A 461,373-nucleotide genomic window follows, 5' to 3' on the forward strand; every position below is an offset into this window, starting at 1 on the left:
GGCGCTCATCACGGCGCTTCATCAGCTCCTCGTCGATCTGACCGTCACGGGTGAAGGCCATCATCAGCTGCGGGATACCGTAGGGGAAGTCGTCGCGGTCGATCTGCCAGGTGTGGAAGGTCTTGCCGTAGGTGGTGACGAGGTCCTCGAAGTAGCTGCGCTCCGCCAGTTCCGGAATCCCCGGGGCCACCAGGATGCCGGACTTCACTTCAAAGTGATGGCTGTGCCAGAGCGGCTTCTCTTCCTCGGGCAGTTGCTCGTAGCGCTCGGCGCTGATGATGTATTCGATCCCGATCAAGCGGGCATCACTGCGATTGGAATCGAAGATCACGCATTGGTGCAGATCATGTTCCAGGTGGATGCAGAAGTGGCTGGCCTCCACCTGACGCCCCATGTCATCGGCGTAATGGTGGAAGCCGTTGAGATAGGTACTCATCGCTTCCATCGGATACTTGCGCTGCATGACCTGCGAGGCCGCATCGAGCACCTGATGCTTCAGCGGATGGCCGCTACTGACCTTGCGAGCACTGTTGAGGCGTCGGCCCAGAAAGAAGGCGGTCGCCGCGGCGGCGCCGGCCAGAAGGCCCGTGCCGAAGCCGGACGAGTGTGAGGGATGTGAACATGTGCGGGAATGGCGATGTCGCATACTTCCTCCTGCATGGGTGTCCTGATAAGGCAAGAATTCCTGTCATGACGTTGCCATTGCAGTGCATTACCCTTGAGCGCGTCAAGTCACCTACCGACAGCCTTGCCTCGGAAAATCCTCGCCCAGGTCTGCTGCAGAATGTCGGGATTGCTTTTCAGTTTTCTGCCCTCATCAATGAGGGATATCACTTCTTGTGGCCGCTCAATGCCTTGCGCGACAAGGTGTCTTGTTCATCACGTGTTTCGGCCATCTTTTCTCGAATTGGAGCTCGCATGAAGCAACTTATCTTTGATTGTGACGGTGTATTGGTGGATAGCGAGATCATCGCTGATGGCGTGCTCAAGGAAAAACTTCCCGTCTGGCTGCCAGACCTGGGGAGTGAAGAGCAGATCGAGCATGAGCTGGACCGCTGTCTGGGCATGATGACGCGCGATATCCTGCTGGACCTGGAAGCCCGCAGTCAGCACACGTTGCCCGTGGATGCGCTCGACCAGGTACGCCATCTCGTCGATGCCCGCCTGGCCGACTCGCTCAAGGCCATGCCCGGGGTGCGCGAGACGCTGGAGTGGATTCGCGATCAGCGTCTGCCGTTGGCGATCGTGTCCAACAGCTCTGAGCAGCGCATGAAGATCAATCTCGAGAGCTCGGGGCTGCGTGGCATTCTCGATGAGATTGCCGCGGCCAATGGCGACGAGCAGCTGCCGATCTTCACCTCCGATGAGGTCATGAACCCCAAGCCGGCGCCAGACCTCTATCTGCTCGCCCTCAAGACGCTGGGACGCTCCGCCGAGGAATGTCTGGTAGTGGAAGACAGCCGCACGGGAATGCAGGCAGCCGTGGCCGCGGGCCTCAAGGTCGTCGGCCATCTGGGCGCCAGCCACATCCCGCCGGGCCACGCCGAGGTGCTGCGGACCACAGGCGCCTGGCAGGTCATGCAACACTGGGATGAATTCAGCCGCCTGTGCGCTGATGCCGGTTTCGTGGCCAATGAAGAAGCCGTCAGTCACTGAGGTGCCTCCAATCCCTTCGCATTCTCGACAGAGCTTGAGCCAGGCACATTCTGCTGAGAGCTGGCCGGATGGATGATCTTGGATATGGCACAGCAACACATAAAAGCCGCCCTCGGCAGGGGCGGCTTTTATGTGTCTGGGCTGACATCCCCGTGGGGGACTATCTCTCGGGTATCACTTGAAACAGATACGCGTGCCCCAGGCGAGCAGTTCTTCCTGATTGAGGCTGCGCGATTCGACCCCGATCATTTCATCTCCCCACTGGTCCGCCCAGGTCAGCACGCCGTGGCTGATGCCGCGTGCGCCCATCAAGTCGCGTATCTCACCGGTGCCCTTGAACCAGAGCGCGCTGTGATCGTTGCGCGTCAGGTCCGAGATGCCGTAGCAATGATGGATTCTCACCTTGTAGATGCCATCCAGTGACATGACCTCGACCACAGGCACCATGCCGTGCTGCAGTGCGCGTGCCAGCGACTCGAGTGTCATGCTGGTCTCGTCCTGGTGGGCGAGCGGCTGATCGGCGAGCTGGCTTGGGGGTAGTGGGGTAGCAGGCGACGCGTGGGTGGGGGTCACAGCGGTGCGTGGCGGGTGTGCTGCAGTGGTATGTGCAGGCATCGGGAATACCCTCAGTGGGATGTCATGTCGGCGGTGAATCGCATTTTATAACTATCGTACAAGTAATGTAGAGGTTATCTGGCGATCTCGCCATCGTGACTGGCCAGCTTGCCCGGGACTTCCCGTCTCTCTGCTCCTTCGTCACTGTCCTTCCAAGGCCTGCGCTGTCTCTCCAAGGTCTGCACTGTCCTTTCAAAGCCAGCACTGACCTTTCAAAAGCGGCTTTCTCCTTCCACGCGGAGGCTGTGGCCCGGCTGGGGCAAACGCTTACCTGTACAGACAGTGACAAATTTTCCTGTGCTGCTGGCGTCGTCTGCCCTTGAAGTTCTGGGGAATCAGGTTCATGTCTAGAAGGCACTGCGAATATTCGTTGGCGATACGCTACTCGTTTCTCGCTGGTGCGCGATCCACCTCACCGCTGTCACAGCTCACAGGGAGTAGCGATTTATGACATCTGGAGGAAAGCGCGTATTCAGCGCGTCGGTCATCATCATTCTGGGGCTGGTCGCATTGGGGGCAGGATTCCCCACCCGTTTCGGTGAATTGGCAGATCAGGCGCTCGGCGCCGTGACCAGCATGTTCGGCTGGTTCTATCTGATATCCGTGTTTGGTTTCGTGATCTTTCTCATCAGTCTCGCGTTGAGCAAGTACGGCAAGATCCGGCTCGGCCCGCAGGATAGCCGGCCTTCCTATACCTTCTTTTCCTGGGTCAGCATGCTGTTGGCAGCAGGGTTTGGCGTCGGGCTGGTGTTCTATGGCATGGCGGAACCCATGCAGCACTATCTGAAGCCGCCGTTCGCCGATATGCCGGGCGAGACGCCCGAGTCTGCGCGCTATGCCATTCAATATGCCTTCTTCAACTGGGGCGTTCATCAGTGGGCTGCCTTCTCGGTGGTCGGCCTGATCATTGCCTATTTCCAGTTCCGCAAGGGACAGGCGGGGCTGGTGTCCTCGGTGCTGTCTTCCGTGACGGCCAAGCATCCCAAGGCGCGCCGCTACGGCCCGATTCTGGATGTCTTTGCGGTGGTGGCGACCGTGATGGGGGTCGCGACATCGCTGGGCCTGGGCGTGTTGCAGATGAATGGGGGGCTGCACTTCGTCTTCGGCGTGGAAGAAGGCTGGCAATGGCAGTTCATCATCATGGGCGTGATGTTCTGTGCCTACATGGCCTCGACCTGGTCCGGGCTCGACAAGGGCATCAAGCGCCTGTCCAACCTCAACATGAGCATCTGCATCGCGCTGATGCTGTATGTGCTGTTCACTGGCCCGACGCTGGACATTCTCAAGACGATCACCCTGGGCATCGGCGATTATCTGCAGAACTTCATCGGCATGAGCCTGCGCATGTCGCCCTATGACGGCAATGACTGGAACAGCTCCTGGACCGTCTTCTATTGGGCATGGGTTATTGCCTGGTCGCCGTTCGTCGGCACCTTCGTCGCGCGTGTCTCGCGTGGCCGCACCATCAAGGAGTATGTGGTGGGCGTGCTGATCGTGCCGCCGCTGCTGGCGTGCCTGTGGATCGGTGTCTTCGGTGGCGCGGCGATCAACATGGAGTTGGCCAGTGATGTCGGTCTGGCGGCCGCGACGGATGCCAACATCACTTCTGCCTTGTTCGAGATGTTCGATCTGATGCCCTTCAGCAGCGTGCTGTCGGTGGTCGCGATCATGCTGATCTTCATCTTCCTGGTGACTTCCGCCGATTCGGCGTCCTACATCGTGGCGCAGATGACCGACGGCGGCTCGATCAACCCGCCGCTCTACAAGCGTATCGCCTGGGGCGTGCTGATCGCGGCCATCTGCCTGACGCTGATCTCGACGGGCGGTCTCAAGGGCTTGCAGTCAGCCTCGGTACTCTCGGCCTTGCCTTTCACCTTCATCATCTACGGCATGATCGTGGTGTTGGTGAAAGAGCTGCGGGCTGATCGTCGCCAGATGCTCAGCCAGCTGTATCGCCGTCATGGTGAGACACCGGTCGGTGCGGATATCTTCGAGGCTGACAGTCTGGCCGAGGAAGATCGCATCCGCCGTGCGCCGGACGTCAAGAATCGTCGCGTGAACCCGCGCGATCATCATTGAGCCGAGTCGAGGCATGAACTTATCGTCATGAGCTCATTGCCTTGAGCTCATGACGTCAATTCGTGCCTTCACGGCAGGCTCATAACGACAGACGCCGCTCACAGGAGATGTGAGCGGCGTCTTGTCTTGGCAAGCCAGTCAGCGTGAAGGGGCTCACGTCATTGACTGGCGTCCGGCGTCCGGCGCCCGGCGACCTCGGCGAGTATCTCGTAGCTCTTCAGGCGGTCGGCATGCTCATAGAAATCCGAGTTGAACATCAATTCGTCGGCCTGGGTCACCTCCAGCAGATGCTCGAGCTCGCTGCGAATGCGCTCAGGCCCGCCGATGATGGCAGCGGCCAGATTCTGACCGACCATGGCTTCCTCGCGTGCTGACCAGTCCAGTGTCTCGCGTGGGGGCAGGGCACGCGTGCTCTTGCCGCGGATCAGGTTGAGGAATTTCTGTTGCTGGGTGCTGGCCAGGAAACGGGCGCGTTCATCGCTGTCGGCGGCGATCAGCGGCAGGCCGAGCATCACGTAGGGCGCATCCAGCACCTCGGAGGGCGTGAAGTTCTCGCGATAGAGCTTGATGGCCTCCAGCATGTAGCCGGGGGCGAACTGACCGGCGAAGGCGAAGGGCAGACCTTTTTTCGCTGCCAGGCGTGCGCTGTAGTCGCTGGAACCCAATAGCCACAGGGGGACATGAGTGCCTTGCCCCGGCATGGCCTTGACGCGCTGACCGGGTGAGGCCTCGCCCAGATACTGCTCGAGTTCGGCCAGCCGCTGGGGGAAGTCATTCACGCCGGCGGAAGGGTCGCGGCGCATCGCCTGCATGGTGATGCCATCGGACCCCGGCGCGCGGCCAAGTCCGAGATCGATCCTGTCCGGGTAGAGCGTGGCCAGGGTGCCGAACTGCTCCGCCACCACCAGCGGGGGATGATTGGGCAGCATGATGCCGCCCGAGCCGACCCGCAGGCGGGAGGTCTTGCCCGCCACATGGCCGATCAGCACCGAGGTGGCGGCACTGGCGATGCCATCGATGTTGTGATGCTCGGCCAGCCACAGGCGATGAAAGCCCAGCGCTTCGACATGCTGGGCGAGACTGACGCTATTGTGGAAGGTTTCAGCAACACTGCCGGTATCGCGGATGGGGGCAAGGTCCAGCACCGAGAGCGGGATCGTGCCCAGGCGTGAGGTAGGGGCTGTCGTCATGTGCGCTCCTGATAGCGGTTTGGCGTGCAGAGAGCAGCCGGGGAGTGGCCCCTCAAGGGCATGCGGCTGGTCTGCTGAATGGCGTCCAGCATAGTGGACAGCCGCGTCTCTGACAGCGCCTCGCCCTTCATTTCACTGTTTCTGATATGGCATATATGAGGCGGTCGATACGTCATGCCATTCACGGTGGTCAGTCACCCTGGTGCAGGTGAAGCCCAGGGCAGGCGAAGCCCGGGGCAGGTGAGGGCCTGCATCGCGCACAGGAGGCGAACATGAACGGTTTGCAGCACAAGCAGCGCCGCAAAGGCATGGGGCTCACGCTGATATGCCTGGTGGTCATCGGCCTGGGCGTTGCGGTCCAGCGCGACATCATCGTGCTGGAGCGCTGGATACCCGCTCACTATCTCCCATGGGCGCCACTGCAATTGGAGGACCCGCCCGGCATGGTGACCGGCTGGAAGCTCTCACGCTTGAACGAGAACCCGGCCGCCTGCCGCGCATTTCTCGAGCGGGAAGCCCCGCAACGGGTTTCCTTCCTGCCGGACCGCCCCAGCGACAACGGCTGTGACCTCATAAACAGCGTACGCATGCATTCGGCGTCAGGCGTGAGTGGTGAGCAGGGCGTTCGCTTCAACCAGTCCTTCATTGCCAGCTGCCCGCTGGCGGTGAGCTGGTTGCGCTTCGAGCGCCATGGGCTCAAGTCTGCGGCGCAGGAAGTCATGGGGAGCGAGGTGACGCAAGTGTCCCATGTGGGCAGCTACGCCTGCCGCAACATCTACGGACGAGAGAACGCACGTCGCAGTGAACATGCCACTGCGGATGCGCTGGATGTAACAGGCTTCACGCTGGCGGACGGCCGTCAGGTTCGCCTGCCGCGCGACTGGACGGCGCCCGAGGATGAAGATGCCCCGGGCCGCTTCCTGCGTGCCGTGCAGGACGCCGCCTGTGAGAGTTTCGGTACCGTGCTGGGGCCGGATTACAACGCCGCCCATCGTGATCACTTCCACCTCGGCACGCGGGGCTGGCGATTCTGTCGCTGAGCAATACTTAATGCTGCGTCGGGCAAGAGTGCGGCAATACGGACATCCGCGCACGCTGTCAGTGGGGCATTATTGGCTCGGCGTGATAAAGGGGACTCATGTTTGCCACGCCTGTCATCATTTGTCGGTGTCTCTGTAGGAGACTCGCGCTTGCATGGGGGAATTACGCCTGATCACGGGCAGATTCCTCGCATTTATTTGTTTTCACTAATACCCTGCGGACAAGCATGCCTTCCATGGCATATAGCGCGATAAAGCCTCTTGTTCAATGACAGGGAGTCAAGAATGACAGGGATGACGAAGGCGTTATTGGCAGCTTCCATCACCTTCGTGATGGCCGGCTGTACCTCGGTGCAGGTTCAGCCTCTGGAGCGCATGTCCTATCTGGATACCGTGTGCATCGAGCGCAATGAGGCCGTGATCGTGCCCGGCTTCCTGAATGTGATCCAGCAGGGCTTCAGTCGCAATGGCTTGAATACGCGAGTCTATGACGCTCCGGTCCCCGGCCATTGTGAAGTGATATTGACGTATACCGCTTTGCGCTCCTGGGACTTCACTACCTATCTGTCACACGCAGAACTTTGGCTCAATGATCCGTATGGCGATGAAATCGCCTATGCGCAGTATCATCTAATAGCAAAAGGGGGATTGGGGTTCTCTAAATACGCCAGTGTCGAAACCAAGATGAACCCGGTCATCGATGAGTTGCTGGTCAACTACTGACGCCTCAGCCATGATGGGCATTCAAGCCATCTCCTTGTACGCCTCACCGGTACGTCATTTCTCGCCATGATGGCGCACTTGATAGCGGGGCCGGCGCTTTTGTCATGCGCCGGCCCAGCGGAGACTCTCGAGCCATCTGGTGTGCTGGAATCTCAGGGTGCCATGCCCATGCCACGGCTGATCGTCGGAGCGCAGCGCTCGGGGTTGATGCTGACCACGCGTAGGCGATGCCCATCGGGGAGCACGCAATCGAGCACCTGCCAGGCACAGCCGGGGGCGCTGCTGCCGTGACTCTCGATCAGATGCGCTCCCTGGGCCTGCCATTGATCGCGGAAGCGGGCAAAGTCCGTTCGCTCGATTTCCAGCGTCAGCTGGCGGCTGTCGGGTTGCTCGGCACTGCGCTGCAACAGCAATACGCTGGTCTGCTTGTCTCGGCGATGGTTCAGCTCCAGGGTCGCGCTGGTGGCGTTGCGCAATAGGATGGGCAGGGCGAGTGTTTCGGTGAAGAAACGGCAAGCGGCATCGAGGTTGCGCACTTCAAGGATGGCTGGGTGCAGGGAAAGGCGCTGAATCATGGCGAAGCCTCATGGCGTGAGGGGAAGAAGGGGTTGGGGGACTGGCTCAATTGCAGGAGCATGGAGACAGTGTCGTGCCCGTCCGGGTGAGACGCACTTTGAATCTGATGATGGTGGTGATGGCTTTACGCTATCTAGGGCCTTGTCGCGCTTGCGAAGGCCCGGGGCAATCGCTGTGGCAACTTGTCGCATTAGTGGTTTCACGGGTGTGAATGGTTAGCATCCCTGTCATCGACCCTGCTGCCTTTACCTTCTCTGCACGCCACGCTGGAGTGTTCATGTCGCCGCGCAAGCTGATCCTGATGGGACTCAGTGCTTTTGCCCTCGTCATTATCGCGTTGATTACTGGGCTTTCTGCCTCGCATCAACCGCGTGATGCGTGGCCGACGACGCTCGAGCTGCCTTCCACGCGGGGACTGCTGCACGCGGACACCTTGTCTCGGGGGGAAGCGGGCCACCTGAGTGTGCTGATTCCCGGCTTTACGCATTGCCCGGATATCTGTCCGTTGTCGCTTGCCCGGCTGCAGATGGCCTGGCAACGCCTTGACGAGACTTCACGCGCGCATCTGCATCCGATGTTTCTGACGCTGGATCCGGCGCGCGACACCCTGCCCGTGCTGTCACGTTATCTGTCTCCCTTCAGCCTGCCGGTGACCGGCCTTCGCCTCCCGTCACAGGACGACACGCGTCTGGAGGAATTCACCCAGCGCCTCGGTATCCAGTTTCAGCGGCGAGAACCCGAGCAGAGTCATCCCCCTGAACACGCGCAAGCGCAGGCGTCGGCGGGCGAGGCCGATTACATGATCGACCACAGCGTGGCGATCTTCGTGATCGACGAGCAGGGCCGGCTGCGTGACACCCTGCCGCTCAGTCAGACGCCTGCGCAGCTTGCTGATCGCCTGACGTTCCTGCTCCAGTCCGTGGCCGCAGCGCCGTCCTCTGACAGTGTTGCGACCGTCAACACGAGCGCAAACGCGAACGTGCCGGTCACGGGGGGCGCATGACAGTGACTTGTCCCTCGACTCGCCACGCCAGGCGTGAATCCGTCTCCTATCATCGCGCCCTGTCGCGACTGACCGCGGCCAATGGGCATGTCGTCTTCGTGATGCTGATCGCGTTGGCCGCCATGCTGGTCATGCCGCTGGCGGCCCCGCGAGTGGTGATGGTTAACGACCATGCCGTCTTCGAGAGCGTCGGCACCGGGCGTTGGGTGAGTGCCGATAGCGACTGGATAACGCGTGCCGCTCGCGAAAGCGGTTCGCAGGCGCAGATCACCCATAGTTCTGCTGCCTCGGATTGTCCGTTGGCCAGCATGGCGGCCTTCACGCTGGCATTGGTCGCCGCTGCCCTGTTGCTGGCGTTGGGGCGGTTGTCTCGCGACGCTGCCCCGCGTCCCTGCCTTGTCGCGTTCCGCGACATCAATGTCTATCTGCGTCCGCCCGGGCGCGCGCCACCCCACGATTCCCTCGCGCCATGAATTGCTGGGCCACCTCGCGGTGGCTCTCCATAGTGTTTGGTGACCTCACGTTGACCGGCGGACAAAGCATCCGTCGCGCGTCGTGGCACCTGTCGATGGGTAATCGAGATGAGTTCAACAACCAATACCGACTCCGCGGGTCGCGCCGCTCGCGGTTTCAGCGATATCTACCGCGCCGTGTGGCGCTGGCATTTCTATGCCGGCCTGCTGGTGCTGCCTTTCCTGACCTTGCTGGCCGTCACCGGCGGTCTTTATCTGTTCCGTGAAGAGATCGACCACTTCGTACATGCCGACCTGATGAAGGTCAACACGCCGGTGGTGCAACAGGTCAATGGCCAGGCACAGGCGAGTGTCCCGCTGAGCGAGCAGGTGCGTGTCGCCGTGCAAAGTCTGCCCGGCAAGGCTGTGCGTGTCGTGCCGCCTGCGGCCAGTGACTTGACCACGGAAGTCGATATCGTGGCAGCCGATGGCAGTGGCAAGCAGGCGGTCTACGTCAACCCCTACAGCGGTGAAGTGCAGGGGCAGATGGCCTACCGTGACAGCATCATGTGGACGGTGCGCAATCTGCACAGCCTCGCCATCACCGGTCCCATCGGCAATGCCGCGATCGAGATCGCCGCCGGCTGGAGCATTCTGCTGGTACTCAGCGGCCTGTATCTGTGGTGGCCGCGGGGCCAGAAGGGTGGCGTCGTCACGCTGCGTACCACGCCTGCGCGCCGTCTGTGGTGGCGCGACCTGCATGCCGTGTGTGGCATCTTCGCCGCTGGTTTCATCCTGTTTCTCGCCGTGACCGGCATGCCGTGGTCAATGGTGTGGGGTGCCAAGGTCAACGAGTTGGCCAACGGGCATAACTTCGGGTATCCCGATGGCGTGCGCGTGAATACGCCGATGTCGGATACCCGTCTGGTGGACCAGGAGCGGACGACCTGGTCGCTCGAACAGGCCATTATCCCGTTATCTTCCTTGCCGGCTGTAGCGACAAGCCACGTCGTGGACGAGGGAGAGCATGCCGGGCATGGCGGTGGTAGCACCAAGTCTGGTGCCGAGCAGGCCTCCGCCGCCGCGGCCGTGCCGCTGAGTGCCGCCGCGATTGCCCATGCCGATATCGGCCTCGATCAGGCTGAGCGCATCTTCGCTCGCGAAGGCCTGGCGCCGGGCTATGCCATCAATCTGCCGGGCTCGCCGCAGGGCGTCTACACCGGCTCTATCTATCCGGATGCGCTGGAGCGCCAGCAGGTGGTGCATGTGGATCGCTATTCCGGCGATGTGCTGCTGGACATGCATTACGCCGATTATGGCCCGCTGGGTCGAGCGCTGGAGTGGGGCATCAATGTTCACCTGGGGCAGCAGTACGGGCTGATCAACCAGCTGGTGCTGGTACTGGCCTGTATCGCGATGGTGATGATGAGCGTCGGTGCGGGCGTGATGTGGTGGAAGCGTCGTCCGGTGGGCGGTATCGGTATCCCGCCGCTGCCCAAGGAGCGCAAGCGTATCGCCGGTGTCTGGGGCTTGATGATGATCATCGGTGTCATCTTCCCGCTGGTCGGCCTCTCGCTGATCGTGATGGGGCTGCTGGACTGGCTGTGGATTCGCGCCACGCACAAGCGAGGGGATGACCTGCAGGAGGCCAAGGTGTAAACGGGCACCCCTCTCCACTGACAGGCACGTTTACCGTCTTCGCCAGTGGATCTGCCATGCTCGCACCGGTCGTTCGACAAGGCCTACGCCTACCACGTCAATCGTTTCTACGACGATCCGTTGCAGGGCGATGTACAGGTCAATGAGCCGGGGCGTATCTTCTGGACGCACGCCAGCTGGAGCTTCTGAGACCTTTACCCTCTCAATAGTGAGCGCTGGTCGCCGCTATTCGTTAGAACGCAAGAAGCCCGCCATCGGTCATGTCTCCGGTGGCGGGCTTCCTGTTTCACGAGGGGGCTCGAATGCTTTCAGCGCTCGCAACTCATCTCTCGAACCTTCAGGCGCGGCCGACGTGCTCGCGCAGGTGCGTGCGGTAGGCCTGGGTGTAGGCTGCCAGGTCAGGATTCTTGATTACATCAGTGGCCAGGTAGGTCGGCAAGGCCGTCATGCCGAGGAATTCCATCGCCTTGTGCACCGGGAAGTAGACGCCATCGATGCCCTTGCCCTCGAAGAAGTTGCCTTCTTCATCAAAGGCCTCAAGTGGCGCATTCCAGGTCAGTGACAGCATGTACTGGCGGCCCTGCATCAAGCCGCCAGTGCCGTAGCCCTGGGTCGGGCTGGTGCGATGACGACCATCGCTGGCATACAGAGAGCCGTGGCCCTCAGTCAGGATGTCATCGAGATACTTCTTCACGGTCCACGGCAGACCCATCCACCAACCTGGGGTCTGATAGATGATCAGGTCCGCCCACAGCTGCTTCTCGATTTCCGCCTTGGCCTCGAAGCCTTCCTCGATGACGGTTTCACGCACCTCATGACCCAGCTCGGCCAGCTCACCGCGCGCCAGTTCATGCAGCGTCGCGTTCAGCTCGCCATTGGAATGGGCAAAGGCCTTGCCGCCGTTGATCAGTAGAATCTTCATGCCGGGTACTCCACAACTGTTGGCTTTTCAGCAATGGCGCACAGCATGAGCGTTCGCAAGTCATTGATAAAGCGGCACTGGTGTAAAACACCTTTGCTGTGGGTGCAACAATCTACGCAGGTGGTACGTGCCATTGAGGTATTGTTGGCAATCATTGTTAACAATATTGTTCATTAAGTGTATGGTTAACGGTTATTTTTTATTGCAATGGTTTAATGTAGGGCTATCCTTGGTTTGTGTGTGGTCGGCATACTTTTGTGTTGGATATGTTGTGATTGTGTTTACATGTTTAAGTAAAATAATGCTTTGTTGCTTATATAAAGTAAAGTGGGGTTCTTGTTTTTTATTTTCTGATTTTTGTTGTGGCTTTGGTTTTGCTAGGGAGATTATAATGAATAATGCGCAGATTGTTGTTTTGTTATGCATTGCGGCTTTTTTAGTAATTGTGATTGCTGAAGACAGAGAGGTTGTAGCGGCTTTGGAAGCTAATAATAAATCTAAGATTGAGGCTGGTTATAAGAAAGATAGTGTAGGTTATACTAAAGAGCAGATTTTGCGCAGGAATCCCCTACCAATTGCTCCTAATGCTTTATGCCTTAGCATGAATGAATATCGTAAAATAAATAATACGAACGGTTGGTCGTTCAAAGGAGGAGGGTGGGGGTGTGAATCTGATTATTACAATCTCTCTGAGAGTAGGTATAACTTGCCAGACAATATCGCTTATTATGTTATGGGGGAGAGTGAAAAGTCCTCGGCATATTATGCAACTATAATGATTAATGTGAATGAGTTTAATAATATAAGCAATAGGCTTGAAGATTGGTCTGAAGCTGTAGATTTCTGGAGTTACAGTAATTTAGAACAGCACTATATATTAGCTAAAGATTTTCTTCCTTCCCGCGCTGGTGATAATGAAACTGTTATTGGTTTCGTTAATGGTAGCCGAATACTTGCTAAGTCAAAGTATGAATTGTGGAAGAATAGAAACGGCGCTACGTTAGTGACGAGATTTTATAGGATCAATTGATTTCATGTTTACGTATATTGCTAGCACGATAATATACTATTAGTGTGTTAGCAATATACTTAAGTATCTGTAATGAAAGATTTTCTCTATTCTAACGCAACCGCTTCAATTCCTGCCAGTTGGTGGTGTAGCGGGCGCTGCGGTGGGCGCAGCGCAGCTGCCAGGCGGCGTCGGGGCGTGCGACGCCCAGACGCACGGTGCCGCGGCCCATCTTCTGATTCATGGCGTCCAGTGTCGCCATCAGCTGCTGACTGCGTTCACGCCTGGCGATATCCGCTTCGTCGTCGAGCAGCGAGAGTTGCTCGCGTGGCTGGTCGATGAGATCGAGCAGCATCACGCCAGCCTTCATGAAGCGATAACCGCGTAGGTAGATATGCTCCAGCGCCTGTTGCGCGGCGGCGAGTATCTCGCGGCTGTCATTGGTGGGGGCGGGCAGCTCGACGATGGTGCTGGGTGAGTATTGCGGCAGGTCGGGTCGGTGGCGATTGCTCTTGAGGAAGACCAGCACGGCGCGTGCCAGGCTGCCTTGATGGCGCAGCTTCTCGGCGCCGCGCTGGGCATGTTGGCGGATGGCGTCCCTGAGTTCATTCAAGTCACCGGTCATGCGCCCGAAGGAGCGCGAGGTCATGATGCGCTGGCGAGCGTCATCGGCATCATTCATCTCGAAGCAGGGCGTGCCTTGCAGTTCGCGTGCGGTGCGTTCCAGTACCACGGAGTACCGCTGGCCGATGGCGCGCGGGTCGGCGCAGCGCAGGTCCCAGGCAGTGTGCAGGCCTTGCAGTGCCAGGCGTTCGACCAATCGTCGGCCCACGCCCCAGACATCGCCCAGTGGCGTATCGGCCAGCAGGCGCTGGGTGCCGACTTCATCGGGTTCCAGCACGCAGACACCGCCGAATTCCGGACGCTTCTTGGCAGCGCGATTGGCCAGCTTGGCCAGCGTTCGAGTTGGCGCCACCCCGACACACACGGGAATGCCGGTGAACTTGCGGACATTGCGGTGCAGAGTGCGGCTCAACGTCAGCATCGAGTTGCGATCAAAGCCATCGAAACGCACGAACATCTCATCGATGGAGTAGGGCTCGACCCCGGCGGAATATTCCTCCAGCACCTCACGCACGCGCGCCGACATGTCGCCATACAACTCATAGTTGGAGGAGAGCAGGTGGATGCGCCTCTCACGGACGAGTGGCTGTAGCTGGAAGGCGGGGGTGCCCATCTCCACGCCCAGCGCCTTGAGTTCGTTGGAGCGCGCGATCACGCAGCCGTCATTGTTGGACATCACGCCGACAGGGCGGCCCTCCAGGCGCGGGTCGAACACTCGCTCGCAGCTGGCGTAGAAGTTGTTGCAGTCCACCAGTCCGATCATCGGCGTATTCATACCGCGTATTCGTGGATGACGGAACGCACCACCCCCCAGACCTGGCATTCGAGGTCGAAGATCGCGACCGGCGGATACAGGGCATTGCCGGAGCTCAGATAGGGGCGCTGACCGATCAGCTCATAACGCTTGACCACCACCTCACCCTCGACCAGTGCCACCACGATATGCCCGGGACGGGCATCGATGGAGCGGTCTACCACCAGGGTGTCGCCCTCATAGATGCCGAAGCCTTCCATGCTGTCACCCGCCACCGTCATGAAGAAGGTCGCTGCCGGGCGCTTGATCAGCCGCTCGTTGAGGTCCAGCGTGCGCCCCGCGTAATCCTCGGCCGGCGAGGGGAAGCCGGAAATGCCAGCGCGCCCCGTGATGTGAGGGTGCGGCAGTGCACAGGGCTCCGGTGCTGGATGAGGGCGAGCCAGCGAGGCGTGGGACGGTTGAGCGGCAGATACGGTCATGGGTGGGGTCTCCTTTCGACACTGTATTCATATACAGTATCAGCGCTGAGAAGCCCTCAGGCAACCGATAATCCCTGCGAGTGCTGCACATTCACGAGACGCAGATCAGACGAGGTGTACCTGTGTTCAATGGTGGACGGCAGGTAAAGCTGCTAGCGGATATTGCTCAGCGGTATCTCACGAAAAAGCCCGGCCTCCTGGAGGCCGGGCTTTTTTGGGTCTTCCCCGATGCTGTTCTGTCTATCAGCCCGCCGGGCTCAGAATGCGGATATCGCCATCGGCGATCCAGTCACCGGCGTTGTCGCGGAAGCGCTGCATGTGTTCGGTCTCACGGTGGGCCTGCAGCGCATCGTGGGATTCCCAGGCTTCCACCACGGTGATGGTGTCAGGGCGTGGGTCGTTGTCCTTGTCGGCGGCGCGTTCGGAGTCCAGGCACGGGTGGTAGGCGTGGCAGCCATCTTCCTCGCGCACGGTGGGCGCGACGGCGCAGAGTTCATTGAAGACATCCTGAACGTGGCCTTCCTTGGCGGTAACGGTGGCGATTACCCAGATCATCTTGGCTCCTTGTGACGGTGCTGACCGCCGATGTTGTCGGGATTCTCGTGATGAGATGTCCTGACTATGTGGAGCCGTTTCTGGCCACTGCAAGGGGCAGGAGCTGACTGCCGGCATGACCCTGCATGATGAGCACACGAAAGCGCCGGACAGCAGGGCTGTCCGGCGCAGTTGTTATCAGGCGATGATCCGCGTTCGTGATGGGTCAGAAAGCGAAGGCGATGGATCAGGACGGGAAGGCGAACTGGGCGCCTTCACGCAGACCGGCGGAAGGCCAGCGCTGGGTGATGGTCTTGCGGCGGGTGTAGAAGCGCACCGCATCCGGGCCGTAGGCGGACAGATCGCCGAACAGCGAGCGCTTCCAGCCGCCGAAGCTGTGATAGGCGACCGGTACCGGCAGCGGCACGTTGATGCCGACCATGCCGACCTGGATGTGATCACTGAAGTAGCGGGCGGCTTCGCCATCGCGGGTATAAATGCAGGTGCCATTGCCGTATTCGTGATCATTGATCAGCTGCATGGCGGCTTCCATCGAATCGGCGCGCACGACCAGCAGCACCGGGCCGAAGATCTCTTCCTGGTAGCAGGTCATCTCCGGGGTGACGCCATCGATCAGGGTGCCGCCGACGAAGAAGCCGTTCTCGCCGCCTTCGACCTGCGGATTGCGGCCATCGACCACCACCGTCGCGCCTTGCTGCTCGGCGCTGTCGATGTAGCCGACCACCTTGTCGCGATGGGCTGCGGTGATCAGCGGGCCGAAATCATTGCCCTTGTCGCTGTAGATGCCGACCTTGAGGCCTTCCATCTGCTGCTTCATCTGCGCGATCAGCTTGTCGGCGGCTTCATCTCCCACGGCCACCGCGACGGACAGTGCCATGCAGCGCTCACCGGAGGAGCCGAAGGCGGCGCCATTCAGTGAGTTGGCCACGTATTCCATGTCGGCGTCCGGCATCACGATGGCGTGGTTCTTGGCGCCACCGAGGGCCTGACAGCGCTTGCCGTTGGCCGCGGCGCGGCTGTAGATGTATTCAGCGATCGGGGTGGAACCGACGAAGCTGACCGCCTGGATGCGCGGGTCGTCCAGCAGCGTATCGACGGCTTCCTTGTCGCCATTGACGACATTCATGACGCCGGCCGGCAGTCCGGCCTCCATCAGCAGCTCGGCGATGAACAGCGTGGACGTCGGGTCGCGCTCGGAGGGCTTGAGGACGAAGGTGTTGCCGCAGGCGATCGCCATCGGGTACATCCACAGCGGCACCATGGCCGGGAAGTTGAACGGCGTGATGCCGGCAACCACGCCCAGCGGCTGGAATTCGCTCCAGGAATCGATGCCCGGGCCGGTATTGCGGCTGTGCTCGCCCTTGAGCAGTTCAGGGGCGCTGCAGGCATATTCGACATTCTCGATGCCGCGCTGCAATTCGCCCAGCGCATCGTGACAGATCTTGCCGTGCTCCTGACCGATCAGGCGGGCGATCTCGTCGGCGTGTTCTTCCAGCAGCTGCTTGAAGCGGAACATCACGCGGGCGCGCTTGATCGGCGGCGTGTTGCGCCACTCCGGGAAGGCGGCCTCGGCGGCCGCGATGGCTTCCTCGACCGTCGCCTTGCTGGCCAGACGCACCTGACCGCCGACTTCGCCGGTGGAGGGATTGAAGATGTCCTGGGTACGGCCTTCGCTGTGATCGATGTTGCCGTTGATGAGGTGTCCGAGCGTCTTCATTGGGTGGGCTCCCTGAGATGACTTGTGAAATGAATGGCGATGAATGAAGTAGTGTTGATCGTCAGTTCTGAATGTTGATGGTCAGTCTTGAGCGGTGACCGTCAGTCCTGGGCGGCGAAGGCATCGCCGAGGGCATTGATCAGGCGGTCCAGCTCGTCGTGTTCGGTGATGAACGGCAAGCCCAGCTGGATGGTGTCGCCGCCGTAACGGACATAGAAACCGGCCTTCCAGCAGTGCATGGCAATCTCATACGGGCGCCGCGCCGGCTCGCCGGGATAGGCCTCGACCTGCAGGGCACCGGCCAGGCCGTAGTTGCGGATGTCGCTGATGTAACGCGTGCCCTTGAGCTCGTGCAGCTTCTTCTCGAATACCGGACTCAGCTCGCGGACGCGGGAGATGAGCTGGTCGTTCTCGAGCACGTCGAGGGACGCCAGCGCCGCGGCACACGCCACCGGGTGACCGGAGTAGGTGTAGCCGTGGGGAATCTCCATCATGTAGTCGGGGCCGCCGTTGTCCATGAAGGACTGGTAGATGTCGCCCTTGACGACCACGGCGCCCATCGGCACCGCGCCATTGGTGATCTGCTTGGCGACGTTGAGGATGTCCGGCGTGACCCCGAATTCCTCGGCGCCGCTCATGGCGCCCATGCGTCCGAAGCCGGTGATGACCTCATCGAAGATCAACAGGATGTCGTGCTGGTCGCATATCTCGCGCAGGCGCTTGAGATAGCCCACTGGCGGCGGCAGCACGCCGGCGGAGCCTGCCATCGGCTCGACGATGACGGCGGCGATGTTGGAGGCATCATGCAGCGCGATCAGCTCCAGCAGCTCATCGGCGCGCTCGGCACCGGTCCTGGGCATGCCGGGCGTGAAGACATTTTCCTTGAGCAGGGTATGCGGCAGGTGATCGGCATCGACCCCCTGGCCGTAGAGCGAGCGGTTGGCCCCGATGCCACCGACGCTGAAGCCCCCGAAGTTGACGCCGTGATAGCCCTTGCTGCGTCCGATCAGCTTGGTCTTGGTCGGCTTGCCTTTCTTGCGCCAGTAGGCACGCGCAATCTTCAGTGAGGTGTCGGCACTCTCGGAGCCGGAGCCGGTGAAGAAGACGTGATCCAGCCCCTCGGGCATCAGCGTCTTGATGCGGTGCGCCAGTTCGAAGGCCTTGGGGTGGCCGTACTGGAAGGCGGGCGCGTAATCCAGCTCGCGCAGCTGCGCGCTGACCGCCTCGGCGATTTCCGGGCGGCAATGGCCGGCACCGCAGGTCCAGAGACCCGACAGGCCATCGAAGATCTGGCGGCCCTGGGAGTCCGTGAAGTAGGCTCCCTGCGCCTTGGTGATGATGCGCGGATCCTGCTTGAACTGGCGGTTGGCCGTGTAGGGCATCCAGTAGGCATCGAGCTGCTCCTGGCTCAAGCCTGCCTGGGCGGAAGGGGATGTATCGAAGGCGGTCATGATGTCTCCCACAGAGTGTGTTGTTGTTGGTTCTCGGCTCCTGTCCAACTAGATTAGGAAGTCCTTTTGGTAAGATAAATGCCATTGTCTTTATCTTCAGGAAAGCATTTACTTAACTTTCCGCTGGCGTTCGCTACGCCATCTCGGCGCCGTCTGGCGCGGAACCGTTCAACAACAGGAGGCGCGGCTTATGCGAGGCGAGGTCATGCGGGGGCAGCTCGGCGATACCGACCTGCGTCTGCTGCGTATCTTTCGCAAGGTAGTGGAGTGCGGTGGCTTCTCGGCGGCCGAGATCGAGCTCAACATCAGTCGCTCCGCCATCAGCATGGCGATGAGTGACCTGGAGACGCGGCTGGGCCTCAAGCTCTGTCAGCGCGGGCGCAGCGGGTTTGCTCTCACCAATGAGGGGCGGGAAGTCCACGAGGCCGCGATGCAGATGCTGGCCGCGGCAGAGGGCTTTCGCACACGCATCAATGGTCTGCATGCCTGGCTCAAGGGCGAGCTGAACATCGGCATCACCGACAATCTGGTCACCATGCCCGAGATGCACATCACGGATGCGCTGAGTGCGCTGAAGGGCCACGGCCCGGAGGTGATGATCAACATCCGCATGATTCCTCCCAACGAGATCGAGCGCGCCGTGCTGGATGGCCGCCTGCATACCGGGGTGATCCCGACGCTCAAGACGCTGCCGGGGCTCGAGTATCGCTCGCTCTACGAGGAAACTTCCTGCCTTTACTGCGCGCGGGGCCATGTGCTGTTCCGTGAGCCACGGGCGGGCGATACCCTCGCGCGGGGGCGTCCGGTGGGCGAGGAAGAGATTCGCCAGCATGATGCGGTGCTGCCGGCCTACGCCCAGACGCCTGCGATCAAGGCGCTGCATGAGCCGCTCAAAGCCGCCGCTTCCGCGACTGACCGCGAGGGCATCGCCTTCCTGGTGCTTTCCGGGCGCTATCTCGGCTATCTGCCCACCCACTATGCCGAGCGCTGGGTGCGCGATGGCCAGATGCAGGCGCTCAGCCCGGTGGCCAACTCCTATGTCACCTATTACAGCGCCATCACGCGCAAGAGCCGCCCGCCCAATCTGGTGCTGGAGCGTTATCTGACGGAGCTGGATGCCCTGCGCCAGGCGAAACCGGCCCGAAGAGCGCAGGCGGCGAGGGAGAGCAAGCCATGAACAAGCCCAGGCGTGCCGGGGTCAGGGAAGTCGCCCAGCTGGCGGGGGTGTCGGTCGCGACGGTCTCGCGGGTGCTCAACAATCCCGAAAAGGTGGTGAAGAAGACGGCCGACAAGGTGCTGGCGGCGGCCGACGCGCTCGATTTCCTGCCCAACAATGCCGCGCGTGTGCTGTCTCAGCATCAGTCGCGCACCCTGGGGATCGTGATCCCGACCTTCGAGAACCCGATCTACGCCAAGTTCATCGATGCATTGGAAGGCGCGCTGGCGCGGGCGCACTACAGCCTGCTGGTGACGACCACCCAGAAGGGGCGGGTGACGGAATTCGACAAGGTGCGCGAGCTGGTCAACATGGGGGTGGACGCCGTGATTCTGCCCGGTGGCAGTCATGCCGCGGAGACACTGGACTACCTGTCACGCTTCTCGGTGCCGGTGGTCTTCAACAGCATCTACCTGCCGGACTCGCCGTTGATCACGGTGGGCTATGACAACTACGGCCTGGCCAAGGCACTGGCGGAGTATCTGATGTCCTTGGGTCATCAGCGTATCGTCATCCTCTCCGAATCGTTGGCGCACAACGACCGTGCACGCCTGCGCTACGACGGCGCCGTTGCCGCGCTGCAGGCGCTGGAGAGTGCCCGCGCCGATCGCGAGCATGATCAGTTCGTCGATGTCACCACCGCCGGGGCGAGCGCCGCGATAGGCGAGCTTTCTTGTGAGCCTGGGGGCGCGCTCGATGGCGAAGGGCAAGGCGGCCTGCGGGATGGCATTACCGCCGTGATGTGCCTCAATGATGTGCTGGCCAGTGGTGCCATGCTGGCGCTGCAGCGGCGGGGAATCCGCGTGCCGCAACAGGTCTCGGTGGTGGGATTCGATGACCTGGAAATGGCGGAGTTCCTCAATCCACCGCTGACGACGGTAGACCTGCCGGTGGAGGAGATGGGCGAGGTGATCGCCCAGGCGTTGATCCGCCATCTCGAGGACGACGCGCCCTTGATGTCACGCCTGCTGGACGCGTCGCTGGCGATTCGTGGCAGTGCAGGCCCGGCGCCCAGCCAGGGCTGAGCACCTGTTCACGGGGTCTGATTCACGGGGTCTGATTCACGGGGCCTGATTCTCGGGGCCTGACTCACACGGCCTGACTCACAGCGCCTTGTAGTCGACCCAGCCCGGACCATAGATCGGCTGCAACCAGGCGCGGTGCAGGGAGTTGTCCAGTGACTCGGCCTGAAAGCGCACGTACTTCCAGTCGCCGCCCAGCTCCAGCTCCCACTCTGCAGCAGCGGTGGGGGCCGTGATCTCGATCAGCTGCGGTGCGCCTGGCTCGCCCGCGCCTGTGAAGTCCACGCCTCGCTGCACCATCGCCTTCCACTTCACCTTGTCCTGTGCGCTGACGCGCAAGGTGTAGCGTCCCTGCTGTTCAGACATTGCCAGTGGCGTATCGGCCAGCATCACCCCGGTGCTGGCATAGAAGCGGTTGCGCTTCACGTTGCGCAGGATATCGGCCTCGTTGAGCGCCGCGGCCACCATGATGAAACCCAGTGGCGCGTAGTTCTCGTAGACATATTGTTCGCGATAGAACTCGTCGTTGCCGGCAAAGCCGGCACAGCGCACTCCCTCACACAGAAGATCATCCCAGCAGGGCTCTGCCATGTGCGGCGCGTAGGGCCTGGCCCCCATGTGTTCTTCCAGGATGGAAAGGCCGTTGTAGACCTCCATGCCCATGATGTTCATCTCCGCGAGGCGCGCACACGGGTTGAGGAGCGTCTTCTTGATCTGTGTCCACTCGCCCCCCTCGCGCGGGCGGGTGGTCTCGAAGAAGTTGGGATGGGCGCAGATCGACAGGCCGCCGACCTTGCCCATGCTCAGCACATGCAGATATTTCGAATGCTCGCCGGCGAAATAGCCGTCGAGATAGCCGCCATCGTCGATGGTGTCGTTCTGGATCTCGCGTCCCGGAATCACCACGAAGTCATCACGCTGCTCGCCGCGTGAGAACAGCTCGATATTGTTGAGGTAGGGGTGAACCGAGGTGCACACGAAATCGAAGTGGAAGGGAGCGGCCTGTGAGCGCCGGATCACTTCGTCATGATCCTCGCCATGAATCCGGTCCATCGAAATGCTCTCATCGAGCGCTTCGCGGGTATGCACATGGATATTGCCCTTGAGCCAGCGCGTGCCGGGCTGAGGCCCTGACTCGCTCAGCGGGGCGTAGGGATTATGGACACGATGGGCGGCTGGCCTGGCGGCGCTGTGGGAAGTCGGTACTGCTCGGGTCATGTGAGTCATCCTTGTCATGACGGCGTGCCAGAGAATCCTGCTGATCAGTCAGCGGGTGAAGAGATCACAAGCAAGCGGCAAGCCAGGCACCAGAGGGCGGTGAAATGGCTCGTGGCGATGACAAGCCCCGAGCCACTTCCTGTCTTTACGGTCCTGGTGATCCGGTGTCGCTCAGACAGCCTTCGAGGCCAGTGCGATATCCGGCTTGGCGGCGTCCGGGAGGGGGCTTGCGGCGTGTGACTCGGCACCATCCCAGTAATAGGCCGCGACATCCTCGCTGGGGCTATGGCGGGTCAGCTTGCTGACGACCACCAGCACGACCAGCGAGGTCAGGAAGCCCGGGTAGGCGGGGTCGATGCCAGTCGACAGCAGTGGCCAGAGGGCGGTGACACTCAGGGCGCTCGCCATGCTGCTGATGCAGCCGCGGGACGTCGCATGCTTCCAGAACATCACCGCGAAGAACGGGAAGATCAGCGTGGTAGCCGAGATGCGCAGCGCCCATTGATAGGCCGAGATGATGTCGGTCATCAGGAAGGTGACGCCCAGTCCCAGCACGCTGATGATGACGACACTCAGGCGCGCCGAGGCCATTTTCTGCTTCTCGTTGGCGTGACGATTTATGAAGTTGCCGTAGAGATCATGCGCCAGGTTGGAGCTGCCCTGCAGGATGTAGGAATCCGCCGAGGTCATCAGGGCGGCCAGCAGGCCGACGATGACCAGCCCGCCGATGGCCGGGTGCAGCAACTGCATGGTGACGTAGGAGAAGACGAGATCGGCCGAGGTATCCAGCGGCACGAATTGACGCGCCAGCACGCCGATGCAGTAGGGCAAGAAGGAGATCAGCATCACGATGGAGAAGCCTGACACGCCGGCCTTGATGGCCACATCTTCACTTTCGGAGGCGAAGATGCGTTGCCAGGTGCACTGCCAGACGAGGTAGAACGGCGCCACCGTCAGCGCGAAGGTCACTACCTCCATTGTCTTGCCTTCGGGCAGCGGGGCGAGGAACTCGATCGGCGTATTGAGCAGAGCATGTTCCAGTCCTCCGGCATAACTCAGGGCAGTGAAGCCCAGCACCATGATGCCGGCGATCAGCAGGATGCTCTGCAGGGCATCGGTGACGATGGCCGCTTCAAGGCCGCCCAGAATGGTGAAGCCGAGAATCAGCGCAAAGGACACGAAGATGGCGGTATTGAACTCCAGCCCCAGCACCACGGTGAGAATGGTGCTCATGCCGATGATCTGGATCGCGGTGGCAGGCACCGAGTAGACGAAGGCTGAGAAGAAGGAGGGAAACAGACTGGCCTTGCGGCCGAAGCGGCGCCCGAACAGATCCGCCAGGGTATAGAGCTTCTTGCGCCGCAGCGGGCGACTGAAGAAGATGACCAGCATCAGGCTCGCGATGATACCGGGCAGGGCGAACATGAAGTAGCCGGAAAGCCCCTTGGAAAAGCCCATCCCCATCCAGCCGATGAAGGCTGCCGCACCACACCAGGTGCTGATGGTGGTGCCGGTGATCTTCCAGTAGCCCATGTTCCAGCCGGCAATCAGATAGCTGTCAGAGGTCTTCACCTTGCGGAAGTAGTAGTAGCCGATCGCGAACATGATCACGAAATAGCCAATGATATAGGAGTAGTACCAAGCCATTGTCGAGTCTCCGTTTATTGTTGATTGTTCTATGAAGGTCATGCATGGAGCAGGGCGTACGTGGCGTAGCAGGGACTGAAGCGACCCTCTGATTGTTGGGGATGATGCAGTGGGGCAGGTAGCGGACATGGCCGGGGCAACCATGTCTTGTCTTCGAATGTAACCCGTTACATCGACTCAATCTAGCCGAGAAAAAGGCACTGTCAAAAACATATTTCACCGGCGGACGAAAGTCTCATGCCGACGTGATGGCAAGATTCTCGTGGGGAGGGGAGTCATGCAAGAGGCGGCATCCTCATGCCTCGGCGCGCAGAAAACAGGTGGCGTAGCTGGAGGAAACGACGACAACTCTGCCGCCATCCAGGCGATACGACTGCCAGAGGAATGAAGGGCTATACAGGTCGCGTCTCGCAACGCTGTCATGGCAGGCGATTCTTTCTTCGGCCTGCGGGGCATGGCAGGGCATGAAATCGGGGCGTGCTCAGTCAGGAAGGCGGGCGAGCTCAGTCAGGAAGGCGGGGTGAGCTCGATCAGGAAGGCGGGCAGAATCACGGGGTCATCTGAAAGACGCACTGTGTCTTGGCCAGCGTAAAGCCGCAGGCGGCATAGAATTTCCTGGCGACATCGCGCGCCTCATGGGTGCGAACTCGCAGGGTCAGCGCCTCGTCGGTTGCCCAGGCAATGGCCTGCCTGGCCAATGCCCGCCCTGCGCCTTGTCGTTGCGCCTATTGTGCGACGGACAGGCCCAGTATCTCGATGAAATCGGCTGAAGCGACACGAAAGACATGCTGGGCATGCAGCCAGCCAATCACTTCGCCCGCCTGTTCCGCCACCCAGATGCGGTCATGGCGTGACGCCAACAGGTGCTCCAGTCGCTGCAGGATCAACGCATCATCGTCGTGGGGCAGATAGCCCAGTGCGGACGCAACGCGTGAAATTCCCTGAGCATCCTTGGGTGTGGCAAGGCGAATCTTCATTGATGTTGTCCAGTCCCCATGACGATGATGATGGATGTTCGAGGGTCTCATACGTCAGAGAGGCTCATTCATCGTCGTAGTGAATGATCGACAGCAGCTGAATCGGCACCTCGTTCAATTTTTCGGGACCATGCGGCACACCGGCATCGAAGGCCAGGCTGTCACCGGGCCCCATGTCATAGAACTTGTCACCATGACGGTAGGTGAGGTTGCCGGAAAGCAGGTAGATGAATTCATGCCCGGCATGACAGAAGTTGGGGAAGACTTCGCTGGCGTCATCCATGGTGATCAGGAAGGGTTCGTAGCGCTTCTTGGGACCCTGCTTGTAGCTCAACAGTTGATAGGCATGGCCGACTTCCGTGCCGGTGCGAACCACCTGCATGCCTTGACCGGCCTTGATGTGCTGAGCACCACGCCCGTTGACATCGTAATCGCTGAACAGCTTCGAGATCGGCAGGCTCAAGGCATTGCACAGCTTGTTGAGGGTATCGAGGCTGGTGGATACCTGGGCGTTCTCCACCTTGCTGATCATGCCCTGGCTGACACCGGCGATACGCGAGACGTCGGAAATCTTGTAGCCCTGCGAGACTCGCTGCTGCTTGAGCGCGCGCGCGATGTGCTGCTCGAGTCCCAGGCGTGTCTCGTCGGCTGCCGCGGTGATGGTCTCCTTCACCTCGGACTGCGCGGCAGGTTCTGCAGCCAGCGAAGGCGCTCTTGTGTCAGTCACTTTCGTGTCAAGCGCTGTCGGTTGAGGTGTATCGGAGGAATGGGAGGATTCTCGCGGCATGGATAACTCCTGTGGCGGAGGTGAATGCGATAGGAATAATGATCAGGCGGGGTGAGAAGCGCATCCTTGTGGGAGTCGTTGCGCGTCACCCGCGTGCGGATATCGGGTGACATTATCAAGTTTACCGCCAACCCTCATCCACGTTTGTGGCCAGTCCTCGTCCTGACTCCATGGCATGTGATGCAAGAGGCCTCCTCGACGCCATGCCGAGGAGGCCTCTCAGGTTTCACGCTATCCAGCATCACGCGATTCGCACTGTTGCCGCGGGGCTTGAGCTGTTGCCTCGCGGCTTGAGCTTGTTGCCTCGTGGCTGTGGCGCGCGATCAGCCGCGAGCCAGTCGCTTGGCCTTTTCCGGGTCATCGAAGGGCAGGGAGTGGCTGATGGCCGAGAGGCTGGTCTCGCCGTCAGTGCCGGTCTTGAGGGTCAGCGGAGTGCCATGCTCGGCATAGCCGGGTTCGAGACGTGCCAGCGCCATGGAACGATCGCTCAGGCGCGAGTACATGCCCTGGGTGATGACACCGACACACTTGCCGTCGGCGTAGACCTTGTCACCGATCTGGGCGACGTCTTTCGAATCCAGCAGCACGCCATAGACCTTGACGCGTTCCTTGCCCTGCAGCGCGAAGTGTTCGCTGGCGCCACGGAATTCGGTCTTGCCCGGCGAGACGGTGAAGTCCAGGCCCAGTTCCCACAGGGTGTCGCCCACCGGCTGGTCGGGGTACGGGTAGGTTTCGGAATTGTCCGCCGGGTAGAACAGCAGGTGGCTCTCGACCCGCAGCCAGTCAAGGGTGCCGAAGCTGCACGGCTTGATGCCCATGTCGGCACCCTCCTCGAGGATCTGCTCCCACAGAGAGGGGGCGTCCTTGGCCTTGCAGAAGATCTCGTAGCCACGCTCGCCGGTGTAGCCGGTGCGCGAGATCATCACGTGGCAGCCGAACAGCTGGGTCTGCAGATGGTGGAAGTAACGCAGCTCACGGATACCCGGCACGTGACGCTCCAGGAAATCCACCGCGACCGGCCCCTGCAGTGACATGTCGTGCATGTCGTCATCGAAGGTCAGGCTGACGGCGCGCCCCAGGGCACTCTTGGCCAGCATTTCATTCGCGGTGCCCGTGCCGTGCACCACGAGGTAGGAGTTCGGCGCCAGGCAATAGACGATGCAGTCGTCGACGAACTTGCCGGCCTCATTCAAGACGCTGGCATACACCGACTTGCCCGGATACAGCTTGGACATGTCCCGCGTGGTGACGTAATCCAGCACGGCCTGAGCATGCGGGCCATTGCAGTGGATCTTCTTGAGCCCCGAGACATCCATCAGACCGGCGCGGGTGCGAATGGTCTCGTGGTCATCGGCCGTTTCCGAGACGGCGTAATTCCAGGCGGTGCCCATGCCATTCCAGTCTTCGAGCTCCGCGCCCAGCTTGCGGTGTTGTTCGGCCAGTGCCGAGATGCGCCATGAATTCGCCATGCGTCCCTTTCTCCTGTGAGTCGTGCTGCCTAGCGTAAATGGGGGGTGCCGTAGTCCTGCTGATGCTGGCGAAGATGGCACGCAAGACGCGCATCCGCCGCAGGAGGTGTTGTTGTTCTTTCGCCTTTTCAGGCGCCTTTTCAGGCGCTTCACAAGGGCTTGTGCCTGCTGCTTGCCTTGCCTGATCGCACGAGGGTCGATTCTTGAAAGGAAAGAAACATTCCTCTTGGTTAAGCAAGGGGCTTGCCAATTCCGTCAAAGGCCATGGCCACGACAGCCCTTGAGCGAGTCAGGCGCCGATTGGCAGCACGAATTCGGGCGTGAATATTAGCGTTTTGCGTCATGCTGGTGCGAAGAGAGAGCTTTGGGCACCGAAATGATGCCTATTTCGAGAAACGGGTAGGAATTCACTCATGATCACCTGGCGTTTCCTGTGGGGTGAAATGAGCTTGGAAAATAAATTTCCATGCAAAACAGGAGGTTGGTGAAAAGTTCTGGGCGGCAACTGGCGAAATGGCATGCTGCATGCTTTTCTTTGAGGGAAATAAAGTTGACCAGCAGGAATCACAAAAACTCGTTTCATCCGCTATCTTGACGTGGCGAGTCACCACAAGGGGTCAGGTTTCCCGGGGTGGCAGACAGTGTCGAGGGAGATGGAACCCGGTCCGCTCTCAGAGGAAACCCAGATGTCACCCGAAAACGCGCAACAGTTCATCAAGGATCACGACATTCGCTATCTGCTGGCGCAGTTCGTGGATATTCATGGCGCTGCCAAGACCAAGTCCGTGCCGGCCAATTGCCTGATGGATGTGGTCGAGAAGGGCGCCGGCTTTGCCGGCTTCGCCGTCAGTGGTCTCGGCATGTCGCCGGAGGGGCCGGACTTCATGGCGCGGGGTGATCTGAGCTCGTTGTCGCTGGTGCCGTGGCAGCCGGGTTATGCACGCATGGCCTGTGATGGCTACGTCAATGGGCAACCGTTCGCCAACGATAGCCGCGTGGTGCTGCTCAAGCAGCTGGAGCGCCTGAAGGAGAAGGGCTGGACGCTCAATAGCGGGCTGGAGCCGGAATTCTCGCTGTTCCGCCGGGGGGAAGCGGGTGAGCTGTTGCCGGTGGACGAGAGCGATACCCTCGCCAAGCCCTGCTACGACTACAAGGGCCTGTCGCGTTCGCGTGAATTCCTCGAGCGCCTGGTCGAATCGCTGCAGGCGGTGGACTTCGACGTCTATCAGATCGATCACGAGGACGCCAACGGCCAGTTCGAGATCAACTACACCTACAGCGATGCGCTGACCTCGGCAGACCGCTTCACCTTCGTGCGCATGGCCGCCGGCGAGATCGCCAATGACCTGGGCATGGTGTGCTCCTTCATGCCCAAGCCGCTGGCGGACCGCCCGGGCAACGGCATGCACTTCCACCTGTCCGTGTGTGATGACACCGGCCGCAACCTGTTCGGCGATGACTCCGACGCCCAGGGCATGGGTCTGTCGCCGCTGGCGTACCACTTCCTCGGCGGACTGCTGGCACATGCCCCGGCGCTGTGTGCCTTTGCCGCGCCGACCGTCAATTCCTACAAGCGTCTGGTCGGTGGTGGCAGCACCAGCGGCGCGACCTGGGCGCCGGTCTTCATCGCCTACGGTGACAACAACCGCTCGGCCATGGTGCGTGTGCCCTATGGTCGCCTCGAGTTCCGCCTGCCGGACGCCGGCTGCAACCCCTATCTCGTGCACGCCGCCATCATCGCGGCGGGGCTGGATGGCGTGGCGCGCAAGCTGGACCCGGGCACGCCCCACAACATCAATCTCTACTCGCTGACCGCGAGCGAATGCGCCGAGAAGGGCATCGAGAAGCTGCCGCAGAATCTTTCGCTGGCCATCGATGCGCTCGAGGCGGACAGCATTCTGCGCGAGAGCCTGGGCGAGGGAATCTGCGCCGAGTTCATGCGCCTCAAGCGCGAGGAATGGCTGGATTACAACGCACAGGTCAGTGCCTGGGAAGTCCAGCGCTACGCCGAATTCTTCTGATCTCATCCGGCGGCGCTCGCGGATCTCGCGGGGCATGCCAGACGAGGGTCGCCACTGTCACCACCACGCTCAAGACATCAGGCAGGAGACGCCTCCTGCCCGTGAGAGGACATCACCATGTGTGGAATCGTAGGGCTTTATCTCAAGAACCCGGCGCTGGAATCGCGCCTGGGGGAGCTGTTCGAGCCGATGTTGATCGCGATGACCGATCGCGGCCCGGACAGCGCCGGCTTCGCCATCTATGGCGATGAATTTGACGCTGGCATCAAGCTGACGCTGCAAAGCGATGGTGCCGATGAGGATTGGGAGGCGATCGCCAAGGGCCTGGGCGAGCAGGTCGGCACGGTGGCGGACTGGTTCAGCAATGCCAGTGTCGCGGTATTCAAGATCGCCGGGGAAGAAAGTGCCGTGCGCGGCTGGCTTGCCGACAGCGCCCCGCAGATTCGCGTGCTGAGCGTGGGGCAGAGCATCGAGATCCTCAAGGCGGTGGGCCTGCCGGCCCATATCGCCAGCCTATATGGCCTCAAGGGCATGCAGGGCAGCCACATCATCGGCCATACCCGCATGGCGACCGAAAGCGCCGTGACCCTGCAGGGCAGCCACCCGTTCTCCACCGGGCGTGATCTGTGCCTGGTCCACAACGGCTCGCTGTCCAACCACAACTGGCTGCGCACCAAGCTCAAGCGTGAAGGCATCAGCTTCGAGACCGACAACGATTCCGAAGTCGCCGCCGGCTACCTGACCTGGCGTCTGGAGCAGGGCGACAGCCTGGAAGCCGCGATCACCGGCGCCCTGAAGGACCTTGATGGCTTCTTCACCTTCACCATCGGCACACGTGATGGCTTCGCCGTGGTGCGTGACCCGATCGCCTGCAAGCCTGCCGTGATCGCCGAGACCGATGACTACGTGGCCATGGCCTCGGAATACCGTGCCCTGGCCAGTCTGCCGGGCATCAAGGATGCCCGCGTGTGGGAGCCGGAACCCGGCCGCCTGTATCTGTGGGAAAAAGACACCGCCCGTTCGGAGGCCGCGTAATGATGAAGACACACGATCTGGCCGTTGAAGGGCTGCGCGAATTGAACCAGGCCCTGCACGATGCCGACACCCTGAAGGACGCGCGTGAGTGGCGAGTGGTCAATTCCGACGGCGCCCACAACATCGCCTGCGGCATCAATGACGACATCAGTGTCGATATCGATGGCCATGCGGGCTACTACTGCGCGGGCATGAACCAGAAGGCCAGCGTCACCATCCACGGCAACACCGGGGTCGGGGTGGCGGAAAACATGATGTCCGGCTGCGTGCGGGTCAAGGGCGATGCCTCCCAGTCCGCGGGCGCGACTGCCCACGGCGGCCTGCTGATCATCGAAGGCAACGCCTCGGCGCGCTGCGGCATCTCGATGAAGGGCGTGGATATCGTCGTCAAGGGCAACATCGGGGCCATGAGTGCCTTCATGGGCCAGGCGGGACGCATGGTGGTCTGCGGCGACGCCGGTGAAGGGCTCGGCGATTCGCTCTATGAAGCGCGAATCTACGTGAAGGGCACGGTCGCATCGCTGGGCGCGGACTGCATCGCCAAGGACATGCGTGCCGAGCACCTGGAAGAACTGGCGGAGTTGCTGGCGAGTGCCGGAATCGATGAAGACCCGGCCAGCTTCACGCGTTATGGATCCGCGCGTCAGCTCTATCACTTCAAGGTCGACAACGCCTCAGCCTACTGATCAGGATGCTCAACATGACCGACGAGACTCAAACACAGCCCTACAACCCGGCACTGCGGGAATCCGCGACCTTCGGCCGCGATGTCATCCATGAGATCCAGCGGGCGGCGGAGACGGGAATCTACGATATCCGTGGCTGGGGCGCCAAGCGCAAGGTGCCGCATTTCGATGACCTGCTGTTCCTCGGCGCCAGCATGTCGCGCTATCCGTTGGAAGGCTATCGCGAGAAGTGCGAGACCGAAGTCGTGCTCGGCACGCGCCATGCCAGGAAGCCGGTCGTGATCAGCACGCCGGTGACCATCGCCGGCATGAGCTTCGGTGCCCTGTCCGCCCAGGCCAAGGAAGCGCTGGGCCGTGGCGCCTCGGAAATCGGCACCTCCACCACCACCGGCGATGGCGGCATGACCCCGGAAGAGCGCGGCCAGTCCTCGCGCCTCGTCTATCAGTATCTGCCGTCACGTTATGGCATGAACCCGGACGACCTGCGCAAGGCCGACGCCATTGAAGTCGTGCTCGGCCAGGGCGCCAAGCCCGGCGGTGGCGGCATGCTGCTGGGCCAGAAGATTTCCGAGCGGGTCGCGGGCATGCGCACGCTGCCGCAGGGCATCGACCAGCGCAGCGCCTGTCGCCACCCGGACTGGACCGGCCCGGATGACCTGGCGATCAAGATTGCCGAACTGCGCGAGATCACCGACTGGCAGGTGCCGATCTACGTCAAGATCGGCGCGACCCGCACCTACTACGACGTCAAGCTGGCGGTGAAGGCCGGTGCGGACGTCATCGTGCTGGATGGCATGCAGGGCGGCACGGCCGCCACCCAGGATGTCTTCATCGAACACGTCGGCATCCCGACCATGGCCGCCATCCCCCAGGCCACGCAGGCACTGCAGGAGATGGGCCTGCACCGTGAGGTGCAGCTGATCGTCTCCGGCGGGATTCGCAACGGCGCCGATGTGGCCAAGGCGATCGCGCTGGGTGCCGACGCCGTGGCCATCGGGACCGCCGCCTTGATCGCGCTAGGTGACAACCATCCGCGCTATGCCGATGAGTATCAGAAGCTGGGGTCCGCCGCCGGTTTCTATGACGACTTCCAGGATGGCAAGTGCCCGGCCGGTATCTCCACCCAGGACCCGGAGCTGAGCCAGCGACTGGACCCGGTCGCAGCCGGCAAGCGTCTGGCCAACTACCTGCGTGTGCTGACGCTGGAAGCCCAGACCCTGGCACGTGCCTGTGGCAAGTCGCACCTGCATCATCTGGAACCGGAAGATCTGGTCGCTCTGAACGTGGAAGCCGCGGCCATGGCCCGGGTGCCGCTGGCGGGCACCAACTGGGTGCCGGGCCAGGGCGGTTACTGATGGCACGATCTTTGTTGTGCGTGTGCCATTGTGCATGGCTGCCATTGCGCATGATTGTCATGGCAAAGATGCAGAGAATTTTGTCAGCAAGTTCGCCGCAATGTTGTCCAGGAAAGCTGTCGCAATGACAAGAACTCTGCTCCGGTTGATGTAGAAAGATTTGACCTGATTACATCGAGTCATTAGAGCGCCTCACCTCTTCGGTGAGGCGCTTTGTTTTGTGCTGAGTCCAGTCAAGGAATCCGGCCAATATCATGCAAGAGAAAGCGCGTCAGAATGCTGATGATGGAGAAGCCCGTAGTGTCGTTATGATTGAAAGGTCGTGATTTTCACAAGGCAGAATTTTTCCATTCTTTCAGGATCTTGTGGTTATTTCATGAGAAAGATGTCAGGCGTAGAGGTTGGCTTGTGGGGTGAGATTGAATCAGGTCAATAATGGTGAATACAAGCCGTTTCTCCTGAGCTAAGTGTTCTGTTTTGGTGCGCGAATGTCTCGATTGATTGTTCATATATGAAGCGGGGTTTTCAGGCGATTTTGTCGGGTATGTGGGGTAATGATTTTGCCGTCAATGGCACGAAATATGCTCAAGAAATGGAGTGGTAGTCGGATGCACGTCATCGTCAAGACGGCGGCATTACAACAAGGACAATTTCTCAGAGCAGGGTCGTGTCATGAAAAGCCCGCAATCATCCTCTGTCACTGCCGGGATTCGAAGTCGGCAACACTATCCACGCATCGAGGCGCTGCCCGATGCCCAACGCTATCTGGTGGCGTGCCAGTCTCCCGAGAGCCTGCCAGGCACTGGTGAGGCGGCGGGCAACGCCCGTCAGCAGCTGCAGATGCATTGTCAGCTGATCAGTACGCTGCTCGATCAGCTCGGCAGCCGCGAGGTGGGAGGCGCCGTGCAATCCGCCCCGGCAACAGAGGCGTTGCCCACGGGCCCCGCCGACAACGCCCGTCTGCATCGCTGGTACGACGTCGATGACCGCCCGAAGGCCTGCGACGCACTGGTCGGCGCCATCAGCGAGATCGGTGTCGCGGGGTGTCTGGTCATCATCGGCAGTGAGCATTTCGTGTGGCAGGTCGCCAATCTGGCTCAGCAGCAGGGGCTGCTGCTGGATGACATGCTGATGTTGCCGGTCGCTGCCCTGGGGCGGCATGTGTTCTGCGTGCACTGTCAGCAGGTCAGTGAGCATGTCATCCACTCGCCGGCAGCCTGTGATGGCTGCGGTTTGATGCTGGAAGTGCGTGATCATTTTTCCAAGCGTCTCGGCGCCTACATGGGCGTGCGAATCGATGCGGAAGCCCCGGGAGAGATTCCCCCACAGGAGGAGGTGGCACCATGTCTCGCTTCATGAAGGCGCGGGTCGCCGCGGTCGATCAGCTCAGCAGCAGCGTGCGCCGTCTCACTCTGGTGCCTGCCGATGAGGCTTCCCCCTTCACGCCGTTCTCGCCGGGCAGTCATGTGGTGCTGGGCATCCCGGGAGAGGGGCGGGTGTGTCGCAACGCCTACTCATTGATCAGTCCGCCGGATGATCCCTCGCATTACTGCATCGCTGTGCGTCGTCAGCCGGTCTCGCGTGGTGGCTCCGAAGCCATCCATTCCCGCGTGCAGGTCGGTGACGAGCTGGAACTCAGCCCGCCGGCCAACCTGTTTCTGCCGCACTGGCAGGCGCGCCACCACCTGATGCTGGCAGGCGGCATCGGCATCACGCCGTTTCTCTCCTACCTGCCGGAGCTTGAGCGGCGTGGCGCCAGCTGGGAGCTGCACCTGCGCAGCCAGGACCTCGACGTCGCCCGCTTCCCGGAGGCCGCGCCCTATCTGGCGAGTGGCAACATCACTCAGCATCGCCTCGAACGCCCGAATCTGAAGGCCTTGCTGGCGCGTCAGCCCGCCGGCACGCACGTCTATCTCTGCGGCCCGCAGGCCATGATCGATGCCGTGAAGGACGCGGCGCGCGAGCTGCACTGGAGTCTCGCGCGCATCCACCATGAGGTCTTTGCCGCCCCGGAACCGGGAACTCCCTTCACAGCCGTGGCACGTACAAGCGGCGTGGAAGTGGCGGTCGGCGCCCAGGAGTCGATGCTGGAAGCGCTGGAGCGCAGCGGTGTCGAGGTGACGAGCCTGTGTCGTGGCGGCGTCTGCGGGCAGTGTCGGGTCGAGATGCTTGAGGGGGAGGCGGAGCACCGTGATGCCTTCCTCGATGAACAGGAGCGGGCCAGTCAGCGCTGCGTGATGCCCTGCGTTTCCCGGGCACGCAGCCAGCGGCTGGTGCTGGATCTCTGAATACGTCTTTCGCGAGATGGACCCCCAAGGAGCAGGAACATGCAATTTTCCCCGCGAGATGACCAGGCGTTCCATGGTCTGTTCACCTTCAAGAATTCCGATCACGCCATCCAGCGTTTTCCCTTCCCGTTCCCGGAAGATGAGTACCGTTACTCGGTCAATATCGAGCCGCATACCTTGCCCGGCAAGCCGGGTTCCATCACCGAGCACATGCTGGATATCGATGAGCACTATCTGAGCGAGATCGCCGAGCGTGAGCGGGTGCTGGCCAAGGACCCCAGACGCTGTCTGGTGATGCCGCACATGCAGCCGGCCGCCTGGGACTTCCTGGAATTCGTGATGACGCATTACGCCCGGGACTATCCCGAGGCCTTCGGTTTCGAGCGCGACGGCGATGACTGCGTGTGGCGCAACCATCTGCTGGGACTGGAGCAGGCCTTTTGCATGGGCGATGACGCCAGCCTGCCATTGCCGCCGCTGGACTATATCGGCCGTCAGATGCAGGGCGATATCGCGCTGCTCGACCAGCGCGACGGTGACCTGTTCATGGACGCCGGCATGATCACCTGTCCGGCGGACTGGTCACTGGCCTTCGATGCCGGCATGAGCTTCAAGCAGTGGCATGGCCCGGTGCCGCTGGCGCATGAGATGGGCGTATTCGATCGCGCGCTCAAATACCTGTGCGCCATCCAGGTCGGCGGGCCGGTGCGGCGCCTGAACTGGACCATGACCATCCATCCGCGCATGGACAGCTCCCCGGAGACCTACGCCGAGTGGGGCAGTGATCGCACCACCATCACGCCAGAGAATGCTGGCCGTGATGTGCATCTGCGGGTCGAGCTGCAGACGCTGGTGCGCATGCCGCGCAGTCATGCGCTGTTCTTCGGTATCCGCACCTATCTGATCAGTCTGGAAGACCTGTGTACCAACCCGGTCTGGCAGACGCGGCTGTTGAAGGTGCTGAAGACCCTGCCGGCGGAGCTGATCGACTACAAGGGACTGACGCGCTATCTGCCCAGCGTGCTCGAGTGGCTGGAAGCCCGCGAGGCAAGCGTCGCGACCAACGCCGAAGCGACGGCGCAGGCAGCAGTCTAGGCCACGCTCTCGGCAAACCGCTTCTGGCAAACAACTCTCGGCGCCGAGGGCGTGACAGGGAATGGATCGCAAGCCACTGACCAAAGCGCTTGCGGATAACAACAAAGGGGAAACGCTGGTGAATATCGATGTGCTGCAACTCAGCTACGCGCTGGATACGTTCTACTTCCTGATGTGTACCGCATTGGTCATGTTCATGGCCTGCGGCTTCGCGATGCTGGAATCCGGGCTGGTGCGCTCCAAGAATACCGTCGAGATCCTGACCAAGAATGCGCTGCTCTACGGTATCGCCTGTCTGGTGTTCCTGGTGGTGGGCTACAACGTGATGTATCCCGGTGACAACGCCATCAGCAGCGTGATTCCGGGGCTGTCGTTCATGCTCGGCGCTGACAATACCCTCAGCGACATCAGTGCTGGCGAAGGCGCCGCCTATTACTCCAGCATGGCGGACTTCATCTTCCAGGCGGTGTTTGCCGCCGCGACCATGTCCATCGTCTCGGGGGCCGTGGCGGAACGCATGCGCCTGTGGCCGTTCCTGATCTTCGCGGTGGTGATGGTCGCGGTCATCTATCCGGTGGAAGGTTACTGGAAGTGGGGCGGCGGTTTCCTGGACGCGATGGGCTATCAGGACTTCGCGGGCTCGGTGGTCGTGCACATGGCGGGCGCGGCGGCGGCATTGGCGGCGGTATTGCTGGTCGGTCCGCGCAAGGGTCGCTATGGCGTTGACGGCAAGGTGCGTGCCATCCCGGGTGCCAACCTGCCGATCGCCATGCTCGGCATGTTCATCCTGTGGATGGGCTGGTTCGGCTTCAATGGCGGTTCGATGCTCAAGATCGCCAGTCTCGATGATGCCAACAGCGTGGCGCGTATCTTCGTCAACACCAATGCCGCGGCCTCTGCGGGCATGGTGGCCGCGGCGCTGCTGTCACGCGCCATGTTCGGCAAGACCGACATGACCATGGTGATGAACGGTGCCCTGGCCGGTCTGGTCTCGATCACCGCGGAACCGCTGCTGCCGTCTGCCGGCCTTGCGGTACTGGTCGGCGCGGTGGGCGGCATCATCGTGGTGCTGTCGGTGGTGGGGCTTGATCGCCTCAAGATCGATGACCCGGTCGGTGCGATTTCCGTGCATGGTTCCGCAGGCCTGTGGGGCATCATGGCGGTGCTGTTCTCCAATCCGGAGGCGGCCTTCGGTACCCAGATCCTGGGCACGCTGATCATCTTCGCCTGGATGTTCGGCGCAAGCTTCGTGGCGCTGCTGGTCATCAAGAAGATCTGTGGTGGCCTGCGTGTCAGCGAGGAAGAGGAACTGGAAGGCATGGACATGCACGAATGCGGCATGGGCGCCTACCCGGAATTCGTCAACATGTCCTCGCCGTCACAGGGGGAAGGCAATGTGTCCGGGCACGCCGGCAAGGCGAGCACAGCGGCCTCGGCTGCGGTACTCAAGGGGGCGACGCGTTGAGCCCGCACCCCAGGTGCTGGAGTCTCAGAGTCTGATGATTCAGAGGCGCAGAATTTGATGACTCAGAGCGTGATGAGCCCTGCCAGCATCTGATACGAGAAGGCCCGCCAATTGGCGGGCCTTCTCGTGTTCCAGGGCGAACGGCGGTGGAAAGGTGGGCAAAGGATAGGAAAAGGAGGCGGAAACAAGAGGGGTGATGAAGGGCCAGGGATGAACAAGCCGCGCACAGACGGACACGGCGTCAGCGGCGGTGCAGGCCACCCAGCTCATGATTGATATGGCGGGCGCAGTCCATCAGCGCGCCGCGCAACAGCAGGCGCCGGCGCTCATCGGCCATCATCGCATCAGGGCCCGAGATATTGATGGCACCCACCAGATGGCCGGTGTGGTCATACAGTCCCGTGGCGATGGCGGTGGCGTAGTCGGAGCGGCTCTCCACCCACCCCTGGCGGCGGGCCTCCTCGATGGCATCCTTCAGGGCAGGCAGATTCTGGGGGGCCGGCGGCGGGTAGTCATCCAGCCGAATCTGGCGGTAGAGCTGCTGCAGTTCATCCTCGCCCAGTACCGTGAGCAGAATGCGCCCCATGGCGCTGACATGACACGGCAGACGGGAACCGATGGGGATGTTGACCGACATGCGCTGTGCGGCGAAGGCGCGGTAGAGATAGATGGCATCCGTGCCCTCGCGAACGCTCAAGTGACACGACATGGTGGTCTGGTCGCGCAGGGTGTCCAGGTGGGGTGCGACCACCTCGACCAGGTCACGACTGGCCAGATAGCTGAAGCCCAGCGAGATGACCTGTGGCCCCAGTTCATAGGTATTGCGGGCGATCTTCTTGAGATAGCCCATGTCGGTGAGAGTGATGACGATGCGGTAGATGGCCGAGTTGCTGGTACCCAGCTCCTCGGCGAAGTCGTTGGTGGTCAGCACCTTGCGACTGCTGCTGAACATCTCGAGGATTCTCAGCCCGCGAAACAGCGCCGGCACGGTGTAATCGTTCTCGCGCGATGCCGCGAGCGAGGAAAGTGCTGTCGGGGCGCTCGCGACATCTTGCCCGCTGGAAAGCGACACTTGGGAATCGGACATACCTGGTTCCTTTGGCAACGTACGACAGGCGGTTGGCGAAACGCAGCGTCCCCGTCGCGGCCTGTGGGTCAGGCAGCGACGGGGAGCGGGTGATAAAGCGAGAGGCATCCGCGGGCGGATACCGATGTCGCGCCGCAATCGCTAGCCGTGATGATGGGCCAGCAGGGCAGCGGCTGTCACTTTCTCGCCGGAGTATTCGCGCATGGCATCGAGCATGACGCCCCATAGATAGTGGCTGGAGGCGATGTCGAACAGCAGGTGGAAGCAGGGACACGCAAGGCTCCCCGCATTGACGATGATGGCATTGGTGCGTGCCACCGAGGTCTGGGCGACGCTTCCCGGCGGGAAGGCCTCGCTGCGCAGATCCACCCCGCACAGCTTGGCCATCAGGGCGGGCAGGGTGCTGCCGCTAAGGCTGAACCAGGCGTGGGAATCACGCCGTGGCAGGGAATGCACGCGCATGCCCTGGGCCAGCGCTTCATCCGCCTGTGCGATGAGCGGCAGCTCGGCCACTCCCGCCTGTGGGGGGATGGCCGGCGCCAGGTGCAGAAACTCGCCCACTGACAGTCTGACCAGCCAGCTGCCATCTGACTGAAGCGTTGCCGCATTGGGCGTGCCCGGCACCGTGAAGCCCAGCGCGGCCAGCCAATCGGCGGCGTCGCGGCCACGAACGCCTGCGCGTCCCAGGGCGCTCATGTCGGCGAGCGCACAGTGGCTGAGGGCCGCCGTCGAGACATCTGCCGTCGCGGTCGTCATCGGGCTGACCAGGCTCTCGGGCAGTGGACAGCGTGCAAGCGGGAGGGCGCCGCCCAGCGTGTTCGTCATGGTTGTCGTCATCTCACAGCTCCTGGCGGGCAGACTCGGGATCGAAGAAGGGCAATGCGACGACGTCGGCCTGGACCAGTACGTCGCCCTGCGTGCGGATGGTGATCTTGCTGCCGGGCGTACTGCTGTCGAGTCCGGCGTAGGCCAGGCCGATGATGGCACCCAGCGTCGCGCTGTACTCGCACGAGGTCACGTTGCCGGTGATGTCGCCGCCGGGCTTGGCGGCGTCTGCGCTCTGCTCACCTCCGCTGAGCACCAGCTGACCTTCCAGCGGTTGCGGGCTGTCCTTGGGCAGCATGAAGCCGACCAGCTTGCGGGTCTGGGGCTGGGCGGCAAGAATATCGATCGCCCGCCGTCCGACGCAGAAGGGCTTCTTGTGGCTGACCGCCCACTCAAGGCCGATCTCACCGGGATGACTCATGCCATCGGTGTCCTGACCGATGATGATATGGCCTTTCTCCAGACGCAGCAGACGCTGGGCCTCGACACCGAAGGGGCGGATGTCGGCCTGCTCGCCTGCCAGCATCAGCAGGTCCCACAGCGCTTCGCCGAAACGGCTCGGCACATGGATCTCGTAGCCCAGCTCACCGACGAAGCCGACCCGCAGCAGGCGTGCCGGTATGCTGCCGGTGGTGGCCAGCAGCTCGGTCTCGATGTGGCCGGTGCGCAGCTCAAGATAGGGGAAGGCCTGGGGGCTCAGGTCGATATCGCGGCACACCTTGCTCAGCACCTCGCGGGCTCGGGGGCCGGCCAGATTGACGGCGCACCAGGCCGTGGTGACGTTGGTGATATCGACATCCAGCCGCCACTGGGCATTCCACTTCAGCATCTGCTGGTAGACCCGGTCCACGCCGCTGGTGGTGGCGGTGACATAGAAATGTTCCTCGCCGAGGCGACACGACACGCCGTCATCGATGATCACGCCTTGCTCGTTGGCCATGGTGGCGTAACGCGTGCGGCCTACCGGCTGCTTGAGGAAGGCGAAGGTATAGAGACGGTTGAGCAGTTCGGCGGCGTCCGGCCCGCGCAGCTCGATGCCCCCCAGGGTCGAGACATCGATCAGGCCCACGCCATTGCGCACGGCCAGTGCCTCGTTCTGCATGGCGTCATTGCGCTCCTCCGGGCGGCCATAGAAGGCCGGGCGCGCCCAGTGGCCGGCCGGCATCATGGTGGCGCCCAGATCCAGGTGGCGCTGATGCATCGGCGTCTGGCGGTAGGGGTCGAAGCTGCGACCGGCCAGCAACGGCAGCGGTTCGGCCACGAAGGGCGGACGCGCGGTGGTCACGCCGGTTTCGCTGACGGTGCGCTGGGTGGCTTCGGCGACCAGACGCGCGGCCGGCAGTGCCGAATGACGGCCCTGGGACGGGCCCATGCCCAGCGTCGAGAAGCGCTTGACCAGCTGGATGTCGCGATAGCCGTGGCGGGTGGCATTGAGGATGTCGCGAATCTGCAGGTCTTCATCCAGATCGACGAATTCCTTGCCCTTGGGGTGCGCGAACAGCGGCCAGCCATGCTGACGGAAGGGTCGTGACGGCGTGATGGCCGCCGGCTCATTCGCCTCAGGCGTGACATCCACGACCTTGCCTGCGGCGGCAAGCCCGGCCAGTGCAGACTTGGCGGCACGCTGGCCATCGGCCATCACGTCCTTGAGGTGATAGAGGCCATTGGCGGAGCCCGCCATGTGCAGGTGTGCCGGCAGGCCGCTGAGGCTGAAGCGTGCATCGTCATCCAGATAGGAGAGCTTGGCACCCGCCTGGCAGGCCAGCTGATAGACCGGCATGTAGCCCGCCGTCATGCAGACCAGATCACAGGGGATCACATCCCCCTCGGCGGCCAGTTCGCCGCGCGCGACGATCCTGCGTACCTCGACGCCCGTGACGTGATGCAGCGACTTCTCCGCTTGCGCTTCAAAGATGGCATGCTCGAGCTTCAGGGCGATGCCACAGTGACGGACGGCATCGGCCAGACTTTCATCATCGGGCTGGGCGCGCATGTCGAGCAGGGCGACGATGTTGACGCCGTGCTCCATCAGGTCCAGCGCCGCCAGATAGCCATCATCGCTGCCGGTGATCACCACCCCTTGCTTGCCCGGCAACACGCCATAGTGCTGCATCAGGCGCTGGGCGGCACTGGCGAGCATGATGCCCGGCAGGTCGTTGTTGCGAAATACCACCGGCTGGTCGAAGGCGCCGCTGGCGAGAATGCACTCCTTGGCCCGCACCTTGTAGAGGCGCTTGCCGCGGATCACCGGCAGGTAGTTGTCGGTGAACCAGGCATTGCAGGTCGCCTCGGTCATCGCGTCGATGCGCGGATGCGCCGTGACGGCCGCGCCGAGACGCTCAAGCGTCTGGCTGGCCTCATGTCCTTCGGCATCGAAGCGTGCGTAGGTCAAGGCACCGCCGAGCAGGCGGCCCTGTTCGACCAGCAGTACGCTCGCGCCTCCCTCGGCTGCCTCAAGCGCGGCCGTCATGCCGGCCGGGCCGGCGCCTACCACCACCACGTCATGGAACAGATAGGCCTTGTCGTGATAGTCGCCGCGTACGTCCAGATTCAGCGTCCCGAGCCCGGCCTTGCGGCGAATCAGCGGCTCCCAGTACTTCCAGACGCCCTTGGGCTTGTAGAAGGCGCGGTAATAGAAGCCCACCGGCATGAATTTCGAGAACTTGCCCAGGCGCATGTCGCGGTCGTTGTCCAGGCTGCCAGAGACGTTCTGGGCGGTGACTTCAAGCCCCGGGCTGATCTGGCGCTCATCGCCCAGCACGTTGGGCTCATCCGGCAACTGCACCAGGGTGTTGGCGTCCTGGCCGGCGAAGGTCAGGGCGCCACGCGGGCGGTGATACTTGAAGGAGCGCGACAGCAGCCAGCGGCCATTGGCGGCCAGGGCACTGGCGATGGTGTCGCCGGCAAAGCCCTGATAGCTCTTGCCGTCGAAGCTGAAGGTCACGGGCGTGTCACGGTCGATCAGTCGGCCCATCGGGGCCGGCAGACGTGCGCCTCGGGTCATGGGGACTCTGGCGTTCATGCGCGTTCTCCCGAGCTATCCGTGGTGTGCAGTGGGAACTCCACGCGCTGGGTGAAGCGCTCGGAGGGGTCGAAGGTGCGCAGGATCTCGTCGGTCACGGTGTGACGCTCGGCGAGGAACCAGTAGCTGGAGGCCGCGTGCATCCACCATTCGGTGACGACACCGGCGGTGTTGTCGCTGAAGAAGACGTAGTCGGCCCACTCGCGATCACTGCAGGTATCGGGGTCTGGCATGTCGGCAAGCTCGCCGCCATACACGAATTCGCTGATATTTCGGGGCCCATTGAGTGGGCAGGGCATGATCTTCATCGCGGAAATCCTTGACCGTTGTTCTTGTACATCCAGCGTGGGGTGCGCATTCCCGGACAGTCATCGAGCCTTGTCGGTCGAGCCGTCGCGAGCCAGCGCGAGCCAGCGCGAGGCATCAGTGGCTGGCGGCAGTCGCGCCCATCTCGTTGACCTGACGGAAGCGCGCGAAGCGTTCCAGCGCGAAGGGGGCAATCAGGTCCGGAGTCTTGCCGCCGGAGGCGACCAGCTCGGCCATGGTCTTGCCGCAGATCGGCGTCGCCTTGAAGCCCCAGGTGCCCCAGCCGGCATCCAGGTAGTAATTCTCGACGGGGCTCTCGCCCATGATCGGGCTGTAGTCCGGCGTCATGTCGGTCGTGCCCGCCCATTGGCGCATCAGGCGGGCCTGGGACAGGAAGGGGAACATCTCCAGCGCCGCGGCGATCAGGCTTTCCTTGAGGTCCAGCGTCGAGCGGGTGTTGTAGAGCGGGTAGGGGTCGGAGCCACCGCCGAACACCACCTCGCCACGGCTGGTCTGCTGCACGTAGCAGTGCAGGGCCGAGGAGCTGACGAGTGGATCGAGGAACGGCTTGAACGGCTGGGTGACCATCGCCTGCAGCGGGTAGCTGATGATGGGCATGGTGAAGCCGGCTTTCCTGGCGAGTACCGAGCTGTGCCCGGCCACCGCCTGCACCACGCAGCCGCACTGCACGGTGCCGCGATTGGTCTTCACGGCGCGGATCTTGCCACCTTCGACCACGAGGTCCTGCACCTCGGTGAGCTGATGGATCTCGACGCCGCGCTTGGCGGCTTCCTTGGCGTATCCCCAGGCGACCGCATCATGCCGCGCGGTGGCGCCATCGATGTGCCACAGGCCCGCCATGACCGGCAGGTGGCCGGGGTCCAGATTCAGGGTCGGTACCAGCTCGCGGATCTGCTGGCGATCCAGCATCTCGGTGCGACCGCCGAAGTGGGTGTTGACCTCGGCGCGCTGGCGGAAGGCACGCACGGTGGAATCGGTGTGCGCGAGGGTCAGCTGGCCGCGTTCCGAGTACATGATGTTGTAGTCGAACTCGTTGGACAGTCCCTGGAACATGCGCACCGATTCGCTGTAGAAGCGCACGCCTTCCGGCGTCAGGTAGTTGGAGCGAATCACCGCGGTGTTGCGTGCGGTGTTGCCACTGCCCAGGTAGGCCTTTTCCAGCACGGCGATATTGGTGATGCCGTGATACTTGGCCAGATAGTAGGCGGTGGCCAGGCCGTGCCCGCCGCCGCCGATGATGACCACGTCGTAGCGGGACTTCAGCTCCGTGGGCGGAGGGAGGTCGACTTCGGCCGGATACTCGGAGGACAGGCCGTACTTGAGCAGGGAAAAGGGCATCGGTGACTCCCGGTACGCGCAAACGTACCTCTAGTGGTTCAGGCCGACTGGCGACGCGCGGCAGTCAGGGTGTTGGCGAGCAGGCAGGCGATGGTCATCGGGCCGACGCCCCCCGGGACTGGCGTGATGGCGCCGGCGATCTTGCTGACCGCAGCGAAGTCCACGTCCCCGACCAGGCGGGTGCGCGCCTTGCCGGTGGGGCTTTGCTCGGCGGACTGCGCGATGCGATTGATGCCCACATCGATGACCACGGCGCCGGGCTTGATCCAGTCGGCGCTGATCATGTTCGGGCGCCCGACCGCGGCGACCACGATATCGGCCTGGCGACAGAGTTCGGCGGGATTCTGGCTGCGCGAGTGCAGCTGGGTGACGCTGCAGTTGGCGGCCAGCAGCAGACTGGCCATCGGCTTGCCGACGATGTTGGAGCGGCCGATGATCACCGCATGCAGCCCGGAAAGGTCGCCGCCGCGCTCGGCAAAGGTGTCGCGCAACAGGCGCATGCAGCCGGTGGGCGTGCAGGGCGCCAGGGCATCGGCGCCCTGCACCAGCGCCCCGACGTTCATGCGATGGAAGCCGTCGACGTCCTTGGCGGGGTCGATGGCCTCCAGCACCGCGTCTTCCTGGATATGCGCCGGCAGCGGCAGCTGGACGAGGATGCCATGCACCTCGGGGTCTGCATTGAGTCTGGCGACCAGCGCCAGCAGCTCGGCTTCGCGGGTCTCGCTGGGCAGCACGTGCTCGAAGGACTGCATGCCACACTCGACAGTGCGCTTGAGCTTGTTGCGCACATACACCTGGCTTGCCGGGTCTTCGCCGACCAGCACGACGGCAAGCCCCGGTATCACGCCCTGTTGCGCGAGGCTTGCGACCTCTGCCGTGACTTCCTTGAGCAGTCGCGCCGAGGCGGCCTTGCCATCGATCACGGCGGCGGTGGGCTGTGCGAGTGTCTCGTCCGCGCTCGCGGTGGGTGTCGCTTGGGTATTCATGACTGCGCTTCCTCCCTTGGGTGACGGCCGATGATTCACGCGTGGTCTGTCTTGAAGGCTTGTGTGACGCCTTGCTTGAAGACTTATTTGACGCCTTACTTGAAAATCACGGTGCGATCATTGGCGAGGAAGACGCGGTGTTCGATGTGATAGCGCACGGCATTGGTCAGTGCCTGGGTCTCGGTATTGCGGCCCGCTGCGACCAGATCTTCCGGGGCGAAGTTGTGTTCGACCCGCTGTACGGCCTGATCGATGATCGGCCCTTCGTCGAGATCCGCGGTGACGTAGTGAGCGGTGGCTCCGATCAGCTTGACCCCGCGGGCATGGGCCTGGTGATAGGGCTTGGCGCCCTTGAAGCCCGGCAGGAAGGAGTGGTGGATGTTGATGGCGCGCCCGGCCAGCTTCTGGCACAGCTCATCGGAGAGAATCTGCATGTAGCGCGCCAGCACCACCAGCTGAGTGCCGGTTTCGTCGACGATGTCCATCAAGGCCGCTTCCTGGCGCGCCTTGGTGTCCTTGGTGATCGGCAGGTAGACGAAGCGGATGCCTTCGCGCTCGACCATCGGGCGCAGGTCCAGGTGATTGGAGACCACCGCGGTGATCCGCATGTCCAGCTCACCCTTGCGGTAGTGATAGAGCAGGTCGTCCAGGCAGTGGTCGAACTTGGAGACCATGATCAGCACCGGCATCTTGTCCTGGCCACCGTGGATCTGCCATTGCATCTCGAAGGGAGCCGCCACGTCCTCGAAGGCCTGACGCATCTGGGCGATATCGCCTTCGACGCCTTCATTGAAGCGGAAGCGGGCGCGGAAGAAGAACTGCCCCTTGTCCTCATCATCGTATTGCGCCAGCTCACTGATGTAGCACTCATGGGTGGTCAGGAAGGTGGTGATGGCCGCCACGATGCCGGACGTCGCCGGGCAGCTGATGGTGAGAATGAAGTGATCGTCTGAGGTGCAGGTCGCGTGAGGCATTCTGGGCTCCGATGTCGGCAGAGAGGCATTGTTGTTGTGATGTGAAGAATGTCATTCACTGACGTGGCTGAGGCTCGATTATTTCCTGTCAGTGACTTAATTTTCTTCTCAAGTAAATAACAATGTTTTTCTGGCGCTGGGTCAAGCCTGATCGACGCGCCAGCCGGCGTTAGTGCCCATGAAATGAAGACAATCATTCACTGATGAATTTTTACCGCTTTGGGGGAGTGCGGCGCAGGGCAAGGTCATGTGGCGGGCGAGGGTGGGACAGGTGCCAGATGAGACACGCTCGTCTCGGGATGGCTACAACTTTCGGATAAGGTGAAAGAAATCGTCATGTCAGGGATCGACAATTGCGAGCTTGAATATCAACACGTTAGTGTCTGCTCATGACAAACCTCGAGGGGCGCCCTCCAGGACTCGGTATTCATGCAAGATGACGAGGTAGACACGATGCGCAAGTTGACGATCGCAGCACTGATGGTGGCCAGCATGGCCGGTTCCTCCGTGGCACTGGCCGGCAATCCGACGCTTGAGGCTCACAAGGACAGCGCCAAGTCTCAGTACTCCCAGACCAAGAACAGCGCCAAGTCCCAGTACAGTCAGTCCAAGAACAGCGCCAAGTCATCTGCCAAGTCTGCCGCCCAGTCCCACAAGGCCACGGCAAGCAGCAAGGCGTCGGCCAGGACATCACACGCCAGCCAGGCGGCCAAGTCAGCCAAGTCCAGTGCCAGCAACAAGTCGAGCGATACCCAGTCTCGTTACCAGAAGAAGAACTACGCCGACGTGCTCAAGAACGAGCGCCACTGAGGCATGACATCGCTGCCTGATGGCAGCTGAGTGCCCCGGATGATGAAAGCCCCCCGCAGCCTTTGGTTGCCGGGGGCTTTTGCGTTTCGGCCTCTTTTGTTCAGATCCTGTCTCCAGACGCTGTGGCCAAGCCCTTTGCGTCAGGCCCTTTGCGGTAAAGCACTTTGCGTAAGGCCTTCGTTCCCAAGCCCTTTGCATCAAGCCCTCGGGTCCAAGCTCTCGGATCAGCGCCTTGCCCTCTGGCTCACGATGGCAGGGTGTAGAGAGCGAGTGGATCTCAGCGTTCTCGAAAGCGCGACCTTCACGCCGTGCTGGGTGACTTTCGGGCATGACGGCTTCATCGCATGGCGAAGTGCTCAGCTCGCCATCTTCAAATGAACGTCAATCCGCGGGGGAGCAGGCCACGATAGCGGGGCATCATGGGGCATCACGGGGCCTGGCGGCCTCGGCGCGGGCCGTTATCGGAAAATATATATGGAGATTCATATTTTCAGATAACCATGGAAGTCGCCTCGTCACGCTTGCTCCAGGGCGCTGTCTTTGGACTGTCATGCGAGCGCATCACGTTCGCAATGCAAGCGTCATCCAATCTTCATACGAAGCGCCTACTTTACATCCGCAGCTGGATCTCGGTTCGAACGAAAAAAACTCAAGGGGCAGGGAATATGAAGACGCTTGGCTTGGTGGTAGGCGCGATGATGCTGGTTCCTTCGATGGCACAGGCGGCGTTCAGTCTGGATAGCCGTTACAACGACGCCGATGGGGATCTGGTGGCGGATATTCCGACGGATGCCTCACAGCTCAAGGACCCGAGCACACTGGTATTTGCCTATACGCCGGTGGAAGACCCGGCAGTCTATGCCGATGCCTGGTCTGACTTCCTGGATTACCTGGCCGAGAAGACCGGCAAGAAGGTGCAGTTCTTCCCGGTGCAGTCCAACGCCGCCCAGATCGAAGCCATGCGTGCGGGTCGTCTGCATATTGCCGGCTTCAATACCGGTTCCAACCCGCTGGCCGTGGCCTGTGCCGGCTATCGCCCGTTCACCATGATGGCGGCGGCGGATGGCAGCTACGGCTACGAGATGGAAATCATCACCTACCCGGGGTCCGGCATCGACAAGGTCGAGGACATCAAGGGCAAGGAAATGGCCTTCACCTCCGAGACCTCCAACTCCGGCTTCAAGGCACCGTCTGCCATCCTCAAGGCCGATTACGACATGGTCGCCGGTACCGATTTCACGCCGGTGTTCTCCGGCAAGCATGACAATTCCATCCTCGGCGTCGCCAACCACGATTACGTCGCTGCTGCCGTCGCCAATTCGGTGATGGGGCGCATGGAAGATCGCGGCGTGATCGAGGCGGACCAGATCAAGACGCTCTATACCTCGCAGACCTTCCCGACCACCAGCTACGGCGTCGCCTACAACCTGACGCCGGAGCTGCAGGCCAGGATCAAGGACGCCTTCATGAGCTTCCCCTGGGAAGGCTCCTCACTGGCAGCGGAGTTCTCCGAGTCCGGTGAAGCGCAATTCGTGCCGATCTCCTTCCAGAAGGAGTGGGAAGTCATCCGCAAGATCGATGACGCCAACAACGTTCAATACAACTGCCGCTGAACCCCGCAAGAGGGATCAGGCAGTGACATGACGGGCGTAACGCGACCTCCCGAATTGATGCCATATGTGGCTGGCCGGGAGGTCGTGAAGGGCCAGGACCCTGAACGCCAGTGCCGCCAGTCTGAAATATTGGCTTATATGGATCAGTGAATATTGTCGGGTGGCGTCGCCAGCTGATGATATCTGTCCCTCGCCCGAGGCGGGGGCAGATCAAAGAACACACGGGAGAAGGGAATGAAGCGTCTTGGATGGTGGTTGGGGTCATTGCTGTTGGTGCCGACGCTGGCGCAAGCGCAGTTCAGTCTGGGCGAGCGCTACAGCGATGCCGATGGCGACATGGTGGCGGATATCCCCACGGCCCCCGCCGAACTGAAGGACCCCGCCACCCTGGTATTTGCCTATACCCCAGTGGAAGACCCGGCGGTCTATGCCGATGCCTGGTCTGACTTCCTGGATTACTTGGCCGAGAAGACCGGCAAGAAGGTGCAGTTCTTCCCGGTGCAGTCCAACGCCGCCCAGATCGAGGCCATGCGTGCCGGCCGTCTGCAGATTGCCGGCTTCAATACCGGTTCCACCCCGCTGGCGGTGGCCTGTGCCGGTTTCCGTCCCTTCACCATGATGGCCGCGGACGATGGCTCCTTCGGTTACGAGATGGAAATCATCACCTATCCGGGCTCCGGGATCGACAAGGTCGAGGACATCAAGGGCCGCGAGATGGCCTTCACCTCCGAAACCTCCAATTCCGGCTACAAGGCACCGTCGGCGATTCTGAAGTCCGACTACGGCATGGTCGCCGGGACCGACTTCACCCCCGTGTTTTCCGGCAAGCATGACAACTCGGTACTCGGTGTGGCGAACAAGGATTATCCGGCCGCCGCGATCGCCAACAAGGTCGCCCGTCGCATGGAGCAGCGCGGTGTGATCAAGCCCGAGCAGCTCAAGACGCTGTATACCTCCCAGACTTTCCCGACCACCAGCTACGGCATGGCGCACAACCTGACGCCGGAGCTGCAGGAGAAGATCAAGGACGCCTTCAGGACCTTCCCGTGGGAAGGCTCGTCACTGGCAGAAGAATTCACGCCGGTGGGGGAAACCCAGTTCATCCCGATTTCCTTCAAGAAGGAGTGGGAAGTCATCCGCAAGATCGACGCGGCGAACAACGTTCAATACCACTGCCGTTGATCGGCAGGGTCGGGAGTCAAACGTGCTGAAACTAGAGAAAGTCACCAAGACCTACAAGACAGGCGACCTGGCGCTCAATGCCGTCAGTCTTGAGGTACCGGCAGGGCAGGTGGTCGGGTTGATCGGCCCGTCAGGGGCGGGCAAGTCGACCTTGATCCGCTGCATCAACCGGCTGGTCGAGCCGACCTCTGGCGAGATCAGTCTGGCCGGCGAGTCCCTGACGGGCCTCAAGGGGAGCGACCTGCGCCGCGTCCGGCGGCGTATCGGGATGATCTTCCAGGAATATGCACTGGTCGAGCGTCTGACGGTAATGGAGAACGTGCTGTCAGGCCGACTGGGCTATGTCTCGTACTGGCGCTCGCTGTTGCGTCGTTATCCGGCGGCAGACGTGCAGCAGGCGTTTGCATTGCTGGAGCGGGTGGGGCTTGCGGGGCGTCACGACAAGCGTGCCGATGAGCTGTCGGGCGGGCAGCGTCAGCGAGTCGGCATCGCGCGGGCACTGGAGCAGAATCCGGAGCTGTTGCTGGTCGATGAGCCGACCGCCTCACTGGACCCCAAGACCTCGCGCCAGATCATGCGTCTGATCCAGGGCATGTGCCGCGAGCGTGGCCTGCCGGCGATCATCAACATCCACGATGTGATGCTGGCCCGCAACTTCACGGACCGCCTGATCGGGCTGCGTGCCGGGGAAGTGGTCTTCGATGGCCCGCCGGACGCACTGACCGACGAGGTGCTGACCACCATCTATGGTGCCGAGGACTGGACGCAGCTCAATCCGGAAGAGGGCGCCGAGGAGGCGGCAGACGAACCGGCGGTGCGCCCGCAGGCACCGCGCGAGCAGATGGTGGCGGCGACATGACAACGCCAGCTTCCTCTTCCTCCACCATGCCGACCCGCTGGCAGCGTCCGCCGGTGATGTTCAAGCGTCGCTGGCATGCCTGGCTGTTCATGCTGTGTGCCATTGCCTATCTGGTGGTGGCAACCTCGACCATCGAGGTCGACTGGGCACGGGTCCAGGAAGGCATGATCCGCGGCTGGCGCTTCCTGCAGGGCTTTCTGGTCCCGGATTTCACGTCGCGCTGGAGTGATATCCAGCAAGGGCTGATCGAGAGCCTGACCATGACCTGGACCTCGACGCTGGCGGGCATTCTGATCTCGATTCCCATCGGGATCGGCGCAGCACGCAATCTGGCCCCGGCGCCGATCTATTTCCTGTGCCGCTCCATCATCACGCTGTCGCGCTCCTTCCAGGAAATCATCATCGCCATCCTGCTGGTGGCCATGTTCGGCTTCGGCCCCTTCGCGGGCTTTCTGACGCTGACGTTCGCCAGCATCGGCTTCGTCGCCAAGCTGCTGGCCGAGGAGATCGAAGCCTGTGAGGCCGTCCAGATCGAGGCGATTCGTGCCACCGGCGCCGGATGGTGGCAGGTGGTCAACTATGCCGTGCAGCCTCAGGTCATGCCGCGCCTGATCGGCTTGTCGCTCTACCGTCTCGATATCAATTTCCGTGAGTCATCGGTGATCGGCATCGTCGGTGCGGGCGGGATCGGCGCGACACTCAATACGGCGATCGATCGTTACGAATACGATTCCGCCGGCGCCATCCTGATCATGATCATCGCCATCGTGCTGGTGGTGGAATATTCCTCTTCCTATATCCGTCGGTGGGTGCAATGACAGTCATGACAGACAGTTCCTCGTCTCACGCCCCTGTCTGGCAGCGTTCTTCGTCGCGTCAGCGCCTGGTGAAGTGGGTTGGCCTGTTCTGGCTGGTGGCGTTCAGCGTCTACTGCTGGCAGGTGATGAATGAAGACACCATCTGGGCCTTCGTGGAGGATGCGCCCGCCCAGGCGGCCGATATCGGCGGACGCATGTTCCCGCCTGAGTGGAGCTACCTGGGGCGCTTGTGGCAGCCGCTGTGGGACACCCTCAACATGGCGACGCTGGGTACCGTGCTCGGCGTGATCATGGCCGTGCCGGTCGCCTTCCTCGCCGCCAGCAACACCACGCCGAGCGTGCGCTTCATCCGTCCGCTGGCGCTTTTGATCATCGTGGCCTCGCGTTCGATCAACTCGCTGATCTGGGCGCTGCTGCTGGTCGCCATCATCGGCCCGGGGCTGCTGGCGGGGGTGATCGCCATCGGTCTGCGCTCCATCGGCTTCGTCGCCAAGCTGCTCTACGAAGCCATCGAGGAGATCGATGAGCGTCAGGTCGATGCCGTGCGTGCCACCGGTGCCTCGGGGCTGCAGGTGATGAACTACGCCGTGGTGCCGCAGATTCTGCCGGCCTTCTGGGGCATCAGCGTGTTCCGCTGGGACATCAATATCCGCGAGTCGACGATTCTGGGGCTGGTCGGGGCCGGTGGGCTGGGGCTCAATCTGCAGTCCTCGCTCAACGTGCTGGCGTGGAACCAGGTCAGCATGATCTTCGTGGTGATCCTGTTTACCGTGATCGCCTCCGAGTGGGTCTCGGCCAGGGTGCGCCAGGCCGTGTTGTAACCTGGCCCATCCCCGGATCCAGATCCAGGCCCAGACCCTGAGGCATGTCCGCAACACGCGCAAAGCAAGACGCCAACACCTCTGTCGCGCGCAATGCGCACAGAGGTGTTGGCGTTCTGGTTGCGGCAAATGTCTCGCCAGATCGACAGACTACGAGCCGGCAAATGACGAGGCAGCTGTGCGCCTGTGTCCTGATCAGGCCGGTTCGCTGAAGGTCTCGACCAGATGCTGGGCAAACGCCTGCACGCGACGCGGTTGGGCGCGCGCCGGCGGAAACAGCAGCTGCAACGGCGAGGGCGGTGCGGCATGTTCCGGCAGCAGTTCGATCAGGCGACCCGCGTGGAGATCCTCCTTCACATCGACTTCCGATTTTAGGGCGATGCCCAACCCTTCCAGGCACCACTGACGCACCAGTTCGCCGTCATTGGCGATCCGGTTGCCACTGACGGTGACGATCTGCGGCACCTTGTGACTGCCGAAGCGCCATTCGTTGTCGAGGCTCTTTCCGAAGCGCATCACCAGGCAGTTGTGGTGCTTGAGGTCCACCGGCGTCAGCGGCGCAGGATGCTGCGCCAGGTAGGCGGGGGAGGCGCATATCAGGCGGCGTTTCTGGCCCAGATGCCGCACGCGCAGCGTGCTGTCCATGATGGTGCCGAAGCGCAGGGCAAGATCGATTCCCTGGCCGACGATATCCACGTAGCTGTCCGACAGCAGCAGTTCTATCTCGATGGTGGGGTGCAGATGCTGGAATTCGGTGATGGCGCGTGACAGGGCATTGCGGCCCAGGTCGCTCGGCGCACTGACGCGAATGCGGCCGGTGAGAGTCTGGGCGCCCAGGCGGATGCGGGTCTCCAGTTCCGAGACGCTGTCGAGCAGGCCGCGAGCTTCTTCCATCAGCGTCCGGCCTTCTTCAGTCAGGCTGATGGCGCGCGTGGTGCGGTTGAGCAGCACGACCCCGTAATGGGCTTCCAGCGCGGCGAGGCGCTCGGACACGGTGGTGGGCGACAGCCCCGTCTCGCGTCCTGCGGCGGTCAGGCTGCCTTTCTCGATGATGGTCAGGAACAGGGCGATATTATCCAGCAGCATTGTACGGTTTTTCCGAATTATCTTTGCGCAAGTTGGATGTTTATACGGATGAGGCTTGTGGCTAGGATGACCACATCGCTTGCGCAACTCAAGCTTCCCGATCACGCCACGGAGTGTCTTTCATGACCCAGCTGACCATCATCGCCAATATCCATGCCAAGCCGGACCAGATCGAGCAGGTCAAGGCAGCGCTTCTGGCACTGGTGCCGATCACCCGTGCCGAGGAAGGCTGCCTTGGCTACACCCTGCACCAGAACAACGACAATCCGGCGCATTTCACCTTTCATGAGAATTGGGCCTCGCGGGAACTCTGGCAGCAGCACATGCAGGCCCCGCACCTGGAAGAGTATGTGGCAGCGACCGAAGGCGCGGTCAGCGAATTCACCCTGCATGAAATGACCGCCTTCGATTGAGAGGCGGGCCTGGTCCCTGGATATGGGTCCTGACTTACCACCGCGGCCATGCAGGCCTGCTCGCTTTATTTCCCCTTCAACAATCCAATTGAGGCAGTCATGACAGACCCCATCCGTATCGGCCATATCGCGTTGTCCTTCCATGAGGCCAGTGCTCGGGAAGTGGCGCGTGTTCTGGAGAGCCACGGTCATGAGGTGACCTTCGCCTCTGCTCCCCACGAAGAGGCCTTCGCGATGCTGGGGCGAGGGGAGGTCGACATTCTGGCCTCCGCCTGGTTGCCGTCGAGTCATGAGACTTACCTGGCCCCCATGCTGGATGACGTCGACAAGATCGCCGTCATCTATGAGCCGTATTGCATCTGGGGAGTGCCGGATTACGTGCCACAAAGCGCGGTGGCAAGCGTCACGGACCTGCTGCGGGAACCGGCGCTCAGCAAGATGGAGCTGATCATCCAGGGCATCAATCCGGGGGCCGGCATCAGTCGCTTCTCGGCCGAGATGATCAAGCAATATGGTCTGGACGCCGCCGGGTATGTCTTCCGCACCGGCAGCGAAGCGGACTGCTTCGATCGTTACGAAGCGGCGGTGGCGCAGGGGCGTTGGGTCGTGGTGCCGCTGTGGCATCCGCAGTTCCTGCATCACCGCTACCGGATTCGCGCCCTCAAGGAGCCCAAGGGGCTGCTGGGTACCCAGGATGACGCCACGCTGGTGGTGCGCAAGGAGGCTCGCCTGCGCATCGGCGCCGCGGCCCTCAAGGACCTCTCTCAGCTCTACATCGGCAATCCTCGCTTGAGCGAACTGGAAGACGACCTGCGTCGCCGCGCCTGATGCGTCGCACCTGATTTATCGCACCTGAGTCTTCTCGCCTGAGTTTTCTAACCTGAATCTCGACAAACCCCGGGCGATGGCCACGTCACCGCCCAGTCTCTTCATCTCATCATCATCGACCCTGCCGGGCTGGCGCACAGCGCCAACCGGCGGGCAAGGAGCCCCCATGCCGTTTTCTCGCCTCAAGACTGCCATTCTCATCGCCTCGCTGGGCGTTGCCACTGTCGCCAGCGCCACTCAGGCGGCCGCTGACAGCACGGCCGTGAACCCCCAGAATGCGCAAGCCGCCTCCCTGCGCGACGGCACGCTGACCACCGTCGCCGAATATTCGGACACCCGCCCCGGCAACATCACCTTCACGCCGGATGGCCGCTTGATCATGTCCCAGCAGCCTCTCGATGCACCGGCACTGCGCGTGGTCGAGATCACCCAGGACGGCAAGCGTGTGCCGTTCCCGAACCTGGACTGGGCCGATGGCCCGAAAAAGGGCGAGGTCGGCATCGCCTCGATCATCGGCGTGCACTCCGACAGTCAGGGCGTGGTGTGGATGCTCGACATGGGCAGCCAGGACAGTGCGCCCAAGCTGGTGGGCTGGGATACCCGCAGTGATTCGCTCAAGAAGGTGATTTCGCTTGCCGGTGACAGCGTGCTGCCGATCTCCTTCCTGCAGGATTTCGTCATCGATGAGCAGCGCGGCAAGATCTATATCGCTGACATGACCTTTACCGCGCCGGCCTCCAGCATGAAACCGGCCTTCGTGGTGGTGGATATCGCCAGCGGCAAGACGCGTCGCGTGCTGCAGAGCGATGAAAGGCTGATGCCGGTGGAACACGATATGGTCATCAATGGCCATCTGATGGCGGCCAAGGGCGACAAGAATGGTGAGCCGAAGCCCTGGTACCTGGGCTTGAACGCCATCGCCTTCGATCCGGCGGATGACGTCGTCTATTTCGGTGGCGTGAACGGCAGTGAGATCTATCGTCTGCCGGCGGCTGAGCTGGCCGATGACACTGCCACGGCGGCGGAACTGGCTCGCGCCATCACGCCTTACGCCCCCAAGCGCCCCAATGATGGCTTCATCTTCGATGCCAAGCGCGGCGGCATCATCGCCGGTGACGCGGAGCACAACGCACTGACCTTCTCATCGCCGGAGGGCATGTCGGTGATCGCCCAGGATGACGAGCGTCTGCGCTGGCCGGATGGCTTCGCCTTCGCGCCGGATGGCAGCCTCTACCTCACCACCAACCAGCTGAACGCCCATCCGGCACTCAATCAGGGCGTGGATGGCAGTGACAAGCATTACTACCTGCTCAAGCTGACACCTGCCAACTGACCCTTGCTCCCTTACTCCCTCGGGCCTAGGTCCTTGGGCAACACATTGCCTTGGCGCCATGGCTTTCTCGTTAGCCTGTGATCTGCGCAGGACGTGTCTCACGACCGTCCTGCGTTGTCGTTTTTGTGTCTGGCCGGCGCATCCCGCATCGCAAGCCGATCACCCGTCGGCGTCCCCTTGCACGCAACACGCAAACTCGCCATACATTATCCGCTTTATCCGGATTAACCTTGCGGTCATGGGCTGTTTTTACGCCAAGGCCAGAGAGTTAACATGCTGTCATCGCATCACGGCAAGGCCATTCAGTGCTGCCGTGACTGACATGATCTTTAGGAGAGACTTTGATGAAAGCCATTGGTTACTACGCTGCCGGTTCCGTTGATCGTGACGATGCCCTGGTCGATATCGAACTCGAGACGCCGGTTGCCACCGGTCACGACCTGCTGGTCAAGGTCGCCGCGGTCTCGGTGAATCCGGTGGATTACAAGATTCGTGAGAGCCGCGAGCCGGCCGCCGGCGAAGCTGCCGTCATCGGATGGGACGCCGTGGGCGAAGTCGTCGCCATCGGTGACCAGGTCACGGCCTTCGCCCCGGGCGACAAGGTCTGGTATGCCGGTGATCTCACCCGCGCCGGCACCAACAGCGAATTCCACCTGGTGGATGAGCGCATCGTCGGCCATGCGCCCAAATCCGTGGCGGCCCATGAGGCGGCTGCGCTGCCGCTGACCACGCTGACCGGCTTCGAGATGCTGTTCGATCGTCTGCGTGTCACCGAGCCGGTGCCGGGTGCTGCACGTGCCATCCTGATCATCGGCGGGGCCGGCGGCGTGGGCTCCATCACCATCCAGCTGCTGCGTGAGCTGACTGACCTGACCATCATCGCCACGGCGTCACGTCCCCAGACCCGCGAGTGGGTGAAGTCACTGGGCGCGCATCACGTCATCGACCACAGCCAGCCGCTGCCGGCCCAGATCGAGGCGCTGGGCATCGGTGCACCGGCCTTCGTGTTCTCGACCAACTTCTCCGAGCACTACGCGCCGCAGGTTGCCGAATTGATCGCGCCTCAGGGCCGTTTCGGCATGATCGATGACCCACAGACCCTCGATGTGGTGCCGTTCAAGCCCAAGGCCGTTTCCATCCATTGGGAGCTGATGTTCACTCGTTCACTGTTCACCACCGCCGATATCACGCGTCAGGGCGAGATCCTCACCAAGGTGGCGGGTCTGCTGGACACTGGCAGAATCACCTCCACCGCGACGGAAACCTTCGGCACCATCAATGCCGAGAACCTCAAGCGCGCGCATGCCTTGCTGGAAAGCGGCAAGGCCAAGGGCAAGATTGTCCTCGAAGGCTTCTGATCGAAGCCACTGTCGAGGCGGTGATGTGAAAGGAGTGCGGCCGGGCAACCGGTCGCACTCCTTTTCGTGAAAGACACTCTCATTGCCACCCAGCACTCACAAGCCACCTTGACTGCTGGCGAGTGCCGGGTGGCTGATACAATGATGGAACCCTGTCATGGGCATACAGCGCCTTGATCATGTGAACCTGCGAACCGGACAGCTGAGTGCCATGCTCCAGTGGTATGGCGATGTACTGGGGCTGCACAGCGGGCCGCGACCCGATTTCCCCTTCGCCGGTGCCTGGCTTTACGCCGGAGAGGTGGCGGTCATCCATCTCATCGACATCGGTTGCCTGCCAGCGATCAGCAGTGATGCCAGTCTCCGGCTTGAGCATTTCTCGCTTGCCGCCACGGATATCGAGGCATTCGAGGCGCGCCTGGCGGCGTCCCGTACGCACTATCAGCGGATCGCGCTCGCGGGGGGCGGGCTTGTGCAACTGCACATGCGAGATCCGGACGGCAATCATCTGCATCTCGATTTTGCCACCGCACCCTGCCGCGCCGTGGCCTGATCTGGCTCTTGGAGGTCATATCTTGCTCTAGGAGGTCATATCTGGCGCCAAGTGGCTGCCAGACTTGAGGAAAGCGTGTAGATCGTGCGTTATCCAACCGCAAATTGCGCCGCTGACGCGATAAGCTGATGGTAGGGAATGGCGATCTGGAACGCAGGGTGTCCAGCCGCCAGCAAGATGGCCTGAGCTGGACTCAGCACAGCGCACGCATACGCAATCAGCCGAGGAGGCCAACATGGCGAAGCGGTCATTTGCGGTACTGACCCTGATGTTGTCGTTGCTGGGTGCTGGCCTCGTGCAGGCTGACTCGGCGGGTGATGGCAATGATGACAAGGACGATGAGCGTCTGCGCCAGAAGCATCATGATCTGGAAGGTCAGGTAAAGGCGCAGCGCGTTCAGGCGCAACAGATGCGGGAATTGAAGAAGATTCAGCACCAGGAAAAGCTGGCTGAGAAGAAAGCGGTGGCAGAGGCTTCGCCGGCTCATGTCTGGAAGCGGGGCGGCAAGGTACCGGACACTATCGCCCGGGATGATGACCTTCGGGTCGAGAACTGGCAGCAGCACAAGCTCTCGGAACCCGGCGCCAACCAGCGCTGGCTTCAGCTCAAGAATGCCTTCGTGCTGATGAATACCGAAAGCCAGGTCATCGATGAGATCGTGCTCGAGCAGTGATGCCGCGGGCAGCGATGACATTACCTATCACCGATGCAAGCTGTCCTCATCTGGCGACGCTCTGATGGGGCACCCACCCCCTTGCGACCATGGAGTGCGCAGGTATCAATGCTTGCCACGCGCCATGGTGCGCCATATCAGCCATTACGAATATCTGCTTCTCGATGTCGTCATTGCGCAACAAGGATGCGTCAACTGGCGACAAGTCGTTGCGAATTGTGCGCAAAAGTGGAGGTTGGCGCGCTGGCTTGCCGTGGCGAACACGAGGCGATAGTGTTCTCTCATACCGTTTGTTAACACTGTTTCTTAACTCTGTCTCATGACCCCGTTTCATGACCCTGTTTCATGGCTCCGTTTCATGACCCTGATTCACAGCCTCGGCATTCCTTGATGCCGAGTACGACGAGGAGGCCAGACATGCGCAATCGCACCCTGACCGTAATGATGATGATCTTCACCCTGATGACCGCGTCGCTGGCGCAGGCATCGCCCAACGACCGCGATAATCGTGGCGGTCAACACAACAGCCAAGGCAACCAACACAACAGCCACGGCAATGGCCATCAGAAGAAAAAGCAGCAGACGCGTCACGACCAGTCTCAGCGTCATAATCAGCAAAAGCATCAGGCGCAGGCCAGGCATCAAGGTCAGAAGTCACACAACTGGCGTCGCGGCGACCATGTGCCGCGCAGCTACTACTCCAACAAGCGTTACTGGGTGAGTGACTGGCGTGCTCACAAGCTGTCTGCGCCGCCGCAGGGGCATCGCTGGTTGAACATCGATGGTCGCTATGTGCTGGCGGCCGTGGCGGGCGGTGCCATTACCGCGATCATTCTCAATCATTGAGGACAGTCAGACTGTCCGCGTCATGAAAAAGGGGCCTCCATCTGGAGGCCCCTTTTGCGTTTTTGCGCTCGCCGCTGCTGAGCTAAGCCATTGCTGTGGCAGCCATTGCTGCGGTCAGCCGTTGCTGCGCTCAGCCGGCACAGCACTATTGCGCGAGCAGTTTCTCCAGCGCCTGGGCGACGCGCAGCAGCGCCACATCCTGACCCTGAGGGCGTGACAGCATCAGGCCCAGCGGCTCTTCGTTCACCGCTGCTGGCGCCGGAATCGAGATCGAGCTGGCATCCAGGTAGTTGAAGACGCTGGTGTTGCGCAGCGCGCGCTTGTTGAGCTGGGCGAAGAGCGCGCCATCCTGCTCCAGCAGGTCACGACGCGGGGCACGCATGGCAACGGTCGGCATCAGCACCGCATCGACATCCTGCACCTGCTGGGCGAAGCGTTGCTGGATGGCGGTGCGCGGCCACAGGCGTGCCAGATACTCGCTGGAGGTGATGTCGCGCCCGCCGTTCAGGCGTTCGGCGATTAGCGGATCATACTGGGCTTCGTGGGCGGCCAGCAGTTCGTGATGCACGGCGGCCGCTTCCGGAATGACCAGCCCGCCGCGCTGATTGATGGCGTAAGCGGCCTCAATAGCCTCGACCGGCGCACGCTGGAGGCGAACCCCCAGACCCTCGAGCCGTTCCAGCAGGGCGGCGAAGTCGGCGGCCACATCGGCATCCACTTCACTGACCAGCTCGCTCTCCGGCACCAGCAGCGTCAGCGGGCGGGTGAGTGGCGTCGCGTCAGCGACCTCACCGCTCAGGACTTCCCACAGGCGGCGACAGCAGGCGACGCTGGGCGCGATGGGGCCGACGCAGTCCAGGCTGGGTGACAGCGGGAAGGCGCCATCCCCCGGCACGCTGGCCTGTGACGGCTTGAAGCCGGTCAGGCCACAGAAGGCCGCCGGAATTCGCAGCGAGCCGCCGGTATCGCTGCCCAGGGTCGCGGCTGCCAGTCCGAAGGCGACGGAGGCGGCACCGCCGGAGGTCGAACCGCCGGTGATGCGCTCGCCGTCGAAGGGGTTGGGCGGCGTGCCGACATGCGGGTTCAGGCCCAGGCCAGAGAACGCGAACTCGCTCATGCTGGTGCGGCCGGCATGCAGCATGCCGGCGGCTTTCAGGCGGCTCAGTGCCACAGCGTCCTGATCGGCTAGTTGGCTTCCTGCGAGTGCCCGCGAGCCTGCCAGCGTCGTCATGCCGGTCTCGTCGAAGAGGTCCTTGATCGAGACCGGGACACCCCCCAGCGGCAACGACGTCGCCGCCGCCTTGAGTTGCTGCTGAGCGGCGGCCTGCACGCTCATGCCAGCATCATCGCGGCTGATGATGCTGTGGCTGGCGCTCTCGCCCAGGGCCTGATGGCGCTCGGCAAGCACCGTGGCGCTCTGCTCGGGGCCGAAACTGCCTGTCTGATAGGCGGCCAGCAACTGCGTCAATGTGCGCTGGCGGGGCGGGCGCGCCCAGAATTCACGCGCCTGCTCAAGGCGCTTGCTCTCATCACTCATGCCACCACCTCAAGTTCTTCCACCTCGTAACGGTGCTCGATGCGACGACCGGTCTGCGGGTCGATCAGGCGCATGGTAAAGCTCGGGCTGGGGCGGATGCCACCGATCGCCGGCACGGTGCCGCATAGCAGTACGCTGTTGGGGGCCAGGCTGCCGTCCTTGGCGATGCCGGCCGGCAGGCGCTCCATCAAGGTGGCGACCGGCAGCAGCTCGGCGAGAGTGCCCTGCTGATAGCGCACGGTCTTGCCGGCGTCTTCGATCTCGCTTTCGATCTTGAGGCTGTCCCAGTGGTCGATGACCTCACTGAGCTTCCAGGCATGGCGGGCAATCGGCTTGGCGCACAGCTGCTTGGATTCGGCGACGCCGACGGCTTCGAGCTTGCGGTCGGTGTGGTCCGAGGCGATCGTCACCCACAGGGTGCCCTCGGCGTCGCTGACCAGACAGGTCTCGACCTCACCGGAGCCTTCGCCACCGAGCATCGCGACCTGAGAGGCCTGGGTCAGGGTCTCGCGGGTCACGCGGTAGAACAGCGGGGTCTGGGAGGGCGGCGCCACGCCCAGCAGCTTGAGCTCGTCGATATGGTGCTGCACGCCCGCCTGGTCGCGTCCGGCCCAGCCGGCAATCGCGACGCGCTGGACATCAAGGGTGAATTCGCCGTTGTCATGGGTAAAGGTCAGCATGGGAATCGCTCCGTTATCGGGGGTTGTCGTTGTTCTGTGCAGGAAGTCTTGAGTGAATGGTGTTGCGTCAATGACACCTGCCGGCTTGCCAGCAGGTGTCAGTCAAAAGCGGCTTTACAGTGCCGAAGGCAGCCACAGCGCGATCTGCGGGAAGGCCACCAGCAGCGCGGCCATCACCAGCATCGCGCCCAGATACGGCAGGGTGCCGATGATGACGTCGGCGAAGGCTTCGCCACGCCGTGAGGCCTGCACGATGTAGAGGTTCAGGCCGACTGGCGGGGTGATCAGTGCCAGCTCGACGAACAGGATCATCACGATGCCGAACCACACCTTGTCGTAACCGGCCGCCGCGATCAGCGGGGTGACGATGGGAATGGTGATGACCATCAGCGACAGGGTCTCGATGAAGAAACCGAGCACGATGAACAGCGCGATCACCGCCATCAGCAGCGCGAAGGGTCCCAGGTCATAGGCTTCGAGCAGGCCGGTGACCTGCTGGACCATGCCGGAGGAGGCCAGTGCGAAGTTGAGGAAGGAGGCCGCCATGATGATGAACAGGATCATCGAGGTGGTCTTGACGGTGCCGTCCAGCGCGCGGCTGATCATCGACAGATTCAGCGAGCGGTTGATGGCGGCGAGGCCCAGCGAGGCCAGCACGCCGATGGCGGCGGCTTCGGTCGGCGTCGCCCAGCCCAGATAGATGGAGCCGACGATGACGATGAACAGCACCAGCAGCGGCAGCAGGAATGACAGGCTCTTGATGCGGGTGCTCCAGCTGGCGCTCTGGCGCGGGCCGCCCAGTGACGGCTTCCAGACACACAGCAGCAGCGAGGCCAGCATGAACAGCGCCGCCAGGCCGAGGCCCGGTACCAGGCCGGCCATGAACAGCTTCGGGATGGAGGTCTCGGTCAGGAAGCCATAGACGATCAGGTTGATCGACGGCGGAATCAGGATGCCCAGGGTGCCGCCCGCGGCGATGCTGCCGCAGAACAGCTTGGCGTCATAGCCGAGCTTCTTGCCCTGGGGCAAGGCCACGGTCGAGACCGTCGCCGCCGTCGCCACCGAGGAGCCGGAGGTCGCCGAGAACAGTGCCGAGGTGGTGATGTTGGCGTGCAGCAGGCCGCCCGGCAGCCACGAGAGCCAGTGGTCCATGGCGCGGTAGGCCTTCTCGGCTATGCCGGCGCGCACGATGATCTCGCCCATCAGCACGAACAGCGGAATCGCGATCAGCAGAAAGGAGTCCGCGGCAGACCACAGGTTCTGGCCCAGTGCCTTGGTCAGCGGGAAGAAGGAATAGAACTGGTCGATCCCGAAGGCGAGCAGAAAGAGAGTGACCGCAACCGGAATGCCGGCCAGCAGCAGGGTGAGGATACCCACCGAAAGAAAGCCCAACATCAGCGTGTCTCCTTGGTCGTGGAGGCCGCCTGGGCCAGAGCCCCTTCGCTTTCTCCGTGATCGGGGCCGGCCAGTGTCTCTAGCGTGGTGGTATCACGCAGACAGGCGGCAACGAGAACGCGCAGTCCCAGCACGCTGGTGGTGATCGCGAACCAGGCATAACCGGACAACCACAAGAGCTGCGGAATCCACAGCGGCGTCGCCAGCGGGGTATTGGCGGTAGAGCCGTTGCTCAATGACTTGCCGAGCACCGGCCAGGCATTGATCAGAATCACCCAGGCCACCAGGTTCAGCGCCAGCATCGCGAGGATATCCAGGGTGTGGCGCGAGAAGGCCGGCAGCTTGCCGTGCACGACATCGATACGGATGTGGGCGCGCTCCATCAGGGTGTGGGAAAGGCCCCACGCCGAGAGCATCGCCAGCACATACCCGGCATATTCGTGCACGCCGGGCAGCGGATGATTGAACAGTTGGCGCATCAGGATTTCGGCCCCGATGAAGACCACGACGGCCAGCAACAACAGGCCCATCAGGCGTGCGGCGTGGCGTGATATCGCGCGTGTCAGTGACACGAGGACATCGAGTGCGTGAAGGAAGGAGTTCATGAGTCGGGTCCTGCTGGGGCGCTGAACGAAGGCCGCTTTCTCGAGAAAGCCTGCTTTTGAAAGCTTGCGCTTGAATACACAGGCGCGAGTCGTTCAGCGCTACGTCTCTGGGGAACATGTCTGCCACGTCGGGACAGGGCGAGGCTATCGGCACCTGCTCGCGAACAGGCTTCGGTGAGCAGGTGCCGTTGGATCACTCCGCGCTAGCGGTCAGGCCGACGACCTTGCCGACGCTTTCGTTCCAGGTCTTGCGCGTCTCGGCATCGACACGCGCGGCCCAGGCAGGCAGGACGGTGTCTTCGAGCGCCGCACGTGCGCGCTTGGCGTCGTCATCGCTGAAGTCGACCAGCGTCATGTCGGCGCTCTTGCCCAGCGGGCAATCGCCTTCGCCGGTCAGGCAGGCCACGCCACGCGCGGTCTCGCCACGCGCGTTTTCCCACACCGGCGCGGTGAACTCGCTATCCACCTGCTGCTGGATCAGGGTCTGGGTCTCGGCGCCCAGGCCCTGCCACTTGTCCTGATTGATGGCGGTGATCACGTAATCCCAGCCACCCAGCGGCAGCGGCATCAGGTGGCTGGACACTTCATGCCAACCGGCGCTGTAGCCGGAGAGCGAACCGGTGACGGCGCAGTCGATGACGCCACGCTCCAGGGAGCCGGGCACCTCGTTGAAGGCGATGTTGAGGCTCTGTGCCCCCAGCGCCTCGATGAACTCACCGGTGGAGCGGCCGCTGGCACGCACCTTCTTGTCCTGCAGGTCATCGAGCCCTTCGATCGGGGTGTTGCAGAACAGCACCTGGGCCGGATACGGCACGATGGCCAGCACGTGGCTGTTGAAGCGCTTGTTCATGGTGGACTCCGCCAGGGGGCGGAAGGCCTCGGCGACCTGCTGCGCTTCCTCGGCAGTGGGGGCCATCATCGGCAGATCCAGCCCTTCGAGTTCCGGCGCATCGGACACGGTGTAGTCGGCCACGGTCATGCCGACATCGAAGACACCATCGCCCAGATAGCGATAGACGTCGGAGCCGGGGATACCCATCTGATCGAAGGTGGTCACCTGGGTGCTGAGTTCACCGCTGCTGGCGGCCGGGAGGGTCTCGCTCCAGAACGGCTTCTCGAACTGACGGTTGAGCTCCAGGCTGCTCCAGCTGCCTACCACGTTGAGGGTATCGGCAGCATTGGCGCTACCGGCGGCGGCGAGTGCGAGACCAAGGGCGGAGAGGGCAAAACGTGTCTTCATGGGAATCACCATTGTTGTTGTGCATCTGGTGTTATCGGAAAAGCTTGTTGGCTACATCTTTGCGGGGTGTGTCTTTCCCGCTGCTGTTCTGTGCGTTGCTGTGCTGTGTTTCGATTCGCGGTGCGTCCCTGCACTGCGCCGGGCGTGATGAGTGCGGATTTCTCTCATGCTCGGCAGTACGCTCGGCAGCACGCCTGGCAGCAGGTCATCCGTACTTGAGACGATGATTGGGAATGTCGGTAATCAGCATGTGGCCCGGGCTATGCGCGATCGCCAATGGCAGTCGGGCATTCTCCAGCGCCAGTTGTGGTGTGACGCCACAGGCCCAGAACACCGGCAGGTCGCCTGTCTCAAGCGTAGGCGCATCGCCGAAGTCTGGGCTTTCGATATCGGAAATACCGATCAAGGCGGGGTCGCCCAGATGGACGGGGGCACCGTGCACACGAGGCATGTCGGTGGTGATCTGGATCGCGCGAATGGCGTGCGCCGCCGACATCGGGCGCAGGGATACCACCAGGTTGCCGTGGAAGCGCCCGGCACTGATCAAAGGGATATTGGTGCGATACATCGGCACGTTGCGCTTCAGGCGCGCATGGCGAACCTCGACACCCTCGTTGAGCAGCGCCTCTTCGAACGAGAACGAGCAGCCGATGGAAAACGCCACGAAATCGTCCTGCCACAGGGCGGCGATATCCTCGCGCGTTTCCTCACGCTTGCCGTGACGGTAGATGTGATAGGCCGGCAGGTCGTGGCGCAGGTCGATATTCTCACCGAGCCCTGTCGGGGCGGGAGAACCGACGGCCGTGACATCCAGCAACGGGCAGGCCTTGGGATTGGCCTGGCAGAATTGCAGAAATTCACCGGCAGCCTCGGCTGGCAGGATGATCAGGTTGGTCTGGGCGTAGCCGGCAGCGATACCGCTGGTGTGGCTGGCCCAATGACCGCTGCGGATCTGCTCGCGCGCCTCGCGGGGGGACGACGCGGCACTGAGAAGTGTCTGGGGCATCGTGGGAGCTTCTTGTGAAGTTGTTGTTGTCTGTCTTCACCATAAGAAGCGCACCCGGATAAATCCAATCGATTTTTATCGAGTCAAGCCATCGGAAATTCCTTTCATGTGGCGCGAGTCAGTAGAGACATCATGGTCGAAAGGGAGGCTATGCAGGGTATGAAAGCCCGAGAAGATCAGGCGATTCGTGAATGCGCCTCCTGATCCTGGCGGGCGATCTCGATGGCGAGTTCACACACGCCTTCGGCGAGGGCGCTTTCCATATGAGTCGGCCAGGAGGCGGTGAAGGTCAGCTCAGGCAGGTCGCAGGGCAGGCTGAGCAGGGTGCCCTGGCGGATTTCCTCAGCGACGATACGTGGCGGGATGGCGCCGACGCCCAAGCCATCCAGGGTCATGCGCACGATGGTCCATAGCGAGCTGGAGCAATGCAGCTTCACGTCATCCAGCCCCATCTGATGGAGCATGGAGCCAAGTTCATGGTGCGGTCGGCTGTTGCGGGCAAACGAGATCAGCGGCAGAGAATTCAGGCGCCGCAACGAGAAATTGTCTTCGGTGAAGCCCAGCGCGGGGCTGATCACGAAGCCCATCGTGTAGTTGCAGAGAAAACGATTGAGCACGCTCTCTGCCGTCACCGGCCCCATCAAGAAGGCGAGGTCGATATCGCCGGCGGTGAGCATGGCGGCAAGTCCCGGGGAGCTGTCGACCTCGAGCTCCAGCGTGAGGTCCGGGTAGCGGCGCGCCAGTTCGGCCAGAAAGCCGGGCAGCCAGCTATGCGCGACGGTCTCGACGACGCCCAGTCGCAGCACGCCCTGGAAGGGCGTATTCAATTCCATCATGGACAGCGCTTTCTGGCGCGCTTCCAGCAACGCCTCAGCGTGGCGATAGAATTCGCGCCCCTTGAGCGTCGGCTGTACCGGTCGGCGAGTGCGCTCCAGCAGGCGGGTTTCCAACGTGGTTTCCAGCTTGTTGATGCGTTCGGAAATCGAGGGCTGGGTCAGATGCAGATGCTGAGCGGCCAGCCGGAACGACCCCAGGCGCGTGATCCACACGAAGGCTTCCACTTCCTTGAAATCGAACATGTCGCGCCTGCCTGGGAGAGTGGTGTGAGAGTTATCGTCGGGGGCATCGTATGATGGATAACAACAAATAGCAGGTAACGTGACCCATGCTCAATCCCAAGGCGCTGACGGCGCTGAATGAAATCATCCGCCGGGGCTCACTGCGGCGCGCGGCGCGGCATCTGAATCTCGACCCTTCAGCGGTGAGCCGCCAGATCAAGCAGCTGGAAGAAGAGGTGGGTGTCGCGTTGTGCGAGCGCAGCGAGACGGGCATGCGCGCTACCCAGGCCGGGGTGTTGTTGCTTGATCACTTTCATCGCCAGCAGGCGGCGGAGGCGGCAGCGCTCTCGCAGCTGAGCGCCTTGCAGGGCCTGCGCAGTGGTGAGGTGAGAATCGCGGTGGGCGAAGGCTTCATTGCCGATCTGATCTCGCTGCCGTTGCAGAGCTTCATGGCACGTCATCCCGGCATCGAGGTCGTGGTGCGCATGGCGGGGGTGAATGAGGCGACTGAGCTGTTGCGCGACTTCGAGGTGGATATCGCGCTGCTCTACGCCCCGCCCGTCGATCCGATTCTTTGTTGTCATGTGGAGACCTGCCAGCCGCTGGATCTGATCGTGCCGGCGGAGCATCCGCTACTCGAGATCGCAGAGCCGTTGACGCTTTCGCAGGTGGCGCAGTGGCCGCTGGCGTTGATCGATGAATGCACCGGCATGCGTCAGATGGTCAATCAGGCGGCGCAGCAGGAGCGGGTCTCGCTGCGCGCACAGTTGCGCACCAATTCCGTATCGGTGCTCAAGAATTTCGTGCGTTCGGGAATCGGCGTGACCTTCATGCCGGAGTTGAGCGTAGTGGAGGAGCTGCGGCGCGGCGATATCTGCCTGCTGCCGATGCAGCACCCCGCGCTGGCGACGACCCGTGCGCAGATGTGTACGCGGCGTGGGCGCGAGATGACCGTCGCCGTCGAGGCCTGCGTCACCCATCTTCAGCAGGGCCTGCGATTCTTTACTGCGGATGCGCCACGATTGCTGGGCAAGTGACGTTCGACAAGTGCCATTCGCCACGTGACATTCAAGCAGCATCGCTCGACGCACAGGCCAGGGTATCGGTGCTGACGGGCGCTTGTTCAGCTCTATCTCCTCACACGACTGTCCCATTGCACAGGCCATTCTCTCGCTTAGTGCAGCATGTCACAGAACGTCCCGACTGCCCCGTACAGGCCATGCTGGCGGGGCAGTCGTCGTCAGGAAGGGCACTATTCAGGCGCTTTTTCAGGTGTGGACGAAAAAACAACACACAGGCGATTGATTAGTCTACAGCGGCAACGCTACTTTCGAGGTGTGAAGGCGAAAGTCCCTCACCTTGACTGGCCGCAGGGCCACACTGACAGAGGCGGCGTCACTCCCGCCGAATACAACGAATATTTACAACAACAAAAGGGAATCCACATGTCCTTGTCCAAGACATCTCTGCTGCGCAAGACGCTCACCGGTTCCACTCTGGCGCTCAGCCTGCTGGCGGCCAGCGTTCAGGCCCAGACCATCAACCTCAGCTACAACGGTGCACCGGATGCCGACAAGAACGCGGTGCATGTCTTCGCCAGCAATCTGAAGACCCTGGTGGAAGAGAAGACCGATGGCGAGCTGGAACTCAAGCTCTATCCCAACAGCATGCTGGGCGAGGAGCAGGAGCGCATGGAGCAGGTGATCAGCGCCCCGAACCTGAACATCGCCTCCTTCGCGGGCATGGCCCCCATCGTGCCGGAAGTCTATGTCAGCGCGACGCCGTTCATGTTCGACGGCTTTGATGAGGCGCGCCATTTCTTCGATGAGGGTCAGTACTGGCAGCAGGTGCAGCAGCTGTTCAGCGAGCGCACCAATGGCGCCGAGATTCTGGCCGTCGTGGAGGAAGGGGGCTTTCTGGCCTTCACCAACGACAAGCGCCCGATCACCAGCCCTGATGATTTCGAAGGCCTGCGCTTTCGCGCGATGGACCCAAGCCAGGTAGCGCTCTACGAGGCCTTCGGTGCCTCGGGCACGCCGATTCCATGGACGGAGGTCTACATGGCGCTGCGCACGGGGGTGGCGGATGGTCAGATGAACCCGCCGATGTACATCCTGCTGGGCAGTCTGCAGGAAGTGCAGAAGTACCTGACATTGGCCAACATCCAGTATTCCGATCAGTTCCTGGTGGCCAATGGTCAGCTGCTCGAGAGCCTGTCGGACGAGGAGCGCACGGCACTTCTCGAGGCGGTCCAGGAAGCCAATGCGCAGGCTCGTCAGGACAACCAGAGCCAGGTCGAGTCACGTATCGCCTCGCTGGAAGAGCAGGGCATGCAAGTGATTCGTCCCAGTGAGGCTGATCTCGAGGCATTTCGCAGCAAGGGCCAGCCGGCCTACCTCGAGTGGCTCAAGAGCCAGGACATCACGCCAGAGCTGATCGACACCGCCATGAAGGATGCCGGCCTGTCCTCGTGATGGCCTTTCTAGATGGTCTGTTGCGATGACCTGACACGCTGACTCGGTGAAAGGCGAGTGACGCTCAGGCATCAGCGAGCATCCCGCTGCGGTACCCGGTGCCCGGGCAGTGACAGTCCGGGCATCGAGGCTCTGAATTTCCCTCCTTGCTGGTGGATTGCGGTAAATGACTTCCATGACTCCTTCACGACAGCCTTCCCTGCGGGAAGGCCTGCTGCTTGCCTGTGGCCGTGTGACACTGGCGATAGCGGCGGTACTGCTGGCTTCCACGGTGCTGATCATGCTTTACGGCGTGGTGATGCGCTATGTACTGGGCGGCGCGCCCATCTGGGTCGATGAGCTGACCCGCTATCTCATCATCGCCAGTGTCATGCTGGCGATCGGCGTCGTCTGGGCTGAAGGGGCGCACATGCGCGTGGCGCTGCTGGAACGGCGTCTGCCTCCGCGCATGGCCACGGCGCTGATCCATTACCAGTGGTGGCTGACGCTCGTGCTGATGGCGGGCGCGACCTGGATGACCTGGCACTACGCCATGTCGGCGAGCATGTTCCGCACCATGGGGCTGGGCGTCAGCCGCAGCGTGCCGATGCTGTCAATGCCGATCGGCTTCGCGCTGATCACGCTGCAGGTCCTGCTGCATGGCCCACGGCCGCTGACATCCCCGGCGCTTGAGATCGCGCCGGACGAGGAGGTCGATGAGTCTGCGACACACGATGATATGACAGGAGGGCCACGCACATGATCTGGGCAATGTTGGCCATCTTCGTCGTGCACGTGCTGCTGGGCCTGCCGCTGTTTCTCTCCCTGCTCGTCACCGCCGTGACCGGCTTTCTGTTCGTCGATATTTCGATGCTGGAGCGCCTCGGGCCGCAGCAGTTCTTCGGTGGCATCAATGCCTTCTCGCTGATGGCGATTCCGCTGTTCATTCTCGCCGGCAACCTGATGAACATCAGTGGCCTGACCGAACGCCTCATGCGTCTGGCACGCCTGATGGTCGGACATCTGCGCGGTGGCATGGGCCATGTCAATGTCGTCTCCAGCGTGTTCTTCGCCGGTGTGAATGGTTCGGCGGTCGCCGATACTTCCGCGCTGGGCTCGCTGCTGGTGCCGGCCATGCGCAAGGAGGGCTATTCGACTTCCTTTGCCGCAGGTCTGACGGCGGGCAGCTCGTTGATCGGGCCGATCATCCCGCCCAGCATCTTCATGATCCTCTACGCCTCGCTGACCAACACCTCCGTGGGCAGCCTGTTCCTGGCCGGTGTCGTACCCGGTCTGGTGCTGGCGGTGGCATTCATGGCGATGAATGCCTGGTATACCCGGCGTCATGGTCTGCAGGCACGTGGCCAGGCACCGGAGCGTCGCGAAGTGATCGCGGCGATCATCGGGGCACTGCCTGCGCTGGTGGCACCGGTAATCATCGTCTCCGGTATCGTGCTGGGCATCGTGACCCCGACCGAATCCGGCGCCTTGATCGTGGCCTATGTGCTGCTCTGCGGCTTGTGCCAGGGGCCGCTCAAGCTTGTCGATGTCTGGGGTGCCATCAAGGACACGGCGCGTCTGACCAGCGCCATCTTCGTGATCATGGCGGTGTCGTCCATCGTCAGCTGGCTGCTGTCCTATGCTCAGGTGCCCAATCAGTTCGTGGCATTGCTGACGCCCTATATCGACAGCCCGATCCTGATCCTGTTGCTGCTCAGCGCCATCACCTTCGTCACCGGCATGTTCATGGAGGAAGTCTCGGCCTTGATGCTGTTGACGCCGATCTTCGTGCCCGTGGCCATGGCCGCCGGCATCGACCCCGTGCACCTGGGGGTCATCATCACGCTCAATATCACCATCGCGCTGATCACGCCGCCGATGGGCGCCTGCGTGTTCGTGGCCGCCGCAGTCAGCAAGCTCGAGATCACCTCGCTGTTTCGCACCATCTGGCCGTTCGTGCTGGTGGCGGTCGCGGTGCTGCTGATGCTGATCATCTTCCCGCCTCTTACCCTGTGGTTGCCGACCCTGTCTGGATAACAACTCATGACGTCAACATTGAATCGCCCAATTCCCCCCATCCCGAGTCATGACGAGCCGGACTGGACGCAGGTTACCCGAATCCCCGTCAAGGGCTGTGACAGTACTCTGGTGCCGACCAGCCTCGGGCCGTCATGTCTGAAGGTCTATCCCGCCTACGCGCGCCTCGGTATCCCCGGGGCGGTCAATGAATGTCTGGTGCGGCTTGCGGTGTATCAGCGCCTGTTGCAGGCCGCGCGCGCCTTGCCGCAAGGGCTGTCGTTGGTGGTGATGGATGGCTGGCGTCCCTGGCGGGTGCAGCAGTATCTGTTCGAGACGCTGTATCAGTCGCTCAAGACGCATGACCCCGAGCTTGATGAGGAGCAGCTGCTGGCGCGTACGCGCGAATTCGTCTCGCTGCCCAGCCGTGACCCGGACGCGCCGAGTCCGCATCTCACCGGCGGCGCCGTTGATGTCACCCTGTGTGACGCCGATGGCTTGCTGCTCGAGATGGGGACGCTGTTTGACGAGGCGACCCCCGAGTCTCATGCGGATCATTTCGAGCGTCATCCGCCTGCCAGCGATACGCCCCAGGCCGAGGCACGCGACAACCGGCGTCTGCTCTATCACGTCATGACCCAAGCCGGATTCACCAATCTGCCCAGCGAATGGTGGCACTTCGATTTCGGTGATCAGCTCTGGGCCTGGTACCGCGGCGAACCCGAGGCGCTGTTCGGTCCGGCGGAGATGGACAGCATCGAGAGTCTCTGGAAGCGCTCACTGGCGTGAAGGTGTCAGAGCATGCCTGACAGCCGCTGGCCTGCAAGACACGAAAGCCCCGCTCGATGGCGACTCGAGCGGGGCTTTCGTTTCAGCAGCTTATGCGATCAGCGTTCAGCGGGCCGTGCCTGATGGTTCAGCTGACGATCTCGGCCTGATCGAGCATCGCATGGAAGAGCACGTTGCAGCCGGCGTGCAGGTCCTTGGGCGCGGCGTTCTCGATCTCGTTGTGGCTGATGCCGCCTTCGCAGGGCACGAAGATCATGCCGGCGGGGGCGATACGGCCCATGAAGATGGCGTCGTGGCCGGCGCCGCTGACGATGTCGAGATGCGAGTAGCCGAGCTGGCTGGCGGCATTGCGCACCGCGTTCACGCAGTTGTCGGCGAAGTGTTCCGGCACGAAGTCGGCGGTGGGGGTGAGCTCGTAGGTCAGACGATGCCGCTGACTGACGGCTTCGACGACTTCTTTCAGCTCCGCGACCATCGCGGTGAGGGAATCGGGTTCCAGCGAGCGCAGGTCGATGGTCATGTTGACCTGCCCGGGGATGACGTTGCGCGAGCCCGGGTGGACCTGCATCACGCCCACGGTACCGCGACCGTGCGGCGCGTGATCGATGGCGATGCGATTGACGGCGACGATGATCTCGGCCGCGCCAAGCATGGCGTCCTGGCGCAGTGACATGGGCGTGGGGCCCGCGTGCGCCTCCTGACCGGTGAGGGTCAGATCGAACCAGCGCTGGCCCAGCGCGCCCATCACCACGCCGATGGTGGTCTCTTCATCTTCCAGAATCGGGCCCTGCTCGATGTGGCTCTCGAAGAAGGCGCGCACGTTCTCGCGGGGGATCTCATCGCTGCCGCGATAGCCGATGGCGTCCAGTGCCTCACCGGCGGTCACGCCGTCGCTGTCCTGCTGGGCGAGCATCTCATGCAGTGACAACTGGCCGGTATGCACGCCGGACCCCATCATGCAGGGCGCGAAGCGACAGCCTTCTTCATTGGTCCAGACCACCACTTCCACCGGGCAGCGGGTCTTGATGTCGTGCTGGTTGAGGCTGCGCAGGACCTCAAGCCCGGCCATCACCCCGAAGCAGCCATCGAACTTGCCGCCGGTCGGCTGGGTGTCGATGTGGCTGCCGGTCATCACCGCCGGTGCGTCCGGATCGGTGCCGGCGCGGCGCGCGAAGATGTTGCCGATGGCATCGATACGGATCGTGCAACCCTCGGCCTTGCACCACTGAATGAAGAGGTCGCGCGCCTGGCGGTCCAGCTCGGTCAGCGCCTGGCGGTTGACGCCGCCCTTGGGCGTGGCGCCCAGCTCGGCCAGGGTCATCAGTGATTGCCACAGGCGATCGCTGTCGGTGCGCAGCTCGCTCAGGGTATTCGCGGGCGATGTGTCCATCTGGGCAGTGGTCATCGGCTTCATCCTCTCGTGGATATTGTTGTTGTACTTCCGGTTCCGCTTTTGTTTCGGTCTGGATTCGATTTCGGCTGCGGGTCAGGTTCTGCTGTCGGCCATCAGCTGCGCGGGGGTGACGAGCAACTGGTCGGCCATTTCCCCCTCGAGTGCCGTCATGTGGTGCTCGGCATCCTGCATGTGTTCTGTCATGAGCTGTCTGACCTGCTCATGGTCCTCGTGGCGAAACGCCGTGATCAGGCCCGAGTGGTAATGCTGATTGGCCTGGTCGAACTGCTTGCGCTCCGGCAGGTAGGCTTTCTTGATGACGACCAGCTCATGCAGCATGTCGTTGAGGAACTGGCACATGAAGCTGAGCAGCGGGTTGGGGCAGGCACGGGCCAGCACCTGATGGAATTCGATTTCCAGAAAGCGCTGGCGCCGCTGGTCCTCTTCCTGTGGCTGGTGGCAACTGCAGTCATGGACATTGTTCTCGAGCGCCACCAGGTCTTCTTCGCTGAGCAGGCCCACCACCGAGACCGCCATCTCGACTTCCAGCAGTCGGCGTAGCTGATAGACCTGGGCGCCATTGAGCGTCTTGAAATGCAGGAAGCTTCTCAGCATGCGGCTGGCCGGCTCCATGCTCGGCGCATTGAGCACGGCGCCGCCATTGGGCCCCGTCTTCAAGGTGATCAAGCCCTCGACCTCGAGAATCTTGAGGGCTTCGCGCAGCGTGCCCTTGGCGCAGCCGTACTGGGCCATCAGCGCCTTCTCGTTGGGCAGCCGGTCGCCTTCGCTCAATCCATCGCGCACGATGCTGCGCCTCAGGTCATCACTGATCAGCTCGGCCAGCTTCTGCCGCTTGGGCAGGTGGGCGCCGGGGGCGTTGGCACTGGTGCTGGCACGTGAAGTGTCCAGGGGGGGAGGCGATGTCGGCATGCGATGTCCTGAGCGGCAGCGAGTCAGTTATATTTATTCGTATAAATAAGCTTTAGTCGCGGACTCGAGCGCTGTCAAACCCCAAGGTGGCCTCAAGCGTTGCGCAGGCGATCACGCCGATGATGCGTCGCATCAAAGGCAGCGCATTGGCGAAGTCATGCGTGTCAGTCTTGAAAAGCGCCTGGTCTGACATAAGGTTTCCATATTCGACCCCGCTAAAGGAGGCCTCTATGGAAACGCATGATCCTCAGCCAACGCGCGACGCCGATATCGTCATCGTCGGTGGCGGTGCCGGCGGACTGGAGCTGGCGGTTCGTCTTGCCAAGGCAGGCCACAAGGACGTCTTGCTGATAGACCGCGACACCAGTCACGTATGGAAGCCACGACTGCATGAGATTGCGGCGGGCCTCGGGCGGCGTCAGGTCGATGAGCTGGGGTATGCCGGTCTGGCCGAGCAGTGGGGGTTCCGCTATGAGTGCGGCACACTCGAAAGCGTGGACCCTGAACAGCGCCAGATCACCCTGGCCGCGATCCCGGGCAGGGAAGACCACGCGAGCGCCGAGGTGCCGGCGCGCGTCAGGGGCTATCGTCAGCTGGTGCTGGCCCTGGGCGGTGTGACGCCGGACATGGGGGTCGAGGGTGTGCTGGAGCATGCCTGCCTGCTGGATTCCCCTGACGATGCCGAGCGCATCGCCCAGCAGTTCTCGCGTGGCCTGCTGGCCAACCATGTGGCGATGGAAACAGCACCGACAGGCGAGGCTGGCGTGTCAGCCAACCTGGACGGCGCCAAGGATTCCCCGGGGCGGCCGTATCAGGTGGTGATCGTCGGTTCCGGCGCCACCGGTGTCGAACTGGCCGCCTACCTGCATGAGGCGCGTGGCATGCATGACGCCCCTGCGCCCACGGGCGCGAAGGTCGAGATCACGATTCTCGAGGCCACCGAGACCTTCATGCCCGGTGTCTCACAGGAACTGCGCGAGTCGATCCATCAGCGACTCGAGGAGCAGGGCATCAAGATCGAACTGTCTCGTCAGGTCGCCAAGGTGTCCCCCGGCAGTGTCGAGATCAGTGAAGGCGACGAGTCGGTGACGCGGGACGCGGATCTGGTGGTCTGGGCGGCAGGGCGTGTCGGGCCTGCCATCGTCGAGGAAATCGATGCCCTGGAAAGCAACAAGAAGCGTCAATTCACGGTGACGTCCGGGCTGCAATGCCTCGGCCACGACAGCATCTTCGCGCTGGGCGATTGTGCCAACATCGATGAGGCGCCGCTGCCGCCCACCGCTCAGGTGGCCAGCGAGCAGGCCGAGTTTCTCGCCGATGAACTGCCGCGTCGCCAGCAGGGTGAGCCGGCTCAGGCCTTCGAGTTCAAGGACCGCGGTACCTTGCTGTCACTTTCCAGCGCTGGCAGCGTCGGTGAGCTCAGCGGCAAGTTGAGTGACAAGCTGGGCAATGCCCAGGGCAGCAAGGGCAATGATGATCTGCAGGTGAGAGGACGCTTCGCGCGTGCCGCCTATCAAGGCCTGCAGCGCCAGCACCAGTTCCTGCTGCTGGGGCCGCTGAAGGGCTCCGCCGAGGTGGTCAGTGACGTGCTGCGCCGAAGCATGGGGCCGCGCCTCAAGGTGCACTGAGTCTTGAGCGGATCTTGAGTGTGCCCTGAGAGGGTCTTGAGTGATTCTAGAGAGGCGCTTGAGTGAGCTTTGAGAGAGCCGCCACCCAGTAATGACAGGCCGACATGCGCCGTGGTGGATTCCACTGGTGCATGTCGGCTTTGTGCTTTTCAGGGTGTTATCGCTGCGCCGTCGTATTCAGGAGGTCGTGTTCAGGAGGTCGCGCCCAGCGCGTCATGGGGTTCCTGGCGGCGTGATGCTCGCGCTGCTTCGGCTTCGCTCTGCGAGCTGGCCAGTGGATAGGTGCCGGGCCTGAGAATCCGCGTGTCCACGTCATGGATATCACGCAGTCCGCACAGGGCCAGCGTGGTGTCGAGTTCCTTGTGGATGATCTCCAGGGACTTGGTCACGCCTTGTTCGCCCATGGCGCCGAGCCCATAGAGGAAGGCGCGCCCCAGATAGACGCCCTTGGCACCCATCGCCACCGCCTTGAGCACATCCTGTCCTGAGCGGATGCCGCCGTCCATGTGGACCTCTGTCCTGTCGCCGACTGCCGCGAGAATGTCCGGCAGGGCGGAGATGGAGGAGGCGGCACCATCCAGCTGACGTCCGCCGTGGTTGGAGACGATCACCGCGTCGGCGCCTGCCTGCACGGCCAGCTCGGCATCTTCCGGCTCCATGATGCCCTTGATGATCAACTTGCCGCCCCAGCGGTCCTTGATCCACTTGATGTCGTCCCAGCTCAAGCTCGGATCGAACTGGCTGGCGGTCCACTTCGAGAGGGAGCTCAGGTTCTCGGCATCCTTCACGTGGCCGGCGATATTGCCGAAGGTGTGGCGCCTGGTCTTGAGCATGCCGGCGCACCAGCGCCACTTGGTGGCCAGGTCGAGCACGGTCGCCACGGTAGGGCGAGGGGGCACGCTCAGGCCGTTGATCAGGTCCTTGTGGCGCTGGCCGATGATCTGCAGGTCAGCGGTGAGTACCAGCGCGGAACACTCCGCGGCCTTGGCGCGATCGATCAGCCGTCCGATGTAATCCTTGTCGCGCATCACGTAAAGCTGGAACCAGAAGGGTCGTGAGCTGACGGATGCGACGTCTTCGATGGAACAGATGCTCATGGTCGAGAGCGTGAAGGGGATACCGAAGTCACTCGCTGCGCGCGCGGCCAGCATCTCGCCATCGGCATGCTGCATGCCGGTCAGGCCAGTCGGCGCGATCGCCACCGGCATGGCCACCTCCTCGCCCAGCATCTTCGTGCGCAGAGTGCGATTGTCCATGTCGACCATCACCCGTTGGCGCAGCCCGATCGCGGCGAAGTCGGCCTCGTTGGCCCGATAGGTGGACTCCGTCCACGAGCCGGAATCGGCATAGTCGTAGAACATCTTCGGCACGCGGCGTTTCGCCAGGCGTTGCAGGTCATTGATGCAGGTGATGGTCATGCGGGTCTCCATCCGTGGTGGGTCGCGCGGGGGCTGGCAGGGTAGCTTGCGCTACTGTCACCGAATCCGGTCTTGTCCAGCTATAGGCGATACGTCTAGGGGGAAGCGTTCGGGTGGTGGAATTCAATGAAAAAACCGCTTTTCAGCCCGGCCGACCACCCACAAGACAGTCGATTCCTCCAGCGCGTGTCGCGGATTGTCATCTTTGCGTGGAATAATAAGGCATTGGGATGATTTCCGAGTGGATGGAGAGATGGCATGGATCAGGCCTGGCCTGAAAGCACGCGCGACAACCTTCGATTTCTGTGTTCGGAAGTGGATAGCCAGTATGGCTGGCTGCAGGCCTTCGTGTCCGCGCCGACGGCGGCCATGGCGCGCAAGCTGCTGGAGCGCCAGGGGTACGCCGAGAACCTCTGCCAGCGTATCGAACAGGCATGCCCTGAAGCCCGAAACCACAAGCGCTCGCACGCGCGGGCCCGCTTCCAGCAGAGCCTGGTCGAGGTCGCCAGTGGTCTGGCACGGCTCAGTGAGCTGGCGCGCAGTTGTCTGGAGCAGCTGATTCGCGTCGATGATGTCCAGCTGGTCGATGATGTCGTGCTGGTCAAGTCGCTGCGCCGTGTGCGTCGCGGCATTCTGCGCAGCGAGATGTCGCTGGAGAACGGCTCCCTGTCCCTGGCCCTGAAGCTCGCGCGCAGTCGCGAGAAGCTGAAGCGGGACAGTGAAGGCCGCATCCGGGCACTCACCGGCCAGCTCAAGAAGAAGCGCGCTCCCGCCGAAGACCTGACACATCTGCTGTTCGTGGCCCGGGAAATCAGCCAGATGGGCGAGGTGCTGGGGCAGTTGGGGGAGGCGGTCATCTCGGCAACTCTCGGTCAGTCACTCAACTTCGAGCGCTATGCCTCGCTGACGCACCTGGTCAATGAACTCGGCGATGGCAGTCAGACGGCGGGCGAGATGCGCGTCGACACCCTGGCCGAGACACGTTCCGGCAGCCGGATCTCTGGGATTGCCAGCGAGAAGCCCAGTGAGAGGGCTGTTGAGAAGGTCAGTGAGAAGGGCAATGACAAGGGCAAGCCGGCCAACGACAAGCAAAAGGGCAGCAAGGCTGGCGAGTCAGGGGGCGGCAAGCAAAAGGGCAGCAAGCAAAAGGGCAGCAAGCAAAAGGGCAGCAAGTCAAAGGACCGCAAGACTGACGCGAGCGAGTCAAAGGGCAGCAAATCCAAGGACCGCAAATCCAGGGACCGCAAGCCAACCGGTGATCTGCCGCTGACCTCGCCGGAGTATCTGGCCATCTTCAAGGATGGCCTGGGGCGCAAGGTCGAGGAGGAGCGTCAGGGCGTCGAGCGCTGGCACGACATCTATCCCGGCATCGCCCCCCGCATCCTCTCGCATCATCAGCAGGGCGACAGCGCGGCACTCTTGATCGAACACCTGCCGGGCATGACCCTCGAGCATCTGTTGATCAACGAATCGTCACGCCTCAATCGTACCGCCCAGCAGGCGCTGGTCGAGACGCTTCACTCGGTGTGGACCACCACCCGCCGCGACAAGCCGGTCACTGCAGGGCACATGCGCCAGCTGCTCAAGCGGCTGAGTGATGTCTATCAGATCCATCCGGAATTTCGCCACTGCGGTGCCTCGCTGTGTGGGCGCGAGATGCCCTCGCTGGAAGCGTTGATCGAGCAGGCCGCTGGTCTAGAACGTTCGCTCGAGGCCCCCTTCGCCGTCTATATCCACGGCGACTTCAATGTCGACAACATCCTCTTCGATCCGGCGAAGCAGAGCATCCGCTTCATCGATCTTCACCGCTCGGCCTATCAGGACTATGTGCAGGACGTGTCCGTGCACATGGTGTCCCATTACCGTCTTCAATTGACGGATGCGGCGCTGCGGGCCCGTATTCTGGCGCTGGCCCTGAGTTTCGGTCAGCAGATGCGTCGCTTTGCCCATGAGCAGGGCGATACCACCTTTGAATGGCGTCTGGCACTTGGCCTGGCGCGCTCCTTTGCCACCTCGACACGTTTCATCCTCGATGCCGGGCTGGCAGGGCGCATGTTCAACCGCGCACGCTTTATACTCGAGCATGTGCTTGGCGCCGACCCTGAACGGCCGGCCGATTACCGTATTCCCCTGGAGGAGTTGTTCGTTGACTGATTTCAAGATTGGCGTCGTGGGTATTCCCGGCAAGTGGTCGACCGAAGTGCTGGCGGATGCCATCGAAGCACGGACGGGCTTTCGTCTCGTGATCGACATGGCGGCCGTCTCGCTGGACCTGACCCGCAACTGCCTCGAATTCCGTGACTCTGCCGGAGTGCGTCATGACCTGACCGAGCTGGATGCCCTGATCGTCAAGAAGATCAGCGCGGAATATTCCCCGGGCAGCCTGGACCGCCTGGAGCTGTTGCGCGTCGCCGAAGCCAGGGGCGTGCGTGTCTTCAGCAGCGCGGAAAGCATGATTCGCCTGATCGACCGCCTGAGCTGCACCGTCACGCTGGCCAATGCCGATATCCCGATGCCGGCCACACTGGTCACCGAAGACGTGGCGACGGCCTGCGAGACCGTCAAGCGCTTCAAGGCCGCCGTCTTCAAGCCGCTTTTCTCCACCAAGGCACGGGGAATGTGCATCATCGAGGACACCGGCGATGATGCCGCGCTAGAAGCTGCCGTGCGTGAGTTCGCCGCCGAGCACCCGATGATGTATCTGCAGCAGCGCCTCGACCTGCCGGGGCAGGATTACGGCATGGTCTTCGTCGGTGGCCGTTATCTGTGCAGCTACGCCCGTGTCAGTGGGGGCGATGCCTGGAATACCACCATCCATGCCGGTGGCAAGTACGCACCCTTCGAGCCCTCCGAGGAGCTGATCGCGCTGGCGCAGCGTGCCCAGGCGCCGTTCAAGCTCGACTTCACCACCGTCGATGTCGCGCTGACCGACGATGGCCCGATCATCTTCGAAGTCTCGGCCTTCGGTGGCTTCCGCGGGGCGCTGGAAGGTGCCGGTGTCGATGCGGCCACCGCCTATCTCGATCACGTGATGGAGTGTCTGGCATGAGCGCGACGACCTGTGACAGCCCGGCCAGCCTTGCCACGCTGCCCTTTGCAGAGTGGACGGCCGCCGCCTGCTTCACGGCGCTGACGCCGTCGCGCCAGTGCCTGAGCGAGGTGCTGCTGTTCGAGGTGGATGACTTTCGCCTGTGCGTGATGACGGACATGCCACGGCTGCTGCAACGTCTGGCGACATATTTTCGCCATTGCGCGCGCATCGTGGCGCTCGACACTGTGCCGGGGGGAGCCAGGCTCGTGCATGTGCTCGAGGCGCCGGCCCTCAAGGACACGCCAGCGGCAGCGAGACTCGGCATCGTGCCCGAGGCCTTCGTCGATTGGATGCCGGAGCCCGGCAAGACACGCCGCAAGGACGCCATCATCGACCTGGCCGACGGGCGCCTGATCCACAAGGTGCGCACGGGCATGGCCTTTCTGCGCAGCAACGACCACAACCTGGCGTTCGGGCCCTGTGAAGACAATGAAAGCCAGGTGATCAACTTCCTGCTCAATCTGCACATGTCGTATCTGCAGCAGAATGACGGCTTGATCTGTCACGCCTCGGCGCTGTCGAAGGGCGATCGCGCGGTGGCCATCGCCGCTTTCTCGGGCGGCGGCAAGTCCACCACCATGGTGAAGGCGCTCGACAATCCCGAGTTCGACTTCATCAGCAATGACCGGCTGTTCCTGGACCGCCCCGGGCGGGAGGGAACGCTGCGTGCACGCGGCGTCGCCAAGTTGCCACGCATCAATCCCGGCACCATGCTCAACAATCCGCGTCTGCGCCCGCTGCTGGACCCCGCGCGTATCGCAGGCTATGAAGCGATGCCGCAGGAAGCGCTGTGGGACCTGGAAGAGAAGCACGATCTGATCATCGAGGACGTCTACGGGCCCGGGCGTATCCGCGCCAGCGGCGAGCTTGCGGCCATGGTGATACTCAACTGGACGCGTGGCAGCGAGGCGCCGCTCGAGGTGCGCGAGGTCGAGGTCAGCCGCAGCGAAGCGCTGATACGCGCGGTGATGAAGACACCGGGGCCCTTCCATCAGCAGCGGGATGGCCGTTTCGTGCCCAATGGCGCAAGCCTTGATCCCGCGCCGTATCTGGAGCGCCTGGCGGCAACCCGCGTGCTTGAGGTGACCGGGCGCGTGGACTTCGCCGCGCTGGTCGAGAACCACCTGACCCCCTTGCTGGAGGCTTGAACATGCGTCGTGAACTGCTGTTGATGCGCCACGGAAAGTCGGACTGGTCAGTGGCAGCTGACGACTTCCATCGCCCCCTCAAGGAGCGCGGCAAGCGCGGCGCCCAGCGCATGGGAGCCTGGCTTGCCCAGGAGGCGCTGGTACCGGATGCCATCCTGAGCTCGCCGGCCCTTCGCGCGCGTGCCACGGCGGAAAAGTGCGTGAAGTCGATGGGCCTTGGCGTCGACATGATCGAGCTCAAGCCTGCGCTTTACTGCGAGGACGAGGCGCCGCTGCTCAAGACGGTGCGCGCCTGCCCGGACAGCGTGCAGCGACTGATGATCATCGGCCATAACCCGGCATTGGAAGATGCGCTGGTCTGGCTGACCGGCAAGCGTCCGCGTCCGCCCAAGGAGACCAAGCTGCTGCCGACGGCGGCGGTGGTCAAGCTGACCTTCGAGGGGCGCTGGGAAGACCTGCGCTCCGGCCAGATGAGCCTGGAGCTGATCCAGCGCGTGCGTGCCTTGCCGGATGGCTTTCCCTGGCCATTCCCGGCCGGTGAGGAGCGCCGCGAACGCCCCGCCTATTACTACCGCCAATCGGCCGTCCTGCCCTGTCGTCTGCAGGGGGAAGGCGATGATGCCCAGTGGGAGGTGCTGTTGATCGGCTCTTCCTCCAACCGTCACTGGAGCCTGCCCAAGGGAATCGTCGAGCCGGGCATGAGTCCGCTTGAATCCGCGCTCAAGGAAGCCCGCGAGGAAGCGGGCATCGAGGCGGAGGCGCTGGACCACGCAGCGCTGGAATTCAGTTACGAGAAGTGGGGCGCTCCTGTCGCGGCCAGTCTGCACGCCGTGAGAGTCGTACATGAGCAGGAAGAGAGCGAACGGGAGGAGCCGCATCGCAGTCGGCGCTGGGTGGCGGCGGAGGTCGTGCCGAGCCTGTTGAAGAACCACGAGATGGGGCACGCCGCCATGGCATTGCTGGCACGGCTTGAGCAGTCGCGCCAGGCGACGTGAGCGCGGGAGACTGGTGCCACCAGCTCCATTGGCGCCACTTGCACCGTACGTGTCGACGCATGGCGAGGACCGCCAGCATGAATCAATACCGAGTGAAGACGGGAAGAGCGACGGCCGATGACTGATGAACCGACAATCCGACGTGTGGCATTGATTCGTCATGCCGACTATCACCAGCAGATTGATACCCCGAGCGCGCTGCAGCCGTTTCCCTTGACCCGTCGCGGTGAGCGTCAGGCGCGTGAGGGAGCCGAGGAAGTGCTGGCGCTGTGTCAGGCACATGGCTGGCAACCGGCCAGCACGGTACATGCCTCCAGCCTGTTGCGTGCCTGGCAGACGGCGCAGGTGATGAACGAGGTCATGGGAGACAGGACAGAGCGTGAGTTCTCGCTCATGGCACACGATGCCCTGTGGGAGCGCAGTCTGGGCAGCGCCGCCAATCTGACCACGGCACAGATCGCCGAAGCGGTGCGTCATGACCCGCGCGTGGATTTCCTGCCGGCCGACTGGAAATCCAACAGCCACTTTCGCCTGCCGCTGCCGGGGGCTGAATCCCTGATGCAGGCCGGTCAGCGGGTGGCCGGCTTCATTGCTTCGCTACCGGCTCCCACATCACCCCCCCCATCGGGCGCCTCGCTGACACTGGTCGTCGGCCATGGCGCGGCGCTGCGGCATGCGGCGCATCTGCTGGGCGTGCTGGACTTCGACCAGATTGCCGGGCTGAGCATGCACCATGCGCGGCCGGTGGTCATCGAGGAAACCCCGTCAGGGGCATGGCGGCATGTGGCTGGCGAGTGGAAGGTGCGCCAGCGTCACGAGCCCGCGCAGGACTGAGTTGGCGGCCAGCCGGCGGGATACTGAAGTGCCGTGAGCGGGCGGGGTGCTGGAGAGCAGGGGATGGGCGCAGTCATTGACAGCAGAGAGACAGGCCAGCGCACCAGCGTGATGCGAGCCTGTCATCTTTCTGTGATCAAACGGTCATAAGCTTGTCGCCCTGTGCTCGTGACCTCATTCCACATTCCCTCGGATGGTCCCCAAGGAGCGGCAAGGCGCTTGCTTGCCACAAGCCGGTGAGTTCAACGAGGCAAGCAGATGCCACAAGGAGATAGCCCAATGACCCTCAGTCCCCCCATGAGCGACGCCGTACCGCGTTACCGAGGCCCGACGCGTTATCTGAAGGCGCTGCCCAGTCACGCGGCTCAGTGGCCCGAGACACATCAGCACCTGCGCGCCGGTGACAAGGTGTCCCGCGCCGCTCGCAAGCTGGGCAGCAAGGACTGGCCACGCCGCGATGTCATCTTCATCTCCGATGCGCATGCCGACGCTGAAGCCTTCATCGCGTCTCTGGTGGCCAGTGGCGGTGTGCGCCTGACCTCACGGGACAACCTGGTGTTGACGGCGCGGGGCAAGCGCAGTGTCTTCGTCATCGGCGGTGACTGCCTCGACAAGGGCCCCAGCAATCTGGAGCTGCTGGAAGCCCTGCGCACCTTGATGCGCAGCGGGGCACGTCTCAAGTTGCTGGCGGGCAATCACGACATGCGGCTGATGCTGGCGTTGATGCGGCTGAGTCATGATGATTCGGCGCGGACCGATCATCTGTTCGTGCGCATGGGCGCCAAGGGGCTGGCGCTGCTCAAGGAAGTCTTCGATCACTATCTCGCGGACAGACCGCGGGCGATGAAGAGCATTCCCTCGCGAAGTGAATGCCGTCGGCGCCTGTACCCGGGGCCGGACTGGGCGGAGCAGTTTCGCAAATCGGCAGGCCATGTGCTCAAGGGGGAGGCGCTGGAGAAGGAGATCACTCGCCTGAGCGCCAAGGCCGATGGCTTCGAGCATGCCTGTGAGAAACATGGCCTCTCGTTGCGCCAGACCTATGCCGCCGCGCTCAAGGCCCATGAGCTGTTTCTCAAGCCCGGCGGGCGCTTTGCCTGGTTCTTCGACGAGATGCGCCTTGCCTATCGCAGTGGCGCCTTCCTGCATGTCCACGCAGGCGTGGACGATGCCTTCGCCAGACGACTCGGCCGCCAGAAGGTCTCGCAGGTCAATCAGGAATTCCGGCGCATCCTGCGCGAAGACCCGTTCACCTTCTATTACGGTGAGCTGGCCAATGTACTGCGCACCAAATATCGCAAGAGCGACATGGTGCTGAGCGCCGCGGGCGTCAAACGCCTGCACAAGGTCGGCATTCGTGCCGTGATGCATGGTCACGTCAATCATCAGGCGGGCCAGCAACTGGGCTGGCGCCACGGGCTTCTGCATATCGAGGGCGACGTCACCCTGGATCGCAATTCACGCCGCAAGGAAGGGCTGGATGGCGTGGGCATGGGGGCGACGCTGATAGAAGCCTGTGGACGCATCGTCGGCATCAGCAATGACCATCCCGAGGTCAAGGTCTACGCGCCCTGAAACACGCACAGGAGAGGCAGGTGAAAGACGACAAGCAGGACAAGTCGCTGTTCCGACATGAGTCATTGCAGTCCATCGATGGCGTTCAGGACATTTTCAAGGCCATCATCAAGGGGCTGGGCAAGGGGCTGCTGTCATTTCGCGATGAGGACGGCGAGATACGGCTGGCACCGCGCGGCCTGATGACTCTCAAGGTCACGGCGCGGCGAGAGGATGATCATCATCGCCTCGATATTCGCCTGTCATGGCATGCCAAGCCCGGCGCCAAGCGCAACAAGACGCTCAAGGTTCTCGATGAGTGAGGGCAGCGTGCGCTGGCATTGACCTAGATCAAGTCTCTGCCAGACCGCGGCCCGCGGTGAGATGGCCGACATGTCCGCGCTTACGCGACTATGGTACATGTAGCATGCTGCATATTGGGTCGTGTCTTGCGACACGGCCGCTCCCCATGATCAGGACATGTCATTGATGCCTTCAACTCCTCAGCGCCGGTGCGGTGCTGATCACCCCTCGTTCCGCTTGCACTCCGCCAGCCTCGCGGCAAAGCCTGCCGCCAGGCCCACAAGGCGCTGGCAGCAGTGGCTGGCGGCCGCCGCGCTTGCCTGTCTGCCGCTGGGCGCTCAGGCCGCAGACGATGCGTTGGCCGCTGACAAGTCGCTCTCGGCCTCGGCCATTCAGGCCATCGAATCAGAGGTCGGCGCGCGAATCGGTGTCAGTGTTCTGGATACCGCCGATGGCACCCGTTTCAGCTGGCGGGGGGATGAGCGCTTCCCCATGAGCAGCACCTTCAAGGTGCTGGCCTGTGGTCATCTGCTCTCACGGGTGGACGAAGGCCAGGAATCGTTGTCACGCAAGGTGGAGATTCGCCCGGCGGACCTCGTGACCTATTCCCCCATCACCGAGCACCACACCCGGGATGGAGGCCTGACGCTCGAGGTGTTGTGCCATGCCACCATCACGACCAGCGACAATACCGCGGGCAACCTGATTCTCGACGCCCTGGGCGGCCCTGCCGCACTGACGGCCTATCTGCGGCGCCTGGACGATGACAGCACGCGGCTGGACAGACGTGAAACGTCGCTCAATGAGGCCACTCCCGGTGACCCGCGCGATACCACCACGCCGCACGCGATGGCGGCCACCCTGCAGCGACTGCTGGTGGGGGATGCGCTGAGCGAGCCATCGCGCCTGGCTCTGCAGGGCTGGATGCTGGCCAACACCACCGGCGATGACAAGCTGCGGGCGGCCTTGCCCGATGACTGGCAGATCGCGGACAAGACCGGCGGCGGGGGATATGGCACCAACAATGACGTTGCCATCCTGTGGCCGCCGTTGCGTGCCCCGTTGATCGTGGCGGTCTATCTGACCGAAAGCGAGGCGGACCTGGCAGCACGCAATGCCGCGATTGCCGATGTCGGGCGTCTGCTGGTCAAGGAAGTGCTGGAGGGTGAGGTGAGTCGCTGATGCTGAGGCGAGTCGCTGATGGTGGGGCGCTGGCAGGGCGTGAGTGAAGCATGGGCAACTCAGCGTTGCCGTCATCACGGCCAACCTGCGCTTGTGGCGCCTGCCCGGTGCCCGCATTGTGCTTGCACTGCATCGGCTTTGGCAGCACGGACCATCTCGCCATGTTCGCGCCTGCGTCTTGCCGAACCCGCCCTGTCTGCCTCCAGAGGAACTCCATGTCCACACTGTTTTCACCGCTCACCCTCGGCCCGCTCACGCTGGACAATCGCATCATCATCGCGCCCATGTGTCAGTACTCCGCCGAGGAGGGCCAGATGCAGGCCTGGCATGATCAGCATCTTGGCAATCTCGCCCAGTCCGGGGCTGGGCTTCTGATCTTCGAGGCCAGCGCCGTCGCCCCGGAAGGGCGCATCACCCATGGCGATGTCGGGCTCTACGATGAGGCATGCCAGCAAGCCATGCAGGGAGTCGTCGAGCGTATCCGCCGCTATTCGCCGATGCCGCTGGCGGTGCAGATCGGTCATGCGGGACGCAAGGCATCCTGCCAGAAGCCCTGGGATGGCGGTGCCGCCATCGCGCCAGGCAACGACAATGGCTGGCAGGTACTTGCCCCCAGCGCGATTCCCTTCAGCGAAGGCGGGCCGCTCCCCGAGGCGATGAGTGGCGAGCAGATCCGCCGCACCATCGCGGACTTCGTGGCGGCGGCGCAGCGCGCCGTCGACATCGGCCTGGACGGCATCGAGCTGCATGCGGCGCATGGTTATCTGCTGCACGAGTTCCTGTCGCCGTTGAGCAATCAGCGCGATGATGACTACGGTGGCTCGCTCGAGAATCGCATGCGTCTGACGCTTGAGGTCTTTGACGCCGTGCGGGCCGCGATCCCGCAGCATGTGATGCTGGGCATCCGGATCAGCGCGACGGACTGGGTCGAGGGCGGCTGGGACCTCGAGCAGAGCATCGAACTTGCCAAGGCGCTGGACCGTCGTGGCTGCCACTATCTGCATGTCTCCAGTGGCGGGCTCAGCGCGCAGCAGCAGATTCCGGTAGCGCCCAACTATCAGGTGCCGCACGCCGAGGCCCTGAAGGCGCAGGTGAAGATGCCGGTGATTGCCGTTGGCCTGATCACCGAGCCGCAGCAGGCCGAAGATCTGCTGGCGAACGAGCGTGCCGATGCCATCGCGCTGGCGCGTGGCATTCTCTACGACCCGCGCTGGCCGTGGCACGCGGCCGCTGCGCTGGGTGACACTGTCAAGGCCGCGCCCCAGTACCTGCGATGCCAGCCGCATGGCCTGAAGTCGCTGCTGGAGAATCAGCAGGACTGAGCCGTGTGAAGAGACTTTGAGGACTGACGCCCGCGTTCACGAGCTCCTGCTTGCTGATCGCGGGCGTCTTGCTGTGCGAGGCTTGCCGTGAAGTTCTGGCTTTCCTTGACGTTCAGATTCGAGCGCGCCGGGCGCCTGACGCCATATCTTTCGTCTAACAAGAGCGCTGCCAGCGCATCACTCGAGTGCCGGATAGCGTGGCCTTGCGCCATCATGGGGGTTTCTGAAACGCCTCTTTGCGGCAATCGCGCCTGTTTCACCTCAAGCGCAGGGTGCAAGACTTGATGGCGTGGTGGCAGGACGATGCTACCGATGATCAAGCGGACCCGCTGCCTGCCGTGGGGTGATGTTGCAGCGCGATACGCGCTTGATCCTGGCCGCCAGACCGTCTGGTGAATGTGACTTGAAAGACCAAGGGGGCTTGAGTGGACAATATGCGTGGTAGTGTTTTCATGGTCATCGCGATGGCAGCATTCGCGGTGGAGGATCTGTTGTTCAAGTTGGCGGCGGGGCATACCTCGACCGGTATCACCCTGATGCTGTTCGGTCTCGGCGGCATGCTGGTCTTCATGCTGTTGACCTGCCTGCGCGGTGAGTCCCTCATGCCTGCGGCGATCTTCTCGCGTCCGATTCTGGTGCGTGTCATCTGTGAAATCATCGCCCGCAGCAGCTTCGCCCTCGCCATCACCCTGATGCCGCTTTCCACTGCCTCCACCATCCTGCAGGCGACGCCGCTGGTCGTGGTGGCCGGGGCGGCACTGTTCTTCGGGGAGCGCGTCAGCCGCAAGCGCTGGCTGGCAATCGGTGTCGGCTTCATTGGTGTATTGCTGATCGTGCGCCCCGGCCTCGACAGCTTCAACATGACCTCACTGTTTGCGGTGATCAGCACGATCGGCTTCGCCGGACGGGACCTGGCGACGCGCGGCGCGCCGGCGTCGCTGTCCAACGTCCAGCTCGGCATCTACGGCTTTCTCGCCCTGATCCCGGCGGGGGGGCTGATCGCTCTCTACCAGCAGACCCCGCTTGCGTATGCGCCCGAGGCGACCTGGCTGATCGTGGGTGCCGTGATACTCGGGGTCATCGCCTACAACGCCTTGACGATTGCCATGCGCAAGGGCGAGGTCTCGGTGGTCACGCCATTTCGCTATACCCGCGTCCTGTTTGCCTTGGCGCTCGGGGTCATGGTGCTGGGGGAAAGCCTCGATGCCATGACCTTGCTGGGCGCCGCCATCGTGGTCGCAAGCGGTATCTACATCGTCACCCAGGGCAAGCAGCGCCCGCCAGTGGCGAAGGTGGCCTCGCTGTGAACCCCCTCGCTGCCATCAGGCTGGCAGCGGCAGGCTATCATCACCGCTGACGCCAGCAGCACCATCGACCAGATGACACATGAAAAAGGAGAGGCGCTTGCGCCTCTCCTTTTGTCGTTGTGGCGCGCATGTTTCATCCAGATCAGTGCGGTGACGGCAACACCCCATCGATCAAGGCATTGGCAAGGCGATGAGGGAGCAGGGGAGCACGTGACGGTTGGCAGTAGTTATACGATTGTGCAATAGTGAGGGGAAATCCATGGCAACCCACTCGCTGCCAGTCGTGTCAAAGGAGAGCCAATGCCAAGCCAAGCCCCGATTCTGGGTGTCTATCTGAGTGAATCCCTGGACCTGGACAGCGTCTACGGTGAAGCACTGCGCCAGCTGGGCGACGATGTCGTGCTGCGTCATCCGCATGAGATCGAGGTCCCGAGCGAGGTGCGGTTCGCCATCTGCTGGCAGCCGGGGGAGGACGCCTTCACGCCGTACCCGAATCTTCGGCTTGCCATGTCGATCGCGGCGGGGGTGGATGCCCTGCTGGGGCATCCGGGGCTCTCGGCCGAGGTTCATGTCGCACGGGTGCGCGACCCGCATCAGGCGTATCTGATGGCCGGTTTCGCCGCTCACGAGGTACTGCATCGCGAGCGCGAGTTCGCCGTCATGGCCGACAATGCCATGCGTGGCGAATGGCAGCCGTTGGCAATGCGTGCGCCAGAGAAGGCACAGGTGGCCGTGCTGGGCCACGGCAGCATGGGGCGCGCCGTGGTCACTTCGCTGTCGACCCTGGGATTCTCGGTGACGGTCGCCTGTCGCAGCGAACCGGCTGCGCCGGTGCCGGGTGTGCGTTACCTGACCGGTGACGCTGCCGTCATGGCGGCGGCCGACGGTGCCGATTACCTGATCAATATCCTGCCGCTGACCCCGGTGACCGAGAACGTGCTGAATGCTGCCTTGTTCGCCCGGCTGCGCCGTGGCGCCTGGCTGGTGCAGATCGGCCGCGGCGAGCACCTGGTGGAAGCGGACCTTGAAGCCGCGCTCGATTCCGGGCAACTGGCAGGCGCGACGCTGGATGTCTTCCGCGAGGAGCCGCTGGCGCCCACTCACCGCTGGTGGCAGGACGCGCGCCTGCGCATCACGCCGCACGTGGCCAGTGACTCGCTCCCCGAGGTGGTGGCCGAGCAGGTGGTGGCCACGGCGCGTGAGTTGCGCGATGGGCTGCCGCTCACGCTGGGCGTGGATCGCCAGCGCGGCTATTGAGGGCCGCAGCGATTGAGACCCGCGGCGATTGAGGCACGCGGCGCTTGAGCCCCGAAGGTGAACGCTTCAATGCCTCTCAAGGCTCAGCCGAGCCTTTCTCGACCCCAGACAGCGACATTGTGACCACAGGAGACAGCAACATGCCGGCATCGACCATGAGTGACGCGGAGTGGCAAGCACGCCTGGACCTGGCGGCCTGCTACCGGTTGGCAGCGCACTACCGCATGACCGACCTGATCTACACCCACATCACGGCGCGGGTGCCGGATGAGGAAGGGCATTTTCTGATCAATCCCTACGGCTGGCGCTGGGAGGAGATCACGGCGTCCTCGCTGGTCAAGATCGACGTCAACGGCCAGAAGGTCGATGACAGCGCCGCGCGGGTCAATCCGGCCGGTTTCACCATTCACTCGGCGATTCATGCGGCAAGTCACTCAGCCAGCTGGATCATGCATACCCATACCCGCGCCGGTGTGGCGGTGTCGAGCCTGGAAGAAGGGCTCTTGCCCCTGAATCAGATCGCCCTGCAGTTCCATGGCCGCGTCTCCTACCACGATTACGAGGGTATCGCGCTGGATCTGGATGAGCGCGAGCGCATCGTGGCGAGCCTTGGCGACAATCCAGCGCTGATCCTGCGCAATCATGGCCTGCTGACCACCGGCGCCTCTGCCGCCGAGATGTTCAACAACATGTTCTATCTCGAGCGCAGCTGCGAGATCCAGGTCGCGACCCTGTCCATGGGCCAGCCGGTGCGCCGCCTCTCGCCCGAGATCTGTGAGCATGTGGTCGGTCAGTACGACATGGCCATCCACGAGGAGGGAGATCTGGCGCTGGAGTGGGAGTCTCATCTGCGACTGCTGGAGAGCCTTGGCTGTGATTATCGTTGTTGATAGCAGGCGCGCTGTTGAAGGCATCGTCGCTCGAGAGGCCATCGAGTGCCTGATGCGCGGGCCCGCGACCGGACGGGAGACATCACGATGAGTCGCAAGGCATTCCAGCGGCTTTCCCAGGACCAGCGTCGTCGCGACCTGCTGGAAGCCACCCTGAGCTGTGTCGCGCAGCATGGTCTGGCCGGCGCCAGCGTGCGCCGCGTGGCGGAGGCTGCCGGGGTCTCGCCCGGACTGATTCGCCACCATTTCGGCACCAAGGACGACATGGTGCGGGCCGCCTACGCCTACATGATGGGCCAGTTGACCTCCGATATCGCCGATGCCAGCCCGGCCAGTGATGAATCCCCGGCGTGTCGTCTGGCGCGCTTCATCGCGGCGAGTCTCACGCAGCCCAACCTGGCCGCCCACAAGATCTCCCTGTGGGCGACCTTCATCGGCCGGGTACGCCACGATGCCAGCTATTCGGCGGTGCACCAGGAAACCTATCGCGAGTTTCTCGACCTGCTCGCACAGCTGGTCCAGCCGGTGTTGAGTGCCCATGCGCTGCCCGCCACCGAGAGCGAATGTCAGGAGCAGGCGATCGCCCTCAATGGCTTGATCGATGGCCTGTGGCTGGAAGGCGGGCTGGAACATGGCCTCTATCCGGTCGAGCGGCTGCCCGCGATCGCCATGCGGGCGGCAGAGGGCATTCTGCGGCTGCCACAGGGCGCCTTGCTTGAGCACGTCGCTATCACGACATCACCCCCACCTCACAGGAGTTGAGCATGCGCTACGCCACCATTACCGAACGACTGAGTGATCTGGGCGGTGACAAATGGGCCGTTCACAGCGCTGCCCGCCAGCGTATCCAGGCCGGCGAGCCGATCATCGAGCTGACCATCGGCGAGCCGGATATCGCCACGCATCCGGCCCTGGTCGAGCACTGTGTCGAGGCGCTGCGCGCCGGTCGTACCCGCTACTCCGATGGCCGTGGCGAGCCGGGGCTGGTCGCGGCGCTGGCCGAGCGCTACGCGGCGCGCATGCCCGAGATCAGCGCAGACAACGTGCTGTGTTTCCCCGGCACGCAGACGGCGCTGTTCGCGGTGATGCTGGCGCTGGTGGAGGAGGGGGCCGGCGTACTGACCGGCGACCCCTACTACGCGACCTATGAGGGCGTGATCCGCGGCGCCGGCGGTGACCTGCAGCCGGTACCGCTGCGCATGGAGCATGGCTTCGTGTTGCAGCCGGAAGATCTGGCCGCGGCCATCACGCCGCAGAGCCGTGTGTTGCTGCTCAATACGCCGCACAATCCGACCGGGGCGGTGATGGATCGGGCGACCCTCGAGCACATCGGCGCGCTATGTCGCGAGCATGATCTGTGGATCGTCTGCGATGAGGTCTATGAAGCGCTGATCTTCACGGGCGAATTCGTCTCGCCGCTGGAAATCGAGGCACTGCGTGAGCGCACCGTGGTGGTGTCCTCGATCTCCAAGAGCCATGCCGCCACCGGCTTTCGCAGTGGCTGGGCCATCGGCTCGGCGGAATTCTGTCGTCGGCTGTTGCCTGTCTCGGAAACCATGCTGTTCGGCAACCAGCCCTTCATCGCCGACATGACCGAGGCCGCGCTGCGCGGAGATTTCGATACCACCGAGCGTCTGCGCGACTCTCTCGGGCGCCGCGCGCGTCTGGTGCATGAGGCGCTGGCGGCCATCCCGCAGCTGTCCTCCAGCCTGCCCCAGGGCGGCATGTTCCTGATGGTCGATGTCTCACGCACCGGCCTGAACGGCGAGCAATTCGCCTGGCGGCTGCTGGAACAGCAGCAGGTGGCGGTAATGCCCGGCAGCGTCTTCGGTGATTGCGGTACGCCGCTGGTACGTGTCGCTCTGACCGTGCCGGACGACAGCCTGCTGGAAGCGGTGCAGCGCATGGCGCTGCTGTGTGACCAGCTGGAAGCCGAGGTAGTGGCCTGAGATCTCTTCTCAGCGCCTTGCGGTCAGTCTCAAGGCCAGCCAAGGCCAGGCAAGGTCAGGCATCACCCCGTTTCATCCTCTGTTGCGTAGACGCAGAAACGCCGCCCTCGGGCGGCGTTTCTGCGTTCAGCGATGCTCACGGCTGGTCATCATTCCCAGCCCGTCATTTCCAGCCCATCTGCCAGACATCATCTGCCTTGAGCTCGCGCCAGGCGAGGGTGTAATCCCTGCGTGTCAGGACCGCCTGCAACACGACCTCGACCACATGTTCGTCCTGCTCATCGCGGATCAGGCGCGTGACGATGAAATGGCGCTCACGCTCCCGGGGCGACACGGCGGTCCATTTGCTCTGCAACAGCTTGTCGGGGTTGATGCGATTCATGCTGGTTCCTCAAGAAACGGTTGGCAGGTGCGTGCCACTCCTGTCAGTGCTAGTGAAGTCAGTGCTGGTCAAGTCAGTGCTCGGCAGACAGGTGAGCGCCAGGTGGGCTTACACCGAGGGTGGGCTCTCGTTGAGCAGTTGCCACAGCGACTCGGTCGCCGCGCAGCTGCCACTATTTATCACGATGCTAAGCCTTTACAGTCCGCCGGTGTGCCGTTGTGTCATGACGCGGCTGTCGTTACCCATGCCACTGCCCGAGCGGCGTTGCTCGCGTTCCTGCAGGTAGCGGGCGGGCGTGGTACCGAGCAGCTTCTTGAACATGCTGATGAAGGCGTTGACGGACTGATAGCCGACGTCTTCCGAGACGCGCTGCACGCTCATGCCTTCTGCCAGCAGGCGAATCGCCACCACCAGGTGCAGTTGCTGACGCCAGCGGCTGAAGCTCAGGCCGGTGTCACGCTGGATAAGCCGGGCGAGGGTGCGTTCGCTCATCGCCAGTTCGCTCGCCCACTCGGCCAGGGTGCGTCGGTCATCCGGGGTCTTGATCAGAGCATCGCTGATGCGGGTCAGCCGCGGGTCTTCGGGCAAGGGCAGATGCAGACGTTCGCTGGGCATGCAGGCCAGCTCTTCCAGCAGCACACCGACCAGCCGCGCTGTCGGCCCCTGTTCAGGATATGGCTGGGGGAGCTCCGCCAGACGCAGCACCAGCTCACGCAGCAGGGGCGAGATCGACAGCGTGCAGCTGTGGCTAGGCATCTCGAGCGCACCGGGCTCGATGAACAGATGACAGACGCGGCCGCCACGGGTCAGATGATTGCTGTGGGGCAGGTTACCGGGAATCCAGACCCCGCTGTGCGGCGGCACCATCCACAGACCTTCCGGCACACGACTGGTCACCACGCCATGCAGGGCGATGACCAGCTGTCCCTTGCGATGCTGGTGGATCGGCACCTCCATCACCTGTTGGCCGGTCTCGACATGCAGGGCGCTGGCCGGAATCTCGTAGATGTCCGGGTCATGCTCGCAGACGCTGCTGGAGAAGGGCACCTGATCGGGGCCACGGGTGCTGACCCCGGGCGATGACGGTAGGACGGGTGTGGTCACTGACATGGCGGCTCGCAGATTGTCTGATTTCAGTGATCTGATGTCATGATGGCTCAATTCTGCAGTGGGCGAGGGGATTAAGCTAGCCTCACTCTGTGCGCGGACTCATCTCTTGGGTGTCGTCCCGCCATTACCCCGTTTCACGATCGCTGCGAGCGCCTCATGACTGAACTCTGCCACTCGTCTCCTGTCCGGCGACTGAGCCATCCGGCCGTATTGATCGCCGGTATCCTGTTGATCGCCATGAACCTGCGTGCGCCCTTCACCAGTATCGCGCCACTGCTGGAGCGCCTGCAGGCGGCGCTGGGCTTCAATGCCACGGCGGCTGGCTTGTTGATGATCCTGCCGCTGCTGGCCTTCGTCGTCGTCTCGCCCTGGGTGCCGCGCCTCGCCAGAGGTCTCGGGCTTGAACGCAGTCTCTTCCTCGCCTTGCTGACGATCGCCGCGGGCATCGTGCTGCGGGTGCAGGGCAGCATGCTGGCCCTCTATCTGGGGATCGGCCTGATCGGGGCGGGCATCGCCGTGGGCAATGTGCTGCTGCCCAGTCTGGTCAAACGCAGCTTTGCGCAGCATGTCGCGCTGCTCACCTCCTGCTATGTGCTGACCATGGGCATCATGGCCGCCATCGCCTCGGCGCTGATGGTGCCGTTGGCACAGGGTAGCAGCGCTGGCTGGCAGTACGCGATGCTCATAGTGGTCATCTTGCCATTGGTGACGATGGGGGTGTGGTGTCCGCAGTTGTTACGTCGTTCCCTGCCGGCGGCGGCGAAGGAAGCCGAGAAGGGTGCCGAGAAGGAAGCCGAGAAGGAAGCCGAGAAGGGTGCCGCGCGTCCGGTGCGTCAGGCAGCCGTGTGGCACTCGCCACTGGCCTGGCAGGTGACGCTGTTCATGGGCATCAATTCGCTGCTGTTCTATACCGTCAACAGCTGGCTGCCGAGCATGCTGGCGGACAATGGCTTCTCGGCCGAGAAGGCGGGTTCGTTGCATGGTCTACTCCAGCTGGCTTCGGCCTTGCCGGGATTGATTCTGGTGCCCCTGATGCCGCGCCTGAAGGATCAACGCCTGATCGCCTTCGCGACGCCCTGCATGTCGCTGGCGGGATTCATCGGGCTATGGCTGATGCCGGAGTGGGCACTGGTGTGGGTGCTGTTGCTGGGCGCGGGTTCCGGGGCCAGCTTCATTCTCGCCTTGTCGTTCATGGGGCTGCGGGCGCGCGATGCCATGCAGTCGGCGTCACTGTCGAGCATGGCGCAGACGCTGGGCTATCTGCTCGCGGCCATGGGGCCGCCGCTGATCGGCGCGCTCTACGACATGCAGGGCAATTGGCAGCTGGCACTGATGGTCTGCGCCGTCCTCAGTGTGTTGATGGCAGGTGTCGGCTGGCTGGCGGGCAGAGACCGCCAGTTGCCTGAGGCGTCGGCATCTGAATAATGGAGCGCTGCCCCCAAGGGGCACTGGCACATCCCCCCATGACAAGGAAGTGAGAGATGGCGAATGCTTCATCGGCTAGCGAAGATCAACGGGCGTCTGACTCGCCAGCTGTTGCGCAGCACCCCGGACGTCGGCGCAAGCCGCCTTTGCGGGCAGCCATCCTTGGCCTGGCCAGTCTCGGAGGTATCTTCATGATCGCTCAGCCAGCCAATGCCGCGACGCTGTCACTGCGCGTGATCGAGACCACCGACATCCACGCCAATGTGATGGATTACGACTATTACAAGGACCGTCCCAGCGTGCGCATCGGCCTGGTCCGCGCGGCGAGTCTGATCAAGCAGGCGCGTGCCGAGGTGGCCAACAGCGTGCTGCTGGATAATGGCGACCTCATCCAGGGCAGCCCGATGGGCGATTACATGGCGGCGGAGGGGCTCAATGAGGGCGATGTCTTCCCGGCCTACAAGGTCATGAATCAGCTGGATTACGATGTCGGCAACATCGGCAATCATGAATTCAATTACGGGCTCGAGTATCTCGAACGGGCGCTGTCCGGCGCGCAGTTCCCCTATGTGAACGCCAACCTGCTGGACGCCACGACAGGCGAGCCGTACTTCACGCCCTACCAGATCACCCCTCATGCCTTCACCGACAGTGAGGGCAACGCTCAGACCTTGAAGATCGGCTATATCGGCTTCGCGCCGCCGCAGGTGATGACCTGGGACCGCAAACACCTCCAGGGCCGCCTGACGGCCGAGGACATCACCGAGAGCGCCAGGCGCTGGGTGCCCGAGATGCGCCGGGCGGGCGCGGATGTGGTGATCGCCATCCCGCACTCCGGCATCTCGACCGACCCCTACCGGGTGATGGCCGAGAATTCGGTGTATTACCTCTCGCAGGTCGAGGGCATCGATGGCATCGCCTTCGGGCATGCCCATGCCGTCTTCCCCAGCGAGGAATTCGCCGAGGTACCGGGGGCCGATATCGCCAGGGGCACCCTGAATGGCGTGCCGGCGATGATGCCGGGGCATTGGGGCAGCCATGTGGGCGTGATGGATCTCGAACTGAGCAATGCCTCGGGCCAGTGGCGGGTAGTGAGCGGCCAGACAGAAGCCCGCCCGATTCAGGTGGGCGGCGAGGCACAGGTGGCGGAAGATGCCGAACTGGCGGCGCTGGTTGATCATGAGCACGACGCCACGCGCGAGTACGTCAATCGCAGCATCGGCCGCGCCAGTGCGGCGATGAAGAGCTATCTGGCGCTGGTGCAGGACGACCCGACGATCCAGATCGTCAATCGCGCCCAGGCCGATTACGTCAAACGCTTCGTCGAAGGCGACCCGGACCTGGAAGGCTTGCCGATTCTTTCGGCAGCTGCGCCGTTCAAGGTCGGCGGCCGTCACAATGACCCGACCCAGTTCACCGAGATGGAGGCGGGCGAGCTGAGCTTCCGCAATGCCGCCGATCTCTATCTCTATCCGAATACGCTGGTGGCGCTCAAGGTCACCGGCAGGGAAGTGCGGGAATGGCTCGAGTGCAGCGCCGGCCAGTTCCATCGCATTGATCCGGATCTCGCCACGCCCCAGCCCTTGATCAACTGGGAAGGTTTCCGCAGCTACAACTTCGACGTGATCGATGGCGTCGACTATCAGGTGGATGTCACGCAGCCGGCGCGTTACGACGGCAATTGCACGCTGATCGACGCCGATGCCCACCGTATCCAGGGCCTCACCTATGAGGGCGAGCCGGTCAAGGACGAAGATGTCTTCCTGCTTGCGACCAACAACTATCGCGCCTACGGCGAGGACTTCCCCGGCACCGGAGAGTCACATGTCGCCTTCGCGTCACCGGATGAAAATCGCAGCATTCTGGCCCAGTACATCTCGCGCCAGACGCAGCAGCAGGGCGCGGTGGACCCCGCGGCGGATCACAACTGGCGGCTGGCCGCGATCGACACCGATACCCCGCTGGACATTCGCTTCACCACCGCCCCCGGCGAGGATGCGCAGCAGTTCATTGATGCCCAGGCGGTCTACCCGATGACGTTGGTGGATCATGACGAGATGGGCTTTGCCCGTTATCGCGTCGGGCTGGACCGGATGAAATAGCCAAGGCAGCACATTGTCGAGCACGTCGTTATTGGCCTGGATTCAGGTGGGAAAAAACGCCAGTCAGCAATTACTGACTGGCGTTTTTTTGTCACTTGGCGCTACCCGCTATCTGTTTCATTATCCGCTTTTGCGTCAGGTTCTTTTGCGCAGTCCCATTGCGGTTCAGCGCCAGGGCGCGTGCAAGGTGATGCTCAGCAGTACGCGTTTGCCGCGCTCGATGCGGCTGACGCTGTGTTCGTGAAGGTCGGGGCGAAACAGCACCACGCGGTCCGCGAGGCGAAAGAGGCTGCCATCGGTCTCGAAGACACCGCCCCGGCGGGGCTTCTTGAGCACGATATTGAGCTTGTAGTAGCTGCCGCTGCCCATCGGGTCGTTGTGGCGCATCACGCTGTGGCCTTCGGGGTAGGTCACCAGGTTGATGGTCAGGCGACGAAGATCGAGCAGACTGCGGTTGATGACACGGGCCATGGGCGTTTCCCTTGAATTTGATGGAGCCATTAAAGCGTATTTTGAGCAATCAATCAAAATCGTGCTTGAGTGATCGCTCAGGAATCCGTAAGGTGGTCCCACGTTCACGGCATCACCGCGATATAGCACTGTTTCGCCAGGCCGTGATTGAGTATTCATCAAGCGAAGAGGTCAGCAATGAGCCACGACAACGTGACAATGGAAGCCCTGGAAACCCGTTATGCGATGATCGAAGGGCACCGCATTGCCTACAAGGAAATGGGTGAAGGTCAGCCGCTGTTGTTGATTCACGGCATTCCGACCAACAAGCTGATGTGGCGTGATGTGATGCCGGAATTGGCCAGGCATTATCGTGTCATCGCCCCGGACATGCTCAACTATGGCGAGTCGGACATGCCGGTGGATGCTGACGTTTCCATCAATGCCCAGACACGCATCTTCATCAAGCTGATGGATTCACTGGGTGTGGCGAGTGCGGATGTCGTCTCGCATGATATCGGCGGGGGCATCGGTCAGCTGATGGCCGTCAATCATCCCGAGCGTGTTCGCCGTCAGGTACTGATCGACAGCGTGTGCTTCGATTCCTGGCCGATTCCGGAGTTCAAGCAGCTGCTGGAGCCGGGCGTCGAGGAAGCGACCAGCGTCGAGGAATTCATCAGCACCATGCGCGGCTTCATGCCCAGTGGTGTGCATGATCCGGCCGTCGCGACCGAAGAGATGGTCGAGCGCTATGTGTCCCAGTGGAACAGCGAGCAAGGCAAGGCGGCTTTCTTCCGCAACATGCGTCGTCTCAACAAGGAATACACCCAGTCCATCGCCGGTGAGCTCAAGAATATCGAGATCAAGACTCTGGTGCTGTGGGGCGACAAGGACAACTTCCAGAAGCCGGATTACGCCCCGATGCTGGCAGATGCCATTCCGGGTGCCGAGCTGATCTGGGTGAAGGATGCCGGTCACTGGGTGACGGATGAAAAGCCGCAGGATACCGTGCGCTATATCCTGGACTTCCTCGCCCGCTGAGGAGGAGCCCATCAGCCATCAGCGCAGGAAAATCTCACCCCATGATGGTGAATGAGCCCTGAACGACAATGCCCGGTCCTATGACCGGGCATTGTCGTATCTGGCGGAAATCGCGCACGGGAAATCGCCTAATGATGCGCGATGTTCCGCGCGGCCGGAGGGGACTGTCGCTTGCGCTTGGCGGTGATCGTCAAGGCGTCTTCCTCGGTAAGGTCGTCGATGATCGTGTCGAGAGAGGCATTGCCCGACAGGGGCAGGGGCGCGTGATCACCCCGCGGGGCAAGCGTCGGCGCTGTCTGGAAGGCGAGGGGTCTTTCCAGTGCCATGATGCTGCCACTGCGCGTCGGGGTGCACTGCTCATTGACCAGTGTGAAACCGTGGCGCTGGTAGAGCGCCAATGCCGGGCTGTCGGAGAAGACTCTCAGACGCAGCGCGCGCGGGCAGGGTTGAGCGCCCGGGGAAAGCTCGGAGGCTCGGTCTTTCATCAGCGACTGGCCGTACTCCTGTTGCGTTGCCAGCTGGATCAACCAGTTCAGGCAGGCGGAGCCGACACCACGGCCTTGCCAATGTGGCACCAGTTGCAGGTCGCGCAGATACAGGATATCCGGCAGGGCCTTGAGGCTTATGAAGCCGACCCATTCGCCATTGATGCGTATCGCGTAGTTCTCGTTGTCCCGCCAGCGCTCGCTGAACAGTTCCTCGTCCCAGCTCATGCCATGCCGTTTGTAGGTCGCGAGCATGTTGCCGCAGCACAGTCGCCGAGCCGCGGCGCTCAGATAGCTGCTGCAAGCTGAATCGCTGATAGGGGTAATGCTGAGATCATCCATGATCCTGTCGCTTATTGTTGAGGGTAGGGGTACAGATGCGCGGACTGATGACTATGCGTCCCTGATAGCGGACCAGTCGGTTAGCGCATACTAATGTAGTTTGCCATCTATCATCGGATGTTGGGTTGCCGCTGACAAGTGAATGCCTGTCCAGTACTTGTCCTGCACCTCTCAAGTCTCTCTCAAGCACCTCACAAGTGCCTCTCAAGTGCCTGTCCAGCCTTGCCCAGTCGTAGAAGGTGAGTCGAGAGTTGCCAAAACGTAATAGTTACACTATAACATTGCGTTTTTGTTCGTCGGCGCCGATTGCGCGTCGGCATCCATGCTCTTGCTCGGGACGCGCGATATCGATGGTCAAATTGCTCTCAAGGCTTCGGTGGCAATACCGAACCTTCCTTCACGATCTCAGGCGGCTGGCCGTTGCCAGCGTCGCGCTGAGCCTGGCCATGGTGCAGCCCAGCCATGCGCAAGATGCCTCAGCGGCGCAAGCGTCGGCGGCTGACACACGACGTCTGGAGATCGTGGCACCCTTCGACATCAAGGGGGCGGATCCGCTGCTCAGCGGCATTCTTTTCCAGCGCATGCAGATCGTCGAGACACTGGTCGAGGTGGATGCCACGGGAGAGCTGCAGCCGGGATTGGCGACCGATTGGGAGGTCTCGGATGACGGCCTGGAGTGGCGCTTCACGCTCCGCTCCGGCGTGCAGTTCCATGATGGCAGCCAGCTGGATGCCGAGGTGGCGCGTCAGGTGCTCGAGATCGCACGTGCCAAGCCGGGTCTGTTGAAGTCGGTACCGGTCGAGCGGATCGTCGCCGAAGATGCCCAGACGCTGGCGATTGCCCTCAGCGAGCCCTTCGCCGCATTGCCCGCCTATCTGGCCGATTATCGCCAGCAGATACTCGCGCCGGCAGCCTTCGATGAGACGGGCACCGCCCAGCAGGTCATCGGCACTGGCCCCTATCGCATGCTGCGCATGACGCCGCCCTTGAGCCTGGAAGTCACCGCCTTCGAGGACTACTGGGGCCCGCAGCCCGAGGTGCGCCAGGCGCGCTATCAGGCGGTGAGCCGCGCCGAGGGCAGGGCATTGATCGCCGAGAGCGGAGATGCCGACTTCACCTACGGGCTGGACCCCGCCAGTCGCCAGCGTCTCTCCCAGTCACCGCGTGTGACTCTGGCGGCGGCCGCGACGCCGCGCACGATGCTGTTGAAGGTCAACGCCAATCATCCGGCCTTTCAGGACCCCGCTGTGCGGCGTGCATTGAGTCTGGCGATCGATCGCACCGCCATCGCGCAGGTCGTGCTGCGCTATCCGCGTGGCGCCAGCCAGCTGTTCCCGCCGATGGTGGAAGGCTGGCATGACCCCGCACTGCCCGAGCTGCATCAGGATGTCGCCAAGGCGCGTGCATTGCTGGAAGCCGCAGGTTGGAAGGTCGCGGAGGATGGCATCCGCCACAAGGATGGCCAGCGTCTCGCGATCAGCCTGATCACCTTCTCGGACCGCCCGGAGCTGCCGCTGGTCGCCACGGTGCTGGAGCGCCAGTTCCACGCCATCGGCATCCAGACGCGTCTGGATATCACCAACTTCTCGGCGATTCCGGCCGGCCACCACGACGGCAGCCTCGACATGGCGCTGTTCGCGCGCAATCTGGCCATGGTGCCGGACCCCATCGGCAACGTGCTGAGCGATTACGCGGGAACCCCCGAGGCCCCCGGTGGTGACTGGGGCGCGATGGGCTGGTTCGATGCGGACTTCACCGCCGAGCTTGAGCGCATGGCACGCGAGGGCTATGGGCCCACGCCCGCAGGGCAGGACCCGCGCGCCCAGGCCAGCGGCGTGATCCAGCGGGCGCTGCCCGTGATCCCCATCGCCTGGTACTACCAGAACCTGGCGATCTCCAATCGACTGCAAAGCGCTCAGGTAGACCCCTGGGAGCGTAGTTTCGGCCTTTCAGAATTGCGGTGGGCACAATGAATCTCCCTTCACGTCTGTTGCAGCTATTGATGGTGGTGCTGATGGTCGGCGGCGCCAGCTATCTGATGATGCAGAGTCTGCCCGGCGATGCCGCCTGGCGTATCGCGGCCGGCCGCTATGGCTATGATGCGCTGGATGCGGCCGCTGCGGCCTCGGTACGCGCCGAACTGGGCCTCGAGGCACAGGGCGGCTTGCACTTCCTTTACTGGCTGGGCGATATCCTGCGCCTGGAGCTTGGCACCTCGCTGATTTCCGGTGAATCGGTGTGGGTGGAGATTCGTCATCAGCTGGGCAACTCCTTGTCGCTCGCCGGCGCTGCGCTGGGCATCTCGCTGCTGATCGGCCCGCCGCTGGGGCTGCTGGCCGGTCTGCGTGCCGGTGGCTGGTTGGACCGTAGCCTGCTGGCCGTCTGCAGTCTGCTGCGTGCCACGCCGCAGTTCCTGCTGGCGCTGGTGCTGATCCTGCTGATCTCGGTGGAGATGGGCCTGCTACCGGCCGCCGGTCATGGTGAGCCGCAGCACTTCATTCTGCCGGCGATGACGCTGGCGCTCGGGCTGGCAGCGGTATCGGCACGCCTGGCACGCGATGCCATGGCCGCCGTCACCCAGACGGCCTTCCATGATTTCGCGCGCTGGAAGGGCCTCAGCAACGCCCAGACCTTCTGGCGTCACGGCCTGCGCCATGTGGCCTTGCCGCTGGTGACCTACCTGGGACTGCAGTTCGTGACCCTGGTGGAAGGGGTGGTGGTGATCGAGAGCATCTTCGGCTGGCCGGGCATCGGCCATGCGCTGGTGCACGCCATCTTCTCGCGCGATGTGCCGATGGTGCAGGGCACCGCCCTGGTGCTGGGCGTCGGCTTTGTCGTGATCAATCTGCTGGTCGATCTGCTGGGTCGCCAACTGGACCCACGGGGTGTGAAATGAATCAGGTGGTGGAAGGGCTTGCGCCGCAGCGCGTGGAAGCCGCGCGTCGTCCACGTCTTGACTGGCCGTTGCGCCGGGTGATCGGGGCCGCGATGGTCGCCAGTCTGGTGCTGCTGGCCTTGCTGGGCAATCTGGTGATACCGGGAGACCCGCTGGAGCAGCATCTCTATCGTGCGCTGCAGGGCGCGGATGCCGTCGGTGTCTCTGGCGCCGGCGAGGTGATCACCAGTGCCCCGCTGGGCTATGACCACCTTGGGCGCTCCCTGTATCACCGCCTGGTGGCGGCGCTCGGGCTGTCGCTTTCCATCGCCGCGGGGGCGGTGATTCTGGCCGCGTTTTCGGGCATCTCGCTGGGGCTGCTGGCCGCAGGACGCGGTGGCTGGGCCGAGCGCCTGTTGAGCCTGGTGGCAGACAGCCTGCTGGCATTGCCGGGGCTGCTGCTGGTGCTGATGGTCAGCGTCATCCTGCCGTCGACGCCTCTGGCATTGTGGTTGGGTCTGTCGCTGGTGCTGTGGGTGGAATTCTTCCGCCTGGCCCGCGCCACCGGTCGCAGCGTGCTGGCGAGTCCCGGGGTCGAGGCCAGCCGTCTGCTGGGCTTCGGGGCCTGGTACCGGTTTCGTCATCACCTGTGGCCCGAAATGGCGCCCGTGATGATGACGGCGATGGCCTTCGGCATGGCCAACGCCCTGATGGCGATTGCCGCGCTGGGCTTCGTGCACGTCGGCATTCCGGAGCCCACGCCGGAGCTGGGCACCATGATGGTCGAGCTGTTGCCGTACTGGCGTGAAGCGCCATTCGCGCTGCTGACGCCGGTGCTGGTCACCTTCCTGCTGTTGCTGGGGCTGTTGCTGATGTCCGGCAGCAAGGCCAGAACGTCAACCGCCGCGGACACCCTCGAAGGAGCGCGCCCATGAATGTCGCGACAATGACTACGCCTGCCTCTCACACGCGGCATGGGGCAACGGCGGATGATGTGGTGCTGAGTGCCGAGGATGTGAGCGTGCGGGTCCAGGGCGCGCAGACGGCGCTGCTGGAGCCTGTCTCACTTGCGCTCAAGGCGGGCGAGCCGCTGGTGGTGATCGGTGAGACGGGGTCCGGCAAGAGTCTGCTGGCTCAGGCACTGCTGGGCACGCTGCCCCCGGAGCTTGTGGCCTCCGGCAGCCTGTGGCTCGACGGCGAGCAATATCCTCTGCATACGCCAGAGAATCGGCGCCCGCTCTGGGGGCGCCGGCTTGCGGTATTGCCCCAGGAGCCCTGGCTGGCGCTGGACCCGCTGATGAAGGTGATTCGTCAGGTCGGAGAGGCATATCGACTGGTCGCGGGGCGTTCGGCGCAGGCCTCCCACGCGGCCGCGCGCAGTGATCTGGAGCAGCTGGGTGTCGCCGCGGCCAGCGAGCAGTTGCCGGGCAAGCTGTCCGGTGGCATGGCGCAACGTGTAGCCTTTGCGGCCGCCCGCGCCGGCGGCGCGCCGCTGTTGATCGCCGACGAGCCGACCAAGGGGCTGGACGCCGCCCGCGTCAGCGAGATCGGCGAGCTGCTGCTCAAGTCACTGGCCGAGACACCGCGTGCCGGCTTGATGGTCATCACCCATGACATGGCGCTTGCACACCAGATCGGTGGCCGGCTGATGGTGGTACGCAAGGGGCAGGTGATCGAGCAGGGCGCGACGCGTGACGTGCTGGCCGCGCCGACACATGCCTATACCCGACGCCTGGTGAATGCCGCGCCGCAGGCCTGGCCGGAGGCCACCTTCAAGCCGGCAGCCGACGGTGCAAGCGGTGATGGCAAGGCGGCAGGCGAGACCATCATTCGCGCCGAGAACCTGACCATCGCGCGCGGGGACACCACATTGCTGCGTGACGTGGAACTCAGCGTGAAGGGCGGTGAGATCATCGGTGTCCAGGGCGCTTCAGGCTGTGGCAAGTCATCGCTGGGCGATGCGCTGCTCGGCCTGTTGGCACCGCATTCAGGACGCGTGGTCCAGCATGCCGAACGCCTGGAGTATCAGAAGCTCTATCAGGACCCCGTGGCGACCTTCCCGCCACGCCGGACACTGGGGCGCCTGTTGAAGGATCTCAGCGCACGCCATCGTCTCGACGACAGCCAGCTGCCGCAGCTGATGGAGCAACTGAGCCTGGCGCCGGAATTGCTTTCGCGTCTGCCGGGGCAGGTCTCGGGTGGCGAGCTGCAGCGTTTCGCGCTGTTGCGTCTGATGCTGATCAAGCCGCGCTTCGTGTTCGCCGATGAGCCGACCTCACGCCTCGATCCGCTGGTTCAGCAGGAGGTGATCGCCTGCATGGTGAAGATGGTGCGCGAGCAGGGCACGGCGCTGGTGCTGGTCAGTCATGATGCGGCGCTGCTGCGCAAGGTCGCGGATCGCGTCCTGGTAGTAGAGAATAAGCAAGTTAAAGCACTAGTATAATTTAGTTTATTAAGCAGAATTGAGGCCTGAGACAAGGTCTCAATTCTGCTTAACTTCTATTTTCTTATTTGTCTCTTTTTCTTGGGAGTTTTATTGTGAAGATGTTGTTTTGGTATTTTAACCCTCTATCTATCTCGATTGTACCCTCTTTACAATTTAGCAAGATGTGTGATTTATTTAATTTCAATGCTTCTTGAGTTGTGCTCATACCTAAACCCGATCCTGCTTTAGCCGTACTCCTCGCTACTGTACCAGAATATCCTTCTGTAAATATCTTTTGTTGCTCGTCGCTATCAATAATAGAGCTTATCATGTCCATCTCAATGTTTATTATGTCGTCGTCTCGTGTTATTCTAACATCGAGATTTGTGCTGGGCTTAATGTACTTGGCAGCGTTATCAATTATATGATATAGAGCTACGTGGATCGTTTCATAATCAAAGTAAGCATGCTCTGTGCTAGGAGCTATGTTAACTATAACACCCTTGTCAGAAAATTCAGAGAAGAATAAATAGAAAACGTTCATCAGCACTTTATGAACAATATGGCTAGTAGGCCTTAGTGTAGGAACTTGTGATGAATGCAATTTATTAAAAACTGAAAATTCAGTTTTCATGGCAATATTGTTTTTAGCAATTTTTAGGAATGCCTGTGCGGTCTCATTAGGCTTTTTAGTGATTTCGGATGCTATATAACTAATTTGCCCTCCCATTTTTGCAGACACTTTTTCTTGTGGGACTATAGTGTGAAATTCTTGTATGTTATGCGCGTTCAGCGAGATAAGGTTATGTAGCAGCCTCAGGGTCACCTTTTCGCTATCTTTTATTATTCTTTCGTTATTCTTGCTTATTACGTCAAGCGCAATTATATAGCCATTAAATACCTGTTGAAATTTTCTTTTGCTATTAATATGATCCTTATTGCTACTAAATAAATAAACTGTTCCTTTTGCATTGCTAATTTTGCCAGCTCTTATTTCCCTGTCTTTGTAATGATGGGTTGCAGTTAGTTTGTTTCTGATTATATCTATGTCTTCCTCTGTCAATGTGCATGAGAGGGTTTTATTATTATTGTCTTTAAGTCTGTAGCGTATATTTGACATTATTATTCCTCCCCTAAAACGAGTTTTTCCACTATTGACTGAAATTCGTAAGGGTCCGCATTTTTATCGATACTATCATCAGCTTTTTTCAATGCTTCATGGAATCTTTCACCTTTATTCTCTGCTGAGTAAATGACCAGTTTTTTGTCTTTGTATTTGTTTTTTAAAGCTATAGCTAGCCCCAGCCCTTGCTCTTTGAAACCAAGTGCAATACCTACCCCCTGTATATCTATGAAAAATATATCTGTTTGTGAAATCTCTGGTGAATCAAGGTTTGTACAATCTTTTATTAGTCTAGTGTTTATCCATCCGGCATCAATTAAAATATTGGCAACCTTGAAAGATGTTTCGTCATCAATAAATAGTATTTTAGTTTTTGCTTTTGCCACTTCAAGCTTTTCTTCTCTAGAGAGCTCCGGCAAAGCGGGTTTTGCAATATATTTCTCATTTATGCCAATTGTGCTGACTGTTGTTACTGTATTTTGTGTGGATTCTTTTGATTTGAAATACTTATATATAAAGGGCACTATTGCTATGCCTATACCACTAAAAGCCCATTCGATCCATGAAAAGTCCATAATCCTTCCTATCCTTTAGTATGATTTGTGCTTTGGTCGCTCTAGTGTCGCCTTCTAAATATAAAACAAAGTGTTAGGAAATAGCTATATAAACCTCGAAAGAATACATTCCTAGGATGCTGGGGTCAGGGGAGGTGCTAATACTACTTAGTCAGGACTAGGCCACGAATGCGAAATGCGATCTGTTTAGGGGGGGGCGAGAGGGGCACTAGCAGCGAGATGCAACGTTTTTAGCATCAGTCTGCATGTGATTCGACCTATGCGATAGGTAAAACACTCAAGCATTATTTTTGCCTCGAGATATACCATATGCCGGAGAAGGCGCTGCACCACCAGTTTCTGATCGCAGCCACCAAGTGACGGAAGGCTAAATGACCAAGTCTAGTCGTATAGTGGGGGTTAATCCTATGAGACCCAGCCGCACGAAGCTACACATTACCCTTAGCCCAGCAGGGCCGGATTGGCTTGCCAGACGGACCAGGTCAGCGCACTGGCCAGCGTCACCCACGCCAGATAGGGCAGCATCAACAGCCCGGCCAGGCGACTGATACGCCAGAAGGCGATTAGGGTGACGGCGATCAGCGCCCACAGCACCAGCACGTCGATGAGCGCGGCCTGACCGAGATGCCAGGCGAAGAACAACCAGCTCCACAGGCCGTTGACGACCAGCTGCACCACGAACAGCCCGAGCGCCAGACGATGGCGCGGACGGAAGCCATTGCTGGCATGCAAGCCATCGCGCGCGATACGCCAGGCGGCGAGCGCCATCATCACGAACAGCGCCGTCCACACCGGCCCGAAGGCACCCGCCGGCGGGGCCCAGGCCGGTTGGGTGAGGCTTGCATAGAAGGTCTTCGCGTCAACCGAGGCCAGTGCGCCGATGGCGGCAGTGAGGAAGCTCAGCCCGAACCACACCACCATCTGGGCGGTGGAGCGCGCAGCGGAGGGTGAGGAAGACACGGAACGTGGCGATGTCATCTGGCGGTCTCCTGTCTCGAAAAGTGTGATAGAGGAAGACACGATATCCCACGCTGTGTCCTGATTCACCGTCCCGTTCTTCCTGAAAGGGGCACCTGAACGGCTCAGCTGAGAGGTACGTCTGCACGGTTCAGCTGAACGGAACATCTGAACGGTTCAGCTGCGGACGGCAGCGCCATCCTCAATCCGGCACCGGTCCATCGAAGACTTCCTTGCTGCGACCGGTCAGCGTCGTGCCCACCGAGGCGGCGATGACCAGACCGATGGCGAGCCACTGGAAGATGCCCAGCGTCTGACCGAGGAACAGCAGGCCAGAGAGCGCCCCGATGGCGGGTTCCAGACTCATCAGGGTGCCGAAGGTGTGGGTCGGCAGGCGCGGCAAGGCCACCATCTCGAGGGTGTAGGGCAGCGCGGTCGAGAGCACCGCGACGGCCAGTGCCAGCGGCAGGATATCCACCGAAAACATGGCGCTGCCGGCCTCCATCAGGCCGACGGGCGCGACGACCACCGCCGCGATCGTGATGCCCAGCGCCGCGCTCTGGGTGCCATTGCCTGCGCCGGCCTTCTGGCCGAACAGGATATACAGCGCCCAGCAGAGGCCAGCGCCGAGGGCGAAGGCGGCGCCGACGGGGTCGATCGGTGCGGCGGTGTCCTCACCCAGCAACAGCAGCAGTACCAGCCCGGTGATCGCCAGCGCCACCCAGCCAAGGTCGATCCAGCGGCGCGAACTCAGCAGCGCCACGGCCAGCGGGCCGGTGAATTCCAGTGCCACGGCGATGCCCAGCGGTACCGTCTTGAGGGCCTGGTAGAACAGCAGGTTCATCACGCCCAGCGCCACGCCGTAGATGGTGATGGACTTCCAGGCCTTGCGCGTCACCGGCTTGCGCCACGGGCGCAGTATGGCCAGCAGCAGAATCGAGGCGATGATCAGACGTATCGCCGTCGCGCCCGCCGCGCCGATCATCGGGAACAGGGAAGTGGCCAGCGAAGCACCGCTCTGGATCGAGCACATGGCGACCAGCAGCATGGCGACGGGCCACAGACGAGAAGAGGAGGCGGCGACGGCAACGGACATTGAAGTCTCCTTGAGTGATCCAGTGGAGGACGGGCATGGTCAGTCAAGAACACATGCGGCATGATTCAGGGACATTGAGGTAGCAAGGGAAGGGAGCTTGAGGCCAGTGGGATGCCGGCTTCCCTCATCGTCAGCGGGATTGTACGGATGCGCACTATATTGCACAACAGTAAAGATCGACCCGATGTTCTGGTCCATGTCGCGGCCAATGTTCGCCGTCTGCGTCTGGCCGCCGAGCTGAGCCAGCAGGCACTCGCGGATCAGGCCGAGATCAGCCGCCGCATGCTGGTGAACATCGAGAAGGGCGACGTCAATGTCAGCCTCGGCACGCTCGACAAGCTTGCCGAGGCGCTTGGGGTGCTCTTCTACGCGCTGGTGCAGCCCCCGGAAAGCGAAGACTCGGCACGCATCAATGAGGTGGCATGGGTCGGGCAGGCGCCCGAAAGCCGCGCGGTGCTGCTGGCCAGCAAACCGGCGACCCAGGAAGTCGAGTTATGGGACTGGACCCTCGCCCCCGGCGAGCACTATGACTCCGCGCCCGATGATGCCGGCTGGCACGAGATGCTGGTGGTCACGCAAGGCGAGCTGACCCTCACGCTGGAGCACGAGGAAATCGTCATTCACGCCGGGGATTTTCATGTCTATCCCAGTGATCAGGCCTACCGCTACCACAATACGGGCACCGGGATGCTGCGCTTCATTCGCAATGTACTGCACTGATGGTGATTGTGGTTCAAGGTCTTCAAGTGGCTAGTACGAACTCAATCCCGCATGGCCTGTCCCACTGTCATGACGTTTCATTTCAAGGAGCCATGCATGGCGAAGGTACGTATCACGCAACAGGGCACGATCCATTGTTTTCCGGCTGGCTTGAAGGATGAGGAGGGCAAGCTGGTGAACGCCGAGATTTCCGCCGTGGCCTATGACGGCGAGCGTCTGTTGATGGCGAGTGACAAGCCGATTCCGGGCGAGGGACGCTCGGCGGTCTTCTCCTTGCCACTGGATTCGCAAGGGCCCGATGACAGTCAGCTTGAGTATCTGACCACGCCGTTGATCCGTCAGGCGGTCAAGTATGAAGACTTCGCGCTGACCACCGATGGCCGTCACATGTTGGCAACCACCGGGTTTGATCGTATCGACAGCGAGAGCCATGCCCTGAATGCCTACAACCACCTGTTGATCTGGCCGCTGGGTGAGCCGGGCAAGGTGCAGGTGGTCGACCCGGACCCGCGTGACGGGGTCGAGGGCTCACTGGAATTTCGTCAGAAGTTGGAGGCGGCCATTGGCCAGCCGTACTACAAGATCGAAGGTCTGGCGGTCGTTCCGAGTGACAAGGGTGATGGGCTGATCCTGTTCGGGGTGCGCGAACAAGGCAACTCGCATGATGACTTCGCGTACGTGCGACGCGTCATCGGGGCGCGCTATGCCATGACCGACAGCGACAATATCGAGTTCATCGAGGACCTTCACGACGTCTATGCGTTTGATCCCGCCGAGTATGAGGGCGTGAATCACGAGTGTGGTCTTTCGAGCCTGGAATATGACCCCTATCACGCACGCCTCTATCTGGTAACCAGCTTCGAGACCGAGCAGGGCAGTGAAGAGGTGATCGGGGGCTATCTGTGGGTGCTGTCGCTGGCCGACTTCCATGCAGGCAAATCCCCGACGCTGGTGACGCATGAGGATGGTCGCGTGCTGGAGTTCGAGCACAAGGCGGAAGGGCTTGCGGTACTGGATCGCGAACGGCTGTTCGTGGTCTATGACAATGATCGCAATCATGAGCTGGGCAGCGTGGATGAACGCGATGAGCGTCACTCCTGTGAAGCGCCCTATACGATGCTGGCGCTGGTCTGACGGCAGCTTATCGGATTGGAGATCGGTTCACAGGCCGGGGAAACAAACTCACGGCTTTTGCACCGAAATGGGGGGGGCTGACTGTCTTCGTGATGGCCTCCCTGATCTTCTCTGTTAGCACTTCTGTTATCGCCTGCGCGTTGCTGATTGAGCTCCACGCTGAATCATCATTTCCCCGCAGGGATTGATGACGACAAAGCCCCGACATGCCTGTGCATGTAGGGGCTTTTCATGATCTCACCTTCCCTGTGTCAATGCGCTTTGTTACACGACATCGAGTGATGAATCCATTCTATTCAAGGCTTGAGATTACATGGCCTTGTAGAACAGATAATCGGCCTGGTACATCACGATTTCGACCTTGTCCTTGTGGGCTTCATCGCAGGCCATGTCAGGTGCGGCACCGCCCTGGGTATTGAGGCGCTGAACATAGGTGACGCCCTGCATGTGCCCTTCACCTTCGGCCGGGTTGGCCTCGACCAGCTGCAGCGGAATATTGCCCTTGCCGTTGGGCTCTACCGCCAGCTGTGTGCCGGTGATCTTGGAGCCATCCATGGATTCCCAGGTGGCGGGCGGACCATAGTATTTGCCGACCTGCTTGCCATCGGCATCATTCAGCGCGGCATCCGGGCCCTTGAAGACCCAGCCCATGGTGCCATCGTCCTTGGCTTCGCAGGCCCATTTGATCTTGCCGACACCGACGGTTTCCATGGCGACTTCATTGCCTTTTGGCACCGTGACGCTCTCGGGAACCTCCATGGCTTGAGCCAGCGGGCTCAATGCGAGGGCAGCGAAAATACCAGAGATACAGGCGATTGTTTTCATCTTGACGACTCCGTAGACAGATAAGGTTCAGCTAGCGGTTGCAGGTGTGTCGTTGTCTCCCTTGCACTGTTCATAACGCTGGCCTTTCTCGTCTGGATGTCACGGGATCAGATTTTTTTCGTGGTTTTTTCGTGGCCTGTTTTCAGCGCCTATCAGCGGCGTCATGAAAAGAGACCAAAAGCGCAAAGCGGGCGAGGTGAAGGCCAGGTGGCAAGCAACAGGCCCAGATACACAGACGCCCCGCAGCACGAGGCTGCGGGGCGTCTGTGTGACGGAGTGAACCCTGAAGGATTCAGTCGTAATCGCGGGTGCCGCGAATCGGGTAGTCGTTATCCGGCTTGCGGATGAACTCGATGCCACCCATGAGGGTATCCAGATCAGGGCGCACGAAGGGCGCGTTGGCGATCTCCTGAATCTGGATCTTGCCTTCGCCATTGACGATGAAGAAGGCAGGCTCCGGGAAGTCGTGATCGGTTTCCTTTTCGCTGCGCGGCGTCGAGATGAACAGTCCCAGCGATTGCATCTGTTCGAGGGTCAGCCCATACGCGAGCGGGAAGTTGACCTCCAGCGACTCGCGATGCTGCGTGAGCTGCTGCTCATCATCGGCAGATACGGCGACCAAATCGACGCCCTGGGCGCTGAAGCGCTCGCGATAGCTCTCCAGCTTGTTGAGAAACTTGGTGCAGATCGGGCAATGCTTGCCGCGATAGACCACGACCAGCTGCCAGTCATGCTCGCCCTGGGGCTTGCCGAGGGTCAGTGCCTCACCGTCGCTGCGTTTGACCTGGATGGCCGGGAATTCACTGCCTGGATGAAGCTTGCGTGTATACATGCAATCTGGCTCCCTTTGGAAGATCACGGCGTTGGCTTTCATGTCATCGCTGATCAGGCGGCGGATATCACGTGTCTTTGATACCACGCGTCTGGGATATCACGTGCCTGGATATCAAGCGCCTTGAATGACCAGCGACAGAATACGCCATGTGTCCCCCTTGAATGACGCCATTGTCAGGGTTTTCAAGGGGGCCCTTGGCGCAACGCGAGGGTGCGTTCATCGCCAGGGGCCGCCACGGGGCCGTTCAGGGTGCTTTTCAGCAGAGGATCAACCCAGGTAGCCGGTGTGATCCAGCAGGATGGTCGTGCCGATGCCGATCAGCACCAGGCCACCGATGATTTCCGCGCGCTTGCCGACCATCTTGCCCAGCACACCGCCCAGCATCACGCCGGTGGTGGCCATCACGAAGGTGGCGGTGCCGATCGCCAGCGCAGTGGTGACGATGTTCACGCCCGCAAAGGCAAGCCCGGCACCCACGGCCATGGCATCGATACTGGTGGAAAGGCCGGTCAACATCAGGCGGGGCAACGACTGCGGCGTGGTGCAGTCCTCGTCTTCCTCGTCCTTGGAAAGCCCCTCATGAATCATGTGCAGACCGAGCAGCAGCAGCAGGGCGAAGGCGATCCAGTGGTCCCACTGTTCGACGTAGACGGCCAGTGAGCGACCGATCAGCCAGCCGATCATGGGCGTGATGGCTTCGATGACCCCGAAGATGAGGCCGATACGCAGGGCGTCTTTCAGAGAGGGACGACGTATGGCGGCTCCCTTGCACAAGGCGGCAGCAAAGGCGTCGCAGGACATGGAGAAGGCGAGCAGAAATGTCGGTAGCAGAGGCATGAGTCAGGATGTTCCAGGCCGGTTGCGAGTCAATAACAGAAAGACACCACCGGCCGGAAGCGTCTGACTGTCATTGGTCTCGCCGAACCTCGTCCTGACTGATCACGGGCATGATCGGATAGGTGGGTCCTCGGTGCCACGGCAATGCCTGCCGACTATGTTGACATCCGAGACTCTCGTTGGGTGACGAGAGCGGGCTACTCCCCAAAAACTGGTGGCATACTAGCAACAAAATCTTGTCATTTCATCCCCTTGTGTCACGAGCGCCTTACCGTCATAACTTGTCTACCGAGTCAGAGCGGCGCCACGCCGACGTGTCTGACGCCACCGAAGTCTTGAAGCGTCAGTCTTGAAGCTTCAACAGGATGCCAAGGAGTCAAGGGTATGAGCGACAGTTATCAGCCACCCAAGGTCTGGACATGGGAAAGCGAGAGTGGCGGCAAGTTCGCCAGTACCAATCGGCCGATCGCGGGCCCGACGCATGACAAGGAGCTGCCGGTCGGCGAGCATCCCTTCCAGCTCTACTCCATGGCGACACCCAACGGCGTGAAGGCCACCATCATGTTCGAGGAGCTGCTGGCGCTCGGGCATAGCGGCGCCGAATACGATGCCTGGCCGATCCGTATCGGCGAGGGCGATCAGTTCGGCAGTGATTTCGTCGCGATCAATCCCAATTCCAAGATTCCCGCGCTGATGGACAGAAGCGGCGAGACGCCGATTCGCGTGTTCGAATCCGGCTCCATCCTGCTGCATCTGGCCGAGAAATTCGGCGCCTTGATCCCCAAGGACCCCGCCAAGCGTGTCGAAGTCATGAACTGGCTGTTCTGGCAGATGGGCTCTGCGCCTTACCTGGGCGGTGGTTTTGGCCACTTCTATGCCTACGCCCCGGAGAAGCTCGAGTACCCGATCAATCGCTTCGCGATGGAGACCAAGCGTCAACTGGACGTGCTGGATCGTCAGCTGGCCGACAACGCCTACATCGCCGGTGACGAATACAGCATCGCGGATATCGCCATCTATGCCTGGTATGGCGCGCTTGTCGAAGGCAAGCTCTATGACGCCGCCGAGTTCCTTTCCGTGCAGGACTACACGCACGTGCAGCGCTGGGCCAGGTCGATTGCCGAGCGCCCGGCGGTCAAGCGGGGTCGCATGGTCAATCGTTTCTGGGGAGAGCCGCAGGAGCAGTTGATCGAGCGCCACTCGGCGAGTGACTTCGAGACCAACACCGAAGACAAGCGTAGCGACTGATTATCGCGACACGTTCGTCAGACAGAGATCGTCTGGCAGTGACCGTCGAGCAATGATCATCGCGCAATGACTGCCGAGCAATGACTGCCGAGCAATGAGCGTTCAGTCACAACAAGGGCTACCCATCGGGTAGCCCTTTTGCGTTCTGGCCGGTCGCGCGGGCAGGGGGCTTTCAGTCCTGACGGATCTTGAGCACGACCTTGCCCACGTGACCTTTCTGCTGGAAGACCTCCTGGGCGGTGGCTATCTCGGTCAGCGCGAAGGTGTCAGCGACCAGCGGCTTGATGTTGCCTTGCTCGATATGGCGCACGAGATTGGGGAAGACCTCCGGTTCCAGCACCGTGCAGCCGAAGAAGCTCAAGTCCTTCAGGTACAGCGTGCGCAGGTCGAGTTCCACCATCTCGCCACCGATGGCGCCCGCGACGGCGTAGCGCCCCTTGTAGCCCAGGATATCCAGCAGTTGCGGCCATTGTGGGCCGCCCACCAGATCGATGACCACCTCGACACTCTGGCCGTTGAGCGCCTCGTCGAGAGGCTGATCGCGCAGCACGATGTCATCGGCTCCGAGATCGCGCAGGGCATCGGCCTTGGCCGCGCTGGTGACGGCAATCACATGGGCACCACGGGCCTTGGCGAGCTGGACGGCCGCGGAGCCGACCCCACCGGAGGCGCCGGTGATCAACACGCGCTCGCCCTTGGCAAGCTGTGCGCGAGTCAGCATGTTCTCGGCGGTGGAGTAGGAGCAGGGGAAGGAGGCGAGTTCCACATCGCTGAGTGAGCTCTCGACGCGCAGGGCATGGCGCGCCGCTACCCGGGTGTATTCGGCGAAGCCGCCATCGCATTCGGCGCCGATATACCAGGCGGACTCCAGCGTCTGGCCGTCGTGCTCCCTCAGGCAGGGCTCGATCAGCACACGCTCGCCGAGGCGCGCCTGGCTGACGTCTGAGCCGACCGCGACGATCTCGCCGCAGATATCGGCCCCCTGGATGCGCGGGAAATGGATCGGCTGCCCGGACCAGCTGGCATCCTCGGCCTCGCCATCGCCCTTGGAGTACCAGGCCAGCCGCGTGTTGAGGTCGGTATTGTTGACGCCAGCCGCGCCGACCCGCACCAGCACGTCACGCGGGCCGGGTGTCGGGCGAGGAATGTCGTCACGCACTTCCAGCATTTCCGGGCCGCCATGGCCGGTCAGGTAGACGCCGTGCATGCTGTCTTTGCTTGTGGCAAGTGAGCTCATCGGTGGGGTGCTCCCAACAGGGTCAGTGTGGTGGAAAGTGCGGCCTCGATGGCCTTCTCGCCCAGCACCAGCCAGGCGGAGGAGGCGCCTTCATGGATCAGGAACAGCTCGGTGGCGAGGTCTGGGCGGCGGCTGTGTTGGCCGAGCCACTCGAGAGTCTCGTGCTTGTGGCGATCGACCGCTTCGCGCACCTGCGGGTTGTCGGGAAAGGCCGCCAGGGCATTGACCGACATGCAGCCATTGGGCGCCTCGAACGCCATCCAGTGCCCCAGCCGCTGGTAGAGGTGGCTGAGCGCCGCAGCGCCATCCTCGGGCACTCCCTCTTCGAGGAAGGCCATATAGCGCTCGTGGCGATGCTGAAGCGCACCGATCACCATGCTCTCCTTGGAGGGGAAGTGGCGATAGAGGGTGCGCAGACTCACGTCTGACGCTGCCTTGAGCTCGGCAACACTCGGTTCTGCGAAGCCGCGCTGGCTGAAGAGCGTCTCCAGGCGGGCGGCGATATCGTGCTGAATCATGTCGGTGCCATGGTCGAATCAACGAGGGAGAGTGTTCGTTCTACCTGTGCAGGGTAGAGCGCTCATTCTCCCTGTGTCAATGCGGCGTTTCCGAAGCCTTGTGTCATTGCGCCCATGGTCTGACGTCGCGCATTACGCGTGTGACGCTTCGATGTCAGTACAATTACGTAAATAGAGGTTTGCTGAGCGTTAAATAAGGCAAAGCTCAGGTCATTCCGCGGAAAAATCACGCATTTTTCGTTGCGGTAGCATTTGATAAAGATTAGCATTCGCGACTCATTTACTGGCGCGGGGGGCGTCAGTCATGGCCACTTTCTGCTCATCGAGCGGATGAAAGGTGTGGTTCAGCAGGACGCTGTCGCATCGCGTACAAAGGGTTCTCAGGTGCCAAATCATTCTCGGGATAGCGCTGCAAGCACGAACAAGGGACATTTCTCCTGCCTGATCTTCAGCCTGATGGCATTGCCGGCCACTTCGCTGGCAGCAGAGGGCGCCAACTCAAGCGAGTCGCCAGTCGCGAATTCGGTGATCGTGGTGACCGGAGAGCGTGAAGGCGAAGTGGCGCCGGGCAGCTACCGCGCCGAGGCCTCGAGCCTGGCCAACAAGCAATCGGTGGACTTCCTCGAGCAGGCGCGCACCATCAATGTCGTGACCCAGCAGGTCATGCATGATTTCAATCTGGATGATCTGGAAGAGGCGCTGCAGCCGGTCGCGGGTATCCAGCTGGGCAACACCCTGGGGGGTACCGAAGACGGCTTTGTCAAGCGAGGCTTCGGCAGCAACAGTGATGGCTCGATGCTGATCGACGGCATCCGTCAGCCGCGCCGTACCTACACCACGGCGACCGTGGACCGCGTCGAGGTGCTCAAGGGGCCGTCATCGCTCTTCCAGGGCCAGCAGAACCCCGGCGGCGTGATCAACATGGTCACCAAGCGTCCGCAGTACGAGGCGCACACCGAGATCAGTGGAGAGGTCAGCTCCTTCGGCGGTGGCAATACCACCCTGGACACCACCGGCCCCATCGAGGATACCGGCCTGGCCTATCGCTTCATCCTCTCGCATGAAGATGAAGACTCCTGGCGCGAGTACGGCAATGACCGTCGCACCACCATCGCCCCGTCACTGCGTTGGGAAGGCGAGCATAGCAGTGCCCAGATCAGCTACGAGTATCAGGACTACGAGCTGGATATCGATCGTGGCACCGTCTTCTATAACGGCAGCGCCGCCAACGTCACGCGTGGCACGCGTTTCGATGAATCCTGGAACCGCGTCTATGGCCATGACGAGTCCGTCAATGCCTGGTGGAAGCAGGAAGTCACCGAGAACTGGGACATGAAGCTGACCTACGGCTGGACGCGTCGCCAGTACAGTGACGCGCGCGCCAATGTCACCGACGTCAGCGACAGCGGCGATGTGACCGTGCGCGCCGAAGAGAACCAGGGCTATGATCGCAGCGAGCACTACACGGCGCTGGACGCCATGGGCGATGTCGAGATTGCCGGCCAGCGTCACCAGCTGGTCATCGGGGCGGACTACGAGACCACTCGCGACTATCTGGATGAGCGCTATTTCGGCGATTCCGTCACGGTCTCCACCGTCACTGACGTGAACCACGGCCAGCTGGCCCAGGTGGCCTCCGACGACATCAACACCTCGCGCAGCAATCGTCTTGATGAGACCCAGGCCATCGGGGTCTATGTCAGCGACCGCTGGTATCTGACCGACAAGTGGATTCTGGGCCTTGGCGGGCGCTACACCTGGTTCGATCAGCAGAGCGGGCAGGGCGAGGACTTCGTGTCTGACCCCGATTACAGCGACGACCTGTTCCTGCCCTCCGCGAATCTGCTGTATCGCATCGACGATGCGAGCTCCGCCTACATCAGCTACAGCGAATCCTTCGTGCCGAACGGCAGCGACAGTGACAGCGGCGAGAGCCTCGACCCCGAGCTCGGCAAGGGCTACGAGATCGGCTACAAGCGTCAGTGGAATCCGCGTCTGGCGACCTCCGTGGCGCTCTACCAGATCCGCAAGGAAAACGTCGCAGTCACTGACAATGGTGTGACTCGCACCATCGGTGAAGCCGGCTCGCAAGGCCTGGAATTCAGCCTCGAAGGGGCCCTGACGGATCGCACTTCCTTGCTGTTCAGCTACGCCTACACCGATACCGAAGTGCTGGAGGATACCGAAGGCACCGAGGGCAATCGTCTGCCGAATGCGGCGCTCAACGCGGCCAGCCTCTATCTGGCACATGATCTGGCGATCGATCCGTCCTACGGCGAGTGGCGTGTCGGCGGTGGCGTGCGCTATGTCGGCGAGCGTGAAGGCGATGACGACAACAGCTTCTCGATGGATGCCTATACCGTGGCAGATGCCTTCGTCGGCTGGCGTCATGACTTCTTCGGCCCGGACACCGAATTCAAGCTGAATGCGAAGAACCTGTTCGATACGGGTTACTACTACGGCAGCGGTGGCGATACCCGCGTGCTGGTAGGTGACCCGATGGAAATCACCCTGTCAGCCAGCGTCGGCTGGTAATGCGGCCCCCTCTGGCAGGCTGACTCGCCAGGGGCGGCTAGATGCCAGGATAGTCACGACATATAGACAGTCACGGCATATAGACAGGCAAGACAGACGATATAAGCCAGTTTCGGAAGTCGGGTGATCTGGTGACCTGATCATAGACTGGTGATCTGGTCATAAGCTGGTGATCTGGTAATAGACTGGTGCTACTGGTGATCTAGAAATAAAAAGGGGCGCTCATCAGCGCCCCTTTTTTGTATGCGTTATCTAACGCCAAGGATCTTCACGCGCCATTTGTCGTCTTGAAGACCTTGTGACAGCAGACGTCAATGCGGCTGGTAGACTGCTGGCATGATGCTCTGTGACTGACTGTCTTTGATCGCGTGTCTTCAATAGCGTGTCTGCGGTCGAGTATCTTCGATTGAGTGTCTTGGCGTGCTGCCTCTGTGTTCCCTCTCGACATCCAACCTGCCTGGAGAGCCCCATGCTCGAATCGCTTCCTCTGGCCGATATTCGTGCCTTCGTCATGACGGCGGATCATGGCAGCTTCACCCGCGCCGCCGAGCAGTTGGGCGTGTCGCGGTCGCAGGTCTCCAAACAGGTCACTGCGCTTGAACAGGCACTGGGCGTGTCGCTGATGCAGCGTTCGACACGCTCGTTGCGACTCACCGAGAGCGGTCATCTGCTGCATGCCCAATGTCGTAGTGCGTTGGGCGACATCACCCAGATCGTGACGCTGGTACGTGAGGAGCGCAACGCCATGCGCGGGAGGCTGCGCATCAACAGCGTCGGCGGGCCGATCGGCGAGCGGCTGCTGGCACCCGCCGTGCACGCCTTCATGCAGACATGGCCGCAAGTGCAGGTGGAGCTGGATTTCAGCAGTCATCGTGTGAACCTGATTCGTGATGATTTCGATATCGCGCTGCGCATGGGCGCCCTCGAGGATGCCGACTTCATCGCGCGTCCGTTGATGACATTGCCCTACGTGGTGGTGGCCAGCCCCGACTATCTCGCCCGCCATGGCGCGCCAGACACGCCCGGCGAGCTGGTGGATCACCGCTGCCTGGTCGGCTCGGTCTCGCGCTGGTCCTTCACCGCACGCGGCGCAGAGCCTCGCGAGTTGCAGGTGGACGTGGGTGGCCAGCTTGAGTGCCGCAACGGGCATGTGCTGGTTAGTGGTGCCATCGCCGGCAATGGCATCATTCGCGTGCCCAGGCTCTACTGTGAATCAGCCATCGCGCGAGGAGAGCTGCAGGAGTTGCTGAGTGACTGGCAGCCGGCGGATGTGCCGTTGTCATTGATCTATCATCGTGAGCGCCATCGCCCGCTGCGCACGGTGCGCTTGATCGAGCATCTGCTGGAATGGTTCGCGAGATGATATGCGCGCGTCCCTGAGCGCGGTATGCGTCATGCTGCAATACGAATAAGGTAAAGATTCGATGAAGGAAACATTGAGGCACGTCATTATTATCGCCTAATATTCACCAGGTACATTTATCACGTGCTTTCTATCGAGTGCTGTCTATCAAGAGCTTTCCATCAAGTCCTTTTTAGCAGGTGCAGGGTCTTGGAAGAGCTGGGCTTCAAAACGGATATGAAGGCCCGATCTTGCGAGACGGATGTGAAACACAAATCTAAAAAAACGAACGAGAAATAGGCGTTCGTCATTCCGGGCTGATGCGACCCTATCTGGCGCATCGATCATGAGCCCCCTGATGACTGACGACCCTTGATAGGCAGATTGAACAGGGAGCCCCCATGAAACATGCCCTGTGCGCGACGCGATTCGCGCCCGCCGGTGATGCCCCCTTGCCGGATTACCTCTTCAAGCCGCCCCCCGGGGCGAAGACGCTCGAGCCCGGGCTCCTGGCCCTGGCGTGCCTCCTTCATCGTCATCATGGCGATACCCTGGCGCATTCCTGGCGGGTGGCGGGGCTGACGGTATTTCTCTACGCAAGGCTGTTGCCGTCCGGTCAGCGCAAGGTGCCACTGCATGACCTGCATAGCGCGGCCCTGCTGCATGATATCGGCAAGGTCGGCATCTCGACGGAGCTTCTGGATGCCCCGCGTGCGCTCAGTGATGAGGAGCGCATCACGATGCGCGATCATGCCGGTCACGGCGGACGCCTGTTGTTTACGCTGCGCGGCCCCCTGAGAGCGCTGGCCAGTCTGGTGGCGATTACCCACCACGAGGGCTGGAATGGCCAAGGGTATCCTGCCGGGTCCACCGGGGGTGCCTTGCCACTGCATTGTCAGGTTGTCGCCATGATGGATGTCTTCGATGCCCTGGCCTCGCCGCGCGCCTACAAGCCGGGTTGGTCGTTGAAGCGTCTGGTCGGGTTGTTCAGCGAGGAATCCGGCAAGCAGTTTGATCCTCGTCTGATTGCCCGCATGGCGCCGCTGTGGACATCGCTGCACGCCGAACATCGCCGTTTGTATGAGCAGACAAGCCGAGGGTGAGGCGGCGATGCCCGTACATGAAAGGCAAAGCCCCCTGTCGAGAGTCTCGGCAGGGGGCTTTGTTACATCAGTATCCGATAAAGGCGATCAGCGTACCAAAAGCCGCATCAGCAGCAGCGCTCACGCTTGATGGCGGCCCAGTCGGTGGTGGGGTGCTGGCGGCCGTGATTGCCGGCGTAAGCCGCGACCTTGGGCGACTCCCAGTCTGCGAGAACATCGCCTTCCAGTCGATAGATCTCGACACCGAGCGGGTTGCAGGTCTCGAGCGGGTCACGCGCATCAGGGCCCCACAGGTCCACTGACAGATCGCCGCCCGGGCAGCAGGACATCGCGCACAGCAGGTCCGTCTCGGCGAAGAACTCCAGGTAATCACCCTTGCGTGCCGGGCAGGCCTTCATGAAGTACTTGTCTTCATTGTTGAGGCCAGTGCACTGGAAGATGTTGAGCACATCGTGGATATCGAATTCGGTCAGGCCCCAGGGCTCCACCGCGCGCACCAGGTTGGAGTGGCAGTGGTGATCGAAGTCCTCGCCGGTCAGCAGGCGATTGACGTAGGGGTCGCAGCGCGTGCCCAGCAGGTCATGCACGCGGCCGCCTTCTGCATCGACGCCATAGTCGGCGAGGGTGTCATCGATGATGGTCGCCATCGGGCGCAGGTAGGGCAGTGTGGACCACAGGCGATCATAGGTGCTGACATGCGCGCGCTGCAGCTGGCGGGTGCGAGACGCCCACATGCGCTCACGCGGGTTGTGCAGGTTCCACATGTTGAAATCGCCGACCTGTGAACCCTCGGTGATCTTGATGCGCAGCACGTGGCCCGCCGGCACTTCCCACGCCAGGCCATCGCGCAGCGGCACGGTATGGGTCGCGACCAGGGTGCGCTCGGCCTTGCCTTCGGTGAGGCTGTCGTAGAAGTCGCGATCGACGTCCAGAATCGAACCCTTGCTGGCTTGATAGGCGGCAGGTACATCACTCATGACAGGACTCCTCGTAAATCGAAATTGGATCTGATGACCAGGCCGGACAACCTGAAATTCGCTGCCCGGCTGGGGGCTTTCGTGCACTGCCGGCAAGTGTCATGGCCGGCAGTGGCGGTATCTGCAGGGCGCAGGGGGAGGTTCTTGGTCCCCCTGCGCGGGGTCATGCCTGTTCGCGGCGCCAGTGCTTCATCAGGCGGTCGAAGCAGGCGCTGGCGGCAGGTTCTGCGTTCATGCGGCTGACGATGACGACGGCGATCAGGGCGAACAGGAAGCCGGGCACGACCTCGAACATGTCGAATATCTCCAGCGGGCCGCCGCTCAGCGGCTTCCAGATCGCGACGGTGAGGGCACCGACCAGCAGGCCGGCGATGGCGCCATTGCGGGTCATGCCACGCCAGAACAGTGACAGCAGGATGACGGGACCGAAGGCGGCGCCGAAGCCACCCCAGGCGTAGGACACCAGGCCGAGGATGCTGCTGTCACGCTCGCTGCCCATCACGGTGGCGAGCAGTGCGATGCCGATCACGCTGGCACGGCTCAGCCAGACCAGCTCCTTCTGCGTTGCCTTGGGGCGAATCAGGCCACGGTAGATGTCTTCGGCGATGGCGCTGGAGCAGACCAGCAGCTGGGAATCGACGGTACTCATGATCGCGGCCAGGACACCGGCCAGAATGAAGCCTGCCACCCAGGGGTTGAGCATGATCTGGCTCAGGGAGATGAAGACACGCTCGCTGTCCGTGAGACCGCCACCCAGCTCACCGCCGAACCAGTAGTAACCCAGCACGCCCACTGATACTGCAGCCGCCATGGTGATGGCGGACCACAGCAGGGCGATACGCCGCGACACCTTGATATCTTCACGCTTGCGCACGGCCATGAAACGCACCACGACGTGTGGCTGGCCACAGTAGCCGATCGCCCAGCCGGCCAGCGACAGCATGCCCAGGAAGGTCACGCCTTCCATCAGACCACCGATGGGGGCGACATCCTGCGCCGTTGCCGGGGCGGCTGCGCCATCGCCGAACAGCGCCACTGCCGTCATGGCAGCCACGGCACACAGCGAGGCGGCCATCATCAGGCCCTGGATGAGGTCGGTCCACGAAGCGGCGAGGAAGCCACCGAGGAAGGTATAGCCGACGATGACCAGCGCGCCCAACCACAGTGCGACGCGGTAATCGATGTCGAAGAGCCCTTCGAACAGCACGGCACCACCGACCAGACCCGCCGAGACATAGAAGGTGAAGAACACCAGCATGACCACGGAAGACAGGGTACGCAGCACGCGTGAGCGGTCCTCGAAACGCGCTTCCAGATAGTCCGGCACCGTCAGCGCATTGCCGGCCGCTTCGGTGAACACGCGCAGTCGCTCGGCGACCAGGGTCCAGTTCAGGTAGACGCCGACCAGGGTCCAGACCGCGATCCAGGCTTGCGAGAGGCCACCACTGAAGATGGCGCCGGGCAGGCCCATCAGGGCCCAGCCGCTGAGATCGGAGGCGCCGGCACTCAAGGCCGCGACGCTTGGTGGCAAGCCGCGTCCCCCGAGTATGTAATCCGACAGATTGTGGGTGATGCGATAGAAGTAGATGCCGATGCCCAGCATCAGCAGCAGATAGAGCCCGAACGACAGCAGGACAGGTAAGTTCATCCTAGGAGACCTCATGGTGACGCCGAGGCGTCTTGTTATTGTTCACCAGTGGTGTCGTGTTGCAGCAGGCTTGCGCGGAACAAGCAGCGGGGAGCTGGCAATATCACTGACACCTTCACCTTAGCCATGAGGTGGATTGCAGAAAACTGACCATTTTTCGTTTAACCTATGACTTCATATCATGGGTTGCCGTCACATGCTGGTTGACGCCTTTCTTCTATCAGGGCGCTGCTCGCAAGCACTCGGCACAGCGCTTGGCACAGGAACTCGGCACCCAGTTTCTGGCACCCGGTTTCTGGCGCCCGGCCAGGCCAGTCATCAAGGACATCCCATGCGACCCAGTCTGTCATCGCTCAATGCCTTCGAGGTCGTGTCACGCCTGGGGAGCATCACCGCGGCTGCGGATGAGCTCAACATCACCCAGTCGGCGGTGAGTCACCAGATACGCCGCCTGGAGGCCACGCTGGAGGTCAGTCTGCTGGAGCGGGCCGGACGCGGCGTGGTGCTGTCACACGCCGGGCGCCGACTGGCCGATGGCCTGCAGGCCGGCTTTGCCAGAATCGAGCAGTCGGTGGCCGAATTCGAGGTCGACCCACAAGGCGTGCATCAGCGGCGCCAGCTGCGCGTCAGCTGTCTTCCCTCGGTGGCGGTGCGCTGGCTGATCCCGCGGCTCAACAGCTTTCGCGAGCAATGCCCCGATATCGCGGTCAGCCTGCAATATGCCGGCATCAGTGCGCGGGGGCTGCTGCCGGAGGTCGATGTGATGATCACCTGGCAGGACGAACTCCCGGACAAGGCATCACAGGCGTTCCGCTTGTTCTCGGGGGCCACCCAGCCGGTGGCCAGTCCGCTGTATCTGGAGCATCACCGCCGTCCGTCCCAGCCGGCAGACCTGTTGAAGCTGGAGCTGATCCACGATCAGTCGCGCCAGCCCTGGCATGACTGGTTCAACAACTGCGGGCTGTATCCCTCCCAGCTCGACAAGGGCGATCTCTATCAGGACTTCAGTCTGCTGAGTGCTGCGGTGGTCGCGGGGCAGGGGGTCGCGCTGTGTCCGCCACGCCTGATCCGCAAGGAGCTTGAGGACGGCACCCTGGAATGCCTGTTCGAGATGGCCGCCAATCCCCAGCGTGCCTATTGGCTGTTCCATCACCCGCAGCCCGCCAGACATGTGCAGCAATTCTGCGACTGGATGCGCGCGGAGATCGCCGCCGAGGGAGAAGCGGCCGACAGCGGGGTCATCGTCAGCCGCCGCCAGCCCTGACGGCGGGCATCTCACTGCCAGTCAATGGAGCACGCAACGCAAAAGCCCCGCCGGGATTCGGCGGGGCTTTCTTGTGCAAGTGCTCATGTCATGACGGCCTGAGCCATGGCCCTTGGCCAGGAGATGGCGGCCTCTCAGCCGTTGAGCACGCCCAGCCAGGCCCACAGGCCGAGCAGGGTGGCGATCAGCACCGGCGGCGTCAGCACCAGGCCGACCTTCATGTACTGTCCCCAGCTGATGTGATGGCCTTTCTGATCGAGCACATGCAGCCACAGCAGTGTGGCGAGACTGCCGATCGGGGTGAACTTGGGCCCCAGGTCATTGCCGATCACGTTGGCATAGACCATCAGCTCACGCGTCGCGTCACTGACCTGCTGCGCGGTGAGGTGGTCGATGGCCAGCGCGCCGATCAGCGTGGCCGGCATGTTGTTCATCACCGAGGCGGTGACGGCGGCCAGCACGCCGGTGCCGAGGGTGGCGACCAGCTCGCCTTGGCTCGCAAGCCAGGCGAGGATGTCGCTGGCGTGATCGGTCAGACCGGCATTGCCCAGCCCGTAGACCACCAGATACATGCCCACCGAGAACAGCACGATCTGCCACGGCGCCCCGCGCAGCACCGGGCCGAGTTCGATCACGGCATCACCGCTGCCCAGCCAGCGCCCGGCGATGGCCAGCAGAATCAGCGCGGCGCTGCCGGTGACGACGGCGAGCGGAATGCCCAGCGGCGCGGTCACGAAGTAGGACACCAGCAGCACCCCCAGCAGCGGGAAGGCTGCGCGGAATACCTGGCGGTCCTTGATGGCGCTCGACGGTGCCTCGAGCTTCTCCAGCGCGTAGTGCGAGGGCAGCTCCTTGCGGAACATCAGCCACAGCACGATCAACGTGGCGGCCAGCGCGATCAGATCGACCGGCACCATCACGGCGGCGTAATGCGTGAAGGAGATGTCGAAGTAGTTGGCGCTGACGATGTTGACCAGATTCGAGATCACCAGCGGCAGGCTGGTGGAGTCGGCCACGAAGCCGGTGGCGATGATGAAGGCCAGCGAGGCCGCCGCCGAGAATTCCAGACGCACCAGAATCGCGATCACGATCGGCGTCAGCAGCAGGGCCGCGCCATCATTGGCGAAGAAGGCCGCGATCACCGCGCCTAGCAGCACGATGAGCGGGAACAGCTTGCGTCCATTGCCGCCGCCCCAGCGCGCGACATGCAGCGCGGCCCAGCTGAAGAAGCCCGCCTCATCGAGGATCAGCGAGATGATGATCAGTGCCACGAAGGTGAAGGTGGCGTCCCAGACGATATCCCAGACCACCAGCACATCCGGCAGATTGACCACGCCGCAGGCCAGCGCGACCACGGCGCCGCCGAGGGCGCTGGTGCCGATGCCCAGCCCGCGTGGCTGCCAGATCACCAGTGCCAGCGTGATGGCGAAGATTGCCAAGGCAAGCATGACGTCTCCTTGTCGAGGGTGAAGAGTAAGTGAGAAGCCGCGTGTGCGACCGCGGATTGCGTCAGATCGTGCTCTGATTGACGCGTCGGGAGACCTCTTCGGCGCTCTCGACACGCTCCGAGTAGCGCTCGGTCAGATAGGCGCTGCGGTCGCGGTTCATCCAGGTGAACTTCATCAGCTCTTCACAGACATCGACGATGCGCAGATACAGCGGCGACAGGCGCATGCGGCCATGCTCGTCGAATTCATTGAAGGCCTTGGGCACGGATGATTGGTTGGGGATGGTCAGCATGCGCATCCAGCGGCCCAGAATGCGCAGCTGGTTGACGCTGTTGAAGCTCTGGCTGCCGCCACTGACCTGCAGGATGGCCAGCGTCTTGCCCTGGGTGGGGCGCACGCCGCCCAGTGACAGGGGAATCCAGTCGATCTGTGCCTTCATGATCGAGGTCATCGCGCCGTGGCGCTCCGGGCTCGCCCACAGCATGCCCTCGGACCACTGGGCCAGCTCGCGCAGCTCCTGCACCTTGGGATGATCGGCCTCGCAGTCATCCGGCAATGGCAGGCCGGCCGGCGAGTATAGGCGCACCTCGGCACCGAAGGCACGCAGCAGGCGCGCCGCTTCCTCGGCGGCAAAGCGCGAGAAGGAACGCTCACGCAGCGATCCGTACAGCACCAGAATGCGCGGCGCATGACGCGGGGCATCCGGCCCGACCAGACGATCGATCTCCAGCGGTCGCCAATGCTCGGCATCGATATTGGGCAGGTCGGCCAGTGCCGCTTTCATCTCATCGGTCATGAGTTCATTGGTCATGGTGTCGCCTGTCGGCAGGTGAGACGTGTCGGGAGTGTGTGCGTTCATGATTCAGGTCCTGGGGGCGTGGACGACGTCGCCGTCTTCCTTGGTGTATTGCGCGACCGGGTTGTCCAGCAGCTCCAGTACCGCCTCCGACGGGCGGCATAGGCGCGTGGCCTGCGGCGTGACCACGATGGGGCGATTGATCAGGATCGGGTGGGCCATCATGGCGTCGATCAACGCCGCATCGCTCAAGGCCGGGTCATCCAGATTGAGCTCGTCATAGGGCGTGCCCTTGCGGCGCAGCAGCGGGCGCGGGCCGCCCCCCATGGCGGCAATCAGGGATTCCAGCGTCTCGCGCGTCGGCGGGGTGACCAGATACTCGATCACCTCCGGTGTCTCGCCGGAGGCCTTGAGCATGGCCAGCACATTGCGTGACGTACCGCAGGCCGGGTTGTGATACATCGTGATCTTGCCGGAAGAACGGACGGAATCAGTCATCGTTGCGAGGCTCCTGAGAAGCACAGGGGGTGGAAGAGGTGCTGCAGTCGGGTACGGTGAGCGAGGCCAGCAGTGGGTCGCAGACCACCGAGGAACCCGCGCAGCAGTCGCGTACCAGAAACTGCACGGTGGCGAGCATGTGCTCGAGGTTGGCGCGGTAGATCAGCGAGCGGCCTTCGCGCTGGGAGTGGATCAGCCCCGCGCGGCTCAATACGCCCAGATGGGTCGAGAGCGTGTTGTGCGGCACCTCGAGACGGCGTGCGATCTCGCCGGCAGGCAGGCCTTGTGGCTCATGGCGGACCAGCAGGCGAAACGTGTCCAGACGCGTGGCCTGGGACAGCGCCGCGAAGGTGTCCAGCGTGGCCTGCGGGTCGGGCAGGCTGTCGGAGTCATTCATTTGATCTGTCCATATGTCGAGACTTGTCGAAATGACGATGGTGCGATGATAGATCAGCGTGCCGCAGATGGGAAGTCTGCTCTCTGCTCTCGGCCATCAGCGCTCGATCTTCAGCCCTCCGTCTTGGGCTGACAGCCATCAGTATTCGTGCTGGCCATCTCAGACCTGCTCATGCAGCCAGCTGGCCAACGCTGCCTGGCGCGGGTTCTGGCTCTCGAGACGCGCCGCGAGCCAGTAATCACAACCGGAGGAATACTCCAGTGTCCCCAGCCGCACAAGCTGTCCCCGTGCCACCAATGCACTGACTTGCTGATGACTGCCCAGCGCGACGCCTTGCCCGGCCAATGCGGCATCCAGCACCAGGTGGTAGCTGGTGAATTGACGTTGCACATTGAGCGCCAGCCCCGGCTTGCCCATGCCACTGAACCAGCGTGGCCAGTTGATCCAGTTGGGTTCGAGGCGCTCGTAGTCGAGCAGTGGCAGAGCCGCCAGCAGAGGTAGCTCCCGGCAGTCGCGGGCACCTTGTGGCAGCTCGGCGATGAAGTCGGGTGACGCCACCGGATAGAGCGTCTCGGTGAACAGAGGGGTCAATTGCCAATCCGGATGCGGCGCCATGTCATAGCAGATGGCGAGATCCACATCCTCGGTGAGGATGTCGCGATGATGATCTGCAGTGATCAGGCGCAGGCCGCTGGCAAGCGCCGGCTGGGTGGCGCGAAGTCGATTCAACATCGGCCCCAGCCATAGGTGTGAGATGGCGCTGTTGGCGGCCAGTGTCAGGCGGGCATTGGGAGAAGGGCGGCTGACGCTTTCCAGTGCGTCGATCATGAAGTCGAAACTGGTCGCCAGGCGCTGGCTCAACTGCTGTCCTGCTGCGGTCAGAGAGACGCGTCTGCCATGGCGATGAAACAGCTTGGTATCGATGTGATGCTCAAGGATGGCGATCTGACGGCTGACGGCAGCCTGGGTGATATGCAATTCGCTGGCGGCACGCGTGAAGTTGGCGTGACGCGCGGCTGCCTCGAAGGTCAGCAGGCTGTTGAGAGGCGGAAGGCGATGACGAAAGCTCTTCATGCAGGGCTCCGAGACGAGGAGGGTAACGTTGGCTGATAGGTCAATGCTTGATGACTTCAGGTTATCAAGGTTGATCAGGATTGAGGCTATACACAGCTAGAATCATCAGGTTCACACTGATGTCATCGTGATGCATAGGGTATTCCGTAGATGACCACGGGCTATCAGCATGACACTCCGTGACCTGACTGGGTAGCAAACATGAATGAACTTGATTGGCATGCCGACCGTAGTGACCTTCACCCGCTGGAGCTTCAGGACAATGCCCCTGAAAGTGAAGGCATCGACCTGGTGGCCGTGCGTCGTTATCGACAGAATCGCCTGCGCGAAGAGATGAGCACCCAGGGCGTTGATGCCTTGATCATTTCGGACCCGGTCAACATCCGCTACGCCAGCGGCGCACGCAACATGCAGGTCTTCAGCGCTCGCAATACTCCGGCGCGTTACCTGCTGCTGACCCAGCATCGCAGTGTGCTGTTCGAATTCACGGGCTGTGAGCATCTCGCCGATGGCCTGGAAACCATCGACGAAGTGCGCCCGGCCATGACTGCCAGTTTCGTTGCGGCAGGTCACGATATCGCTGAGCGTGAACAGCAATGGGCGCGCGAGATGCTGGCGACCATTACCGAGCTGTGCGGTCTGAAAGCGGTGATCGGCATGGAGCGCATGAATGCCGGGACCGCCATCGCCTTTGATCGTCTGGGCGCGCGCGTCGTCGATGCCCAGGCACCGCTTGAACGTGCACGTGCCATCAAGTCTGACGAAGAGCTCAAGTGTGTCGTAGCCTCGCTGCGTGCTACCGAGCGCGGCGTAGGACGTCTGCGTGAAGCGATTCGCCCCGGCATCACCGAGAACGAGCTGTGGTCGGTGCTACATCAGTCCATCATCGCTGACAATGGCGACTACTGTGAGACTCGCCTGCTCAACTCAGGCCCGCGCACCTATCCCTGGTTCCAGGAAACCGCGACCAAGCGACTGGCCGCCAACGAGCTGGTGGCACTGGATACGGACGTCGTCGGCTGCCACGGCTATTACTCCGACTTCTCGCGCACCTTCCACGTCGGCCCTGACAAGCCGACCGAGACCCAGAAGCTCCTGTATCGCACCGCCCATGAGCAGGTACAGCACAATCTCGACATCCTGCGTCCCGGCATGAGCTTCCGTGAATATTCCGAGAAGGCCTGGAACATCCCCGAGCGTTTCCATGCCAATCGCTATTACCTCTCTGCCCATGGCTGTGGCATGACTGGCGAATATCCCTACCTGTATCACCATGCCGACTTTGCCGTCTCAGGCTATGACGGCGTGATCGAGCCGGGCATGGTGCTCTGCGTCGAGAGCTATATCGGCGACCCCGAAGCCGGGGAAGGCGTCAAGCTCGAGGAGCAGTGCGTGATGCGCGAAGACGGCCTCGAGATCCTGAGCAAGTTCCCGTTCGAGGAAGCCTTGTTGAACTGATGATTTCAGGATGGCGCTGCTGATCAAGCAGCGCCATGACACTCCTTGGCCTGCAGTCTGCCGTCCGCAATGACGTTGTTTTCATACTCCGGGGTGTTCGGTCGGGCAGCTGCCTGATCGCAATCTCCTGACGCGTTTCGTAGTGATACAGATATAGAGACACAGATCACCATAATTCCAATAAATGATCGTGCCGCCATTGTCTGCTTCCTTCATGTACCAGTGCCTATGGCGCGTGAGGGACGGCTGGCTGCGCGCCTACTGACGTGAGGTAAAGACATGTCGTCCGATGTGAATGACAGCAGTATCACTATCACTTGCCAGAAAACGGGGTTGTACCGAGGACTCAACATTCCGGTGACACTGATCAGCAAACTGATCATCACTCTTCTCGTGGTATTTGCCGTGGCCCTCCCTGATCGGGCCGTAGCGCTGTTGACCACGATCAATCAGACCATGCTTGAGCACTTCAATCTCTATTACGTATATGCCGTCGCCTTCTATCTGGTGTTCTGCACGGTGCTGTGTGTGTCGCCGTTGGGGCGCAAGCGACTGGGACGTGATGATGAAGTGCCTGAATTTTCGCGTTTTGCCTGGTTTTCGATGATGTTCGGCGCCGGGATGGGCATCGGGCTGCTGTTCTACTCCATCGGGGAACCTGTCTCGCACTTCAATTTCAATCCGGATATCGCGGCAGGCAAGGTGCAGGCGGGGTCCGAGCAGGCCATTGAAAGTGCCGTCAGCTATACCTTCCTGCACTGGGGGCTGCATGCCTGGGCAATCTATGCCTCTGTGGCGCTGGCGCTGGGATATTTCGCCTACCGTCGTGGCTTGCCGTTGACCATTCGCAGTACCTTGATGCCCATCTTCGGCAAGCGGTTGCTGGATGGCCCCCTGGGTCACGCCGTGGATATTATTGCCGTGGTCGCAACCACTTTGGGCGTGGCCACCACCATGGGCGCCGGTGTCAGTCAGCTGGTGGCAGGGCTGGATTTCGTGATGCCGGGCACTGAATTGCTGGACTCCGCCGGTATTCCACGCCCCTGGCCGTTGATCCTGACACTCGTCGTGATAATGGGGCTATCGACACTGTCCGCCGTGACCGGAGTGAAGCGCGGCGTCAACTGGCTCAGCCAGTTCAACATGCTGCTGTCCTTTGCCCTGCTGGCCGTCTTTATCTGGTTCGGCAGTCGTCTGTTTGCCAGTGAACTGCTGGTTTCCGCGACCTGGGATTATTTGAGAACCCTGCCGGAACGCAGCTTCCAAACCTGGCCGGTGACGAGTGCGTTAGGCCAGTGGCAGGTCGACTGGACCATTCTGCAGCGTGCCTGGTTCATTGCCTTTGCGCCATTCGTCGGGCTCTTCCTTGCGCGTATTTCACGTGGTCGCACGATTCGTGAATTCGTGTTGGGGGCGGTCGTGGCTCCCAGTCTCATGTGCTTCGTATGGATCTGCTACATGGGTGGCAGCAGTCTGCACATGGAAACCAGCGGATTGGCGCAAGGCACGATTCTGGCAACCGTGCGCGATCATATCGCCACCGTGTTGTTCGTGACGCTGGATTACCTGGATACCGGCGCCTTGATCCATGTCATTGTCGGCGGCACCTTGATCCTGATCATCACGTATCTGGTGACCAGTGCGGACTCGGGCGTGCTGGTGCTCAACGCCATCATGGCCGGGGGAGAGGAAACCAACGAGCGCCGTCACCGCATCATCTGGGGTGTGTTGCTTACACTGGTGGTGGGCTCATTGCTTCTGGCGGGTGGCTTGGCGGCGATTCAGAAGGCAATGCTCATCGCTTCTCTGCCGTTTTCGCTGCTGATGATTCTGATGTGCATTGCTACATTCATGTCGTTGTGGCGTGAGCCCAGCGACCTGCCAGCCGTGAACGAGGCTGAGCCAACCTGATGCCGGCGGCTTAAGTCAGGCATTTGCCCGGCAGTATTGGTAGCATGTGCGCCACTGATTACCGGACAAGGGAAGATGGCACGATGATGATGGTATTGCAGATTCTGGGCGGCTTCGTGCTGACAGCAGGGGTACTGCTGGCGGCAGTGCCGGAGCTGGTCAACCGCTTCAAGGGCCCGAACGACACCCCGCAGACCGTACCGAAGGAGACCGGCGCGGCGATCTCGCGGCGCATTCGTTGGGGCTGGGTCATCGCGGTGGGGTATCTGCTGATGTATCCGCCGATCGGCCTGGGTGTGTTGCCGGTGCTGGTGACGCTGGCGGTGGCAGGTATCGCCGGTATCATGACGGCCCGTCTGATGGGGCTGATGCTGGATGGCATCGAGATACGCCATCTGTTCCGCTTCGCCGCCGAGTCGCTGATTCTGGGCGGCCTGTGGACCTGGTTCGTCAAGCTGTCTGCCTGACGCCATTGCCGCGCACACTGTGCCGTCAGATCGCCAATTACTGCATTCCGGGAGTCTGTCCATGCCGCTCAATGCGTCTACGCAAGCCTTGTTGGCAGGGCTGGAGCGATCGCGCCCGGTACTGGTGACCGGCGCGACCGGCTATGTGGCGGGGGAGCTACGTGTCTTTGCCAGCGATCTGCTCAAACCGGGTTCCTACGCTCAGGCGATGGCAGGCTGTGGGGTGGTCTTTCATACCGCGTCACCCTTCGTGGTCAGTGTCCTGGACCCTGAGCGCGACTTGGTGCGTCCGGCAGTGGAGGGCACGCGCAACGTGCTGGAAGAGGCCAATCGTCAGGCCAGTGTCGAACGTGTGGTGCTGACCAGCAGCTGTGCCGCCATCTACAGCGACAATGCCGATGCGCAAGACACCCCGCGCGGCTGTTTCGACGAGAGTGTCTGGAACACCACGGCGTCGCTTGAGCATCAGGCCTATTCCCATTCCAAGACGCTGGCGGAACAGGCCGCCTGGCAGATTGCCGAGCGGCAGTCGCGCTGGCGGCTGGTGGTGATCAACCCCTCGTTGGTGCTCGGCCCCGCGATCAGCGATGACACGCGCGGCGAATCCTTCAGCCTGATGACCCAGCTATGCGATGGCACGCTCAGGATAGGCGCGCCGGATTACGGCATGGGCGTGGTGGATGTGCGGGATGTGGCCGAGGCGCATCTGGCGGCGGGATTTCTGCCCACGGCCAATGGGCGTCATCTGGTCGCCGGGCATTCCTCAAGCTTCATTGAACTGGGGCGGGCCTTGCGCCGTCACGCCGGCCCGCAGTACGCGATTCCCACTCGCCAGCTGCCCAAATGGCTGGTGTGGCTGGCGGGGCCGCTGGTCAACAAGGCCGTGACCCGCAAGGTTGTCGCGCGCAACGTGGGCCACCCCTTCGTCTTCGACAATACCCGCAGTCGCGAGCAGCTGGGCCTGATCTACCGGCCCCTCGAGGCGACGCTGCACGACATGTTCGATCAACTGGAGGCCAGCGGCCGCCTGTCGTGATTCCCACTCGCTGACTTGTCCGCGACGCTGCGGCTTGCGTAGCTCTTATGTATTTCACTCCCTCAGCGTCTCAGTCCCTCAGCGCCGCCGCAGCGGCTCCAGCAGCGCATTCAACCCGTTGTGATCAATTTCGTGCATCAGCGCGAGCAGGCGACCGATCTCACCCTGCGGAAACCCCTTGCGCGCAAACCAGCCCAGATAATCCCCGGGCAGGTCGGCAATCAGGCGTCCGGCATACTTGCCATAGGGCATCTGGCGGGTCGTCAGTTTCTGCAGGTCTTCAGGGCTCATCCTTTGACTCTCATTCGGTTTCGGTAGGGGGATGCTCTCAGTTGGCGGTGCCATTCTGGCATAGCTGAGTTGCGGTGGTTGGGTTTTGCCACACTATCGCCATGTCTCCTGTAACCCCATAGCACGGAGAGACTCATGCCTCGCGATTACCAGAACCTGGATCAGCTCCCTCTCGCCGGTGAATGGCGTGCCGGACGAGCCGGCAAGACGCTCGAGGTGGTGGACCCCTTCGATCAGAGCTCGCTGCTCTCGATTTCCATGGCCAACGCCGAGGATCTCGATGCCAGCTACCACAAGGCGCGCGATGCCCAGCCTGACTGGGCCCAGACGCCGGCAAGCGAGCGCGCGGGTGTGATGCACAAGGTGGTGGAGCTGATGGACGAGCGACGCGAGGAGCTGCTCGGCTGGTTGAACCGTGAGTCCGGCAGTACCCGCATCAAGGCTCAGGCGGAGCTGGCCGCGGCCCGCGCGATCACGCTGGAATCTGCCGCGATGGCCAACCGCGTGGCCGGGATGGCGATGGAGGCTCAGGTGCCGGGCAAGGAGAGCCGTGTCTTCCGCAAGCCGCTGGGTGTCATCGGCATCATCAGCCCATGGAATTTCCCGCTGCATCTGACCCAGCGTTCCCTGGCACCGGCATTGGCACTCGGCAATAGCGTCGTCATCAAGCCGGCGAGTGACACGCCGCTGACGGGTGGCCTGCTGCTGGCCCGATTGTTCGAGGAGGCGGGCCTGCCTGCCGGCGTCTTGAGCGTGGTGGTCGGTTCCGGCAGCGAGATCGGTGATGCCTTCGTGGATCACGAAGTGCCGAGGCTGATCTCCTTCACCGGTTCCACCCAGGTAGGCAAGGGCATCGGCAAGCGCGCCGTCGGTGGTGATCACCTCAAGCACGTTGCCCTGGAACTGGGGGGTAACAGTCCCTTCGTGGTGCTTGATGATGCGGATATCGAGCAGGCGGTGGACGCCGCTCTGGTCGGCAAGTTCCTCCATCAGGGGCAGATCTGCATGGCCATCAACCGCATCATCGTCGATGAGTCGGTCCATGATGCCTTCGTCGATCGCTTCGTGGCGCGTGCCCGCTCACTCAAGGTCGGCGACCCCGCACAGGACGATACCGTCATCGGGCCGATCATCAATGCCAAGCAGCGTGATGGTCTGCTCGAGATGATCGAGACGGCCAAGGGCGAGGGCGCCAGGGTGATGCTTGAGGGCGAGACGCAGGGTCAGCTGGTGCCGCCGCATGTGTTCACCGAGGTCACCAATGACATGAGCCTGGCGCGCAACGAGATCTTCGGGCCGATGGTCGGCATCCAGAAAGCCCGTGACGAAGCGCATGCGCTGGAACTTGCCAACGGCACCGAATATGGCCTTTCGGCATCCGTCTTCACCGCGGATATTGCACGCGGCGAGCGCTTCGCGCGCCAGGTCGAGGCTGGCATGGTGCACGTCAATGACATGCCGGTGAACGATGACCCGCGCGCACCCTTCGGTGGCGAGAAGAACTCCGGCCTTGGGCGCTTCAATGGCGACTGGGTGCTTGAGGAATTCACCACCGACCAGTGGGTCAGCCTGCAGGTCGAGCCCCGCCAATATCCGTTCTGATGTCTCTGACCTGTAGTTGACGCATGACAAGCAGCGCCCCGCTCAGCCTGATGCCTGAGCGGGGCGCTTTTGATGATAGGTAATGCTGACGCCGTCATGATGGACGGAGCAGGCAACAAGGCCAGCTGAGCGCCCACTGATAGCCGGATGTCGAATTTTAGATTATGTTGATGGAGAAGTTTCGGCAGCTGACGACCAGAAGTAGCCATGCCGAAGTACTGTCGGGGTTTATTAGTGCTACATTTGATTGATTTAAATTAAATCAAGAGTGAGTTTTTTTAATTGTAGTGCGTTGCTGATAATATTGTAATATGATAACGACGGTGGTTGTAAAGTAAAGGGAGCTGTTTTCATATGAATGTGTTGGGAATTAGAGTCGAGCCGAAGCAGACTAGCTTTGTTGTTGTCCACCTGGATGGGGGTGGCTTTAAGATTGTAAATAGTGAGGTTATTAAGGTGCCAGCTGCGTTAGATTTCCCAGAAAAACTAAAGTATATTAGAAACTGCGTGCTTGATATTTTAAGAGAGTATTCGGTCTCAAGTGCAGGCATTCGAGTTGCAGAGGCAAACTCCCAGAACCTTGATATGACTAGGCTGCACATTGAAGGTGTAATTCAAGAAGCGTTTTCGAGCAGTAGTGTCAACAACTATTTTATTGGGCGAAAGATATCAATAGCTGCAAGGTTAAAGATAAAGCCTAAAGAGATTGAAGCAATAATTAAAGGTGAGTGTGAGTTTGAAAGTATAATTAACTGGGAAGTCCTTTCGAAAAAGAGCTCAAGAGAAGCCGCATTAGTAGCAATGGGAGCGGTCGCGTAATGCTTCCATATCAAAAAGCACAGGTCTCATTCAGAAAAATCGAAGAGATTGGGTTTGAAGGGCAAAATTCAAAGGTTTATCGGGTCCATGACGAGTATCTGGATACGGAATTAGTGATCAAAGAGGTGGAGAAGAAAAATGGCTTCAATGCCAATGAATACTTCTCAGAAGCACGCACCTTATACTTGAGCTCTCATCCCAATGTGGTTCAGGTGAGCTATGCATGTGAAGATGATGAAAAAGTCTATGTAGCGTCACCATTTTACCAAAAAGGATCTCTCAAGAGAGTGATGGAAAAGGGGTTTTTAACAGTAAAAGAAATAATACGTTACTCGACGCATGCATTGAATGGTTTGCATAATGTCCACTCGAAAGGACTAATCCATTTTGATATTAAGCCTGATAATATTCTCATTTCAGATCGAGATGAAGCATTGTTAGCCGATTTTGGACTGACGCAAATTATGAATACAGAAGGAGTAGCAAAACAAACTAAGTTATACGTAAAGCAAATGCCTCCAGAAGTTTTTGGCAACAAGGATAAGGAGTTCGATAACAGATTTGATATATACCAAATTGGCCTTACGATGTATCGGATGTGTGTCGGGGATAAAAGTTTTGACGAACAGTTTTCTGTTTATGAAACTGGAGATATATTCGCTCGAGACGTAATTACAGGGAAATTTCCCGACAGGAAAGCATACCCGCTACATATCCCTAAAAAGCTCCAGCGCGTAATTAATAAATGCTTAAAGCCGAATCCGGGAGATAGGTATGGAGCAGCTGTTGAGATAGTTAATGCTATGTCAGATATTGATGGTTCAATTCTACATTGGCAGTATATTCCTACCGCTCAAGAGAAAAAGTGGGAGAAAGAGCTTGACGGATTGACAAAATCCATCTATGTAGATAGCATGGGGGCTTCAAAAGCCTATAGCCAAAAGGTTGGTTCAGTTCCAAGAAAAATTACAGCTTTTTGCAAGCCCAATATTACAGACGATGAAATTATAGAGTTTCTAAGTAATGAAAAGTGAACGGCGCAAAGAGAATAGTAGCATGTTAACGAGAGCAGAGCTTGTTAACCGCCGTCGTTCGCCTTCTGTTCGAGATAGACTTCCGGCTTTGGAAAAGGAAATGTTTGACGAGCTTAAAAGCTTTAGGCCAAAAGCACGTCAGTTCATCGACTTTTCTAATTACTGAAGCTCTAGTAAATTAATTAAGCCGCCGACTCCTCGACAAAGGAGGCCGGCGGCTTAATACATATTCATCTTAGGTGTAAGTCTGCTTTTGGCCGCAAGCGGCCCTATCTACCATCCCTCCCTCCTGCAATCAGCAGTAGAATGATTCAGTCCTCGGTATTCATAAGCCAACCTTCCATAGTCTCGGGCTCATACTCTTCTTTCCACGCTTTCAGAGTCTTTTGGTTGCCATCGCGTGTCTAAATGACCTCTCCGGTATTTGGGTCTTTGTAAATTTTCAACTTTCGCTTGGCGTGGCTGGCGTTTGTCGCACCAACAGTCTTAGCGGCAGCGAGGGCGGGAAATACTGGGCGGGTCATCGAGCAGGCCGGCGAGGAGAGACATCTCGTCGGGTCTGACGGGCATCAAGAGCATCCTGTGCAGATTGCCAATGGTGGGAATGGGGCTCAGTCAGCCGACATGACGCATGTGCCGCCTGGCAGGCACGCAAGGCGACCGTGACAGAGAGGCTCTGCCCATAGAGATATGAGGATCGAGGGCTGAAGTGGGTGGGTGCGCTGGCCATGCGCATTCACACTCACTCTCTCTGACCATCGGCATGCACTTGCATAAGGGGCACGTTACCTCAGCCAGCACTGACGTGTCCCCCGCAATAATGTCGCGCCCCCAGATCCTGTCTGACGACGGATCAATGACTGATCAGAGAAGCGCTACCCAGCCAGGCAAGCCTTAGCGCCAGCAATGACAGCGCCCATTTGGACAGGCCATCGAAGTGCCGGTTGGAGACGCGATCCAGAAAGCGCAGTCCGAGGCGGGTGCCGATCAGGCCCGCGCCGATCATCAGCACGATCAGGGGCAACCACTCCTGGAAGAGAAACCCTGCCATGCCGAAGATGAACGCCTTGGTCAGGTGTTGCGCGACCATGCAGGCCGCGAAGGTCGCCACCTTGGTATGACGCTCGCCGCCGCCTTGCTTGATGAAGCTCGCCACCAGTGGGCCGCTGGCACCGATCAGACTTGAAAGAAAGGTGGTGATGGCACCGGCGATCAAGGTGCCCGTGCGGCTCAAAGCTCGCTTGGGTAGTGCCGGCCCCCAGCAGGTGAACAGCACGAACAGCGCGATGGAAAGCTCCAGCACCCCTTCAGGCAAGCGGATCAATACCCAGGCCGCGACCAGCGCACCCAGCGCCACGCCGGGCAGAAAGGCCAATAGACGGCGCATGTCGATATGGCGCCACGTCATCGCCATGCGCCCGCCGTTGGAGCCCAGCTGCACCATGCCATGCACCGGAATCAAGGCAGCGGCAGGCATCAACTGCGCCATGAACATGATCAGCAGGGTGCCACCGCCGACCCCGACGGCAGCGGACATGGCTGACGTCAGCAGGGCAAGCAGCAACAACGCGCAGACGATAGGCAGCGAGAGCGGGAAATACTGCGCGAGGCCCTCAAGCAGGCTTGCGAGGTAGGGAATATCGGCGGGACTGGCGGGCATTGCGGGCATCCTGTGCAGGTAGCCAATAAAGATGGATAGGGGCTCAGGCAGCCGACATGACGCATGACCTGCCTGACAGGCGTGCAAGGCTACCGTGATAGAGAGGTTCTATCCAGAGAGGTATGTGCCCAGAGCGGAATGAGTTCAGGGGGCTGAAAAGGGATGGCAATCTGAAGATATAGGAGAAGGCTGGGGGCGAATCCTGGCAAGTCGGGTGTCTGCAATGCCAGAGCCGGCCTCTGTTACGATGACGACCCTTTCATGGCCACGCTTGCAGGTGACACCTTGGCAGTCTCACGCGATGAGGATCTCTATTCAGGCAGCGTCGACTGGAATGCCATCTATCGTGAGGGCTATCCACTAGAGCGCATTGCCCGGCGCCTGGCGCGCCTGTTGCCCGATGAGCAGGGGCAGCCAGCGCTGATGGCAGGCTTTGCCGAGGTCGCCGCGATTCTGTCACGCCAACATGACGTGCGGTTCGTGGAGTACTCGCAGTACATGGTGGAGGAAGCGCGGCGGCACTGGCCTCAGCTTGACGAGGTGGTGCACGGCGACATTCTCGATGTGCTGGCAGAGACGCCGGCATCCTGCGTGGCGATCAGCTGTCGTATCAGTGCCAACTGGCAGCAGGGCGAGCAACTCGCGAGACTCGTCGAGGCGATTCTTCGTCATCCACGCCTGCGAATCGTGATCGATGCCTTTGATGTCGAGCGTCTGCCGTTGTCCACCCGCATCGTGTCGGGCAGCGGTCGTCATCAACTGGCCTGGCAGACCCTGTCACGTCACATGCTGGAGCCGGAATGGGGCATGCATGCCGTCCACTGGCGGGGCGAGAAGCCTGATTTGCCGGCATGGGTCAGCGCCTTTGAACCTGCGACGCTGACCCGATGTCTTGCCCGCCAGTTGCCCGGTCATGAGGTGCGTTGTCTGCCGCCCCTGATTCCGCAGGACCCCGGCTTTGCGCTCGTCATTACGCCACGCACGCCCTGACTTCCCCGCACGTTCTCATTCTCATGCCGGCCATCGGCGTGAGCTGATGTGTGAGCCAATTCGCGAGCAGAGGCATGCCGTGCCGAATCACACCGTCTGGGTGGCTTCCTCGACCCGCTCGGCGCGTTCGGCACGCTTGAGCATGCGATAGCGCGAGCGCACCTCGTCACGTTCCAGGTAGCAGCCTTGCAACCAGCGGCTGCCGCTGTCGCCCTCGAAGGCATCGCGGGCGTGCAGCAGGCGGCGATTGTCGAAGATGACCATGTCGCCGGGGGCGTAGGTGAAGCGCATGGCGAAGCGCGGCTCACGCAACATGCGCTGCAGCGTCATCAGTGCTTCATAGGCGGTCTCGGTCTGCTCGAACGGTGCCATCATCGGCCCGCGCAGGAAGTCGGCGATTCGCACCTCCAGCAGTTCTCCTGCCTGACCCAGCACGATCATCGGCGAGTACCAGACATGATCGGTATTGCGCGAGGTATTGGCGTAGCGCCAGTGCACCGTGGTGAGTGTCGCGTAGGCCTCGGGGTGTTCTTCCTTCAGCGCCGCCGCGATGGCGAAGCCGTCCATCATCACCGCCATGCCGCCTTCCACGGTGTTCTCGAGACAGTAGAGGCACTGCAGGCCCGGCTGATATTCCCGGGTCGGCAGGTCCACATGCGGCGGCAAGGCGATGGAGGTATAGGCGTTGGAATCCGGGTTCTGGATCGCGCGGACATTGAAGAGGTGGCCGAAGTTGGTGGTGCGGATCGAGCCGATGCGTTCGGCGACCTTTTCGATGGCGCCTTCTTCCGTCGGCAGGTTGCGCAGGCGCACCAGTCCCTTGCCGAGCAGTTCGTGCAGGGTCGGATACAGAATCTCCGCCTCCTGCGCGCTGCCATGGTCGGCCTCGGCCAGGCGGGCGCCATCGATGGTCGGCGGCTGATCCAACTGCTCACCGTGCCAGAGTGTCAGCGGCGGCAGTTCCGGCGGCAGCGCGTCCTGGTTGTCATAGTCATTGGCACGCAGGAAGCCCGGGTGGAAGCGCAGGCGGCGGTCTTCGGGCGTGAACAGCACGCTGAGTGCGCCGTCCTCATCGATGCTGGCCTCGGCGATTTCCGGCCAGGCGGGAATCTGGGAGAGGTCCAGAATGCGTTCGCGCGTCGCCGGATTGACGGTGGTATCGTCCGCGGCGTTCTCGCGCAACCAGACACTATGAAAACGGCTGACGCGGCCATCGCTCCAGGTCACGCTCAGATAGCGTGCTTCGTGAACGACCTTCACGAGAGTCTCGTCAATTGGCCAGCTGTCGTAATCGGGTGTGATCGGGAGCGCCATGGAGAGTCCTTCCTTCTGTCAGGTGAGCGATTCCCCGACAGAATGGCAGCCCACGGCGCTCGCTACTGTGCCCAATTCGACACCGACTGTGCCCAATTCGACATCGCGATGCGGGTATCGGGCATGGATCACATCAGAGGGCGTGGTGGCTGGCGGCGCGCCTGGGTCGGGGTGATGCCGAAGCGACGACGAAAGGCGCGAGTGAAACTCGAATGCGAGGTGAAACCGCAGGCCAGGGCGATATCGGTGACGCCATGGCGGGTATCGTGAAGCAGGCTGCGTGCGTGCAGCAGGCGACGCTCCCCATGATAGGCGCGAGGCGTGCAGCCGAGCCCTTGCTGAAAGCGGCGCTCCAGCTGGCGCCATGAGAGGCCGAGCTCCTCGGCGAGTGCCTCGATGCTGAGCGGGGCCTCCAGGGTGTTCTCCATGCGCGTGATCGCACGCCTGAGCAGCGGGTCGGCCAGATCGGCCGTCTGCTGACTGATGCCGCGCTGGCGGCTGGCCGGCAGGCGGCCCTGATCGAGAATCAGCTGTTCGCGTACCGCCTGATAGAGTGTCTGGCCATGCTGGCGCCGAATCAGCTCCAGGCTCATGTCCAGCGGGGCGCTGCCGCCGGCGCAGAAGAAGCCATCGTCACTGATTTCATACAGTGACTCCACGGCGTCCACCTCATCGAAGCGCTGGCTGAATTCCGGCAGGCTCTCCCAGTGCAGCGTGACCGTCTTGCCGGTGAGCAGGCCGGCACGCGCCAGCACGAAGCAGCCGGTGTCCACACCCCCGAGCTGGCAGCCGCTATGGGAGCGCTCCTGCAGCCAGTGCAAGGTGCGGTCTTCCAGATAGGCTTCCGGGGCAAAGCTGGTGCACACCACCAGCGTGTCCACTGCGGCGAGGTCATCACGTGCGGTATCCACCGGCAGCACCATGCCGTTGGAGGCCTTGACCGACGCGCCATCCTGGCTTGCGAGTGTCCACTGATACAGGCGTGTTCCGCGCAGTCGATTGGCGATGCGCAGCGGCTCGATCATCGAGAACAGCGCGACCATCGCGAAGCCGGGCAGTAGGAAGATGCCGAGTTGGTGACGGTCAGCGGGGGCAGGCGAGGCAAGGGTGGCGGTCAAGGGCGCAATGCTGGTGGGCTGGTCAGACAATACGCCGTCTTCCGGAAGGCCGAAGGCATAGGACGCAACGGGCGGCGTAGCGCTGGAATCGTGTGAAGGCATGAGGATAGGCAACGACGACGTCGGGTGGCTCGGCAGACGGGGATGGCCTGACCTTAGCGTGTTCGCTACCTGAGTGCGAGAGGGGGGATGGCGTGACGCGAGGGCTTCGGCGAGAGGGCTTTGGTGAGAGGGCTTTGTTGAGAAGGCTCCGTCCTGCTTGGCGCTCCTGATCAGGACAGGCAGGACGGAGCAATTCACGCATCATTGCGTTACAGCATCCTGAGGCAGTTGCGTCCTTCTTCCTTGGCCGCGTACATGGCTTCATCGGCGCGTGCGATCAACTGCTCGCGCGTGGCGCGGTCATCGGGTTCCAGGCAGGTCATCCCGATGCTCAATGACAGGGGCAGACGTTGGCCAGCGTATTCCACGACACTGTCCTTCATGCGTTGTCGCAGCAGGTTGATGCGCGTGGCCGAGTCACTGAGCAGCGAGTCAGGCAGAATCGCCAGGAATTCCTCGCCACCCCATCTGGCGAGGGTGTCGCCGGGCAGCAGAATCTCCTCGGCGAGCACGCTCAAGTGTTGCAAGGCAAGATCACCGGCGTCATGGCCATGATTGTCGTTGATCTTCTTGAAATGGTCGAAATCCAGCAGTGCCACGCACAGGGGATGGTCAACCTCGGCGGTGGCCAGTGCCGCGATGCTGTCATCCAGTACCTGCTGGGCATGACGGCGATTGTAGAGGCCGGTCAGCGGATCGGTGATCGCGATCTTCTCGAGCGCCTGATGCGCTTCCTTCAAGGCATTGATGTCATTGGCACGCGCGACCTCGTGGCCGGCCCACAAGGCGATGAGACGCACCAGCTCGATGTCTTCGGGGGTGAAGGGCGGCACCGGGTCAGGGCTTGAGAAGTTGAAGGTGCCGTAGCGCTCACCATCCACGATCACCGGCGCCCCGATGTAGGCTTCCAGATTGAAGTTGGCATAGCAGGGATGGTTGCGGATCTCACTGCTGGCCACATGATGGAAGGCCTGAACGCAGTCGGCCCTGTAGACGTGATCGCAATAGGTATCGCTGAGCGAGAAGCTCAGTCCCGGTTCCAGCAGGTCTTCCGGGTGACAGGCGCGCTGGACGACGTATTCGCCGTCCTGGATGCGGCTGAAGATACCGATCGGCAGGCCGAAATGGGCGCAGCCCAGTTTCAGCAGCTCATCGATGCGCTCATTGAAGTTGAGTTCACGTGATGAAGTGATGGCATGCAGGCTGTGCAGGGTATGTTCCGCCGTCACGCGGCGTGAGACATCGCGGATCAGCCCGAACATGAAGATGTTGTCGCTGGTGGGGTCCTTGATGGGGCCGCCGAGCGTCTCACCATAGAAGTAGGTGCCATCCTGGCGTCGGTAGCGGATGACCCGGCCTTCCTTGGCGGGCTGGGCATCGACTCGAAAGCGCCTCTGCCCCTGGCGCTCGAACTCATCGCTGGAGGCATACAGCATACGTGTCTGCTTGCCGATCAACGCTTCACGCGGGTAGCCGAATGCCTTCACCGCGCTGTCATTCAGGTAGGTGATGTGGCGCTGATCATCTGCAAGCAGGATGATGTCGTCGATCTGGCCCAGCATCTGGCCCAGCAGGGTTTGAATCATCTCAAAGCGTTGCATGACGCAGGCTCCTTGTGGGGTGCCGCTATCTCGGGAGAGGCATTCCTTGCCGCAGACATCCACCCTGTCGCCGGGAAGGCACGGTATTTCCGTCGTCAAGCTCAGGCTTCACGCCGGATGTTGTACGATACAGAATTCATATTATCGTATGAGGATGCAGACGCGTCTTGCTCTCATCCTGCCCGGCATTCGTATATTCAACGTAAAGGTAATGCAGTGCCAGAGGCCGCATCCGAAGAGTCCCGCCACGCTCCTGTTGAACTTCATGGCTTCGTGCTGACACGTCATTGGCGGGACACGCCCGAGGGGGTGGTGATCAGCTTCTGGATTCGCACCGACGAAGGCGCCGTACGTGTCGAATGTGCACCCCAGGAAGTCGTCGCTTTCCTGCCCGCCGAACAGCAGGTACTGGCTCAGACACTGGTGAGCTTTGAGGCCGGCGCCGAGCTGCGACCGCTGGCACTGGAAGACTTCCACCATCGCCCGGTGGTGGGGCTCTACTGTCGTGAATATCGCATCCTGGGCCAGCTGGCGCGCCGTTTGAAGGCGATTGGCGTCGACGTCTACGAAGCGGATGTGCGTCCGACGGACCGCTACCTGATGGAGCGTTTCATCACGGCAGGCGTCACGGCACGCGGCGAGCGCCAGCCTGATGGCAGCGTGAAGAATGCGCGCCTGACACCGCTTGCGGGCTATCGGCCACCGCTGCGCTGGGCATCGCTGGATATCGAGACCGATGCGCGGGGCAATCTGTATTCCATTGCGCTCGAGGGCTGCGGACAGCGTCAGGTCTACATGCTGGGGCCCCCCAATGGCGAGGAGAACGCCAGCCGCGATTTCTCGCTGGAATACCTCGATAGCCGGCGTGAGTTGCTGCAATGCCTGCTGGACTGGGTCGCAAGGCATGACCCGGATGTCATCATCGGCTGGAACGTTATCCAGTTCGATCTGCGCATGCTGGTGCGGCTGTCAGAGGCCGAAGGCCTGCCATTGCGACTGGGGCGTGACGCCAGCGTGATGCAGTGGCGCTCTCATTCCCGTCAGGCCGAGCACTTCTTTGCCGAGATCGCCGGGCGTTGGGTGGTGGATGGCATCGAGGCGCTCAAGTCGGCCTTCTGGCATTTCGAGTCGTTCAGTCTCGAGAATGTCTCGCGTAAGCTGTTGCAGGAAGGCAAGGCCATTGATGACCCCTACGGCCGGCTGGACGAGATTCTGCGCATGTTCGCCGAGGACAAGCCTTCCCTGGCGCGCTACAACCTCAAGGATTGCGAGCTGGTCACGCGCATCTTCGCGAAGACGCGACTGATGGAGTTTCTGCTCGCGCGGGCGGCAGCCACGGGGCTTGAGGCGGATCGTAGCGGTGGTTCGGTGGCGGCCTTCACGCATCTGTATCTGCCGAGGTTGCATCGGCTGGGCAAGGTCGCGCCCAATCTGGGAGACGTGGTGGGGGAGGACAGCCCCGGCGGCTTCGTGATGGATTCCCAGCCCGGGCTTTATGACTCGGTGCTGGTGCTGGATTTCAAGAGTCTGTATCCCTCCATCATCCGCACTTTCCTGATCGACCCGCTGGGGCTGGTCGAAGGGCTGCGTGGGTCGGAGAACGGCACGGATGATGCCTCAGAGGCCGGTGTGCCCGGCTTTCTCGGCGCGCGCTTCTCGCGTGACCGACACTGCCTGCCGGGCATCGTCGCCGAGATCTGGCAAGCACGTGACGCCGCCCGCGCGGCGGGTGACGCCCCGCTGACCCAGGCGCTCAAGATCATCATGAATGCCTTCTATGGTGTGCTGGGGTCACGCGGTTGTCGTTTCTTCGATCCACGGCTGGCGTCCTCGATCACGCGGCGTGGCCATCAGATCATCCAGCAGACGGTGGAGTTGATCGAGGCGCAGGGCTATCGCGTCATCTATGGCGATACCGACTCCACCTTCGTGTGGCTGGGCGCCGCGCATGAGGAAGCCGAGGCCAGCCGGATCGGCCGTGAGCTGGCGGCCCATGTCACCGACTGGTGGCGACGGCATCTCAAGGACAGTCTCGATCTCGACAGCGCGTTGGAGCTGCAGTTCGAGACCCACTATCAGCGCTTCGTGATGCCGACCATTCGCGGGGCCGAAGAGGGTAGCAAGAAACGCTACGCCGGACTGCAACAGACAGGCTGCAGCGGCCAGACGGAACTGGTGTTCAAGGGACTGGAGTCGGTGCGCTCCGACTGGACGCCGCTGGCCAAGACCTTCCAGCAGGGACTCTATCGCCGCATCTTCGAAGGCAGCCCCTATCAGGAGTACCTGAAAGGCTACGTGCAGGATTACCTGCAACGCCATGCCCATGGCGCGGCGGACACCACGGATGTCGAGGCCTTGATCTACCGCAAGCGACTGCGGCGCAAGCTCGACGATTATCAGCGCAACGTGCCACCCCATGTCCGTGCGGCGCGTCTGGCGGATGACGAGAACCGCCGGCGGGGCCTGCCGTTACGCTATCAGCGCGGCGGCTGGATTCGCTATGTGATGACCACCTCCGGCCCGGAACCCGTCGAGTATCTGCGCTCGCCCATTGATGTCGAGCACTACCTGAGTCGTCAGCTCAAGCCCGTCGCCGATGGCATCCTGCCGTTCGTCGACGATGATTTCGATCGCCTGCTGGATCGTCAGATGACGCTGTGGTGATTTGCACGGTTCGGCGCTCCAGCTCCCGTCACCACAACGTCTGCGCTCGGTTATCAAAGCGCCAGATGCCTGGCTACATCAGCGCCAGATGATTGTCCCAGTGGGTATTCGCCAGCCGCACCGGGCCAAGCGCCGGCAGCCCCTCCTCATCGATCAGCAGCCACTCGCCGCGACCATTGCTGACCACGAAGCCTGCCGGCGTCTGCTGCGTGGCCGGCACCGCCAGCACACCAGCGCAGTCGGCGAAGTCCAGAGTCGTGTCCAGCTCTCCTGTCGCGAGATTCCAGAGCGTGATCAGATTGCCGCGTGGGGCGGTCGCCACGGCCAGTCGCCCATCGGGGGAGACGGCGATACTGGCGATGTACTGCTTGAGCTGTGGGACGTATTCCCGCGGCAACGGCAGTTCCTGCAAGCTCTCACTGCCGGGATGCTTCATCACCACCAGCGGGCGGTGGTCCGCCGCGGGTCCCTGGTACTGATAGCCCGCGACGATGACGCCCTCGCGGCTGACGTCCAGGTGGCGCAGTGACAGCTGGTGATGGGAGGGTTCGCCTTGCCAGCGGACCTCGCCCGAGACACGGTTCAGCAAGGTCAGATTCGACTGCATGCTGTCCAGGTTGAGCTTGACCCGACCGGTGTCGGGCCGCGTCAGAATCCCGCCATTGGCGATGATCAGCTGCTGACCATCCGGATGCAGGCGAATTTCATGCGGGCCGATTCCGCCACTGGCGAACTCGCCGATCCGCGCGAAGTCGCGATTCACGTCGTAGATGCCGATGCGGCCTTCTCCGGGCGCGATGGCATTCTCGGTGGTGTAGAGCAGACCGCCATCCGGGCTGAATACGCCATGCCCATAGAAGTGACGGTCCGGTGCGGCTTCGATGCGTGCGATCCGCTCGCCACTGTCGAGGTCGAAGACATTGATTTCCGTCCCCGGACGCCGTGAGAAGATCAGCGCCCACGGCTTGTGAGGATGTCGGGTAGCGCCGTGGGCGCGCTGGCGTATCGGCTGGCGCCAGCGCTCCACTCCCTGATAGCTGGTGCAGCTGGCAAAGTGCTGCCCCGTGTCGTCATCACATGCCGAGATGGCCACCCCGAGTGGCTCGCGCCCCTGGGCGCTGGCGGCGTTGTTGCCGCCCGCCACGGCCATGCCGCCGGGCAGTCCCATCAGGGGCGTGCAGGCCAACGCCTTGAGCAGCCGACGTCGCTGGCGGGCGTCGGCTGCGTGTGTGTCTGTCATGCCGTGAGGCATCTCGCCTGGCCCCTTGTCAGTTGTCATTCGCCGCTCTCAATTCGCCATTCGCCATTCGCCACTTGCCACTCACAATTCCCCCCGCCCTGATCAGTCGCCATCGGTGCTGTTGAAGCCCAGTGACAGGCCCAGCGCAGGGTTGAGCGTGTCGGCAAAACCGGCCTGCAGGGTCTCGACATGGATCATGGCCTGCTGCAGCTCACCATTGCGCGGGTCATCGCGCAGTATGCCGGCGAGGTCATCCGGCAGGGCGGCGAAGGCCTGGCGCGCATCGACGAAATCGCTTGTGGTGGAGGCCACCATGCGCGGGTCGACCTGGCCATTGAGATAGCCTTGAATGCCTGCGACATCGTCATTGCCAAGCCAGAGGCGTTCCATCATCGCCAGGGTCGCCGCGATGTTGGCAAGCCCCATGCCGCCACGCCAGGACTCAGCCGCATAGGGGTTGGCCGTGCCGCCGTTGTCGAGGCCGATCGGCCGGCGCAGTTTGCGGTCCTTGATGGCTTCCAGCTGCACGGTCAGCGCGCGAACCAGAGACAGCACGGCGTCACGTGAATCGCTGAAGGCGCCAGTGCCTTCGGCCAGTTGCGGCGCGAACTGCTGCCACTCATCACGCAGCGTCTTGCCGGTATTGGCGGCGTAGGCGGTGTTGGCCGTCATCAACTCGCAGCGACGTGAGTCGGCCGTCAGGGGCGAGTCGGCATAGCGGGCATCGAACAGCTGATACTCCACGCTGCCCAGTCCCTGCATGACGATGGATTGCTCCGCCAGACTCTCGACCGTGATCGGGGCATCACCGGCGAGCAGGGCGCGGGTCTTGCGCGCGACCAGATCCTTCTTGTCCGGCCAGAAATACAGCTGCCATTGACGCGAGTTCTGCAGGATCGGGCCCATTTCCACCCAGTTGACCTGATTCAGCCCCAGCATGGCGCTGCGCCAGTCCTGCTTGAGGGTGTCGAGGGTCACGTCACCCTCGGCGGAGCAGAACGCCTGAGTATGCTGCGCGAACTGTTGCAGGCGGCTGGCAAGTTGCTGGTGCGCCTCGCTCAGCGTGTCAGCGGCAAACTGGCTGACGGCCGCTGCGCTGTTGGTGTCAGTGGTGGCAGCGTCTGTGTTGGCGGCAGAAGAGTCCGTCGCCGCCAGTGTGCTCGTAGGCAATAGCGCGGCGCCCAGCAGTGTCATGCCACAGGCCATCAGGGCCAGGGGCGAGGTCTTGCGCAGGGCAGGTTTCATCGGGGTTGCAGATGGGGTGAAGGTGGCGCGGGGCATGAACGGGTATTCCTTGTCAGAGAGTCTCGAGGAAGCGCAACAGGGCTTCACGCTGGTCAGTCGGCAGGGCCACGACGGCATCGCGGCTTGGCTGGGCTTCGCCGCCATGCCAGAGCACGGCCTCGAGCAAGGTGCGTGCACGGCCATCATGCAAGAAGCCCGTGGCAGGGTTGACCGTCTGGGCCAGGCCGATGCCCCACAGGGGCGGCGTGCGCCACTCCTGACCGCTGGCCTCGAATTCGCGGCGATCATCTGCCAGTCCTTCGCCCATGTCATGCAGCAGCATGTCGCTGTAGGGCCAGATCGTCTGCTCGGCCAGTTGTTCCGCCACGCCGCCGGACTGGGTGGTCAGGCGAGGGCGGTGGCAGCTGGCGCATTCAAGCTCGCGGAACAGTTGCTCGCCTTGACGCACCGTCGGGTCATCGATGTCACGCCGGGTGGGCACGGCCAGATTGCGCGAGTAGAAGGCCACGTTGTCCATCACGTTGTCGTCGACCTCGATCTCCCCCCCATCGGGCAATGTCTCGCACTTCTGAAGCGGGGTGCAGTCGGTGGAGCTGACCAGATTGGAGGTCAGCCCCATGTCACCGGCGAAGGCCTTGGCGCTCTGCTGTCGCACATCGGGCTGACCGGCCTTCCAGCCGAAACGGCCCATGACCTCGCGTTGCTCGGCGAGTGACCAGACAGTATTGGCGCGCCCGCTGATGCCGTCGCCATCCGCATCCTGCGGGTCGGCCCACTCGAGCAAGGTCTCGTCGCTGACCGCCTCGAGCAGCCCCAGCCCCACCATGCCGGGGGCGAGACGTGGCGAGAGCGCGATGGCGCCCGGGTCACCGAAGCCGGGTTCGACGATGGAATAGCGCGGCTTGCGCAATGCGATCACTTCCCCGTCCGCCAGGGTCACCGTCACGTCCTCGTAATCCACCTGCATGCGGCCTTCGCGCTCGATGCCGGGCACGGCGGCATTCTGCAGCTGGGTGCCATAGACAGGATGTGGCATCACCCCGGCGATACGCCGGAATTCACGCTCCTCATCGCTCCAGCTGTCCTCGTGGCTGTCCGGCAGACCCAGGCGCAGGAAAAGGCCCACCGAGGGATCGCCCTCGACCGGCAGGCTGCCGCGACCATCCTTGACGTGGCAGTTCTGGCAGGCGTTGGTGTTGAACAACGGGCCGAGGCCATCGCGCGCGGTGGTGCTGGCGGGCGCGATCACCCAGGGGCTCTTGAAGAAGCTGTTGCCGACACTGAAGGACAGGCGCTGATCGAAGCTCAGGTTCTTGGCCGGCAGCGAATAGGCATTGGTATCGTGCTTGGGCACGCTGCCGTCGCCACCGCTTCTGTCGGTGTCCTGCAATGGCAGGGAAGACAGATAGCTCATCACTGTCATCGCGGAATCTGCCGTGGGCTTGGGATGATCGGCCGATGCCGACTGAGCAGGCAGACACGCCAGGGCGATGGCAAGTGGCAGGGAGCGGGTCAGGGAGGGACGCAGCATCATGTCGTGGTGCAATATTGGCATACAGGGTTTTCCCGGCTTGCGCGGTCAGGCTGCTCGAAGAGTCGCCTCTCAGGACTCTATCGGCAGACGCGCATGAAAAGCTGGCGCAAGAACCATCAACGCCCGAACCTGTCGTGAGAGAGGTTCGGGCGAGGATATCAGCGCGACGCGAGGCAGCTTGGGGTCTTCAGCCAACTCACGCTTGGCAATGTGGAGCAGTTGATCAGAATTCGTGATCTGCCGTATCGGCTTCCAGGCCATCGATACCGACGGTGCCGGCAATTTCTTCGATCAGACGGGTCTGGGCGACCAGATCCTGAATGCTGGCATTGATGATCTCGGCGCCTTCGGCATTGCCCGGGGCGATCATCTGGTCAAACTTCATGCCGCCGTCGGCTTCTGCCGTGTCGACCATCACCTGCAGCTGGCCCATGGTGGTGTCCAGCGCCTCATGCATCTTCTCGGCCAGTTCCGGGTCATTCTGGGCGACGAGTGCATGCAGTGACGGGCCTTCGAAGGTGCGGCCGTCCAGGGTCACGTACTTGCCTTCGTAGACGTTCTGGATGCCCTTGGCATTGTAGAAGTGCGAGTAGTGAGTGTTGTCGGAGAAGCAGTCGTGCTCGTCTTCATAGGAGTTGGCTTCCAGCGCGACCTTCATGCGCTCACCGGCCAGCTCACCCAGTGACAGGGAGCCCATGCCGAACAGCATCTTCTCGAGGCCTTCACCGGCCGGCAGCGAGGTCAGTTCCGCGCGGTAGTTGTCCTTCTCGCCCTGCGCCCACTGGCCGACCATGTATTCCAGGTCGCTGATCAGCAGGTCGTTGGCGGCCAGCAGGTAGGCGCCACGACGGTCACAGTTGTCGGCGGTACAGGCATCGCCCTTGGCGAAGTCGGTCGCCGGGCGCTCGCCGGCACCGGCCTCAAAGCCGTGCATGTCCTGACCCCAGAGCAGGAATTCGATGGCATGGTAGCCGCTGGCCACGTTGGCCTCGAAACCGCCCAGCTCGTTGAGGGACGCCAGCAGCTCCGGGGTGATCTCGGTGGTGTCGATCTTGTCGGCACCGATCTGCACGCTGTCGCTGGCGATGATGTTGGCGCTGGCACCCGGGTTGCCCAGCTCTGCCTGATAGCCGTCGCCTTCGACGTAATCGATCAGCCCTTCATCCAGCGGCCAGGCGTTGAGCTGACCTTCCCAGTCATCGACGATGGCATTGCCGAAGCGGAACACTTCACTCTGCTGATACGCCACGCGCGCCTGCTTCCAGGCGGCACGTGCCGCGGCCAGCGTCTCTTCGGACGGAGACTCGATCAGTGCGGCATTGGCGGCGCGCAGGGCATTGGCACTGGCCAGGGCATCGCTGTAGGTGGCATGCGCGACGTTGGCGTACTGGGCGACGACAGCGTCGGCCGTCAGCGCCTTGTCATGCGCGTCGCCATGATGCTCTGCCAGAGCGGCACCGGTGAACATGGAGGCTGACAATGCGATGGCAGCTGCCAGCGGCTTGCGTGAGGCAAAACGGAAAGAGGCAGTCATGTGGATCCCTTGATCGGTCTGTTGTTATGCAGTGCGCGCAGAACGGCAGTGCGTGGGGCCGCTCGAGAGAGGGCGGGAAGTCATTACACGATCTCTCGATGGTCGGCCCGCATCTCACTGGATCATATTGAGAACCTTTATTATTTGCAATCGACAAAACGTGCGTCCTGCAACGCAGGGGTGCACTGACTGCAATGCGGCAGTGCCCTGCTCATCATCTGTGGCTGCCCGAGCAGGGCGATCGGCATGCTATGGCAGAGCGTGTCAGGCCAGACCCGCGGCCTGTATCAGAGCGCGCGTATAGTCCTCACGGGGGTTGCCGAGCACTTCTGCCGTCGTGCCCGTCTCCACCAGGCGTCCTTCACGCAACACCATCACCCGATGGGACAGCGCGCGTACCACCGCCAGGTCATGACTGATGAACAGATAGCTCAGGCCTCGGCGTGTCTGGAGTTCACGCAGCAGGGCAATCAGCTGTTTCTGCACGCTGCGGTCCAGTGCCGAGGTCGGCTCATCCAGCACTAGCAGTCTGGGCTCGAGGATCAGGGCGCGCGCCAGGGCAATCCGCTGACGTTGGCCGCCGGAGAACTCGTGGGGATAGCGATCGGCACACGCTGAGGGCAGTTCGACTTCCTCCAGCACCTGCGTCACACGCAGGCGAACCTCGTCTTCACTGAGCGTTGGATGATGAAAGCGCAGACCTTCACTGATGATGTCCGCCACCGGCATGCGTGGCGACAGTGAGCCATAGGGGTCCTGGAAGACGATCTGCATCTGGCGGCGACGCAGACGCAGCGTATTGCGATCCAGCGTATCGATGCGTTCGTTCTCGAGGTGGATCTCGCCCTTGGCGGCCTGCAGCTTCAAGAGCGCCAGGGCGAGTGTCGTCTTGCCGGACCCCGATTCCCCGACCACGCCGAGCGTCTCGCCGCGCGCCAGCGTCAGATCCAGCGGATGAACGGCGACGAAGTCCGCGGGGCGCTTCTGGAACAGCTTCTTGCTGCGCGCGAAGCGCACCTCCAGCTTGCGCGCGGCGAGAACCGGTGTTGCGGCGTCCTCGGCACTCAAGTCGCTGGCGAGGCCTCCGGGTTCGGCGGCCAGCAGCTCGCGGGTGTAATCGGCCTGTGGCGCATCGAATACCTCGTCGACGCGCCCTTGCTCGATGCATTCCCCGTCGCGCATCACGATCACGCGGTCGGCGTGACGGCGCACCAGATTGAGGTCATGGCTGATCAGGACCATCGCCATGCCCTGGTCGCGACGCAGGCGATCCAGCAGCTGCAGTATCTCCTGCTGCACGGTGACATCCAGCGCCGTGGTCGGCTCATCGGCGATCAACAGCGGTGGTTGATTGGCCATCGCCATGGCGATCATCACGCGCTGGCGTTGCCCGCCGGAGAGCTGGTGCGGCCAGGCATCGATCAATTCCTCGGGACGCGGCAGCTGCACCTGGCAGAGCAGTTCCAGCACGCGCTGGCGGGCGGCATTGCCGCGCAGCCCCTGCTGGAGGCGCAGGCTTTCACTGATCTGTTCGCCGACACGCGTCAGCGGGTTGAGCGAGGTCATCGGCTCCTGGAACACGAAACCGATCTGGCCGCCGCGCACCCGCTGCCACTGGCGTGGCGTCAGGGCGGCGAGATCCAGCGTCTTGCCGTCAGGCCGCGTGAATTCGCGCTGCCCGGTGACATGGGCATGCCCCGGCAGCAGGCCAAGACTCGCCAACAGGCTGACGGACTTGCCCGACCCGGACTCGCCGACGATGGCCAGACATTCCCCCCGTCGGACCTCAAGGGAAAGATGCCTGACGACGGGTGTCTGGCCGAAGCGGATGCAGAGATCGTCGAGTCTCAGCACGCTGGCAGCGGTGCCGGTGTTGTCCGCAGGTGAAGAGGGATGACTCATGCGTTCTGCTCCCGGTCACTGATATGACGTGGGTCGAAGGCATCGCGCAGCCCTTCGCCGATGAAGACCAACAGCGTCAGCATGATGCCGAGGCTAAGGAAGGCGGTCATGCCCAGCCACGGTGCCTGCAGGTTGTTCTTGCCCTGGGCGACCAGCTCGCCCAGCGAGGGTGAGCCTGCCGGCAGGCCGAAGCCGAGGAAATCCAGCGCGGTCAGGGTGGTGATGGCGCCGGTGAACAGGAAGGGGATGAAGGTCAGGGTGGCGACCATCGCGTTGGGCAGCACATGACGCCACATGATCAGCCGCGAGGGCAGACCCATGGCCCGGGCGGCACGCACGTATTCCAGATTGCGAGCGCGCAGGAATTCGGCGCGCACGATATCGACGATGCCCAGCCACGAGAACAGCAACATGATGCCGGTCAGCCACCACAGGTTCGGCTCGACGATGCTGGCGAGAATGATCAGCAGGAACAGCACCGGCAGGCCGGACCACACCTCGATCAGACGCTGGCCGATCAGGTCGACCTTGCCGCCGAAGTAGCCCTGCACGCCACCGATCACCACCCCCAGCACCAGCGAGCCGGCCGTCAGTACCAGCGCGAAGATCACCGACAGCCGGAAGCCATAGATGACGCGTGCCAGCACGTCACGGCCCTGGTCATCGGTGCCCAGCCAATGCCGGCCATTGGGGGCCGACGGCGCCGGAGAGCCCAGATTCAGATCCAGGGTGTCGTAGGAGTAGGGAATCAAGGTGTTGAGCATGAAGCCCTGCGCCTCGATGGCCTCGATCACATAGGGGTCGCGATAGTCGGTGGCGGTGGGCAGGAAGCCGCCGAAGGTGGTCTCCGGATACTCGTGCAGCATCGGCAGATAGGTCTCGCCCTGATACTCGACCAGCAGCGGACGGTCATTGGCGATCAGCTCGGCCCCCAGCGAGAGCACGAACAGCACGCCGAAGATCAGCAGCGACCACCAGGCGCGACGGTTGTCACGAAAGGCCGCCATGCGCCGTCGGGTGATGGGCGACAGGCGTGAGGCGCGCGGGCGTTGCAGCGTCTGCTGATTGGCGTCGCTTACGTCGTGAGTGGGTGTTTCGTGGAGCGTTGTCTCTTGGCGCATGTCAGGCCTCCCGTGTCGCGAAGTCGATGCGCGGGTCGATCCACACATACATCAGATCAGAGACCAGCTTCAGGATCAGACCGATCAGGGTATAGAGATACAGGGTGCCGAAGATCAGCGGGTAGTCGCGCTGCAGAACAGCCTCGAAGCCGAGCAGCCCCAGCCCGTCAAGGGAGAAGATCACCTCGATCAGCAGCGAGCCGGTGAAGAAGATGCCGACCAGCGCCGCGGGCAGCCCGGCGATGATGATCAGCATGGCGTTGCGGAAGACATGCCCGTAGAGGATGCGGTTCTCGCTGGCCCCCTTGGCGCGTGCCGTCAGGACGTATTGCTTGTGGATCTCGTCCAGGAAACTGTTCTTGGTCAGCATCGTCAGGGTCGCGAAGCTGCCGATGGCGGAGGCCAGCACGGGCAGGGCGATGTGATGGAAGTAATCCAGAATCTTGCCGGCGGTGGACAGCTCCTCGAAGTCCGGCGAGGTCAGCCCCCTGAGCGGGAACCAGTCCAGATAGCTGCCGCCGGCGAATACCACGATCAACAGGATCGCGAACAGGAAGCCCGGAATGGCGTAGCCGACGATGACGACGCCGGAGGTCCAGATGTCGAAGCGCGAGCCATGCACCAGCGCCTTGCGGATACCCAGCGGGATCGAGACCAGATAGACCAGCAGCGTGGTCCATAGCCCCAACGAGATGGAGACCGGCAGCCGCTCCAGCATCAGGTCGATCACCGGCCGATCACGGAAGAAGCTGTCGCCGAAATCGAACTGGGCGTAGTCGATGACCATGTCGGTGAAGCGCTCCCAGACCGGCTTGTCGAAGCCGAACTGCTGCTCCAGCTCCTCGATCAAGGCCGGGTCGACGCCTGACGCGCCGCGATAGGTCGAGGAGCCACCGCCACCGCTGGTGACACCATCACCGCCGCCACTGTTGAGACGGGTGCTGGCACCGGCACTCATGCCGTCCAGACGTGACATCAGTTGTTCGATCGGGCCACCGGGGGCGGCCTGAACGATCAGAAAATTCAGCAACAGGATTCCGAGCAGCGTCGGAATCATCAACAGAATCCGGCGCAGAATATAGGCACCCAATGGCAATCTCCCTGCGTGCCCCTCATCGCCGGCATCTGATGTGCGGTGCAAGGGGCATCGGTTATTGGTGTCGTGAACGCATCAGCAAGGCGTCAGTCGCGCCAGGCGTCTATGCCTGGCATATGCGCCGAGCGTGTTCTTCAGGCTTGTTGACCAGGCTTGCTGAGCAGGCATGTTCACCCGGCTCATTCACCTGGTTCAATCTCCCGGCTTATTCACCTGGCTCCAGCGAGGCATCCTTGTCGGGCTCGATCCACCAGCTGTCCAGGCTCAGCTGATATTCCGGGAAGGGCTGCGGATAGCCGAACTTGTTCCAGAGCGCGATGCGCGTCGCCGCCAGGTGCCACTGGGGCACGACATGGAACCCCCAGCGCAGTACACGGTCGAGAGCCCGTGTCGCGCTGAGCAGGTCTTCGCGGGTCTGCGCCTGAATCAGGGCATCGGTGAGCGCGTCCACCACCGGGCTCTTCAGCCCGATCAGATTGCGTGAGCCGGCCACGTCGGCATAGTCGCTGGTCCAGTATTCACGCTGCTCGCTGCCAGGGCTGTTGGACTGCGGATAACTGCCGACCACCACGTCGAAGTCGAAGCTGCGACGGCGGTTGATGTACTGATTGACGTCGACGGTGCGAATTCGCGCCTTGATGCCGATGCGCGCCAGATTGCGAATCCACGGCTGGATGATGCGCTCGAACTGGGTGTCGTAGTTGAGCACCTCAAGCGTCAGCGGCTTGCCGCTGCTGCGGCTGACCAGCTGGCCCTTGACCACTTCATAGCCCGCTTCGCGCAGCAGCCCCAACGCCTTGCGCAGGCGAGGGCGCAATTCCTGTGGCTCATCGATCGGCAGAGGCTTGTCGAAGACCGCGCTGGGCAGCTCATCCTTGAAGGGCTCAAGTAGCGCGAGTTCCTTGCCGGTGGGCATGCCATCCGCGGCCATGTCCGAATTCTCGAAATAGCTGTGGGTCTGCTGGTAGGCGCCGTAGAAGAGGTTGCGGTTGATCCAGTCGAAGTCGAAGACCAGCGCCAGTGCCTCACGGACTCTGGGGTCCTGGAAGCGCTCGCGGCGCTCGTTGAGCACGAAGCCCTGCATGCCCGCCGGGTTGCTGTCCGGAACTTCCAGCTTCTTCAGTCGGCCCTCGTGCAGCGCGGGAGTGTCGTAGGCGGTCGCCCAGTTCTTGGCGCTGCTTTCGACGTGCAGATCGATGCTGCCGGCCTTGAAGGCTTCCAGCGACACGGTCTGGTCCCGGTAGTAGTCGTAGACCAGTGTCTGGATGTTGTGGCGGCCCTTGTTGACCGGCAGGTCCTTGCCCCAGTAATCGTCGACACGCTCATAGCGAACCTGGCGGCCGGCATCCAGAGATGCCATGCGATAGGGTCCGGAACCCAGCGGGAGTTCCAGGGTGGCGCGCGTGAAGTCGCGGCTCTTCCAGTAGTGCTCCGGCAACACCGGCAGCTGGCCGATGATCAGCGGCAATTCGCGCGCCGCGCCTGCCGCCATCTCGAAGCGCACGGTGTCGGCATCGATCACGCTGACGCCGGTGACATCGTGGTAGTAGCTCTTGAAGAACGGCAGGCCTTCATCCTTGAGCAGGCGATAGGTGAAGACGACATCTTCGGCAGTCACCGCCACGCCATCGTGAAAGCGCGCCCGAGGGTCGATATCGAATTCGATGGCGCTGCGGTCCTCGGCCAGGCGGACGCCGCTGGCCAGCAATCCGTATTCGGTGAAGGGCTCATCGGCGGAGGGGATCATCAGGGTGTCGTAGATCAGTCCGCCGAAGTAGTTGAGTCCCGCCACCGAATTGCCCTTGAGGATGAAGGGATTGGTGGAGTCGAAGCTGCCGATGGCGGCGCGCGTCATGCGACCGCCGACCGGCGCCTCTGGATTGACGTAAGGGAAGTGCGTGAAGCCGGGCTTGTGGGCGGGCTCGCCGTAGATGGCCAGGCCATGCACTGTCGGGACGTCCAGCGGCGTCTGCACGTTCGAGGTGGGGATACTGGTCGCCTGCGCGCTGGTTGCCTGCGTGCTGGTTGCCTGCGTGGCCGACGCCATGTCGGCGCTGGGGCGTGAATCGGCAGATTGCTCGCTATTCGCATTGGGGCCGGCTGCATTGGGCTCAGCCGTGTTGGCCGTGGCAGTGAACGAGCCGCTCACCATCAGCGCCCCCAGGCATAGCGCACGTAGCGCGGCCCAGCGACGGTGGGTGAGTGAAGAAACACGCTGCATCGAAGACTTCCTTGACTGAATGACCCGGGCCTCGCGGCCGTGATGAAATGACCGGCATCTGGGCAGCGGCTGGTTTGCGCCTGGCTCGCTATCAACTCTGCTGGCTTGGGTGGCCTCAGCGGCTGTCTGCACAGCTGTCGACCGTGAGCTGCGATGAGCTGATGGAGAACTGCGGAAGCGCTGCAGCAGGTGCGCGCCACGCGCCGGGTTGCGGCCGGTCTCCTTGCATCGACCCCGCCAAGAGTAACGAAGTTCCCTGTCAGCGGCCATGCTGCGGCGTTTGAATCGCAAACGCCCCCACCATCACGGATGGCAGGGGCGTTGAGGAATCGCCTATCAAGCGTCGTGCAACGACGCGTGAATCGACTGACTCAGTTGGCGCTGTAAAGGGTCAGCATCTGACCGGGGCGCAGGTAGTCCGCAGATGACAGCTTGTTCCAGCGCGCGAGCTGGCGAGTGCTGACATTGTGACGTGCGGCGATCAATGACAGGGAATCGCCACTCTTCACGCGCACCTTCTTCTCGCCGTTGGCCGAGGCCAGCTGGGTGGCCACCGAGGCGCCGCGGTCGGGCACCATCAGTGCCTGGCCGATGCGGATGGTGTTGCCCGAGAGGCGGTTCTTCTGCTTCAGCTCGGAGAGCGTCAGGCCATTGCGGCGCGCGATGACGGACAGGGTGTCGCCGCGCTTGACGCGATAGCTGGCCCAGCTCTGGCGCGCTTTTTCAGGCAGCGTGGCCAGCTGGCTGAGGAAGGTGTCGCGGGCGGTGGCGGGAATCACCAGTGAGCTGTCACCCGGCGTGGTGGCCCAGCGCTTGTAGGCCGGGTTCAGGGCGCGCAGCTCATCTTCACTGATGCCGGCCAGCTTGGCGGCGGTGGACAGGTCCAGTTGTCCGCCCGTCTCGACGGCCGCGATTTCCGGCCTGTCGTCAATCTTCGGCAACGACAGCCCATATTCCTCAGGGTCGCGAATCACCGCGGCCAGTGCCAGAAGCTTCGGCACGTATTCCATGGTCTCGTTGGGCAGCTTGATGTTCCAGTAATCCTCATCGCCACCGGCGCGGCGGCGTGCACGATTCACGGTGCCGGCACCGGCATTGTAGGCGGCCAGCGCCAGCTCCCAGTCGCCGTCATACCAGCGCTCGCCCTGGGTCTCCAGGTAATCCAGCGCGGCATCCGTGGACAGCAACACGTCCTTGCGACCGTCATACCAGCGGTTGCGTGTCAGCCCCATGGCGTCACCGGTGCGCGGCATGAACTGCCACATGCCGGTCGCACCGCCCGGATGCGCGGCATCCGGATCGTAGGCGCTCTCGATGAAGGGCAGCAGTGCCAGCTCTGCCGGCAGGCCGCGTGCTTCGGTGCGCAGTGTCACGTAGCGAATCCAGGGGCGGGCCTGTTCCGCGATACGCTCCACGTGGTGGGGGTGCTCCTGATACCAGCTGATCCATTTGCGCACGCGTGGGCGACCGGTGTCCTGCTGCAGCTGATAGCCGGCGCGCAGGCGCTCCCAGACGTCGTCGTAGTGCGCGGGAATGGCGTCGACGGCCTCCATGAAGTTCAGCGGGGCGCGCTGATATTCACTGGTGGGCGAGACCCCGGACACCATCGCTGAATTGGCGCTGGCGGTCAGCGGCATCAGGCACAGGGTGGCACCCAGAGAGGCGAGGCGAATCAGGTGACGCAGTCGAGCCGGACGGAAGGGGGCCTGGGTCGGAGTGACACGACACGGCGTGTCGGCGGCCATCTGGCCGTCGGTACGGAGGTCTTGCTGATGCATTGACGAAATACTCTCTGGCGAGCCGCGGCTGGATGGGTCAGCAGCGGCTCGGCTGGCCGGTCATGCCGGCACGAATCAGTGACTGCGGGGGCTGATCGAGATCAGGAATGTTCTCGACCCGCTGTCACGCGAAATGCCATTCACGCCGCGCTCCAACCGCTCACCTGGGTGGCGTCAGAACGGGGGCAATGGCACGCGGGCAGCAGGGCTAGAAGTTGTCCTTCCACTGACGCAGTGCCGTGAAGGCCGCCAGTGGAGAATCTTCCTGACCCGAGGGTGCCGAGAGGCGTCCTTCCTGTTCGAGGTGGCGTTGCAGCGCCACCTCATCACTGCGCAGGAACGGATTGATCTGCTTTTCTCGACCGATGAGGGTAGGCAGCGTGGGGCGGCCCAGTGAACGCAGCTGTTCACATTCTGCGTTGAGGGTGTCTCGCGCGGGGTTGTTCGGCTCGGCGGCACTGGCGAAGGCCAGGTTGGCCAGCGTGTACTCGTGTGCCGGGAAGACGAGCGTCTCTTCCGGCAGAGCGGCGAGGCGCGACAAGGAGTGATGCATCTGTTCTGGCGTGCCCTCAAACAGGCGACCGCAACCGCCACTGAACAGGGTGTCGCCGCAGAACAGCAGTCCCGGCATGCCGGAGCTGACAAAGGCGATGTGATCCAGCGTATGGCCCGGCACTTCCATCACCTCGAAGAGGCGGCCCTGCAGGCGGAAGCTGTCGCCATCGCCGACACGCTCGTCGATACCGTGGACGGCCGGATTGTGCGGGCCAACCACGCGAGGCTGATAGCGTTCGATCAGCTCCGGCAGGCCGCCGGTGTGATCCTGGTGGTGATGGGTGATGAGGATGGTGTCGAGGGTCAGGCCTCTGGACTCCAGGGCCTCCATCACCGGGCGTGCATCACCGGGGTCGACGACCGCCACGCGGGGGTTGTCGTCGCTCTGTATCAACCAGATGTAGTTGTCCTGAAAGGCCGCTATGGGCGTTACGCTCATCATGGTGGTCAGGTGCTCTTGATGTCTTGCAGTCGTCGATCGAAGCAATGACAGGCCAGTGACGCGAAAAGGGGCTTCATACGTCCTCGCCGAGGAATCGGCCAGGCTGAAGCAGATGAACATGGCATGTCATCGTCGCCTGCAATGCTGATAGGCAGGCGGTTCCATCGACTCCTTACTGAGAGTTAGTTGTCGAAAGCAGCATAAAGTCATGCTCAGAGACGGCTCAGGACGGTCGTGCGCCTGGCCGCTCCCCTGGCCGCGTATGTGGGCGGGAGGGGCAATCCGTATGCTCTATCATCGACAACGCATATTTATGGGTCATTCGCAGGATGTTGGGCAACACCCTGCTTCACTCTATCCTGAGTGTCGGGCCGGGCGTGTCGAGACGCTCGATGCCCGCAGTCCTGTTCAAGACTCGCTTGTCGGCATTTCGTTCCCGGTCAGACTCGCCGTGTGCGATCAGGCGCCGGGTGGCTGATGCCCAGTCCTGCAAGAAGTGTCCTTCAGGAAGGGTCCATCAGGAAAAGCCCAGCAAGAAGAGCCCAGCTGGAAAAGTCACGACTGGCCGCCGGTGCCAAAGTCCATGAGCGCCATCAATCGCAAGGCCAATAGCCAGCACGATGATGCCCAGTGGATTGATTCGTGGCGGGAATCTGAATTTTCCGGATAACAAGCCTGACGAGCCAGCAGGTAAGTGTCAAACCTCTTATGGTGTGAGAATGTAGACAAGTGTCAAAGCCTGTCTATGCCGTGGGGAGTGTCTCCCCGCCTGAAGCCCGGGAGATGCAAGATGTGGAAAGGCCCCTTTGGTGTGAATGACTCCGGTGCGGACAAGGCCAGCGCGTCCCTGACCGCCGAGGAGCGCCAGCGCCAGCATGCGCGCCAATTGAGTGCCCATGTGCGCGCCATGCGTGCCTTTTTCGAGGGCCCGGATGGGCAGGACATCCTGACGGCGGAGCGCGAGATGCTGGCGCCGCTGTTCGAGCGTTGCTTCGGTTTTCACAGCCTGAACCTGGGCCCGGGCGGCAATGACCTCCTGTCACTCTCCGCCATCCGCCATGCCATCCAATGGAGTCCCGAGGCGGCGCTTGCCGAGTCGCCTTCCACCTTGATCTGCCCGCTGACGCAGCTGGCTTTGCCGGACGAGAGCATGGATCTGGTGATGCTCCACCATCTACTGGAGGTCGCGCCGGAGCCGCACCGACTGCTGCGTGAGGCGGCCCGCGTGCTGCGCTCCAGTGGCTGTCTGGTCATCGTCGCCTGGCAGCCGTTGTCTGGCGAGGGGCTGCTGCGTCTGGACCCGCGGCGTCGCCACATCACTCCCTGGGAGGGAAGCTGGCGGACGCCGGCGGCCCTGCGCGATTGGCTGGCCTTCGTGGATTTCGAGATCGAGCGCATCGACTATGCCGGCTTCCACCTGCCGGGGTTACGCCTGCGACACGGTTGGCTTGAACGCATGGGGCGCCGCTACAACCTGCCGCTGGGCAGCCTGATGTTGATACGGGCGCGGCGCAATGTCGGGTACGTGCAACCCTTGAATGCCAAGCGACCGCGAGTCGCCATCCCCGGTGTCTCTATCGGCCAGGCCACGCGGGTGCATTCCCGAGAGGGGCATGTGAAGCGTGAGTCGCGCAGAGATCTGTCTGAGCGCGGCTAGCTCGGCGACTCGCTGCAGGGCTCCCTTTTCTTCAAGGCTTCAGCCTGGCGGAAGCTGTAAAAAAACACAGGGACTTTGGCCATGCTGCATGCGAGTGGGTAGAATGACGCTCATTGTGGCGAGGCCTGCTGTTGCCGCGGGAGGGCTACCGGAGAGTGATTGTCAGGGGGCGGTTTCCAAGCCCCGCCTCTGCGGGCCAGGCTTGCCCCTGTCGTGACAGCCAGCGCCGTCGCACTTGCCCGTCTTCGTTTCCTTTGTCGAGAGTGCCGTTTGTGAGCCAGAGTGCATCCACGCCCGAATCCCAGAATCCCGCCGCTGCTGCGACGTCCGAATCCAAGGCTGCGCCGACTCGCGTGGTCATCCACACCGATGGTGCCTGTCGTGGCAACCCGGGCCCGGGTGGCTGGGGCGCGATTCTGGTCAGTGGCAAGCATCGCAAGGAACTCAATGGCAGCGAGGCCCAGACGACCAACAATCGGATGGAGATGATGGCGGCGGTCGAGGCGCTCACGGCGCTCACCAAGCGCTGTCAGGTGGTGCTGTGGACCGACTCCGAATACGTCAAGAACGGCATCACCAAGTGGGTGCACGGCTGGGTCAAGCGCGGCTGGAAGACGGCAGCCAAGCAGCCGGTCAAGAATGAAGATCTGTGGAAGGCACTGCTGGCCCAGAGTGAGCGCCATGATATCGAGTGGCGCTGGGTCAAGGGTCATAGCGGCGATGAGGGCAACGAGCGCGCCGATGCGCTGGCCAACGAGGCCATCGACGAGATGCAGCGCCGCCGCTGAGCGCCTCGGCTGGCAGGCACGCCGAGCGCGGTGGCCAGCCGTGTTTGAGCACGGACATGCAGGATCCGATATTGAGGCACCCTGATGCGCGGCCCGAAGCTTGAGGCGGACCGATCAGGGAGCTGTCACTGTTTACCAAGAGGTCTGAGATGCGTCAGATTATTCTCGATACCGAAACGACAGGTATCGATCCGAAGGAAGGCCATCGCCTGATCGAGATCGGCGCGGTGGAGATGATCAACCGCCGCCTGACCGGACGCACCTACCATCAGTACGTCAATCCTGAGCGCTTGATCGATGCAGAGGCGATCGGGGTCCACGGCATCACCGATGAGCGAGTCGCCAACGAGCCGGTCTTCGCCGAGATTGCCGATGCCTTCTGGGACTTCATCAAGGGTGCCCAGCTGGTCATCCACAATGCGCCCTTCGATGTGGGCTTCATCGATCACGAATTCGGGCTGATCAATCCCGGGCGTGCCAACCCGTTGGGCCCGGTCGCCGATCACTGCGCCATTCTCGATACCCTGAAGCTGGCCCGAGAGAAGCACCCCGGACAGCGCAACAACCTGGATGCGCTGTGCAAGCGCTACGATATCGACAACGGGCATCGCGTGCTGCACGGCGCCTTGCTGGATGCCGAGATTCTCGGCGACGTCTATCTGGCGATGACCGGTGGCCAGACGGCGCTGGGCCTGGACGTGATAGAGGAAGGCGATGGCGAGGAGGGCGGTATCGTCGGGGTTCGTCGCCTGCGTGCCGATCGCCCACGCCTGGTCACGCCCGGCCTGTCCGCGCTGGAACTTGAGCGTCACTCGGCCTGGTGTGAAGAGATTCGCGGCAAGGCGGATGAGTGCCTGTTCGATCGCCTCTCGATCGATGCCTTGGGCAGTCTTGATGGCGCCACTCTTGAGGGTGCCAGCCTGGACAGCCGAGGCAACCGCGGAGACGACGCCTGATGTTGATTCGTGATCTCTCGCGTGTGACCCAGCGCCATGGTTATCTGATTCGCGTGGGGCGTGATGGCGTAGCACCTGCGCCGGATGGCGGCATCATCCAGCCCATCGCGGACTGGCCCAGCGGCGCCGTGGCTCTCGGGGAATGGCAGGGCGCGCCGATTGCGGTGTTCGGTGAGAATGGCAGTGCCGATTGGCCCGCCGCGCGTCAGTGGCTGCATACGCTGCCACGTGATCAGTTTCCGCTGCTTTCCAGTGCGTTGCAGGTGCTCAAATGGCTGCGCGACCATCGATTCTGTGGCCGTTGTGGCAAGCGCATGAAGCGTCTGGAGCATGAATTCGCCATGCACTGCACCGGTTGTCAGCATCGCAGCTACCCGCGTATCTCGCCGTGCATCATCACGCTGATCACCCGGGGGCGCGAGATGTTGCTGGCACGCAGTCCGCGCTTCGGGCCGGGCATGTATTCGACCCTGGCGGGCTTCATCGAAGCCGGTGAAAGTGCCGAGGAAGCCGTGCGGCGTGAGGTGCACGAGGAAGTCGGTGTCGAGGTCGGGCGAGTCAGCTATTTCCAGAGTCAGTCGTGGCCGTTCCCGCACTCGTTCATGCTGGGCTACTACGCGGAATATGCTGGTGGCGACATCACCATCGATGGTGTCGAGATCGAGGATGCCCAGTGGTTCACGCCGGAAGACTTGCCGGGGCTGCCCCCGAAGTTCTCGATCTCGCATGCCTTGATCGACAACTTCCTGCGCTCGGTCGCGACGGGCCGCTGATATTGCAGGCTCTCCCCAAAGAAAACGCCCCGACCATTGGCCGGGGCGTTTTCTTTGGCTGGTGCCTCAAGCGACCCTTTCCATCGGGCTTGTTCGCAACGATGCACCTTCTCAAGCAGACGCTTACTTGTTCGGGAACAGAGACGTCAGCTTGGTGGCCAGCATGATGTTGCCGGTGGCTTTCAGGCGGCCTGTCATGAAGGCCTGCATGCCGTCGACTTCGCCCTTCATCACGCCCTTGAGGGTGTCGCTGTCGGTGCTCAGGGTCACGGACGGGTCATCGTGCTCACCTTCGCCGACGTCCAGAGTGCCGTCCTTGACGACCATGTAGTAGTCATCGCTGTCGGTGATGTTGAATTGAAAGACCTCATCCATGCCCTTGGCGGCTTCGGGGTTGAAACGGCTCTTGAGCATGTCGATGACGGCGTTGGCGTCGGCCATGGTGATATTCCTTGTCAGTGCTAGCGGTGGAGAAAGGCCAATGATCACGGGGAAAGATGACGTGCATGGCGAGGGGGAGGTGTCGTTCACCACCTTGCTCACCATGAAGTGATCACGCTGCTGACCTTCAAGACTGACATCAGACTATTTCAAACGAGCGTTCCAATCAAGTCGTGTGATCGATCTGGCGTGTTCCGCGCTTCAGCGCTCAGCTCTGAACGTGCTGAGATAATGTGCAGAAGTAACGTACAGAGATAATGTACAGGGATAACGTACAGATCGCGTCCAGGCCACCTGGAGAACCCGTACAGACGGCTCGCCAGTCCCATGACAATACGAGCAGTGTGAAATCTGCCCAGGTGCCTGCCAGCCTTGCAGGCGGGCAAGCTTGCCCCCATATCGAGTACCATCCCGCACCGGCCCTTTAGCCGGTGATTTCGTTATGGGGTCCTGGTCGTGTGGCAGATGCCTTGACCTTCTGCCTGACAGCCATGCACTCGAGAGCGAGCGTTCGCCGCTCACGTGCTGGCGAGAGATCAGACACCTTCTTCAATGTTTCAGGAGCAAGTGCATGCAATGGATTTCACAGTACGGCCTCTTTCTGGCCCAGGCGATCACCGTGGTGGTCGCGATCGCGGCCATCGTGCTCATCATTGCACGTGCACGACAGGGGGAAGCGGGGGAGCGCCAGGCCAAGCTGAAGATTCGCCCCTGGCATGAGCGCATCAAGGGCTATCAACGCGAATTGAGCCACGCCGGCCTTGAAGAGGCCGAGTACGCCGCCAAGGAAAAGGCGCGGGCCAAGAAGCACAAGCAGGAAGCCAAGGCGCTCAAGAAATCGCTCAAGGCCAAGGCGAAAGCCAACAAGGGCGGCAATGCGGACAAGGACGATGCGCCGGCCAGTACGCGTGGGCGTCGGGTCTTCGTGCTCGACTTCGTCGGCGACATCAAGGCCAGCGGTGTGGAAAGCCTGGCGGAGCAGATCACGGCGCTGGAAGGCGTGCTGGGTGAGCAGGATGAGGTCGTGCTGCGACTGGAGTCCGGTGGTGGCCTGGTGCATGCCTATGGCCTGGCCGCGGCACAGCTGGACCGTCTGCGTGCCAGTGGCGCGCGCCTGACGATCACGGTCGACAAGGTCGCGGCCAGTGGCGGCTACATGATGGCCTGTGCAGCGGACCACGTGGTGGCAGCACCCTTTGCGGTCATCGGCTCGATCGGTGTCGTGGCTCAGGTGCCCAATGTGCACCGTCTGCTCAAGAAGCATGATGTGGATGTCGAGATTCTGACGGCGGGGCGTTACAAGCGCACCTTGACCATGCTCGGCGAGAACAGTGAAGAAGGGCGTGAGAAGTTCCTGTCGGACCTGGCGCGCACCCATGAGCTGTTCAAGCAGCATGTCGGCAGCCGTCGCCCGCAATTGGACGTCGAGGCAGTGTCCCAGGGCGATATCTGGTATGGCAGTGAAGCCATCGATATCGGTCTGATCGACGAGGTCGGTACCAGTCAGGCGTTGCTGGCGCGCTATCTGAAGGAAGAGGTCAAGATCTTCGAGGTGAGTCTCGAGAAGCCGCGCCGCGTGATGGACCGTTTCGGCAAGGGCGTGACATCGAGTCTGGATCGTGTGCTGGACCGCGTGCTGGAGCGCAATGCGGAGTCGCGCTGGCATCAGCAATAAGCGACAGATTGCCGTCGCGGGCGAAGAGAAGAGGCTTGGAAGGCCATTCCGTGGCCTGCCCGATCTTGTTGGAGTCGGCGAGTGATACAGATGTCTAGCGGGTCACGATCAGCGTGACTCAGCGACATTCCCCTCAAAGGGCGTCAGTCACCGGCTGGCGCCCTTTTTCAGTTATAGAGGTCCTGCAGGGCACGAATGACACCTGCGGCGTTGGGGCCTTGCAGCGAATAGTAGATAGTCTGCGAAGCGCGGCGCGTCCGCACCATGCCTTCACGACGCAGAATCGCCAGATGCTGCGACAGCGCGGACTGCGACAGTTCCAGGCGCGAGTTGAGCTCGCTCACCGACATTTCGCTGTCGCTGAGCAGGCACAGGATGCGCAGACGATTCTCGTTGCCCATCGCCTTGAGAAGGGCAGTGGCTTCTTCGATGACGCGGTCACCGGCCTGGTGCAGGGTGATGGCATCGCTGGACACTGGCATGGGGTTATTCCTTGCAGCTGTAGAAAGTGTTGCGTTCATGCGGTCTCTCCCGGTCGGTCTATCTTGGTGCATCCCGAGGGACGCAATGGGCCATTGGCATGTTGTTATGACCTAACCTTGTTTTAGTGAATGATCAATAACTCCGCGTGCTACGTCCAAGACAATCTTAAACGATAAATCATCGACTTTGTCGTTCTCAGGCTTTGACTTTTTGTCGCATCTGCTGTGAGACCGCGTTCAAGCGTATGTTTTATTGCGTGAATGACGCCTTTCACGCTGTCAGCTCGTCTGCGACCAAGGATTGAGTATAAGACCATCAGACGCTGAAAACGGTGAGCCGAGCACGTTTGAAGGGCGATTTTTGGCCTAAGGTTTCAACGTAACTATCGGTTCAGGTGTCTCTGTACTGCCTCCATCGTCGTCTGTCGCATCGCCGTTGGCGAGCGACATCAATGACGACATGAAAAGAGGTCCGGTCAACGGGCCCCGGAGACAAGGCCTTGCGTCAGGACAGGCAAGAGATGCCCATAACGACATTCGTGGATCACGAGGTACGCCATGCCCGACGCCAATCACTCCTGTGCACGCGAGCGTTATCTAGCTCTGACGGCGAGAGCCAACGAGACGCCAGAAGACTTCTGGGCTGAGCAGGCGCAACGCATCGCCTGGTTTCGCCCGCCGCAGACCATTCTGGCCTGGGATGAGCAACAGCATGCGCGCTGGTTCATCGATGGCGAGATGAACATCTGCCATGCCGCGCTGGACCATCACGTCGCCAATGGGCGCGCGGATCAGGTCGCGTTGTATTGGGATTCGCCGGTCACGCAGAGCAAGCGGCATTACACGTTTCGTGAGCTGCGTGATGAGGTGGCCCTGCTGGCGGGGGCGCTGCGCAATCTCGGGGTGGAGAAGGGCGACCGTGTCGTGCTCTACATGCCGATGGTCGCCGAGGCCATGATGGCGATGCTGGCCTGTGCACGTCTCGGGGCGGTGCACTCAGTGGTCTTCGGCGGCTTTTCCCCCAAGGAGCTGGCGGTACGTATCGATGACGCCGCGCCCAAGGTGATCATGGCGGCGTCCTGCGGGGTGGAAGTCGATCGCATCATTCCCTACAAGCCCTGGCTGGATGAAGCCATCGAACTTGCCGAGCATACACCGCAAGCCTGTCTGATCCTGCAGCGTGAACAGCAGCGGGCGACACTCGGGCCGCGTGATCATGACTGGCATGAATGTCTGGCCAGCGCCCAGGCCACCGAAGCGGTCAGCATGCTGGGCAGCGAACCTCTCTATGTCCTCTATACCTCCGGCACCACCGGCAAGCCCAAGGGAGTGGTGCGTGATCACGCCGGTTACGCCGTGGCGCTGCATTATTCAATGGAGCTTCTCTATGCGACCCGCCCCGGGGATACCTTCATGGCGGCCTCGGACATCGGCTGGGTCGTCGGCCACTCCTATATCGTATATGGCCCGCTGCTGATGGGGGCCAGTACCGTCATGTATGAAGGCAAGCCGGTCAAGACCCCGGATGCCGGAGCCTTCTGGCGCTTGATCGAGGAATACCGCATCAACTGCTTCTTCACTGCGCCGACGGCGTTTCGCGCCATGAAGAAGGAAGACCCGGAAGCCAGTCATATGGCCGATTACGACCTTTCCAGCCTGCGCAGTCTGTTCCTGGCCGGAGAGCGACTGGACCCGCCGACCTATCACTGGCTCGCCGATCTCCTGCCGGTGCCGGTCGTCGATCACTGGTGGCAGACCGAAACCGGCTGGCCCATCGCCGGCAACCTGCTGGGCCTCGACATGTTCACCGAAGGCAGCCGCGAGGTGAAGGCGCCGGTCGAGGCGCGTGCCGGTAGCGCCACCTGGCCGTTGCCGGGCTTCAATGTACAGATTCTCGATGGCATGGGGGATGAGGTACCCACGGGAGAGCAGGGCAATGTCGTGTTGCGCCAACCGCTGCCGCCGGGCTGCCTGACCGGACTCTATCAGGACCCCGGACGCTTCCATTCTGCCTATCTTGCTGCCTACCCCGGCTATTACCTGTCCGGTGATGGCGGCTACTTCGATGAGCAGGGCTATCTGTTCGTGATGGGACGCATTGATGATGTCATCAACGTGGCGGGGCACCGTCTGTCGACGGGTGAGATGGAGCAGGTGCTCGGTGCACACGCCGCGATCGCGGAATGCGCGGTGATCGGCATCGAGGATTCGCTCAAGGGCGAGATGCCGTTGGGACTGGTGATTCTCAAGGATGGCTGGCAGGGGGATGAAGCCAGCCTGTGCGCCGAGCTTGCCCAGCGGATACGCCAGGAAATCGGGGCCTTTGCCTCGCTCAAGGAGGTGCTGATCGTCGAGCGCCTGCCCAAGACGCGCTCCGGCAAGATACTGCGCAAGATGATCCGTCAGATCGCCGCGGGCGAGCAATACCAGGTGCCCTCGACGATAGATGACCCCTCAAGCCTGGAGGATGTGCGTGAGGCGCTGAGCGAGGCCGGCGTCGGTCAGGCGAGTGAGGCACGCAGCGCATGAACCGATGCAGTGATATCGCGGACGCATGACGCGGCTCGCGCTGCTCCAATAATGAAAAAGCCCCCGCCATGAGACATGGCGGGGGCTTTTTTTCAGCAAGGCAGCATTTATTGCATCAGGTGCGTGCCACGACCGGATTGGCCATCTCGCGGCGTGCAAGCCAGGCAATGCTGATGACCAGCAGGCCCGCCAGGCTCAACCAGCCGAACAGGGTGCTGTCGGTCAGGCCCATCACCAGGTAGGCGATCAGCGAGATCGCGGCACCCAGCAGGGCGTAGGGCAGCTGGGTCATCACGTGATCGATGTGATGGCAGCTGGCACCCGTCGAGGACAGGATGGTGGTGTCGGAAATCGGCGAGCAGTGATCCCCGAACACGGAACCGGCCAGCACCGCGCCCATCATCGGCAACATCATGGCGAGCTCGGTGGCGGCCGCCATGTCACCGGCGATGGGCAGCATGATGCCGAAGGTGCCCCAGCTGGTGCCGGTGGCAAAGGCCATCAGGCCGGAGAGCACGAACAGCAGCATCGGCAGCCAGGTCGGAGACACGACGCCCTCGACCAGCGTGGCCAGGTACTGGCCGGTCCCCAGAGAGCCGATGATGCCGGTCAGCAACCAGGCGAAGACGAGGATATAGACGGCCGGCAGCATGGAACTGGCGCCCTGGGCGATGGCGCTCAGGCTGCGACCAGCGCCCATGCGATGACGCAGCAGCATCACTACCGCGGCCAGCAGGCCGATGGCGCCGCCGATGATCAGCGACTTGGCGACATCCGTCAGCTCGAAGGCGCGAATCAGGCCGAAGGCCTCACCCTCGGCGGTCAGTGCGCTGGCGCCGGTCTGCACGATCATGAAGAAGGTCGCGATGACCAGCACGATGATCGGGATCAGCAGGTCCATGGGGCGGCCACGCTCGGACTCTTCCACGTGGGTGTTGCCCGGCGGATTGCCGCGCTTGGCATCGAAAAGCTCACCGTCGCGCGCCGCGATGGCATGACGGCGCATGGCACCGAAGTTGATGTCGAACCACGCCGAGGCGATCACCAGCACCAGCGCCGCAATCGCGTAGTAGTTGAGGGCGGACAGCTCGAGGAAGGCACCGAACGGGCTGACATCCGTGATGTGGTGCGTCGCCAGGATACCGGCAATCAGGCTGATGATGTAGGCACCCCAGCTCGAGATCGGCGTCAGCACGCAGACGGGCGCGGCAGTGGAATCGATCAGATAGGCCAGGCGCGCGCGCGACAGCCCCTGACGATCGGTCAGCGGACGACAGATATTGCCCACGGCCAGGCTATTGAAATAATCATCGATGAAGATGAATACCCCCAGCAGCACGGTCATCAGCTGCGAGCCACGGCGGGTCGTGACTCGCGCCCGCGCCCAGTTGCCGAAGGCACGGGTGCCGCCTGCCAGCGTGATCACGCCGACCATGGCACCCAGTGCCAGCAGGAACAGCAGGATATAGACATTCCAGCTGTTGAGGCTGGCCTCGGCAAGCTGACCGCTGTCCGGCATCTCGATGAAGACGGCAACCAGCTGCTGCCAGAGATAGTGCAGCGTGACGAGCGGCGAGAAATCATTCAGCAGCAGGGCGCCTGACACGATACCCAGCCCGAGGGAGAGCATGACACGACGTGTCAGTATTGCGAGACCGATGGCTATGATCGGGGCGAGCAGCGAAAGCGGGGACGCCGCGTAGCTGGTCAGTTCCATGTATCACCTGTAATCAAAGGCAGGCGCCGGGACAAAGCGCGCTACCGGGTGCCGTTATGGCGGTTATGGTGCGTGGGTGTCAGGGAGTTGCACCGCCTGATCGCAGCGCACACTCGCGGGATCGCCGTTGCGCAACGGCAATCGATGAGTCGCGAGCCTGCGCCCGACAAGTCCTGGGCCGCCACTGGCAGGCGGCGACTTCCGGAAGGGGGCGCATTATGCCCGAGCCAAACAAGACGTGAAACATTACCGTGTTCACCTAAAGTCTAGGTCGCAGTGAAAAACACCGCCATTGCGCTATTTTTCCCCTAGAATTCGGGCGTAGAAGTCAGCTTTACAGTGGGCTCTTCTTGCTTATCCCCGTGGGATATGAAGAATGGCGCTCACCAAAGCATGTCGAGCAGCCCGATCGTAGTGGTTGCTCGCTGTCAGTCGCAGGAAAGTCATGGGCTTTCCGTTGCCCTGGCAGCGTCGACAAGACCAAAAACCCGCCAAAGCGAGACCGACATGTCGGAAACAACGTCCATCATTCCAGCGCCGATTCTGGCGTTGATCGATGCAGGCAATGGCCTGCTGTGGGGCAGTGTATTGATTTACCTGCTCATCGGAGCGGGTCTCTTCTTCACGGTCATGACCAAGGGTATCCAGTTCCGCTATTTCGGACACATGTGGAAGCTGCTGGCCACGTCTCGTCAGGGCAGCGAAGGCGGCATCTCTTCCTTCCAGGCACTGGCCACCTCTCTGGCGGCGCGCGTCGGTACCGGTAACCTCGCCGGTGTCGCCGTGGCGATTTCCCTGGGTGGCCCGGGCGCCATCTTCTGGATGTGGATGACGGCGCTGGTCGGCATGTCCACCAGCTTTATCGAGTCCACCCTGGCGCAGGCCTACAAGGTTTCCCACGATGACAACACCTTCCGTGGTGGCCCGGCCTATTACATCGAGAAGGGCCTCGGTCAGCGCTGGATGGCGATCCTGTTCTCCGTGTGCCTGATCATCGCCTTCGGTCTGGCCTTCAACTCCGTGCAGTCCAACTCCATCGCACTGGCCATGGAGCAGGCCTTCAGCGTGCCGCCGTGGATCATGGGTGTGGTGCTGGTCGTGGTCATGGTGCCGATCATCTTCGGTGGCATGAAGCGTATCACGCGTACTGCCGAGCTGATCGTGCCGCTCATGGCGCTGCTCTATCTGCTGCTGGCCATCTTCGTCGTGGCCATCAACATCACTGAGCTGCCGGCGGCGCTGGGCACCATCTTCCGCAGTGCCTTCGGTCTTGAGCAGGCCGCAGGTGGCGCGCTGGGTTACACCATTGCCCAGGCGATGATGAACGGCATCAAGCGGGGGCTGTTCTCCAACGAAGCGGGTATGGGTTCTGCCCCGAACGCCGCCGCGATGGCGACCACCAAGCACCCGGCGTCCCAGGGCTTCGTCCAGATGCTGGGCGTGTTCATCGACACCCTGGTCATCTGCACCGCGACCGCGGCCATCATCATCATGAGCGGCACCCTGGGCAACGATGGCGGCAATGACGGCATCCAGATCACCCAGGCAGCGCTGTCCTCACAGGTCGGCAGCTGGGGTGGCGGCTTCGTGGCCATCGCCATTCTGCTGTTCGCCTTCACCTCGCTGGTGGCGAACTACTCCTACGGCGAGTCCAACATCGAGTACATCGCCGGCAAGAAGAACGCCAAGAGCGTCATCATGGTCTACCGCTTCGCCGTGCTCGGCATGGTCATGCTCGGTGCTGTCGCCAGCCTGAAGAACATCTGGAACTTCGCGGATCTGTCGATGGGCGCGATGGCCTTGATCAACCTGATCGCCATCCTGCTGCTGTCGCCGTTGGCCTTCCGTATCTTCAAGGATTACGACCGTCAGCATAAGGCCGGCAAGGAGCCGACCTTTGATCCGGAGCAGTTCCCGGAGCTCAAGGGCAAGGTCGATGCCAGCATCTGGAAGAAGTGACTCTGACACTCGCTTTCTTTGCAACATAAGGGGCACCGGGGGGAGACTGACGGCCTGACCATCTGGCCAGATTTTCCCCGCAGGTACCTGTCAATGGCCGCGCATCGTGCTACGATGCGCGGCCATTTTGCGTTCTGGCGACGTGCAAGCCTCGCGGCGGTTGTCAGTGAAGCATGTCGGATGACGCATGGCTGCAGCGCTCAATCGCTGCGACAAGGCGTCAAGGCCGATGTCAGGCCATGGCAGCTGATGTCAGCATCGACGACGCAAACCTCAACACGCTCGTGACAGGGTTCCCTCACCCCTGGACGACGGCTTTGATCCAAAAAGGACCTGCAATGCTACTCCTCTCGTCTGCCCAGACGCAGCGCGCACTTGTCGCCCTGGCCCTGTTTCACATCCTCATCATCACCGCCAGCAATTACCTGGTGCAGTTGCCGATGACCCTGTTCGGCTTCCATACCACCTGGGGCGCCTTCAGTTTCCCGTTCATCTTCCTGGCAACGGATCTGACCGTGCGTCTGTTCGGCAAGCATCAGGCGCGGCGCATCATTGCGCTGGTCATGCTGCCGGCGCTGTTGGTCAGCTACATGGTGTCGGTGATGTTTCAGGCGGGCAGCTTTGCCGGGGTAGAGGCACTGGCTGACTTCAATCTGTTCGTGGCCCGTATCGCGCTGGCAAGCTTCATTGCCTACGTGATCGGTCAGTTGCTCGACATTCAGGTGTTCGATCGTCTGCGTCGCAATGCCCACTGGTGGATCGCGCCGTTGGCGTCGACATTGTTCGGCAATCTCGCTGACACCTTTGCCTTCTTCTCGGTGGCGTTCCGCAATGGGCCCGATGCTTTCATGGCGGCTCACTGGGTCGAGATCGCCTGGGTGGATTACGCGATCAAGCTGGCCATCTCGATATTGCTGTTCCTGCCGATGTACGGATTGTTGCTCAATCGCCTCACGAATCAGTTGCTCAAGCGCGGCCTGGTCGATGAGCGAGAGCCTGTCTGACATAAAACTGTCATATTATTTTCTCCCGTTTCGCCGTTGTCAGTCAGGGATATGGCGCCGGATTGTGCTAACGTTGCACAAACTGGAATGACTGGAGGGAGCCATGAAAATCGCTGCGGTGTACAGCATCAAAGGGGGCGTGGGCAAGACCGCTTCTGCCATCAATCTGGCGCATTGTGCCGCCAACAGTGGCCTGCGTGTATTGCTTTGGGATCTTGATCCGCAGGCCGCTGCGACCTTCTATGTGCGTACCAAGCCCAAGCTGAAGGGCGGGGTCGAGAAACTGATCAGCGGCAAGCAGGACATGTCCCGCGTGATCCGTTCCACGGATTATCAGAACCTTGATGTCCTGCCGGCGGAATTCTCCTACCGCAATCTCGACCACATACTCGAGGAAGAGAAGCGTACCCGACTGCGCAAGGTCCTCAAGCCGGTACGCGATGACTACGACCTCGTCATCCTCGATTGTCCGCCGAGCATTTCCAGTCTTTCCGAGCAGGTCTTCGCCTCTGCCGATACCCTGCTGGTGCCGATCATTCCCACGGTTCTGTCGCTGCGTACCCTGGAGCAATTGAACGCCTATCTGGCCGAGATCGATCTCGATGTGCCCGTCTGGCCGTTCTTCACTCTGGTGGATCGCCGCAAGACATTGCACAAGGATGTGATGGAATCGCTCAAGCAGGATTATCCGCTGCAGCTCAGTGGCTTTATCCCGTATTCCAGCGTGGTCGAGCGCATGGGAATCGAGCGCAAGCCCATCGGGACTTTCTCGCGCAACAGCTCTCCGGCGGTCAGCTATCGCAGCCTGTGGCAGGAAATCGGCCAACGGCTGAACCTGCTCAAGGAGCCGACGGTGGCACCAGCGCCAGCCGCTGCCAAGACTGCTGAGGCTGGATCAACCGCCACCGCGCCTCAAGGTGCTGCCACCGGCAAGGCCAGCGCCAAAGGGGAGGCGGCCAGCAAGCCCGCAAGCAAGGAAGCTTCGAGCAAGCCAGCGGCCAAGCCTGCCAGCAAGGCAGCTTCAAGCAAGAAAGCGCCCAGCGCTGACAAGAAGCCGGCGAGCAGGGACTCTGCCAGCAAAGATGCCAGCAAAGATGCCAGCAAAGACAGCAGCAAGGCGACCAGCAAGTCGGCTGCCAAGGGCAAGAAGAAGGGCGGTAACCTGGGCGATTGATGCCGAGTGCCAGCCAGAAACACAGAGCCCCGCCAATTGGCGGGGCTCTTGCGTATTGCAGCGGCAGTCTGTCATGAAAGTCATGTCATGAAAGTCAGGTCATGAAAGTCGTGCCATCACAGCCGCGTCACTACAGTCCTGTATTTGAGTTCTTCACTACAGCCCTGGCAGCCCTGAACTGGCGTCGGCCTCTTCCAGCAGGCGCTTGAGCGGGGCATGCAAGACCGGTGAGGCCACCACGATATTCTCGCCATAAAGCTCATCGGGAATGCCGTCCGGACAGCGATACAGGTGCCCCGTGCGTGCGCCGGCTTCACGCGCGATCAGAAGGCCCGCGGCAAAGTCCCAGGGGGAAACGCTTTCGTAGTAGGCATCCAGACGTCCGCACGCCACATCACAGAGATCCAGCGCGGCACTGCCGTTGCGGCGCACATCCTGACAGACCAGCAGCATGGCCGAGAGGCGCTTGAGCAGCGGCGGACGGTTGTCACGGTTGTAGGGGAAGCCGGTCGCGACCAGTGCGCGGCTCATCTCATCGGTCTCGCTGACCGAGATGCTCTCGCCGTTGAGCCAGGCCCCCTTGCCGCGGATGGCGGTGAAGGTCTCGCCGAGGAAGGGCGCATGCACGACCCCCATCTGGATCTTGCCGCGCTCGCACCAGGCGATGGACACGGCGACATGGCGCAGGCCATGGGCAAAATTGACGGTACCGTCGATGGGGTCGATCACCCACAGGCCACCCTTGGTACCGATCACGTCACGCTCAGGTGACAGCTCTTCGGTAAGGCGCGCATCCTCGGGAAATTCGGCTTCGAGCGCTTCCGCCAGGAAGGTATCGATCGCCACGTCGATGTCGGTGACCAGCTCATCGCCTTTCTTGTAATGGTGCGCGAAACCCTGTTCCTCGCGCGCTTGCACTATGCGTTCACCAGCCTGTCTGGCCAGTTCCGTTGCTCGTTCCAGGCGTTGTTCCAGCGTCATGTGGCTCTCCGGCAGCGATGATCAGGTCGGATGAGGCAACCCTCACTCATCCGATGCCTCCTTGTATAACAGACTCATGTGGCGAGTTCAGCCTCGGGCAGTGAGCGCCGGCGCATGAAACAGGTAATGAAAGCGTCGATTCAGCTCATTCATGCCCCGTCATGGTGCCTGGCAGGCAAGGCATGCACTGTCAGAGCAACACCGGTCAGTGTGGTTACTAGGGTTATAGCGTTATCTTGCAGGCATGCCGTCTTTTACTGGACTGTCTTTCTGTCACTCGGTTATCAGAGAGCCTATTGCCACTCGATGCGCACGCCATGACAGGGCGGTGGCGCCCGTCGAACACATCAGAAATTCAACATTTGTTTCATTTCTGAAATTCTGGCGCATTTGTTGCAGTAGTCTGGTCATGAGGCTCGGCGAGTTGGCGAGTCTTCCCGCATTCCATGCCCTGCTGCACGAGGAGCGACCGTGAGCCCGACCTTTGACCAGATTCATCCTCCCCAGCGCCTGCTGATGGGCCCCGGTCCGATCAATGCGGACCCGCGTGTATTGCGAGCGCTTTCCGCTCCCTTGATCGGCCAGTACGACCCGGCAATGACGCACTACATGAACGAGACGATGCAGCTCTATCGCGGCGTCTTCGAGACCACCAATGATGCGACCCTGTTGATAGATGGCACCTCGCGTGCCGGTATCGAGGCAGTGCTGATCTCGCTGATCCAGCCGGGGGAGCGTGTGCTGGTGCCGATCTTCGGCCGCTTCGGTCATCTGCTGCGCGAGATCGCCGAGCGCTGCGGTGCCGAGGTGCATACGCTGGAATGCGAGTGGGGCCAGGTGTTCCGCCCGGAGCAGATCGAAGCCGCCATTCGCGACGTCAAGCCCAGTGTGCTGGCGCTGGTGCAGGGCGATACCTCGACCACCATGTGCCAGCCGCTGGAAGACATCGGCGCCATCTGTCGCCGCGAAGGCGTGCTGTTCTACAGCGATGCCACGGCCTCGCTGGCGGGCAATCCGCTCAAGACCGATGAGTGGGGGCTGGACGCCGTCACCGCAGGCTTGCAGAAGTGTCTGGCCGGGCCGTCAGGCAGTTCGCCGCTGACGTTGTCGCCGCGTGCGGTGGAGGTGGTGCATGCCCGGCGGCATGTCGAGGCGGGCATCAGCAGCGGCAGTGATCGTCTGGCGGAGCCGGGCGCGCGCATCCGCTCCAACTATTTCGATCTCTCCATGGTGCTCGATTACTGGGGAGAGCTTCGCCTCAATCACCACACCGAAGCTACCAGCATGCTGTATGGCGCCCGCGAGTGTGCGCGCCTGCTGGTCAATGAGGGCATGGACAACGCCATCGCGCGCCATGCGCTGCATGGCCAGGCGATGGTCGAAGGCTTGAAGGGGCTGGGACTTGCACTGTTCGGCGATCAGGCCCAGCGCATGAACAACGTCAGCGCGGTGATGATTCCCGACGGTCTGGATGGCGATGGCCTGCGCCGCAGCATGCTGGAGGACTTCGGCATCGAGATCGGCACCAGCTTCGGCCCGCTGCACGGCAAGGTCTGGCGTCTCGGCGTGATGGGCTACAACGCGCGTCGCGATACCGTGCTGACCACGCTGGCGGCGCTGGAGCAGACCCTGCGCCGGGGTGGCATCAAGACTGTGGCCGGCGGTGGCGTCGGCGCCGCGCTGGACTTCTATCAGGAGCATCAGGGTCAGGCGGCCAATGGCCGTGCCAATCCCAGCACGGGAGGCCAGTCATGAGCGATGCCGGATCCATACCCCCGGACGCCATCGCGCCGCTGGAAACGGCCGCCGATGTGCTGGCCGCCTGCGACACCCTGGCGGCCATCACACGCAGCGACAGCGGGATCGACCGCCGCTATCTGACGCCGGAACACGCCGCCGCCAACGCCACCACGGCTGGCTGGCTCAAGGCTGCCGGTCTGCGCAGCTGGCAGGATGGCGCCGGCAATCTCTGGGGCCGCTGGTGTCCACCCGCTCTCACCGCTGCCGCTGACAGCGAAGCCGGCGTGCCGCGACTGGTGATCGGCTCGCATCTGGACAGCGTGCCGGACGCCGGCCGTTATGACGGCATTCTTGGTGTCCTGCTCGGAGTGGCCGCCTTGACACATTTCAGGCAGCGCGCCGATGCGGGCGAGCAGAGCTTGCCCTTCGCGCTGGAAGTGGTCGGTTTCGGTGATGAAGAGGGCACCCGCTTCGGTGCGACCTTGCTCGGCAGCCATGCCATCGCCGGACGCTGGCAGTCGGACTGGGAGCGGGTAGAGGATGAGGACGGCATCCCGCTTGGCAACGCGCTCGAACGTTTCGGGCTTTCCGGGCAGACGGCCGCCGGGGCCAGCCTGCAGGCGAATCCGCCGCTGGGCTATCTGGAAGTACACATCGAGCAGGGCCCGGTGCTGGAAGCCGAGAATCTGGCGCTGGGTACCGTGACCGGTATCGCCGGCGCGCGACGCTTCGCGGTCAACTTCGTCGGCCAGGCGGGACATGCCGGCACCACGCCGATGGCACTGCGTCAGGATGCGCTGTGTGCGGCGGCGGAGTGGACACTGGCAGTGGAATCGCTGGCGCGTGATGTCCAGGCGGGCAAGCGCGCTGACATGGTGGACCACTCGCTGGTCGCGACCGTGGGGTGTTGCGAGCTGCGTCCCGGGGCGGTGAATGTCATCCCCGGGGGAGCGGCACTGAGTCTGGATATCCGCGCGCTGGACGATGCGCAGCGGGACCGGGCGCTGGATGAACTCTTGAACGAGGCGCACCGAATCGCGGCGCGACGGGGCCTCACCTTCCACTGCGAGCAGACGCATGCGGCCGATGCCGTGGCCTGTGACGAGGGATTGATGCAGGCCGTCGATGCCGGTATCGCGGCTACCGGTCAGGCGCCATTCCGGCTACCGAGTGGTGCCGGGCATGACGCCATGGCGGTCAGTCATCTGTGCCCGGTGGGCATGCTGTTCCTGCGCTGTGAGCGCGGCATCAGCCACCACCCGCTGGAGGCGGTGACCGAAGACGATGTCGCCAAGGCCCTGGCGGCCCTGACCGCCAGTATCGAGGCCGTGGCCGTCAGGTACGTGTAGGACAGCACGCGTAAGTCAGCACGCCTCGGCGGCCGCAGGGACGCTCGTCACTAACTGGCTTCGAGCAGCCCCGGCAGGCGCACTGCGGCGATCGCATGGATCTGGGCCAGAGCCTCCTGGTACTCCGCCTCGGTGGATTGCGGCAGGCGGCGCTCCAGTTCCTCGAGAATGCTGGTGGCGCTGTGGCCCTTGACGCAGATGATGAACGGAATGCCGTGGCGGGCCTGGTAGTCGGCATTGGCCGTCAGGAAGCGCTCACGGGTGGCGTCATCGAGCTGATCGAGCCCTGCGCCACGCTGCTCGCCCTGCGAGGCGGGCGTCAGGGTCTCCAGCTTGCCGGCAGCCAGCTCAGGATGGGCCAGAATCAATTGGTGGCGCTCGGCATCACTGGCCTGGCGTACCGCATTGGCACACGCCGTCAGCAGGACTTCCATGCTCGCGAACGGGCGCTCTGCCGCGGCGCGTTCCACCACCCAGTCCGAGTGCTCATAGAGACCACTCAAGCGTCGTGCCAGCGCCTCGGGTGGCAGGGCGTTGAGCGTGTCCAGCATCACCAGATAGTGCATCGGGGTCTCGATTGGCATGCGCCTTGCTCCAGAGAGGGGGATAGGTTTGAAAAGCTCAAGGAATCATCAGCTTGCAAGGCGCATGCCGTCGCTGGCAACGCGTCTGACCAACGCTGTGTTACACGCTGCATCGCCATGCCAGCGGTTGACGACAAGGCTGTATCGCCACCGGCTTGCCTGACGGCGCCGAGCGGCGTCTGTCATGGGGCGATACGGCCTGCACCTTGACCGATCGGTCAGAATGCAGCAATGCACTCATCGGGTGCAATACCACCAACCGCTGACGGCAGGCCAGAACAGGACCGGCCAGAAAACCGAAACACAGTCTTCATTCGTACAGCTTCCATCTGTCCAGATTCGAGTCGTACCCGCCACATCCACACAAGAACAGGAAATCGCCATGCCCAGACTGACGACGCATGTGCTCAATCAGGCCGAAGGCATCGCTGCCAGCGGTGTGCATATCACCCTGGAGCGCCAGGATGCGCAGGGTCACTTTCACGAGATCGCGCAGGTCACGACCAATGCCGATGGGCGTCTCGATGCGCCGCTGCTGGAGGAAACCGAGGCTTCCGCTGATCTCTCCGGCGTCTATCGTCTGACGTTTCAGGTCGGGGATTACTTTGCCAGCCGCACGGTGGGCCAGGGCATGCTCGGCCGGGTGCCGGTCGAGTTCACCCTCGAGGCCAGTGGCCATTATCACATTCCGCTGCTGGTCACTCCGTGGGCCTACAGTGTCTACCGCGGCAGCTAAGGAGCCGGCATGAGCGCATATCTTCTCGATTGGGCGATGCTGCTGACCCGCTGGCTGCATGTCATGGCGGGGATCGCCTGGATCGGCGCATCGTTCTTCTTCATCTGGCTCGACAACCGGCGAAAGCCGGCCACTCATGCGGTAGATGGCCGCCCCGGCGGCGAGCTGTGGGCGGTGCATGGTGGCGGTCTCTATCATCTGTTTCGCCACGATGGGGTCAGTGAAACGCTGCCCGGCGAGATCCACTGGTTCAAGTGGGAGGCCTATGTCACCTGGCTGTCCGGGATGGGACTTTTCACGCTGATCTACCTGCTGCAGCCGCACGCCTACCTGATCGACCCGCGCGTGTTCGAGATGAGCGGCACCCTGGCCGTGTGCAGCGCTCTGGGCGTGCTCATCGGCGGCTGGCTGGGCTATGAGGCGCTGTGTCGCAGCCCCTTAAAGCGCCATGCCGGGGCGCTGTTCGTCGCGGTCGGTATGTGGCTGACGCTGGCTGCGTGGGTGGCGACCGAACTGTTCTCGGGGCGTGCCGCCTTCCTGCTGATGGGCGCGCTGATGGGCAGCATCATGGCGGGCAACGTCTTCAATGTGATCATCCCGGGTCAGAAGGCCCTGCTGGCCGCTGCCAAGCGGGGGGAAACGCCGGACCCGATCCACGGCCAGCGCGCAAAGCAGCGTTCGGTGCACAACACCTTCATCACGCTGCCTGCGGTGCTGATGATGATCAGCAACCACTATCCGCTGCTATATGCCAATGACTATCGCCTGGGCGTCATTCTGCTGTTGCTGGTGACGGGCGGTCTGATCCGTATCGCCACGGTGGATCACCACAAGGGCGTCAAGCGCCTGTGGGTGCCCGTAGGGGCAGTGTTGGCACTGATCGGCGTGATCGTGCTCTGCGCGCCGCGCTCACAGACGGCGCCCGCGACAGCCGAGACAAGCGCGCCTTCAGCCACCGTTGCGGCCAGCAGCACCGCTGGCAATGAGGCCCCGGGGGAGAATCAGCCCTTGCGAGACAAGGTCAGTCATATCGTCGAGCAACGCTGCGCCGGCTGTCACAGTGACACGCCGAACTTGATCGGCTTGACGGCTCCGGCAGCCGGCGTGGCCTTCAATGGCTGGGATGACATCCAGCGTCAGGCCATGCGCATCCACCAGCGCACGGTGGTCGACAAGAGCATGCCGCTGGCCAACATGACCCAGATGACCGATGCCGAACGCCAGCTGCTGGATGACTGGTGGCAGGCGACACGCTGAAGGGCAATGGATTAGGGAGCGCTGGCTGAGAGAGTCATGAATGCGGGCGTACTGACCAGCGGCGCTCCAAGGGCGCCGCTGGTCAGGACCCACTCATCAGGGCCACTTTTAGAATCCACTCGTCAGCAGCAACGCTACAGTTCTGAGTCCGGTGGCCGATAGACGTGATACTTCTCTCATGGATTGATCGGGGTATCGCGTAGTGATGACAATAAAAAAGCGTCTGGCCCGCGCCAGTGTCGGCAGCAAGCTCGCCTTGCTGGTATTGCTGTTGATGATGGCGGCCTTCACGGCGCTGGGCCTGGTGTTCTCGACGGCCAGCAAGATGCAGGTAGAAGAGGGCACCGAACGCGCTCTCGCTCAGCAGCAGCAACAGATCACCAACACCATCGAGCTGTTCGATACCACCATGCAGTCCAGCGTGACGCGCATGCTCAATGCCTTCCTGGCGACCATTCCTGACAACTTCACGCTGATCGAGGACCGACGTCTGCCGATCGGCGAGCGCGATGCGCCGGCGCTGCTCAATGCCGGCTTCATGCTCAACAATCAATCCGGTTATCTGGCCGACTTCGCCAATCGCACCGGTGCGCCGGTCAGCTTCTTCGTGCGCGATGGTGAGGATTTCGTGCGCATAGCCACCACCCTCAAGACCGAAGATGGCTCAAGCCTGCTCGGGCTGACGCTGAGTGGTGGGGTCAAGGACGCGCTGAATGCCGGCCAGCCCTATACCGGCATGCTCTATCTGGCGGGCCGTCACTACATGACGCGCTATCGTCCGATCACCGACTTCAATGACAACCTCATCGGTGCCTCGTTCATCGGGGTGGATGTCGGCGAGCAGATCGATGAGCTGTATGCCACCATCACCAATATCCAGTTGCATGAGAAGGACTTCAGTCTGGTGGCGAGCACGGCGCCGGACCAGCAGGGCAAGGTGCTGACGACGGGTCAGTGGCAGGGCCGCTCGCTGATGGACTTCAAGAATGCGCAGGGCGAGCCGGCCTTCGCGCCGCTCTTCGCCGCCGACAGCGGTCAGATCGATTACCGCCTGGCGGGCGAAGACAGTGATCGTATCACCAGCTTCCAGCACTATCCGGCCTGGGACTGGGTGGTGGCGACCACGATCGACAAGCAGGAAGTGACGGCGGGCATCACGCAGGTCCGCAATCAGGTCTTCGGGCTGGCACTGCTGTTGGCGCTGGCCGTGGCCGGTATTCTCTACTTCCTCGAGCGTCGTCTGATCAGTCGTCCGCTGGATGCGCTGGTATCACTGGCTCAGGCGCTGGCGCGGGGCGATCTGTCCCAGCGCATCACCAGTCAGCGTCAGGATGAGATCGGCAAGCTGACCGCGGCCATGAACAGCGTCGGCGAGGACCTGAGCCGAGTGGTGGGGCAGGTGCGGGGCACCACGGGCGCCGTCAATCAGGCCGCCGGCGAGATTGCCCAGGGCAACGAGGAGCTTTCGGCGCGCACCGAGCAGTCCGCCTCCAGCCTGCAGGAAACCTCGGCCTCGATGGAGGAGATCACCACCACCGTGCAGCACAGTGCCGATTCCGCCCAGCAGGCCAGTCAGCTGGTCAATTCGACCTCCGAGCAGGCGCGCCGCGGCAATGACGACATGCGCAAGGCGCAGGCGAGCATGGGAGATATCAACCGCTCTGCCGAGCGCATCAGCGAGATCATCAGCCTGATCGATGGCATTGCCTTTCAGACCAACATTCTGGCGCTGAATGCCTCGGTGGAAGCGGCGCGGGCCGGTGAGCATGGGCGTGGCTTTGCGGTGGTCGCGCAGGAAGTGCGCACCCTGGCGACGCGCTCGAGTGATGCATCCCGCGAGATTCGCGGCCTGATCGACGAGTCGATCTCGCACACTCAGCAGGGCGTGGCGCAGGTGAAGGATGCCAGTCAGGCGATGGCCGAGATTCTTTCCAGTGTCGAGCGCGTCAACGACATGATCGCCGAGATCAGTGCCGGGGCGCGTGAACAGAGTGCCGGCGTCGGCCAGGTGAATACCGCGGTCAGCGAGCTGGATGCGATGACGCAGCAGAACACCACGCTGGTCAATCAGGTCAGTGGCGCGGCGCGCAGCATGAGCGCACAGGCCCAGGCACTGGAGCAGCTGATGGCAGGCTTCAAGGTGGCGGGTGGACAGACCATGACAACACACGCCATGTCGCATCAGTCCGTGTCGCATCAGTCCATGTCGCACATGAACACTCAGCCGATGGCGGATGGCGAGCAGTCTGTCTTCTCGCCGCCGGCACCGGCCACGCGTGGATCTCAGCGCAGCGAAGAGGAGGAGTGGGAAGCCTTCTGAGCCGCGCGATCCTGAGCCAAGAGCTTGATCGAGCGCCATTGAATGTGACAGCTAGCCGTTGATGTTTCTGCCAAGCCCTTGCCGACTGCCGTCGGTGAGGGCTTTTTCGTGGCCAGGGCTCATGTGACCCACGCTCATGTGGCCAATGCCTACCACTGATATCAGAACCATATGAAAGTGTCATCTTGATGACAGTTGATGGTGTTTTTTGCTGTCTTCTGAAAAAAGATGAATTCTTTTCTCTAGCCCTTCAGTTAAGCCAGCGTTGGTCGATAGTCGGTGAACTTCCACCACACCGGGTACCCGCGGTATGACTTCACTCAGACAGCGTCTGGCGCATGCCAGCGTCGGCAGCAAGTTGGCGCTATTGATCCTGATCCTCATGATGGCAGCGTTTCTGACGCTGGGACTGGTGTTCTCGAGCGCCAGCGCACGCCAGGTTGAAGGAGACATGGAGATTGCCCTCAAGCAGCAACAGCGTCAGGTCACCCAGATGCTCACCTTGTTCGATACCTCGATGCAGGCGAGTGTCACACGCATGCTGAGCGCATTCCTGGCCACGATTCCCGACAGTTTCAGTCTCGATGACAGTCGCAGACTGAAAGCTGGTGAGCGTCTGGTACCGGTGCTGCGCAATGCCGGCATCATGCAGAACAGCCAGCCGTTGTATCTGGACAACTTCACCCGAAGGACCGGCGCCCCTGTCAGTCTGTTCGTGCGCGATGGCGATGACTTCGTCGGCATTTCCACCTCGTTGCAGAATACCGATGGTTCACGGATGCTCGGCTTCGCTCTGGAGGGCGAGGTGTTGGCTGCGCTGCGCAATGGTCAGTCCTACAGCGGCTTGCTGAATCTGGCAGACAAGCATTACATGACGCGTTATCAGCCCATCGAGGACGAGGCGGGAAACATCGTGGGTGCCTCCTTCATCGGGGTGGATATCGGCGCTCAGATCCAGGAGCTCTACACCACGATCACCAACGTGAAATGGCATGAGGGAGATTTCAGTCTGCTGGCAAGCACTGCCGCCGCGAGCCCTGGCCGGGTACTGGCTGGCGACCAGTGGCAGGGGACTTCATTGCTTGATGTCCGTGATGACCAGGGGCGTCAGATCTTCGCGAAGTTGCTCGATCAGCCCCAGGGCCAGATGGAATATCGCCTGCCCGGAGAGACGGGCACCAAGGTCACGCGCTTCGAACAATACCCGGCGTGGGACTGGGTAGTGGCGACCACGGTCGACAAGCAGGCCATCACCGCCGATATCATCCATCTGCGCAACCTGGTGCTCGGCCTGTCGTTGCTGTTGGCAATGGCGGTGGCGGGCCTGCTGTACTGGTTGGAACGTCGCTTGATCAGTCGTCCGCTGGATGCGCTGGTATCACTGGCTCAGGCATTGGCGCGGGGCGATCTGTCCCAGCGCATCACCAGTCAGCGTCAGGATGAGATCGGCAAGCTGACCGCGGCCATGAACAGCGTCGGCGAGGACCTGAGTCGAGTGGTCGGTCAGGTGCGGGGCACCACGGGCGCCGTCAATCAGGCCGCCGGCGAGATTGCCCAGGGCAACGAGGAGCTTTCGGCGCGCACCGAGCAGTCCGCCTCCAGTCTGCAGGAAACCTCGGCCTCGATGGAGGAGATCACCACCACCGTGCAGCACAGTGCCGATTCCGCCCAGCAGGCCAGCCAGCTGGTAAACTCGACCTCCGAGCAGGCGCGCCGCGGCAATGACGACATGCGCAAGGCGCAGGCAAGCATGGAAGACATCAATCGTTCCGCCGAGCGTATCAGCGAGATCATCAGTCTGATCGACGGCATCGCCTTCCAGACCAACATCCTGGCGCTGAATGCCTCGGTGGAAGCGGCGCGGGCCGGTGAACATGGGCGTGGCTTTGCGGTGGTTGCGCAGGAAGTGCGCACCTTGGCGACGCGCTCCAGTGATGCCTCCCGCGAGATTCGCGGCCTGATCGACGAGTCGATCTCGCACACTCAGCAAGGCGTGGCGCAGGTGAAGGACGCCAGTCAGGCGATGGCCGAAATTCTCTCTAGCGTCGAGCGCGTCAACGACATGATCGCCGAGATCAGCGCCGGCGCGCGTGAGCAGAGTGCCGGCGTCGGCCAGGTGAATACGGCGGTGAGCGAGCTGGACGCGATGACGCAGCAGAACACCACCCTGGTCAATCAGGTCAGTGGCGCGGCGCGCAGCATGAGCGCACAGGCTCAGGCACTGGAGCAGCTGATGGCAGGCTTCAAGGTGGCGGGTGGACAGACCATGACAACACACGCCATGCCACGCCAATCCGTGTCGCATCAGTCCATGTCGCACATGAGCACTCAGCCGATGGCGGATGGCGAGCAGTTTGCCTTCCCGCCGCCGGCAACCGCCGCGCGCGGCTCCCAGCGTCGTGAAGAGGAGGAGTGGGAAGCCTTCTGAGCGCGCGGCCCTGAGCCAAGAGCTTGATCGAGCGCCAGTGAACGTGACAGCTAGCCGTTGATGTTTCTGCCAAGCCCTTGCCGACTGCCGTCGGTGAGGGCTTTGTCCTTTCAGGCCGGGTGTCGGGCCGCGAAGCGTGCCAGCTCCTGAGGCTCGCAGCGCTCGCCGACGAAGACTTCGACATGCTCGGCGACGCGGCTGATGCGCTCGCTGACGCTTTCCTGAGTGCGCATCGACAGATAGCCGATCTGGGTCAGGTAGGTGGTGCGCGCTCGTACGTTGGCGAGTTGCTCGGGCTGGCCGTAGCGCATCAGCATGCTGGTCAGCGCCTGAATGCGTGCCTGATCGGCGCGGGCGACGGCAGCGGCGACCTCCGCGTTCTGAGAGGCCCAGTTGCGGATCGCCAGCTCGAAGCGTGAATCGAACAGTGACGCATCCAGCCAGCAGTCGAAGACATTGAGCATGGCTTCCACCACCGTGGCGGCGTATTGCTCGCAGCGACCGATCAGGCCGGCGGTATTGTGAGCATCCCAGCGCGCAAGCAGCGCGGTGAGCAGGGCGTCGCGGTCCCTGAAGCTCCAGTAGAAGCTGGTGCGTGACAGGCCCAGCGTCTTGGCCAGTGTCAGGACGCGCACCGAATCCACGCCGCCCAGCAACAGCTGCTGATAGGCGGCTTCCAGCCAGTCCTCGGCCTTGCCGCGCCCGGCAGCCTGGGCGCCGTCACTTGCCGGGGGGACGCTTGGGGACTCTGGCATGGGCGGTCTCCTGAATGGCGGGGGATGGTGGGGCTGATGTGAGGTCGATCTCGCGATGACAGCATGAGCATGCTGTTTGCGACAGCGACGAGTCTGGCTGCGTCAGGCGGGCCAGAACGGCGTGTCCGGCGACGCATGGCCTGAAGCCTAGGACTATAGTCAGCGTATGTACACAGGTGTACGCAATAAAGACACCCCTGTTCTCGCTGTCTGCTCATCAGGAGGCCACATGGCTCAGGACCCGCTGCTCACGCCGTTCACGCTCAAGCATCTGACCCTCAAGAATCGCTTGATGATGACCTCCCACGAGCCTGCCTATCCGGAAGATGGCATGCCCAAGGCGCGTTACCGCGCCTATCACGAGGAGCGTGCGCGGGCGGGCATTGCCCTGACCATGACGGCGGGCTCCGCCTCGGTGGCGAAGGACAGCCCGCCGGTGTTCAACAATATCCTGGCGTATCGCGATGAGGTGGTGCCGTGGCTCAGCGAGCTGACGGATGCCTGTCATGAGCACGGCACCGCTGTGATGATCCAGCTCACCCACCTGGGACGCCGCACGCGTTGGGACAAGGCCGACTGGCTGCCGGCGGTCTCGGCGTCCCATCGTCGTGAGGCGGCGCACCGCGCCTTTCCCAAGCGGGTCGAGGACTGGGATATCGCACGGCTGATCCAGGACTACGCCGACGCCGCCGAGCGCATGCAGGCAGCCGGCCTCGACGGTATAGAGCTGCAGGCCTATGGCCATCTGATGGACCAGTTCTGGTCACCGCTCACCAATACGCTGGATAGCCCCTATGGCGGCAGTCTCGAGAATCGACTGCGCTTCACCATGGAAGTGTTGAGCGCCATTCGCGCACGGGTGGGCAGCGAGTTCATCGTCGGCGTTCGCTACACGGGAGATGAGTGTCTGAGTGGCGGGCTGGATGCCAGCGATGGCCTGGAAGTCTCGCGTCTGCTGCGCGATAGCGGTCAGGTCGATTTTCTCAATGTGGTGCGCGGCCATATCGATACCGATGCGGGCCTCACCGATGTCATCCCGATCCAGGGCATGGCCAGTGCGCCGCATCTCGACTTCGCCGGACAGATTCGCGAAGCGATGGATTTTCCGACCTTCCACGGTGCCAAGATTCAGGACATCGCCACCGCGCGTCACGCCATCGCCACTGGCAAGGTCGACATGGTCGGCATGACGCGCGCCCACATGGCGGACCCGCACATCGTGCGCAAGCTGATGGCAGGGCAGGAGGAGACCATCCGCCCCTGTGTCGGGGCCAACTATTGTCTGGATCGCATCTATCAGGGCGGCTCCGCCTACTGCATTCATAACGCTGCGACCGGGCGGGAGCTGGAGCAACCGCATGACATCACGCCTGCCGAGGTCACCCGGAAGGTCGTGATCATCGGCGCGGGCCCGGCAGGGCTCGAGGCCGCACGCGTCGCAGGTGAGCGCGGGCATCAGGTGGTGGTGCTGGAAGCGGCCGACCAGCCGGGTGGCCAGATTCGCCTCACCGCCCAGAGCGAGCGGCGGCGCGAGATGATCGGCATCATCGATTGGCGCATCAGTCGCTGTGAGGCCCTCGGCGTCGAGATGCGCTACAACGTCTTCGCCGAGGCCGAGGATGTGCTGGCGGAGCAACCCGATGTCGTCATCGTGGCCACCGGTGGCTATCCCGAGGAAGACATGCCGCAGGTCGGCAGTGAGCTGGTCGTCTCCAGCTGGGACATTCTCTCGGGCCATGTCACGCCTGGCCGCAACGTGCTGCTGTTCGATGACGCGGGTGACCACGCTGCGCTACAGGCCGCCGAGATGATCGCCAACTCCGGTGCCAGGCTCGAGATGATGACGCCAGATCGCACCTTCGCGCCGGAAATCATGGCCATGAACCTGGTGCCCTACATGCGCAGCCTGCAACGTCTCGCCGTCACCTTCACGCCGACCTATCGCCTCGGCAGCGTCACGCGCAGTGAGGATGGCCAGCTGATCGCCCATATCGGCAGTGATTATCTGGATGACGCCGTGGCGCAGGGCAAGGGCACCGGTGCCTACGCGGATCAGCGCCTTGTCGATCAGGTAGTGGTCAACTACGGCGCCCGCCCGATGGAAGATCTCTACTTCGAACTCAAGCCTCACTCACGCAATGGCGGGGCAGTGGACTACGACGCCCTGATAGCAGGCCTCGCCCAACCGGTGGACGGCCCGAGTCCGGAACACACCCAGCGCGCAGCAGAGGGCAGCTTCCAGCTCTATCGCATAGGCGACGCCGTCGCGACCCGCAATACCCATGCGGCGATCCATGACGCGCTGAGGCTGATGAAGGTGGTGTGAGGTAAAGACATAGAAACTAGATTTTGCTTGTAGGCAACCCAATGTATACTAAGCCCTCTGGGCTAGCCTTAGCCTTTGCATTTTTGGGTTTTGTATGTGTCTGTGTATGATAAAAATTTTGTTTGTGTAGTGTTAGTGTAATTTTTTGTATTTTGTGGGATTGTTCGTTACTTGTTATTGCGGCGCATATGACGTTTAACGCTAAAAGTTGTATAGACCAACACAGGAAGTGAAGTCTATGAAGATTACAGATTTTTCTCGGCGTGAGTATTTAAGGCGCGCTTCTCTACGAGAAATGCGTAAAAGAGAAAAATCAAATTCTAAAGCTATTGCTAAGCGAGAACAGCGGTCTGGCTTTTTTGAGATTAAGTGCCCAAGAACACTTAGACTTACTGCGGTAGATGCTAGGAAAAAAGTTATTTCATTTGTTGATAGTATTCATCGTCATGTCGATAAAGGAAGAAAAAGGCTTTGGATTGATTTTAGCGGCCTAGAAAAGGTGTATGCAGAAGGCATGATATTTGTATATGCTGAAATATCAAGACTGAATAATGTCAAGAAGTTAGATGTTAGAAGCACGCCACCTAAAGATAAGGTTGTAAGGCAGGTTTTTAATAAGATCGGCTTCTCAAAGTTGATAAAATGCAGCATTAAAAGAACGCCTGAAAGTAATAGGGATGATGTTGCAACTTGGTTCTGTGCATCTGGCGAAGAGGTTGAAGGGGAGAAGTGCAAAAATATCCTTGAAAAATATCAAGGGCATATCGCTACTTCTTTGTCTCGAGACCTTTTTACAGGTATGACAGAAGCAATGACAAATGCACGTCAGCATGCTTATATCAAGGAGCGTGGTGATAATTTGATACATACTGATTACTATAAGCCTTGGTGGATGTTTTCCCAAGAAATAAATGGTAAGCTAAAAGTAGTCTTCTGTGACTTGGGGTTGGGTATTCCTAATACTCTTCCTATAAGTCACCCAGGATTCTTTAAATCCTTGTTAAGACAGTTAGGAAAAGATTTGACAGACTCTAGAGCTATTGAAGAAGCTGTTACGATGACTAGGTCGAGAACCGAGCAATCTCATCGTGGTAAGGGATTGAGTCAAATCGTTGCTACTATAGATAACTCTGAAGAAAGTGATATAATCATATTAAGTAATAAAGGAAGTTATAGACTCGCAAAAGGTGGAGATGTGCGTCTTTTTGATTTTTCTACTAGTATTAAAGGTACAATAGTCTGCTGGCAAGTCTCTTTGCCTGATAGCTTTACTAGCGCAAAAGCTGCTTGAGCATAAATCAAGACTTGTCTAATTTTACTGGATTGGGAAATGGTATGTTAAATATGATTATTAATATTGCTAAGGAGTTTTCACCGTTTCCTGCTGGCCGTTTTCTTACAGATGGCCCGTACAGTGGTGAAAAGTTTAGAGAGGAATTTCTAATACCTAATATAGAGCGCCATGAAGAGTTGTTGATCAATCTTGATGGGGTTATGGGCTTTGGTTCCTCATTTCTTGAGGAAGCTTTTGGAGGCTTGGTTAGGAGGTTAGATAACAGCAGCGTTGTGTTTAAAAAGATAAAGTTTATTTCGAATGAAGATCCGTTTCTTATTGATGAAATAAACAGCTATATGGAAGGCGCAAAAGGTTGATGCCTGATATATGGGTTTTAATTAACGATCCCGAAAATGCTGGGTTCTTGAGGCTGTTTGCTTCAGCTACCACATGGATTTTAATCTTAGGTGGTTGGTTTGTCGTTAATTCGCATAACAACGATAGAGAAAAAAGGAAGGAATTAAGAGCTTCCTTGGATTTGCTTAAGGTCGACATCCTCGCTATTACACAAAAAGCCGTTTCTTTCCATGTAAATAGCTATTACTCCAGCTATGAAGCTATGCAGATAGTCTCAAATATTAAGAGTATTAATAGGTCGATAAATAGATTGCACGTCTCAGATGCCTATAAGCTGGATATTCAGCCGCAATCAAATAAGTTCAAGCAGCGTATAAGCTTAGTTAATTTTGATTCAAGTAGTTTTTGTCCGCAAGTATATGATTCACCCGTTGTAATGGGTATTATAAAGTCTTCAGAAGATTATATTGATTCGCTGGAGACTATGTTTTCTGATCACTTGAATAGTTTTTGGAGGCGATACTTCAAGTACTTGCTTTCTTTGCTTGGCTTTTACTGGTGCTATTTTTAAGATTCTGTCTGCGATACATCTAATTTTAATTTCTTCGATATACGCGAACAATTCGCCCCTGGATCCACTCGCGCCTCATCAAGCCCATCTTGTCAGTCGAGGTACTGTCAGGATGGGTGCCTTCCAGCCAGAGCATGCCGTCTGGCTGTATTGCACGGATACGCTTGATGATGCGGCCGAAGTGGGGGTGCTGTGCCACCACGATATCGCCTATGCGATAGCGCGATTTCCAGCGTTTCAGTGTCACGACATAATCTCCCGGCGCAAGGCCGGGAGACATGCTGAGTCCATTGACGCGATAGAGTCCGATGGGCATCCGTTCACTCTTGATCAATTCACTCTTCATCAGTTCTTTGGCGCGTCATGTCGTTGCCTCAATCCAGCTTCGGATAGACGACAGTTTCAGACGGCGGATACGGGCAGGTCGCAGTAAAGGTCGTGACACCCTTGGTATCCCAGAACGCCGCGGCGAATTCATTGATGAGGGTCAGCAGCTTTTCCCCTTTATCCCGCTCGATACCCTGTTTGCAGGCAGAGCCGGCCAGCATGATGCTGTGCACCAGCGCATCGATGTCGGGATAGGCATCCCGCTGTGGTTGCTTGATGTAATCGCCCCAGATGATGCGGATCTCATGCTTGGCTTTCTCGGCGTGGCTTTCTTTCTGCTCCACCAGACGTGCCAACAAGGCCTGGTCTGCCAGCGTCAGGCTGTCCTTCTGACCCAGCTCATTGATGAGGTCCATGAAGCGAATCACGCTGAGTGCGGCGATCTGCGCAGCAGACGGGTCGTAGATCTTGCAGGGAATATCACAGTGCGCGGATGCCGCAGGGACTGATACCAGGCGGTCAATGCCGCGAAGCAGGGCGTGAATCATGCTCAATCCTCCTTTTGCTGAGTGTTCTGGCGCTTGTGACGCGACTGACGAATGACGAAGAACGCGGTACCGATGACGGCTGCGATGGCGCCATAGAACAGGGTGTGAACGAGCGGGCTGCTCCAGTCACTGTGGTCATGTCCCGGGTGGGCCAGGGCCGTGTTGGCGGCGGTCAGCAACAGCAGCCCGCTCGCGGTAAGGGTTTTCTTCATGCCGTATCTCCTGTGAGGGTGAGAGTCAGTGATGGACCCGCGTCGTGGAGTGTCCCGCGGGGTTCGCCTGGTGAGTCCGTCGCGTGGAAACGCCGAGCCATTGCACGGTGTTCATGATCTCCATGCGTACCTGGCCGCTGCCGCGCAGCAAGGCCTGTTGATGGGCATGGCACAGACCCGGGGCGGAGAGCGCATGGGAGAGGCGCGCATGAGCAGCCTGGAGGGAGCGCATCGCTTGCGGGTGTTGGCCCTGGGCGCGGTAGAGCTCCGCCAGATTCTGGTAGCTCACGACCAGTGCCGCGACGCCGCCATCCGGGTCTGCACAGGGCATCAGAAAGATGTCGGCAAAATGGCAGGCGCTGAGATAGTGCTGCTCTGCCATGGCGTAGTCGCCCTGTTCGAACAATGCATTGCCTGCCTGTGTTTCACGCTTCCATTCGTCCATGAGGCCCTCCCGTGACCGGATATCGGTTCCTTAAGCAAATCGCCATGATTATGATAATCATTATCATTCAATAGTGGTGCAAAGCCTCAGCGACTGCAAGAGGGGATGGCAAATCAGGGGGAAGGCGGCTTGGCCCCGGGTATTGCGCGCAAGATCAGACGCTAGCTGTCAGCGCGCAGACTGGCAGACGACGCGGTGCTGGTGAGCGCTCTACGTTCAGAGCGGTTGGCTTGCGAGGCCCGGGCCCGGCGAGAGCGAGGTAGCGTCTGGTGAGAGTTCCGCTGGCTGTGGCGCTTGCTCGGGCGAGGAATAGCGCTGTTTCGCCGTGTGCATGATGGTCTCCATGCTGGCATACACCATGTAGAGATCTCCCAGGTTCTTGTCTGTCCTGAGCGTGGCATCGTGCAGTGGCGCCAGGCCGAAACGCTTGAAGATCTTCATGTTGGCGCGTTTGCACAAGGCCAGAATGCCATCGCCTTTTCGGGATCTGACATGACGTGCCGCAGCAGCCATCAGCAGATTGCCATGGGCAAACCGCTTGGCCTCCGGGGCCATCACCAGCCGGCTGAACTCATAGATGGCGCCCTCCGGGATGGACACTGCATCGCTGTCATCGAAGAGCGTGCGCGACTCGAGACTCCCGGGGGTGACGCGAATGCTGCCCAGTAGGGTGTCGTGCTGGGTGTCCATCAGGCAGATATGCTGGCTGTTGCTGTCGATCACATCATCGTGATCACGGTGCTTCTGTAGATAGGCCTTCGAGGCGCTGTGGTGGTCTTCACGTAGCGTGCGCACCTGGCGGAAGAGCGGGTGATTGCGACCAAAGAAAGACACTGTCTCTCGATGGGTCTGATGCGTGAAAGAAGCGGTGAACTGCTGGATGACGGCAATGTCCTGAGTGTCTTGCATTCCCTTTCTGTCTCCTCGTGTCATGAGGTTGGTTAGTTTTCTCATGCTTTTGGGATGGTAAAGCTAACACTTAATTAGTTTTAATGCATGTTTGTTGCAGCATCATGACGCGGATTTGGCTATGGCGAAGATGGCACAGACAGCATGATTGTCAGAGCACCGACGAAATGAAACCGGCGTGGCGAATTATGTCCGCATGTCACGATAGACTCGATATGGGCGGCTAACATGAGGCGAAAAGAGATGAAGTTGCGCTTTGCCGCATTGTCTGAGACGGGCTTGTGGATGGCCTTGAGGCCTTGGCCCCACGAGATGCGAGATCGGTATTGTCATGAGAAATGGAGGGTCTTCTGACGCAACACCAAAGACTCCGCCACGCTACCTTCGCAGAGGGGTATCAGTCGCCAATTGCAGATGCTGAGGGTGATATGGTTCATGCCAGTAGGTCATGACCCTGCGGGGATTTGAAGGGTGCTGGCGCAGCAATCAAGGAAAGAATGGGGAAGGCGGTAAAGCCGCCAGGCAAGAAATTCATGGCAGGAAATGCATGGCAGAAAATTCATGTAAGGGCATGCATGGCTGGATATGCACATTCATGATCTGTGTTAGGTGCAAACTGAAGATTGATGCAGTGTCTTGCGACGCAGCGCACCGGTGTTCAGAGTCCGGGATATGATGCAATGCTAGAGCGAATATCGAGCACAGGAATCCATTTCATGTGGCTCGCAACAAGGAGAGAACAATGGCACTGAAGATTCTGGTCTTTCTGGGGTCGGTGCGGACCAGCACACCCCCCGCACCTGCACGTCTTGGGGAAAGGGTCGCCAGGTGCTGCGTCGCACAGCTCGAGGAAAGTGGCCATGAGGCGGTGCTGATCGATCCACTCGATTACGATCTGGCAGACCCCTTCAAGCCGCTGTTTTCCTATGCGCAGCGCAATGCCCCCCAGGACTTGCGCAATCTCGCCCAGCAGATCGAAGCGGCGGATGGTTACGTGATGGTCAGCCCCGAGTACAACCATTCCATGAGTCCGGCGTTGGCCAATCTCCTGAATCACTTCGGCAGCTCTCTTTACTCCTACAAGCCCTCGGTGATCGCGACTTACTCCGCAGGACAGTGGGGCGGGGTACGCGCAGCAGTCAACATGCGCACCTTCCTCTCGGAGCTGGGCTGCTTGCCGGTCTCGGCGATGATTCACGTGCCTCGAGCGCAGGAAGTGCTCAATGAAGATGGCGGCTACGCCGAGAATCAGGATGCCCGGGAATGGGGCGGCTATCTCGAGCGCGCCTTCGAACAACTTGCCTGGTGGGCGAATGCCGCCAGGCGTTATCACGAGAGCGAAGACGGTGAGAAGCACCCCGGCGCCTTCACGCGCAGCCCCTCGCAGCGCAACGCGCCTTGAAGGGGCGATAGCGTTCCACGCCTCGACAAATGAGTGACGCAGCAAAAAGGGACTGCCTGAGCAGTCCCTTTTTGCATTGATAGTCAGTCACGTTTCGTCATGTGACTGCCGGCTCACTCGAAGTAGCCACGCACCTTGTCCATGTCATCGGTCTCCGTCAGCGCCAGCGAGAGCAGAATGCGCGCCTTCTGAGGATTGAGGGCGCCACTGCCGATGCCTTCTTCCTTGGCACTGACGATACCATTGCCGGTACGAGTGCTGCGCACGACCGGGATGCCATCCGCCATGGCCTGCTTGACCAGCGGCTTGACGGTCTCCGGAATCGAGCCATTGCCGCTGCCGGCGATCACGATACCCTTGGCACCGTTGTCGAGGGCGGCGGTGAAGAGCGCCGGGTCCATGTCCTGGTGGGCGTAGATGATATCGACCTTCGGCAGGCCATCGAGGGATGTCACGTCAAAGTGAGGCTTGTCGGTCGGTGTCGCCGGTGTGTAATAGAAGTGCGGCTTGCCGCTGATGAAGGCACCGAGGTAACCCTGCTCGGTCGCCTTGAAGGTGTCCATCATGATGGCATTGGTCTTGGTGGTGTAATACGCCGAGCCGATGCGGTCGTTGAGCACGATCATCGCCCCACGTCCCTCCGCGCCTTCATCGGCTGCGAGGGTGACCGCCTCCAGCAGGTTGAACGGGCCATCGGCGCTGATGGCAGTCGCCGGACGCATGGCGCCGACCATTACCACCGGCTTGTCACTGTCGACGGTGAGATCCAGGAAGAAGCCGGTCTCCTCCAGCGTGTCGGTGCCGTGGGTTATGACCACGCCGTGGGTGGCGTCCGTCGCGAGCTCTTCATTGATCGCCTTCGACAGCTTGAGCAGGATTTCCTGATCGATATTGCTGCTGCCGGTGTTGGCGATCTGTTCACCGGTCACCTCGGCGACATCGGCCAGTTCTGGTACGGCGTCCAGCAGCGCTTGCACCCCCAGGCTGCCGGATTTGTAGTTGGTGGTGTCCGTGGAGGAGGCAGAGCTACCCGCAATCGTGCCGCCGGTGGCATAGATCTTCACCCCCGGGTGTTCCGCGGCGTTGGCCTGAATGCCATAGGCCAGAGAACAGGCGGCGATCGAGATGGCAGCTACAAGGCGGCGGGGAGTCATGAAGTCAGCTGTTGTCATTGTGGTGAGTCGCTCTGTCGTTGTTATGAGGGCAAATGAAGGTCGTGTCTCAATCTTTCATTATTCATGAATAAGGAATATCTAAATTTAAGAGGTCAGTTCTCCTTGTCATCTTGTGTGGCGATTGATGCTCAGCATGGGGTGGAGGCGGGAGTCAGGCGAAAGGCTTCATCTCCCATCGAGTCAAGCAAGAAGCCGGCCAGTTCATGACATGACACTGGCCGGTTTTCATCACGTCAGTGTCGCGCCACCATCACTGCGCGGGTCGTGGGCCGCCTCGACCTGACCGTCCGGGTGGCGCATCACGGCGCCGGCGTGCCCCAGGGTGTCGCTGAAGGCCTCATCGAGGACTTCCACTTCATGGCCCATGGCCGCGAGTGTCTGAGCCATCTCGCCCGCGAGGCGCGATTCGAGCTTGAGGCTGGTGCTGACATCCCCCCAGGTGCGACCGAGCAGCCAGCGCGGTGCGCTGATCGCGGCCTGCAATGACATGCCGTGGCGGGCGATGCGCGTGAAGACAGCCGCCTGAGTCTGCGGTTGGCCTTCACCGCCCATGGTGCCGAAGGCCATCACACGGCCATCATCGAAGCAGGCCAGTGACGGATTGAGGGTATGGAAGGGCTTGCGGCCCGGTGCCAGGCTGCGCAGTCTGTCCGGCGCCAGATCGAACGCCAGCCCGCGGTTCTGCCACATCACGCCACTGCTGGGCAGCACCACGCCACTGCCGAACTCCCAATAGACGCTCTGGATGAAGCTGACGGTGGTGCCGTCACTGTCCGTCGCGCCCATCCAGATGGTGTCGCCTTCGGCGGGCTCGTGCGGCCAGCCCAGCGCGGACTGCATGTCGATCATCTCGGCCTGGCGGGCGAGGGCCTCCGGGGAGAGCTGTGCCTGTTGCGTGGCGATGCTGCCTTCGAGGCTGTCCTCGAGCGCCCCCTCGATGCATTCCGGCGAGGTGATCAGGCTGTCGCGTACCAGGAAGGCGCGCTTGGTGGCTTCGATCAGCGCATGCAGGTGACGCGGGGTGTTGCCGTCCGCTTCGCTGATGCCATGCGTCGCGCTCAATGCATCGTAGAGCCCCAGAATCATCAGCGTCGCGAGGCCCTGGGTCGGGGCGGGCAGGTTGTATACCTCACTGTCGCGCAGGCGGACCTTGAGCGGCGTGACGCGCTGGGCGCGATAGCCGTTGAGGTCAGCCAGGCGCAGCGGGCTGCCGGCGGCTTCCAACTCCTGTGCCATGCGCGTGGCAAGCTCGCCACGATAGAAGTCATCGAGTCCGGCATCTGCCAGACGCGCGAGCGTTGCGGCCAGCGCCGGCTGATGCAGTCGCGCGCCTTCTTCCAGCGCGATCGGCTCACCTGACTCACTCTGACCCAGATAGCGCTCAGCGAAGCCGGGCTGCTGCGAGAGCACGGCCAGGTGTTTTTCGCTGAGTGCCTTCTGGCTGGCGCTGACGGCCACGCCATCATTGGCATGCCGGATGGCATAGCTCAACAATGTCGAGAGCGGCAGGGGCGAGCGCGCATCCGCCGAGGTCTCGGCAGAGAAGGCCAACGCCTCCTGCCAGCCGCCGATGGTGCCGGCCACGGTCAAGGCCGACAGCGGGCCGCGGGTCGGGATGCTGCTGCCGTTGGCCAGGGGAGCGGCCCCCTCACTGTCAGCCGCATAGCCATGGCCGTGCTCGGCATAGAACTCGCGGCTGGCAAGCCCTGCCGCCGGGCCACAGGCATCGATCGCCAGCGGCGCCAGTCCCGGGCGCTTGATCAGCCAGAAGCCATCACCGCCGATGCCGTTCATGTGGGGGTAGACCACCGCGATGGTCGCTGCCATCGCGACCATTGCCTCGATGGCGTTGCCACCATCGCGCAGGATATCGCGGCCCGCTTGCGCCGCCAGATGATGGGGCGCGGCGCAGGCGCCGCCAAAACCACGTCGGGTATGAATCATGGCGTCTTGCTCCTGAGGATTCCGTTGTTGTTATTGAGCGTCCAGTGCGTCTCAGCTACCGGTGAACAGGTCGTAGAACATGCGCAGTGCCGTGAACATCAGGAAGATGGCGAAGACCTTCTTGAGCTTGGCGGCGTCCATCGCGTGGGCCAGCTTCGCACCGATCGGAGCACACAGCATGGTCGCCGGCACGATGGCGGCGAAGCCGAGCAGATTGACGTAGCCGATGGAGCCCGGCAGCAGGTTCGGTTCGCCGATGCCATTGAGCAGGAAGCTGGCGGTGCCCGGCAGGCTGATGACAAGACCCAGCGCCGCGCCTGTGCCGACGGCCAGATGCATCGGGGTGCCCAGGGTGCTCAGGGTCGGCACGCTCAGGGTGCCGCCGCCGATGCCCATCAGCGTCGAGACGCCACCGATGAAGGTGCCCAGTGCGCCGCTGCCCAGCGGGCCCGGCAGGCCAGTGCCCAGCACGGTGGACTGACGGCGGAACATGTTGAGCGCGACCAGGAAGGCCACGGTGGCAAACAGCCCCATCAGTACCGCACCGCTGAACAGGTTGGAGAGCAGGCCGCCGATGATGACGCCGATGATCACGCCCGGCAGCAGGCGCTTGAGAATCGCCGGGTCCAGGTTGCCCTTGGCGTAATGCGCCCTGGCCGACATGATCGAGGTGGGAATGATGGTCGCAAGTGAAGTGCCGACGGCCTGGTGCATGCGCACCGCTTCATCGACGCCCAGCAGGCTGAAGAGGTGAAAGAGCACGGGCACGATGACGATGCCGCCGCCGACCCCCAGCAGGCCGGCCATCACGCCGGCAATCATGCCGGTGACGATCAGTGCGGCGATCAGGCCGAGAATCCAGTGCAGTGGATAGGCTGAGAACAGTTCCATGGTGTTTCCTTGTCGTCCCCGTATGGCGCGGGGTGGTTCATAGCTGATGAAGGTTGCCGATGAACGCCATCGGCAGTCGATGCATGTCCCTGGAGCGCTGGCGGGTGTGCTGTCTCCAGGGGAGGCGAGCCGGTGGGCAGGCCACAAGACATTACGCGTTGCTGAATTACCTTTCCAATGGCCTTTGCGCTGAATCCCTCGTCAAGTGTCCCGAAACGCGCCGGTACATGGCTGGCCGGCTTACCAACCGATCGCTTCCGGCAGCCAGGTAGCGAGCCCCGGGAAGCAGAACAGCAGCACGACTGCCGCAGCCTGCAGGCCGACGAAGGGCAGCACACCGAGATACAGATGGCGGGTGGTGACTTCGGGGGGAGCGACGCCCTTGAGGAAGAACAACGCCCAGCCAAAGGGCGGCGTCAGGAAGGACATCTGCAGATTCATCGCCACCAGCACGCCCAGCCACACCATGTCGGTGTCATAGCCGATGAAGACCGGCAGGAACATCGGCAGCGCGATATAGCTGATCTCGATCCACTCGAGGAAAAAGCCGAGCACGAACAGTATCACCATCAGGAAGATCAGCGCGCCCAGCTCGCCGCCCGGTAGCAGGTTGAACAGATCATGCACCATGTTCTCGCCGCCAAGGCCGCGGAAGGCCAGCGAGAAGGGCTGCGCGCACAGCAGGATGAAATAGACCATGGCGGTGATGGTCAGGGTCGAATGCAGACAGGCCTTGAGCATGGTGAAGTTGAGACGCCGGGCCAGCAGCGCGATCAGCATGCTGCCCAACGCGCCCATCGAGGCCGCTTCGGTGGGAGCGGCCACGCCGCCCAGGATCGAACCGAGCACCGCGAACACCAGCATCAGCGGCGGGATCACGCTACGCGCCAGATCACGTAGCAATTCCTTGAGGCCACCGGCAGCGGCGCGCTCCTCTTCCGGGATGGCCGGGACGAGGTCCGCTTTCCACCAGCCCAGCACCAGCAGATAGACGATATAGATGACGGCGATGGCCAGCCCCGGCACGAAGGCGGCGGCAAACAGGGTGCCGACGGATTCGCCGAGAATTTCCGAGAGCAGGATCAGCACCAGACTCGGCGGAATGATCTGCCCCAGGGTGCCGGAGGCGCAGATGGTGGCCGAGGCCACGCCCGGGTGGTAGCCGCGCCGCAACAGGGTCGGCAGCGTCAGCATGCCGACGGTGACCACCGTCGCGCCGACGATGCCGGTAGAGGCCCCCATCAGCACGCCGACCAGGATGATCGCGATGCCCATGCCGCCATTGACGCCGCCCATGGCGCGCCCGATGGTCTCGAGCATGTCCTCGGCGACCCGCGATTTCTCGAGCATGACCCCCATGAAGACGAACAAGGGGATCGCCAGCAGGGTGTAGTTGGTGACCACGCCATACAGACGGGCCGGCATCAGGCTGAACAGCAGCGGGCCAAAGCCCGCAAGCCCCGCCACGAAACCGGCCACGGCCAGGGAAATCGCGACCGGAATGCCGATCAGCATCAGGACCAGGAAGCCGCCGATCATGGCCAGCGCGATCCACTCGTTCGGGCTCATGGCGTCACCTCGCGTTCCAGGTCACCGTCGACGGGCTTGCCGGACAGCACCAGCAGCGCGCGCAGGCAGTCTGCCACGCCCTGCAGCGCAAGCGCGGCGAACCCGAGAGGAATGAAGGCCTTGAGCAGATAGCGATAGGGAAGACCGCCGGGGTCGGGCGAGCCTTCCATCAGCTGCTAGGACTGCTCGGTGTAGCTCAGGCCCAGCCAGGCGATGGCGGCGCCGATGGCGATGGTCATCAGCGCACCGATCAGGTCCACCAGCGCGCGGCCCTTGAGAGAGAAACGGTCGTAGAAGACATCGACGCGAACGTCGGCGCGATGCTTGAGGGCGTAGGAGATGCCCAGCAGCGCGATGGGAGAAATCAGGTGCCACTCGAATTCCTGGAGTGGCACGGGGCTGATGCTGAAGAAGTAACGCAGCAGCACGTTACCGGCGACCAGCAATACGAGCGCCAACAGCGAGTAACGGGCGATGACGCCCAGTCGCTCGATGATGCCCTCGAGAAAATGGATGACGTACAGCATGGCATGGCCTCATGAACGCCACGACGGGACAGGTCGTGGCGTTGGACAGGGAAGCAGGGATGACACCAGTGATGACCCGTTCAGGCACTGGGGCGTGAGCCGCAGGAGCCGCGACGGGAGGGTCGATGTCAGCCGTCAGAGCGCCAGGAAGGTCTTCTCGCTGACGGCGGCCCATTCCTTGTGCTGGTCGCGGAAGGCCATGAAGGACTCGTGGACGCGCGCGGTGTCCGGATCGGCCGCCGCCATGTCGGTCAGCGTCTTCTCGGTGACTTCCTTGAGGCGCGCTACTACCGTGTCCGGCAGCGGTTGAGCGGTGACGCCTTCGTTGTCGACCAGGTCATTGAGCGCCTCGGCATTCACCGATTCGCACCAGGCCTGGCTCTCGACGTTGCACGCCTGGGCGGCGGCCTTGACGATGGCCTGCAGGTCTTCGGGCAGGCCCTCCCAGGCTGCCTTGTTGATCATCAGCTCGGTGACGTTGGTCGGCTCGTGCCAGCCGGTGGTGTAGTAGTACTTGGCGGCCTTCTGCAGCCCCAGGCGGCGATCCTGATAGGGGCCGACGAACTCGGCGGCATCGATGACGCCACGTTCCAGCGTCGGGAAGATCTCCCCGCCGGGCAACAGACGCACGGCCACGCCCAGTTCGGCGTAGACCTTGCCGGCCAGCCCCGGGATACGCATCTTCAGGCCCTTCAAGTCCTCGACCGTATTGATCGGCTTGCGGAACCAGCCGGTCATCTGCACGCCGGTGTTGCCCATCGGGAAGGCGATCAGCCCCTTGGGAGCGTAGAGCTCATGCCACAGCTCCAGGCCGCCACCGTGATACAGCCAGGCATTCATGCCCTGGGTATTCATGCCGAAGGGCACGGTAGTGAAGTACTGGGCGGCGGGAATCTTGCCGGCCCAGAAATAGGCATTGCCGGCGTTCATCTCCACCACGCCACTGGCGACGGCATTGAAGCCCTCCAGAGCCGGAATCAGCTCACCGGCCGCGAAGTGCTGGATCTTCATGCGCCCACCCGACATGGCCTCCACCTTGCGGCAGAAGTCGGTCGGACTGCCCGGACCCTCGACATAGAAGGGCGAGCCCGGACCATAGGCATTGGTCATCTTCCATTGATAGGTCTTGTTGGATTCCGCGCGCACGATGGCGGGCGCACCCATCACGAGTCCAGCGGTTGAGGTTGCCAGTGCGGCACCCAGGAACTTGCGACGATCGAATGTCATGGGAGGATCTCCTGCGGACGGATGACCAGTAATGCCCTTGCGACAGACTGCTTTGAATGCTCTGTGTGAAAGAGTCTTCTGTCTCAAGGGGCGCCTGTACGGCATGCCGACATCGAGGCCGGCGATCTTGTTGTGTAGGTGTTTCTGCATGTTCTTGAGTAGCGTTGCCTGTCATTTGTCAGCCAGGAGGCTGCCATTTGTCAGTGGGCTACGTGGAAGACATTGCAAGGCATGTGCCATTTGTCGCGCAGGGAGATTTATTATTAATTTTCAATTGATTGCATGGTGATTTTCGACGCTGTGTTCCGCTGATGGAGCGTGATCGCGCCCCTGGCGTTGCCCAAGTGAGGCCGTGGCAGCGCTGATTGGCAGAGTTCAGGGCCTGACAAATGTCAGGAGATGACGCCTGTCGCGGCATTTGTTCACCGATAGCGACGGGAAGGGTGACATCTGGCTCACGAATGTGGGGTGGGGATGATCAATTGTCATGCTCGCGACCTGATGGTGCGTGCGATCGATCATGGTGCACTTGGATAGAGGCGCTCAGAGTCGGTCAATCAGAGCCGGCCAATCAGAGCAGGTCAATAAGAGTCGGTTCGCCCACATCGAGTCTTCATGCGAGGCGCCATAGACGACAGTCTGACGGGGCGGTGGCATCATGCGGCTTTGTCCTGATGGAGCGTTAGATGTCACCTCATGAGCCTGAAGAGCCTACCGCCCGCTCGGAGTCTTCGCCTGCCGCCGCATCCACTTCCGTGACGAAGACTGCCGGGCCTCGCCTGCCCGCCACGCCCGGGGCACCAGGAGAGGCACAGGTGCCGCGCATCCTGCTGGTCGCCATCCTGGTGGTGATGGCGGTGCTTGCCTGGTGGGAAATGCCGCAGCAGTGGGCGCTGGATTTCCTCGACGCCACTCTGGGTCAGGCGTTCAGTGCCTTCGCCATCGCCAAGGGCCTGAACGCGACCATCTCGGTGCTGCAGTCCTCGACCATTGACCTGCAGGTGTTTCAGGTCTCGCCCGGGGAAGCGCTGGACCCTGCCAATGACATGATCGAGCGCTTCTCATGGGTGATGTTCGCGGCGACCGGCTCGCTGGCGCTGCAGAAACTGCTGCTGGGCATTTCCGGCTCGCTGATCATCAAGGCATTCGCCAGTGGTGCCTGCCTGCTGGCAGCGCTGGGGCTACTCACGGGCAGTCGCCAATCGATCGCGCATTCCCGCCAGCGCTGGTGGCAGGTGGCTATCCTGCGCGTGGCCCTGTGGGGCATCGCACTGCGCTTCGCGGTGCTGAGTGTCGCGCTGGCCAGCGGCGCCGCGGGTCAGGCCTTTCTCGATGACAGTCGCGATACCCAGATGGCGCAGCTGAGCGTGACGCAGCAGCAGCTGGCGGAAGTCGCCGACAAGCAGGTAGGTGGCGCGCACGAGGAGCGCAGCTGGTGGCAGCAGTTCAAGGGCAGCATGGAAGGCTGGGTCGGCGGGCCGATCACCAGTGTCACCCAGGGCTTTGATGCGATGACCGACAAGGTGATCGATCTCACCATGCTGTTCATCACCCAGACGGTGCTGTTCCCGCTGGGCTTTCTGTGGATAGCGCTACGGCTGCTGCGCGGGCTGGCAAGATTGCATTGACGCTTGCAGTGATATGTGAGGTGTCGAGTGAAATGACGGCTCCGACGCCGTCCGGGGCTGCGGTGTCAGTGGTAGAGACAGAGACAGAGACAGAGGCAGAGACAGAGACGTCATAGCCGCGCACCGCCACGCCGGTGCTTCACGCGGGTCATCAGCGACTTGCAGTCGACGGAGAGAATCTCGTCGCGATTGAAGATATGCGCGCGCACGAAGGTATCGAAGGCCTCGTAGCTGTCGGTGAGGGTGTGGATGTGCAGGCTTTTCAGGTCGCTCATGATATAGAGGCTGACCACCTCGACGCAGGCGGAAAGCTCCTCGGCGATGCGTTCGATGGCACTGGGGGCGACGGTCAGATCCACGAAGGTGGAGATGCCCTTGCCGAGCTTGTCGGGGTTGATGACGGCGGTGAACTGTTCGATCACGCCGCTCTCGACCAGCGCCTGGACGCGGCTGCGCGCATGGGCACGCGAAATGCCGAGCTTGCGGGCGATATCGGCGTAGGACATGCGACCGTCCTTGATCAGCAGGTTGAGCAGCTCACTGTCGGTGCGGTTGAGATTCATGGGCCAGGGTCTCGACGGTCTTTGTTGTAGTGGTGCGCATGCCTTATCAAACCTGTGCGATCCGCACTTGTATAGTCCGACTGCAGCCTTGGCGAGGATATTCCGGCTCTGGAAACGACAACGGGACGCCAAGGCGTCCCGTTGTCATGTGCATGTTTAGAGCAGAAGCCTCAAGCGTCACTGATAGACGATCTCGCCCTGGGGCGCGTATGCCGCGACGTCGATCGGGCTCTGCTCGGCAAGATAGGCCTTGAGCACATCGGCATCGACGAAGCCGGTATCCAGGTAACCCGGCAGATCAGTGACCTTCGGATAGCCATCCCCGCCGGCGGCATTGAAGCTCGGGACGGTGAAGCGATACTGGGCGTCCATGGCCAATGGCTGGCCCTGAATCATCACGTCGGAGACGCTGCCTTCCTCGCGATTGACTCTCAGGCTGACGCCGGCGAACTGGGCATAGGCGCCGGAGTCCACCGGTTGGGTGGCCACCTCCTCGAGATACTCGAGCACCTCGCTGCCCGACATGGTCACGACCCCCACGGTATTGCCGAAGGGCAGCACGGTCAGCACATCCTTGTAGGTGATCTCGCCCGCGGGCAGCGAGGCGCGCACGCCACCTGCGTTCATCACGCCGAAGTCGGCCTTGCCGGCCTGCATGGCGGCGGTGGCGATCAGGCGTCCCAGGTTGGTCTGGGCAAAGCGCACCACGTCGCGCTCACCCTCCAGCCTGCCGTTGCTCTGTGCGACCGTGACGTTGAGCTGCGCCTGGCCCTTTTCCTGATAGGGGCGCAGGAATTCGCGCAGTTCGCTGTCCTCGGCAATTTCCTCCGCGACCAGCACCTTCCTGCGCTTGCCATTCTCCTCGACAGTCTTCTTGAGATTCACCGGAATCAGCTGATAGTTGACCATGGTCAGCTCGCCATTGCGGAACTCGTAATCGGCGCGCCCCACGTACTTGCCCCATTCATGCGCCTGCACGATGTAGGTGCCGTTCTGGCGGTCCGGCTGGCAATCATCGCCGGGCGCAAAGTCCGCCATCCGGTTGGCGCCCTCCATGCAGACCGGCTCCTGGGAGTGGCCACCGACGATCATGTCCAGTTCGCCGTAGGGCAGATAGCGCGCCAGCGAGACATCGCCCGGCGCATTGATGCCATGCTCGGCATTCTGATAGTGGCCCATGTGGGTGACGGCGAAGATCAGGTCCGGCTGCTCATGCTCGTTGAGCTCCTCGATGGCCTTGCGCGCCTCTTCCTTGGGGTCACGGAAGTCGAGATTGCTGAAGTATTCGGGGTTGCCGATACGCACGGTGTCTTCGGTGGTCAGGCCGATCACCGCGATCTGGATGCCATGCTCATCGAAGATCTTCCAGGGCGCGAACAGGCGCTCGCCGGTGGTCTTGTCATAGATATTGGCGGCCAGCATCGGGAAGTCGGCCCAGTCGCGCTGCTTGAGCAGCACCTCCAGCGGGTTGTCGAATTCATGGTTGCCCACCGCCATGGCGTCGTAGCCGATGCGATTCATGCCCTTGAAGTCGGGTTCGGCCTGCTGGAGATCGGATTCCGGCACGCCGGTATTGATGTCGCCACCCGACAGCAGCAGCACGCTGCCACCTGCGGATTCCACCTCGGCGCGGATGCGGTCGACCAGCGTCTTGCGCGCCGACATGCCGTATTCGCCATCACTGCTCTGCCAGAAGCGACCGTGGTGGTCGTTGGTGTGCAGCACCGTCAGGTGATAGGTGGTGTCGGCCTGCCATTCATGGCCCGCCTGGTTGGCACAGGCACTCAGGGTGCTGAGCAGTGCAGCCCCCAGCAGGGCCTTCAGCGCCATTCGCGAGCGGGTGGATGTGCGCAAGCGCGGCGCGTGTGATGAGGTGAGTCGAGTATTCAGCATGAGCGATACGTTCCTTGTGTCTGGCTCCGGTGCGCAATGGCGCGTTCCAACCTGTGAGTGCTGATTGTAAGAGTACTGATTGCAAGAGTGCTGATTGTAAGTGTGTTGATGGTAAAACTGCTTGAAGAGTGGAGACGGCATGAACAACCCCATGCAGTCTGCCTCATTGCTGTGGAGATTGGATGACCGACACACGAAGTGAGAACTTTCTAGACCGACATGAAAAAACCGGCCAATGATGCGCCGGTTCTTTCATGTCTCATTGTTGTGCCTGTGGGTCAGGCGTGTTCCTGGTCCGCGCTGATGCTGTCGGTGGATTCACGCTCACTCGCCTTGGGATTGAACACCTCGGCGTCTTCCATCTTCGGCAGCAGCAGCTCGGCGATGATGGCGGTCAGGCCGCCCATGGTGATCGGCGAGCGCAGCGCATCGGCGAAGGCGCCCGGAATGGCGTTCAGCACATCCGGCACCATGCCGACGCCAAGCCCCAGCCCCAGGGCCAGCGCGATGATCATCATCTCGCGACGCCCGATGGGCTGCGCCATCAGGATGCGGATGCCGGACACCGCGATCAGCGCGAACATCAGCGTGGTGGTGGCACCGAGCACCGGACGCGGCATCTGGGTCAGCAGGGTGGCGATGAAGGGCGACAGGCCCAGCAGCAGCAGGAAGCCGGCCACGTAGCGGCCCACATGGCGGCTGGCGATGCCGGTCAGCTGGATCACGCCGGTGTTCTGGCTGAAGGTGGTGTTGGGGAAGGTGCCGGCCAGCGCGCCGAGCGCGGAATTCAGGCCATCGCCCAGCACGCCGCCACGCAGACGCTTCTGGTGCAGCTCATCATCCACGGCGAGACCCGAGGCGCGTGCGCTGCCGGTGAGGTCACCGACCGTCTCGATGGCGGTGATCATGAAGATGAAGGCCACCGGCAGGAAGGCGGCCAGCGAGAAATCGAAGCCGGTATTCAGGGTCGCCGGATGCGGCAGGGCCAGCAGGGCGGCATCGGCCAGCTGCGGTGCATCATAGAGGCCACCGATGGCGGCGATGATGCAGCCGACGGCCATGCCGATGAAGATGGAGGCGATTCTCAGCCACGGATGACGCGAGACCTGGCAGGCCAGCACCGTGATCAGCACACAACCGGCCAGTGCCAGATTGGCGGGCGCACCGAAGTCCTCGGCGCCGAAGCCGCCGCCGATGTCCGTCATGCCCACCTGGATCAGGCTCAGGCCGATCAGCATCACCACCACGCCGGTGACCACGGGCGTGATGACCCGCTTGAGCCACGGCAGCACCGTGCCCAGCGCCATCTCGATCAGGCTGCCCGCCAGGCAGGTGCCGAACAGCACCGCCAGTACCTGTTCGTCACTGGCATTCTGCGAACGAGCGATCAATCCGGCGGTGATCAGCGCGGAAACGAAGCTGAAACTGGTGCCCTGGATGCTCAACAGCCCTGAGCCGAACGGGCCGATGCGCTGGGACTGGATCCAGGTGGCGACCCCGGAGACCACCAGTGCCATCGACAGCAGGCTGGCGGTGTAGGCATCGAGGCCCAGCGCGCTGGTGATGATCAATGTCGGTGCAATGATACCGGCCAGACTGGCCAGCAGATGCTGGGCGCCGGCGAGGGCCGAGATGGGGACCGACGGGCAGCTTTCGAGGCCGAGCAATGGTTCGTCGATCCCCTTGGAATCGGAAGAGGATTGGCTCATGTGACGCTCCTTGTTCTGCTCGCGATGCAATGGCGGAAATGGTGTCGGGCACTGGAGTGTTCAGCGCGGGCAGCCAATTATAAGCAAGATGTGAACCAAGTTCAGTGCTCGTATCGATTTTTCCATCACTTGTTGCGTGTCCCGCGGCCAGGCCAGCGGATGAGCAGGCCAAGCCCGTGTGCCACAAACGCAAGATCCCCGCCGGGCGTCATGCCCGGCGGGGATCGGTCTTTGCTCTCGCGGCGCCCTGTCTGAGCGAAAGTACGCCCAGCGGCTCAGCGGTTCAGGGCGTCAGCAGGCGCTGGATATTGAGGCCGATCTCGCCTTCGCCGAAGGTGCTCAAAAAGCCCTGGAAGTGCTCGGTGGCCACGTGGGCTTCGATGGCGTCTTCATCCCACCATTCTTCCAGTACCACGAAGTCGCCTTCCGGTACCGGCTCACCTTCCGCGACGTTCTTGTCGATCGCGAAGAATTCGTACTGCAGGCAGCCCTTGTCGGACTGGCTCTTCTCGACCAGTTCGGCGAGAGCATCGCGTGCCTTGTCCTGCTGGTCGGCGGGGAAGGTCAGTGTCGCGATAAGCTTGATGGACATGGCATGAATCCTGTCGTGGGCGTAAGAAGTGGACGTAACGGATGGGCGAAACGAATCAGGCACGCAAGCCGGACATCGCCGCCGGGAATGCACTGCGCTGGCCTGCCTCGAAAAGGTGGCATGTCCGCCATCGGGATGCAATGCGGCGGGCACGGGCGGCGACTTGCCCCCGTGCCCGCCGTTGGCCCGCAAGGCGGACACGTCGATGTCTTGCGGACAGCTGCTGTGAACAGATCTTCAGAATCCGCTTGAGAGCCCGGCCTTGAGAGCGAGCCTTACAGGCGAGTGAAGATCTCGTCTGCCGGCAGACGGGACTTGGGCAGCTCGGCATTGAAGTCGTCAGCGGCGCGGTAACCCAGGCTCACGGCGACCAGGGCGTTGAAGCCTTTCTCGCGCAGACCGAATTCCGCATCCAGCGCCACCGGGTCGATGCCTTCCAGCGGCACCGCATCGATGTTCAGGCTGGAGGCCGCATACAGCAGGCTGCCGTAGTTGAGGTAAACCTGCTTGTCCATCCAGTGCTGCAGGTCCTTGAGGTCATGACGGTGCAGGTCGATGAACAGACGACGCGCGCCGTCCATCATCGCGCTGAACTCGTCATCCTTCTTGAAGCGGCCATCAGACGCTTCGGTGTCCAGCAGGTGGTTCAGGTAGTCGTCGTCCAGGGTGGAGCGAGTGCAGAACAGCACGACGTGAGACGCATTGGTGATCTTCGGCGAGTTGAAGGCGTACTTGTCATCGGTACCGGCGCGCGCGAAGCGCTGCTTGGCATCGTCGGATTCCAGCACCAGGAAGTGCCACGGCTGGGAATTGACGCTGGAGGCGCTCAGGCGCATCACGTTTTCCAGTTCCTGCCAGTCGGCGGCGCTGATCTTGCGTGCCGGATCGAAGGCCTTGGTGGAATAACGACGTTGCATGATGGCGGTGGGAGTCATGATGATGGTCCTCGTAGTGGCAGGCCAGTCGCTGAGCGTCCATGACCTTTTGGAAGAAGATGTCGCCATCATAGCGAGTGGATTCAGCGTTGAGTATCCGCGTTGCGCGCATCTTTAAGATGAAAAAATGGCACCAATCCCGAGGGTTGGTGCCATATGTCAATTACTTGTCATCGCTGTGATGCTTTCATGGCATTAATGCTGCGGCAGGCTCTCTGGATGGCGTATCAGAACTAGCACTCAGCATCAGGCCGTGCAGCTTGCGGCACTGGCCCGCCACATGGACTTCGCGTATCACGCGGTCGTCGCCCAGCATCATCAGCGCGAACAGCACCTCCTGCAGCGATACCTGGCTGGACTGACCCCAGCGAGTGCGCCGTGCCAGCAAGGGCGTGGCGGCGGGGTCGAGCACGATGACATCGGCTTCCATGCCCGGACGCAGGTTGCCGACCTTGTCTTGCAGGCGCATGGCGCGCGCATTGCCCAGCGTCAGTTGAAAGAAGCCCTGCCAGGGTGTCAGCGGTTGATTGGCGCGTGACTCAAGCCCCGCCACATCATGGGCGACCGCGCCGTGAAGCTGGCCGACCTGATAGGCGGCCTTGAGGCTCTCCAGCTGACACAGGCTGGAGCCACCGCCGACATCGGTGGCGATGCTGATGTTCATGCCCATGGCGCGGGCACTGGCGCGATCGAACAGTCCGCTGCCGAGAAACAGGTTGGAGGTCGGGCAGAAGGCGATGCTGGCGCCACGATCCGCGATGCGCTGGCGCATGCCATCGTCCAGGTGGATGCCGTGGGCGAAGGTGGTGCGCTCATGGCTCAGGCCGACATCCTCATAGACCGCCAGATAATCCCGAGCGTCGGGGAACAGCTCGGCGACCCACTTCACCTCATCGAGATTCTCGGCCAGATGGGTCTGCAGGTGCAGGTCCGGCTGGCTCTTGAGCAGTTGGCCGGCAGCCTTAAGCTGCTCGGGCGTGGAGGTCGGCGCGAAGCGCGGCGTCAGCACATAGCCGAGGCGGTCACGCCCGTGCCAGTCGGCGATCAGGCGCTCGTCGTCCTTGAGCGCGGCGACCCCGGAGTCCAGCAGTTCGGGCGGGGCATTGCGGTCCATCATCACGCGCCCGGCGTGTACGCGCATGTCGCGCGCCCGGGCAGCCCGGAACAGGGCATCGGCACTGCTGGCATGTGAGGTGGCGAACACCTGGGCGCTGGTCGAGCCATGACACAGCAGCGCATCGAGGAAGGCATCGGCGACCTCGGCGGCATGGGCGGGGTCGGCGAAGCGCTGCTCGGCGGGGAAGGTGTAGGTATTCAGCCAGTCGATCAGGCAGTGGCCGTAGCTTGCGATGATATCCAGCTGCGGGAAGTGCACATGGGTATCAATGAAGCCCGGCATCATCAGGCCTTCGACGTTGCGCGGCGGAGACAGGCGCATCAGCTCGCCCACGGCCTCATGCCGGGCAAGCGAGCGATGATCGCCCACGGCGACCACATGGCCTGCATGCATCACCAGCAGCGCATCGGCGTAGTGTTCGACGGCGCGCGCCAGGGTCGCCGCCATGTCAGAGGCTCGGTTGTCTCTATCATCGTTGCCATCGCTCGAGGCCGCCTCACTCAGCATGGCGTCTTCAGGGTCGGCGACGAAATGCAGCAGTGCTCCGCGCAGCAGGCTGACGCAGGAAGCGTCCTTGGCGGCCGCGCGCAGGGCTGCCGTCAGGCGTTGCTCATCCAGGTGGCAGGCCGCAGTGTGCGACGTGTCTTGGTCAGTCATCATTCGGCCTTCTGTGTCGTTTCTGTCTGGTGCATCGCGTCAGGGGCAAAACGGGCGCGCAGCTGGCGGGCACCTTGACGCGTCAGTCCATGGCTGTCCAGTGACGTGCCTTGAATTGACGTGCCATGGCCGGTGGCCTTGTCGGGCGAGTTCACGGCCGCTTCGTCACTGCGCCGCGCCTCGATCTGCAGCAGTTCCGCGACGACGCCAATCGCGATCTCCTCAGGGCGTTTGCCGGGAATGCCGGGCACGCCGATCGGGCAGCGAACGCGGGCGATCTGATGCTCCGCGAGATCGCCGCGCAGGCGCTGGCGAAAGCGCGCCCACTTGCTGCTGGAACCGATCAGCCCCAGCGAGGCCAGGTCATCTCGTGGTGCGAGCGCGGCGATCAACGCCTGGTCCTCGACATGGTCATGGGTCAATACCAGCACATGACTGCCCGCCATCACGGGCAGTGACTCACTGGCGGGCGCGGCTTTCGCGGTTGGCAGCTCGGTCAGGATATTGAACGCCTGACGCGCTACACGGCCCTCACAACCCGCGGGGGTGGTGGTGGCCGTGAGCTGCTCGGGGCGTGAGTCCCGCCAGTCGATCTGCCAGCCCAGCGGTGCCAGCAGCGTGACGATCGCCTGCCCGACATGACCGGCGCCGAACAGGGCCAGCCGTGGCGCAAGCGCCGGGTAAAGCTCGATCAGCACCTGCACATGGCCGCCGCAGCATTGCTGGGCATGCTGGCCGAGCGCGATCTCCTCGAGCAGGCAGCCTGACTGTCCCCGGGCCAGCCTCTCGCGGGCGCGCTCCACCACCAGCTGCTCCAGCCGACCGCCGCCGAGGCTGTCGTGCAGCGTATCGGGGGTGATCAGCATCTTGCTGCCGGCACCACGCGGGGCAGAGCCCGCCACCGTCACCACGGTGGCCAGTGCATGTGCCGTCAGCGCTGCCTGAGCCTCGGCGAGCGCCTGATACCAGCGGCCGGTCGTGGCACTCTTTGCATTCATGACGGCACTCTTGTCGACATTCATGACGGCACCTGCGTTGGCTCTGCGCCAGCAGTGTCGTGCTGCTCCTGCCAGTCACGCTGTTCGCGCGCCGCCAGCATCACCCGCTCCGGCGTGGCCGGGGTATCCAGGCGTACCGCGCGGCGATAGTCGGTCAGCGAGGCCAGCGCATCGCGCAACGCCGCCCACACGCTGATGGCGAGCATGAAGGGCGGCTCGCCGACCGCCTTGGAGCGGTAGATGCTGGCGGCCGAGTTGGGGTGGCCCTCCAGCAGGCGCACCTTGAGCGCGCCGGCCGGCACGTCACTGATCGCCGGAATCTTGTAGGTCGCCGGGCCATCGGTGAGCAGCCGGCCATCCTCGTTCCACTTGAGCTCCTCCGTCGTCAGCCAGCCCATGCCCTGCACGAAGCCACCCTCGATCTGACCGATGTCGATGGCCGGATTGAGCGAATCTCCGACATCATGCAGGATCTCGGCGCTTTCCAGGCGGTATTCACCACTCAGCGTATCGACGACCACTTCGCACAGCGCCGCGCCGAAGGCGTAGTAGTAGAAGGGGTGACCGGTGCCGCTGGCGCGATCGTAATGGATATCCGGGGTGGCATAGAAGCCCTTCTCGGACAGTGAGATGCGTTCCAGGTATGCCGCCTGGATCAGCTCGCCCCACGTCATCAGCACACCGCTCGGGCCGTGCAGCTCACCATCCGTGAGACTCAGGCTGACGCGTGGCTGGGCGAGATGCTCGGCGGCGAAGTCGAGCAGGCGCATCTTGAGGCGCAGGCAGGCATCACGCGTCGCCATGCCGTTGAGGTCCGCGCCGGAGCTTGCCGCCGTCGGCGAGGTGTTGGGGACCTTGTCGGTGCGGGTGGCGGTGATGCGTACCTTGTCCCCGCTCAGTCCCAGTTCACGCGCCGCGACCTGGGTGATCTTGGTGTGCAGGCCCTGGCCCATCTCGGTGCCGCCGTGATTCACCTGCACGCTGCCATCGGTGTAGACATGCACCAGCGCCCCTGCCTGATTGAGGTGCTTGGCGGTGAAGGAGATACCGAACTTGACCGGTGTCAGCGCCAGCCCCTTCCTGACCACCGGATTGGCGGCATTGAAGGCGCGTATCTCGGCGCGGCGCGCCCAGTAGCGGCCACTTTCCTCGAGTTGATCGATCAGGGTCGCCAGCAGCGGGTGCTGATTGACGTGTTGGCCATAATGCGTGGTCTCACGGCCCTCGCAGTAGAGATTGCGCTTGCGGATCTCCAGCGGGTCACGCCCCAGACGCCGGGCGATATCCTCCATCGCGGATTCGACCGCCAACATGCCCTGAGGGCCGCCAAAACCGCGGAAGGCGGTATTGGACGCCACGTTGGTGCGTGCGCGAATGCCGCGCACGTGGGCATTGCCCAGGTAGTAGGCGTTGTCGGCATGGAACATGGCGCGATCGACGATGGCATCCGACAGATCCGGCGAGTGGCCGCAGTCGCCGGTCAGCTCGATGATGGCGGACTCGATGCGCCCACTGTCATCGACGCCGAATTCATAGCGGTGGTGGAAGGGGTGGCGCTTGCCGGTCAGGCGCATGTCATCTGCGCGTGCCAGTCGCAGGCGTGCCGCGCGGCCGGTGCGCCGGGCGACCATCGCGGCCAGACAGGCCACCGGTGCGGCCTGGGTTTCCTTGCCACCGAAGCCGCCTCCCATGCGGCGGGTCTCCACCGTGATGGCGTGGAAGGGCACGCCGAGCACTTCGGCGATCAGCTTCTGGACTTCGCTGGGGTGCTGGGAGGAGCTGTGCACCAGCATCTCGTCATCTTCGCCGGGCAAGGCCAGTGCGGCCTGGCTCTCGAGATAGAAGTGTTCCTGGCCGCCGCTTTCCAGCTCACCGCTCAATTGCCAGGCGGATTTGGCGAGTTTGGTGCTGATGCTGTCGAGATCGCCGGCGCGACCATTGGCAAGCCGTGCCTGGGTGTGGGTCGGGCGCACCAGATCACCGCGGCTGGCCGCCTCGCGCGGGTCCAGGCACACCGGCAGAGGTGTCGTTGCGACCTTGGCCAGTCGCGCCGCCTGACGTGCCGCGCGCTCGCTGTCGGCGGCGACCACGAACAGCGCCTGACCATGATGGCTGATGATGTCACTGACCAGCAGCGGGTCGCCGGGGAAGACCGGCCCCACATCGCTGTGACCGGGGATGTCGGCGGCGTTGAGCACGCAGACCACGCCGGGGGCACGGCGCACCGCTTCGAGATCCAGCGCATCCAGAGTGGCGTGCGCGACCTCGCTCATGCCGATGGCCAGATGCAGCGTGCCGGTGGGCAGTGGCAGGTCATCCACATAGCGCGCCGAACCGCTGACATGGCGCTGGGCGCTTTCATGCTGACGCGACTGGAGAACGGGGGCGGCCGGCGCGGCGCTGGCGTCGGACTCAAGACTGTGCAAGGTACGCATCGAGGCTCTCCAGTGGCGTGAGGGAAGTCGTGGGCTGGCGCTCATTCAGGATGCGCTGGGCCACGCGGGGAATCAGATGGCTGGCGGCCAGCAGGCGATACTCGCGGGAGCCGCGCACGTCACTGAGCGGTGAGAAATCGGCCTGCACGGCCTGTTCGATCTGCTGGCGAGTCTGCGCCGTCAGCCTGGCGGGAGTGAGAGATTCCAGCGCTTGCAGCGTCAGCAGTGCTTCAAGGTGCGGGGCGCGGGCTGGAACGCCGGCCATGCCGCCGAAGGCCACCCGCCAGTTCTGGGCGCGCCCGCTGGCATCACGCCGCCAGGCGAAGACGCCGAGCAGGGTGGAGATGTCATCGTCACGCCGCTTGGACAGCTTGTGCACTGCCAGTCGCTGGTTGGGCAGCGGGCGCGGCAGGAAGACGGAGTGGATGATCTCGTCCGGCATCAGCTGGGTACGCTTGTAGTCGAGGAAGTAGTCCTCGAGCTTCAGGATGCGCTCATTGTCCTGGCTCATCAGCTGGAGATAGGCGTCCAGCGCGATCAGCAGCGGTGGCATGTCACCGATGGGCGAGGCATTGCCGATATTGCCGCCCAGGGTGCCACGATGGCGGATCTGTTCACTGCCCAGTCGCGTGAGCAGCTCCGCGCCATCCGGGTAATGCTCCCGCAGCAGTGGCATCAGCTGGTGATAGCTGACCGCGGCCCCGATCCACCAGCCTGCCTGACCGGCGTGCTCGCCTTCCTCTATCTTGCCAAGCGCCGCGACCTGGGTGGTGTCGATCAAGGCCGGGAAGTCGCGCAGGCGCTGGGTGTGCTCCAGCATCAGGTCCGTGCCGCCGGCGATCAGCGCGGCATCCGGGCGCTCGGCGCGCAGCGCCAGCAGGGCCTGCAAGGTGACCGGCCGATAGAAGCGCCCGGTGTCTCGATCATCATCAGGGGCGGTGTCGTGCGCTTCCGTTGTGCTCACGCCAGCGGCCTGCAGGCTGGCTGGCCCGAATTCGCCTTGCAGCAGACGGTGAGCGGCCTCGCGGATCGGGCGATAGCCGGTGCAGCGGCACAGGTTGCCGCCCAGTGCATGGTCGATCATGGTGTCGCGCTGTCTGGCATCGATCACTTCGCCCTGATCGATCTGGCGCTGATGACGGGCATGCAGCACCGCTAGGCTCATGGCGATGCCCGGGGTGCAGAAGCCACACTGGCTGGCATGGGTGCTGACCAATGCCTGCTGCACCGCCGAGAGCGATGACGCCTGGCTGGCATCCGCCAGACCCTCGACGGTGATCAAGTCACAGCCGGCCAGCTGGTGGGCGGGCATCAGGCAGGCGTTGGCGGTGCTCACATTGTGGCCCGGCCCCTGCAAGGCAATGGTGCAGGCGCCGCAGTCGCCGGAGGCACAGCCTTCCTTGGTGCCGTCTTGCCCAAGTGAGGTGCGCAGCACTTCGAGTACGCTCGTTCCCGGTGCAGGTGTGGGCAGTCGGCACGCGCGCCCGTTCAAGGTGAAGTCGATCATGCGGGCATCCTGTCAGGTCGTATTGTCATTGTGGTGCCTTGTTGCGTACAGCGTGCTTCCAACGCTCAAGTCCTCTGTTCTACGCTGCCGGCGGGCTGGGTCTGTCTTGCCAGCGGGCCTGTTCTATCTAGTCGGCGAGCGTCGGTCTGCAGGCTGTTGTCTCTATCAATGTAACAGGTCGTATTGTGAATCCTGCAAGAATCTGACCAAATGGTCAGTGCATGTTGTGGTATTTTGTTCGCCGGTGTCTCAACGGGCTGTTTTCACTGCTGTTCCAACGCCACGTGATAGTCGCTTGACCAGAGCCTCCTGCTTGCGCACATCGCCGCTGATAGGCGAGTGAGACAGACAGGGGGCTGTCGCCAAGAGATTCGAATGCTTTTTTCTGACCTGATGAGTGATGCCGATGCCCGCGGATTCTCCTTCTTCCCTTTACGCTGAAGTCCGTCGTACCCGTAGTGCGGAGTTGAGCGTGCCGCCTGCCAGCTCTCCGCGTGAGCAAGCCGAGAGCCGCATTCTCGAGGCCGCCGAATGCGTATTCGCCTGTCACGGTTATCGCGGCAGCACCTTGAAGCAGATTGCGGAAGTGGCCGAGTTGCCCAAGGCCAATCTGCTCTATTATTTCGGCTCCAAGGAGAAGCTCTACGTTCACCTGCTTGAGCAGACCCTGACGCGCTGGAATGCCTCGCTCGAGGATATCTCGCCTGATGACGAGCCGCGTGAGGTGCTGGAGGCGCTGGTGCGCGTCAAGCTCAAGCTGGCACGCCAGGCACCGCAGGCCTCGCGTCTGTTCGCGGCGGAGGTGATCAGCGGGGCGCCTTTCCTGCGCGATTATCTCAGTGGTGACCTGCGTGACTGGGTGCAGGCGCGCTGCGATGTCATGAAGGCCTGGATGGCCGCGGGCAAGCTGCGTGAGGCGGAGCCGATGTGGGTGATCTACCTCATCTGGTCCACCACTCAGCATTACGCGGATTTTGCCGCCCAGATCGATCAGCTGGGGGGAGCGCCGCAGAGCGATGAAGACTGGGAGCAGCTGGCGGATTTCGTGGCCAGCACGCTATGTGATGGTCTGTGCCCGCGACAGTCATGAGCGTCATGAGCGGCTGAGCGCTTGAGCCGGCGGGTTCGGCGCTCTGTCAGTCGCCTGCTGTGAGTTGTCTGTTCTTACTGCCTCGCCGCACAGCAAAAAGCCCGCCCCGGATTCCGGGGCGGGCTTTTTGGTTCTTGGTTCTTGAGTCGTTCTAGAAAGAGCGAAGGAAAAGGCCTTCAGGTGGTCAGCTTGCCATCTCCAAGGGCATGCCAGGATCGCGATCCAGCACGGCTTCTTCCTCTTGCTTGGCCCCCGACAACTCGGCTTTCTCCAATTGAGAGATGTCACAGTGTTGATGCATCTGCCAGCCATCGCGGGCATCGTCGGCCAGATAGATCAGCGCGGCATCGGCGCTTGCCCACAGGCGCGCGAGGTCACGTTGGTGGCGGGTGCGGTTGGCCAGCGGCAGCGCATCGGCGGTGACCACCACCACCGGCGCCTTGCGCAGCCAGCGCGGCGCATGACTCGGCCAGCTATGATGAACCGCGTCCAGCCAGGGTGCCTGGGGATGACCGGGCGATGACTGCCAGCGCCAGCCACGCCCGACTTCGGTGATCCCGCGCGCCGTCCAGATCAGGCTGCGGCGCGGCAGCTGCGCCTCCAGGCTTTTCAGCAACGCATCGTCGCTATCCGTCAGCGGCTGGATGCCTCCTGACATCATGCTCAGGTACTCGCCAGCATGCTGGCCGGCGGTCAGTTCCAGCTTGATGCGAGGCGCCGGGGCGAGGACGATGCTGTTCTCCAGCGGTATGTGCATGCCGCATTCCATGCCGATGGTATAGACGCTCATGCCAGCATTCCTCGACGCGTCATGCTCTGACGCAGCAGGGTGTGGTGGCGGTGCATCGCCTCTCAGTCAGCGTGAGCCTTGTGGTTGATGTCAGGGTTGAAGACGGCTTTCTGCTGCGCGATGGGCGATGCTGTCGAGGTCGAAGCCGGAGTGGATGTCTCGGCTGAGGTCTGGGCCGCCACGGCCGAGGCGGCAATGTCAGCCTGGCTGCGCGTGTCATGGGCCGGTGAAGGCGTCGTGGGGGCCGCCGTTGCCTTCAGGCTCAGCGGCGGTGCCTCGTAGCCCATCGCCATCACGCCCAGCAATTGAGCGGACTGGGCATTGGCGACATCCTGGGTGGCGCTGCCAGTGCGCGGCAAGAGGGTGAATGTCTGTGTCGTGACCTTGGCTGTCATGGCTCGGCAGGTATCGAGGAGGGCAGTCATCGTTGAGGTGGCCATGAGAATGCTCCTTGCGCATCGCGAGCGCTTTATCGGGAATATTGCAGTCCGGCAAGGGTCGTTGGCGTTACTGCGCGGCGTATGACCTGTCGGCTGGCTAGTCTTGATCAAGCGGCTTGCGTGCCGATTTGATGTGATGAACAGTAAAAACAGTCGCTTGTGTCTGTGGTGCTGTGCGGATCATTGTCGTCGTGCAGCGCTTGAGGGCGTCAGAGGCGTTCAGGATGAGGAAAAAGCGCTCATCGCGAGGGTTACGCCTTTCGTCTATGCACTGTCAGTCAGCACCTGGCCCAGGCTTTGCACTGTCTTGATGCAGTCGTTGCTCTGCGCTCACGCAGAATCTTTTCAGGAGTGTGTCTTCATGCCACGAGCGCCCATAGATCACAGCGCGCCCCCCGAGGATGACGTGTCCGGTGAATCCCGGGCAGTGCACCCGGATGGGGAAGCGCCTGCCCCCGTTGCCGATGCCGATGCCACCGTCAATCTTGCTACCCGTCTTGCTCGCCATGCCGCAAGGCAGGGCACCAGGAGCCTGAGCCTGCATCAGCGTCTGACCCGTTCGCTTGAGGAGCTCACCCCGAATGAGCAGCGCATCGCGCGCTTTCTGCTCGCGCATCAGGATGAACTGGCGCTATACAACGCCGCGGAACTGTCACGTCTGACCGACGTCTCCAAGGCGACGGTCAGCCGCCTGTTCCGCCGTCTTGGATATCAGGACTTCCGTGAAGCGCGGGATCAGGCACGCAGTCTGCGTCAATCCGGCGTTCCGGTGGCGGCAGCGCCGACGGCAGACCATCACCAGCGTCACTATGAGCAGGAGTGTCGCAACCTGCGTCAGGCACTGGCGGCGCTGGACATGCTCGACATGGCGGCCTTGAGCAGCGCTCTGGCCAAGGCCGAGCGGCTGCAGATCATCGGCTTTCGCAATGCCTATCCGCTGGCGCTGCACCTGCGCCAGCAGTTTCTGCAGTTGCGCGCGCAGGTGGCGGTGTTGCCGCAACCCGGCCAATCACTCGGCGAGGAGGTCGCACGCCTGGGCGTCGATGACGCCGTGGTGGTTTTCGCCATGCGCCGGCGACCGCAGGGGCTGGCCCGATTGCTTGAATGGCTGGGGCAGGCGCCCTGTACGGTGCTGCTGGTCTGCGATGACAGCCTTAGCAGCATCCCCGCCGGTATCGAGCATGTCCTGCGCTGCCCGTTGGACAGCGTCAGCGCCTTCGACAGCTACGCCGCTGCCATGAGCCAGATCAACCTGCTGGCCACGCGCCTGTTGCATGACGACCTCGTCGGCGGGCGCAGCCAGATTCGCCGCGTGACCGATACCTTCGATGCGCTGGAGGAACTGGGCGACGGCTGATCGTCCAGCTTGAAGTGCTCCTGCCTTTCCTTTCTCCCTCTCTACCTCCCTGTGGGCCGCTAGCCTCGCTTCTGATCTGTGCGGCGGCCCGATTCGACTCGCCGCGCTCTGCGCACCCCCAGGGCGCATGCACCTCCCTGACTGCACCATCTGCTGCCATGTCGCTGGTGTCGGCGCCCTGATCGCGCCGCCAGGCGAAGGCGTTATCCGCGATTTCGTCTCCCGCAGGCGTGTGTCGTTTCTTCTCGTTGCTGCTCGCTGTTTTGCATTCGGGCGCGTGCTGAGGCGCTTTATCAAGCCCCTGCTCAGGCCCGTGAGCCGAAGGTGACTCTGCGCTGCCTGCAACTCGATCACCTTATTGAGCTTGTAGCGAAAGCTTTGGCACACCTGTTGCAAAGATTGATAAGGGAATCACTTGTTTCATTGGTCAGGTTCTGAAGACGGATGGGGCAGGGAGTCACTGGATCTGACTCGGCGAGACACTCGGCAAGACACTCAACAACAACCAACAACAATCCACTGCCGCAAGGCACCAGGTGCAGACGAGTCGTCCTCGTATCAGCGCCTGGCATTGACGGATACCGGAGTCGACCGATGAGCAAGCGTCACGAGAGCAAGGCCCAGCAGCGCGCCACACGGACAGGCAACAAGCAGCGTCTTGGCAACTGGGTTCGCAAGGGGATATTGCTGGCCCTGTGGGGCACGTTGGCGTCCACCGCCCTGAGTGCACACGCGGATGCACTGAGCGACATCAAAGATAGCGGGGTGCTGAAAGTGGCGGTGCCCCAGGACTTCCCGCCCTTCGGCTCGGTCGGCCCGGACCTCAAGCCGCGTGGCTACGATATCGACATGGCGCGCTATCTGGCAGACGAGATGGAGGTGAAGCTTGAGCTGGTGCCGGTCACCTCGGCCAATCGCATCCCTTACCTGCAGACCCGCAAGGTCGATCTGGTGATCTCGAGCCTGGGCAAGAATCCCGAGCGTGAGAAGGCGATCGATTTCTCCGATGCCTATGCGCCGTTCTTCCTGGGCGTGTTCGGCGAGAAGGGCAGTGAGGTGGACTCCGCGCAGGGGCTGAGCGAGAAGACCATCGGCGTGACACGTGGCTCGGTGGAAGACATGGAGCTCAGCAAGGTGGCACCGGAATCGACCACCGTGAAGCGCTTCGAAGACAACAACACGACCTTGTCGGCCTTCCTGTCAGGGCAGGTCGAGATGATCGCCACCGGCAATCTCGTCACCGCCGCCATCGCCGAACGCAATCCTGCCCGCGTGCCGGTCAGCGTGCTGCCGCTCAAGAATTCTCCCTGCTATGTGGGCATGCGTCATGACACGCCGGCGCTCAAGGCGCGCGTGAATGAGCTGATCGCCCAGGGAATCGAGGATGGCACGCTCAATACGCTCTCCGAGACCTGGTTCAAGGCGCCGCTGCCGTCACTGGATGCCTGACTCGAGACGTCACACGTCTGATCCCTTTGCCCGTGAGGCTTGATCGATGAATTATCTCCCGGATTTCCCGCGCCTGTTGCCGTATTTGCCCGACCTGATGGCCGGGCTGATGACGACTGTCTGGCTGACGGCGCTGACCACCACGCTGGGGATACTCGGCGCGGTGATGTGTGTCTGGCAGCGCCATCGTGCGCCGACCAGCCTCTTCAGCCGGCTGCTGGGCATGCTGGTGGAGCTGCTGCGCAACACGCCCTTCATCGTCCAGCTGTTCTTCATCTTCTTCGGTCTGCCGGCGCTGGGGCTGTCACTCAGCGCCGAGATGGCCGCGGTGATCGCGATGACGCTCAACCTGGCGGCCTACAGCAGTGAAATCCTGCGTGCCGGGGTCGATGCCACCGGTCGCGGCCAGTGGGAAGCAGGGCGGGCACTGGGGCTTACCCGCTGGCAGAGCTATCGCCATGTGGTGTTGATGCCGGCGCTGGAACGCATGTATCCGGCGCTGACCAGCCAGTGCGTGATCGTGATGCTGGGCTCCGCCGTGGTCTCCCAGATCAGCGTGGCGGACCTGACCTTCGCGGCCAACTTCATCCAGTCACGTACCTTCCTGAGCTTCGAGAGCTACGTGGTGACGGCAGGCATGTACCTGCTGTTGGCCATCGCGATGCGCGCCTTGCTCAACCGCATCGGGCGTCGCCTGTTCGGCTTTCGCCACCTGACGCCCGCCCCGCGTAGCCGTCTGTCTTCTCATGTCCTGAAAGAGGCCCACTCATGATCGACTTCACGCTGTGGGACATTCTGCGCAACCTGTTGCTGGCGGCGCGCTGGACACTGGCGCTGTCCCTGATCGCCTTCATCGGCGGCAGTCTGGTGGGGCTGGCGCTGACCTTTCTGCGCCTGACCCGCTGGCCGGGGGCGGCGCTCTTCTGTCGTCTCTATACCGAGCTGTTCCAGGGCACGCCGCTGTTGATGCAGCTGTTCCTTGCCTTCTTCGGCGTGGCGGTCTTCGGGCTGGATGTCTCGGCCTGGACGGCGGCGGCCGTGGCGCTGACGCTGTTCAGCAGTGCCTTCCTGCACGACATCTGGCGCGGCTGTGTCGAGGCGGTGCCCAAGGGGCAGTGGGAAGGGGCGCGGGTGCTGGGACTCGGCTACCTGAAGACCATGCGCCACATCATCCTGCCGCAGGCGCTGCGCATGGCCATCGCGCCGACCGTCGGCTTCTCGGTGCAGATCATCAAGGGCACCGCGCTTGCCTCGGTGATCGGCTTCGTCGAGCTGACCAAGGCCGGCACCATGCTCAACAACGCCACCCTGGAACCCTTCACCGTCTTCGCGCTGGTCGCGTTGCTGTATTTCGCCATGTGCTATCCGCTGTCGCGGCTGGCTCGCCATCTGGAGGCACGTCTCAATGTCACTGCTCGCTGAAGTTTCTGCGCTGGATAGCGCCTCATCCGACGCTGCTGTCTCCGAGAAGGCCGCCGTCACCGAGAGCGCTCCCGTTTCCGACAGCGCCCTTGATACCGAGAGCGCCAAGGCGCCGCTGGTCAGCCTGTCGGCGCTGACCAAGTCCTTCGGTGACGTGGCGGTCCTCAAGGGGATCGATCTCGAGGTGCGCCCGGGTGAGGTGGTGTCGATCATCGGTCGCAGCGGTTCCGGCAAGAGCACCTTGCTGCGCTGTATCAATCAGCTCGAACAGCATGACGGCGGCGCCATTCATGTCGCCGGCAAGCTGCTGGACGGTAGCGAGATGGACGCCGCCGCCCTGGCACAGGATGTCGGTATGGTGTTCCAGAGCTTCAATCTGTTTCCCCACAAGCGCGTCGGCGAGAACGTGATGCTGGCACCGATGCTGGTCAAGGGCGTCGCCCGCGATGTCGCCGAGCGCGAGGCCCGCGAGATGCTGGCCAAGGTCGGGCTGGGGGAGAAATTCGATGCCTGGCCGAGTCAGCTCTCCGGTGGACAGCAGCAGCGGGTGGCGATCGCACGCGCCCTGGCGATGCACCCCAAGGTGCTGCTCTGCGATGAGATCACCTCGGCGCTGGACCCGGAACTGGTCGGCGATGTGCTCAAGGTGCTGGAACAGCTCAAGCGTGAGGGCATGACGCTGATTCTGGTCACCCACGAGATGAATTTCGCCCGCGATGTGGGGGATCGCGTGATCTTCATGCATCAGGGGCGCGTGCATGAATCAGGCGACCCCGCGACGCTGTTTGCCAATCCGGCCACGGAAGAGCTGCGCCAGTTCCTCGGCGCGGTGCTATGAGCGCAGCGTCTTGAGAGAACAGCGGTGGACCACATCATGAGTCGAAAGGAGTCGCTCCCAGTGGACAAGCGTATCTATGTAGCGCCAGCACGTTTCCCGGGGCCGCGGGGACAGGGGCCGCTTGATGGTCAGAGACTGGTGGTGAAGGATCTGTTCGCGATCAAGGGCGAGCGCATCGGCCAGGGCAATCCTGACCTGCTGGCCAGCGCCCCCATCGAGCGGCACACGGCACCTGCTGTCCTCGCGCTTCAGCAGGCGGGGGCCGATTATCGGGCCCGCACCACCACCGATGAGCTGGCCTATAGCCTCAACGGCACCAATGCGCATTTCGGCACGCCGCAGAACCCACGTGCGCCGCTGAGATTGCCGGGTGGCTCGAGTGTGGGCTCTGCGGTGGCGGTGGCACGTGGCGAGGCGGAGATCGGGCTGGGCACCGATACCGGCGGTTCCATCCGCGTGCCGTCCAGTTACTGCGGGCTTTATGGGCTGCGACCGACCCATGGTCGTATCAGCATGACGGGGCTCAAGCCGCTGGCGCCGCGCTTTGACACCGTCGGCTGGATGACGCGGGATCTGGCGACGCTGACGCAGGTCAGTGAGGTGCTGATGCCGCCGGCGACAGCCACTCGACTGCCGGCTCGTATCATCCTGCTGGTGCCGGAAGGACTGGCCGCGGGGCCTTATCAGCGCCTGCTCGGGCCGCTGTCCCGACGCCTTGAATCACTCGGCTTTCAGTGCGAGCGGCGCATGCTGAGCCAGGCCTTCATGGCGCGCGCCAGTGAAGCCTTCCGGATTCTGCAGGGCTGCGAGATTCGTCGCACTCACCAGGCGTGGTTGAATACGCCGGAGCAGGGACCCGAATCGCGCTGGCCGCGCCTCAACCCGGATATCGCGGCGCGTCTCAAATGGTGCATGACGCTAAGCGATAGCGATGAGCAGGCAGCAGAAGCCAAGGCAGGTACCGTTCGCCGCTGGTATCGCCAGCAGCTGGCAGCCAGCCAGGCAGCCAGTCATCAGGAAGGCAGCGAGGCGCCAGCGGAGGCTGGCAGTCGCGCGCTTCATGCTCAGGCCGAAGCCACCAGCGAGGCGGTCTTCGTGTTGCCCACCACGCCGGGCGCCTCACCGCTGCTGGGTGCAAGCCTTGAGGTGATGGAGGCCTATCGTCATCGCCTGATGGGGCTCACCGCGCTGGCGGGCTTGAATGGCGCGCCGCAGCTGAGTCTGCCGTGGCTTGCCGACTCGGCGGCACGTCTGCCACAGGAAGCCGCGCCCCCGCCCTGGGGCGTGTCATTGCTGGGCCTGCCGGGACGTGATGAGAGCCTGCTGGCCTTGGCCTGCATGTTGGAAGACTGACCAGCATCTTGGAAAACTGACCAGCGCTGCCTTGCACGTGCGATCGCTGACATTGTCTGGAGTTGACCAGAAACGCCGCCTCCCGAAAGGGCTGCGGCGTTTCTGATGCTGGCGCTTGGGATTGAAGTGATGGTTCGTCAGCTGGCGGGGGTATAGGGATGCTCGCGCTGCCAGTGCTCGGCGATATCGATGCGCCGTGTGATCCATACCTTGTCATGCGACTGAACGTAGTCGAGGAAGCGTTTCAGCGCCGCGAAGCGTCCCGGGCGGCCGGCGATCCGGCAGTGCAGCCCGACGGAGAGCATCTTGGGCGCGGTGTCGCCCTCGGCATAGAGCACATCGAAGGCATCGCGCAGGTACTGGAAGAAGTCCTCGCCGCTATTGAAGCCCTGGGCGCTGGCGAAGCGCATGTCATTGGTGTCCAGAGTGTAGGGCACGACGAGATGCGGCACCTGCTCACCATTGGCGGTAGTCACCTCCATCCACAGTGGCAGGTCATCGCCGTAGTAATCGCTGTCGTAGGTGAAGCCGCCGTGTTCCACCACCAGACGGCGGGTATTGGGGCTGTCACGTCCGGTATACCAGCCCTGAGGCGCATGACCGACCAGCTCGCGATAGCTTTCCACCGCGCGTTCCAGGTGGGCGCGCTCATGGGCCTCATCCATGTGCTGATAATGAATCCAGCGCCAGCCATGACTGGCGATCTCGTGGCCATCCTCCAGGAAACGCGCCACCAGATCCGGATGGCGCGCCAGCGCCATGCCGACGCCGAAGACCGTCAACGGCAATTCCCGGCGCTTGAATTCATCCAGAATCCGCCACACGCCACTGCGCGAGCCATATTCGTAGATCGACTCCATGCTCATGTGCCGCGCGGGGTAGGCCGCGGCACCGATGATCTCGGAGAGAAACTTCTCGCTATCGCTATCGCCGTGCAGCAGGCAGTTCTCGCCGCCTTCCTCGTAGTTGAGCACGAACTGCACCGCGATCTTCGCGCCACCCGGCCAGTTGGCATGCGGTGGCGTGTCGGCATAACCGATCAGGTCACGCGGATACTCATCGCCCCACAGGGCATTGTCGGTGTCTGGCATCGTGCGGCTTCCTTGCGGGTGGATAACGAAGACAAGAGCGTAATGAAGAGCGAAGACAAGTGCGAAATGAAGTGCGAAATGAAGACCCAATCGCTCTCCATTGATGTGCAGGCTTTGTGCCATCACGGCGCATGGTGGCGGCGTCACGCTTGCATCCCGCATCAATTCGTCGGTGACCACCAGCGTGGCAGCAACCGTGCGACTCCCGGGCGCATGAAGCGGTCATCGATCAAGTGGATCACGCCCTGATCCTGCTCGCTGCGAATCACTCGGCCGGCAGCCTGCACCACTCTGGTGAGCCCCGGGTACAGATAGGTGCAGTCATCGGCATTCAATGGCTGGATGACCGGGCGCGGTGTGCGCGTATCGTCGCGTGAGTCGCCTTCAGCCTGTTGCGGCTGGCTACGCCGCTGAGCGTCGTTGTCCAGCCACGTGGCAAGACGCTGCTTGAGCGCTTCATTCTCGGGGCTGAAACCGGCCAGTCCCAGGGTGGCGATGAAGGCCCCGATCAGCCGCGAGCCGGGCAGATCGATCCCTTCGCCGAAGGCGCCACCCAGTACCGCGAAGCCGATGCCTTGTCCCTCGGGCGTGAAGCGCTGAATGAAGCCGGTGCGCTCCGCTTCCGTCATGGCGCGGGTCTGGCGCCATTGGGGAATCTCCGGCGCCAGCTGTTGCAGGGTGCTGGCGACCTGTTCCAGATAGGCGAAGCTCGAGAAGAACGCCAGATAGTTGCCCGGGCGGTGCCGGTATTGGCGCGCCATCAGCTCGGCGATCGGCCGACAGGAGGCGTCGCGATCCCGCAGGCGTGTCGAGAGCCGGTGACGACTGACCTGCACCTGGGTCGCGCTGAACGGGGAATCGACACTCAGCCAGACGGCGTCGTCCGCCAGGCCCAGCAGGCGATGGTGATAGGCCGGTGGATTGAGTGTGGCCGAGAACAACAGGGTGGCGTGACTGGCGCGCAAGCGGGGTGCTAGCCACGGCGCCGGGCTGACGCAGCGCAGTCGCGGCTGGATCTGACGCACGCTGCGCCCGCGGGCCTTGCGTGGCCGGGCTGCTGCTCCTGCTTCTGCTCCTACAGCCGATGCTGTGCCGGAACTCGAGCTTGAATCGCTGGTGAGTGATGCCTGCCGCGCGGGGGGAGTGGCGGCGAGTTCGACCTCGAACAGCGAGTGATCGCCGAAGCCTTCGGCGAGTCGCGCCAGGGTCAATGCCGCGAAGTAGGCCTCCATCATCTCGACATCGGGCTCCACACGGCGCCTGGCCGTGGAGGAGGCCGAGCCGGAGACTGTCGTTGCAGAGCCTGTATCGGTAGCACTCGGAGCAGCAGAGGAGGCATCGCATCCGATCAGGCCCAGCTGTTCGGGGGCTTGTGTGGCTGTGGCTTTCGCTGGCTGTTGCCTGGCCGCAGCAGGGTTTGCAGCCTTATCAGGCTCCGCCAACCAGTCGCCCATCGCGCCGGTCCATTGGCTCAAGGCCTTGAGGAAGTCGCCGGGCAGAGCCTCCAGCGCAAGGCGCTGCGCCTTGTGGCCTGCGTCCTTGCTATCGACCTTGCTCGCCTGTGTCTCGTCGTCAGTACCCAGCTTGAGCTGCTCCAGCGCTCGCCATTGCCGAGCCAGCGCGCGTGAGGCCGAGCGCAGCGGAGCCGGATGGCCCGTGCGGCTCAACTGCTTGAGCAGAAAGTGGAACTGGCGGGCGTCGAGTTCGGTGCTGTACATGCCGCGGGCGCGCTCGATGAGGTTGTGGCTCTCATCGACCAGCACCACCGTGCGCCAGTCATTGGCCTGGGTCAGGGCGAACAGCAGCGCATGACTGTCGAAGTAGTGGTTGTGGTCGCCGATGATGACATCCGCCCAGCGCGAGAGCTCCTGGGCGAGAAAATAGGGGCAGATGTCGTGGGCCAGGGCGTGGCGGCGTGTCGTCGCCAGATTCAGGGGGCGTTGGTCGGCGAGCGCGGCGTCGCGCGCCGCGGGCAGGCGATCATAGAAGCCGCGCGCCAGCGGGCAGGACTCGCCATGACAGGCGAGGGTCGGGTGCTCGCAGGTCTTGCTGCGCGCGCCCAGTTCCAGAATGCGCAGCGGTGTCGCCGGTGTCTTTTCCTGCCCCTCGCTGTCATCAGCGGCTGGTGCCAAGGTGGCCAGCGCGTCGAGTGCCAGCGCGCGCCCCGGGGTGCGGGCGGTGAGGTAGAAGAGTCTGTCCGTGCCGCTTGCGGGCATCGCGCGCAGTGCCGGATACAGCGTCGCCAGGGTCTTGCCGGTGCCGGTCGGCGCCTCGGCGAGCAGCTCGCGTCCGGTCATCACCGCCTTGTAGGCGTGCTCGGCCAGTTGGCGTTGCCCGGGGCGCCAGCTCGGCCACGGAAAGGCCAGGCGGCTCAGCGCGCTGTCGCGGGCACTGCGATGGGCCAGCTCATTGGCGGCGAACTCGCTGAAGCGTGCCGCCAGACGTGCCAGCTCCGCCTCCAGCGCCTCGCGGCTCCACCAGGCTTCCAGACGCTGCTCATCGTGCTGCGCCTGGCCTTTTTTTGGGTCAGTCTGCTCGTTCTGCTCATCCTTGCTGCCCTTGACGCCTCTGGGCGCATCCGCCGCGATGTCCAGATAGACCAGCGCCAGCGTGATGCCTTCGAGGTCTCGGCTGCGACACATCAGGGCACCGTAGACGCGCGCCTGGGCCCAGTGCAGGGCGCGATGGTGTGCGGGCTGGCGGGAGAGGTCGCCGCGATGGGTCTTGATCTCCTCGAGGCAGTTGCGCTTCGGATCATAGCCATCGGCTCGCCCACGGATGGTCAGGTTGCCGATGTCACCGCTGAGCGAGATCTCGCTTTCATAGTCCTTGCCGCGTCGGCGCACGATACGCTGATGACCACGGATGCCCTGCTGGGCGGTAGGCGATGGTGTGAAGCGCAGGTCCAGATCGCCCTCGCGCGCGGCAAAGGCGCACAGTTCACGCACCGCGATCCGGTAGCGTGCGGGCTCAGCGTGGGTCTCGTCCGCCTTGATCATGATGCTGGAGGTGCCTTGTGCCGGGAGCATTCGTCCGCTGAGGCCTCGGTCGCGCTCAGCCATTCGACGCGACACTCCAGCGCCGGGATCGCATGGCGTGCGAACAGGGCCAGCCATTGACGCTGGTTGTCCTGCAGACGGTCGGTGGGCGCCTTGACCTCGATCAGCCGATAACGGTCGCTGCTGTGCTCGGGGAAGAACTGGATCAGGTCCGGCAGGCCGGCGCGATGTTCGCGAGGGTTGGCCAGCAGGTGGCGGAAACAGGCTTCCAGATGCGCGGGTGGGATGCAGTCCAGTGCGTGGTTCAGCAGTTGTTCGCTCAATAGCTCCCAGTGCACGAAGGGCGCCTGAATGCCGTGTTTCTGCTGGTGGCGTTCACGGATCACCTTCCGGTAGCTTCCCTCCTTCAGACACGCGAAGCAGGCCTCGAAAGCGGCCTGGCGACGGCTGACGAAATCAGGGCGGTAGAGGTCTGCCGGGCCGGTATGGAAGGCGTGGAAGAAGGCCCCCGGCAAGGGGGCGAACAGCGCCTCCCAGCACAGCAGGGTGAAGAGCGCGGGAATCAGGCCATTCTCGACATAGAAGACCGGTGCCTCGGGCGTGGCCAAGGCATGGGCGGCCGCGCGCTCGACGCCGTGGATACCATCAGCCGCCGAGGTGGCAAGGTCGGGAACCGTAATGGTGATCTGTGGCGTGGTCGGCGCCTTGGCGCGCCTGGGCGCGGGTAATCCGAGGCCACGGCACAGACGCGGCAGGGCGCGTTCGAGTGCCAGCTGCTCATCCAGCGTGATCTCGGCGCGCGCCAACCGCTCGCTGGCCAGCGCGTGGGCTGCGCTGATATCGCCAGACAGCTCCAGTGCTCTCACCCGGCGCGGCATGGCCCGCGGGGCATACGCGGAGTCCTCGAGACAGGCGTACTGGCGGGCGGCCGCCTGATGCCAGCCCTGACGCTCGGCGTCGCGGGCCAGCGAGAAGCGCAGGCGGTCACGCCGCTGCGCCAGCCAGGCATTGGCGCGATCATCAATAGCACGCCCGTCAGTGGCACGAGCGTCAGTGAGCTGATGAGTCGCGGACGGCTCACTGTGGATCTCGTTTGCCGCTGCAGACGGCGTCGCATCCAGCGCCGCGACGATGCGCTGCCAGTGCCGCTCAAGTTCAGCGTTCGCAGTGCGGTCCAGCCGCTCGCTGGCTTGCTGCCAGTCCTCACGCAGTTGCTCCAGCGCCAGATAGCGATCCACCTCCCAGCGATGGGTGAAGGCGCGCGAGGCCGGCGACAGGGCGACCGTCTCGCAACGCAGCAGGCCCAGCTCGCTGAGTACGAAGTCCGACAGATTCTGGCGCAGGTTGCCGAAGAACATCAGGCTCAGGCGTCGCGACAGCTCACCCAGCCCGACACTCAAGGTGTCGGCGGCGGGGTCGTTCAACCACGCTGGCAGTGGCCGTGGCGTGACATCGCCCAGCAGCTCGCTGATGGCATCATGCATGCGACGCTTGGGCGTGCTTCTGGGCAGCTCGGCAAAGGCAGCCCGGAGGCGTGGCAAGGTCACCAGCGCCAGCATCTCGTCCAGACTCAGGTCGGCATTGTGGCGGCACAGGCCGTCAGGCGTGGCACTGTCGGCGAGCGGTGTGATCAATGGCTGGCTTGCGGCCTCGATCGCACCGATCTCGGCATAGTGCAGCTGCGAGCGTTCGAAATGATCGCCCTTGCGCATCAGCAGTCGCACCAGCAAGGCCCGCGACGCATCCGGCAGGCGAGTGATGGCGTCCACCGTGGCACGCTCCGCCTCTGTCAGCAGATCGGCGTGACACTGGCAGACCCAGTCGATCAGGGTGTCGAAGTTGGCCAGGTAGTAGCGCGGATTGTCGAGGGGAGCGGCTTGCATGGCGACCTGTCGAAGTGGCGGGCAGTGCGGCGGTTTGCCCGAAAGCATGGGGTTATATACAGTATATGGCCATCTGGCGCGCTGCAATCTCTTGCAAAGCCTGTCACGAGTCACCACCTGACTGTCATCCAGTGATAAAATCGTTTCATCTGCATGTCTTGAAAGCTTCATGACACGACAGGTGGGCAGACGTGGCAGCGCGTCGACCGCGATTCCTCCCCTCGGAGGCATTTCCGCGATGGTTCAGGATGGGCCATCGATCATCATTCAAGCAGGGCAGGAAGGCAGTCCATGTTTCTTGATCAGTTTCACCGGGTCGAAGATGGCCGCGTGCGGATCACCGCCGAGCAGGCAAGTCGTTTCGCCAAGCAGATGGCGGGGGATTACAACCCCATTCATGACCCGGACGCGCGACGCTTCTGTGTGCCCGGCGACCTGCTGTTCTCCCTGTTGCTGGCGAAATTCGGTCTGTCGCAGTGCATGACCATCCGTTTCTGCGGCATGGTCGGCAACGATGTGCCCTTGATCTTCGAAGCGCTGGACGCCCCCGACGAGAATGGCGTGTCCCTGCTGGTGCGCGATGAAGCCGGCAAGGTCTACCTGACGGTCGAGCGCAGCGGCGATACCACCCACGACGAGGAAGTGGTCGCCAATTTCACCCGCCAGTACATCGCCTTCTCCGGGCGTAACTTCCCTCACTTCCTGCAGCCGTTGATGCTGGAGAAGGGCGTGATGTTCAACCCGGCACGCCCGCTGGTGATCTATGACAGCATGGGCTTCTGTTTCGAGCGCCTGGATATCGCCGACCTGCACCTCGACTTCGTGGGGTCCTCGCTCGAGGTCAACGGCAAGCGTGGCGATACCCTGCTCGAGTTCAGCATCCATGATGGCGAGCAGTGCATCGGCAGTGGCTCCAAGAAGCTGGTCGTCAGTGGTCTGCGGGATTACTGTGCCGAGACCATGGATGCGTTCGTGGAGTCCTTCGAGGCACTCAAGCGCGAAGCCGAAGCCTGAGATAGCCGGTCAGTCTGACGCTTGTCGCCAGACGCCCCGCGCATGAGTCGGCAGTCATGAAGACGCCCGCCAGAGAATTCTCTGGCGGGCGTCTTGGCATCTGAATGTCACAACGCTTAATGTCACAACGCTTGTGAAGCATCGCTGGGAGTCGCCGGTTGTCATTGATCGCCAACTGGCTGGCTCACCGTGTGACCCTCTAACCGTGCTCAGCGCTTGATGCTGATCGGCGCCAGTGCATCGCCCTGGGGCGTGATGCGCCCGATGATGGCGCTGGCGTGATAGCCGGCGGCCTTGAGCGCGGCCAGACAGGACTCGGCTTCCCCGGGCGGCACACTGGCCAGCAGGCCACCGGCCGTCTGCGGATCGAACAGCAGCGGATAACGCGGATGATCGATGACGCCGGCCTGGTCCTTCAGGGCACGCTTGAGGCGCAGATTGGCCGGTTGCAGCGAGCTGACCACACCGCGGGCGACACAGTCCTCGGCGCCGTCGAGCACCGGCAGGGCATCGATCTCGAGCTCGGCATCCACGCCGCTGGCGCGGGTCATCTCGACCAGATGGCCGAGCAGACCGAAGCCGGTGACATCGGTGGAGGCGCTCGCCTGATGCGCGCGCAGAATATCCGCCGCGCGCTGACTGGATTGCTGCATGCTGTCCAGCGCGGCGTCGATCCAGCGGCCGCGGGCCTCCAGGCGTGCGTGCGCCGCCAACAGCGTACCGGTGCCGATGGCCTTGGTGAGCAGTAGCACATCGCCCGGCTGCATGCCGCCCTTGCAGGTGACGCCGGCCAGGCTTTCCTCCACCAGACCATTGAGCGCGAAGCCCAGCGCCAGCTCCTGACCTTCGCCGGTGTGGCCGCCGACCAGACTGCATCCCGCCTCGTTGAGTACCTCGGTCGCGCCTTGCATCAGCTCGCGCACCAGCGGTTCGACCTTGCGCTCGACCCCCTGTGGCACCGTGGCTACCGCCGTCGCTGTATGCGGCGCCGCGCCCATGGCGTAGAGATCGCCCAGCGCGTGATTGGCGGCGATGCGCCCGAACAGATAGGGGTCATCGATGAAGGCGCGGAAGAAGTCGACGCTGTGCACCAGCGCCTGTCCTTCGGGCACGCGTACGATGGCGGCATCATCCGGGGCATGCAGCCCGACCAGCACGTCCGGGTTCTCGCGCGGGGCCAGGCTCTGCAGCGCTCGCGACAGCACGCTGGCGCCGACCTTGGCCCCGCAGCCGCCGCAGCGCATCGCCAGTGCGGACAGGGCCTGGTGTGCCTCCTGCTCATCCAGCTCGGCGGTCAGGCGCGGATGCAGCTTGCCATCGCTGCCCTTTAACGCCTGCCAGGCAGCGCTGATACGCTGATGCACCCCGGCAAGGCCGCCGGTATTCGCGGCGTCCTGCATGCTGGGCAGTTCATTGAAGCGAGCCATGAACTGGCGGTCGATATGGTCCTTCCAGCGCCACAGCCACGGGCGCAGACGCGGCGCGACCAGCCCCAGGTTGCCGCGTGAGGCGATGGCGTCGCGATCCCCAGTGCTGATCAGCGCCAGCCAGCGCGACTGCGGGATATGCGCCTTGAGTGGCTCGCCGCGCACGGCCCGTCGCAGATTGTCGGCCAGCGGCCGCGCCTGACGCACGGCAAACACGCCGGCCTTCTCGCGGGGATGGTTGAGCTGATGCGCGATATCGCCCGCGGCGAAGATGGCGTCATCCTCAAGCGTCTGCAGGCTATCGCGAACCTTGAGGAAGCCATCCTCGTCCAGGCTCAGTCCGGTCTTCTCCAGCCAGCGCGCACCACCGGCCCGTGTCACCCAGATGGCCTCATCGGCCTGATGGCAGGCACCGCTGGCACTGATCAGCTGGCGCTGGGCGGTCGAGGATGCGCGTTCGACGGCCATGATCTCCTCACCGAAATGCACCTGGATACCGCGCTCGTGCAGGGTAGTGGCAAGCGCCTCACTGACCGTGTGCGCATGGGTGGGCAACAGACGCTGACCGCGGGTGATTAGCGTCAGGTTCGGCGCGAGCGCATCGGGCAACTCGGTGGCGAGGCGCTGCTGGATGGCCAGCAGCAGTTCGACCCCGCCGGCACCGCCGCCGACCAGCACGATATCGAGCGGACGCTCGGCGCTTCTGGCGCGCTCGAGCAGACTCAGCCAGCGCTGCTGGAAGGTGCTGATCGGCTTGACCGCCACCACGGGGGCGTCTGCGGCTTCAGGGTCACCGATACCATCGATGTGGGACAGGCGAGGCGTGGAACCGATGTTGATCGACAGCAGGTCGTAGTCCACCGCCGGGCGCTCGGCGCAGATCACGCGGCGCTCGCGGCGGTCGATGTCGATCACCTGATCGCGATAGAAGCGGGCACCGGCGAACTGACACAGCCGGCGCAGGTCGATATGCACATCGTCGAACGTATAATGACCGGCGACGTAACCCGGCAACATGCCGGAATAGGGCGTGTCGGTGTCACGACAGATGACGGTCAGGCGGACACCGGGCTCTGGCTGCATGGCAAAGCGCATCAGCACGCCGACGTGGCTGTGCCCACCGCCGATCAGGACGATATCACGCACGATAGGCGCTTTGACTGGCATGGAGGCGGACGGCATCGTGAATCTCGATAGTCAGTAGAGTAGGGAAACAGGAGCAGGGTATGCAGAGCCAGGGCGCGCCAGATGAGACCGGCGACAGGATTCGCAAAAGCAGGAGTCTAGCAACTTGAACTTTCTCGGTCATGCACGCCTGAGTCTGGCGGGCAGCGATAACTTCCTGTTTGGCAACCTGATTGCCGATGGCGTGCGCGGCAGTGACCTGAGCGACTGGTCGCCGGAGGTTGAGGCGGGCATCCGCTTTCACCGCCGCTGCGACGCGGTGATCGACGCTCATCCCGAGACACGCTGGTTGTTGACCCAGGTGCCGCCTTCGTCGCGACGTGTCGCCGGCATCGCCTTCGACATGATGTGGGATCACCTGCTGGCCGCCGAGATGCATGATGACGATATCGGGCGCCTCTATCGCCTGCTGGCGCGTGAGGAGGTGCCGTCACGCCTGTCGAGCCTGATCGAATGGATTCAGGTGCGCGATGCGCTTAGGCGTTATCAGGAGCTGGAGTTCACGCTCGCGACCATTGCCAGCATCGGCGAGCGCATGACGGCCAGACGCCGCTTACGCCAGACAAGTGATACCCGCCAGACAAGTGATACTCGCAATGGAAGGCATACGCACAGGGTGGGGAATCTGGATGCAGACGCCAATCCGCTGGCGGACTTGACGCCGTGGCTGGCGGATAACCGCGCGATGCTCGAGGACAGCTTCGCGCGGTTGTGGCCGGACATGCTGGCATTGCGCCAGCCGCCCGCTATCTGACGATCAGCCTTGCGCTCAGCGCAGCTCCAGGCGCGTGAAGGGCCTCAGCAGGTAGGAGAGCACGCTGCGCTCGCCGGTCTCGATGTCGACCGTGGCGACCATGCCCGGCTTGATCGGCAGCGTCTCGCCGTTGTGCTCAAGCGCTGCGGTGTCGCTGCTGACCAGCACGCGATAGTAGCTCTCCTCGCCGCGTGGCGTTTCTTCCTCCAGAGTGTCCGAGCTGATGCGCTCGACCTTGCCCTCCAGCGTGCCGTAGACCGCATAGTCGTAGGCGCTGATGCGGATCGTTGCCGGCATGCCCGGGGCGATGAAGGCGACATCCTGCGGGCGAATGCGCGTCTCGAACACCAGGGTGTCCTCCAGCGGCGTGATCTGCATGATCTCCTCGCCGGGCGGAATCACCCCACCGCGCGTGGTGATGGCGATGTTGTTGACCACCCCGCGCACCGGCGAGAGCAGGCGGGTACGGTCCAGCTGGTCGCGGCGCTGCACGCTGGTTTCTTCAAGAGCGGCCAGCTCGGATTTCTTGTCGGCAAGCTCGGCGTAGGCATCCTGCAGATAGGTGTTGCGGATCTCGGCCTGACGACCGTTGAGCTCGGCGATCTCGCGATCCAGCTTGAGCATTTCCATCTCGCCCACGGCACGGCGTTTGACCAGCGGACGGATCACCGCGAGCTGACGCTGCGCTGCAGTGATCTCCTTGCTGACCGCATTCAATGCACTGTCACGCTTTTTGCGCCGGGCCGTGAACAGCTCGCGCTCGGTGGCGGTCAGCGCCTCGTTGTCACGCACCTCCTCTGGGAACTCGATGCTCGACTTGTCCAGCACCTCAGCCTCCAGTCGCCCGATGGTCGCGCGCAGTGCCTGCGCCTGACTCAATGACTCCATGTAGGCCGAGCGGAAGCGGGTCTCGTCGATGGCGGCCAGCAGCTGACCGGCCTCGACGATCTCGCCCTCTCTGACCATCATCTCGTCGAGGATACCGCCCTCGAGGCTCTGGATGGTCTGCTGGCGCGAGGAGGGGATAACCTTGGCTTCGCCACGCGCCACCTCATTGACCTCGGCCCAGCTGGCCCAGGCGATGAACAGTGCGATGACCAGGAAGCTGGCCCACAGCAGCGGACGCGACCAGTGGCTTTCCAGCTTCTGGTCCGGCGCGCCCAGCTCGCGTTTGATGAGTTCGGGATCGAAACGCTGGCTCATGAGGCCTCCTGGCGCTGACGGGATGCGGAGGTGGCCGGTGTCTTGCCGGCCGATTGTCTGGCCATGATCTGATCCAGCGGGCCGTCCATGACGCGCTTGCCGTGGCGCAGCACCAGGGCGCGTTCGACCCAGCCGAGCAGTGACTTGCGGTGTGTGGCCAGCACCAGGGTTCGGCCGGCAAGCCAGGGGCCGAGGGTCTTGATGACGTGTTGCTCGGTGGCCTGATCCAGCGAGGCGGTGGGCTCATCCAGCAGCACCACGGCCGGGTCCTGCAGGACCAGGCGGGCAAGGCCGAGGCTCTGACGCTGGCCACCGGACAGGCTGTGGCGGTCATGCAGCATCATGTCCAGCCCCAGCGGGTGGCGGCGCACGAAGTCGCCCAGTCCGGTCATCTCGATGACCTCCAGCAGGCGCATGTCGCTGACATCTCGCCCATCGATGCACAGGTTGTCACGCAGCGTACCGCTGAACAGGCTGATGTCCTGCGGCAGATAGCCGATGGCGCGCTGGCGGTCGGCAGGATCGATCTGACTCAGGGCGAGGTTGTCGAGGGTCAGCTCGCCACTGGTGGGCGTGAAGTAGCCGGCCAGCAGACGCAGCAGAGTACTCTTGCCGGCGCCGTTGCCTCCGAGCAGGGCGAGGTGCTCACCGGGTGCGATGCTCAGGCGGTCCAGTGACAGGGCTTCCGGGGCTTCCTCGTCGTAGCGCCAGTGCAGGTTCTCGGCCTGGTAGTGCCCGCGTGCCTGGGCGAGGCGCGCGAAGCGACGATCGCTGGGACGCTCGATGTCGGTCTCCATCAACGCATCCAGCCCTTCCTTGGCGACCTTGACGTGCTGCCAGCGACTCAGCAGCGCACTGATCTGCAGGGTTGGGCCTATGGCGCGCGACGAGAGAATCGAACAGGCGATCAGGGCACCGACACTCAACTCGCCAGCCATGATCAGGTAGACCCCGGCGATGATGACGCCGACATAGGCCAGCTGCTGCATGCCGGTGCCCCAACTGGTCAGCCAGGCGACGGCGTGGCGGAAGGTGACGCCGCGGTGCGTCTGCTCAGAGGTCAGGCGCTGCCACTGACGGCTGGCATGGCCCTCGGCGCGACAGGCCTTGAGATTCTCGAGGTTGTCGAGGGTCTCGAGCAGCACGCCATTCTTGACCGCCGATTCGCGCATGCCTTCACGCGAGAGACGCGACAGCCACGGTTGCGCCAGCAGCACGGGAATCAGCATCAACATGATCGCCGCCACCGGCACCCAGACCACCGGGCCGCCCAGCAGGGCGATCAGGCCCAGGAACAGCAGCGCGAAGGGCAGGTCACCACAGGCACCCAATGTCGAGGCGGTGAAGAACTCGCGGATGGCATCGAAGTCACGGATCTGACTGGCCATCGCCCCGGTCGAGCGCGGCTTGGCGGCCAGGCGCATCTGCACGGCGTGGCGGAAGATGTGATCGTTGAGTTCGAGGTCGATCTTCTTGCCCGAGTTCTCGATCAGCTGGGCCCGCAAGGCGCGCAGCAGCGCTTCCAGGCCGATGGCGAGCATCACGCCGATGCCGAGCGCCCACAGCGTATCGACGGCGCCGGTCGGCACCACCCGGTCATAGACCTGCATCGCGAACAGGGCCGTGGCCACGGCCAGCAGAGCGGCAAGCGAGGAGGACAGCGCGACCTCGGCGAAGACGCGCCAATGCGACTTGAGCCGTGAGGTCAGCCAATGCCCCTTCTGGGTCTGGCTGTAGCCTTCCGCGCGCTCCAGCGAGATCTCGCCATGCGCAAACAGCGTAATGCCGGCGTAGGCGGCAGCCAGTTCGGCCTGTGGCAGCCAGTAGACGCCGCCGGACAGGGGATCAAGCAGCTTGTAGCCGGGGCCGCTGGGGGTGGTGTCCAAGTCATCGTCTGCTTGGGTGTCGCTCGTGTCGCTGCTCGACTCGGCAGGCCACTGATGCGCGGCCTCATGGGACAGCAACACGCGACTGCTGCCGTCTTCCAGCAGCATGACACAGGGCATCAGACTTTCGGGGATCTCGCTGAGCGGCGCCTGACTCAGACGCGCGGCGATGCCCTGGCGCGACAGGGCCTGCTCCAGATCCTGCGGCGCCAGTTCACCCTTGGTGAGTGGCATGCCGTGTCGCAGGCGCTCGAGATCGATGCCGTGGCCCTGCAGGCGCAGCAACTGGCGAACGCTCTCCAGCAAAGGGTCGGGTTGCGTTGTCGCCGTGGCCGAGGAGGTGGTGGTCTGTGGGGCGCTCATGGGCTGACTCCCTGGCTGGCATGGTGATGAGAGTGGGGCAGCGAGGTGCGCGCCGTCTCTGGCGGGGTGGCTCCGGCTTCGGCCCGATAGGGCGAGGAGACCAGCGGCAGGGCACCCAGCTGGGTCGCCAGGTCATATTGATCGGTGAGCAGCTGGGTATTGAGCTCGATCATCTGGCGCCGTGCGGCGAAGATCTCGCTCTCGATGGTCAGCAGGTCCTCGATATTGCGCGAGCCGGTGATGAACTGGTCGCGATAGCTGCTGCGCAGGCGTTCGCCACTGCGCGCCTGCTGATCCAGCGCCTTGATACGTGCCTCGACCGCGGGCTGACTGGCTGACAGGCGCTGTATCTGGCGGCGCAGCTCGCGCGCGGTGGAGGCGGTCTCGAACTGGGCGGCGGTCAAGCGTGCGCGGTCCGCTTCGGGCTGGCGCAACGGCGTCAGACCCTGGAAGACCGGGGCCTCGATGCGCAGGCCGATGCTGGAGTCGCTGACCATGTCGTCGTTCGACTCATAGCGGGAGCTGGTCGCCTCCAGGCGCAACTCCGGCCAGCGCTCGGCCTCGCTCAGGCTCAGGGCGTGGCGCGCGGCATTCTGCTGACTGACATGACTGCGATAGGCCGGCGCGTTGGTGATGGCGGCATCGGTGGTGGCGGGGTCACGGGCCAGATCCGCCACGATCGGCAGGGGCGGCGGGGCGCTCAGGGCGACATCCCTGAAGGAGCGGCCGCTGAGTATCTCGAGCTCCTGACGGGCGGTGTCGGCATCGCCCTGCAGGCGTGCCAGCCACTCGCGGGCACTGGCAAGATCAACGGCGGCCCGGTCCAGCTCGACCCGATCCCCATAGCCCGAGAAGGTGCGGTCATTGGCCAGACGCTCGAGGCTATCGAGTTTCTCGATGTAATCGCGCACGCGGCGCATCATGGCGCGATTGGCGCCCAGATCGATATAAGCGGTGATCGCCTCCTGGGCGATTTCCATGCGGGTCTGATCCAGGGTGTCACGCTCGACGTTCCGCTCTGCCTTGCGCTGCTCGACCTCGGCCTCCACCTGGCCCCAGTCGTACAGCATCTGGCTCAGGGTGAGACGGTAGCCGCCTTCGGTGAAGTTGTCCTCGGTGCCGACACTGCTCTCCAGGCGCGGCCAATAGCCATCCTCGGCGATCTCGATTTCCGTGCCCGCGGCACGCACATTGGCCCGAGCGGCCTCGATGCGAGGGTCATGGGCAAGCACATCGCTCAGCACGGCGGCAAGATCACGATTCGTCTGGGCAGTGGCCGGGAGTGATGCTGAAAGCCCGGCGGAGATGGCACAGATGGCGACGCAACGCTTCGTCGCTGACATGCGCGGAAGTGTTGCCTGTCTGTGGGCAGACGGGCAACGAAATAGGGTGGGCATCATGTGACTCCTTGTCTTCAGAGTGTCCTCTGAAGTGCTGCGTCATCCTGACGCTCTAGTGTTTCTGAATCATGCTGATCATCAAGGGAGGTGCCCCTTGCGGGGCACCTCGATCAGGCTTATCCGTTGCTGGTATTCACAGTCACGTCTTGATCGATATACAGCGTTGCCTCACCAAGCTGATAAGTATCATACGTCGTGCCGTTGAACTCGGTCGTTGTCGCGGAGGATGTTGCCCCATCCGCTTCCACGCTATCGCCTTCATCGCCATCGATATAGAGCTCGTTATCACCATCGGTAAGGTTCAATACCGTATCGACATCGATTTTCAGACTGGTGCCGGTCTCGCTGCTGGCCGAGATATCGAGCACTTCGATGTTGGTCATGACACTGGGCTCAGCCTGGGCGGACAAGGCGACGAGATCGATGCCTTTTCCTGTGCCATCGAAGCTGACGGTATCGATGTCAGCGCCACCCTCGATGGTGAAGTCCAGGCTGGAAGTGACGATCAGGTCATCACCCGCGCCACCATCGAAGGTGTTGCTGCCCGAATCGCCAATCAGCAGATCATTTCCCGCATTGCCGACCAGGGAGTCATCCCCTTCACCACCTCGAATGACATCGTCAAAGCTACTGCCGATGAGAGAGTCATTGCCGGAAAGCCCGAAGATCGCGCTGCCTTCGACGTTGGCTGAAATATCGATTTCATCATCGGTCAGCAGGCTACCAATAAAGGTGTTGCTCTCGTTGACACCGGAGAATAAGGGGTCATTGCTATCGAGCACCTCCACACCCGCCAAAGAGGAGATGGCATCTGTGGTGCTGGCATCGTAGGCATCGGTTGCCGTGATGCTGTAGGCATCAAGTAGGTCGATGTTCGCCAAGTTGTATTGGGCAGCACCGCCATCATCGAACCCGATAGTCGCCAGGAATTGAGTGAGCGCTAGGTTGTCGATGTCTCCACCGTCAGCCGCGGTAATGGTCAGCTCCGCGGAAGTGGCGAGTGTCCCGATGATCCCGCCATTGCTACTTGTAACTGATAGGCCAAGCGAAGTCGCCAGGTCGTTGTCCCAAGTGAATTGAGGATCAGTGAGCAAACCGCTCAGTGCACTGACATCCACGACTGCAGCGTAATTGATCACGACTTCGCGCAGGTTGTTGTCAGGGTCTGCGACGAAGACCTGGTTGTTGGAAAGGTCAATCAGGTCGATTGCCTCGAGACCGACCAGGCCCAACAGCTCAGAATCCTGCAGGGTGACGATAGGGGCGGTATTGGTGACCGCGTCCAGGCTTTCCTCACCGACGAAGGTGATTTCACCCGTCGCCGTATCGCCATCACCATCCGCGACCGTGACACTGACATCAGACTCATTGACCTCCGTGCCCACCAACAACTGCTCGCCGCTGATTAAGGAGTCGATGACCTCACTGCTCGTCAAGGTGCCACCTTCGGTCAGATCGAGTCCATCGATATTGATGACCTGGTTGGCGGACGCGGCAGGATCAGCGCTCAATCCACCCTCTGTGTTGATATAGAGGACGGTCGTACCAGTTGCCGAGATATATTCGGCACTGATATAGCTCGCAAGATTGTTGGTGGCGCTATCGACATAATAGGCCCCGTTGAGCATATCGCGCAGATCAAGAATGTCTCCCGATCCGGCGCCACCATTATTGAAGTTGAGCACGGTGTCTGTTGCCGCAGCAGCGACAGTGCCCTCATCACCGGACTCCCAACGAAGGATGTCGACCCCATCGCCACCGTCCAATGTGTCGTCGTCTGCACCGCCGATCAGGAGGTCAGTCGCACCACCTCCGTTCAGTTCGTCATTGCCACTGCCACCGCGCAGGATATTACTTCCACTTCCACCATTCAGTGTGTCGTTTCCAGCATATCCATAAAGGTTGGAGCCAGGTACAGAAGCATCTATAGACGAATCATCTCCATTGGTCCCCTCAACAACAGGTGAAGTATATCCTTCTGCAAGGATATCAGCGGTCAAGACCGTTGCATCAGCAGCGGTATTGGATTCCGCAGATAGAGAATCCGATGCAGTTATTACACTGGTCTCAAGTATTGAATTCAAAATGTCATTTACGTTCAATACACCCAGGGTATTGAGAGTATCGATGACACCACCCACCACTCCAGTCAGTTCAATCGTAAACTCAACGTTTGCAAGGATCTCGCTGGCTTCGATATTGGAAATGGTGCCACCATCTGCATCCGTAATGGTGAGGGTCAGAATGTTACCTACTTCAGTAGGAGTGACATTAAGGCCTAGCTCACTTTCCAATGCGCTACTGAATGACCACTGGCTCTCTGCAATGATGCCATTGATGAGATCCTCTAGAGATATAAGAGTCACACCAGCTGGATTAATGACCGTATCAAGCACTGCTGATATTGTGCCAAGCAGTTCCTCTATCGTGGTGTAGAGATTTGCCGTGCTTAGAGTAATGGATTCTAAGTTACCTTCAGCATCATAGGCGCTGTAAAGCTGGTCGTTACTTAAGTCAACAATATCCAGCAAGTTGGCGCCGACGAGCCCAAGAACATCATCGGTATCTGATACATTGACGATAGGCCGTGTATTGGCTTCCTCAGTTGCGCTGAACTGGCCCTGGTGGCTGTAGCTATAGTCCCCTGAGTCGATATTCAGGCTGAAGGATTCACCGGACAGTGTTTCGACCGCCAGAATGCCATCGACGATGCTGACAGTATCGCCAGCCTCCAGACCAATCTCGGTAGAGGTGCCGGTCACGTCCGCGTAGGTGCCATCATCAGAGACAGTGAATGTCAGACCCTTGAACGCGAAGGACTGCACCTGCCCATTTGCCGCATCAGCCCCAAACCCGAAGTCATCCTCACCATCGAAGATGGAGCCGGTGTAATCCGTATTCGATCTCAGAGTTTCCACGACGGTACTTGCCGCAATCGTCGGTACATCATTAGTGATATCGATGTTCAAGGTGCTGCTGGTGCTCGACGCGCCATCGGTCAAAGTGACAAGCACATCCACCGTGGATGAATCGGCATCCACCTGATCAATATTGCCGAGCAGTTCTGCGCTGTAGACAACTTCCGAGCCATCCTCGGTGACGGAAACGACCATGACGGCCGTCGCTGCAGCGTTATCGGCATCACTTGCCAGTGTTAGCGTGCGTCCTTCATCCGTGACGACCCAACCAAGTGCCTGGCCGTTGCTGGTGAGCGACTCGGTAGAGCTGAGTGAGAGTGTTGCCTCACCGCTGGTATCAGCGAATGTCTGAGTGCTGGCGACGGCGCCTGCCGCAGAGGCGATCAGCGCTTCCGAGATCGTGAGACGGTTGGCATTGCCCAGATCGAGGAAATCGTCGCTCAGCTTGGTCGCCGTATCGGTCACGGCGGCCACATTCTGATTTCCCGCATCGTCCGTCACGGTCATGGTCACGGTCAGCAGTCCCTCTGCCAGACCGGTAAGGTCGACGCCTGACACAGTCACTTCGCCCGCCGCCGAAACAGTGATGTTCTCGGTTGGGACGGTGACGGAGCCATTATCGGTATCAGTGATCACGATCGTGAGGTTGCTGCTGGTCAAGCCGGCTTCAACAGTGCCTTCGAATGTCACATCTGTCGCTTCTGCAGCGTTGATGTCCCCATCAGCATCCGTGAAGTTGATGAGACTGCCTGTCGGAGCGGTCGTATCAATGACGACGTCTTGACTCTCGATGTCGCCATCGTTGCCGGCGGCGTCCTGCACCTTGAGCTGCACGGTGGCAGAGGCGGTGAGGTCGGCATCGGCGTAGCTGACGGCAGTACCGGACACGCTGTCGGTGATGTCGACCCAGGTGGTGCCATCGGTGCTGTAGAGCAGAGCTTCCCCAGTGGCGAGCTCGGCACTCAGCGTGGCGGTGACCGTCAGGCCATCATCGTCATTGGTGATGAAGTCGCCGGCGGTACCGCTATCGTCGCTGATCGCGTCAATGGTGGCAGTGGTGGTCGGCGCGACAGCGTCGATCACGACATCCTGCGAGGCCACTGCGCCATCGTTGCCGGCGGCGTCCTGCACCTTGAGCTGCACGGTGGCAGAGGCGGTAAGGTCGGCATCGGCGTAGCTGACGGCAGTGCCGGACACGCTGTCGGTGATGTCGATCCAGGTGGTGCCATCGGTGCTGTAGAGCAGAGCTTCCCCAGTGGCGAGCTCGGCACTCAGCGTGGCGGTGACCGTCAGGCCATCATCGTCATTGGTGATGAAGTCGCCGGCGGTACCGCTATCGTCGCTGATCGCGTCAATGGTGGCAGTGGTGGTCGGAGCGGTCGTATCAATGACGACGTCTTGACTCTCGATGTCGCCATCGTTGCCGGCGGCGTCCTGCACCTTGAGCTGCACGGTGGCAGAGGCGGTGAGGTCGGCATCGGCGTAGCTGACGGCAGTGCCGGTCACGCTGTCGGTGATGTCGACCCAGGTGGTGCCATCGGTGCTGTAGAGCAGAGCTTCCCCAGTGGCGAGCTCGGCACTCAGCGTGGCGGTGACCGTCAGGCCATCATCGTCATTGGTGATGAAGTCGCCGGCGGTACCGCTATCGTCGCTGATCGCGTCAATGGTGGCAGTGGTGGTCGGCGCGACAGCGTCGATCACGACGGCCTGCGAGGCCACTGCGCCATCGTTGCCGGCGGCGTCCTGCACCTTGAGCTGCACGGTGGCAGAGGCGGTGAGGCTGGCATCGGCGTAGCTGACGGCAGTACCGGACACGCTGTCGGTGATGTCGATCCAGGTGGTGCCATCGGTGCTGTAGAGCAGAGCTTCCCCAGTGGCGAGCTCGGCACTCAGCGTGGCGGTGACCGTCAGGCCATCATCGTCATTGGTGATGAAGTCGCCGGCGGTACCGCTATCGTCGCTGATCGCGTCAATGGTGGCAGTGGTGGTCGGCGCGACAGCGTCGATCACGACGGCCTGCGAGGCCACTGCGCCATCGTTGCCGGCGGCGTCCTGCACCTTGAGCTGCACGGTGGCAGAGGCGGTGAGGCTGGCATCGGCGTAGCTGACGGCAGTACCGGACACGCTGTCGGTGATGTCGATCCAGGTGGTGCCATCGGTGCTGTAGAGCAGAGCTTCCCCAGTGGCGAGCTCGGCACTCAGCGTGGCGGTGACCGTCAGGCCATCATCGTCATTGGTGATGAAGTCGCCGGCGGTACCGCTATCGTCGCTGATCGCGTCAATGGTGGCAGTGGTGGTCGGCGCGACAGCGTCGATCACGACGGCCTGCGAGGCCACTGCGCCATCGTTGCCGGCGGCGTCCTGCACCTTGAGCTGCACGGTGGCAGAGTCGGTAAGGTCAGCATCGGCGTAGCTGACGGCAGTACCGGACACGCTGTCGGTGATGTCGATCCAGGTGGTGCCATCGGTGCTGTAGAGCAGAGCTTCCCCAGTGGCGAGCTCGGCACTCAGCGTGGCGGTGACCGTCAGGCCATCATCGTCATTGGTGATGAAGTCGCCGGCGGTACCGCTATCGTCGCTGATCGCGTCAATGGTGGCAGTGGTGGTCGGAGCGGTCGTATCAATGACGACGTCTTGACTCTCGATGTCGCCATCGTTGCCGGCGGCGTCCTGCACCTTGAGCTGCACGGTGGCAGAGGCGGTGAGGTCGGCATCGGCGTAGCTGACGGCAGTGCCGGTCACGCTGTCGGTGATGTCGATCCAAGTGGTGCCATCGGTGCTGTACTGCAGCGTTTCACCTTCGGCAAGCGGAGCATCCAGCGTGGCCGAAATTGTCAGGCCATCATCGTCATTGGTGATGAAGTCGCCGGCGGTACCGCTATCGTCGCTGATCGCGTCAATGGTGGCAGTGGTGGTCGGCGCGACAGCGTCAATGGTCACAGCGCCCAGGTTCACGGCGTCGCTGACGTTGCCGGCCACATCGGTCTGACGGATCTGCACAACGCCATCGGCGTAGACACCTTCGTCCAGCGTGAAGGTGGTGCCGGTGCCATCGATCCAGTTGCTGCCGCCGTCGAGGGAGTACTCCCAAGTGGCGTCGGCTTCCAGACCGCTGACGGTGACTTCACCATTGCTGGTGATGCCGTCGTCGGTGATGTTGGTGTCGGTGGTGAGCGCGAGGCTCGGTGCGGCGATGGTGGTATCGACCGTCACGTCGCCCAGGTTCACGGCGTCGCTGACATTGCCGGCCACATCGGTCTGACGGATCTGCACGTCACCATCGGCGTAGACACCTTCGCCCAGCGTGAAGGTGGTGCCGGTGCCATCGATCCAGTTGCTGCCGCCGTCGAGGGAATACTCCCAGCTGGCGTCGGCTTCCAGACCACTGACGGTGACTTCGCCATTGCTGGTTATGCCGTCGTCATCCGTTCCGGAATCGCTAGATAATGCCAAGGCCGGACTGGTGGGCACAGTAGTATCGACGGTGAGCGTGAAGTCGTCAGACGACGCACTTTCGTTGCCGGCGGCATCGGTCGCGGTGACGCTGAAGACATGCTCGCCCTCGATGAGATCAGTGCTTGGGGTGTAGCTCCAGGCGCCATTGGCATCTGCCACGACCGTATCAACGACTTCGCCGTTGTGGGTGATGGTGACGGTGCTGCCGGCTTCGGCGCTGCCGTTCAGCGTCGGCGTCGCGTCATTGGTGTTGTCGCCGGAGGCGAGGGCACCGGTATCGGCTGCCACATCGTCCGTGGCGGAGGCGATGGTCGGCGTGTTCGGCGCGGTAACGTCAGCATCTACCGGCACATCGAGTGCCGCGGACGCTGCGCTTTCATTGCCGGCCGCATCGGTTGCCGTGGCTGTCAGTGTGCTGCCAGCTTCCTGCTCCGGTGAGAGCTCCACCGAGAAGTTGCCTTCGGCATCGACGACCGCTGTTCCCAGCACATCATCGTTGGCATTGGTGATCTCGACCGTGGTGCCCGCTTCACCGGTTCCGGCGACGGTGGCGCCATCGGTCTCGCTCAGGACTGGTGCGTCCGGTGCGGTAGTGTCGACGGTAAGCGTGAACTCGCCAGACGGCGCGCTTTCGTTGCCGGCGGCATCGGTCGCGGTGACGCTGTAGACATGATCGCCATCGGTGAGATCTGTGCTCGGGGTATAGCTCCAAGCGCCATTGGCATCGGCGGTGGCTGTTGCGATTTCCTCACCGTTATGGGTGATGGTGACGGTGCTGCCGGCTTCGGCGCTGCCGGTGAGGGTCGGCGTCGGGTCATTGGTGCTGTCGCCGGAGGCGAGAGCACCAGTATCGGCTGCCACATCGTCGGTCGCGGAGGTGATGGTCGGCGTATTCGGCGCGGTAACGTCAGCATCTTCCGGCACATCGAGTGCCGCGGACGCTGCGCTTTCATTGCCGGCCCCATCGGTTGCCGTGGCTGTCAGTGTGCTGCCAGCTTCCTGCTCCGGTGAGAGCTCAACCAAGAAGTTGCCTTCTGCATCGACGACCGCGGTACCCACAACATCATCGCTGGCATTGGTGATCTCGATCGTGGTTCCCGCTTCACCGGTCCCGGCGACGGTGGTGCCATCGGTCTCGCTCAGAACCGGCGCATCCGGCGCGGTGGTGTCGACCGTGAGCGTGAAGTCGCCAGACGACGCACTTTCGTTGCCGGCGGCATCGGTCGCGGTGACGCTGAAGACATGCTCGCCCTCGATGAGATCAGTGCTTGGGGTGTTGCTCCAGGCGCCATTGGCATCTGCCACGACCGTATCAACGACTTCGCCGTTGTGGGTGATGGTGACGGTGCTGCCGGCTTCGGCGCTGCCGGTCAGCGTCGGCGTCGCGTCATTGGTGCTGTCGCCGGAGGCGAGGGCACCGGTATCGTCTGCCACATCGTCTGTGGCGGAGGCGATGGTCGGCGTGTTCGGCGCGGTAACGTCAGCGTCTTCCGGCACATCGAGTGCCGCGGACGCTGCGCTTTCATTGCCGGCCGCATCGGTTGCCGTGGCTGTCAGTGTGCTGCCAGCTTCCTGCTCCGGCGAGAGCTCAACGGAGAAGTTGCCTTCTGCATCGACGACCGCCGTTCCCAGCACATCATCGTTGGCATTGGTGATCTCGACCGTGGTGCCCGCTTCACCGGTCCCGGCGACGGTGGTGCCATCGGTCTCGCTCAGGACTGGTGCGTCCGGTGCGGTAGTGTCGACGGTAAGCGTGAACTCGCCAGACGGCGCGCTTTCGTTGCCGGCGGCATCGGTCGCGGTGACGCTGTAGACATGATCGCCATCGGTGAGATCTGTGCTCGGGGTATAGCTCCAAGCGCCATTGGCATCGGCGGTGGCTGTTGCGATTTCCTCACCGTTATGGGTGATGGTGACGGTGCTGCCGGCTTCGGCGCTGCCGGTGAGGGTCGGCGTCGCGTCATTGGTGCTGTCGCCCGAGGCGAGGACACCGGTATCGGCTGCCACATCGTCTGTGGCGGATGCGATGGTCGGGGCATTCGGCGCGGTAACGTCAGCGTCTTCGGGCACATCAAGTGCCGTGGACGCTTCGCTTTCGTTTCCGGCCGCATCGGTTGCCGTGGCTGTCAGAGTGCTGCCAGCTTCCTGCTCCGGTGAGAGCTCAACCGAGAAGTTGCCTTCTGCATCGACGACCGCGGTGCCCACAACTTCATCGTTGGCATTGGTGATCTCGACCGTGGTGCCCGCTTCACCGGTCCCGGCGACGGTGGTGCCATCCGTCTCGGACAGAACCGGCGCATCCGGCGCGGTGGTGTCGACCGTGAGCGTGAACTCGCCAGACGCTGGGCTTTCGTTGCCGGCGCCATCGGTCGCGGTGACGCTGAAGACATGCTCGCCATCGGTGAGCTCAGTGCTCGGGGTATAGCGCCAGGCACCATTGGCATCTGCCACGACCGTATCAACGACTTCGCCGTTGTGGGTGATGGTGACGTTGCTATTGGCTTCGGCGCTGCCGGTCAGGGTTGGGGTGGCATCGTTGGTGCTATCGCCAGAGACGAGGGTGCCGGTTACAGCTTCCACATCGTCCGTGGCAGAGGCGATGGTCGGGGTGTTCGGGGCGGTAACGTCAGCGTCTTCCGGCACATCAAGTGCCGCGGACGCTGCGCTTTCATTGCCGGCCGCATCGGTTGCCGTGGCTGTCAGTGTGCTGCCAGCTTCCTGCTCCGGTGAGAGCTCAACCGAGAAGTTGCCTTCTGCATCGACGACCGCTGTTCCCAGCACATCACCGTTGGCATTGGTGATCTCGACCGTGGTGCCCGCTTCACCGGTTCCGGCGACGGTGGTGCCATCGGTCTCGCTCAGAACCGGCGCATCCGGCGCGGTGGTGTCGACGGTGAGCGTGAACTCGCCAGAGGATGCACTTTCGTTACCGGCGGCATCAGTCGCGGTGACGCTGAAGACGTGATCACCCTCGGTGAGCTCAGCGCTCGGGGTGTAGCGCCAGGCGCCATTGGCATCGGCGGTGACTGTCGCGATTTCCTCACCGTTATGGGTGATGGTGACGGTGCTTTCGGCTTCGGCGCTGCCGATGAGGGTCGGCGTCGCGTCATTGGTGCTGTCGCCGGAGGCGAGGGCACCGGTATCGGCTGCTACGTCGTCTGTGGCGGAGGTGATGGTCGGCGTGTTCGGCGCTGTGACGTCAGCGTCTTCCGGCACATCGAGTGCCGCGGACGCTGCGCTTTCATTGCCGGCCGCATCGGTTGCCGTGGCTGTCAGAGTGCTGCCAGCTTCCTGCTCCGGTGAGAGCTCAACCGAGAAGTTGCCTTCTGCATCGACGACCACTGTTCCCAGTACATCGTCGTTGGCATTGGTGATCTCGACCGTGGTGCCCGCTTCACCGGTTCCTGCGACGGTGGTGCCATCGGTCTCACTCAGGACTGGCGCATCCGGCGCGGTGGTGTCGACGGTGAGCGCGAACTCGCCAGACGGCGCGCTTTCGTTGCCGGCGGCATCAGTCGCGGTGACGCTGAAGACATGCTCGCCATCGGTGAGGTCCGTGCTCGGGGTATAGCGCCAGGCGCCATTGGCATCTGCCACGACCGTATCAACGACTTCGCCGTTGTGGGTGATGGTGACGGTGCTGCCGGCTTCGGCGCTGCCGGTGAGGGTCGGCGTCGGGTCATTGGTGCTGTCGCCGGTGGCGAGGGCACCGGTATCGGCTGCCACATCGTCGGTCGCGGAAATGATGGTTGGCGTGTTCGGCGGAGTCACGTCAGCGTCTTCCGGCACTACCAGGGTGTCGGAGACAGCACTTTCGTTACCCGCGGCGTCGGTGACGGTGGCGGTCAGCTCAGCGCCGGCGTCCTGCTTCGGAGACAGCGTGATGCTGAAGGTGCCGTCATCGGCAACAGTGCCGCTGCCAAGCAGATCGCCATCACCATTGGTGATTTCGACGGTGCCACCGGCCTCGGCGCTACCATTGACGGTGCTGCCATTGGCCGTCTCGCCATCGGTCTCACTCAGGACTGGGGCATCCGGCGCGACGGTGTCGACGGTGAGGGTGAACTCGCCAGAGGCTGCACTCTCGTTGCCGGCGGCATCAGTCGCGGTGACGCTGAAGACATGGTCGCCCTCGATGAGCTCAGCGCTCGGGGTGTAGCTCCAGGCACCATTGGTATCGGCGGTGACTGTCGCGATTTCCTCACCGTTATGGGTGATGGTGACGGTGCTATTGGCTTCGGCGCTGCCGATCAGCGTCGGCGTCGCATCGTTGGTGCTGTCGCCGGAGGCGAGAGCACCGGTATCGGCTGGCACGTCGTCGGTCGCGGAAGCGATGGTCGGCGTGTTCGGTGCGGTTACGTCAGCGTCTTCCGGCACCACCAGGGTGTCAGAGACAGCACTTTCATTGCCCGCGGCGTCAGTGACGGTGGCGGTCAGTTCAGCGCCGACTTGCTGCTTCGGAGACAGCGTGATGCTGAATGTGCCGTCATCGGCGACAGTGCCGCTGCCCAGCAGGTCGCCATCACCATTGGTGATTTCGACGGTGCCACCGGCCTCGGCGCTACCATTGACGGTGCTGCCATTGGCGGTCTCGCCATCCGTCTCGCTCAGAACCGGCGCATCCGGTGCTGAAGTATCAACTGTCAGCGTGAACTCGCCAGACGGCGAGCTTTCATTGCCGGCGGCATCGGTCGCGGTGACGCTGAAAACGTGATCACCCTCGGTGAGGTCAGTGCTCGGGGTATAGCGCCAGACGCCATTGGCATCGGCGGTGACTGTCGCGATTTCCTCACCGTTGTGGGTGATCGTGACCGTGCTGCCGGCTTCGGCGCTGCCGATCAGGGTCGGTGACGCGTCATTGGTGCTGTCGCCGGAGGCGAGGGCACCGGTATCGGCTGCCACATCGTCGGTCGCGGAAGTGATGGTCGGCGTGTTTGGCGCAGTCACGTCAGCGTCTTCCGGCACCACCAGGGTGTCGGAGACTGGGCTTTCGTTACCCGCAGCGTCAGTGACTGTGGCGGTCAGCACAGCGCCGGCTTCCTGCTTCGGAGACAGCGTGATGCTGAAGGTGCCGTCATCGGCAACAGTGCCGGTGCCCAGCAGATCACCATCACCATTGGTGATTTCGACGGTGCCGCCGGCCTCGGCGCTACCATTGACGGTGCTGCCATTGGCCGTCTCGCCATCGGTCTCGGCCAGGATCGGGGCATCCGGCGCGGTGGTGTCGACGGTGAGGGTGAACTCGCCAGATGCCGCACTCTCGTTGCCGGCGGCATCGGTCGCGGTGACGCTGAAGACATGCTCGCCATCCGTGAGATCAGTGCTCGGGGTGTAGCGCCAGGCGCCATTGGTATCCGCCGTCACGCTATCAACGACTTCGCCGTTGTGCGTGATGGTGACGGTACTGCCGGCTTCGGCGATGCCGGTCAGCGTCGGCGTCGCGTCGTTGGTGCTGTCGCCCGAGGCAAGGGCACCGGTATCGGCTGCCACATCGTCGGTCGCGGAGGCTATGGTCGGCGTGTTCGGCGCGGTAACGTCAGCGTCTTCCGGCACCACCAGGGTGTCGGAGACTGGGCTTTCGTTACCCGCGGCGTCGGTGACGGTGGCGGTCAGCTCAGCGCCGGCTTCCTGCTTCGGTGACAGCGTGATGCTGAAGGTGCCGTCATCGGCAACAGTGCCGGTGCCCAGCAGATCGCCATCACCATTGGTGATTTCGACAGTCCCGCCGGCCTCGGCGCTACCATTGACGGTGCTGCCATTGGCCGTCTCGCCATCCGTCTCGGACAGGATCGGTGCATTCGGCGCGGTGGTGTCGACGGTGAGCGTGAACTCGCCAGAAGGTTCGCTTTCATTGCCGGCGGCATCGGTCGCTGTGACGCTGAAGACGTGATCGCCATCGGTGAGCTCAGCGCTCGGGGTATAGCTCCAGGCACCATTGGTATCCGCCGTCACGCTATCAACGACTTCGCCGTTGTGAGTGATGGTGACCGTGCTGCCGGCTTCTGCGCTGCCGGTCAGGGTCGGCGTCGCGTCATTGGTGCTGTCGCCGGAGGCGAGGGCACCGGTATCGGCTGCCACATCGTCGGTCGCGGAAGTGATGGTAGGGGTGTTAGGCGCGGTGGAGTCGGTGCTTGTATCCACAGTCGCTGGCGTAGAGCTGCTGCTGATGTTCCCGGCAGAATCCGTAGCGGTGGCCGTCAGCGCCTCGCCATCCTGCTGGGACGGATCAAGTTCGATGGAGAAGGTGCCATCGTCTTCCGCAATCCCAGAGCCGACCCTATCGCCATTGCTGTTGGTGATCTCGATGTCGCTACCGGCTTCGGCTGTACCGGAAGCCGTGGTGCCATCAGAGTCGTTCAAGACCGGCGCAACGGGTGCCTCGGTATCAATGCTCAAGGTGAACTCGCCAGACGGCGCGCTTTCGTTACCGGCGGCATCGGTCGCGGTGACGCTGAAGACATGCTCGCCGTCGCCAAGCTCGGTATTTGGAGTGAAGCTCCAGGCACCGTTGCTGTCGGCGGTGGTGGTGCCGATCACATCACCATCGAGCGAAACAGTGACGGTACTGCCGACTTCAGCAGTACCGCCCAGGGTCGGCGTGGTGTCATTGGTGCTGTCGCCATCCTCGAGCGCTCCAGTGATGGCTTCCACATCATCGGTCGCGGAGGCGATGGTCGGGGTGTTGGGTGCCGTGGTGTCAGCATCCTGCGGCACGGTGACAGCGGTGGAGGCTTCGCTAACGTTGCCGGCGGCATCGGTGGCGGTGGCGGTCAGTTCGGTACCGGCTGCCTGCGCGGGAGACAGCTCGACCGAGAAGTTGCCATCCGCATCGGCAACGGAACTTCCCACGCTGTCGCCGGCGGCATTGGTGACCTCGATAGTGGCGCCGGGCTCACTGCTGCCGGTGAGGATCTTGCCATTGGTCTCGTCGAGGACAGGCGCCTCAGGCGCTGTCGTGTCCTCATCCGAGGAGGAGCTGTCATCGCCGGTGGCAGCGGCCACGCCGACACCGGCGGCCACGGCAACGCCGCCTGCCACGAGGCCAGCGGTGCTGATGCCAGCCACTGTACCCGCTCCCGTTGCGGCACCTGCACCCGCAGTGCCCGCACCCGCTGCTGCGGTAGTGAGTGCCGTCTCCGCCGTCGTCAAGGTCGCGGTACTGGTGAAGGGTACAGCGCCCCCTGCACCAGCTTCGCCCAGGCCCACCTGAAAGATGTCGCCAGCGAACTCATCGCCTTGTAGATACAGATGACTGAGCTCGGTGGGGTCTGCGTAGAAGTTTTCGACCGTGATCAGTTCCCCGTTTTCGAGGGTGACAAGCAGGTTGTCTCCCTGGCGGGTCATCACCTCGATATCGCGAGGATGGAGGTCCAGACTGACATCCGATGATCTATTGAGGGCAATGGTGTCGACTTCACGCAGGACCGTTTCCTGTTCCGCGAGCTGACCGTGGGGAGCGACCTTGGCAGTTACCGGCATATCGTTATCCTCAATGGCACTTCTTGTGCATTCGCGACTTTTTATTAATTATCAATAATCAACACGTTATTATGACCTGGATCATTTTTCTAGTACTCAGGCGTCAATTCTAATCGTTAAATCATGGTTTATTTGTGTTTCGGCTTTCTTTGGATCCCTCGGTTTCACTGCTCACTATGTCGACACCTCCTTTAGCCCTCGTTCTACTGGAGATCGGGGAGTCGAGTGTCAAATTCAATAACGCCTGGGAGAGGTGTTCGGATCATGCTCTGAGTATGATTTTTCTAATCGGACATGAGACTAAAGATCAAGTAGTGCTAACTGGTTAATTTAGCGGCAAAAAATGATTTTAATTTAAGATATGCTTATAAACTGTTGGCTGTTGAGGCGTGGCATACGTTGTTTAAACGCATGAAATATGTTTTCGAGAATAAAAAAGGCGCCACCCGCGAGGGTGGCGCCTTTGTCGGCCGGGGCGCGCCTTGTATCAATCAGCGCTGAAGTGGGCGGGCATTCTCTCCGCCTTGCCATTCATGGTAAGCGTCGATCTGTGCCTGGGAGGCTTCGATCGGCGTCTGCATGACAAACCAGGTGACGGGCTCAGAACATGGCGGGGTGGTAAGCGAGCCTGAGTACTGCCAGCCAGCATGTTCGCGTGGCAGCAGCAGGTTGGCAGACAGGCCGCTTGTCAGGGTCTCGGAGAGACCGCGCTGGGGCAGGCGGCTCAACAGGCGGCTGAGAGCCAGGTTGTCATGCCCTTCCTCGACCAGTACGGCCAGCACGGCCAGCTTGCCTTCCGGCGTGCTGTGCACCAGATGGATTTCCATGGCGGCACGCTTGCCGTCGATGGCGTGCTCTGACGGCACATGCAGGTGCACCTGCGACAGGGTGTACTGGGTGCCATCCAGCGTCATGGTATTGCCGCTGGCCCCTTCGATCTGCAGGGTGTGGCCCGTATCGCGCGTGACGAGCAGCGGCGAGTGGTAGTCGAGTTTCGGGCCCGCTTCATTCAGCGTGCGTGACTGGCTGTCGATATCGATCGGCGACTGCTGGCTGCCGGCCGAGCACTCGGCATAGCCCGGGGTGAGCTCTCCCCAATGCTCGGGGCCATTGGCTCCGGCGTTGGTGTCATCCGCGGATTCACTCGCATAGCTCCATTCGGTGACTGACGTGCCCGGGGCAGGCGACGTGGCAATGTCATCGGCGAGCGCCGGCAAGGATGACGACGTGGTGGCAAGCAGCACAGCCATGGCAAGTGGGCGTAACAGCGCGCGGGGCGACGAGGAAGAGGCTGGCATTGAGTTGTCCTTGCTCAAGAGTCCGTAACCGATCAGTGTCCTGAGCCGCCGTAGGCAGTCAGAACTCAGATGAATGAAGGCAGTCAGTGTGCCGGACTCAGGGGCGAGGTCAAGATGACGCTGGAGTGTCACTAGGGTGTCGCATTCCAGCGTCAGTTGTCGTGACAGTTATCGCGTCAGTAGTTACGACAGTTGTAAAGACAGTTGTCAAAACAGGGAGGGGGGAGCGGTGTCAGCGCTCGAGCCACAGGCATTCCACACTGTCACCGTGGTTGAGCTGTGTGTGGGGCGGAATCACGGCCAGTGCCTGAGCACCGGCGCAGGAAGAGAGTACCGCCGAGTTCTGGTCCGGGAAGGCATGCGCCTCAAGCTTCCCATCACTGCCGGGCGCCAAGGTGACGCGCAGATGGTCCTGACGGATGGCGGTGCGGGCTGAGAAGGCCGCGCGTACCGTGAGACGTTTCAGCTCGCGCAATGCAGCGCAGTCGGTCATCTCGCCCAGTAACGGACGAAGGAACAACCAGCCACCGACCCAGCTGGAGACCGGATTGCCCGGCAGGCCCACGACACGCACCGCGTCACCCCGGGGGCTGTTGATGCGCCCCAACGCCAGTGGTTTGCCCGGTTTGATGGCCAGGCGCCACAGATCCAGGCTGCCCAGCGCCTCGATGGCAGGGCGGACGTGGTCTTCCTCGCCGACGCTGACCCCACCGCAGGTGACGATCAGGTCAGCCTGTTGCGCCGCCGAAGCGAGAGCGTCACGGGTGGCCTCGAAGGTATCGGCCACATTGAGTGGCGCCAGCACCACCTCAGCCCCGAAGTCGCTGAGCATCTGGCTGAGCATCACGCGATTGGAATTGTAGATCTGGCCGGGCTTGAGCGGCTGGCCGGGTTCGATCAGTTCATCACCGGTCGCGAACAAGGCCACCCGTACCTTGCGGCGCACCAGCACGTGACTTGCCCCCTGGCCACACAGCAGGCCCAGCGCGGCAGCGTCCAGTCGCGTGCCCGCCGCGAGCAATCGACTGCCCTTGCTGACATCCCGGCCTTGAACGCGAATGTTGTCGCCGCGGGTGCGAGGCCCGGGCAGCCAGGCCAGGGTGGTGCCATCTTCGTTTTCACGCAGTGTCACCTCTTCCTGCATGACCACCACGTCGGCGCCGTCGGGGATTTCCGCTCCGGTGAACAGGCGGGCACAACTCGCCACGGCCAGCGGCGTGGCAGGCTGACCTGCCGCGATACGCTGACTGATCGGCAGCCAGGCACCGTCACCGATGTCCGCCACGCGGGCGCAGTAGCCATCCATCTGGGAGTTGTCGGCAGGCGGCACGTCAAGCTCGGCATGCACGTCCTCGGCGAGCACACGTCCTGCGGCGTCACTGACTGCCACGCGCTCGGCTGGCATCAGCGGGCAGCTGTCACGGAGCGCTACGAGTGCACTGGCCAGGGGCGCCAGCCTCTTGGCGCCGTCAGGCACGGCGTCACAGCCACACTCTGCCGCCGCGGAAGGCGGCGGCTGGGAATGTGGGTCTTTACTGGCGTCAGTGGGCATGGGTTCCGCGCTCCGGAATCACCAGATTGGCGAAGTTGCAGGGGCGGTGACGGCTGTCGAGCTGCTCCTTGAGGATGCCGTTCCAGGCCGTCTTGCAGGCGCCGGTGGAGCCGGGCAGGCAGAACACCACGGTACGGTTGGCCAGCCCGCCCAAACAGCGGCTCTGGATCGTCGAACTGCCGACTTCCTGGTGTGAAAGCTGACGGAAGAGTTCGCCGAAGCCCTGGATTTCCTTGTCGAGCAGCACGCGAATGGCTTCCGGCGTGGAATCACGCCCGGTGAAGCCTGTGCCGCCCGTCGTCAGGATGACCTGCACAGCCGGGTCCGCGATCCACTCGCTGACCACGGCGCGCAGTTGGTAGACATCATCGGGTACGATGCGCTTTTCATGCAGGGTATGGCCAGCCGCCGTCAGGTTGTCGACCAGGGCATCGCCGGAGCGGTCATTCTCTGCGGTGCGTGTATCCGAGACGGTCAATACCGCGATGGTGAGGCCGATCTGTTCGTCATTGCCGCTCATGATCAGTCCTTCTTGCCTTGTTGACGTGCCTCGAGCGCTGCCAGCTGCTCAGGGGTCGCCTTGGCCTGGTGATGTGTCTTCCACTCGGAATACGGCATGCCGTAGACATGCTCGCGCGCCGCATCGTAATCGAAGCTCACGCCGCGCTCCTCGCCAGCGGCCATCAGCCACTTGGACAGGCAGTTGCGGCAGAAGTCGGCGAGGATCATCAGATCGATGTTCTGGACATCCTTGTTGTCATCCAGATGCTTGAGCAGACGACGGAACGCGGCCGCTTCCAGCTCGGTGCGAGTCTGTTCATCCAGTTGGCTCAGGTCTTGTACGGCTTGAGGGGTCGGGTCGCTCATCGAATTCTCCTGAGAAGGCGCAGCCTGGCGCCTGCCTTCATGCTGTCGGGGTGCCTGGTGGGCCCAGGCGGGATATCTGAAACTTTACGCAACTAATGCAGAGCTGTGAACCAGCGCTGCACGCCTGTGGTTTGGTCTGTGGTTTGGCAGACGGATTGGCAGGCGGGTTGGCCGGTGGAGTGCCAGTGGGTGGCAGAGTCGCGAAAAAGTGTGCTCGGGCAAGCGAAAACGCCCGGCAGGCGAACCTGACCGGGCGTATTTTCACTCATCCAGAGGATGTCTGACGCCGCGCTAATTCGGACGCTGCTGACGTGCCAGGCTGTCGTCAGGCGCCGTGGCGGGGTCTGCTGCCGGGTCTGCCGCTTCGGCCTGCTTGACCTCGTCGTACCACAGATTGTGGTGCTGCTTGGCCCAGGTCTCATCGACATAGCCGGTCTTCATGCCCTCGAAGGCGCCTTCGGTACCGGCGGTGCCGATATAGATGTGGCCGAAGGACACCGCGATCAGCATCAGCGAGGCGATGCCGTGGAAGACATTGGCCCACTGCATGTTGTCACGCGTCTGGCCGAAGATCGGGAAGTCCAGCACCAGCCCGCTGGCAATCACTACCAGGCCGACCGTCGCCAGAATCCAGTACCAGGCCTTTTCCCCGCCATTGGCGAAGCCGGCATCCGGATGCTTGCCCTTCATCATGCCGCCGCCCTGACGGAACCAGTCAAGGTCATGCTTCCTGGGAAGATTGAGCTTCAGCCACTTGGCCAGTACCAGGATCAGCATGATCGAGAACAGGGGCCCCACATAGTTGTGGATCACCTTGGTCGCCATGATCATGTTGGCCCAGAACACGTCCCCGAACACATTGCGGAACACGAACTTGCCCCACAGCAGATTGATGCCGGTGATGGCCAGCGTCAGGAACAGCGTCGCCAGCGTCCAGTGCATGGCACGCTCCAGCGCCGTCCAGCGCAGCATCAGCTTGCCGCTGCGCGGGTGGTCCAGATTGTTGCGTCCCACCAGCAGGTAGAAGATCACCAGCACGGCCAGCATGCCACCCAGTGCGATCAGGCCACCCGGTGAGATCCAGCGATTGCGGATCTGACGCCAGGTCTCGCCGCTCTGGTTGATCAGGCTGTAGTTGGAGTCATGTCGGCTGTCGATGGAGTTGCCCCCATCCTTGACCTGCCGCCAGGTATCGGCGTCCACCGTGCCGACCGCCTGACCGATCTCGCCGTCAGGGTTCGCGGCCAGTGCCTGAGGAGCCAGCCAGAGACTGGCCAGCATCAGGCACAGGAACATGGCGACCACGGTCAACCGTGAAGCTGTAAAGTGCGCGCGCATGTCGCCTCCTTACCCCTTGCGGGCTGCGTCGTAGGCCAGGTGGTCCGCCTGCTGAACGCTGCTGGTGGTCAGGTTGGCAGACGTCTCCGGATGGCTGGCCTTGTCGACCGGCGACCAGGCGCCGTCTTCATGGCCACGGTAGACCACACGCTGACGGAAGATGTCGGAGACGGTCTCGGCATCGCCGGCCAGCAGGGCCTTGGTGGAGCACATCTCGGCGCACAGCGGCAGCTTGCCTTCGCTGATGCGGTTGGCGCCGTACTTCTCGAACTCTTCTTCCGGGCTCTCGGCCGGGCCACCGGCACAGAAGGTGCACTTGTCCATCTTGCCGCGCTCGCCGAAGGCGCCTTGCTGCGGGAACTGCGGGGCGCCGAACGGGCAGGCGTACAGGCAGTAGCCGCAGCCGATGCAGATGTCCTTGTCGTGCAGGACGATGCCGTCATCGGTCTTGTAGAAGCAGTCGGTGGGGCAGACCGCCATGCACGGCGCGTCATCGCAATGCATGCACGCCACCGAGATGGAGACTTCACTCGGCTTGCCGTCGTCCAGGGTCACCACGCGGCGGCGCTGAACGCCCCACTCGGTCTCGTTGGCGTTCTTGCAGGCTGTCACGCAGCCATTGCACTCGATGCAGCGCTCTGCATCACACAAAAATTTCATCTGGGCCATGGTGCTTCTCCTTCACGGCCTGTCGCCGGGTTCCTCGGTCAACAGGCCGGATGATTCTGGTAACGGATACGTCCGATCGTGTCTTGCGCTGCGTCCGGGCCGCGTCATCGAGACGCGGCTGTCACTCGAATCAGGCGAGGCTGACGCGGCACAAGGTGACCTTGGTTTCCTGCATCAGGGTCACGGGGTCGTAGCCGTAGGTGGTCGCGGTATTGGCCGATTCACCGAGCACATAGGGCACGGTGCCTTCCGGATAGCGGGACTCGAGGGATTCGCCTTCGTAATGCCCACCGAAGTGGAAGGGCATGAAGACGACATCCGGGCCGACACGCTCGGTGACCATCGCCATCACCTTGACGCGGCCGCCCTCAGCGCCCTCGACCCACACCATGTCGCCGTCCTTGATGCCCTGGTCATTGGCCAGTGCCGGATTGATCTCGACGAACATCTCCTGCTGCAGCTCGGCCAGCCACGGAATGGAGCGTGTCTCTTCGCCACCCCCTTCGTATTCCACCAGGCGGCCCGAGGTCAGGGTGATCGGGTACTTGGCGCTGACGTCCTTCTCCTGGATGGAGGCATAGAGCGTCGGCAGGCGATAGATGGACTCGGAATCCGGCCAGGTCGGGTAGTCCTTCACCAGGTCGCGACGCGCGGTATAAAGCGGCTCGCGGTGCTTGGGGATCGGGTCCGGGAAGGTCCACACCAGGGCGCGCGCCTTGGCATTGCCATACGGCATGCAGCCATGCTTGATGCACACGCGCTGGATGCCGCCGGAGAGATCGGTCTTCCAGTTCTTGCCTTCCGCCGCCTGCTTTTCCTCGGCCGTCAGGTCATCCCACCAGCCCAGCTGCTTGAGCAGCTTGTCGGTGAACTCCGGATAGCCATCCTCGATCTCGGCGCCCTTGGACCAGGAGCCTTCCGCGAGGATGTTGGTGCCGTTGTGCTCAACGCCATAACGCGCGCGGAAGTTGCCGCCACCCTCGGCCACCGTCTTGGAGGTGTCATACAGGATGGGCGAGCCCGGGTGCCCCATCTCCGGCGTGCCCCAGCACGGCCAGGGCAGGCCGTAGAAGTCGCCGTTGGCCGGGCCGCCGCGGGCCTTGAGCGTCTCGAAGTCGAAGGTGTGCCAGTTCTGCTGGTGTGCCTTCAGGCGCTCAGGGCTCTGGGCGGTGTAACCCACCGTCCACATGCCGGCATTGAACTCGCGCGTGATGTCCTCGACGACGGGCACGCTGCCCTCGACCTTGATATTGCGGAACAGCTCGTCGGCGAAGCCCAGCTTGCGAGACAGCAGGTACATGATCTCGTGGTCAGGCTTGGACTCGAACATCGGCTCGATGACCTGATCACGCCACTGCAGGGAGCGACTGGAGTTGGTCACGCTGCCGGTGGTCTCGAACTGGGTCGCGGCCGGCAGCAGGTAGACGCCGTCGGTACGGTCGTGCATGACGGCGGCGATGGTCGGGTAGGGGTCGACCACCACCATCATGTCCAGCTTGGCCATCGCCTTCTTCATCTCCGGCCCGCGGGTCTGGGAGTTGACGGCATGGCCCCAGTAGAACATCGCCTTGAGCGCGGTCCGCTGGGAGATGCGGTCCGGGTTCTCGAGCACGCCATCGACCCAGCGCGAGACGGTGATGCCGTTGGTGTGCATCGGCTTGCCGTCGTGATATTCGGTCTGGTCGTAGCGGTTCTGGATCCACTCGAAGTCGACGTTCCAGACCTTGGACCAGTGCTTCCACGCGCCTTCGGAGAGGCCGTAGTAGCCCGGCAGGGAGTGGGACATCAGGCCCAGATCCGTGGCGCCCTGGACGTTGTCGTGGCCACGGAAGATGTTGGCGCCGCCACCGGACTTGCCGATGTTGCCCAGTGCCAGTTCCAGGATGCAGTAGGCGCGGGTGTTGTTGTTGCCGGTGGTGTGCTGAGTGCCGCCCATGCACCACACGACGCTGCCCGGACGGTTCTGGGACAGGCGGCGTGCGACGTCGAGCATGTCGGCCTCGGCTACGCCGGTGATGCGCTCGACTTCCGCCGGCGGGAACTTGGCGACTTCGGCACGCACTTCATCCATGCCGTAGACACGCTGCTGGATGTAGGCCTCATCTTCCCAGCCGTTCTCGAAGATGTGCCACAGCAGGCCCCAGATGTAGGCGACATCGGTGCCCGGACGCAGGCGCACGTACTTGTTGGCCTTGGCGGCGGTCCGCGTGAAGCGCGGATCGACGACGATGATCTCGGCGTTGGAGCGCTCCTTGGCCAGCAGGATGTGCTGCATGGCCACCGGATGCGCTTCGGACGGGTTGGAACCGATGAACAGGATCGAACGACAGTTGTGCATGTCGTTGAAGGAGTTGGTCATCGCCCCGTAGCCCCAGGTGTTCGCGACCCCGGCCACCGTAGTGGAGTGACAGATACGCGCCTGGTGATCGACGTTGTTGGTGCCGAACAGGGCCGCGAACTTGCGCATCAGGTAGGCCTGTTCATTGCTGAACTTGGCCGAGCCCAGCCAGTAGATGCTATCGGGGCCGTGCTCCTTGGTGAGCTCGAGCACCTTGTCGCCGACTTCCTCGATGGCCTGCTCCCAGGAGAGCTTCTTCCACTTGCCACCTTCGAGCTTCATCGGGTACTTGAGGCGACGGTCAGAGTGACCATGCTCACGCAGCGATGCGCCCTTGGCGCAGTGCGCGCCACGGTTGAAGGGGTGATCGAAGGCGGGTTCCTGCTTGGTCCAGACACCTTCCTGGACCTCGGCATAGACGCCGCAGCCCACGGAGCAGTGTGAGCAGATGGTGCGCTTCGTCTCGACCGGCGCATCAGACACTTCGGTCTTGGCTTCGGCGCGTTTCATCATCGGGGCGGCCATGAAGCTCGCGGCGGCAAGGCCGCCGGTGGCGACACCGCTGCGTTTCAGGAACTGGCGGCGGTTGATACCGAGTCCTGAGGTCTCTTTGGCAGAGGGGGTGGGGGTCAGTCGCATGACATCATCTCTCCTCGTCACCCGAATCATTGCCCGGGCCGCGCGAGCGGGTCAGGGGGCAATGTCGGGAGCGGCGGTCTTTCAGATCAGGGGCAGTCCTGATCCGTGCCGACTTGTCACTGTCGATGGCGGGCGGAAACCTCTCCGCGCTGCCCGTTGTTCAGGCCGCTGGCCGCGCGCATGGCGCAGGCTCAGGGCACTGTCTGTCTAGCATTCAGTCACGCAGCGTGGCGTAGAAGGCCTTGACGTGATCACTCTCGCGATAATTGTCAGTGCCCTTGTCCTTGACGGGGGCCTCTGGCGCGGCCTGGTCCGGAATCACGGCACCGGCCAATGACCCTGCTGCGGCAACCCCTACGGTGCTGGCGCCCAGTACGCGCAGGAATTTGCGGCGCCCCTGGCGCGCCTGGTTATGGCTGTCTTTTGCGTCATCAGTCTTCATGCTGATCTCCTGTCGGCAATGCTGCTGGGTGATGCGAGAAGGTTAGCGTTGCAGTCTCTAATGTTGCTTCACGTCATGCGTGACATCAGTGTCTTGCGTCGGGCGCCACACTGGCTGGCGTGACGAGCTGGACGGCCTCGGCCGTCACCTGCTCGCCAGAGTTGTTTTCGGTCGCCGCATGCAGCGGGATCGAGTCACCGAGGTTCAGGCGCTCTGCCCGCAGGAAGGCCTGCCCCAGGTAGCCGACGGCGGCATAGAAGGGGCTCTCGCGTCCCGCGAGGTCGGCGCAGCAGCGCTCGCCCCAGCTGGCCACATGGCGGCGGAAGAAATTGACCTGCTCGCCGGGCACCTCATCGATCAGCATGGCCATCACTTCGCACAGTGCGCCGAGATGATCCTCGGGCTCATGCACATCGCTCTGGCGTTCGAAGCCGAGACGTTTCAGGTCCTGGCGCAGGGCGACCAGCGGCATCTCCATCAGCGAGCCGGTGAGGTACCAGCTGGCGTAGGGCACTACCTCGCCCTGCACCACGCCTACCAGGCTCTGGAAGAAGTCGTCTTCCAGACGGCGCGAGTCGCTGACGCGGGCGGCCAATGACAGCGACGCCAGCGCGCGCGGCAGTTGCTGCTCGGCGGCCCCGGGCAGGCTGATGGCGTCATGGTCGAGTTCGGCCAGAAAGTCGATCAGTTCCGCATCCGGCGCCGCGCGCAACAGCCGCGCCAGCAGCCGGTAGAGGTCGGCGCGCAATGCCTGCTGTTCTTCACTATGGCTTATCAGAGAGTCGGCCGCAGGGGTGTCAGGTGCACGATCGTCAGTCCCACCTGCTGCAAAGTCGTCGGGAGTCGACGTGGGTGATGTCATTGGCTCAAACCTTGAGTTGGGCATCGGGATTACGTGCCATTTCGTGCCAGATGTCCTTGACGCGGCAGTCGCTGCACATCTTCAGGCGCAGTGCGCCATCGCCCTGGAAGTAGGCATGCGAGGCCAGTTTGGTCTGCATCGCCGTGATGGTGGCGGTGGAGCCGAACGGCGTGCCACAGCTGATGCAGGGGAAGGGCACATCCTGCTTGATCAGCTGCGGTTCGCGGCGCACGTCGGGCTGCGGAGCAAAGCCAGTCGTCAGGGTGATGACCTGCTCCGGGCATGCCTGCTCGCACAGGCCACACTGCACGCAGTCACCTTGAGTGAAGGATAGTGCAGGCGACGTGCGATTGGCCGAAAGGGCGCTAGTCGGGCAGACGGCGACGCATCCCTGACACAGCGTGCAGTTGTCGCTGTCGACGTTCACCACGCCGAAGGGCGCGCCAGTCGGCACGGCGACGCTGTCCTGTGCCAGGTCCGCGACCGACAGGGTCGCCAGGTGATCGAGCACCCGATTGAGGCGTTCGCGCTTGCCGGGGCGTGCCTGCGGCTGACCCAGCAGCCAGTCACGGGCGATCGGCTGGCTGGGCTGCTGCTCTTCTTCGCTGTCAGCGCCCGGTGCCAGAGCGACACACAGCGGCGTGATCAGAGGCAGGGGGTCAGCCTCGTTGCTATCCATTTGTGGCAGGGCGGACGGCAAAGAGACGAAGCGGATGCGCGGCTCGCCACTGGCCGCATTGGCAAGCCCCATGCTGTCGAGCAGGGTCACTGCCAGGCGCCGTTCGCTATCGAGCTGCTGGTGCTGGCCTGCAGGCAGGTCATGGGGCAGTTCGACGATGACCTGCGTCGCGCCGAGCGCGAGAGCGGCCAGCCACTCGTCGTGCCCGGTGGCGGAGATTTCCTCGAGGGTGATGTCGAGGCAGCGCTCCTGGTCGACACTCGCCAGGGCAGTCTGCGAGGCAGGGGATTGTTCCAGGCGATAGCGCAGCAGCGGGTAGAGGCCACCGCCATCCTGATAGCGCTCCAGCAGGCGCTGGATCTGCTCCATGCGCTGCTCGGCCGGGGGCTGGGTGAAACTCAGCGCGCCGGTCGGGCAGGCGCTGACGCAGCTGGCCGCGCCGTGGCACAGGTAGGGGTCAATCTCGATATGCGCATTGCGGCGACCGGCCACCGAGAAGATGGCATCGGCGCTGCACGACGACAGGCAACGCGTACAGCCGATATTGCCGGCACTGGAATGCGCGCAGGTATCGAGATTGACGGTCACGTAATTCGGTTTGTCGAAGTTGCCGATCAGGCCCGCGAACTGCATCGCCCAGGCGGTCAGCTGTGACAGTAATTGCTGGTAGGCTTCGGCATCGGCGACCAGCTGATCCAGCTCGGCGATGATGTCCGCGCCGGCTTGCAGATAGCCGGGCGGTGGCAGTTCCGCCTGGTTGAGCGGCTGGCTGGACAGGTCGGCGATCAGGTCGAAATGGGTCGCGCTGCCGGTACCTTGCGGCACCAGTGCGGCGGCCAGATTGACGCCATCACTGGCAAGGCTGAACTGGCCGAGGTGACCGCTCAGCGCGAGCATGTCACGCGGGGCACTGTGCACAGGCAGCGACTCACTGGCGGCGAGATGCTGTTCATCCATCGTCACCAGCGCACTGTTGTCCTGCTCACTGATCAAGAGTGCCACCGGCAGCTGAGCGGTGGCCGGCAGGCGGGTCAGCAGACTCGCCAGTGCTCGCACTCGCGCTTCGCTGCCGATGATCACGGTGCGTCCCTGACTGTGATAGCGGATGGGGGCGCTACCGGCATCCGTCGCCAACAGCGGCAGACTTGAGGTAGGCGAGCCACCCATGGCGGATGACAGGGCGCGTTGGCGTGCTTGTTGATTGAGGGCGCGCTGAGCGCTCTCGAGGCTTGAGCTGAGCATCCTCATCCTTATTCGGTCGTGGCGGACCTTGCATGCAAGCTGCCGTCAGGTGGCAGGCGGATGATGCAGGTCCCGGTCGTCGCTGATTCTCGCGGTCTCTCGCGGTCTTTCGCGGTCAGGGCCGGGTCGGCGATCGACAGTCGTTCAGTGGGGGATTCATGACAGGCCAACCATCTTTGCATGCTGTTGATGACATTGACGTTTTCACGCCCAGTGAGAAGAGGGGCGCGGTCAGGTCGCGCAGGCACTCATCAGCGCAGACGGTTGACGTCCGTCATCATCTTCAAGGGTTGGCATGTCATGCTGAATCTTGCATGTGCGTTGCAGTGAGTGCGCCTTGATGAGGCGCGTCAGGGTGACTCATGAGGCATCAGGATGACCTCGGTCAGACGTGTCCGGCTTGCTCGTGGGTCATAATGACTCATGCTGGTTGTGCGGCGCGTCATCCTGACGCCCTGGCGTCCTGAGCCCTGACACGCTCATCTCTGGCGATGGAGGCGTTTATGGGGCCAGCCCCGGGTCACGGCTTATGGCGGACGCCGCTGTCATCATCTGACGCGGGAGCTGGCTCGCGCGAGTCTTCTGCTGGTATCGCTTGCGGGTCAGGCGACTCGAGTATCTCGTCGCTGGGCGTCGCGTGTGACTCGTCCACTGGCGCCTCACCGTCAGGCGCCTGCTCGGCGATCTGGTCGTCTGTCTCCAGCGTCGTATCCACCTGGGGTGTCTCGCTTGCCTCATCGAGCTTTTCCAGGCCTTCTTCGACCTTGCGGGTCCAGCTGCGCAGCGTGTCGGCGACACCTTCGGCGAGCGGGCGCATCTGGGAAAAGTCCTGGTCGTAGTCATCCAGCCCATCGCGCACCGAGTGCTCGCCCCCCATGAAGATACGTCGCAGCGCACGCTGGCGTAGCGCCGGGTCCACGCCGCTCTGCATGAAGGCGCTGATGTCGGCGTCTGGAGTCAGGGTGTCGGGGTCTGGCAGCTCGATGACTGGCGCTTCAGCGTTGTCAGCGTCCGATGCCTGCTGATCGCTCTCGGCTGATGCCGGTTGTGCTGCGTGTTCTGTTGCCGAGGAGGGACTATCGCAGCCCAGGGCTTCGTGCTGCGAGTCGCGCGCTGCAGGGGTGTCAACGCTGTTGTCAGAGACGACTCCCGCCTGTGACGGCGGGAGGCTGTCGCCTTTGGTCACCTCGGTGCTGTCCGGCTGTGCCAGTTGGTCTTCACGGCGGCTGTCGCCTTGCTTGCGGCGTGACCAGCGCGAGAACAGGCCTTCATTGGCCCGACTTGCGTTATCGTCATGCTGGCTCATGACGTGCTTTCCGTACCATCACCGGGCTGATGCGGCTTGCTGGGCGTCGCGGCGTGCTGCTCTGCCTGACTGGCGCGCCCGGCGCCCTTGCGTTTCTTCTTCTTGCCTTCGTCGAGTCGTTCGCCGTGACGCGCGAGGTAGGCTTCCAGCCACACCATCAAGGCCGGTGGCATCGGCACGTCCAGCACCAGCTGGTCGCCATCCATCCAATGCGATGCCACTTCCTGACAGGCCGTCACCACGCGGGGCTGCATGCCGTCGGCTTCGCGCTCATCGCATTGGACGAACAGACGCGGCTGCTCGCAGCGCAGGTTGTAGCGGTAATCGGTGCGCTCAGTCAGGTGAAGTTGCAGCGGCAGGATGCGGCGATGCGCTACTTCATCAGCGGCGGCAGGCTCTGCTACGTGCGAGTCCGTCTCTGGCGTTGCAGAGGGCGAGAGGTCGGCAATCCGCCAGGTGTCGATGCTGAAGCGCCCCAGCTTCTGCGTGGTGGGTGCCAGGGTGACGCTCAACCAGCGGGTGTCGTCACTGCGGGGAGGGATGGATTCAGACATGGCTTCCTTGTTCACTGCTGTACCCGCAAGCGGGTCTGAAAAGAATGCTGCGATGGTGCTAGTGTGCAAGATACATGCCGGCGCATGCGATATCAGGGTCACCATCAGTCAGTGCGGGGACAGCTCAGCCATCGGACTGGTACTCTACGGCGATTCAGCGCAAGAATTGCCATTCCAACCGGCTCGATCAGGGAGACCCGAGTTCATGATGCCCTCTGCACGGCCAGCGATCAGTCGCGCCACACTACCCACCACGCTGGACATCGAAGTCATGGATGAGCGCGGTGAGCGCCATCAGCAGTCCATTGCCGCCGAGCGCTCGCTGACCATCTATCTCAATCGACGCGAGATCGTCACCTTGATGACTCTGGGTGCCGAACCTGAGGCGCTGGTGGCCGGTTATCTGCGCAATCAGGGCCTGCTGGGTGAGCTTGAGGACCTCGAGGCGCTGCAGGTTGACTGGGAAGTCGAGAGCGCCTCGGTGGTGACGCGTCATCTGCCCGAGGATATCGAGCAGCGCCTCGGCAAGCGCACCGTGACCACCGGCTGTGGGCAGGGCACGGTGTTCGGCAATCTGCTGGAGCGCCAATCACTGGCCGCGCTGGACGCAGGCCCCTTCAGTCAGGCCTTGTTGTATCGCCTGCTGGAGGCGCTGGCAGCGCACAACGCGACCTATCGCAAGGCCGGTGCGGTTCACGGTTGCGCCCTGTGTCGGGATGATGAAGTGCTGGCGTTCATCGAGGATGTCGGCCGCCACAACGCCGTCGATACGCTGGCGGGGCTGAGCTGGTTGGCGCCCCTGAGTGATGATGCCAGTGATTATCAGGGGGCCAACATCTTCTACACCACCGGTCGTCTGACTTCCGAGATGGTACTGAAGGTGGCTCAAGCGGGGATCTCGGTGCTGGTCTCGCGTTCGGGCGTCACGCAGAAGGGAGTGGAGCTGGCGGAACGCTTTGGCGTGCTGTTGATCGCGCGCGCCAAGGGGCGCCACTTCCAGGCGGTGGACCCTGCCGAGCGGCTGGTGCTGGACGCCATCCCGCCGCTGCGTGCCGGCGACGCTCTCAAGTCATCGCGCCATGACGCGTCAGGCAAGCCATCTTCAGCAGACGGCGCAGCCGGACATGACAAGGGGGCGCAGTGATGAGTCGTCTTTCTTCGCCGCTGGGCGTCGTACCCTCACAGAGCTTTTCCTCTGAACTCGGCGCACCTTCAGGTGGCTCTGTCGCTGAGTCTTCAGGCGAGGCCCTGAATGCGGCCACCGGCCGGCAGGCTCCGGTCCCCCACGACAACCCCTTTCTGACGGTGCAGGAAGTTGCGCGCCTGCTGCACCTCAACGAGAAGAAGATCTATCAGCTGGCCAGTGACGGCACCATGCCGGCGACCAAGGTGACCGGCAAGTGGTTGTTTCCGCGGCGCCTGGTGGAGCAATGGATTCTCGAGTCCAGCCATCATGGTGTGCTGGCGGATCGCCTGATGATCACCGGCAGTGATGACCCGCTGCTGGCTGCGCTCTCCATGCGTCTCAATCAGCAGCACGCCGGTAGCGCCTTCTATGGCATGAGCGTCACCGGCACGCGTCTGGGGCTTGATCTGCTCAGCCAGGGGCGGGCTGATGTCTGCGCCATTCACTGGGGGCGTGCGGAGGAGGCGGCGCTGCGTCATCCGGCGCTGATTCGCGGGCATGATGGCTATCGTCAGTGGGTGATGGTGCGGCTTGCGCGCCGTACCCAGGGGCTGATCATCCGCAACGACGATCGACATCTGTCCATCGACCCCAGCGGCCTGTTCGGTTCGCAGCGGCGTTGGGCGGTGCGACAGGAGGGGGCCGGTTCGCAGCGCTTCCTGCAGGAGTGGCTGTCTGGCCATCAGATGCGTGCCGAGCAGCTCAACACCCTGGCGATCGCCTATTCCGAGCGTGAAGTGGCCTCGATGGTGGCGCGGGGCGAGGTGGACGTCGGCCCCGGTACGCTGTCGGCCGCCAATGAGTTCGGCCTCGGCTTCGTGCCGGTCTGTGAAGAGGCCTTCGACCTGGTGGTACCGCGCAATGTCTACTTCCGCGATCTCTTCCAGGGGTTGCTGGACTATCTGGCCACGCCGAATGGTATCCAGCTGGCGCAATCCCTCGGTGGCTATGATCTGCGCGAATGCGGTCAGTTGATCTGGCGCGGCGATGCCGCACAGCACGATTGAAGTGCTCGGTACGCTGAACACCCAGCGGGTGCTGGCGGTCAGGACTCGGCGCAAGCCATGAGTGTCTTTACGACATCCAGAAAAATCGCCCATTAGCGCATGGCTAGTGGGCGATTTTTTTTATTTCGGGCTGACGGCGAGCATGGTCAAGCAAGTCATTGTTTTGAATGGATCGGCCAGGTGACGCTCGCGTGAAGGCTATCTTTACGGTTTAGCTTCTCGCCAGCGCGTCATGTGGCTTATTTCAGCTCAGCTTTGCTCACGTCAACACAGCCCAGCTCACTTCAAATCAGCTCAGCTCGGATCCGAATCATTGCGAGTGCACACCGACAGCACGATGGCATCTTCTTCGCTGGTAGAAACCAGAGCGTGACCCATGTCGGAGTCGAAATAGATGCTGTCGCCATCGCCCAGCGGCAGGGGTTCATAGAATTCCGAATAGAGCAGAATACTGCCCGCCAATACCATCAGGAACTCCTCGCCGTCGTGACGCACCCAGTCGGGGAAGTCATCGAAGCTGCGCGCACGCACGCGAGTCTTGAAGGGAATCATGCGTTTCTGCGCCAGCTGCCAGGACAGTAGCTCGTGCTCATAGGTCGGCGTCGGGTGTGACTTGCCATCACCGACGCGCGTCAGATCGCGACGCCCGAGAGTGCCACTCTGGCGCTTGGGCGGGCTCAGCAGCTGCGGCAGGTCGATGTTGAGACCATGAATCAGCTTCTGTACCGCCGTGAAGGTCGGCGAGATCTGCTCATTCTCGATCTTGGACAATGTCGAGCGTGCTAGTCCCGTGCGCTGGCTGACATCTTCCAGCGTCCAATGATGGGAGAGGCGGATCTGCTTCACGCGTTCGCCAAGCTTCAGGGGCTCAACGAAGGGTTTGCGGCCGGAGGCGATCCGGACGGCGGCGTCCTTGTCTGTCGGTGTGCTCATGAGAGTGGCTTCGCTATGGGCGTGATATTGGCGGCGCACGACATTGAGTGTCGCAGCGCTGTCAGCTGGCGATAAAGTTTACTATCGGAAACTTTATCGCCAGCTTATCACAGCATGGCAAGCGCGCATCATCCCGACACGTAGCCAACATGGCTGTCCGCGACACCGAAGGCTCGCTGGTACTCCCTTGATGCAGCGACAGGTTTCCTGGCTGCGGGAAACCTGTCGTGAGGTGTGGAGTGCGCCAGGGGAAAAGTTACCGGTGCGGGGGATGCCCAGCGCTAGAACAGCCGGGCACTAGAGCAGCCAGACGCTAGAACAGCGGGTGGTCACGCTCATCCTCGGCGGGCTTGGCAAGCGGCGGCTGGACGCCGTCTGGTGTGCCAGAGGCGGAGCGGGGTGGAAGGGCATCGACGGTGGGAGGCGCGAGATCGAGCTGGTCTGATGGGTGCTGGTCGGGGCACTGGCTGCCGGCACGTGCATCGAGGCCATCCTGCATCGGCAAGCCCGCCAGCGCCTTGAGATGCGCCTCGGTGCTGCGCCCCAGCGCCTCCAGGCAATACCCGCCCTCCAGCACGGAGACGATACGCCCGTGGCAGTGACGCCGCGCGACATCCATCGCCAGCAGGGTGACCCAGTAATAGTCGTCATCTTCCAGGCACAGTTCCGCCATCGGGTCTTCGCGGTGTGCATCAAAGCCCGCCGAGATCAGGATCAACTCCGGCTTGAAGTCATCAAGCTTCTTCAGCCATTGGGCTTCAATGGCGCGCCGGAAGGCCAGTGAGCCGCTGCCTTCGCTCAGGGGCGTGTTGTGGATGTGCTCCCAGCGGCTCTCCAGGTAGCGCCACGGGTACATGGCGTCCTGAAAGGAGGAGCACACCAGCGTATCGGGATCATGCTTGAAGATATCGACGGTGCCGTTGCCCTGGTGCACATCGAAATCGAGGATCGCGATGCGCTTCACGCCGTAATGCTGGCGGGCGTGCAAGGCGCCCACCGCCACGTTGTTGTAGAAGCAGAAACCCATCGCATCGGCGCGTTCGGCATGGTGGCCCGGTGGGCGCACGGCGCAGAAGACGTTGTCGGCCTGATCGCGCATCACCTGGTCGACCCCGCGTACTACCGCGCCGGCGGCCAGTCGCGCCGCGACCAGGCTATCGGCACACATCACGGTGTCTTCGTTGATGGTCAGCAGCTGCCCGGCCTGGGGCGGACATTTCTCCAGCGCCTGCAGGTGGCGCATGGGGTGCACGCGCGCCAGCTGCTCAAGCGTTGCCGCTCGCGCACTGTATTGCTGGACATGCTGAATCACGCCGCTCAGCGCCAGCTGACGCTCGATGGCCTGCAGACGCAGTGGGCTTTCGGGATGGGTGGGGCCCATGAAATGCTGACCGCAGTCGCGATGGGATATGTAGGAGGTGATCATCGGCATGCCTGCGTGAGTGTGCGGGTCATAATGGTCTGCACCATGACGTAACAGTAAGAGTCGTCAATGGCATGAGCCAGTCGCCGATGGTCTACCTTGTTTCACGCATGAAGGGCGCGAGGATGGCTGTTCAGACCTGCGCTTTCGCGGCATGCTGCTCATATCGCGCTGACGAGGCGCAACCGCTGACAGGACAAGCCTATGGGAACGCGATTTCTGCGCAATTTCTTCGAGCCCGCCAGTATCGTGGTGATCGGTGCCTCGGAAAAGCCGCATTCACTGGGCGGGCAGGTACTGCGCAATCTGCTTGAAGGGAGCTTCAAGGGCGCCCTGACGGTGGTCAACCCCAAGGGATATGAGACGGTGCATGGCGTGGCGTGCGTCAAGCGGGTCAGTGAGCTGGAGCAGGTGCCGGACCTGGCCATTCTGTGCTCACCGCCGGATACCTTGCCGCGTGTGGTCGAGAAGCTGGGCCGGCGCGGCGTCAAGGCGGCGCTGCTGATTTCGGGAGGTGTCGCGCCGACACCGGTCAGCTCGCTGGCCCGCGTCACCGGCAAGGGGCTTGAGATGCTGTCACGCCGCGACGGGCTGAACTTCTCTGCCCCGCGCCTGCCGGGCATTCACAGGTCCACTACGGGCAAGCCAGGCCCCGATCCCTCCGTCACCGAGGCGTCGTCTTTGAATGAGGCCGGCGAGCCTGGCGCGTCGAGCGCCGAGCGCTACCCGCGGATCGCCGACAGCACGGACGACGTGCTGGATGCCTCGCAGGCACGAGAGCCGGGGGCCGAGGTTCCGCGTATCCACCGTGATCAGGAAAGCCTCAACAGTCGGTTGCTCAAGGCCGCACGAGGCAGTGGGATCCGCCTGCTCGGGCCGGAATGCATGGGCATCTGCGTGCCCAACCGTCACCTGAACGCCTCCTTCAGCGGGCAGCCTGTCGCCAAGGGCAAGGTCGCCTATCTCGGTCAGTCGGGGATGCTGGGCAATGCGATGATCGACTGGGCGGCGGGGCGCGGCATCGGCTTCTCGCATCTGGTGACCCTGGGCGACAGCGTCGATGTGATGCTGCCCGATCTGATCGACTACCTGAACCAGTACGGGCCGTCGCAGGCCTTGTTGTTGCACCTGGAGCGCATTCACGACCCGATGCATTTCATGACCGCGCTGCGCGAGGCGTCCCGCAATCGGCTGGTGCTGGCGATCAAGAGCGGTCGTACCCCAGAAGCCGACCTGTTCGGCACACATGTCACGCGTGGGGTGCCCAATCGCGACCGGATCGTCGATGTTGCCCTCGCGCGTGCCGGGGTGGTGCGCGTCAATGACAGCGAAGACATGTTCGATGCGCTGGAGACACTGAATCGCATGAAGCCGTTGCGCGGTGATCGGCTGGCGATCGTCTCCAATGGGTTGGGCCCGGCCTTGCTGGCCATCGACAAGCTGATGGCGGGTGGCGGCAAGCTGGCCGAGCTGAGCGAGGAGAGCCGCCAGGCGCTGCTCAAGGCCGAGCTGGATGTCAGCCTGCCGGGGCGCAATCCGGTGGATCTGGGCGGCAATGCCACGCCGGAAGACTTCCTGGCCGCGGTCAACATCGTGGCCAATGACCGTGGCGTGGACGCCGTGCTGGTCGTGCATGCGCCGACACGCCTTGCTCCCTCACGGGCAACGGCCGAGGCGCTGGTGGCGCATCGCAAGCAATTCCGACGCAACCTGCTGACCAGCTGGATGGGGCTCGAGCAGGCACTTTCGGCCCGCCATGAATGCCATCTGGCCGGCATCCCGACCTATCTGTCGCCGGAGAAGGGCGTCAAGGCCTTCCTGCAGATGGTCGATTACCACCGTGTGCAGACACTGTTGCAGCAGACGCCGCCGAGTCTGGCCTTCTCGACCAGTGCCGAGATCCGCGCCCGCGCCCATGACCTGGTGCACAGTGCGCGGCGTGCCGGCCGTGAATGGTTGACTCACTCGGAGACGGCGCAGGTGCTCGATACCTACGGTATCGCGACCGCGCCTAGCCGCTATGTGCTCGACGCCGCCGAAGGCGCGCGCGCCATCGTCGAGTTGCAGCGTTCTGCCACGGATGACGACAAGCTTTCTCGCCAGGGCCCCTATGCGCTGCGCGTGGTGCATGAACACAACAGCCAGCCGTTCCGCTATCGCCGCTACCCACAGCGGCTGTCTTCCGGCGTGGTGCAGGACCTTTCCGGTCCGGAGGATATCGCGCTGGCGATTCGCCGCATCACCCAGAAGGTGGCGGAGGGCGATGCCGAGCGTGGCCGCAGTGACCACGAGCGCACGCGCATTCATGAGTTCTGCCTGCAGCCGATGCAGCGTGGCAAACACTCGCTGCAGTTGAGCGCAGGCATCACGCGCGATGACGAATTCGGCCCGGTGATCGTGTTCGGTATCGGCGGTTACAAGGTCAATGTGCTGGCGGACCGCCAGGTGGCCTTGCCGCCCCTCAACATGACACTGGCGCGTGAGCTGATCTCGCGCAGCCATGCCTCCCGCCTGATCGCCGAGCACTCGCCGGACCCGGAGCGCGATTTCGAGCGCGTCAGCACGCTGTTGATCAAGCTCTCACAGTTGGCATCGGATTTGCCTGACATAAGAGGGTTGGAAATCAATCCGTTGTTGCTCAACCGCGAGGAGGCCGTGGCAGTGGATTTCGCACTGGATCTCGGCAAACCGGCCCGTTTCGCGATCATGCCGTATCCGGAGGAGCTGCGTGAATGGGTGTCGCTGGACAATGGCATGCACGTCGAGGTGCGCCCGATACGCGGCGAGGATGCGCCCTTGATCACGGCCTTCCATGCGCGGCTCTCCGAGGAAAGCATTCGTTTCCGCTACTTCCATCACAAGGCGGCGCTGACGCAGCGAGACCTCGCGTTGCTCGCCCAGATCAATTACGACCGCCAGATGGCCTTCATCGCCGAGCGTGAAGTGGAAGCCCAGTCAGGTGAGTCGCCGCAGCGCGAGATGCTGGGGGTGGTGCGGGTATGGAATGACCCGGACAACATTCGTACCGAGTTCTCCGTCATCATCCGGGATGACATGCAGGGCGAGGGGATAGGCAGTCTGCTGATGGAGAAGATGCTGCGCTATTGCCGCTCGCTGGGCACGCTGGAGATGGTCGGCAAGATCATGATCGACAACCACCCGATGCGTGCCCTGATGAAGCACCTCGGCTTCACCTGTCGCTACAACATGGAGGAGCAGGTCATCGATGCCAGCATCCGTCTCAACGAGCCAGTCAGTGATTGGCAGCGCCTGAGGCTGGAAGCCAAGGCCTGATGCGCCTTGATGGTGCAAGGGCCTGTTGATAGGCGTGTGCCTGGGCTTGTTGATAGGCGTGTGCGGGGGTTGTTCAAGGGCGCGTGCGCGGGCTTGCCAGGCGGTTCTCGGCAACACGCAATGCGTCAGGGGAGGGAGAGTAATAGACCAATAACACCATGCAATGTCGTGATTCAGGGAGGTATCAGCAAGAAGCGTCAAGGGCATACCACCTTGGTCGTATAAACGTCTGTTCGTGTTTGAGCGCTTATCAATAAAACTGTATTGTAATTACAAATATAAGAATCCTTTATGGATAATGGCGCAGGGGATGACACAGTATTCTGTCAGTAGGTCGGCAAGCGAAGCTTGCGGCCAGATTGCGCGATGTCAGCGGCAGGGCGAGCCATTCTCCCTGCTGGATTGAGTGCGTAATGGACAGAATCCGTGGATATTTCCTGCCCGCTGACGACAGGAAAGCCAATGACTGACACTCGCGACGTGAAGATTCGAGTGCGCAATCTGAGCAAGGTATTCGGCAATCAGCCCGACAAGGCGCTCAAATTGCGTGATGAGGGCATGAAACGCCCCGAGATTCTCGAGAAGACTGGCCAGACGTTGGGGCTTTCCAACGTGGACTTTGATGTGATGGAAGGCGAGTTGCTGGTCATCATGGGGCTGTCCGGCTCCGGGAAATCGACCCTGATCCGCTGCCTGAACCGGTTGATCGAGCCGACGGAGGGCGAGATCCTCATCGACGGCGATGATGTCGCCAAGCTGGATGACAAGTCGCTACTGCGCTGTCGCCGCAAGCATTTCTCGATGGTGTTCCAGAATTTCGCGCTCTTCCCGCATCGCACCGTGCAGCAGAATGCCGAGTTCGGGCTTGAAGTGCGTGGCGAGGAGAAGGAAGTCTGTTATCAGCGCGGTCGTGATGCGCTCAAGCAGGTCGGCCTTGATGGCTGGGAAGATGCCTACCCCAGCCAGCTCTCCGGCGGCATGCAACAGCGCGTCGGCCTGGCGCGAGCGCTGGCCAACGACTCCACGGTGCTGTTGATGGATGAAGCCTTCTCGGCGCTTGATCCCCTGATCCGCAAGGACATGCAGCAGGAATTGCTGGCACTGCAGCACAAGATGAAGAAGACCACCATCTTCATCACCCACGATCTTGATGAAGCCCTCTCCATCGGCGACCGCATCATCCTGCTCAAGGATGGCGAGATCGTGCAGATCGGCTCCCCCGAAAGCATCCTCACTTCCCCGGCCAATGATTATGTGGCGCGCTTCGTCGAAGGCGTCGACATGTCACGCATCCTCACTGCCCGCTCGGCGATGACCGATGTGCGTGCCACCGCACGCGATGATGATGGCCCGCGCACGGCGCTGCGCAAGATGGGCGACAACGGCCTCGACAGCCTGTTCGTGGTGCGTCGTGATCGCACCGTGCTCGGGATCATCACCGCCGAGGATACCGAGCGTGCCGTGCGCGAGAATCTCACCGATCTTACGAGCATCATCCACTCCGATTGCTGTCAGGTCTCGCCGGAAGAACCGCTGCACAACCTGTTCGCGATGTTTGCCGGTCATCACCATCCGCTGGCGGTGGTCGATGAGCAATCCCGCCTGTTGGGCGTGGTGATCAAAGGGTCCGTACTCGCGGAACTGGCGGAAGCAGGGGAGGCACACGCATGAGCGACGCAACCGGTTTTACCATCCCGAAGATAGAGCTGGGTGACTGGATCGAGACGGGTCTGGATTACCTGACGACCAACTACTCCAGCATCACGCGCGGCATTTCCAAGTTCACCGAGACCGGCATCGACGTCCTGAACGATGCGCTGATGTGGCTGCCCGAGTGGGCGCTGATCGCTCTGGTGACGCTGCTGTGCTGGCGGCTGGCCGGCACGCGCCTGGCCATCGGTTCCGTACTGGGGCTGGGACTGATCTGGAACCTGGATCTGTGGGACCCGATGATCGAATCGCTGACCCTGGTGGTGATCGCCACCCTGGTCGCCGTGGTCATCGCGGTACCGCTGGGGATACTGGCGGCACTCTCGGACCGCTTCTACAAGGTCATCATGCCGGTGCTGGATTTCATGCAGACGATGCCGGCCTTCGTCTACCTGATTCCGGCGATTCCCTTCTTCGGCATCGGCTCGGTCTCCGCCATCTTCGCCACCGTGATCTTCTCGATGCCACCGGCGATTCGCTTCACCACGCTGGGCATTCGTCAGGTGCCCAATGACCTGATCGAGGCGGCCGATGCCTTCGGGGCCACCCGCAGCCAGAAGCTCTTCAAGCTGCAGCTGCCGCTTTCCCTGCCCACCGTGATGGCCGGCATCAACCAGACCATCATGCTGGCACTGTCGATGGTGGTGATCGCGGCCATGATCGGCGCCGATGGCCTGGGGAATGAGGTCTGGAAAGCCATCCAGCGCCTGCGTCCGGGAGATGGTTTCGAAGCGGGCATCGCGGTGGTCATCCTGGCCATGCTGCTCGACCGCCTGACCCAGACCTTCAGCAAGGAAAAGAAGCCCCGTTCATGAGGGGATTCACCAGTGGCCTCCGTGCGCTTTGTGGCGATGCGGAGGCCGCTTCGAGCACTTCCATACCCGACTCAACGTTTGGCCGTCGACACGCGTTTTTCGACAGACGTGCTTCGATAAACAATGAGTAAATTCGAATAAAGGGGAAATGATGAACAAGCAAGATGCCTCCCGCACTACCTTGAACGTCACCGCGAAGATGAATGCCGCCACCAAGGCATTGCTGCTCGGCGCTGTCATGTCCTCCTCACTGGCCGGGGCAAGCGCCGTGTATGCCGCCGGTGACAAGGGCGATGTGACGTTGGCCTACGTCGAATGGTCCTCTGAAGTCGCCTCCACCAATGTGGTCAAGGCGGTGCTCGAATCGCAGGGCTACAACGTCGAACTCAAGGCGCTGTCTGCGGCGGCGATGTTCCAGGCAGTCGCCTTCGGCGATGCCGATGGCATGGTCGGTGCGTGGCTCCCCACCACCCACGAAGACTACATGGCCAAGATCGCCGACAAGGTCGACGACCTGGGCGTCAATCTCGAAGGCACCAAGCTGGGGCTGGTCGTGCCGTCCTACAGCAAGCTCGAGACCATCGACGACATCAAGACCCACGCCGATGACATCGATGAGCGCATCGTCGGCATCGAGCCGGGCGCAGGCCTGACGCGTCTGACCGAGCAGGTGCTGGAGGACTATGATCTTGAGGACATCGATCTGACCACCGGCAGCGGCGCGACCATGACCGCCGCGCTGAGCAATGCGATCAAGGGTGAGCGTGAGATCGTCGTCACCGGCTGGACGCCGCATTGGATGTTCGCCCGCTGGGACCTCAAGTACCTGGATGACCCGAAGGGCGTCTACGGCGGTGCCGAGGAGATTCACACCCTGGCGCGCAAGGGACTCGAGGAAGACATGCCGGAGGTCTACGCGATTCTCGACAACTTCGCCTGGACGCCGGCTGACATGGGCGAAGTGATGCTCAACAACCAGGAAGATGACGCCGACCCCTACGAGACCGCCAAGGCGTGGGTGGAAAGCCATCAGGATATCGTCAAGGAATGGCTGCCGGCCGCGGCTGAGTGATGCCTGACGCATGACTCGCTGAGTCATGAATGACGAAACGCCCCCACAGGGTCTCCTGTGGGGGCGTTTCGTTGTGTGCCTGCAAATGACGCGTCGCTCACACTCGGCGGGCTCAGACTTGATCAGAACGGGCGGGCTCAGAGCGGACTGGCTCAGAAAGGACAGGGACTGCGCACTTCCATGCGCTCACCGCTCACCGGGTGATCGAAGCTGATCATCTCGGCATGTAGCATCAGGCGCTCGGCCATGAAGTAGGCCTCATCCGTCGCATAGAGGTCGCAGCCCAGGATCGGGTGGCCGATCTGCTGGCTATGGATGCGCAACTGATGCGTGCGGCCTGACACCGGCGTGAATTCGACTCGCGTGCGCGCCGGATTCTCCAGGCGCTCGATGACGCGGAAATCACTGATGGCGGTCTTGCCGGTCTCGTGGCAGATCTTCTGCAGCGGGAACTGGTCGACGTCCTTGGCGATGGGCAGCGAGATTCGCCCGCTGTCCTCCGCAAGATGGCCATGCAGGATCGCGGTGTAGGATTTGCCGATGTTGCGGTCCTGAAACTGGCGCGTCAGGTTGCCGTTGGCCGGCTTGTTGAGCGCGACCAGCATGATGCCTGAGGTGCCGAAATCCAGCCGATGCAGCAGCTTGGCGCTGGGGTATTCCTTGACCAGGCGATGATGCAGCGAATCCAGATTGAGCGGATGCTTGCCGGAAAGGCTGAGCAGGCCACTGGGCTTGTGGATCAGCAGGATGTCATCGTCGGCGTACAGCACCGCGTAGGTTTCGTGGCAGACGGGAACGATGAACGGGTCGGCTTGTGGCTGCATAAGGGCTCGTCAGTGACATCAAGGAGGGCGGGGCGAAGCGGCAAGTGGGGCAAGCGCTGGCGTGGTCTAAAGCACGATATCCTGCCAGTGATACTCATACTCATCGTCCTCACCATCCTCTGGCGCACGACCGATGAAGAGGCTGGCGGTGAAGGCGCGCACGAAGATCACCTGGCTGCCATCCAGTGCGGTCAGCAATTCACCTTTCTTTAGCTTCTTGATCTTGCGCTTGCGCGTCGCGGCAGCATCACGCGCCGCGCGGGTGTCGGCGCGCCATCGGGCGGCAATCTCACCGGGCGCTGTCGACTGTTCGAGCAGCTCTTCCGGGCATTGCAGCGGAATGTCTGGCGTGCCCTCGTCACGGATATGGTATTCCCAGCGGCTGGGGTCCCCGTTCCTGGGTGCCTGCATCAGGTGCTGGCGAATGAAGGTATGGCCGTGAGGATGTTCCAGCACGGTATACAGCACATTGCCGACCACGGCGTGATCGACCAGCGAGATGCCATGACTGTCTGACGGCGTATAGCCGGCCAGCAGACGGTCTACCAGTGTCTGACGTGCCACCTTGGGGGTGCCGCTGTCATCCCAGGCCATGAAGCCTCCAATCTGAGCGTGTCTGGCATCGCAGGCCATGCCGTATGTGTCGTGAAAGACGCAGGCACATGGCATGCAAGAGGCCGAAAGGGCGGCCATTGTCCGGTTTGTGTCCCGTGAGGGCAAGCCGCTGACCGCGCGAATCTGCACCTGCGGGGTCTCAAGGCTAGCGCAAGCGTTAACACAAGCGGCAACCCGGACGGTAACCCGAACGGCAACGCAAGAGGCCCCGCATGAGCGGAGCCTCGAGAAGAGCGCTGTGTTGGCGCAGACTGGCTATCGGCACAGACTGGCTAGCGGGTCAGGGTGCCAGCAGTTGCTTGTGCCATTCGCCGTCTTCCGTGTCCAGGCGCTGGTAGCGCACGCGATCGTGCAGGCGCGAGGGCTGCCCCTGCCAGAATTCGATCATCTCCGGCACTACGCGATAGCCGCCCCAATGCTCCGGACGCGGCACCTCGGTGGTGGCATAGACCTGCTCGAAGCGTCCCTGGCGCTCGCTGAGCCATTCGCGATCGGGAATCTCGACACTCTGCTGGGAGACCCAGGCGCCCAGCTGGCTTTCCTTGGGGCGTGAGGCGAAGTACTGATCGGAGGTTGAGTCCGCGACTTTCTCGACGCTGCCTTCGATACGCACCTGGCGCTCCAGCGCGGGCCACCAGAAGGTCAGCGCGGCGAAGGGCACATTGGCCAGTTCGCTGCCCTTGTGGCTCTGATAGTTGGTATAGAAGATGAAGCCTTCACTGTCGCAGCCCTTGAGCAGCACGATGCGCGCATGCGGCTTGCCCTGGCTGTCGACGGTGGAGAGCGTCATGACATTGGCGTCGTTGTCATCGGCGGACAGGGCGCTGGTCAACCACTCCTGAAACAGCTCTAAGGGCTCCAGCGGTGTGTTCGCAAGGCTCAGGCCATCACCGGAATAGGTTCTGCGCACATCGGCGATATCGCGGTTCATGGTGGGCTCCCTTGATGAATTGCTCATGTAATGACATGACTGTGACCGCTCACGTGCTGGATCGCAAGCCTCAGACACCGCCCAGCTGCAGCCACGCCATGTAAAGCCCGGTACCGACGGCAATCGAGAGCAGCGCATTGCGTCGCCACAGATGCAGTCCCGCCACGCAGAGGGCCGCGACCAGCATGCCGGCGCCCTCGGCACTCTCAAGCCAGCTTTGCCAGGCCGAGATACGGTGCGCGGACTCTGACATGTCAGGCAGTTGCATGGCCGACAGCGAGACGATGATCAGCACGACCATCACGATGGCCGGCAGATAGCGGCCCATGTGCAGAATCAGCGGATGGGCCGAATGGCGGGACAGGAACACGAAGGGCAGCGCGCGCGTGGCGAAGGTCGCACCGGCTGACACGGCGATCAAAAGCAAGGCCTGCAAGGTCGTCATGGGGTAGTGTGCTCCGAGGCTTGATTGTGCTCAGTCTGGCACGCGCCAGACTTGCCTTGATGGCGATGATCGTCACGCGAGGCGTGCTTGCTGTGTGGCTGGTGTTTGCCACGCTGGTAATGATACTGCCCGAGCAGGAGCGCGCAGGCTGCCGCGATGCTGCCCAGCAACAGCTGATCTTCCGGCAGCAGCCACAGGCCCGCGAGCGTGACCACCAGGCCGAGCATGAAGGGCCAGCGCTCGCGCAGGGCGAACCATTGTTCGATGCCCAGCACCACGAACAGCGCCGTCAACGCGAACTCGATGCCGCTGCTGTCAAAGCTGAGCTGTCCAGCTGCCAGCCCCAGCAGCGTCCCCAGTACCCACCAGGATTGGTTGAGGCAGGTGATGCGCAACATCAGGCGCTGGTCATCACGGCGCGCCACGGGATCATCGCGTTCGCCGCTGCGTGGCAGGCTGGCAAGCAGTGAGTAGGTTTCATCGGTCAGCCCGAAGATGAGGTAGAGCTTGCCAAGGCCCGCCGCGCGGAAGCGCTCCAGCAGCGACAGGCCGTAGAAGAGGTGACGCGAATTGAGCAGCAGCGTGGCCACGAAGACCTCGGTGATGCCGGCTCCCGCACCGAGCAATGCCACCGCCAGAAACTGGCCGGCCCCGGCCAGGATGACCAGTGACATGAGAAGGCCCAGCCAGGGGCTCAAGGGCAGCTGGGTGAACAGCACGCCGAAGGCAGCGCCCAGCGGGATATAGCCGAACATCACCGGCAGGGTCTGGTTGAGTGCCTGTTGCCATAGGTGACGACCGCTGACTGGCTGCCGGGGAGGCGAGCCCGCACCGGCGGTGTCGTCCCGGGAGGCGTGCGAGGTACTGGCCGTGGAAGGCGATGACATGGCGAGAGTTCCGTTCTGCGCAGGCGCGGTGAAGACGGGCGGCACATGCAGGGGGCCTTCAAGAGGCCGAGTCCCCACAAGCTGCAGACAATCTACGCAGCATATAATGTCATCAAGCGTCAGGCGATGCTGCCAAGGTGGCAGCTGGCAGTGGAAAGTGCTGAATCAGCGCTTCATTGCTGATATTTCACATGTCTCATGGCGCCACGGCCGATTGATTTACCGTGGGTCGCCAGGTCACGGCCACCTATACTGGCCTGTAGTCGCTCGTTGGCTGCCTATCGCTGCCTGATCACGTGTCGTGCCATCAAAGGTTCATTCGCTGAGGGAGTCATCAGGATGAGTTCGAACCGATCCCGCAAGTCCTCGTCTGAGACGTCACTTGTCGATCAGCGTGAGCCTTCGCCGCTGCGCAGAGTCGTGATCTGGGGGCTGGCCATCCGGCTGTTTCACCTGCTGCTGATCCTGGCGATCATCGGCATGTGGTACACCGCCGAGGTGGGCGCAGGGCTCGATTTTCCGATGGTCTGGCATGCACGGCTGGGATATTGCGTGATCGGGCTGGTGGTGTTTCGCGTCATATGGGGGCTGGTGGGCAGCGGGCATGCTCGCTTCAGCCGCTTCGTGGCGTCACCGCGCACGACCTGGCGCTACGCCGCTGATTTCCTGACGGGGCGCGCGCCACGCCATGCAGGCCACAATCCCCTGGGGGGCTGGATGACCCTGGTCATGTTGCTGGTGCTGGCGATTCAGGCCTCGAGCGGACTGTTTCTCACCGATGATCTGCTGTTCGAAGGGCCCCTGCATGATCGGGTTTCAGCGAGTGTCGCCGAGGGGCTGGCCTGGGTGCATCACACCAATATCACGCTGCTGTGGGGGCTGATCGCCCTGCATCTGATGGCCATCGTCTGGCATGGCCTGCGCGGTGAGTGGTTGATCTGGGCGATGGTGCATGGCCGCAAGCATTTCAGGCGCGATGAATCGATAGTGGATGAGGGCGAGCCAGTGCCACCTTCACGGACACCTAAGTGGCTCGCGCTGGGGCTGGCGATCGGTATTGCCGTTCTGGTCATCTGGCAGGGTTCGCAGTTGCCGTAAGCTCTGCTCGCTTACACTCATGCTTTCGCTCTGACTTTCGCCCTCAAGTATGCCAAGACGCAAAAGCGCCGCCACGAGCAAGCTCATGGCGGCGCTTTTGCGTCTTGGCGAAGCTTTGGCTATATCAGTCAGCGCGATACTGCTGATGACAGCCCTTGCAGGTCTTGGCTGTCTCGACGAACTGGCTGCGCAGGGCGTCAAGGTCCTGACTGGCGGCGGCGTCGGCCAATGCCCGGCTCTGCGTCATCAGCGCCTCTGCACGCTCATCGAAGCCTGCACGGTCACTCTCTATCTTGCTCAGCGCGTCGGTATCACCGTCGTAGGAGCCGGCGATGAAGCCCTCCCATGGCATCTGCGCCAACAGCGCCAGTCGCTCGGCGCGGGTGCGAAACTCCTCGGCATCATAATCCTGCTTGCCCTTGACCATCGCGCCCATCGGACTGAACTGCCATGCCAGCGTCTGGAAGACGGCCTGGCGATACTGGATGGCATCTTCCGTCTTGTCAGCCAGTGCCGCAGGCGACGCCAACAGGCTGGCAAGCACCACGCCAGCCGCCAGCACGCCAGTGGTCAGGCAGTTGCGCGATATCCCCGCAGGGCGGTAGCGCGATACGCCCGCAGGGCGTGGAAAAGACAAGTGTGTTGTCAGGCCGATCATGGCAAAGCCTCGCTGTGGTCAACTCGCAAAGCCGATACAGCATGGGCGGCTCGCGATGGTTGAGGGGACACGCAGGAAGAAGCGGTGGGTAGCGGTGGGGAAAGCGGCAAGCCGCCGTGGGAAGGCGCAAACCGATACCCGCCATTCTAGTCGCCTATTTTAGTCGAACAAAACGCGACGAGAAGGGCGGGCAATGGAGAGGCCAGGGCTTGATCAGGCCTGCGGCTGACGCTTGAGGTTGCGCGAGCGGAAACGGGCGTAAGCCATGCTGGAAATGAACAGCCCCAGCGCCGCCAGTGCTTCCAGTACGCCGATGACGGCGTGGCCAGGCACACCGGCCAGCATCACGCCCTGCATGATGTAGAGCAGGCTGACGAAGGCCAGCCAGACATGACCACGTGCCCGGCGGGTGAAGATGGCGGGCAGAAACAGTGCGATGGGCAGCAGGCGGATCAACAGCGGCAGCAGGCCGCTGTTCTCGCTCTGCGCCATCAGCTGAATGCCGCCGATCAGCAGCAGCAGGGCGACGGCCGCAAAACTTGCGATCACACCGCGACGGCTCTTGGCTTCGAGCGTATCGAGGCCCTGCTCACGTTCCAGTCGTTCAAGCCAGGCGCGCATCTATTTCGTCTCCCTGAGAGGTTGCATGGCAAGGGCCAGGCGAGCGATACGCTTGCCTTGCGCCAGTGCCAGGCGCTGTTCGTTGTCATCGACATCGTTGTCGCCACGCTTGCCGCTGACGTGGGTCGTGCCGTAGGGCGTGCCGCCCTGGGTGGTCTCGAGCAACTCGGTGGCGCTGTAGGGCACACCGGCATACACCATGCCATGATGCAGCAGCGGGATCAGCATGGTGATCAGCGTGGTTTCCTGACCGCCATGCAGAGAGCTTGAGGCGCTGAAGGCGGTGGCAGGCTTGTCGATCAAGGCGCCGTTCATCCACAGCTCGCTGGTGGAGTCCAGGAAGTACTTGAGCGGCGCCGCCATGTTGCCGAAGCGGGTCGGGCTGCCCAGCGCGAGGCCCGAACAGTGACGCAGGTCGTCCAGCTCGACATACATGGCCCCGCTGTCGGGGATTTCCGGCTCGGTCTGCTCGCAGGTGGCCGAGATCTCGGGCACCCGGCGCAGGCGTGCCTCGACACCGCTGATGGACTCGATGCCGGCGGCGATCTGCTCGGCCAGCGTGCGGGTCGCACCATGGCGCGAGTAATAGAGGACGAGGACGTACGGCGTCGCGTCGGGGGTCGTTGCGGACATGAGCTTCCTCAGGTGGATGACAATCTATCGAAAGGGGCAAGCGGGGCTTGCGTGAGCACACTCTGTCATCAGGGGATCAGGCGTCGCTCAACAGCACCAGCACATCTTCGGGCGGGCGACCGATGACGGCACGGGTGCCATCATCGAGAATCGGCCGCTGCATCAATTTCGGCGTTGCGGCAATCGCGTCAAGGCGTTGCGCATCGCTGGGGTCTACAAGGCCCAGTGCCTTCCACTCGGCTTCGTTCTCACGGGTCAGAGCCCGCGCCCCGCCTTCCACTCGGGCAGCCAGGGCCTCGAGCTGCTCACGATCGAGGGGATCTTCCAGGTAGCGGACGGTCTCGAAGGCATCGCCCTCGAGGCGCGCGGTCAAAAGCGCCAGTGTTTCCCGTGACTTGGAGCAGCGTGGGTTATGGTAGAGTTTCAATATTGACATGACTGTCTCCGTTTCCGGACAGGTGATGGGTTTCACGCAAGCGCTACTGGCCATGGCCGGCGGTGGCGAATGAATCAGGCACGCATTGTAGAGGGGCGCACAAGAATGCCACAACTGCCAGGGATCTCGCGGGTCATGCCCGCCATCGGCGTCATCCTCAAGCTGGTATCACGTTTCAACTATCACGACGGCAAGAAGACCGCGTCGGCACTGACCTATACGACGCTGTTCGCCATCGTGCCCTTGATGACGGTCATCTATGCGATGTTCGCCGTCATTCCGAGTTTCGACGGCGTGGGCGATCAACTGCAGACCACGGTGTTCTCCCAGTTTCTGCCCTCGACCGGCGCCACGGTGCTCGAGTATCTCAACGAGTTCTCCGGTCAGGCGCGCAATCTGACCTCGGTGGGTCTGATCTTCCTGTTCGTGACATCGGTGATGATGATGATCACCATCGAAGGCGCCTTCAATGCCATCTGGCAGGTGCCGGAAGGGCGCAAGGGACTGTCGAGCTTCCTGATGTACTGGGCCGTCCTGACGCTGGGGCCGCTGATGCTGGGCTCGGGCTTTCTGCTGTCGTCCTTTCTGACCTCGCTGTCCTTCTTCGACTCGGCCGCCGAGATGCTGGGCGGCAAGGCCCTGTTGCTGCGTCTGTTGCCACCGCTGTTGAGCGCTGCGGCTTTCACCTTCATCTATGCCGCGGTGCCCAACTGCAAGGTTCGCCTGCGTGACGCCGCGGTCGGCGCGCTGACCACGGCGCTGGCGCTGGAGCTGGCCAAGGCGGGCTTCTCGCTGTACGTGACGCATTTCCCGTCCTATCAGGCCATCTACGGCGCCTTCGCGGCCGTGCCGCTCTTCCTGCTGTGGGTGTTCCTGTCCTGGTGCATCGTGCTGCTGGGGGCGGAAGTCGCGGCCTGGATGGGTGAGCGCTCCAATGCTGACTGGCATCGCTGGCCGCCGTTCTGGCAGACCCTCGGCGCCGTGATGCTGCTCAAGGATGCCCATGAGCGCGGTGAGCCGCTGTCCGATGATCGACTCACGGAAGTGCTGGGCAGTCGTTACCGTCGTGTGCTCAAGCCGCTGATCACCGAGAACATCGCCAGCCAGACCCAGGATGGCCAATGGGTGCTCGGGCGTGATCTCAGTCATTACTCGCTGTGGGAGATGGCGCACGCCTTGCCGTGGGAATTGCCGGCCGGCGAGGCGGGCGAAGCGCCGCATCCGCGCCTGGAACCCCTGCGTGAGGCGCTGGCGCGTGCGCGTGCCGCCGAGAAGGAGCGCATGACCTGCGGTCTGGTCGAGGTGTTGCCCAGTGTCGGTGAGGTGGGTGATGAGGCCATGACTCAAGAAGAAAAAGACCCGCAAGATCCGCAACTTGCGACTTCCTGAGCGGCACTGGAACGCGATTGCAAGGTGACAGTCTGATGCCGAATGGGCAGAATGCGCACCCTGTGCCGTCTGCTCATGCCGACGGGGGTTGAGGCGGATGCCGATGCCCCGATATCGAAAGCGATGACGGCAATGAAAAGGCCCGACACCTGTTCGGGCCTTTTCCTTTGTCTCTCGCACATTTCCCGGAACCGCTCGCCTGTCTTGCCGCAATTCGGCCTGCCCGCTGAAGAGCCTGACTGAGGGATGAGCGAGGTAAGGGCGAGGTAAGGGCGAGGTAAGGGCGAGGCATGGGCGAGGCATGAGTGAGGCAGGTCAGCTGGCGGCTGCTCGCCGGGCAGACACGCAAGTGAAAGGTTGGCATGCCAGACTGGCGACGGCGCCTTGCCCGCAGCCTGATGTGTCCTTTGCGCGACCTGTGCGCCAGCGCCAAAGCGAGCGGCGAGAGCTGGCAGTCTGCCGGTGGCCAGGCACGATGGAATTGACGATGTGGCGTGCCAGTCCCTGGCGCGCCTGCCATGCATGAGGGTGCCGTTCGCGACGCCCGCTGGAGGTGACAACCCGCCGATGAAAAGCTCTGCTCCTGAGAAGGCCCCGCTGGTCAAGCTGCGTGGCATTTCCAAGACCTTTGGTGATCGCAAGGTGTTGGACAGCCTTGACCTGGATTTGAACGATGGTGAGTTCGTCACGCTGCTGGGCCCGTCCGGTTGCGGCAAGACCACCGTGCTGAGAATGATCGCCGGCTTCGAATCGCCGGATAGCGGCACCATCACGCTCGAGTCGACGGCCTTGCATGAGCGTCCCGCTCACCAGCGCCCGGTCAATACCGTCTTCCAGAGCTATGCGCTGTTTCCGCATATGAACCTCTACGACAACGTGGCCTTCGGGCTGCGCATGGAAAAGGTCGCCAAGGCCGAGATTCATGAGCGGGTGCGCGAAGCGCTGGAGATGGTGCAACTGGCCCATCTGTCGGACCGCCGCCCGGACCAGCTCTCCGGCGGGCAGCAGCAGCGCGTCGCGATTGCCCGCGCCGTGGTCAAGCGTCCCCGCGTCCTGCTGCTCGATGAGCCTCTGTCGGCGCTGGATTACAAGCTGCGCAAGCAGATGCAGAACGAGCTCAAGCGCCTGCAGCGTCGCCTGGGCATCACCTTCGTGTTCGTCACCCACGATCAGGAAGAGGCGCTGTCGATGTCCGATCGCGTGGTGGTGATGCGCGAAGGCGGCATCGAGCAGATCGGTACGCCGCGTGAGGTCTATGAATCGCCGAGCACGCTGTTCGTGGCGCGCTTCGTCGGTGAGATCAACCAGCTGGCGGCGCAGGTCGTGCGCCCCGCGGCGACGGCCGGGCGCATCGAGATCACGCTGCTCGGTCAGACGCTGGAACTCAGCAGCCATGGCCGCACCTATCAGGGCGGAGAGGCGGTGCAGGTGCTGCTGCGCCCGGAAGACATGCGACTCAAGGGCGCCGAGGACAGCGAAGGCTTCCCGGCGCGTGTCATCGAGCGCAACTACAAGGGCATGACCCTGGACACGGTGCTGGAGCTGGACAGCGGTCAGCAGTTGCTGGCCAGCGAGTTCTTCGACGAGGATGACCCTGACTTCGATTACCGCCTCGGCGAGCGCGTGCGCGTCAGCTGGGTGCCGGACTGGGAGATCATCCTGCCCGATGATGAGCCGGCCGTGACGGGGGCGGGTGCATGAGTCTGGTGCGCAATCCCTTCAAGACCGCCACCCTGACCATCATCTGGGGCTGGCTGATCGTGCTGGTGCTGGCCCCGACGCTGCTGGTGGTACTGGTCAGTCTGATGCCGGAAAACACCGGCCAGCTGCTGGGCGGTGAGCTGTCGCTGAGCACGCTGTGGCAGGGCTTTCTGACCAACTATGGCCAGATGATCAGCCCGGTGTACCTGAGCGTCTTCGGTCATTCGCTGTGGATCGGCCTGATCACGACGCTGATCTGCCTGCTGCTCGGCTATCCCTTCGCGTGGATGATCTCGCGGGCCAGCCCGCGCCTGCAGCCCTTGCTGCTGCTGTTGGTGATCATTCCGTTCTGGACCAACTCGCTGATCCGCATCTATGCCCTGCGCACGCTGATCGCGACGCGCGGGCTGCTCAACGATGTGCTGATGAATCTCGGCCTGATCGATGCGCCGCTGCGTCTGCTGTATACCGAGGAGGCGGTGATCGTGGGGCTGGTCTACATGCTGCTGCCGTTCATGATCCTGCCGCTGTATGCCGTCTTCGAGCAGCTGAGCCGCCCGACGCTGGAGGCGGCCCGGGACCTTGGTGCCAATGGCTTGGCCACCTTCCGCCATATCGTGCTGCCGCTGACCATGCCGGGCATCATCGCGGGCGTGCTACTGGTGTTCCTGCCGGCGATGGGCATGTTCTATGTCTCGGACCTGCTGGGCGGTTCGCGCCATCCGCTGATCGGCAACATCATCAAGGGTCAGTTCCTGGAGGCCAACAACTGGACCTTCGGCGCGGCGATCAGCGTGATGCTGACACTGGTGATGGCGTTCCTGCTGCTGGCCTATTACCGCAGCGTCAAGCTCTTCAAGCGTGAGGTGACCCTATGAAGGCGAGCGCCGCGCTGCGTTGGTTCAGCCGCTGTTATCTGACGCTGATCTTCACGCTGTTGTATGTGCCGATCCTGGTGTTGATCGGCATCTCGTTCAATGACTCACGCAATCCCTTCGTGTGGGGCGGCTTCAGCCTGCGTTGGTACGACAAGCTGCTGGGCAATGGCAATCTGATGGAGGCTGCGCTCAATACGCTGTGGCTCGGGGTCACGGCGGCGACGCTGGCGACCCTGATCGGCACGCTGACGGCCACTGCGCTTTATCGCTATCGCTTCCGCGGCAAGCCGCTGCTCAATGGCATGCTGTTCACGGTGATGATGATGCCGGACATCGTGATGGCGATAGCCTTCCTGGCGCTGTTCATTGCGTTGGGTATCCAGCTGGGCTATTTCTCGCTGCTGGTCTCGCACGCCACCTTCTGTCTGCCGTTCGTGGTGATCACCGTCTATTCCCGCCTGACGGGCATCAACCCGCAGTTGCTGGAAGCGGCGCGTGATCTCGGTGCCAGTGAAGCCCGCGCCGTCTGGCACGTGCTGGTACCGGCGCTGATGCCGGCGATCGCCTCCGGCTGGCTGCTGAGCTTCACCCTGTCGCTGGATGATGTGGTGATCTCGACCTTCGTCACCGGGCCGACCTTCGAGGTGCTGCCATTGCGCATCTACTCGATGGTGCGACTGGGGCTCAAACCTGAAGTGAATGCATTGGCAACCCTGCTGTTGGGGCTGTCGCTCTGTCTGCTGTTGATTTCACAGTTGTTGCTCAAGGAGAAAAAATAACATGCAAGGTACCCGTTTCCCGCTGCGCGCCGCTGGCCTGATGGCTGCCGTCAGCCTGGCTTCCGTGGCCACATCCGCCCCCGTTCTGGCCGCGGATGACAGCGACAAGGTCCTCTACGTCTACAACTGGACCGAGTACATGCCCGATGAGGTCATCGAGCGCTTCGAAGAGCAGACCGGCATCGATGTCGTCTACTCCACCTTCGATTCCAACGAAGCGATGTACGCCAAGCTCAAGCTGCTGGACAGCGACAACAGCTACGACCTCGTCTTCCCGTCGACCTATTACATCGACAAGATGGCGCGTGAAGGCCTGCTGCAGAAGCTGGATGTCAGCAAGCTCGACCATTTCGAGGACCTCGACCCCAACCTGGTCGATCGTGACTTCGACAAGGGCAACCAGTACAGCGTGCCTTACATGTGGGGCAGCGCCGGTATCGGTTACAACCCGGACTATGTCGAAGAGGGCGCACTGACCAGCTGGAACGATCTGTGGAACGACAAGTATCGTGACAAGCTGCTGCTCTCCAACGACATGCGCGAAGTCTTCCATGTCGCACTGGCAAGCCTCGGCTTCAGTGGCAACACCACGGACCCGGACGAGATCAAGGCGGCCTACGAGAAGCTGACCCAGCTGATGCCCAACGTGCGTGCCTTCAACTCCGATGCGGCGCGCGTGCCCTTCATGCAGGGCGAGGTCGATGCCGGCCTGATCTGGAACGGTGAGGTCTATCAGGCCAACCAGGAAGGCGTGCCGGTCGAGTATGTCTATCCCAAGGAAGGCATCATCCTGTGGATGGACACCATGGCGATTCCGTCCAACGCGCGTCACGTCGATGCGGCCTATCAGTTCATCGATTACCTGATCAGCCCGGAAGTCAGCAAGGAAATCAGCGAATACGTGGGTTACACCACGCCGAGCCTGGCGGCCAAGAACATGATGGACCCGGAAGTGCGAGACAACCCGGTGGTCTTCCCGACTCAGCAGGATCTCGCCCGCGGCGAATTCCAGACCGATGTCGGCGATGCGCTGTCGATCTATCAGAAGTACTGGGAGCAGCTCAAGACCGGGCATTGATCCGCCCTTTAGGCGTGATGACGCAAGAAATCACGTCAGCGACTTGAGCTGAACCGACGCCCCGAGGCATGCTCTGTCTCGGGGCGTCGTCGTTTGTCGACCTTGGCTGCGCGCTCCACGTAATTGACACGTCCTGGTGAAGACTGGAGGGTGCCATGTCACGTTTTTCCCCTGCAATGATGTCGGCGGCGCATGCCCGTGAGTTGAGCAGTGCCGAGGCGGATGATCTGTTCAGTCGTGAGATGCAAGGCGTTGCTCCCCTGACGCGCGGCAAGGACCGCGCCGATGTCACCACGGCCCGCAAGGGCCCCAGCGAGGCTCAGCTGGCACGGCGTGAAGACGCGCAGAAGACCCTGGGCAATGAGCTGGACGGGCTGTCCGACAGCTACGTGGAGCATCTCTCGCCGCATGACCCGGTCGAGTTTCGCCGCGATGGCATCCAGACCGGTGTGCTGGAACGCTTGCGCCAGGGGGGCTACCCACCCGAGGCGCAGCTCAATCTGATGCGTCGTCCGCTCATCGAGTGTCGGCGTGAGGTGCATCGCTTCATTCAGGATGCCTGGCGCAGCGAGTTGCGCTGCCTGCTGGTGATTCATGGCAAGGGGCGTGACAGCGAATCGCATGCCGCCTTGATTCGTGCCTACCTGGTGCACTGGCTGGAGCAGATGCCCGAGGTGCAGGCCTGGAGCAGTGCCACACCGCGCCATGGTGGACTGGGTGCGACGCTGGTGATGTTGCGCAAATCCCGCACGGCGCGTGACAACAACCGCGAACGGCACCAGAAGCGGCGCGGCTGATCGCCACGAGCAGCAAATCCCGCAAGCAGTCAAATCTCGCAAGCAGTCAAATCAGACGACAGAAAGCCGACAATAGACACAAGAAAGCCCCGCCAGGCCGCGATCATCGCGAACTGGCGGGGCTTTTTCATGCTCATGGTTCAAGCTGACTATTGCACGCTGTAACCGCGACCGGTGAAGCAGGCACTCAGCGCGCGGCGATAGGTGTCTGCATTGCTGGCAGTCACGGGCGGTGCCGCGGAATTGGCTTCGGCGCCACTCTGCTGATTGGCCCAGCGATGGCACTCATAGCGATCACGCGCTTGCTGGTCTTCGCTCTGGCCCTTGGTGGGGTAGGCGATGACATCGACTGCCGCGGCCGTGAGTGTCGCCTGAGCGGGGGCCTGGACCGGCAGATACTGCTGCTGACTCTCTTCCCACAGGTAATAGGTGCCTGCCGCCAGGAAATACAGCGTAGCGCCCACCCAGACACCGCGCGCCCCTGCGGGCAGGCCATGACCGTGCCCCGGGCCGCCCGGTGCCCAGCGAATCAGCCGACCGGGCTCACCATGGCCGATCACGATGTCGGGGCCTATGTAGCCCGGACCATCGAAGCGCCCATGCCCCGGGCCCGCCATGGCGGACGTGGTCGGCAGGGCACTCAACAGGGCGAGAGACAGCGCGAGCGCGCGCAGGGGGCCCTTGCCGGAATGACGATTGCGACTCATGCGTTTACTCCTGTGTGACCAGCATGGCATTTGAGTGTGCCGATGACGTTGGGTGCCAGCGTGCAAGCATCAAGAAAACAAATGGCATCCTGCGCCATGTGTGTGCCGAGAAGTTGGACGGTAGTTGGACAAGACATTGGTCATGTAGTCATCAGGTGATATTATCCGCGCGCAAACTGATCATGTTTTTTCATTATAGTGTTGTTTGCCAGCAGGGCGCCGAGACAGCTCACGGCGTCTCTCCCGGACACTCACAAGGAAATCACCATGCGCAATACCCCTGCAGCGGGCGGTGGCGAAGATGCCAGTGCCGAGCCGCGCACCGGCTTGTTTGCCAAGGTCAACCCGCCGGTCTTCTTCGGCGCGAATGCCATCATCCTGTTATTGGTGATCTTCACCGCGGTGTTCTCGGATACGGCCATGTCCGTGTTCGAGTCGGTCCAGCATTGGATCACCAACACCGTGAGCTGGTTCTACATCCTGTGCGTGGCCATCGTGCTGATCTCGGTGGTGTATGTCGGCTTCTCACGCCATGGCGAGATTCGCCTGGGGCCGGACCACTCACTGCCGGACTACAGCAACGTCACCTGGTTCGCGATGCTGTTCTCGGCGGGCATGGGCATCGGCCTGATGTTCTTCGGCGTGGCCGAGCCGGTGATGCACTTCCTCAATCCGCCGACGGGCACCCCGGAGCAGGTCGAGACCGCGCGTGAAGCGATGAAGCTGACCTTCTTCCACTGGGGGCTGCATGCCTGGTCGATCTACGCCATCGTCGCGCTGATTCTGGCCTATTTCAGCTATCGCCATGACCTGCCGCTGACGCTGCGCAGTGCCTTGTATCCTCTGATCGGCACGCGCATCTACGGCCCGATCGGCCATGCGGTGGACATCTTCGCCATCGTCGGCACCGTCTGTGGTGTCGCCACCACGCTGGGCTACGGTGTGGCACAGGTCAATGCCGGGCTCTCGCACCTGACCGGCATGCCGAACAACGACTGGACCCAGGTCGCGATCATCGTCGTGATCACCGGCCTGGCCACCATCTCGGTCGTGACCGGCCTGGACAAGGGCATCCGCATCCTGTCCGAGATCAACCTCGGCCTCGCCGTGGTGCTGTTGCTGTTCGTGCTGCTGCTCGGTCCGACCGCCTTCCTGCTCAAGGCGTTCGTCCAGAATTCCGGCTTCTACATGGCCGATATCGTCGGCAAGACCTTCGAGCTCTACGCCTACGAACCCAATGACTGGATCGGTGGCTGGACGCTGCTCTACTGGGGTTGGTGGATGTCCTGGTCTCCGTTCGTCGGCATGTTCATCGCGCGTGTCTCGCGTGGCCGTACCATCCGGGAATTCGTGATCGGCGTGCTGTTCGTGCCGGCCGGTTTCACCCTGCTGTGGATGACCATCTTCGGCAACACCGCCATCTCGATGATTCTGGAGCAGAACGTCACGGCGCTGGTCGATACCGTCAACGACAACTATTCGCTGGCCCTGTTCACCTTCCTCGAGCAGCTGCCGCTGTCGTCCATCACCTCGGTGATTGCGCTGGTGATGGTCATCGTGTTCTTCGTCACCTCGGCGGATTCCGGCTCGATGGTGGTCGACATGCTGGCCTCCGGTGGTCGTGAAGACACCCCGATCTGGCAGCGTATCTACTGGGCCTTCGCGGTGGGGCTTTTGGCCATCGTGCTGATGCTGGCCGGTGGGCTGGGGGCGCTGCAGACCGCCACCATCGCCACCGCCTTGCCGTTCGGCATGATCCTGCTGGCCGCGATCTTCGGCTTGCTGCGTCAGCTCAATCTCGAGTCCGTCAAGCGCCGCTCGCTGTCGGTGAACACCGCAGCCGCGACGCCGATGGGCGAGAAGGGCAACTGGCGCAAGCGTGCCCAGCACCTGATGAGCTTCCCGACGCGCGCCATGGTACGTGGCTTCCTGCGCGGCACAGTCGCGGAAGGCATGCAGGAGCTGGCCGAAGAGCTGCGTAGCCAGGGACTGGAAGTCGACGTCACCATCAGCCGTGATCGCGTCTACTTCAATGCACGCCATGGTGAGGAAGATGACTTCATCTACGGCGTGCGCATTCGCTCTCACCTGCGTCCGGACCTCAATCTGGATCAGGAAGACGAGGGGGATGAAGAGGACTACTGTCGTGCCGAGGTCTTCCTCAAGGAAGGCGGTCAGTCCTATGACCTGATGGGCTACAGCAAGGACCAGGTCATCAATGATCTGCTCGAGCAGTACGAGCGTCATATGCACTACCTGCACCAGCTGCGTCTGAGCCAGTCCGTCGGTCAATGATCCGAGCGGGCAGTCAGTGACGCTTCACGCGTCGCCATGACGCAAGAGCCCCTTGTGGAGAGATCCGCCGGGGGCTTTTGTCTGTCTGGATGAGGTTCCCTGAAGGAAGCGGCCTGGATAGGACCTCTGTCGAAAGACGCCGCAATGTGAGGCCTCTTTTTCTCGGCTCAGGCATTAGCTCTGCTTATCCAGACGGCGTCGAGATCTTATTGGTCTCGCAAGCGGGGGGCCTATAGCATGGACTCTCCCCACAAAGTCGCATATCGGCTGGGGTCAGATGACATGCCGTGGCGTTGTCGTCTGCCAAGGTTCCCGCCCATGTCTGGCCGAAGGTGAACGCGATCTGCCCGCAATGTCCCCATGACGACTGAGGTTCCTTGAGCCCCGGCATCCGCAGTCATGAACAACGATACCGCTGTCATGAACGACGTTACCGCTGTCATGAACGACGGTACTAATGTCACGAACGACGATAGCGGCATCATGAAAAATGATAATAAAAACCCGTCACGAGGTAGAAACATGTTGAAAGGAAAGGAACTGGATGCACTCATCGAGCAGCGAGGTGTCCTGAAGGGACTCAACTCGACGCTCGGTATCACCGCGATCACCATGACCGTGTTCTTCATTCTCTATGCGATTCTGTTGGGCAAGACGGCCAGCGATCAGTTTCTGGGCATCAAGGCCTGGATAGAGAGCACCCTGGGCTGGTACTACGTGCTGGTGATGTTCTCGACCTTCGTGGTCTGTCTTTACGTGATGTGTTCGCGTGTCGGCAAGATTCGGCTGGGGCGTGACGATGAGCGTCCCGAGTTCAGCAACTTTGCCTGGTTCTCGATGCTGTTCGGCTGCGGGACCGGCGCGGGCATGCTGTTCTTCTCGATGTCCGAGCCCATGATCCATTTCGCGAGTGACTGGAGCGGCGGCAATCCGTTTCTGAGTGCTGACGTCAAGGCGGCCGTTGCCGCCTTCTTCGAGGCCAAGCAGGCCGCCCTGGCGAGTGGTCTCATGCCGGGGGACGAAGGCTTCCCGGTGCCTGACAGCCGCGTCGCGGAAGCGGCCGCCGGGGGCATCAAGCTCACCGTCTTCCACTGGGGCACGATCGCCTGGGCCATGTATGCCATCGTCGGGCTGTCACTGGCTTATTTCGCCTTCCGCAAGGGCCTGCCGCTCTCGATGCGCTCGGCCCTCTATCCGCTGATCGGCAACCGGATCTACGGGCCCATCGGGCACACCGTCGATATCCTGACCGTATTCGGTACCATTTTCGGCATCGCCACCACGCTCGGTCTGGGCGTCGAGCAGATCGGCTCCGGCCTGATGTCACTGGGCCTCATCGAAGAGAAGTCGCGCATGGTGACCGTGGTCTCCATCGTGTTGATCAGCGTCATCGCTACCCTGTCAGCGACCAGCGGCGTGGCACGCGGCATCAAGCTGCTTTCCACCTTCAATACCTGGGTCTGCCTCGGCATCCTGGCCTACTTCCTGCTGGTGAGCGACGCCAACTATCTGATTGCGAGCTCCATCACCGCGCTCGGGGATTACCTCACCGATGGCGTCTCGATGACACTGTGGACGGCGCGCACGCCGGACGAGCAAGTGTGGCAGGGCGGTTGGACCATCTTCTACTGGGGCTGGTGGATCGCCTGGGCCGGTTTCGTCGGCATGTTCATTGCCCGCATCTCGCGCGGCCGGACCATCCGTGAATTCATTCTCGGGGTGATGGTCATCCCTTCCATCGTGGCGCTGGTCTGGTTCGGCGTCATCGGCTCGGCGGGGATCTATCAGTCCCTGTACGGGGCCGACATGGGCATCTACACGGCTGCGGTCACCAACTGGGACTACGCCGGCACCCTCTACCACTCGTTCGAGGTGCTCACTCCCGGCATCGCCGCGACCGTGGCCAAGGTGGCCGCGCTGGTCGTGGTGATCATCTTCTTCGTCACGTCTGCGGATTCCGGCACCCTGGTGCTGGGACGCCTGCTGGCCTTCGGTCGTCGTCCTCCGGTTCAGCAACGCATCATCTGGGGCATGATGCTGGGCGCCGTGACCTTGATCCTGCTGTTGCTGGGGGGCGATCAGGCGCTCAAGTCCCTGCAGGCTGCCTCGATCGCCGGGGCCTTGCCGTTCACCTTCGTGCTGATCGCCATGATGATCGGACTGTTGAAGTCGCTGCGCGAGGACGGCGAAACGATGATCGAGAACGAGGAGCATATCCGCAAGATGATCGAGAACGAGGTCCGCGACCTCTCCTGAGTTGCCGTTTGCCAGACGTATGCGCCTGACGCATGTGTTCGGTGTGCAAGACATGAGGCCTCTGCCCCCCCGGCAGGGGCCTCGTTGTTTCTCGCTGTCGGGTGAGAGGCGAGGCCTCGCTCATCCATGTCAGCGATTTTCCTGTTTGGACTCAGGGCTGTTTCCCTGCTCCAGAGCAGGCCTGCGCATGTCACCAAGGTCGCAAGGCAATATCAAACGTACGTATGTTCCAATGCTGACAGGTCCATCGATTCCGCCAACGGCGCGTAGCATCGGTTTGCGGCTATGCTGTCGACAGTGAAGGGCCCACAGGCTGACACCCACCCGACGGAGTCCCGACAGCGCCTCACCACGCATCTCACCACGATGTCTTTCGACCTGGTCTCACAACGACGTCTTGCAACGACGTCTACAACAACAAGGTAGCGGGGGCAGTGACGCCGAGCGCCCCACGTACTGATCAAGGAGCAACGCCATGCATGATCCCCTAGCGGCTCGACCCGATGAGTCAGGCAAGTCCACTACCGATACCACTGCCGATTCCACTACAGCGCCTTCCCACATGGCAGGTGCCTCGCCCGACGCTTCGAGAGCACAGCCAGCGGCAGGCGACATGAGCGGCATGTCGTGCCTGCGGTCTTCTCAGGAGGTGGATTTCAGCGGCTACGACTCCCTGATGGACATGCTGGAGAAGGCCTGCACGGCGCATGGCGAGCGTCCTGCCTTTACCTGCATGGACCGCACCATGAGCTTTGCGGAGCTGGATGCCACCAGTCGTCAGCTGGCGGACTGGTTCCAGCACGAGACCGACCTCAAGCCGGGCGATCGGGTCGCCATCCAACTGCCCAATACGCTGATGTTTCCGGTGGTGGCCTTCGCCGTGCTGCGTGCAGGCCTGGTGCTGGTGAATACCAATCCGCTGTATACCGAACGTGAGATGGAGCATCAGTTCAATGATTCCGGCGCACGGGCGTTGGTGGTGCTGGCCAACATGGCGGACAAGGTCGAACGCGTGCGGGAGCGCACTGGCCTCGAGTACGTGCTGGTCTGTGAATTGGGTGACATGCACCCGGCCTTCAAGCGGCTGTTGATCAACACCGTGGTCAAGCACGTCAAGAAACTGGTGCCGAGCTATCACCTGCCCGACGCCATCCCGCTGCGCACGGCCATCTCGCAGGGCAAGGCCGAGCGCTGGGAGCGGCCGACACTGGCACTCGATGATGTCGCTGTGCTGCAGTACACCGGCGGCACCACCGGGGTCGCCAAGGGCGCGATGCTGACTCACCGCAACCTGCTCGCCAACATGCTGCAAGGCAAGATGGCCCTCACGCAGGGCTTGAATCCCGGCCACGAGACGCTGGTGGCGCCGTTGCCGCTCTATCACATCTACGCCTTCACCATTCATCTGGCCTGCATGCTCAGTGAAGGCAATCACACCCTGTTGATTCCCAATCCGCGCGATATCCCGGGCTTCGTCAAGACGCTGCAAAAGCACGACTTCACGATGTTCGTCGGTCTCAATACGCTGTTCGTGGCGCTGTGCAACAACCCCGGCTTTCAGGCACTGGACTTCTCGAAGCTCAAGATCACCACCTCAGGGGGCGTGGCGCTGACGCGCAAGGCGGCAGAAGAGTGGAAGCGGGTCACCGGCAGCGATATCTCCGAGGGCTACGGCATGACCGAGACCTCGCCGATCGTGTCGTTCAACCCGCTGGATGCCATTCAGCTCGGCACCATCGGTCGGCCGATGCCCTCCACCGAGGTGCGTCTGTATGACGATGAGGGCGCGCTGGTCGCGATGGGGGAGCCGGGCGAGCTGTGCGTGAAGGGGCCGCAGGTGATGAAGGGGTATTGGCAGCGTGAGCAGGCAACCAAGGACAGCTTCACTGCCGATGGCTTCCTGCGCACCGGGGATATCGCGGTCTTCCAGGACGATGGCTATATGCGCATCGTCGATCGCAAGAAGGACATGATCATCGTCTCTGGCTTCAATGTGTATCCCAATGAGGTCGAGGACGTCATCGTGCGTCACCCGGACGTGCTCGAGGCGGCCGCCGTCTCGGTGGTGGATGAGCGCAGTGGTGAGGCGATCAAACTGTACGTCGTGCTCAAGGATGGCGCAGAGCTCGAAGCGGATGCGCTGCGAGACTGGTCGCGCAAGGAACTGGCCAGCTACAAGGTGCCGCGTCAGGTGGTCTTCATCGACGAGCTGCCCAAGACCAACGTCGGCAAGGTGCTCAGACGTGAACTGCGTGACTCGCCGCCGGAATCTGCCTGACCTTGCCCTTGTTTTCTCCCTGTGTGACAGCCTGAAGCACGAATCGTAATCACAGACGGTATACACAGCCCTGAATCATAGCCCTTGAAACACGAACGCCCCGCTCAATGAGCGGGGCGTTCGTGTTTCAAGGCAAGGCGCTGGCGAGAAGGCCTGCGCCTGGCGTCAGGCGTCCTTCTTGGGCTGGGTCGCGTTGTAGACCTCGAGGTCCAGCTCGTTCTCGGACTTGCCGACCAGGGTGGTGACCATCAGGTCGCCCGCGACATTCACGGTGGTGCGCGCCATGTCGAGGATACGGTCGATACCGGCGATCACCGCGATGGCTTCCAGCGGCAGGCCTACCTGGCTCAGCACGATGGAGAGCATGATCAGGCCGGCGCCCGGTACACCGGCGGTGCCGATGGAGGCCAGGGTACCGGTCAGCACGATCATGCCGTAGTCCATCATCGACAGCTCGATGCCGGTCATCTGGGCGATGAACAGTGCCACCACACCCTGATAGATGGCGGTGCCATCCATGTTGATGGTCGCGCCGACCGGCAGCACGAAGCCGGAGACACCTTCCGAGACGCCGAGGTTCTTCTGGGCGCAGCGGATGGAGATCGGCAGGGTGCCGGAGCTGGAGGCCGAGGAGAAGGCCACGACCAGTGCATCGACGATACCGCGCAGATAGCGTACCGGGTTCAGCTTGCCCAGTGTCGCCAGCAGGCCGGAATAGACCACCAGCACGTGCACGATGCTCGCCAGATAGGCCACGCCGATCACCTTGGCCAGCGGCAGCAGCACATCCAGGCCGTAGTTGCCGGAGACATGCGCCATCAGGCCGAAGACACCGAACGGCGCGAACGCCATCACGAACTCGGTCAGCTTGTACATCACTTCGGCGAAGCTATCGAAGACGCGCACGACCGGCTCGCCCTTGTCGCCGATCATGATCAGCGAGATGCCGATCCCGATGGCGAAGACGATGATCTGCATGATGTTGCCATTGGCCAGCGCATCGATCGGGTTGCTCGGCACCAGGTCGACCAGAATCTGCACCAGCGAAGGCGCGTCCTTGGTTTCCATCGCCTTGTCGAAGTTGAACTCGAAGCCGGCACCCGGCTGGAAGATGCTGGAGGCCAGCATGCCGATGGCGATCGCGAAGGCGGTCGTCAGCAGGTAGAGGGCGATGGTCTTGCCGCCGATGCGGCCCATCTTCTGCGGGTCACGCATCGAGGTGATACCGACCACCAGGGTGCTGAAGACCAGCGGCACGATCAGCATCTTGATCGCATTGATGAAGATATCGCCCAGCGGCTTGAACATGCTGGCGCTTTCTCCCATCAGGGCACCAGCGAGTACCCCCAGGGCGAGGCCGCCCAGGATCTTCTGCCACAACGGCAAACGGCGCCACAGGTTAGGGCGGGAGGAATCACTCATGGAACTGTCCTTAGGTGTCTAGCGATGATCATCGCTGATGATGCTCAGGGCGCGCCCGAGTCTGTCGTCTCGATGCCTTGTCACGATTGCGCACTGCATTAAGCACTTTTTTGGTGCGGGAAGATTAACAGTCAGCCTTCACTCACCCTCTGCACCTTTAGTCGCAAAAAAGCGTTCTTACACGCGAATTCAGCTTTCCATGCCGAACGCGCATGAGCCCATGCCGCAAAAGGTTCCACCAAAGAAGTAGTTGTCAGGCAGGCATATCGTCTGTCTTTGCGTTACCTTGACGTTAACGTTAACTGTTAGACCGCCAGAGCGACTTTCCACTAGTCTGATGGTAGGCACTGTTGTCATCGCCGAATCGACAGCTTGCGGTTCGACAGCTTCCGGTTCGACATTCATGAAGGTACGCAATTGCCTGCCCGGCCTCACGAGGGCTGGGTAATCCCTCAAACGCCTGATCGGTAAGAGAGGACGCTGAGCATGTCCGATACAACAACACGCGGACCCGTATCCCCGGGGACCGCGCCGCCCGATGGCTCACAGCCAGAGCTCAATGACCTGACCGCCATGCCGACGGCAGACCAGATCGCGCCGCAGGGGCCGACGGTGCTGCATCACCTGGCCTTCATGACCGGCGATGAGCTCTGCATCCCGATCTTCAAGCGCCTGCATCAGGACGGCACCCTTTATCCTGTCGATTTGCCACAGGGGCAGGGAGATGTCTCTCAGGGAGACAAGTCGCAGGACGCTTCACCCATTCAGCGCGACCCCATCGACCGCGACACGGCGCTCAAGATCTACCGGACGATGCTGTTCACCAGGGTGCTGGATGAGCGCATGCTGGCCGCCCAGCGCCAGGGGCGCTTGAGCTTCTACATGCAATGCACCGGCGAGGAAGCGACGGTGATCGGCAGTGCGGCGGCGCTTCAAGACGATGACATGATCATGGCGCAATACCGTGAGCAGGGGGCGCTGGCCTGGCGCGGCTTCAGCTGTGACGAATTCATGAACCAGATGTTCGGCAACGAGCGCGACTACGGCAAGGGCCGTCAGATGCCGATCCACTATGGGTCACGTGATCTGCACTACATGACCATCTCCTCGCCGCTGGCGACCCAGATTCCCCAGGCGACCGGCTATGCCTACGGCCAGAAGCTGGCGGGCAAGGGGCAGTGCACCATCACCATCTTCGGGGAAGGGGCCGCCTCCGAGGGCGATTTCCATGCCGCCCTCAACATGGCCTCCGTGCACCGGGTGCCGTGCATCTTCCTGTGTCGCAACAATGGCTATGCCATTTCCACCCCGTCGTGCGAGCAATTCGCCGCCGATGGCATCGCGCCACGCGCCTTCGGCTATCACATGCAGAGCATCCGGGTGGATGGCAATGACGTGATCGCCGTCTACGAAGCCACCCTGGCGGCGCGCAAGATCGCGGTCGAGACGAATCAGCCGGTATTGATCGAGGCGATGACCTATCGTCTGGCGGCGCATTCCTCCTCGGATGATCCCTCCGGGTATCGCAGCAAGAAGGAGGAGGCCATCTGGCGCGACAAGGACCCCATTCTGCGCATGCGCAACTGGCTGGAGGCGCAAGGCTGGTGGAGCGAGGAGGAGGAAAAGGCCACTGGCGATCAACTGCGCCGCGAAGTGCTTGAGTCCATGAAGCGTGCCGAGAAACTGGCGCCACCGGCGCTGGACACGCTGATCAGCGATGTCTACGACACGCCGACGCCGTTGCTCACGCAGCAGCTCGAAGATGTGAAACAGCATATTCGCAAGTATCCGCATGCCTATCCCAAGGGCGCCGCCAGCATGGGATTCACTGCGCAGGAGCTGGATGACAGCCGCAAGACGTATCAGGCACGCCAGCAGCGCATGCAGAGCCATCAGCCGGTAGATGGAGACCAGACATCATGAGCGAGCAGATGAGTGAGCAGCCGTTGGAGAAAACACCAGTGACAGACTCAGCTTCGGCAGAGGTGTCTGCTGCGACTGGCAGCAAGGAGGCGGCGGCCTCGGGCAAGAAACAGATGAACATGCTGCAGGCGATCAACAATGCGTTGGATATCGCCATGGCCGCCAATCCCCGTGTGGTGCTGTTCGGGGAGGACGTCGGGGTATTCGGTGGTGTCTTCCGGGCCACTAGCCACCTGCAGGACAAATACGGTCGAGAGCGCTGCTTCAATACGCCACTCACCGAGCAGGGCATCATCGGGTTCGCCAACGGGCTGGCGGCACAGGGCTCGACGCCGGTGGCCGAGATCCAGTTCGCCGACTACATCTTCCCCGCCTTTGACCAGATCGTGAACGAGGCGGCCAAGTTCCGCTATCGCTCCGGTGATCTGTTCGATGTCGGTGGCCTGACGATTCGCACGCCCTATGGTGGCGGCATCGCAGGCGGGCTCTATCACTCCCAGTCGCCCGAGGCCTATTTCGCGCATACCCCGGGCCTCAAGATCGTGATGCCACGCAATCCCCACCAGGCCAAGGGGCTTTTGCTGGCGGCGATTCGCGACCCCAACCCGGTGCTGTTCATGGAGCCCAAGCGGCTCTATCGCGCCTCGGTGGGCGAGGTGCCAGAAGCCGATTACGAACTGCCCCTTGGCGTGGCCGATGTCATTCGTGAAGGCCGCGATATCACGCTGCTCGGCTGGGGCGCACAGATGGAGGTCATCGAGAAGGCCGCCGCGCTCGCCGAGCAGGATGGCATCGACTGCGAGATCATTGACCTGCGCAGCATTCTGCCCTGGGACATCGAGACGGTGTGTGACTCGGTGCTCAAGACCGGTCGTCTGGTGGTCAGTCATGAAGCGCCGCTGACGGGAGGCTTTGCCAGCGAGATTGCCGCCACCGTGCAGGAGCGTTGCTTTTTGTATCTCGAGGCGCCGATCCGACGCGTCACTGGCCTTGATACGCCGTTCCCGCTGGTGCTCGAGAAGGAGCATCTGCCGGACGAGCTCAAGATCTACGAGGCCATCAAGCAAAGCTTGAATTACTGATGACAGGGAGTGATGCGCGCCATGAATGATTTCATCCTGCCCGATATCGGCGAAGGCATCGTCGAGTGCGAGCTGGTCAAGTGGTTGATCAAGGAAGGCGACGTGATCGAGGAAGATCAGCCGGTGGCCGAGGTCATGACAGACAAGGCGTTGGTGGAAATCCCCGCGCCCCACGCCGGTACCGTGGTCAAGCTTTACTGTCAGGAAGGTGAGATTGCCCGTGTCCATGCGCCGCTGTTTGCGGTGGATGATGGCAGTGACAGTGATAGTGACAAGACCGGACACGGCGAGCGTGAGGATGACAACACCGGCGATGTCATGACGGTTGCAGCGCCTGCTCGCTCGACGGCACAGACTCAGTCAGCCGCCAGCCAGGTGACCAGCAGTCAGAAGGATGTCGCGCTGTCAGGCAGCAATGGGGCAGCTACCACACCAACAGCCGCGGCCCTTGAGCGGCGCTCGCGTGATTTCATCCTGCCGGATATCGGCGAAGGCATCGTCGAATGTGAGGTGGTCACCTGGCACGTTGCAGAAGGCGACACGGTGGAAGAAGACCAGACGATCGTCGATGTGATGACCGACAAGGCACTGGTAGAGATCACCGCCTCGGAGCCCGGGCGTATCGTGCGCTTCCATTACGCCCAGGGCGAAAATGCCCGAGTGCATACGCCGCTGTATGCCTATGTGCCTGATGAGGAGGCAGAGGCTGAGAGCACTGAGAGCACTGAGAGCGACGTCACCGCGCCTGAACACAAGCAGGTTCAGCCAGAGCGTCTGGCGGAGCACCGCCAGGAGGGCGACGACAAGAGCGACAAAAAGAGTGGGCAAGACGGATGTCACCAGGAGAGCCGGCCTCGCATACCCGCGACCCCTGCCGTGCGCCGCCTATTGCGCGAACATCAGCTTGATATCCAGGCCATTGCAGGCTCGGGGCGTAACGGCCGGGTGCTGAAGGAAGATGTGCTGGCATATCTCAAGCAATCCGAGGCTCACGAGACTGACGTGACACCTGATGACTCTCACAAGGTCGGCGCGGCCGCCGAGTCCGACAAGGCAGCTGCCGAAGCGTGTGCTGTGGCCAGTGACGTGGCCAGTCACGAGGAGAGGTCGTCACGCCTTGAGTCAAAAGCGGTACCGCTCAAGGGCGTCGCGGCGGTAATGGCCAAGCGCATGGTGCAGGCCAGCACGCAGATCCCGCATTTCCATTACGGTGATGAGCTCGATATCACCGACCTGCTGGCGTTGCGGTCCCGCCTCAAGGTACGCGCCGAGCAGCAGGGCATTCGCCTGACCCTGATGCCGTTCATCATGAAGGCCATGGCGCTTGCGGTCATCGAGGAGCCGATTCTCAATGCGCGCCTCAGTGAGGATGAGAGCGAGATTCTCTATCAGGGCGCCTGCAACATCGGCATGGCGGTGGACAGTGCCAGCGGGCTGATGGTGCCGAACGTGAAGGGCGTCGAACGTCTGAGCATTCTCGAGATCGCGCGTGAGGTCGGGCGGCTGACCGAGGCTGCACGCAGCGGGCGCGTTGCCCAGGCGGACCTCAAGGGCGGCACCCTGTCGATCTCCAATATCGGGGCGCTGGGTGGCACCTATGCCGCGCCGATCATCAACCAGCCGGAGGTCGCCATCGTCGCGCTGGGGCGCACTCAGCGTCTGCCGCGCTTCGATGGCGAGGGCAATGTCTGTGCGCGTGACATCATGACCATCACCTGGGCGGGGGATCATCGCATCATCGACGGCGGGACCATCGCGCGCTTCAGCAATCTGTGGAAGCACTATCTCGAGCACCCTGACGAAATGCTGCTGTCGCTGTCATGAGGCGCTGCTTGCTCCAGGGGCCTCGGCTAGAGAGCATCCTGCATGAGTGATGCGCGCGCCCACGAGCGCCTGCAACAGTTCTATATCCCGGAAGAGCAGTCGATCTATCTGCTCTCGCATCATGATGCCAAGAAGCTCAAGGACTGGGTGGCGCTGTGCATCGCCCAGCTCGAGGGACTTGGCTACCGGGATATCCATCTGGTCGGCAAGGGCGCCTATGGTTTCGTCTTCGCAGGCTGGCGCCTTGGCGAAGACCAGCGCACGCGTGAAGAGCACGTCTTCAAGTTCACGCGGGTGACCCTGCCCCAGGCACTGCAGGACCGCCTGGAGGAAGAGGCCTACATGCTCGACCAGGTCGCCCACCCGCTGATTCCGCGTCTGGTCAGCTATCAGCGGGTACGGCGGCAGTCGATTCTGGTCATGCAGCGCGCGCCGGGCATCAATCTCGAGGAATATTCGCTGCGTCACGGGCGCATGTCGCCGCGTCTGGTGGTCAAGGTCGCCTGTCAGCTGGCCGACATCCTCAAGTCGCTGCGCGGGGCATCGACGGGAGCGGGCACGCCACCGGTCGTGCATGGCGACATCAAGCCGTCGAATCTGGTCTTCGATGTCGAGCGGGAACAGGTGGCGTTGATCGACTGGGGCAGTTCGGTGTTCGCTCAGCTCGATGAGCATCAGCAGTTCATCACCACCAACGTGATGCAGCTGATGTCGGATAACTTGCAACAGACCAATGCGCGTCTGGGCGATGTCTATTTCATCGGCGAGGAGCAGCTCAATGGTGCGCTGTCCTCGCCGCGCTTCGATGAGCAGGGCGTGGCCGCCACACTCTATGCGCTGGCCTCTGGGCAGTCGTGTCGCTTTGGCGTGCGTGCCATCCCGGCGGTGTCATTGGGGTTGCCCCGGGAATTCGCGCGTCTTCTCGATGGCATGCTGGCGGATGACCCGCAGCTGCGCATGCAGGCCGGCGACTACTTTCTGCGCGAGATGGGCAGGATCGCACGGCTGGTGATGCCGGAATTGCCTCTCGAGCCGCCACAGTCTCTGCTGCCGGTCTGGGTGAGGCCGGCAACGCGCGAGATCGACACGGTCGTCTATACCTCGCGCAAATCCTTCCTGCGTGAGGCCTTCGAGGCGGACGAGACCGGCGAACATGCTGGCAACGCGCTGGACGCCGTCAATGATGTCCAGCTGGATCGTTACTACAAGAACTTCATGCAAGGCATGGGCGGCACCGAAAAAGCCTTCCTGGCCGCGGTCAGTCGTCTGGGCAAATACCCGATCGTCGGCGGTCTGGCGATTCGCTGGGAGCCGCAAGGCATCTTCGTGGATACTGCGCTGCACCTGCATGACCCTGCCTTGAAGGCCGCCTTCGTCGTCGCGATCAACAACATGGTCGCTCTGGCGCGTGCCATCTATCGCCAGGGCGTGTTCAAGGCGTGTCTGTTCAATGCTCGCGATACTCTGCATCTGGAGCGCGAAGACCCGGAGGCCGCCTTCGTCTTCGCGCCGACGGCAGACGGGGAGGCCAGACCTCGCTTGAGCTATGAGGTCAGTGCGGTGCCGGAGCTTGAGGATGACTCGCGCGTGCACTCCTACTTCGAGGACGGCCCGGACCCTGAGGAACTGCTGGTGCTGCCCGAGAAGATATTGAAGGCACTGGAGTCACTCAATGCCATCCATCACACCGGCATGCTGATCTTCGAAGCCCTGCCGCACCACCTCAAGATTCACAGTTATTACCGGCTGCTGGACCCCTCGCGCGAGCAGGAATTCGCGCGTCTGCTGGCGGACATTCTCGAAGCCGTGCCACTGATCTCCGGGCTGGGAATCTCCGGCTTCATGAAGATGCCCTACAAGAACACCAAGCATTTCGATCATATCGAGGCGCAACCCGAACGCTTCTATCCACGGGACCCGCGCGCGGTGTGAAAAGGAGTTTGCCTTGGAAGGCAGTCGCATGGTGATGTCGATTTATATAACCGTGATTATCGTGATTCGTGTTAGTGTCACGTCGCGTGATCATTGCTGATCTTGCTGAACTCAATAATCAGATCGATAAAAATCGATAACCTACAGGGAACGTACTCATGTCTCGACCTCTCGCCCGGAAATTGCGTCAAGCCTCAGGTGGTCTGGCTATTCTGGCGCTGCTGGCAGGATGTAGCGCGCATACGACGATCAGCAGCCCGTCAGAGACGGCGCGAATCAACTTGAAAGATGTCTCCAGAGATCAGTCTACCGTTCAAGAAACGCTACCCACTACCAGCTTCGGAAATTACGAGTTTGAAGTAGTGGATGACAACAAGATGCCCATGTATGGCATTCTGCCGCTGAAGTTCAATGGCGGTTATCTGGCGCTAGATATCCTGTTCTTTGCCCCCGCCGCATTCTTCAATCTGCGTGAAGTCCACCCTTACTATGAAATCGACCATGACGAGGGAGTCGTGCGTTATCGTGATGAGAAGGGCGGAGAATGGACGACCTATACACCCACCGTGGAAGAAGCTGAGCGTGCACGCAAATACTTTGCCGCGCATCGTGATGATGTCATCTCACAGTCCAGCGCACAGCAGTAAGCGTGATGCCCTAAGTCAGTAAAGTCGTCTGACTCATGGCCTTGATACGACAGCGCCGCACCAGAGGCTTTCTGGTGCGGCGCTGTCGCATGTGACAACAGGTTGATGCGGCAAGCGAGCAGACTCTCGCTAAAGGGTCAGTCCTTCATCTGACGCGGGCGCGTCATGGCCTGCGGGGACAGCAGTGCCTCCAGACGTGCTTCGTCCAGCAGGCCTTCCTCACGTACCAGTTCCAGCACGCTGCGACCGCTGACCAGGGCTTCCTTGGCGATGCGGGTGGCATTGTCGTAGCCGATATACGGGTTGAGCGCGGTGATCAGGCCGATGGAGTTGTTGACCAGCTCGGCGCAGCGATCACGATTGGCGGTGATGCCGATCACGCAGCGATTCTTGAGCATGGTCATGGCACGACTCAGCTGGCGGATGGAGTCGAGCAGCTTGTAGGCGATCAGCGGCTCCATCACGTTGAGCTGCAGCTGGCCGGCTTCCGCGGCCATGGTCAGCGCGGTGTCGTTGCCGATGACATCGAAGGCGACCTGATTGACGGCTTCCGGAATCACCGGGTTGACCTTGCCCGGCATGATCGAGCTGCCCGGCTGCTGAGGCGGCAGGTTGATCTCGTTGAAGCCGGTGCGCGGGCCTGAGGACAGCAGGCGCAGGTCGTTGCAGATCTTGGACAGCTTGACCGCCAGGCGCTTGAGCATGCCGTGGAACAGCACGAAGGCGCCCATGTCGCTGGTCGCTTCGACCAGGTCCGACGCCGGACGGAAGTCGATGCCGGAACGACGCGCCAGAGCCTCGATCGCCAGAGCGCTGTAGCGCGGGTCGGCATTGATGCCGGTGCCGATCGCGGTCCCGCCCAGATTGACCTCCTTGAGCAACTCATTGAGGTTGGCGATGCGATCGACGTCTTCGCGCAGAGTGTTGGCGAAGGCACGGAATTCCTGGCCCAGCGTCATCGGCACCGCGTCCTGCAACTGGGTGCGGCCCATCTTGACCACGTCATCGAATTCCAGCGCCTTGGTGGCGAAGGCATTGGCCAGTTCGCTCAGCGCGTCCACCAGCATCGAGTGGCTGCGCAGCAGGCCGACACGGATGGCGGTCGGGTAGGCGTCGTTGGTGGACTGCGCCATGTTGACGTGATTGTTGGGGTGCAGCTGCTGGTAATCGCCTTTCTCGTAGCCGAGGAATTCCAGGCCCAGATTGGCGATCACTTCGTTGGCATTCATGTTGGTCGAGGTGCCGGCGCCGCCCTGGATCATGTCGACCACGAACTGATCGTGATGATCGCCATTCATCAGACGCGCACAGGCGTGCTGGATGGCATCATGCTCGCGTGTCTCGAGATAGCCCAGCGCATGGTTGGCTTCGGCGGCGGCGGCCTTGACCAGCGCGAGCCCTTCGACGAGACGCGGGAAGTGCGACAACGGCACGCCGGAGAGGTGGAAGTTGTTCAGCGCGCGCTGGGTCTGCACACCGTAGTAGGCATCAGCCGGCACCGGCTCGCGCCCGAGGAGATCCTTTTCAAGTCGGAAGCCGTTGGCCAGTGCCTCACGCTCGGCATGGCTCAAGTCGGCCGGCGTGGAAGTTGCCGGGGTGGCATTGGCGGCGATGGGGGTTTCCGAGAGATGGTTCACTTGGGCGGAACTCCTGGCTGAAGTACACTGTGGCGCTTGAATGGCGGCTAGGTGGACAAGGGTAACCAGCGCAGCCCCTCGGCGGCCAATGCCATTCAACGCTGCCGTATACGTCAAACGCATAAGACGAAGGTGGTGGTGCGCCGCGACGCACCATTCTCCATGACAAGACCCTGCATGACCGGCCAGGCAAGCCTCGCTTGGGCATGTTCGACATTTTTGGGAGTTCGGGTGAACCTGGAAACTAAGTGGTTGGAAGATTTCGTTGCGCTGTCCAATACCCGCAGCTTCTCCACCTCGGCTCGCCTGCGACACGTTACCCAGCCTGCGTTCAGTCGCCGCATCCGTGCGCTTGAACAGGCCGTGGGCACTACGCTGGTCGACCGCTCGACGACCCCGGTCAGTCTGACGCCGGAGGGCCAGCTGTTCCTGGTCACCGCGCGCAACCTGACAGAGCAACTGTCAGAGTGTCTCGCCCACCTGCGCGGGCTGGGCATGGCCAACGAGACCCTGGATATCGCGGCCGCGCATTCGCTGGCGCTGGCCTTCTTTCCCAAGTGGATCTCGCGTCTCCAGCAGGGCCTGGGGGAGTTGCCGACACGCCTGTCCGCGATGAATGTCGGCGACGCCATTCACTCGCTGCGCGAAGGCAACTGCGACTTGATGCTCGCCTATTACGACCCTTACGCCAGCATGCAGCTGGACGCCGAGGCCTTCCCGTCCTTCTCGGTCGCCAAGGTCAACATGCTGCCGGTGTGCGTGCCGCTGGAGAATGGCGAGCCACGCTTCCCGCTGACCGGGCAGAGCGAGACCAGCCAGGATGCGATTCCCTTGCTGTCCTATACCCAGGGGGCATTTCTGGGCCGTAGCGTGAAGATGCTTTTGAAGAATGATCCGCTGCGCCTGCGCCTGCGCACCGTCTATGAGATGGCGATGGCCGAGGGCCTCAAGGGCATGGCCCTGCAGGGCGTCGGCATGGCGTGGATTCCGGATTTCTGCATTCGCGATGAGCTGGAAAGCGGCAAGCTGGTGCGCGCGGGCAACGAGGCGTGGGATATCCCGCTGGAGATTCGCCTCTATCGTTGCTCACTGGTCCACAAGCCCGGCATCGACAAGCTATGGAAACAGCTGATGAACCTGCCTCGCGACTTTCTTGAAGCCTGAGCCTGAGTGTTACAGGCAAAGTCAAAGGCGAAGACAAAGACAAAAGAAAGCCAGGTGTCTTCAGACGAAAACGGCAGCCCCGCGGGGCTGCCGTTTTCGTTGTGCTGATGCAGGGAAGTGCGCGCGCCTGCATGGGCCGTTCCGGGAAGTCAGAAACTACTTTGGCCTGCATGCAGGCCGAGGAAATTCTGAATGATGAAGAAGTGGTCCTCGAAGAGGGTGTCGGGCTCCAGATCCGCCAGCGCGACCCAGCGTGCCTGCTCCTCGTTCTCGCCGCCGCCGCTTCTGAGTTTGGGGAGCTGCTGCTCCGGTCGCAGGGCGAAGTAGAAGGCCTCTGCCAGGGTGCGTCCGCGCCAGCTGCGATGTGGTGCGTCAAACAGACGCTGACCGCGCAGAGAGCCACGCAGAACAGGTTCCGGCACCTTGAGGCGCACACGCTCCTTGAGCTCACGCAGACAGGCATCCAGCAGGCGCTCCTGGGGTTGCACGAAGCCGCCAGGCAGGGCGTAAAGCCCCTTGCCCGGCGCCGCGCGACGTGTGGTGAGCAGTACATGGCCGGACTGCACCACCACGGCGTTGACCGTGATGAACAGTGGCGGGTAGGGCGCATCGCTCCAGGCGGCGCGATATTGCTCCAGCAGGCGACGTTCCTCGACCAACCCTTGCCACGCGGTCTCATCCAGGAAGCCATGCAGGTGCTGAGCCACCGGCGGTGGCAGCAGCTCCAGTCCCTCATTGTCCAGCCAATCCTCGGCGCGGGCGCGCTCGGTGAAGATGACCTCACGAATACGGCTGGCCTCCATCCCCTCGCGCAGTGGCACCGCCACCGACTCCCACTGCGGGAAGAGGCTCAGGTAGTAGCTTGACTGGCTGTTGCTGTCACGACGATTGGCACCGATCAGCGCGATTCTCGGCATCCGGTTGGCCTGCGGGCGCGCGATATCGCGTACCTTGCGCTGCACATCACGCACCCAGACATCGTCGTTGTAGAGGGCGTCCAGCAACGGCACGATTTCGAGACGCGCATTGTCGGCATCGTCAAAGCAACTGCGGATCATGCGCGTGCGTTCAGAGAAGGTGAACGGGTTGCGCAGTGAACGTGCCTGCCAGGCAGAACCGACCAGCACGATGACCTGCCGCGCGAGGCGCAGGGCCTCTTCCATCACGGCAACATGGCCATGGTGCATGGGCTGGAAGCGACCGATGAAGACCAGGCAGTCGTACTGGGTGTCGGCGATCGCGGGAGAATCCTGAGTGCGAAGCGTTGCAGCGGGTGCAGAGGGCAACGTTGTCGTCGAAGGCATGATGAGCTCCGTGGCAGGCAGGATGGGGCGGCGTATGAGGCGCTTGCCCAGTGAGATTTTGCTAGCGTATCAGATTATGTGCATGCGCCGAACGGCTCGCCATTCACTCTCGTCTGGTAAGGGGTAGTCAAAAGTTTATCCCGTTATCTTGCTGAAGAGATTCCCATAACCAAGCAACTTCTCGGTGTTAGGGGCGTGGGAAGGCCGTTGCGGTACAGGAGAGACGCCAAAGAGGAGGAGAAGAAGGAAGGAAAGGGGAAAGTGAACAAATGCGAGTACTCAAACCGAGACAACGCCCGTCAGCATCATTGCTGGCGGACGTTGTCTCGGTTTGTGGCAAGGCCGATGGCAGGCCCAGGCGGGCCTGCCGGGCGCCGGGTCAGGACGCCTTGGCGGTCAGCACGTCGGTGATCCACTCGACGACCTTGTCGCCCTGGGCATTGACGCAGACGTCGACCAGCGGCGTCTGGGACCACTGGTTGCCGAGGAATTCGCGACCCTCAGGGGCGAACAGCGTCTGACCTTCGGCCAGGCCTTCGACTTCGACATTCAGGTGGCCGCGCTCGGTAGTGAACAGCTCCGGCTTCATCAGCCAGGCGAGGGCGCAGCTGTCGTGCGGGCAGCAACCATCGATGCCGCGCGCTTCCTGATAGAAGGCCTTGTAGAACTGATAGCTGCCGGACAGCACTTCGCCGAGTGCGCCTTGCGCGACACGGATGCGCTCGACATGGGCCGGAGACAGCACGCAGCGGTGCGTCGCATCGAGACCGACCATGGTCAGCGGCCAGCCGGCGGTCAGCACCTTGGCGGCGGCATGCGGGTCATTGAAGATGTTGGCTTCGGCGACCGGTGAGACGTTGCCGCCTTCACGGATGGAGCCGCCCATGATGACGACCTGCTTGACCTTGCTGATGATGCTCGGGTCCAGCTGCAGTGCGGTGGCCAGATTGCCCAGCGGGCCGACGGCGACGAGGGTGATCTCGCCCGGACGCGCATTGACCTGCTCGACGATGAACTGCGGTGCGCTGATGGACAGCGCCTTGCCCTTGGGCTCCGGGATCTCCATGTTGCCCAGGCCATTGGCGCCGTGGATGTGCGCCGGCGCCGGGAACTTGTCCTTGACCAGCGGCTGGGCAGCGCCCTGGGCGACCGGAATCTCCTGACCCGCCAGTTCGCCCAGCAGCAGGGCGTTGGAGGTGGCCGTCTCGATGGTGACGTTGCCGAAGGTGGTAGTCATGCCGAGGAATTCGATGTCCGGATGCGCCAGACAGATGGCAATCGCCTGGGCATCATCCACGCCCGGATCGGTATCAAAGATAATCGGTGTTTTCATGCTGACCTCGTGAAAGAAGTGACCTGCAATAGAGGGCGTTACGCCAACAGGGCGCCCATGAGGTGACACGGGCACGGCACGGGCCACGTGGTGATGCCCCGTGCAGGTAGTTCAGTTGTTCAGTTGCTCAGGACGTCGAGCGTCGGCCATTCGGCCAGGGCAGCGGCGACATCACTGGCCAGCGGAATGCTCGGCGCTGCGCCTTCGCGGCTCACGCACAGGGCAGAGGCAGTGCTGGCACGACGCAGGCTTTCCTCGATGCTCTGGCCTTCGATCTGGCTTGCCAGGTAATAGCCGATGAAGGTGTCGCCTGCCGCGGTGGTGTCCACGGCATTGACGCGGTGCGCCGGCAGCTGGATGCGCTGTTCCCCCAGCTGGTAGCAGACGCCTTCGCTACCCAGGGTCATCACCACTTCGGTGTCAGGCAGGCGAGTGTGGAGCGCGGCGAGCAGGGTGGCGACAGGCGCGCTCTCTTCCAGCTCGACCAGCTGTGCCGCTTCACCGCGATTGAGGAACAGCACCTGGCAGTGTTCCAGCGGCAGGCGCAGGACATCAGCGCCCATCGGGGCCGGATTGAAGGCGATCTTCATGCCCTTGGCGTGCGCCAGCTCGATGACCTTGCCCAGCGCGTTGCACTCATTTTGCAGCAGCAGCCAATCTCCCTGCGTCACGCCGGAGAACAGCGTCGCGAGATGTTCATCGGTGAAGCCGTGGTTGGCGCCCGGATGCAGAATGATGCTGTTCTCGGCGTGGTCGTCCACCTGGATGATGGCGTGGCCACTGGCGCTGGCGCTGAGCTCGACCTGCGAGGTGATGACACCGGCGCTTTCCAGCGGCTCAAGTGCCCAGCGATCACTGTTGCCAAGGCGGCCCCAGTGCGTGACGTCGCCTCCGGCGCGCGCAAGCGCGAGCGACTGGTTGGCACCCTTGCCACCCAGTACCTGACGGTAGGAGAGACTCGCCAGGGTTTCACCCGGTCGTACCAGGTGAGGTACCCGATAGACGTGATCGATATTGATAGAACCGTAGTTGTAAAGCATGCAGCCTCCTTGGGGGCGAGCATCCTAGCAAAGCCTTGGCCGCCTGTCCCCAGTCGTATCACCAAGGTCTGACCTTCAGGTCATGTTTAAGCGTTGAAGCTATTAGCCTCTTGGAACGCAAGAGAAAGTGCATACTTCCTGTCATCTCGCTGGATTCAGGATAGTCGCCCATGTCGGAGTCGAAGCAACCCGCCGTCACGATCAAGAAGTGGGTCTGGCGAGCGCTCTTCACCAGTACCATGATTCCGTTGCTGTTGGTCGAGACCGCCCTGGTGGCGGTGTATTTCGTGTCCAATGACGAGATTCGTGATGCCAACCTCAATTACCTGCAATCCCAGTCGAGCAGCGAGCTCAATCTGGCGATGCTGCGGGAGGCCAAGTCACTCAGCCAGCAACTGGAGCATGTCCAGAACCTGTCGCGCGGGCTCGGTGCCCAGGCAGGCGAACTGGCCATGGGCGACACCGGTACAGGGGTAGCGGCGCGCGAGGTTGCCCGTCACGCAAGCCTGCCCAGCGGTGTCTGGGCCAGTCAGCAGACGGCGGATAATCAAGGCAGCGGCTTCTATCCCGCCTTGCCAGGCCTCGAGCAGGACATCCCCATGGCACTGCGCATGACGGCGGTCGACCCGATCATGCGCAGTGTCGTGTCCTCGCACTCGGCCGTGGTGCAGTCCTTCGTCACGATGGCCGACTGCTATGTCCGCCTCTTCCCCTATGTCGATCTGGCCTCGCTGGTGCCAGCCGACCACGACTGTCGTGACTTCTCCTTCTTCTATCTGGCCGCGCCAGAGGCAAATCCCTCGCGAAACACCATCTGGACCGACATCTACGAAGACCCGGCCGGCAATGGCTGGATGACGTCGGCCGTCAGTCCCTTCCATTCCGAGCAAGGCGAGTTTCTCGGCGTCGCCGGCGTCGACATGACCCTGGACGTGATCGTCAATCAGGTGCTGGCGATGGAGCTGCCCTGGCAAGGCTTCGCGATGCTGTTCGATGCCGAGGGGCGCTCACTCGCCGTCCCGCGCGCCGGTGAGCAGTTGCTGTCGCTGCTGCCGCTGGAGATTCCCGATGCCAATGACCTCCAGGAAGAGGATGTCATTCGGCCCGCCCAGCTGGAGCTGAAAGGTCATGACGTCTTCAAGAGACTCGCGCCCCGTATCCTCGAGCAGCGGCGTGGCCTGGAGAGCGTCAATGTGGCGGGGGCACCCTACAAGGTGGCGTGGGAGCGCTTGCCGGGCAATGGCTGGATCATGTTGAGCATGGTCGAGGAGAGTGCCGTCTTCTTCCGTACCGCAGAGATCGGGCGTAATTTCCAGCTGGTGGGTATGGCATTGATTGGTGGCTTGATCCTGTTCTATTTCACTTTCTTCATTCTCATGAGCTGGCGCACGCACCATATCAGCCGTCGCCTTTCGGTGCCGCTGGCTGAGCTGCGCGAACGACTGCATCGCATCGGCATGGGCGCTGAAGTCGAATCGGCGGGCGGCAGTGGTATCGTCGAGCTGGATGATGCCAACGCCACCGCCGAAGAGATGTACCAGCGGCTGCGCCAGACCCAGAAGGAATTGCAGTCCAGCGAGCGTCGCTTGCTGGATTCCCTCGAAGCCAGTGGCGATAGCCTGTGGGAAATGGACATTCCTGAGCGCATCGTCCAGATCCATCCCAATCTCTGGAAGATGCTCGGCGCTTCGGGCCACGAGCCGTTGGCGATGCGCGAAATGGACTTCGATCGCTTGATTCACCCGGAGGATCTCGAGCAGGTACATGCGCTCAGACACAAGATCATCACTACCTATGGCGAAAGCTGTGAGTGCCAGTACCGGATGCGTGCGCCGCAGGAAGAGGACCTTCAGCAGATCGAGGCGATGGGAATGAACGAGGCAGGCATGGCGGATGCCACAGACAAGGCTGGCGACAAGTTCCTGCAACAGCGGAGCCTGAGCGCTGATGATGACGGTGAGCATGAGGACGGCGAGCGAGCGAGCGGCACCTGGTGGGTACTATTGAGCTCACGCGGTCGTGTGGTGTCGTGGGACGCTGAAGGCAACGCCCTCAAGGCGGCGGGCATGCATATCCGCATCCGCTGACGCCAGGCCACTCATAAAAAGCCCCCGACTCGGCGCATATGCCGGTTCGGGGGCTTTTTTCGTGACGTGCCGATCACACCTGCCACTCGGCGTCAGTGGCTGTCATCGCGAGGTTGAGGCCGCGAGGCTGTGGCCGTGTCAGGCGTGTTCGCTCAGGAATGTCTCGATATTGGCCAGACTGAGATCGAGCATGTTCTGGCGCGCCTCCTGGCTGATCCAGGCATTGTGCGGCGTGACGATCAGGTTCAAGGGCGCACTCGCCGAATGGTGCTGGCTTTCCAGGGCCGAGAGCAGCGAGTGGCCTTCACGTGGCGGCTCCTCCGGCAGGCTATCCACCGCCAGGCCGCCGAGTTGTCCGGTGGCCAGTGCCTCCAGCGCTGCGTCCTCGTCGATGATGCCCCCGCGGGCGCAATTGACCAGCAGTGCACCGGGCTTCATGGCGGCGAGCGCCTGCTCATCGATCAGATGCTGCGTCTCTGGGGTCAGCGGGCAGTGCAGGCTGATGGCGTCAGCCTGAGGCAGCAGGCTTTCCAGCGCGGGGCGCTCGGCGGTGGGGGCGGTGCCCGGGCGGGCGGCAAAGGTCACGCGCATGCCGAACGCCTCGGCCAGCCTGCCCACCGCAGTGCCCAGCTCCCCCTTGCCGATGATGACCAGATGCTTGCCGGACAGCTGCACCACGGGGCGGCCCATCAGGCAGAAGGTCGCGCTGCGTTGCCACTCGCCCGCGGCGATGTCGGTCTGGTATTCCGGCAGGCGGCCTGCCAGTGCCAGCAGCAGCATCCAGGTGTGCTGCGCCACCGAGTGAGTGCCGTAGGCATTGACGTTCATGACCCGAATGCCGCGTGCTTCGGCGGCCGCCATGTCGATATTGTTGGTGCCGGTCGCCATCACCGCGATCAGCTTGAGGGTCGGCAGCTCATCCATGTGGTGCGCCTCGATGCGTACCTTGTTGACCATCACGATGGAGGCACCGCTCAGCCGTGGCACCACTTCCTCGGGCGCGGTCGCGTCATGGCAAACCAGTCCTTCCAGGCGGGCCTCGAGGCGCGAGAAGTCCAGTCCGTCACCGACGGAACCGGCATCTAGCATGACGGCCTGCGGGGCGCTGGTGGACGAGGCGGGCTCGCAGTGAGAGGAAGCGGGCGTGGAAGAATGAGAGGGAGACTGCGCAGTACGATCGTGATCGGACATAGGTGCCTCATGATGGCGTAGGAAGATAGACAGGAAGACAGAAAGGCTGGCCCGGAAATGACGAGTACGTAGCGTCTGGGCCGGTTTGTGCTTGGGTGTTGCCCCGCACGGGGCCGAGCACGCTATAATGTGCCCCTTTCGCTTTGACTTGAAAGCCGCTCAACTGGCCTTATTGTAGGCGTCTCTTTCTGGTGCTTGCGAAAGCTCTCATGTTGGGGCCGCAGGTGCGCTGAACGCAAGACGCGCCGCAAGGCATAACATTGTCATGGTTCACGGTGCTCAGACAGCCCCGTGACCAGTATTGTCAGGAAAGAAAACCATGCCGATCTATGAATACCACTGCAAGGCCTGTGGCCATCGGATGGACAAGTTGCAGAAGATCAGCGCTGCGCCGCTGACGGAGTGCCCGGAATGCAAGACGGACCAGCTCGAGAAGCTGGTCTCCGCCGCCGGGTTCCGTCTGGCAGGCAGTGGCTGGTACGAGACGGATTTCAAGTCCGGCAGCAAGAAGAATCTGGCCGGTGGTAGCGACAGCACCGCCTGACACAGCTGGGATAGTGCGTCAGGCATCAGCGTGATGAAGGTCAAGGGCGCCCAGCGGGTACCCTTGACCCTCATCGCCAACGGCAGGCCCTCTGAGACAGATGCGCATCAGCGCGTCGATCATGAATTTGAGCAACAAGGAATCAACATGCGCAGCCACTATTGCGGCAAACTGAACGAGACCCTGATCGATCAGGATGTCACTCTGTGCGGGTGGGTGCACCGCCGTCGCGACCACGGTGGCGTCATCTTCCTCGACATGCGCGACCGTGATGGCATCGCCCAGATCGTCGTCGATCCGGACACCGTCGATGCCTTCGCCACTGCCGACAAGGCGCGCAGCGAGTTCGTGCTGCGTATCAAGGGCCGTATCCGTCTGCGCCCGGAAGGCACCCAGAACCCGAACATGCCGACAGGCATGATCGAAGTGCTGGCCAAGGACGTCGAAGTGCTCAACACCGCACAGACGCCGCCGTTCCAGCTCGACGACCACAACAAGGTCGGTGAGGAAGTCCGCCTCAAGTATCGTTATGTCGACCTGCGTCGTCCGGACATGATCGAGAAGCTGCGTCTGCGCTCGCGCATCACTCACAGCGTGCGCGCCCAGCTCGAAGCCCTGGGCTTCCTCGACATCGAAACCCCGATCCTGACACGTGCCACACCGGAAGGCGCACGTGACTATCTGGTGCCGAGCCGTACCTACGCCGGCAGCTTCTTCGCACTGCCGCAGTCTCCGCAGCTGTTCAAGCAGCTGCTGATGGTCGCCGGTGTCGATCGTTACTACCAGATCGCCAAATGCTTCCGTGATGAAGACCTGCGTGCTGACCGTCAGCCTGAATTCACCCAGATCGACCTCGAAGCCAGCTTCGTCGACGAGCAGGACATCATGGGCATGACCGAGACCATGATCCGTGGCCTCTACAAGGAAGTGCTCGATGTCGAGCTGGGCGACTTCCCGACCATGCCGTATTCCGAGGCCATCAGCCGTTTCGGTTCCGACAAGCCGGACCTGCGTATCCCGCTGGAACTGGTCGATGTCGATGACCTGATGAGCGGCGTGGACTTCAAGGTCTTCTCCGGTCCGGCCAAGGACGACAAGGGCCGTGTCGCCGCGCTGCGTGTGCCGGGCGGTGCCAGCCTGTCACGCAAGGAAATCGACGCCTACACCAAGTTCGTCGGCATCTACGGTGCCAAGGGCCTGGCGTGGATCAAGGTCAACGAACGTGCCAAGGGCATCGAGGGTCTGCAGTCGCCGATCGTCAAGTTCATGGAAGACGTCGTAGATGAAGTGCTGGACCGCTGTGGCGCCGTCGATGGCGACATCGTGTTCTTCGGCGCTGACAAGGCCAACATCGTGGCCGAGGCCATCGGTGCGCTGCGCGTCAAGCTGGGTGAAGACCTCAACCTCTACACCCGCGAGTGGGCACCGCTGTGGGTCGTCGACTTCCCGATGTTCGAAGCCGATGCCAACGGCCGCCTGAGCGCGCTGCACCACCCGTTCACCGCGCCGTCCTGCACGCCGGAAGAGCTCAAGGCCAACCCGGAAGCGGCACTGTCTCGCGCCTACGACATGGTCATCAACGGCACCGAGCTGGGTGGCGGCTCCATCCGTATCCACGATCAGGCCATGCAGCGTACCGTGTTCGAGGTGCTGGGCATCGGTGAAGAAGAAGCGGAAGAGAAGTTCGGCTTCCTGCTCGACGCCCTGAAGTTCGGCGCGCCGCCCCATGGTGGTCTGGCCTTCGGTCTCGACCGTCTGGTGATGCTGATGACCGGCGCCAAGACCATTCGTGAAGTGATTGCCTTCCCGAAAACCCAGAGTGCCGGCTGCATGATGACCGACGCCCCGGGCGTGGTCAGCGGTGAGCAGCTCAAGGAGCTGAACATCCGTCTGCGTCAGAAGGTCAAGGTCGAGGACGAAAGCGGTCAGGCCTGATTCAGCGGCGCAAGACCGAGAGAGTGACTGGTGGGGCCGTCTGGACTGATTCGATCAGACAAGGGCGGTCCCGCGGTGGCAGGTTTGCCCCTTTGACCTGGTAGGCGAGGGGGCGAGCAAGCCCGACAAGGCGGTGCGAGACTGTTTGCTGGCGTTCACGTCAGGCGATGACAGTGTCGCACCGCCTTTTTTGTGGCATGGTGGCTGGTTATATACACAGTAAGAGCGATGGCGCGATGACGACAGCAAAGACGCAAGGTGTGAGAGACGAGGCGGCAGCATGATCATTCTTGGCATCGACCCGGGCTCACGTCTGACCGGGTATGGGGTATTGGATGTCTCTGCGGCTCAGCCTCGCTATGTGGACAGTGGCTGCATTCGCATGTCACAGGTCAGCCTGGATCAGCGCCTGGCGCAGATCTATGCCGGTATCAGCGAGGTGATCGCCCTGCATCGCCCCGCGGAATTCGCCATCGAGCAGGTCTTCATGTCCAAGAACGCCGATTCGGCGCTCAAGCTGGGCCAGGCGCGCGGGGCTGCCATCGTGTGTGCGGCCAATCATGGCTTGCCGGTGTTCGAATACGGGCCGCGGCAGATCAAGCAGGCCGTGACCGGTACTGGCGCCGCCGAGAAGTCTCAGGTGCAGCATATGGTCACGCATACGCTCAAGCTCTCCGCCACGCCGCAGGCCGATGCCGCCGATGCGCTGGCCATCGCCTTGACGCATTGTTTCGCGCGTCGACGCCTGACGCCCGGCAATGACCAGCTGGAAGCCTTGGGGCTGGGGAATACCAGTCGACGCAAGGGAACCCGCGTGCGGCGTAGCAGCAGCTGGCGAGACTTCGAGCCCGACGCCTGACATGCCGCTGAGCGACAAATGCGGTATTGTGCTCAATTAATAGCGATTTTTCAGTCACTTGTAGAGTGTCTGCCGAGCCTGGCAGCAGCCGATTGCGTGATGCGCCAAGCCGCGTGGCATCAGGCTTCGTGCCATCACCCAAGGTATGACTGTCAGAAAGATGCGACAAATTCGTCGTGACACTGGGACATGCCGCCTACGCTTCATCTTTGGTAGGCTTGCCCGCATTGTAACAATCCGTGCAGAGAATCGGGTCTGTGAGCAGCACGATCCCACCGAGCACGTTCTCTGCCGAGCAAGGACAGCCGCAACATGATTGGACGCCTGACCGGGACATTGCTGGAAAAACAACCGCCGCAGCTGGTGCTTGACGTACAGGGTGTCGGTTATGAACTGGAAGCTTCGATGAACACCCTTTTGGGCTTGCCGGCCGTGGGCGAACATTGCCAGCTTTACACCCACCTGGTGGTGCGCGAAGACGCGCAGTTGCTGTATGGCTTCGGCAAGGAGCCCGAGCGTCGTCTGTTCCGTGAATTGATCAAGATCTCCGGTGTCGGCCCGCGTCTGGCGCTGGCGATTCTGTCGGGAATGGAGCAGTCCGATTTCATTCGCTGTGTTCACGACGAAGACAGCCGGGCGCTGACACGTCTGCCGGGCGTCGGCAAGAAGACGGCGGACCGACTGATCATCGAGATGCGTGATCGCCTCAAGCATTGGACGCTGCCGGCGGATGATGGGCTGGATGAAATGGCGCGTGCCTCCCAGCCGCAACCGCCGGTCACGCATCCTCTGGCGGATGCCGAAGCCGCGCTGGTGTCTCTGGGCTACAAGCCTGTCGAGGCGGCCAAGATGCTCTCCGGGCTCGAGACCGGCGCCTCCACGGAAGCGCTCATCAAGGCGGCGCTGGCGCGCAAGATGGCCAGCTGAGGCCCCGCCAGGGCAGCAAACATGCGCCCTATAGTTTTCGTGAAGGAAACGGCGCATCGTGATTGGATTTATTGACTAGGGGTTGGCAGGTTACTGGGGTAGAAAGTGCGCGCTTGAACGCAGATGCGCTAGATCGTTGCACCGCCCTGGCAAACCTTGCCACCTGCCACTGACGCACGTTCATGGCCCATGACCCGCGTCATGTGCGTGACCTGCGTCATCAGGAGTTGAGCAAGCATCATGATGGAGTCGGACCGACTGATCTCCGCGGCGACGCATGATCCGGAAGAGCGGATCGATCGCGCCAACCGGCCACGCACGCTGAGTGACTACATCGGACAGCCCATCGTCCGCGAGCAGATGGAAATCTTCATCAGTGCCGCGCGAGGACGAGGCGATAGTCTGGATCACACCCTGGTCTTCGGCCCGCCCGGTCTCGGCAAGACGACACTGGCGCATATCATCGCCAGTGAGATGAGTGTCGATATCAAGTCGACCTCCGGGCCGGTGCTGGAGCGGGCAGGGGACCTGGCAGCGATGCTGACCAACCTGCAGGAAGGCGATGTCCTGTTCATCGACGAGATTCACCGCCTGTCTCCGGCCGTCGAGGAAGTGCTCTATCCGGCGATGGAAGATTACCAGCTCGACATCATGATCGGTGAAGGCCCCGCGGCCCGCTCGATCAAGCTTGAGCTGCCACGATTCACCCTGGTGGGCGCGACGACGCGCGCGGGGCTGCTGACGGCGCCGCTGCGCGATCGCTTCGGCATCGTCCAGCGCCTCGAGTTCTACGATATCGAGTCACTCACCGACATCGTGGCGCGCAGTGCCAGGCTTTCCGGCATGGAAGTCGAGATGGAAGGGGCGCTGGAGATTGCGCGTCGTTCCCGCGGCACGCCGCGTATCGCCAATCGCCTGCTGCGCCGGGTGCGTGACTTCGCCGAAGTGCGCTCGGATGGTCGCTTGACGCTGGAAGTGGCCGACAAGGCGCTCAACATGCTCAATGTCGACAGCCACGGCCTGGATCACATGGACCGTCGACTGCTGTTGGCGATGATCGAGAAGTTCGATGGCGGGCCGGTCGGGGTCGATTCACTGGCGGCGGCCATCGGGGAAGAGCGCGATACCATCGAGGATGTGCTGGAGCCCTATCTGATTCAGCAGGGCTTCATGATGCGCACGGCGCGTGGGCGACTGGTCACGCGCTCGGCCTATCTGCATTTCGGGATCACCCCACGTGAAGAGCAGGCGCGGCTGGGGCAGGAAGGAAATGACGCGTCATGACATCTGAAGACGCAGGAAATACGTTGAAGGGTGAAGCTGCATGTTTTCACCACACTGTGCGCGTCTACATCGAGGATACTGATGCCGGTGGCATCGTCTACTACGTGAATTATCTGCGCTTCATGGAGCGCGCGCGCAGTGAATGGTTGCGAGCGAAGGGCTTCACGCAGCAAGCCTTGCTTGAAAAAGGCATTCAGTTGGTAGTACACAGTGTAACAAATCGTTATCTTCGTCCTGCGCATCTGGATGACCTGCTGACCGTGACGGCAACGGCAGGTGCCTTGCGCGGTGCACGCTTGACGTTCACCCAGAAGGCGCTGCGCGGTGAGCAGATCTTGAGCGAAGCGGAAGTCGTGATCGCTTGCGTCGATGCCACGACCTTGCGCCCCAGACGCTGGCCCGGGGAATTGCTTGCGGCTCTTGAGGTCTGAGATCTCAAGGCGCAGATGAGGCCGCTGCCAGTCAGGTGCCGAGACGCCAGGCTGATGAACAGATTATTTATCGTGTCACTGATTGACGGTGGCACAGACTGAACCAAGTAAAGAGGGATTTCCGTGGAAGATTCGATGTCGATCATTTCGCTGTTCGTGAACGCCAGTCTGGTCGTTCAGGCAGTCATGTTGCTGTTGCTGGCAGCTTCCATTGCATCCTGGGTGGTGATCTTTCAGCGCGGGATGGCATTGTCCCGCGCCAAGCAGGCTTACGCGGCCTTTGAAAAGCGCTTCTGGTCCGGGGTCGACCTCAATCACCTCTATCGTGAATTGCCGACGGATGAAGAATCCACCCCGGGCGCCTCTGGCGTCTTCCGTGCAGGCTTCCGCGAGTACAGCCGCCTCAAGCCCAAGTCCAGCAATGCCGATGCGGTGATGGATGGTGTGCAACGCAGCATGCGCGTCACGCTGTCACGTGAAGAAGAGCGCCTGAACGTTCACCTGCCGTTTCTGGCCACGGTCAGCTCCGTCAGCCCCTATGTCGGCCTGTTCGGAACCGTGTGGGGCATCATGGGCTCCTTCCAGGCACTGGGTACGGCTCAACAGGCAACTCTGACCACCGTCGCCCCCTGGATTGCCGAAGCATTGGTCGCGACTGCCATGGGCCTGTTCGCGGCAATTCCGGCCGTCATCTTCTACAACCGTCTGGCCAGCCGTGCTGATCAGCTGCTGGGTCGCTATGAAGACTTCGCCGAAGAACTTCACTCCATTCTGCATCGTAATCTGCACGGTCGTGGCAGCAACGACGCTTGAAGGGAGGCGAGTCAATGAAAGGACCGTATAGCAGAGGCCACAAGCGCAAGCTGTCCTCCGAGATCAATGTGGTGCCCTTCATCGACGTCATGTTGGTGTTGCTGGTCATCTTCATGATCACCGCGCCGATGATGACGCAGGGGGTTCAGGTCGAATTGCCCAAGGTCACCTCCAAGCCGATCGACAATCCCGATGATGTGACGCCATTGATCGTCTCGCTGGATGATAGCGGCAATTACTACATCGATCTGGGGTCGGATGAAGACAAGCGCACGCCGGTGGCGCTGGACGAACTGGGCAGCAAGGTCGCGTCCATCGTGGCCGAGAAGCCCAAGACGCCCGTGCTGGTCAAGGGTGCCAAGACGGCGCCCTACGGCGATGTCATGGGGCTGATGAGCACGCTGCAGGGTGCCGGTGTTCCCAATGTCGGGCTGATTTCAGAACCACCGACCGAGGGCTGATGGATGAGTCAGCCAGAGATAGAACAGCGGGTCGGGTTGGGATTGCCTGTGGTGCTGGCCGTTGGCCTGCACCTGGGCATCCTGATTCTGACTCTGGTGAGTTGGCCAGAATCCGAACCGGAGAAGACCAACACCACCATCGTCAACGCGACACTGGTCAGTACCGAGACCACGACCAATCAGGCCCAGCAGGCGAAGTCCAGCAAGGCGCGTGATGCGGCCGAAGAATCCGATCAGCGCCAGAGCGCCAAGGAAGAGGCGGCCAGAGAGGCAGAGCTTGCAGCGGAACAGCAGCGCAGCGCCGCCGAGGAAAAGGCGGCTGCCCAGAAGGCGCAACAGCAAAAGGCGGCTGAGCAGGCCAAGGCGGCGGAGCAGTTGAAGGCTGAGCAGGCGGCGGCCGAAAAGGCCAAGGCAGAAGCGGCCAGGCGTGCAGAGGAAGCCAAGGCGATTGCCCTTGATCGCAAGAAAGCCGAAGCGGAAAAGCAGGCCAAGGCCGATGCCTTGAAGAAGGCGGAAGCCGAGAAGGCTGCCAAGGCCAAGGCGGAAGCCGAAAAGGCCGCCAAGGAAAAAGCCGCAGAAGAAGCCCGCAAGAAAGCCGAAGCAGAGAAGGCGGCCAAGGCCAAGGCAGACGCTGAAGCCAAGAAGGCGGAAGCCGAAAAGGCAGCCAAGGCCAAGGCAGCAGCGGAGAAGGCCGAGAAGGAAAAGGCGGCCAAGGCGGCAGCCGACAAGGCCGCCAAGGAAAAGGCAGCCAAGGCCAAGGCGGCGGAAGAAGCGCGCAAGAAGGCGGCCGCTGAAGCCGCACGCCAGAAGGCACTTGCCGAGAAAGCGGCGCAGGCCTCTGCCGGCTCGCTGGATAGCCTGATAGACAATGAAAGCGACGCCATCAGCGGCGCCAAACAGGCCGCTCAGGCTGCCAACAGCTTCGAGAACCTGCTCAAGAAGTATGTCGGACAGAATTGGAATCGGCCCTCGGGCTCCGTTCCCGGTATGACGGTCACGCTGAGAGTGTCATTGTTGCCGACAGGCGAATTGGTAACGGCAGCGGTCAGCAAGAGCAGTGGTAACGCCGCCTTTGATCGCTCCGCGATTCAGGCGATCCAGAAAGCAGCGCCGTTTACCGAGATGCAGGACCTGCCGGCTGGTGCCAAGAGCCAGTTCCGAAACTTCAACCTGTACTTCAATCCAGAGGACCTGGGCCGATGAGACGATTGACCGCATGGATGATGGCAGCCGCCTTGCTGGCAGTGACCAGCCTGGCAAGAGCTGACCTGACCATCGAGATCACCAAGGGCAATGACAGCGCCACACCTATCGCTGTCGTGCCGTTCGAGAATCTGACCGGGGGAAGTCTGCCGCAGGACCTCGCACGCATCATCTCCGATGACCTGGCGCGCAGTGGCCAGTTCGACCCGATCAAGCGCGACAATCTGATTGCGTTGCCGGGCACGACGCAGGACGTCTTCGTCAATGACTGGAAGCGTCTGGGGGCCAGTTACCTCGTGGTGGGTCAGGTAAAGACGGCCAGCAATGGTGGTTATAGCATCCAGTATGAGCTGATGGATGTGCTGGGCAACAAGCGCATGCTTGGCGAAGTCATCACCGGAAGCAATGGTGAGCTGCGCGCGCGTGGCCATTATATGAGCGATGAAATATTTGAGGAAATCACTGGAATTCGCGGTGCTTTCTCGACAAAAATCGCATACATTACCGCCAATGGTGTTGGCGACAATATTCGTTTTGCCCTGTACGTGGCGGATTCAGATGGCCACAATAGTCAGGAGATTCTGGCGTCCGATGAACCGATCATGTCACCGGCATGGTCGCCGGATGGCAAGAAGCTGGCCTATGTCAGTTTTGAAGCCGAACGTCCCGCTATCTATGTGCAGGAATTGGGCAGTGGTCGTCGTGCAAAACTGACAGGTTTCCGAGGCATCAATGGTGCCCCGGCCTGGTCGCCGGACGGACGTAAACTGGCAATGGCATTGTCAAAGGATGGCCAGCCGGAAATCTATGTGATGGATATTGCCAGCCGTCAGTTCCAGCGTCTGACCAACAATCCTGCGATCGATACCGAGCCGGATTGGTTGCCGGATGGCAGCGGTATGGTGTTCACCTCTGATCGTGCAGGCTCCCCACAGATCTATCGTCTTGATCTATCCGGCGGCACGGAACGTGTGACATATACCGGCAATTACAACTCCCGCGGGCGCATCTCACCCGATGGAGAGAACCTGTTCATGATCAACCGCGCAGGCAACGGTTATCAGGTTGCCAAGCAAGATCTGAAGAGCGGTCGGGTTACCTCCCTGACCGATACTCAGTGGGATGAATCACCAAGTGTTGCGCCGAATGGCACTATGGTGATATATGCCACTCAGCAAGGAACCCGCGGGGTCCTGGGCCAGGTGTCGGCAGACGGAAGGGCACAATTCTCCCTGCCGTCAGCACAAGGCGACGTGCGTGAACCTGCGTGGTCGCCGTTCCTGAACTAAACCACTAGAATGCAACTGAGCCACCAAGAAAGGCTTGGCATTCGTACCCATTAGAGCAAGGAGTTTCACAATGCAGTTCACCCCGTATGCAAAAGGTCTGTTGGTTGCCCTGTCCCTGAGCGTCATGGCAGGTTGTTCCAGCAGCGGCGGCGCTCAGGACGGCGACATGGATTCAGCCAACAGCGGTGCGAACACTGCCGGCATGAACACTGGTGCCAACAGCAACGCCAACCAGATGAGCAACGCCACCATGCCTGACGTGCGTACCATCTACTTCGCCTTCAACAAGGACACCATCCGTCCTGAGTTCGAAAGCGTCCTGATGGGTCACGCTCAGTACCTGAAAGCCAACACCAGCGCCAATGTCGTTCTGGAAGGCCACGCTGATGAGCGCGGTACTCGTGAATACAACCTGGGTCTGGGCGAGCGTCGTGCCAAGTCTGTCGCACGCTTCCTGACTGTCCAGGGCGTGTCTCCGTCACAGATCGAGATCGTCTCCTACGGTGAAGAGCGTCCGGCTGTCCAGGGCCACGGCGAGTCTTCCTACGCCAAGAACCGTCGTGTGGTCTTCGACTACTAAGCACGGTTTGTCTCCGCGACTCTCCAATGAGGCGTGGAGACGCTAGAAACTTGTGTTGAGCTGGCCCGGGCAAGAGGCGTGTCCTTGAACCCCGGGCTTGCTTGCGCGATACCATGATGATTCGGCGGAGCCGACAGCATGAAACACAGCCTGAAAGGGTTGTTCGGTGCGGGAGCCTTGTTGCTCCCGTTGTCCGTTTTGGCCGCACCGACGGTCGAGGACCTCACTGGGCAATCAAACTCGCTCTATCAGCAGGCCAATACTCGTCTGAGTGGCGGCGGCACCCTGACCCTTCTCAATCAACTCGACGAACAGGCACAGGAAATTGCCCGACTTCGCGGCCGCATCGATGAGCTGGAATACCAGTTCAAGCGTCTGACCGAGATGTCGCAGCAACGCTACCTGGATCTGGAACAGCGGGTTTCTGGCGGCGCTTCCGCCGGGGAGAACGGTCAGGTTGTCGATTCACAGGCAGCAACGGCAGTCACTGGCGGCGCAAGTGCCGGTGGTGCAGCCAGCACCAATGGCGCCAGCAATGCCGACGGCGGTGCAGCTGCCCAGAAGGATTACGAGAATGCCTTCGCCAAGGTGCAGTCTCGCGACTTCGACGGTGCCATTGTCGCCTTTGAAGCCTTCGTGGTGGACCATGGGGATTCCAACCTCGCCGCCAATGCCCATTACTGGCTGGGCGAGCTGTATTCGGCCAAGAACCAGCTGGATGCTTCTGCCCAGGCCTTCGACACCGTGATCAGCGAATTCTCGCAATCCAGCAAGGTGCCGGATGCGATGTACAAGCTGGGCCTGGTCAAGGCGCGTCAAGGCAAAGCGCAGGAAAGTCGCTCCTTGCTCGAGAAGCTGGTCCAGCAGTATCCGGACAGCAAGGCTGGCACCATGGCCAAGGACTTCCTGTCCTCCGGCGCCTGAGTGCCCGTGGCCTTTGGTCACCTGTATTCCCCAAAGCCCGCGCTTGGTATTCTACCAGGTGCGGGCTTTGTGTTATGTGGCGCTCGGCGCCTCATGCCATCGGCAGGCGACCCGGGCACGCTTCATTCGATTCATGTGGCCGAGCAAGTATTGCCGGTGAAGAGACAGTGACTCTCATCGGCGGTTGACGACAGATCTCAGACAGGGATATCACCATGGCAGAGTGCAAGATCGACTATCAGGCCCCGGACGACATGCTGAAAGGGCGGATCATTCTGGTGACCGGGGCGGGGTCCGGCATTGGGCGTGAAGCGGCAGTCGAATATGCGCGTCATGGGGCGACGGTGATATTGCTGGGCAGAACCATTGCCAAGCTGGAAGAAGTCTACGACGAGATCGAGGCATTGGGGGCACCACAACCGGCCATCTATCCGCTCAACTTCGAAGGGGCATCGCTCAAGGATTATCAGCAGATGGCTGATACCCTGCACAGCGAGTTCGGTCGTCTGGATGGCCTGCTGCACAACGCCAGCCTGCTGGGCAAGATCACTCCATTCGAGCAGTATGATCCGGCGCTGTGGGAGCAGGTCATGCAGGTCAATATCAATGGCCCTATCTGGATGGTCCAGGCATTGCTGCCGTTGCTCAAGGCCTCGAAGGACGCCTCCGTCGTGCTGACAAGTTCCAGTGTCGGGCGCAAGGGGCGTGCCTTCTGGGGCGCCTACAGTGTCTCCAAGTTCGCCACGGAAGGCTTCTCGCAGATGCTGGCGCAGGAACTGGAGAATACCAGCCAGGTGCGCGTCAATACGCTCAATCCCGGTGGGACGCGGACCCCGATGCGCAAGTCGGCGTTCCCGGCCGAAGACCCCGATACCCTGCGTACGCCCGCCGACATCATGCCGACCTATCTGTGGTTGATGGGGCCGGACAGTCGTGGTCATACCGGCGAGATGTTCGACGCCCAGCCGCCGAAAGTCTGAGCCATTGTCAGCTGTCATCTCCTCACTGGATGACGAGTGACGCCGCCAGGCGGGTCATTCGTCATACCCTGCAACAAGAACGCCGACGGCATTGGCTGTCGGCGTTCTTGTGTCTAGCTGCTTGTTTCTAGCGGCTTGTGTCTATCTTCTGATGTTCATCTACGGATCACCCGCTCGTGGGGGCTGGTTCGTGCGAGCTACGTGCGAGCTACGTGCGTGTCGCTCGGTCAGCGCAGGTCCGCTGCCCGCAGCGCGGCATTGATGACTTCTTCCGAGGTGTCAAACCACACATCGGCAGGCCAGGCGTCCACGTCGTCGCCCTCACGGACATAGCCGTAGCGCACCGCGACCGCCAGCATGCCCGCCGCGCGTGCCGCCTGCATGTCACGGTCGTGATCCCCCAGATACCAGCATTCGGAGGCGTCGACACCGAGGCAGCGTGCCGCCTCCCACAGAGGCTCTGGATGCGGCTTCTTGACCGGCAGGTCATCGGCACACAGCAGGCAGCCGGGCGTGAGCTCGAGCGCGGCGATCAGCGGCTCGGCGAACTGACGGGGCTTGTTGGTCACGATGCCCCACGGCAGGCCTGCGCGCTGATAGATCTCGATCAGGGCGTCATAGCCCGGGAACAGCACACTGTGAGCCGCGACATCGCGGGCATAGAATTCCAGCAGGCGAGAGCGCTCGCTGGCATGCTCGGGGTGATCGAGCTCATGGCCCAGGGCCAGGGTCACCAGAGCGCTGCCACCATGCGAGACTTCGGCGCGAATCACGTCGTAGTCCAGCGCCGGCAGGGTGTGATGCTGACGCAGCTCATTGGTGGCGCGCGCCAGGTCTGGCGCGGTGTCCACCAGGGTGCCATCGAGATCGAAGATCAAGGCGGCGGGACGAGGTAGCGCTGCCGGCAGGCTCACGCAAGCTCTTCCTCGGTCGGGCGACGCGTGTGCATCAGGTAGTTGACGGACAGGTCGGAGGAATTCAGACGATATTTGCGCGTCAGCGGGTTGTAGGTCATGCCGGTGGAGCCTTCCATCTTGAGTCCCGCATCGCGTGTCCAGCGACCCAGCTCGGCCGGACGGATGAACTTGCGATACTCGTGGGTGCCACGCGGCAGCATCTGCAGCACATATTCCGCGCCGAGAATCGCGAAGGCATACGCCTTGGGATTGCGGTTGATGGTCGAGAAGAACACCATGCCGCCGGGCTTGACCAGCCGTGCGCAGGCCGCGATCACCGAGGATGGGTCCGGCACGTGCTCGAGCATTTCCAGACAGGTGACGACGTCGAACTGGCCGGCCATCTCTTCTGCGGCGGCTTCGGCGGTGGTCTGGCGGTAGTCCACCTCGACACCGGACTCCAGCTGATGCAGGCGGGCAACGGAAAGCGGCGCCTCACCCATGTCGATGCCCGTCACCTGGGCGCCACGATGCGCCATGGCTTCGGAGAGAATGCCGCCACCGCAGCCGACGTCGATCACGCGCTTGCCTGCTAGGCCAGCGTGGGTGTCGATATAGTCGACCCGCAACGGATTGATGTCATGCAGCGGCTTGAATTCACTGTCACGGTCCCACCAGCGACTGGCCAATGCCGAGAACTTGGCGATCTCGCTGGCATCGACATTGCCCAGATGGTCCTGGGGCTGGGCATCTTGCTGGGTGTCGTTATCGCTCATCTTTGCATCCTTACCGTTACGGAAGTGCTGTTCGGGAAGTGGCAGGCCTGTACAGGCACCTTACCCTCGGGCACGATTCCACCATTCTAATCCGACTGCCGTCGCGGGTCAGCGTCCAGCGCAAAAAACTCATCATGACGGGCACTTGCGTTACGATGGGGCGGGACGTCGCGCCACGCGCGATGACCAGTCGTCATTATTGTCATGTAGCAACGGGGAGTGGTCATGAGCCTGGTTCCGATTCGCTGGGTAAGCCAGCAAGAGTGTGCATCGCGGGAAGAAGACACGGCAGGCGCCCCGCCCGATGCCAGCGCTGACGTCACTCATGATGTCACTTCTGATGTCACTCAGCCGGCGGTGAAGCTTGCACTGCTCGACCAGCGCCTGCTGCCGGGTGAGACCCGCGAGGTGCTGCTCGAGGATGCACGCGGGGTCGCGACTGCCATTACCGACATGGTGGTCCGCGGTGCACCGGCCATCGGGATCGCCGCCGCCTATGGCGTGGCGCTGGAGGCTTTCGTCATCAACCGCGAGGGCGGCGACTGGCAGTCACGCCTGGCCAGTGCCTGTGATGTGCTGGCTGCCTCGCGCCCGACAGCGGTCAACCTGTTCTGGGCGTTGGATCGCATGCGCAAGGTGATTGCCGCACACGCCACTCGGTCGCAGGCCCCGTATGAGGCGTTGCTGAAGGAGGCCGTGCGCATTCATGAGCAGGATCTGGAGGACAATCTGCGCATGGCCGAGTTTGGCGCCCAGGTGATTGCGGCCTCTCTCGCGCAAGGCGAGACGCGGTGCGAGGTCATGACCCACTGCAATACCGGCGCGCTGGCCACCGGCGGCCACGGCACGGCGTTGGGCGTGATCCGTACCGCCTACGCCCAGGGCATTCTCGGCCGTGTGCATGTCAACGAGACGCGTCCCTGGTGGCAAGGCTCTCGCCTGACGGCGTGGGAGCTGGTGCAGGAGAAGATTCCCGCGCGTCTGGCCGTGGAAGGCGCAGCCTCGCTGATCATGCAGCAGGGTGCCCGGACACCGGAAGGGGTGCGCTGGTTGATCGTCGGCGCGGACCGCATTGCGGCCAACGGCGACACGGCCAACAAGATCGGCACCTTCTCGCTGGCCGTTCAGGCGCGCACTCACGGCATCAAGGTCATGGTGGTGGCCCCGTTGGCCACGTTCGATGGCAGCCTGGCCAGTGGCGCGGACATCCCCATCGAGACGCGCGACGCCGCCGAGCTGCGCGAGGCGGGCGGACGCCAGATCGCGCCGCAGGAGATCGATGTCTTCAATCCGGTCTTTGATGTCACACCGCATGAGTATATTGATGCCATCGTCACGGAACATGGCGTGGTAGAGTCGCCCGATAGCGACAGTGTCGGTGCGCTGCTTGGGCGCGCCATGCGCCGTTGATGGCGTTTCACAGGGTGGTAGCGCTTACCAAGCCTCGGATAGTGCAGGAATTTCGCACTCCTTGATCAAACTGGCATAATCTCTGCCTATGATGAAGGATGGTCGTTGATTGGCTTCGACGACAGTAACCCGGTGAAGGTCCTTCGACGGGCTTCACCACGACATAGACACAAGGAAGACGCTACATGATACGCAAGGCTGTTCTGCCTGTTGCCGGTCTCGGCACACGTTGCCTCCCGGCCTCCAAGGCCATCCCCAAGGAAATGATCACCATCGTCGACAAGCCGGTGATCCAATATGTGGTGGAAGAAGCGGTCGCAGCCGGTATCAAGGAAATCGTGCTGGTCACCCATTCCAGCAAGAATGCCATCGAGAACCACTTCGACAAGCACTTCGAGCTGGAAACCACCCTGGAAGCCAAGGGCAAGCTCGAGCTGCTCGAACAGCTGCGTAACATCATTCCGGATGACGTCAAGATCATCAGCGTGCGCCAGCCGGAGCCGCTGGGCCTGGGCCACGCCGTGCTGTGTGCCAAGCCGATCGTCGGTGATGAGCCGTTCATCGTCATGTTGCCGGACGTGCTGGTCGATGGCGAAGGGCTCGAGAAGAATGACCTGGCGCGCATGATGGAGGCCTACGAAGCCACCAACGCTGCCCAGATCATGGTCGAGAATGTCCCGCAGGACATGGCCTACAAGTACGGTATCGTCGCGATCGACGGTGATACGCCGGAAGCCGGCAAGTCTGCCCTGATCAACGGCATGGTCGAAAAGCCGGCCCCGGGCACCGAGCCGTCGACCCTGGCGGTCATCGGCCGTTATCTGTTGCCGGGCCGTATCTTCGAGCTTCTGGAGAACACTCCGCCGGGCGCGGGTGGTGAGATCCAGCTGACCGATGCCATCGACACCCTGCGTGACGACAAGGCCGTCGCGGCCTACCGCATGGCCGGTGATACCTACGATTGCGGTCACCAGCTGGGCTATCTTGAAGCGACTCTTTCCTTCGCCAAGCGTCACCCGACCTTCGGTGAAGGCTTCCGCGAGCTGCTGACTCGCTACCAGGAGAAATAAGCCATGCAGGTGCTGGTGCACGGAAGCGAACTGGCGGCGGCAACGGCCAGCGCCGCTCTGGCGAGCGTGGGTCACCGTGTCTGGTGGTGGCCACATGAGGACATGGACTGGGCTGCCCTGGAACACGTCGACTGGTTGAACAGTGAGCCAGGCCTGCGCGAACGTCTTGATCGCCATCGGGAACGGGGCGATCTCACTCTCATCGAAAACCTCGAGTCACTGCGGCGCATCGATATCCACTGGATCGCCGTCTCGCCGGACCAGCGCGAAAGCGCGCTGAGCCGTGTCGAGCAGCTGGTGGCGACCCTGGATGAGCCGCTGGTGCTGGTCAACAACTCGACCTTCCCGGTGGGCACGACCGAGCGTTTCGAGGCGTTGCTGCCGCGTGACGACCAGTACGCCGTCGCCTTGCCGGACATGCTGGAGGAGGGCCGTTCACTGGCCACCTTCGAGCGTCCGGCCCGCTGGTTGCTGGGCAGCGAAGCGGAACCTGCCACCCTGCGGGTGCAGGAGCTGCTGCGTGCCTTCAACCGGCGTGAAGATGTCTTCCAGATCATGCCGCGCCGCGCCGCCGAACTGACCAAGCTGGCCATCAACGGCATGCTCGCGACGCGTATCAGCTACATGAACGAAGTGGCGGGTCTGTCCGACTCCCTCGGCGTCGATGTGGAATATGTGCGTCAGGGCATGGGTGCCGACCCGCGTATCGGCTTTGGCTATCTCTATCCGGGCTGTGGGTTCGGTGGCCCGAACTTCTCGCGTGACCTGATGCGTCTGGCCGATGTCCAGCACCAGACAGGGCGGGAATCGATGCTGCTCGAGCATGTACTCGACATCAACGAGGCCAAGAAGGAGACGCTGTTCCGCAAGCTGTGGCAGCACTTCGATGGTGAATTGCGCGGTCGTACCGTGGCGATCTGGGGCGCGGCCTTCAAGCCGGGTACCGCGCGTATCGACCATGCGCCGGTCTTGACCCTGCTTGAGGCGCTGTGGGCCCAGGGCGTGCGCGTGCGCGTGCATGATCCCGCGGCCTTGTCGGCGCTGGGTGAGGCCTGTGGTGCGCATCCGTTGCTGGAGCTGGTCGATGGCAACATGTATGACGCCCTGGAGGGTGCTGATGCCCTGATGCTGGTCACCGAGTGGAAGTGCTACTGGAACCCGGACTGGCAGCGCCTGAAGCGTGAGCTGGGCGCGGGCCTGGTGCTCGATGGTCGCAACATCTTCGACCCGCGTTACGTGGCAAGCCAGGGACTGGTCTATCGCGGCATCGGCCGCCGTGCCAGCCCCTGACGGTATCTCGGTGGGTCAGGCTGACGCACTCTGCAGCTGATGTTCTCTCAGACTGACGCTCCTTCAGGCTGACCCTTGCGTGCTCGGCACGCAAAAGCCCTCATCCGGAACCGGATGAGGGCTTTTTGTCGTGGGGCTCAGGTTTAAAATCTAGGCCGCCAGGCTTTTCATGATGACCGCCAGGCTGTCTTCAGGCCCAGGGCTCGAGCACGAACTTGCCCACGTGGCCCTTGCTCAGAAACTGCTGTTGGGCAGTGACGATCTCGGTCAACGGGAAGCTGGCCGCGATCAGCGGACGAATCTCGCCTTGCTCCACGTAGCGGATCAGATTGGGGAAGGTGGCTTCACACCAGGCAGTGGTGCCGAGCAGGCGCAGATTCTTGAGGTACAGGTCGCGCAGGTCCAGCGTCACCATCGGGCCGGCGATGGCGCCGGTGGTCACCAGACGGCCGCCACGCGCAAGCAACTTCATCATGACCGGAAAGTTGTCGCCCGCGACATTGTCGACCACCAGGTCGACGCTTTCATGGCCCAGCTGCTCGAGCAGGGCGGCCTTGCGGTCCAGAAGCCTGTCGGCGCCGAGTTCTGCCAGAGCCTCATGTTTGGCGACGCCCGCCACCGCATACACCGTCGCGCCGCGGCGCTTGGCCAGCTGCAATGCAGCGGAACCGACCCCGCCCGAGGCGCCCAGAATCAGCACACGCTCGCCCGCCTTGAGCTCTGCCTGTTCGAGCATGTTCTCCGCCGTACCGTAGGCACAGGGCAGGGAGCCAAGCTCGACATCGCTCCAGTCACAGTCCACCGCGAACACTTCACTGGCGCGCACGCTGACGAACTGCGCGAAGGCGCCGTCGAAATCCGAGCCCATCCATTCATTCTCCAATGAGTCCCAGCCCTCGCTGCGCATGCAGGAGCGTACCAGCACGCGCTTGCCCAGCAGGCTGGCATCCGCATTCGGGCCCAATGCCACCACCTCGCCACAGCAATCCGTGCCCTGTATCAGGGGGAAGGGCGTCTCTCCCTTCCAGCCACCTTCCGGTGGCGCCGGCTTGTCAGTCGCCGCATCTGCATCCGCGTTGTCATGCACACTGCTGGCCTGTTGGGTCGCGGTAGTGATCGTGGAGGAATACCAGCCCAGACGCGTATTGATCTCGGTGTTGTTCATGCCAGCCGCCAGCACCTTGATCAGCACCTCGCCTTCACCGGGTGTCGGCACCGGGCGCTGCTGCGTCTCGAGGCATTCATAACCCCCATGGCCGGTGGTCACGATCGCCAGCATGGAGTCGGGCAGAGAGGAGGTCGAGGTGTCAGTGGGCATCGGTATTCCTTTTTTTCAAAGTATGTATTTCGTGCAGTCAAGGAATGCATTTCAAGCAGTGTGTGCCAACCATGTCGTCGAGACTCTTGTCGTCGAATCCCTGTGAGCGATCAAGGGTACGCAACGAGGTAGAGCATACGTTCTACTTGTACATCATTAGATAGGGGCACCACCGTCATTTGCAAGTCGACAGACGAGATTCTTCTCCTGGTGGTGCATACAGCGTAGCCAAGCCTTGCGTGTAGCAGGCTGCGGTTGGGTGACGTTGTCTTGAACGAAAAAAACCCCGCCAGGTGGCGGGGTTTTCAGAGCAGGGCATCCAGGCGTCATATCAGGGTGACGTTGAATGCCCTGGCTCAGCTGGAGTCTCGAGCGGTAAACGACTCGGCCTCCTGAGGCTAGCCAGCTCGGTCTAGCCAAGCTCGATCTAGCCAAACTCAAGCTGGAAAAGCTCAGGCTGCGAAGTTCTGTGCAGCGAATTCCCAGTTGATGATGTTCCAGATGCTTTCCAGGTACTTCGGACGCGCATTGCGGTAGTCGACGTAGTAGGCGTGCTCCCAGACGTCGACGGTCAGCAGCGGAGTCTGACCAGACTTGGCGATCGGGGTGTCAGCATCGTCAGTGTTGACGATTTCCAGCTCGCCCTGGGCGTTCTTGACCAGCCAGGTCCAACCGGAACCGAAGTTGCCAGCGGCGGAAGTGTTGAAGGCTTCCTTGAAGTCAGCCACGGAGCCCCACTTGGCCACGATGGCGTCTGCCAGCGGGCCGGACGGCTCGCCACCACCATTCGGGGACAGGCAGTGCCAGTAGAAGGTGTGGTTCCACACCTGAGCTGCCTGGTTGAACAGACCACCCTGGGCGCTCTGGATGATCTCTTCGAGAGATTTTTCTGCGTCAGCAGTGCCTTCGACCATGCTGTTCAGCTTGGTGACGTAGGCTTGGTGATGCTTGCCGTAATGGTACTCAAGGGTCTCGGCAGAGATGGTCGGCTCGAGTGCGTTCTTTTCGTACGGCAGTGCTGGAAGTTCAAATGCCATGGGGATCAGCTCCTTTTCCTCACCAATTGGGTCGTACTCTGCCTTCGTGGGGCTTGGGGCTGAGTATTTCAATGCCTGACCTGCCATCGCGTGATGGAAGAGGGTCAGACAAGCACAGACTCAAGCTCCGCGACCAGCATCACTCCCGGCCCTGAAACTGGCCACCCGCTCAGGCAGCGGGCAAGGGCGAAAGTGCATGACTTGCCGTGCATCCTTCATGCCGTGGCTACGCGCATGAAATGTGCAATCAGCGTGAAAAACCTTGTGAATCCAGATAGCTACGAAGACAGAGGCTGCGCGTATCGCAGTGTCTGGCACTATAGCACCCAGACACCGACAGGCCAACGCTGGTGGGCACTGACCGCGGGATCCTCTCAAGCGTCTTGCAGGGCTCACGTGCATTGCCAGGCTTTTGCCACATTCCTGCCAATCTGCCCTCGATGACGGGCCGTGGCGGGAACCTGATGAGATGACCGAGGTCAGCTGTTAGACTCGATTTCCTGTACGTGAACCGTGACTTATCTTTTGCAGAACCTGCATGACTGTATTTTTATACAGCAAGGCGAAAAAGCGCACTTCCGGTCGTCTTGCGCCGCCCTGAAGATGCTTCGCTGAACCTTTCGCTGCTGATCGTTTGCCGGACCTGGAGCCAGAATGCGGCCGCACAACGCTGAACCGTCTCTCAATGACTCACCGGACGATGCGCTGGTCGCGCGTCCCGACGATGCGCTTGGCGTGCATCACACCCGTCCCCCCGCGCCCAGACGCTGGCCGACGTGGCTTTGCCTCCTCGCCCTGGGGGGTGTGGTGGGCTGGCAGCAGTGGCAGCTGCATGACCTGCAGACCCTCGGGGGCGATCAACGCGATCAGCTCGGCGCGCGTGTCAGCCACCTCGAACGTTCCGTGGCCCAGCTTGAGCAGCAGGGTGATGAGCGCCTGAACGAGCTGCGTGATGCACTGGGTGAGCAACTCAGTGCCCTGGACAGCCAGTTGAATGACACTGTCGTGCCGGCGCTGGCCACCCTGCAGGAGGACAAGGCGTCCCTGTCGAGTGAGGCCGTCGCGCGCCTCGAGACGCTGGAAGACAAGGTGGCGAAGGACGCGGATGGCGCTCAAGAGCGTCTGACCGCCATGGACGAGGCGCTTGATCGTCTGGATGGTCGCGTCACGACGCTTGCCCAGACAGGTGACAATCACGCGACTCTGATCACGGCGCTGCAAGGCTCGATGGCGGCGCTGGAATCCCTCAGCCGTGATGGCCGTGCAGCGCTGGGCGCGCGTCTGGACGCCCAGTCGGCCACGCTTGAGCACCTCGAGCCGCTGGTGGACAAGACCTCCAGCACTCTGGACACGCTGGCTTCCCGCATCGAGAGCTTGCAGAGCGATATTGAAAGCGAGGTTGAGAACAATATTGAAAGCGTTAGCGCCGAGCAGTTGGCCTCGCTCGAGACTCGCCTCACAACACTCAAGACGGACCTGGCCACGCAACAGACCCAGACGCGTGACTTGCAGCAATCGCAGCAGCAACTGGGCGAGACGCTGAAGGCACTGCCGGAGCCGGCGGCGGCCGCCGATGGCGATGAACTGGCCAGCAAGCTCAAGGGCCGTTTCGCGCCGCTTGACGAGCTGGCAGCGCTTGAGACCGCGCAACGCTCACTGGACTCCCAGCTGGGTGAGCTGCGCCGTCAGCAGACAGCGCTCAGTGCCGGCCTTGAAGCCAGCTCACAGGGGGCGTCAGAGGACACGCGAGAGCAGTTGCGCTCGCTGGACGCCAGCCGCCGTCAGCTGAGTGGCCGTGTCGCGTCGCTGCTGGGCCAGGTGTCTGAGCTTGAGCAGCGCGTCAGCCGACTGGAACGTCGCTGAGCTGGCGCCGCAGGGATATAAGCAATGAGATATGGCGTGGTCCGCCACTCTGGCGGGCCATGTAACACGCCCCGTGATGACCGAGCGCCACACGACATGATGAATGGGAACGATGGACAGTGCTTTCCACCAGCACTCAACAAAGGACGAATCATGAGTGGCGACAACAAAGAGTCTGCTCGAGCGACCGGGACGCGCGGTTTGCCGCATCGCTATCTGACGCCGCTGATCGTGTGTGGCGGCCTGTGCTTCGCGCCGCAGGCGCTGGCGATCGATGCCGCCGTCAAGGGCGTCAAGGGCGCGACGGCGACCAATGTGGTCAACTTCCTGGCCGGGATGACGCTTGAGGGCGATGCGCCGGCCGAGCGCTATGAGGATGAGATCATCCGGCGCACCCAGGAAGCGCTGCAGGCCTTCGGTTACTACGATGCCCAGATCACGCTCAGCTATCCCGAGAAGGGGTTGCTGGGCGGCGATGATGTGGTCGTGACGGTGGATGCCGGTGAGCCGGTCACCATCGAGACGCTGGAGCTGCGACTCGAAGGCGACGCCGCGCGCGACAAGGTCATGAAGAAGGTGCTGGCCGACGCCGACCTCGAGGAAGGCGATGTACTGCGCCACTCTCGCTATGACAGCCTCAAGTCGACCCTGACGTCACTCAGCCTCGAACGCGGCTATTTCGACACCTCCTTCTCCCAGCAGCGTATCGAGGTACGCCCCTGGCTGCACTCGGCACGTATCTATCTGGTCATGCAGAGCGGTCAGCGCTACCGCTTTGGCGATATCACCTACCTCAACAGTCAGATAGAGCTGGATCGCGTCAAGGCCATGCAGCCGTTCGAGGCTGGCGATTATTACGAAGCCGGCAAGTTGACCCAGTTCAACCAGCGGCTGAGTGAGGCCGGCTGGTTCCGCTCGGCCGCGATCAAGCCACAGCTCAACCCGGGCGCCGAACTCAAGACCACCAGCCCCGACAGTGAGATCAAGACACCCTATGCCGAGGCGCAGGGCTATGAGGGCTCATGGCTTGCCGATGTCGAGAGGGCTGAAATCGAGAGAGCTGAAGTTGAGGGTGCTGAGGGCGAGCAGACAGGGGATGAGAGCCGTCGCGCTGACGCGGCGTCCCGCTCGGACTCGACGGCGCCTGCTGCGCAGGCCACCGTGAATGCTGATGACGCTGGCTCCGCTGTGGCTGGCACTACCGAAGCCTCCGGCAACGACACGCCGGTGCTGACGGGTGATGCGTTGGAGGCCGCGGTCAAGACGGCCAACGGTCCCATCATTCCCGTGGACATCAGCCTGATTCCCGCTGACCGTCACAAGTTCGAGACCGGTATCGGCTACGCGACGGACGTCGGGCCACGCCTGCAGTTCAGCTGGGAGATGCCGTGGGTCAATCGCTATGGCCATAGCCTGACCAACAGTCTGTTCCTGTCCTCACCGGAACAGACCTTCGAGGGCGAATACCGCATGCCGCTCGAAGACCCGCTCAAGGATAGCTATGTCCTCGAGTACGGGATGTCGAACACCGATGATGAAGATACCGAGAGTCTCGAGACCACCGTGCGCTTTACCCGCGAGTGGAAGTTCGACAATGGCTGGACCCAGCGCGTGTTCTTCGGTTCCACCTATGAGGATTACACCCAGGCGGATGAATCCGGGGCCGTGCTGCTGCTGTATCCCGGTGTGAGCTGGAACCGTACCCGCACGCGTCCCAAGACCTTCCCGATGTGGGGCGACCGCCAACAGCTGACCTTCGAATACGGCGATCAGATGTGGGGCTCGGACGTGACCTTCCTGCGCTCTCAGTTCAACACCAACTGGATACGCTCCATCGGTGACAACCATCGTTTCGTGGCGCGCATGGGCGTCGGCCACGTCGATACCGACAACTTTGATGACATGCCACCTTCGATGCGCTTCTTCACCGGGGGCGACAACAGTGTGCGTGGCTATTCCTACGAGACACTCGCCCCGGAAGATGATGACGGCGATCTGGAAGGCGGTAGCTCATTGCTCACCAGCAGCCTGGAATACGATTACCGCCTGACCGGCGACTGGTGGGGCGCGACCTTCTACGACGCCGGTAACGCCTTCAATGGCTGGGACGCACTCGAGCTCAAGACGGCGGCCGGCATGGGGATTCGCTGGATCTCGCCGGTGGGGCCGATTCGTCTCGATATCGCCCATCCCTTCGATGACGATGACAACGATTACCGTATTCACTTCTCGATCGGGCCGGAATTCTGAGCGGCTCGCGTCTCTAACACGAGTGTCGTGCGGATCAAGCGCCAGCAAAGGACCATCAGCTGAGCGGGTGAGCTGATAAAAAAGATATGGAGATGTTGGAATTGTCTAATCCCTATGTACGTCGGGGCGGCCTGGTCATCCGGTTGCTGATATGGCTGCTCGTGTTCCTGATCGGGCTGACGATGCTGCTGGTCGGGGGCGTGCTGTCTCCGTGGGGCACCGGGCTGGTGCTCGATCAGGCGCGCTCGCGTGGCTTCATCGATTATTCCCAGGCCTCCGGCTCACCGCTGGAAGTACTGTCGCTGAAGGATGTCTCGCTGGACCTGCCGGGGCTGGCCGTCAATGCCGATTCCCTGTCGCTGGCCTGGGGCGAGGACTGCCTGCTCAAGGGCAATCTGTGTCTCGAGTCGCTGGAGTCCAATGGTCTCGCGATCACCCTGAGCGATAGCGGTGCCAGCACTGAACCGGAAGCGGAGAGCGGTGAGAGCCTCAACGTGCCCATCGTGGTGCCGATTCCCATCGAGGTGCGCAAGGTCGCCATTGATGACTTCGCCCTGGCGCTGGCGGATGGCAGTCTCGTCACCTTCGATCATTTCCATACCTCGGCTGCGCTGTCAGTGAGTACGCTGACGCTGGGCGAGACACGCCTGATCACCAGTCGTTTCATTCCGGCCGATGCCGCCGCGGCTCAAGCGACGGCAGACACCTCCAGTCTCGAGGGAGTGAGCATCACGCCTGAGGCTCAGCAAGCGGCGAGCGCAGTGGTCAACACTCAGGTCGTGGCGTCTCAAGCCGAGAGCGCCGCGAGGGCCATCTCGAACAAGGCCATCACGGACGAGACCGTCACGGATGACGCCGCAGAAGTGTCTGGCAAGACTGCCGCTGAAACCACGGACCAGACAGCACAGGCCGGACGCATCGCCTTGCCGGAAGTCTATATTCCGCTGACCATCGAGGTTCCCGATCTTGCCATTGAAGACTTTGCGCTCGAGGGGCCAAGCCCGTATGAGGTCAGTCGCCTGTCGCTGGCGCTCAAGGCGGAAGGGCATGACATCACGCTCTCGCGTCTCGAGGTCGACTCCCGCGACGTGAACGCCGATCTCGTGGCGCAGGTCACCTTGAAGGACGAGTATCCCCTGAGCGCCACGCTCAATGCCGAGACCCTGATTGACCCCGTGCGTCATGAAAAGCTGCGCCTGACTCTGGAAGGCTCGCTGGCGGATCTTGAAGCCTCTCTCAAGGCCGACGGCCCACTTGCCGCTGAGCTTGTGGCCAGCGCGGATGTACTGGACAGTGATCTGCCCTTCGAGGCGCGCCTGAGCTCCGAGCGGATCACCTGGCCCTTTGCTGCCGTCACTGATGCCTCTGATGCCTCTGATGACACCTCCGCTGATGCGCAGAAAGGCGCTCAGACAGCGACCCAAGCCAAGGTTGGCAAGAATACGTCTGGCACCGCTGCCGCTGCCTCCTTCACGCCTGACTATAGCGTCGAGAATCTGGCGCTGGTCGCCAAGGGCTCACTGTCGGGGTATACGACCACGCTGGACGCCATCATCGAGGGGCGTGACATTCCGCGCGCCACCTTGTCATTGGCAGGCGACGGCGATCTCGCGCATTACCGCTGGCAGCCGCTCAAGATCGCGCTCAAGCGTGGCTCCGCGACCACCCGTGGCGAGATTCACTGGCAGGAAGGTATCCAGGTCGCCGCCGAGCTGGCCCTCGACAAGCTGCATCCCGAAGACTTGCTGCCGGCCCCGGCCGGAGGCGGTCAGAAAGCCGTGCGCGGTGAGCTGAGCGGCAATCTCGTGGCCAGCTTCAATCAGCCGCAGCAAGGTCCGTGGGCCGTCGATGTCAGCAAGCTGGATATCCATGGCACCTTGCTCGAGCGTCCGCTCACGCTGACCGGCAAGCTTTCAGGCAATGCCGACATGCAGTGGGACGTCAACGCGCTGGAGCTGCGTCAGGGCCAGAACCGGCTGAGCGCCAATGGCAAGATTGCCAAGACCATCACCCTGGCGGCCAACATCGATTTCCCGGCACTCTCGACCCTGATGCCGGATATCGCGGGTGAGCTCAAGGGCAAGATCGATGCCTCGGGCACGCTCGACAAGCCTCAGCTGGCCAGCAACTTCACCGCACGGCGCCTGCAGATCGGTGAGAACCGAATCTCCGACATGGCGCTGTCGGCCGGGGTCGATGCTCGCAAGCGGGGTATTGATGACCCGGCACTGGATATCGCCCTGAATGCCGATGATGTCAGAGCTGGCGGACAGCAGGTCGCGACGGTCGCGCTGACGCTGGGAGGATTCCTGAGCGATCACACCCTGCAGTTCGATACCGAGATGGCCGGTGAGATGCCGTTGTCCCGTCTGGGACTGACCCTCAAGGGTGGGCTCGACATGGCGCGTGAGCATTATCGTGGTGCGCTGTCTCCGCTGACGGCGAATACCGATTTCGGGGACTTCAACTTCGACACGCCGGCGAGCTTCGATGCCAATCTCGCCAAGGGCAGCGTGCTGGTGCAGCCGTTCTGTCTGAGTCGCGAACAGGGCGGCCAGATCTGTGTCGCCGAGCCCTTGAGCGCGGGTAACGACGGTCAGGCCGTGGTGACTCTCGAGGGGATTCCGCTGGACATGGCCCAGAGCGCCATGCCGGAGAGCTGGACCATCGGCGGTGCCACGGGCGGCAAGATCACGGCAAGCTGGAAGCAGGGTGGCCAACGCTGGAATGCTGACGCGGAGCTGGCGGGCAAGTTGACGCTGGCCGGCGAAGACGCCGACGGCAATGCCTGGTCACTGCCCGAGACCACCCTGCAACTGGCGCTGGAGGCCACACCCGACAAGGCCGATCTCGATACCCAGATTCGCCTCGACAGCGCTGGCGGCATCGGTCTCACCGTGTCGGTCCTCGACCCGGCGGGCGCAGGCCAGCTGGATGGCTCGCTGGCCATCCGCGACATCGACCTCTCGCCGTATCGTCCGCTGGTGGCGGGCATGACTCAGCTGGAAGGCAAGCTGGCGGGTGACGTTGAGGTCGGCGGCAACCTGAGCCTGCCGTCGTTGACCGGCCCGATCGCGCTGACCGGCGTCAAGGTGCAGGGCGAAGGCCTGCCGGTGTCGCTGTCGGATGCCCAGTTCACCGTCGACTTCGATGGCAACAGTGCCGATATCGATGGCTATCTGGTGGGCAATGATGCGCGCTGGGGCATCGATGGCGAGGCGGCCTGGCCGACGCTTGAGGACTGGACGGCGTCATTGAACCTCGACGGCGCGAAGAATCCGCTCGAGCTGCATATCGCGGGGATCGGCCGCATGCGCGTCGCGCCGGACCTCGAGATCAATGCCAGCCCCACGCTGCTCAAGCTGCGGGGGGACGTCAAGGTGCCGTGGACACGCATCGAAGTGGACCAGGTGCCGCCGTCTGCCGTGTCACCCTCCAGTGACACCATCATCATCGAGCGTCCCAGTGATGAGGACACCTCCAACCCGGCCGAGCTTGCCGATGGCAGCGATACTGCCAAGGCGCTCAACGAGGCCGGCATGGCGCTGGATGTACGTATCGGCATTCATATCGGGCCGGATGCGCGCCTGGAGGCGATGGGGCTCAAGACCAAGCTCAGAGGCGATCTCGATGTGCGCCAGTCCAAGGGCGGCGTGCAGGTCTTCGGTGAGGTCAATCTGGTCGACGGGACCTACAAGAGCTTCGGGCAGGACCTGCAGATCAGCAAGGGGCAGGTATTGCTGGCCGGGCCGCCCTCGAGCCCACGTCTGAATATCGAGGCGATCCGTGATCCTGACAACACTGAGGACGACGTGACCGCAGGGGTGCGTGTGACGGGACTTGCCTCGTCACCCAGCGTCGAGATCTTCTCGGACCCGTCGATGGATGAGTCCTCGGCACTGAGTTATCTGCTGCGCGGTGAGGGCCTGGACAGCGACACCAGCAGTGACAGTGCGGTCACGTCCGCCTTGATCGGCATGTCACTGGCGCAAAGTGGCCAGGTGGTCGGCCAGATCGGGGAAACCTTCGGCGTGCGCGACCTGAGTCTGGACAGCTCCGGCAGCGGGGATGACAGCCAGGTGGTGGTCAGCGGCTATATCGCTCCGGACCTGAAGCTCAGCTACGGCGTCGGGCTGTTCTCGCCGATCGCGGAGCTGACACTGCGCTACAAGCTGTTCCGCAATCTGTATGCCGAAGCGGTGTCCGGCACGGCGCAGGCCGTGGATCTGCTCTACAGCTTCTCGCTGGGTCGCAGCGAGCTGGCGCCCAGAGTCGGCAAGGACAGATGACACGTCAGGCCAATTGATTGCCACAGGTTCAGCCCCCATCGACAGGTTCGGTGGGGGCTGTCTCGTTATGGAGGGGGCATTTCAGAGGTGCTAGTTTCGCTTATGCTCGAGGGCTCAATCTCAATCTCAAGCGCACGCGTGTCAGCACAAGACGCTGACGGCCACGGTCACGCAGTGCAGCAACGCTTGATCTTCTTGCCGCTGCCACAGGGACACAGGCTGTTGCGCCCCGGCGTCAGTGTCTGCCACTCGGCATCACCGTCGACATAACGCCAGTGATGGCCATCGTGATGAAAGCGGCTAAGTTCCTGCAATTGCTGGAACTTTCCCTGCTCGAAGAAGGTGGCATGAAAGCGTACCATGCCGGTATCGGCGTCTTGTCCGCTGTCCAGAATCTCCAATGCCAGCCACTGCGGGCCAGCACCTTCGAGATCGGCGCGTGCCGGGCAATGGGCCGGGTCCCAGCTGTCGATCAGGAAGTCACTCAGCGACAGGCAGAAGGCACTGTAGCGGGCGCGCATCAATTGCTCGGGGCGTTCGGCGCGGGTGATGTCAGCATGAATCGGCTGACAGCAATCGGCGTAGCGTCGCGCCTTTGCGCTGTTGGGCTGGCAGGGGCAGATCTTGGGGGGCAGAGATGACATCATTGAACCTATACACGATTGCACGACGCGACACAGGAGAGAGTCCGCCATGTGGATAACGGAAGATAAGCAGACCATTCCTTCAGCGCAGGACAGCTTGCCAGGGCGCAGTGAAGCGGTTCGCATCAGCGGCGTTCATCACGTCAATGGCCGCTCGATTGTACCGCCGTTCGACAGTGAGTGTGAGGAGATCGTGCTGGGGCTGGGCTGCTTCTGGGGAGCCGAGCGCCTCTTCTGGCAGCTGCCGGGCGTCAAGGTGACGGCGGTCGGTTATGCCGGCGGCCATACGCCGAATCCGAGCTATGAAGAGACCTGCACCGGCAAGACAGGCCACACCGAGGTCGTGCGTGTGATCTTTGACCCGACGGTGATCGGCCTGCCGGAGATCCTGCGGGCCAGCTTCGAGGCCCATGACCCGACCCAGGGCATGCGTCAGGGCAATGACATCGGCAACCAGTACCGCAGCGCGATCTATTACACCCGCGAAGACCAGCGCGCCATCGTCGAGAAGAGCATGGCCGACTACCAGCAGGCGCTGGACCAGTCCGGTCTCGGCCGCATCACCACCGAGGTCGCACCGCTGCGCGAGTTCTACTACGCCGAGGAATATCACCAGCAGCATCTGGCCAAGAATCCGGGCGGCTACTGCGGCCTGAAAGGCACGGGAATCAGCTGCCCTATCGGCTGACAGCCTCGGCAGTCATGTCCTGCCTGCAATGACATCGCTGTCATGAGCCTGTTGGAGAGAGATTGCCGCTGAGAGACACGAAAGCCTCATGGTCGCCGCGAAGTTCACGGCCGCCATGAGGCTTTTTTCTGTTTGGAGCAGCTTTCTGTCAGAAACAGCTTTTGTCAGAAAACGCTGTCGGTCAGATGCGGCGAGGCACAGTGTCAGCGGTAGCGCTGTCGGTCCTGCTCGGCTTCTGCAAAGCGATCGATCCACTGCACCAGGGCGCCATCGCCGGTGACGTTGCACGCGGTGCCGAAGCTGTCCTGCGCCAGATAGAGCGCCATCATCAGGCCGACGGCGGCGGCATCGAAGCCCAGCAGGCTCTGCAATACGCCCACCGAGGTCATCGCGGCCCCACCGGGCGAGCCGGGCGCGGCAATGATGGTCACGCCCAGCGCGGCGATGAACGGCAGCAGGGTGGTGAGCTCGGGCGTTGCCAGGGAGGGAGTGACCAGCATCACGCCAATGGCGCACACGGTCAGCGTGATGGCACTGCCGCACATGTGGATGGTGGCCAGCAACGGCACCGCAAAGCTCGCCACGGATGGGGAGATGTGATTGAGGTGCATCTGGCGCACGGTGACCGGAATCGTGGCCGCGGAAGACATGGTACCGGCCGCGGTGAAGTAGGCGGGCAGCATGTGGGCCAGCGCCTTCATGGGCGAGCGACCGGTGCTGGTGCCGCTGGTGACGTAGAGCAAGCTCAGCCACAGCCAGTGCAGGGTCAGCGCCAGCAGCAGGATCATGCCGAAGCTCTTGAGGGTATTGGCCACCGTGCCGGCGATCGTCATCTCGCAGAACAGGCCGGCGATATAGAACGGCAGGGCAGGAATCAACGCCTTGGCGATGAAGCGCTCGACGATGTCACGGCCGCCGTCGGCCAGCTGACGCATGCCGTCATGCTCGGTGGCGGAAATGCCGATGCCGAACAGGAAGGCCGTCACCAGAGCCGTGCTGATATCGGTCAACGGCGGAATATCCAGCGTGAAGTAGGGGCTCAAGTGCTTGATGGCATGACTGACCGGCAGCTGGTCCTGTTGCACGATATGCGGCACGACCTCCAGCCCGACGATGCCCGCCAACAGTCCTGCCAGCGTCGTCGAGGCATAGGCCAGCACGATGGTCAGGGTCAGCAGGCGGCCCGAGGAGCGCTCGAGACGTGCGATCCCGCTCATGATGAAGAACAGGATGATCAGCGGAATGGCGTATTCCAGCAGCTCACCGAACAGTACCTTGAAGGTCAGCAGGGCGCGTATCAGGGATTCGGGAGCCCATTGCCCCAGCAGTATGCCAGCCACGATGCCGAGCACCAGGCGAAAAATCAGGTTCATTATCAGGCCAGTAGAGTCTTGAACGTAGGATGGGCGCGCAGTCTACCATTCTCCCTGAATCGTGACAGTGATCCGTGTCACCCTTCACACCATACATCCTGTATACCGTTATCGTTTTTGTTACTCAAGATTTGGCCATGCTGAAAAGCATACGGTCGTAGTCAGGGTTAAGACCTTCCCACCGGATCTGGGGGTGGGAAGGCGAGCAAGGGTGGGAGAAGCAAAAAGGGGCAAGGAATGCCAAGGACAAGAAAGCCAGGGAGGGGAAGCGTGTTGGCGTCTGAATGGCGGACAATGCCGCCAGTTCGATGCACGACAGTTCATGCAGCCGGTTCAATACAGGCAGTTCAGTGCGCTTCGCTCTGCACCTCTGCCTGTGCTTGTGGCTTGGGCAGCCCGCTCCAGGCATCCAGCTGCTGACTGACACGGCGAGCAAGCCAGGAGCTCAGTCGCCCACGGCGCCACTCGACGAAGCCGACATGCCCACCGCGCTCACTGAGCTCGATGCGAACGGCCTCGGAAGGTTGGTGGAAGCGTGCGAACAGATCGCGTGGCATGAAGGGGTCATCCAGTGATTGCAGTATCAGCGTCGGCAGTTCGATCTCGCTCAGCAGACGGCCCGCCGAGGAGCGCGTGTAGTAATCACTCGCCGAGGTGAAGCCATGCAGGGGTGCGGTGACTTCATTGTCATAGGCCCAGAAACTGTTGAGCTGCGTCAGCTGATGCGCTCCGATCGAGATGGGTAGCGGACCATTGGCAAGCTTCGCTGCCACCTTGGCCTTCAAGCCCTTGAGCAGATGGCGCTGGTAGAGGCGCGAGAAGCCCTGATTGAGCACGTCCGCGCTGGCTGCCAGGTCCAGCGGGGCGCTGATGGCGATCGCGCCGGCCAGATCCAGACCATCACCGCCTTGCTCCGCCACCAGCTTGAGCAGCATGTTGGCGCCCAGCGATACGCCACAGGCGACCTTGATGGCGTGCGGATAGCGTCGCCCCAGCTCGCCGAGCACCCAATAGGCGTCTGCGGTATCTCCGCTGTGATAGGCGCGTGGCAGGCGGTTGGGGGATTGGCCGCAGCCACGGAAATGCATCATCACCGGTCGCCAGCCCATCCGGGCGGCCGCATTGAGCAGCTCACGGGCGTAGGGCGAGCTCAAGTCACCCTCAAGGCCATGAAACAGTACGAACAGGGGCGCATCGTCGCTCAGGGCCGTCGTACGCTCACGCTTTTCATGACCGTCGCTGATGACCCAGGCGAGCTCGACGAAGTCACCATCGGGAAGATTGAGAATCTCGGTGCGTCGACTCAGGGGCGCGCGGGGCAGAAATCGCGGCAACAAGGTCTGGACATGGCGATTGCGCAGGCCAAGGGCAGGGCGAAACTCTGACGTGAAGATGGAGTGCGGCATGTGAGGTAGCTCCAGTGGCAGGCCAGGGCGATGACGTTGGTGGTCGGGTGATGGACATGCCCTTGATGGCGGTGGCCTGCAGCAAGATCTGACAGGAATTTCTGCACGGATATCGTTGGCATCATTTCACTTGGCGACGCCAATCGCTAGTCGCAGTGCAGCATACGCATCGACGCCAACGGCGATAGCTCGCCCTGGATCACACTCCTGGCCTGGCGCTCGAATACTCAGCCTCACGACACACGACAAAAAGCCGCCATCGGCACAGGGCCCATGGCGGCGTGAGGCAGGCGTGTGACGGCAAGCGTCACAGCGAGAGACCCGGACAGTGGTGTGACAGGCCTGATTACAGGCCAGTCGCCGGGCTGCGCGTCAGATTGAGGGCGCCATCTGCGGTGATGACCAGATTGTCCTCGATACGCACACCACCATGCGGTGCCAGCGCCTCGACCAGCTTCCAGTCGATATGCTCACCGCGTGCATCGTTGCGCAGCGGCTCCAGCAGCATGGGGATGATGTAGCAGCCCGGTTCGATGGTGATGGCCATGCCGGTCTCGAGCACACGCGTCAGGCGCAGCATCGGGTGACCTTGCGGCGGATGACGGATGTCGCCGGTGGTGTGATCAGGAATGCGACCCGCCACATCATGGACCTGCAATCCCAGCAGGTGCCCGAGGCCATGCGGGCAGAAGGCTGCCGTGATGCCTTGAGCGACCTGATCCTCGGCGGGCAGGGACACCACGCCCAGTTCCCGCAGCAGCTCACCCAGCTCGCGATGCATCTCGAGGTGCAGGTCGACGTAGTCCACACCGGGCGCGAGTCTTGCGATCAGACGCTTCTGCAGCGCCTCCACGCCCTCGATCAGCGCGCGATAGATCGGTAGCGCATCATCGCCTGCCCAGCTGCGCGTGATGTCAGAGGCATAGCCGTGCACGCTGGCGCCAGCATCCACCAGCAGGCTGTGACGGGCGGCGGGGGCCTGCAAGCCATAATGCTGGTAATGCAGGACCGCGGCATGCGCGTTGAGACCGACGATGTTGCCGTAGGGCACATCCGATTCCCGTTGGCGCGACGCGCCAAGATAGGCCAGCTGGATATCGAGCTCCGCGCCGCCTTCCATGAAGGTGCGCCGGGCAGCCAGATGGCCACGCGCGGCGCGCAGGCTGGCTTCTTCAAGACAGGCGATCTCGAATTCGCTCTTGCAGACGCGTCCCTCGTCGAGCTGGCGCACCAGGCCGACCGGGTTGGGCAGTGCCTCAAGCTCACTGACCACCTGCGGCTGAAGCTCTACGATCTCGCCCAGCAGCGCCACGCGGCCCTCGGGACGCTGTGGCAGTGTCGGCTTGCGCAGATGGACGATCTCGAACTGCTCGGCCCAGGGCGCAGTGTCCGGCGTCGGCAGGCTGGGTGACAGATGCCAGAAGTCATCGGGGGCATAGAGGTAAAGCGTCGGGCGCTCGCCCGGACGAATCACCAGCCAGCTATCGCTGAGACCCGCCATCGGCACCCAGTGCAGGAAATGGGCATGCGACTTGAAGCTGGCATCCTGATCATCGGCGAAATGCCGCTTCGGTTTGCCACTGTGCAGCACGATGGCGTCCAGATCATGCTGCTGCATGGCAACTTCGTAGCCGGATTGCAGCGCCGCCAGATGCGCACGATGTGCCGCGGCGTGGGTGAGTGTCGGGTCGTTGAGCTGGCTGTCAGACATCATGTTTCCTTGCAAACGGTCGGCACGCCTGACCTGGAGGAGTGAACGTCAATGGCGTGAAGTGTTGGAGAATGTAGGAATGAAGGGGAGAGCGTCGCTGAGCCGGCGCCTGCGCCCCTCCTGCCCGGATGACTCACGAGAAACGGGCTTCAAGCTGGTGCCAGAGTTCACTGACACTGTCGTGGCGCGGCACGCGCGGGCGATACAGGCGGATATGCAGGCTCAGGTCCCAGCGCGGGTCACCGGCACGTACCAGCTTGCCGTTGGCGATTTCCTCTGCGGCCAGCCGCTGCGGCAACCAGCCGATGCCATAGCCCTGCAACACCAGCGCCTTGATGTTGGCCGCCTGGATATTCTCGTTCATGGTGACCAGATGTGCCTGAATCGGGACCTGAGCGAGATGCGCCATCAGCGAGGTGGCGATGACGGCGCGCGGGTGCGGGCTGATGAACGGCAGCGGATTGCGCCGCGTGCCCGGCAACTGATGACGGGGATTGCCATCCGCGCCGGGCGCGCACAGCGGGATGAAGGTTTCTTCGCCGACCACCAGGTATTGGTAACTGTCCAGCTCAAAGCCCAGGTCCACACGTGCCTGGGGCCAATAGCACAGCGCCAGATCACATTCGCCGCGATCCAGCCCGTGGAAATAGTCGGCCGCCAGCCAGCCGGTGGCACGCAGATAAGGCAGCACCTGCTCACGCAGCTGAAGCTGATCGAGCCAATCGGGCAGGAAGTGCGACACCAGAGACTGCGGTGCCCCCAGCGATATCTTGCTGGCTTGCTGCTGGGCCATGTCCTGCAGGCGTTCGCGTGTGATGCGCACGCGCTCGGTGATCTGCTCGCACAGCTGGAGAAACTCGTCTCCGGCGGGAGTGAGCGACAGCGGCAGGGTCTGACGATTGATCAAGGTGGTGCCCATCTCCTCTTCCAGCAACTTGATGCGGCGGGAAAAGGTGGGCTGAGAGACATTCTGTGCATCGGCTGCCCGCGAGAAATGTCGGGTCTGAGCCAGAACGATGAAATCTTCGAGCCAGCGAATTTCCATGTAATCGGAGTGCCTCGTCGGCCTGGGAGAAGGCCATGTCAGGAGGTCGGGCGCACATCTCTTCGGACGTGTCACACCAGAGTATCTTGGGGATGCGTCATCGGGGCCCGGTGCCACGCTGAATCTTCTTCTAGCATCGTGGGCAATGGCGCCAATTGACCTGTTGGTCAGTGACGGTTGTGCGAAATCTTGCCCACACAAAACGCGAGATGCAATCGTCAATGAGGGCAAGACGCAAGGTTGCCGATGACAATGGCAACCTTGCGCGGTCTTTCCTTGCTTGGGGCCGGAAACGCAATGATCGATGGCGCCCATCACATCGCCGTCATCACTTTCGTCACTGCCATCACATCAGTCGATGCGGCCTTCTTCCACGGCGTGGCAGGCGACCTGACCGGTGTCCGTGGCGATCAGGCGCGGAATCTCCGTACGGCAACGCTGATTGGCATGCGGACAACGGCCATGGAAGACACAGCCCGAAGGCAGATTGACCGGCGTCGGCACCTCGCCCTCGAGGCGAATGTGGTTGGGTTTGTCATCGTGCAGCCGCGGGATCGCCGACATCAATGCCTGGGTGTAGGGGTGACGCGGGCGGGCGAACAGTGAACGGGTGTCCGCCAGCTCGCACAGCGTGCCCAGATACATCACCGCAACGCGGGTGCCGAAGTGCTCGACCACGGCCAGATCGTGGGTGATGAACAGATACGTCAGGTTGCGTTGCTCCTGCGCCTCCATCATCAGGTTGAGCACCTGCGCCTGGATCGACACGTCCAGCGCCGAGATCGGCTCATCGGCGACGATGAATTCCGGGTCCACCGCCAGCGCGCGGGCGATCGAGATACGCTGACGCTGACCGCCGGAGAATTCGTGCGCGAAGCGTTTGCCCCAGTCCGGGTCGATGCCCACCGAGCGCATCACCTCCTCGATCTTGTCGCGCACCTCGCCATCCTTGAGCGTCGGCTGATGGAAGCGCAGCGGCTCCTCCAGCGTCTGCTGGATGGTCATGCGCGGATTCAGCGACGCATAGGGATTCTGGAAGATCATCTGCATGCGACGGCGGTAGGGCAGCAGGTCCCGCGGGGCCATATTGTCGATGCGGGTGCCGTCAAAACGGACCTCGCCACCACTGGGCTTGAGAAGCCCCATCACGGTGCGCGCGACCGTCGACTTGCCGCAGCCGGATTCCCCGACCACGCACAGCGCCTCACCGCGTTTGACGTCCAGTGTGACGCCATTGATGGCGTGCACGTATTCCTGCTTGCGACGCAGGCGTCCCTTCTCGAAGGTCAGCTGCTCGAGAAAGTCGCCGGACAACGAGAAGCGCTTCTCGAGATCACGAATTTCCACCAGGGTTTCGCCAAGCTCGGCGCTATCTACACGGGTGGAGGCCTGGGAGGAGGACTGAGCGTCCTTCAGAATTGCCGCGCTCATGCATTCACCTCCGTGCGGTGGCTGTCAGTGGGAGTGGCGCCATTGCCGTTGGCATCGGTGATGATCGGGGTCCAGCGCTCGCTGGCCACCATGGCATCGACCATATGACAGGCCACCTTGCAGTTGCCGGAATGGGCAAAGGCCGGCACCTTCTCGAGGCAGATATTCGCCGCGAAGTCACAGCGCGGATTGAAGGCGCAACCGGCCGGAATCTTGGTCAGGGTCGGCATCGAGCCACGAATCTGGTTCAGACGGCTGCCCGGTGTGGCCATCTGGGGCAGGGCGTTGATCAGCCCCTGGGTGTAGGGGTGCTGAGCATCATTGATGATCTCGCGGGTCGGCCCCTGTTCGATGACGCGCCCGGCATACATCACCAGGGTGCGCTGGGTGACCTGGCTGACCACGCCCAGGTCGTGGGTGATCAGGATCAGCCCGACGTTGTGCTTTTCGCACAGCAGCAGCAACAGCTCCATGATCTCGGCCTGGATGGTCACATCCAGCGCGGTGGTCGGCTCATCGGCGACGATGATGTCCGGGTCCAGCAGCAGCGCGATGGCGATGATGATGCGCTGACGCATGCCGCCGGACAGCTCATGCGGGTACTGATCCAGGCGCTTTTCCGGTGAGGGAATGAAGACCTGATTGAGCTTGTGCAGGGCGATGGCGCGCGCATCCTTGCGCGAGATGCGGCGGTGCGCCTTCAGGCACTCGATCATCTGCTCGCCGATGGTCAGCACCGGATTGAGCGTCATCATCGGGTCCTGGAAGATCATCGAGATGCGGTTGCCGCGAATCGACTGCATCGCCTTGGGCTTGAGGGTGTTGAGCACCTCGCCATCGAACTTGATCTCGCCGCCGGCGATGTAGCCGGGCTTGGCGATCAGATTCAGGATGGTGAAGGCCGCGACCGACTTGCCGGCCCCTGATTCACCGACGATCCCCAGGCGCTCACCGCGTTCCAGGGTGAAACTGACGTCGCGCAGGGCGCGCACCTCACCGCCTCGCATGGCGAAGCGGACGTCGAGGTTGTTGACTTCAAGTAGTGCCATTGTCTTGACTCCTCTCGGCTTCAGCCCTTGTAGAGACGCGGGTTCATGACATCACGCAGCCAGTCGCCCAGCAGGTTGATGACCAGGACCAGCACGATCAGCACGCCACCGGGGATCAGCGTGATCCACCAGCTGCCTGACTGCAGGTAGTCGAAGCCGGACTTGATCAGTGACCCCAGCGACGGCTGGGTCTCCGGCATGCCGAGACCGAGGAAGGACAGCGCCGCCTCCGAGATGATCGCGTTGGCGATCTGCACCGTGGAGATGACGAAGATCGGCGACAGGGTATTGGGCAGGATGTGACGGAACATGATGCGACGGGAGCGGAAGCCCATCACCCGCGCGGCATCGACGTATTCCTTGTTCTTCTCCGCCAGCACCGAGGCGCGGACGGTACGCGCATACTGCGGCCATTCCGCCAGCCCGATGATCAGGATCAACAGGATCAGCGCGTAATCCGAGAAGGCGGCGCCACCGAAGGTCGCCTTGATGATGGCGCCCACCACGATGGCCACCATCAGGGTCGAGAACGACAGCTGGATATCGGCCATGCGCATCAGGAAGGCATCGATACGCCCGCCCAGATAGCCCGCCAGCAGCCCGAAGGTCACGCCGAGCAGTGCCTGCAGGATGACCGCGCCGAAGCCGATCAACAGCGACACGCGCGTGCCGTAGAGAATGGTGGAGAGCAGATCACGCCCCTGGGCATCGGTGCCCAGCAGGAAGGCCGGATCACCGCCCGCCATCCACGCCGGCGGCAGCTCCGAGTTCATGATGTCGATGCTGGCCAGATCATAGGGATCGGCCGGGGCAATCCACGGCGCGAGGAAGGCCCCGAGCACCATGGCGATGAACACCAGCAGACAGGCCTGAGCCATCCAGTCACGCTTGAAGCTGTAGACCAGATAGGACTCGCGGAAACGCTGCCAACGGCCGGGGACCACGATGGAGCTGGTCTTCGGGGTGACGGGCGCGTTGCTCGATTGGGTATTGGATTGGCTCATGCCGGTTTCCCCGCAAGCTTGACGGTGGGGTTGACCAGTCCGTAGATCAGATCGACGAGGGTGTTGGTGATCACGAAGATCACGCCGACCATCATCAGGTAGGCCACGATCAGCGGGATGTCGGAGCGGGTGATGGCCTCGAGGAACATCAGGCCCATGCCCGGCCACTGGAAGACGGTCTCGGTCAGGATGGTGTAGGCGACCATGGTGCCGATCTGCACGCCGCCGACGGTGATCACCGGCAGCATGGTGTTCTTCAGTGCGTGCAGGAAGTAGATACGCTTGAGGCCGATGCCCTTGGCGCGTGCGAACTTGATGTAGTCCGACTGCAGCACTTCCATCATCTCGGCACGAATCAGGCGGATGAACAGCGGCAGCATGATCGAGGCCAGCGAGATGGCCGGCAGTACCAGGTGCCAGAGGCCGTCGGCGGTGAAGAAGCCGCTCGACCAGGTGCCCGCGACGTGTACCAGCTCACCACGTCCGTAGGAGGGCATGCCGCCATCGGTGGACAGCATGCCGTTCAGGACACTGCCCCAGGTGGTGTCGCTGGGGAACCAGTCCACGGTCACGCCGATCGCGAACAGCTGGATCAACACGATGGCGGTCAGGAAGACCGGCACCGAGATACCGATGATCGAGGTACCCATGAACAGGCGTGACAGCCAGTTGCGCGGGCGAATCGCCGCGAACACTCCGATGGGCGCCGAGAGCAGGATGATGATCAGGCTCGAGGCCATCACCAGCTCCAGCGTGGCGGGCAGGTGCTTGAGAATCACCTCGGTCGCCGGCTGCTTGTAGAAATACGAGTTGCCGAGATCGCCCTGCAGGGCATTGCCGGCAAAACGCAGATATTGGGTGATGAAGGGGTCGTTGAGGCCCATTTCATCGCGCATGACTTCACGCTGGGCTTCCGACACGGCCTGGCCGGTCATCTCGCGCAGCGGGTCGCCCAGGTTGTCCTGGATGGCGAAGCTGATGATGCTGATCACGAACATGACCAGTACGGCGTGCATCAGGCGTTTGATCAGAAAGGCAATCATGGATCGCCACCTTCCTCGTGAACATCACGGTCTCGCGCGCGTCAGCCCTATCCATGCTGGCCGATCACGCTGGGTGTCAGGTATCCCGCTCGTCGCTGGCCTGTCATCGGGCACAGGCTCCCCAACCCATCACCGACAGGCGATGGCGAGGAAAACGACAGGCGGGGGTAAGTCGTCGCGTTCAGGTCAGCAGGGCAACCAGAGAGTTCGCTTAGGCTATCTCCGGTTGCCTGACTTGCCTGTCGCGAGGGGTGCGTGGCCAGGAACATGGCGCTGAACGATGCAAGGCGGTTCAGTGCCTGTCACTCATGGCGTGGGATCACTCCTGGTCGATGACCAGATCCCCCAGGTACGGGAAGTTCATCACGTTCAGCACCGGCTCGATGTTGACGCCATCACGCGCGCCCCAGGCCAGGTTCTGCCAGTGCAGCGGCACGAAACCGGCATCGTCGTAGACGGCTTTCTCGGCGGCCTGCAACATCTTGGCGCGCTTCTCGGTGTCGGTTTCCAGGTTGGCCTCGGTGACCATCTTGTCGACGTCCGGATTGCAGTAGTTGCCGGAGTTGTACTGACCGACACCGCTGTCGGCATCCGGGCAGAAGGTCAGGAATTCGAAGAAGTTGGCACTGTCTTCGGTGTCCGAGTGCCAGCCGATCATCATCATGTCGGCCGCGCGCGCATCATATTCCGGCCAGTATTGGGCCTTGGGCAGGGTCTTCAGATCCACCGTGATGTTGATCCTGGCCAGCATCGAGGCCACGGCCTGGGCGATCTTGGCGTCGTTCACATAGCGGTTGTTGGGCGCCATCATGCTGATCTCGAAGCCATCCTCGTATCCGGCTTCCTTCATCAGCTCCTTGGCCTTGGCCACGTCATAGCGCGGGGTCAGCTCGGGGTTGTGGCCCTGATAGCCATCCGGTGACATCTGGGCTGCGGGGGTCGCGAAGCCTTTCATCAGCTTCTGGGCGATGCCTTCCTGATTGATGGCGTAGTTGACGGCCTGACGGACACGCTTGTCCTTGAAGGCTTCGACACGCTCTTGGTTCATCTGGAAGGTGATGATGCGGGTGCCGCTCATCTCGACCAGGTGCACGCCATCCTGCTTGCGAATGCGTTCCAGATCGGTCGGCGGTACCGGCGCGATGAAGTCCATGTCACCCGACAGCAGCGCCGCGACACGCGTGGCGTTTTCCTTGATCGGCGTCAGCACGATGTCATCGACGTTACCCGGCGATTCGGTGTCCCAGTAATCCTCGAAGCGCTCGAAACTTATCTTCACACCCTGCTGACGGTCCGCGACCTTGTAGGGGCCCGTGCCGGACTCGTTGCGTGAGGCGAAGGTGTTGGCCGCCTTGGCGATCTCATCCTTGGCCTTGCCGTCTTCGGTCTCACCGGAATAGAACGCGCTGTCCATCGGGAAGATGTAGGTGGCCGCATTCAGCACCAGCGGGAACGGCTTGTCGGTTACCAGATCCACGGTGTAGTCATCGACGGCCTTGACGTCGGTGAAGGGTGCGAAGATGGCCTTGAAGTCGGCACTCTTCTTGAGGCGCTCGATGGTCCAGACCACATCCTTGGCGGAGAAGTCATTGCCGGAGTGGAACTTGACGCCTTCGCGCAGGTGGAAGCGCATGGTGTTGTCATCGACACGCTCCCAGCTCTTGGCCAGGCGGCCATCGAAGCCGAGGTCCTTGTTCCAGCGAATCAGCGGGTCGTAGACCATGTGCGACAGCTGCAGGGTGCCGCCGGAAAGCTGCTCGTGGATATCGAGGGTCACGGGGTCAGCGTCGTAGGCCATGCGCAGGGTGACGTCTTCGGCCATTGCCGGAGCCGCCATGGCCAATGTCGCGCTGCCGATCAGCGCACACAGGGTCTTCTTGGGCAAGAAAGACTGGAGGGCATTCTGACGGGTCATGAGCATCCCTTTGCTTGTGTAGTTTGATTGTTGTTGTGGCGATCCTGCGCGGCTGTCGAGGCAGACACGCAGGATGCGTTCTAACAGTAGAGAGTCACTTGGTCGCGGGACAATCGAAATGTTGAGTAGCCGGATGCAGGTGGTGAATAGCCTTTTCCTGATCACGCAACGTCATCCAGGCTGGTGCAGGGCGCGAGATCGACGAAGCGACAGCCCGGATGTCACACGGCAACGCCATTTCTCAGATCAATAAAGCCGCGAGCTGAGGGCGTCTCCTGTCGGGGCAATGCGGTGCGATTCAGTCCTGTCATATGCTGGGCACGCCGCCGTGATACTCGCCTGCCTCGTTCACACTGCAAGCCTTCATGACAAGTAGATCCCAATAGAATCAATCACCTGAGGCAAGTGTAATAATCGAGGTCTGGGAAGTTTTTGGGACGCGGTGTGGCGGTGGTGTGTATCAGTTCCGTCAGCCGACGGCGCCTGCTTGAGAGACATTGCGTACGCTGAATACCGCCACCCAGGCTTCAGGCCACCTGGCGATAAACAGACACCATCAGCGGTAGAAAAGCCGACAGGATAGGCAGTGATTTTTCAATGCGTGCAGTCTCTGCACTTGATTGGTGCGCATGGCGTTCTGCGACCAAAGTTGCGCCTCAGAGGCCCTCCACGAAGGGCTGCAAGGTCGATACTGCGCTGTAAAATTCCCGAACGCTGCGCTGAAAACACGTGAAAGACTTTCCAGCGCCGGTGACTGCCAGCCTGATTCCATTCGATAGACGCCAAGGCAGTCGATGCAGGAAAGCACTGACAGTGGGAGAAAGGCGCTGGAGGGTCGTCTTGATAAGAGGGAGGCCTGAAACGCGACGCGCCTCCCGAGTGGGAGGCGCGTTGGAGGGCACTGATGTTGCTACCGGCATTCTGCAGCACCGGCAGCTGGATCAGGTCGGCCTGATCAGTCCTGCTGCGGCAAAGGCTCGATGCGGTCCACACGATACAGCTGCGGCACCTGTGACAGGTTGCTGATGGTGCAATCGAGGTTGTTCACCCGACCATCGGACAGGCCGTAGACCCAGCCGTGCACTTCCAGCTTCTGACCGCGCTCCCAGGCACGCTGCAGGATCTTGGTTCTGGCCAGGTTCTGCACCTGAGAGCGGACATTGAGTTCGCACATGCGGTCGACCTGCTCATCCAGCGGCAGGTCCTTGAGCTCGTCATAGTGCAGGTTGTAGAGCTCACGCAGGGTGTGCAGCCAGTAGTCAACCATGCCATTGTCACCGCCGGTGATCGAGGCACGCACGCCACCACAACCGTAATGGCCGACGATCATGATGTGCTCGACCTTCAGGACATCGACGGCGTACTGGATCACCGACAACGCGTTCATGTCGTTGTAGTGGATCAGGTTGGCGACATTGCGATGAACGAAGACTTCGCCGGGCGGCAGGTCGATGATCTGGTTGGCCGGTACGCGGGAATCCGAGCAGCCGATCCACAGAAAATCAGGATTCTGCTGGTCCGAGAGGCGCTTGAAGAACTCAGGGTCGCGCTCGGTCATGGATTCAGCCCAGACCTTGTTTTGCTCAAGCAGCTTTTCGATATTGCTCATGGCAGGGAGACCACTTTTCAAATGACGGGGGCAGGGGACGGTTGTCGCACAGGGGCGTTGGCCGTGGTGCCTCTCGGGCGCAGAGCCTCTTGGCTCAGACCCATGAGGCAGGCATTCACGGCAGCGTCAGGCAAGACGTTAGAGCGCTAATGTTACGAGCGACAGTGTTACGAGCAACAATGTTACGCGCCCGCGGAGCGCTTCGCCAATGACGGTGCAAGCCCCTGTGCCAGCACGTTGTAACTTTTGTCTAACATGCTTGTAGGACATATTTACCGTGTCAGAGGCCACAGGGTCAACCTGAAGGCCGATACGCGGGTAACCGTGCCCAGCGACACGGGACTCCCGAGGCCGCGCGAGTCCTGATACCATGTGGCCAATTCATCAAGGAGATTCCCGTGACCGATCAGACCCATCAGCCTGCGACAGGCCAGTTTGACTTCGACCTGTTCGTCATTGGTGCCGGCTCCGGCGGCGTTCGCGCTGCCCGGACCGCCGCCGCGACCGGCGCCCGCGTTGCCGTGGCAGAAGACCGCTACCTCGGCGGTACCTGTGTCAATGTCGGTTGCGTGCCCAAGAAGCTCTACTCCTACGCTGCCCACTACCATGACTCCTTCAAGGACAGCGCCGGCTTCGGTTGGGATCTGGGCGACGCCCCGCGCTTTGACTGGGCGACCCTGCGCGATCGCAAGACCGCCGAGATCTCTCGTCTGAACGGCATCTATCGCAATCTGCTCAACAATTCCGGCGCCACGCTGATCGAAGGCCGTGCCAGCATCGCCGATGCCAACACCGTCGTCGTCAATGGCGAGCGTCACACCGCGGCCAAGATTCTGGTCGCCACCGGTGGCTGGCCGTTCCTGCCGGACTTCCCAGGTCGTGAACATGCGCTGGATTCCAACCGCATCTTCGATCTGGAAAGCTTCCCGAAGCGCTTCTTCGTCATCGGTGGCGGCTATATCGCCGTCGAGTTCGCCAGCATCTTCAATGGTCTGGGTGCCGAGACGCACCTGAGCTATCGCGGCGACCTGTTCCTGCGCGGCTTCGACAACGAAGTGCGTGAGTTCACGCGTGACGAGATGGCCAAGAAGGGCGTCAACCTGCACTTCAACACCACGGTCGAGTCCATCGACAAGCAGGGCGACGTCTACAGCGTGCGCCTGAGCGATGGCCAGGTGCTGGAAGTGGATTGCATCCTCGCCGCCACTGGTCGCAAGCCGAACATCGAAGGCCTGGGGCTGGAGAATGTCGATGTGGCGCTGAATGTCGATGGCACCGTGCGCGTCAACGAGCGCTTCGAGACCACCACCTCGTCCATCCTCGCGCTGGGCGACATCATCGGCGGTCCGGAACTGACGCCGGTGGCGCTTGAAGAAGCCATGCACCTGGTGCGAGCGCACTTCGGTGACGGCGTCGTGGGTGGCCTGGACTACGACAGCATCGCGACAGCGGTCTTCTGTCATCCGAACATCGGTACCGTCGGCCTCAGCGAAGAAGCGGCGCGCGAGAAGTTCGACAGCATCCGCGTCTACACCGCTGACTTCCGTCCGCTCAAGCACACCCTGTCCGGCAGCGATGAGCGCAGCCTGATGAAGCTGATCGTCGATGACGCCAGTGACAAGGTCGTCGGCGTGCACATGGTCGGTGATGAAGCCGGTGAGATCATGCAGGGCATCGGCATCGCCGTGCGTGCCGGTCTGACCAAGGCCGACTTCGACCTGACCGTGGGCATTCACCCGACGGCAGCGGAAGAGTTCGTCACCATGCGCAGTGTCACGCGCACCTGACAAGCCAGTCGCAGAGACGGCTCGTCGAAATGACTGAGCTTCGAAAAAACTGAACGTCGAAACAGAACATCGAAAACAGAACGCCCCACGGCCTTGCCGTGGGGCGTTTTTGCATGTGTCTTCTGCGTGCTCCCAGGCGCAAATCAACCGCGAAAGGGGAGTCATGGTTACTGAGTAACGTTGCAGGTTACACAGTCAGCAACAGCGACTATCTGAATCCGCGCTGTAAAGTTGCACGCAATGAGGAAGTGGCCATCCTCGTGTGGCGAGGGACAAGTCGCTGTCTGCGCAGTTCACTGCCAACACCTACACCTTTCGTAGCATAAAGCATGACAAGCTGGTACTCGCACACTTCAGCTATGCTAGTCTCAGTGCAGCGTTATGCACCTCAAATTACTGAAATATCAGCCATGTGGCAGTGGATAAGCCTGAAAATCGGCCTGTTTCACACGCGTTACAAGCAAGGGCCTGGCTGGTATCGAGGTGCACGACGGCAAGACCAATAACAAGCCAGCAAAGGGAGTTTCAACATGACCATGATCAAGAAGTCGCTGACAGCGGCGGTCGCGACCGCAGGTCTTGGCCTGATGGGGATCTCCGGAGGCGCCAGCGCCGCCGAGCAGACCTTCGTAACCATCGGCACCGGCGGTGTAACAGGCGTTTACTATCCGGCTGGTGGTGCAATCTGCCGCTTGGTCAACCGTGGCAAGGCCGAACACGGCATTCGCTGCAGCGTCGAGTCCACGGGCGGTTCCGGCTACAACCTAAACAGCATCCGTACCGGCGAGCTGGACATGGGCGTTGCCCAGTCTGACGCGCATTACAATGCCTATGAAGGCAAGGGCGATTTCGAAGACTTCGGCCCGAACAAGGACCTGCGTTCACTGTTCTCCCTGCACCCGGAACCGTTCACCGTCGTCGCCCGCAAGGACAGCGGCGTGACTGAGTTCGACCAGCTGGAAGGCAAGCGCATGAACATCGGCAACCCGGGTTCCGGTCAGCGCTCGACCATCGACACTCTGCTGTCCTCTCAGGACAAGGACACCAGCGTGTATTCCGTGGCCTCCGAGCTCAAGGCCTCCGAGATGTCTTCCGCGCTGTGTGACAACAAGATCGACGGTTACGTCTACGTCGTGGGTCACCCGTCCGGTTCCATCAAGGAAGCGACCACCACCTGTGACGCGAACATCGTCAATGTCACCGGCGACGCCGTCACCAAGCTGGTCGAAGAGAAGCCTTACTTCTCCGTCGCGACCATCCCGGGTGGCATGTACCGCGGCAACGATGACGACGTGACCACCTTCGGTGTCCGCGCCACCATCGTCTCCAGTGCCGAAGTCGAAGACCGCGTCGCCTACGAAGTGGTCAAGGCCGTGTTCGACAACTTCGATCAGTTCCAGCGCCTGCACCCGGCGTTCCAGGTCCTGAAGAAGGAAGAGATGGTCAATGCTTCCCTGACGGCGCCGCTGCACGATGGCGCCAAGCAGTACTACAAGGAAGCTGGCCTGCTGAGCGAGTGATATGCCCTGCGCGCCTCGCCTGCGAGGCGCCGTGCATGAACGCTCACCCTGCGCTCAGGGAGCCGAGCACAGGGAGCACAGGGAATTCCCGGAGACCGCACTCGTTGCGGTCTCCGTGCTTGTGGAAAGTCTGCATTCCCGGGCGGCCACTTAGGTCGTGCAGGAAAAGGTCGAGCAGGAAGAGGCCGAGCAGGGAAAGCGCAGCAGCGACACCCGCCGTCAGCGTGCAACCAGGACTTGCCTGCGAGTGGCAAGTGGCGTGACGGCAGCCGCAGCATGGACAAGCGTGACCATACAAGGTCTCACGCTCGTCACGAGCCTAGCTCGCTGCCCGTTCAGGAAATCGTTCAGATAATTTGCGCCCTGATCGGGTGAATCAATGGAAACATCTGTCAGGCCGGACATACTGAAGACGTAACCAGCTTGATAAGCATGTGGTTGAGCAGGGCCTTCTGGTCGAGCAAGAAGGTGACCTGCCAGCCATCGCCTGACTCGCGTACCGGATCACAAAAAATGACCAAAACCCAAACTGCAGCAACGTCTCAGGCGCCAGACGCCGAGACGCATCATGATGCTGAAGTCCTCGAGATGCTGGAGTCGGAAACCGGCGGCCGTCATCCCGTGGGCTTCGTGGGCCGCCACTTCATGTGGCTGATTCCACTGGCATGGTCGTTGTTTCAGCTTTACCACGCCTCGCCGCTGTCACTGCTCAATTCCGACACCGCGCGCGCCGTGCATCTCTGTTTTGCCATCTCGCTGGCCTTCGTGGCGTACCCGGCCTACAAGGGTGCCCCCGCCAATCGCATTCCCCTCTATGACTGGGCCCTGGCGATCTTCGCCGTGGCGGGTGTCGCCTATGTGCTGATCTTCAGTGATGAACTGGCACGTCGCGCTGGCGCCTATACCACCGTGGACCTGGTGTTCTCGGGGATCGGCCTGGTCCTGCTGCTGGAAGCCACGCGTCGCGCACTCGGGCCGCCCCTTGCGGTCGTCGCCAGCGTCTTTCTGCTCTACAGCCTGTTCGGCGCCTACATGCCCGATGTCATCGCGCATGCCGGGGCCAGTCTCAACAAGCTGCTCGGCCACCAGTGGCTGACCACGGAAGGGGTGTTCGGGGTCGCGCTCGGCGTTTCCACCGACTTCGTGTTCCTGTTCGTGCTGTTCGGTGCCTTGCTGGAACGCGCTGGCGCCGGCAACTACTTCATCCGCATGGCCTTCTCCATGCTCGGTCACATGCGCGGCGGACCGGCCAAGGCCGCCGTCGTCGCCTCTGGCCTGTCCGGCATCATCTCCGGCTCCTCCATCGCCAACGTCGTCACCACCGGCACCTTCACCATCCCGCTGATGAAGAAGGTCGGCTTCCCGGCCACCAAGGCGGGCGCCGTGGAAGTGGCCGCGTCCACCAATGGCCAGCTGACGCCGCCGATCATGGGCGCCGCGGCCTTCCTGATGGTTGAATACGTCGGCATTCCTTACCTTGACGTCATCAAGCATGCCTTGCTGCCGGCATTGATCTCCTACATCGCCCTGATCTACATCGTGCACCTGGAAGCGTGCAAGGCCGGCATGGAAGGCCTCAAGCGCACCCAGAAGACCAGCATGATCGCGACTCTGCTGACCTTCCTGACCGTCTTCATCGGCATGGGAATACTCACGCTGGTCGTCTACTACGGCATCGGCTGGATCAAGACCCTGGCGGGGGATGGCGCGGTCTGGATCGTGCTGCCGCTGCTGCTGGCCTCCTATGTGGCACTGATCGCCTATTCGGCACGCTTCCCGGAGCTTGGGGAAGGCGACATCGATGAACTGCCGCCGGTCGGCCCGACCGTCAAGGTCGGTCTCTACTTCCTGTTGCCGGTCGTGGTGCTGGTGTGGTGCCTGACGGTCGAGCGCATGTCACCGGGACTGTCGGCCTTCTGGGCCGTGCTGTTCATGATCTTCATCACCGTGACCCAGCGTCCGCTGGTGGCCATCTTCCGCAAGGAAGGCAATGTCGGCGGCGCCGCACAACGCGGTGGCGAAGACCTCTTCCATGGCCTGGTGATCGGCGCCAAGAACATGATCGGCATCGGCGTGGCCACCGCAGCGGCAGGTATCGTCGTGGGCACCGTGACCCTGACCGGGCTGGGCCTCAAGATGACCGCCTTCGTCGAGTTCATCTCGGCCGGCAACCTGATGCTGATCCTGATCTTCACCGCCGTGATCAGCCTGATTCTGGGCATGGGCCTGCCGACGACTGCCAACTACATCGTCGTCTCGACGCTGATGGCGCCGGTCATCGTCAATCTGGGCGCGGAAAACGGCCTGATCGTGCCGCTGATCGCCGTGCACCTGTTCGTGTTCTACTTCGGGATATTGGCCGATGACACGCCACCGGTGGGGCTAGCCGCCTTCGCGGCGGCCGCGATCGCCAAGGCAGACCCGATCAAGACCGGTATCCAGGGTTTCACCTACGATATCCGCACCGCGATCCTGCCGTTCATGTTCATCTTCAATACCAACCTGTTGCTGATGAACATCGACAGCTACTGGCACCTGGCGATCACGGTGGCCTCGGCCGTCGCGGCGATGCTGGTCTTCGCGGCGGCGACGCAAGGCTACTGGCTGACGCGCACGCGCTGGTACGAGACCATCGGCCTGCTGCTGATCACCTTCACGCTGTTCCGTCCGGGTTATTGGTGGGACATGATCTATCCACCGACCACCATGGCCGCACCGCAGCAGATCGAGACGCTGATCGCCGAAGCGCCGGTGGACAGCAAGCTGCCGATTCACGTCTCGGGCATCAACCTGGATGGCGACGAGGTCTCCAAGACCGTGTTGCTGCCAGTTTCTGATGCCGAGAGTGGCGAAGCCCGTCTGACCGATGTCGGCTTGACGCTGGATATCAGCGACGAGCAGGTACTGGTCAGCATGATCGAGTACGGTAGCGTGGCACAGCAGGCCGGCATCGATTTCGACTACACCATCGATGGCATCCAGCAGACGGCTAAGCGTCCGCCGAAGGAAATCGCCATGCTGCCGGCACTGGCATTGCTGTGGTTGATCGGCTTCCTGCAGGTACGTCGACGCCGTCAGCAACCCGCTGTTGCCTGACGCCGCAGCGCTATCCGCTCGACAAGATAGCGTTTGAGCACCAACCCTCACGGCCGATGCCGTGAGGGGATAAACAAAAGCCGCCCCCGAGATGCTCGGTGGGCGGCTTTTTCATGCCTGCGGCGCTGACTTATGCCTGAGGCGCTGACTTTGCGTGTGGCGCGGCTGGCTCTCTCTGCTACAGGTTGGCGCTGCTCAGCATGGTGCTGTCAGGCACATGGCAAGAAGGCATTTCATGAGGGAGCAACAGTATGCGCCTGCCTTGCGTGACCTGTCTGCAAGGCTAGCGTGAAATCTGAACGCGTTTTTGCAACACGATCGACATATTCATCATGCTAGCTTCAAGGGGCACACTCCAACGGAAGGCATGTCGCCAATGGTAAGAGTCGAGAAGCAGTCCCGTCGTCTGTACGTCCTCGATACCAACGTGCTGATTCACGACCCCTCAGCCCTGTTTCAGTTTGACGAGCATGATGTCGTCATTCCGATGACGGTGCTGGAGGAGCTGGACAAGCACAAGAATGGCAACAAGGAGATTGCCCATACCGCCCGCCAGATCAGCCGTACGCTGTCCGATCTCACCGCGGATGTCACACCTCAGGAAATCCTGCGTGGAATTCCGCTCCCGCCTTCCATGAATGGCGCGGGCAACCTTCACTTCCTCTCCGGCCATGTCGATCAGAGCGACGCCTGTGCCGACAATCGTATTCTCGCCGAGACTCGCAGCCTGTCTGCACGCTGCCAGGACGCCTCGGTCATCCTGGTGACCAAGGACATCAATCTACGCATCAAGGCCGCCGCCCTGGGCATGGCGGTGGAAGACTATCTGACGGATCGCGCCTTCACCGACAGCGACGCCATGATCGAAGGCGTCAAGCTCTTTCATGAGGCCGGCCACGACGGCCAGGGCGTCTGGGACGACATGCAGGTCGATGTCACCGTCACGCGCGAGCACCATCGCACCTTCTATGAGCTGTCAGGCCAGATGCCCAAGGACTGGTACCCGGGCATGCTGATCGCGGATTGCGATGGGGATGATGGCGCCAGTTTCGAAGCCATCGTGCGCGAGCTGGAGCACGACTATGCACGCCTGGAAGTGCTGCAGAACTATCGCAACGAGCGCAGCGCCTGGGGGGTGAATGCCCATGACAGTCGCCAGAACTTCGCACTCAATCTGCTGATGGACGACAGCGTCGACATGGTGTCGATCGCGGGCAGTGCAGGCACCGGCAAGACCTACATGACGCTGGCTGCCGCGTTCGAGCAGACACTGGAGAAGAAGCGTTTCGAACGCATCATCTTCACTCGCGCGCCGATCGCGATGGGTGAAGAGATCGGCTTTCTGCCCGGCACCGAAGAAGAGAAGATGTCGCCGTGGATGGGGGCCTTCCACGACAACATGGACAACCTGCTGCGCAAGGAGGGAGAAGGCACCAGCGCCTGGAACGAGGAGGCCACGCGCGCCTGGATCGGCAATCGCGTCCAGATCCGCTCACCGTCCTTCATGCGTGGGCGCACGCTGAGCGACACCTTCCTGATCATCGATGAAGCCCAGAACCTGACGCCCAAGCAGCTCAAGGGGCTGCTGACACGGGCGGGCGCCAACACCAAGGTGGTACTGCTGGGCAATGTGGGCCAGATAGACACTCCCTATCTGACCGCCAACACCTGCGGCCTTGCGGTGGCAGTGCAGCGCTTCAGCTCGTGGCCGCATGCCAGTCACGTGACACTCAAGTGCGTCGAGCGCTCACGTCTGGCACTGGTCGCGGAAGAGCTGCTGTGAGGTGTTCGCCACACTTTTGACAACCTGATAGTCACCCGATGGCGTCGCCATCACGACACTGACGGCTCTGATATCACGAGCTTGGCATCACGAGAATGAGAACTCGACAGCACTGACAAAAAACGCCGCCCTGATGGGCGGCGTTTTCGTGTGCATTGCGTCATGTCAGTCATGGAGATCACGCCGCAAGTGCGTGGTGAACACTCGACAAGGCTTTCAGCATACGAAGGGCGGCAAGGGCGCAAATGCCAGGCGTTCCTTGAGCAGCTTGTTCTCGTGCGTCAGCTGCCCGAGCTGGGCCTCCAGGCGTGAGTATTCCGCCGAGGAGTGCTCCAGCTGCGCACGCATGTCCTTGAGCTCCGTCTCGCGCTGCTGGCAAGCCGAGGTCTCCTCAAAGCGGCGACGCTCTTCTTCCTGCAGCTGCTTGCGTTGCTCGGCCGCCTGGGCATCGAGACGCTCGACGCGCTTCTCGAGCTGCTCCTGACGACGTCGATGCTGCTTGTCGAGCTCGCTCTTCTCGAGACGTGCATCATCCAGCATCTTCATCAGGCGCGTTTCACTGGCCTCATGGCGCGCCTCTTCCTGCGCAAGGCGTTCCTTCCACTCGATTTCCTGCGCCTGAATCGCCTGCTGATGACGCTCGTGGTCCACTTCGCGCGTGCGCTCCATGGCCGCGATGTCTTCCTGGGCCAGGGTCAGGCGCTTTTCGAGCTTGTCCTGCAGCTGCTGCCAATGCTCCTGCTCATTGGTCAACGTCGCCAAGGCCTGCACACGCTCTTCAAGGCGCGCCTGCACCTGGGCCAATTGCTCGGACAGGGCGCTGAGACGCTGTTCGGCATCTTCCGCGCGGCGCTGTGCCTGCGCTTCGGCTTCACGCGCCTCGACGGTCTGCTTGTCCGCTTCCTGGCGATAGTGCACCAGGCTTTCATTGGCCAGTGACTGCGCCTCCTTCCAGACCGTGGCCAGGGTCTCGGTGAGACTGTCAGGCATGGCCTGGCTCAGCGGCTCATCACGCTTCTCGGCGCGCCGCTGGCGCCAGTCACGCAGATGATCGCTGATGGTGGTGAAGCTGCCGGTCCCCAGCACTTCACGAATCTTCTGCACGCTCGGGGCCTCGCCCCGTGCCATCAGTGACTCGATGGCTCGTTGTACATCCTCGTACTGGACGCCAGTGCGCGCCATGGGAATCTCCGTCCGTAGTCCGTCATTGATACGTCGTCAGTCGTTGCTGCTTGCCCGCCATTACGCCATGAAGCGCGGCCAACTACCACTCTCCAGCACGCACTCTCATACACGCAATGGCAGCGGATGGGCCACGTCATCTGGCGAGAGCAATACCTTGGATGCCGCTCGCCTTCTTCTGCCATCAATTCACCCCCAGCCTGGTGCCCATCTTAGCGATGTTTTCTGACAAGATAAAGATAATTACATATTACGTAATATGTAATTTACGATACGTATAGAGCTATAAATTCATGATTACGCGCCTTATCTTGAATTATCATAGCCGTAACGTCACAATCAGCCCCGAGGACAGGGCAAGCTTGGCCAGAACAGGGAAGGACAGAGCAGGAAAGGGCAGACAAGAGAAGGGCAGACAAGAGATGGACAAGGGCACCACAGGGCGGCGCACGCCTGAAATGACACGCCAGACGGGCGATATACAGCCGAGAGGCATCAACGGGAGTTGATCGGTGGAAGAAAGCACGCATGATGGCATCACGGCGCTGGTCGGGCATCTGGAGGTCGAGCTATCCAGAGCGCAGCAGCATGCCCAGCTGACGGCCGCTGATGATCGCTCACTGATTCGCGCCCGCACGGATGTCGAAGCCGTGGCCGCCTGGCTCAACGAATATCGCCACAGCGCTCAGACGCTGCGCGCCTATCGCAAGGAAGCGGAGCGCCTGCTGCTATGGCTCAAGGCCGAGGGAGAGCAGGGCAGAGAATCCGCCCTGGCCAGCCTGGATCGCGAACGCCTTGAGCACTTCGAGGCGTTTCTGGCCGACCCTCAGCCAGCAGAGGTCTGGATCGGCAGCGTGCGTGCCCGCAAGCATCCTCAGTGGCGACCCTTTCGCGGCCCGCTGGCCCCCGCCAGCCGCCGTCAGAGCCTGGTGATCCTGCAGGGCATGTATGCCTGGCTGATCGAGGCCGGCTACCTGTCACGCAACCCGTTCCGCCTGATGCGCGACAAGCGCCGCATGGAAAACCGCACGCTGCGCATCGAACGCTATCTCGAGCGCCCGCTATGGGACTGGCTGTGGGGGCGTATCGAAGCGCATTGCGAGGAGCTGACGCCGGTCGGTGCTTCACCTGAGGGCGGGGTGTCCCGCGAGCGCTTCGTGGCCGAGCGCCAGCGCTTTCTGTTCGCATTCGCCTACTTGATGGCGCCGCGCATCGCGGAGATGGCCGCCGCGAGGATGGGCGATATCGTCAAACGGGAAGGCCAGTGGTGGTGGCGCGTGATAGGCAAGGGCGCCAAGCTGGCCGAGATTCCGCTGCCGCCGCCGATGCTCGAGGCGCTGGTTCGCTGGCGACGCCTGCGCGGGCTCAGTGATCTACCGCAGGCACTGCCCGCCGACGAGGCACTGCCGCTGCTGGCGCGCCTGGATGGCACGACAGCGCTCGGCGACAACCAGCTCTACCGCTTGATCAAGCAGACTTTTGCCCAGGCCGCCATCGACATGCGCCAGCGAATCCAGAGTCCCGGCGACGCCAGCGAGCTGATGGCACGCACCCTCGATCAGGCAAGCCCTCACTGGCTGCGCCACACCGCGATCACCCATCAGGCACAGGCCGGGGTAGAGCTGCGCTTTCTGTCGCGCTCCGCCAGACACTCGCGACTGGATACGACATCGCGCTACCTGCACGCCGAAGACAGCGAGTGGCAGCAGCAGATGGCCAGACATTCGCTGGCGACGCCAGGCCATCCGCCTGAGGCGCCAGAACACGACTCATGAGCGCTGTCACCACGCTCAGGCCCCAAGGCGCCGTGCGTCCGGCGAGGTCAGGCGTTATCATGGCGACAGCGTATCTTCAGACACTTTGCAGTGACATCATCGGGAGTCAGCATGAGCGACGCGCAACAAGCGCAGGCGGAACTGGTCGAGGAATTCAGCTTCTTCGACAACTGGATGGACCGCTATCAGTACATCATCGACATGGGCAAGGCGCTGCCGGAATACCCGGAAGCACTGAAAGGCCCTGAGACCAAGATCGACGGCTGCCAGTCCAACGTCTGGATTCATCCTGAAGTGCGTGGCGAAGGCAGCGAGCAGCGCCTGCATTTCCAGGCGACCTCGGACGCCGCCATCGTGGCAGGCCTGATCGCCGTGGTGCTGCGCATCTACAACGACCGGACGCCGCAGGAAATCGTCGCCACCCAGCCGACCTTCCTCAACGAGCTCGGCCTCGACAAGCACCTGTCGCCGACGCGCTCCAACGGCCTGCATGCGATGCTCAAGCGTATCTACGGTGTGGCCGAGCTGCACGCCAACGCCTGAGGCCTGTCGTCTGGGGGCTGATGCTTTAGCTCTGACGCTTCAGGTCTGGGCCGACATGAGTAACGCAAGACGCCCGCCATTCCAGTCTCGAGATTTCGAGCGGAATGGCGGGCGTCTTTTTGGGCTTTTCTCAAGAATTTCTCAGGGCTTTCTAAGGTCGTTCAGCAGGGCGTTTTCACGCCCTCAGCGATGCTCGCGCACCTCCAGCACATGCGTCATGGCCTGATGCTGACCATCCCAGACATAGCGCAGGTGCGGCCCCTGAATGGGGATGCTGACAGCCGGCGGACGCAGAATGGCCGCGCACTCGGCGCTTGCATCCACCTGGGCGTGGCGCACGCTGGGGTAGAGCAGGCCAAAGCTGCCAGCTTCTCGCAACCTGGCGGCAAAGGCCTGGCCGGCTGGGTAGCTGGCCATGTCTGGCTGACAGAGGGCGTCATGACCCTCGCGAATGTCATGCAGTGGCTGCGTCACGCGATTGACGTAACTGCGCATGGTCATTTCCTGACTGGGCTGCGCGGTATCAGCCAGAAAGCGCGCCATGTGGAAGCGGGTCTCGCTGATCGCGGTGTCCAGCGTACTGGCACAGTAATAGACCCCGAAACTGCCATCGGTGAAGCGCGAGGCACGCCCGATATGCGTGAAGGCCGCCATCACCGGCGTGGAACCCGGCCCGCTGATGCGGTCTTGCGGTGCGACGCGACTCAGCTCGCCGGCTTCTTCGCGCAGGCGGTCATTGGTCAGCGCCTCGATGGCAAACGCCATCTCCAGCTCATCAGGCTCGAGAATATCCTCGAATACCGAAATGGGCGGGAAGGCGCTGGAGATCACGCGCCAGGCGTTCTGCCAGTCCGGCAGCGTCAGCGCGGGCAGGGCGGAGTCATCGACATGCTTGCCTTCGCTCGTCCATTCGCTCATCCACGCACTCCGTCGAGATAACGGCGAGTGTCGGCCAGCGAAACCACCTGGCCGGCCAGCATGTAGTCCAGCGCACTCTGGCCATTGAAGGGCGCCGCACGATTGGGACGACGTACCCATTCATGGGCCATCTCGGGCGTATTGCTGAACAGGATGCGCAGAGCCTTGTGGATCCCCATCACGTAGGAGATACGCTCCAGGGTGTCGTTGGGCAGGCGCACTTCCGGCAGCTTGCGATACTTGTGATAGGTGGTGGTACCGATGCCCCCCAGCAGCACGCGCTGATCCGCCGCGCTGCACTGCCACTTCTCCATGATGTTGAAGAAGGACTTGAGGGCAACGCGGCCCGCACTGGGGCTGGTCGGGGACACACGATCGAGGGCGGCTGCGGCGGACATGACATTCTCCTGCTGACAGACGATGACGTCACAGCTGACGCCATACACATGTGAATTATAACACAGAAACACTTCACATGCGTACCGCCAGCCGCAAGACTCCGCCGCTCGCAGGGCACTCGACCCAGTCACTCACAAGGCGCATGCCCTCAAGGCCTGGGCGCGTCGTCCTGATCATGCGCATCGCAGCAGCTGGCAGACGAGGCGTGATCCTTGCGCGGTGGCACGGGGTCCACGCCACCCGGCCCGCCCAGCGGATGGCAGCGTGACAGACGTCTGGCCGTGAGCCAGCACCCCTTGAGGGGCCCATGCACCTTGATGGCCTCGAGTCCGTAACTGGAGCAGGAAGGATAGAAGCGACAGCGCGGCCCCAGCAGCGGGCTGAGCACCAGCTGATAGCCGCGCAGCAAGCCGGTCAGCAGGCGCGTCATGACCGACGTCACGCCGCGCCTGAGGGAGTGGCGACGTTCAGGCGTTGCCATACAGGGTGTTCGGGTCAATGATCGGTGCATCGGTAATCTCGGCACCTTCAGCATCCAGGCGCCAGTAGAAGCAGCTCTTGCGCCCGGTATGGCAGGCAGGACCTGTCTGATCGACCTTGACCAGCAGGGTATCGCCATCGCAATCCAGATGCGTACTGACCAGCTTCTGCTGTTGGCCCGAGCTCTCGCCCTTGCGCCACAGCTTGCTGCGCGAGCGTGAGAAGTAGCACACGCGACCGGTGGAGAGCGTCTCGCGCAGGGCTTCGGCGTTCATCCACGCCATCATCAATACCTCGCCGCTGTCATGCTGTTGCGCGATGGCGGGAATCAGGCCGTCGCCATTCCAGGGCAAGGCGGCGATCAGCGCCTCCAGCGCGACCTTCTCGCCGACGTCGGCATTCTCCAGCGACTTGAGCAGTCCATCCTGTGCCATTGAGGGTGTTTCCTTGCAGAGTCCATATCGAAGCCCCTTCAAGCGTCATGTCACGCTGGCAGGGGCTCACGCAGTATCAGTATCACAAGCCGCGAATCAGCGACGCAGCCCGCCACGCGCGCTGCGCCAGATGAGCGACAGCAGGTAGGCGACACCGGCCACCAGCACGATGGTTGCGCCGGCGGGCAGGTCGAACTGCCAGGAGAGCGCCAGCCCACCGGTGGTGAAGGCCATGGCCGCCAGACTCGCGATCACGATCATCATGCCCAGTGAGCGCGCATGATGGCCGGCAAGCGCGGCAGGCAGGGACAACAAGGCCAGCACCATGATCAACCCCACCGCCTGCAACAGCAGCACGACGGTGATCGCCACCATCACCAGCAGCAGCAGGTAGAGCGTCTTGACCGGCACGCCCCGCAGACGCGCGAACTCTTCATCGAAGATCACCGCGGTCAGTGGGCGATGCACCAGCAGCAACACCAGTGCCAGACCTCCCACCATCCAGGCGAGGGTGCCGATGGCATCCGCGGGCACCAGCAGCAGGTTGCCGAACAGATAGCTCATCAGATCAACCTTGTAACCCGGGGTCTGACTGATGAACAGGATGCCAGTGGCCATGCCGATGGCCCACAGCGCACCGATGACGGTGTCTTCCTGATCAAAGCCCTTGAGACTGATGTAACCGATCAGCAGGGCGGCAAGAATGGCGCTGATGAAGGCGCCGACCAGCGGGCTTGCGCCCATGAAGTAGGCGATCCCCATGCCGGCAAGCACGGTATGGGCGATACCCCCGGCCAGATAGCCGATGCGGCGTACCACGACATAGGGGCCGACCAGACCGGCCGCAAGACTGGCCAGCAGACCAGCGAAGAGGGCGTTCTGGAGAAAATCCTGGCTGCCCAGGGCGGTGATGAAATTCATGTAATGTAAGCCTAGAGCGCAGAGCGGGCGACGTGAAGGAAGTGAAACAGGCCAGACGGACAGTCACCGGCCGCGACATCAGTGATGGTGATGGATCATCTGGACGTTTTCACCATAGAGCCGCTCGATCGATTCAGCGGTGAGCGTCTCGGTGTCATGGACGATCATCTTGCGGTTGAGGCAGGCGACCCGATCGACGTAATCGCTGATGAAACCGAGATCGTGACTGATCACCACCACGCTCATGCGGTTGGCCAGGCGATTGAACAGCTCGAACAGGGAGCGCTCGCCGTCGCTGTCGACACTCGCGGTGGGCTCATCCAGCAGCAGCAACTGAGGCTCGGCCGCCAGGGCGCGAGCGATCAGCACACGCTGCAGCTGACCGCCGGAGAGGGCATCGATATGCCGACGGCGCAGATGACTGATACCGACTTCTTCCAGCACCGCACCGATCGCCTCACGGTCCGCGCGTGGCCAGGGACCCCACTGACGACGACGCCCTTGGCGCCCCATCAGCACGACATCTTCCACGCGGATGGGGAAGCGCTTCACGAAGTTGGCAAACTGCGGCACATAACCGATATGGCGCGCGGCGGCCTTGGGCGTGCGCCCCAGCACCCGGACACAGCCAGCCGCCGGCTTGTGAAGACCGAGTATCAGCTTGAGCAGCGTGCTCTTGCCGCCACCGTTGGGCCCGATCAGTCCCACTATCTCGCGCGCGCCGACCTGAAAGTCGACATCGTCGAGAATGACCTGCTCGCCATACCGGAAGGTCACGCCGCGAATATCAATGGCATCCGGTGCATCTGCCGGCACCGGGCGAAAGACCGGTCCGACACTGCGCCCGGTGGCTGACGCCTCCGGATGGCTGTCCGTGCGCGGGCGCGCGACGGAGATGGGGCTGACCATGACGTAAGGTACCTCGTTGCAACGCAGACGGGCGCATGAGCGCCCGTCTGACTTTTCGATGGGGCAGGGCATTGTGCAAGACCAGACGATATGCGCAATACCCGGCCGGCAATTACTGGCTGTCAGTCAACTCGAAACCCGCCTTCAGCGCTTCGGTGGCGTGCTTCAGGTTGTCGAGATAGTCCTCTGCCAGCGGGTCCAGCACGGCCACTTCGGCCTCCAGGGAGCTGGCGATCCGCTTGGCCGCCGTCTGGGAGAACTGCCCCGAGACGAAGATGGTGCCGATGTTCTCATCCTTGGCACGCGTGATCAGCGTGGCCATCTCGCGCGGCGTGGGCTCACGGCCACTGACTTCAATGGCATGCTGCTCGAGCGAGTAGCGGTCCGCGAAGTAGCCGAAGCTGGGATGGAAGATCAGGAAATTGCGGCCCTTGTAGGGCGCCAGCGTCTGAGCGATCTGCGCATCCAGCTCGCTCAGGGTCTTGAGCAGACGCTGCTCATTGGCATCGATCTCGCTGGCATGCTGTGGCAGGCGTGCCTCGAGCACCTCGGCGGCACGCTCGACGACGGTCTGCATGCGCTGCGGGTCCAGCCAGAGGTGGGGGTCGGCTTCGCCGAGGTCCTCATCCTCGTCATGCTGGGCACCATGCTCCTGATGATCAGCGTGCTCATCGTGGTGCTCGCCGTGATGTTCTTCGTGACCTTCGTGCTCGCCGTGATGCTCTTCGTGACCTTCGTGCTCGCCGTGATGCTCTTCGTGGGCCTCATGATCAGCATGCTCGTCGTGATGTTCTTCGTGAGCTTCGTGCTCGTCGTGTTCATCATGGTCGGCATGATCGTCATCGTGATGCGCGTCCTGCTCATGAGCATGCGCTTCATCATGACCGTGGTCATGCGCCTCACCACTGCCGAAGTGGCGTGTGTTGAGACCCTCTTCCAGATGCACGACCTGCATCTCGGTGTTGTTCTTCACCAGGCGCGGCAACCACACCTGCTCGAAGGGCACGCCGATGGCGAGATAGAGCGGGACCGTCGACAGCTCAGCCACCTGGCGCGGGGTCGGGTCGTAGGCGTGCGGGCTGTCGCCCGGCTTGACCAGCGTGGTGATCTCGACATGCTCACCGGCCAGCTGATCGACCATCCATGCGATGGGCGGCACGCTGACGGCCACATGCAGAGGGGCGCTGTCCTGGGCGTGGGCGTGGGCGGCAGGCGTCGCGAACGCGGCAAGCGCGCCCAGCACACTCAGCGGCAGGGCACGCGCAGCCCGCGGACCCAGCGTGCGCTGGACCCGGGACAGCAGCTTTTCACACAACACTTGGCGAGACGCCAGGGGAGAGCCCGCATGCATACTCATGACACCACTTCCTTTGCTAGTGATCACGGCATGATGCGGGCAGGACGTGCCGAGAACCGGCACGCCAGGACCGCCATCAGCCGCGGTTGAACGAGAGTCGCTGGCCGTTGGCCACCGGATTGACGGTCTTGCCGTCATAGGCTTTCACGCCGTTGACGAAGGTCGCATCGATACGCGCCTTGAAGGTCACGCCATCGAAGGGGCTCCAGCCACACTTGTAGAGCACGTTGTCACGCGTGACGCTGGTCTCGCCATTGAGGTCGACCAGCACCAGGTCTGCGAAGGCCCCTTCACGGATGTAGCCGCGATCGACGATGGAGAAGCGATCCGCCACGTTGTGGCTGGTCTTCCGCACCAGGGTCGCCAGGTCATAGATGCCGTCCTGTACCTGGTCGAGCAGTGACAGCAGGGCATGCTGCACCAGCGGCAGGCCGGAAGGCGCCTTGAAGTACGGGTTCTGCTTCTCTTCCCAGGTATGCGGCGCGTGATCGGTGGCGATGATATCGATACGGCCATCCATCACGGCAGCGCGCAGGGCGGCGCGGTCTTCAGCGGTCTTCACTGCCGGATTGCACTTGATCAGGCTGCCACGGGTGTCGTAATCGGCGTCGCTGAACCACAGGTGGTGCGCGCAGACTTCGGCGGTGATCTGCTTGCCCTTCATCGGGCCGGCCTTGAACAGCGCCATTTCCTCGGCGGTGGTCAGGTGCAGGACATGCAGCTGGGTACCGTTGCGGGTCGCCAGGTCGATCGCCAGACGCGAGCTCTTGATGCAGGCTTCGCGCGAGCGGATCAGGCCGTGTTCGGAGAAGGGCACGTCTTCCCCGAAACGCTCACGCCAGCGCGCCTCGTTCTCGAGAATCATCGGCGTGTCTTCGCAATGCGTGACGATGGGCGTCGGGGCATGCTTGAAGATGCCTTCGAGAATCTCCGGATCATCGACCAGCATGTTGCCGGTAGAGGCGCCCATGAAGATCTTGATGCCGCAGGTCTGGTTCGGATCCAGCGTCTTGATCGCTTCCAGGTTGTCGTTGCTGGCACCCAGATAGAAGGCGTGGTTGGCATGGGCACGACCGGCCGCCACGGCAAACTTGGCTTCCAGTGCATCGCTGTCCAGGGTCGCCGGTTTGACGTTGGGCATGTCGAAGAAGGTGGTGATCCCCCCGGCCACGGCAGCAGCAGACTCGGTGGCGATGTTGCCCTTGGCGGTCAGGCCCGGCTCACGGAAGTGCACCTGATCATCGATCATGCCCGGCAGCAGATGGCGGCCAGCGGCATCAATCACTTCACGTGCATCAAGGTGAGACAGGTCGCTGCCGATGGCGTGAATACGCCCGCCCTTGATGCCCACATCCTGAGTGGAAATGGTGCCTTCGTTGACGACTTGCGCCTGTGAGATGCGGATGTCCAGCATGTGACGTCCTCCGTGGGAAGCAAATGTTATATCGTATCAAAAGCGCTCGCAAGCGCCGTTCACTGAGCGTTTTCTGCCATGGCAGCTGCTTGAGAGGTGCAATCCTGGCAACGCCCCTCGAGTTCGATGGTCTGGCGTTCGATCGAGAAACCATGGCGATCGGCGCTGGCGACAAGCCGGGTGCCGAGATCGTCATCATGCATTTCCTCGACACGACCGCAGCCGCGGCAGATCAACAGCTGAAAGCCGTGCTGATGCTCCGGGCAGTGGCAGGCAAGGTAGGCATTGAGTGATTCAATTCGATGGACGAGGCCCTGTTCGAGCAGAAAGTCCAGTGCACGATAGATCGTGGGAGGGCGGGCAGCGCCATGTTCCTTGGCGAGCTGATCCAGCAGGTCATACGCCTTTAGTGCGCCATGACTGGTCGCGATCATTTCCAGTACACGTCGCCGAATCGGCGTAAATCGCACACCGCGCGCCAGACATTGACGTTCGGCCTGGTCGATCAGCGAAAGTGGCTCTGGCATGAAGAATCCTGAGTGTCGTGAATCCCGGATGTCAAAAGGCGTCAAGCGCAATGAGGGCAAGTGCGTCAGCGCGCAGCCTGAATGACCAGATGCTTATTCTAGGGCAAATGGGCCATGACGGGCCACCGGCAAAGGCATCGGGGCTGCGTGAGTCACCAAAGGCAACGCACGGCGCAGGGGCCGACATGAAAGCGTGGACAAGCGATCAATATGATATAACATAACAATTATCGCTTTCTGGTCGCGGTGATAGACCCGCGACCATCCCTGACAGGAGGAATTCATGGCCCAGTTCGAGGCGCTGCACCCACCCCTTCACACACGACCCGAGACACGCCTGGCAGCCAGTTCGTCACCTTCGACCCTCGCGTCGGCGCCAAGGCCCGCGACCCATTGGCATATCGGTCACGAGGCACGTGACCTGGGAGCCATCTTCGACCCCGACATCAGTCTGGCCGTGATGCAACGCCGCATCGATGCGGCATTGAAGATGGCGGTCAAGGCTCAGTGCCTGGGTGCCTACCCGTTGCGCATGCGCTGGCGCGGCCCGATCAGTGATCTGCGTGAGGCGCTGGAGCGCTACCTTCCCGCACCGGATGCCGGGGCTGCGCTGATAGAGGATATCCGTGTGCTGGGTGAAGCCATGGGCGAACTCTTCGAGGTCAAGGATATCGGCATGCGACTGGAGATGACCCAGAGCGCCATGTGCCCGCGCTTTCATGTCGATCGCATCCCGGTCAGATTGGTGACGACCTACGACGGTCCGGGCACCCAGTGGCTGCCGGAACATGCCGCCGACAGGCTGGCACTGGGCCACGGCCAACCCGGCCATCAGGACATCTGCCTGGCCCCCGGCGAGATACATGAGCTGCGCCAGGGCAGCCTGGCGTTGCTCAAGGGCGAGTGCTGGCCGGGCAACGAAGGGCGAGGGCTGATCCATCGCTCACCGGTGGTGCCCAATGGCAGCCGCCTGATGTTGAGCATGGACCCCGGCTGAGCCGAGGCTTCGCTTGCGACTCACCAAACAGAAACACCCCGCCAAGGCGGGGTGTTCTTGTCATTCCAGACGCTGGAGAAGTCGATCAACCAAGGCATCGGTCAGCAAACATTCGGGACTGGCATCAGTCCGCGATGGGTGCCATGCCGACATTGGCGACATCTTCCTTGCTGCGCGAGAAGTGCTTGCGCGCAAAGGCGACACGCTCGGCGACCGGCACACCGTCGGGCTGACGCTCGATCAGCTCGAGCCGCTTGCGCAGGCCCTCGCCATTGGCCATCTGGATGGCGAGCCCCGGACGGGCGTTGAGCTCCAGAAGCATCGGGCCATGGCGACGATCCAGCACCATGTCGGTGCCCAGATACCCAAGTCCGGTCATCTCGTAACAGCCGGCAGCCAGCTCGAGCAGGGTGTCCCACTGCGGCACCTTGAGCGAGAAGATATCGTGCCCGGTATCAGGGTGCGCGAACTGCGGGCGATCGTACTGCACGCCGCGCACCGCCCAGCCACTGCCGATATCCAGCCCGACACCGACCGCGCCCTGGTGAAGGTTGGCCTTGCCATCCGAGGCCGCCGTCGACAGGCGCATCATCGCCATCACGGGATAGCCCTTGAAGACGATGACACGAATGTCCGGCACACCCTCATAGGTGAACTCGGCGAAGGCCTGATCGAAGGAGATCAAGCCTTCGACCAGCGCCACATCCGGTGAGCCGCCCAGCGAATAGAGCCCTGACAGGATGTTGGAGACGTGGCGCTCCATGTCGGCACGCGTGATACGCGCGCCACTGGGCTTCACATACTCTTCGCCATCATGGTGCTCGATGACGAGGATCCCCTTGCCGCCTGAGCCCTTGGCCGGCTTGATCACGAAACCTGCGTGATCACGCACCATGTCGACGACACGCTCGACCTCGAACTGGCTGGCGACCTTGCCGATCATCTCCGGCGAGGCCAGGCCGTACTTCTGACACAGCAACTTGGTCTGCAGTTTGTCATCGACCAGCGGATAGAGGCGGCGGTCGTTGTATTTCGAGATATACCCGATGTTGCGGCGATTCATGCCGACAACCCCCCGGGCGCGCAAGGCGCCCGGCGTGGTCCAGTTGCGCGACCAGCGATTCAGCCATGACGAGAGCATCTCAATCCTCCGTCAGCGGCTTGAAGCGGCGCAATTCCAGCAGACGATAGCCGGTGTAGTTGCCGAGCAGCAGGATGAAGGCCATCAGCACCAGTTGCAGACCGAGGAAGTTGAAGGTCAGGTGACGCACCCACGGATTGTTCATCGCCAGATAGGCCAGCACAGCGGTCAGAAGGCTGCCGCCACCTTGCTTGAGCACTTCCTTGGGACCTTCCTCCTCCCACAGGATCGACATGCGCTCGACGGTCCACGACAGGATGATCATCGGGAAGAAGGTGATGGTCAGGCCGGCGTTCAGACCGAAGCGATAGGCGAGTACCGAGAAGATGGAGATGATCGCGATCACCGTGATGATCACCACCGAGACCCTCGCCACCAATAGCAGATTGAGCCGCGACAGGTAACTGCGGATCACCAGGCCTGTCGCGACGATCAGCAGGAAGCCGATCAAGCCGGTCACCAGACTTGTCTGGATGAAGGCGAGGGCGATCAATACCGGCATGAAGGTACCGGAGGTCTTGAGACCGACCAGTACACGCAGCAACACCACGACCAGCGCGCCGATCGGGATCAGCAGGATGGTCTTGAACAGCGCCTGCTCTTCCAGCGGCAGGGAGTGGATCGAGAAGTTGAGCAGCTCGTCATTGGCCAGCTTGTTGCGCACCGCGACGGCCGCCGGCTCGTTGTGACGGATCATCGAGAAGCTGACACGGGAATTCACGCCGCCTTCGACTTCCAGCATCGGCGCGCCACGACCTTCCCACAGCAGCAGGTTGTCCGGCTCACCTTGCTTGCCGGTTTCCGGGTTGATCAGCACCCAGTCGGTGTTGATGTCTTCAGCGTCGGCGGCCTCGACATCCACTGCCTCGTTTCCTTGCGGCGTTTCGGCGAAGACCTGCAACCAGGACGAGACCGTCTGGCGACGACGGCCGTCTTCCAGACTCAGGCCGCTGACCAGACGCGCACTGACACCGGCCTCATTGAGCAAGCGCAGCATCAACTCGGGACGCTCGAACTGGGTCAGCAGCAGGCGCGCATTCTCGCCCTGACGCTGATTGTCGAACTGCTTGATCAACTCACGTGCGAAGGTGAACGAATCGGCACTGCGCTCACGGGCCTGATCGATGACCTGGGCCGCGGCGGTATCGTAGGGACGCTCCCAGGAGACTTCCTGAGGGGCCGGCAGGCGCTTGATGGCCGCAGGCGTCGCATTGTCGGACTCCAGCATGGTCACGGTGTAATACAGCAGCTGCGAGCCTGCCGCTTCACGGATCGACCATTCGGCACGACGGCCCGGCAGGTCATCCAGATAGGACAGCCCGAAGCCCGAGGACGCCGTGTTCTCGGTCAGAACGCTGTAGCCTTTCTGGTTTTCCGGCAGCGCCAGCGAGGCCTTGACTGGGCCGCCAGTGGCCGTGAAGGCCACCTGGGCTTCGATATCCCACACTTTCTGCTGTGCACCGGGCACCCAGGGCACATCAAACGAAATATGGCGATAGGCGGTCAGGCCCACACCGATCAGCATCAACAGGCCGACCAGAAGATAGAAAGCAAAACGCGACATGGGAGTCCTTGAAATGTCTGGAGCAGTCATGATGGCTCGGTGGAGCACCGAGCCATGTCAGGCAGCGAAGCCGGGCAGAGGAGACAGGAGGGCGCTTGCCACTCAGTCGCGGTTGCCTTCGTTCGGGTCCTCGTCCTTGGCCGCTTCGTTACTGGGTGCACTGCCCGGGTACTCCGGACGTGCATTGATGAAGGTACGGCTGACGTCCACCGCAGCGATGTCCATCATGAAGCGACGGCCCAGCAATACCGGATAGGTGAGATCACGACGATCATTGAGGGTGAACTCGACCTTCTGCTTGATGTCACCCAGTGTCATCAGCAGGCTGACGACGGGACGCTCTTCGCGCCCGGAGGCCTGGATGATGGTCACCGTGCGGCTGACCTGGGCTTCTACCCACTTGTCACGATCGCCTGACACGAAATACTTGCCGTCATCCCGCAGTGCGAGCTTGAACTTGACCCACTTGGCGCCGTCGCGCTCGAATTCGGTGATATCACGCGCCGACAGCGACGAAGTGTTGGCCCCGGTGTCGATGCGTGCCTTGAAGTAGCTGCTGATGGTCGGGAAGCCGACCCACTCGACGCGCCCAAGCAGGGTCTTGTCGAGGATGGGGTTGTCGGTCACGGCCTTGCAGGCTTCCACGGCCTGCGGCTGTGCGGGCTGTTCCATCTCGGCATGGATCTGGCGCAGCTGACTGCCGACTTCTCGCACGTCACGACGCAGAGAGCGGCTCAGCGCCTGCTGGTCGGCAAGTTGCTGCTGTTGGACGTTGCATTGGCCTGCCAACTGTTCCTGCAGGGCATCGATGCGCTGTGAAAAGGCATCTGGCGTCAATACCGGTTTCTGCGGTTGCGGTTGTGCCGGGACGCAGCCGGCCATGACGACGACACTGGTCAAGGTAACAGGCAATAGCAGCTTGCGGATCAGCATAGGGGAGAAGGTTCCTGTTCAGCCTTGCTGCCGCTCTACAACCTGTGTGAACGGCAGACATAATTCTTGTCCATCGTCAGTCGGTCAGCACACTGACCCGACGATGCCTGGGTATTCCCTTGTATAGCTTGGGCGTTCTAGCACCGAAGCGTTACTGGGGGCGATCATACGTAGCCCGAATGGTGACTGTCCATGTTTCAGCACCTGACGCCGAGCCATTGCCTGCGATTCACCAACGTAGCGATCACTTTCTGTCGCCAGTCGAGGACAGACCACACGAGCTCCCACCAGGCGTGGGTCAGGGCCGCTGTCAGCCGGCTGGAGATATAACGCCAGCTTGGCTTGCGTCGCCTTCAGGTGACGAAAACCTTGATGGAATCCACCCTCCGGACAGGAGCAGCCTTCGCGGCAGTTTGCACAGCCAGACCTCGCTGTTTGCGCATTGTTCAGGATGTCAGCGCATCATCAGCGCGGGATGACAACATGGCAACGACACGATCTCGGATGAGAGCCCGCCGGCGAAGCGAGTCAGACTGTCGCCAAACTGATCAAATGCAGGCCACTCAGCAAAAGATAGGCGGGAACGCCGACTGACTCCATCGGCTGACTTTATCGACTGACTTTAATGACAAGCAGAAACTGAGGTTCACAAGCAGCTATGCAGAAGCTGTCATGCACGCGGAGGAGGTCAGGTGCCTGAAGATCGACGCTCAAGCATTGACGTACACAGCCCGGATGAACAAAGCCCCGACGTACACAGCTTGAGCACGCTCACGAACTACCGTATTTAACATAATATATATTATACGAATCATAGGGTATGCGGGTTTCATCAGTGATCCTGGGCGCCCGTAGAGTCAGTTGCCTTGATCCATCAGGTCAGGTCCATCAAGTCGAGTCGTCGGGCCAAGTCCAGCGAGTTGAACCTGTCGGCTTGCATCAGCGACGGCAACGATCACGATCCACTTGAGCTCGCTCCAGACAACCCGAGCCAATTTGCCAGAGTCCGTGTGCAAACAGTCCGTTTGCCCAGGAGCGCGAACAAACTTATCCTTGATAGCATTCATGCACAAGTGTTGTAGAATAATTCGGGCCACATGTGACCCACACCGCTCATCTTGTCACTCAACCTTGCCGCGCGCCGTGATGACTCACGGGTCGGCGCGAACCGGAGTCAGCGATGCCCTCCTTCCCGTCCTGTCTGTCAGCTAGCGCTGGATTCATGCACAACGGCATTCGACGCCTTCAGCGCATCAGCGGCCGCGCAGCCGTGTTGATCATGGCAGCGGGCTTGTCAGCCTGTAGCGGGCCTCAGATAGAGGATTACGCGGGCAGCGGCCCTGAGCTGCGCATCGATGACTACTTCCTGGGCCACACACGTGGCTGGGGCATGGTGCAGGATTACCGTGGCGAGGTGACGCGGCGGTTCGTGGTCGATGTCATCGGCAGCATGCAAGGCAACCAGCTGATTCTGGAGGAAGACTTCGTCTATGCCGATGGCGAGACACAACACCGCCGCTGGACCTTCACCCCGGCGGGTGATCGCCAATGGACTGGTCGAGCGGCGGATGTGACGGGCGAAGCGACAGCGACGACCCGCGGTAATGCCTTGCGCATGAACTACGTGCTTCAGGTACCGATCGACGACAGTACCTGGGAGTTCAGCATGGATGACTGGATGTATCTGCAGCCGGATGGCCGCATCCTGAACCGGACCTCGATGCGCAAACTGGGCCTGGAAGCCGCCAATATCACCCTGGCATTTCAGCGCTGCCCCTGTGATTCACCGGCAGCTGAGCCGAAATGACAGCTCGTGCGCGGCAATCACGTGAGCCGCTGATGGCTGCAAGCCTTGCCTGATGGCTTCACCCCTCGATAGCGCCAGCCTTGTCGGTTACAGCGCCTGACAGCCCAACCCTCATGAGGCGGCGGAGTCACCCGCATGCTGCTCGAGCGATGTCTCCACCTTGGACAGCCACTTGCCATAATCCTCTTCTGGCGCCATGGGCTCTCCGAAGGCGTAGCCCTGCAACTGGTCAAAGCCCAGATCCATCATGGTCTGGCGCTGGCGTGAGTGTTCGATACCAACCGCCACGGCGGAGATCTCCAACGCATGCAAGGCCGCCGTCCAGGCTTTCAGCAGGCGCGCCTGACGCGGATCCGTCTGCAACAGACTGATCCAGCGCGGATGCAGTTTCACGCTGGTGATGGGCAGCATGCTCAACAGGCGCAGGCTGTCATGCTCAGGGCCGAAACGGTCGACACAGAAGCTGATGCCGTCATTGGCCAGCGATTTCATCGCCAGCACCAATGGCTCAGGCGTCGCGGAAAAACTCTCGACACCGCTGACATCAAGGCGCAGGCAATCACCCTTGAGCCGGTAAAGGCGCAGGACACGGCGCAGGGCATCCATGTATTCGGTTTCGATCAGGCGCGACGCCGTGATGTTCAGCGACAGCGGCAACAGGCTGTCGTTGCCGTTCCTGGTCGCCAGCCAATGGCTGAGCAAGGCGCAGCTTCTGCGCAGCACCCAGATATCGAGCTCCTCATCCAGCCCCGCGTGTCTGGCGATGCGCAACATCTGGTGGGGTGTGATCCAGCGGTTCTTGTCCTGCCAGCGCAGCAGCACTTCCTGGCCGCTGAGGCCTTGGCTGCCCGCAGTGACGATGGGCTGCAGGTGAATGCACAGCTCATTGTCGCGCAGCGCCTGGGCAAAGCGGTTGTTCATCTCGAGGCGCAGGTTGAGGTTGTCCGTGAGATCCGCGAACTGGACGCCCTTCTCTTTTGGCGCCCATTCACTGGCACAGGCAAGCTCCTCTTCCACCACCTCGACCAGTTCCGCCGCCGACATGCTGTCGCTAACGAAGGTGCCCGCCCCGATCAGCAGATCAGGCCGATTGTTGGCGGAGAGATGCAGCAGCCAGGGTTGCTCCACGAAGCGATGCCAGCGCATGCCGTGCAATGCCTGGTCACGCGGCAACAGGATCATCAGGGTGTCGTGACTGACGCGCCCCTTGAGCAGGCCCTCGTCATCGAAGTTTTCATTGAGCTGGTGGGACAGGGATTGCAGCACGCCTTCGTAGAAGTCGACGCCCTGCTGCTTGCGCAGCCTTTCGGCGTTCTGCAGCTTGACCAGAATGACCTGCAGCGCCCCCTGGCTGGCGCGCTCCTGCAGCCAGGCCGTCATTCGCTGCAGATAGCGACGACGCAGACTGTAGCCGGTGATCGGGTCGATATTGGCTTGCAGGGTGGCGCGTGCGCGCTCTGCCAGCAGCGCATCACGCTGGATGAGCTCGTTCTCGACCAGCAGTGCACAGCGCTCCAGACGCTCCCGCTGTGCCGTATCCAGTTGGCGGGGCTTGTGGTCGATCAGACACAGAGTCCCAAGCGGCAGGCCGCTGCTGTCACGCAGCACGGCACCCGCGTAGAAGCAGACATGCGGTGGCCCCGTCACCAGGGCGTTATCAAAGAAGCGCTCATCCTGGCGCGCATCATTGATGACCAGAAAGCGCTCTTCATGCAGCGCGTGGGCGCAGAAGGCGAGATCCCTGCCCGTCTGTCGTGCATCCAGCCCGCAATGAGCCTTGAACCACTGGCGGTCTTCATCCACCAGCGATACGAGGCAGATGGGCACATCAAAGATATCAGCGACCAGGCGCGTCAGATCGTCATAGCGCTTTTCATGGTCACTATCCAATACATGCAGAGAATGCAGGCTGTTGAGACGCTCTTCTTCACGCGGATGAGGCGCCGCCGGCCTGAAGCCGGGCCGGCCACCCGGCGCGAGGGTCGTCTTTGGGGTGGAATCTGCCATGGCCTACTGCCTCGTTGGAATTTCCAGGAGATATAACCGCATGTTCGTACTTGAGCATACTCGTCTCGACTGTTGACTGGCAGAGCCGACAAGCTGCGCACGACTAACGATAATTGAGCGTGGAAATCCCTGCACGCTCTGCTGTGCGGCAACCTCACGGAGCGGTTTCTCACCACCACGACGCAGAAAGCCCCGCAGCAAGGCTACGGGGCTTTCTGGATGACGCTTGTCCCTTTGAGGTCAGACGCTTCGCGCCTTACTCACGAGGAGACAGGGTCTCAGGCTTCGGCAGGTGCATAGGAGCCATCTTCACGATGGACTTCCTTGCCGGTCAGGCCCGGGGTGAACACACAGGCCAGGTGCATGGTCTTGGTGGCACGCAGCAGGTGATCATCATGCTCGTTGAGGATATAGATGTCGCCCGGCTTGATCGGCCAGATCTTGCCATCGGCCAGGGTTTCGACTTCACCCTCACCTTCCATGCAATACACCACTTCATAGTGATGCTTGTAATGGATGTGGGTCTCGGTACCTTCAAAGATGCGGGTGATGTGGAACGAACACTTGCCACCATCTTCATCGAGCAGCAGGCGCGTGCTATCCCAGTTGCCATTCTCGGCCTTGACCAGACGATCGGTGCTGCGGGCTTCTTCGAGATTGCGAACGATCATGTGTTTTCCTCACTAGGCTGCCTGACATCGACAGCTGACAGATGGCGATTACCGTAACGAAGGGGTGACCTGGATGGGCAATCGGTGGGGATGGCAAGCCAGAGGCTCACCAACGACCCGCGGGGCGCCGATGACCGGGCGCCCCGCGGGAAGACAGTGTTACTTGGACAGCACTGCGGCAGCGCTTTCCTCGATGATATCGAGGGCTTCCAGCAGATCTTCGTCGCGGATGGTCAGCGGGCACAGGCACTTGACGACCTGACCGGAGTGACCACTGGTCTCGATGATCAAACCCTGTTCGAAGCAGCGTGAGGTGATGGCATCGGCCAGATCACCGTCACGGACATCGATACCGCGCATCAGGCCACGGCCCTTCTCGTGCGCTTCGAAGCCGTTCTCACGGGCCTTGGCGGCAATCTTCTGGAAGCGATCTTCGACGATACGGCCCTTGCGCTGGATATCGCGCTCGAACTTGTCATCACTCCAGAAGTGGCGCAGCGCGGCGGCGCCGGTCACGAAGGCCAGGGCGTGGCCACGGAAGGTGCCGTTGTACTGGCTCGGCTTCCACTGGTCCAGCTCGGGACGCATCATCACCATCGCGAACGGCACACCGGAGGCAGACAGCGACTTCGAGTTGCAGACGATGTCCGGCACGATGTTGGCGTGCTCGAAGCTGAAGAACTTGCCGGTACGACCACAACCCGCCTGGATGTCATCGACGATCAGCAGGATCTTGTGCTCCTTGCACAAGGCATCCAGACGCTGGAGCCATTCGATGGAGGCCGGGTTGATACCGCCCTCACCCTGCACGGTCTCGACCAGCACTGCTGCCGGGCGATCCAGACCGCTGGAGGAATCCTTGAGCAGCTTGTCGAGGTAGGCAACGGTGTCGATGCCCTCACCCATGTAGCCATCGTAGGGCACGAATTGCGCACCCTGCGCCGGCAGGCCCGCCGCATCACGGAACTTGGCGTTACCGGTGGTGGCCAGCGCCCCCATGGTCACACCATGGAAGCCATTGGTGAACGACACGATGTTGTGGCGGCCGGAAACCTTGCGCGCCAGACGAATGGCAGCTTCGACCGCGTTGGTGCCGGTCGGCCCCGGGAAGTGGACCTTGTAGTCCAGACCACGCGGCTTGAGGATCACTTCCTCCAGCGCTTCGAGGAAATCGCGCTTGGCGGAAGTCCACATATCCAGGCCGTGGATGATGCCATCATTGCTGATGTAATCCACCAGTGCCTTCTTGAGTACCGGATGGTTATGCCCGTAGTTGAGCACACCGGCACCGGCGAGGAAATCGATGTAGCGCTTGCCGTCCTCGGTGAACAGGTGGGCATTCTGCGCCTTGGTGAAAACGGTCGGGAAAGAACGCGAATAAGTGCGTACCTCGGATTCCATCTGTTCGAGAATCTGCGTATTCATGCTGTCACCTCCCTGGTGATGGATGGCCGACTACTGAAATGGCCATACCAGAATGTAAAGACGATCCAACGAATGACACTGACCCTACCTCACTCACACATGGGGTCAGCAGGAGATGTCACAACCTTCCTGTCGTGAACATCTGCCGGACGGGACGTGATTCTTCTCGACGACCGACACAAGAATCATGACGGCGTCCCGCCCGGGACTTCTTGCGGCTTGCTACCCGCCCTTGCTGCGCATGGGCCTGACTGCACAATAGCCTTGAGCGCGTCGAGCACTCAGATATCGCGCGGCAGGAACGGGCCGATGCGCACCAGGTTTTCGGCAAGGTGCTCGCCACCCAGCTGGTCTGAAGAGAAGTACTCACGCGAGTGCAACGGCACCTGCCAGCGCTCGGCGAGGCGAGTGAACAATGCCCAGGACGCCTCGTTGTCCGGCGTGATGGTGGTCTCGAGATGACGCACGTGCGCCATTTCGGGACGCTTCATCACGGCTTCGATCAAGCGACGTGCCAGGCCAGTACCACGCGCCTTCTCACCGACGGCGATCTGCCAAAGGAAGAAGGTCTGCGGGGCGTCGTTGCGGGTGTAACCGGAAACGAAGCCGACGACCTCACCTTCCTCATCTGTCGCGATGGCGCAGCTGTCACGGAACTGCGTGGCCAGCAAAACGTACGAATACCCTGAATTGAGGTCCAGCGGCGGGCAGGCCTTGACCAGCTCGTAGATGCCCCAACCATCATCGGTAGTCGGCTGACGGATGAACAACGGCGCGCTGGCGCGGTTGATCACGGCATCGTGGGTGTGGTGGGCCAGGCCCTGAATCGTGGAAGTCATTGTCATGGTTTTCATAAAATATTTCGCAGTTGGCGAATTCGCTATAAACCATAACAAACCGTTATGGATGTCGCAAACCATAAATTATTCTCGTGGAGCGTATGGATAACGTAGAATTATCCCAAGCTCCGTATCGGTGCGCGTGCAAGCTCGGGCCAGTACAAGTACCAGTAACCAGTACCGGGCAACTCTCGCCCTTGCCCACCGCCCGCTGATGACTTGTCCCCACCAGACGCAAGACGGCGCCCCGAGGGGCGCCGTCTGTTTGCCTGCTCATGCGGCACTTGGCCTTGCTTGCGTTGCCACTGCCGCTGCCTTTCCATTGCCGCTGAGGCGGCTTCTGCTCTAGTGCTTGAGCTCCAAGGCTTGAGACCCAGGACTTGAACCCCAGGGCTTTCGTCACTGCTGTTTCTGTCCCTCAGACTTCTTGCTGGCGGTCGCGACAATCTGGCCCAGCTCATCATGGCGGCTGAACTGCACCGCGCAATTGCGGCCTTCATTCTTGGCGGCGTAGAGCGCCATGTCCGCATTGTGTGATAGCTGTTCACGGTCGCTGCCATGCTGAGGGGCGATGGCAATCCCGATGCTGCAGCCCACTTCCAGCTTGTGCTCTTCATACAGGAATGGCTTGCCCAGACTGTCGATGATGCGTTGGGCCAGCTGAGCGAGTTCCCCGTGGCGACCCAGATTCGCCTGGATATCGGCATTGTGGACCAGCACCACGAACTCATCGCCTCCCAGACGCGCGACGAAATCGCCCTTGCGCACCACCTGGTTGAGTCGCTCCGCGATCACCTTGAGCGCCACATCCCCGGCGGCATGGCCATGGGTGTCATTGATGGGCTTGAACTTGTCGATGTCCAGCATCAGGCACGCCAGCTGCCCGCCTTCGTCATTGACGCTTTCGAGGCAATGCTCGACCCGCTCATAGAAATGCTGTCGATTGGGAAGTCCCGTCAGGGAGTCATGCATCGCCAGTTGCGTGATGCGCTTCTTGTAGTTGTTGCTCTCGATGATGTTGTACTTGAACTTCTGCAGCGCCCGCGCCATCTGGCCCACTTCATTGGTGTGCTGGGTGCTGTCGATCACCACGCTGACATCGTCATTGGCCAGGGTGTTCATGGTCTGGGTCAGACGACGTATCGGTACCAGCACATAACGCCCGAACAGCCACATCGAGATGCCGATCAGCACCACGATCATCGCCAGCGCCAGGCCATTGACCACCGGGGCCACCGTGGCCAGCAGCTTGAGCGTCTTGCCGACCGCAGCAGAGGTGGCTCCGATCCGCATGCGACTTTCATGATCCAGCACCGCCAGTGCGTCAAGCGCCGGGGCATCATTGACCTTGACCAGTTGATCGATCTCACGCGGAGAAAGGTCTGCCTGCTCGTCATGCAGCTGGTTGACCTTGTTCAAGCGGTCACCGTAGGACTGGATGACATCGGCGATATCGCGGATGGCACGTTGCTCGGCGGTATTCATGCCCAGCGCACGATAAGCCGCCAGGGTAGCGCGCAGCGATTCGATGTCCTGCGCCGCCTGCTGACCGTAGATGGCGTCACTGCGCAGCACGTAATTCTTGAAGTGGTGGATCATCTCGCCATAGCCGAGGTCACGGCGCAGGTTGGCCACCAGGCGAGCCTTGCCCATGCCATTCTCGAGCGGATTGTCATTGTCACGCAGCTCCGCGATGGAGATACGCCGCAGGGTATCCAGCCCCGAGACGGCCTGGAAATCATCGATCTGGACCAGCTTGTCGATATCGGCACTCGAGCGCCCCTGCTCGATCATCGTGCGTATTCTGGGCACCATCAGCTCATAGCGGCTGATGGTGGCACGCAGACCCGCCACCGCATTTTCCTCCCCCTGGGTCAGTCCAAGGTTCTGATAACGGCTCAGAGCGCTGCGAGCGGCACCGATCTCGTTCTGCACCTCGCCGATCAGCTCGAGGTCCTGACGCAGCACGAGATTCTTGAAGTCATGCACCATGCCGCCATAGCCCAGGGCCTTGGTCAGCTGGCCTTCCAGGCGCGGTTTGTCGGAGCGTGCCTGCTGATATTCCTGCCAGTCGCGCTGCAGGTCGGACACGTTGCGGGTAATGAATGCCAACACGACCAGCAACACCAGTCCCGCCAAGGCGGAAAGCGCACAGATGATGATGTTGATGGTGCGAAAACGCAGGTTGGCCAGACTCATGAAGGCTATCTCTTGACGATGGGAGGAAACGTTCGACGGAAAAACGCGTCACGCCGGCCAGCCGATGGGCGCTGCCAGCATGAAAAAGATACTGCCACGATACCAGATAAATCTAATACTTTACGCAGCGACTTCCCCCGAACCTCCCTTCATACTCCGAATGCCCTGGCCTGGATGTCCCAGGCTCGCGTCAGATCACCTCAGCCCCTGACAGGCTGACGTCGCGCCCATAAAAAATCTCCCACCGAAAATCGATGGGAGATTGCGTTTCTGGCCTGTGCTTGGCTTCGACCCTGTCCTCGGGCCCGAAGCTAGACCCGACATCAGCTGTAGTAGGCGTTGGTCGTGTCGGTGTGATCGGTGACGTCACGCACACCGGTCAGTTCCGGGATACGCTCCATCAGCGTCTTCTCGACACCATCCTTCAGCGTCAGATCGACGGCGGAGCAGCCCTGGCAACCGCCACCGAACTGCAGCACGGCGACCTGCTCTTCGGTCAGCTGCACCAGCTTGATCTCGCCACCGTGAGCCGCCAGACCCGGGTTGATCTCGCTGTAGAGCAGGTAGTTGATGCGGTCTTCCAGCGGGCTGTCGGCGTTGACCTTGGGCATCTTGGCGTTCGGTGCCTTGATGGTCAGCTGCCCCCCCATGCGATCGGCATTGAAGTCGACGGTCGCTTCTTCCAGGAACGGCACACTGTGCGTGTCGAGATAGACCTTCAGCTTCGGCAGATCCAGGATCTCATCCGTCGGCTCTTCCTCGCCCGGGCGGCAGTAGGCGAGACAGGTCTCGGCATACGGCGTGCCCGGCTGGGTGATGAAGATGCGCACGCCGATGCCTTCGACGTTCTGCTTCTCGAGCAGCTCGGCAAGATACTCCTGGGCGCTATCGGTAATCTGGATGCTCTCACTCATGGCGCAGAGACTCTCTTGATGTCAGGTGACTAATGGCTCCATGTTAAGGAAAACCTGCTGTACTCGCAATCCTGAGCAAATCACTCGGGTTTGGTGCCCTGCGCGCAGCCACTCCCTTGCCGGCACTCCTGACTGGCTCATGTTGCGCATGAATCATGCTCATCGTGACGATTCTGCAGTCTGATACGATATCCCAAACTGGCCAGGCGGGGATTTCGTGAGCGGATCCCTCGCCAGCGCCTCTCAATAGCAATGAGTTCGCGCCTGTGGCGTGTGACTTTCTCGGCAAGGTGCTGGGCTCAGAAGGTACTGGCTTGGCAAAGTACTGGCCTGGCAAAGAGAGTTACACGCTCGGGAGACAACGCGACAGGTCACGCACGCTGGAGTCCGTCATGGCGCAAGCCCTATCCCCTGTACCCTATTCTCTGCCCCTGCCCGACGCGCTGAGCCAGGCGCTGCAGGAACGTATCCTGATCCTCGATGGCGGAATGGGCACCATGTTGCAGAGCTACGGGCTGGAGGAGGAAGACTTCCGTGGCGAGCGCTTCGCCGACTGGCCTAGCGACATCAAGGGCAACAACGACCTGCTGGCGCTGACCCGGCCGGACATCGTCGAGGCGATCCACCGCGCCTACTTCGAGGCCGGCGCCGACATCGTCGAGACCAACACCTTCAACGCCACTCAGCTGTCGCAGTCCGATTACGGCATGCAGGCGCTGGTCCACGAGATCAATCTCGAATCGGCACGCCTGGCGCGCAAGACGGCGGATGCCGTGGCCGCCGAGACTGGCATCCCGCGCTTCGTCGCCGGGGTGCTCGGCCCGACCAGCCGCACCTGCTCCATCTCGCCGGACGTGAATGACCCCGCCAAGCGCAACGTCACCTTCGATATCCTGCGCGAGAACTACCGCGAGGCCGCATTGGCGCTCTTCGAGGGCGGCGCGGACCTGATCCTGATCGAGACCATCTTCGACACCCTGAATGCCAAGGCGGCGATCTACGCCCTCGAGGAGCTGTTCGACGAAGGCCATCCGCGGCTGCCGGTGATGATCTCCGGCACCATCACCGATGCCTCGGGGCGTACGCTATCCGGCCAGACCACCGAAGCCTTCTGGAACTCGGTGCGTCACGCACGTCCGCTGAGCATCGGCCTCAACTGCGCGCTGGGCGCCGAGGAGCTGCGCCCTTACCTGCGTGAGCTGTCCGAGAAGGCCGATACCTTCGTCTCCGCGCACCCCAACGCCGGCCTGCCCAACGAATTCGGCGAGTACGACCAGACCCCGGACGAGATGGCCGAGATCATCGGCTCCTTCGCCGCGGCGGGTCTGCTCAACATCATCGGCGGTTGCTGTGGCTCCACCCCAGAGCACATCCAGGCGGTCAAGCGCGTGGTGGCCCAGTACCCGCCGCGCAAGGTGCCAAAGATCGCGCCGGCCTGCCGCCTGTCAGGGCTTGAGCCCTTCAACATCCAGCCGGACTCGCTGTTCGTCAATGTCGGTGAGCGCACCAACGTCACCGGCTCCGCGCGCTTCCGTCGCCTGATCAAGGAAGAGGACTACACCACCGCGCTGGAAGTCGCCCTCGAGCAGGTCGAAAACGGCGCCCAGGTCATCGACGTCAACATGGATGAGGGCATGCTGGAGTCACAGGAGGCCATGGTGCGCTTCCTGAATCTGATCGCCTCGGAGCCGGACATCTCGCGCGTGCCGATCATGGTCGATTCCTCGAAGTGGGACATCATCGAGGCGGGGCTCAAGTGCATCCAGGGCAAGGCGGTGGTCAATTCCATCTCGCTCAAGGAAGGCGAGGAAAGCTTCCGGCAGCAGGCGCAGATCTGTCGCCGTCACGGTGCCGCCGTGGTGGTCATGGCCTTCGATGATGTCGGCCAGGCCGATACCTATCAGCGCAAGATCGAGATCTGCGAGCGCGCCTACCGGATGCTGGTCGATGACATCGGCTTCCCGGCCGAGGACATCATCTTCGACCCCAACATCTTCGCCATCGCCACCGGCATCGAGGAGCATGACAACTACGGGGTCGATTTCATCGAGGCCACGCGCTGGATTCATGACAACCTGCCCCACGCGATGATTTCGGGTGGCGTCTCCAACGTGTCCTTCTCGTTCCGTGGCAACAATCCGGTCCGTGAAGCGATCCACTCGGTATTCCTCTATCACGCCATCCAGGCGGGCCTGAGCATGGGCATCGTCAACGCCGGCCAGCTGGCGCTCTACGATGACCTGCCGCGGGAACTGCGCGACGTCGTCGAGGACGTGGTGCTCAACCGCCGCGATGACAGCACCGAGCGCCTGCTCGACATCGCCGACAAGTACAAGGGCGATGGCAGCAGCGGCGAGAAGAAGGAAGACCTCGAATGGCGCAGCTGGTCGGTCAACAAGCGCATCGAGCACGCGCTGGTCAAGGGCATCACCGTCCATATCGAGGAAGATACCGAAGAGGCGCGCCTGCAGGCTGCCCGACCCATCGAGGTCATCGAAGGGCCGTTGATGGACGGCATGAATGTGGTCGGCGACCTGTTCGGCGCGGGCAAGATGTTCCTGCCCCAGGTGGTGAAGTCGGCACGCGTCATGAAGCAGGCGGTCGCCCACCTGATCCCCTTCATCGAGGCCGAGAAGAGTGGCGAGACCCAGGCCAAGGGCAAGATCGTCATGGCCACCGTCAAGGGCGATGTCCACGACATCGGCAAGAACATCGTCGGCGTGGTGCTTCAGTGCAACAACTATGAGGTGATCGACCTGGGCGTGATGGTGCCGGCGGAGAAGATCCTGCAGACCGCCATCGACGAGAAGGCCGACATCATCGGGCTTTCGGGGCTGATCACGCCATCGCTGGACGAGATGGTCAATGTCGCCAGGGAGATGCAGCGCCGTGGATTTGAATTACCGCTGCTGATCGGCGGCGCGACCACGTCCAAGGCACACACCGCAGTCAAGATCGAACCGCAGTATGAGCAGCCGGTCATCTATGTCACCGACGCCTCGCGCGCGGTGGGGGTGGCCTCGCGCCTGCTATCGCCGGAACTCAAGGCAGCCTATGTCGATCAGATTCGCACCGAGTACGCCGTGGTGCGCGAGCGCAACGCCAAGCGCCGCCCCAAGGCCGCGGATCTCGACTACCGCGAGGCGCGCAAGCGTCGTTTCCAGCCGAACTGGGAGCATTACACCCCGCCGGCCCCCAGCTTCACCGGCCTCAAGGTCTTCGATGACTACGATCTGAATGAACTGGTCGAGCGCATCGACTGGACGCCCTTCTTCATGAGCTGGCAGCTGGCGGGCAAGTACCCGAAGATTCTGCAGGATGAGACGGTCGGAGAAGCGGCGCGTTCGCTGTTTGCCGATGCCAGGGTGATGCTGCGCAAGCTGATCGACGACAAGGTACTGTTGGCACGTGGCGTGATCGGCTTCTGGCCGGCCAACTGCGTCGACGACGACACCCTGGAAGTCTACGCCGATGAGTCACGCACCCAGGTGGTCGAGCGCCTGCATCACATCCGTCAGCAGATGACCAAGAACCGTGATGGCGTCTGTCACAGTCTTGCCGACTTCATCGCCCCGCGTGACAGCGGCAAGCCGGACTGGATCGGTGGCTTCGCCGTGACCACCGGGCATGGCGCGGATGAACTGGCCAGGGAGTACGAGGCGGCTGGCGATGATTACAACGCCATCATGGTCAAGGCGCTGGCGGACCGTCTCGCCGAAGCCTTTGCCGAGCGCCTGCACGAGCGCGTGCGCAAGGAGTTCTGGGGCTACGATAGCCAGGAAGTGCTCGACAACGAGGCGTTGATCGCCGAGAAGTATCGCGGCATTCGCCCGGCGCCCGGCTATCCGGCCTGCCCTGACCACACCGAGAAGGCCACGCTGTTCCGCATGCTCGAACCGGAGACGCATGCCGGTATGGTGTTGACCGAGAGCTTTGCCATGTGGCCGGCGGCCGCCGTCTCTGGCTGGTACTTCGCGCACCCGGAGTCGAAGTACTTCTCCACCGGCAAGATCACCCGCGATCAGATGCAGTCCCTGGCGAGCCGCAAGGCAATGGAGCTTTCCGAGATGGAACGCTGGCTGTCGCCGGTGCTGAGCTACGATCCCGACGCCGATTGATCCCCTCCATCAGCCGCCCCGCCGGCTGATGGAGCCAATGTCAGCTCCACGCGCCTCACCTCTCAGGAGGTGGGGCGCGCTGACGTCTGAGAGGCGATGTCTTCAGTTTGCCGAGCGCGCTATCATGGCGCTCTTCCTTGTCTGCTGTCGTGAGTCGCCCGTGCCGTTGTCACTGCTTTGTTTATCACTGCTTTGTTTATCACTGCTCTGTTTGTCACTGTCCTGTCTATCACTGTTCGGTTTCTCGCTGTTCTGTTCATCGCAGCCCAGTTCACTGGTTTCCCGCTTGTCAGCCGCCTTCGAGGCTCTTGACCCCTCCTGCTCCTATCACCTTTCCGACTCCCCGCGTGGGAGCGTCTGATGCTGGGGGATCTTGCGCGCAACACACGAATTCTGAAGCTGGCGCTACCGATCATCGGGGCGATGCTGTCGCAGAGTCTGCTCAACCTGATCGACGCGGCACTGGTCGGCAGTCTGGGCGAGACGGCGCTGGCGGGTGTGGGGATCGGTGGCTATGCCATGTTCATGGTCACGGCGCTGATCTTCGGGCTGTCCTCCGCCGTCCAGGCCCAGACCTCGCGGCGCCTGGGCGAGGAAGCACCTGAGCGTTGTGGCGAAGGCCTGAATGCCGGTCTGGTGCTGGCGTTGTCGATCGGCATCCCCGTCACCCTCGCCTGCCATCACTGGGCCGAGCCGCTGCTGTCGCTGATCAATGACCAGCCCGGCGTGCATGAAACCGCCGCCTCGTATTTCCAGTGGCGCGTGCTGGGGCTGATACCGGTCGCCATGGCGTTCTGCTTCCGAGGTTTCTGGAATGGCCTGCAGCGCACCGGCATCTATCTGCGCATCATGTTGATCACCCAGGCGGTCAATGTCGTGCTCAGCATCATTCTGATCCACGGCCTGTTCGGCGCCCCGCAGATGGGCGCCGATGGCGCCGGGGCCGGTACGACACTGTCCCTGCTGGTCGCATTGGCGCTGTGGATCAAGGCAACGCTGGGCGCGCGCAGTCTGCACGGTGTCCTGCATGCCTGGCCGCCGATGACGCATTACCTGACGCTACTCAAGCTGGCGGTGCCCCACTCCTTTCAACAGCTATGGTTCGCGGCGGGCTACGCGATGCTGTTCTGGATACTCGGTCAGATCGATGCAGCCAGTGTCGCGGTCGGCCATGTGCTGGTTAATCTCTCCCTGCTGCTGATATTGCCCGGAGTCGGGCTTGGGCTTGCCGCCATGAGTCTGGTGGGCCAGGCCCTGGGCAGCGGCGAGCATGAAGAGGCCCATCGCTGGGGGTGGGACACCGTGCGCGTGGCACTGCCGTGTCTGTTGCTGCTGGGCTTGCCGCTGTGGGTCGCGCCCCAGAGCGTGCTCGGGCTGTTCCTGCATCGCCCGCCATTGATCGAGCTGGGGCTGCTGCCGCTGCAGATGACGGCCGCCATGATCGTGCTCGACTGCACCGCCATCGTGCTGGCCCAGGCACTGCTGGGCGCCGGTGCCCATCGCACCGTGATGCTTGCCACCTTGAGCCTGCAGTGGCTGATCTTTCTGCCCGCGGCCTGGTGGTGGGGCGTCCATCAGGAAGGTGGCCTCGTCGCCATCTGGGCGATCCAGCTCGCCTATCGCCTGCTCAACTCGCTCGTCTTCGGGCTTATCTGGCAACGCAGAGCGTGGCAAGCCTTGCGCCTTTGAAGATGTTCTCTGGTGCAGCTAGCCAGCAGCCTTTGCTGCCACTCGCGCCTGTAGCCCATGGAAGACATCAAGAGATAATGATATATGTCGTTCAATCGTTGAAGCTTGGTAAATGGCAGTCTTGTTGAAGTCCATACCCAGCTTGCCCAGTCGCGTACCCTGATAGAAACAAAAGTCAATGCACTAGGGAGAACGCCATGTCCGCTGCCACCATCAGGACAGGACGAGCACAACTTGGCTTGCCAAGGCTGATCGTCCTGTGTGGTTGCCTTGCCCTCAGCGGGCTGGTCAATGCTTCATCCTCTGGCTCTTACTCCTCCGATCTCACGCCTCGAGCCTCCGAAAACACTCAAGCCCCTGCCTACCCTTCAGGCCAATCGAGAGCGCGTGGTGCACAGGAGGCGATGCCAGGACGCCCGCTGACCGCCACCTTCGTGAACCCCGGACTGCGTGGCGAACGCTTCTGGGACATGGTGACCGACACCATGCAAGCAGCCGCCCTGGACCTGAATATCTCACTGGAAGTCGTCTACGCCGAGCGCAATCCCTACCTGCTCAAGAAACTCGCGATTCAGGCTTTGGAAAGCCCTGCCGCTCCGGATTACCTCCTGCTGGTCAATGAAGAGCAGGCGGCATCCGAGTTGTTGACGATTGCGGATGGCCACGGCACCCATGTCGTGATGCTATTGAACGGACTGACCCGCGAAGAGGCGCTGACCCATGGCACCCCGGGGACCCTCCACCCCTCCTGGATCGGCAGCGTCATCCCGGACAACCACACTGCGGGCAAACGCATGGCGACCCAGTTGATCAAGGTGGCGCGAGAAGGCTCGCCCACCGGCCAATTGCATGGGCTTGCCTTGATCGGTGACACCCGAACCCCTGCCTCGATTGCCCGCAATACCGGCATGGTGGCCGGCTTTTCCCAGGACCAGGATGTCCAGATAGACCGCATACTCGAGGCGCGCTGGAATACTCAGGATGCCGAACATCTTACTGGGCAATATCTCAAGTGGGTCAGCCGCTCGAGCGGTCAGAATGATCTGATCTGGGCGGCGAATGATGCCATGGCCGAGGGGGCCATTCTTGCGCTCGAGTCAGCGGGACTCACGCCCGGCGTGGATGTGCTGGTGGCAGGGCTTAACTGGTCACCGGAGGGTATCAGCATGGTCAAGGACCAGCGCATGCTGTTGACGGACGGCGGTCATTTCATGGCGGGAGCCTGGGCGATGGTGATGGCAAGAGACCATGCCGATATCGAGGAATGGCCCCCCAGAACCGTCAACTTCCCGATGAGCGCGATCACGCATGACAATGTGGCGCGATATGGCCCGCTTCTGGAGAACCCTGACTGGGAAGCTGCAGATTTCGCCGCCTTCGGCTTGCAGGCATCGCGGGATGACTATGGGTTCGATCCGATGAGGGTATTGACGCAGATGCTTGGCCAACAGCCCCCGGCATCCGGAACGCCCCCTCAAGCTACTGCCACCCAGAAGAAGACTGCACGTTCCAGCGCGCCCATGGACGCCCCTCAATGAGGAGGCGCAAGGAGAGCTCGCAGGGCGACTTTCATCGCCACCGAGGGAGAACAGCGTGATCAATGATGGTCAGAAACTCGCCAAGGCCCCCGGTACGGCGCCCGAGAGTGATGGCGAGCATGCGTCACCGCTCAGATGGCGAATACTGCGGATACTGGCACCGCTGGTCTTCACCATCTGCGCCATCAGTGGAGCCGTGAGTTATTACCTGTATGCCAGCGAGGCCGTCGAGCACATGCATGATGACCATCAGGAAATGATGGATATCGTGGCGCTGTCGATGCCGGACGCCATATGGAACTTCGACGATGAGAGAATCCATGCCTACCTCGAGACTCTCAGTCACCACGCCAGTGTTCATGCCGTGCGCTACTTCAATCATGAGGGGGAGCTTGTCGAGGAGATTGCCAAGAGCGGCACACCATTGGATCCGGTCACGCATTCGAAGCCACTTGTCTATCAGAACTCGCTGGTCAAGCAGGCCGTTGGCAGGCTTGAACTGGAGAGCACCAACGCCCCGTTGCTTGCCGCCCGTTACCAGGGTGGAGCTGTGCTGTTCGGGATCGCCCTGACCATCATTCTGTCGATCCTGCTGATGCTTTCCTGGCAGTTGAAGCGCTATGTGATGACCCCCTTGAGCAAGGCCGTGAGGCGCATGCGGCAGCTGGAGGGCCAGCATGCCACCTTCCAACGCATTCCACCCGTTCACTCGCGCGAGATCAACAAGGTCATCGTGGAGCTGAACAAGCTGGGGGGGCGAATCTTCAACATGATGGAAGCGCTGCGTGACAACGAAGAGCGCTATCAACACTTCTATCGTGATACCCCCGCGTTGCTGCTGGTGATCGACGACAAGGGCACTGTGCAGGATGCCAGCGAGCAAATGCTGGAGGTGACCGGTTGGGCACGTGAACATCTCGTCGGCATGCCCTTCCATGCTCTCATCAGCAGTCAGAATGGCAAGCACATCCATCGCATCAGCACGGCCTTGCGCCTGGGCAATGCCTGCAACGATCTGGTGATGACATTGAACTGCCAACATCAGGAAGACCGTCAGGTTCAGGTGGTCATTCCGGCCGCCAATGGCAGCCAGGCCCGGGGCACGATGATGCTGCTGACGGACATCACTGAACTGACCAGGACCCAGCAACGGCTGTTGGAGCATGAGCTGATTGACCCCTTGACGCAGTTACCCAACCGGCTGTCGCTCAATCAGCATGTCCAGCAGTTGATCGCACGTGACGCTGTCTTTGGTTTGCTGCTGGTCAATATCGATCGATTCCACAGCATCAATCACCACCTGGGGCCGATGGACGGCGATCTTCTTTTGAAAGAGGTTGGCGCACGGCTCAAGGAGTGTGCCCCCGACTGGATCGGACGTACTGGGGGCGATGAATTCGTCATGACCTGTGATATCAATGACTTGCGCCCACTTGTCCACCGGATTCAAATCGCATTCTCCCATCCGCTGCTCAAGGCTGGCGAACCCATCCATCTCAGCCTGAGCATGGCGGGCCTGCAGGCGCAGGCAGATGACGAGAGCCCCAGCCGCCTGATGCGCCTACTGGAACTTACCGTGGTGGACATCAAGCACAAGGGGGGCAATCAATACCGCACCTGTGTCCGCGATAGCGCGCTGGAAGACGGTGAGCCGTTATTCCTGAAGGAGCGCATGATCCGTGAAGCCTTGACCATGGGCTGGTTCCGCCTTTATCTACAGCCCATCTTCCGGGCGGCCAGCGCGGACCTGGAGGCTCCGGAACTGCTCGGCGCGGAGGCACTGATCCGTCTTGAGCACCCTGAGCTCGGCCTGGTGCCCCCCAATGAGTTCATTGCGGCGGCAGAAAAGACCGGACAGATTGTCGAGATCGGCAACTGGGTATTGGAAGAGGCTGCCGTGATTCTGTGCGAATGGCGACGACTCGGGATCGAGGAGCGCTATCTGTCCGTCAATGCCTCCGTCATCCAGTTCAGGGATCAAGGTATTCTGCACCAGCTCGAGTCACTGCTCGAACGCTACCCGATTCGTCCCTCGCAGCTGGTGGTCGAGGTCACCGAGAACCTGATGCTCGACAGCAAAGACAGCCTGCGTTATCAGTTGCAGGCAATACGCAGACTGGGCGTCAACCTTTCGCTGGATGATTTCGGGACAGGCTTCTCATGCCTCTCCTATCTGCATGATCTGCCTTTCGGCATCCTGAAGGTCGATCGCTCCTTCGTCATGAATGTCGAGACCAGTCGCCGGGACAGGGAGCTGGCGCGGGTCATCGTCGCGATGGGCCAGTCACTCGGCATGCAGGTCGTTGTCGAGGGGGTCGAGGAGCGGGGGCAAGCCGAAATCTTCCAGGCCATGGGCGTCCACGCCTTCCAGGGCTATCTCTTCGGTCGCCCGATGCCGCAGCAGGCCTTCGAGACGCGCTTTCACGCCAACGCGGATGCGCGTGTCAGTCTGCTGAAGGCTGTCAGGAGCGCACCAGGCACAGACAATGACCCGGACTGACGGCATCTGACTGAGGCCCTCCGTTCTGAGCAAGCCCGGCATGTGGCAGGCCCTTACCTGTCGTGAGACCCCGGGCAACATGACCAGACGCCTTACCCTCCGGCGGCTGGTCTTTTCTTTTTCGCTGCTGGTAGGCAAACTCAACGCGCCTTCTTAATAACGTCATCGTCGAAAACTATGAGGATTTATTCTTTTAAAGAATAAAGAATAGAGGGTATGGTGGCTTCAGCATCAACAAGATTCGCATCAGTGGACGATCATCTGATGCCCGACCGCAGGACACCCCTGACATGTATCGCTATGACACCTACGACCAGACACTGGTCGACGAGCGGGTAGCTCAGTTCAAGGACCAGATGGATCGCTATCTGGCGGGCCGTCTGGGAGATGAAGAATTCCGCCCTCTGCGCCTGCAGAACGGCCTCTACATCCAGCGTCATGCCCCGATGCTGCGTATCGCCATTCCCTACGGCATGCTGAGCGCTGTCCAGCTGCGCGCCATGGCGGCCATCAGTCGTCGTTATGACCGTTCCTATGGACACTTCACGACTCGCCAGAATCTGCAGCTGAACTGGCCGAAGCTGGAAGATGTCCCGGCGATTCTCGCCGAACTGGCTCAGGTCGAGATGCATGCGATCCAGACCAGCGGCAACTGCATCCGCAATACCACGACTGACCAGTTCGCCGGTATCGCGGAAGACGAGACCGTCGATCCGCGTCCCTGGTGTGAACTGATCCGTCAGTGGTCCACGCTTCACCCGGAATTTGCCTATCTGCCGCGCAAGTTCAAGATTGCCGTCACCGGTGCCAGCGCCGACCGTGCTGCTATCCAGGTCCACGATATCGGCATTCGTCTCAACCGCGCCGACGATGGCAGCGTCAAGGCCACCATCCTGGCGGGTGGCGGTCTCGGCCGTACGCCGATGGTCGGCGACATCGTGCGCGAAGACCTCGACTGGCAGCACCTGCTGACCTATCTGGACGCCATTGTGCGTGTCTACAACCAGTGGGGCCGTCGCGACAACAAGTACAAGGCGCGCATCAAGATCCTGGTCAAGGCACTGGGAATCGAGGAATTCCGTCGCCGCGTCGAGGAAGAATGGGCCCACCTCAAGGATGGCCCGGAGACCCTCACCGACTCCGCCGTCACCAAGGCGACCAGCTACTTCCCCGAGCCTGAGCGCCGTGAAGTCAGCGCCGAGGCCATCGAGGCCTATGAGACCCTGCGCCGCGAGAACCGTGCCTTCGCGCGTTTCGTGACCAACAACGTCGTCGGCCACAAGGTGCCGGGCTACAAGGCCGTCACCCTGTCGCTCAAGCGCCGTGAACTGGCCCCGGGTGACGTCACTGCCGACCAGATGGACGCCGTGGCTGACCTCGCGGAGCAGTATGGCTTCGGTGAACTGCGCGTGACTCACGAGCAGAACCTGGTGCTGTCAGACGTGCCGGTCGATGAACTCGAGACACTCTGGAAGGCGCTGGAAGAACTCGGCATGGCCAACCCGACCGTGGGCACGCTGGCAGACATGATCTGCTGCCCGGGTGGCGATTTCTGCTCGCTGGCCAATGCCAAGTCGATTCCCATCGCTCAGGCACTGCAGGACCGCTTCGAAGACCTCGACTTCCTGTACGACCTCGGCCCGCTGGACCTGAACATCTCGGGCTGCATGAACGCCTGTGGCCATCACCACGTCGGCAACATCGGTATCCTCGGTGTCGACAAGAAAGGCCAGGAGTTCTACCAGGTCTCGCTGGGCGGACGCAGCGACGACAACGCCACGCTCGGCAAGATCCTCGGCCCGTCCTTCAATGCCGAAGACATGCCGAACGTCATCGACAAGGTGCTGCAGGTGTACGTAGAGCAGCGTCTGGAAGATGAAGTCTTCGTCGATACCTACCACCGCATCGGCATGAAGCCGTTCAAGGAGCGGGTCTATGCCTGAGGTGACTGCAGAAATGACATCAGCACGTGAATTGACCGATCAGCGCCAGGGTGGCGTCATCCGTCAGAATCAGCTGGTGAGCGAAGATGCCTGGCAGGTCGTGCGTCTGGATGAAGACGGCAATCTGCCGAGCTATCAGCAACCCGCCCTGCTGCCGCTGGCAGAATGGCAGGCACTGGTCGCCGCCGGCGAAGGCTCTGATCATCTGGCGCCCTGGCTTGCCAGTGACACCGAGCTCACGCCGGAACTGGGCAAGGCACTGGCGGACGCACCGCTGCTGGCGGTCGACTTCCCGAACTTCAATGATGGCCGCGGTTACACCATCGCTCGCCTGATGCGCGAGCGCTTCGGCTATCAGGGTGAGATTCGCGCCATCGGTGACGTGCTGGTGGATCAACTCCACTACATGAGCCGTTGCGGCATCAGTGCCTTTGCGCTGCGTGATGATCAGTACGTGGAAGATGCCTTGCATGCGCTGAGCTCGTTCAGCGTCAGCTACCAGACCGGCGTCGACCAGAAGACGCCGCTGTTCGCACGTCGCTGATCGCCCGCTCTTGATCACTCACTGCTTCTGCCTTCGGATAGACACTGGATAGCAGGCAATCGCAGCCGAGTGAGCCAAGCAAAAGCCCCCGTCCAGGATGGTCTCCTGGGCGGGGGCTTTTTTCGTGCCAGATGTTTCGTATCTCAAGAATCTTGTGTGACGTTTCGTCTCTGTCGCCTGAGCGGCTCATCAGCCGGCGACGACCGTGGACAGCAGTGCCATCCCTCCCACCAGCAGTGCGGCCATCACCAGTCCCACCACCAGAAAGTCCAGCGCATGGCCGTGCTCGAAATCACGCTTGCGATTGGCCTCCTTCTGGACACCAAAGAATGCTGCCAGTACGGATTTGACTTCATTGATCATGATCGCCTCCTAGTCGGTGACCTCACGCAATTCATCATCTGGGCACAGGGTTGTCTGAGGACAGGGTTGACTGGGGACAGCACAGGATGCTCGCGCGCATTCCAGCAGAGGGAGCTATGCTCAACTCAGCTCAGGTTGCGAAGCCTGTGCCGCTAGACACCAGCCACTATCACTATTGGTCACAATAACGCCAAACACCAGCCGCCTCGCAGGTATTTCCCCCAAGGTTTGCACTCATCAGCTATCAGATACCATGAGACAGGAGTCCAGAATGCCAGTCGCCAATCAACCGATGCAGCCTTTCGCTGCCATGTTCAGCACCCCACTTCCCTGGATGAATCGACCCGACGACCTCGTGCATCCCCTCGCCCCCTTGATGCGTTGTCAGCAGGTATGGTGGACCCTGAGCCTCAAGGCATATGAGCAGGAAATCGAGTTTATTCGCATGTGGCAGACCAAGAGCATGGAAATGGGCCAGTGCCTTCTATCGACCGGGTTCGTTGACCCACACGAGTCGAAGGAGTGCCTGACGGAGATCGTCAGTGATGTGCAGGAACATACCGTCAAGCGCCTGCAACGCCTGCAAGGCCTGACAGATGAATTGAAGGAAGCCATCTGGGAGGAGATCTAGGCCCAAGCCCTCGGTCGAGGGCCGGTGGGAGCGTTGCCGAATGAAGCTTCCGTCAAACAGGCAAGCGGTTTCGTCGCTAAGCAGGTAAGCCAATAACAAGACATCAGAAAATCTATCGGGCTAGATAACCATTGGATCCAGATGCGCCAAGCGAGAAACGCACAACGCCCAGCCTTCAGGAAGAAGTGCTGGGCGTTGTGCAAGAGAAATCAGCCAAGACTGAGGCTTACGCTGATTCCTCTGAACCCGCGTCTCCCTTGAAGGCCTCAAGCTCACGCAGCCATGTCTGGGCGGCCTCGCGATCGAGATCGAATTCCGCGATCAGGCTCTCGAGTCGCGCCACGAACTCCGCTTCACGCTGTTGAGCGCGCGCGTCGTCGGCGTCATGGTTCGACTCAGCGGCGGGCGCAGGCTGAGAAGAGCGATCCAGCGCATTCAGCTCTTCCGCCAACGCCTTTTCGAGCTCATCAAAGAGAGCACGCTGCTTGCGAGCACTGGCAATGATCTTTTCATCATGTCGGTTCATGCACGATTTTCCACTTTTGATCTTGTCGACAACAAGAAGACAACGCTATGAGTTCACTGCAGGACGATGAGCGACAATTTGACTTGCAGCTTATGCACGACACCTTCAACACTCGACCGGCGCGCCTCAAATCAAGATGTTAGCGAGCCTCTTCTGGACAGCCATAGACAAATGACAGATATCTTCTTGAAAGCCATACAGAAAACTAGCTTCATCATGCCCCTTTCAACGCCTGCTCGCAAGACATCGCGCGATACGCAAAGCGCGCAAGTGCCCTGAACTGGGGCTTCGCGGAGTGCTGAGCGCCCTCACTTGGCATCTGGACGCCAACACCGTAGCGTTGGCTAGATGACGTCGAGGCCTGAAACGACATCTCCTGGGTGTTGCGCTAGCCGCTATGCTCGAAACAGTGCCATCATCGCCCTTCGCAGCGCCACCGCATCACTCATGGATGACGTGACTCGATGATCAAGGATAGTGATCTCTCTCGACATGGGCCAGATACCGGCCCGCCCGATATTCGCTCCCCGGACAGACAGCGTCCGTTCGGCAAACCCTTGCGCCTATGGCTGGGGTTGACCGCACTCTCCTGTATCTCGCTTGGCGGCCTGCTGGTATTTCAGGAATCGCAGAGTCGCGAGCAGGACATTCTGCAGGCCCAGGCGACCCAGATGCTGGTCGCCAGGGAGCGGCGTCAACAGGCCAGCCTGATGGTCGAGCAGACACTGGGCATGATCGCCTCGCGACATCGCGATTACGAGCATCGTCTGCAACGTCTTCTCATCACCACCATGCGCTCCCCGTCACTGGGCATCAGCCATCTGAGTGGTCGTGATCGCTCCTTCGTCAGCACCGAACTGTTGCGCCAGTTCCCGGACCTGCGCATCAACCCGGACTGGATCGACATCGTGCAGCTCCCCACCATGCTCCACCCTGACTGGTGGAATCAGGAGCTGAATCAGCGCCTCAACGCGGGCATGCGCAAGGCACAATTCCTGCGCGGCACGGATGCCGGACTGGTGTTTGCCGTGCCTCTGGGGCAAGAGGAAGACAGCCCCGGCGCCGTGCGCCTTGATCGACGACAGCAGCCTGCCCCCTGGGCGCTGGTGCATATCGACCCGAAGATGGTGGCCTTTCTGGTCGCCAATGAGCTGAGACAGTCTCTGCACGCGAGTATCGAGCGCGAGGAAAGCCGCTATGTCTGGATCAACGATATCCTGGACCCGGCCGGCGGTGAGGGCTATGCACGCCGCTTGATCCATCCTCTGCTGCCCGACACCGAAGGCAAGCTGCTGTCGACCGAGTACCAGGACAGCAGCGGCCGCTTCCCGTATCGCACCGAGCTCGAGGGTGTCTTGAACGGCAGTGGTATCTACTTCGATTACCGCTTCCCCAAGCGCCCGGGCGCCGAGCAGGTCGACAAGACCGCCTACGCCGCCCTGTATCCCCCCTTCCAGTGGATCATCGCCAGCGGCGTCTATCTCGATGACATCAGTGAAGCCGCCTTCCAGGCGCACGAAGACTTGATGAAGAAGAAGCACGCGCTGGAGCGTTGGCACTTCCTGATCACCCTGCTGGTGACCTTGATGCTCTGCCTGGCCTTTGGCTACGCCTTCCTGCGCCAGTATCGCGAGCGACAGCTGCAGATGCGCCAGCGCATGAATCAACTGGAGCATGAGCTTGAGCAGCGCGGCGAAGACAGGCTCGGGTCGGTGATGCGCATGATCCGCGAGGAACGCTGTCCCGAGCGCTCGGGAGAAGACTGGCTGGCCGCCAATCTTGTCAGCGCCATCGCGACACGACTCGGGATGGACCGTCAGGAAATCGCCACGCTGGAACGCGTGGCCATGCTGCATGATATCGGCAAGCTGGCGCTGCCCGACTCACTGCTGCGACCACGCGATGAACTGCATTTCGATCAGTATCACTTGCTGCGTCGCCATGTCGAGATCGGGGCACGCATGATGGAAGACGCCCTGATGGCGCCCGCCGAAGCTGACCTGTTACGTGCCAGCCAGCAGTTCATGCTGGGGGCCTGCAGCAGGTTGGCGCCGCATGCAAACGGCAACGCTGATGCGCTCTCCCAGCCCGCGCAGTCCTCTACAACACCTCCTGATGCGTCTCCGTCCGGGTCTCCTTCTGCGCCTCCTCATGCAGACATCCCACAGGCGGAGCAGGCCTCTACCGATATTGCTGCAACGTCGCTTGGCGAGACGTCGCTCGCTGCCAGCACTCTGGCGCTGGTCGTGCAGGTCATCGAGCTGGTGCGACACACCGGGGTCAGTGAGGCCCAGGCGCTGTGCGATATCGAACACCGTCATGGCCATCTACCGCCAGAGTTGCTGCAGGCGGCGCGGGAAGTACTGACGGAGCAACCGATACCGCCGGCGCCCACCCTGCATCGACTCTGCCCGCAGCAGGTAGAACGTGACCCGAACCGGTGGCGCGACAGCCACAGTGGCTGCTTCACCCGCGCATTGCTGGATGCCGCTCTCGAGGCGCTGGCCCGTGAGTGTCAGGACGCCATGGGACAGCACATCACGCTGTGCCATCTTCGTCTGAGCCGGAAGGGAGGCGCGCGACGCGACACTGGCGACAGACAACTTGCGCCACTCGATACCCAGCTTGGCCCGCACCTGAATGCCTGCTTCCATCCGTTGCGTGTCTTCCGCGTCAGCGAGGGCAACTTCATCGTGATGGGCCATCAATGTCGGGATATCTCGCCTGCGCAGAAAGTGACTCGCCACCCTGAAGGCAATGAGCCACTGTTCGAGGCGCCAGCCAATGGCACAGCCTCGCCGCCCACCGCCGATTCGCTGACATCGCTGCTATCATCGCTGGAGGACACCGCGACCCTGGAGATCACGCTGCTCGATCTCTCCTGTGCCCAGACACTCAAGGAATGGCAATTGACCCTCAATGGCCACCTGGCTCGCTACCCGCCATCGGCTTGACCCGGTCATGGCGCTTTGCATGTGACCCGCCTTCCCAAGGCCACATGGCGTGACAGGGGCCAGACATCGCGTCTGGCCCCTTTCGTTGTGGGCACACCCCTTTTTACTACCATCCTTGTTACCCGCCTTCTTGTTAGCTTCGCCCTTGTTAGCTTCGCCCTTGTTAGCTTCGCCCTTGTTAGCTGTGTCGGGCGGGCTTCTCGCGCGACCAAAGTTGAAGCATTTACGTCTTGTTGAAATGTCCGACATTTATTAATGTGTGTTCAGACATTTATTCTGATGCTCGGAATCTCATGCGTCAGCGCCAGGCTCCAAGGCGGTGCGATGCAGTGACTCTCCTGACCATCCCTCACGACAGGCACCTCAATGACCGACTCTCTGGCGACAGCCGCGCTCGCCACTGACAGCGCCTCGGCGGACGACGCGACCCCGCGCAGCATGGAGGCCATCGCCACCTGCATGGCGCGGGAAATCCTCGCGGGCAGCTTCGGCCCCGGTGACAGCTTTCCGCGTGAACTGGACCTCTGCCAGCGCTTCGACGCCAGCCGCAATCGTGTTCGCAATGCCCTGGCTCAGCTGGTGAGCGCCGGGCTGCTGGAGCGCACCGCCGGGCGTGGCACCATCGTGCGCGAGATGAGCGAATGGCAGCTGCTGGACCCGCTGATGAGCCATTGGGTCAGCGGCCTCGACGGTATCAATCCGGACCTGATGCGCGAGATCTACGCCTTCCGCCTCTCCGTCGAGCCCTATGTCAGTGCGCTGGCCGCGATGAAGGCAAATGCCCAAGACCTCGCACGCCTGGAGCGCGCCTTCGAAGGCATGGTCAATACCGCCAATGACAGCTCACGCGAGGCGCATGCCGAGCACGATGTCGCCTTCCACGAAGCCATCTACCACGCCACCCACAATCTGGTGTGGACACAGCTTGGCAGCCTGCTACGCCCTTCCATCAGCCAACTGATCCACAGTACCCAGCAGTCCGCGCAGCAGCATGATCACAGCCATCATCGCGCCAGCCTCGATCGTCACCGCGCGGTGATGGAGGCCATTCGCCTGCGCCAGCCCGAGATGGCACGCACCTGTGCCGAGCGGGTACTGGAGACCGCAGCGCGCGACCTCGGCTTCTCACCGGACCACCCGCAGCTGGGGCACCGCCGCTTCTGATCCTGATCGGGCGTCAGCCGATGACGGCCGATCCCACGACCCGCTTCGCCTGGCGCTGAGCCTCGTTCAAACGCCCATTCTCAACAAGGATGCATCCGTGAAAATCACCCGACTCAAGACCTGGCAAGTTCCGCCGCGCTGGCTGTTCCTCAAGATCGAGACCGATGAAGGCTGTTATGGCTGGGGCGAACCGGTCATCGAGGGCCGCGCCGCGACCGTCGAGGCCGCCGTGCACGAGCTGTCCGATTATCTGGTCGGTCAGGACCCGCGCAATATCGAGCACCTGTGGAACGTGATGTACCGCGCGGGCTTCTACCGTGGCGGCCCGATCCTGATGTCTGCCATCGCCGGCATCGATCAGGCGCTGTGGGACCTGAAGGGCCGTGATCTGGGAGTGCCCGTGCACCAGCTGCTCGGCGGTCCGGTACGCGACAAGATGCGCATGTACGCCTGGACCGGCGGTGACCGCCCGTCAGATGTCGGCGCAGGCGCCAAGGCGCTGGTCGATCAGGGCTTCACCGCCTTCAAGATGAATGGCACGCCGGAGATGCAGATCGTCGATTCGCACAAGAAGATCGATGACGCCGTGGCACGTGTCGCCGAGGCTCGTGATGCGGTCGGTCCGGATGTCGGCATCGGCATCGACTTCCATGGTCGCGTGCATCGCCCGATGGCCAAGGCGTTGCTGCGTGAGCTGGAGCAGTTCCACCCGATGTTCATCGAGGAGCCGGTCGCGCCTGAGCACCTGCCGTCGCTCAAGCACATCGCCGAAGGCATCGCGACGCCCATCGCCACCGGCGAGCGCCTGCACACCCGCTTCCAGTTCCGTGATCTGCTGGCGGACGGCATGGTCGACATCATCCAGCCCGATCTCTCCCACTGTGGCGGCATCAGCGAAGGCCTGAAGATCGCCACCCTGGCCTCGGCCTACGATGTGGCGCTGGCCCCGCACTGCCCGCTCGGCCCGCTGACGCTGGCGGCCTCGCTGCAACTGGACGCGGTGTGTCACAACGCCTTCATCCAGGAACAGAGCATGGGAATCCACTACAACAAGGACAACGACGTACTGGATTACCTGGTCGACAAGGATGCGCTGGCGATCAAGGACGGCTTCTGCGCCATTCCGCAGGGCCCGGGGCTGGGCGTCGAGATCGACGAAGCCTTCGTCGAAGAGCGTGCCAAGGTCGGCCATCGCTGGCGCAACCCGCTGTGGACCCACGAAGACGGCTCCGTCGCCGAGTGGTAATGCCGAGCATGCCGCAACGCACACACTGACAACACAGACGCCATGCCAGGACAGGTCTTCCGCCGAAGGCCTGTCACGCTCAAGGAAGGATTCGACATGACCCGTACCGCATCATCCGAACGCCCCGCCTTCGCCGACTTTCGCTACCCGGACCTCGAAGGCGCCAGCGTCTTCATCACCGGCGGTGGCTCCGGCATCGGCGCCGCACTGACCGAAGGCTTCCTCGCCCAGGGCGCCAAGGTCGCCTTCGTCGGCCTGTCCGATGCCAGCGAATTCTGTGACGCCATGGAAGCTCGCTACGCCAATCGTCCGCTGTTCATCCCCTGCAACATCCAGGATATCGAGGCGCTGCAGGCCGCCGTCGCTCAGGCGCGTGAGGCCCACGGCCTGATCAACGTACTGGTCAACAACGCCGCCCGTGACACCCGTCATACGCTGGATGAGTGGACGGTGGAACAGTGGGATGAATCCATCGCCACCAACCTGCGCCCGCAATTCTTCACCGCCCAGGCCGTCGCCCCCGACATGCGCGCGCTGGGTGGCGGCGCCATCATCAATCTGTCCTCCAACAGCTACATGCTGGGACTGGGCGGCTACCCGACCTACGTCACTGCCAAGGCCGGCATCATGGGCATGACCAAGGCGCTGGCGCGCGAGCTGGGCCCGGACGCCATTCGCGTCAACTGCCTGATCCCGGGCTGGGTGATGACGGAGCGTCAGCGCGAGCTGTGGGTCAACGACAAGGACTTGAACGAGTGCATTGATCAGCAATGTCTGAAAGAGGCCATTCCGGTCGAGGACATGATCAATCCGTGCCTGTTCCTGGCCTCCAGCGCCTCGCGCATGATGACCTGCCAGCCGATGGTGGTAGACGGAGGCCGAGTGTGAGCGCCGTCAGCGTCACGCCGGCCTGGATCGCCGTCGACTGGGGTTCCAGCAATCTGCGCGCCTGGGCCGTTAATGGCGACGATGCAGTCATCGCTCAGGCCAGCAGTGCCCGTGGCATGCTGGGACTGGCGGTGGATGAGTTCGAGGATGTACTGCGCGTGCTGATCAATGACTGGCTGCCCGACGATGCGACCTCTCCCATGCCGGTGCTGATCTGTGGCATGGCCGGCGCGCGTCAGGGCTGGCAGGAGGCGGCTTACCTGCCGTTGCCTACGGAGAAGACGCCTTCCCGTGATGTGCTGGGGGCACTCTCCGAGCAGCTGACCCATGTCGCGACCCGCGACAGCCGCCTTGCCGTCGCCATCGTGCCGGGCCTCTGCCAGCAGCAGCCGAGCTACGATGTCATGCGTGGCGAGGAGACCCAGCTGGCGGGCCTGGTCGCCGCCCAACCCGACTACAGCGGTGCGGTGTGTCTGCCCGGCACCCACGCCAAGTGGGCACATCTCGCCAGTGGCGCCATCACCGGCTTCAGCACCTTCATGAGCGGCGAGCTTTTCAAGCTGCTCAGTCAGGATTCGGTGCTCAAGCACTCCGTCGCCGCGGGAGATCTCAGCGACGCCGCCCAGCGCGATGCCTATCTGGAGGGCATCGACACGGCGCTTGCCGCCCCGGAGCGCACCACCGCGCAGCTGTTCGGCATTCGTGCCCGCGATCTGCTCGATACGGCTCTGCCTGAGGGTGATGCTCGCAAGGCGGTACTCGGCGCACGCCTGTCAGGCCTGGTGCTGGGGCTTGAGCTGGCGGGCGCCACTGCGGAGCTTTCGGATCACGCCACCATCACCCTGATCGGTGACGCCGTGCTGTGCCAGCGCTATCAGGTCGCGCTGGCACATCTGGGCTATCAGGTCACCACCGCGGCCAACGCCGACATGATTCTGGCGGGGCTCGGACGCATCCAGCGTGCACGATCATCCGCGCAGGCATCGTCATCAGACCGTGGATCGTCCTCGGCCCGTGCGTCGTCATCGGATCGCGCCTCTGTGAGCCATTGATTCAGCGTTGCTGACATTGCCAGCCGGTGAGCCACGTCATTCCCCATTTAGAACAGCCCCATTTCTGGAGATCGCCATGAGCCTGCCTCTGGTCGCCATACTGCGCGGTGTGACACCGCAAGACATCATCGCCATCGCCGACGAGATCATCGCCGCCGGCATCACCCGCATCGAAGTCCCGCTCAATTCTCCTCAACCGCTGGAGAGCATCGCCGCGCTGGTCGAGCACTGCGAGCGCGCGCATGACGGCAAGATCCTGATCGGCGCCGGCACCGTGCTGACCCCGCAGCAGGTGCGCGATGTGCACGCCGCCGGCGGTCGTCTGATCGTCTCACCCAATGCCGATGTCGACGTCATCCGTGAGAGCCGCCGGCTGGAGATGGTCTCGCTACCCGGAATCGTCACGCCGACGGAAGCCTTCGCGGCTCTCGCTGCCGGCGCCTCGGGCCTCAAGCTGTTCCCGGCGACTCAGGTCGGCATCGTCAACATGAAAGCCATGCTGGCAGTGCTGCCCAAGGACACCGAGCTTTATGCCGTCGGCGGCATCGGCACTGACAACTTCGCCGAATGGCGCGCGGCGGGTGTCCACGGCGCTGGCCTCGGCACGGCCATCTACACGCCCGGCCTGAGCGCCGCCGAGGTTGGCGAACGTGCCCGCACCCTGGTCGCGGCATGGCAGGCGGCTGACTGACAGCCACACACGGATGGCGACAAGTCGCGCCACCGCAAGAGTGACGAGAGCGCGCCAATAGCCCATGGGTATAAGCGACCATGGATAAAAGAGACCACGGATATCGCAAAGGAGCAGCAGATGACGTCATCACCATGCCTTGGCACTGCCAGGCGCCTCGTCGCCAGTGGCTGCGAGCTGGGCGAAGGGCCGGGCTGGACGCCCGCGACCAAGGCCCTGCCTGCGCGAGTGCGCTGGCTGAACATACTCGCCGGCGAGCTGCATCACGCCGCCGCGGACGGCAGTGATCACGTTGTAATTCAGCTTGCGCGCCGCACCTCCTACGCAGCCGTTACCCAAGACGGCGATTACCTGCTGGTCGCGCAGGGAATGCTCTCGCGCTTCACCCCCGAGACCGGCGCCGTGGAAGATGTCATGCCCTTCGAGGCGGACACGACGCCGGCCACGCGCAGCAATGACGCGCGGGTCGATCGTCACGGCAGTCTGTGGTTGTCGAGCATGGGCTGCAACGCCGAGACCGGTGCTGGCAGCCTCTATCGGCTGCATCGCGGTGAACTGACCCGCGTGCTCGAGGGGCTGAGCATTCCCAATGCGCTGTGCTTCTCGCCGGATGGCCGCTTCGCCTATTTCACCGACACCGTCACCGGTCAGGTGATGCGCTGGCAGCTGGACGCCGATGGCTGGCCACTCACCTCGGCAGGTGAATACAACGCCCCTGAAGTCTGGGCCGATCTGCGGGATGCCGGTGGTGGCCCGGATGGCGCCGTGATCGATGCCGATGGCCACATGTGGATCGCGCTCTGGGGGGCCGGCCGCGTGGCAAGGCTGGATCGCGACGGCAAGGAAATCGCCCATGTGGCGCTGCCGGTCAGCCAGCCTTCGTGCCCGCTGTTCGGTGGCGAGGGGCTGAGCACGCTGTATGTCACCACGGCGCATGAAGGCATGACCACACCGGACCATGCGGCGGGTGATGGCGACCTCTTCGTGCTGGACCTGTCTGCACACGGCTTCAAGGGACTGGCAGAGCCACCGCTGGTGCTGGGCTGACACTGCCATTCCGTCTCTGATCTTTCTTTATTTCTGGACCTCTCATGATGACCGCAGACGCCCCATCTTCCCGACCGTCGGCTGCGCCTGACGCGACCTGGTCAAGCGACCAGCAGTGGTTGAGCCTGAGTGCCGATGGCATCCAGCTGCAGCTGGATCTCGCCGATGGCCTGCTCAAGCTGGCCCATTTCGGGCGCATTGCGCCCATCAATCCGGCTCAGCACCGCCTGATGAGCGCTGCCGCCACGCCCCAGGCGAGCCTGGATCAACTGCCGCCCAATACCCTGTTCAATGATGCCGGACTCGGCTTTGCCGGCTATCCCGCGCTGATCGGTGACCGCGAAGGCCGCGACTGGCTGACGGCGATGCGTCTGAGCGATGTGGCGTGCTCGACGGATGCCACCGGCGCCCACGCTCGCCTGACGCTTCGCGACAGTCTGAGTGAGCTGGAAGTGCTGCTGGCGCTGACCGTCACTCGCGAGGGCGTACTGCGTCAGCAGACGACCCTGAGCAATCAGTCTTCAGCGCCCTACCGGCTCGAATGGCTGGCGGCCGCCTGCCTGCCGCTGCCGGTCCGCTTCGAGGAGTGCCTGAGCTTCGGCGGCCGCTGGGTACAGGAATTCACCGAGACGCGTCATCGTCTCAGCGAAGGCACCTTCACGCTCGAGAACCGTCGCGGGCGCAGCTCGCATCAACGCGTGCCGACGCTTATCACCGGCACGCCAGGCTTCAGTGAGCAGCGTGGCGAAGTCATCACCGCGCATCTGGCGTGGAGTGGCAACCATCGCGCCCTGATCGAGCGTCAATTCGATGGCAGCACCCAATTGCAGATGGGCGCCCTGCTGCTGCCCGGTGAGCAGATGCTGGCCGCCGGCGACAGTGTGACCACCCCGGAAGTGGTGATGGCCTGGTCGGATACGGGCATCAATGGCGCCAGCCAGCGCATGCATCGCACCCTGCGCGCGCGCCTTGACTGGCCGGTGACTGACAAGCCGCGTCCGGTGCATGTCAACACCTGGGAAGCGCTCTACTTCGATCACGATGCGACGCGTCTCGAGGAGTTGGTCGTTGCCGCCGGTGAGGTGGGTGCCGAACGTTTCGTGCTCGATGATGGCTGGTTCGTCGGTCGGGATGGCGAACGCGCTGCCCTGGGCGACTGGTATCTGGATACCGGCAAGTACCCGCAGGGACTGGGGCCGCTGATCGAGTCCGTACAGGCGCATGGCATGGAATTCGGCCTGTGGGTCGAGCCTGAGATGGTCAATCCCGACAGTGAGCTCTTCCGCACCCATCCGGACTGGATTCTTGGGCTGGAGGGGCGTGAGCAGCCGCTGGGACGCTATCAATGCGTGCTGGACCTGACTCGCCGCGAGGTCTGTGACTACCTGTTTGCGCGCCTCGATGCGCTGCTCAGTGAGTACCCGATCAAGTATCTGAAATGGGACATGAATCGCGACCTGACCCACGCGGGCGGCCAGTCGGAGGAAGGTCGCGGCAAGCCTGCCGCGCATGCTCAGGTCAGCGCGCTCTACTCGCTGCTGGCCCGCCTGCGAAAGGCGCATCCCGGCGTCGAGATCGAGAGCTGCGCCTCGGGTGGCGCGCGCACCGATCACGGCATTCTGCGGCACACCCATCGCGTCTGGACGTCTGACTGCAATGACCCCCACGAGCGCACGCATATCCAGCGCGGGGCCAGTCGCGTGCTGCCGCCGGAGCTTCTGGGCGCACATATCGGGCCGCAACACGCCCACACCACCTCGCGGCGCACGACGCTCGCCTTCCGCGCCTCCACGGCACTGTTCGGTCATCTGGGGCTGGAGCTGGATGTCAGCCAGCTCGATCAGGCGGAGCGCAGTGAGCTGCGCGGCTGGATAGCGCGTTACAAGGCGCTGCGTGGTCTGCTGCACAACGGTGTCAGCTGGCGTCTGGATTGCCTGGATGACAATCAGCATGCCCACGGCGTGGTCAGTCAGGATGGCCAGCATGCCCTTTTCAGCATCAGCCAGCTGGCCATGCCACGTCACGCCGTGCCCGCCGCCCAGCCGCTGACCGGCCTGCAAGCCGACACGGCCTACCGGCTCGAGCTGCTGGAACTGCCGGAGCACCCGGAGCGACGCATGAAGCAGCTGCCCGCCTGGATCAGCCGACAACAGGCCGGCGAGCCGGTCGTCGTCTCCGGTGAGTACCTGATGCGTGAAGGCCTTGCCCTGCCGGTGCTGGACCCCGACCAGGCGATCCTGATTCACCTTCAGGCGGTTCCGGCATGACCCCTGCCGCGCAGGCCGTGATGGTGTGCGCTGCGCTCGCTCCCCATTTTCAGCTTCAAGGATGACCCCAATGCAGCTCGGTGTCTGTTACTACCCGGAACACTGGCCACGTGATCGCTGGCCGCAGGATGCTCGCGACATGATGGAAGCCGGCATTCGTGTCGTGCGTATCGGCGAATTCGCCTGGAGTCGCCTGGAACCCAGCGCGGGTGACCTGCGCTTCGAGTGGCTGGATGAGGCCGTCGAGGTTCTGGCGGCGGCTGGTCTCAAGATCGTGATGGGCACGCCCACGGCGACACCGCCCAAGTGGCTGGTGGATGCCCACCCGGAAATTCTGGCCGTCGATGAGAATGGCGACACGCGCGGCTATGGCTCGCGCCGTCATTACTGCTTCTCTTCGCCGGCGTTTCGTACCTTGAGCGAGCGCATCGTGCGCCTGATGGGCGAGCGCTACGCGCACCATCCCGCGATCATCGCCTGGCAGACCGACAACGAGTACGGCTGTCATGACACCATCCTCAGCTACTCAGCGGCCGCCCGCGCCCGCTTCCCAGAATGGCTCGAGGCGCGTTATGGCTCGGTCGAGGCCCTCAATGAGGCCTGGGGCACGGTGTTCTGGAGCATGGAGGTCAGCGAGTTTTCCCAGGTCGAGGCACCCGTCGGCACCGTGACCGAACCGCATCCGGCCATCGTGCTCGATTATCGACGCTTCTGCTCCGACATGGTGGTCGAATACAACCGCCTGCAGGTGGATACCCTGCGTGCCGCGGGTGTCAGCGGCGATATCGTGCACAACTTCATGGGCCTGTTCACCGAATTCGATCACTTCGATGTCGCCCGGGACCTGGATATCGCCAGCTGGGACAGCTACCCGCTGGGCTTTCTGGAACGCGGTGCCCACGACGATGCCACCAAGGCCCAGTATCGTCAGCAAGGTCATCCGGACTTTGCCGGCTTTCATCACGACCTCTACCGCGCCATGTGCAAGGGCCGCTGGTGGGTGATGGAGCAGCAGCCGGGCCCGGTCAACTGGGCGATCAGCAACGCCGCGCCCTTGCCCGGCATGGTGCGACTGTGGAGCCACGAAGCCTTCGCGCATGGCGCCGAAGTCGTCTCCTACTTCCGCTGGCGCCAGGCCCCCTTCGCGCAGGAGCAGATGCACGCAGGCCTGCTGCGCCCGGATGGCTCACCCGCCTCGGCCTGGCCGGAGCTTTTGCAGCTGCGCGATGAGCTGGCGACACTCGCGGAACATGACACGACGACTGCCCAGCAGGCGCCCGTCGCCCTGATGTTCGATTACGCCTCCATCTGGGCCTGTCAGATCCAGCCCCACGCCGAGAACTTCAACCCGCTCGAGCTGTACCTGAGCTGGTACAGCGCGCTGCGGCGACTCGGGCTTGATGTCGATATCGTCTCACCGCGTGACGCGCTCAGTGGCTATTCGTTGATCGTGCTGCCCTGTCAGGTGATCGCTGATGAGGCACTGGCGGCGCGTCTGAGCGCGGCGCGCGATTCAGGCAGTCGCGTGGTGATCGGCGCACGCTCCGGCTCGCGTACGCCGGAGTTTCAGATCCCCACGCAGCTGGCGCCCGGTGCACTCAGCGAGCTGACGGGCGTCACGGTCGATCGAGTCGATGGCCTGCGGCCAGGCGCCGAGCCTGCCATCACGCTGACCAACGGCGCACGCGGTCACGCCCTGCGTTGGCGCGACCTGCTCGATCATCAGCGCACCAGTGCACAGGTGGTAACGCGCTTCGAGGATGGCGAACCCGCCATCCTGCAACATCGTGGCGTCAGCTATCTGACCGCCTGGTTGAGTGAAGACAGCCTGGTGGCGATGCTGCAGGCGGAGTGCCAGGCCTGCGGCATCACCACCCATGCCCTGCCCGACGGCGTGCGCCTGCGGCGGCGCGGGCCGCTCGGCTTCGCCTTCAACTATGCCCCCGAGCCGCGCTGGCTGCCGGAAGGCCTCGTCAATGACAGCGGGCTGCTGGCCGGTAGCCGGGTGCTGGCACCCGCTGATGTCTGTATCTGGTTCAGTGACGAAAAGCGCCCCTGAGTGAGGCGGCTCCTGCCCACTCATTCAACGCGAAAATCGACTTTGCTTGAAAGCAGGACATCTCTCGGACTTCGCGACCGGCAGACTGTTCGATCACTTGTCGCGGCGCTTTGGGCGCCGCTTTTTTGGACAGCTATTCTGGGCATCCATGTCACCTGCCCTGGCTTCATGAGTGACTACAATACGTGCTGACACAACTCCCCTGCTTACTGGATGACTGAGGTTGCCACATCATCGAAATTGAGCAGACAGAAGATAACGGTATATTTTTTTATTTAATGCGACCTCTCTATTCGCTGCGCAAGGCCAGAGGGAGTTCGCCCTTGAGTGCTCGCTGACCTCACTGCGCTGCCACTTAAGGCGCATTGTTCTCATGTCAGACAATCTCTAGTGTGCTGGATGTCTCTGTATATAAGCCAATAAATAGCAAAAACAACAGGCCACGCACCTGTAGACAGGACAACCGTCGTCAATGGCAGACGACCCACGATTACGATAACGCCAACTACGAGATACCCCTCATGAGTATTCTTGCCATTCTGATATCGCTCGGGCTGCTGATGTTCCTGGCCTACCGCGGTATCACCGTTCTCTTGCTCGCCCCTCTGATGGCCGCCCTCGCCGTCGTCCTGTCAGGAGATGCAGCCGCCCTGCTGCCCAGCTACACCGTGACCTTCATGAGTCAGCTGGGCGGCTATCTGGCCAAGTTCTTCCCGCTGTTCATTCTCGGCGCCCTGTTCGGTCAACTGATGGCCGATTCCGGGGCCGCGCATGCCATCTCCGAAGGCCTGGTCAAACGCTTGGGCACACGCCATGTGATCCTGACCGTGGTCCTGGCCTGTGCACTGCTCACCTATGGGGGCGTCTCGCTGTTCGTGGTCGCCTTCGCCGTCTATCCGATTGGTGCCCAGCTCTTCCAGCGCACCGGCACGCCCAAGCGCCTGCTGCCCGCGTCCATCGCCCTCGGCTCCTTCACCTTCACCATGACGGCACTCCCCGGCACGCCGGCCATCCAGAACGCCATCCCGATCCCCTACTTCCAGACCAACAGCTTTGCAGCGCCAGGCCTGGGCATCATCGCGGGCCTGATCATGCTGGGGCTGGGTACCTGGTGGCTGAAGGGACGTGCCAGCAAGGCTCAGGCACAGGGGGAAGGCTACGGGGTCCATAAGGAGGAAGCGCTTGAGGAATCCCCGGCACCCGCTGCACAGATGGGCATGATCACGGCGCTGATTCCGCTGGTGATGGTCATCGGCCTGAATGCCCTGCTGACCTATCTCGTCTTCCCGCGCATCGATTTTTCCTACCTGAGCGAGGCCTTCCCGGAGCTTGACCCGGCGGGTGCCACCGGCATGTGGTCGATCCTGATCGCGCTGGCCTTCGCCTCCACCTGGCTGGTCATCTCACGCTGGAAGCAGTGGGCCGACCTGAAGACCACCGTCAACAATGGTTGCTTCGGCGCCATGCTGCCGGTCTTCAATACCGCCTCAGAGGTGGGATATGGCGCGGTGATCGCCAGCCTGGCCGGTTTCGCGATGGTCAAGGAGGCGGTGCTCGGACTGTATCCGGCCAACCCGCTGATCTCGGAAGCGGTGGCGGTCAATGTGCTGGCCGGCATCACCGGCTCGTCATCCGGCGGCATGAGCATCGCGCTGTCGACTCTGGGCGCGACCTATCGCGAGATGGCCGTCAATGCCGGCATCGACCTGGAACTGATGCACCGCGTGGCGGCGCTAGCGGCGGGCAGCATGGACACCTTGCCGCACTCCGGCGCGGTCATCACCCTGCTGGCGATCTGCAAGCTGACTCACCGTCAATCCTACGGCCAGATGTTCATGATGACGGTCGCCTTCCCGATGCTGGCCCTGATTGCCGTCGTGACCCTGGGCAGCCTGGTCGGCAGCTTCTGAGCCCTGAAGCTCCACAACTGTGGGCAGTTTCTGGCCATGAGTGGAACAAAATTACGCCAGGCCTATGACAAGAAGGCCAATGACAAGAAGGCCACCCATTCGGGTGGCCTTCTTGTTGAGAAATCACGCTGGCCAGCAACGCACTGACACCTCAATAGACGTGGTGAGCCCGCTTCGGGTCCAGCGTCTCATGGCGTGCCCGCGTCTTGATCCACAGCGTCAGGTCATCGCGGTCGGTGCCGGGATTCTCGGCGACCCACTCGACGATACGCGAGGCAATGAATTCGGCATGAAACTCATCGTCGAACTGCAGCAGCATGAGGTCCTCGCCCGCCTGGGAGATGCGCAACAATACCTCGCTTGCCGGCAATACATAGAGATTCAACTCATGCAGATATTGCGTCGTGAAGGTCACGCGCCGAAAACGCTCGGGAACATTGCGCCCACTGTTGCTGATATCGTTAATGAAAGCCATGGCTCTCTCCTACAGTAAGGCGCTAATACATTTTGCTCATTTTTGAGCTGACCTTCTTATCATAGCGCAGAAGATATGCTGCGGGCCGGTTTATAAGAACATTTTGTTGGAATCTGCAAGTGACTCTCATTGACGCAATATCAGCTGCGTTGTTGGCGCAGGGCATCACTTTGCAAGGTTAGCTGAACTCGCGTCAGCCAGCCCGCCAGCAGCGCCTGCTTATGCCGACTCATGGTGCGATGTTGCTCGATCACTTCGCATAATCGGTCACCAGCCTCCCGCATTCTGGTAGGACTCTCTCCTCGGGCACAGCGCTGATAGTCATCCGCCAGCGCATGGATCAATTCGCGCAAGGCGTGCAGTACCGGGCGTGGCACATCGTTGCCCAATTCCCGCCGCACGAAGCCTATGCCGCGTCCGATATCCATCCCTGTCAGCCCCAACGTCAGAAGCGGCATGCCGAGCACTTGCTGCTGCGCCTCATCGGGCAGACCGCTTGCATTCTCGCCACTGCGGCGCGCTTCCTGTTCACGACTGCGAGTCTGTTCATGCCGGGCCAGGCGCAGCAGCCTGTCGCCCATGCGCCCGCCGAACCAGCTGTCCAGGCGCTCGGTGGAGCGTTTCGCCAGCTCACGAATGTCACTCGCCGTAGCGCGAATCAGCTGGCGCTTGTCCCAGCCGGCCCCCGGCACGGGAATCAGGCGGAAACCGATGATGGTCACGATCAGACCGATCCCGGCCGCCAGACTCCGATTGAGGGTGTAGGCGACATCGAAGGTCATGCCGTTGTCCGGCATCACCAGCAGAATGTTGAACACCACGAAAGGCAAGGCGATCCCCGCCAGCGCCGGCACGACGGAGCCGATCAAGCCGAGGAACAGGGGAATACTGAAGATGATCACGAAGGGCACGAAGTGCTGGGCGTGACTGAGCATGACATTGCCGAACAGCAATACGCTCGGCACCGCCAGCAGCAAGCCCTTGAGCACCATCGGAATGATCGGTGCCGGATCCCCGCGACTGACGAAGATGCCCGAGAACAGCGTGCCCAGCAGCATGGCCACCGCCCCGTTGTCCCACGCCGTCGCAAGCCAGAAGATCGCCGTGGCACTGAAGATGGCCATCGCACGCAGCGCATCGATGGCGGCGCGTCCGTGATCGCGGTGCCAGCTCATGCTTGGCTGACGCAGCTGATGACGGCCAGGATGATTGATGACCTCGCGTGCCTGCAAAATGACCAGCGCATGCCCCAGCACCTCGCGCAGACTGAACAGCAGCCGGGCTTCCAGTGCGGTGATGCTTCGCTGACCGCGAGACAGGCGCAGACATTCTCCGCGCAGCTCCTTGAGCGTCTTGCGCGCCTGGGCCGTGCCCTGATTGTCGGCCATGCTCTGAAAGGCAGCCCCCAGACGTTGCATCAGGTCCTGCGTCGGCTGACTGAAGCGTTCGGCTTCCTGTCTCTGGGTCTGGGTCTGGTTCTGCTCACCCGTCGGTGCTATCGCCTCACCGTCATCACTCTGTGATGGCACAAAGAACTCGGGATGACGCAGCTGGTGCAGGGCCTTGAGGGTCGCGTAGAGACGCATGCTACGCCGCGTCAGCAGGTGTACGCCGCGAATGCGCCCCTTGCCCTGGGGGCCTTCATAACGCGCCGAGTGGGCGTCGATCTCGAGATTGTTGAGCGCATCCAGCCCGGTCATCATCTGCTCGAGCATCGCCATGCGTTCACGTTGCTGACCTTTTAACTGGGCTTGTGAATGGCCGTCAGTATCTCGGTTCACGGCCCTGTCCGCCTCGAGCGGCATCGAGAAGGCCAGCGCCATATAACGGAAGGTGGCATTCACCGCCGTGTCCGAAAGCTTGCCGAGATGATCATGCACGCGAATCGGCCAGACCAGCGCACTCACGACGACAGCACACAGCGCGCCGAGACTCAGCTCGCTGAGACGTGCCAGCGCCACCGAGAAGAAGTCATCCGGCGCCGAGGACGTCAGCACCACGATGATCATGCAGGCCACCGCCGCCATCACACAGCCATAGGACAGATTGTTGTGCGTCAGCGAGGCGCCATAGATGCATAGCCCGATCCACAGCGTGACCGAGCCCAGCGCCAGTTCCGGCACCTGGGCAAAGCAGCCCATGATCACCACGGCCACACAGGTACCGACGAAGGTACCCGTGACCTGACAGATGCCCTTCTCGACCACCATGCCCGACATCGGACGTGTCTGCAGAAACGCCGCCGAGATCAGCGCCCAATAGGGTCGATCGAGATCGAAGAAGAAGGCGGCGTAGAGGGCCAGCGCCATCGCCAGCACACCCTTGGTGGCGAACTTGAGCGCGAACGGCGAAGGCCTGAGGAAGGCGGCCAGAGCGGGAGACATGGATCAGAGCTTCCCGTCTTCGTCTTGGACGGCCTGAGCTGTCTCGACCGGTTCCGCCTTGGCCTGCGTCGCCTCATCATTGCCGTCTTCCGCCGTGATCAGCCTGACACTCGCCGTCATTCCGGCGGCAAGATTGACACCTGAGGCACGTACCGCCTCGATATCATCGAATTCCACCCGCACCGGAATGCGCTGCGCCAGACGCACCCAACTGAAGGTGGCGCTGACCTGGGGCAGTTGCTGGGCATTGGTCGCGGTATTGTCATCGGCGATGCCCTGGCCGATCCCCACGACCCGCCCCTTGAAGTCTTCATTGCCACTCATCAGCGTGATCTGGACAGGATCGCCCGGACGCACATGCTGCAGCTTGGTTTCCTGGAAATAGGCACTCAGGTAGAAGGAGTCATCCTTGATCAGTGCCATCACCGCCGTGCCTGCCGTGACGTAATTGCCCTGACTGAGGTGCATGTTGAGGATACTGCCGTCGGCAGGTGCCACCACACGCGTACGATCGAGATCCAGCTGCGCGGATTGCACCGCGGCTTCGGCCTGTTGCACATCAGCGCGGGCAACCTCGGCCTCCAGACGCGCACTGTCGCGCTCTTCCTCGCTGATGGCACGATTGGTCAAGCGACCACGACGATTGGATTCATGCTCCTTCAGGCTCAGGGTCGCCTTGGCACTGGCGAGACTGGCCTCGGCCTTGGCCAGCGCCGCCTCATAGCGCGCACGATCGACCTGAAGGATGACGTCCCCTTCCTTGACCCGCGTGGTATCCGCCACGTTCAGCTCACGCACCCAGCCGGAGACATCCGGGCTCAGCGTGATCACCTCGGCGCGCACCCGGGCATCGCGTGTCCAGGGGCTGTACATGTAGGTATTCCACAGCCACACCGCGCACCAGGCTGCAGCCGCCACCAGACATAGAGTGATGATCCATTTGACGGCTTTCTGTCGCAGGTTGCGCATGCGGTTTCCTTGGGGGATAGAGGGGCTGGAGGAAATGGGTGCCACGAAAGGGTTCGCGGGGAAGTCGAGATGACGAAGGGCGAGACGCTGGGGCAATGACGTACGTCACGTCACGAGGGCAACCACCGCCGCCAGACAGATGACAAACAGCGAGATATCGAACCAAGCCTCGAACCAGAGCTCGTGATTGGCCAGCAGACGATGCAGCAGCGTGCGTATGAGACCCGCCGCCAGCAAGGCGACAAGCGCATAGACCAGCATCGGGCTGATCAGGAATTCCCCGACCACCATTTCATGCAGCGCATTGAAGCCAGATGCAACATCATTGCCTGCGGCGATTTCCTTCATCGAGATGTCCTTGACTTGCGTTGTGCGAGAGCTGGCTTATGTATGCGATAGCTGATGAATAGCGACTGCCATGCGTGCAATCAGCGTTCAACGATGGTGGCTGCCTGGCGTGCATTCAAGACCCGCAGGTGAACTGTTCCACTGCGCGAATCTTCAGGGCAGCATCATCGCTGAGAATATATGCAGGCTAACATTTTTCGCCGGCGTGCACCGTTGCGTGAAAAGAATCACCCCATTCCTTGCATAGCGCGCGACCAGAATCCGCGCTCCATTTGGCTGCGCGCTAACCAGCACAACCGGAATGGTCACCAGACATTCAGGTGGTAGCAGCGGCCAAGCTGGCCTGAGACGCAAAACGGCTTACCCAGAAGGCAAGCCGTTTGTTTTGCACAGTGAAGACATCAAGTGATGATCGTGAGGGTCGACTACACCGCGTAGCCGAGCACGCGTGGCAGCCACAAGGCCAGCTCAGGGAACAGCATCACCACCGCCAACGCCGCCAGCATCGCCACCACGAAGACCATCGCCCACCCGACCGTCTTCTCGAGTCGAACCCCGGCCACACTGCTGGTCACCATCAGGTTGACCGCCACTGGCGGGGTGAACTGCCCGATCGCGATGTTCATCGCCAGCAGGATACCGAACCACACTGGATGCCAGCCGAAGTGTTGCATTACCGGAATCAGCACCGGCATCAGGATCAGGTAGATGGAGACCGCATCCAGCAGCATCCCGGCGATCAGCACCGCCACCATCACCAGAATCAGCAGCGTCGTTCCGCTATCCGACAGCGTGATCAGCCATTCGGCGAGATGCCGGAAGGTACCCAGCATGGTGCCCGCCCAGGCGAATATGCCCGCCAGCGCGATGATCAGCATCACCACACCAGAGATGACGGCCGCCTCCCTGAGCAGCTCCCACACCTGAGAGAGCTTGAGCTCACGGGTGATGAAGAGCCCGACACACAGCCCATAGGCGGCCGCGACCACCGCCGCTTCCGTAGGTGTGAAGAGGCCTGAGCGCAGTCCACCGAGGATGATCACCGGTGCCAGCAGGGCCGGGATCGCCGATCTGAACGCCGGGCCCAGCGCGATACGCTCGACCTGAGTCGGGTCTTCCCAGCGATAGCGACGCGAGAGGAACCAGGCCGGCAGCAGCAAGGCCACGCCGACCAGCAACCCCGGAATCAGGCCCGCGGCAAATAGCGCGCGTAGATCCACCCCCGGTACCACGATGGAGTAAAGAATCAGCGCGATGGACGGCGGGATCAGGATCGCCGTGGAGGCCGAGGCCGCAATCAGCGTCGCCGAGAACGCCTTGGGATAGCCCGCCCGTGTCATGCTGGGGATCATCACCATCGCCACCGCAGCGGCATCCGCCGGGCCGGAACCACTCATGCCGCCCATGATCAGACACACCAGCACCGCCACCAGCGCGAGGCCGCCATGCCGTGGGCCGATCAGCGCCTGGGCAAAGCGCACCAGCCGCGCCGCCACTCCGGCACGCTCGAACACCAGGCCAGTCAGGATGAACAGCGGAATGGCGATCAGCGGATACTTGGCGATACTGTTGTAGGTGTTGGTGCCGAGGGTGGCCAGCATGCTGACCGGCAGCCCCGCCACGATACCCACCGCACCCGAGAGCCCCAGCGCGAAGGCCACCGGCACGCCGAGTATCAACAGCGCGGCAAAGCTTGCGAGCAACCAGAGATCAGGACTCATGATCAGACTCCTTGTGCTCCGGAGACGCATCCTGCCCGGGTCCCTGCCCAGGCCCTTGCACAAGACGCTCGACACACTGCTGCAGCTGACGCCAGGCCATAGCCAGCGCCAATATCGGCAGCCAGATCACGTACCACCAGTTGGGCAGGCCCAGTCCCGGTGACAGCGAGTCCCACTGATACTCCTCCAGCGCGAAGGTGCCCCCGAACCACACCACCAGCCCCAGCACGACCAGCACCGCCAGGGTCTGCACTATCACGACCAGTCGCCAGAGCGGCAACGGCAGCACGTCTTCCAGCAATGCGATACGAATATGTGCCTGACGGCGAATCGCCACCGAGGCGCCCGCCAGCGTCAACAACACCAGCAGGAAGACCGAGAATTCCTCGGTAAAGGCAAAGGAAGCATCGGTGGCATAGCGCACCACCACATTGGCCAGACTGATGATACCGATCAGCCCCAGCGCCAACGCCGCCAGCCAGGATTCTGGCCGCACGCGTGGCGGTGGCCTGTCTGTGTGAGCAGGCGCTCCGTTGGCGCCGGTTTGAGATGAAGCTTGTTGAGAGGTTTTTTGAGAGGTTTGTTGCGACTTTTGCGTCATGACACGCGATCCACACGAACGCCGAGGCTGTCAGGCCCCGGCATGGTTCTTCACTCAATAACGCGCACAGACCGCATTATTCCCGATGTCATCTGCTCAGTGAGCAGCGGCGATGGTGGTCCTGGCCGACTCAGCGCGAGGCCTCGACCTCGGCACGTGCCGTCTCGACCAGCGCCTCACCGATCTTGGGTGTCCAGCTGGCATAGACCGACTGGGTGGCGTCACGGAAGGTCTGCATCGCATCCTCATCGAGCTTGACGACATTCACGCCGCGCGCCTCGATGTCCGCCAGCCGCTGGGCATTGCCCTCACGACTCATGGCGATCTCCCAGGCACCCGCTTCCTTGGCGGTTTCGGTCAGCAGAGTGCGCTCCTCGTCACTGAGCGACTTCCACACGCGCTGGTTGGCGGCGAAGATCAGCGGGTCCGCCATGTAGTGCCAGAGCGTCAGGTGGGTTTGACCGACCTGGTCGATGCGCGCGACATCGAACACCGACAGCGGGTTCTCCTGTCCATCCACCGCACCGGTGGTCAGTGCCGGCTTGGCATCCGCCCAGCTCATCTGGGTCGGGTTGGCGCCCAGCGCCGTGAAGGTGTCCTGGAACAGCGGCGAGCCCACCACACGAATCTTCAGGCCCTTCAGGTCATCCGGCGAGGTGATCGATTTCGAGGAGTTGGACACCTCACGGAAGCCGTTCTCGCCCCACGCCAGCGGCTTGATGCCCTTGGACTCGATGGCGGCGAAGACCTGCTTGCCCGACTCGCCCTGGGTCAGCGCATCGATGGCGGCGTGGTCCGGCATCAGGAACGGCAGCGAGAACAGATTGAGCTCCGGTACCTGGGGCGACCAGTTGATGGTCGAGCCCACCGCGAGATCGATCAGCCCCTGACGCATGGCCGAGAACTCCTTGGTCTGGTCCCCCGCCACCAGCTGGGCATTCGGATAGACGCGCAGGGTGAGTTCACCACCGGAGCGCTCCTCTACCAGCTCCGCCCACTTCTCGGCCGCCTGTCCCCACGGGAAGGCATCCGACAGCACGGTGGAGACGGACAGCTCACGCGCCTCGGCATCACTGGCCATCAGCGGTGACAGCAAGGCCAGGCCAAGCACGCCGGCCATCAGGGCAGAGCGACCCGTGGCAGCGACATGCGGGCGCGCGGTATGGCTTTGAGAAAGAGCCGGAGAATGATCCGAAGAGCGGTGACGCAGGTGACGAGAGGCGGGGCCAGCGTTGGCGTGTGCAGCGGTCAGGGTCATGAATAACCTCTTGATTATGATGTTGTTGAGTGTGTCCAGAGGCAGATTCGCATCTACTTTGGTCGCTGACCATTCGACCATGCGACAGATCGGCGCTTTTTCGACGCTCACATGCTAACTCGCTGCATTACCGATTACTGTATATTCATCCACCCCTCGGGTTTTCCGAGACCTCTTGCGTACGAAACGCTCGACCATGTGGTGTCATCAGCGTGTGTTGCTAAGGAGTGCATCCAGCGATGCCAGAGGGCTAACCCTCGAGCAGGCCCCGTCAGCAGGGAGTTTGACGATATTGCCCTTTGCGAGATGCCGTGCTTTTACAGCGCCAGCGTGTCCCGAGTCCATGTCGGGTCATGATTTCATGAGACACTGTATATTTATCCACCCCATTACATCCTTGAGACAAATTTCACGATATGTCGCCTTTCAACCACGCAATGGCGTACCACGGGTCGCAGACTCCGGATTCGGTCGGTAGACTGAGCGCCGTTCCCGCAAGGACCGACCACGACTGACCAACATCACGCACGCAAGTGTCGTACCTGACATCTCGTCGGCACCGCTCCCACGGTCCCGACCCTGACCGATGAGGCCCCCTTCCATGCCGAACCCCCAGCAGGAAGCCATACCCACTCCCACCTTCGAGACCGAGCCGCTCGACACCTCGCGCAAACGACTGCAGCCGACCAGCAGTCTCGGCGCAGCGGTCGTTCTGTGGTCGCTGCTGCTGGGAATGGGGATGCTGATGCTGGCCAATGGACTGCAGGGCAGTCTGTTGGGGATTCGCGCCTCCTCGGAAGGCTTCAGCAACACCATGACGGGCATCATCATGTCGGCGTACTTCGCCGGCTTCCTGCTCGGCTCGACACTTGCACCCCGCAAGCTGCGCCGGGTCGGTCATGTGCGCACCTTCGCGGCACTGGCCTCCATCACCTCGGTGTGCATCCTGATCCACGCACTCTATGTGGTGCCCGAGGTGTGGATCGCCATGCGCTTCATCACCGGCTTCGCCTTCGCCGGCCTCTACGTGGTGGCGGAGAGCTGGCTCAACAGCCAGGCGACCAACCAGATGCGTGGCCGTCTGCTGGCCATCTACATGGTGATCACCTATCTGGGCATGGGCGGCGGCCAGTTGCTGCTCAACGTCGCCAACCCGGACACCTATCTGCTGTTCATCCTGGTGTCGGTGATCATGTCGCTGGCGCTGGTGCCGATGCTGCTGTCCGCCTCACCACAACCGGAAGGCGCACAGCCGGAGGCGATGGGGATCGTTCGTCTGCTGCGCCTGGCACCGCTGGGTACCCTGGGCGGCTTCGCCACCGGTATCGCCAACGGTACCGTCTTCGGCATGGGCGCGGTGTATGCCGACCGCGCCGGCCTGCCAGTGCAGGAAGTCTCCTGGTTCATGGGCGCCTTCATTCTGGGTGCCGCCCTGCTGCAATGGCCGCTGGGCAAGCTCTCCGACAAGTTGTCGGCCAAGAAGGTGATTCTGGGCTGCAGTCTCGGGGCGATCGCGCTGTCCATCGGTGGCGTGCCGTTCAGTGGTGGCAGCATGCTGACCATGGCGCTGCTGGGTGCGGGCCTCGGCGGGTTGATCCTGACCCAGTACTCGCTGTTCCTGGCGGCGGCCAACAACCTGCTGACCACGCCACAGATCATCTCCGCCAGCGGCACACTGGTGCTGATGCATGGCGCGGGCGCGATTCTGGGCCCGCTCACCGCGGGCCTGCTGATGGAGCGCTTCGGGGCCGTCGGCTTCCTCTATACCCTGACCGCCATTCACGTGCTGATCGTGATTCTGGCCGCCAGTGTCACCAGCAAGCCGCGTCAGGAACTGGATGCCGAGGAAGGCGATCACCCCGGCCACTATGTGGTGGCACCCTCCACCACCAGTCCGCTGAGTGCTGCCTGGGTCGAGGAAGCCATCACCGAGCCGGAAACCGGTCAGCTGGAATTCGACTTCGATGCCGAACCTGAGCCGGAACCGAGCGAGGAAGAACTCGCTGCCCAGCAACAGGAAGCCGCCGCTGAAACAGAAGAAGGTGTCGTGCAGCAGGTCGACAACGAGGAAGGTGTGATGAACGACCGCGTCACCGGCATGGAAGATGACTGGCATCTGGATGGCCATATCGATGAGCAGGCCCAGCACCTCAGCGAAGAGGAGCGCCGCGTCAAGTCGGAGCCGGAGCGTGAGAGCTACTGATCACGTCTGACGACATGCTCGAGTGATAAACAATAGAAGAGATAACCAAGAACACCGCCTCTCAGGGCGGTGTTCTTGTTTGGGGCGGGCGGAATAGGGACAGGAGAAACTGAGACAGCAAAAACAAGGCAGGCGTAACAGCAAGACGGTACAGCGAGAGGATAAAGCTCTGGGAAACGAAGAAGGCTCAAAACGATAGAGTCTCAGGATAGAGACTCAGCGGCGACGCTTGCCCGCCCGCGCCACCAGATGCGGTGCCAGCACACCCTGCAGACGGCGCACGGCCTGAGAATGCAGCTGCGAGACACGCGATTCAGTGACATCGAGTACCGCGCCGATCTCCTTGAGGTTGAGCTTCTCCTGATAATAGAGCGCCATCAACAGCTTCTCGCGCTCCGGCAGCCGCGCGATGGCCTCGTTCAGGGCGCGCCGCGTATCGGCCTCTTCCAGCGCATCATGCGGCAAGGCAAACGGCGTGGTGAAAGGTGTCGCTTCAGGCGAGGCATAACCGCCCGCCAGCCCGCCTTCCTCATCCATCATCTCGTCCAGCGACATCACCATGCCGTTGTTGGTGTCCAGCAGCAGGCGTCGGTAATCTTCCAGCTCAAGCCCCATGGCGGCGGCGATCTGGGCCTCCTCCGGCGGATAGCCCAGGCTCTGCTCCAGCTGCTGGATCACGCTCTCTAGCTCGCGCCCGGCCCGGCGCACACTGCGTGGCAACCAGTCACGCGAGCGCAGCTCATCGAGCATCGCGCCACGGATGCGCTGACTGGCATAGGTGGCAAAGCTGGCACCGTGGCCCTGCTCATAGCGGCCCACGCATTCACACAGCCCCAACATGCCGGCCTGAATCAGATCCTCGAGATCGACACTCGCTGGCAAGCGCACCTGCAGCTGCAGCGCGATGCGGCGCACCAGCGGCTGATACTCGGTGTAGATATCCTGCTGGGCCATGCGCCCATTGGCGGTATACATCGGCGTCCTGGTCCTCGCTTGCATCCCTCGGGGCCGTTTGACTCAGGGTCATGCCCCATCCTCGGGACTCCTGTTCCCAGCGTATTGTCGCGCCCCCGCCACAAACCATTCGCTCGAATAGCTACCCTCAGCGACGGCTTTCCTGCCTTACGTCGCCACTCCGCCTCAGGGAGGCGGAAATGAAGGCAGACGTGAAGAGACAGTGAGGGAAGACGAGACATGCACAACGCCCGCCAGCCGGTCGACAGAATGTCGCGAGGGTGAAGCGAGAGTGGAGCAAGGATGCCACGAGGGCGCCCGCAAGAAGAGCGCGCAAGGAAAGCCAGCGGGGCAGCCGGAATGAGTAACGTCAAAAGGCCGCAAAAAAATTCTAAAGTTCTGTCGCGCCGCGACGATAACTGAAGCAACGGCACAGGAGTCGTTACTGGCGACACGCCATCTATCTCCCCATTACGACAGGAAGTGACACATGGCTTCAGTGATCAATACCAACACCCTTTCCATGGTGACTCAGCAGAACCTGAATCAGTCCCAGAACGCCCTGAACACCTCCATGGAACGTCTGTCCTCCGGCCTGCGCATCAACAGCGCCAAGGACGACGCCGCCGGCCAGGCCATCGCCAACCGCATGGACTCCCAGATCACCGGCCTGTCCCAGGCACAGCGTAACGCCAACGACGGCATCTCTGTCGCACAGACCGCTGAAGGCGCATTGAATCAGGTCAACGATAACCTGCAGCGAGTACGTGAGCTGACTGTCCAGGCGCAAAACGGCACCAACAATGCCGATGACCTTAGTTCCATCCAAGATGAAATCACCATGCGTCTTGACGAAATCAATCGCATCTCTGAACAGACAAGCTTCAATGGAATCAATGTTCTGCAAGAAGATAGTTCAATGAGCATTCAGGTTGGTGCTAACGATGGACAAACCATAAACATTGACCTCAAAAATATTACGTCTCAGACTCTGGGATTAGACGGATTTAACGTCGATGGCAGTGGTATTGTTCAAAACAAATCCGCAACCATAAACGATTTAACAGCCGCAGGGGCTGTTGGAACTGATCCATATGTGGTCACCACTAATCACGAAGCTGCAACATTTGAGCAAGCATTTTCTCAAATGAGCGACGGCAATACTGTTACCACAGGGGCTACTGCCACACGGACAACATACACCTTTGATTCGAGCGAGAACAACTTCAAATACGACAAGACTGTTGATGGTTCAGCAAGTGCAGAAATTGATGATTTACTTAAAGACCAAAACATACTACCAACTACTGGCACCAAAACAGGAACTTATACTAACAGCGCGGGAGATACCGCTAACTTTGAAGTAGATGCAACTGGCGCCATTTCTCTAGGTGGTGAGACTGCATACTGGACTGATGATGGAAATTTAACATCCAACAATAGCTCTGGCAGTCTTCAAAATGCGACAATGTCCAATATGGTCGCAGTCACCGGCGGTGCGGTTAGTGCTGGTGTAACTGCTGTAGCAGATTCCTCGGCTCGTAGCTTTACAATTGATAACAACGTATATACCGGCAGTACCACTGCCAATGAATTAAGCTACAAAGAAACTGCTACTATCGAAGACGTGGAAAATGCAGTAGGTGTCAGTACAGATGACGCTGTTATGGAAATCGGTGCCGGAGTAACTACAGCTGACGTTACATTCGACGCTTCGAGCACTGACTCCAACGACACATATATTGATAGTGAAGGCGAGCTAACTGATATAGCAACTTATTCGACTGATTATGAAGTCGATGAACAAACTGGCGCGGTAACAGTGGCAGGCAATGGTACGAATGTAGAGGGCACGAAATATGCCAAAGAAGTTGGCGCCAGTGTTTACCTTGGTTCGGAAGGCAAACTGACCACATCAGAAACCAGCCAAGGTGACCGAACACAAGACCCGCTCGCCGCTCTAGATTCCGCCCTCAAGGAAGTAGACAGCATGCGTTCCGACCTCGGCGCCGTGCAGAACCGTTTCGATTCTGCCATCACCAACCTGGCGACGACTGAAACCAACCTGGCCTCTGCCCAGTCGCGTATTCAGGATGCCGATTACGCGGAAGAAGTCTCCAGCATGACCACTGCACAGATTCTGCAGCAGGCGGGGACTTCCATGCTGACCCAGGCCAACCAGGTGCCGCAGAACGTGCTGTCTCTGCTGGGCTGATCTCTGGCTCGCATGCTGTATAGGCCTGTCACTCAGCAAGAGTGGCAGGCCCGTCGCTGGCAGAGAATAGTGGCCTTGTTGATATTGGTCCTTTTAGTTAACAGTGCTCGTGCATTTCAACCTCCGCCAGCAATATCCAGCAGCAGCAAACAAAAAGGGCAGACGCATCGCGTCTGCCCTTTTTGTTTGGAATGCGGACATGAATCACACCGCCATGTTCATGATTTCCTTGTAGGCACTCAGCAACTTGTTGCGCACCTGCACGGTCATCTCGAATTCCAGTGAGGCCTTCTGGCCCGCTACCATGACCTGATCGAGGCTGATATCCGGGCTGCCCAACTCGAAGGCCTTGGCCTGGCCTGCCGCGACCTGCTGTGACTGGCTGACGCGCGCCAGCGAATCCTTGAGCATGCCGGCAAAGCCCTGTGCATCTGTGCCGCTGGCCTCTGACACTGCGCCCACCGATTGAGCGTTGCTCCCGGCCGCCTGCGCCGCCATCTGGTCGAGCTGCTGCAGACTGCCCGTCATCGCGGATGACATCGCCGCGCCGACTGCCTCAATCGCCATCCCGCCTCTCCTTTCTCAACGCGCGCCATTCGTCTGCCGCTTTCAGTGGGGCTCAGACTACCAGTCAGTCGAGCAGCTGAAAGTGACTAATACCCCTGTTTTGCGACGCTATTCGTCTGATTGGATGTGCGCCCAGCTTCGATAATGGCCAGCCTACGCAAGAAGGCGCTGAGAAACGCGACATTGTTGATCCATCGTTTTCATGTTTCGCACTGCTTGCTGGAATCACCCGCTGCGAGTTCAGACCACGGCGCTTATCGGACATCTGCATGAGTACACCCAGCCAGACAGCGCCCCAGTCGGGCACCTCGACGACGTCAGAATCATCGGACAAGCCAGCCAACCCCTTGTTGGCGCGCCTGGCGGCATTGCCACGTCTGCCGCTCATCATGGCGGCCGCCTTCAGCGTGGCTGTCATCGTCGCGTTGTTGCTGTGGGGCGCTGGCACCCAGTGGAGTGTGCTCTATCGTGATCTGCCCGCCAGCGAAGGCGGCGAGATCGTCGCGCAGCTGGAGCAGACCGGCGTGCCCTATCGGCTGAGCAATGAAGGCGCCACCGTCGAGGTACCCAAGGAGGATGTCTATCGTCTGCGTCTGGCACTTGCCCAGCAGGGCCTGCCCAGTCAGGGCGGTTCCGGCTTCGAGCTGATGGATACCCAGGCCTTCGGCATCAGCCAGTTCACCGAACACGTCAATTACCAGCGCGCCCTGTCCGGCGAGCTGTCGCGCACCATCGCCAGTCTCGAGCCGGTCTCCAGTGCCCGTGTGCACCTGGCACTGCCGGAAGATTCCGTCTTCGTGCGCGAGCGTCGCCCAGCGACGGCGTCCGTGGTGGTCGAACTCAAGGGCGGCCAGCAGCTCAAGGCACGTCAGATCCAGGCCATCCAGCATCTGGTAGCCGGCAGCGTGCAAGGCCTGGCCAGTGAAGATATCACCGTCGTCGATCAGGACGGCAATCCGCTGTCGCGCCCGGCGGGCGATGCGCTCAATCTCGATGGCAGCGCGCTGGAATATGCCCAGGCACTGGAGCGCAGCTATCAATCGCGCATCAATGCTCTGCTGACCCCACTGGTGGGACGCGACAACTTCCGCGCCGAGGTCAGCGCCCAGCTCGATTTCTCCCACGCCGAAGAGACCGAGGAGCACTATACGCCCAATCAGCAGCCGGGCAGCGCAGCGGTGCGCAGTGAACAGCTCAACAATACCGGCGCCGGCGAGATGCTCGGCATCGGCGGCGTGCCGGGTGCCCTCTCCAACACGCCCCCGGGGATTGCCGCCTCGCCCATCAATGCCGATGACGCGGCGAATGCTGACCGCACCACACAGACTGACGACGCGGCCAGCGGTTTGAGCAACTATCAGCGCAGCAGCACCATCAACTATGAAGTCAACAAGCGCGTGCGCCACACCCGCGCGCGCCTGGGTCGCCTCGACAATCTCTCGGTGGCGGTGGTGATCAATCACCGTCGCATCATGGACAGTGACGGCAACCCGACCAGTGAACGGCTGGCAGACGACCAGCTGGCACAGATCGATTCGCTGGTGCGCGAGGCGATGGGCTTCAATGCCGAGCGTGGCGACAGCCTGAGCGTGATCAATGCGCCCTTCATGACCGCCGAGCAGCAGAACGCCGGCCCGCCGCAGCAGTGGTGGGAGAAGTGGCTGAACAATCCCGAGATGCAGGCGCTGGCCATCGAGCTTGGCCGCTACCTGATCATCGGCTTCATCGCCTGGCTGCTGTATCGCAAGTTGCTTCGCCCGCTGTTGCAGCCGCTGCTGCGTCCGCAGGAAGCCTACCAGACCATCGGTCAGCCGCCCGGCACAGCGACCGCCGGCAGCGCTGTGGGTGGCATCGGCGGCATGGAGTCAGGCCTGGCGACGGCCAATGGTGAGCTGGGCAGCATGATGGCGAGCCAGACAGCACCGGCCAGTGGCCCGCGCACGCCGACCACCTATCAGCAGAACCTCAAGGATGCACGTGACATGGCCCGCGATGACCCGCGCATGGTCGCCATGATCCTCAAGAACTGGATGAGTCACCATGAGTAAGACACTGACAAGCATGGAACGCAGCGCGGCCCTGATCATGAGCCTCGACGAGGACAGCGCCGCAGAGGTCTTCAAGTTCCTGTCTGCCCAGGAGATCCAGCAGCTCAGCGCGACGATGACCAACATGCCGCAGGTCACCCAGGAGCAGATGGCGAAGACGCTGGAGGAATTCCACGCCGACAGCGAGCAGTTCAGCGCCGTCAATCTGCTGTCCACCGACCATATCCGCTCGGTACTGGTGAAGGCGCTGGGTCAGGAGCGCGCCAACTCGCTGCTCGAAGACATCTACGAGAGCTCCGGTCAGAACAATGGCATCGAGACGCTGAACCTGATGGAGCCGCCGCTGGTGGCCGAGATGATCCGCGACGAACACCCGCAGATCATCGCCACCATCATGGTGCATCTGGAGCGCCATCAGGCCTCGCAGATTCTCGAGCACTTCTCCGACACCCTGCGCAACGATGTGCTGCTGCGTATCGCCACCTTCAGTGGCGTGCAGCCGGCGGCCCTGCAGGAGCTGACCGAAGTGCTGAGCAACATGCTCAGCGGGCAGAACCTCAAGCGCAGCAAGATGGGCGGCATTCGTACCGCGGCCGAGATACTCAACCTGATGCCGGGCCAGCAGGAAGAGCAGGTCCTCGAGGCGGTGCGCAACCACGACGAGAGTCTGGCGCAGCAGATCATCGACGAGATGTTCGTATTCGAGAACCTGGTCGGGCTCGAGGACCGCTCCATCCAGCTGTTGCTCAAGGAAATCGACAACGAGACGCTGGTCACGGCGCTCAAGGGCTCCCCCGAGGCGATCATCCAGAAATTCCTGCAGAACATGTCGCAGCGTGCTGCCGAGATGCTGCGTGATGACATGGAGGCGCGCGGGCCGGTGCGTGTCAGCCAGGTCGAGGCCGAGCAGAAGAGCATCCTGCAGACGGTGCGTCGACTGGCCGACAGCGGCGAGATCGTGATCAACAGCGGTGGCGAGGACTATGTCTAGCAAGGAGCATGTCTAGTGAGGACCATGTCCAGTTCTGATCCGCATCATGACGCGCCTGACCCGTGGGCCGAGCGCGACGTGGCAGGCAGCGATGACATGCATCAGTGGCAACCGCTGGAACTTGACGCGCTGGATGGCAAGTCCGCGTCGCCCCAGTCGGGTGGCGGCTTTCAAGCCGGCATGCCGCACACTGCGGCGCCGGATGCCGGCCTGATTCGGCGCATGGCGCAGCGTGCCCGCTCGACCTTCGAGCAGGAGGCGCTACAGCAGCAACAGGCTGCGCGTGACGAGGGCTATGCCGCGGGCGAGAAAGCCGGTTATGAAGCGGGTCTGGCGCGTGCAAGGCAGGAAGCCGCCGAGCAGGCGGCGCGTCAGGCCGAGGCCGCCCAGCTGGCACTCGAACAGCAGGCCGCCCAGCTGGCACCGCTGATCGAGAACCTGCAGCAATCGCTGGCGTGCCTGGATGAGCAGATCAGCGATGAGCTGGCGGCACTGGCCATCAGCGTCGGTCAGCATCTGGCCCGTGAGGCATTTCGTGCCCACCCGGAGCACATCATCGACAGCGTGCGCAGCCTGCTGGCGGCGGATCCGCCGCTGATCGGCCGTCCGCGTCTTTACCTGAATCCGGACGACCTGCCGCGCGTCGAGCAGGCGATGGGCGAACAGCTCGCCAAGCTGGGCTGGCAATGTCTGCCGGATGCCAGCCTGAGCCTTGGCGGGTGTCGCGCCGAAGCCGACAGCGGTTGTCACGATGCCAGTCTCGAGAGTCGCCTGGAGATGCTGTCACGCCAGCTGCGCCATCGCGGCAGCGCCGACGGCAGCCTGCATGGCAAGGATGAGGCCAGCGGTTCGCGCATCGTGCACCGCCAGTCGTCAGAACATGTACAGCCAGAGCAGGCACGCACCGAGCTGGCAGGAGATCGCACATGAGTGACACGCCATGAGCACCTCTTCCGCACAGCAATGGCGCAGCGCACTGGGCGCCATTCGTGAGCGCGTCGAGAGCCTCGAGCCCCAGCGCAGCAATGGCCGCCTGGTGCGCGCGACCGGCCTGGTGCTGGAGGCGGTCGGCCTGCGCCTGCCGGTGGGTGCCAGCTGTCTGGTCGAGCTGGGCGCGAACCTGCCGCCGGCCGAGGCCGAGGTGGTCGGCTTCGCCGATCAGACCCTCTACCTGATGCCCATCGACCCGCTCAGCGGCGTCGCACCGGGCGCGCGGGTGTTTCCCCTCGGGCATGGCAATGTCGGCGAGCGACGCTACCCGGTCGGCGAAGCGCTGCTCGGGCGGGTCGTCGACGGCGTGGGTCGCCCGCTGGATGGCCTCGGTCCGCTGGAAGATGTCGAACATGCGCCGCTGGAGAGCCGCCCGCTCAACCCGCTGGAGCGCGCGCCCATCGACACGCCACTGGATGTGGGCATTCGCGCCATCAACGCCTTGCTGAGCGTCGGCCGTGGCCAGCGCATGGGGCTGTTCGCCGGTTCTGGCGTCGGCAAGAGTGTGCTGCTGGGCATGATGGCGCGCTTCACCGATGCCGATGTGATCGTGGTCGGCCTGATCGGCGAACGTGGGCGCGAGGTGCAGGAATTCATCGAGAACATTCTCGGCGAACAAGGCCTCAAGCGCGCCGTGGTCGTGGCCACGCCGGCCGACATGACGCCGCTGCACCGCCTCAAGGGCGCCAGCTACGCGACGCGCATCGCCGAGTCCCTGCGTGACAAGGGCCAGAATGTGCTGCTGATCATGGATTCGCTGACCCGTTACGCGATGGCCCAGCGCGAGATCGCCCTGGCCATCGGTGAGCCACCGGCCACCAAGGGCTATCCGCCTTCGGTCTTCGCCAAGCTGCCGGCGCTGGTGGAACGCACCGGCAACGGCCGGCGTGGCGGCGGGTCGATCACCGCCTTCTATACCGTGCTGACCGAAGGCGATGACCAGCAGGACCCCATCGCCGACAGTGCCCGCGCAATTCTGGATGGACATATCGTGCTGTCGCGGCGCATCGCGGAAAGTGGCCACTACCCGGCCATCGATATCGAAGCCTCGATCAGCCGCGCGATGTCGGCGGTGGCGCCGGAGCGGCAGCTCACCCGCGCCCGTCGCTTCAAGCAGTTCTATTCCAGTTATCAGCGCAATCAGGACCTGATCGCCATCGGCGCCTACCAGCCCGGCAACGACAAGGTGCTCGACGCCGCGGTGCGCCTGCACGAGCCGATGGGACGTTTCCTGCAACAAGGCACTACACAGCACGCAACTCTTGCCGATAGTACGAACATGCTCGAACAATTGCTGGCCCAGCCATGATGGCCGCCCTCACCTGTCATTGATCGGGAATTCTCACTGAATGGCCATCTCATCGTCACGTTTCGACACCCTGACCCAGCTGAGCGAGCGCCGGCGTGATGGCGCTGCGCGCCAGCTCTCCAGCCAGCGTCAGCGTCAGGAAACCGCCGCCCAGCAACTGGTCACCCTCGAGCAATACCGTCTCGACTACTGTCAGCAGATGCAGGCACGCCTGACTCAGGGGCTGGACCCGGCCAGCTGGCACAACTATCAGGCCTTCATCGCCTCGCTGGACAAGGCGATTGCCCAATGTCGCGCACGGGTAGCCCAGGAACAGACCCAGACGCACCATCAGCATCAGCGGCTGGTGAAGGAACAGCAGACCCACGCGGCCTGGCAGGGCCTGGCGGACCGCGCCAGCCTGAGCGCCGCGCTGCAAGCACGTACCGCCGAGCAACGCCAGAGTGATGAACAAGCCACCCAGGCCTGGTTACGCCGTGCCAATGGCTGAAGACGGCCAGTCGGAGGAGTGACACCATGACGGACACTGCACGCATCTCGATGTTGTCGGCCACCTCGCCAACCAGGGCGCCGACCAGCGCCAAGGTCTCCTCTGAGGAGGCTCGCTCGCGCGACGACGTCAGCTCGGCTTCCGCAGAGAGCGCCTTCGAGGCACATCTGTCACGCGCCCAGCGCGAGGATCGCCAGCAGGACACGCAAGCGGCGCAGGTGCAAGTGCAGACAGAAACGAAAGACGCACAGCAGCAGCGTATCGAGCGTCGCGAGGCGGCTGAAGACAAGCATGCCCAGCACCTCGAGCAGGCTCAGGCAGCGTCGTCAGAGACATCGCCCACTCCGGACCCGGTCGCTGCCGCCCTCCAGAATGGCAACCTCCCGCCTGCCCAGTCCTCATCGGCAAGCCAGACAGCAGGACAGCGATCAGCGCAGCCACTTGAGGCCTCACGACTGGATAGCAGCGTCGAGCGCGGCATCTCGCGCATGCAACAGCTGCAGCAACTCACGCAAGGCGACCAAGGCACCTCTGGCAGTAACGAGGCAGCGCTGAATACGACATTGGCCACAACAACTGCCACGACGGCGGGAACGGCAACGCCCGCTGGCGCACAGGCGCTCTCTACCTCGGGCAGCACAGCGGCCAACACGGCAGGCAGCACAGCAGGCAACTCAGCGCTGCAAGGTGACTGGATCGCCGCACTGCGTAACCCTGCGGCGGTGGGGCTGGACGGCGCGATTGCGGATCAGTCGCCCAGCAACAGGAGCTCCGCGACAGCGGCAGGCAGCCTGAGCGCGGATGCGCCCTCCTCGCTGACGGATGGCGCGCTGGGCCCGCTGACCAAGGAGGCCATTAAAGGCATCACCGCCAAGGCCGACGGCGCCCTGCTTGATGCGAATTCTTCACGTAGCGGTGGCGATCAGTCCCAGCTCTCGGGTGCGTCAACGGCTGGCGTGTCAGCCGGCGCGTCGAGTTCGACCGCTGCAGGTAGCGGCGCCATGCTCAATGCTGCCGGCAATCCAGCAGCCAATCCAACGGGCATGGCATCACAGGCGGGAGCCTTGATTCCCGCAAGCGTCGGCACTCAGGCCTGGCAACAGGCACTCAACGAGCAGGTGGTACGCATGCAGCTGAGCAAGTCGCCACAGGCCGAGATCGCGCTCAATCCGGCCAACCTGGGCAAGCTGACCATTCGCCTCAACATTGGCGAACAGGGCACCAGTGCGCACTTCGTCGCGGGCCACCAACAGGTGCGCTCGGCTGTCGAGTCATCCTTGAGCGAGCTGCGTCAGGCGCTGGAATCCCGGGGGCACGAGCTGACGGCGATCACCTTCAGTACTCAGGACGACACACCGGGCGACACTCCGGACGGGGCGGCAGACAACTCGGCCAATCAGGGCCAGTTCGCCCAGCACCTCGAGGGTCAGCCGGCGAGTGATGCCAGCACAAGCGCTGACGCCATGGAGGGAAGTCTCGCCGCGGGCAATCTCACAAGCAATCTTGCAAGTGCATCCCAGGCAGCCTGGGGGCAGCGTGAATGGCAGGCATGACGGGCCTGGCGCTTGCCAGGTGCTTGTGTCAGCGGCTCCCGTCAGGTGGCTGTCAGATGAGCCCGCCTGGCGCGTCATCATTCAAGTAAGCGCTCGCACGTGGCGTTATTCCGCCGTTCGATAACCACGCCTTCGGTCATACTGGCCCCGCTACCGACTCCAGGGACACCGCACCACGATGTCAACGATTATCACCACCCCCGCCAGTCAGCGTCGCTCCTGGCTGCTGATCGGGGTCATCAGCCTGATGAGTGCCGTGATCGCGGCGCTAGTGGCCGTCTATTTCGCACTGCCGATGCTCAGTGATCAGAAGGCCGCACAGGACGCCGAGCCGGAAGTCGTGGTCGTGCCACCGCCGGTCTTCATGCCGCTGGCGCCCTTCACGGTCAACCTGGAAAGCCCGCGCGGCAATCGCCTGCTCTATATCGGCATCACGCTCAAGATGGCCGATCAGGACGCGGTGGCGCGCGTGGAAGAACTCAAGCCCGAACTCAAGAGCCGTCTGCTGCTGTTGCTGTCGGGCCAGAGCCCGGATGAGCTGATCACCCAGGCCGGTAAGCAGACACTGCAGAGCACCCTGACCGAGGCGCTTTCGCGCCCCTACAGTGAAGGCGGCCAGCCACTGGCCATCTCCGGCGTGCTGTACAACGACTTCATCGTGCAATAACTGGCCATGGCTCAAGACGATCTGCTGTCACAGGACGAAATCGATGCTCTGCTCTCCGGCGTGAATGGTGACAGCAGTGCAACGGCTGACGCCTCGAGCACGCCCGGCGAAGCGCGCATTCGCCCCTTCGACCCGGCGAGCCAGCACCGCATCATCCGGGATCGCCTGCATGCCCTGGATATCATCAACTCGCGCTTCAGCCGCCAGTTCCGCATGGGACTGTTCAACCTGATCCGCCGCGGCGCCGATATCACCGCCGGGCCGGTGCAGTTCCTGAGCTACAACGAATTTTCCCGCAACGTGCCGGTGCCGACCAACATCAACCTGTTCACCATGAAGCCGCTGCGCGGCACCTCGATGCTGGTGTTTCCGCCCAGCCTCGTGTTCATGGTGGTCGACAGCCTGTTCGGCGGTGACGGCCGCTTCGTGACCAAGTCAGAGGGTCGCGAATTCACACGCACCGAACAACGCGTCATCCAGCGCCTGATGCAGCTGGCCTTGAATGCCTACCGCGACGCCTGGTCGGCGGTCTATGCCGTGGAAACCGACTATCTGCGCAGCGAGATGCAGGTCAAGTTCGCCAATATCACCAGCTCTCCCAACGAGATCGTGGTGTGCACCAGCTTCCATCTGGAGGTCGGCAATCACAGCAGCGACTTCCAGATCTGCCTGCCCTACTCGATGATCGAGCCGCACCGCGAGCTGCTCTCGAGCCCGCTGCAGGAAACCAGCGCCGAGGGTGACAGCCGCTGGGGCGAGCGCCTGCGCAAGGAAGTGCGCGCCACCGATGTCGAGCTGCACGCCGACTTTGCCAGCATCACCACCACGCTGGGCGCCTTGGCCGAACTTGCCGTGGGCGATGTGCTGCCCATCGAGAAGCCCGAGCGCGTCAACGCCTACGTCAACAATGTGCCGGTGCTCGAAGCCGGTTTCGGTCGCGCCAATGGCCACCGCGCCCTGCGCGTGACCCGCATCATCAATCATCCGATCAACACTGCCAGCGAGGACAGCGGCGATGAGTGAGCCCAATTCGCCAGACGCGCCCGCGCCCAAGGCCACCCCGAATTCCCCGACATCCGGCACTGACGACCCCTGGGCCGATGCGATGACCGAGCAGATGGGCGACGAGTGGGCCAAGGCGCTGGAAGAACAGCAGAGCGAGGCTGCCCCCCAGGGCGGCGACATCTTCGAGCCCCTCGATGGCAGCGGTGGCGGCGCACGTCCGCGCGAGCTGGACATGATCATGGACATCCCGGTCAAGATGACCGTGGAGCTGGGGCGCACGCGCCTGACCATCAAGCAGCTGCTGGAGCTGTCGCAGGGCTCGGTGATCGAGCTGGATGGCCTGGCCGGTGAGCCGATGGACATCCTGATCAACGGCTATCTGATCGCTCAGGGCGAGGTGGTCGTGGTCGAGGACAAGTACGGTATCCGCATCACGGAAATCATCACCCCCAATGAGCGGGTACAGAAGCTCAACCGCTAAGGCTGTTCCTGTCATGACCTCCGATGCCCCTGACGGCGCGATCTTGCTGCCGGATGCCAGCCCCAATACCAACACCAGCGCCAGCACTCAGGCGCCGTCACCGGCCTTTCTCGGTAGCGACGCAAGCCTGACTGCCGACACAGGCCACGACTCACCATTGGGCGCGGCCAGCCTGGTCAATACCGGGCTGGCACTTGCCGGCGTGATCGGCATGATCCTGCTGCTGGCATGGCTGATGAAGACGCTCGGGGGTGCCCAGACACTGCGCGGCAATCGCATTGCCCTGCGCCCGCTGGCGCGTCTGGCGCTGGGTCACAAGCAGAGCCTGGTGGTGGTAGCGGTGGGCAACCAGCAATTGCTGCTGGGCGTCGGGCCGGCGGGCATCACCTCCCTCGGTGAGCTGACGGCCGAGAATGGCGGCCTGGTGCCCGCAGACGATGGCAGCACTCCGAACGACGCATCGCTGGCCTCGCCTGCCTCCGCAACAGGCGGGAGCGGCGCCGCGGCCGGCTTTGCCGAGCTGCTGCGCGATCGTCTTGCCAGACGCTCGCCGACTGCCACGTCCGCCACGACGCCCTCTGATGTGACGCAAACTACTACCTCAGACAAGACAGATGACGCGGAGCCTCGCTCATGACGGGGCTGGTAAGGCTGTCACCGGGCATGAGAGCAAGCGGGCTGAAGACTGGAGGCCTGCTGACAGGGCTTCTGATCGCATTGTCGGCATGCCTGCTGACCAGCCAGACGGCGCACGCCGATGTGCTGAGCGGCCTGACCAGCCAGCCACTGCCGGACGGCGGCGAGTCCTGGTCGCTGAATATCCAGACGCTGATCCTGCTCAGTGGCCTCGCCCTGCTGCCGGCGGCCTTGCTGATGATGAGCGCCTTTACCCGCATCATCATCGTGCTGGGCCTGCTGCGCACCGCGCTGGGCACCGCGTCTGCGCCGCCCAATCAGGTGCTGGTCGGCATCGCGCTGTTTCTGACCTTCTTCGTGATGTCGCCGGTGCTGGAGCGCATCTACGACGAAGCCTGGCAACCCTATGACAGCCAGACCATCAGCCTGCAGGAAGCCATCGAGCGCGGCGGCGATCCACTGCGCGAATTCATGCTCGGTCAGGTGCGCGAGCCGGATATCGCGCTGTTCGCGCGCCTGGCCAAGGTCGAGGAAATCCAGACCCCGCAGGACGTGCCGTGGCGCGTGCTGCTACCGGCCTTCGTCACCAGCGAGCTGAAGACGGCCTTCCAGATCGGCTTCAGTCTGTTCGTGCCCTTCCTGATCATCGATCTGGTGGTGGCCAGCGTACTGATGGCGCTGGGGATGATGATGGTGCCACCCGCCACCATCTCGCTGCCCTTCAAGTTGATGCTGTTCGTGATGGTCGATGGCTGGCAGTTGCTGCTGGGGTCGCTGGCCGAAAGCTTCTACTGAGAGAGCTGCTACTGAGAGAGCTGCTGCTGAGAGAGCTGCTGCTGAGCCAGGTCCTGACGTCACACCGTCATCGGGCTTTCTCGTCGTGACGCGCAACCGTGCACTGCCAGCCTCGACATCTCCCATCTGCCCATCGAGAACGCGCCGCCATGACCCCTGAAGTCATCACCAGCCTGGCCTCGCATGCCATGTACATCACCCTGTTGGTGGCAAGCCCGCTGCTGGCCAGCGCCCTGTTCATCGGCCTGATCGTCAGCCTGTTCCAGGCCGCGACCCAGATCAACGAGATGACCCTGTCCTTCATCCCCAAGATTCTCGGCGTGTTCGGCACCCTGGTACTGGCCGGCCCCTGGTTGCTGGAGACGCTGATGGACTTCACGCGCAGCGTCTTCACCGGCTTCCCGCACCTGATCGGATGAGCGATGCAGCGATGAGCGTCACCGCAAAGCCCGACGCATTCCCGGCGGGAGGACGCTCCATTGCCGAATGACCTGCTGTCCCCGGAGCACCTCCAGGCCCTGCTGCTGAGCGTGATGTGGCCCTTCGCGCGCCTGTCAGGCTTCATGATCAGCGCGCCGCTGTTCGGTCACCGCAGCCTGCCGACGCCGGTGCGCCTGTTGATGGCCTTTGGCCTGGCGCTGATCATCGCGCCGCTGGTCGAGAGCCCGCCCCCGGTGGATGTGCTTGGCCCGGCCGCCGTCTGGCAGCTGGCTTTGCAGATGGGCGTCGGCCTGGCACTGGGCCTGGTGATGCGCATCACCTTCGCCATCGTCGAGGCGGCCGGGGAATTCATCGGCTTGCAGATGGGTCTGGCCTTCGCCAGCTTCTTCTCGGCCGACACCGGCACCAATACCCAGGTGCTGTCGCGTCTGCTGGGCATGCTGGCCATGCTGCTGTTTCTGGCCTTCAATGGCCATCTGCTGGTGCTGGAAATCCTGGTCACCCACTTCCACGAGATTCCCCTCGACCTGCGCCGCATGGGGCCCGTCGGACTCGAGAATCTGCTGCTGTGGAGTGCCAGCCTGTTCAGCGCCGGCCTGCTGCTGGCCTTGCCACTGGTCGCCTCGCTGCTGGCGATCAACCTCGCGATGGGCGTACTCAACCGCTCGGCACCGCAGCTGTCGGTGTTCTCGATCGGCTTCCCGCTGACCCTGCTGCTGGGCATCGCGATGCTGTGGCTGATGATGCCGGGCATGACGGACTGGCTGTCGCTATTGTTCCGTCAGGCGCTGGGCGCCTTCCAGGCCGTGCATGAAGGCCTGGGCACGATGCCATGACACGCAAGCACTAATCTGAAAAGCAATCACCAGCACGCAAGAGCCGCACCGAATGCCATCGCGAGAGCAAGTATCCAGTGCGGCTTTTTCATCATTTCTCGAGCGCGGTCACGCCATCACTCAGCGCAGATAGTCGAACAGCGACATGCCCGAGATATCCGAGAACGCCTGCTGGGAAGCCTGCAGCCCCACCTGGGTCAGCGAGTAGTCGGAGATCGCCTCGTTGTAGTCCAGATCGATCAGGTCCGAGCGTGTCGAGGCATAGTTGAGCTCGCGGTCATCCCCGATGATATCCAGTGAATCCAGCTCGTTGAGCTTGGTGCCGACATCGGCGCGCACCGTCAGCACATTGTCGAGACTGTTGCTGAACTGGCGACTGGCGGTCGAGATGGCGTTGTTGAAGGCGGCCTGGTCGGCCTCGCTCTCGATCGGCGTGCTCAGCGCGCTGATCAGCCCATCCAGGTTGGCGAACAGATCGGCGCTGGCCTCACCCTCCTCGACCACCAGCTGGGTTGCCTTGCCGGAGGTCTGAGCTTCAGCGACCTGTTGCTCATCACCGGACAGCGTCATCGACAGGCCATTGAACGCAAGCGTCATGCCATCGCTGAACGCCACGGGCAATGGCAGCGGGTTGCCTTCACCATCCAGGATCGGGAGATCATTGCCAGCGGCATCGGTGCCGCTGATCGTGACGCCAGCGGCATCAATGCTGACGCTGTAGGCCGCGCCATCGACCCGCGCCGCGGCGTCGACGACTTCCGGCCCCTTGAAGGTGATCGGCAGTGACGACTCGCTTTCGCTGGTCTGGCGGGCCAGCTGCTGATTGCCGGATGCCACGCCGCCAAAGATCTGGCTGCCGGTATGATTGACCTCCATCAGGCGCGAGCTGTCGACGCGTTGCTGGCGCTGCTCATCATCGCCGCGATAGGTGCCATCCTCGCCAAAGGGCGCCGTATCACCGCTCATGCCGCCGAACAGATAGTTGCCGTTGCCGTCGGTGCTGTTGGCCAGCCCCAGCAGCACTTCGCGGCTGCCTTCAAGCTCGGTGGCCAGGGCATCACGGTCGCTGTCGCTGAGGGTGCCGTTGCCCGCCTGCACGATCAGGCTCTGGACTCGCGTGATGGTGTCGGTGACCTGATTGAGCGCGCTTTCCTCGATGGACAGGTTGTTGCGCGCCGTGGTGCGGCTGTCACTGAACTGTTCGTTGACGGCCTGGGACTGCGAGATCGTCACCGCCTGGCTGGCCGCACTCGGGTCATCCGAGGGATTGACCACGCGCTTGCCGGTGGCCAGCTGCTCGGACACCTTGGAGAACGCCGCCTGCTGGTCCAGCATCGAGGTGACGCCCTGGGCATAGAGGGTTTGGGTACTGATTCGCATCACGGCCTCGTTAACGGATGTTCAGAATGGTATCCAGCACCGTCGACGCGGTCTGGATGACCTGGGCGTTGGCCTGGTAATACTGCTGATAACGGATCAGGTCCGCGGCCTCTTCATCCAGATTGACCCCAGAGATCGACTGGTCTGCCGCCGACAGCTGCTCGGTCAGGCCCTGCTGAGCCTCCAGGTTGACCTGCACCTGGCGGGTCTGGTTGCCGACCTGGCTGACCAGCGACGCGTAGTGATCATTGAAGCTGCCGGCGCTGCCCAGGGCGTCGCTGCTCTGCAGTGACTGCAGAGCGAGAATGTTGCGGTTGTCGAGGCTGGCATCGCTTGAGCCCGCCGCGATCTCGGCGCCCTCATCGATCGAGACCCCGAAGGTGTCGGCGATATTGCGCGTCGGCTGGATGGTGAAGCTGTCACCGTCCGCCATGCCGGTGGCGGTGAACACCAGGCCATCCTGAGAGATTTTAATATCACTATCATAGCCATAGTAAAATACTTCCCCAGTGCTCTGGTTCTCGAGCTGGTATTTATCACCGTCAAGACTCAGGCGGTAGTCATCGCCGGTCAGCGCGACGCTGTAGAAGTCGTCACCGTCCTGCTGGGTGGTGGGGGCGAATGCCACCTCAAGGCCCGCTCCGGCGGCATTGCCGCTGGCCGGCAGCACCTCTGGATCACCGAGGGTGAAGAAGTCGCCCCCCGTGTTGCCATTGGCGTCGACTCCGTCGGCGTGCTGGGCATTGAAGGTCAACGCCAGCCCCGCGGCCAACTGGCCGAGCTGATTCTGGGTCGGCTCAAGGCTGTCGGCGCGGAAGCTCAACAGCCCGCCCAGGGTGCCACCTTCGAGCTGCCCCTCATCGATGGCGCTGGTCACGCCCGGCGCCACGCTGTAGGTGACCACCGAACGGCTCATGTCCTGCGGGTCTGGCTCCACGGCCAGTTCGTAATTGCTGCTGCCGTTGACCAGCAGCTGGCCATTGCCGAGGCTGACGCTCAGCCGGCCATCCTGCTCCTGCACCTCGACGCCGACCAGCGTCTGCAGGTCGGTCACCGCCTGATCGCGCTGATCCAGCAGGCCCAGTGGCTCTTCGCCGGTACGCGCACGCGTCAGGGATATCTGTTCGTTGAGCGAGGCGATCTGGCTGGTGGCAGTGTTGATGTCGCCGACCACATCGCCGAGCTGTGCATTGACCGCAGCGTCCATGTCATCCAGATAGGCGGAGAAGGCATTGAACTGCCCGGCCAGGCTCTCGGCGCTGCCCAGCAGGCTCTCGCGCGCCGCCGGGTCACTCGGCTGACTGGCCACGCCTTCGATGGCGCCGAAGAACTCCTGCATCAACGGCGCCAGGCCCGCCTCGTCATCGGCGAGCAGATTGTCGATCTGACTGATGTTGGCTTCGTGGGTCTCAAGCGCCGTGCTGGCGCTCATGGCGCTGTCCAGCTGCGCCGAGAGATAGCTGTCGGTCTGGCGGCTGATCGACGCCACACTGACCCCGCCACCACTGCTGCCACTCAGTTCGACCGTTTCACGGCTATAGCCCGGCGTGTAGACGTTGGCGATGTTGTTGCTGTTGGTGGCAAGCGCCGTCTGGGCGGCTTGCAGACCACTGACACCGATACTCAACATGCTGCTGGCCATGGCGTTTACCTGAAAGGAACAATGGGAAAAGGAAGAAGGTGAATGACGCCACACCGGCGGCGTACGGATGCTGTGATTATCGGCGCGTCAGACGCCAACTTGAGACCGTAGGCAGCAATAGTTGCCAGCAATTCATCGGCAGTGAATCGTCATCAGCGGCGCTCTCTACCGGATCAGCGGCTCTGAACGGCCCATCGCCAACTGGATGGCCCCTGATGCAGTGCCTTCACTGCCAGTAGCGATCTCTTTATCCGCCGCAGGCGCCATATCCGTCGCAGACGCCACAGACGCCACACCCGTCGCAGACACCGCATCCGTCGCAGCCGCCATCTGGACCAGCGGCTGAGCATCGCGCGCATCGAGGGCAAACAGCGGCGCAGAAGCCTCAAGCAGCCCGCGCGGGGAGCTTGAGTTGGCGGTTGCGACAGACGATGACGCAGGCACGGCATCGCGTGACGCCAGGCGGGTCTCCGCTGTCTCGCGAGTGCCGCTAGCCTCCAGCGGGCCGACCCGACTCATGATCGAGATCAGCTTGTCGGCATAGTGCGGGTCAGTGGCGTAGCCCGCCTCCTGCAAGGCGCGCGCTGCACTCTCGGCGTCCGGAGACTGCGTCACGTGGGCATAACGCTGGGCGCCGGTCAGCAGCGCGGCATGATCGCGCAGCGCACTGGCCTGATCGGGATAGACGCGGAAGCTGTCTTCGAGACGCATGCGACGCCCATCGCGGTATTCGGTGGTCAGCACCGTGGTGCTGTCGCCCTGCCAGCTGCTGCCGGCCTTGATGCCGAACAAGTTATGGCTGTCGGTGCCGGCCTCGGTGTGAATGCGTCGCTGACCCCAACCCGTCTCCAGCGCGGCCTGCGCCAGAATCAATTCTGCGGGCAGCCCGCTTTCACGACTGGCCGCCTGAGCGGCGGGGCCAAATTCCGCCACGAAGCGCTGCACATTCTCGGGCTGACGACGTTGTTGCTCGCTGAGCGCTGCCATGTCGGTCACTGCCACCGGGCTGACGGTGTCAGACACGTCTTCCTTGCCTGTCGTCGCCATCGGCAGCTCGGCGTAGATGCCTCGCGCCGTGTCGCCGGGCGCCAGCGTATCGAGCATCGCCATGAAGCCGGCAACCTCGTCTGCGGCGCGTGTCTCCACCGCCGCCTGCCAGTCATCTTCGCGAGCCGCTCCCCCCTCCGGGGTCAGACCCACCGCCGACAACCAGCCTCCTTCGGCACCCTGTTCAGCGACCGGCTCCCCATCGGCTGCTGCGCTGGGGGAGATTGCAGCAGGAGGCGTCGCGCTGCTGCCAGTGCTCATCTTCGTGTTCGTGCCCGTCGCCGTGCTGGAAGACAACTGCTGAATCAGGATCTTCGACAGGCCGATACCGTCACCGACACTGGCCAGTTGCTGGGAGAGCTGCTGGTCCAGCATCGAGGTCATCATCTCTTGCTGCTGGGAGCCGGTCAGCGCTGAGTTCTCGGTCGCCGAGCGCATCTGCTTGAGCATCATGTTGAGCATCAAGGCCTCGAATTGGCGCGCACTCTCCTCCAGCGCCTCCTGCTGACGCTCGCCGCCACTGCTGGCCGCCCCCTTGAGGCTCGCCAGACCCTGGGTATCGAAGGCCAGACGACCGGCATCCACGTTGGCACCGCTACCAAGCACACTCATCAGATCACCTCGAGATCAGCACGCAGCGCACCGGCTGCCTTGAGCGCTTCCAGAATCGAGACCAGGTCCTGCGGCGTGGCGCCCAGCGCATTCAGGCCATCGACGACCTCCTGCAGACTGGCAGTCCCCTCGACCATGCGCAGCGCACCGCCCTGCTGATTCACGCTGATATCGGGGTCATTGACCACTGCCGTCTGCCCCTGGGACAGCGGCGCAGGCTGACTGATCACCGGATTGGCGTCGATCACCACCGACAGGTTGCCGTGGGTGACCGCAGCGCGCGCCAGGCGCACTTCGGAATTCATCACCACCGAGCCGGTCCGCGCATTGACCACCACACGCGCACGCGGCACGCCCAAGGCGACCTCGATGTTCTCGAGTCTGGCGATGAACCCGACACGCTGACTGAGATCACGCGGTGCCTGCACCACGATATCGCGGCTGCTGAGCGGCGAGGCCAGCGAGCCGCCGAAGTTGCGGTTGATGGCGCTGGCAACGTTCTGGGCATGATTGAAATCGCCCTCGAACAGATCGACATGGATCACGCCATTCTCATCCCCGAGACGCGTCGGCACGCCGCGCTCCACCGTCGCGCCACTGGGAATACGCCCGGCGGTCAGCTGATTGACCTGCACACTGGAACCGCCGGCCGAGGCGCCGGCGCCACCGATGATCAGATTGCCCTGCGCCAGCGCGTAGACCTGGCCATCCACGCCCTTGAGCGGCGTCATCAACAGGGTGCCACCGCGCAGACTCTTGGCATTGCCCAGCGACGACACCACGACATCGATGGGCTGACCGGAGCTTGCGAAGGCCGGTAGGCTGGCGGTGACCATGACCGCCGCCACGTTCTTGAGCTGCATGTTGGTGCCCGACGGCACCGTCACGCCCAGCTGGGAGAGCATGTTGGTCAGACTCTGGCCGGTGAACGGCGCCTGGGTGGTCTGGTCCCCACTGCCATCCAGCCCCACCACCAGGCCGTAGCCGACCAGCGGGTTGTCGCGCACGCCGCGCACCTGGGCGAGGTCCTTGATGCGATCGGCCTGCGCCGCCTGCAGCGTCAAGGTCAGGCAGCTCACCAGCATCAGGCAGGCGGCCAGCGCAGCGCGCCAGCGTGGAAAAGGGAGCATCTCAGGCATCGGATAGCGACTCATGATGGGACAGCGTGGTGAGAAATCGGGGCGAAGCATTCAAAACAGGGCAATCCTCTGCAGAACAAGCCGCGGCAATCGCCACGCCAGGCTCAGAACGGCGCCAGATTGAGGAAGAAGCGCTGCATCCAGCCCATGTTCTGCGCCTCGTTGATATAGCCATCACCGACATATTCGATGCGTGCACTGGCCACCTGGGTGGATTGCACCGTATTGGCCGAGGAAATCGTGCGCGGATTGACCACTCCGGAGAAGCGAATCGACTCGGTGCCCTGATTGATCGCGATGCGCTTCTCGCCGCGCACCTCCAGATTGCCGTTGGGTTGCACCTGACTGACCGTCACGGTGATGGTGCCGGTGAAACTGTTGTTGGCATTCGAGCCACCGCTACCGGTGAAGTCATTCTCGCCCTCGATATCGGCATCGGTGCCATCCAGCAGCCCCGTCATGAAATCGGGGATGGCGGTCAGCGAGAAACCGAGGCTGCCGTCGCGGCTGGCATTGCTGGCCGAGCTCTTGCTGGCGCTGACATTCTCGTCGAGCAGGATGGTGATGATGTCGCCGATAGCACGCGGGCGGCGATCCTCGAACAGCGGCTGGTTGCCATACAGCGGCTGGAAGATGGCGCCATTGGCCATCGGTTCCGGACGCGGCTGCATCGTCGATTCCATTGGCGTGGTATCGACCAGCGGCTCGCTGGGGATATGGGCACACCCGGCGCCTACCAGCGTCATGGCCAGCATCGCCAATCCGGCCAGCGCGCGGCGCATGCGACGCCAGCCAGGCAACGCCAATCCGGGCATCGCCAAGCCAATCTGGCGTGGGCAAACAGCTGACAGGGATGGCAGCGCCACCACCGGGAGATCACGCGAAAGCGACATGCGACAACCCTTACATCTGGACCAGACGCTCCAGCATCTGATCGGTGGTGGTCACGGCCTTGGAATTGATCTCGTAGGCACGCTGGTTCTGGATCATGCCCACCATCTCTTCCACCACGTTGACGTTGGAGGTCTCGACGAAGCCCTGATAGAGAGTGCCCGCACCATTGAAGCCCGGCACGTTGTCACTGCGCGGCCCCGAGGCATCGGTCTCGGAATACAGATTCTCGCCACGACTGAACAGGCCCGTCGGGTTGATGAAGGTAGACAGCTGCAGCTGACCGACCTCGGTGCTGTTGGTGGAGCCGGGCTGGGTGACGCTGACCACGCCATCGGAGGCGATATCGACACTCAGGGCATTGGCCGGAATGACGATCGCCGGGTCCAGCGGGTAGCCACTGGCGGTGACCATCTGGCCGGTACTGTCGAGCTGGAAGGAGCCATCGCGGGTATAGGCATTGGTACCATCCGGCAGCATCACCGCGAAGAAGCCCTGACCATTGATCGCGACATCCTTGGAATTCTCGGTCTGCTCCAGATTGCCCTGGATATGCAGACGCTCGGTGGCCACGGTGCGCACCCCGGTGCCCACCTGCAGCCCCGAGGGCAGCTCGGTGGTGGCAGAGGAGGCAGCGCCGGGCTGGCGCATGTTCTGGTAGAGCAGATCCTCA

371 protein-coding genes and 4 pseudogenes (2 of these 375 cut by a window edge) are annotated in these 461,373 nt (G+C 62.1%); 187 read left to right on the forward strand and 188 right to left on the reverse strand.

Annotated elements, in window-relative coordinates:
• Positions 1–646, reverse strand: partial view of an OBAP family protein gene (locus HA399_RS07045; RefSeq protein WP_404326594.1) — the 5' portion only. The gene continues 143 nt to the left of window position 1, outside the view; the window shows 646 of its 789 coding nt (coding positions 1–646); it begins with the start codon at positions 644–646; the stop codon falls past the left edge of the window.
• A 272-nt stretch (positions 647–918) separates the two neighbouring features.
• Here HA399_RS07045 and HA399_RS07050 point away from each other — a divergent pair, with 272 nt between their 5' ends.
• A complete protein-coding gene (locus HA399_RS07050; protein WP_404326596.1) occupies positions 919–1,656 on the forward strand; it encodes an HAD family hydrolase in 738 nt (245 codons plus the stop codon).
• A 174-nt stretch (positions 1,657–1,830) separates the two neighbouring features.
• Here the strand turns inward: HA399_RS07050 and HA399_RS07055 are convergent, their stop codons facing one another.
• On the reverse strand, positions 1,831–2,142 hold the full coding sequence (locus HA399_RS07055) for a hypothetical protein (RefSeq protein WP_404326597.1): 312 nt from the start codon (positions 2,140–2,142) through the stop codon (positions 1,831–1,833).
• 576 nt (positions 2,143–2,718) lie between these two features.
• Between HA399_RS07055 and HA399_RS07060 the strand changes: the two genes are divergently transcribed.
• Positions 2,719–4,350 (forward strand): BCCT family transporter, encoded by a 1,632-nt coding sequence (locus HA399_RS07060; protein ID WP_043332179.1) that lies wholly within the window; start codon positions 2,719–2,721, stop codon positions 4,348–4,350.
• 158 nt (positions 4,351–4,508) lie between these two features.
• Here HA399_RS07060 and HA399_RS07065 read toward each other — a convergent pair whose 3' ends face one another.
• The gene (locus HA399_RS07065) at positions 4,509–5,540 is read right to left on the reverse strand and encodes an LLM class flavin-dependent oxidoreductase (RefSeq protein ID WP_404326600.1); all 1,032 of its coding nucleotides are present in this window, start codon (positions 5,538–5,540) and stop codon (positions 4,509–4,511) included.
• A gap of 272 nt (positions 5,541–5,812) precedes the next feature.
• Here HA399_RS07065 and HA399_RS07070 point away from each other — a divergent pair, with 272 nt between their 5' ends.
• Both HA399_RS07070 and HA399_RS07075 read left to right on the forward strand, forming a co-directional pair.
• Positions 5,813–6,580 (forward strand): extensin family protein, encoded by a 768-nt coding sequence (locus HA399_RS07070; protein WP_404326601.1) that lies wholly within the window; start codon positions 5,813–5,815, stop codon positions 6,578–6,580.
• Positions 6,581–6,865: 285 nt separating this feature from the next.
• Positions 6,866–7,303, forward strand: coding sequence for an Sbal_3080 family lipoprotein (locus tag HA399_RS07075; RefSeq protein WP_404326602.1), 438 nt, complete (start codon positions 6,866–6,868; stop codon positions 7,301–7,303).
• Positions 7,304–7,455: 152 nt separating this feature from the next.
• Here the strand turns inward: HA399_RS07075 and HA399_RS07080 are convergent, their stop codons facing one another.
• Complete coding sequence (locus HA399_RS07080) at positions 7,456–7,878, reverse strand: hypothetical protein (RefSeq protein ID WP_404326603.1); 423 nt, start codon at positions 7,876–7,878, stop codon at positions 7,456–7,458.
• A gap of 278 nt (positions 7,879–8,156) precedes the next feature.
• On the opposite strand from HA399_RS07080, the gene HA399_RS07085 reads away from it, so the two are divergent.
• The 3 genes from HA399_RS07085 (at position 8,157) to HA399_RS07095 (ending at position 10,993) form a co-directional block, all read left to right on the forward strand.
• The gene (locus HA399_RS07085; protein WP_404326604.1) at positions 8,157–8,882 is read left to right on the forward strand and encodes an SCO family protein; all 726 of its coding nucleotides are present in this window, start codon (positions 8,157–8,159) and stop codon (positions 8,880–8,882) included.
• Positions 8,879–9,355: a hypothetical protein gene (locus HA399_RS07090; protein WP_279836244.1), complete on the forward strand. Its 477-nt coding sequence runs from the start codon at positions 8,879–8,881 to the stop codon at positions 9,353–9,355. Before HA399_RS07085 ends, HA399_RS07090 begins: the two co-directional genes overlap by 4 nt.
• A gap of 108 nt (positions 9,356–9,463) precedes the next feature.
• A complete protein-coding gene (locus tag HA399_RS07095) occupies positions 9,464–10,993 on the forward strand; it encodes a PepSY-associated TM helix domain-containing protein (protein WP_404326605.1) in 1,530 nt (509 codons plus the stop codon).
• 337 nt (positions 10,994–11,330) lie between these two features.
• Here the strand turns inward: HA399_RS07095 and HA399_RS07100 are convergent, their stop codons facing one another.
• Entirely contained in the window at positions 11,331–11,915 is a 585-nt protein-coding gene (locus HA399_RS07100) for an NAD(P)H-dependent oxidoreductase (RefSeq protein WP_043332160.1), read from the reverse strand.
• Between the two features lie 391 nt (positions 11,916–12,306).
• Between HA399_RS07100 and HA399_RS07105 the strand changes: the two genes are divergently transcribed.
• The gene (locus HA399_RS07105) at positions 12,307–12,945 is read left to right on the forward strand and encodes a hypothetical protein (protein ID WP_404326607.1); all 639 of its coding nucleotides are present in this window, start codon (positions 12,307–12,309) and stop codon (positions 12,943–12,945) included.
• A 91-nt stretch (positions 12,946–13,036) separates the two neighbouring features.
• Here the strand turns inward: HA399_RS07105 and HA399_RS07110 are convergent, their stop codons facing one another.
• The 5 genes from HA399_RS07110 to HA399_RS07130 form a co-directional block, all read right to left on the reverse strand.
• Entirely contained in the window at positions 13,037–14,311 is a 1,275-nt protein-coding gene (locus HA399_RS07110) for a Y-family DNA polymerase (RefSeq protein WP_404326924.1), read from the reverse strand.
• Positions 14,312–14,319: 8 nt separating this feature from the next.
• A complete protein-coding gene (locus HA399_RS07115) occupies positions 14,320–14,781 on the reverse strand; it encodes a LexA family transcriptional regulator (protein ID WP_043332158.1) in 462 nt (153 codons plus the stop codon).
• 243 nt (positions 14,782–15,024) lie between these two features.
• Positions 15,025–15,336, reverse strand: coding sequence for a putative quinol monooxygenase (locus tag HA399_RS07120; protein WP_043332154.1), 312 nt, complete (start codon positions 15,334–15,336; stop codon positions 15,025–15,027).
• Positions 15,337–15,562: 226 nt separating this feature from the next.
• Positions 15,563–17,053: a CoA-acylating methylmalonate-semialdehyde dehydrogenase gene (locus tag HA399_RS07125; RefSeq protein WP_404326608.1), complete on the reverse strand. Its 1,491-nt coding sequence runs from the start codon at positions 17,051–17,053 to the stop codon at positions 15,563–15,565.
• A 101-nt stretch (positions 17,054–17,154) separates the two neighbouring features.
• Complete coding sequence (locus HA399_RS07130; RefSeq protein WP_404326609.1) at positions 17,155–18,504, reverse strand: aspartate aminotransferase family protein; 1,350 nt, start codon at positions 18,502–18,504, stop codon at positions 17,155–17,157.
• 190 nt (positions 18,505–18,694) lie between these two features.
• Between HA399_RS07130 and HA399_RS07135 the strand changes: the two genes are divergently transcribed.
• Together HA399_RS07135 and HA399_RS07140 are read left to right on the forward strand one after the other, a co-directional pair.
• Complete coding sequence (locus HA399_RS07135) at positions 18,695–19,681, forward strand: LysR family transcriptional regulator (RefSeq protein ID WP_225996410.1); 987 nt, start codon at positions 18,695–18,697, stop codon at positions 19,679–19,681.
• The gene (locus HA399_RS07140) at positions 19,678–20,745 is read left to right on the forward strand and encodes a LacI family DNA-binding transcriptional regulator (protein ID WP_404326611.1); all 1,068 of its coding nucleotides are present in this window, start codon (positions 19,678–19,680) and stop codon (positions 20,743–20,745) included. Before HA399_RS07135 ends, HA399_RS07140 begins: the two co-directional genes overlap by 4 nt.
• A 78-nt stretch (positions 20,746–20,823) precedes the next feature.
• On the opposite strand, the gene HA399_RS07145 is transcribed toward HA399_RS07140, so the two are convergent.
• The 6 genes and pseudogenes from HA399_RS07145 to HA399_RS07170 form a co-directional block, all read right to left on the reverse strand.
• The gene (locus tag HA399_RS07145; RefSeq protein ID WP_404326612.1) at positions 20,824–21,960 is read right to left on the reverse strand and encodes a hypothetical protein; all 1,137 of its coding nucleotides are present in this window, start codon (positions 21,958–21,960) and stop codon (positions 20,824–20,826) included.
• Between the two features lie 171 nt (positions 21,961–22,131).
• Positions 22,132–23,607: a sodium:solute symporter gene (locus tag HA399_RS07150; protein WP_404326614.1), complete on the reverse strand. Its 1,476-nt coding sequence runs from the start codon at positions 23,605–23,607 to the stop codon at positions 22,132–22,134.
• 548 nt (positions 23,608–24,155) lie between these two features.
• Positions 24,156–24,317: pseudogene (locus HA399_RS07155) on the reverse strand (hypothetical protein); the annotation flags it as partial.
• 15 nt (positions 24,318–24,332) lie between these two features.
• Positions 24,333–24,584 (reverse strand): hypothetical protein, encoded by a 252-nt coding sequence (locus HA399_RS07160; RefSeq protein ID WP_404326615.1) that lies wholly within the window; start codon positions 24,582–24,584, stop codon positions 24,333–24,335.
• Positions 24,585–24,648: 64 nt separating this feature from the next.
• Positions 24,649–25,311 (reverse strand): helix-turn-helix domain-containing protein, encoded by a 663-nt coding sequence (locus tag HA399_RS07165; RefSeq protein WP_404326617.1) that lies wholly within the window; start codon positions 25,309–25,311, stop codon positions 24,649–24,651.
• A 383-nt stretch (positions 25,312–25,694) separates the two neighbouring features.
• Positions 25,695–26,840, reverse strand: coding sequence for an aminomethyltransferase family protein (locus tag HA399_RS07170; protein ID WP_404326619.1), 1,146 nt, complete (start codon positions 26,838–26,840; stop codon positions 25,695–25,697).
• A 686-nt stretch (positions 26,841–27,526) separates the two neighbouring features.
• On the opposite strand from HA399_RS07170, the gene glnT reads away from it, so the two are divergent.
• The 8 genes from glnT (at position 27,527) to amt (ending at position 36,785) form a co-directional block, all read left to right on the forward strand.
• Entirely contained in the window at positions 27,527–28,861 is a 1,335-nt protein-coding gene (gene glnT / locus HA399_RS07175) for a type III glutamate--ammonia ligase (protein WP_404326621.1), read from the forward strand.
• A gap of 117 nt (positions 28,862–28,978) precedes the next feature.
• Complete coding sequence (locus tag HA399_RS07180; protein WP_077377084.1) at positions 28,979–29,896, forward strand: glutamine amidotransferase family protein; 918 nt, start codon at positions 28,979–28,981, stop codon at positions 29,894–29,896.
• Positions 29,896–30,582, forward strand: a complete 687-nt coding sequence (locus HA399_RS07185) for a protein glxC (RefSeq protein ID WP_225996411.1) — start codon at positions 29,896–29,898, stop codon at positions 30,580–30,582. The genes HA399_RS07180 and HA399_RS07185 overlap by 1 nt, the downstream gene beginning before the upstream one ends.
• A gap of 14 nt (positions 30,583–30,596) precedes the next feature.
• Positions 30,597–31,937, forward strand: coding sequence for an FMN-binding glutamate synthase family protein (locus HA399_RS07190; protein ID WP_213114087.1), 1,341 nt, complete (start codon positions 30,597–30,599; stop codon positions 31,935–31,937).
• 672 nt (positions 31,938–32,609) lie between these two features.
• The gene (locus tag HA399_RS07195) at positions 32,610–33,296 is read left to right on the forward strand and encodes a dimethylamine monooxygenase subunit DmmA family protein (protein ID WP_404326623.1); all 687 of its coding nucleotides are present in this window, start codon (positions 32,610–32,612) and stop codon (positions 33,294–33,296) included.
• Positions 33,281–34,225: a PDR/VanB family oxidoreductase gene (locus HA399_RS07200; RefSeq protein ID WP_404326624.1), complete on the forward strand. Its 945-nt coding sequence runs from the start codon at positions 33,281–33,283 to the stop codon at positions 34,223–34,225. Before HA399_RS07195 ends, HA399_RS07200 begins: the two co-directional genes overlap by 16 nt.
• A gap of 39 nt (positions 34,226–34,264) precedes the next feature.
• The gene (locus tag HA399_RS07205) at positions 34,265–35,320 is read left to right on the forward strand and encodes a heme-dependent oxidative N-demethylase family protein (RefSeq protein ID WP_404326626.1); all 1,056 of its coding nucleotides are present in this window, start codon (positions 34,265–34,267) and stop codon (positions 35,318–35,320) included.
• 118 nt (positions 35,321–35,438) lie between these two features.
• On the forward strand, positions 35,439–36,785 hold the full coding sequence (gene amt / locus HA399_RS07210; protein ID WP_404326628.1) for an ammonium transporter: 1,347 nt from the start codon (positions 35,439–35,441) through the stop codon (positions 36,783–36,785).
• Positions 36,786–37,026: 241 nt separating this feature from the next.
• Here the strand turns inward: amt and HA399_RS07215 are convergent, their stop codons facing one another.
• The 7 genes from HA399_RS07215 to purU form a co-directional block, all read right to left on the reverse strand.
• Positions 37,027–37,872 carry an IclR family transcriptional regulator gene (locus tag HA399_RS07215; RefSeq protein ID WP_107334959.1) on the reverse strand — a complete coding sequence of 282 codons (846 nt, stop codon included), beginning with the start codon at positions 37,870–37,872 and terminating at the stop codon, positions 37,027–37,029.
• Between the two features lie 141 nt (positions 37,873–38,013).
• On the reverse strand, positions 38,014–38,709 hold the full coding sequence (locus tag HA399_RS07220; protein ID WP_404326630.1) for a hypothetical protein: 696 nt from the start codon (positions 38,707–38,709) through the stop codon (positions 38,014–38,016).
• A 1-nt stretch (position 38,710) separates the two neighbouring features.
• The gene (locus tag HA399_RS07225) at positions 38,711–41,719 is read right to left on the reverse strand and encodes a 2Fe-2S iron-sulfur cluster-binding protein (RefSeq protein WP_404326632.1); all 3,009 of its coding nucleotides are present in this window, start codon (positions 41,717–41,719) and stop codon (positions 38,711–38,713) included.
• Complete coding sequence (locus tag HA399_RS07230) at positions 41,716–42,027, reverse strand: sarcosine oxidase subunit delta (protein WP_054555966.1); 312 nt, start codon at positions 42,025–42,027, stop codon at positions 41,716–41,718. The genes HA399_RS07225 and HA399_RS07230 overlap by 4 nt, the downstream gene beginning before the upstream one ends.
• A 115-nt stretch (positions 42,028–42,142) precedes the next feature.
• Entirely contained in the window at positions 42,143–43,384 is a 1,242-nt protein-coding gene (locus HA399_RS07235) for an FAD-dependent oxidoreductase (RefSeq protein ID WP_192838123.1), read from the reverse strand.
• A 38-nt stretch (positions 43,385–43,422) separates the two neighbouring features.
• Complete coding sequence (gene folD, locus HA399_RS07240) at positions 43,423–44,370, reverse strand: bifunctional methylenetetrahydrofolate dehydrogenase/methenyltetrahydrofolate cyclohydrolase FolD (RefSeq protein ID WP_248378829.1); 948 nt, start codon at positions 44,368–44,370, stop codon at positions 43,423–43,425.
• Positions 44,371–44,465: 95 nt separating this feature from the next.
• A complete protein-coding gene (gene purU / locus HA399_RS07245) occupies positions 44,466–45,344 on the reverse strand; it encodes a formyltetrahydrofolate deformylase (RefSeq protein ID WP_054555969.1) in 879 nt (292 codons plus the stop codon).
• Between the two features lie 453 nt (positions 45,345–45,797).
• Between purU and HA399_RS07250 the strand changes: the two genes are divergently transcribed.
• The 6 genes from HA399_RS07250 to phnE (HA399_RS07275) all read left to right on the forward strand — a co-directional run bounded on the left by HA399_RS07250 (position 45,798) and on the right by phnE (HA399_RS07275) (position 51,447).
• A complete protein-coding gene (locus HA399_RS07250; RefSeq protein WP_404326633.1) occupies positions 45,798–46,154 on the forward strand; it encodes a hypothetical protein in 357 nt (118 codons plus the stop codon).
• A gap of 695 nt (positions 46,155–46,849) precedes the next feature.
• Complete coding sequence (phnD, locus tag HA399_RS07255) at positions 46,850–47,767, forward strand: phosphate/phosphite/phosphonate ABC transporter substrate-binding protein (RefSeq protein WP_404326634.1); 918 nt, start codon at positions 46,850–46,852, stop codon at positions 47,765–47,767.
• Positions 47,768–48,001: 234 nt separating this feature from the next.
• Positions 48,002–48,949: a phosphate/phosphite/phosphonate ABC transporter substrate-binding protein gene (gene phnD / locus HA399_RS07260; RefSeq protein ID WP_404326635.1), complete on the forward strand. Its 948-nt coding sequence runs from the start codon at positions 48,002–48,004 to the stop codon at positions 48,947–48,949.
• Positions 48,950–48,971: 22 nt separating this feature from the next.
• Positions 48,972–49,808 carry a phosphonate ABC transporter ATP-binding protein gene (gene phnC, locus HA399_RS07265; protein ID WP_153635600.1) on the forward strand — a complete coding sequence of 279 codons (837 nt, stop codon included), beginning with the start codon at positions 48,972–48,974 and terminating at the stop codon, positions 49,806–49,808.
• Positions 49,805–50,626: a phosphonate ABC transporter, permease protein PhnE gene (gene phnE, locus HA399_RS07270; protein WP_404326636.1), complete on the forward strand. Its 822-nt coding sequence runs from the start codon at positions 49,805–49,807 to the stop codon at positions 50,624–50,626. The genes phnC and phnE (HA399_RS07270) overlap by 4 nt, the downstream gene beginning before the upstream one ends.
• 5 nt (positions 50,627–50,631) lie before the next feature.
• Positions 50,632–51,447: a phosphonate ABC transporter, permease protein PhnE gene (phnE, locus tag HA399_RS07275; RefSeq protein ID WP_192838130.1), complete on the forward strand. Its 816-nt coding sequence runs from the start codon at positions 50,632–50,634 to the stop codon at positions 51,445–51,447.
• Between the two features lie 195 nt (positions 51,448–51,642).
• Here the strand turns inward: phnE (HA399_RS07275) and HA399_RS07280 are convergent, their stop codons facing one another.
• Positions 51,643–52,533, reverse strand: coding sequence for a LysR family transcriptional regulator (locus HA399_RS07280; protein WP_404326637.1), 891 nt, complete (start codon positions 52,531–52,533; stop codon positions 51,643–51,645).
• Between the two features lie 122 nt (positions 52,534–52,655).
• On the opposite strand from HA399_RS07280, the gene HA399_RS07285 reads away from it, so the two are divergent.
• From HA399_RS07285 to HA399_RS07315, 7 genes are all read left to right on the forward strand, one after another.
• Complete coding sequence (locus HA399_RS07285; protein ID WP_043332148.1) at positions 52,656–52,946, forward strand: putative quinol monooxygenase; 291 nt, start codon at positions 52,656–52,658, stop codon at positions 52,944–52,946.
• A gap of 99 nt (positions 52,947–53,045) precedes the next feature.
• Positions 53,046–53,774: a glycine betaine ABC transporter substrate-binding protein gene (locus HA399_RS07290; RefSeq protein ID WP_404326639.1), complete on the forward strand. Its 729-nt coding sequence runs from the start codon at positions 53,046–53,048 to the stop codon at positions 53,772–53,774.
• Positions 53,775–53,940: 166 nt separating this feature from the next.
• Positions 53,941–55,107: an L-dopachrome tautomerase-related protein gene (locus HA399_RS07295; RefSeq protein ID WP_404326640.1), complete on the forward strand. Its 1,167-nt coding sequence runs from the start codon at positions 53,941–53,943 to the stop codon at positions 55,105–55,107.
• A 344-nt stretch (positions 55,108–55,451) separates the two neighbouring features.
• Positions 55,452–56,465, forward strand: a complete 1,014-nt coding sequence (locus tag HA399_RS07300; protein ID WP_216061022.1) for a zinc-binding alcohol dehydrogenase family protein — start codon at positions 55,452–55,454, stop codon at positions 56,463–56,465.
• Positions 56,466–56,622: 157 nt separating this feature from the next.
• A complete protein-coding gene (locus tag HA399_RS07305) occupies positions 56,623–57,018 on the forward strand; it encodes a VOC family protein (protein WP_192838136.1) in 396 nt (131 codons plus the stop codon).
• A 235-nt stretch (positions 57,019–57,253) separates the two neighbouring features.
• The gene (locus HA399_RS07310; protein WP_404326642.1) at positions 57,254–57,691 is read left to right on the forward strand and encodes an RcnB family protein; all 438 of its coding nucleotides are present in this window, start codon (positions 57,254–57,256) and stop codon (positions 57,689–57,691) included.
• 417 nt (positions 57,692–58,108) lie between these two features.
• Positions 58,109–58,537 (forward strand): RcnB family protein, encoded by a 429-nt coding sequence (locus HA399_RS07315; RefSeq protein WP_175090282.1) that lies wholly within the window; start codon positions 58,109–58,111, stop codon positions 58,535–58,537.
• A 145-nt stretch (positions 58,538–58,682) separates the two neighbouring features.
• Here HA399_RS07315 and HA399_RS07320 read toward each other — a convergent pair whose 3' ends face one another.
• The 7 genes from HA399_RS07320 to HA399_RS07350 form a co-directional block, all read right to left on the reverse strand.
• Complete coding sequence (locus tag HA399_RS07320; RefSeq protein ID WP_404326643.1) at positions 58,683–60,074, reverse strand: amidase family protein; 1,392 nt, start codon at positions 60,072–60,074, stop codon at positions 58,683–58,685.
• Entirely contained in the window at positions 60,071–60,754 is a 684-nt protein-coding gene (locus HA399_RS07325) for a DUF2848 domain-containing protein (RefSeq protein ID WP_404326644.1), read from the reverse strand. Before HA399_RS07325 ends, HA399_RS07320 begins: the two co-directional genes overlap by 4 nt.
• Positions 60,755–60,868: 114 nt before the next feature.
• Complete coding sequence (locus tag HA399_RS07330; RefSeq protein ID WP_054555981.1) at positions 60,869–62,149, reverse strand: TRAP transporter large permease; 1,281 nt, start codon at positions 62,147–62,149, stop codon at positions 60,869–60,871.
• On the reverse strand, positions 62,149–62,754 hold the full coding sequence (locus HA399_RS07335) for a TRAP transporter small permease subunit (RefSeq protein ID WP_054555982.1): 606 nt from the start codon (positions 62,752–62,754) through the stop codon (positions 62,149–62,151). The genes HA399_RS07330 and HA399_RS07335 overlap by 1 nt, the downstream gene beginning before the upstream one ends.
• A gap of 193 nt (positions 62,755–62,947) precedes the next feature.
• Complete coding sequence (locus HA399_RS07340) at positions 62,948–63,994, reverse strand: TRAP transporter substrate-binding protein (RefSeq protein WP_043332132.1); 1,047 nt, start codon at positions 63,992–63,994, stop codon at positions 62,948–62,950.
• Positions 63,995–64,199: 205 nt separating this feature from the next.
• Complete coding sequence (locus tag HA399_RS07345; protein ID WP_404326645.1) at positions 64,200–65,000, reverse strand: putative hydro-lyase; 801 nt, start codon at positions 64,998–65,000, stop codon at positions 64,200–64,202.
• 176 nt (positions 65,001–65,176) lie between these two features.
• On the reverse strand, positions 65,177–66,079 hold the full coding sequence (locus HA399_RS07350) for a LysR family transcriptional regulator (protein WP_064503238.1): 903 nt from the start codon (positions 66,077–66,079) through the stop codon (positions 65,177–65,179).
• An 86-nt stretch (positions 66,080–66,165) separates the two neighbouring features.
• On the opposite strand from HA399_RS07350, the gene HA399_RS07355 reads away from it, so the two are divergent.
• The 5 genes from HA399_RS07355 (at position 66,166) to HA399_RS07375 (ending at position 71,316) form a co-directional block, all read left to right on the forward strand.
• Positions 66,166–67,095, forward strand: coding sequence for a LysR family transcriptional regulator (locus HA399_RS07355; protein WP_043332328.1), 930 nt, complete (start codon positions 66,166–66,168; stop codon positions 67,093–67,095).
• A 408-nt stretch (positions 67,096–67,503) separates the two neighbouring features.
• Positions 67,504–68,532 (forward strand): TRAP transporter substrate-binding protein DctP, encoded by a 1,029-nt coding sequence (gene dctP / locus HA399_RS07360; protein ID WP_404326646.1) that lies wholly within the window; start codon positions 67,504–67,506, stop codon positions 68,530–68,532.
• Positions 68,533–68,707: 175 nt separating this feature from the next.
• Positions 68,708–69,274, forward strand: a complete 567-nt coding sequence (locus HA399_RS07365) for a TRAP transporter small permease (RefSeq protein WP_404326647.1) — start codon at positions 68,708–68,710, stop codon at positions 69,272–69,274.
• Complete coding sequence (locus tag HA399_RS07370; RefSeq protein WP_404326648.1) at positions 69,271–70,548, forward strand: TRAP transporter large permease; 1,278 nt, start codon at positions 69,271–69,273, stop codon at positions 70,546–70,548. The genes HA399_RS07365 and HA399_RS07370 overlap by 4 nt, the downstream gene beginning before the upstream one ends.
• A gap of 6 nt (positions 70,549–70,554) precedes the next feature.
• Positions 70,555–71,316 (forward strand): M15 family metallopeptidase, encoded by a 762-nt coding sequence (locus tag HA399_RS07375; protein WP_404326649.1) that lies wholly within the window; start codon positions 70,555–70,557, stop codon positions 71,314–71,316.
• Positions 71,317–71,443: 127 nt separating this feature from the next.
• Here HA399_RS07375 and HA399_RS07380 read toward each other — a convergent pair whose 3' ends face one another.
• Both HA399_RS07380 and HA399_RS07385 read right to left on the reverse strand, forming a co-directional pair.
• A complete protein-coding gene (locus HA399_RS07380; protein WP_404326650.1) occupies positions 71,444–72,721 on the reverse strand; it encodes a Zn-dependent hydrolase in 1,278 nt (425 codons plus the stop codon).
• Between the two features lie 81 nt (positions 72,722–72,802).
• Positions 72,803–73,639 carry a FadR/GntR family transcriptional regulator gene (locus HA399_RS07385; protein ID WP_404326651.1) on the reverse strand — a complete coding sequence of 279 codons (837 nt, stop codon included), beginning with the start codon at positions 73,637–73,639 and terminating at the stop codon, positions 72,803–72,805.
• Positions 73,640–73,869: 230 nt separating this feature from the next.
• Between HA399_RS07385 and HA399_RS07390 the strand changes: the two genes are divergently transcribed.
• Entirely contained in the window at positions 73,870–75,267 is a 1,398-nt protein-coding gene (locus HA399_RS07390; protein WP_404326653.1) for an NAD(P)/FAD-dependent oxidoreductase, read from the forward strand.
• A gap of 191 nt (positions 75,268–75,458) precedes the next feature.
• Here the strand turns inward: HA399_RS07390 and HA399_RS07395 are convergent, their stop codons facing one another.
• Positions 75,459–76,685, reverse strand: coding sequence for an L-lactate dehydrogenase (locus HA399_RS07395; protein ID WP_404326655.1), 1,227 nt, complete (start codon positions 76,683–76,685; stop codon positions 75,459–75,461).
• Between the two features lie 258 nt (positions 76,686–76,943).
• Here HA399_RS07395 and HA399_RS07400 point away from each other — a divergent pair, with 258 nt between their 5' ends.
• From HA399_RS07400 to HA399_RS07465, 14 genes are all read left to right on the forward strand, one after another.
• A complete protein-coding gene (locus HA399_RS07400; RefSeq protein ID WP_404326656.1) occupies positions 76,944–78,839 on the forward strand; it encodes a phosphotransferase in 1,896 nt (631 codons plus the stop codon).
• Positions 78,832–79,734 carry a GAK system ATP-grasp enzyme gene (locus tag HA399_RS07405; protein ID WP_404326657.1) on the forward strand — a complete coding sequence of 301 codons (903 nt, stop codon included), beginning with the start codon at positions 78,832–78,834 and terminating at the stop codon, positions 79,732–79,734. Before HA399_RS07400 ends, HA399_RS07405 begins: the two co-directional genes overlap by 8 nt.
• Positions 79,731–80,924: an HprK-related kinase B gene (locus tag HA399_RS07410; protein WP_404326658.1), complete on the forward strand. Its 1,194-nt coding sequence runs from the start codon at positions 79,731–79,733 to the stop codon at positions 80,922–80,924. The genes HA399_RS07405 and HA399_RS07410 overlap by 4 nt, the downstream gene beginning before the upstream one ends.
• A 2-nt stretch (positions 80,925–80,926) precedes the next feature.
• Positions 80,927–81,919, forward strand: a complete 993-nt coding sequence (locus HA399_RS07415; protein WP_192838152.1) for an NUDIX domain-containing protein — start codon at positions 80,927–80,929, stop codon at positions 81,917–81,919.
• Between the two features lie 117 nt (positions 81,920–82,036).
• Entirely contained in the window at positions 82,037–82,753 is a 717-nt protein-coding gene (locus HA399_RS07420; RefSeq protein WP_404326661.1) for a histidine phosphatase family protein, read from the forward strand.
• Between the two features lie 279 nt (positions 82,754–83,032).
• Positions 83,033–84,325, forward strand: coding sequence for a metallophosphoesterase (locus HA399_RS07425; RefSeq protein ID WP_054555997.1), 1,293 nt, complete (start codon positions 83,033–83,035; stop codon positions 84,323–84,325).
• 20 nt (positions 84,326–84,345) lie between these two features.
• Positions 84,346–84,627 (forward strand): amphi-Trp domain-containing protein, encoded by a 282-nt coding sequence (locus HA399_RS07430; RefSeq protein ID WP_404326663.1) that lies wholly within the window; start codon positions 84,346–84,348, stop codon positions 84,625–84,627.
• A gap of 166 nt (positions 84,628–84,793) precedes the next feature.
• Positions 84,794–85,789: a class A beta-lactamase gene (bla, locus tag HA399_RS07435; protein WP_404326664.1), complete on the forward strand. Its 996-nt coding sequence runs from the start codon at positions 84,794–84,796 to the stop codon at positions 85,787–85,789.
• Positions 85,790–86,004: 215 nt separating this feature from the next.
• Positions 86,005–87,111, forward strand: a complete 1,107-nt coding sequence (locus HA399_RS07440; protein WP_404326666.1) for an NADH:flavin oxidoreductase/NADH oxidase — start codon at positions 86,005–86,007, stop codon at positions 87,109–87,111.
• Between the two features lie 434 nt (positions 87,112–87,545).
• The gene (locus HA399_RS07445) at positions 87,546–88,418 is read left to right on the forward strand and encodes a DMT family transporter (RefSeq protein WP_209443786.1); all 873 of its coding nucleotides are present in this window, start codon (positions 87,546–87,548) and stop codon (positions 88,416–88,418) included.
• Between the two features lie 300 nt (positions 88,419–88,718).
• Positions 88,719–89,675, forward strand: a complete 957-nt coding sequence (locus HA399_RS07450; RefSeq protein ID WP_404326667.1) for an NAD(P)-dependent oxidoreductase — start codon at positions 88,719–88,721, stop codon at positions 89,673–89,675.
• A 140-nt stretch (positions 89,676–89,815) separates the two neighbouring features.
• The gene (locus tag HA399_RS07455; RefSeq protein WP_197738731.1) at positions 89,816–90,565 is read left to right on the forward strand and encodes a class II aldolase/adducin family protein; all 750 of its coding nucleotides are present in this window, start codon (positions 89,816–89,818) and stop codon (positions 90,563–90,565) included.
• Between the two features lie 87 nt (positions 90,566–90,652).
• A complete protein-coding gene (locus tag HA399_RS07460) occupies positions 90,653–91,327 on the forward strand; it encodes a TetR/AcrR family transcriptional regulator (RefSeq protein WP_404326668.1) in 675 nt (224 codons plus the stop codon).
• 2 nt (positions 91,328–91,329) lie between these two features.
• Entirely contained in the window at positions 91,330–92,514 is a 1,185-nt protein-coding gene (locus HA399_RS07465; protein WP_404326669.1) for a pyridoxal phosphate-dependent aminotransferase, read from the forward strand.
• Between the two features lie 163 nt (positions 92,515–92,677).
• Here the strand turns inward: HA399_RS07465 and HA399_RS07470 are convergent, their stop codons facing one another.
• Positions 92,678–92,896 (reverse strand): TIGR02450 family Trp-rich protein, encoded by a 219-nt coding sequence (locus HA399_RS07470; protein WP_043332808.1) that lies wholly within the window; start codon positions 92,894–92,896, stop codon positions 92,678–92,680.
• 195 nt (positions 92,897–93,091) lie between these two features.
• Positions 93,092–94,006, reverse strand: a complete 915-nt coding sequence (locus HA399_RS07475; protein WP_404326671.1) for a helix-turn-helix domain-containing protein — start codon at positions 94,004–94,006, stop codon at positions 93,092–93,094.
• A 156-nt stretch (positions 94,007–94,162) separates the two neighbouring features.
• On the opposite strand from HA399_RS07475, the gene HA399_RS07480 reads away from it, so the two are divergent.
• Complete coding sequence (locus HA399_RS07480; RefSeq protein WP_404326673.1) at positions 94,163–95,431, forward strand: MFS transporter; 1,269 nt, start codon at positions 94,163–94,165, stop codon at positions 95,429–95,431.
• 191 nt (positions 95,432–95,622) lie between these two features.
• A complete protein-coding gene (locus HA399_RS07485) occupies positions 95,623–97,533 on the forward strand; it encodes a bifunctional 2',3'-cyclic-nucleotide 2'-phosphodiesterase/3'-nucleotidase (RefSeq protein ID WP_404326675.1) in 1,911 nt (636 codons plus the stop codon).
• 165 nt (positions 97,534–97,698) lie between these two features.
• On the opposite strand, the gene HA399_RS07490 is transcribed toward HA399_RS07485, so the two are convergent.
• Positions 97,699–98,004 carry a hypothetical protein gene (locus HA399_RS07490; RefSeq protein WP_404326676.1) on the reverse strand — a complete coding sequence of 102 codons (306 nt, stop codon included), beginning with the start codon at positions 98,002–98,004 and terminating at the stop codon, positions 97,699–97,701.
• A 177-nt stretch (positions 98,005–98,181) separates the two neighbouring features.
• Here HA399_RS07490 and HA399_RS07495 point away from each other — a divergent pair, with 177 nt between their 5' ends.
• Entirely contained in the window at positions 98,182–99,024 is an 843-nt protein-coding gene (locus HA399_RS07495) for an alpha/beta fold hydrolase (RefSeq protein WP_404326678.1), read from the forward strand.
• A 128-nt stretch (positions 99,025–99,152) separates the two neighbouring features.
• On the opposite strand, the gene HA399_RS07500 is transcribed toward HA399_RS07495, so the two are convergent.
• On the reverse strand, positions 99,153–99,851 hold the full coding sequence (locus HA399_RS07500) for a GNAT family N-acetyltransferase (protein WP_192838167.1): 699 nt from the start codon (positions 99,849–99,851) through the stop codon (positions 99,153–99,155).
• Between the two features lie 446 nt (positions 99,852–100,297).
• Here HA399_RS07500 and HA399_RS07505 point away from each other — a divergent pair, with 446 nt between their 5' ends.
• The 4 genes from HA399_RS07505 to HA399_RS07520 are packed head-to-tail and all read left to right on the forward strand — an operon-like array spanning position 100,298 to position 105,169.
• Complete coding sequence (locus HA399_RS07505) at positions 100,298–101,824, forward strand: ABC transporter substrate-binding protein (protein ID WP_404326679.1); 1,527 nt, start codon at positions 100,298–100,300, stop codon at positions 101,822–101,824.
• Entirely contained in the window at positions 101,821–102,747 is a 927-nt protein-coding gene (locus tag HA399_RS07510; RefSeq protein ID WP_176493202.1) for an ABC transporter permease, read from the forward strand. The genes HA399_RS07505 and HA399_RS07510 overlap by 4 nt, the downstream gene beginning before the upstream one ends.
• Positions 102,744–103,661: an ABC transporter permease gene (locus tag HA399_RS07515; RefSeq protein ID WP_404326680.1), complete on the forward strand. Its 918-nt coding sequence runs from the start codon at positions 102,744–102,746 to the stop codon at positions 103,659–103,661. Before HA399_RS07510 ends, HA399_RS07515 begins: the two co-directional genes overlap by 4 nt.
• Positions 103,658–105,169: an ABC transporter ATP-binding protein gene (locus HA399_RS07520; protein ID WP_404326681.1), complete on the forward strand. Its 1,512-nt coding sequence runs from the start codon at positions 103,658–103,660 to the stop codon at positions 105,167–105,169. Before HA399_RS07515 ends, HA399_RS07520 begins: the two co-directional genes overlap by 4 nt.
• A 64-nt stretch (positions 105,170–105,233) precedes the next feature.
• Here the strand turns inward: HA399_RS07520 and HA399_RS07525 are convergent, their stop codons facing one another.
• From HA399_RS07525 to rhtA, 4 genes are all read right to left on the reverse strand, one after another.
• The gene (locus HA399_RS07525; protein ID WP_404326682.1) at positions 105,234–106,271 is read right to left on the reverse strand and encodes a sensor histidine kinase; all 1,038 of its coding nucleotides are present in this window, start codon (positions 106,269–106,271) and stop codon (positions 105,234–105,236) included.
• 2 nt (positions 106,272–106,273) lie between these two features.
• Positions 106,274–106,849: a hypothetical protein gene (locus tag HA399_RS07530; protein ID WP_404326683.1), complete on the reverse strand. Its 576-nt coding sequence runs from the start codon at positions 106,847–106,849 to the stop codon at positions 106,274–106,276.
• A gap of 441 nt (positions 106,850–107,290) precedes the next feature.
• Positions 107,291–107,827, reverse strand: a complete 537-nt coding sequence (locus tag HA399_RS07535) for a TspO/MBR family protein (protein ID WP_404326685.1) — start codon at positions 107,825–107,827, stop codon at positions 107,291–107,293.
• Between the two features lie 181 nt (positions 107,828–108,008).
• Entirely contained in the window at positions 108,009–108,902 is an 894-nt protein-coding gene (gene rhtA / locus HA399_RS07540) for a threonine/homoserine exporter RhtA (RefSeq protein WP_054556012.1), read from the reverse strand.
• A gap of 159 nt (positions 108,903–109,061) precedes the next feature.
• On the opposite strand from rhtA, the gene HA399_RS07545 reads away from it, so the two are divergent.
• Both HA399_RS07545 and HA399_RS07550 read left to right on the forward strand, forming a co-directional pair.
• On the forward strand, positions 109,062–109,622 hold the full coding sequence (locus tag HA399_RS07545; protein WP_303567918.1) for a helix-turn-helix domain-containing protein: 561 nt from the start codon (positions 109,062–109,064) through the stop codon (positions 109,620–109,622).
• Between the two features lie 96 nt (positions 109,623–109,718).
• Entirely contained in the window at positions 109,719–110,756 is a 1,038-nt protein-coding gene (locus HA399_RS07550; RefSeq protein ID WP_153635649.1) for a hypothetical protein, read from the forward strand.
• 309 nt (positions 110,757–111,065) lie between these two features.
• On the opposite strand, the gene HA399_RS07555 is transcribed toward HA399_RS07550, so the two are convergent.
• The 3 genes from HA399_RS07555 to HA399_RS07565 all read right to left on the reverse strand — a co-directional run bounded on the left by HA399_RS07555 (position 111,066) and on the right by HA399_RS07565 (position 113,253).
• Entirely contained in the window at positions 111,066–111,581 is a 516-nt protein-coding gene (locus HA399_RS07555) for a DUF3455 domain-containing protein (RefSeq protein ID WP_054556016.1), read from the reverse strand.
• Between the two features lie 292 nt (positions 111,582–111,873).
• Positions 111,874–112,413: a redoxin domain-containing protein gene (locus HA399_RS07560; protein ID WP_404326686.1), complete on the reverse strand. Its 540-nt coding sequence runs from the start codon at positions 112,411–112,413 to the stop codon at positions 111,874–111,876.
• Between the two features lie 270 nt (positions 112,414–112,683).
• Positions 112,684–113,253 (reverse strand): manganese efflux pump MntP family protein, encoded by a 570-nt coding sequence (locus HA399_RS07565; RefSeq protein ID WP_153635651.1) that lies wholly within the window; start codon positions 113,251–113,253, stop codon positions 112,684–112,686.
• Positions 113,254–113,637: 384 nt separating this feature from the next.
• Between HA399_RS07565 and yghU the strand changes: the two genes are divergently transcribed.
• The gene (yghU, locus tag HA399_RS07570; RefSeq protein WP_131431944.1) at positions 113,638–114,501 is read left to right on the forward strand and encodes a glutathione-dependent disulfide-bond oxidoreductase; all 864 of its coding nucleotides are present in this window, start codon (positions 113,638–113,640) and stop codon (positions 114,499–114,501) included.
• Positions 114,502–114,673: 172 nt separating this feature from the next.
• Here yghU and HA399_RS07575 read toward each other — a convergent pair whose 3' ends face one another.
• Both HA399_RS07575 and HA399_RS07580 read right to left on the reverse strand, forming a co-directional pair.
• Positions 114,674–115,708, reverse strand: a complete 1,035-nt coding sequence (locus tag HA399_RS07575; RefSeq protein WP_404326687.1) for an alcohol dehydrogenase family protein — start codon at positions 115,706–115,708, stop codon at positions 114,674–114,676.
• 26 nt (positions 115,709–115,734) lie between these two features.
• Entirely contained in the window at positions 115,735–116,256 is a 522-nt protein-coding gene (locus HA399_RS07580; RefSeq protein ID WP_215824328.1) for a TetR/AcrR family transcriptional regulator, read from the reverse strand.
• 384 nt (positions 116,257–116,640) lie between these two features.
• Between HA399_RS07580 and HA399_RS07585 the strand changes: the two genes are divergently transcribed.
• The 3 genes from HA399_RS07585 to HA399_RS07595 all read left to right on the forward strand — a co-directional run bounded on the left by HA399_RS07585 (position 116,641) and on the right by HA399_RS07595 (position 121,236).
• Positions 116,641–118,791: a TonB-dependent siderophore receptor gene (locus HA399_RS07585; protein ID WP_404326688.1), complete on the forward strand. Its 2,151-nt coding sequence runs from the start codon at positions 116,641–116,643 to the stop codon at positions 118,789–118,791.
• A 469-nt stretch (positions 118,792–119,260) separates the two neighbouring features.
• On the forward strand, positions 119,261–120,154 hold the full coding sequence (locus HA399_RS07590; protein ID WP_054556023.1) for a LysR family transcriptional regulator: 894 nt from the start codon (positions 119,261–119,263) through the stop codon (positions 120,152–120,154).
• 380 nt (positions 120,155–120,534) lie between these two features.
• Entirely contained in the window at positions 120,535–121,236 is a 702-nt protein-coding gene (locus HA399_RS07595) for an HD-GYP domain-containing protein (RefSeq protein ID WP_404326689.1), read from the forward strand.
• Between the two features lie 107 nt (positions 121,237–121,343).
• On the opposite strand, the gene HA399_RS07600 is transcribed toward HA399_RS07595, so the two are convergent.
• Together HA399_RS07600 and putP are read right to left on the reverse strand one after the other, a co-directional pair.
• Positions 121,344–122,213: an urea carboxylase-associated family protein gene (locus HA399_RS07600; RefSeq protein ID WP_404326690.1), complete on the reverse strand. Its 870-nt coding sequence runs from the start codon at positions 122,211–122,213 to the stop codon at positions 121,344–121,346.
• Positions 122,214–122,376: 163 nt separating this feature from the next.
• On the reverse strand, positions 122,377–123,861 hold the full coding sequence (putP, locus tag HA399_RS07605) for a sodium/proline symporter PutP (protein ID WP_404326692.1): 1,485 nt from the start codon (positions 123,859–123,861) through the stop codon (positions 122,377–122,379).
• A 331-nt stretch (positions 123,862–124,192) separates the two neighbouring features.
• Between putP and HA399_RS07610 the strand changes: the two genes are divergently transcribed.
• Positions 124,193–125,125 carry a LysR substrate-binding domain-containing protein gene (locus tag HA399_RS07610; protein WP_175090238.1) on the forward strand — a complete coding sequence of 311 codons (933 nt, stop codon included), beginning with the start codon at positions 124,193–124,195 and terminating at the stop codon, positions 125,123–125,125.
• 134 nt (positions 125,126–125,259) lie between these two features.
• Here the strand turns inward: HA399_RS07610 and HA399_RS07615 are convergent, their stop codons facing one another.
• The 5 genes from HA399_RS07615 to HA399_RS07635 all read right to left on the reverse strand — a co-directional run bounded on the left by HA399_RS07615 (position 125,260) and on the right by HA399_RS07635 (position 129,338).
• On the reverse strand, positions 125,260–126,573 hold the full coding sequence (locus HA399_RS07615) for an arsenic transporter (RefSeq protein ID WP_279830454.1): 1,314 nt from the start codon (positions 126,571–126,573) through the stop codon (positions 125,260–125,262).
• 61 nt (positions 126,574–126,634) lie between these two features.
• Positions 126,635–127,357, reverse strand: coding sequence for an arsenical resistance protein ArsH (gene arsH / locus HA399_RS07620; RefSeq protein WP_378080066.1), 723 nt, complete (start codon positions 127,355–127,357; stop codon positions 126,635–126,637).
• A 78-nt stretch (positions 127,358–127,435) separates the two neighbouring features.
• The gene (arsC, locus tag HA399_RS07625) at positions 127,436–127,867 is read right to left on the reverse strand and encodes an arsenate reductase (glutaredoxin) (protein ID WP_054556029.1); all 432 of its coding nucleotides are present in this window, start codon (positions 127,865–127,867) and stop codon (positions 127,436–127,438) included.
• Positions 127,860–128,264, reverse strand: coding sequence for an ArsR/SmtB family transcription factor (locus HA399_RS07630; RefSeq protein ID WP_404326695.1), 405 nt, complete (start codon positions 128,262–128,264; stop codon positions 127,860–127,862). Before HA399_RS07630 ends, arsC begins: the two co-directional genes overlap by 8 nt.
• A gap of 159 nt (positions 128,265–128,423) precedes the next feature.
• Positions 128,424–129,338, reverse strand: a complete 915-nt coding sequence (locus HA399_RS07635) for a LysR substrate-binding domain-containing protein (RefSeq protein WP_404326696.1) — start codon at positions 129,336–129,338, stop codon at positions 128,424–128,426.
• A 201-nt stretch (positions 129,339–129,539) separates the two neighbouring features.
• On the opposite strand from HA399_RS07635, the gene HA399_RS07640 reads away from it, so the two are divergent.
• From HA399_RS07640 to HA399_RS07655, 4 genes are all read left to right on the forward strand, one after another.
• A complete protein-coding gene (locus HA399_RS07640; RefSeq protein WP_043332761.1) occupies positions 129,540–130,796 on the forward strand; it encodes a Xaa-Pro peptidase family protein in 1,257 nt (418 codons plus the stop codon).
• Positions 130,797–131,075: 279 nt separating this feature from the next.
• Positions 131,076–132,707 (forward strand): BCCT family transporter, encoded by a 1,632-nt coding sequence (locus HA399_RS07645; RefSeq protein ID WP_107334902.1) that lies wholly within the window; start codon positions 131,076–131,078, stop codon positions 132,705–132,707.
• A gap of 83 nt (positions 132,708–132,790) precedes the next feature.
• Positions 132,791–133,174 (forward strand): hypothetical protein, encoded by a 384-nt coding sequence (locus tag HA399_RS07650; RefSeq protein ID WP_404326698.1) that lies wholly within the window; start codon positions 132,791–132,793, stop codon positions 133,172–133,174.
• Positions 133,175–133,235: 61 nt separating this feature from the next.
• Positions 133,236–134,210: an NAD-dependent epimerase/dehydratase family protein gene (locus HA399_RS07655; RefSeq protein WP_404326700.1), complete on the forward strand. Its 975-nt coding sequence runs from the start codon at positions 133,236–133,238 to the stop codon at positions 134,208–134,210.
• Positions 134,211–134,288: 78 nt separating this feature from the next.
• Here HA399_RS07655 and HA399_RS07660 read toward each other — a convergent pair whose 3' ends face one another.
• Positions 134,289–134,501: a DUF3820 family protein gene (locus tag HA399_RS07660; protein WP_052384432.1), complete on the reverse strand. Its 213-nt coding sequence runs from the start codon at positions 134,499–134,501 to the stop codon at positions 134,289–134,291.
• 135 nt (positions 134,502–134,636) lie between these two features.
• On the opposite strand from HA399_RS07660, the gene HA399_RS07665 reads away from it, so the two are divergent.
• The 3 genes from HA399_RS07665 (at position 134,637) to HA399_RS07675 (ending at position 137,956) form a co-directional block, all read left to right on the forward strand.
• Positions 134,637–136,103, forward strand: coding sequence for an aldehyde dehydrogenase family protein (locus tag HA399_RS07665; RefSeq protein ID WP_404326701.1), 1,467 nt, complete (start codon positions 134,637–134,639; stop codon positions 136,101–136,103).
• A gap of 354 nt (positions 136,104–136,457) precedes the next feature.
• Positions 136,458–136,922, forward strand: coding sequence for a hypothetical protein (locus tag HA399_RS07670; RefSeq protein ID WP_404326702.1), 465 nt, complete (start codon positions 136,458–136,460; stop codon positions 136,920–136,922).
• The gene (locus HA399_RS07675) at positions 136,922–137,956 is read left to right on the forward strand and encodes a serine/threonine-protein kinase (RefSeq protein WP_404326704.1); all 1,035 of its coding nucleotides are present in this window, start codon (positions 136,922–136,924) and stop codon (positions 137,954–137,956) included. Before HA399_RS07670 ends, HA399_RS07675 begins: the two co-directional genes overlap by 1 nt.
• Positions 137,957–138,267: 311 nt before the next feature.
• On the opposite strand, the pseudogene HA399_RS07680 reads toward HA399_RS07675, so the two are convergent.
• Positions 138,268–138,351: pseudogene (locus HA399_RS07680) on the reverse strand (H-NS histone); the annotation flags it as partial.
• Positions 138,352–138,809: 458 nt separating this feature from the next.
• Complete coding sequence (locus HA399_RS07685; RefSeq protein WP_404326705.1) at positions 138,810–139,616, reverse strand: sulfite exporter TauE/SafE family protein; 807 nt, start codon at positions 139,614–139,616, stop codon at positions 138,810–138,812.
• Positions 139,617–139,877: 261 nt separating this feature from the next.
• Here HA399_RS07685 and HA399_RS07690 point away from each other — a divergent pair, with 261 nt between their 5' ends.
• Positions 139,878–140,606: a hypothetical protein gene (locus HA399_RS07690; protein ID WP_404326706.1), complete on the forward strand. Its 729-nt coding sequence runs from the start codon at positions 139,878–139,880 to the stop codon at positions 140,604–140,606.
• Positions 140,607–140,693: 87 nt separating this feature from the next.
• On the opposite strand, the gene HA399_RS07695 is transcribed toward HA399_RS07690, so the two are convergent.
• The 3 genes from HA399_RS07695 to HA399_RS07705 form a co-directional block, all read right to left on the reverse strand.
• The gene (locus HA399_RS07695) at positions 140,694–141,920 is read right to left on the reverse strand and encodes a TauD/TfdA family dioxygenase (RefSeq protein WP_404326708.1); all 1,227 of its coding nucleotides are present in this window, start codon (positions 141,918–141,920) and stop codon (positions 140,694–140,696) included.
• 128 nt (positions 141,921–142,048) lie between these two features.
• Positions 142,049–143,038 (reverse strand): GlxA family transcriptional regulator, encoded by a 990-nt coding sequence (locus HA399_RS07700; protein ID WP_404326709.1) that lies wholly within the window; start codon positions 143,036–143,038, stop codon positions 142,049–142,051.
• Positions 143,039–143,349: 311 nt separating this feature from the next.
• Positions 143,350–144,741: a diguanylate cyclase gene (locus tag HA399_RS07705; RefSeq protein WP_404326710.1), complete on the reverse strand. Its 1,392-nt coding sequence runs from the start codon at positions 144,739–144,741 to the stop codon at positions 143,350–143,352.
• A 216-nt stretch (positions 144,742–144,957) separates the two neighbouring features.
• Here HA399_RS07705 and HA399_RS07710 point away from each other — a divergent pair, with 216 nt between their 5' ends.
• A complete protein-coding gene (locus tag HA399_RS07710) occupies positions 144,958–147,405 on the forward strand; it encodes a DNA polymerase II (protein ID WP_404326712.1) in 2,448 nt (815 codons plus the stop codon).
• A 73-nt stretch (positions 147,406–147,478) separates the two neighbouring features.
• Here HA399_RS07710 and HA399_RS07715 read toward each other — a convergent pair whose 3' ends face one another.
• The 10 genes from HA399_RS07715 to gloB all read right to left on the reverse strand — a co-directional run bounded on the left by HA399_RS07715 (position 147,479) and on the right by gloB (position 162,073).
• Complete coding sequence (locus HA399_RS07715) at positions 147,479–148,645, reverse strand: DUF1513 domain-containing protein (protein ID WP_404326713.1); 1,167 nt, start codon at positions 148,643–148,645, stop codon at positions 147,479–147,481.
• 102 nt (positions 148,646–148,747) lie between these two features.
• The gene (locus HA399_RS07720) at positions 148,748–149,926 is read right to left on the reverse strand and encodes an imelysin family protein (protein ID WP_404326714.1); all 1,179 of its coding nucleotides are present in this window, start codon (positions 149,924–149,926) and stop codon (positions 148,748–148,750) included.
• Between the two features lie 16 nt (positions 149,927–149,942).
• Positions 149,943–151,445: a di-heme oxidoredictase family protein gene (locus tag HA399_RS07725; RefSeq protein WP_404326715.1), complete on the reverse strand. Its 1,503-nt coding sequence runs from the start codon at positions 151,443–151,445 to the stop codon at positions 149,943–149,945.
• Between the two features lie 202 nt (positions 151,446–151,647).
• On the reverse strand, positions 151,648–152,958 hold the full coding sequence (locus tag HA399_RS07730) for an imelysin family protein (protein ID WP_215824339.1): 1,311 nt from the start codon (positions 152,956–152,958) through the stop codon (positions 151,648–151,650).
• A 264-nt stretch (positions 152,959–153,222) separates the two neighbouring features.
• The gene (locus HA399_RS07735) at positions 153,223–154,860 is read right to left on the reverse strand and encodes an ABC transporter ATP-binding protein (RefSeq protein WP_404326716.1); all 1,638 of its coding nucleotides are present in this window, start codon (positions 154,858–154,860) and stop codon (positions 153,223–153,225) included.
• Positions 154,857–155,981, reverse strand: coding sequence for an ABC transporter permease (locus HA399_RS07740; protein WP_404326717.1), 1,125 nt, complete (start codon positions 155,979–155,981; stop codon positions 154,857–154,859). Before HA399_RS07740 ends, HA399_RS07735 begins: the two co-directional genes overlap by 4 nt.
• A gap of 1 nt (position 155,982) precedes the next feature.
• Positions 155,983–157,071: a microcin C ABC transporter permease YejB gene (locus tag HA399_RS07745; protein WP_082388527.1), complete on the reverse strand. Its 1,089-nt coding sequence runs from the start codon at positions 157,069–157,071 to the stop codon at positions 155,983–155,985.
• A 211-nt stretch (positions 157,072–157,282) separates the two neighbouring features.
• A complete protein-coding gene (locus HA399_RS07750; protein WP_404326718.1) occupies positions 157,283–159,298 on the reverse strand; it encodes an extracellular solute-binding protein in 2,016 nt (671 codons plus the stop codon).
• 371 nt (positions 159,299–159,669) lie between these two features.
• Positions 159,670–161,076 (reverse strand): LysM peptidoglycan-binding domain-containing protein, encoded by a 1,407-nt coding sequence (locus tag HA399_RS07755; protein WP_225348027.1) that lies wholly within the window; start codon positions 161,074–161,076, stop codon positions 159,670–159,672.
• Positions 161,077–161,284: 208 nt separating this feature from the next.
• Positions 161,285–162,073, reverse strand: coding sequence for a hydroxyacylglutathione hydrolase (gene gloB / locus HA399_RS07760; RefSeq protein ID WP_404326720.1), 789 nt, complete (start codon positions 162,071–162,073; stop codon positions 161,285–161,287).
• A 790-nt stretch (positions 162,074–162,863) separates the two neighbouring features.
• On the opposite strand from gloB, the gene HA399_RS07765 reads away from it, so the two are divergent.
• The 4 genes from HA399_RS07765 to nudC all read left to right on the forward strand — a co-directional run bounded on the left by HA399_RS07765 (position 162,864) and on the right by nudC (position 166,247).
• On the forward strand, positions 162,864–163,730 hold the full coding sequence (locus HA399_RS07765) for a class I SAM-dependent methyltransferase (protein WP_225348029.1): 867 nt from the start codon (positions 162,864–162,866) through the stop codon (positions 163,728–163,730).
• Positions 163,731–164,083: 353 nt separating this feature from the next.
• Positions 164,084–164,518, forward strand: a complete 435-nt coding sequence (gene rnhA / locus HA399_RS07770) for a ribonuclease HI (RefSeq protein ID WP_054556047.1) — start codon at positions 164,084–164,086, stop codon at positions 164,516–164,518.
• A gap of 149 nt (positions 164,519–164,667) precedes the next feature.
• A complete protein-coding gene (gene dnaQ, locus HA399_RS07775; RefSeq protein ID WP_404326722.1) occupies positions 164,668–165,474 on the forward strand; it encodes a DNA polymerase III subunit epsilon in 807 nt (268 codons plus the stop codon).
• On the forward strand, positions 165,474–166,247 hold the full coding sequence (gene nudC / locus HA399_RS07780; protein WP_107334885.1) for an NAD(+) diphosphatase: 774 nt from the start codon (positions 165,474–165,476) through the stop codon (positions 166,245–166,247). The genes dnaQ and nudC overlap by 1 nt, the downstream gene beginning before the upstream one ends.
• A 123-nt stretch (positions 166,248–166,370) precedes the next feature.
• On the opposite strand, the gene HA399_RS07785 is transcribed toward nudC, so the two are convergent.
• Positions 166,371–166,688: an SCP2 sterol-binding domain-containing protein gene (locus tag HA399_RS07785; protein ID WP_043332726.1), complete on the reverse strand. Its 318-nt coding sequence runs from the start codon at positions 166,686–166,688 to the stop codon at positions 166,371–166,373.
• 571 nt (positions 166,689–167,259) lie between these two features.
• On the opposite strand from HA399_RS07785, the gene sohB reads away from it, so the two are divergent.
• A complete protein-coding gene (gene sohB, locus HA399_RS07790) occupies positions 167,260–168,363 on the forward strand; it encodes a protease SohB (protein ID WP_054556049.1) in 1,104 nt (367 codons plus the stop codon).
• A gap of 167 nt (positions 168,364–168,530) precedes the next feature.
• Here sohB and HA399_RS07795 read toward each other — a convergent pair whose 3' ends face one another.
• Positions 168,531–168,845, reverse strand: coding sequence for a helix-turn-helix transcriptional regulator (locus HA399_RS07795; protein WP_054556050.1), 315 nt, complete (start codon positions 168,843–168,845; stop codon positions 168,531–168,533).
• Between the two features lie 558 nt (positions 168,846–169,403).
• Between HA399_RS07795 and HA399_RS07800 the strand changes: the two genes are divergently transcribed.
• Positions 169,404–171,374, forward strand: coding sequence for an acetate--CoA ligase (locus HA399_RS07800; RefSeq protein WP_404326724.1), 1,971 nt, complete (start codon positions 169,404–169,406; stop codon positions 171,372–171,374).
• A gap of 115 nt (positions 171,375–171,489) precedes the next feature.
• Here HA399_RS07800 and HA399_RS07805 read toward each other — a convergent pair whose 3' ends face one another.
• On the reverse strand, positions 171,490–173,091 hold the full coding sequence (locus HA399_RS07805) for a Na+/H+ antiporter NhaC family protein (protein WP_404326725.1): 1,602 nt from the start codon (positions 173,089–173,091) through the stop codon (positions 171,490–171,492).
• A 507-nt stretch (positions 173,092–173,598) separates the two neighbouring features.
• Between HA399_RS07805 and HA399_RS07810 the strand changes: the two genes are divergently transcribed.
• The 3 genes from HA399_RS07810 (at position 173,599) to HA399_RS07820 (ending at position 177,228) form a co-directional block, all read left to right on the forward strand.
• The gene (locus HA399_RS07810; RefSeq protein WP_404326726.1) at positions 173,599–175,050 is read left to right on the forward strand and encodes an alanine/glycine:cation symporter family protein; all 1,452 of its coding nucleotides are present in this window, start codon (positions 173,599–173,601) and stop codon (positions 175,048–175,050) included.
• A gap of 338 nt (positions 175,051–175,388) precedes the next feature.
• Positions 175,389–176,054 carry a 7-cyano-7-deazaguanine/7-aminomethyl-7-deazaguanine transporter gene (locus HA399_RS07815; protein ID WP_107334879.1) on the forward strand — a complete coding sequence of 222 codons (666 nt, stop codon included), beginning with the start codon at positions 175,389–175,391 and terminating at the stop codon, positions 176,052–176,054.
• 103 nt (positions 176,055–176,157) lie between these two features.
• Positions 176,158–177,228 (forward strand): ParA family protein, encoded by a 1,071-nt coding sequence (locus HA399_RS07820; protein WP_404326727.1) that lies wholly within the window; start codon positions 176,158–176,160, stop codon positions 177,226–177,228.
• 156 nt (positions 177,229–177,384) lie between these two features.
• On the opposite strand, the gene HA399_RS07825 is transcribed toward HA399_RS07820, so the two are convergent.
• A complete protein-coding gene (locus tag HA399_RS07825; protein ID WP_404326729.1) occupies positions 177,385–178,209 on the reverse strand; it encodes an inositol monophosphatase family protein in 825 nt (274 codons plus the stop codon).
• Between the two features lie 471 nt (positions 178,210–178,680).
• Between HA399_RS07825 and HA399_RS07830 the strand changes: the two genes are divergently transcribed.
• The gene (locus HA399_RS07830; RefSeq protein ID WP_404326730.1) at positions 178,681–179,964 is read left to right on the forward strand and encodes a pyridoxal-phosphate-dependent aminotransferase family protein; all 1,284 of its coding nucleotides are present in this window, start codon (positions 178,681–178,683) and stop codon (positions 179,962–179,964) included.
• Entirely contained in the window at positions 179,961–181,298 is a 1,338-nt protein-coding gene (locus HA399_RS07835; protein ID WP_404326732.1) for an allantoate amidohydrolase, read from the forward strand. Before HA399_RS07830 ends, HA399_RS07835 begins: the two co-directional genes overlap by 4 nt.
• Before the next feature lie 50 nt (positions 181,299–181,348).
• On the opposite strand, the gene uraD is transcribed toward HA399_RS07835, so the two are convergent.
• Positions 181,349–181,882, reverse strand: a complete 534-nt coding sequence (uraD, locus tag HA399_RS07840) for a 2-oxo-4-hydroxy-4-carboxy-5-ureidoimidazoline decarboxylase (RefSeq protein ID WP_404326734.1) — start codon at positions 181,880–181,882, stop codon at positions 181,349–181,351.
• A gap of 382 nt (positions 181,883–182,264) precedes the next feature.
• Here uraD and uraH point away from each other — a divergent pair, with 382 nt between their 5' ends.
• The 4 genes from uraH (at position 182,265) to HA399_RS07860 (ending at position 188,623) form a co-directional block, all read left to right on the forward strand.
• On the forward strand, positions 182,265–182,618 hold the full coding sequence (gene uraH / locus HA399_RS07845) for a hydroxyisourate hydrolase (protein WP_404326735.1): 354 nt from the start codon (positions 182,265–182,267) through the stop codon (positions 182,616–182,618).
• 9 nt (positions 182,619–182,627) lie between these two features.
• Positions 182,628–183,875: a urate hydroxylase PuuD gene (locus HA399_RS07850; RefSeq protein WP_404326737.1), complete on the forward strand. Its 1,248-nt coding sequence runs from the start codon at positions 182,628–182,630 to the stop codon at positions 183,873–183,875.
• Positions 183,876–184,080: 205 nt separating this feature from the next.
• The gene (locus tag HA399_RS07855) at positions 184,081–186,195 is read left to right on the forward strand and encodes a methyl-accepting chemotaxis protein (protein ID WP_404326739.1); all 2,115 of its coding nucleotides are present in this window, start codon (positions 184,081–184,083) and stop codon (positions 186,193–186,195) included.
• A gap of 310 nt (positions 186,196–186,505) precedes the next feature.
• A complete protein-coding gene (locus tag HA399_RS07860) occupies positions 186,506–188,623 on the forward strand; it encodes a methyl-accepting chemotaxis protein (protein WP_404326740.1) in 2,118 nt (705 codons plus the stop codon).
• A gap of 110 nt (positions 188,624–188,733) precedes the next feature.
• Here the strand turns inward: HA399_RS07860 and HA399_RS07865 are convergent, their stop codons facing one another.
• Positions 188,734–189,378, reverse strand: coding sequence for a TetR/AcrR family transcriptional regulator (locus HA399_RS07865; RefSeq protein ID WP_404326741.1), 645 nt, complete (start codon positions 189,376–189,378; stop codon positions 188,734–188,736).
• Between the two features lie 229 nt (positions 189,379–189,607).
• Between HA399_RS07865 and HA399_RS07870 the strand changes: the two genes are divergently transcribed.
• The 3 genes from HA399_RS07870 (at position 189,608) to HA399_RS07880 (ending at position 193,357) form a co-directional block, all read left to right on the forward strand.
• Positions 189,608–191,704, forward strand: coding sequence for an FAD-dependent oxidoreductase (locus HA399_RS07870; RefSeq protein WP_404326743.1), 2,097 nt, complete (start codon positions 189,608–189,610; stop codon positions 191,702–191,704).
• A gap of 238 nt (positions 191,705–191,942) precedes the next feature.
• Positions 191,943–192,995 carry a hypothetical protein gene (locus HA399_RS07875; RefSeq protein ID WP_404326745.1) on the forward strand — a complete coding sequence of 351 codons (1,053 nt, stop codon included), beginning with the start codon at positions 191,943–191,945 and terminating at the stop codon, positions 192,993–192,995.
• 44 nt (positions 192,996–193,039) lie between these two features.
• Positions 193,040–193,357, forward strand: coding sequence for an STAS-like domain-containing protein (locus HA399_RS07880; RefSeq protein WP_404326747.1), 318 nt, complete (start codon positions 193,040–193,042; stop codon positions 193,355–193,357).
• 576 nt (positions 193,358–193,933) lie between these two features.
• Here HA399_RS07880 and sodX read toward each other — a convergent pair.
• From sodX to HA399_RS07905, 5 genes are all read right to left on the reverse strand, one after another.
• Positions 193,934–194,224, reverse strand: a complete 291-nt coding sequence (gene sodX, locus HA399_RS07885) for a nickel-type superoxide dismutase maturation protease (RefSeq protein ID WP_404326748.1) — start codon at positions 194,222–194,224, stop codon at positions 193,934–193,936.
• 58 nt (positions 194,225–194,282) lie between these two features.
• On the reverse strand, positions 194,283–194,783 hold the full coding sequence (sodN, locus tag HA399_RS07890) for a superoxide dismutase, Ni (protein ID WP_225348042.1): 501 nt from the start codon (positions 194,781–194,783) through the stop codon (positions 194,283–194,285).
• Between the two features lie 2 nt (positions 194,784–194,785).
• Positions 194,786–194,995 (reverse strand): hypothetical protein, encoded by a 210-nt coding sequence (locus HA399_RS07895; protein WP_153635697.1) that lies wholly within the window; start codon positions 194,993–194,995, stop codon positions 194,786–194,788.
• A 25-nt stretch (positions 194,996–195,020) separates the two neighbouring features.
• Complete coding sequence (locus HA399_RS07900; RefSeq protein WP_348471335.1) at positions 195,021–195,440, reverse strand: tetratricopeptide repeat protein; 420 nt, start codon at positions 195,438–195,440, stop codon at positions 195,021–195,023.
• 216 nt (positions 195,441–195,656) lie between these two features.
• The gene (locus HA399_RS07905; protein WP_347421327.1) at positions 195,657–196,349 is read right to left on the reverse strand and encodes a hypothetical protein; all 693 of its coding nucleotides are present in this window, start codon (positions 196,347–196,349) and stop codon (positions 195,657–195,659) included.
• Positions 196,350–197,091: 742 nt separating this feature from the next.
• On the opposite strand from HA399_RS07905, the gene HA399_RS07910 reads away from it, so the two are divergent.
• Positions 197,092–197,751, forward strand: a complete 660-nt coding sequence (locus HA399_RS07910) for an NADPH-dependent FMN reductase (RefSeq protein WP_404326749.1) — start codon at positions 197,092–197,094, stop codon at positions 197,749–197,751.
• Positions 197,752–197,864: 113 nt separating this feature from the next.
• Here the strand turns inward: HA399_RS07910 and HA399_RS07915 are convergent, their stop codons facing one another.
• The 7 genes from HA399_RS07915 to HA399_RS07945 all read right to left on the reverse strand — a co-directional run bounded on the left by HA399_RS07915 (position 197,865) and on the right by HA399_RS07945 (position 205,084).
• The gene (locus HA399_RS07915; protein WP_225348046.1) at positions 197,865–198,905 is read right to left on the reverse strand and encodes a type II asparaginase; all 1,041 of its coding nucleotides are present in this window, start codon (positions 198,903–198,905) and stop codon (positions 197,865–197,867) included.
• Positions 198,906–199,154: 249 nt separating this feature from the next.
• The gene (locus tag HA399_RS07920; protein ID WP_404326750.1) at positions 199,155–200,870 is read right to left on the reverse strand and encodes a gamma-glutamyltransferase family protein; all 1,716 of its coding nucleotides are present in this window, start codon (positions 200,868–200,870) and stop codon (positions 199,155–199,157) included.
• Positions 200,871–200,921: 51 nt separating this feature from the next.
• Positions 200,922–201,761, reverse strand: a complete 840-nt coding sequence (locus HA399_RS07925; RefSeq protein WP_054556070.1) for a sulfite exporter TauE/SafE family protein — start codon at positions 201,759–201,761, stop codon at positions 200,922–200,924.
• Positions 201,762–202,001: 240 nt separating this feature from the next.
• Entirely contained in the window at positions 202,002–203,330 is a 1,329-nt protein-coding gene (locus HA399_RS07930) for a TRAP transporter large permease subunit (protein WP_404326752.1), read from the reverse strand.
• Positions 203,327–203,500: a hypothetical protein gene (locus tag HA399_RS07935; RefSeq protein ID WP_404326753.1), complete on the reverse strand. Its 174-nt coding sequence runs from the start codon at positions 203,498–203,500 to the stop codon at positions 203,327–203,329. Before HA399_RS07935 ends, HA399_RS07930 begins: the two co-directional genes overlap by 4 nt.
• 6 nt (positions 203,501–203,506) lie before the next feature.
• On the reverse strand, positions 203,507–203,857 hold the full coding sequence (locus tag HA399_RS07940) for a TRAP transporter small permease subunit (protein ID WP_404326755.1): 351 nt from the start codon (positions 203,855–203,857) through the stop codon (positions 203,507–203,509).
• Between the two features lie 135 nt (positions 203,858–203,992).
• Positions 203,993–205,084 (reverse strand): TRAP transporter substrate-binding protein, encoded by a 1,092-nt coding sequence (locus HA399_RS07945; protein ID WP_404326756.1) that lies wholly within the window; start codon positions 205,082–205,084, stop codon positions 203,993–203,995.
• Positions 205,085–205,899: 815 nt separating this feature from the next.
• On the opposite strand from HA399_RS07945, the gene HA399_RS07950 reads away from it, so the two are divergent.
• On the forward strand, positions 205,900–206,712 hold the full coding sequence (locus tag HA399_RS07950; protein WP_404326757.1) for a hypothetical protein: 813 nt from the start codon (positions 205,900–205,902) through the stop codon (positions 206,710–206,712).
• 110 nt (positions 206,713–206,822) lie between these two features.
• Here HA399_RS07950 and HA399_RS07955 read toward each other — a convergent pair whose 3' ends face one another.
• From HA399_RS07955 to HA399_RS07995, 9 genes are all read right to left on the reverse strand, one after another.
• Positions 206,823–207,275: an Lrp/AsnC family transcriptional regulator gene (locus tag HA399_RS07955; protein ID WP_404326759.1), complete on the reverse strand. Its 453-nt coding sequence runs from the start codon at positions 207,273–207,275 to the stop codon at positions 206,823–206,825.
• A gap of 177 nt (positions 207,276–207,452) precedes the next feature.
• Positions 207,453–209,168 (reverse strand): bifunctional UDP-sugar hydrolase/5'-nucleotidase UshA, encoded by a 1,716-nt coding sequence (gene ushA / locus HA399_RS07960; protein ID WP_404326760.1) that lies wholly within the window; start codon positions 209,166–209,168, stop codon positions 207,453–207,455.
• 278 nt (positions 209,169–209,446) lie between these two features.
• Positions 209,447–210,877 carry a uracil-xanthine permease family protein gene (locus HA399_RS07965; RefSeq protein ID WP_063124266.1) on the reverse strand — a complete coding sequence of 477 codons (1,431 nt, stop codon included), beginning with the start codon at positions 210,875–210,877 and terminating at the stop codon, positions 209,447–209,449.
• Positions 210,878–211,160: 283 nt separating this feature from the next.
• Positions 211,161–211,469, reverse strand: a complete 309-nt coding sequence (locus tag HA399_RS07970; protein ID WP_404326761.1) for a putative quinol monooxygenase — start codon at positions 211,467–211,469, stop codon at positions 211,161–211,163.
• A gap of 275 nt (positions 211,470–211,744) precedes the next feature.
• A complete protein-coding gene (locus HA399_RS07975) occupies positions 211,745–212,404 on the reverse strand; it encodes an oxygen-insensitive NAD(P)H-dependent nitroreductase NfsB (RefSeq protein WP_043333519.1) in 660 nt (219 codons plus the stop codon).
• 187 nt (positions 212,405–212,591) lie between these two features.
• A complete protein-coding gene (gene guaD / locus HA399_RS07980; protein ID WP_404326762.1) occupies positions 212,592–214,178 on the reverse strand; it encodes a guanine deaminase in 1,587 nt (528 codons plus the stop codon).
• On the reverse strand, positions 214,178–215,176 hold the full coding sequence (gene xdhC, locus HA399_RS07985) for a xanthine dehydrogenase accessory protein XdhC (protein WP_404326763.1): 999 nt from the start codon (positions 215,174–215,176) through the stop codon (positions 214,178–214,180). The genes guaD and xdhC overlap by 1 nt, the downstream gene beginning before the upstream one ends.
• 20 nt (positions 215,177–215,196) lie before the next feature.
• Positions 215,197–217,611, reverse strand: a complete 2,415-nt coding sequence (gene xdhB, locus HA399_RS07990) for a xanthine dehydrogenase molybdopterin binding subunit (RefSeq protein WP_404326764.1) — start codon at positions 217,609–217,611, stop codon at positions 215,197–215,199.
• Positions 217,589–219,118, reverse strand: coding sequence for a xanthine dehydrogenase small subunit (locus HA399_RS07995; RefSeq protein ID WP_404326765.1), 1,530 nt, complete (start codon positions 219,116–219,118; stop codon positions 217,589–217,591). Before HA399_RS07995 ends, xdhB begins: the two co-directional genes overlap by 23 nt.
• Positions 219,119–219,524: 406 nt before the next feature.
• On the opposite strand from HA399_RS07995, the gene HA399_RS08000 reads away from it, so the two are divergent.
• A complete protein-coding gene (locus HA399_RS08000; RefSeq protein WP_054556074.1) occupies positions 219,525–220,208 on the forward strand; it encodes a TetR family transcriptional regulator C-terminal domain-containing protein in 684 nt (227 codons plus the stop codon).
• Positions 220,209–220,392: 184 nt separating this feature from the next.
• On the opposite strand, the gene HA399_RS08005 is transcribed toward HA399_RS08000, so the two are convergent.
• Both HA399_RS08005 and HA399_RS08010 read right to left on the reverse strand, forming a co-directional pair.
• Positions 220,393–220,998 (reverse strand): hypothetical protein, encoded by a 606-nt coding sequence (locus HA399_RS08005; RefSeq protein ID WP_404326766.1) that lies wholly within the window; start codon positions 220,996–220,998, stop codon positions 220,393–220,395.
• Positions 220,999–221,060: 62 nt separating this feature from the next.
• Complete coding sequence (locus tag HA399_RS08010) at positions 221,061–221,438, reverse strand: hypothetical protein (protein WP_404326767.1); 378 nt, start codon at positions 221,436–221,438, stop codon at positions 221,061–221,063.
• Between the two features lie 361 nt (positions 221,439–221,799).
• Between HA399_RS08010 and HA399_RS08015 the strand changes: the two genes are divergently transcribed.
• From HA399_RS08015 to HA399_RS08040, 6 genes are all read left to right on the forward strand, one after another.
• Positions 221,800–222,795: a MurR/RpiR family transcriptional regulator gene (locus tag HA399_RS08015; RefSeq protein ID WP_404326768.1), complete on the forward strand. Its 996-nt coding sequence runs from the start codon at positions 221,800–221,802 to the stop codon at positions 222,793–222,795.
• A gap of 594 nt (positions 222,796–223,389) precedes the next feature.
• Positions 223,390–224,244 (forward strand): transporter substrate-binding domain-containing protein, encoded by an 855-nt coding sequence (locus HA399_RS08020; protein WP_082388543.1) that lies wholly within the window; start codon positions 223,390–223,392, stop codon positions 224,242–224,244.
• A gap of 46 nt (positions 224,245–224,290) precedes the next feature.
• Positions 224,291–225,016 (forward strand): amino acid ABC transporter permease, encoded by a 726-nt coding sequence (locus HA399_RS08025; RefSeq protein ID WP_192838234.1) that lies wholly within the window; start codon positions 224,291–224,293, stop codon positions 225,014–225,016.
• Positions 225,013–225,666 carry an amino acid ABC transporter permease gene (locus tag HA399_RS08030; RefSeq protein ID WP_077376658.1) on the forward strand — a complete coding sequence of 218 codons (654 nt, stop codon included), beginning with the start codon at positions 225,013–225,015 and terminating at the stop codon, positions 225,664–225,666. Before HA399_RS08025 ends, HA399_RS08030 begins: the two co-directional genes overlap by 4 nt.
• Positions 225,650–226,504, forward strand: a complete 855-nt coding sequence (locus HA399_RS08035) for an amino acid ABC transporter ATP-binding protein (RefSeq protein ID WP_404326769.1) — start codon at positions 225,650–225,652, stop codon at positions 226,502–226,504. Before HA399_RS08030 ends, HA399_RS08035 begins: the two co-directional genes overlap by 17 nt.
• Positions 226,505–226,564: 60 nt before the next feature.
• Positions 226,565–227,857, forward strand: coding sequence for an amidase family protein (locus tag HA399_RS08040; RefSeq protein WP_404326771.1), 1,293 nt, complete (start codon positions 226,565–226,567; stop codon positions 227,855–227,857).
• A gap of 137 nt (positions 227,858–227,994) precedes the next feature.
• Here HA399_RS08040 and puuE read toward each other — a convergent pair whose 3' ends face one another.
• The 3 genes from puuE to HA399_RS08055 all read right to left on the reverse strand — a co-directional run bounded on the left by puuE (position 227,995) and on the right by HA399_RS08055 (position 233,830).
• Positions 227,995–228,948: an allantoinase PuuE gene (gene puuE / locus HA399_RS08045; protein WP_404326772.1), complete on the reverse strand. Its 954-nt coding sequence runs from the start codon at positions 228,946–228,948 to the stop codon at positions 227,995–227,997.
• Between the two features lie 161 nt (positions 228,949–229,109).
• Entirely contained in the window at positions 229,110–232,010 is a 2,901-nt protein-coding gene (locus tag HA399_RS08050; protein WP_404326773.1) for a helicase C-terminal domain-containing protein, read from the reverse strand.
• Positions 231,944–233,830, reverse strand: a complete 1,887-nt coding sequence (locus HA399_RS08055; RefSeq protein WP_404326775.1) for a VRR-NUC domain-containing protein — start codon at positions 233,828–233,830, stop codon at positions 231,944–231,946. The genes HA399_RS08050 and HA399_RS08055 overlap by 67 nt, the downstream gene beginning before the upstream one ends.
• Before the next feature lie 291 nt (positions 233,831–234,121).
• Between HA399_RS08055 and HA399_RS08060 the strand changes: the two genes are divergently transcribed.
• Complete coding sequence (locus HA399_RS08060; RefSeq protein WP_054556084.1) at positions 234,122–234,844, forward strand: DUF3581 family protein; 723 nt, start codon at positions 234,122–234,124, stop codon at positions 234,842–234,844.
• 209 nt (positions 234,845–235,053) lie between these two features.
• On the opposite strand, the gene selD is transcribed toward HA399_RS08060, so the two are convergent.
• Complete coding sequence (selD, locus tag HA399_RS08065; protein ID WP_404326776.1) at positions 235,054–237,417, reverse strand: selenide, water dikinase SelD; 2,364 nt, start codon at positions 237,415–237,417, stop codon at positions 235,054–235,056.
• A gap of 145 nt (positions 237,418–237,562) precedes the next feature.
• On the opposite strand from selD, the gene HA399_RS08070 reads away from it, so the two are divergent.
• Positions 237,563–238,210 (forward strand): DUF479 domain-containing protein, encoded by a 648-nt coding sequence (locus HA399_RS08070; RefSeq protein WP_404326777.1) that lies wholly within the window; start codon positions 237,563–237,565, stop codon positions 238,208–238,210.
• Positions 238,211–238,225: 15 nt separating this feature from the next.
• Here HA399_RS08070 and HA399_RS08075 read toward each other — a convergent pair whose 3' ends face one another.
• From HA399_RS08075 to HA399_RS08150, 16 genes are all read right to left on the reverse strand, one after another.
• Entirely contained in the window at positions 238,226–239,413 is a 1,188-nt protein-coding gene (locus HA399_RS08075; protein ID WP_404326778.1) for an HlyD family efflux transporter periplasmic adaptor subunit, read from the reverse strand.
• The gene (locus HA399_RS08080) at positions 239,410–241,662 is read right to left on the reverse strand and encodes a type I secretion system permease/ATPase (protein WP_404326780.1); all 2,253 of its coding nucleotides are present in this window, start codon (positions 241,660–241,662) and stop codon (positions 239,410–239,412) included. Before HA399_RS08080 ends, HA399_RS08075 begins: the two co-directional genes overlap by 4 nt.
• Positions 241,659–243,005 (reverse strand): TolC family protein, encoded by a 1,347-nt coding sequence (locus HA399_RS08085; RefSeq protein WP_404326781.1) that lies wholly within the window; start codon positions 243,003–243,005, stop codon positions 241,659–241,661. Before HA399_RS08085 ends, HA399_RS08080 begins: the two co-directional genes overlap by 4 nt.
• Before the next feature lie 173 nt (positions 243,006–243,178).
• Positions 243,179–256,915, reverse strand: a complete 13,737-nt coding sequence (locus tag HA399_RS08090; RefSeq protein WP_404326782.1) for an Ig-like domain-containing protein — start codon at positions 256,913–256,915, stop codon at positions 243,179–243,181.
• 491 nt (positions 256,916–257,406) lie between these two features.
• Entirely contained in the window at positions 257,407–258,213 is an 807-nt protein-coding gene (locus tag HA399_RS08095) for a carbonic anhydrase (RefSeq protein ID WP_216060586.1), read from the reverse strand.
• A 232-nt stretch (positions 258,214–258,445) separates the two neighbouring features.
• The gene (gene glp / locus HA399_RS08100; protein WP_404326927.1) at positions 258,446–259,690 is read right to left on the reverse strand and encodes a gephyrin-like molybdotransferase Glp; all 1,245 of its coding nucleotides are present in this window, start codon (positions 259,688–259,690) and stop codon (positions 258,446–258,448) included.
• Between the two features lie 64 nt (positions 259,691–259,754).
• Positions 259,755–260,285: a molybdenum cofactor biosynthesis protein B gene (gene moaB, locus HA399_RS08105; protein WP_043333541.1), complete on the reverse strand. Its 531-nt coding sequence runs from the start codon at positions 260,283–260,285 to the stop codon at positions 259,755–259,757.
• Between the two features lie 2 nt (positions 260,286–260,287).
• Positions 260,288–260,632: a DUF1244 domain-containing protein gene (locus HA399_RS08110; RefSeq protein WP_054556717.1), complete on the reverse strand. Its 345-nt coding sequence runs from the start codon at positions 260,630–260,632 to the stop codon at positions 260,288–260,290.
• Positions 260,633–260,923: 291 nt separating this feature from the next.
• Positions 260,924–261,970, reverse strand: coding sequence for a formate dehydrogenase subunit gamma (locus HA399_RS08115; protein ID WP_394805753.1), 1,047 nt, complete (start codon positions 261,968–261,970; stop codon positions 260,924–260,926).
• A 9-nt stretch (positions 261,971–261,979) separates the two neighbouring features.
• Positions 261,980–262,639 (reverse strand): formate dehydrogenase FDH3 subunit beta, encoded by a 660-nt coding sequence (gene fdh3B / locus HA399_RS08120; protein WP_043333544.1) that lies wholly within the window; start codon positions 262,637–262,639, stop codon positions 261,980–261,982.
• 130 nt (positions 262,640–262,769) lie between these two features.
• Positions 262,770–265,616, reverse strand: coding sequence for a molybdopterin-dependent oxidoreductase (locus HA399_RS08125; protein ID WP_082388779.1), 2,847 nt, complete (start codon positions 265,614–265,616; stop codon positions 262,770–262,772).
• Positions 265,617–265,830: 214 nt separating this feature from the next.
• Positions 265,831–266,058 (reverse strand): twin-arginine translocation pathway signal, encoded by a 228-nt coding sequence (locus tag HA399_RS08130; RefSeq protein WP_107334842.1) that lies wholly within the window; start codon positions 266,056–266,058, stop codon positions 265,831–265,833.
• Between the two features lie 85 nt (positions 266,059–266,143).
• Complete coding sequence (locus HA399_RS08135) at positions 266,144–266,920, reverse strand: molecular chaperone (RefSeq protein WP_404326784.1); 777 nt, start codon at positions 266,918–266,920, stop codon at positions 266,144–266,146.
• 4 nt (positions 266,921–266,924) lie between these two features.
• Positions 266,925–268,841, reverse strand: coding sequence for a 4Fe-4S dicluster domain-containing protein (locus tag HA399_RS08140; RefSeq protein WP_404326785.1), 1,917 nt, complete (start codon positions 268,839–268,841; stop codon positions 266,925–266,927).
• A 520-nt stretch (positions 268,842–269,361) separates the two neighbouring features.
• A complete protein-coding gene (locus HA399_RS08145; RefSeq protein ID WP_404326786.1) occupies positions 269,362–270,147 on the reverse strand; it encodes a DUF3306 domain-containing protein in 786 nt (261 codons plus the stop codon).
• Positions 270,144–270,701 carry a DUF3305 domain-containing protein gene (locus HA399_RS08150; protein WP_404326787.1) on the reverse strand — a complete coding sequence of 186 codons (558 nt, stop codon included), beginning with the start codon at positions 270,699–270,701 and terminating at the stop codon, positions 270,144–270,146. Before HA399_RS08150 ends, HA399_RS08145 begins: the two co-directional genes overlap by 4 nt.
• A 208-nt stretch (positions 270,702–270,909) precedes the next feature.
• Between HA399_RS08150 and HA399_RS08155 the strand changes: the two genes are divergently transcribed.
• Both HA399_RS08155 and HA399_RS08160 read left to right on the forward strand, forming a co-directional pair.
• Positions 270,910–271,845 carry a formate dehydrogenase accessory sulfurtransferase FdhD gene (locus HA399_RS08155; RefSeq protein WP_404326929.1) on the forward strand — a complete coding sequence of 312 codons (936 nt, stop codon included), beginning with the start codon at positions 270,910–270,912 and terminating at the stop codon, positions 271,843–271,845.
• A complete protein-coding gene (locus tag HA399_RS08160; RefSeq protein WP_404326788.1) occupies positions 271,845–272,894 on the forward strand; it encodes a substrate-binding domain-containing protein in 1,050 nt (349 codons plus the stop codon). Before HA399_RS08155 ends, HA399_RS08160 begins: the two co-directional genes overlap by 1 nt.
• Before the next feature lie 294 nt (positions 272,895–273,188).
• On the opposite strand, the gene HA399_RS08165 is transcribed toward HA399_RS08160, so the two are convergent.
• Together HA399_RS08165 and HA399_RS08170 are read right to left on the reverse strand one after the other, a co-directional pair.
• Positions 273,189–273,827, reverse strand: coding sequence for a helix-turn-helix domain-containing protein (locus HA399_RS08165; protein ID WP_043333550.1), 639 nt, complete (start codon positions 273,825–273,827; stop codon positions 273,189–273,191).
• 493 nt (positions 273,828–274,320) lie between these two features.
• Positions 274,321–275,253: pseudogene (locus tag HA399_RS08170) on the reverse strand (histone deacetylase family protein); the annotation flags it as partial.
• Between the two features lie 201 nt (positions 275,254–275,454).
• Between HA399_RS08170 and HA399_RS08175 the strand changes: the two are divergent.
• From HA399_RS08175 to HA399_RS08190, 4 genes are all read left to right on the forward strand, one after another.
• A complete protein-coding gene (locus tag HA399_RS08175) occupies positions 275,455–278,544 on the forward strand; it encodes a GNAT family N-acetyltransferase (protein ID WP_404326790.1) in 3,090 nt (1,029 codons plus the stop codon).
• 462 nt (positions 278,545–279,006) lie between these two features.
• Complete coding sequence (locus HA399_RS08180; RefSeq protein WP_404326791.1) at positions 279,007–280,215, forward strand: glycine betaine/L-proline ABC transporter ATP-binding protein; 1,209 nt, start codon at positions 279,007–279,009, stop codon at positions 280,213–280,215.
• Complete coding sequence (locus tag HA399_RS08185; protein ID WP_043333557.1) at positions 280,212–281,069, forward strand: proline/glycine betaine ABC transporter permease; 858 nt, start codon at positions 280,212–280,214, stop codon at positions 281,067–281,069. Before HA399_RS08180 ends, HA399_RS08185 begins: the two co-directional genes overlap by 4 nt.
• Positions 281,070–281,220: 151 nt before the next feature.
• Positions 281,221–282,141, forward strand: coding sequence for a glycine betaine ABC transporter substrate-binding protein (locus HA399_RS08190; RefSeq protein WP_404326792.1), 921 nt, complete (start codon positions 281,221–281,223; stop codon positions 282,139–282,141).
• Positions 282,142–282,293: 152 nt separating this feature from the next.
• On the opposite strand, the gene HA399_RS08195 is transcribed toward HA399_RS08190, so the two are convergent.
• The 5 genes from HA399_RS08195 to HA399_RS08215 all read right to left on the reverse strand — a co-directional run bounded on the left by HA399_RS08195 (position 282,294) and on the right by HA399_RS08215 (position 285,843).
• Entirely contained in the window at positions 282,294–282,965 is a 672-nt protein-coding gene (locus HA399_RS08195; RefSeq protein ID WP_404326793.1) for an RluA family pseudouridine synthase, read from the reverse strand.
• Positions 282,966–283,031: 66 nt separating this feature from the next.
• Complete coding sequence (locus tag HA399_RS08200; protein ID WP_404326795.1) at positions 283,032–283,559, reverse strand: hypothetical protein; 528 nt, start codon at positions 283,557–283,559, stop codon at positions 283,032–283,034.
• Between the two features lie 301 nt (positions 283,560–283,860).
• Entirely contained in the window at positions 283,861–284,511 is a 651-nt protein-coding gene (gene pdxH / locus HA399_RS08205; protein ID WP_404326796.1) for a pyridoxamine 5'-phosphate oxidase, read from the reverse strand.
• A gap of 70 nt (positions 284,512–284,581) precedes the next feature.
• Positions 284,582–284,956: a branched-chain amino acid transporter permease gene (locus HA399_RS08210; protein ID WP_043333568.1), complete on the reverse strand. Its 375-nt coding sequence runs from the start codon at positions 284,954–284,956 to the stop codon at positions 284,582–284,584.
• Positions 284,953–285,843 (reverse strand): AzlC family ABC transporter permease, encoded by an 891-nt coding sequence (locus HA399_RS08215; RefSeq protein WP_404326798.1) that lies wholly within the window; start codon positions 285,841–285,843, stop codon positions 284,953–284,955. The genes HA399_RS08210 and HA399_RS08215 overlap by 4 nt, the downstream gene beginning before the upstream one ends.
• A 339-nt stretch (positions 285,844–286,182) precedes the next feature.
• Between HA399_RS08215 and HA399_RS08220 the strand changes: the two genes are divergently transcribed.
• Positions 286,183–286,941, forward strand: a complete 759-nt coding sequence (locus HA399_RS08220; protein ID WP_404326799.1) for a cytochrome b/b6 domain-containing protein — start codon at positions 286,183–286,185, stop codon at positions 286,939–286,941.
• Positions 286,942–287,065: 124 nt separating this feature from the next.
• Here HA399_RS08220 and HA399_RS08225 read toward each other — a convergent pair whose 3' ends face one another.
• The 4 genes from HA399_RS08225 to HA399_RS08240 all read right to left on the reverse strand — a co-directional run bounded on the left by HA399_RS08225 (position 287,066) and on the right by HA399_RS08240 (position 289,289).
• Positions 287,066–287,578 (reverse strand): c-type cytochrome, encoded by a 513-nt coding sequence (locus HA399_RS08225; protein WP_404326801.1) that lies wholly within the window; start codon positions 287,576–287,578, stop codon positions 287,066–287,068.
• Between the two features lie 234 nt (positions 287,579–287,812).
• Complete coding sequence (locus HA399_RS08230) at positions 287,813–288,220, reverse strand: DUF2069 domain-containing protein (RefSeq protein ID WP_153635739.1); 408 nt, start codon at positions 288,218–288,220, stop codon at positions 287,813–287,815.
• Positions 288,221–288,853, reverse strand: coding sequence for an NAD(P)H:quinone oxidoreductase (wrbA, locus tag HA399_RS08235; RefSeq protein WP_043333572.1), 633 nt, complete (start codon positions 288,851–288,853; stop codon positions 288,221–288,223).
• A 76-nt stretch (positions 288,854–288,929) separates the two neighbouring features.
• Entirely contained in the window at positions 288,930–289,289 is a 360-nt protein-coding gene (locus HA399_RS08240) for an arsenate reductase family protein (RefSeq protein WP_043333573.1), read from the reverse strand.
• A 105-nt stretch (positions 289,290–289,394) separates the two neighbouring features.
• Here HA399_RS08240 and HA399_RS08245 point away from each other — a divergent pair, with 105 nt between their 5' ends.
• From HA399_RS08245 to smrA, 6 genes are all read left to right on the forward strand, one after another.
• Positions 289,395–290,678, forward strand: a complete 1,284-nt coding sequence (locus HA399_RS08245) for a YihY family inner membrane protein (protein WP_404326802.1) — start codon at positions 289,395–289,397, stop codon at positions 290,676–290,678.
• Positions 290,679–291,245: 567 nt separating this feature from the next.
• The gene (potA, locus tag HA399_RS08250; RefSeq protein WP_107334825.1) at positions 291,246–292,379 is read left to right on the forward strand and encodes a spermidine/putrescine ABC transporter ATP-binding protein PotA; all 1,134 of its coding nucleotides are present in this window, start codon (positions 291,246–291,248) and stop codon (positions 292,377–292,379) included.
• Positions 292,376–293,257 (forward strand): spermidine/putrescine ABC transporter permease PotB, encoded by an 882-nt coding sequence (gene potB / locus HA399_RS08255; RefSeq protein WP_043333577.1) that lies wholly within the window; start codon positions 292,376–292,378, stop codon positions 293,255–293,257. The genes potA and potB overlap by 4 nt, the downstream gene beginning before the upstream one ends.
• Positions 293,254–294,036 carry a spermidine/putrescine ABC transporter permease PotC gene (gene potC, locus HA399_RS08260; protein ID WP_043333579.1) on the forward strand — a complete coding sequence of 261 codons (783 nt, stop codon included), beginning with the start codon at positions 293,254–293,256 and terminating at the stop codon, positions 294,034–294,036. Before potB ends, potC begins: the two co-directional genes overlap by 4 nt.
• Position 294,037: 1 nt before the next feature.
• Positions 294,038–295,114, forward strand: coding sequence for an extracellular solute-binding protein (locus tag HA399_RS08265; protein ID WP_197738736.1), 1,077 nt, complete (start codon positions 294,038–294,040; stop codon positions 295,112–295,114).
• A gap of 155 nt (positions 295,115–295,269) precedes the next feature.
• Positions 295,270–295,911 (forward strand): DNA endonuclease SmrA, encoded by a 642-nt coding sequence (gene smrA, locus HA399_RS08270; protein ID WP_234368186.1) that lies wholly within the window; start codon positions 295,270–295,272, stop codon positions 295,909–295,911.
• Between the two features lie 149 nt (positions 295,912–296,060).
• On the opposite strand, the gene HA399_RS08275 is transcribed toward smrA, so the two are convergent.
• On the reverse strand, positions 296,061–296,618 hold the full coding sequence (locus tag HA399_RS08275; protein WP_216060601.1) for a hypothetical protein: 558 nt from the start codon (positions 296,616–296,618) through the stop codon (positions 296,061–296,063).
• 267 nt (positions 296,619–296,885) lie between these two features.
• On the opposite strand from HA399_RS08275, the gene HA399_RS08280 reads away from it, so the two are divergent.
• From HA399_RS08280 to HA399_RS08290, 3 genes are all read left to right on the forward strand, one after another.
• Positions 296,886–298,913, forward strand: a complete 2,028-nt coding sequence (locus tag HA399_RS08280) for a BCCT family transporter (protein WP_404326805.1) — start codon at positions 296,886–296,888, stop codon at positions 298,911–298,913.
• A gap of 522 nt (positions 298,914–299,435) precedes the next feature.
• On the forward strand, positions 299,436–301,169 hold the full coding sequence (locus tag HA399_RS08285) for a BCCT family transporter (RefSeq protein ID WP_404326806.1): 1,734 nt from the start codon (positions 299,436–299,438) through the stop codon (positions 301,167–301,169).
• A 613-nt stretch (positions 301,170–301,782) separates the two neighbouring features.
• Positions 301,783–303,447, forward strand: a complete 1,665-nt coding sequence (locus HA399_RS08290) for an AMP-binding protein (RefSeq protein ID WP_404326930.1) — start codon at positions 301,783–301,785, stop codon at positions 303,445–303,447.
• A gap of 165 nt (positions 303,448–303,612) precedes the next feature.
• Here the strand turns inward: HA399_RS08290 and HA399_RS08295 are convergent, their stop codons facing one another.
• Positions 303,613–304,869, reverse strand: a complete 1,257-nt coding sequence (locus HA399_RS08295) for a dicarboxylate/amino acid:cation symporter (RefSeq protein ID WP_054556697.1) — start codon at positions 304,867–304,869, stop codon at positions 303,613–303,615.
• A 573-nt stretch (positions 304,870–305,442) separates the two neighbouring features.
• Here HA399_RS08295 and HA399_RS08300 point away from each other — a divergent pair.
• The 6 genes and pseudogenes from HA399_RS08300 (at position 305,443) to HA399_RS08325 (ending at position 312,277) form a co-directional block, all read left to right on the forward strand.
• Complete coding sequence (locus tag HA399_RS08300; RefSeq protein ID WP_404326932.1) at positions 305,443–306,792, forward strand: thiamine pyrophosphate-dependent dehydrogenase E1 component subunit alpha; 1,350 nt, start codon at positions 305,443–305,445, stop codon at positions 306,790–306,792.
• A gap of 113 nt (positions 306,793–306,905) precedes the next feature.
• The gene (locus HA399_RS08305; protein ID WP_043333588.1) at positions 306,906–307,874 is read left to right on the forward strand and encodes an alpha-ketoacid dehydrogenase subunit beta; all 969 of its coding nucleotides are present in this window, start codon (positions 306,906–306,908) and stop codon (positions 307,872–307,874) included.
• 21 nt (positions 307,875–307,895) lie between these two features.
• Positions 307,896–308,054 (forward strand): annotated as a pseudogene (locus HA399_RS08310) (biotin/lipoyl-containing protein); the annotation flags it as partial.
• A 291-nt stretch (positions 308,055–308,345) separates the two neighbouring features.
• Complete coding sequence (locus HA399_RS08315; RefSeq protein WP_404326933.1) at positions 308,346–309,698, forward strand: 2-oxo acid dehydrogenase subunit E2; 1,353 nt, start codon at positions 308,346–308,348, stop codon at positions 309,696–309,698.
• A 42-nt stretch (positions 309,699–309,740) separates the two neighbouring features.
• Positions 309,741–311,630 carry a protein kinase gene (locus HA399_RS08320; protein ID WP_404326807.1) on the forward strand — a complete coding sequence of 630 codons (1,890 nt, stop codon included), beginning with the start codon at positions 309,741–309,743 and terminating at the stop codon, positions 311,628–311,630.
• A gap of 158 nt (positions 311,631–311,788) precedes the next feature.
• Entirely contained in the window at positions 311,789–312,277 is a 489-nt protein-coding gene (locus HA399_RS08325) for a hypothetical protein (protein ID WP_404326808.1), read from the forward strand.
• Positions 312,278–312,414: 137 nt separating this feature from the next.
• On the opposite strand, the gene HA399_RS08330 is transcribed toward HA399_RS08325, so the two are convergent.
• Entirely contained in the window at positions 312,415–313,824 is a 1,410-nt protein-coding gene (locus tag HA399_RS08330; RefSeq protein WP_225348134.1) for an aspartate ammonia-lyase, read from the reverse strand.
• A 321-nt stretch (positions 313,825–314,145) separates the two neighbouring features.
• Here HA399_RS08330 and HA399_RS08335 point away from each other — a divergent pair, with 321 nt between their 5' ends.
• Positions 314,146–315,078 carry a LysR substrate-binding domain-containing protein gene (locus HA399_RS08335; protein ID WP_054556694.1) on the forward strand — a complete coding sequence of 311 codons (933 nt, stop codon included), beginning with the start codon at positions 314,146–314,148 and terminating at the stop codon, positions 315,076–315,078.
• A 149-nt stretch (positions 315,079–315,227) separates the two neighbouring features.
• On the opposite strand, the gene HA399_RS08340 is transcribed toward HA399_RS08335, so the two are convergent.
• The 3 genes from HA399_RS08340 to HA399_RS08350 all read right to left on the reverse strand — a co-directional run bounded on the left by HA399_RS08340 (position 315,228) and on the right by HA399_RS08350 (position 318,755).
• Positions 315,228–316,382 carry a bifunctional nicotinamide-nucleotide adenylyltransferase/Nudix hydroxylase gene (locus tag HA399_RS08340; protein WP_107334817.1) on the reverse strand — a complete coding sequence of 385 codons (1,155 nt, stop codon included), beginning with the start codon at positions 316,380–316,382 and terminating at the stop codon, positions 315,228–315,230.
• A gap of 379 nt (positions 316,383–316,761) precedes the next feature.
• Positions 316,762–317,715: a nucleoside hydrolase gene (locus HA399_RS08345; RefSeq protein WP_131432025.1), complete on the reverse strand. Its 954-nt coding sequence runs from the start codon at positions 317,713–317,715 to the stop codon at positions 316,762–316,764.
• A 119-nt stretch (positions 317,716–317,834) separates the two neighbouring features.
• On the reverse strand, positions 317,835–318,755 hold the full coding sequence (locus HA399_RS08350; protein ID WP_054556692.1) for a ribokinase: 921 nt from the start codon (positions 318,753–318,755) through the stop codon (positions 317,835–317,837).
• Positions 318,756–318,925: 170 nt separating this feature from the next.
• On the opposite strand from HA399_RS08350, the gene HA399_RS08355 reads away from it, so the two are divergent.
• Positions 318,926–320,842: a hypothetical protein gene (locus HA399_RS08355; RefSeq protein WP_404326810.1), complete on the forward strand. Its 1,917-nt coding sequence runs from the start codon at positions 318,926–318,928 to the stop codon at positions 320,840–320,842.
• Positions 320,843–320,980: 138 nt separating this feature from the next.
• Here the strand turns inward: HA399_RS08355 and HA399_RS08360 are convergent, their stop codons facing one another.
• Positions 320,981–322,033, reverse strand: coding sequence for a D-2-hydroxyacid dehydrogenase (locus HA399_RS08360; protein WP_404326811.1), 1,053 nt, complete (start codon positions 322,031–322,033; stop codon positions 320,981–320,983).
• A gap of 319 nt (positions 322,034–322,352) precedes the next feature.
• Between HA399_RS08360 and HA399_RS08365 the strand changes: the two genes are divergently transcribed.
• The 13 genes from HA399_RS08365 (at position 322,353) to HA399_RS08425 (ending at position 334,263) form a co-directional block, all read left to right on the forward strand.
• On the forward strand, positions 322,353–322,577 hold the full coding sequence (locus HA399_RS08365; protein ID WP_043333602.1) for an FmdB family zinc ribbon protein: 225 nt from the start codon (positions 322,353–322,355) through the stop codon (positions 322,575–322,577).
• Positions 322,578–322,724: 147 nt separating this feature from the next.
• A complete protein-coding gene (aspS, locus tag HA399_RS08370; protein WP_043333603.1) occupies positions 322,725–324,512 on the forward strand; it encodes an aspartate--tRNA ligase in 1,788 nt (595 codons plus the stop codon).
• A 280-nt stretch (positions 324,513–324,792) separates the two neighbouring features.
• Positions 324,793–325,371, forward strand: a complete 579-nt coding sequence (gene ruvC / locus HA399_RS08375) for a crossover junction endodeoxyribonuclease RuvC (RefSeq protein ID WP_043333606.1) — start codon at positions 324,793–324,795, stop codon at positions 325,369–325,371.
• A 312-nt stretch (positions 325,372–325,683) separates the two neighbouring features.
• Complete coding sequence (gene ruvA, locus HA399_RS08380; protein ID WP_043333607.1) at positions 325,684–326,298, forward strand: Holliday junction branch migration protein RuvA; 615 nt, start codon at positions 325,684–325,686, stop codon at positions 326,296–326,298.
• A 240-nt stretch (positions 326,299–326,538) separates the two neighbouring features.
• Positions 326,539–327,582 carry a Holliday junction branch migration DNA helicase RuvB gene (ruvB, locus tag HA399_RS08385; protein WP_043333609.1) on the forward strand — a complete coding sequence of 348 codons (1,044 nt, stop codon included), beginning with the start codon at positions 326,539–326,541 and terminating at the stop codon, positions 327,580–327,582.
• Complete coding sequence (gene ybgC, locus HA399_RS08390) at positions 327,579–328,013, forward strand: tol-pal system-associated acyl-CoA thioesterase (RefSeq protein ID WP_176677072.1); 435 nt, start codon at positions 327,579–327,581, stop codon at positions 328,011–328,013. Before ruvB ends, ybgC begins: the two co-directional genes overlap by 4 nt.
• A gap of 135 nt (positions 328,014–328,148) precedes the next feature.
• Positions 328,149–328,826: a protein TolQ gene (tolQ, locus tag HA399_RS08395; RefSeq protein ID WP_107336548.1), complete on the forward strand. Its 678-nt coding sequence runs from the start codon at positions 328,149–328,151 to the stop codon at positions 328,824–328,826.
• Between the two features lie 14 nt (positions 328,827–328,840).
• Positions 328,841–329,287: a protein TolR gene (tolR, locus tag HA399_RS08400; protein WP_054556687.1), complete on the forward strand. Its 447-nt coding sequence runs from the start codon at positions 328,841–328,843 to the stop codon at positions 329,285–329,287.
• Positions 329,288–329,290: 3 nt separating this feature from the next.
• Positions 329,291–330,490 carry a cell envelope integrity protein TolA gene (gene tolA / locus HA399_RS08405; RefSeq protein WP_279838419.1) on the forward strand — a complete coding sequence of 400 codons (1,200 nt, stop codon included), beginning with the start codon at positions 329,291–329,293 and terminating at the stop codon, positions 330,488–330,490.
• On the forward strand, positions 330,487–331,779 hold the full coding sequence (gene tolB, locus HA399_RS08410) for a Tol-Pal system beta propeller repeat protein TolB (protein WP_107334808.1): 1,293 nt from the start codon (positions 330,487–330,489) through the stop codon (positions 331,777–331,779). Before tolA ends, tolB begins: the two co-directional genes overlap by 4 nt.
• A gap of 70 nt (positions 331,780–331,849) precedes the next feature.
• Positions 331,850–332,359, forward strand: a complete 510-nt coding sequence (gene pal / locus HA399_RS08415; RefSeq protein WP_054556684.1) for a peptidoglycan-associated lipoprotein Pal — start codon at positions 331,850–331,852, stop codon at positions 332,357–332,359.
• A 138-nt stretch (positions 332,360–332,497) separates the two neighbouring features.
• Positions 332,498–333,283: a tol-pal system protein YbgF gene (gene ybgF / locus HA399_RS08420; RefSeq protein WP_404326816.1), complete on the forward strand. Its 786-nt coding sequence runs from the start codon at positions 332,498–332,500 to the stop codon at positions 333,281–333,283.
• A 215-nt stretch (positions 333,284–333,498) separates the two neighbouring features.
• Positions 333,499–334,263 (forward strand): YciK family oxidoreductase, encoded by a 765-nt coding sequence (locus tag HA399_RS08425; RefSeq protein ID WP_054556682.1) that lies wholly within the window; start codon positions 333,499–333,501, stop codon positions 334,261–334,263.
• 227 nt (positions 334,264–334,490) lie between these two features.
• On the opposite strand, the gene HA399_RS08430 is transcribed toward HA399_RS08425, so the two are convergent.
• Positions 334,491–335,171 carry an HAD-IA family hydrolase gene (locus HA399_RS08430; RefSeq protein ID WP_404326935.1) on the reverse strand — a complete coding sequence of 227 codons (681 nt, stop codon included), beginning with the start codon at positions 335,169–335,171 and terminating at the stop codon, positions 334,491–334,493.
• A 2-nt stretch (positions 335,172–335,173) separates the two neighbouring features.
• A complete protein-coding gene (ubiG, locus tag HA399_RS08435) occupies positions 335,174–335,890 on the reverse strand; it encodes a bifunctional 2-polyprenyl-6-hydroxyphenol methylase/3-demethylubiquinol 3-O-methyltransferase UbiG (protein ID WP_166018246.1) in 717 nt (238 codons plus the stop codon).
• 270 nt (positions 335,891–336,160) lie between these two features.
• On the opposite strand from ubiG, the gene mtnA reads away from it, so the two are divergent.
• The 3 genes from mtnA to HA399_RS08450 all read left to right on the forward strand — a co-directional run bounded on the left by mtnA (position 336,161) and on the right by HA399_RS08450 (position 339,705).
• Positions 336,161–337,345 (forward strand): S-methyl-5-thioribose-1-phosphate isomerase, encoded by a 1,185-nt coding sequence (gene mtnA / locus HA399_RS08440; protein WP_404326817.1) that lies wholly within the window; start codon positions 336,161–336,163, stop codon positions 337,343–337,345.
• Positions 337,346–337,530: 185 nt separating this feature from the next.
• A complete protein-coding gene (galU, locus tag HA399_RS08445; RefSeq protein WP_054556681.1) occupies positions 337,531–338,415 on the forward strand; it encodes a UTP--glucose-1-phosphate uridylyltransferase GalU in 885 nt (294 codons plus the stop codon).
• 3 nt (positions 338,416–338,418) lie between these two features.
• The gene (locus tag HA399_RS08450) at positions 338,419–339,705 is read left to right on the forward strand and encodes a nucleotide sugar dehydrogenase (RefSeq protein WP_404326819.1); all 1,287 of its coding nucleotides are present in this window, start codon (positions 338,419–338,421) and stop codon (positions 339,703–339,705) included.
• A gap of 190 nt (positions 339,706–339,895) precedes the next feature.
• Here the strand turns inward: HA399_RS08450 and HA399_RS08455 are convergent, their stop codons facing one another.
• Together HA399_RS08455 and HA399_RS08460 are read right to left on the reverse strand one after the other, a co-directional pair.
• Entirely contained in the window at positions 339,896–341,023 is a 1,128-nt protein-coding gene (locus HA399_RS08455) for an alcohol dehydrogenase family protein (protein WP_404326821.1), read from the reverse strand.
• A 452-nt stretch (positions 341,024–341,475) separates the two neighbouring features.
• The gene (locus tag HA399_RS08460) at positions 341,476–342,060 is read right to left on the reverse strand and encodes a superoxide dismutase (protein ID WP_043334256.1); all 585 of its coding nucleotides are present in this window, start codon (positions 342,058–342,060) and stop codon (positions 341,476–341,478) included.
• A gap of 654 nt (positions 342,061–342,714) precedes the next feature.
• Here HA399_RS08460 and HA399_RS08465 point away from each other — a divergent pair.
• The 3 genes from HA399_RS08465 to HA399_RS08475 all read left to right on the forward strand — a co-directional run bounded on the left by HA399_RS08465 (position 342,715) and on the right by HA399_RS08475 (position 350,462).
• A complete protein-coding gene (locus tag HA399_RS08465; RefSeq protein WP_404326822.1) occupies positions 342,715–343,923 on the forward strand; it encodes a hypothetical protein in 1,209 nt (402 codons plus the stop codon).
• A 153-nt stretch (positions 343,924–344,076) separates the two neighbouring features.
• Positions 344,077–346,173, forward strand: coding sequence for an autotransporter assembly complex family protein (locus HA399_RS08470; protein WP_404326823.1), 2,097 nt, complete (start codon positions 344,077–344,079; stop codon positions 346,171–346,173).
• A gap of 92 nt (positions 346,174–346,265) precedes the next feature.
• The gene (locus tag HA399_RS08475; RefSeq protein ID WP_404326824.1) at positions 346,266–350,462 is read left to right on the forward strand and encodes a translocation/assembly module TamB domain-containing protein; all 4,197 of its coding nucleotides are present in this window, start codon (positions 346,266–346,268) and stop codon (positions 350,460–350,462) included.
• 167 nt (positions 350,463–350,629) lie between these two features.
• On the opposite strand, the gene HA399_RS08480 is transcribed toward HA399_RS08475, so the two are convergent.
• Positions 350,630–351,106, reverse strand: coding sequence for a YchJ family protein (locus HA399_RS08480; RefSeq protein WP_131432037.1), 477 nt, complete (start codon positions 351,104–351,106; stop codon positions 350,630–350,632).
• A 49-nt stretch (positions 351,107–351,155) separates the two neighbouring features.
• On the opposite strand from HA399_RS08480, the gene msrA reads away from it, so the two are divergent.
• A complete protein-coding gene (gene msrA / locus HA399_RS08485; RefSeq protein ID WP_404326825.1) occupies positions 351,156–351,794 on the forward strand; it encodes a peptide-methionine (S)-S-oxide reductase MsrA in 639 nt (212 codons plus the stop codon).
• Positions 351,795–351,997: 203 nt separating this feature from the next.
• Here msrA and HA399_RS08490 read toward each other — a convergent pair whose 3' ends face one another.
• The 10 genes from HA399_RS08490 to can form a co-directional block, all read right to left on the reverse strand.
• Positions 351,998–353,167, reverse strand: a complete 1,170-nt coding sequence (locus HA399_RS08490) for a dicarboxylate/amino acid:cation symporter (protein ID WP_131432039.1) — start codon at positions 353,165–353,167, stop codon at positions 351,998–352,000.
• Between the two features lie 347 nt (positions 353,168–353,514).
• Positions 353,515–354,573, reverse strand: a complete 1,059-nt coding sequence (locus tag HA399_RS08495; RefSeq protein ID WP_043334253.1) for a hydrolase — start codon at positions 354,571–354,573, stop codon at positions 353,515–353,517.
• Positions 354,574–354,919: 346 nt separating this feature from the next.
• Positions 354,920–356,284, reverse strand: a complete 1,365-nt coding sequence (gene pepQ / locus HA399_RS08500; protein WP_404326826.1) for a Xaa-Pro dipeptidase — start codon at positions 356,282–356,284, stop codon at positions 354,920–354,922.
• 133 nt (positions 356,285–356,417) lie between these two features.
• Complete coding sequence (locus HA399_RS08505; protein ID WP_404326827.1) at positions 356,418–357,329, reverse strand: LysR family transcriptional regulator; 912 nt, start codon at positions 357,327–357,329, stop codon at positions 356,418–356,420.
• Between the two features lie 351 nt (positions 357,330–357,680).
• On the reverse strand, positions 357,681–358,760 hold the full coding sequence (locus HA399_RS08510; protein WP_107334800.1) for an ABC transporter ATP-binding protein: 1,080 nt from the start codon (positions 358,758–358,760) through the stop codon (positions 357,681–357,683).
• The gene (locus HA399_RS08515) at positions 358,757–359,809 is read right to left on the reverse strand and encodes an ABC transporter ATP-binding protein (RefSeq protein ID WP_404326829.1); all 1,053 of its coding nucleotides are present in this window, start codon (positions 359,807–359,809) and stop codon (positions 358,757–358,759) included. The genes HA399_RS08510 and HA399_RS08515 overlap by 4 nt, the downstream gene beginning before the upstream one ends.
• Positions 359,810–359,829: 20 nt before the next feature.
• A complete protein-coding gene (locus HA399_RS08520; protein WP_052384673.1) occupies positions 359,830–360,813 on the reverse strand; it encodes an ABC transporter permease in 984 nt (327 codons plus the stop codon).
• On the reverse strand, positions 360,810–361,856 hold the full coding sequence (locus tag HA399_RS08525; RefSeq protein WP_054556671.1) for an ABC transporter permease: 1,047 nt from the start codon (positions 361,854–361,856) through the stop codon (positions 360,810–360,812). The genes HA399_RS08520 and HA399_RS08525 overlap by 4 nt, the downstream gene beginning before the upstream one ends.
• A 319-nt stretch (positions 361,857–362,175) precedes the next feature.
• Entirely contained in the window at positions 362,176–363,771 is a 1,596-nt protein-coding gene (locus HA399_RS08530; RefSeq protein WP_404326831.1) for an ABC transporter substrate-binding protein, read from the reverse strand.
• Between the two features lie 955 nt (positions 363,772–364,726).
• Positions 364,727–365,380 (reverse strand): carbonate dehydratase, encoded by a 654-nt coding sequence (gene can, locus HA399_RS08535; protein ID WP_043334249.1) that lies wholly within the window; start codon positions 365,378–365,380, stop codon positions 364,727–364,729.
• Positions 365,381–365,778: 398 nt separating this feature from the next.
• On the opposite strand from can, the gene gorA reads away from it, so the two are divergent.
• The 4 genes from gorA to HA399_RS08555 all read left to right on the forward strand — a co-directional run bounded on the left by gorA (position 365,779) and on the right by HA399_RS08555 (position 373,566).
• Complete coding sequence (gorA, locus tag HA399_RS08540; RefSeq protein WP_404326832.1) at positions 365,779–367,167, forward strand: glutathione-disulfide reductase; 1,389 nt, start codon at positions 365,779–365,781, stop codon at positions 367,165–367,167.
• 536 nt (positions 367,168–367,703) lie between these two features.
• Positions 367,704–368,687: a TAXI family TRAP transporter solute-binding subunit gene (locus tag HA399_RS08545; RefSeq protein WP_215824541.1), complete on the forward strand. Its 984-nt coding sequence runs from the start codon at positions 367,704–367,706 to the stop codon at positions 368,685–368,687.
• Positions 368,688–369,200: 513 nt separating this feature from the next.
• The gene (locus tag HA399_RS08550; RefSeq protein WP_404326833.1) at positions 369,201–371,783 is read left to right on the forward strand and encodes a TRAP transporter permease; all 2,583 of its coding nucleotides are present in this window, start codon (positions 369,201–369,203) and stop codon (positions 371,781–371,783) included.
• A 376-nt stretch (positions 371,784–372,159) separates the two neighbouring features.
• On the forward strand, positions 372,160–373,566 hold the full coding sequence (locus tag HA399_RS08555) for a PhoH family protein (protein WP_043334244.1): 1,407 nt from the start codon (positions 372,160–372,162) through the stop codon (positions 373,564–373,566).
• Between the two features lie 216 nt (positions 373,567–373,782).
• Here HA399_RS08555 and HA399_RS08560 read toward each other — a convergent pair whose 3' ends face one another.
• A complete protein-coding gene (locus HA399_RS08560) occupies positions 373,783–374,748 on the reverse strand; it encodes a DNA-binding protein (protein ID WP_404326834.1) in 966 nt (321 codons plus the stop codon).
• Between the two features lie 512 nt (positions 374,749–375,260).
• Here HA399_RS08560 and HA399_RS08565 point away from each other — a divergent pair.
• Together HA399_RS08565 and HA399_RS08570 are read left to right on the forward strand one after the other, a co-directional pair.
• Positions 375,261–376,523, forward strand: coding sequence for a tyrosine-type recombinase/integrase (locus HA399_RS08565; protein ID WP_404326835.1), 1,263 nt, complete (start codon positions 375,261–375,263; stop codon positions 376,521–376,523).
• Positions 376,524–376,634: 111 nt separating this feature from the next.
• Positions 376,635–377,066: a SufE family protein gene (locus HA399_RS08570; RefSeq protein ID WP_054556665.1), complete on the forward strand. Its 432-nt coding sequence runs from the start codon at positions 376,635–376,637 to the stop codon at positions 377,064–377,066.
• A gap of 183 nt (positions 377,067–377,249) precedes the next feature.
• On the opposite strand, the gene HA399_RS08575 is transcribed toward HA399_RS08570, so the two are convergent.
• From HA399_RS08575 to HA399_RS08615, 9 genes are all read right to left on the reverse strand, one after another.
• Positions 377,250–377,984 (reverse strand): RES family NAD+ phosphorylase, encoded by a 735-nt coding sequence (locus tag HA399_RS08575; RefSeq protein WP_225346677.1) that lies wholly within the window; start codon positions 377,982–377,984, stop codon positions 377,250–377,252.
• Positions 377,981–378,382: an antitoxin Xre-like helix-turn-helix domain-containing protein gene (locus tag HA399_RS08580; RefSeq protein ID WP_404326836.1), complete on the reverse strand. Its 402-nt coding sequence runs from the start codon at positions 378,380–378,382 to the stop codon at positions 377,981–377,983. The genes HA399_RS08575 and HA399_RS08580 overlap by 4 nt, the downstream gene beginning before the upstream one ends.
• A 149-nt stretch (positions 378,383–378,531) precedes the next feature.
• Positions 378,532–378,813 carry a membrane protein insertion efficiency factor YidD gene (gene yidD, locus HA399_RS08585; protein WP_209443810.1) on the reverse strand — a complete coding sequence of 94 codons (282 nt, stop codon included), beginning with the start codon at positions 378,811–378,813 and terminating at the stop codon, positions 378,532–378,534.
• Positions 378,814–378,850: 37 nt separating this feature from the next.
• Positions 378,851–379,297 (reverse strand): phosphoribosyl-AMP cyclohydrolase, encoded by a 447-nt coding sequence (hisI, locus tag HA399_RS08590; protein ID WP_248378275.1) that lies wholly within the window; start codon positions 379,295–379,297, stop codon positions 378,851–378,853.
• Positions 379,298–379,393: 96 nt separating this feature from the next.
• Positions 379,394–380,218: a metal ABC transporter permease gene (locus HA399_RS08595; RefSeq protein ID WP_043334239.1), complete on the reverse strand. Its 825-nt coding sequence runs from the start codon at positions 380,216–380,218 to the stop codon at positions 379,394–379,396.
• A gap of 78 nt (positions 380,219–380,296) precedes the next feature.
• Complete coding sequence (locus tag HA399_RS08600; protein ID WP_082388762.1) at positions 380,297–381,127, reverse strand: metal ABC transporter ATP-binding protein; 831 nt, start codon at positions 381,125–381,127, stop codon at positions 380,297–380,299.
• 112 nt (positions 381,128–381,239) lie between these two features.
• Positions 381,240–382,484, reverse strand: a complete 1,245-nt coding sequence (locus HA399_RS08605; RefSeq protein WP_404326839.1) for a metal ABC transporter solute-binding protein, Zn/Mn family — start codon at positions 382,482–382,484, stop codon at positions 381,240–381,242.
• Positions 382,485–382,560: 76 nt separating this feature from the next.
• Positions 382,561–383,898 carry a dihydroorotase gene (locus HA399_RS08610; protein WP_404326841.1) on the reverse strand — a complete coding sequence of 446 codons (1,338 nt, stop codon included), beginning with the start codon at positions 383,896–383,898 and terminating at the stop codon, positions 382,561–382,563.
• Between the two features lie 59 nt (positions 383,899–383,957).
• On the reverse strand, positions 383,958–384,425 hold the full coding sequence (locus HA399_RS08615) for a Fur family transcriptional regulator (RefSeq protein WP_043334236.1): 468 nt from the start codon (positions 384,423–384,425) through the stop codon (positions 383,958–383,960).
• Between the two features lie 283 nt (positions 384,426–384,708).
• On the opposite strand from HA399_RS08615, the gene HA399_RS08620 reads away from it, so the two are divergent.
• The gene (locus tag HA399_RS08620) at positions 384,709–385,422 is read left to right on the forward strand and encodes a DUF1826 domain-containing protein (protein ID WP_404326842.1); all 714 of its coding nucleotides are present in this window, start codon (positions 384,709–384,711) and stop codon (positions 385,420–385,422) included.
• A gap of 124 nt (positions 385,423–385,546) precedes the next feature.
• Here HA399_RS08620 and HA399_RS08625 read toward each other — a convergent pair whose 3' ends face one another.
• From HA399_RS08625 to HA399_RS08635, 3 genes are all read right to left on the reverse strand, one after another.
• Positions 385,547–386,563 (reverse strand): alpha-L-glutamate ligase-like protein, encoded by a 1,017-nt coding sequence (locus tag HA399_RS08625; RefSeq protein ID WP_043334235.1) that lies wholly within the window; start codon positions 386,561–386,563, stop codon positions 385,547–385,549.
• 1 nt (position 386,564) lies between these two features.
• Positions 386,565–388,127 carry an inactive transglutaminase family protein gene (locus HA399_RS08630; RefSeq protein ID WP_043334234.1) on the reverse strand — a complete coding sequence of 521 codons (1,563 nt, stop codon included), beginning with the start codon at positions 388,125–388,127 and terminating at the stop codon, positions 386,565–386,567.
• A 102-nt stretch (positions 388,128–388,229) separates the two neighbouring features.
• Positions 388,230–389,060, reverse strand: a complete 831-nt coding sequence (locus HA399_RS08635) for an ATP-dependent zinc protease (protein ID WP_054556656.1) — start codon at positions 389,058–389,060, stop codon at positions 388,230–388,232.
• A 1,180-nt stretch (positions 389,061–390,240) separates the two neighbouring features.
• Here HA399_RS08635 and HA399_RS08640 point away from each other — a divergent pair.
• Positions 390,241–390,867 (forward strand): DUF3833 domain-containing protein, encoded by a 627-nt coding sequence (locus HA399_RS08640; RefSeq protein ID WP_404326844.1) that lies wholly within the window; start codon positions 390,241–390,243, stop codon positions 390,865–390,867.
• 111 nt (positions 390,868–390,978) lie between these two features.
• Here HA399_RS08640 and HA399_RS08645 read toward each other — a convergent pair whose 3' ends face one another.
• The 6 genes from HA399_RS08645 to nfuA all read right to left on the reverse strand — a co-directional run bounded on the left by HA399_RS08645 (position 390,979) and on the right by nfuA (position 398,922).
• Positions 390,979–392,874 carry an EAL domain-containing protein gene (locus HA399_RS08645; protein WP_404326845.1) on the reverse strand — a complete coding sequence of 632 codons (1,896 nt, stop codon included), beginning with the start codon at positions 392,872–392,874 and terminating at the stop codon, positions 390,979–390,981.
• A 278-nt stretch (positions 392,875–393,152) separates the two neighbouring features.
• On the reverse strand, positions 393,153–393,545 hold the full coding sequence (locus HA399_RS08650) for an ectoine synthase (RefSeq protein WP_043334232.1): 393 nt from the start codon (positions 393,543–393,545) through the stop codon (positions 393,153–393,155).
• 159 nt (positions 393,546–393,704) lie between these two features.
• Complete coding sequence (gene ectB / locus HA399_RS08655) at positions 393,705–394,970, reverse strand: diaminobutyrate--2-oxoglutarate transaminase (protein ID WP_404326846.1); 1,266 nt, start codon at positions 394,968–394,970, stop codon at positions 393,705–393,707.
• A gap of 281 nt (positions 394,971–395,251) precedes the next feature.
• On the reverse strand, positions 395,252–395,809 hold the full coding sequence (gene ectA, locus HA399_RS08660; protein ID WP_389382286.1) for a diaminobutyrate acetyltransferase: 558 nt from the start codon (positions 395,807–395,809) through the stop codon (positions 395,252–395,254).
• Positions 395,810–396,208: 399 nt separating this feature from the next.
• Complete coding sequence (locus tag HA399_RS08665) at positions 396,209–398,008, reverse strand: diguanylate cyclase domain-containing protein (protein WP_404326847.1); 1,800 nt, start codon at positions 398,006–398,008, stop codon at positions 396,209–396,211.
• A gap of 323 nt (positions 398,009–398,331) precedes the next feature.
• On the reverse strand, positions 398,332–398,922 hold the full coding sequence (gene nfuA, locus HA399_RS08670) for a Fe-S biogenesis protein NfuA (RefSeq protein WP_054556652.1): 591 nt from the start codon (positions 398,920–398,922) through the stop codon (positions 398,332–398,334).
• 392 nt (positions 398,923–399,314) lie between these two features.
• On the opposite strand from nfuA, the gene metH reads away from it, so the two are divergent.
• The 6 genes from metH (at position 399,315) to HA399_RS08700 (ending at position 411,254) form a co-directional block, all read left to right on the forward strand.
• Positions 399,315–403,040 (forward strand): methionine synthase, encoded by a 3,726-nt coding sequence (gene metH / locus HA399_RS08675; protein WP_404326848.1) that lies wholly within the window; start codon positions 399,315–399,317, stop codon positions 403,038–403,040.
• Between the two features lie 360 nt (positions 403,041–403,400).
• A complete protein-coding gene (locus HA399_RS08680) occupies positions 403,401–404,729 on the forward strand; it encodes an MATE family efflux transporter (protein ID WP_404326850.1) in 1,329 nt (442 codons plus the stop codon).
• Positions 404,730–404,926: 197 nt separating this feature from the next.
• The gene (locus tag HA399_RS08685) at positions 404,927–406,267 is read left to right on the forward strand and encodes an ABC transporter substrate-binding protein (RefSeq protein WP_404326852.1); all 1,341 of its coding nucleotides are present in this window, start codon (positions 404,927–404,929) and stop codon (positions 406,265–406,267) included.
• A 55-nt stretch (positions 406,268–406,322) separates the two neighbouring features.
• Positions 406,323–408,767 carry a putative bifunctional diguanylate cyclase/phosphodiesterase gene (locus tag HA399_RS08690; RefSeq protein ID WP_404326853.1) on the forward strand — a complete coding sequence of 815 codons (2,445 nt, stop codon included), beginning with the start codon at positions 406,323–406,325 and terminating at the stop codon, positions 408,765–408,767.
• 290 nt (positions 408,768–409,057) lie between these two features.
• The gene (locus HA399_RS08695; protein ID WP_141391638.1) at positions 409,058–410,710 is read left to right on the forward strand and encodes a nitrite/sulfite reductase; all 1,653 of its coding nucleotides are present in this window, start codon (positions 409,058–409,060) and stop codon (positions 410,708–410,710) included.
• On the forward strand, positions 410,703–411,254 hold the full coding sequence (locus HA399_RS08700; protein ID WP_082388755.1) for a DUF934 domain-containing protein: 552 nt from the start codon (positions 410,703–410,705) through the stop codon (positions 411,252–411,254). Before HA399_RS08695 ends, HA399_RS08700 begins: the two co-directional genes overlap by 8 nt.
• Before the next feature lie 189 nt (positions 411,255–411,443).
• Here HA399_RS08700 and HA399_RS08705 read toward each other — a convergent pair whose 3' ends face one another.
• Positions 411,444–411,617, reverse strand: a complete 174-nt coding sequence (locus HA399_RS08705) for a DUF2970 domain-containing protein (protein WP_082388754.1) — start codon at positions 411,615–411,617, stop codon at positions 411,444–411,446.
• 271 nt (positions 411,618–411,888) lie between these two features.
• On the opposite strand from HA399_RS08705, the gene HA399_RS08710 reads away from it, so the two are divergent.
• Complete coding sequence (locus HA399_RS08710; RefSeq protein WP_153635789.1) at positions 411,889–412,248, forward strand: hypothetical protein; 360 nt, start codon at positions 411,889–411,891, stop codon at positions 412,246–412,248.
• A 226-nt stretch (positions 412,249–412,474) separates the two neighbouring features.
• Here HA399_RS08710 and HA399_RS08715 read toward each other — a convergent pair whose 3' ends face one another.
• A complete protein-coding gene (locus HA399_RS08715; protein ID WP_404326855.1) occupies positions 412,475–412,774 on the reverse strand; it encodes a hypothetical protein in 300 nt (99 codons plus the stop codon).
• 464 nt (positions 412,775–413,238) lie between these two features.
• Between HA399_RS08715 and HA399_RS08720 the strand changes: the two genes are divergently transcribed.
• From HA399_RS08720 to HA399_RS08765, 10 genes are all read left to right on the forward strand, one after another.
• Positions 413,239–415,728: a cache domain-containing protein gene (locus tag HA399_RS08720; RefSeq protein ID WP_404326857.1), complete on the forward strand. Its 2,490-nt coding sequence runs from the start codon at positions 413,239–413,241 to the stop codon at positions 415,726–415,728.
• A 366-nt stretch (positions 415,729–416,094) separates the two neighbouring features.
• Positions 416,095–416,892, forward strand: coding sequence for a FadR/GntR family transcriptional regulator (locus HA399_RS08725; RefSeq protein WP_225996562.1), 798 nt, complete (start codon positions 416,095–416,097; stop codon positions 416,890–416,892).
• A gap of 97 nt (positions 416,893–416,989) precedes the next feature.
• Entirely contained in the window at positions 416,990–418,138 is a 1,149-nt protein-coding gene (dgoD, locus tag HA399_RS08730; RefSeq protein ID WP_054556643.1) for a galactonate dehydratase, read from the forward strand.
• A gap of 96 nt (positions 418,139–418,234) precedes the next feature.
• A complete protein-coding gene (locus HA399_RS08735; protein ID WP_404326859.1) occupies positions 418,235–419,026 on the forward strand; it encodes an SDR family NAD(P)-dependent oxidoreductase in 792 nt (263 codons plus the stop codon).
• Positions 419,023–420,078 (forward strand): 2-dehydro-3-deoxygalactonokinase, encoded by a 1,056-nt coding sequence (locus HA399_RS08740; RefSeq protein ID WP_404326861.1) that lies wholly within the window; start codon positions 419,023–419,025, stop codon positions 420,076–420,078. Before HA399_RS08735 ends, HA399_RS08740 begins: the two co-directional genes overlap by 4 nt.
• A 76-nt stretch (positions 420,079–420,154) precedes the next feature.
• Entirely contained in the window at positions 420,155–420,769 is a 615-nt protein-coding gene (locus HA399_RS08745; protein ID WP_404326862.1) for a 2-dehydro-3-deoxy-6-phosphogalactonate aldolase, read from the forward strand.
• Positions 420,770–420,889: 120 nt separating this feature from the next.
• Positions 420,890–421,816 (forward strand): SMP-30/gluconolactonase/LRE family protein, encoded by a 927-nt coding sequence (locus tag HA399_RS08750; protein WP_404326864.1) that lies wholly within the window; start codon positions 420,890–420,892, stop codon positions 421,814–421,816.
• A 44-nt stretch (positions 421,817–421,860) separates the two neighbouring features.
• The gene (locus HA399_RS08755; protein ID WP_404324689.1) at positions 421,861–424,083 is read left to right on the forward strand and encodes an alpha-galactosidase; all 2,223 of its coding nucleotides are present in this window, start codon (positions 421,861–421,863) and stop codon (positions 424,081–424,083) included.
• 70 nt (positions 424,084–424,153) lie between these two features.
• Positions 424,154–426,142: a beta-galactosidase gene (locus tag HA399_RS08760; RefSeq protein ID WP_404324690.1), complete on the forward strand. Its 1,989-nt coding sequence runs from the start codon at positions 424,154–424,156 to the stop codon at positions 426,140–426,142.
• Between the two features lie 521 nt (positions 426,143–426,663).
• Positions 426,664–428,052 (forward strand): GntP family permease, encoded by a 1,389-nt coding sequence (locus HA399_RS08765; protein ID WP_404324691.1) that lies wholly within the window; start codon positions 426,664–426,666, stop codon positions 428,050–428,052.
• A gap of 151 nt (positions 428,053–428,203) precedes the next feature.
• Here HA399_RS08765 and HA399_RS08770 read toward each other — a convergent pair whose 3' ends face one another.
• The 7 genes from HA399_RS08770 to HA399_RS08800 all read right to left on the reverse strand — a co-directional run bounded on the left by HA399_RS08770 (position 428,204) and on the right by HA399_RS08800 (position 435,670).
• Positions 428,204–428,527 carry a hypothetical protein gene (locus HA399_RS08770; RefSeq protein ID WP_404324692.1) on the reverse strand — a complete coding sequence of 108 codons (324 nt, stop codon included), beginning with the start codon at positions 428,525–428,527 and terminating at the stop codon, positions 428,204–428,206.
• A gap of 140 nt (positions 428,528–428,667) precedes the next feature.
• Positions 428,668–430,911, reverse strand: a complete 2,244-nt coding sequence (locus HA399_RS08775) for an FUSC family protein (RefSeq protein WP_404324693.1) — start codon at positions 430,909–430,911, stop codon at positions 428,668–428,670.
• A 3-nt stretch (positions 430,912–430,914) separates the two neighbouring features.
• Positions 430,915–431,880: an efflux RND transporter periplasmic adaptor subunit gene (locus tag HA399_RS08780; protein ID WP_404324694.1), complete on the reverse strand. Its 966-nt coding sequence runs from the start codon at positions 431,878–431,880 to the stop codon at positions 430,915–430,917.
• Positions 431,881–431,985: 105 nt separating this feature from the next.
• Positions 431,986–432,228: a DUF1656 domain-containing protein gene (locus HA399_RS08785; protein WP_284726061.1), complete on the reverse strand. Its 243-nt coding sequence runs from the start codon at positions 432,226–432,228 to the stop codon at positions 431,986–431,988.
• Positions 432,229–432,653: 425 nt separating this feature from the next.
• The gene (locus HA399_RS08790; protein WP_131432069.1) at positions 432,654–433,949 is read right to left on the reverse strand and encodes a TRAP transporter large permease; all 1,296 of its coding nucleotides are present in this window, start codon (positions 433,947–433,949) and stop codon (positions 432,654–432,656) included.
• Entirely contained in the window at positions 433,939–434,445 is a 507-nt protein-coding gene (locus tag HA399_RS08795) for a TRAP transporter small permease (RefSeq protein ID WP_404324695.1), read from the reverse strand. Before HA399_RS08795 ends, HA399_RS08790 begins: the two co-directional genes overlap by 11 nt.
• Positions 434,446–434,680: 235 nt before the next feature.
• Positions 434,681–435,670: a DctP family TRAP transporter solute-binding subunit gene (locus HA399_RS08800; protein ID WP_404326938.1), complete on the reverse strand. Its 990-nt coding sequence runs from the start codon at positions 435,668–435,670 to the stop codon at positions 434,681–434,683.
• 739 nt (positions 435,671–436,409) lie between these two features.
• On the opposite strand from HA399_RS08800, the gene HA399_RS08805 reads away from it, so the two are divergent.
• A complete protein-coding gene (locus tag HA399_RS08805; protein WP_404324696.1) occupies positions 436,410–438,011 on the forward strand; it encodes an MFS transporter in 1,602 nt (533 codons plus the stop codon).
• Positions 438,012–438,227: 216 nt separating this feature from the next.
• On the opposite strand, the gene HA399_RS08810 is transcribed toward HA399_RS08805, so the two are convergent.
• The gene (locus HA399_RS08810; protein ID WP_404324697.1) at positions 438,228–438,986 is read right to left on the reverse strand and encodes an RNA polymerase sigma factor FliA; all 759 of its coding nucleotides are present in this window, start codon (positions 438,984–438,986) and stop codon (positions 438,228–438,230) included.
• 469 nt (positions 438,987–439,455) lie between these two features.
• Between HA399_RS08810 and HA399_RS08815 the strand changes: the two genes are divergently transcribed.
• On the forward strand, positions 439,456–441,180 hold the full coding sequence (locus HA399_RS08815) for a flagellin (RefSeq protein ID WP_404324698.1): 1,725 nt from the start codon (positions 439,456–439,458) through the stop codon (positions 441,178–441,180).
• Positions 441,181–441,384: 204 nt separating this feature from the next.
• On the opposite strand, the gene fliE is transcribed toward HA399_RS08815, so the two are convergent.
• Positions 441,385–441,747: a flagellar hook-basal body complex protein FliE gene (gene fliE / locus HA399_RS08820; RefSeq protein WP_404324699.1), complete on the reverse strand. Its 363-nt coding sequence runs from the start codon at positions 441,745–441,747 to the stop codon at positions 441,385–441,387.
• Positions 441,748–442,016: 269 nt separating this feature from the next.
• On the opposite strand from fliE, the gene fliF reads away from it, so the two are divergent.
• From fliF to fliR, 13 genes are all read left to right on the forward strand, one after another.
• Entirely contained in the window at positions 442,017–443,795 is a 1,779-nt protein-coding gene (gene fliF, locus HA399_RS08825) for a flagellar basal-body MS-ring/collar protein FliF (RefSeq protein ID WP_404324700.1), read from the forward strand.
• The gene (gene fliG, locus HA399_RS08830; RefSeq protein WP_404324701.1) at positions 443,788–444,786 is read left to right on the forward strand and encodes a flagellar motor switch protein FliG; all 999 of its coding nucleotides are present in this window, start codon (positions 443,788–443,790) and stop codon (positions 444,784–444,786) included. The genes fliF and fliG overlap by 8 nt, the downstream gene beginning before the upstream one ends.
• A gap of 24 nt (positions 444,787–444,810) precedes the next feature.
• Positions 444,811–445,716, forward strand: coding sequence for a flagellar assembly protein FliH (locus HA399_RS08835; RefSeq protein ID WP_404324702.1), 906 nt, complete (start codon positions 444,811–444,813; stop codon positions 445,714–445,716).
• Between the two features lie 10 nt (positions 445,717–445,726).
• Complete coding sequence (gene fliI, locus HA399_RS08840; protein WP_404324703.1) at positions 445,727–447,085, forward strand: flagellar protein export ATPase FliI; 1,359 nt, start codon at positions 445,727–445,729, stop codon at positions 447,083–447,085.
• A 40-nt stretch (positions 447,086–447,125) separates the two neighbouring features.
• A complete protein-coding gene (gene fliJ, locus HA399_RS08845) occupies positions 447,126–447,575 on the forward strand; it encodes a flagellar export protein FliJ (protein WP_284726051.1) in 450 nt (149 codons plus the stop codon).
• A gap of 26 nt (positions 447,576–447,601) precedes the next feature.
• A complete protein-coding gene (locus HA399_RS08850) occupies positions 447,602–449,128 on the forward strand; it encodes a flagellar hook-length control protein FliK (protein ID WP_404324704.1) in 1,527 nt (508 codons plus the stop codon).
• A 178-nt stretch (positions 449,129–449,306) separates the two neighbouring features.
• The gene (gene fliL / locus HA399_RS08855) at positions 449,307–449,795 is read left to right on the forward strand and encodes a flagellar basal body-associated protein FliL (RefSeq protein WP_054556624.1); all 489 of its coding nucleotides are present in this window, start codon (positions 449,307–449,309) and stop codon (positions 449,793–449,795) included.
• Between the two features lie 6 nt (positions 449,796–449,801).
• A complete protein-coding gene (gene fliM, locus HA399_RS08860) occupies positions 449,802–450,818 on the forward strand; it encodes a flagellar motor switch protein FliM (RefSeq protein WP_404324705.1) in 1,017 nt (338 codons plus the stop codon).
• A complete protein-coding gene (gene fliN, locus HA399_RS08865) occupies positions 450,811–451,281 on the forward strand; it encodes a flagellar motor switch protein FliN (RefSeq protein WP_107334750.1) in 471 nt (156 codons plus the stop codon). Before fliM ends, fliN begins: the two co-directional genes overlap by 8 nt.
• A 13-nt stretch (positions 451,282–451,294) precedes the next feature.
• A complete protein-coding gene (gene fliO, locus HA399_RS08870; RefSeq protein WP_404324706.1) occupies positions 451,295–451,918 on the forward strand; it encodes a flagellar biosynthetic protein FliO in 624 nt (207 codons plus the stop codon).
• Positions 451,919–451,944: 26 nt separating this feature from the next.
• A complete protein-coding gene (fliP, locus tag HA399_RS08875; RefSeq protein WP_404326940.1) occupies positions 451,945–452,712 on the forward strand; it encodes a flagellar type III secretion system pore protein FliP in 768 nt (255 codons plus the stop codon).
• Between the two features lie 149 nt (positions 452,713–452,861).
• Positions 452,862–453,131 carry a flagellar biosynthesis protein FliQ gene (gene fliQ / locus HA399_RS08880; protein WP_054556620.1) on the forward strand — a complete coding sequence of 90 codons (270 nt, stop codon included), beginning with the start codon at positions 452,862–452,864 and terminating at the stop codon, positions 453,129–453,131.
• A 60-nt stretch (positions 453,132–453,191) separates the two neighbouring features.
• Positions 453,192–453,989: a flagellar biosynthetic protein FliR gene (gene fliR, locus HA399_RS08885; protein ID WP_225996565.1), complete on the forward strand. Its 798-nt coding sequence runs from the start codon at positions 453,192–453,194 to the stop codon at positions 453,987–453,989.
• Positions 453,990–454,109: 120 nt separating this feature from the next.
• Here fliR and flgL read toward each other — a convergent pair whose 3' ends face one another.
• From flgL to flgG, 6 genes are all read right to left on the reverse strand, one after another.
• Complete coding sequence (gene flgL, locus HA399_RS08890) at positions 454,110–455,369, reverse strand: flagellar hook-associated protein FlgL (RefSeq protein ID WP_404324707.1); 1,260 nt, start codon at positions 455,367–455,369, stop codon at positions 454,110–454,112.
• Positions 455,370–455,379: 10 nt separating this feature from the next.
• Entirely contained in the window at positions 455,380–457,011 is a 1,632-nt protein-coding gene (gene flgK / locus HA399_RS08895; RefSeq protein WP_404324708.1) for a flagellar hook-associated protein FlgK, read from the reverse strand.
• A 165-nt stretch (positions 457,012–457,176) separates the two neighbouring features.
• Positions 457,177–458,670, reverse strand: coding sequence for a flagellar assembly peptidoglycan hydrolase FlgJ (gene flgJ, locus HA399_RS08900; RefSeq protein WP_404324709.1), 1,494 nt, complete (start codon positions 458,668–458,670; stop codon positions 457,177–457,179).
• Positions 458,670–459,809, reverse strand: coding sequence for a flagellar basal body P-ring protein FlgI (locus HA399_RS08905; protein ID WP_404324710.1), 1,140 nt, complete (start codon positions 459,807–459,809; stop codon positions 458,670–458,672). Before HA399_RS08905 ends, flgJ begins: the two co-directional genes overlap by 1 nt.
• 104 nt (positions 459,810–459,913) lie before the next feature.
• Positions 459,914–460,591 carry a flagellar basal body L-ring protein FlgH gene (locus tag HA399_RS08910; protein ID WP_131433022.1) on the reverse strand — a complete coding sequence of 226 codons (678 nt, stop codon included), beginning with the start codon at positions 460,589–460,591 and terminating at the stop codon, positions 459,914–459,916.
• 121 nt (positions 460,592–460,712) lie between these two features.
• Positions 460,713–461,373, reverse strand: the 3' portion of a protein-coding gene (gene flgG, locus HA399_RS08915; RefSeq protein WP_054556613.1) for a flagellar basal-body rod protein FlgG. It continues 122 nt past the right edge of the window; the window shows 661 of its 783 coding nt (coding positions 123–783); the start codon falls outside the window, past its right edge; its stop codon occupies positions 460,713–460,715.

Source organism: Cobetia sp. UIB-001 (assembly GCF_044789135.1).
Taxonomy (GTDB): domain Bacteria; phylum Pseudomonadota; class Gammaproteobacteria; order Pseudomonadales; family Halomonadaceae; genus Cobetia; species Cobetia amphilecti.

What these genes read in the sequence shown, in the direction of transcription:
- HA399_RS08245 (WP_404326802.1), top strand. Translation starts at nt 289,395, where the DNA reads ATGCCACAACTGCCAGGGATCTCGCGGGTCATGCCCGCCATCGGCGTC.
- tolB (WP_107334808.1), top strand. Translation starts at nt 330,487, where the DNA reads ATGAGACGATTGACCGCATGGATGATGGCAGCCGCCTTGCTGGCAGTG.
- HA399_RS07615 (WP_279830454.1), bottom strand. Translation starts at nt 126,573, where the DNA reads ATGCTTGCCTTGGCAATCTTCGCCATCACGCTGGCACTGGTGATCTGG.
- HA399_RS07215 (WP_107334959.1), bottom strand. Translation starts at nt 37,872, where the DNA reads ATGTCCGATTCCCAAGTGTCGCTTTCCAGCGGGCAAGATGTCGCGAGC.
- HA399_RS08465 (WP_404326822.1), top strand. Translation starts at nt 342,715, where the DNA reads ATGCGGCCGCACAACGCTGAACCGTCTCTCAATGACTCACCGGACGAT.
- HA399_RS08135 (WP_404326784.1), bottom strand. Translation starts at nt 266,920, where the DNA reads ATGACATCACCCACGTCGACTCCCGACGACTTTGCAGCAGGTGGGACT.
- HA399_RS07880 (WP_404326747.1), top strand. Translation starts at nt 193,040, where the DNA reads ATGTTAAATATGATTATTAATATTGCTAAGGAGTTTTCACCGTTTCCT.
- HA399_RS07470 (WP_043332808.1), bottom strand. Translation starts at nt 92,896, where the DNA reads ATGAATCGCATCAACCCCGACAAGCTGTTGCAGAGCAAATGGACCGCC.
- HA399_RS07185 (WP_225996411.1), top strand. Translation starts at nt 29,896, where the DNA reads ATGATGAAGACACACGATCTGGCCGTTGAAGGGCTGCGCGAATTGAAC.
- HA399_RS07995 (WP_404326765.1), bottom strand. Translation starts at nt 219,118, where the DNA reads ATGATCGACTTCACCTTGAACGGGCGCGCGTGCCGACTGCCCACACCT.
- HA399_RS07870 (WP_404326743.1), top strand. Translation starts at nt 189,608, where the DNA reads ATGGCTCAGGACCCGCTGCTCACGCCGTTCACGCTCAAGCATCTGACC.
- ruvB (WP_043333609.1), top strand. Translation starts at nt 326,539, where the DNA reads ATGATGGAGTCGGACCGACTGATCTCCGCGGCGACGCATGATCCGGAA.
- HA399_RS08165 (WP_043333550.1), bottom strand. Translation starts at nt 273,827, where the DNA reads ATGAGCACACCGACAGACAAGGACGCCGCCGTCCGGATCGCCTCCGGC.
- HA399_RS07815 (WP_107334879.1), top strand. Translation starts at nt 175,389, where the DNA reads ATGCTACTCCTCTCGTCTGCCCAGACGCAGCGCGCACTTGTCGCCCTG.
- HA399_RS08685 (WP_404326852.1), top strand. Translation starts at nt 404,927, where the DNA reads ATGTCCGCTGCCACCATCAGGACAGGACGAGCACAACTTGGCTTGCCA.
- HA399_RS08295 (WP_054556697.1), bottom strand. Translation starts at nt 304,869, where the DNA reads ATGAGTGATTCCTCCCGCCCTAACCTGTGGCGCCGTTTGCCGTTGTGG.
- xdhC (WP_404326763.1), bottom strand. Translation starts at nt 215,176, where the DNA reads ATGAATGCAAAGAGTGCCACGACCGGCCGCTGGTATCAGGCGCTCGCC.
- HA399_RS08025 (WP_192838234.1), top strand. Translation starts at nt 224,291, where the DNA reads ATGAATTATCTCCCGGATTTCCCGCGCCTGTTGCCGTATTTGCCCGAC.
- dctP (WP_404326646.1), top strand. Translation starts at nt 67,504, where the DNA reads ATGTCCTTGTCCAAGACATCTCTGCTGCGCAAGACGCTCACCGGTTCC.
- HA399_RS07365 (WP_404326647.1), top strand. Translation starts at nt 68,708, where the DNA reads ATGACTCCTTCACGACAGCCTTCCCTGCGGGAAGGCCTGCTGCTTGCC.
- nudC (WP_107334885.1), top strand. Translation starts at nt 165,474, where the DNA reads ATGTTGATTCGTGATCTCTCGCGTGTGACCCAGCGCCATGGTTATCTG.
- HA399_RS07200 (WP_404326624.1), top strand. Translation starts at nt 33,281, where the DNA reads ATGTCTCGCTTCATGAAGGCGCGGGTCGCCGCGGTCGATCAGCTCAGC.
- HA399_RS07475 (WP_404326671.1), bottom strand. Translation starts at nt 94,006, where the DNA reads ATGTCAGTGACCACACCCGTCCTACCGTCATCGCCCGGGGTCAGCACC.
- HA399_RS07095 (WP_404326605.1), top strand. Translation starts at nt 9,464, where the DNA reads ATGAGTTCAACAACCAATACCGACTCCGCGGGTCGCGCCGCTCGCGGT.
- HA399_RS08510 (WP_107334800.1), bottom strand. Translation starts at nt 358,760, where the DNA reads ATGAGCGCGGCAATTCTGAAGGACGCTCAGTCCTCCTCCCAGGCCTCC.
- HA399_RS08495 (WP_043334253.1), bottom strand. Translation starts at nt 354,573, where the DNA reads ATGCCGCACTCCATCTTCACGTCAGAGTTTCGCCCTGCCCTTGGCCTG.
- dnaQ (WP_404326722.1), top strand. Translation starts at nt 164,668, where the DNA reads ATGCGTCAGATTATTCTCGATACCGAAACGACAGGTATCGATCCGAAG.
- smrA (WP_234368186.1), top strand. Translation starts at nt 295,270, where the DNA reads ATGTCACGTTTTTCCCCTGCAATGATGTCGGCGGCGCATGCCCGTGAG.
- rhtA (WP_054556012.1), bottom strand. Translation starts at nt 108,902, where the DNA reads ATGTCCGTTGCCGTCGCCGCCTCCTCTTCTCGTCTGTGGCCCGTCGCC.
- HA399_RS08290 (WP_404326930.1), top strand. Translation starts at nt 301,783, where the DNA reads ATGAGCGGCATGTCGTGCCTGCGGTCTTCTCAGGAGGTGGATTTCAGC.
- HA399_RS07825 (WP_404326729.1), bottom strand. Translation starts at nt 178,209, where the DNA reads ATGACGCTGGAACAACGCCTGGAACGAGCAACGGAACTGGCCAGACAG.
- HA399_RS08765 (WP_404324691.1), top strand. Translation starts at nt 426,664, where the DNA reads ATGAGTATTCTTGCCATTCTGATATCGCTCGGGCTGCTGATGTTCCTG.
- uraH (WP_404326735.1), top strand. Translation starts at nt 182,265, where the DNA reads ATGCCCAGACTGACGACGCATGTGCTCAATCAGGCCGAAGGCATCGCT.
- fliI (WP_404324703.1), top strand. Translation starts at nt 445,727, where the DNA reads ATGAGCACCTCTTCCGCACAGCAATGGCGCAGCGCACTGGGCGCCATT.
- HA399_RS07140 (WP_404326611.1), top strand. Translation starts at nt 19,678, where the DNA reads ATGAACAAGCCCAGGCGTGCCGGGGTCAGGGAAGTCGCCCAGCTGGCG.
- HA399_RS07915 (WP_225348046.1), bottom strand. Translation starts at nt 198,905, where the DNA reads ATGACTCCCCGCCGCCTTGTAGCTGCCATCTCGATCGCCGCCTGTTCT.
- ybgF (WP_404326816.1), top strand. Translation starts at nt 332,498, where the DNA reads ATGAAACACAGCCTGAAAGGGTTGTTCGGTGCGGGAGCCTTGTTGCTC.
- HA399_RS08680 (WP_404326850.1), top strand. Translation starts at nt 403,401, where the DNA reads ATGCTGGGGGATCTTGCGCGCAACACACGAATTCTGAAGCTGGCGCTA.
- HA399_RS07725 (WP_404326715.1), bottom strand. Translation starts at nt 151,445, where the DNA reads ATGCCAATATTGCACCACGACATGATGCTGCGTCCCTCCCTGACCCGC.
- HA399_RS08505 (WP_404326827.1), bottom strand. Translation starts at nt 357,329, where the DNA reads ATGGAAATTCGCTGGCTCGAAGATTTCATCGTTCTGGCTCAGACCCGA.
- HA399_RS08265 (WP_197738736.1), top strand. Translation starts at nt 294,038, where the DNA reads ATGCAAGGTACCCGTTTCCCGCTGCGCGCCGCTGGCCTGATGGCTGCC.
- HA399_RS08515 (WP_404326829.1), bottom strand. Translation starts at nt 359,809, where the DNA reads ATGGCACTACTTGAAGTCAACAACCTCGACGTCCGCTTCGCCATGCGA.
- HA399_RS08650 (WP_043334232.1), bottom strand. Translation starts at nt 393,545, where the DNA reads ATGATCGTTCGCAATCTCGAAGAAGCCCGCAGCACCGATCGTCTGGTC.
- HA399_RS07410 (WP_404326658.1), top strand. Translation starts at nt 79,731, where the DNA reads ATGAGCGCGACGACCTGTGACAGCCCGGCCAGCCTTGCCACGCTGCCC.
- HA399_RS08195 (WP_404326793.1), bottom strand. Translation starts at nt 282,965, where the DNA reads ATGCAGCCACAAGCCGACCCGTTCATCGTTCCCGTCTGCCACGAAACC.
- HA399_RS07425 (WP_054555997.1), top strand. Translation starts at nt 83,033, where the DNA reads ATGACCCTCAGTCCCCCCATGAGCGACGCCGTACCGCGTTACCGAGGC.
- mtnA (WP_404326817.1), top strand. Translation starts at nt 336,161, where the DNA reads ATGAGCCTGGTTCCGATTCGCTGGGTAAGCCAGCAAGAGTGTGCATCG.
- HA399_RS07665 (WP_404326701.1), top strand. Translation starts at nt 134,637, where the DNA reads ATGCCTCGCGATTACCAGAACCTGGATCAGCTCCCTCTCGCCGGTGAA.
- HA399_RS07170 (WP_404326619.1), bottom strand. Translation starts at nt 26,840, where the DNA reads ATGGCGAATTCATGGCGCATCTCGGCACTGGCCGAACAACACCGCAAG.
- HA399_RS07560 (WP_404326686.1), bottom strand. Translation starts at nt 112,413, where the DNA reads ATGTATACACGCAAGCTTCATCCAGGCAGTGAATTCCCGGCCATCCAG.
- HA399_RS08010 (WP_404326767.1), bottom strand. Translation starts at nt 221,438, where the DNA reads ATGGCCACCTCAACGATGACTGCCCTCCTCGATACCTGCCGAGCCATG.
- HA399_RS07345 (WP_404326645.1), bottom strand. Translation starts at nt 65,000, where the DNA reads ATGCCCCAGACACTTCTCAGTGCCGCGTCGTCCCCCCGCGAGGCGCGC.
- HA399_RS07230 (WP_054555966.1), bottom strand. Translation starts at nt 42,027, where the DNA reads ATGAAGATCATGCCCTGCCCACTCAATGGGCCCCGAAATATCAGCGAA.
- HA399_RS07195 (WP_404326623.1), top strand. Translation starts at nt 32,610, where the DNA reads ATGAAAAGCCCGCAATCATCCTCTGTCACTGCCGGGATTCGAAGTCGG.
- HA399_RS08850 (WP_404324704.1), top strand. Translation starts at nt 447,602, where the DNA reads ATGACGGACACTGCACGCATCTCGATGTTGTCGGCCACCTCGCCAACC.
- HA399_RS08695 (WP_141391638.1), top strand. Translation starts at nt 409,058, where the DNA reads ATGTATCGCTATGACACCTACGACCAGACACTGGTCGACGAGCGGGTA.
- HA399_RS08215 (WP_404326798.1), bottom strand. Translation starts at nt 285,843, where the DNA reads ATGTCATCGCCTTCCACGGCCAGTACCTCGCACGCCTCCCGGGACGAC.
- HA399_RS07945 (WP_404326756.1), bottom strand. Translation starts at nt 205,084, where the DNA reads ATGACATTCGATCGTCGCAAGTTCCTGGGTGCCGCACTGGCAACCTCA.
- pal (WP_054556684.1), top strand. Translation starts at nt 331,850, where the DNA reads ATGCAGTTCACCCCGTATGCAAAAGGTCTGTTGGTTGCCCTGTCCCTG.
- HA399_RS08450 (WP_404326819.1), top strand. Translation starts at nt 338,419, where the DNA reads ATGCAGGTGCTGGTGCACGGAAGCGAACTGGCGGCGGCAACGGCCAGC.
- HA399_RS07090 (WP_279836244.1), top strand. Translation starts at nt 8,879, where the DNA reads ATGACAGTGACTTGTCCCTCGACTCGCCACGCCAGGCGTGAATCCGTC.
- HA399_RS07285 (WP_043332148.1), top strand. Translation starts at nt 52,656, where the DNA reads ATGACCCAGCTGACCATCATCGCCAATATCCATGCCAAGCCGGACCAG.
- HA399_RS07065 (WP_404326600.1), bottom strand. Translation starts at nt 5,540, where the DNA reads ATGACGACAGCCCCTACCTCACGCCTGGGCACGATCCCGCTCTCGGTG.
- flgK (WP_404324708.1), bottom strand. Translation starts at nt 457,011, where the DNA reads ATGGCCAGCAGCATGTTGAGTATCGGTGTCAGTGGTCTGCAAGCCGCC.
- HA399_RS07160 (WP_404326615.1), bottom strand. Translation starts at nt 24,584, where the DNA reads ATGAAGATTCGCCTTGCCACACCCAAGGATGCTCAGGGAATTTCACGC.
- moaB (WP_043333541.1), bottom strand. Translation starts at nt 260,285, where the DNA reads ATGAGCGGCAATGACGAACAGATCGGCCTCACCATCGCGGTATTGACC.
- HA399_RS08160 (WP_404326788.1), top strand. Translation starts at nt 271,845, where the DNA reads ATGAGTCGTCTTTCTTCGCCGCTGGGCGTCGTACCCTCACAGAGCTTT.
- HA399_RS07380 (WP_404326650.1), bottom strand. Translation starts at nt 72,721, where the DNA reads ATGACCACTGCCCAGATGGACACATCGCCCGCGAATACCCTGAGCGAG.
- HA399_RS07190 (WP_213114087.1), top strand. Translation starts at nt 30,597, where the DNA reads ATGACCGACGAGACTCAAACACAGCCCTACAACCCGGCACTGCGGGAA.
- HA399_RS07495 (WP_404326678.1), top strand. Translation starts at nt 98,182, where the DNA reads ATGAGCCACGACAACGTGACAATGGAAGCCCTGGAAACCCGTTATGCG.
- HA399_RS08230 (WP_153635739.1), bottom strand. Translation starts at nt 288,220, where the DNA reads ATGCGCGCCTGGCTTGAACGACTGGAACGTGAGCAGGGCCTCGATACG.
- HA399_RS08145 (WP_404326786.1), bottom strand. Translation starts at nt 270,147, where the DNA reads ATGAGCCAGCATGACGATAACGCAAGTCGGGCCAATGAAGGCCTGTTC.
- ruvA (WP_043333607.1), top strand. Translation starts at nt 325,684, where the DNA reads ATGATTGGACGCCTGACCGGGACATTGCTGGAAAAACAACCGCCGCAG.
- HA399_RS07070 (WP_404326601.1), top strand. Translation starts at nt 5,813, where the DNA reads ATGAACGGTTTGCAGCACAAGCAGCGCCGCAAAGGCATGGGGCTCACG.
- HA399_RS07855 (WP_404326739.1), top strand. Translation starts at nt 184,081, where the DNA reads ATGACAATAAAAAAGCGTCTGGCCCGCGCCAGTGTCGGCAGCAAGCTC.
- HA399_RS07300 (WP_216061022.1), top strand. Translation starts at nt 55,452, where the DNA reads ATGAAAGCCATTGGTTACTACGCTGCCGGTTCCGTTGATCGTGACGAT.
- HA399_RS07655 (WP_404326700.1), top strand. Translation starts at nt 133,236, where the DNA reads ATGCCGCTCAATGCGTCTACGCAAGCCTTGTTGGCAGGGCTGGAGCGA.
- HA399_RS08115 (WP_394805753.1), bottom strand. Translation starts at nt 261,970, where the DNA reads ATGCGCGCGCACTTTACAGCTTCACGGTTGACCGTGGTCGCCATGTTC.
- guaD (WP_404326762.1), bottom strand. Translation starts at nt 214,178, where the DNA reads ATGACTGACCAAGACACGTCGCACACTGCGGCCTGCCACCTGGATGAG.
- HA399_RS07460 (WP_404326668.1), top strand. Translation starts at nt 90,653, where the DNA reads ATGAGTCGCAAGGCATTCCAGCGGCTTTCCCAGGACCAGCGTCGTCGC.
- HA399_RS07645 (WP_107334902.1), top strand. Translation starts at nt 131,076, where the DNA reads ATGTCGTCCGATGTGAATGACAGCAGTATCACTATCACTTGCCAGAAA.
- pdxH (WP_404326796.1), bottom strand. Translation starts at nt 284,511, where the DNA reads ATGAACCGCGATATCGCCGATGTGCGCAGAACCTATTCCGGTGATGGC.
- HA399_RS08470 (WP_404326823.1), top strand. Translation starts at nt 344,077, where the DNA reads ATGAGTGGCGACAACAAAGAGTCTGCTCGAGCGACCGGGACGCGCGGT.
- HA399_RS07225 (WP_404326632.1), bottom strand. Translation starts at nt 41,719, where the DNA reads ATGAACGCCAGAGTCCCCATGACCCGAGGCGCACGTCTGCCGGCCCCG.
- HA399_RS07930 (WP_404326752.1), bottom strand. Translation starts at nt 203,330, where the DNA reads ATGAGCCCGAACGAGTGGATCGCGCTGGCCATGATCGGCGGCTTCCTG.
- HA399_RS07795 (WP_054556050.1), bottom strand. Translation starts at nt 168,845, where the DNA reads ATGCCAGTGTCCAGCGATGCCATCACCCTGCACCAGGCCGGTGACCGC.
- flgJ (WP_404324709.1), bottom strand. Translation starts at nt 458,670, where the DNA reads ATGAGTGTGCTTGGTAGCGGTGCCAACGTGGATGCCGGTCGTCTGGCC.
- HA399_RS08790 (WP_131432069.1), bottom strand. Translation starts at nt 433,949, where the DNA reads ATGAGTCCTGATCTCTGGTTGCTCGCAAGCTTTGCCGCGCTGTTGATA.
- HA399_RS07895 (WP_153635697.1), bottom strand. Translation starts at nt 194,995, where the DNA reads ATGAAGAAAACCCTTACCGCGAGCGGGCTGCTGTTGCTGACCGCCGCC.
- HA399_RS07295 (WP_404326640.1), top strand. Translation starts at nt 53,941, where the DNA reads ATGCCGTTTTCTCGCCTCAAGACTGCCATTCTCATCGCCTCGCTGGGC.
- can (WP_043334249.1), bottom strand. Translation starts at nt 365,380, where the DNA reads ATGAGCAATATCGAAAAGCTGCTTGAGCAAAACAAGGTCTGGGCTGAA.
- HA399_RS08220 (WP_404326799.1), top strand. Translation starts at nt 286,183, where the DNA reads ATGAGTTCGAACCGATCCCGCAAGTCCTCGTCTGAGACGTCACTTGTC.
- HA399_RS08545 (WP_215824541.1), top strand. Translation starts at nt 367,704, where the DNA reads ATGATCAAGAAGTCGCTGACAGCGGCGGTCGCGACCGCAGGTCTTGGC.
- HA399_RS07835 (WP_404326732.1), top strand. Translation starts at nt 179,961, where the DNA reads ATGAGCGATGCCGGATCCATACCCCCGGACGCCATCGCGCCGCTGGAA.
- ectA (WP_389382286.1), bottom strand. Translation starts at nt 395,809, where the DNA reads ATGACTTCCACGATTCAGGGCCTGGCCCACCACACCCACGATGCCGTG.
- folD (WP_248378829.1), bottom strand. Translation starts at nt 44,370, where the DNA reads ATGAATACCCAAGCGACACCCACCGCGAGCGCGGACGAGACACTCGCA.
- HA399_RS08550 (WP_404326833.1), top strand. Translation starts at nt 369,201, where the DNA reads ATGACCAAAACCCAAACTGCAGCAACGTCTCAGGCGCCAGACGCCGAG.
- HA399_RS07600 (WP_404326690.1), bottom strand. Translation starts at nt 122,213, where the DNA reads ATGAGTGATGTACCTGCCGCCTATCAAGCCAGCAAGGGTTCGATTCTG.
- HA399_RS08735 (WP_404326859.1), top strand. Translation starts at nt 418,235, where the DNA reads ATGACCCGTACCGCATCATCCGAACGCCCCGCCTTCGCCGACTTTCGC.
- phnD (WP_404326635.1), top strand. Translation starts at nt 48,002, where the DNA reads ATGAAGCGTCTTGGATGGTGGTTGGGGTCATTGCTGTTGGTGCCGACG.
- HA399_RS07965 (WP_063124266.1), bottom strand. Translation starts at nt 210,877, where the DNA reads ATGAGCCAATCCTCTTCCGATTCCAAGGGGATCGACGAACCATTGCTC.
- fliL (WP_054556624.1), top strand. Translation starts at nt 449,307, where the DNA reads ATGTCAACGATTATCACCACCCCCGCCAGTCAGCGTCGCTCCTGGCTG.
- HA399_RS07515 (WP_404326680.1), top strand. Translation starts at nt 102,744, where the DNA reads ATGAATCAGGTGGTGGAAGGGCTTGCGCCGCAGCGCGTGGAAGCCGCG.
- HA399_RS08275 (WP_216060601.1), bottom strand. Translation starts at nt 296,618, where the DNA reads ATGAGTCGCAATCGTCATTCCGGCAAGGGCCCCCTGCGCGCGCTCGCG.
- arsC (WP_054556029.1), bottom strand. Translation starts at nt 127,867, where the DNA reads ATGACTGATTCCGTCCGTTCTTCCGGCAAGATCACGATGTATCACAAC.
- hisI (WP_248378275.1), bottom strand. Translation starts at nt 379,297, where the DNA reads ATGGCACAGGATGGACTGCTCAAGTCGCTGGAGAATGCCGACGTCGGC.
- HA399_RS08595 (WP_043334239.1), bottom strand. Translation starts at nt 380,218, where the DNA reads ATGAATTTCATCACCGCCCTGGGCAGCCAGGATTTTCTCCAGAACGCC.
- puuE (WP_404326772.1), bottom strand. Translation starts at nt 228,948, where the DNA reads ATGCCAGACACCGACAATGCCCTGTGGGGCGATGAGTATCCGCGTGAC.
- HA399_RS07730 (WP_215824339.1), bottom strand. Translation starts at nt 152,958, where the DNA reads ATGACTGCCTCTTTCCGTTTTGCCTCACGCAAGCCGCTGGCAGCTGCC.
- HA399_RS07935 (WP_404326753.1), bottom strand. Translation starts at nt 203,500, where the DNA reads ATGGAAGGCTCGCCCGACCCCGGCGGTCTTCCCTATCGCTATCTGCTC.
- HA399_RS07905 (WP_347421327.1), bottom strand. Translation starts at nt 196,349, where the DNA reads ATGCAAGACACTCAGGACATTGCCGTCATCCAGCAGTTCACCGCTTCT.
- tolQ (WP_107336548.1), top strand. Translation starts at nt 328,149, where the DNA reads ATGTCGATCATTTCGCTGTTCGTGAACGCCAGTCTGGTCGTTCAGGCA.
- HA399_RS07465 (WP_404326669.1), top strand. Translation starts at nt 91,330, where the DNA reads ATGCGCTACGCCACCATTACCGAACGACTGAGTGATCTGGGCGGTGAC.
- HA399_RS07085 (WP_404326604.1), top strand. Translation starts at nt 8,157, where the DNA reads ATGTCGCCGCGCAAGCTGATCCTGATGGGACTCAGTGCTTTTGCCCTC.
- HA399_RS08185 (WP_043333557.1), top strand. Translation starts at nt 280,212, where the DNA reads ATGAGCGACGCAACCGGTTTTACCATCCCGAAGATAGAGCTGGGTGAC.
- HA399_RS08810 (WP_404324697.1), bottom strand. Translation starts at nt 438,986, where the DNA reads ATGTATACCGCCAATGGGCGCATGGCCCAGCAGGATATCTACACCGAG.
- HA399_RS07550 (WP_153635649.1), top strand. Translation starts at nt 109,719, where the DNA reads ATGGCGAAGGTACGTATCACGCAACAGGGCACGATCCATTGTTTTCCG.
- HA399_RS08305 (WP_043333588.1), top strand. Translation starts at nt 306,906, where the DNA reads ATGAACATGCTGCAGGCGATCAACAATGCGTTGGATATCGCCATGGCC.
- HA399_RS07420 (WP_404326661.1), top strand. Translation starts at nt 82,037, where the DNA reads ATGACTGATGAACCGACAATCCGACGTGTGGCATTGATTCGTCATGCC.
- HA399_RS07120 (WP_043332154.1), bottom strand. Translation starts at nt 15,336, where the DNA reads ATGATCTGGGTAATCGCCACCGTTACCGCCAAGGAAGGCCACGTTCAG.
- HA399_RS08835 (WP_404324702.1), top strand. Translation starts at nt 444,811, where the DNA reads ATGTCCAGTTCTGATCCGCATCATGACGCGCCTGACCCGTGGGCCGAG.
- fdh3B (WP_043333544.1), bottom strand. Translation starts at nt 262,639, where the DNA reads ATGGCCCAGATGAAATTTTTGTGTGATGCAGAGCGCTGCATCGAGTGC.
- fliG (WP_404324701.1), top strand. Translation starts at nt 443,788, where the DNA reads ATGAGTAAGACACTGACAAGCATGGAACGCAGCGCGGCCCTGATCATG.
- HA399_RS07660 (WP_052384432.1), bottom strand. Translation starts at nt 134,501, where the DNA reads ATGAGCCCTGAAGACCTGCAGAAACTGACGACCCGCCAGATGCCCTAT.
- phnE (WP_192838130.1), top strand. Translation starts at nt 50,632, where the DNA reads ATGACAGACAGTTCCTCGTCTCACGCCCCTGTCTGGCAGCGTTCTTCG.
- HA399_RS08020 (WP_082388543.1), top strand. Translation starts at nt 223,390, where the DNA reads ATGAGCAAGCGTCACGAGAGCAAGGCCCAGCAGCGCGCCACACGGACA.
- HA399_RS07315 (WP_175090282.1), top strand. Translation starts at nt 58,109, where the DNA reads ATGCGCAATCGCACCCTGACCGTAATGATGATGATCTTCACCCTGATG.
- HA399_RS07810 (WP_404326726.1), top strand. Translation starts at nt 173,599, where the DNA reads ATGTCGGAAACAACGTCCATCATTCCAGCGCCGATTCTGGCGTTGATC.
- putP (WP_404326692.1), bottom strand. Translation starts at nt 123,861, where the DNA reads ATGAACTTACCTGTCCTGCTGTCGTTCGGGCTCTATCTGCTGCTGATG.
- fliJ (WP_284726051.1), top strand. Translation starts at nt 447,126, where the DNA reads ATGGCCATCTCATCGTCACGTTTCGACACCCTGACCCAGCTGAGCGAG.
- HA399_RS08125 (WP_082388779.1), bottom strand. Translation starts at nt 265,616, where the DNA reads ATGCGACTGACCCCCACCCCCTCTGCCAAAGAGACCTCAGGACTCGGT.
- HA399_RS08480 (WP_131432037.1), bottom strand. Translation starts at nt 351,106, where the DNA reads ATGTCATCTCTGCCCCCCAAGATCTGCCCCTGCCAGCCCAACAGCGCA.
- glnT (WP_404326621.1), top strand. Translation starts at nt 27,527, where the DNA reads ATGTCACCCGAAAACGCGCAACAGTTCATCAAGGATCACGACATTCGC.
- HA399_RS07400 (WP_404326656.1), top strand. Translation starts at nt 76,944, where the DNA reads ATGGATCAGGCCTGGCCTGAAAGCACGCGCGACAACCTTCGATTTCTG.
- HA399_RS07110 (WP_404326924.1), bottom strand. Translation starts at nt 14,311, where the DNA reads ATGATCGGACTGGTGGACTGCAACAACTTCTACGCCAGCTGCGAGCGA.
- HA399_RS08905 (WP_404324710.1), bottom strand. Translation starts at nt 459,809, where the DNA reads ATGCCTGAGATGCTCCCTTTTCCACGCTGGCGCGCTGCGCTGGCCGCC.
- HA399_RS08080 (WP_404326780.1), bottom strand. Translation starts at nt 241,662, where the DNA reads ATGAGCGCCCCACAGACCACCACCTCCTCGGCCACGGCGACAACGCAA.
- HA399_RS08150 (WP_404326787.1), bottom strand. Translation starts at nt 270,701, where the DNA reads ATGTCTGAATCCATCCCTCCCCGCAGTGACGACACCCGCTGGTTGAGC.
- HA399_RS07525 (WP_404326682.1), bottom strand. Translation starts at nt 106,271, where the DNA reads ATGTCAAATATACGCTACAGACTTAAAGACAATAATAATAAAACCCTC.
- HA399_RS07330 (WP_054555981.1), bottom strand. Translation starts at nt 62,149, where the DNA reads ATGTTGGGCTTTCTTTCGGTGGGTATCCTCACCCTGCTGCTGGCCGGC.
- HA399_RS07310 (WP_404326642.1), top strand. Translation starts at nt 57,254, where the DNA reads ATGGCGAAGCGGTCATTTGCGGTACTGACCCTGATGTTGTCGTTGCTG.
- HA399_RS08355 (WP_404326810.1), top strand. Translation starts at nt 318,926, where the DNA reads ATGTCGGAGTCGAAGCAACCCGCCGTCACGATCAAGAAGTGGGTCTGG.
- HA399_RS07500 (WP_192838167.1), bottom strand. Translation starts at nt 99,851, where the DNA reads ATGGATGATCTCAGCATTACCCCTATCAGCGATTCAGCTTGCAGCAGC.
- HA399_RS08340 (WP_107334817.1), bottom strand. Translation starts at nt 316,382, where the DNA reads ATGCCTTCGACGACAACGTTGCCCTCTGCACCCGCTGCAACGCTTCGC.
- HA399_RS07785 (WP_043332726.1), bottom strand. Translation starts at nt 166,688, where the DNA reads ATGGCCGACGCCAACGCCGTCATCGACATGCTCAAGAGCCGTTTCAAC.
- HA399_RS07060 (WP_043332179.1), top strand. Translation starts at nt 2,719, where the DNA reads ATGACATCTGGAGGAAAGCGCGTATTCAGCGCGTCGGTCATCATCATT.
- HA399_RS07135 (WP_225996410.1), top strand. Translation starts at nt 18,695, where the DNA reads ATGCGAGGCGAGGTCATGCGGGGGCAGCTCGGCGATACCGACCTGCGT.
- HA399_RS07440 (WP_404326666.1), top strand. Translation starts at nt 86,005, where the DNA reads ATGTCCACACTGTTTTCACCGCTCACCCTCGGCCCGCTCACGCTGGAC.
- ushA (WP_404326760.1), bottom strand. Translation starts at nt 209,168, where the DNA reads ATGCTGAATACTCGACTCACCTCATCACACGCGCCGCGCTTGCGCACA.
- HA399_RS08210 (WP_043333568.1), bottom strand. Translation starts at nt 284,956, where the DNA reads ATGACGACCTTGCAGGCCTTGCTTTTGATCGCCGTGTCAGCCGGTGCG.
- HA399_RS08350 (WP_054556692.1), bottom strand. Translation starts at nt 318,755, where the DNA reads ATGCTTTACAACTACGGTTCTATCAATATCGATCACGTCTATCGGGTA.
- HA399_RS08760 (WP_404324690.1), top strand. Translation starts at nt 424,154, where the DNA reads ATGCAGCTCGGTGTCTGTTACTACCCGGAACACTGGCCACGTGATCGC.
- fliQ (WP_054556620.1), top strand. Translation starts at nt 452,862, where the DNA reads ATGACCCCTGAAGTCATCACCAGCCTGGCCTCGCATGCCATGTACATC.
- HA399_RS07450 (WP_404326667.1), top strand. Translation starts at nt 88,719, where the DNA reads ATGCCAAGCCAAGCCCCGATTCTGGGTGTCTATCTGAGTGAATCCCTG.
- HA399_RS08055 (WP_404326775.1), bottom strand. Translation starts at nt 233,830, where the DNA reads ATGCAAGCCGCTCCCCTCGACAATCCGCGCTACTACCTGGCCAACTTC.
- HA399_RS08710 (WP_153635789.1), top strand. Translation starts at nt 411,889, where the DNA reads ATGCCAGTCGCCAATCAACCGATGCAGCCTTTCGCTGCCATGTTCAGC.
- HA399_RS08090 (WP_404326782.1), bottom strand. Translation starts at nt 256,915, where the DNA reads ATGCCGGTAACTGCCAAGGTCGCTCCCCACGGTCAGCTCGCGGAACAG.
- HA399_RS08815 (WP_404324698.1), top strand. Translation starts at nt 439,456, where the DNA reads ATGGCTTCAGTGATCAATACCAACACCCTTTCCATGGTGACTCAGCAG.
- HA399_RS08475 (WP_404326824.1), top strand. Translation starts at nt 346,266, where the DNA reads ATGTTGGAATTGTCTAATCCCTATGTACGTCGGGGCGGCCTGGTCATC.
- galU (WP_054556681.1), top strand. Translation starts at nt 337,531, where the DNA reads ATGATACGCAAGGCTGTTCTGCCTGTTGCCGGTCTCGGCACACGTTGC.
- HA399_RS07350 (WP_064503238.1), bottom strand. Translation starts at nt 66,079, where the DNA reads ATGTTCGATTTCAAGGAAGTGGAAGCCTTCGTGTGGATCACGCGCCTG.
- HA399_RS07105 (WP_404326607.1), top strand. Translation starts at nt 12,307, where the DNA reads ATGAATAATGCGCAGATTGTTGTTTTGTTATGCATTGCGGCTTTTTTA.
- HA399_RS08325 (WP_404326808.1), top strand. Translation starts at nt 311,789, where the DNA reads ATGTCTCGACCTCTCGCCCGGAAATTGCGTCAAGCCTCAGGTGGTCTG.
- HA399_RS08030 (WP_077376658.1), top strand. Translation starts at nt 225,013, where the DNA reads ATGATCGACTTCACGCTGTGGGACATTCTGCGCAACCTGTTGCTGGCG.
- tolA (WP_279838419.1), top strand. Translation starts at nt 329,291, where the DNA reads ATGAGTCAGCCAGAGATAGAACAGCGGGTCGGGTTGGGATTGCCTGTG.
- HA399_RS07480 (WP_404326673.1), top strand. Translation starts at nt 94,163, where the DNA reads ATGACTGAACTCTGCCACTCGTCTCCTGTCCGGCGACTGAGCCATCCG.
- HA399_RS07235 (WP_192838123.1), bottom strand. Translation starts at nt 43,384, where the DNA reads ATGCCCTTTTCCCTGCTCAAGTACGGCCTGTCCTCCGAGTATCCGGCC.
- HA399_RS08240 (WP_043333573.1), bottom strand. Translation starts at nt 289,289, where the DNA reads ATGTCAATATTGAAACTCTACCATAACCCACGCTGCTCCAAGTCACGG.
- HA399_RS08180 (WP_404326791.1), top strand. Translation starts at nt 279,007, where the DNA reads ATGACTGACACTCGCGACGTGAAGATTCGAGTGCGCAATCTGAGCAAG.
- HA399_RS08555 (WP_043334244.1), top strand. Translation starts at nt 372,160, where the DNA reads ATGGTAAGAGTCGAGAAGCAGTCCCGTCGTCTGTACGTCCTCGATACC.
- HA399_RS08575 (WP_225346677.1), bottom strand. Translation starts at nt 377,984, where the DNA reads ATGAGCGAATGGACGAGCGAAGGCAAGCATGTCGATGACTCCGCCCTG.
- fliE (WP_404324699.1), bottom strand. Translation starts at nt 441,747, where the DNA reads ATGGCGATTGAGGCAGTCGGCGCGGCGATGTCATCCGCGATGACGGGC.
- HA399_RS07800 (WP_404326724.1), top strand. Translation starts at nt 169,404, where the DNA reads ATGCCCGACGCCAATCACTCCTGTGCACGCGAGCGTTATCTAGCTCTG.
- sohB (WP_054556049.1), top strand. Translation starts at nt 167,260, where the DNA reads ATGCAATGGATTTCACAGTACGGCCTCTTTCTGGCCCAGGCGATCACC.
- HA399_RS07735 (WP_404326716.1), bottom strand. Translation starts at nt 154,860, where the DNA reads ATGAGTCATCCCTCTTCACCTGCGGACAACACCGGCACCGCTGCCAGC.
- sodX (WP_404326748.1), bottom strand. Translation starts at nt 194,224, where the DNA reads ATGCCCATCGGACTCTATCGCGTCAATGGACTCAGCATGTCTCCCGGC.
- ruvC (WP_043333606.1), top strand. Translation starts at nt 324,793, where the DNA reads ATGATCATTCTTGGCATCGACCCGGGCTCACGTCTGACCGGGTATGGG.
- HA399_RS08720 (WP_404326857.1), top strand. Translation starts at nt 413,239, where the DNA reads ATGATCAAGGATAGTGATCTCTCTCGACATGGGCCAGATACCGGCCCG.
- HA399_RS08725 (WP_225996562.1), top strand. Translation starts at nt 416,095, where the DNA reads ATGACCGACTCTCTGGCGACAGCCGCGCTCGCCACTGACAGCGCCTCG.
- fliP (WP_404326940.1), top strand. Translation starts at nt 451,945, where the DNA reads ATGAGAGCAAGCGGGCTGAAGACTGGAGGCCTGCTGACAGGGCTTCTG.
- HA399_RS08035 (WP_404326769.1), top strand. Translation starts at nt 225,650, where the DNA reads ATGTCACTGCTCGCTGAAGTTTCTGCGCTGGATAGCGCCTCATCCGAC.
- HA399_RS07220 (WP_404326630.1), bottom strand. Translation starts at nt 38,709, where the DNA reads ATGACGACAACCATGACGAACACGCTGGGCGGCGCCCTCCCGCTTGCA.
- HA399_RS07390 (WP_404326653.1), top strand. Translation starts at nt 73,870, where the DNA reads ATGGAAACGCATGATCCTCAGCCAACGCGCGACGCCGATATCGTCATC.
- HA399_RS07125 (WP_404326608.1), bottom strand. Translation starts at nt 17,053, where the DNA reads ATGAAGACGCTCGGACACCTCATCAACGGCAACATCGATCACAGCGAA.
- HA399_RS07640 (WP_043332761.1), top strand. Translation starts at nt 129,540, where the DNA reads ATGAATGAACTTGATTGGCATGCCGACCGTAGTGACCTTCACCCGCTG.
- purU (WP_054555969.1), bottom strand. Translation starts at nt 45,344, where the DNA reads ATGCCTCACGCGACCTGCACCTCAGACGATCACTTCATTCTCACCATC.
- HA399_RS07685 (WP_404326705.1), bottom strand. Translation starts at nt 139,616, where the DNA reads ATGCCCGCCAGTCCCGCCGATATTCCCTACCTCGCAAGCCTGCTTGAG.
- phnD (WP_404326634.1), top strand. Translation starts at nt 46,850, where the DNA reads ATGATGCTGGTTCCTTCGATGGCACAGGCGGCGTTCAGTCTGGATAGC.
- HA399_RS07940 (WP_404326755.1), bottom strand. Translation starts at nt 203,857, where the DNA reads ATGCTGTACGTCATCCATTTTCTCGAGGGCATCATCGAGCGACTGGGC.
- nfuA (WP_054556652.1), bottom strand. Translation starts at nt 398,922, where the DNA reads ATGAGTGAGAGCATCCAGATTACCGATAGCGCCCAGGAGTATCTTGCC.
- HA399_RS07690 (WP_404326706.1), top strand. Translation starts at nt 139,878, where the DNA reads ATGGCCACGCTTGCAGGTGACACCTTGGCAGTCTCACGCGATGAGGAT.
- HA399_RS08280 (WP_404326805.1), top strand. Translation starts at nt 296,886, where the DNA reads ATGCGCAATACCCCTGCAGCGGGCGGTGGCGAAGATGCCAGTGCCGAG.
- HA399_RS07115 (WP_043332158.1), bottom strand. Translation starts at nt 14,781, where the DNA reads ATGACCGTATCTGCCGCTCAACCGTCCCACGCCTCGCTGGCTCGCCCT.
- flgL (WP_404324707.1), bottom strand. Translation starts at nt 455,369, where the DNA reads ATGCGAATCAGTACCCAAACCCTCTATGCCCAGGGCGTCACCTCGATG.
- pepQ (WP_404326826.1), bottom strand. Translation starts at nt 356,284, where the DNA reads ATGTCTGACAGCCAGCTCAACGACCCGACACTCACCCACGCCGCGGCA.
- HA399_RS08610 (WP_404326841.1), bottom strand. Translation starts at nt 383,898, where the DNA reads ATGCTGGACATCCGCATCTCACAGGCGCAAGTCGTCAACGAAGGCACC.
- HA399_RS08095 (WP_216060586.1), bottom strand. Translation starts at nt 258,213, where the DNA reads ATGCCAGCCTCTTCCTCGTCGCCCCGCGCGCTGTTACGCCCACTTGCC.
- HA399_RS07675 (WP_404326704.1), top strand. Translation starts at nt 136,922, where the DNA reads ATGCTTCCATATCAAAAAGCACAGGTCTCATTCAGAAAAATCGAAGAG.
- HA399_RS07670 (WP_404326702.1), top strand. Translation starts at nt 136,458, where the DNA reads ATGAATGTGTTGGGAATTAGAGTCGAGCCGAAGCAGACTAGCTTTGTT.
- HA399_RS07395 (WP_404326655.1), bottom strand. Translation starts at nt 76,685, where the DNA reads ATGACCATCACCTGCATCAATGACCTGCAACGCCTGGCGAAACGCCGC.
- HA399_RS07340 (WP_043332132.1), bottom strand. Translation starts at nt 63,994, where the DNA reads ATGAAGACACGTTTTGCCCTCTCCGCCCTTGGTCTCGCACTCGCCGCC.
- HA399_RS07335 (WP_054555982.1), bottom strand. Translation starts at nt 62,754, where the DNA reads ATGAACTCCTTCCTTCACGCACTCGATGTCCTCGTGTCACTGACACGC.
- HA399_RS08300 (WP_404326932.1), top strand. Translation starts at nt 305,443, where the DNA reads ATGCCGACGGCAGACCAGATCGCGCCGCAGGGGCCGACGGTGCTGCAT.
- HA399_RS07445 (WP_209443786.1), top strand. Translation starts at nt 87,546, where the DNA reads ATGCGTGGTAGTGTTTTCATGGTCATCGCGATGGCAGCATTCGCGGTG.
- HA399_RS08285 (WP_404326806.1), top strand. Translation starts at nt 299,436, where the DNA reads ATGTTGAAAGGAAAGGAACTGGATGCACTCATCGAGCAGCGAGGTGTC.
- HA399_RS07280 (WP_404326637.1), bottom strand. Translation starts at nt 52,533, where the DNA reads ATGCTGCTGGATAATATCGCCCTGTTCCTGACCATCATCGAGAAAGGC.
- HA399_RS07080 (WP_404326603.1), bottom strand. Translation starts at nt 7,878, where the DNA reads ATGATTCAGCGCCTTTCCCTGCACCCAGCCATCCTTGAAGTGCGCAAC.
- HA399_RS08130 (WP_107334842.1), bottom strand. Translation starts at nt 266,058, where the DNA reads ATGAAGACTGATGACGCAAAAGACAGCCATAACCAGGCGCGCCAGGGG.
- HA399_RS08060 (WP_054556084.1), top strand. Translation starts at nt 234,122, where the DNA reads ATGTTTCTTGATCAGTTTCACCGGGTCGAAGATGGCCGCGTGCGGATC.
- HA399_RS07150 (WP_404326614.1), bottom strand. Translation starts at nt 23,607, where the DNA reads ATGGCTTGGTACTACTCCTATATCATTGGCTATTTCGTGATCATGTTC.
- HA399_RS08785 (WP_284726061.1), bottom strand. Translation starts at nt 432,228, where the DNA reads ATGAAGGAAATCGCCGCAGGCAATGATGTTGCATCTGGCTTCAATGCG.
- HA399_RS07555 (WP_054556016.1), bottom strand. Translation starts at nt 111,581, where the DNA reads ATGAAAACAATCGCCTGTATCTCTGGTATTTTCGCTGCCCTCGCATTG.
- fliN (WP_107334750.1), top strand. Translation starts at nt 450,811, where the DNA reads ATGAGTGAGCCCAATTCGCCAGACGCGCCCGCGCCCAAGGCCACCCCG.
- HA399_RS08640 (WP_404326844.1), top strand. Translation starts at nt 390,241, where the DNA reads ATGCCCTCCTTCCCGTCCTGTCTGTCAGCTAGCGCTGGATTCATGCAC.
- HA399_RS07100 (WP_043332160.1), bottom strand. Translation starts at nt 11,915, where the DNA reads ATGAAGATTCTACTGATCAACGGCGGCAAGGCCTTTGCCCATTCCAAT.
- HA399_RS07305 (WP_192838136.1), top strand. Translation starts at nt 56,623, where the DNA reads ATGGGCATACAGCGCCTTGATCATGTGAACCTGCGAACCGGACAGCTG.
- HA399_RS08620 (WP_404326842.1), top strand. Translation starts at nt 384,709, where the DNA reads ATGGCCCAGTTCGAGGCGCTGCACCCACCCCTTCACACACGACCCGAG.
- HA399_RS08365 (WP_043333602.1), top strand. Translation starts at nt 322,353, where the DNA reads ATGCCGATCTATGAATACCACTGCAAGGCCTGTGGCCATCGGATGGAC.
- HA399_RS08705 (WP_082388754.1), bottom strand. Translation starts at nt 411,617, where the DNA reads ATGATCAATGAAGTCAAATCCGTACTGGCAGCATTCTTTGGTGTCCAG.
- HA399_RS07510 (WP_176493202.1), top strand. Translation starts at nt 101,821, where the DNA reads ATGAATCTCCCTTCACGTCTGTTGCAGCTATTGATGGTGGTGCTGATG.
- HA399_RS07750 (WP_404326718.1), bottom strand. Translation starts at nt 159,298, where the DNA reads ATGCAGCGTGTTTCTTCACTCACCCACCGTCGCTGGGCCGCGCTACGT.
- HA399_RS07610 (WP_175090238.1), top strand. Translation starts at nt 124,193, where the DNA reads ATGCGACCCAGTCTGTCATCGCTCAATGCCTTCGAGGTCGTGTCACGC.
- HA399_RS08000 (WP_054556074.1), top strand. Translation starts at nt 219,525, where the DNA reads ATGCCCGCGGATTCTCCTTCTTCCCTTTACGCTGAAGTCCGTCGTACC.
- HA399_RS08345 (WP_131432025.1), bottom strand. Translation starts at nt 317,715, where the DNA reads ATGAAAACACCGATTATCTTTGATACCGATCCGGGCGTGGATGATGCC.
- HA399_RS07650 (WP_404326698.1), top strand. Translation starts at nt 132,791, where the DNA reads ATGATGATGGTATTGCAGATTCTGGGCGGCTTCGTGCTGACAGCAGGG.
- HA399_RS08745 (WP_404326862.1), top strand. Translation starts at nt 420,155, where the DNA reads ATGAGCCTGCCTCTGGTCGCCATACTGCGCGGTGTGACACCGCAAGAC.
- HA399_RS07130 (WP_404326609.1), bottom strand. Translation starts at nt 18,504, where the DNA reads ATGACCGCCTTCGATACATCCCCTTCCGCCCAGGCAGGCTTGAGCCAG.
- HA399_RS08520 (WP_052384673.1), bottom strand. Translation starts at nt 360,813, where the DNA reads ATGAGCCAATCCAATACCCAATCGAGCAACGCGCCCGTCACCCCGAAG.
- HA399_RS08155 (WP_404326929.1), top strand. Translation starts at nt 270,910, where the DNA reads ATGCCCTCTGCACGGCCAGCGATCAGTCGCGCCACACTACCCACCACG.
- HA399_RS07820 (WP_404326727.1), top strand. Translation starts at nt 176,158, where the DNA reads ATGAAAATCGCTGCGGTGTACAGCATCAAAGGGGGCGTGGGCAAGACC.
- HA399_RS07455 (WP_197738731.1), top strand. Translation starts at nt 89,816, where the DNA reads ATGCCGGCATCGACCATGAGTGACGCGGAGTGGCAAGCACGCCTGGAC.
- HA399_RS07290 (WP_404326639.1), top strand. Translation starts at nt 53,046, where the DNA reads ATGACAGACCCCATCCGTATCGGCCATATCGCGTTGTCCTTCCATGAG.
- HA399_RS07530 (WP_404326683.1), bottom strand. Translation starts at nt 106,849, where the DNA reads ATGGACTTTTCATGGATCGAATGGGCTTTTAGTGGTATAGGCATAGCA.
- HA399_RS08600 (WP_082388762.1), bottom strand. Translation starts at nt 381,127, where the DNA reads ATGGTCAGCCCCATCTCCGTCGCGCGCCCGCGCACGGACAGCCATCCG.
- HA399_RS07765 (WP_225348029.1), top strand. Translation starts at nt 162,864, where the DNA reads ATGTGGAAAGGCCCCTTTGGTGTGAATGACTCCGGTGCGGACAAGGCC.
- HA399_RS07320 (WP_404326643.1), bottom strand. Translation starts at nt 60,074, where the DNA reads ATGAGTGATGAGAGCAAGCGCCTTGAGCAGGCGCGTGAATTCTGGGCG.
- HA399_RS08580 (WP_404326836.1), bottom strand. Translation starts at nt 378,382, where the DNA reads ATGTCCGCCGCAGCCGCCCTCGATCGTGTGTCCCCGACCAGCCCCAGT.
- HA399_RS08755 (WP_404324689.1), top strand. Translation starts at nt 421,861, where the DNA reads ATGATGACCGCAGACGCCCCATCTTCCCGACCGTCGGCTGCGCCTGAC.
- HA399_RS07575 (WP_404326687.1), bottom strand. Translation starts at nt 115,708, where the DNA reads ATGCACGGCGTCTACCTGACCGGCCATGGCGGCCCGGAAATGCTGGAA.
- HA399_RS08750 (WP_404326864.1), top strand. Translation starts at nt 420,890, where the DNA reads ATGACGTCATCACCATGCCTTGGCACTGCCAGGCGCCTCGTCGCCAGT.
- HA399_RS08805 (WP_404324696.1), top strand. Translation starts at nt 436,410, where the DNA reads ATGCCGAACCCCCAGCAGGAAGCCATACCCACTCCCACCTTCGAGACC.
- HA399_RS08320 (WP_404326807.1), top strand. Translation starts at nt 309,741, where the DNA reads ATGAGTGATGCGCGCGCCCACGAGCGCCTGCAACAGTTCTATATCCCG.
- HA399_RS08360 (WP_404326811.1), bottom strand. Translation starts at nt 322,033, where the DNA reads ATGTCCGATCACGATCGTACTGCGCAGTCTCCCTCTCATTCTTCCACG.
- sodN (WP_225348042.1), bottom strand. Translation starts at nt 194,783, where the DNA reads ATGATTCACGCCCTGCTTCGCGGCATTGACCGCCTGGTATCAGTCCCT.
- HA399_RS08775 (WP_404324693.1), bottom strand. Translation starts at nt 430,911, where the DNA reads ATGTCTCCCGCTCTGGCCGCCTTCCTCAGGCCTTCGCCGTTCGCGCTC.
- HA399_RS07920 (WP_404326750.1), bottom strand. Translation starts at nt 200,870, where the DNA reads ATGATTCATACCCGACGTGGTTTTGGCGGCGCCTGCGCCGCGCCCCAT.
- HA399_RS07145 (WP_404326612.1), bottom strand. Translation starts at nt 21,960, where the DNA reads ATGACCCGAGCAGTACCGACTTCCCACAGCGCCGCCAGGCCAGCCGCC.
- gloB (WP_404326720.1), bottom strand. Translation starts at nt 162,073, where the DNA reads ATGATGAGCGTAACGCCCATAGCGGCCTTTCAGGACAACTACATCTGG.
- HA399_RS07250 (WP_404326633.1), top strand. Translation starts at nt 45,798, where the DNA reads ATGCGCAAGTTGACGATCGCAGCACTGATGGTGGCCAGCATGGCCGGT.
- HA399_RS07565 (WP_153635651.1), bottom strand. Translation starts at nt 113,253, where the DNA reads ATGCCTCTGCTACCGACATTTCTGCTCGCCTTCTCCATGTCCTGCGAC.
- HA399_RS07755 (WP_225348027.1), bottom strand. Translation starts at nt 161,076, where the DNA reads ATGCATCAGCAAGACCTCCGTACCGACGGCCAGATGGCCGCCGACACG.
- HA399_RS08425 (WP_054556682.1), top strand. Translation starts at nt 333,499, where the DNA reads ATGGCAGAGTGCAAGATCGACTATCAGGCCCCGGACGACATGCTGAAA.
- HA399_RS08625 (WP_043334235.1), bottom strand. Translation starts at nt 386,563, where the DNA reads ATGCTCTCGTCATGGCTGAATCGCTGGTCGCGCAACTGGACCACGCCG.
- HA399_RS08140 (WP_404326785.1), bottom strand. Translation starts at nt 268,841, where the DNA reads ATGCTCAGCTCAAGCCTCGAGAGCGCTCAGCGCGCCCTCAATCAACAA.
- HA399_RS07520 (WP_404326681.1), top strand. Translation starts at nt 103,658, where the DNA reads ATGAATGTCGCGACAATGACTACGCCTGCCTCTCACACGCGGCATGGG.
- HA399_RS08005 (WP_404326766.1), bottom strand. Translation starts at nt 220,998, where the DNA reads ATGAGCGTCTATACCATCGGCATGGAATGCGGCATGCACATACCGCTG.
- HA399_RS08200 (WP_404326795.1), bottom strand. Translation starts at nt 283,559, where the DNA reads ATGGCCTGGGATGACAGCGGCACCCCCAAGGTGGCACGTCAGACACTG.
- HA399_RS07375 (WP_404326649.1), top strand. Translation starts at nt 70,555, where the DNA reads ATGACGTCAACATTGAATCGCCCAATTCCCCCCATCCCGAGTCATGAC.
- wrbA (WP_043333572.1), bottom strand. Translation starts at nt 288,853, where the DNA reads ATGTCCGCAACGACCCCCGACGCGACGCCGTACGTCCTCGTCCTCTAT.
- metH (WP_404326848.1), top strand. Translation starts at nt 399,315, where the DNA reads ATGGCGCAAGCCCTATCCCCTGTACCCTATTCTCTGCCCCTGCCCGAC.
- bla (WP_404326664.1), top strand. Translation starts at nt 84,794, where the DNA reads ATGCCTTCAACTCCTCAGCGCCGGTGCGGTGCTGATCACCCCTCGTTC.
- HA399_RS07580 (WP_215824328.1), bottom strand. Translation starts at nt 116,256, where the DNA reads ATGATTCAGCACGATATCGCCGCCCGCCTGGAGACGCTCTTCAGCCAG.
- HA399_RS07975 (WP_043333519.1), bottom strand. Translation starts at nt 212,404, where the DNA reads ATGACTCCCACCGCCATCATGCAACGTCGTTATTCCACCAAGGCCTTC.
- arsH (WP_378080066.1), bottom strand. Translation starts at nt 127,357, where the DNA reads ATGAAAGCGGCACTGGCCGACCTGCCCAATATCGATGCCGAGCATTGG.
- HA399_RS07955 (WP_404326759.1), bottom strand. Translation starts at nt 207,275, where the DNA reads ATGAATCTCAACCGCACCGACAGTGAGCTGCTCAACCTGCTGATCAAG.
- HA399_RS07630 (WP_404326695.1), bottom strand. Translation starts at nt 128,264, where the DNA reads ATGAATGACTCCGACAGCCTGCCCGACCCGCAGGCCACGCTGGACACC.
- potB (WP_043333577.1), top strand. Translation starts at nt 292,376, where the DNA reads ATGAGTCTGGTGCGCAATCCCTTCAAGACCGCCACCCTGACCATCATC.
- HA399_RS07805 (WP_404326725.1), bottom strand. Translation starts at nt 173,091, where the DNA reads ATGGAACTGACCAGCTACGCGGCGTCCCCGCTTTCGCTGCTCGCCCCG.
- HA399_RS08175 (WP_404326790.1), top strand. Translation starts at nt 275,455, where the DNA reads ATGGGAACGCGATTTCTGCGCAATTTCTTCGAGCCCGCCAGTATCGTG.
- HA399_RS07055 (WP_404326597.1), bottom strand. Translation starts at nt 2,142, where the DNA reads ATGACACTCGAGTCGCTGGCACGCGCACTGCAGCACGGCATGGTGCCT.
- potC (WP_043333579.1), top strand. Translation starts at nt 293,254, where the DNA reads ATGAAGGCGAGCGCCGCGCTGCGTTGGTTCAGCCGCTGTTATCTGACG.
- potA (WP_107334825.1), top strand. Translation starts at nt 291,246, where the DNA reads ATGAAAAGCTCTGCTCCTGAGAAGGCCCCGCTGGTCAAGCTGCGTGGC.
- HA399_RS07860 (WP_404326740.1), top strand. Translation starts at nt 186,506, where the DNA reads ATGACTTCACTCAGACAGCGTCTGGCGCATGCCAGCGTCGGCAGCAAG.
- HA399_RS08050 (WP_404326773.1), bottom strand. Translation starts at nt 232,010, where the DNA reads ATGGCTGAGCGCGACCGAGGCCTCAGCGGACGAATGCTCCCGGCACAA.
- uraD (WP_404326734.1), bottom strand. Translation starts at nt 181,882, where the DNA reads ATGCCAATCGAGACCCCGATGCACTATCTGGTGATGCTGGACACGCTC.
- HA399_RS07595 (WP_404326689.1), top strand. Translation starts at nt 120,535, where the DNA reads ATGAAACATGCCCTGTGCGCGACGCGATTCGCGCCCGCCGGTGATGCC.
- HA399_RS07415 (WP_192838152.1), top strand. Translation starts at nt 80,927, where the DNA reads ATGCGTCGTGAACTGCTGTTGATGCGCCACGGAAAGTCGGACTGGTCA.
- HA399_RS08570 (WP_054556665.1), top strand. Translation starts at nt 376,635, where the DNA reads ATGAGCGACGCGCAACAAGCGCAGGCGGAACTGGTCGAGGAATTCAGC.
- HA399_RS07075 (WP_404326602.1), top strand. Translation starts at nt 6,866, where the DNA reads ATGACAGGGATGACGAAGGCGTTATTGGCAGCTTCCATCACCTTCGTG.
- HA399_RS08530 (WP_404326831.1), bottom strand. Translation starts at nt 363,771, where the DNA reads ATGACCCGTCAGAATGCCCTCCAGTCTTTCTTGCCCAAGAAGACCCTG.
- HA399_RS07720 (WP_404326714.1), bottom strand. Translation starts at nt 149,926, where the DNA reads ATGCCCCGCGCCACCTTCACCCCATCTGCAACCCCGATGAAACCTGCC.
- HA399_RS08615 (WP_043334236.1), bottom strand. Translation starts at nt 384,425, where the DNA reads ATGCCAGAGCCACTTTCGCTGATCGACCAGGCCGAACGTCAATGTCTG.
- HA399_RS07850 (WP_404326737.1), top strand. Translation starts at nt 182,628, where the DNA reads ATGAGCGCATATCTTCTCGATTGGGCGATGCTGCTGACCCGCTGGCTG.
- HA399_RS07490 (WP_404326676.1), bottom strand. Translation starts at nt 98,004, where the DNA reads ATGGCCCGTGTCATCAACCGCAGTCTGCTCGATCTTCGTCGCCTGACC.
- aspS (WP_043333603.1), top strand. Translation starts at nt 322,725, where the DNA reads ATGCGCAGCCACTATTGCGGCAAACTGAACGAGACCCTGATCGATCAG.
- HA399_RS07205 (WP_404326626.1), top strand. Translation starts at nt 34,265, where the DNA reads ATGCAATTTTCCCCGCGAGATGACCAGGCGTTCCATGGTCTGTTCACC.
- HA399_RS08110 (WP_054556717.1), bottom strand. Translation starts at nt 260,632, where the DNA reads ATGAGCGACCCGACCCCTCAAGCCGTACAAGACCTGAGCCAACTGGAT.
- HA399_RS08630 (WP_043334234.1), bottom strand. Translation starts at nt 388,127, where the DNA reads ATGTCGCGTTTTGCTTTCTATCTTCTGGTCGGCCTGTTGATGCTGATC.
- HA399_RS07875 (WP_404326745.1), top strand. Translation starts at nt 191,943, where the DNA reads ATGAAGATTACAGATTTTTCTCGGCGTGAGTATTTAAGGCGCGCTTCT.
- HA399_RS07385 (WP_404326651.1), bottom strand. Translation starts at nt 73,639, where the DNA reads ATGCCGACATCGCCTCCCCCCCTGGACACTTCACGTGCCAGCACCAGT.
- ybgC (WP_176677072.1), top strand. Translation starts at nt 327,579, where the DNA reads ATGACATCTGAAGACGCAGGAAATACGTTGAAGGGTGAAGCTGCATGT.
- HA399_RS07740 (WP_404326717.1), bottom strand. Translation starts at nt 155,981, where the DNA reads ATGCGCCAAGAGACAACGCTCCACGAAACACCCACTCACGACGTAAGC.
- HA399_RS07705 (WP_404326710.1), bottom strand. Translation starts at nt 144,741, where the DNA reads ATGCAACGCTTTGAGATGATTCAAACCCTGCTGGGCCAGATGCTGGGC.
- HA399_RS07865 (WP_404326741.1), bottom strand. Translation starts at nt 189,378, where the DNA reads ATGCCAGAGTCCCCAAGCGTCCCCCCGGCAAGTGACGGCGCCCAGGCT.
- HA399_RS07180 (WP_077377084.1), top strand. Translation starts at nt 28,979, where the DNA reads ATGTGTGGAATCGTAGGGCTTTATCTCAAGAACCCGGCGCTGGAATCG.
- HA399_RS08635 (WP_054556656.1), bottom strand. Translation starts at nt 389,060, where the DNA reads ATGCTGATCCGCAAGCTGCTATTGCCTGTTACCTTGACCAGTGTCGTC.
- HA399_RS08190 (WP_404326792.1), top strand. Translation starts at nt 281,221, where the DNA reads ATGAACAAGCAAGATGCCTCCCGCACTACCTTGAACGTCACCGCGAAG.
- HA399_RS07325 (WP_404326644.1), bottom strand. Translation starts at nt 60,754, where the DNA reads ATGCTGACCTTTACCCATGACAACGGCGAATTCACCCTTGATGTCCAG.
- HA399_RS07485 (WP_404326675.1), top strand. Translation starts at nt 95,623, where the DNA reads ATGATCGCTCAGCCAGCCAATGCCGCGACGCTGTCACTGCGCGTGATC.
- msrA (WP_404326825.1), top strand. Translation starts at nt 351,156, where the DNA reads ATGTGGATAACGGAAGATAAGCAGACCATTCCTTCAGCGCAGGACAGC.
- HA399_RS07535 (WP_404326685.1), bottom strand. Translation starts at nt 107,827, where the DNA reads ATGACATCGCCACGTTCCGTGTCTTCCTCACCCTCCGCTGCGCGCTCC.
- fliF (WP_404324700.1), top strand. Translation starts at nt 442,017, where the DNA reads ATGAGTACACCCAGCCAGACAGCGCCCCAGTCGGGCACCTCGACGACG.
- HA399_RS07715 (WP_404326713.1), bottom strand. Translation starts at nt 148,645, where the DNA reads ATGACAGACACACACGCAGCCGACGCCCGCCAGCGACGTCGGCTGCTC.
- HA399_RS08455 (WP_404326821.1), bottom strand. Translation starts at nt 341,023, where the DNA reads ATGCCCACTGACACCTCGACCTCCTCTCTGCCCGACTCCATGCTGGCG.
- HA399_RS08910 (WP_131433022.1), bottom strand. Translation starts at nt 460,591, where the DNA reads ATGCGCCGCGCGCTGGCCGGATTGGCGATGCTGGCCATGACGCTGGTA.
- HA399_RS08085 (WP_404326781.1), bottom strand. Translation starts at nt 243,005, where the DNA reads ATGTCAGCGACGAAGCGTTGCGTCGCCATCTGTGCCATCTCCGCCGGG.
- HA399_RS08605 (WP_404326839.1), bottom strand. Translation starts at nt 382,484, where the DNA reads ATGAGTATGCATGCGGGCTCTCCCCTGGCGTCTCGCCAAGTGTTGTGT.
- tolR (WP_054556687.1), top strand. Translation starts at nt 328,841, where the DNA reads ATGAAAGGACCGTATAGCAGAGGCCACAAGCGCAAGCTGTCCTCCGAG.
- HA399_RS08770 (WP_404324692.1), bottom strand. Translation starts at nt 428,527, where the DNA reads ATGGCTTTCATTAACGATATCAGCAACAGTGGGCGCAATGTTCCCGAG.
- HA399_RS08075 (WP_404326778.1), bottom strand. Translation starts at nt 239,413, where the DNA reads ATGAGCCAGCGTTTCGATCCCGAACTCATCAAACGCGAGCTGGGCGCG.
- HA399_RS07925 (WP_054556070.1), bottom strand. Translation starts at nt 201,761, where the DNA reads ATGGAACTGTTCTCAGCCTATCCACTGCACTGGATTCTCGGCCTGATC.
- HA399_RS08645 (WP_404326845.1), bottom strand. Translation starts at nt 392,874, where the DNA reads ATGGCAGATTCCACCCCAAAGACGACCCTCGCGCCGGGTGGCCGGCCC.
- fliM (WP_404324705.1), top strand. Translation starts at nt 449,802, where the DNA reads ATGGCTCAAGACGATCTGCTGTCACAGGACGAAATCGATGCTCTGCTC.
- phnE (WP_404326636.1), top strand. Translation starts at nt 49,805, where the DNA reads ATGACAACGCCAGCTTCCTCTTCCTCCACCATGCCGACCCGCTGGCAG.
- HA399_RS08560 (WP_404326834.1), bottom strand. Translation starts at nt 374,748, where the DNA reads ATGGCGCGCACTGGCGTCCAGTACGAGGATGTACAACGAGCCATCGAG.
- HA399_RS07590 (WP_054556023.1), top strand. Translation starts at nt 119,261, where the DNA reads ATGCTCGAATCGCTTCCTCTGGCCGATATTCGTGCCTTCGTCATGACG.
- xdhB (WP_404326764.1), bottom strand. Translation starts at nt 217,611, where the DNA reads ATGCGTACCTTGCACAGTCTTGAGTCCGACGCCAGCGCCGCGCCGGCC.
- yidD (WP_209443810.1), bottom strand. Translation starts at nt 378,813, where the DNA reads ATGACGCGCCTGCTGACCGGCTTGCTGCGCGGCTATCAGCTGGTGCTC.
- HA399_RS07900 (WP_348471335.1), bottom strand. Translation starts at nt 195,440, where the DNA reads ATGGACGAATGGAAGCGTGAAACACAGGCAGGCAATGCATTGTTCGAA.
- HA399_RS08800 (WP_404326938.1), bottom strand. Translation starts at nt 435,670, where the DNA reads ATGGCCGGCGTGCTTGGCCTGGCCTTGCTGTCACCGCTGATGGCCAGT.
- HA399_RS07505 (WP_404326679.1), top strand. Translation starts at nt 100,298, where the DNA reads ATGGTGCAGCCCAGCCATGCGCAAGATGCCTCAGCGGCGCAAGCGTCG.
- HA399_RS07910 (WP_404326749.1), top strand. Translation starts at nt 197,092, where the DNA reads ATGGCACTGAAGATTCTGGTCTTTCTGGGGTCGGTGCGGACCAGCACA.
- HA399_RS07355 (WP_043332328.1), top strand. Translation starts at nt 66,166, where the DNA reads ATGCTCAATCCCAAGGCGCTGACGGCGCTGAATGAAATCATCCGCCGG.
- HA399_RS08665 (WP_404326847.1), bottom strand. Translation starts at nt 398,008, where the DNA reads ATGAGTCTGGCCAACCTGCGTTTTCGCACCATCAACATCATCATCTGT.
- HA399_RS08015 (WP_404326768.1), top strand. Translation starts at nt 221,800, where the DNA reads ATGCCACGAGCGCCCATAGATCACAGCGCGCCCCCCGAGGATGACGTG.
- HA399_RS08780 (WP_404324694.1), bottom strand. Translation starts at nt 431,880, where the DNA reads ATGCGCAACCTGCGACAGAAAGCCGTCAAATGGATCATCACTCTATGT.
- HA399_RS07370 (WP_404326648.1), top strand. Translation starts at nt 69,271, where the DNA reads ATGATCTGGGCAATGTTGGCCATCTTCGTCGTGCACGTGCTGCTGGGC.
- fliO (WP_404324706.1), top strand. Translation starts at nt 451,295, where the DNA reads ATGACCTCCGATGCCCCTGACGGCGCGATCTTGCTGCCGGATGCCAGC.
- ectB (WP_404326846.1), bottom strand. Translation starts at nt 394,970, where the DNA reads ATGAATACGCAGATTCTCGAACAGATGGAATCCGAGGTACGCACTTAT.
- HA399_RS07970 (WP_404326761.1), bottom strand. Translation starts at nt 211,469, where the DNA reads ATGTCCATCAAGCTTATCGCGACACTGACCTTCCCCGCCGACCAGCAG.
- HA399_RS08700 (WP_082388755.1), top strand. Translation starts at nt 410,703, where the DNA reads ATGCCTGAGGTGACTGCAGAAATGACATCAGCACGTGAATTGACCGAT.
- HA399_RS07695 (WP_404326708.1), bottom strand. Translation starts at nt 141,920, where the DNA reads ATGGCGCTCCCGATCACACCCGATTACGACAGCTGGCCAATTGACGAG.
- HA399_RS08525 (WP_054556671.1), bottom strand. Translation starts at nt 361,856, where the DNA reads ATGATTGCCTTTCTGATCAAACGCCTGATGCACGCCGTACTGGTCATG.
- HA399_RS07635 (WP_404326696.1), bottom strand. Translation starts at nt 129,338, where the DNA reads ATGAAGAGCTTTCGTCATCGCCTTCCGCCTCTCAACAGCCTGCTGACC.
- yghU (WP_131431944.1), top strand. Translation starts at nt 113,638, where the DNA reads ATGAGCGACAGTTATCAGCCACCCAAGGTCTGGACATGGGAAAGCGAG.
- HA399_RS08490 (WP_131432039.1), bottom strand. Translation starts at nt 353,167, where the DNA reads ATGAACCTGATTTTTCGCCTGGTGCTCGGCATCGTGGCTGGCATACTG.
- HA399_RS08715 (WP_404326855.1), bottom strand. Translation starts at nt 412,774, where the DNA reads ATGAACCGACATGATGAAAAGATCATTGCCAGTGCTCGCAAGCAGCGT.
- HA399_RS07050 (WP_404326596.1), top strand. Translation starts at nt 919, where the DNA reads ATGAAGCAACTTATCTTTGATTGTGACGGTGTATTGGTGGATAGCGAG.
- HA399_RS08460 (WP_043334256.1), bottom strand. Translation starts at nt 342,060, where the DNA reads ATGGCATTTGAACTTCCAGCACTGCCGTACGAAAAGAACGCACTCGAG.